Origin of the sequence: Acinetobacter sp. Marseille-Q1623, assembly GCF_902809895.1 — a bacterium.
Lineage (GTDB): Bacteria > Pseudomonadota > Gammaproteobacteria > Pseudomonadales > Moraxellaceae > Acinetobacter > Acinetobacter piscicola_A.
Genome location: NZ_CADDWG010000001.1, coordinates 1,038,086 through 1,499,458 on the forward strand (window position 1 = coordinate 1,038,086; position 461,373 = coordinate 1,499,458).

Consider the following 461,373-nt stretch of genomic DNA (forward strand, 5'->3'; position numbering starts at 1 on the left):
GACCTGGTGTGCGAATTGCGTAGTTGATTGGCTGTGCTGCTAAAAACTCAAGATCATTACAACGGAAAGTAATACAGTTTGGATCACGGCGGTAAATAATACTGCGGTCTGTACCCCCTACACCTTTACCTTCCAAGTAGCTTTCAGAAGTAAAGGTCATGGTTTTACCCTGCATTGCAAAGGTGTTCTTTTCCTTAATATATTCAAGGAAAGTTTTACCTGCCGAATCAGGAACGATACGACTTGCTAAAATCGTGAACTTATTTTCAGGCATCACAAAAGTATCAGGCTGCACACTGGCATCAAACTTCGATGCGTTGGTTGCACCTTTGATGGCTTTGTTAATATCAGCCAAAATAGCTTCAATGGTCGCTGTTGCATAATCCACAGTAGATGCAATCACTTCCACACCTGTTTGATTATAGAAACCAAGTAAACCTGTATCAGATTCACCAAACCATGCTACATCGCTCATATGGTTTTCATATGCCAAACGCGCTGCAGTGATTTTATCTGTCGCCAATGAAATCCCTGCACGTAATGCTGCAGCAGTTTCAAAGATCGTGGTTTCATAACCAATCACACCGACTTGGACGGTCAATTTTACTTCGTCATATAACACTTCAGCCAATGGCACATCATTACCTAAACCCGAATGACGTTTACCACGACCTACACCACGTTTACGCTGTAATACACTTGCCGATCCTACGACCGCACCCGTCAGTGACTCAAGCGGTAGGTATTTTGCATAAGCTTGTGCTTCTGCAAGTTGTGGTGACATTTCATCAACCGATTCAAGCTTGATGAGTAACTTGGCAAATGTATCTAAGTTAAAGGCATCACCGACTGCTGCTTGCACCCCATGTGCCACCGCAGTTAAGCGGATTTTCATTTGTTCTAATTGTTTAGACATGTATTACGCTCCACGTAAACGAAGAATTGCCATACCATCTGCACCCGTGATGGTTTCCCATGCTGCATTCGGTAATTCAGTTGAATCCAAAGCAGCCGATGAAAGAGATCCTAAAGGTGCATCTACTGTTGCATTGGCAGTACGTACATAAACCTTGGCATTAATATCTGTAACAGGCGCAGTGGGTTTTACCCATACCGAACCAATCTGCATGATCGGTGCGCAGTCTTTAGCCTGATAAGCTTCAAGACCTTTCGCATTTTTCCCGACTTGCCAATATGCTGAAATACCACCACACCAAATTTAGTATTGGTCGCACTCATTACAGCCGATACAGTTTTACCATCTGTAGATTGCACCACCACATCACCATCACTGAGCACAGTACTACCCGAAACAGGTAACGATAAAATTTCTTCAGGCATGTGCAAACGCGCACGCATACCTGGGATTGCTTGAGGTGTTAAAGACATGCTCGATTCCCCTATTAGAATAATTGTTTCCAAGCATCTTGCTTGCTGCTTGGCTTTTGTTGATTGGTATCAGGGTTTTGATCCCCAACATTGGTGGGTTGATGCTGGAACTGATTTAATACCGTATTGACCGAGTTTGTAGGCGCTACACCTTTCACTGCAGATAAGGCACGGAATACAGTATCAATCTGATCAGGCTTAGCATCACCTACCGACACACCACCCAATACAGCCGTCACAAGCGTGTCGCCTGCTTTGGCGCTAATCACATCACGCTTAATCTGCTCACAGGTACAACCTTCAGTTTTAACGTTAGGTACAAGCGCTTTAGCATCAGCAATCACTGTTGCGCGTTCTGCTGCAGCGTGTTCTAACTTTTCAGGGGTCATTTGATTTTTTTCTAAATCACCGACTTGCTGTTTTAACTGCGTATTTTCAGTTTGTAATGTATCTACAACTGCCTGAACTGCTGCCATTTCATCGCCAATTGAAAATTGCTTATCGCCGACTTTGAGCTTTGCAGCTTTTAAGTTTTCAATTTGGGCTTGTTGGATTTTCAAAGCATCTGCCAATGGTTTGTTATCACCAATGTCAAAACGCATACCGTTTACAATAACTTCCATGAAGTTTTCCTCTTGTGGAGTTGGTTTTTGGTCACCGATCCGACAATCACCACCACAGCGACCGTATTTCACCAGTGCCACATGATTGCCAATAAAATTAATAAACTTCGCTTGGTACGGCGTACCATCAGGTGCGGTACCATTCTCTAAAACAAGGAGTGCCGCATAACCGAGCGACATTTCAATGCGCTCATTACTTTGAATGAGATCGATACTGATCTTGTCTTTAATCAGTAAATCCCCCACCAGATAATCACCTTCTTGGCGAACGTTCTCACAATAGCCAATGTGGTAGTCCTTCCAATTGGAAGCATTGATTTCATTCTTTGGTGGGTGATAGTCCGTGGCATCTACACCCGAAAAACTCGCTACCGATTCGGGTTTAAAGAGCTCATCTGCAGGTGTGTAGACATTAATGATTTGATCAGCTGTAAATCCCTCTAATGACGGGAATTCATAGGCGTAGTACTGTCGTACTTGCGGTGCTTTCGCCAAGCGGACATTGACGCACTTTAAATACCCTTCTTTGGTAAATGAGCGTGAAGATTCACTTGGTGCAAAATCACCAATTTTGAGTTGGTATAAGGTTTTCATGAATAAGGCTCAACAAAAAACCCACCGAAGTGGGTTTTATTTAAAGTTAAATAGTTACTAGGTTTCATTAATTTAGCATGATTAACATCTAATCATTTTTATTTGTGTTAGGCGTATTTTTTAAATTATTTGTAACTTTTATACGCTGATTAGTCAAATCACTTGCAACTTTCATATCACCCTCTCGCACGAAATTCCCTGTGCTATCAACATCCATAAAATCACTAAAAACTTTGAACAATAAACTTGAACTTGTTTCCTTTTTACCTCTAGACATTACATTCTCATTCTGAGTGTTAGCAAGCTTTAGCGCCTTATATGCCGATTGAATTTCCTGCAATTCAGCTTTCTCTGTAAATAATCGATCTATCTTTTCCTCTAATATTTTAATTTGACTTTGATGTTCGTATAAGGCTCTTTGTCTTGCCTCGCTATCTACAGCTTGCTGAATAATTAATTCTCGTAAAGAGTTTACAAAACTCCCCATTTCATCAGCACTTCCTGAGATTCTATTAAAAATGTCTAAAAATTCTTGTAAATATGGATCATCAGAGAAACTTGGGTATCGTACTTTATGGTCTATTTCACTCCAACCTTCTTCAAAAATTGTTCTAGTTTGAATTTCACAGTTTATTTGGTTACCATCAATTTTAGTTGCAGGGATAATATAGTGAATTGACCTATAGCCCTTAATATGTTCTTCTTTTCTACAATCATTATAAGCATCATACTTATCTAAACTATCCCCTTGGCGATAATAAATTACCACTTCTTCCTGTAGCTGCCATTTGGCAAGAATATGCTTATGCACTATCTCCCAATCTTTTTTAAAGAGATAAATTGCCCTTACGCCAATTAAATCAGTCATTATAGTTTTATAATTATCTTTAGAAATTGAGTCATATTTCTCAGCTACCGGCTCACACTCCCACTTACGAATAATTTTTTCCACAACATGGCTTGTATCTTTTATTCTAGAGCGAACCGTATGCACCCCTTTGCAGCGTTGTAATTTATTTGCAACATAACTCGCTTCATCCAACAAATCAACTTTATGGATCTCATAATCATTTGCTATTTCAATTAAAACCATAATATCTCGACCAAGCTTTTTAAAACGTGATAAATTAATACCCATTTCTTCAAGAAACTGCTTATGGTCTTTTGTTAAATCCATACTTATTCCAATATTTTAATCAATTGATATGTAAAACATTTACTTCGATACATACTATTTACTCTCTTTTCAATTTATTTCAATATTTATCAACCAAAATATCATCATAATTCGGCAGCGCCACACACCGACAACGAATAGGCTCACCAGGATGCCCACCACTTGGCGGTTCATCCCAACGAAAAGTTTTACCTTGCTTATGCCGATGATCTGTTCGAACTCGCTCATCTTTGGCGGTCTGCCACGTATAAGACTCAACGCCCAAATCCAACTGACGTTGTTTATTGATATTCGAATTGATTTTACCCATCTGATCCGCGGCAATTAAACGCGCTCTAGACTCTGTACTGTGACCAAGCTTATGAATTTCTTTAGCGAGTTCCGCATTGGTCTGTCCTGTCTGTAAGGCATTTAAAACCAAAGCTTCTAACTTCTGTGCATATTGCTGTGGAATAGACTTAATCAACGCTACGTTTGCATCAATATTATAGTCAACCGTACTTTGAATATCGGAAGCTTGATACAGCGGTGTCAGATCCACCCCAATCACAGATTTAGTGTGATTAGCAATCTGACTATCTACCTCCTGCATAACATCAATGACAATCTTGGTTGCTAAGGGCTTTGATACCTCAGCAATATAGTTATCAAATCGGGCACGCAGCCTGCCAAACATATCGCTAAACCAACTATCACCAATGTTTTCACCTACAGTCGGCAAAACCATATCCTTGGTTTGATCTTGGCAATAACGCGCTATGGCAAGTAATTGGCGAGTGTAATACAGCTCAGTTTTACGATTGACTTTGATAGGTTTTAACTTAGGTTTACGTCCTTTCTTACGCTTCTGGATCTGTTGTAGTTGGGGTTTTAACAGTTGAATGATCTTCGCTGTCATCTGTATCCACCATAATTTCCAATTCTTTAATGTGATCATCATCAATCACAGAGTAAACACCATCAATCTGTAACTGCCGTGCAATCTGGGGTTCAGTGATAATACCCATATTCAAATACTTTTCATCGCGTTCCGCATTTGCCTTTTCCACTTCTGAGCGAATCTTGGCATCAAGCTGCCACAATGGATTAAACACCACATTTAAATCAGGGAACTGCTTACCAAATGTAGATTGGCAAATTAATGCTAAAAACTTCATCAAAATAGGTTTCAGCATCCATTCCTGTTTTGTAGCAATTGAATCGTAATAATTACGAGTATCATGTTCCCCTGTGGCATTCATCCCTGCAGGAGACTGACCAAATAAAATGGTATAAGGAATATCGGCTGCACCTGCGGTTTGAATGGAGAACTCGTGCATCAAATCAGGTAACCCGCCAAATGTGTATGTTTTAGAGTCGTATTCCTCTTCTGTATCCAAAACCATCATGCCGTTTAAGCTTTTTAAAAATCCCACACTCATAAAACGCTCAACAACAGACTTCATATCCTCTGTGATTTTTTCAACCAAACTTGGCGTGCGAATAATGTCAATTTTGGATTCATGCACCAAACTCGCTGTACTACGCTTCACACTGGCATGATCTAAGAGATCCTCATACACCTCCTGCAAAATGCTCTGAGGTTCTTCACTGACGACATCAGCATGGCAAATCTTAATCAGGCGACTATGGTGAATACGCTTTTCAGGTGTGCCATCATTAAAACGTAACTTATAAAATTCAGGCTGTTTGAGTAATCCACAACACGCTGAAGGTGGTAAATAGCTGCGAGTATCTTCCGTTAAGTACTTCTTCTTAATCACCGTGAAAAACTCTAAGCGTCCTACACCAAGTTTATTGATCTCAAAAGGCTGATCTAGATTTTGCCCATCTGCTGAACCAATCAATACATAAACCTTTCCATACAAACGTGACAGGATCAAACTCGAAAGTAATACCTGATTTAAATGATAATGCTTACATGCCTCTTCAAGTTTTTTCAGATTACTTCCCTGAATATTTTCAAAGAACCAACCTGCACGAAGCATGTCTGAGGAAGGACGATTAACGATACGTTTCGCTAACCAATTTTGATAAACCGCTTCGAGTTGATCATCTGGAATATCACGGTGTACAAATTGCCCATGTGATGCTTTATCTCGTGCGGTACCAATATTAGAGGCAAAGTTGGTATATGCCCCTGCATCGCCTATTGCATCGGGCTTGGTATTTTCAGCCATAATTTTTCCTAATCAAATACTGAAGATGCATTTGCTGTTGGTGCAAATGACATCACCACAGCATCAGCAACGTTGGGGCTAGGTATGCCACGTTTTGCTAGATCCTTTTTACTCTCAACTTTGACACGCCCATCATCAGCAAATTGTCGTCTAGGTGCTGACAATTCATCTATCAACTTATCTAAATTTGAACAATCACCTGAAATACTAATCAACTTATCAATGGGGTATTTATGACCTTTGGTGATGGCGTTGTAGGTATTGCGAAAACGATCTGCCAAAAGCCACCAAGACTGTGCCTTCAAGTTATAGAACATATCCTTATTTTTGGTTTGGGTACCATCATAAATAGCATCGGGCTTATGCACTGCATCCGCTGCATTAAATTTGATGTACTTAATATACAAACGACGTTGCTCATTCAGCTCTTTAAACTTAGCCCCTGAGGATGCCCCCACACCAATCGAGTCATAAATAATACGTGCCTGATACTTCTCAGCAAGTGAATATGTTCGAGTACAACTTTTCAGTAACTCGTCCTCTTGCCCTTTCCACTCATCTGTATCATGTAAGATAGATCCATGTACCAGCGCATTCGCACATTTATCATCACCATCATCTGCAACGTCAAACCCAACGCGCTTGGTTCCTAGACCCACAAAATCGAGTTTCAAATGTGCATCTACTGCTGCAAGAATCCATGAACGTTTAATAATGACTGAATCATCATCCTCTTTCGGTTGTCCCAAATAGATATGATTGTAATTTTCTTCATCCTCTGCCTTTGCTGCAGCCGCTACAGCCAAAGCCGTCTTAGATAAGAAAGGATTATCAGGATAGTTGATCTTTCGTACCACCGTATTAGGTGGTGGACTCGTCACAAAACGGCGATATACAAAGTCTGTTGTCAGCTTCGGATTAAAGATAATCCAAAATTGTGAATGCTCTTTACGAATAGTTGGTTCTAATATTTCCCATTGTTCTTTCGAAACGTTATGCGCTTCTTCAAGCCAACAAATATCAACACCTTCAAGCGACTTGATTTCGTCAATGTTTCGCCACAAACCGTAAAACAGGAATTCAGAACCGGTGTAAATGTTCTCAATTTTATTATTCAGAACTCGAAAACGATCCTTCAAACCAAAACGTTCAATCTGAACTTTGAGTAGTGAATACACCGATTCTTCAATTTTGTTCTGGAATTGTCGTGCGCATAAAATACGAAGTTTGTAGTTATCAGCAAGAAAAATAGAGAATCCTGCTGCATCCCAAGACTTGGAACTAAAACGACCACCGTATAAAACTTTATTACGCGCTGGTTCTAACCAGAAATCCTCAAGTATCGGATTTAGTGTTGCTTGGTCGCCCATAGAAATGCCCTAACCCAGATGGATATGAAGTCTCATTTTTGATTGAACTTTCAGTTTTATTAGTGAACTGACCACCACTGTCTTTGGCAGCTTGTTCCATGATTTTTAGAGCCATCACCGTGTTCTTAGTTTTATTCAGTAATTTGTCATATTGCTTCATACGGTAATGCTTAATGGCGATCGGAATATCAATTAATCCCTCATCAAATTTTTTGCGAGTTTCTTCAAAAAGATCTTTAAATTTTTTACTTAAGTTTTTGCCTGCAACCTTAGTAGGATCATAGGAAGCGCATTGCATTCGATTGACTTCAATCCCAAACTCTTGTTTTACCAAGTCTACAACTTCCTGAGGGGTATCACGGCATGCAAGAGCTTGAACTATAAATATTTTTACAGGCTCTTTTAAGGTCGCCATAACCACCTCTTTGTATGACTACGTATAACAAGATAACCAAAAAAAGAGCCCTTAGGCTCAAATCACACACGTCCCACAACACTTAGAAATATCAACATCAGGAACAAACGGCGCATTCTTTGTGATTTCGACCAAACGTTTAACTGATTCATTTGCTCCCCAACGTCTGACCACACCGAAGAACTCTTCAACGTCATGAGCTGCCAAATAATGTTTAGGTAAACCTGTCATATCGCTATACAGTATTTCACCATCTTCATCACGTTCTACACCGATGTGATAAAGCTCATGATCCAGTAACGCGCAAAGGTTACGATCATTACTCTTTTCACAATAACTCGCATCGATCGTAATTAAATAAGTGGGTACAAATCCAAACCAATCCCGCATCTGTTGTTCTTGTCGTGCTTTCTTCCAACCGCCCACGTTGAACATCACCTTTTCACATTGACCTAACACCATACGTTTTTTAGATTGAGCTGCAGATGATGCCCAAGCAAATGCTAGAAACTCGTCATTGTCATGAAGTAGCTCAGCAATGTGGTCATGGTCGGGATTATGTAACGCACCACCAATAGTCAGGAAATTTGCCACAACCCAATCTTTTAGATCTACGGCGGGTGCTATACGAATGCTTTCTTCTTCCTCAGCCTGATCAATCAAGTCAGCTGGTGGGAATGGTCTAATCTGTTCCATATTTCACCCAATAAAAAACCCACATATACAATGTAGGTTTTAATTAATCACTTTATTCTTTTGCTGAATGTTTAGGATGTTAGCGCATCCCTGATACTGATTTAATGCTCAGGAAACATTCTTAAAAAGTTATTCTTTAAATTTGATAGTCCAAATTTGAACGTAAATTATCTAAATAAGGTTGTATTTTTTTCTTAACCTCTAAACGGTTTAAATCAACTGCGATCCAAAAAGTTTTTGAATTATTCATACAAATGACTTCCAATCTTCTATATTTTGTAGGCTTACTCGTTACCCTATCTTTTGCTAAAAAATAATTTGTTTTTTGGTCTGACAATAATTTACTACCATGCCAACAACCGCCTATACAAATATTCATTGCACCCCCCTTAACTAACACTCATACCATTAATATATAACAATATTGTAAATAAAAAACCCACAATTTTGGGGAAATTGTGGGTATTAAATTAAGTTGCTTTGGGTAATGGGCGAGTTTTGGATTTGGGTTTTAATGGTTGCTTCTTGGTGAGTGCGGTGTATTCGGAAATTTCCATAAATTTTACTCAAAAAGAAGCCCCACATCTCTGTGAGGCTTCCACCTTAATTTTTTGCGCTGATCAAGGTTATTATGTTTTTTCATTAGTATGAATAAAACAACCATATTATTACAATCAAATGTAAATCTAATCAATATTAGTATGTAATTAAAGGTATCGAATTCAAAACCTTTAAAATGGTGAGAATTCTCTCTAACTAAAATTGATCCAATAAAAAAACTTTAAGAAAGTGATTGTTATTTCAATAATCTAGGCAAATCTAGTAATGAAAACCACAGGTAAATAAAGAAAAGTAGTAAAGCCAACCACAATCCTAAAAAACATAAATAACCTATGCTTGAGATTGTATTTCCTATCAAAAATGCACTAGAAATAAATGTAATACAATTTGATGCATATTTAATTAATACAATGAATATTAAAGTAAAAAGAATATTCTGCGAAGTTAAAATTAATAATTCTTTATAATACTTAACCTTTTTGAGTCTTAAATCCCTGAGATTTGTCCCAATATAATTTTTATCAATTAAATCCAGCCAAATAAAGACTAAAGGCGCTATTATTTCAAAATTCACAAACTCAGGTTTTTTATGATAATAGTCCATCAGCTCGAAATTAACAGAAGCTTTCCCTGCAAGTGCTTGTGATGCAGAATTCTTAAGTGCTCTTTTTTGATCTTCAGTAACATCATTCATCTGATCAATTTTTTTTATCTGCTCAAAAAATTCCTCTCGTCTTTTCATTCTTTCTTCAGCTTTCTTAAAGCTATCCTTACGATTGAGATATAATTCAAGCAATCTTTCCAAATTCAACACAATACCCCCAATTAAAGTTATCTTTTTTAATTTTTTTGATCTTAATTATAATTATTTAACTTTAAAAGAGCTTACTACTTTGTCTCAGATAAAAAAATTTCCAAAGATAATTCTTAACAACATCTAGATCTAAGTCTGCATTGCGTATATTTCAATTTCTTCTCTACTAAATTCTATTGGTTCTAGATTTATAATTTGCGAAGGTATGTGTTTTCCTGCACTCACGCTACCTATAGTTGCTTTAGTCTTTTCAATTTTGTAGCTATCCCGAGAATTGTCAATATTGAACAACTTAATAGCTTTCTTAACATCAGAATGTTCAGCAAATTTGATATAATTTGGAGTTAAAACCATAATCACATGAGCATTCCATAAATACTTGGGTGCTGCTTCATAAAAATTTAAACCACCAACCATACTGCTTAATTCACTGTATAAACTTTGACTTACAAAAATAATATTTGGACTGACTTTGTATTTCTCAATATATTCTTTACGTGCTGCATGCAATCTTTCTTTAATATTCATAAAAATCACCATTTTAAGCTGATTAGAGATGTTAACACATACTTGAAATTTCATATTATTTTAATTCTTGATAAATCTATACTTTCTACACTCTGTCACTATGAAAAAATCTGAATATCCCCATACACGCCAACAAAATTTTTGTCTTGGTTTCAGACGCCACCTTTCACAGACAACAAAAAAGCCCACCTTACGATGAGCTTTTATATCAACTGATTTAACCTACTACATAGGTAAATTTCCAATCATGTATACCAATGTTGTAAGTGCTAGGTACATAAAAACAAAAAACAAGAAATTTATAGAATTATTAAGCATTCAATTTCCCCTTTCATTTTTGCTGTACTTTTTTTATACAAAAATTAGAAAGAAATAACAAATATTTTTTTTGATATTTTATATCAACTTATTACACATACTAAATTCCACTAAACAAAAAAATACCCACTTATTTGGTGAGTGGGTATATTAATCGTACAATCTAGTGTGAATTACTATTACTTCGTCCACTATAGCAGAAATATGCCATACTCCGTATATACAGTCAAGTGGATTCAATTACTTCCTTTTTTACAAACTTTTCAATGATGAAATTAGGGTAGCGTGATTTAACAAATGCTAAACCACATTTAATATCCTGTTGGATCTGTGAAACATACGTATCATTACTTTTTGCAATATCTCGTACTGAACTTCCCATAACATAGTGGGACCAAATGGCGCTGATCCATTCATTAACGACTTCATCATCAATAGCCTGAATATCTAAAAATAACTTGTGTATTGCACGCGCCTCATTACTATCTAACTCGCAACACGTACCCTTACGGCGTACACATAAACGATCCTTCAGCTCTACATCATTCATATACATAGCGAGTAGCTTTTCACGTTGTTGCTGTGTAATACGTTTGGTTGGCATAGTCTTTACAACACGTACCATCGTTTCATTATCACCATTGATCCAAGCTCCGAGCTGGCGACACCATTCTTCAAAGCTATACTTCTTCCAATCCGTTGCTTGCATAATCGTAACCGCTGCATTCATACCCATCACTCCACCAACCGTCTAATCTCATCAATCGCTTTACCGCTTTTCACTTGCTCAGTGCTATACCGATACACTGAATAACCCAGCCCTTGTGCCGAGTTATATTTCTCCATATCCCCTAAATAACCTTTCCCTCTTGTATGCCTACCATTACTCCAGATCCCACCTTCAACCTCGATCAAAACATTGCTACCCACAATATAAAAATCCGCCCTCCACTTGCGTTCAGAATTAAATTGAAACTCTGCCTGAAACTCGATGTTGTACAACTTTAAATGCTGTGCGAGCGTAGCCTCACCCTCACTGACTACTCGTTCTTTTTTCACTGTCACACGGCGCTTGCTACGGCGTTGTTTTGCGTATTTGGCTTTGTATTCAGCGGTTGATATGCTGCTCAAATCACTCGCTCCAACATTGTCAAACATGAACGATATGCAAACGCATATTCTGAGTTGTTATTCTTTACAGCATCACTCACAGCAAGCTTTAAGCATGAGATTAAATGTAAATGCTGACTATTCAGCTTTGACCATTTACTCTTGTAATGCTTAAGCTCTTTTTCAATAACCTCTAAACGCTCAACCGATTCAACATAAGAGAGTTGGTTAAAGCATTCGCCATATTTGCAATATCCCGCCTCTGGACAATCTTGAGCAGCATTTTGGCAACGAGTTATTGCATTACCATAAATTTCAAGATCAGTGCTGAGTAGATCAGCTTCACAAGGGATACGCTTATTCACACCCAATTCATTGATATGAGTTTGATTTACTCTTGACGGATACAATTTGCTGATCTTATTACACTTGTTCACAATGTGACCTCACACCGAATACACTTCGCATTTTTTGACCTAAACTGAGCAATCCCATGCGTGTCACACCAATAGCTAAACGACTTTCGCTTGTTTTTAATTGCAAGCTGTTGTAACTCATGTATTGATTTGTCAAAACAAGGGCTTCTGAAAGTCTGATACTGTGAGCGATCTAAAGTCTCCACCTCACCACCTTTCGCCAAGAACTTTTCCATTTCGGTTTCAAGCTCTTCACGCAATCGGCGTTTAGCGATAATTTGAGCATGTGTTGCGTTCTTGCCGACTTGTACCGACCAAATACGTTGATTGAATGCTTCGCTCATGCTGTCACTCCAAACACCTTAGGGCCATCCCAAGCCTTACAATCCTCAGCTTTAACCCAACCAATTGTGTTTGAGCCAAATCCCAACCATCTCACACCCTTGCTAATACGGATTTGCTTGATCTTATTAGGGCGACCTGTACTCGGATGTATGACGTAATTGCCTATTTGAAAATTCATACCGCACCATTCTTTTGCACGCGCTGATCTGCCCAATTACACTTAACCACCGTCAAATCATCATGTTGAAAGCGAGACCAAAGACGATCCCCTAAGTCTTTTTGCAATTCAGCTAAAGTGAGATTTGAAATCAGCATGGTGGGCTTACCTGCGTCATAACGTGCATATAAAACTTTATGGACCAGTTCCAAGCGCTTTTCGCGATCGTGTAAACCGTATTCATCCAAGATCAATAAGTGGTATTGAGTAAAATCATGAATTACAGATTCTTCAGATTGACCTTTGCTGTCCTTATCCCAAGCATTCATGATTTTTTGAGTAAGTTCTTCGCTAGTGATATAGCGAACATACAGTCCTTTGCTGAGTAGAGTTCTTGCTGCTGCACACGCTAAATGTGTTTTACCAACGCCAGTACTCCCCACCATGATTAAATTTGATTTAACGCCCATTGCGATTGATTTGGTGTAACTCACACACTGACTTCTCGCATTGGCTTGACCAGGATTGCTTGAATCCAACATGTAATTTCTAAATCCTGAATTTGCATGACGAGCTGGAAGCATTGCGCTTGAGAAATGTTTATCACGAACCATGCGATCTACTTCAGCTTGGCGATCTTGATTGGTTGTTTCAACGTGATTCACGGCGCACTTAGGGCAAGTTTGAAATGGACCAGACTGAACCTTAGCAATACGGTGTATGGTGCAATATGCTTCCACTTGTTGAAAACCGTGGTTGATTAGAGAAATTGCATTCATCAGTAAAAATCCTCCGGTATGTCAACATGATCAACAGGTCCTTCGTACTGTGGTTGATTTGCCCATGCCTCGTTGACGTTGCGATTTGCAGGTTGAGTTTTTTTGTTTTCAGCGCGTGATGGTTTTTTCGCTGTTGATTTATTGCGCTTAATCCACTTCACAAAATTTGAATACATCTGGGTGTCTGTGAGTGTTCCTAGTTTTAAACGCGGTGAATAATATGAATTCACCTCAATCAAAACTTGCTCAGTTTGATCTTGAGTCATTGCTTGTTCACCAGAGCGCTGTAACCAAGAATTCAAAGAATGCAAATCAGGTACCCAAAGATTTAAAACTTCATCGACAGAATTTTTAGGCGAATTCTCTTGTGTGTTTATATCTGTAGTAATCTCTGAAGTAATCTTGTGTATAACGGATTGATGATCTGACGACCCCGAATTAATGTTTTGCTTATCCCCGAACGCTAAATCTTCATTTCGGGAATTTGCAATTTGAATTTCGCTGATTTCAGCTTTGATTACGTTGGTTTGATACCAATCATCGAATACAGCAATATCTAATTTATAGAAAATCTTATGCTCTAATCGTTTTTCAGTCTCAACTAGAATACCTAGTGAACATAGTAATTTTCGAGCTGTACGCTGTTGGCTGTATGTTAGCCCTGTTTCTGCCGTCCACTCTCCAGCAGTCTTATAAACGCCAAGCTTATTATCAGTTTTATCACTCCAATAGATCAACTGAGATAGCATGATGCCAGCAAGTGGATTACCTAATGCAATACCAATAGCGGGATAATAAGCAACTGCTCTACCTAGACCTTTTAGTGTTGAATAATGACTCACGCTGCACCTTCCTTGATCTGTAAAAATCGACCGTAACGTGCCACTCTTCCAGCACGTACCAAGCTTGCAGCGATTTCACTCGCTTGCTGTAAAGAGATCCTGTGGTAGTTCATCAGTGATTCAATGAATTCTTGCTGTAACACCATGGCATTATTTTCATCACGATTGATCTTGCGTAAATTAGCTTTACGCACTGAGAGCAATGAACCTAGCATGTGTAACGCAGGTTCATGCCAAGATTGAATGATTTGCTCAGTGTTCATGACACCTCCGCTAAAGCATGTTCAGCTTCGGTTAAACGGCGGTTGGCGTGGAGTTCGGCGACAGTGGCTTGGCGTATATTTCTAACGCTCACGCAAAATCCAGCGGCAATTGCCATAGTTTTGCTAATGCCAGATTTAAATAAACTAACTTGTGCTGTATCACCTACGGCATTTTCAAATACATAGAGATTGTTGGTATTAGGTCGCCAAGCCTCTGTTATACACACCACATCACCGACCAAGAAATCACTTTCGGTCGATTCTAATTCCAGCGAATTCGAGGGAATTAAACAGTGATTACACGGCTCGTTTTTAAACTCAGTGCACTTGTTAGTGCATGGGTGTTTTGGTATATTTGATTTCATATTCATTGGTTTCCTACTTGTGAATTGAGACCGTTTTCCTGTTCGCGCAGGAAACGGTTTTTTATTTAAATAAAATCCGCATGTAGTCAGGAGAATTAAAACAATTTCTCAATAGTTCTCGTGTCGCCTCTGCTGTTTCAACAGAACAATAAACGTCGTCTGCATCGACTATCTTTAAGCCAATAAGCTGCAACAGTTCGCAAAAAACATCCAACTCGGACAAACCATTGTTTTTCTTTTCATTTTTCATCTTTGAAAGTGTTGTCGGATCGAGACCTAATTTGCTCGCAACCTCTCCATTGTTTACAACTGCAAGAGATTGCAAAATCATCGATCTTGCATTTCTAGCACTTTCTGATAATTCGATTAATACTTTGCTCATGAGTTCTCCTAAGCAACAGCCTGATTTGTAGCTTCTTTATTTGTATTTGAAATTTCATTTACCAAAGCATCTAGAGCAGCACCTTTTTCATACTGAACGCTTTTTTGAATTGAACTGAGAATGCGGGAAACGGAACTTTGCTTAATGCCCGTCTTAAGCTGAATAGTTTGTTGCGTATATCCTTTAGATTTTAGAAATAAAATCTTCTCTTTTAGTGTCATGGTTAAAATCCTCACAACGTGACTAATTCTTATTTTATGCATGTTTGCATAATAGTCAATGCAAATGTGAGTTATTTTAGTCTAAATATGCTTTTTCGCATAATATAGTTAATGCGATTTTTTATAGGTATCGTGATAAATGAGTTATCTCAAAAGCAATATTGATTATTTGCTAAAGAAAAATAAAACGAATCCAAATGATTTAGAGCAGAAGCATCCACAAATTAAGCAATCAACTCTATTTCGTATTCAGAATGGCATTACCAAAGATCCACGTAGATCTACGCTTGAGCCTTTTGCTAAATGGGCTGGTGTAACCGTTTCTCAATTGATTGAAACTGATTTATCTCAAGTGTCAGCAGATGAAATGGCGCAAAGTAAAGTTTCTTTAGCAAAAGACAAAGATGTTGAATTTGCCCCTGTTAGATTTCGTGAGGCTGATATTCCTGTTAATCCTAATCATGTACGAATACCTATTTACAAAAACATCAAAGCTGCTTGCGGTGCGGGAATTGAGAACTTTTTAGAAGACATTAGTGATTATCTGCAGGTTGACCCACTTTTCTTAAAAATGATGGGTGTTGAATCAAATCCCCAAAACTTAAGAATCATTTATGCAGCTGAATACAGCATGTATCCAACAGTGGCTCCAAATAGTCCATTGTTTGTAGATATTTCAGATAAAGATCCAAGTGCATTAAAAAGTGGCAATGTATATGTCTTCATGCATAACTACGAATTAAGAATGAAGCGTATTTTTGTTAGCTATGGATCTAATACTGTAAGGCTTGCAAGTGATAACCCTGATAAGAATAGATATCCAGATGAATTTATAACGAATGAACAGCTTAATGAGATTAATTTTGTGGGGCGTTTAGAGTTGGCTTTAGTTAAGCCTTAAAAATTACTTAGCTATCATATAGTTATTAGATATAATTAAATGTATTATAAAGCTTTAAATATTATTAACTTTTGGGGTTAACAATGAGTATCAAAGAATATCCAGCTATCAAAATTGATCAATGGCAACAACATTGGGATGATGTTATTTGGGAAGAGTCAAAATATCGACGACAACCAAATAAGTTTTTTTATACACTTTCTATGAGTGCCAAAGACTTAATTAAACTATCTGATGTATATGAGAGAAATACTGACAACTCTGAGACTAGATCTGGTGATATTGGTATTCAACGTATGCACAATAAAAAGCGTTCAAATAAAATTAAAGAATTTGTGAAGTTTGGATATCCATATTGTGAATTTAATGATGCTGTTAGACATGAGCGAAATCACATGAAAAAGCCAGGTTGGTTACCAACTGGCATTGTTGTTAATATTATTCAGAGCCCTAAAAAAGCTGGTTCTATTTCACTATCCGTTGATAAAGAGGACATGGTTGAAATAATTAACCATGAAACTCATCCTATGATGGCTACTCTAAAGCTTCCACAGCAATATTGTGAAGATGCTGAAAATTGGAAAGCAAAAAATTTAAATCCCATTGAAATCATTGATGGTCAGCACCGTCTTTTTGCTTTTAAAACAGAGGATGGTAAAGGTTGCATACCGGAAGCTGAAGACTTTTATTTTCCAGTAATTGCATTTATTGATTTAGATATTAGTTGGCAAGCTTATCTTTTTTGGTCAATAAACGTATCACCTGAAAAGATCAATGCAAGCTTAGCGTATGATATGTATCCACTTTTAAGAACCGAAGATTGGTTAGAGGAAAATCCCTCTGTACATAGAATTTATAAAGAAGCCCGTGCTCAAGAAATTGTTGAAACATTATGGTCATACAATAACAGTCCTTGGCATAAAAAAATCAACATGCTTGGTGAAAGAGGTTCTCCATTTGTTAAGCAAACAACATGGGTACGCGCAATAACCACCAACTTCTTTAAAGAAGGAGGGCTATTTCAAGCATTTCCAAATAAAAGAATTTTACCTTGGACTCGCCCCCAACAGGCCGCATTTCTAATTTATTTTGGTCAATGCTTACATAGTGCTTTGAATTCATTAATAAAAATTGATAAAACATCATGGCCACATCAATTAGAAACTAATATTGAATTAATATCTACTTCAATATTAGAAAAAGCTTGGAGTGGTGATAAGTCGCTATTAAATATGGATAGTGGTATCAATGCGCTATGCATGGTAATTAATCATTACTTTTGCGATGATTTAAAATTCGAAATGTTAAACTCTTGGCTTCAAGAAGAGGAATTTGAAGATAACTTGAGTAACATTAATCATGTTTTGGAACTCTTAGATAACGCTGAAGTTTTCTATGAAAATCTGTCCCTAAAAGACCACATTAAAAATCTTGCAAATAAAATAGCAACCTTTGATTGGAGAAGTGCAAAAGCTGATAATTTAACACAAGATCAAATTACCCAGCGTAAAACCTATAGAGGTACAGGTGGCTATATTTCATTACGCGATGCAATAATCGAGCATAATAAGGAGTGTTAATAGTGTCTTCTACACCTCCTATTAGCAGGCTAACTTCTCATTTGTTAAGTATGAATTATTCGAATCAAATTTTAGGAAACTATTTTCCTAATATCAGAAATTTTAATGATAAGTATTGGAATTTTAGCAATTCAAATAATTACTTTAAAAGTGATGACCTAGACCAAACAATAAAGCAAAAGCTTGAAAGCTCCCATAAAAACTGTATTACAACTAATGATTTTGGAGAGTTGGTTAATTTAACGGCTTTTAATCATTTCTTGGATGGTTTTAATTATTTTAAATGTTTCTTGAAATCCCTTTTAAATAACGATTTCAAAGTTTCTACACATTTATTATATTATTCAGAGCTAAGATGGTTAAACTCTCTTTTAGCCTCTCAAGGATTTATTTGCTTTGATAAAAATTATTTAATATCCACTCCTGATGGATTTAAGAGTATTACAAAGATAATTAAGGTTATGGTACCTCTCACAATAGAGCTTGGTCATTGTTTCAAGCCTGGGCAGATTTAAGTCAATCTGATGATTTACTAAATAAAACCTTTCTATTTAATGGAATTCCATATAAAACATGGTTGAATGCAGGTGAGGCCCCATACTCATCAAAATTACTGATGGGCTGGCTAACCAATTTACACAATCAAGAATTACCATATACTCATGACAAAAATTTAAGAAATGAATTTAGTTATAGAGCTCATCAGGATTTTTCTATTTTTGAAACTCCAGATTTAAAACATGGTATAGATTTCTTATTTAAAGATCTCAATTATATTTTTTCTTTAGATGAAAATAGCGATTTTTTTGAGTACCTTGATAAGGAGATATTTTTTATGTCAGTTCAAGCTCAATTCTCAAATCAGACAAGAGAAACTCGCTCTAGAAATATTACTCTATTTTTCAATAAAGCTTGTAAAAACTTATCAATGGATGAGTCATATGCATCAATATTAGCTAAACAAACTCATGAAACTTCTGACTTATCAATAAAGCTAAAAAAATTAGCTAACTCTTCAGACATTAATTCAATTAAATTTATGTTTTATAGAGCTATTTTACTAATGAGGTTGGCTTGTTCTTCATTAAAAAGTAATCTGCAATCATCTGGAAAGAAAAATGAAGATATACAAGTATGGTTTCATACAAAGCTCAATAATAGTCCTTGGATAAGGGCAACTGCAGAAGATAGCTTGATCGACTATTCTTGTGAACTAGATGAATTTATAACCTCTAATTCATCTATCTTCTCTAATTTACCAAAAACTTTGTGGGAGTTACCTGCTGAAACTTATTCAAATCTGTTAAAATTTACCGATTTGGATGTTGCTGCTGCGTGGAGCTTCAATTGAAACCCTCTGTTAAAGATGAAAATATTTCATGCTTGCCATTTTTAAAATGGGCTGGTGGTAAAAGATGGTTTGTAAAAAACCATCTACAAACTATTCCTCATAACTTTAATGTTTATATAGAGCCTTTTTTAGGGGGGGCATCAATGTTTTTTGCATTATGCCCTAGCAACGCAATTTTATCAGACTATAATATTAATTTGATTAATTGCTATGTTGCTGTTAGGGATAACCCCCAAGGTATATTAGAATTATTGGAGGAACACCATAACCTACATAATAAGGAATATTACTATAAAACTCGTGCTACAAAGTATATAAATGACATAGAAAAAGCAGCTCAATTCATTTATTTAAATCGCACTTGCTGGAATGCTTTGTACCGAGTAAATCTTAAAGGTGAATTCAATGTTCCTATTGGTACAAAAACCAAAGTACTATTGGATCATGATGATTTTAATAAACTTTCTGAAAAATTAAAAAACACTCTGCTACAAAGTTGTGACTTTGAGGAATCTATAAATAAGGCATCTAAAAATGATTTTATTTTTGTAGACCCACCTTATACCGTAAAGCATAATAATAATGGTTTTGTAAAATATAATGAAACAATGTTTTCGTGGGAAGATCAAATTCGTCTTTCCAAAGCTCTAAAAAGCGCACACGATAGAGGTGCTAAATTTTTAATGACTAATGCATATCATCAATCTGTTATTGACCTATACAAAGATAATTTTCATTTATCTAAAGTTTCAAGGCATAGTGTTATAGCTAGTGAAAGTGCTCGTAGAGGACTTTATGACGAGCTATTAGTGAAAAACTATTAACAATAAACTCTCTTTTATGCAATGCTAGTGATGTTTTTTCAGTAAATCATATCTTTGACATTTAATATAAAGGGTAAAAGCTTGAAATACTTAATAGGTTCTTCACTAATTGCTATCGCATTGACACTAACAGGTTGTAACTCGTCTCCTATACAATCAACCAAACCCGTGGAAAGCACACCAAGTATTCCTGCAGAAACCCAAGTAATTAACTTTGTAGGACCAATGGATCTTACCATCCAACTAAAATCATCAGACAACTTTGAAACGGCAGAAATGACTGATAACTCTGGACGAGTAATTCACTTAAAAGCTGCAGTATCAGGAAGTGGTGTCCGTTTGGCAAATGATGATGGGGTATCTATTCATTTTAAGAATGGTGAAGGAGTGGTTGAGTTCGTAAAAGGCAGACCAGTTAACATTACTGAATACAAAAAATAATCTTTAAAATAAAACCCACATGATGTGGGTTTTATTTCATATGAGCCAAATAAAATCAGAGGGCAACTAAAAGGTGCATTTTATGCATCAAAAAATAGTTCTTCTACAAATCTTGTGCAATATCAAATATAAAATAATAATATTCGATAAAATACCGATAACCATGTCTCACTCTCACCCCAGAATTTGAGTGTATTTCTTAAATATTAAATTGGCATCGAATTTGCAACTAGAAAACTACAAATCTTAAAATTTACTTAAGAACGGAGTTTTTATTTTGAAAAAGTCACTTTTATCACTATTCGTTGTGGGTTGCTCAATCTTTAGTTCTGCTTATGCTGATGATTTTGTTGTACTAAAACAAATCTCTGATAAACCTACAATTCTTAAAAGTGGACCTTATGCTGGTAACTATTATGTTCCATCTACACTTTCAACAATTCAATGGGGCTACTTGCCAAACAAAGACTCTAAATCTGTATTAACTATCCCATCTGGCAGTACAGTAACATTTGATACAGTTTCTCATGAAGGTTTACTTGAGGATCAAGGGCGTGATGCAGAAAAGTATTTTAAATCTAAAGGTGTAAAATCAGATTCTATTTTGGATGAAGCTAAATTAATTACCAAATCAAAACTAAAACATGACTTCTTTAAAGATGGTCCACACATTATTACAGGTCCTGTAGCGATTGAAGGTGCCATGCCTGGTGATGTACTAAAAGTAGAGATTCTTAAAGTTGAGCCTCGCGTTCCTTATGGGGTAGTTTCAAACCGACACGGTAAAGGTACACTGGTTGGTGAATTTCCTAAAACACCAGCAAGTCCAAACCCTTCAGTTGATAACCCTGCATCATTCGGTAATGTTTCTATCTTTACCCCTATCGAAAAAAATGAAAAAGGTGAATATGAAGGTGTTATGAAAACAGCCTCAGGGAAGTCTATTCGCTTTCCGTTATATCCATTTATGGGAACCATGGGAGTTGCGCCAAATACAAGTGAACCTGTGAATTCAGTACCACCATCATTCTTTGGAGGTAATATTGATATTAATGAACTCGGTGCTGGCGCAACAGCCTACTACCCTGTCCAAGTACCTGGTGCTATGTTTTACACTGGGGATGGTCACTTTGTTCAAGGGGATGGTGAGGTTTCTTTAACGGCTCTTGAAGGCTCAACTCGCGCTACATTTAAAATTACTCTACTCAAATCAGGTCGAGACAAAATACTTGGTAAAGAGATTAAGCAACCCTTAGCAGAAAATGCAGAATTCTGGATCACCCCGGGTTTAGATGCTGACCTTGACGAAGCAATGAAGAAGTCTACTCGTGAAGCTATTGCATTCCTTAAAAATGAGTTTGGTATAGAAGAGGAAATTGCTTACGCTTATTTAAGTGCAGCAACTGATTTTCAAGTTTCTCAAGTTGTAGACAAAACTAAAGGAATTCATGCCATGATTCGTAAAGCAGACTTTGAAGAATTTAAAGAAGAAAATAAAAAATAATTAAATATTGAAACAAGAAACCCTGCAATTGCGGGGTTTTCTTTTGTCTATTAAATCACAAATGCATAAATAATGCATTTATGCATAAATTCATATTGCATTTAATAATGCATATATGCATAATTGAATCACAGGCAACAAAAAAACGCATTGACCTCTTAACTCCAATGCGCTTTTTACAACTTAATGCGAGATCAATTATGAATGCAAAACTAAATTCCATCAACCCCACTGTTACACACAGTGTACAGCCAAAGCGCTTTTTCCAAGTATTCGCGCTCAGCGCTCTAATCACTACGGGTGTAGCTGCTTTCATTCATGAGCCTAAGGCCACTGAATACAAACCGCCTTTAGCATCTGAATACATCCCTTCCACTTATGCTGTGCAAACCGTTGAAATCACATCAATGAGCACAGGCTATGCGGTTATCCAACTTGATGACTTTACTGTGAAGTTCCCTTTTAGCTATGAAGCACATAAAGACAGCAACGGCGTACCAGGTTATGACTTCACAGCTGTAGAAATTAAAGAACTTGGCGAAATTAAAGTCTTTGATGAAAAAGGCAACCCATATCGCGACTTCACCGACCAGATCGACCACCGCAACTTTAATAACGTGCTCGTGGGTTTTATTGAAAAAAATCATTTGGTGGAGGCGATCTGATGGAAAACTCATTGTTTAAAAAACCTGTTTTCTTTTGTCAATTTGACAGTGAAACCGATTTGGGTGCTCGCTACCGTGTAGGTATTGAAGAACCTACTTTCTATGTCTTAAAACCCAAAGCTCAAAAAAATTTTGCTTTAAATGGCTTCTTACAAACTTATGATTTATATCGTGAATACTCAAATTCACTTTATCAGATCCAAGACAATCAGGTTTCAGAAAAGCTAAATAAAATGCTCACAAAGGCGGCTACTGCAAAAGCCAATTCTGATTATTACGAAGTACTGAATAATCTTGGCCACTTTTCATCTCCTGAATATAAGCAATGGAAACGTGCACGTCGTGGCTTAGGAGGTAATTACTAATGACTAATCCTAACAACCAAAACTCGTCTGAAAACGTGAATAATTTCTCAAAGCTCGCAGCTATTAATGTTTCTGGACATATTGAAAAGAAAAATGGCTTGTCTTATTTATCGTGGGCTTGGGCTGTTGACCAATTAATGCGCCTAGATCCTCAGGCAAATTGGGTTTTTCGTGAGCCAGTTATTTACCCTGATGGTTCAATGATGGTTCATTGTGATATCACTGTTTACGGGAAAACAATGTATATGTTTTTACCTGTAATGAACTATAGCAATAAGGCAATTGCTAACCCTAATGCTGTTGATATTAACAAGGCAATGATGCGTTGTCTTGTTAAAGGTATTGCTGTACACGGTTTAGGGCTTTATATCTACGCTGGTGAGGATCTACCAGAAGAACAAAAACAAGCAACTATGTACGAGCAAAATCAAGGCTCACAACAATCTAATCAGCAACAAAACCAGAACATGCAACAGCCTATTCAACAACAAACTACCCCACTAAAACCCAAGGATACTCGAACACAGCAACAGATCTATAACTCTGCCTTAGCTGCAATTCAAAAGACTGAGGATAAGAGTGTTTTGCTCACTGCTGCTAAGACATTTAAAGGCACAAAATATGAAACACATATTAATAATGCCTGTCGTGCTCGAGCAGATCAAATGGGTTGGCCAACAAAACAAACCCAACAAAATCAAAACTCACCACAACAAGCAATGCACCACTGAGGGATAACAAATGGATATTTTAAACGCTAAACAAGCTTTTGAAGCAATGTCATCTGGTCAAGCAGTGTTGTGTCGTGCAGTCGGGCAACTGCTCGACTTTGGCGAGTTGAGTCAGTTCCCTGCTACTGTGTTCTTTGGTGCTGATTACGAGTTTTGCCTTGCACCTCGTTTTATGACGATTGGCCAATTAGATCTAGAAGTGCCTGAGTGTATCCAAGGTGCAGATGATTTAATCAATTCTGCCATGTATTACGCACCTAATCTTTTAGATGTAAATCGTCCTATTGAAATTTTAAGTACTGCCGACAATGTTACTTATTTAAAACGTTTGATTGCATCAAAGCTTTTACATAAAACCGCAGATGATGCTATTGCACATGCACGTGCATTCATTACTTTAAACGGCGGTTCATTAGATCCTATCGAAGTTGAAGCTCCAGCTGCGATTGAAAGCACTATCGCAGAAGTTAATAAATCAATTCCTGTTGAGACTGCAGAAGAAAAGCCTATTAAAAAGCGTACACGTAAAAAAGAGCCTGTGGTTGAAGCGAAACCAGCACCAAAAAGCAACCCTGCTTTCACCGTTGAAGATGTTGATGCAATAGAGACGGATTCTAAAGCAATAGTTGAAAAATTCACTAATCAAATCTCGGCTTGTACCACAGCAGATGCTGTACTTTCATTACGACCAGTGTTTTTTGCTAATGGTCATTTGGAGCGTAAACAACATCAATACTTGTGCAAACTAACTGAAGACAAATTACTTGAGTTAGATCCCAAAACGTATACACCTCAGTCTAATATTGAGATTGCAAGCCAAGAGAATGTAACTATTTCAGAAGACAAACTAAATGAGGATTTTTCTCTAAATAGTGATGAGGAAAAGTCTCACATAAGCGCTGAAATCAAACAGGAACTAACGTACAAAATTTTTCAAATGAGCGCTGAGGAATTGGACGCTATTACGACTGAGATTCACAACAATCCTAAGTTGATATTTACACACAAAAATCATCTGGATGGGCATATTGAACTTCGTAGAAAAGCTTTGGCCAAAGAAGCTAATGCAAAGGCTGAACGTGAATACCAAACAAAACTTACAGATTTAATCAATAGAGCAAGTCAAGCACAAAGTCCTGCTGAAGCTAATGCTTTGGTTCGATATACAAATAAATGGTCAGCTGAACAACGCCAACCTTTATTACAGGCAATTCATAAACGCTTAAGCGAGTTGAGTGTTGATGCTCAACCTATTGAACAACCACCATCATTGATGGTGCAGATCCAAAATGCACCCGACCTTACCACGTTAGATGCACTAGAAATTGATGTTAGTGGTCGTCATCCAGACATTCAGCCGAAACTCATGGGCTACATTCGTGCACGTCGATTTGAGTTAGAGAATGGACCTAATGGAGATGCTCAATAATGAAAACAGTCGTCAAAGCTAAAAACCTTCTAGCCTTTCGACTTTGGCTAGAAAAATTGGGATATAAGGTAAAAATTTTAGCCGATGGTAAAGCATTTAACTTTCGCTTTAAAAAACAGTATGGATTGGTCACTAGTGAGTTAAATGGCAATAGTCTTGCTATGGCTTTAGGTGCTGAATTTGAAGAACATTTAAGAAGTTGAGGTTGTGTGATGGAAATCAATCAATTAAAACCCGAAGAAGTTATTCGTGACAAGTGTGGTTTTTGGGTTCATCCAATTTTGAATGAATATCTTTGTAATTTGCTTGGTGATCGTGAATGTATGACTGAATCAGAGCATTCAACGATGTTAATCCATTTCAATATTAATGTGCGTTGTAGTGCGATGGAATGGGATTGCACCGAGGAATTGGCAGATAAATATTGGGGTGAAGGTGATGTTGATGCTGTTAAGGAATGGCAACCTACCCCGCCGAAAGGTGATGGATGGTTTCTTATAGCCATAAACGATACAGATGATGGTCCAGTTGCTTGGTGGGCAAAGGAAAAGGTGGCGTGATGGGAGCATTGCAAGAATATTTAATTGTAGTCGAATCTAACAGCCCACCCCATGTCACAATTGGGCAAAATATTGGCGGTGCTGTTGTTAAGGAATTGAAAGAAGTTGAAGTTAAATTGGTCTCAGCAGCTCAACTTGCAAAAATTTACAACCTCAGTGTAAATACAATTCGAGATAAATTGGTCAGTATTAATCAAGGCACAGCAGGAAAATGTTTGTACAATCCCCAACTTGCACATAATGTACTAACTACAAAAAAACAAAGAGGCAGACCGAGAGCTAATTAGCTCTCGGTTTCATTAAACATCTCAACTAGATCCTGCGCGTCTGGGTTGTAATAAGTATTGATTAATATCCCAATAGTCTTATGCCCAGTAATTTTCGCCAAAACTTCCACAGGTAACTTCCTAACTTTCACCATTCGTGTAATCGCTTCATGCCGTGTATCATGAAAATTAATATGTGGTAGCCCTGCTTCACCTCTTACTCTAATCCAAGTTCTACCTAAAGACTTCTGCTTTACAGGAACAATATAATCTTGATCCAAAGGAATGAGATCTAAAAGCCTTTTAGCTTCTTTAGATAATGGTACATTTCGAGATTCACCATTTTTTGTCATGGGTAGAAATATAAAACCGTCTTTTATATGTTCACGCCTCATTGCTAAAATCTCGCCTTGGCGCATTGCAGTTTCAAGTGCAAATAACATAGCCCAGCATGTGTAATGCATCACTCTAGTTGGTTTTTTGGTTATGTCCCATTTAAAAAACTGAATTAATCTTTCTTGATCTTCAATACTAATCCGCTGATTACGCCCCTTGCCTTTATCTGGCTTAACAACGGTTTGCCAAACATTACGATCAATTAAAAATAATTCTTTTTGTGCATAGGTAATAATGGATGAGAACATTGCAAATTCTCGCAATGCCGTACTGCTTTTAACTTCCTCAAGGCGTTTGTTACGCCACCTAACAACATCATTGGGTGTAACGTCATGAATAGACTTTGTGGCCAGATCACCCAAAATTCTGTCGATATTATCTAATTTATTTCGAATCACATATGCAGACTTTAATTTACTGCCTTTCTCGAGATAATATTTTTCACAAAGTTGCTTAAATGGAAAGCTAGGTTTAATACCTTGATCAACTTGCGCTTTACCAGTCTTAAGTTCTAATAATTTCAAAGCAGCCCATTGTTCACATTCTTTTTCAGTGTCTCTTGTGGCACTGATTCTCTGCCCATTAAACATTAATTCAATACGGAATGAGTTGCCTCTTTTGCGTGGCTTTGGGATCTTCATTTCTGGCGTAATCTTGGCGTAATAAACTTATAATTATTCTTATTTTATAGTAAAAATAGGTAAAATACTCATCTTTTAGCGCAACATAAACGACAAAATAGCTTGTGCTAAAAAATAATTTTTCAACACAAGCTATTGATAATATTACTTATCTGTAGCAACTGAAGCTTCAGTAGTGATGTTTACAGTGATTTTATCGCCAACATTTGGCACATAACCACCAACACCAAATGCAGAACGGTTAAATGACGTTGTTGCATTAAAACCAATTGCCTGTGCTTTAGTCATCGGATGCACGCCTTGTTTATTTAGTACTGCATCTAATACCACAGGTTTAGTCACATCTTTCACAGTTAAGTTACCTGTAATTTTGTATTTGTTTTTACCTAGAGCTTGTACTTTTGTACTTTTAAACGTGATGTTTGGATATTTTTCAGCATCAAAAAAGTCAGCAGTTTTTAAATGCTCATCCAAAGCTTTTACATTGGTATTTAAGCTTGCTAATGGAATGGTTACATTCACTGAAGAATTTGCAGGTTTTGCATTATCTACAGAGATTGTTCCCTGAATGTCACTGAAATTTGCTGATGGTGTAGAAAAACCAAAGTGATTCCAATTAAATACTGTCGCGGTATGTGTTGGATCAATTTTATAATCCACAGGTTTTGCAACCGAAGCTACAGCAACTGATGCAACAACTAAACCTAATGTAAATGCTTTAATGTTCATGTTTTTAATCTCACTTCTGAATGTTTTCAGTTTAAACTTTTTTAATCTTAAATCAGCGTTACTTGTAAAACGATATGTTGCATGAATAGAACAATCAATCCAAATAATGGTGATTTCTCAACCAATCAAAATATCATTGTTAAAAATTATCTTAAAAACTAACTGAAGTGAAAATCAAGATAAATATATGTAAAAAGTTACCTGCTATATCCATGCCTAAGCTTAAATCTTCCCATTAAAGCTAGAACAAAAAGTACGATACTGATTGCTTATGTTCGCTTAAAACAACCAAACAGCATTTTGCAGATAGATCATTTCTGTGCAAACAATGTAGCAAAATCGTTATTAATCAGGATATTGTCATTACAAATCAATAGAATTGCCTTAATCAAATATATGAGAGGTTTTTACTTTTGGAAAAGTTTGCTTTTATCCAAAATATTCAAGATTGGTCAGATCAATATCCTTGGTTAGAGATGCTAACTTCACTCAGTATTTTGATTTTTTTCGCTTTATTGGCAAATTTTATTGCTAAACAAATTGTGGTACGTGGCATCCGCAAATTGATTGAAAAATTAAAATTCGCAAATCGTGATATTTTGTCACAGCATAGTGTTATTCGCCGAGTTGCGAATATTGTTCCTGCAATTGTCATCATTAATGGTATTGTCACAGTTCCACATTTATCAGCAAAAGTGATTTCTATAGTACAAATGTTGGGACAAGCTTTTATTTTTGTCACGATTGCCTTAGCGATCAGTGAATGTCTCAGTATTTTTAATTTAGTCTATCAAAAAAATCCGAAGTCAAGAAACAAGCCAATCAAAGGCTATTTACAGTTAATTAAACTGATTATTTACATTGTCTGTGCTTTGCTGATTTTAGGTACATTCCTGAAAAAAGATGTGTTTAGTTTACTTGCTGGCTTTGGTGCAATGGCTGCTGTGTTAATGCTGGTGTTCCAAAATACCATTTTATCCTTAGTTGCTTCCGTTCAAATTTCATCTTATGACATGGTACGGATCGGTGATTGGATCGAAATGCCATCGTTAAATGCGGATGGTGATGTCATTGATATGTCATTACATACCATTACGGTACAAAATTTTGATAAGACCTTTACCACCATTCCTACCAACAAATTGGTCACAGATACCTTTAAAAACTGGCGCGGAATGAAGCAGTTAGGTGCTAGGCGTATTAAGCGTTCTATTTTTATAGATCAAAATAGTGTGCATTTTCTCAGTGCGCAGGAGCAGAAAAAATTAAAAGCTTTTTTATTATTAGATACATATTTGGATGAAAAACAAAGTGAGTTAAAAGAGTTTAATCAACAATTTTTAAATGATGCTACATTTAATCAACGTCGCTTAACCAATCTTGGGACGTTTCGTGCTTATGTCACTGCTTATTTAAAACAGCATTCGGGTATTTCTCAAACTCAAACGGTTATGGTTCGACAAATGCAACCAACCAGTGAAGGTTTACCATTGGAAATTTACGCTTTTGCCAATACTACAATTTGGGGAGATTACGAGATGATTCAATCTGATATTTTTGATCATCTAATCGCAATCTTACCCGAGTTTGGTTTGAAGATTTATCAGGCCCCTTCTGGCTCAGATCTACAAGCTATGTTTCAGCAAAATCATATGGTAAATCACGATCAGCATGTTTCATCTTAAAGATGAATATTTCATTGCACTCAGTTGCGGGTGCAATGGAGATTATTTTAAAAAATACAATTGATCTCTTGCGAAAGTAAAAATCATCTCAATATAAATTTCATGAGATATCAGAAATTAAACCTTTTTTCAGATTCTGAATTCAAACCTTTGGTTGACGTACCTCGTCAGGTTTTTGCTGAGATGGTAGAGTTCCTAAAAAATCAAGATCAGTTAAAAAGAAATCAGGTCGTCCTCATACTTTAAGTATAGAGGATCAATTGTTATTAGCCCTCAATTAATTACCTACCCACAACACTCAATTGGAATGAGCAGCAAATTAACATGTCGCTGAAAGTAATGTGAATCGAACCATTAAAAAAGTTGAAGATGCATTGATGAAATCAAGATGTTTACCCTACCAAAACGAAGTATTACCACAGCAGATGAACACTTTAACTGGGTTATAATTGACGCAATAGAATGTTCAATAGAACGCCCGAAAAAAATCAGAGTAAATTCTACAGTGGTAAAAAGAAGAAATTTATACTAAAAGCGCAAGTAATTTATCATCCGAAGAGCAAACAAATCATAAGCATAGATCTATCGAATAGCAGTCAGCATGACATTAAGCTAGCAAGAAAAACAATGAATAAATTCAAACATTGTAAATATGTTATGATTGATTTAGGATATTAAGTGAAAGCTATGGAAATAGAAGGAAAAGATTCGGTTCACGCATTAACTTAATCGCTGTACTAGTCAACTGCATAAACTCGCAATGAGTACTTTCGCAAGAGCTTTATTAGATGATAAATAGATTTATACTAGTAACAGTTATAAGGAAAATGGCTATAATAGTTTCAAGAAAATAGCTAAAGATGAGAGATCATGGTGTCATTTAATTCACTCTTTTATCTAAATAATTTTGAAACCCAAATTAGTCATAATTAAATAACATAAATCCAAGTGTTGTAATATCGGTAAACACAGAAGGCTCAAAAACAAACTACAGCTTAATTATAAGATTATAACTGTACTCAGCACATTCAAATTCATCTAAAACGTGTTGTATTTCTATCGGAATGAGGGATTTAGCATTCGGTAATGTAACAATATAGACGAGATCATACCACTCAACTTTTTGCATATTATCAGTACAATAAAAATCATTTCGATCATGAAAATACTTTGTGTATTGCCCCTCGATATCTCTAAGTTCATATCCACATTTATGCTTTAAAAGTAAGTCAATCAAATTAACGATAGATTGTTTCTTCTGAGGAAACAAATCTGGTTTTTCAAACTGAGTAAGCATCAATTTACTTGCTTGTTTTAAATATTGGGTATCAAAATTATCTGACCAATCTAAGCCCATATAAGCCCATGCAGATAAGTTCTCTACAGCTTCCATATTTTGAATTAATATATCCGTACTTTTAAAACATCGATATTTAAATATTTTTTGTTCGGGTACTGTTGTATAAAGAATTTCAGTGTCAAATCCCAATCCACAAGAGGCAATTTCACTCTCCCTAAATAGCTCATCTCTCAATTTTAAACACCATTCATTTTCATAAGAAGGAATATGATTGGCAGTGATTCTACAAATTGCTGCAAATAAATCAGGATGGATATCTAAATCTGACATCTTATTCTCTTTTTTTTCAAATGATTTTGAAAGCTTACATTTTCAATTAACAAAATTAAAGCCCCATTTAGGAGCTTTATATTTATCAATTTCAACTTACAACTTTTCTACCAAAATTCGATCGATTTGCTTTAAACCTGTTTGCTTTTCATGGTTTTTACGGCGGATTTTGATTTGCTTATCTTCAGCCATATCCTGAAGTAACAACTCTACAGCAACCATTGATTCAAGCGGTAAATCTTGACCAATCCATTTTTGCTCACCCGCATCCATCAGCACAATTTCATCGCTAATTTGCTCATAAAGACTCATACTTTCCTCACTTATGGTATCTAATTCACCATATTTCATGAAAACGAAATGACGTTGCTCACTATATACCTTTTAATAAAAACTGCTAGTAGAATTTGATCATTTTACGCACAATTTAAAAAAGATATTACCAAAATAAAAACGCCTCACGAGGAGGCGTTTCCATCTATAACAATTTATAAATTAAGCTGTTAATTCTTTTACAGCAGCAACAACAGCTTCAGTGGTAATACCAAAGTGTTGATACAAATCTTTCGCAGGTGCTGATTCACCATAAGTCGTCATACCGATCACACGACCATCAAGACCGACAAACTTCCACCAGTAATCCACATGAGCAGCTTCTACAGCAACACGTGCGCGGATATTTGCAGGAAGAACCGCTTCACGGTAAGCAGAATCTTGTTTAACAAATTCTTCAGCACATGGCATAGACACGACACGTACACCGTCAAGTTGTGCATATGCTTCCATTGCCAATGAAACTTCGGAACCCGTTGCAATGATGATTGCTTTTAATTCACCTTTTTCTTTCGCAAGGATATAACCACCTTTTGCAACATCAGCAATTTGGTCTGCTGTACGCGTTTGGAATGGTAAGTTTTGACGAGAGAAGATCAATGCTGTTGGACCTTCTTTGCGCGTTAAAGCAGATTTCCAAGAAATAGAAGCTTCAACTGTGTCACATGGACGCCAAGTATTTAAGTTTGGTGTACCACGTAAAGATGCGATTTGTTCTACAGGTTGGTGTGTAGGACCATCCTCACCCAAACCAATTGAGTCATGAGTATAAACATGAATCACACGTTGTTTCATCAATGCAGACATACGCACTGCATTACGTGCATATTCCATAAACATAAGGAATGTTGCCACGTAAGGGATGAAACCACCATGAAGTGCAACACCGTTTGCAATCGCAGTCATACCAAACTCACGTACACCATAGTGTACATAGTTACCCGCAGCATCAGACTCTACGCCTTTAGCACCTTTCCAAAGGGTAAGGTTTGAACCTGCTAAGTCAGCAGAACCACCTAAAATTTCAGGAAGTAATGGTGCAAACGCTTGGATAGCATTTTGGCTTGCTTTACGAGTTGCAATTGTTTCACCTTTTGCATTCACTTCAGCAATATAAGCATCTGCTTGAGCTAAGAATTCAGCTGGCAAATCACCATTCAAACGACGTTTAAGTTCTACTGCTTCAGTTGGGTATTTTGCAGCGTAAGCAGCAAAGGTTTCATTCCAAGCCGCTTCAGATGCTGTACCTTTTGCCTTTGCATCCCATGAGGTATAAACATCTTCAGGAATCACAAATGGTTCTTCTTTCCAACCCAATGCTTCACGTGTTAATGCAATTTCATCATTACCCAGTGGCGCACCGTGGCAATCTTCTTTACCTTGTTTGTTTGGCGAACCTAAACCAATAATCGTTTTACAAATAATCAATGTTGGCTTATTTGTTTCTGCACGTGCTTCAACAGTTGCAGCACGAATTGCATCGCTGTCATGACCATCTACACGAAGTACTTGCCAGCCGTAAGCAAGGAAACGTTGCTCTGTATCATCAGAGAACCAACCTTCCACTTCACCATCAATCGAAATACCGTTGTCATCATAATAAACAACAAGTTTACCTAGACCCAAAGTCCCTGCCAATGAACATGCTTCATGGGAAATACCTTCCATTAAACAACCATCACCCAAGAAACAGTAAGTGAAGTGATCAACAACTTTAATATCTTCTTTGTTGAATTGTGCTGCTAACGTTTTTTCAGCAAGCGCAAAACCCACTGCATTGGCAATACCTTGACCCAATGGCCCCGTGGTTGTTTCAATACCCGGCGCATAACCCAACTCAGGGTGACCCGGTGTTTTTGAATGCAATTGACGGAATGATTTTAAATCTTCAATTGAAAGATCATAACCAGTCAAATGTAATAATGCATATTGAAGCATTGAGCCATGACCATTTGACAATACAAAGCGGTCACGGTTCGCCCATTGTGGATTTGTTGGATTGTGATTTAAAAACTCACGCCATACCACATCAGCGATATCTGCCATCCCCATTGGTGCACCTGGATGTCCAGAGTTTGCTTTTTGCACAGCATCCATTGCGAGTACACGAATTGCATTGGCAATACGACGTTCATTCAGTGGGGTTGTCATAGATCAGAGTCCAATAAATTTGAAAAAATAACAATATGAATAGAGATTCAAAAACCCCTATATTGTCGTAAAAAAACAAGCAAGCGTAAAGCCTACAACAGCATATTTATCTATTCCTCACGTAACAGAACAAAAAATATGCAATACCACAGCATTATAAAGCAATTGGTTTAATTTCTTAGAAATTAAACCAATAAATATAAACTTTCATATCTTTTAAACTGATAAATAAGAAGCATGCTGTTCTCAACAATCAAAATGATTGTGCTACATTTAACCCTCACGCAGACCATTCAACACGTCAGCTTTTATCAACCATAAAATTAAGTACAAATCACTTTGAAATAAAATTAACGTAGCGTGCCATTAGGCTGAAGAATGATTAAAGCCGCGCCGCACACAACTACAATTCCACCCATCACATCCCAACGGCTCAGACTCACTTGGTCAACATATTTTAGCCACAGCAATGCCGTAAAAATATAAATCCCACCATAAGCTGCATAAATACGCCCAGATGCAGCAGGATGTAAAGTGAGTAACCATACAAACACAGCTAAACTCAGTACAGTCGGGAGCCACAACCAATGACTTTTACCTTGATTTAAAATCAAGTATGGGAAATAACATCCTAAGATTTCAGCAATTGCGGTCATGAAAAATAAAAAAAATGTCATGATGAGTTTGGAAAGCTGTACATCCATAAATTAGATCCCAAAATAAAAATGTTAAAATAAAAAACCCGTGCTTATGACACGGGTTTTTATTTCAAATAAAATTAGGCAGGTTCTGCAGTTTGATCTTCAAACACTTCAAGGGTCAGGCCAACTGCTTTGCCATTTTCTTTTTTCACAGAAACGGCAACATTACCACCGTGATCAGCAAGTTCACCAAATAAAATCATTTCAGCCAACGGTTTTTTCAAATGCTCTTGAATCAAACGTTGCATTGGACGTGCACCCATTTGACGATCATAACCATTTTCAGCCATCCAATCCCGTGCAGATTGATCCACCTCAAGCACTACTTTCTTCTCATCCAATTGTGCTTGAAGCTCCGTTAAGAATTTATCCACAACAGAATCAATCACCGTGGTTGGCAATGCTTTAAATTGAATCACACCATCTAAACGGTTACGAAATTCAGGTGAGAATGCTCGCTTCATTGCATCCTGATTATCATTACTGTTGTCTTGCTCAGTGAAACCAATACTTGTACGAGAAATACTTTCTGCACCGATATTGGTCGTCAATACAATAATCACATTACGGAAATCAGATTTACGTCCATTATTGTCTGTTAAAGCACCATGATCCATCACTTGCAGTAACAAGTTAAAGACATCAGGATGTGCTTTTTCGATCTCATCCAATAACAATACGCAATGCGGATTTTTATGAATCGCATCGGTGAGCAAACCACCTTGATCATAGCCCACATAACCCGGAGGTGCACCAATCAAACGTGAAACCGCATGACGCTCCATATATTCAGACATGTCAAAGCGGACAAATTCAACACCTAACAATTTCGCTAATTGTTTTGTAACCTCAGTTTTACCCACACCTGTTGGACCTGCGAATACAAAACTACCCACGGGTTTATCTGGTGATTTTAGACCTGCTCGCGATAATTTAATTGCAGATGCTAATGCAGTAATCGCTTCATCTTGACCAAATACCACCCGTTTAAGATCACGCTCAAGATGTTCAAGTACTGATTTATCATCTTTAGACACCGTTTTTGGTGGAATACGTGCAATCTTAGAGACAATATCCTCGATATTTTCAACAGTGATCTGGGTATCATCTTGCTCAGCTTTTAAACGGCGTTGTGCACCCGCTTCATCAATCACATCAATGGCTTTATCAGGCAAGAAACGATCGTTAATAAATTTTGCAGAAAGTTCTACAGCCGAAACTAAAGCTTGATCATCATATTTCACATGATGGAATTCTTCAAACTTGGTTTTTAAACCACGTAAAATATCAATGGTTTCTGAAATAGACGGCTCATTTACATCAATTTTTTGGAAACGGCGTGATAAAGCATGATCTTTTTCAAAGACTTGGCGATATTCTTGGAATGTCGTTGAACCAATGCAACGTAAAGTACCATTTGCTAAAGCAGGTTTGATCAAATTCGAAGCATCCATTGTGCTGCCCATACTTGAGCCTGCACCAATGATCATGTGAATTTCATCAATAAATAAAATCGCTTCTGGTTTTTTCTTCAACGCATTTAAAAGTTGTTTTAAACGTTTCTCAAAGTCACCACGATACTTTGTACCTGCAACCAATGCACCAATATCCAAACTAAACACTTCTGCATTGGCAAGTGGTTTTGGCGCTTTGCCATTCACAATGAGCCAAGCTAAACCTTCTGCAATAGAAGTTTTACCCACACCTGGATCACCCACTAACAATGGGTTGTTTTTACGGCGACGGCATAGAATTTGCGCAGTACGCTCAATTTCTTTTTCACGACCAATGAGAGGATCTGTTTTACCTTTTTGCGCTTCAGCATTTAGATTGAGCGTATAAAGTTCTAAAGGTCCTGCGTTTGCAGTCGATGCTGATTCTCCATCTAGATCATCAGACTCTTCTTCAACTTGAATTTCTTCTTTACGCCCACCATGTGACAAATATTGTGTCAAGGTTAAACGATTAATTTGATGGCGCTTCAATAAATATACTGCAAATGAATCACGTTCAGAATACATTGCAACGAGGACATCTGCACCCTCTACCGTACGATCGCCGCCACTCGATTGCACATGGAATATTGCACGTTGCAAAATACGGTCAAAGCTTTCTGTAGGATGCGGTGCCTGATCACTATTTTCACCCAATTTTGGCGTATGTTGCTCTACATATTCTTCTAATTCTTTACGTAGACTCACAATTTCTGCGCCGCACGCCTTTAATGCATTTACCGCAGAATCATTATCGAGTAAAGCCAGTAGCAAATGTTCAACCGTAAGAAACTCATGTCTCTTCTGACGAGCCATGCTAACAGCCAAACGTAAAGAAACTTCCAATTGACGACTGAGCATGTAACCCCCTTATTCTTTTGGCTCAATCTGACAAAGTAACGGATGACCTTGAGACCGAGCATAATTATTTACTTGGTTGGCTTTCGTTTCCGCAATGTCTCGTGGATATACGCCAGCTTCACCTTTTCCTTCATAATGTACTGTTAACATTACTTGAGTAGCTTGGTCAAGATTCAAAGCAAAGTATTGTTGTAAAATTTCGATTACAAAGTCCATGGGTGTGTAATCATCGTTCATTAAAACAACAGCGTACATCGGTGGACGTTTTAACTCAGGGGGTGCTGTTGCAACAGCTACATCCCCGTCAGCGTCTTCATTTTGCTGCGAATCACTTAAGCGTGGATTAAAATGCCAATCGATATATCCTGTTTCTTGAAAGGATAATTTCACTTCATTTAAATTAGTTTTACGTTTAAGAGTTCGCATATATTTTAATTTCATAAGTTATTGAGCATTTGCTTCAGCTTGTGGAACTTCAGAAGCAAAAGCCTCTGTACTTTCCACAGCTTTACCACGAGACCAAGCAAAGCGCTTAACCACTGGTGTTGCTCCATTGAGTCGAATTTCAATAAATTGTGGGGTAAAACCTTTCGGCATGGTCCAACGTCCAGTGAGGCGTTCAAAGTCTTCAAAATTGTAGCTACCATCTTCCATTGGAATGGTTAAAACTTCTGTGCCGCTAATCAAACGCAACTCAGCAGAACCTGTTGCACGGCGATTACTTGGACTCACTTGTACCAAGTCAATCTGATACTCATAAGCATTTTCAGGTAAAGCCTTAACTGCGAGGTTTTGCACAGTCAAACTTAAGCCGCCTCGTTGTTTTAACACATCTCGGTAAACCTTATTTTTACCATCCACTTGAGCCTTGTCTGATTTGGCTTGATTGAGCGCATCAAAAAGGTCTTTGGTATTGGTTACAGCAACATCACGTTCTTGCACAGCCGCATTCAGGCTTTTATTTAAGTTCGTCAATGTGGCTTTTTGTTTCTCCACCACCTCAACCAACTGCTCTGCATCCGCATCATAACCAACAACTGTTAAACCTTGACGATGTCCAACCGTATAACCTAAAAGCATACTTCCTGCACATAAGACGACACCACCCGCCAGAAGTGGCAGATTGCCATTCATAAAACTCTTTTTAGACTTTGGAGCGGGCTGTGACGCGGTATTTGTTTGTGTATTTGGCATCGTCATCTCTGATCAGTGATAGCATCAAAACACACATTTAACCGCAAAGTTAAATGTGTGTGAAGTTGAAAAGCGTTTTTTATGGTAATAATCCGATGTTTTGTAATCCTGCATCTTCATTAAAACCGAACATTAAATTCATATTCTGTACTGCCTGGCCTGCCGCACCTTTGACCAAATTATCTTGTACTGACAAGATCACCAATTTTTTCGGCTGTGGTTTATACAATGCAATGCGTAATTGGTTAGCACCACGCACTGAACGTGTTTCAGGGGAACTATTTGCAGGCATGACATCAACAAATTGCTCATTGGCATAAAATTCTTCATACAGACTTTGTACATCCATCGCATCGCCTGCATCAGTTAAATCCACATAAATCGTACTTAACATACCACGAATCATTGGCACCAAATGCGGCACAAATACGATATGATCAAATACGCCTTTTTGACCTGAAATATTTTCTAATGCTTCTACAATTTCAGGATGATGACGATGACCTGCAACGCCATAAGCTTTGAAGTTATCCGCATTTTCAGAATAAATCATACCCAAGCTTGCTTTACGACCTGCTCCAGAAACCCCTGATTTTGCATCAATAATAATGCTTTCAGGTTTCACTAAGGTGTCTTTATGTTTGAATAATGGTGCTAAACCTAATTGTACAGTGGTAGGATAACAACCTGGATTACCCACTACTTTTGCTTGTTTAATCTTGTCACGATTTAACTCAGATAAACCATAAACTGAATCTTTTAAGATATCTGGGCACGCATGTTCTAAAGCATACCATTTTTCAAACTGTTCCAAATTTTGCAAACGAAAATCAGCAGCTAAGTCAATCACTTTGGTGTTGGCAGCAACCAATTCTTCAGCATGTTTCATTGCCACACCATGTGGCGTTGCAAAAAACACCACATCACATTGTTTTAAAACATGAATATCTAAATCCGAATATTCTAAATCGGTATGCCCACGCAGACTTGGGAACATATCATCGACACGTTTACCCGCTTCAGTACGTGATGTAAGTACATTCACCTGCGCATTTGGATGTCGCAGTAAAAGACGCAATAGTTCAACGCCTGTATAACCTGTACCACCGACAATACCCACTGAAATCACGTTTATTACCTCAAATTTTAAAGTATCCATTTTCGTCCCCTAGTATGACAGGAACTTTGCTTTTTCCAAACTCTTTCACTTGGTTTTCTTTTTATTTCAACTCAATTTGATCAAAAATTTAATAACCTTCGAACAAAAATAAGTCTCACGATTTTCATCTGTACCTACGACTTGCAATAACGATTCTGCAGAACTTTAATAATAATGAGCATAAAATATTCCATTATCTATAAAACATGTTATAGCCATAGGCAAAACAAGCATCTCAAACAAAACTAATGATCTTCATGCCCTGTTTCTTGTGTTTTTGGCTCTATATTCATGAAAAACATACACAATATATTTTTATACACTGTTTATCTAAAAAATAAATATCCTTATACTTCTTTCATTCAAGTAAAGAAAAATTTAAATACACATGAACCTAAAACAATCTATTAAAAGTCTAAGAGCGCCATTTTTCAAACTCTTATATCCACATAAACAAAAATTTACCTGCCCAATTTGTTTATATAGTGGACCTTTTAAAGATAAAAAGAGCCGACTACATGCAAAATGCCCAAAATGTGGAGAAAATGAACGTGCTCGATTACAATTTTTGGTGGTACAACAGCTATTTGATCAATATCAAAATTTAGACGCTAAAGTACTGCACATTGCACCAGAACATGCGATCCAACAATATTTTCAACGTAAATTTAAATACTATACCTCTGCCGATAAATTTCGAAATAATGTCGATATTCAATTTGACGTGATGGATATACCTTTTCCTGATGCAAGTTTCGACATCCTATTTGCATCACATATCTTGCTCTATCCTCATGATGATCTAAAAGCCATTTCGGAAATGCGCCGTGTATTAAAACCAGAGGGTATTGCGATCATTCCTATGCCCATTTTTGCGCAAAAAACAGTGGATGACTATAGCGGTCAAGCCCGTTGGACACATCAGTCAGGGATGGATTATTTTGATCGTTATCGCCAATTTTTCCCACAAGTTAAACTTTACTACTCACATATGTTCCCCGAACAACACCAACTTTACTTATGGGACAATCAGCCCGATAACCCTTTAGCCGTAGATGCTGTACGTAGAGAAGAGGTGGTACCTATTTGTTATGTCAGCCCTCAAGCATCCTTGTTGGAAAATTAAATCGTGGAAACTTATTTTTATTGTAAAGCTACGCTTTTTTGACTAAATCAAATCAATTTCTATAGTTAATTCGTTTTTTTCATCATAATAGCCTAGTGATTATAGACAACAAGATGTAACATAACGCATCGAGAAAAGAATAGCCGTAGGATTTTCATGCGCGAATACAGTGTTTTTACTTCTGAATCAGTAAGCGAAGGCCATCCAGACAAAATGGCGGACCAAATTAGTGATGCTATTTTGGATGCCATTTTAAAAGAAGATCCGTATGCACGAGTTGCCTGTGAAACTTTAGTAAAAACAGGTGCTGTCGTTCTTGCAGGTGAAATTACCACCACTGCAAATGTAGACTTTGAATCTATCGTACGCCACACTGTAAATGGCATCGGTTACCATCATACTGACTTAGGTTTTGATGGTTCAACTTGTGCTGTGATCAATATGATTGGTAAACAATCACCAGAGATTGCACAAGGTGTCGACCGCCAAAAACCTGAAGATCAAGGTGCAGGCGATCAAGGTTTAATGTTTGGTTATGCAAGCCGTGAAACCGATGTTCTCATGCCTGCTCCAATTTCATACGCACATCGTTTAATGGAAAAACAAGCAGAATTACGTCGCAATGGCAGCTTGCCATGGTTACGTCCAGATGCGAAAAGCCAAGTTACATTTGCTTATGAAAATGGTAAACCTGTTCGTTTAGATGCGGTTGTACTTTCAACTCAACATGATCCTGAAATTTCACAAGCAAATTTAAAAGAAGCTGTGATTGAAGAAATCGTGAAAAAGATTATTCCTGCTGAAATGTTCCATGCAGGTACAAAATTCCATATCAACCCAACAGGCTTATTTGTGATCGGCGGCCCTGTCGGTGACTGTGGTTTAACAGGTCGTAAAATCATTGTAGATACTTACGGTGGTATGGCACGTCACGGTGGTGGTGCATTCTCTGGTAAAGACCCTTCTAAAGTTGACCGCTCTGCAGCGTATGCAGGTCGTTATGTGGCAAAAAACATTGTTGCAGCTGGTCTGGCAGACAAATGTGAAATTCAAGTGTCTTATGCGATTGGTGTTGCTGAACCGACTTCGATCTCAATCAATACATTCAATACCGGCAAAGTATCGGATGAATTAATCATTCAATTGGTTCGTGAACACTTTGACTTACGTCCATACGGTATTACACGTATGCTTGATCTTCTTCAGCCTATGTATAAACAAACTGCGGCTTATGGTCACTTTGGTCGTGAAGGCTCTGATACTGCATTTACATGGGAAAAAACAGATAAAGTTGAAGCATTAAAAGCATCAGCAAACCTTTAATTTTCCAATGAAATATCAAAAAGCTCGCATCATGCGGGCTTTTTATTTGCCCACACAACTATTCAAATATTATATAAAATCATAGAATATTACTTTCGACTTTCAAACCTTGGAATACACAATATGCCTGTATTATTACAAGTTGACTTTCCTACCATTGGACCATTTTCAGATGAAATGTCTATTGCATTTAAAGCACTTGCAGAAAGTATTAACCTAGAAAAAGGTCTATTATGGAAAATATGGACTGAAAATAGTCAAACTCAGGAAGCAGGTGGCATTTATTTGTTTGATCTTGAAGAAAATGCACAAAATTATTTAACGATGCATACTGCACGTTTACAAAGCTTTGGAATCCAAAATATTCGCAGCAAATGCTTTGCAATCAACCTACCTTTATCTCAAATCAATCATGCAATTTTTTTAAATCCCCAAGCATAAATTTAGCCTTTACATTCTCTTAAATATGACTGAGATGTATAAAAATGACAGGTACTTTAAAATTTCAATTCAAAAGTACCTGATAATTTAAGCGAGTTTTATGATTTATTTTTATTCGAATTTTGATTGAGCACATTCAATAACGTGACTTGTTCAGGCGTATCTGCTTGATGATTCTTTAAATAGATCTGCCCTGCTTTAAATGCAATCGCAGCAAATAAGCATGTAAATATACAAAAAATCCAAAATCCATATGGACTGCGAATATGATGAGAGCCACAGTCTTGGCATTCTTTGTCGTTTGCTGTAACAACCTTATTACAACAAGCGCATTGATATTGATATAGCATATATTCCTCCTGCTACTAAAACATTTATTGTTTTTCTCAGCGTGACCATATTAGTATTTGAAGATGTCACTTATATTAAATAAACAGATTTAAGATAATTTTACAAATGATTTTTTGTATACTTTTTTCATTATAAGTCAAGTTTTTTATTATTTTATTAAATATAAAAATGTTACTTCAATCATCTAACTCTTTATTAGCAACAACTTTTCTTTTACTCCCCATAAAATTTTAATTAGACTATGCAAAATTTTATGGAGAGCAAACATGATTAGATTGATTAAAAAAGGCGGTTTACGTGAACGCGCCAATCGTAGTCGCACTTACCAAGGGTCAGAGAATACTGAAACCACCTTACTTGCAAATAAGTATCAAATCACACAAAAAATTCAACAGCACAATACCTGTGAAAATAATCCCTCTAAAATAGAAGTTATATCAGATGAAGTGCATCCAACCACAACCATAGCGCAAAAATAACAAATAATGCACCTGATGCAATATCAATATAACTCCCAGATTTTTGATATAGATGTTTGACTTTCGGCATCGACATAATCAACATAAAAAGTGTAAACACAAAAAATGTCTGAATCGGAATAATAATTGCCAACTGTGTTTTTAAATGACTATTTGCTGAAGAACTTAATGCCAAAGAAAACACACTACTAAAATAAATCAAGGTCTTAGGGTTAGATAAATTGGTCAATAAGCCCATCATAAAATAATTTTTAGGTTGCTGTTCAATCACACCATGTAAAGATACTTCTTGTTTTAAAGTTGAAACTCCGCCTCTCAACATGGCGTACCCCATCTTCGCCAAGAAAAATCCCCCAATGATCATCAGAACTTGTTGGATCCATGGCCATTGTTGAATGAGCACCGTAAAACCCATTAGAGTCAAAACCACCCAAACAATGATTCCAACTGAAATTCCTAAAACAATTTTGAGTGTATTTTGTCGTGTTGTAGACGCTGAACTTTTTGCTACAAGCAAAACATCAGGGCCTGGACTAAGTTGTGCAAAAAAATGTAATGAACAAATGGTCAATAATAAAGACATGCAAAATATAGGAACAAATACGAAAAAGACCTCATTATTATACGCTGCACTAACAAGATTTAGTTCATTCATAGAAATCTGTCATAAAAAAAGCTAGACCCACATGTCTAGCTCATTTTCAAGTGCTCAGCTTTTATTTTTTATTAACATTTTTTAATTCAATTTGCTTACGTTCTGGCTCAACTTCACGAGCTTCACCATCAATCACCGATGAATCCTGAAACGGATTCCCTTGTTGATTTTGCATTTGACGCATTAAATCTGCAAATGGGTTTTGTCCAGCATTACCACCCATATCTCCCATCATGCCACCCATCATTTTTTCCATCATCGCTTGTTGGCGCTTCATCATGGTTTTCATCATAGCATTTTTAAAAGCTTGTTGCACAGGTGGAATCAAAATCAGAATTGCCAAAATATCTGTGATTAATCCCGGAATAATCAACAAAATACCTGCTAAAATTTTAGGTAAATTATTGGTCAACTGTGGGTCAGCACTCATTTGCCCCATTTGCATTTGTTGCATCTGTGGCATAAGTCCTGTTGCGTTGGCACGTACCAGATTTAAACCAATAAAAAAGGCAGCAATAAACCAGAAGAATACATACCACATGCTTCCAACGAGATCGCCTACGCCAATCCACACAAAAATTTCTAAGACTAAACCAACCAATACAACCAGAGCTAATTTCATGAAAATTAATCTATTCTCGACAAAATGAAAAAATGCATAAATTTTTATACATATGTTGATTGTATATGGGCGTTTTCAATTTTTTAAAGTCTTAAAGACTAAAATTGACAAAAAATTAAAATTTAAACCTAATTTAATTTTAAAAGTAGGTTCTAATAAATTTTAATTTGAGGATCACAACATTTTCACGACTTCAGACTGTTTAGCCACCATTTAAAATGATAAAACCTGCATCTAATGCAGGTTTTATATGAAGTCACATGCTTATAATTAAGGATTTAAATAAAAATATCCAACAATCGCACTTAATGCACAGATTGAAAGAAATAAATATGTATTAACCGTATTAAAGCTTGCTAAAAATTTAACGATGTTCATAAACAACAATAGTAAATAAAAAATAGATTTGTATAAATTATACAATAGCAAATTAAAATTTACAGCTTAAGCTTAATTTAAGCTTAAAAAATCAATCCTAATTTATTTAAATAAACATTCAATAAAAATTAAAAAACAAAAATAAAATCAATCATATAGATTAAAAATAAGCAGTAAGATAAAGCTAAAACAATGAATAGCATATATTCTCATTCTCTTTTGTTACATTTATTTACACTTATGTTTGTGTTTTGTTTATTTTATATTCTTGAGTATTTTAGTTGTATTTAACAAATATTTTATTTAACTTATGCAATAGATTTAATAAAATTATGCTGAGTAAAAAATATCAATTTCAATCTATTTTAAACATTCAATTAAATATGAAACTTATACAGAAATTATTTATAAAAAATCATATAATTAGAATTGTTTAAGCATTTTTAAGTAGGCACATGTCTCTCATTATTGGAATTGATCCTGGCTCACGATTAACGGGTTATGGCATTATTGAAAAAGATGGTCAAAAATTAAAGTTTATTGATGCTGGTACAATTCGGACAGAAACTCCTGACATGCCTGAGCGCTTAAAACGCATTTTTGCAGGGATTGACCGAATTGTAAGATTCCATGGTCCAACTGAAGCAGCCGTAGAACAAGTCTTTATGGCACAAAATCCTGATTCTGCTTTAAAGCTTGGACAAGCAAGAGGTGCTGCCATCGCGGCATTGGTCAATTTAGATCTGCAAGTTGCTGAATATACAGCGCGTCAAATTAAACAGTCTGTTGTCGGCTATGGCGCAGCAGACAAAGAACAAGTACAAATGATGGTCATGAAATTACTCAATTTATCGATCCACCCACAAGCTGATGCTGCTGATGCACTCGCGGCTGCGATTTGTCATGCACATGCATCCGGCAGTATGAGTAAATTGGCGGTACTGAATGCTTTAGGGGGTATGGCACGAGGACGCAGTCGTTATAGTGGGAGAAGACGTTAGCTTTTCATAAAAATCCGATGCAGTTGTGTAGATAAGTATAAATTAAACATATCCCGCTGTATCTTTACGGATTTCTCGTATTGACGGTGATTTTGTATATGTTGCAATCAACATTTTCCCCACTGTTCTTAAGTTTTTATCTTGGTTAATATCTATACGAATCAAGACCAATTCATCATCAATACGAGACCCTGCAATTTCTCGGCAAATCACGATATTTTCATTGCGTTCTATCACTTTATATTGTGGAAACTCATGTTGGATTTTCTCTTTCAAACTCAGCTTTTTTGTCGATTTAGATGCATCTATTTGTGTGTAAATCACCAATAAAACACATGCTGCAAATACAATCCCAACAATTAAATATTTTTCCATTTATTTAAAACCCATTGATTTATATATTAAAAAATAATTTATCGAATCATCTTAAATGTTTCATTATGATGATTTACTTCATTTTTCGCTAGGTGATTGACGACAATCATTCACCACATAATACACAGCATCAGGCATGTGATGAGCTTGTACACCTCTTTGCCCTTTTCCCGCTAAATAATCACCCGCAAGTGCATGCAAAGTGACAATCTGATGCAAATGAATATTCTGATAAAATTGTGCTTTTAAACTTGCAATCATCCCTGCAAGCACATCCCCCATGCCACCTGTGCCCATTCCTGCATTACCCGCAGTACAAATCCACAATTGATCATCTAAAATCAAACTTCCCGCACCTTTTAGTACCCATTGCCCTGCATATTTTTCTTGCAGCCTCTCAATTGCCGTAACTCGATCTGCTTCAATCTGATTTACACTACAATTCAATAATTTTGCAGCCTCACCAGGATGTGGTGTTAAGTAAGTATGTGCATTTAACTTGATCGGATCTTCCGCCAAAAACCATAAAGCATCAGCATCTAAAACAATCTGTAAATGTGATGCTTGATGAATTTTAGGAAACCATTTTAAAAATTGTTGTTTTGCCCACTCATCTCGTCCTAAACCCATCCCCAAACTTACAGCATCCACATGTTCAATAAGACTATCCATTTCAGTATCTGTTAATGCATTGATATCACGGAGCATAATATTGGGTGAGCGTGCCAAGATTGCTGTATGGTGCTTGGCATCACAGACAATCGTCACCTTGCCTGCCCCTGCACGAAATGCTGACTCGGCAGCCATCATTACAGCCCCACCCATTTCGGCATGTCCACCCACCACCAACACATGCCCATAACTGCCTTTATGACCAAAAGCTTGACGTTGTGGTAACACAATATGCGTAGAAGAGAGTTGGGCAATGTTCTTTAATTGATCATCTGTTGGTATCGCAGAAATTAACTCTACTTTTCCAGAAAATTCTTTGCCTTGACCCGTAAATAACCCAACTTTTAAACCTAACACACTATAAGTAAAATCGGCTTTAACCGCTGTTGGCAAAGGCTGACCTGTATTTGCATTTAAACCACTGGGCACATCAATCGCAATTTTTAAGCCTGATTGCGCATTAAAATTTTGAATGATTTCTTGCCATGTAACATCCAAATCACGATTTAAACCGATACCAAAAAGTGCATCAATATGACAATCAAAGGTATTTTCAATATTAAAATGTGCTTGAATATTTACATCATGTGTTTGTGCAAGATGAAATGCTTTTGCTAAATCTGCGGATTGCCCACGTTCTGCAGCAAAAACGGTGACCCGATACCCCAAGTCCTGTAAATATTTTGCCAAACAGTAACCATCGCCTGCGTTATTACCTAAACCACACCAAATTGCAATACGTTGAATAGTATTTTGAGAAGAAAAAATAACCTCCAAACGCTGTGCAATCGACCATGCGACTTGTTGCATCAGCCCAAAAGAACTATTTTGTTGTTTAAACCAACGTGCTTCCCATGCTTGAATCTCATGGCTATGATAAACTTGTGAATGCATTATCTTCTCTATGTTTTTCTATGTCGGCTTCTTCATCTTCAACACACATCGCCCTACAACACATTGATCCTGAGCAACTCAAAAGTTGGATCAAGGAGCAAGCCTTGCAACTTGGCTTTGCTGATTGTGTCATTGCCAAACCAGATGCTCAAGCAGAATTAGTACGTTTTAAGGAATATTTAAAACGTGGTTATCATGGTGATATGAAGTTTTTAGAAGAAAATTTAGAAAAACGTGCTGACCCGACTTTATTAGTGCCAAACACCAAAAGCATTATTTGTGTGCGGATGAACTATTTAGTGGAAACACCTAAACCGCGCTATGTGCCCGACGAACCCAATTCAGCAATCATTGCGCGTTATGCGCTTGGACGAGATTATCATAAGGTCATGCGTGGGCGTCTCAAAACTTTAGCCAATAAAATTAAAGAAAAATTTGGCGATTTTGAATCTCGCCCTTTTGCAGATTCCGCACCTGTATTTGAAAAATCTTTGGCTGAAAATGCAGGTATGGGATGGACAGGTAAACACACTCTACTCATTCATAAAAAATCAGGTTCATTTTTTGTTCTCGGTGAGTTATTTACATCTTTAGAACTCCCTTTTGATCAGCCGACAACAAAGCACTGTGGCTCATGTACAGCGTGTATTGATATTTGTCCCACTCAGGCGATTGTTGAACCCTATATGTTAGATGCGCGCAAATGTATTGCTTATTTAACGATTGAATATAAAGGTATTATTCCAGAGGAATTAAGACGTGGTATTGGTAATCGTGTGTTTGGTTGTGATGATTGTCAGCTCATTTGCCCTTGGAATAGTTTTGCCAAGAAAACCCCTATTGAAGATTTTTATCCAAGACATGGTTTAGACAATGCTTCACTTTTAGATCTCTGGCACTGGGATGAAGCGACTTTCTTAAACTGCACGGAAGGCAGCCCCATTCGCCGTACAGGTTACCAAAGCTTTATGCGAAATATTGCAATTGGTTTAGGAAATGCACCCTTTTCAACTGAAATTTTACGGGCTTTGCAACATCATCGCTCACATCATGATGAGATTGTGCAAGTTCATATTGACTGGGCTATCGCAGAGCAGCAGCGTAAATCAAAATAATTTTTAATTTTTTTGCGCCAAATTACTCATTTTTACAACTTCAATAGCAAAGCACGTTCTCTGCAAAATCAGGGTTATTTTCATTTTTTAAAAGCGAATACTCTGAAGTTCACCTAAATACAAAAATATTTTATGTCACGATCTGACAAGAAAAACCGCAAAGTTTGTAACTAAATCACTATTTTTATTTTTAATTTATATGCTAATCTTAAGTCAAGATACCAATAACCATTTGGATGTTTTTGCCCATTGGCTTTGGCATGTTTTGTGTATGATACATCGAGATAGTAATATTTTATCAGGGATTTGACTTATGCCTTTAGTACGAAATGATTGGACACGTGAAGAAATCCAAACCTTATATGAACAACCATTTTTAGATTTAGTGTTTAAAGCACAGCAGATTCATCGCAATCATTTTGAAGCGAATACTATCCAAGTCAGCACTCTACTTTCAATTAAAACAGGAAAATGTCCTGAAGACTGTAAATATTGCTCGCAATCAGCGCATTATGATTCAAAACTAGAAGCTGAAAAGCGCATTGCTGTCGACAAAGTGATCAGTGAAGCTAAAGAAGCATTAGCATCGGGTTCATCTCGTTTTTGTATGGGGGCTGCTTGGCGTAATCCACATGAGCGTGATATGCCTTATGTTCTTGAAATGGTGCGTGAAGTCAAAGCACTTGGACTAGAAACGTGTATGACTTTGGGAATGTTAAATCAGTCTCAAGCAGAACGTTTGCATGAAGCTGGATTAGATTATTACAACCATAACCTTGATACATCACGTGAATACTATTCTCATATCATCACCACGCGTACTTTCGATGATCGTTTAAATACTTTAGATCATGTACGTAATGCAGGTATGAAAGTGTGTAGCGGTGGAATTGTGGGTTTAGGTGAAAATCGTAATGACCGTATTGGTTTATTGCAAGAACTTGCAACCTTACCCACTCATCCTGAATCTGTCCCAATCAATATGCTGGTTCCGATTGATGGTACGCCTTTAGCAGAAGTTGAAAAACTCGATGTCACGGAATGGATTCGCACCATTGCGGTTGCACGTATCATCATGCCACATAGCTATATTCGCCTTTCAGCAGGACGCGAAGCATTGAGTGATTCTGATCAAGCGTTGGCATTTATGGCAGGTGCAAACTCATTGTTTAGTGGTGAAAAGTTACTGACTACACCCAATGCAGGTGAAGGCAAGGACAAACAATTATTCAATAAGTTAGGATTAATTGCGGAAAAAGCTAAACCAACAGCTGCCGAACTTTCGGTTGACGCGATGGCCGTTTAAATCACATAACCTGTCTAAAAGCGATCTTTACAAGATCGCTTTTTAATTTTTTTTAAGCGATGATTTAAGTTTATAGTTCAAAATTTTACAGCGAAGTGATCAAAAGCCCATATTTTGCATTTAAAAACATGCCTTCACGTAAAATATCCGTGCCATTGGCATGATGTACGCTCAATACTTTGGTAAATGCATCATATTCAAAGGAATCAAAACACCCTTGATGATGGCAAAGCCACGTCAAAGTATCTACAAGATTTTGATCAATAATATAAGTTTCAGCAGTAAAATCTTTCAACATACCCATAAAATTCAAATGATGAGAAGCTTTTATTTTAACTGAAATATAATTTGAAAGAGACGAAGGCTTACTTTATTTTTTCTTATTTTGAAGTGCATTTAATATCATCATACTATGCATTTAAAATACATTTAAAGGACTTCATTTTAAAGCAATAATACGATGATATCCCGAGTAAATTTTGGATATAAAATCAGTGACAAACCCCACATTTACGACATTCTTTCTTCACCGTGGCAGTGGCATCAATTTCATATTCAAATTGGTGTAAACACAAAATTTTCTTTAAAGTTTGTAGCATTCATCATCTCCTATGTTGATTGACCTTATTCATGTTTTATCCTAAAACATTTATTTTGAATAAGGCTGTCTCATAGTTTTAACATATCTGTGTACCAATTCAAGTTATTTTTCCATAGATTTACGCAAAATTTTCGTCTAAATTGCAATGCTATTTTCAAATCATGATAATTTAATAAATATTTGTTTTTCAACATCAATTTATTTTTTCCTCGTTACAAAATTTTGTGAATATTTTGATTGCATTCAGTTTTTTTTTAGTTAGGATAAAAATATGTTTTTTCTATTTGATAATTTTTTAAATAGAACGGATTAAATAAGCACAAATGAAATAGATCAATCACAACAAAATTAAAAGGATGATTGTATGCAAGGAAATATGATGTTTCAGCCGCTTTTGATTAGTAATTTAATCGAACATGCTGCTCGTTATCATGGCGATACCGCAATTATTTCTAAAAATACCGATGGCACTATAACCACAACAGACTGGACACATGTTGCTGAGAATTCAAAACGTTTTGCCAATGCCTTAACCAGTTTAGGTGCCAAACATGCCGATCGTATTGCCACCATCGCATGGAACAATCACCGTCATTTAGAATCTTGGTATGCAATTTCAGGCAGTGGTATGGTTTGTCATACGATTAACCCTCGTTTATTTCCAGAACAATTGATTTTTATTATTAATGACGCACAAGACAAAGTCGTACTCTTTGATAAAACATTCCTCCCATTAATCAATGCCGTAAAAGCACATACTCCAAGTGTGGAACATTTTATTTGTTTAAGTGCTTTTGACCAAGATGTCGCAACAGTACTCCCTGATGTGAAGTTTTATGATGCACTGATCGCAGAACATTCAGCAGAGTTTGAATGGCCTATGTTTGATGAAAATACCGCGAGTTCACTCTGCTACACCTCAGGAACAACAGGAAATCCGAAAGGTGCTTTATATAGTCATCGTTCCACAATTTTGCATACTTATGCCATTTGTTTACCTGACTCATTAAATCTTTCTGCCAATAATGTCATGTTGCCTGTCGTCCCAATGTTCCATGTAAATGCTTGGGGTACACCTTATGCTGCAGCAATGGTCGGTTGTACTTTTGTATTGCCAGGTCCTGGGTTAGATGGTGCCAGTTTAGTCCAAATGATTGATGACTATAATGTGACCGTTGCACTTGGCGTGCCGACAATTTGGCAAGGCTTATTGGCAGCAGCCAAACAAAGTGGCAGTAAACTTGCGAGTTTAAAACACAATGTTGTCGGTGGTTCCGCTTGTCCACCTGCGATGATGAAAGCATTCCGTGACTTATATGACTGTGAAACCATTCATGCTTGGGGAATGACTGAAATGAGTCCATTGGGTACAAGTAATCAACTCAAAGCCAAACATAAAAAATTGTCTGCTGAAGATCAACTCACTGTTCGCCTTTCGCAAGGTCGCCCACCTTTTGGCGTCGACTTACGCATTACAGATGAAGAAAAAGGAACACAAGAAGTTGCGCGTGATGGTCACACTACAGGTAACCTACAAGTTAAAGGGCATTGGATTATCGAATCGTATTATGGTAAATCTGAAAATGCGTTAACTACTGATGGCTGGTTTGATACAGGTGACATCGCATCGATCAATGAAGATGGTTATCTACTCCTAAGTGATCGTGCCAAAGATTTAATTAAATCAGGCGGTGAGTGGATTTCCTCTGTTGAACTAGAAAATATAGCCATGAGCCATCCTGAAATTGCGATGGCTGCCGTCATCGCCGCGACACATCCAAAATGGGATGAACGTCCTGTAGTGATTGCGATCAAACAGCAAGGCACCAACGTCACTGAAGATGATCTCTTAAATTATTATGCAGATAAAATTGCAAAATGGCAGATTCCAGACAAAGTAGTCTTTGTAGATGCTATTCCTTTAACAGGTACAGGTAAAATGTTGAAAAAAGACCTTCGTGAAAAATATGGTTCTGTATTACTCGAAAGTTAATTCATCGTCTAGTGTTCTTTGCAACATAAAACTGAAATCATGATAGAGCTGAAAATTCCTCCTTTACAATCAAGGAGGAATCTTTTCAGGCATTTATCATGTCAATCACACTGCAACAGTGCAAATTTATGTTATTAATAGTCAAGTTTTTAATATCATGACGAGATTGGACATGTATACAGGTATCGTACTAGGCACTGAAAAAATTCATCGCATCGACAAACATCAAGGCTATACCACAATCTTTGTGGAAAACCGTCAAAACTTTTTAGATGATGTGTTTATCGGTGCCAGTGTTGCGATTGATGGAACATGCTTGACCGTTACGGGGATGAATGAAGAAAAAACTTTAGTCAGTTTTGATATTTCAGATTTAACCTTATCCCTCACCACACTAGGTCATTTAAAAGAAAATAGTTTGGTCAATGTCGAGCGTTCTTTTAAAGTCGGCATGGAAAATGGTGGACATAACATTTATGGACATATCGAAGGAATGGCGCAGATTAAAAATATCGTTGAAAATGGTAAAACACTGCATTTAGATATTGAAATTCCAAATGAAAAAATCAAATATTTCTTTTTAAAAGGGTTTATTGGCTTACATGGTTGCAGCTTGACCGTGAACAATGTCAATAAAACACAAAATCAAATTTCAGTCGATCTTATTCCTGAAACCATCCGCTTAACCAATTTTTCAGACTTAAAAGTTGGTGATCTGCTTAATTTTGAAATTGATCAGACCACACGCACATTGGTAGATACTTTAGAAAGTATTCATGCAAGAAACTAAGAAATATTCATCTTTACGTGCATTCAACATCTTAAGTTAATCATTTCCAATTTACTTTCTCTCTTCTTTTTACGGCATCTATTGATTTGCAATAGATGCTTTTTTTCATGTGTATAGACTAAGGTCTGATGACACCCCCTACTTTGTAAACAAAATTACAATTTGCAACACAACTATTGATGAAATGCGTTAGAAAACTTACAGCTAATTTTTTTGTATCCATGTTTGAATCTGCATCTCAACGAAGCACGATAAAAATAATTCTTGGACGGACACAATCCAAAGGACAAAGGATGAAGCTATGAGTTTTCTTAATCCAACCGTAATAACATTTATGTTATACATCATCGCAATGGTCGCCATTGGACTGTATGCTTACAAATCAACCTCAGATTTTTCTGATTATATTTTAGGAGGTCGTAGTTTAGGCAGTGTGGTCACCGCACTTTCAGCAGGTGCATCAGACATGAGTGGTTGGCTGTTAATGGGCTTACCTGGGGCAATTTATTTAATTGGTTTATCAAAAGCTTGGGTTGCGATTGGCTTGATTATTGGGGCATGGCTCAATTGGCTATTGGTGGCAGGACGTTTACGGGTACATACCGAAGTACAAAACAATTCGCTCACCCTTCCCGATTATTTTACCAGTCGATTTGATGATAAAAAGAAAGTATTGCGTGCAATTTCTGCCCTGGTCATTTTAATCTTTTTTGCAATCTATTGTGCGTCAGGCATGGTGGCAGGTGCACGATTATTTGAGAGTATTTTTGGTTTAAATTACAGCACAGCACTTTGGATCAGTGCGATTGCAACCATCAGTTATGTGTGTATCGGTGGCTTTCTTGCAATCAGTTGGACAGATACGTTCCAAGCAGGTTTAATGATTTTTGCCCTACTGATCACCCCCATCATGGCATATTTAGCAATCGGTGATGTTTCTCAGTTTGCGTCTTTGTTGGAAACAGCACGCCCACATGCTTCAAATTTATTTTCAGGTTTAAGTGCTGTGGCGATTATTTCTTCTTGTGCGTGGGGCTTAGGCTATTTCGGACAGCCTCATATTTTGGTGCGCTTCATGGCAGCAGATTCAGTACGTACCATCCCCAATGCACGTCGTATCGGCATGACTTGGATGATTTTGTGTTTAGGTGGCGCAATTGCTGTGGGTTATATTGGTATTGCTTTTTTTCAAGCTCATCCCAATCTTGCGAGCGCCGTGACTCAAAATCATGAAACCATTTTTATTGAATTAACCAAAATTTTATTCAATCCATGGATTGCAGGTGTGATCTTAGCTGCAATTTTAGCTGCGGTAATGAGTACCTTAAGTTGTCAACTTTTGGTCTGTTCAAGTACGCTCACTGAAGATTTATACAAAGGCTTTGTCCGTAAAAATGCCTCACAAAATGAATTGGTTTGGGTTGGCCGTCTCATGGTTTTGGCCATTTCAGTCTTGGCAATTATTCTCGCATTTAAACCAGACAGTAAGGTTTTGGGCTTGGTAGAATATGCTTGGGCAGGCTTTGGTGCAGCGTTCGGTCCTCTCATTATTTTGTCGCTATTTTGGAAACGAATGACATTGAATGGCGCAATTACGGGGGTCATTGTTGGGGCTGTTACCGTCATCGCATGGGAAATGACCTTAAAGCAAAGTACGGGTTTATATGAAATTGTGCCCGGATTCTTGCTATCATTTTTAAGTATTGTGATTGTAAGTTTATTGGGCAAAGCACCTTCAAAACAGGTTGTCGAGCGTTTTGAACAAGCCGATCATATTTACAAACAAGAAATGCAAAATTTAAATCAAAAATAAGCCATTCACATACTTTCGGGTTGTAATGGACTCTCTAAATCTGGGGCATTCAGCCCCATTTTTATTGCATTTTTTATTTTTTAATGCGTGGCTTCAAGTTTAAATGTAACTGTGCGCTGTCTTTAATGACTTCCATGACAGGATAACTGCGCGTTTCCTTTACCCCCGGCAATTGCCACAATACACTGCCTGAGATGCGACGAAATTCATCCATGTTGGCACAACGAATTTTGACTAAAAAATCAAAGCCACCACTAATCATGTGACATGCCATAATTTCAGGATATTGCACCACTGCATCAGAAAATGCATCTAAAGCATTTGGTGTGGTTTTATCCAATAATATTTCCACAAAAACCACAAAATTTGCCCCCAATAACACAGGATTGAGCTTGGCTTCATACCCTAAAATATAGCCTTCTGCCGTCAGTTTTTGCACACGTGCCAACGCGGCAGTGGCTGATAAATTGACTTCTTCTGCAAGTTTGGTATTTGAAATCCGCCCCTCTTTTTGCAAAATATCTAAAATCTTGATATCTATGCGGTCTAGGCTTAAAAATCCACTGTCCATTCGAATTATTCTCTAAAAATTAGCTTAATTATAGTGAGTTTCACTATGAATATTCTGTAATCATAAATTATATAAAGTAATTCACTCAAGATAAATTTAGCGTCACAGGATGTTGACATGAACATGATGGAAATCACTTCGCCTATGGATTCTGCACCTTTAAACCCAAACTACATTACTGAATTTAAAGAAAAAACCCAGCTTGAAACAGCAATCAATACGGCATGGCGTCGCCCTGAACCTGAGTGTGTGGAAAATTTATTAGACCATACTCAGATCTCAGAAGAAATGAGCCAAAAAATTTATGATATTGCATTTAATTTGGCACATAGTTTGAGAGAACGTCGTAATTCTTCAGGCAAAGCAGGCATCGTACAAGGGCTATTACAAGAGTTTTCGTTGTCTTCGCAAGAAGGTATTGCGCTGATGTGTTTAGCAGAAGCATTGCTACGTATTCCTGATACTGCCACCCGTGACTTATTAATTCGTGACAAGATTAACCAAGGTGATTGGAAAGAACATTTAGGGCAAAGTAATTTAATGTTTGTCAATGCCGCAGCATGGGGACTGATGTTGACGGGCAAACTGATGGAAACCCCGAAACAAAAAAGTTTATCGAGTATTCTAACTTCGCTTTTAGCACGTACAGGTAAAGGTATTATTCGTAAGGCTGTTGATGTCGCCATGCGTATGATGGGTGAACAATTTGTCACAGGTGAAACCATCGAAGAAGCGTTGGATCATGCCAAAGTGCTTGAAGATAAAGGTTTTCGTTATTCTTATGACATGTTGGGTGAGGCTGCACTGACTGAGCATGATGCAGATCGTTATTTTGATGATTATACGCAAGCCATCCATGCGATCGGCAAAGCATCTGAAGGCAAAGATGTCTATACAGGTGCAGGTATTTCCATCAAATTGTCAGCATTGCATCCGCGTTATCAGCGTGGGCAAATCGAACGTGTACACAATGAACTCTACCCGCGTATTTTAAATCTTGCACTTTTAGCTAAAAAATATGACATCGGTTTAAATATTGATGCTGAAGAAGCGGACCGTTTAGAGTTGTCCTTAGAGCTATTAGAACGCCTATGTTTTGAACCTGCACTCAATGATTGGAAAGGCATTGGTTTTGTGATCCAAGCCTATCAAAAACGTTGCTTCTACGTGGTCGATTATATTATTGATCTTGCTAAACGTAGCCAAAAACGTCTCATGATTCGCTTAGTCAAAGGTGCCTATTGGGACAGTGAAATTAAAAAAGCACAAATTGATGGTATGCGTGATTATCCTGTCTTTACGCGTAAAGTACATACAGACCTGTCCTATATTGCCTGTGCTAAAAAATTATTGGCTGCGCCTCAACAAATTTATCCGCAATTCGCAACACACAATGCTCAAACTTTAGCCACAATTTATCAATTGGCTGATCCAAGCAAATATTATCTAGGTCAATATGAATTTCAATGCCTGCATGGCATGGGTGAGCCATTATACGAACAAGTGGTTGGAAATATTCAAGACAATAAACTTGGCGTGCCTTGTCGTATCTATGCGCCTGTCGGCAATCATGAAACGCTATTGGCATATTTAGTACGCCGTTTATTGGAAAATGGAGCGAATACCTCTTTTGTAAATCGTATTGCCGATAAAAATATCGAAATCGCAGATTTGATTGAAGATCCTATACACGAAATTGCTGAAAATGCACAACACGATGGCATCGTCGGTATGAAGCACCCTGCCATTGCCTTACCAAAAGATCTATTACAACCCATACGCAAAAACTCATTTGGCTTAGATCTGAGCAATGACAGCGAATTGGCGCAGCTCAATAGTACAGCGCAAAAAATCGCAACGTATCAATGGCATAGCCATAGTTTGGTTGCAAATCTCGACCCGTTAACTTTGCTTGAGTTACCCAAAATTGAAATTCGTAATCCTGCTGACCATCAAGACCTTGTCGGTACGGTGATAGAAGCAAATTTAACACACGTTGATCTTGCTTTGGACAATGCACAAGCTGCCTGTGACAGTTGGAACAATACGGATCGAAATCAACGTGCAGAATATTTATTTAAAGCTGCCGACTTGATGGAAGCTCGCTTAGAAGAATTGATGCTGCTGCTGTGTCGTGAAAGTGGTAAAACTTATAGCAATGGCATTGCAGAAGTCCGTGAAGCTGTAGATTTTCTCCGCTATTATGCTGCACAAATGCAAAATGTTTCAAAACATACCACATTACAAGCACTAGGTACCGTGCTGTGTATCAGTCCTTGGAATTTTCCATTGGCAATTTTTACAGGGCAAGTTGCCGCAGCCTTAGTTGCAGGAAATACCGTCATTGCCAAACCTGCTGAACAAACGCCATTGATTGCCGCACAAGCCATTCAGATTTTATGGGAAGCAGGCATTCCAAAAAATGTCGTGCAATTACTGCCAGGGCGTGGCGAAACCGTTGGCGCTCAGCTATCCCAAGATGATCGCATTCAAGGCATTATGTTTACAGGTTCAACTGAAGTTGCCAAAATTTTACAAAAAACCGTCGCACAACGACTAAGCCCCACAGGTCAACCGATTCCGCTCATTGCAGAAACGGGCGGACAAAATGCTATGATTGTGGATTCTTCCGCACTCACTGAGCAAGTGGTTTTAGATGTTGTAAATTCAGCATTTGACAGTGCGGGACAACGCTGTTCTGCGCTACGTGTACTTTGTGTGCAAGAAGACAATGCCGAAGTCTTAATAAAAATGCTTAAAGGTGCCATGCAACAACTCAACCTAGGCAATCCCATTTTCCTTAAAACCGATATTGGTCCTGTAATTGATCTTGAAGCACAGCAAAATATTGAAAAACATATTGAAATGATGCGCAGCAAAGCATATCCAACTCATCAATTAGCACTTGCAGAGACAGATTTAAAAAGCAATCAAGGTACTTTTATCACGCCAACGATGATTGAATTGCCCAATTTGAATGACTTAAAACGTGAAGTGTTTGGCCCTGTCCTACATATTATTCGTTATAAATATGGTGAATTAAAACAATTACTCAAGCAAATCAATGATAAAGGCTATGGTTTAACCATGGGTTTACACACACGAATTGATGAAACTATTCAAACGACCATTGCACATGCTGAAGTTGGAAATTTATATATTAACCGTAACATTGTCGGTGCAGTGGTTGGCGTACAACCTTTTGGTGGTGAGGGTTTATCAGGTACAGGACCTAAAGCAGGTGGGCCTCTTTACCTTTATAAATTAATGCAAAAGTGTGATTTATCAGCACAACCTTTCGGTATTGTTAAAGCTTTAAATCAAACAGAAATTAATCCAATTTATAATGCTTTACAGATTTGGACGAAACAACATATTACTGATTTTAAATTAAATCATTATGCCAATATCACAGGTTTATATGCATTGCCTGGTCCAACAGGTGAATCCAACCAGTATTCTATTTTGCCTAGAGCTAAAATATTTGTTACAGCACAACATGAACATGCCTATTTACAACAACTTGCTGCAGTTTTTGCAGTAGGAAGCCATGCTGTGATGTCGAATCAGAATGCCGTTGGCTTACAACTCTTGCAAAAACTCCCGCAAGACATCCGCCACCACATTACGCTCATCGATGATATCGCTAGCGCAGAGTTTGATGCGGTATTACACCATGGCGATGTCAAGGGCTTAGCTGATTTACAACACCTCATCAGTCAACGCTCAGGTGCAATTATTGCCATTTCACATTTAAACCATGTGAATGATCTTGTTGCTTTAGATCGTCTTGTAATTGAACGTGCAATCAGCATTAATACTGCTGCCGCAGGTGGCAATGCCAGCTTGATGACTTTAGAAAGTTAATCGGGATAATTTGCTTTCTAAAGTAAAATAACCACAATGTCATCAAATCTATATTTCATCGCCCTAGTTTTCCAATGGATCACTTGGGCTTTTTTTTAAATGATTCAAAGCACTTTGTTAACAACCATTGTTTATTGGGAAAATGTGGAACACGCTCCCTTTTGATCTGTGCCAAATTAGTGTCCCGCCGTTGTTGAAAATAAATTAATCACAATCACACCAGAAATAATCAAAGCAATGCCTATCATCGCTGCAAGATCAAGGCTTTGTTTAAACACAATAAAGCCTAAAAATGCCGTCAGTACAATCCCCACTCCAGCCCAAATCGCATAGCTAATACCCAATGGAATGACTTTCACCACTTGTGAGAGCAAGTAAAAAGCTATGCTGTATAATACGAATACTGCCAATGAGGGCACCAATTTAGTAAACCCTGCTGATTTCACAATAAATGTCGAACCAATGACCTCCGCTACAATCGCTAAAGCCAATAAGAGATAAGCTTTTAGTAAAGGAGTCATTTGTTCACCTGTAAATCAATCATTTTCATCAAACATACCAACTGGCAGGTATTTTATACAGAAAATTAAAAATGTATGCGCTGAAACGTAATTTTGTGAATAAATTGCTTTTATTAAAGGATTTAAAGCAGTGAAAAAATGCGAATGATGAGTGTATTTGTCATAAAATTTAAGGGATAAATTTCAAATGAATGCTATATTCGATTTAAAAATGAATTCCTTTTCCACTAATTCCTTTAAATAATTCTTTTTATTTATGCATTTATTTAAGCAATCTGTTGGTGAACTTTTTGTAGAAATGCGTCTGCATCAACTTTATTTTGAAACTGCTTATGGTACGTACCAGAGGCTTTTTGATTGTTCGGTGTATAATCAATATCAATAGAAAAACCTTGAGTAATCATATTTCTAGAAACACGTATTGCAATAATATGTGCTGAATTTAAGTAAAAACCATCTTCGATTTTAACTAGCATTGTATAACCTCAAACTATTTACTTAGGGGGGAGAAATAACAAAAAAGCCCATCATTTGATGAGCTTATTGTTTAAATAATTTAAAGTGAATTTTACTTCAATTTAACAAATATTGAAAATTTTTTGATCATCTTTTACAAAGTAATTTTGGATGCAATTGTAATAACCATGTAAATGAATAACCGAATGAAACCAAACTCTCCTGTTCTAGACAATATTGTCAGACACTTTCTTAATTTTTTAAAAATTTTTAATGCTAGAGTAAAAATTCAGTGATATTCATCACATTTTAGATAAAAGATATTTTTTAAATATCTTTTATGGAGGCTGCTCTGATGAACTATTTAATTATTTTAAACTCAAATTATCTCGATCATTTTGACCAAGTTCATAAAACGATTGAAGATTATGATCATACAATTCGTGTCAACCAAAATACTTGGCTCATTAATACTAAATATGATGCTGTAATTATTCGTCAACATTTGGCCAATGTGATGAGTATGCATGATTCGTTATTGATCTTCCAAGTGAATGAAAAATTTTCAATTGCAAATCAACTCGATGTAAGCGATTGGCTTGAAGACATGCAACAAAGTCATTGGCTTACACCTGCTTAATTTTTATAGACCTCCTTGCTTGGAGGTTTTACTCTCTCAATTTGACTTGATAACCACACATTGTTTTTGTACATCCAGCATCTGTGATCACTATACCATTATCTTGTGATAAATAATCCACTGTTCCACCTTCAGTGATTGCACTATACAGACTGTTCCACTCTTCACCAAGTAAGCTTTGTGTTAGCGTTTTGGCTTGAGTGACAACTTCTGATTTTTCATCAGGCAAGGTCTTAAACGTCCAACTGACATCAATAAAATCGGATGCTATACCAATTACTAGCTTATTCTTTGATTGATCTTGATAGTAATAATTGGTCACAATCTCAGATTCTTTTTCAGTTTTTTGCAAAGGCAATGTAATTTGTTTTAGAACTTGATCAATCTCTTTGGGTACTTGGGCAGCTGTAAACATACTCAAACTTGATAGCATTGCGAATGTAAAAGCAATTTTAATCATACTGTTGTGCATATATGTTGACTCTTATTTCTTATTGAAAGTTGATCAATTTAGCAAAAGTTGTTTTGATCACCAAGATTTCTTTACACTTTTGCAAAATGAAGTTATTTATACTTACCCTATATTTAATTGCCCTCATCATCTATTTCTAAGCTGCCTACATGGCAGTGAACTTGGTAAGCATTATCAATGCATATACAGAACAATTTCTAAGCTGCCTACATGGCAGTGAACGTCTTTTACATCCGACTGTAAAAGAATTAATTTTTCTAAGCTGCCTACATGGCAGTGAACCGTATTAGGATATTGACGCAAAGAGCCAAAACTTTCTAAGCTGCCTACATGGCAGTGAACTTCTAAAGAACAGTATTTTTTGTATGAAATGATTTCTAAGCTGCCTACATGGCAGTGAACTAAACCAGCTCCTAAAAGCAACCTCGCAACTATTTCTAAGCTGCCTACATGGCAGTGAACCGTCCGATTACATGGTCTTGCCTACTGCATATTTTCTAAGCTGCCTACATGGCAGTGAACAAGTGACTCAAGAAGATGTTTCGGCTGCCTGCTTTCTAAGCTGCCTACATGGCAGTGAACTAGAAAAATCGCCTTGTGGCATTAATTTATAATTTCTAAGCTGCCTACATGGCAGTGAACGCTCAGTAGAAGGCCGCAAAGTGTTCCTTAATTTTCTAAGCTGCCTACATGGCAGTGAACTGTGCAAAATTCGATAAACATTGGAAAGACAATTTTCTAAGCTGCCTACATGGCAGTGAACCAAAATTTGAAGCAGTCGAAGTAGCAGCATAATTTCTAAGCTGCCTACATGGCAGTGAACAATCAAGAGGTGCTTACTCACAAAAGCATTCGTTTCTAAGCTGCCTACATGGCAGTGAACAATTGATTACTGTTGATTTAGCAGAATTCAAATTTCTAAGCTGCCTACATGGCAGTGAACAAACCGTAAATGGCTTTTTGAGAGTTACCGATTTTCTAAGCTGCCTACATGGCAGTGAACAATGTTTTATGCATGAAGCTTGTAATGCCGATTTTCTAAGCTGCCTACATGGCAGTGAACAAGCATATTTGTTTTTAGTTGATCATTATAATTTTCTAAGCTGCCTACATGGCAGTGAACGCTTCAACATGTTTTAATTCCTGCGAATTCGATTTCTAAGCTGCCTACATGGCAGTGAACAGCAATTTTACAGCAAAAAATAAAGCTATAATAGTAACTTAAGCCCTAAATCCATAAAAAGACCCAAGTTTTAAGACACCATCATAACTTATTGATTTTATTATACTGTTAAAGAATGAAAAAATATTGGGTTAAAATTCGGGTACAGATGATACCGAACTTAATCCATAAGTGCTAAAAACCTGAGTTTCAGATTTTGTCGCAGGTTGCTTTTCAATAAACAATTTAAAACGTTTATCATCACTAGAAGTTGAGTTGCTTAAGCTTTTCATCTCTATATATGGCAATGCAGTTGTTGTCACCACATTGCTATATCTTGCAAGTGCTTCATCAAAACCAATATCACCACGTTTTACACGATGACGAGCTAAACGTTGCGCATTGCTTTTCACTTGTTTGCGTTTATAAATGGCATAGCCTTTGATGTCTTGAGGCACTTCACGAATAGAAGTGATATGCACATAATCCTCTAAGCGCTCAAGCCAACGTCGAATATCTAATTGCTTTAAATCGGCTTCAGATTCAGCAAATAAACGAAGCTTTTTTCCTAAATTGATCTTAGCTTTTTGATTATCTACTTTTTCCTCAAAAATATATTGAGGAAAAGAAACACCAATGCTCACCTTATCTGATTCATCTTTTATTTCAGCCAATGCAATATGCAACTGTGTATATATTTTTGACCAAATAAAATAGGTTGAGATTTCAGCTTGATCAATCAGGGTAATTTCCTGATAAAACTTCATATTAAGCGTCCTTTCCGCTTTGACCAAATACACCACCACGTACAAGTACAGCCATCACATAATGTTCTTGTTCAGCATTTTCTAAGGATTCACCTAATGCGTATTTATCAAATAAGCTAAAGAAATCCTGTTTAGCTTTCGGTGTACGGTATGCCTTACCTAAATTAGTTACTGCACCATATGGTTCAATTGCAATTGCTGATTTTTGCTCTTCAAACTCTGGATACCATGTATCAATGGTACGTAAAGCATTCCCCACTTTTTGAGAATGCATCGCAGCAACATCATTCACCTGATATAGAATTTTACTTTTATCTCCCTTGCCCTTATCAAGTACGAGTTCTTCACTTGGATACACTTCTTGTGCTTGACCCACCAAAGCATAGGCTTCGATTTTAATCAGCAAATAAGGTAATTCTCCTTTTAACGCCTTTGCAATTTGATCTGCTAAATTTTGCACTTTGGTATCAACTGCATCAAAATCATGTAGTTTATAATCAAACGCGTTGAAGGTTACCGATTCTTGATCATTCACCGTCACAACCACTTCAATTTTTTCTGCACCAACACGGTTACGCCATAAAAAACGTGCATTCGCAATATTTAACGCATAGCGTTTAGCCAATTCAGCGAATCCATGAGTTTGAATATAGTTTTTAGCGACTTCTTTATATGAATTTAGAAATGCTTCATTATTACATGCGGATGGCTGTTCGATACCCCCTAAGACCTTTAAAGTAAAAGCCACTTTTAATGTATCTTGATGCTCTGCTAAAGCACAGGCATCCACTTTTTGTAAATTGGCTTTCTCAACTTCAGCATTCAATTTTAATGGATCACTTGCAACCGCAGGTTTTAAACGGTTTGAAATTGTGCCACGTACTGACTTTTCAATCAGTTTTAAGGCTGTTTGTTCTGTGCGATTTTCCCAAGTTGTACCATAAAAATAACCATCTGACGGCACAAGTTTTTTTTCAAATGCAAGTACGCTAGCAACCGCTTTTTCATTTTTAGCCATGAGCGAATTTCCTTTTTTGTAAAGTTAAATAGATTGTATTGTTAAGTTTTGGCAAAGGTATAAATTATTTTCTAAATCAACATGATATTGCCATAACAGTTGATCAATACTTTCGATACGATATGGCATAATAAATTCGCCTAAAGTCAGCACACTTTCAGCGAATCGGTGTGGTGTATAGGCATCTCGTTGGTTTTTTGCTTGTCCGATTTCAGAAATTCCTTGAAAACCAACCGCAATTGGTACAAGCCAACCTTGCGCTTTACGCTGAGATGTCCATGTCACTTTTTTATCTTCATCTTGCGTTGAGCTATGTGTCACTTTCAGATAATCCAACACCGCATCTAAAGCATCTAAGCCTTCATTCATGCCTTGTAGGACTAAGTCACGGCGCTCAATCAGCACATGTCCTAACATCAATTGATTTAAAATTGGGCGAAGTTGTTTCGTTTGATCTTCTTCATCGTCAAAATTTAAAATCTTACAAGGCTTCACCGATAAAACATCACCACTGGCAAATTTCATGCTTGTAACCAATTGCTGTACAAGCTGTAAAAATTCTTCTTTTTCATCAGGATCAATATTTTCACATTCAATCAGCAAAGATACTTCTAAGTGACAACGTGCTTCTTCAATAAAGGCAGGACGATTACCATCTTTATCCAAAGGATTAGCCGTTCCTACAATCGAATGGACAAAATCGCCACGTCCCTTATAGGTCTGCAAATTAAAATCATGACAACTCACCGCAATTTTTGTCAGTTCAACCTCAGTATTTTTACTGTGTAGCTTGCGTTGTAACGCATGTACAGCACCTAACCAAGCCGTCATTGCAGGAAAGCCAATGGTATATGGGCTACTCATTGCATTGGCATTATGGATTTTTAAATGTGGAATCAATAAAAATTGACGCATTAAAAGAACTCCTTGGCGTGTTGCAATGAATTTTCTACCTGTTGTTGTACAGCTAATAATTCTCCTGTCCCCAAAGTATAAGAATCAGCAATCACTTTTTCATAACTGCGTAAAATCCAACGTGCAATATTTTGACTAATCTCATCACGCCATTCAGCATCGTTTTCTCGTTCATTTTGATACTGCTGATCTAGCCAAATTCGCTGTAATTTAGGTAAACTTACATAATAATCTTGATCTGACCAAGCCTCAGGATAGGTCTCACGAATTTTAAATGACTGTAATAAAATTTGATCAATCACAAACCCAATGATGTTGCGTATTGCGGTACGAATAGCATTATTATTAATATCTAACTGCATGAATTTATGGAGTTGAACAAAACTTTCCTGATAATTTTTGCGATATAAACACTGTGTAAAAAAATCTGTTTTAGGCAGTCGGATAGCACGTTTTTCCAAAGTCGGCGGACAGCTTGATAGAAGATATGCTCTCCCTGCATTTTGGCTATTAAGTACGCTGACATTTTGTGGTTGAGTTCCACCATAAGCTGTGACTGTTAAATCAAAAATATCTGCATAACCTTCTGCATCATGCTCATTTTTCTTGCGATTCTCTTTGGCATGTTTAGTTTGCTCAGAGAAGCGCATGTAATCAATTTTCTGCTTTAATCGAGTGATTAATCCTGATGGTGTCAAAATTGACAGTAAATGATATTCATCTTGTGCAATAGGAAAATAAACCTGTTTAATCAAATGATCCGTTTTACTTGTCGTATCATTTTGTTTAATTATTAAAAAGTTATTTTTCAATGTTTCAAAATCTAACGAAGATTGTTGAATCAACTTTTTTAGCTTTTGATCATCTTGTTCAAAACCATCTAGCACAGAAAGTTCATTGCTTAATGACAAACATAAAAATTTATAAACGTCCATTGCAGCCGCATTGCCAAATACATCTAATGGATAGTCCACGTTGCCTGTGCGTAAATATCCATCTTTACTGGCAGATACAGGGGCAATAATGCTTGAAGTCTTTGCACTTGGATGACTAAATTTACTTGGATGGCTCACCATCGAAAGCTGTACAACACGTTTTGCTGCATCAGGTAACCATTCTTTTAAATGAAATTTATCGTTTGCTTGCTGCTGTAACTCTGCAATTTCGGCATCATCTTTTGCTTTTTTTAAACGGTCTTTTAACCAAAGCTCTTTGCGTTCATTTAAAAAAGTATGAATACTTGCTGTCATATCCCTTCCTTAATTTTTTATAATTAATCCAAATTGATCTGAATATAACAATGCATTATCTTCATCATATTCAGGCAACATGATTTCCCCATAACGTTTTGACAATACTTCCATCTTTGTTTCAATATCCTCATTTTCTTGCAAAGTATCAAGCGCCATACGACGTAAAATGTCGCTGTAATTTCGATCAAACCATAAACGTGATTTTTCACATTCACTCAGCTCTAAATGCGTGATCTGATAAAAACCATTGCGGTTAATATACTTGCCAAAATCATCTTTTATGCAAAACGTAAGCTTATGGTCTTGCCACATTGCAAAGAGCTGAATGTTGGGTGAGCTTTGTCTAAATGGTGCAAATCTTTGCGGTAAAGCAGTTAAAAACCATGTTTGCGTGAGCCAAGCATTTAAAGGTTTTGCACCTGTCTTTTGGTAGCTTGTCAAACTGTCTGCTAAAACCGCATGTTCCAAATCTGCTAATTTTTCCGTGGCTTGTAACGGTTGCTTGGCTTGAATACGTGGAATCGCATTAATGCCTAAACTCACATCATCATCTAGAAGTTCTGATAAGTTTTTGGTGCTTAATTTAAATTTATTGTTATTAATTTCAAAACCAGGTTTCTCAAAAGCAACCTGTGCACCTCTCAAACCCTTTAAGTTATATTGCATTAACGCAATATTTGGCTGAGTAATATCCTGACTGATTTTACGATGACGTAAAACACGTCCTGCCAATTGAATAATGGAACGATAAGAAGAAGGCTCTACAATTGCCCAATCAAAATCGTGATCTCGCCCCACTTCTTCCACAGGGGTTGCCACCAAAATAAAGATCACATGCTCAGCATCAGTACGATCTAAATGCTGACGAATCACGCCATCATTACCTGTATCTAAAAATGCTTGTGGTTGTTCGCCTTGTTTTTCTTTACGTTTCAACGCTTGGTCTAAATGCCGTTCTTGTTCACTGCGTAATAACATCACTTGTCGGCTATGATATGCCATCACACGTGGTACAATATTCTCTGTCCATTCTGCATTGAGTAAATATCGGGTTAATGCCACGCATGGTGGGATATTGGCAACACGAATCACGCCAAAAGACACTTTTTTACCCGTTTTTTGATCAATTGTATGATGTGCTAAATGTAATTTTTCAGTATGTTGCTTAATCCGTTCAAAATACTGCTGTTGTATGCTTTCATCTAATTTCACTTGTTCTTTAGAAACAACTAAATCTGAACAATCAACAATATAGGCTTTATGTTTAATGATTTGTTGTTGCAAGTGTTCTGCACGAATTTGCACAAATTTTTTATGGTCTTGTTGATATTCCTTTATATATTCAACATCTTCAACCATCGTAATTTGGGTTTTAAATTCATCTACCCACATTGCTACCGCTTGCGTATTTTTGATTTTTTTAAAGGCACAATAGAGTTGCCAACCTTGTTGATAGGCATTAAAAAATCCTTCAGCCAATGCAGGTGGAATCGTTGCTGATGAAATCATCACTTTACGACCTAACATACCTGTTAAATGCACTAAACGCGCAATCGCAATTAAATCTTGTCCATTAAAATCATCAACTTCATCAATCACTAAGTCAGAGGAAGATAAGCGCAAACTCGGTAAAATATATTTTCCGCCACGTTTGGTTTCTGTCGCAGAAATAATATGATCAATCGTACAGGCTAAAACAGGTTTATATAAAAATGCTTTATTTTTTTCCGCTTGATTTTGTGGAAATAAAACATTCATAAAATCTGCTTGCGACAGCACATCATAATCAAGCTCATTGTCTAATAATGTTTCGAGTGACTCTGAGCCTATTTCTTCTACATTAATTTCATTTTCATCTGTTTTAGCTTTATTTTTTTGATGTAATTCTTGAACAGCTTTCGAGCCAATCAATACCGCAAGTTCATCATTTTGCAAACCAATATCATTGCGATAAGAATCCCCTGTTTGTAAGGTTAAAGTTCTTAACCCTAAAGCTAAGATATAACGTAATGAATCTGCATTTGGCGACAATGCCTGCATAATTTTGGCATTGGCAATGGTTTTTCCCTTGCCTGTACTTGCCATATTGACAATAAACCAACCTTGTTTTTGGGCATCTTCATTTTTTTGAATAAAACTTTGAATCTCTTTTACAGCTTGATCTTGCCACTCAAAGCCATCAGGACTTTTCTTTTTTAATTTAGCAATATCATAGGCAGGTTCCATGTCATCAGCTAAACGACTTAATGATTGTGCCACTTTCATGGCATTATCACTGACATGTACCAAATGCTCATCTAAATACTGCTTTGGTGCTTTTGATTTTCGATCTGTGTTTGCAATGAGTTTTAATGAAGTCTTCCAATTTACATCAGCATCACAAGATGAATAATAATGATCACCTAACATTAAACACAAACGTGCATGATGCAAAATAACACGCCAACTACCATCTTCAAAAATAATGGCATTAGGCTGAATTTCTTGTAATAAACGCGCTGACCATTTTTTAATTTGCTTCGTCCAATTGACCGATTGGCTTAATAAGCCCTGTTCAAATTCAAAACACTTTAAAATGCGCTGTTGATATTCATCATCAAATTTATTTTGATAGCCCCAATCTGCTTTAATACTTTTCAACATTGCAGATAATGTTTCTCGTTTTGTACTGGCATAATCTTTACGACGTTCTTCTTCTTTTAAATCAGGCAAACGATGATGAGAAACAATCAGCCAAGCGACTAATTGTGCAAAAGGTGGTAACTGATCTAAAGCTTTCGTTTGATCTAAACCTGTTAAAACCGTTTGTTTTAAATCATCTTCATGCCAATTTTGCTCAATCAGTAATTTTAACCATGCTTCATCCGTTGTTGTATTTCCTGATGATTGCACTAGCGCATTAAGTAATAGGCAAGAAATCCATTCATGTCTTAAAGGATCACCTTTCTTGGTATTTTTACTTTTTGGTTGTAGTTTTTCTTGGAATAAAACAGAAGCTTTTCCCCAATCATGTAATAATGCAGAAATTGCGACTAATGCTTTGAGTAAAGGTAAATAGTGCCAATCATTTTCCCATTTATTTTGATCTAACTTTTTCTGTGTTGTATTTACAGGCACTATTCCCTCATTATTAAACTTATTGCGATTCCCTACTACCCACAACAGCTCACTACGTCGTCTTCCTCGTATCCAATGACAACTGACCGCTGTACTTTTAGTCACAGTCTTACGGAGTAATTTCTTCACCGCTATGAGACCATCTTCGGTAATCACGGTTTGCCACGTGTTATCCCCAATCCGATCTGCAAAAGCATCCAAGACACGGCGAGTACGTGGAATGGCTTTCTTTTCGCATTGACTGATAAACGTGACAATCATTATTATTTTCCTATTTTGATAAATTTGGTTATGTTGAACTATTTGAAATAATTCAACATAGATTTGGAATTAAGCTGCCTATATGGCAGTGAACATGTTATTGCATAGTTTCTAAGCTGCTATATAAGCAGTCGCAATATTTGTTTTTACCTGTAAAATATTTATGGTTAAAGAGTTATGGGTAACTGTATGACCACCACCATAAATCGCCATAATTAACATAAAATAAATAACATTTTTTCTATACATAATTACCTCTATCAACAATTGAGTTTTGAGGATAATTTAGCCAGAAAAAAAAGTAAATACCCTATGAAATAAAATATACTAAATACATTTAGATTGCGCTTTCACATTATCAAACATAAAGTCCAAACATTTATGCTCAGTAAATTTCTGCAAAATCTGCTGACGGAACTCTTGTTCGGTCATTTTCTCTTTGGCACAGATAAAGGCATACGGTAAAACCACAGCATCTTTAATCAAATCCGCAACATCAAACACCAATGCCCCACGGCGAGTTTTTCCATGCATCACTGCAAAACCGTGCGGGATTCCCAAAACCCAAAGCGTCGTTGCAGCTAAACCATAAGCCAAATAATTGCCGTGATTTAGAAAATCATTGGCTAAATCACCTTGCTCAGGATTACGGTTAAAATCTTTTAGCCCTGTACGTTTGGCTGCAATTTTATACAGTTGTTTGGTGGTCGCAGCTTCAGCAAGGAGTAAATCCCCCACTTTGTTAATATGTGGAATTTTATTTTCAAAACCATCTAAGGCATTTTGAATATCCACATCATCGATGTAAAAACCATATTCTTTTAAATCTCGGTCTTTAGACCAAATTTTTCTTATAAATTCAATCCGTGCAAGCTGAAATTGTTTTGCCACTTCTAAACGTTTGGCATCATCAAACCAAAATTGCATCCAACCTTGCATATATTCGGTTGGACGATACTCACTTTGCGGGGTCATCCACTCAATTTCACAGCCCATAAATAAAGGTGTGCCGCCACCGCCTGTAAAGCCGACCAATACACCTGCACTGGCGAGCATACGCATCGCCGCTTGAGTAATAGATGTCCCTGTGCCGAGCATAATGACTGTAGTATTGGCGATCGGGATATTCCAATATTGATTTTCATTTTTGCCTTCGGTCAGATATAAAACGCGACCATCTTTTTGCATCACGCGGCAATGCTCAAGATAATATAAATTCACACGTTTAGAATGTAGAATGGCTTTTAGGTCTGAAGGGTTAAGTTGTTCCATAATTTAAATTTATTATCATTAAGTTTAATACCTAATTTATAACACAAATATTTTTTTTATCATTCAATCAAAGAACAGTATTTTTCATACTTTATAAAAATTCTAATGCCTGTATTTAAACTTTAGGAGGAACACTACTGCGAAAAATAACAGCGCATTCTAAATGAAGACATGAAATTATTTAGAATAATGTGGATATTGGAATTGAGTGACTATTTGCAACAGTAACAGCAAAATAGCCTGAAAAGTGACAACTTAAATAAGGATTTTCTATAAGTTCTAAAGATGCTATTTACCCTATAAAACAGAGTAAATAGCACATTAAAACATCAAACACTTAATTAAAATTAAATGCTTAACATACTACTCAATGTTTCACTGACATTTTTAGATTTTACTTGAGATTTCAATGCTTCAAGTTCAGCTTTCACTTGACTGCGCTGTGGCTCAGCCAAAGTGTACCAACGTGACAAGACCTGCAACAAACGTGAACCCACAATTGGATTTTTCTCATCCAAATATCTTGCTAAATCAATGAAATGTTGAACCCCAAAACTCCATGTATTGACAGGATTGGCATTTAAACCACCTGATACTGAACGGATTCGGTTCGGCACAGCCAAATCATAATCGGCATGAGAGGTTAAATAAGCAATGTTTTCTGCGGTTGCTTTTGGATGTGCTGCCTGAATCATAAACCATTGATCCAATGACAAAGCTTCATCTTTAAAGCGAGTATAGAAGTCTTGTAAAACTTCCTGTGCCTGAGGTGCATCATTCCAGACCAAGACTTTTAAAGCACCTAAACGCTCAGACATATTGCCTGTATTTTGGTACTGTTCGTATGCCAAACCAAAGACTTCGCTATCGCCCTGACGTGCAAGCAGACTCAGCATGATATTTTTCAGCGCCCGAACACCCATTGCCTGAGAAAACTCTTTTTGTGCAATTGGGTCAAGGCTTAGATAAGTTTCTTTAACAAAACCGCCCAGTTCACGTGCCAAAGTATTCAGCAAAGCTTCACGCGCTTCATTGACCACTACAGGATTATAATCTTGATCAATACGGCTACCTAAATAACCCTCAGTCGGTATATCAAATAAACGCGAAGCCAATAGCGGATCTTTGGCAATCACAAAAGGTAAAGTTTTCTGAATTGCATCCAGATAAGTTTGAGCATCATGACCATTCAACAAAATGCGTTCAAGCAAAGTCTGAGCAGCCTGCCATTGGTTAAAGCCGTTGGTTTCATACTGCAATAAGAATGCAAGTTGTTCATCTGAATAGTTAAATTCAAGGTTCACAGGCGCAGAGAAACTACGCAATAACGACACCACAGGTGCAGCTTTTAAGCCTGTAAATTCAATGCTTGCTTCATTTTGATCAAATAAATAGACACCATCTTTCACACCATTTTCAAACAAAGCTTCAGCATTCAATACCAGTTGCTCACCCGTTTCAGCGTCAAATAAAGCCAGTGCTACAGGAATGGGAACAGCTTTCAGGTTTGGATATTTTGCATGTGGTTTTAAGCTTTGTTTTAGGCTTAAACGATAAGTCTGATTAGCAGCATCATACTCACCTTGGGCTTGCAATTTTGGTGTACCCGGTTGGTTATACCAAATGAGAAATGCTGATAAATCTACGCCTGAACCTGCGCTTAATGCTGCAACCCAATCCTCAACCGTAACCGCTTGACCATCATGACGTTTGAAATATTCATCAGTCCCTTGGCGGAATTTTTCTTTACCAAGCAATGTCGCCATCATGCGGTTAATTTCCGCACCTTTTTCATAAACAGTGGCAGTATAGAAATTATTAATTTCCACAAAATGATCAGGACGTGGTGGATGTGACAATGGACCTGAATCTTCAGGGAATTGATGGGATTTTAAAACAGCAACATCATCAATACGTTGTACCGCAGCCGATTGTAAATCTTCTGAGAATGACTGATCACGGAACACCGTTAAGCCTTCTTTTAAACACAATTGGAACCAATCACGACAAGTAATGCGGTTACCTGTCCAGTTGTGGAAATATTCATGGGCAATGACCGATTGCACCCGCATGATTGCAGCATCAGTGGTATATTCTTCATCGGCAAGTACACAAGAGGTATTGAAAATATTTAAGCCTTTATTTTCCATTGCCCCCATATTAAATGCACTTGTTGCCACAATCATATAATTATCAAGATCATAAGGGCGACCATAATGCTCTTCATCCCAACGCATCGAATGTTTTAAGGCTTCCATCGCAATATGACATTTAGGAATATCTTTTTCTTCAGCATAAATTTCTAAAGCAACATCACGCCCTTCAGAAGTGGTATAGCGATCTTTGAGTACCGCCAAATCACCAATCACACATGCAAATAAATAACTTGGTTTTTTCGTTGGGTCTTGCCAAACGGTATAATGACGACCCTCACCTGCTTCACCTGCCTCAATCAAATTACCATTGGCTAAGAGTACAGGAAATTTTTTGTCTGCTTCAACACGTGTGGTAAAGACTGAAAGTACGTCAGGGCGGTCAGGATAAAAGGTAATTTTACGGAAACCTTCTGGTTCATTTTGTGTCACGTACAAATTACCCGCCGCTTGGTATAAGCCTTCAAGTTGTGTATTACTTTCAGGATGAATCACGACTTCAATTTCAAGTGTCACCGCATCAGGTGCATTTGCAATCACCAATTGTTCAGCATCTAAGGAATAATCTGTATTTGAAAGCAACTGACTATTCAATTTAATTTGTTTGAGTTCTAAATCACGTCCCAAAAGAACTAAGTCACCCACAACTTGACGTTTCATCAACATTTTTGAACGAACAATCGTATGATCATCGTAAACAGACAGATCTAAATTGATCGACAGCACTTCAAATGCAGGTTTTTGATAGTCTTTTAAATAAACAGTTTGATCTGCTTCGATCACAGGGTTTGCGGCGATATTCATACGATGTCCTAATCCTATTGTCTGATTCAGACTTATAATTTGTGAAGTAACTTGATGATAGGTCAAATTTCACAATTTGTCTGTGTATTGCTTTGTATTTTTATATGGGTCTTTGTGGTCTTATTTTCAATCTATTCGGCGTGAAATAACATTGATATGATGTATATTTAGTCAAAATAAATGTGTGCAATCACATGAATCCAATCATCACAGATTAATGAAAGTAGATTACACCCACACAAGAGAAATTTATTCAGACATTCTTTTATTTTCACATTTGAATATGGCCGACCATTTATCTACGGCAGATTCACGCTTTTTAAGTCAACATAATATCCAATTAGGATTAGAGCTTTTTAATGAATTGAATATTGTCTAAACTTTTTAAAATAAAAAACGCCCAATGTCACCACATTCGGCGTTTTTTAAAATACGGTTTTAAACTCAATCAAAATCCTATTTTCATAGATTTAGTCTTAAGCGTCTAGTTCTGCTAATACAGCCTCAGAGAATTCAACGTTGGTATACACGTTTTGTACATCATCCAAATCTTCAAACATATCGATCATTTTTAAGATTTGTTTTGCTTGATCAACATCTGTGATTTCAGCTTTAGTCGATGGATTCATGACAACTTCAGCATTATCCGATTTTAAACCTGCTGCTGCAAGCGCATCTTGTACATCACCAAACGTTTCAGGCGTGGTAATGACGAGAATTTCATCCTCATCCACTTCGATATCTTCTGCACCTGCTTCCAAAGCCACTTCCATGATTTTATCTTCTAAAGAAACATCTTCAAAAGTAATCTCACCACGTTTGGTAAACATATATGCTACTGAACCTGCTGTACCTAAGTTACCGCCTGTTTTAGAAAAACAGTGACGAACATCAGGCACAGTACGGTTTAAGTTATCAGTCATGGTTTCAATAATAACTGCCACACCACCAACACCATAACCTTCGTAAGTTACTTCTTTTAAGTCATCATTGTCTTCACCACCAACACCACGCTGAATAGCACGGTTAATAGTGTCACGTGTCATGTTAGCAACCAATGCTTTTTCCACAACAGCACGTAAACGTGGGTTGGATGCCGCATCACCACCACCTAAACGGGCAGCTGTTACGATTTCACGAATAAATTTTGTGAATACTTTAGCGCGGCTCGCATCTTGTTTTGCTTTACGATGCTTGGTATTAGCCCACTTGGAATGACCCGCCATGCGAAATATGCTCCTTGTAGATCGGCCTTATGCCTTTCAAATTGACAGTAATTCTACCATAAGCGCTTTTTTTTGAGAAAGTGCCTTTTTTTTAGAAAATAGACAAATACCTAATTTTTTTTAGGTTCAGGAATTACAATATCTAAATCTGCATGCTTTTTATAAAGTTCTTTAAGCAAAACCATATCATGATCTAAATCTGTTGGGTAAATTTTCCCAAAGATTCCACCCTGCTTATTTTTATTATTGATGTACATCAAGACAATTGGAACATTGGCAGCTTTCGCAATATGCCAAAATCCTGTACGAATCGGTTTACGCTGTTCACCATTTTTAGCACGTGTCGCTTCAGGTGCAATCACGAGATTAAACTCTTCATTTTCCTGAAAGTGTTCAACCATATGTGAAACGATATCTTTATTTGACTTGCGGTCAACGGGGATTCCGCCTAATGCTTCAAGGACAGGTTTGAATGGCCCTTTAAACAGTTCTTTCTTAATCAATGTATGGATTTTAATATTATAAATTTGGAAAAGCGCCAATGAAAGCACTGCATCCATCATCGATGTATGTTCAAAACCAATAATCACTTGTTTTTTTTCTAATACATCTGGTTCGACATGATATTTTACACCAGCAAGTTTAAAGGTAAGTTCACCTAACTTTTTCATTTAAATCTAACCAAAGACTGATATGGAAATGCGGATTTTGAAAGTATTTGATTAAAATTACAATAATCCATTGCATGTAAATGATTGAAGTTTTGTATTGATATGCAAATTTTGCATATGATTAGACATACTTTTATACGCTTACTGATCAAATACGGATATTCAGCTTGATCGCTTATCTATAACAAATGAGTTGATATATTTTGATTAATCAATAAATTTATATTGTTTTTTCTTTAAATCTCTTGCCGAAGTAAAAAGCGCCTCCATATAAATTTCATGAAATATCAGAAATTAAACCGTTTTTCAGATTCGGAATTCATACTTTTGGTTGGTGTATCCCGACAAGTTTTACTGAGATGATTGGCAAAATACGAGTTTTAATTAAACACATCAATATTCAATTCAAAACATTGAGCGTATTAAGTAAGCACTATCAGAATAAACAGAAAAGATTCGGTTTATGCCTTAACTTAATCGCTGTACTAAGCAACCACATAAACTCACAATGAGGAATTACACAAGGCACAAGAGGTCTTTTTATTTAAATCACTTCAAATTGCAATGTAAAAAAAATAGTACTTAGAATATTATTTACAAATTCCACAATAGCAAAACTCTATCAAACAATAATATTCATATACCAAAAATTTGGAATTGCCGCCTACAAAATCTAGACGGCTTTGTGAATGATTGCAAATATAAGTAAACAATCTATGATGACTTTAAACAAATTGAAAATAACAAAAAGGGGTTAAAATACCTTAAATTTAAGCAGGTATCTCTTTTGCCGCTTCTTCTCTATCCCAATTTCTATGTTGCTGAATGGCTTGTTTAAATTCATTCTGTATAGATAAAAAATCGTCCGTAATAAATACACTCTCATCTTGCTTAATATTTAATATCTCAATAATTTGAGATTTATCACCTATCAGAACAATCGGTTTTAAGTGTTTATAAGTTTCTAATACATAGTGCTTGGCAACACCATCAGATTTAAACTTATCAAAATTATGACCATCAACAACTACAGTAGCATCATAAGTTACAGAAGGCTCACCATTTTGACGACCATCTACAGCGATTTCCTGATCATCACTCGATTTCACAGGAGCTGCACTTGGGGCTAACACTTCAGCGATGGCATTATTTTGTTCTGCCCATTTTTTAATTGCATTTACAGTCGTAGCATTTGCACCGTTATGCACGAGTACTGCGATTTTACGTTGTGCAATATCAGAGGCAGGAAAAGCGTCTATACTAAGCTTTTTGGAGATTACTATTTCTGAGTTAGGCGATTTAACCTTTGCTTTCTCCACATTTAGTCCTAGTTCATTTGCTACATACTGTGCTAAATCTTGATCAATAGGACTTAGCAGCTCAGACACAACACGCTGCCTAATTTCTTCAGCTTGCACTTTAGACAGCTCAAAGGCATAAGCATCTTTAATATGTTGTTGCTCATGCGTGCTCAAGCTACGATAGTGCAAGGTTGCTTGAGAAAAATGATCTGCAAAACTTTCTGCACGAATACGCAATTTACTACCTTCGATTCTTTCAGGATAGCTGGTGAATGCTTGCTGATCCTCTGTTGCTTCACGTGGATAATTACTATCTACTGAATTAGGTTCGTAATTGGCCTTACCTTTATGAATATGCTGATTTGCAAATCCTCCACGACGATTGGTATGGAATGGACATACGGGCTTATTAATTGGAATTTGATTAAAATTAGGTGTACCTAGACGATGCAAATGAGTATCTGTATAACTAAATAGACGACCTTGCAATAAAGGATCATTACTAAAATCTATACCAGGAACAATATTTGCTGGAGAAAAAGCGACCTGTTCTGTTTCTGCAAAAAATTCATCAGGATTTCGATTTAAGATAAATTTACCCAATGGCGTGACAGGTACTAATTCTTCAGGTACGAGTTTAGTTGGATCTAAGACATCAAAATCCCACTCTGCTGCTTGTTCTTCAGTAAAAATTTGAGCACCTAGCTCCCATTCAGGATAATTCCCTCTTTCGATTGCATCCCATAAATCTCGACGATGAAAGTCAGGATCTTTACCATTGAGCTTTAAAGCTTCATCCCAAACGACTTGCGCGACACCTTGCTTTGGTGTCCAATGAAATTTTACTAAAAAAGCTTCATTCTTAGCATTAATTAATCTAAAAGTATGAACACCAAAACCTTGAATAGAGCGTAAGTTTCGAGGAATGGCACGATCAGACATCACCCATGTTGTCATGTGTGCAGCTTCTGTATTTAAAGAAACAAAATCCCAAAATGTATCGTGAGCAGATTGACCTGTAGGAATTTCATTATGATCCTCTGGTTTTACGGCATGAACAAAATCAGGGAATTTAATAGCATCCTGAATAAAAAAAACAGGAATATTATTACCTACTAAATCGTAATTACCTTCCTGAGTATAAAATTTTATGGAAAAACCACGTACGTCACGTACAACATCAGCAGAACCCCGTCCGCCTTGCACTGTTGATATTCGTGCAAATATAGGTGTTTTTATTTCAGAATTTGTTAAAAAATGAGCTTTCGTCCATTTTTCATTTCCTGGATAAGCCTCAAAATAACCATGAGCACCTACACCACGTGCATGTACAACACGTTCAGGAATACGCTCTCGATCAAAGTGAATCAGTTTATCTCTAAGAAAAAAATCTTCTAATAATGTTGGACCACGACTATCCGCACGTAGACTATTTTGATTATCTTTAACCGCAACACCTAATGAAGTTGTCAGTATTTGATGTTGCGGATCTACATAAGATTCTGACTCGAATTGCTGAATTTTTTCATTTTTATTCTGTTTTGACATTTTGATTTCCTCATCTGATAATATAAATAAAGGGACTTATATAGTCCCTTTCCGTTAATTTCAATCTACTGACTTACTCTATTCCATGCATCTTTAACCGCATGTTTCGCTTGTTCCCATGTTAAACGTGAAGTTCCTTTGACCTGTTCCCATTTCACTTTTAGGTCATGTTCTACATCTTCAAAACGCGTTTCAGTAGGATATTCAGTGCGACCTGTATAGCCTAAATGATAAGCTGAACGATAATCTTTGTCGTAATCTAAATCACTATAAATATTTAAAGTGTCTGCATAATAAGGCGTACTATTGGCTGTACTACGCCAATAAGCTTCTTCTTCGGTTGGGTTGACTGCTTCAGCTGCACCTTTACCAGCCAAACCACCTACAACAGCACCGACTACACCACCTACAACAGCTCCTATTGGACCACCAACAGCACCTACTGCCGCACCAGCTGCTGCACCACTAGCTGCGCCAAGACCTGTACCTACAGGATGAGCACCAGGTTCACCTGTAATAGGGTCAGCATTTAAATCATCTCTTTGTTCTTTGGGTAAATCTTTAACTATTTCACGATCAATTTCAGGTTTATTTGGATTTGTCATCTTCTTATTCCTCTTAAAATTATATTGATTTTGTTTTTAAATGCAGCGTCTGTACATTTAAAAGTAGCATTTACTATATTGTACTCACTACTTTTATAATGTATACCTAATGTAAAAATAGTTCAGAGACTATTTTTATCTTTTATTTAATTTTCACAAAACGCATCTAATTTTAAATATATAAAACTAAATCATACCCAATAAAAAATATTAATATTTTAACAATAAAAATTACAATATTTTAATTTCAAGAATACTACCATTACATAAAAATAAAATAATATTCTCTATTTCATTAGAATTAATTTAGAAATATTTTATCATAAACTTCTATACAGCTAAAAATCACAGCATGATTATATTTTAAGGCTTATTCAACATTATACTTCTCAAATGAATAAGCCCACACCTAAAATCTATCGTACAACCCATTGGTCTTCTTATAACAGAGCATTAATAAATCGAGGAAATATTTCTATTTGTTTTGATCCCAAAACTCAATGCTATGCTCAACCAAAAGGCAAACATAGTCGAAATCAAACCTATTCTGATTTGACTATCCAATGCTGTCTGATGATTAAATCTCTATTCCGTCTGTCTTTACGTATGGTCACAGGCTTTCTTCAAAGTCTCATTCATCTTTGTAGATTAGATTGGACAGCCCCAAATATCAGCGATATTCGTATTCCACTATTTGTAGAAGACAAAAGCATATTGATATTGCGATTAACTATCAAAAAAGCAGTAATGGTCTCCATCTACTCGTTGATTCTACTGGCTTAAAGTTTTTAGGTGAAGGCGAATAGAAACGTACAAAACATCAGCCTGAATATCGTCACGAATGGTGTAAATTACATATTGGTATCGATGCTGAAAACCTTCAAATACCCGCTATTGAGCTCACAACCAACAATGTGAGTGCTTCAGAGGTGCTTGGTGATTTACTGAATCAGATTCCACAAGAAGAACAGATTGACTCGGTCTATACTGATGGGGCTTATGACACCAAACAATGTCGTCAGGTCATCGCAGAGCGACAAGCACATGCGGTAATTCCACTAAGAAAAAATGCCAAGTTTTGGAAAGATACAAAGATCAGCTCGCTAGAGCGAAATGAATTACTTCGAACAGTTAAACGTTTAGGCAGAACACTATGGAAAAAATGGTCAGGCTATCATCGGCGAAGTTTGGTCGAAACCAAAATGCATTGCATCAAATCTTACGAAACAGTGTTTCTCAGGCGATAAACTGAGTGCAAGGAGCTTTCAAAACCAAGTCAATGAGATGCATCATGCACGTGTGGCAGTATTAAATAAATTTACGGGGTTGGGTCGACCTCACACCCGAGTTGTCACTTAAATTTGGATAACTTGGGGAAGTTTAGCTTTTGAATGTTTGTGAAACAAAACCCTAACACGCAACCAAGCAATTCACTCTCTATCTATCACTGAATTAAGCTCCGATTGATCAATAAATGGCTTAGTGAGCTTTACTCTTTATAATGACATATATAAAATCGCACTCTGTTATAACGCTAAGCAATATATCACAATATTTTCTATGGTCTACTATGCGTCTACTAGAAGAAAACACTTGATATAATCTAAAATCTTAGTTAGTATTGCGCACACTCCAAGTAATTGATATTAAATCAGTTCACTTGATGCAGGGCCTGTAGCTCAGTTGGTTAGAGCAGCGGACTCATAATCCGTTGGTCCCCAGTTCAAGTCTGGGCGGGCCCACCAAATTTTAAAATTATATACACTCATATGATACTTAAACCCTTAATTCTAAATGGATTAAGGGTTTTTTAATGCATAAAATAAACTCATATACACTCATACAGAAACAGCTCGTTTGTATCCTAGAATAAAACTATAACTCAGGATACAAATTTGAAATAACAGATGAGTAATCAATAAATTATGAGTAGAAAAAAACTTTTCACTGATGCTGCACTTGTTGCTTTGAAAGCAAAAGATAAAGAGTACCGTGTTGCGGATATTCCTGGCCTTTATCTTAAAATCCAAGTCTCAGGTAAAAAGTCTTGGCAACTTCGTTTAAAGAACAATGATGATTAATGGACATGGGTTGGCTTAGGTTCTTATCTTGATCTTTCACTTAAAAATGCACGCTTGCAAGCTGTGAAATATCACCCAGGCGAACTTGAGATAGTTACTCGTACAGAGCGATTAAAGCAGGTTCAAAATGATAAAAGTGAATTGTTTGAAAATTTAATGAAAGATTGGATTGATACTAGAAAAAATTCATGGGAGCCTGCGACGTTTAAGAAAGAGGTTCAATCTATTGAAAAACATTTACTTCCGATTTTTGGAAAAAGAAAATTTAAGGAAATTAAATCATCAGAGTGGCTAGAGTTCTTCCAAACAAAGCAACGTGAAGAGAAAATTTTTAATCGTATTGAAAAGCTTATCTGGTAATACCCCCATTATTAACTGAGGTCAAAATTAGAAAACTCCAAGCCCTTGTTATCGTTTAAAGTTAGGTGGTCTGCCATCAATTGCCATATGTGGTCTTTCATGATTATAAAAGTACTGCCACGCAGTTGTATAGTTTTGTACCTCCTCAATATTGTCAAATAAATGCTGATTTAAACATTCATAACGCCCTGTTCGATTAAAACGCTCAACATAGGCATTCTGCTGTGGATTGCCAGGTTGGGTAAAAACATGCTCAATCTCATGCTTTTTACACCACTGATCCATTAAATCACTCACATATTCTGGGCCGTTATCGGATCGAATACGCTTGGGCTTTCCTCGCCATGCAATCAGTTGATCTAGGTCTCTCAGAACTCTTTGAGCTGGTAGTGAAAAATCCACCACCATGATTAAAGACTCACGATTATAGTCATCAATGACATTATGGACACGATAACTGCGCCCATCACTCAATTGATCATACATAAAATCCATCGACCATGATTCATTCTGAACAACAGGTACAGCAAGCCTCTCAGGGATTTCACGCTTTATGCGCTTGTTTGGTTTGATTCTTAAATTCAGTTCAAGTTCCTTGTATATTCGGTAAACTCGCTTATGGTTCCATTTATATTGCTTAACATTACGTAAATACAGGAAGCAAAGCTTAAAGCCCCATGTTTTATGATCATTCGTCAGCTGAATTAACCAATGTGCGATCTGCTGATTCTCATCATCCAAACAGGTCTTATAGCGATAGCAGGTTTGACTCACATTGAAGATTAAACAGGCCATAGTGACTGAAATATTAAATTGCTCAGTCGCCTGCTGAGCAAGTGATTTGCGCTGTTGTGGCCTTAAAACTTTTTTGATAATGCATCTTGCAGTACATCTGATTTAAGGCGCTCATCAGTGTACATTCGTTTTAAACGTGCATTTTCAACTTCGAGTTCTTTTAGCCGAGTCATAAGTGATAAATCCATACCACTATATTTGGACTTCCACTTGTAGAAAGTTGCTGTACTCATCCCATGCTCACGACAAAGGTTAGGCACGGGTGTTCCTGCTTCAGCTTGTTTTAAAATGCTCATGATTAAGCTATCTGAATATTTAGATGTTTTCATGGAAAATCTCCTTGTTCAAAGACTAGTCGATTTTCTACTTTTAAACTCGTTTAATTTTCGGGAGCATTACCATCTCATATTGTAGAAATACATATGATCTCGCCGTGTTTAAAGATAAAGCAAATTATAACCCGCTTGTGGGGATTACTAAATTCCTAGATAAAGGTGAGAGTGATAATATGAAACATGTAGCAATCAACGAGCTTCCAGAAATGCTTGAAAAAATTAGAGGATATAAGTCTCAAGAAATAAGTATTGGCTTGGAATTATTGATTCATATGTTTCCAAGACCATTACAGGGGCCTTTTTAGTAATGAAATTTAAGTCATCTCATTTAGAGAAAAACTCTGGTAATCAAATTGGTTATTTAGAAAAGTTATAGGGTGCATTTTCAACATTTATGCAAATGATTTTTGCATTTGCATCATTGATATTTTGAATGGCACTTTCAATAGCAAATTCAAGTGTTTTAGATTCTCTTATGAAATCCAAATAGACATTATTGTTGCTGGAACATACAAGAGCATCATCACACCCTGCCTCATATAGCCTATCTTCAAGACCATCATGTGATGCATTCTGATCGACTATATGTATTGTAAAGTTAAATTTTTTCATCATGTTAATGTCTACTATTTTTAGATTGTATTACAGCAAAATTCAACGTATCGTAAATTGAATTTAGTTTATAGAGGTATTCTAATCCTATCAAAATTAACGTACATTTTTTGAAAGATTCGTAGCATCAAATAAAGTTATTTTTATTTTTTAATGTTATCAAAGTTACTTTAGATATAATCTTAATTATGAATGAAAAAATATAGTATTGAAGACAGCTGTATCTAATATTGCTGAACAGCTTAATATTAGTGATTTTCAACTTATAAAAATCATTGGTATAAAATTAAATGAGATTGAGCAGATAGAAAATTCTAAATCATTTGGTTTAGCTTTATCATTGATTGAGTTTTATAAAGGTTAGTGTTTCAAAAAGTATGCTGAAAAAAACAGGTTGAATCTTGATAAAGTAGAGAAATGCAAATAACTCTAGAAATCAAATGTCCAACCTGCCTCAGTGACAGTATAAAGAAAAATGGTCTCAAAGTAGATGGGAAACAAAATTATCAGTGCAAAGGCTGTAAACGCCAGTTTATTGGTGACCATGCACTCAGCTACCTCGGATGTAATTCAGGTATGACTCGTAAAATATTATACTTAATGGTCAGAGGTAGTCGTATACGAGATATTGCTGAGGTTGAGCGTATCAGCATTGGTAAAGTTTTACGGACTTTAACTGAATCAATATATCAAATTCAGCCTAAACAAAATCATTATGACTCTCTCGAAGTAGATGAATTTTGGAATTTTGTCGGGAAATAACAAACAATAGCTTATTTATGCCTATCATCGAGAAACAGGTGAGATTGTTGCTTATGTTTGGGGTAAAAGAGATTTGACTACAGTCCAACGGCTGAAAGCAAAGCTTAAACAGTTAGGTATTCATTATGCTCGAATTGCAAGTGATCATTGGGACAGGTTTCATTACAGCCTTTAAAACTGCAAGCAAAGTATCGGTAATTTTTTTACTGTAGGCATTGAAGGCAATAATTGCAGAATAAGACATCGAATTAGATGCAGTTTTAGAAAGAGTTGTAATTTTTCAAAAAAGCTTGAAAACCATTTAAAAGCCTTCGACCTAACCTTCTTTTACATAAATAGAGGGTGTAAATAATTCTGTGTAAATCCAATTTTAAAAATACTGAGTTACACGCTCTTCAAACATGATACTAAAGCGATTCATGGCAGCATACTTTTTGAAACACCACCGTTTACTTTTTAAGGACAACTTACCTTTCTTCTTTCAGTTTATCATTTTATTTCTAAATATATTTTTAGATATCAAGCAGCATCTTATTGCGATTTTACAGTCACGTTATTTTTTCAATTTTAAAACAAAATGCACTTATAGGATAAAGAAACGGAAAAAGTGGATAGAGCAAATTTCTCTTTCGGGTTTCAATCACCTTAAAGATGTTTAAATATGGAGAAAAGCAGAATGGAAACACGTAGCACAGCCGAGTGGCAAGACTTTATCAATAATTGTTTAGATTTCCGTCCTGAAAATGGTGTATATCGTATTGCACGTGAAATGTTTACCGAAGCAGAATTATTTGACTTGGAAATGGAACATATCTTTGAAAAAGTATGGATCTATGCTTGTCATGAAAGCGAAATTGCAAATAATAACGACTTTTTAACGGTGCAAATTGGTCGTCAACCGATGATTATTAACCGTGATGGCAATGGACAATTACATGCCCTTGTTAATGCTTGCCAACATCGTGGTGCAACATTGACGCGTATTGCAAAAGGTAATAAATCAACATTTACTTGCCCATTCCATGCATGGTGTTATAAATCGGATGGTCGTTTACTCAAAGTGAAGGGTCCAAGCGAATATTGTGAAGACTTTGATAAATCTGCACGTGGTTTAAAACAAGGACGTATTGCAAGCTATCGTGGTTTCGTTTTTGTGAGTTTAGATACACAAGCAACAGATACACTAGAAGATTTTCTAGGTGATGCGAAAGTATTTTTAGACTTAATGGTTGACCAATCTCCTACAGGTGAGTTAGAAGTTCTACAAGGAAAATCAGCCTATACATTTGCAGGGAACTGGAAGTTACAAGATGAAAATGGTTTAGATGGCTACCATGTAAGTACAGTTCATTATAATTATGTTTCTACTGTGCAACATCGCCAACAAGTCAATGCAGCCAATGGTCAAGATTTAGATACCTTGGACTACAGTAAACTTGGCGCAGGTGATGGCGACACTGATGATGGTTGGTTTAGCTTTAAAAATGGTCACAGCGTATTATTTAGTGATATGCCTAACCCAACAGTACGTCCAGGTTATGACGTTGTCATGCCACAATTGGTTGAAAAGTTTGGTGAAGATCGTGCGAAATGGGCAATGCACCGTTTACGTAACTTGAATTTATATCCAAGCTTGTTCTTTATGGATCAAATCAGTTCACAATTACGTATTGTGCGTCCTGTGGCTTGGAATAAAACTGAAGTGATTAGTCAATGTATCGGAGTCAAGGGCGAGTCTGCACAAGCACGTCGCAACCGTATTCGCCAGTTTGAAGATTTCTTTAATGTATCAGGCTTAGGTACACCAGACGATTTGGTTGAATTTAGAGAACAACAAAAAGGCTTCCAAGCACGTTTAGAGCGTTGGAGTGACATTTCACGTGGTCATCATAACTGGAATTATGGTTCTAGTAAAAATGCAGAAATTTTAGGTATTCAACCTGTCATCACAGGGCGTGAAATTACCCATGAAGGTTTATATGTCAACCAACATGGGCATTGGAGACAATTACTCCTTAATGGTTTAAAGAAAAACGCACTGAAAATGCACGATATTACATTCCAAAATGAAACAGCGGAGGTTTAATCATGAACATGGAATTAACGTTTGCAGTGACTCAATTTTTAAACCAAAAGTCAGAATATTGTGATAATTTTCAATGGAATGAATATTTAGAACTGTATGATGAGGATAGCATCTATCATATTCCACAATGGATTGATGATCATCGTTATGTCACTGACCCAAATCAAGGCATGTCTTATATTTACTATGAAGACCGCACAGGCTTAGAAGATCGCGTGTTCCGTATTGAAACAGGAAAAGCTGCTTCAGCAACACCTTTACCACGTACAGCACATCTTATTAGTAATGTTCGTGCCAAAGAACTTGCAGATGGTTTAGTTGAAGCAAAAGTCGTTTGGCAAACGCTTTATAACCGCCAAGGCTTAGAGGGCTGCTTCTATGGTCATGCGACCTATACTTTACGTAAAACAGAAAACAGTTTCCGTATTCGTAAACAGCATACGATCTTACTGAATGACAAAATTGATTCAGTTTTAGACTTCTATCACGTTTAAGGAGACTAAAATGGGACATTCTGTGGCGCTAAATTTTGCAGATGGTAAAACCTTTTTTATCGCAGTAAATAATGATGAATTGTTGCTTGATGCAGCAATTCGTCAGGGCATAAACTTGCCTTTAGACTGCCGCGAAGGTGTTTGCGGAACCTGTCAAGGGCAATGTGAAACAGGCATTTATGAGCAAGAATATGTCGATGAAGAAGCACTCAGTCCACGTGATTTAGCTGAACGTAAAATGTTGGCTTGCCAAACGCGAGTACAATCGGATGCTGCTTTTTTCTTCGATCATGATTCAAGTATTTGTAATACAGGCGATACTTTAAAAATTAACACCATCGTCAAACATGTTGAGTTAGTTTCAGAAACGACCGCTATTTTACATGTTGATGCCAGTAATTATTCTGAGCAATTACAATATTTAGCAGGTCAATACGCACGTTTACAAATTCCTGATACAGATGAGTGGCGTTCATATTCATTTGCAAATCGCCCTAATGCCACGAACCAACTGCAATTTTTAATTCGCTTATTGCCTGACGGTGTCATGAGTAATTATTTACGTGAACGCTGTCAAGTTGGTCAAAGTATTGTCATGGAAGCACCATTGGGCAGTTTCTATTTACGTGAAGTTGAAAAGCCTTTGGTGTTTATTGCAGGTGGGACTGGTCTTTCCGCATTTTTAGGTATGTTAGATCATCTCGCTGAACAAAAAAACCCACCTAAAATTGAACTTTTTTATGGGGTAAATAAAGAAGTAGATTTGTGTGAACAGCAACGTTTACATGACTATTCTCATAAAATAAACAACTTTAGTTATCATCCAATCGTGACTCAAGCAACAGAAACATGGTCTGGAAAAACTGGATTTATTCATGAACATTTAAATAAATCTCAACTTGCAGAACAAGCATTTGATATGTATTTATGTGGTCCACCGCCCATGATTGAAGCCGTCAAAACTTGGCTAGATACCGAATCATTGAGTAATTTTAAAATTTACAGTGAAAAGTTCTTATCAAGTAATACGGTTAAGGCATAAACCAAACATAACACAAGGTTTAAAAGAAAATATTTCTAAAATGTATTGAACAATTTGAGCAATACGGACAAGTGTTTGCAATGAAAAGCGACATTTCACAAGATAAATAACGTGTACATTTTCACTGCTTATTTTCTCGAAAGCCTTGTGTGTTAAATCTTAAACTCTGATTTCAACACCCATTATTTTTTAATTGTGTCATCGGTATCAATCCCACACTTTCCTAGAAAAATCAATGGAAAGTTCACTAAAAATATTTTCAACCATCACACAACTTGTTAAAAATAAATGAATAATTTGGATTAAATACAATCATTTTAAAGGGTTAAAAATATTTAACAGACACTCTTGCAAAGTAACACAATCGATTTTCAATCATTAAGGGAATAATTATGCAAACAATCGATATTAATCGTGTCATAGATCGTGACAAACTTTCACCATTACAATGGCTGGTCTTTTTTCTTGGTTTTTTAGTCTTTTTCTGTGATGGATTAGACACAGGAATCATTGGCTTTGTTGCACCCTCTTTACTTGACGACTGGGGAATTACTAAACCACAACTTGCGCCTGTACTCAGTGCAGCATTGGTCGGGATGTCCATCGGTGCAATTGTTTCAGGTCCACTTGCGGATAAATTTGGACGTAAAAAAGTCATTGTAACGACCACATTAATTTTTGCTATTTTTACTGTTCTATGTGGTTTCGCAACATCCACTCAAGATTTAACGATTTATCGCTTTATTACAGGTATTGGTTTAGGCGCAGCAATGCCAAACATTAGTACTATCGTCTCTGAATATATGCCGAGCAAACGTAAAGCCTTTTTAACAGGTCTTGCAGGCTGCGGTTTTATGTTGGGTATTTCTTGTGGTGGTGTGCTTTCAGCTTTTCTTTTAGAAAATTTAGGTTGGGCAAAAGTCATCATTATTGGTGGCGTTATTCCTGTACTTTTAGCGGTAATTTTAATGCTAAAACTACCCGAGTCTACTCAATATTTAGTGAAGAAAAATCAGCATCAGCAAGCACGTTATATTTTAGAAAAAATACAAGGTCAGGCATTTTCTGAAAATGTACAATTTAAACTTGCGACAACAGAAAATAACCTGAGCAATGAAAGCCCTGTAAAACAAGTTTTAGGGAAATATCTCTGGGGCTCAAGTATGTTATGGCTTTGCTGCTTTATGAGTTTATTGGTGTTCTATTTGTTAACCAGTTGGATGCCGACCATTCTTAAAACTGCAGGTTTTACGACACAACAATTTAGCTTAATTGCAGCAATTTTCCCATTTGGTGGCGTGATCGGTGCAACAGTCATGGGTTATTATATGGATAGAACTAACCCAACCAATGTCATTAAGTATTCATATTTTATTGCCTTTTTATTGTTTATTTTAACGGGTTTTATCAGCTCAAATATTTTACTTTTTGGCATGAGTATTTTTATGATTGGGGCTTTACTTGCTGGTGCACAGTCTTCTTTACTGCCACTTTCAGCAATGTTCTACCCTTCTACTTGTCGTGCAGTTGGTGTGTCTTGGATGCATGGTATTGGACGAGTTGGCGCAATTTTAGGGGCATTTTTTGGCTCATTGATTTTTACATTTGAGTTAAGTTTAAGTGGAATTTTCTATGTTTTAGCCATCCCAACACTCATTTCTTTTATCGCTTTAAGTCTAAAAGTTATGGTCGAAAAATCAAAAAGCAAACAGCAGATTAAATCACAAGAATTGGCTTAAATATTAAGCGCCTATGACTGAGTCTTAGGCGCTTAATTTATTTTGCTATGTAAAATTAAATATCAAAATTATTGAAATTTGGCTTTGGTCTGACTTGGATTTTCACCAAATTCTTCCCGATATTCTTGTGAAAAACGACTTAAATGACTAAATCCCCAATCATAAGCCACTTTCGAAATTGAAATCTCTTGCTGCTTGCGGCTACTTAAAGTTTTATAAACTTTCTGTAAACGATATTTTTTTAAAAAAGCCAAAGGACTCATGCCATAATAATATTGGAATTGTTCATAAAGTTTACTTTTTGAGACGCCAGCGACGTGTAAAATCATTTCTACAGAAATCATTTCATGTGCATGATCCATCATAAATTGTTTTACATTTCTAATAAATAATGGAATATCTTGACATGAACCCTCTCGTAAAGCTGCGGAAAAATTATTTTCTTGGGAAAGTAATAATGCCTTAATCAAGAAATTTTCATAATCTTCAGAAAACATTTGTAAGCCATAAAAACCTGTATATTGTGCCTTCACCAACATAAAATTTTGAATATTTGACCACCAAGCAGCAATCATCTGATCTAATACTAAATTCATCGTTGGATTAAAAACAATACTGTCGCGGATGGGTTGGTTCAGTAAATCTGATAACACCAATTGCATACTTTTTTCGGGAATGACCACTTGTAATTTTTTACAGTCTTTATCAATAAATAAATCTTGAAAATCATTATTTGAAACAATTAAACCACTGCTTTGGTCAGACTGATAATGTTCACCTCGAATATTTAATGATTGTTTACCATGCAAAGGTAAACTAATACTATAGGCTTTAAGCTGCGAAATATTGATAGCAACATTTGCACCATATTGAATACAGCCAATGGTCATATGTTTTTTGGGTAAACGTAAGCCGTCATACTGAAAATCTAAAGTATCACGATATGTGGTTTCTAAACGATGATCACCACAAATACTCGACATCAAATTTTGAGCAAAATCAGCTTGTTTTGTATTATGTTTTAAATCTGAGTGTTGGACAAATGATTGCATCTTCCTTGTACCTCGCTGAGGTGTTTTATTCCAAAATTGTTCGTTTTAAAATTTCCTTTTAATATGAAAAATTTCCACATCATTTTGGCGAATAACTTATAATTTAAAATAAAATTCCTGATAAAAATAGTATACTTTATTAAAGCTGAAAATATAATAAAAGTTAATAGATTTTATGACATAAAGTTATACCAAAAAAGTATAATTTTACAATATCATGATGCTTAAACACTTCACTTATTTTCCAGCCTTTAAAATTGTATTTTACCCTTTAAAACTCATACTTATGATAAGAAACACCTTCTAAATCATAAACTTGATAAACACAATCAAAGAAAGACTGAATATCCTCTGTACATCCTGTATTACGAATAGAGACCATAACATTACTGATCGCACTTTGATCCAAAATAGGTACAAACTTCAAGTTAGTCAAATGAATGTTTTGTGCGCTTGCAGGTACAATAACCATTCCATCGCCTGCTGCGGCAAAACCACATGCTAATGCTAACTCACGTACATAACGTACTTTTTCAGATTTTAAATTTTGTTCAGCAATAATGCTTAAATATGATGTGAAAAATTAGGTTGATCATTTTTAGGATAAAATAATAATTCCTCTTTAACCAATTCTTTTAAAAATACACCCTCTTGTAATGCCAAAGGATGAACTGCAAGAACTAATCGTTCATCTCTTAATTTTGTTCTTTTAACTTCTGGGTCTGAAATATCCATTCGACCAAAACCAATATCAATACGTTTCATTTTTAACGCCTGAATTTGATCCATAGAAGATAAAGCAGTTGGATTTAGACCCAATGCATTTATATCAAGTCGATAATCCTATAAATTTAGCGCGTCTGGTGGCGAATTTTGATATTCCTGCCTTACGTTTTAAACCTTTTCAACCTGTTATTCCTAAAGTAGTGCGTAATACTGCACAAATATTTGAAGTCTTAAGTAAACGTGATGTTTTATTGTTCAAGTGCTGACTGGATGGGACGTAATTTATTTTCTCGTGTGGAAACCTGTTTCCCGAGTGAAGCCCCTAAACTGCGTAAGCAAATCATTGAAGATGGGTTACTTAACTATCTTAAAGACAATGTTCGGGCTTGGGAGCTTGCAGCCAATGGGCAGTGGATAGCACTGCAAACAGCAGAACATGAAACACCATTTATTGCACAGCAATACTTAATGGAACAACGTGTTATAAAGACCATTGCTTGATGTTATATGAAAGTTTTATTTTAAGGTGCGCTTTTAAGATACCATTTTCTTTAAACGATAATCTAAAGTTGCACGGCTAATGCCTAATACTCGTGCAGCTTCTGAGACATTTTGTTTGCACTTATTCATCGCGGTCATAATAATTTCTTGTTCATATTGATCCAGTGAAAAACCATCTGCCAACAAGTCATCTAAACGATTTACAACAGTTTTTTGCTTGTGTTCTTGCTCATCAAGCTGTGGAAATAAGCTACTCAGTTTAATGTCTTGTTGATGGTCTATCAGGAGTGTTGCTCGTTCCAGTAAATTTTCTAATTCTCGAATATTTTTCCCAGCCAATCATATTTCATCACAAAGCTATAAGCCTTATCAGACAAGCCTTTTAAGGTTTTGCCATATAAATTTTCAAAACGTTTGATAAAATATTCGACCAATAAAGGAATATCTTCACGACCTTCCCGTAGCGCAGGAATACGCACTGGAAAAATATTTAAACGATAATATAAATCTGCTCGGAAACGCCCATCCTTAACAGCTTGCTCTAGATCTTCATTCGTAGCTGCCACAATTCTGACATCTACTTTTCGGGTTTGCTGGTCACCAACAAGTTCAAATTCACCTTCTTGTAACATTCGTAATAAGGCAGCTTGTGCACGAGGAGATAGTTCAATCACTTCATCAAGGAAAATCGTACCGCCATGCGCACGCTCAAATTTGCCCATTCGAGTTTGTGATGCACCTGTAAATGCTCCTTTTTCTACGCCAAATAATTCAGCTTCAATTAAATCTGGTGGAATACAAGCACAGTTCACAGCAACAAAAGGTTCATTTCGACGCTGACTGCCATCATGTACGCAACGTGCAAAAGCTTCTTTACCCCCCTGTTTCACCTTGCAATAAAATTGTAACTTTACTTCCTGCTGCTTTTTTTAATAAATCACAAACCTTGCGGTAGGCTGCTGATCCGCCTACTGCTTTAAACATGGTGTAATCAGATTCTGCATCCGTATAAATATTTTTCTTAAGTTTATTCAGCTCAGCCTGTAAAGCAATTAATTCATCTGATACAGGATCGGGTGACATAAAGCGGATGAGTTCCTCTGAATTTTCCCATTCTGCTAATGGCTTACCAATAATTCGACAGCACTCATCTCCTTGAGCAACACAATGCGTTTCTTGATAAATAATCGTTTGCCCCATGACAAAACTTGTATAGCCGCAAGCATAACCTAACAGCATCCAACATGATGGCTCTTCAGCCATACCAAACTCGCTTAAATGTACCTCCGCTTCAAATGAGTTTTTCCAGTTAAAATCGGCATAAAATTGCTTTAAATCATGACTTAAATTCAGTTCATTGACTTCCACATGCACCATGCCTCGTATGCCGTGCATTTGTGGACCTGCCATAAAAGCTTCTATTTCATTTAAATTTGGACGTAATTTAGAGGTAACTTCAGCATCACGCATACCTGACTGATAGCCACAACGAATAAAAAAATGTTTTGTACGCTCCCAACCCAACATTTCATATAAGTCTTTGCGTAAATATCCCATCATACTGGTATGCATCAGCAACATACGGTTTTCATCGAACCAAATTTGCCCATGCTCAGTATCAAAATGGATTTTTTCGAGTAAATCTTGAATTTCTTTACTCTGTTCAAAATATTGTTTATAAGATTTTCATCTTTTGTTCGCATGGCATCCCATTCCTTGGTCAATGTCCATATATAATGATACTGGTTTTAGTGTATAAAACTGTATGACCTTAGAAGCATATCAGTATACCTTTTGAGTATTTACTCACATATTGATTTAAATTTTCAAAATATAAGGCAGAAAAATGAATTTATTTTTAGATTGTGAGTTTAATGGTTTCGGTGGTGAACTGATTTCCATGGCATTGGTGGACGAACACGGACTATTTTTCTATGAAGTTTTAGAATGCCCACACCTGTAGAATGGGTCAAGCAAAATGTTTTGCCTATTACTCAAAAAGCCCCTGTTTCTTATTCAGTTTTTCAGCAGCGCTTACATGATTATTTATTACAATATGAACAGATCAATATCATTGCAGACTGGCCAGAAGACCTTGCTCTTTTTAGCCGTAGTCTTATTTTAGCTGCGGGTCGTTGTATGATCACACCACCATTGACCATGCAATTATGGCTAGAACAACGAACAACTGCGGTTTTATCTGAACAGCCTCATTATGCTTTAGCGGATGCGAAAGCCTTACAACAATCCTATCTAAGTCTATAAAAAGATGATTTAAGATAGCTTTATATTTTTATATGATTATTTTTAAAGAGAAAGCACTTTAGCACTATGGTAAAACAATTTCACCAAGCAACAGATATGTTTAGCCCTGAACAGGGTTATCTCGGTTTTTTACTCAGACAAGCGGCTCATGCCTACCATCTCAAAATGGAAAAAGTCTTATTAGAATATGCCATTACTCCGCCCCAATTTACGATTTTAAAAATTGTTTCTGTTTACCCAAGTTGTTCAAATGCAGACATTGCTCGTTATGCATCGTTAACACCACAAACCGTTAACTTAATGATCAATAAATTGGAAAAAATGGATTTGGTCACCAAAAATGCCCATCCACATAATAAAAAAGTTCAATGTATTGAAATCACAGACAATGCTTCAAAAGTTTTATTGGATGCTACCGAAGCCATTGAACAGCTAGAAGACAAACTTGAGCAAGACTTTTCTGAACAAGAAATAGCAACTTTACGTAAATGGCTTGCTTATATTCCAAACATTGAAACACCGTCACCATAGTCAACTCATCATCATTTTTAAGGTGATGATCGTTTTACTTTTTTAAATTTGCCTAAAAACTCCTGATCTCTTGAAAAAGACAGGGGTTTTTTAGCTTTTTAAAATATCAAATTTTATTTGCTCTCTCATTTTCATCATTTTTCTGTCAGATGATCATTGTTTAGATTTTCCTCAGATAATATTTGAAATATTATCAGTATACTGATAACTTAAATAAACAAACTGATGACAATGCTTTGTCAGTCTTTTCACTTTTATTTTAAAAAGGATGTTTATTATGGTTAAACCTTATGGAGTTGTTGGTTTAGTTCCAACCATTTGGGGAATTAAAAGTCGTGCTGACATTATGAAAAATATTTCTCATTTAGAGGAACTAACCGCAGGAGCATTATGGTTAAGTTCCCTAGATTTGCCTGTAAGACTATTAGTACTACCTGAAGGTGCTTTACAAGGATTTAACGATGAAGCACTTGATACACCCATTGCAGATTTTCTTGCAGATGGTGCAATGGAAATTCCGGGTCCTGAAACTGACCGTTTAGGTGAACTCGCAAAACGCCATAATGTTTTTATTATGGCGCAAGCAAAAGTCAAAGATCCAGACTGGTCAGGCATTATGTTTAATGTGGGTTTTATTATTAATCCACAAGGTGAGATTATTCTAAAACATCATAAAATGTCTGCTCTACTGCCTTGTGAACGTTCAGCTTCTCCTCATGACTTATTTGATGCTTGGGTAGAAAAATACGGTTATAACTTACAATCGTTTTGGCCTGTGGTCGATACCGAAATTGGTCGCTTAGGTATTATGATGGCAATGGAAGGTAACTTCCCTGAAAATGGTCGTGGGCTTGCCATGAATGGTGCTGAAGTGGTCTATCGCGCTTCTCTACCGACACCTTTTACCCAAAATGATATTTTCGAAATTTCAAATCGCGCACGTGCTCTTGAAAATAATATGTATGTTGTTGCACCGAATATTGGCGGAATGTATTTAGATGAAAATACTTTAGCACCTATTGATTGTGGCGGCGGATTATCACAAGTTATTGATTATAAAGGTGGAATAGTTGGAAAACAAAGTGATACTAATGGCTCAACTTATGTTTCAGGTGTGATTGACATTGAAGCTTTACGTTATCATCGTACGCATTCTCAAGTGTCAAACTGGATGAAAGATATTCGTTCTGAATGTGCTCAATTAATTTATCAAAACAATATTTATCCTAAAAATTTGTACCTTGATGGTGTACAAAGCAACCATGCAACGTATAAAGAACAAGTGCTTGAGCCACAAATTCAAAAAATGATTGATTTGGGTATTTGGAAAAAAAGTAGTTATGATCTCTAAGTTTTGACTGACAAAACCTACATCATAATGACTCGAAGTGCTATCCATTCAATAGCACTTCTTCATGTGATTATTTTATCTAAATTCACTTGATTTTTCTGACTAATTCAGTCAACTTCTTATTTATTCATGTTTTACCCTATTCATTTGTACAAAAATATCGAGGTTTTGGCAGGAGCTATATCTTTATATTTTAATAAAATAATGTACTTAGCTAAAGGAATCAGCTATGTCTACACCTACTCAGACTGAACATTCAGCATTTGTATCGCCATTTTCGAATACCTTATTTTCACAACAATCACTTATTTTTAAAAACTCAGATCTTGCTGAAACTCAACACAATGTCGCACATGTACTTAAACCTCATCGTTTAAAAGCCTGTTCGTCTTCATCGACACTTTCTTCAATGCACCATATTCGTTGTGGTCATTTATCAGTGAGCCGTTTGGAATATGGTCTAGACGTTTATATTGAACCCGACTGTTTAACAGATTTTTATCTCATTCAAATTCCTTGTGAAGGTTATGCTGAAATTGAATTTCAACAACAAAAATTTATTTCCTATTCACAAATTGCTGCGCTTTTATCTCCAGATATGCCTTTAAGAATGAAATGGAAAGCGCGCGCTCCACAAATGATTTTAAAAATCAGTAAAGATCGCTTATTGCTACATTGCCAACAACATTTAGCAAATTTTAATTTAACTCATCCTATTTTTGATCCAAAACTCGACTTTTCACAGGTCAGTGGGCAATATTTTCTACAACTTTTCCAACAACTTTTACAGGCAATTCATACAGATCATCATCCATTGAAGCATCCTTTAGCTTTACAACAATTTGAAGCAAATATTTATAATGCTTTACTTTATGGTCAAACACACAGTTATCAAGCTCAATTATCGCAGACCCAACAACGACAGATTTCACCGCATTTTATTAAAAGCACTCAAGACTATATTCATGCTCATTTACATGAAAATTTAACAATTGAAATCTTGGCACAACACGCAGGTATTAGTGTTCGTAGTTTATTTTTGGGTTTTCAAAAGTATCTAAATATGACACCTATGCAATATCTAAAAGAGTTACGTTTTAAACAAGTTCATGAGGAACTCATTCAAGGAAATCAAGCAATTACTGAAGTTGCACTGAAATGGGGATTTACGCATTTAGGACGTTTCTCCCAAGAATATAAAAAACGTTATGGCTATAGCCCATCAGAAACTAAAGTTAAATTTTTGCGTTAATCATTTGAGTTTTCTATTTTTTATAGATAAAAAAAGGAACTGATTGATCAGCTCCTTTATGGCATTTTAAACATTTATTATCATGAGTTTGGATGCTGTGCGGCTATGCGATATTTTCCAGCATGAAAAACCAATGGATCACCATCATTTTGCTGATAATGCTCAATTTCTCCAATAAAAATCAGATGATCTCCACCTTCATATTGGTTGACATTTCGACAGACTAAAGTAGCCAAACTATCTTGTAATATCGGTAAACCAAGATCACACATCTGATGATCAATATTGGCAAATTTATCTTCAGCACCACGCGCAAAATGCCCAGAAACCTCATGCTGATGATGACCTAACACATGTATCGCAAAATGTGGTGCAGCAACAAAATCGGGTAAACTCGGTGCAGTTTTAGACAAACTCCATAAAATTAAAGGCGGCTCTAAAGATAAAGATGAAAATGAATTTGCGGTCATACCAATTTTACGTCCATCTTGTCCTGTAGTCGTAATGACCGTAACACCCGTCGCAAATTGCCCTAACAAATTACGAATGTGGCGTGGTTCATTGACATTAATTGCAGCTAAACCTAAAGATGATACTGAATGATTCATAGCCATACTCCTTATGCCACACGATTTAAATCAGTGCCTTGTAAAAACTGCTGACTTGCTTCTGCATCAAACCACCACGGAGAAAACCCTCGTGGATCATCAAAGTTGTTAGCAATTTGTGCAGCAATGTGTTGGTTTTGAGAAGCAGCGACTAAAGCATCTATCATTTGTGGTTCAGGTGGACGTAGCATACTATTGGTCCAGTCCACAACATACTGTGCATAATCCCAATAACGATCAAAGGTTTGCTGCATCCATGCTTCATCAAATGCTTGGTCAGCATGTGCTAAAATCGCATCATAATACACCTTGCAACATTTGGCTGCATTGTTTGAACCTTGACCAGTAATAGGATCATTGACCACTAAAGCATCTGCCATACCAAAGACTTTTTTACCTGATGCCAAAGTTAAAACAGGATGACGTACTGTCGGGGTAAAACGCCCTGCAATATAACCACCATCATCTGTTAATTCGACATTTTGGCAACGGTCAGCCTCCCACGGTATATATTTTTCTAAAATTTCTAAGCTTTTTGCCAAATGTTGCTCTGGTGTTTTAACTTCTTGCCAACAATCCATTGGACCATTTGGAATCCCTTCAAAGACCATGATTTCACATGGTCCACTGGTTGTGAGTGCAGGAAAACAGAAATATTCACCAACGTTAGGAATCAGGTTAAAAGCGACACGTGAATAAGGTGACATTGGACGCATGCCTTTAACATAAGTCAAAGCTAATGCACGTTGTGGTTGTTGAAATGGGCTACGTGTATCATCACGACCAAATTGATTGACAATTTCGCCCTTACCTGCTGCCAATAAAACAAGCTCATATTGTTCAGCGAGTTGTTCTAATTCAGCTAAACCTACATCTTGAATCACTAACTTTCCGCCACGACGCTCAAACTCACCCATCCATTCTGGCATTTTGACACGCTGATCCACAGATTGAGCATAGCGTTGTAAACGTGCGCTCCAACTAAAAACTTTCTCTTTTTTCTCTGGTTCTACCAACGTGACACTGATCCCTTCTACTGCAGGGCATTGCTCTTCCCACTGATTTAGACCTAAATCACGTTCGGTTTGTAATGCATTATGAAACATACATTGACTCGACATGACTTTGCCATGTTTAACCTGCTCAGCGGTACGGTTGGTATACATACTAACCTCATAGCCTTTATCTAAAAGCCCTAAACCAAGTTGTAAGCCTGCCTGACCTGCACCTACGATTGCTATTTTGCGCATTTGATATTTCCTTATTCAATCCATGAAATTTTTGTTTTGGGTAAAATTAAGCTGTATTTACCTAAAAGCTGTCGTTATCTAAAAAATGATTAATCTGCTAAACGTGGAATTGCGGGTTGATTTTGCTCTGGTCCCATCACGCTATAACCACCATCTACAGCATAATCTGCCCCTGTCACAAAACTCGCAGCTTGAGAACTTAAGAACAACACCACATTTGCCACTTCTTCAGGGTGACCTAAACGCCCTAAAAGATGATAATCTGCCGCCACACGATCTGCTTTTGCTCGGTCTTGTCCACTCACTTCCGCAATGACACGTGACCATGTCCAACCTGGTGAAACTGAGTTGACTCGGATACCATCGGCTGCAAAATCCATTGCCATACTTTTGGTTAATGCTTGCATTGCAGCTTTAGATACGGGATATAACCAGCGACCTGTTTGTGCACATTGCGCTGAAATAGAGGTAAAGTTAACAATTGAACCTTGTGTTGCTTTTAAGTCCGTATACACAGCACGAGTTAACTCTACAGCTGAAACTAAATTAATATCTAAAGCCTTGAGCCAATCTTGACGACTCGACTGAAATCCGTTATCTAAATATGTACATGCTAAATTGACTAAAACATGAACTTGCCCAAACTTTTGCTGAACTTGGGAAATTGCATCCTTAAGTTGCGTATCATTGGTTAAATCTGTTTCAATAAATAAAGCTTGGTCTGTATAGGCATCTGCAATTTTTTGCCCTGCTGGATCTATATCTAAAATCGCAACATTTGCACCTACTTGTATAAAGGCATCAACCACAGCTTGACCAATCAGCGTTGCACCACCACTCACAATGACTGTTTTTTCTTTAAATTCAATCTTCATTACCAACTCCTATTAAGCGACTGATTTCTTTTCACTTGATGACCAAGATGGCATTAAGGTATTTGAAGGCAAAGATTCATCTATCAATTTTTGTGCGGTTTCTACACCTGCAACAGGTAGACCTTGTGGATTGAGAACACCTAACTGAACAAGCACACTTGCTTGATCCCAATAAATATGTTCATGACATAGTTTTGGACCACGGAATTTAATTACACCTAACATTGGGATTTGTACTTTTTTACCTGTAGGTGCAATCCCCGGAATCAGCCAATCAATTTCTTCATCATGGGTAAAACTCATAATGAACTCGTCTACAACTTGGGTTGCTCCCACTGTACGAGAAATTGGAATCAGACTCATATCTTTAGGATTTTGATGAACAAAATGATGCTGATAAAAACGTGACAGTTGCTTATAACCAACACCGCCCGTCATGGTTGGGATATGATTCACATAAGGCTCAGCCACCATGGTTGCCATGGTTGCAGGGACATCTCGTGTATCAAACTCATGGCGAATGTGTTCCTCCCACAGAGCTGCTAAATCATAATCAGGACCGATGGTTTTACGTAATGCAGCAACTGTTCTTTCATGAGCAATTTGTGCGGCAGTTTTATCAAAATGTTCACTTTTTGGACGAGCAAAAGCATGATCTACCTGCGGATAAACATAGACTTCTGTGCCTTTGATCTGTGCTAAACCCTGTTGAATGTCTTGGCGAATATTTTCAGGACAGAATTGATCCAGCTCCGCCATATGTAATAGCAATTTACCTTGGATATTTTGACTTTCAGCAAGTGCTTTTTCGATCCCAACACCATAATACGCTACAGAACACGCTAGATTTGGAATACGACACGCTGCTAAATATGCTAATTTTCCACCTAAGCAAAAGCCAACCACCGCTTGCTGTGCTTGATCATCACATACATCTAAACTTTTTAAAAAAGCCAAACTTTCTTCAATATCTTGTACACCGAGGTCTTCATCAAATTGTTGATACAACTCAAATGCACGTTGAAAATCTTCAGCACCATAACCTAGCTCCGTTTCAGGTGCGATTCGCCAATATAAATCTGGTACTAAAACGCTATAACCTTCTTCTGCAAGTAAATCTGCCTTGTCACGCATGGCTTGATTAACGCCAAAAATTTCTTGGCACAGCACAATACCCGGACCTTTACCATCTACAGAAGTTGCTAAGTAAGCTTTGTATTGGTTCCCTGTTGCGGTTGTCACTTGAATATATTTTCCTGACATTTCCTTGATCCTTGCTTGTTGTTTTCCACATCATGCAAAGATTCCAAACTATCAGCTAGGACAAGAACTGCAATCACTATCCAAAAATTGCAGCTTTTATTTTTTGAAAATTTATCTTATTTTTAAGCGATTGCGATATTTATTCAAACTATTTTCAGAATTTCATCAAATCATTAAAAATCAGCAAAATTAATTTCATTAAATCATTAAAATTTAGGTTAGTGTTTCAAAAAGTATGCTGAAAAAAACGGGTTGAATCTTGATAAAGTAGAGAAATGCAAATAACTCTAGAAATCAAATGTCCAACCTTCCTCGGTAATGCTCCCGAAAATTAAACGAGTTTAAAAGTAGAAAATCGACTAGTCTTTGAACAAGGAGATTTTCCATGAAAACATCTAAATATTCAGATAGCTTAATCATGAGCATTTTAAAACAAGCTGAAGCAGGAACACCCGTGCCTAACCTTTGTCGTGAGCATGGGATGAGTACAGCAACTTTCTACAAGTGGAAGTCCAAATATAGTGGTATGGATTTATCACTTATGACTCGGCTAAAAGAACTCGAAGCTGAAAATGCACGTTTAAAACGAATGTACGCTGATGAGCGCCTTAAATCAGATGTACTGCAAGATGCATTATCAAAAAAGTTTTAAGGCCACAACAGCGCAAATCACTTGCTCAGCAGGCGACTGAGCAATTTAATATTTCAGTCACTATGGCCTGTTTAATCTTCAATGTGAGTCAAACCTGCTATCGCTATAAGACCTGTTTGGATGATGAGAATCAGCAGATCGCACATTGGTTAATTCAGCTGACGAATGATCATAAAACATGGGGCTTTAAGCTTTGCTTCCTGTATTTACGTAATGTTAAGCAATATAAATGGAACCATAAGCGAGTTTACCGAATATACAAGGAACTTGAACTGAATTTAAGAATCAAACCAAACAAGCGCATAAAGCGTGAAATCCCTGAGAGGCTTGCTGTACCTGTTGTTCAGAATGAATCATGGTCGATGGATTTTATGTATGATCAATTGAGTGATGGGCGCAGTTATCGTGTCCATAATGTCATTGATGACTATAATCGTGAGTCTTTAATCATGGTGGTGGATTTTTCACTACCAGCTCAAAGAGTTCTGAGAGACCTAGATCAACTGATTGCATGGCGAGGAAAGCCCAAGCGTATTCGATCCGATAACGGCCCAGAATATGTGAGTGATTTAATGGATCAGTGGTGTAAAAAGCATGAGATTGAGCATGTTTTTACCCAACCTGGCAATCCATAGCAGAATGCCTATGTTGAGCGTTTTAATCGAACAGGGCGTTATGAATGTTTAAATCAGCATTTATTTGACAATATTGAGGAGGTACAAAACTATACAACTGCGTGGCAGTACTTTTATAATCATGAAAGACCACATATGGCAATTGATGGCAGACCACCTAACTTTAAACGATAACAAGGGCTTGGAGTTTTCTAATTTTGACCTCAGTTAATAATGGGGGTATTACCTACCCATCCCGTGCCATAATCTCTTATAATCAAACTCAATCGAATTTTTAAGATGAATTATGGCTTTACTGATCTTGCAAAAAGAACATGACGAAAGCAGTTTTTGCCCGCTTTGCAAAGCATCAATGTTTCTTGTATCAGCGGAATTGAATGATGAACCTGTAGAATATTTTGAATGTACTCATTGTGAGCATAAAATTTCAGATTCAGATTTAGTCCACTGCCAATGTCAAGCCTGCTCTCAAGCATTACTCGAAGCAAAAACAAAAATCACCCCAAAAAAGGTACTCAATGTCAGAAACCTTTCTAGCTTATATTTAATTGATAAATTATTTTTGTTGGCCATTTTAGATAAAATTATTTTAAATGATCATTTTCAAAATGAATGTATTAATTTTGAAAAAATAAAATGGGAAAAAGTTACCTCAACATATTCTCTCCAAAATACGATTTTATATCGTTTAGAGAAATACAATGTCATTACAAAAAAGAAAATGGTGACATTAAAAGACAATGAACATGATTTTTATCTTAATGTCCGTGTGGATCGTTTTTTAGAACCTTCATTATATACAATCTATCAAAAGTTAAGACAATGGTTTTTTGAAGATTTTAAATATGGTGCACCTTTTCAACAAGCTGAAGAAGTACATAGCACGCTATTTATTATTTTCTATCATGAAATTTTAGAATTCACTCAATATTATTGTAAACGCTTAGGGGTTAAATTTGCAGGGAATAAAAAATTTAAAGAATATTGCGATTATTTACTCAACTATTTATCGTTGGGGCAAATCTATTATATGGTGCAAACTGCATTAGATTATTTACACTCACAAAAAACAGCACTTGATCCACTCAATACTGATTTTAATAATACCAATAAACTGCGTAAAACCTTAGAGGAATACCGAAAAAATTCAATTCATAAAAAATTTGAAATTTCGACTTTACCTCGTCCTTACGATTTACATTTTAGTCGTGTCAGTCAAATATTTTTATTTCACTTACTTAAACTTGACGAAAACTATGTTGCACAAACAATTCCTGTGATTTGGCAAAATATCAAACCACGTATGGAATTTTTCTCAAAGTTTAATTGTATGCATTGTGGATCTACAGATTTAAGTATTGAATATGATGATCATCATTCAATCTCGACTTTCTGTAATCGCTGTAAGCATCAAGATCACTATTTTACCAAATAAGGAATGCATATGAATCAGCTTGAAAATATTCACACGATTCAATCTACTCCAACCCTGATTCAAACAGATACATTACGAGCAGAAGTCATCACGGCGTGGACACAATTACAAATGCAACAACCACTTGTGCATTGTATTACCAATAGTGTTGCAGCAAATTATGCAGCGAATGTACTTTTGGCAGCAGGCGCTTCACCTGCCATGATTGATAATCCCTTTGAAGCAGAAAGTTTTGCCAATATTGCGGCTGCACTCAGTATTAATTTAGGGACACCGACTTCTGAGCAAATGCAAGCCATAAAAATTGCAGCACAAACCGTTGCTGCAAAATCAACACCTTGGGTGCTTGACCCTGTGGGGTATGGTGCATTTTTAAAATGGCGCAGTGCCATGGTCGATGAATTATTGTTATTACACCCCACGATCATTCGTGGCAATGCCTCTGAAATCAGTGGTCTAGCAGGAAATCAAGTTCAATCAAAAGGTGTAGATAGCAGTATTGCTAGTCATGAGGTTTATCAACAAGCCATTCCCCTGTTGGCACATTGTGAATGTGTTGCGATTTCAGGTGAGTCCGATTTTATTTTATCAAAAGAACTCAATGCCGTGATTCAAGTCAATGGTGGTAGTGATTTACAACCTAAAATCACAGCAACAGGTTGTGCCTTAGGTGCATTAATTGCAGCCTATAGTGCTGTTTCTACCCCCACAATTGCAACACTTTCTGCACATGTTCATTTTGCCATTGCAGGAAAACTGGCTTTTAGCAAAACGCAGTCTGTAGGTAGTTTTAATGTCGCTTTTTTAGATGCAATTTATGAACTCAATGCAGAAACGATCCAGCAATATGCAGATTTTGAAATATTAAATATCGAATAATTTTGAGATGCTGATGAAAATAGATCAAGATCAGGATTAAAAAATTAAATCTATCTTTAGAAAAATATGCAGATAAAATAATCAAATGTATTTTTGGTTATTTATGTATCACGATCTGCATTTTTCTTTATTCGTTAAATTTGAAGAAAACCTATGATCAATATAAATACTCAAGCAGTTGGTTTTTATTTTCATTTCTTCTTCCAAGTGCAGTTTTTTATTGGTTATTCTATTAGTGCTTAGAAAATAAATATTTTCATTTCAAAAAATCTGCCCCACGTGAACAACATAAATGAACTCCATACTTTTAAACCAAATTCAAGACATTGAAAGCTATTGGAAATTTCCAATCTCAGATACATATCAACAAATCCTCCTTGAACACATCCAAGAATGTCCAATGTTTGAAGTTGAATATTTCGATGAATATGAACAAGAGGAAATATATATCTGTTTTTACAATTGTTTTGACTTAATAGAACGTAATCAAACCTATCAAATACAAAATTTTGAAGCAAATTTTTTAATGGTTGGACAACAAGGTAACTTAGGCTATTTCATTTCCCAGCATCAGCATGATTTGACTTTATATCAATTAGATTTAGGTTCATTAGGATCCCTTCCTATGCAAGTTTTGATTACAGACTTTCGAGCGTTATTTAACATTTAAAAGTCATTATTTTTCAGCCTTTTTATGACTTTCACATGAAATAAGTCGGAAAAGAGCATATGGATTTAAAATATATTGCAATTAAAAAAGCGAATCGCTACAGCACTATTTTTATTTATGATAATCTTTCAAAAAACCAATAATCTAGACCATCATGAACCGTAAAACTCAACAAGATATGCAAGGTTTGTTGCAATATTTTTATCAAAAAAAATTGCCACCTTTGGGTTTAAAGTATGCCGAAGCACTGTTTAAAATTACTCCTGATTTTAGTGATGAAAGTTTACACGACATTGATACCTTGTTAATTGCTTTACATCATCAAAATGTCCGCCCTAATGATCTAGTAACGCAACGAGATGGGTTAAATTTTTTGATGATGTTGATTTCTTATCTTTGTGATGTTCTTGCGCAAAGAACCCATTATCCTGTGGAATGGTACAATTATCACGAAGCGATTAAAATTTTACCTTCAGATTATGAACTTCCTCTCGACTTTTTTAGTTCAATGGTCGCTTTGATCAATCATCAAGTTTGCTTACCTTTAGCTGTTATTGCAGATGTTCTGCATCACGGTGAAAATGCTGAAAAAACATGTCTCAGTTATGTTCATTTACGCCAAAGTATTATTGAAAAAAATCATACACAAAATATCAATGAAAATTGTGCTGAATATATTCAAGCGCTACAACAACATCGCTATCTATCAGATGGCAATGCTTATCATCAAGCAACCAAGTTAATAGACTTTGATTTTTCTTTAGTGAGTCTGCAAAAAATTGATCTCCTGCTCAACCGCATTCGTCAGTATGAACAACTCAATGAAGCAGGCTATGCAACCTTTATGCAGGACAAAGAGAAATTAAACTTCTTAGTTGCACTCAGTTATTATTTAGGGACAACGATTGCCCATCAAACGTTGAGTAGCGTGAAATGGTTTAGTTTTGAAGAATATAAAGCATTACTCAGTCAAGAGGATGATGAAGAGTTTCGCTATGAACTTGCACAAGTCTTTGTCTTCCAAAATCAAATTTCTTATCCAATGTCGGTACTGACTGCTATTTTATTTGACGCTAAGCAGCCCGTTCAGAGTTGTTTAACATATGTGCAAAAATACATTGATCTTTCCACGCAAAGTTTGGTGTATTTCCCTTCAGCTTTAAAAGATATACAACAACCTGAAATCACTGCAAATATTACCCAAGCATTTAAACATGCTGGTTTTTTAGCAGCTTATGCCAGTTTCATGCTTGATGGGTCAAGTTTAGACCCCTGCTTATTGGTTAGTAAAGACCATAAAGTTCAAATTATCAAACTCATGCAAGACAATCCACGAGAGCTTGCATTTGCTGAACTTGAACAGAACCCACACGGTTATCCATTTCAACTGTTTTGTGAAGATATTCACGCCTATCTACCCACAGGGCGTACGGATGCAATTTATCTAAAAATACAAATCTATACTCCCATAGAAACCACAGTCAGTTTAGTCATTCCTTATACAAAGACTGCTGACAATAAAATTGAGCATATTTACTCAGTGGTTCAATACACCTCTTCTAATTTATCACTCGCACAATTTGATGCAGCAATGACAACCTTTTACCAAAATGCTTTTGAGTTTCAAGACAGCTTTACCCAACAGTCATTTTGGCAAGCACATTTCCAAGAGAATATTCTACGAAAACCAGCGAGTTTTTTATTCAACGACACACAAAGCGATGAATTTAACTCAGCACTTCAAACCTTATACCCAATCAAAATGGTCGAAACGCCAAAACCGTCCATTACATTAGAAAATACTTCTCAGGAAAATGCCGCTCAAGAAAATAAAGCACAGCTCGAAAATACTTCTGTTACAGAATTGCCAGAGGTCAGTCATCCTGCCCTACTCAAAGCCCTCGACATTTTAGCAAGCAGTGAAGATGACCCAGAGAAAAGCCAACAAGCCATTGGGATTATTTCTAGCTTAATCATCAATAATGACCCTGAAGCCATGCAATTGATGGCACATTTTCATGCTGACGGCAAATATGTTGAAAAAGATCCTAAACAAGCTTTTTTCTATTTGGTGGAAGTCGCTAAATTGCAAATGGATGAAAGCTCATTTAAAGATGCCATGCGCTTTTATGCATCCCCCGTGCACGCTTTAGATAAAACTGACCCTGACGTTGAAGAATGGTTATTGGGTTTAGCCGCAGACTTTGATCGAGCAACCGCAGAAAAACCAGAGATTGCACAATTAAATAGCAGCAGTTCGCGTAGACGGGTTATACAAAAAGCTGATCAGCCTTTAACAACAGCGCAATGGATCAATCGGTTTTTAATTGGAATCAGTGTGATCCTGATACTAATTATTCTCTTTAAGTAAAATATTATAAGATTGAAAATGGCACGTAAAAGTATTGTCTATTTTCAATCTTAAATTTTTGACATCTTGATTTGCAATTTTTTGCTTTAAACAACAGCAATCAGATCCACGACATGCACAATATCTTGTTGTACCGTAAAACTTACATCTAAACCCGCAAATTTCATTTTATAAATCCGATGTTCATCATCTTGATAAGCTGGACGAGGGTCTAAAGACAACACTTGCTCAAGTTCATTTTGCATTTGTGGGGTGATTTTCTGTATTTTCAGTAAATGCTTGAATGCCAATTGTACATTTTCAGACCAAACAACTTTTTTTCGATCTGGTTCTTGCTGAGCATAACCACTTTTTGCATCCATGATTGCATCGGAATACTGAATATAAGGCTTAATATCCAAAATCGGTGTAGCGTCTAATAAGTCACTGCCTGTCACATAAACCCGTAGCGATTTTCCAACTTTTTTCACATGTTTAAGTTGTACTACAGACAAACCTATTGGTGCAGGACGATACATACTCCGTGTGGCAAAGATCCCTATTTTTTGATTCCCCCCCAATCGCGGCGGTCTAACTTGTGCTCTAAATTTATGATTTTCATTACTATTTTTATTTTCATGAAATTGCCAAACCAACCATAAGTGACTGAATGCTTCAATTCCTTCAAAAGCCAATAGGTCATTATAGGGTGCTTGCATTTCAATATAAGATTCAACCTGAACTAAGTTCGGTTGGCGAGGAATACCAAATTTTTCTTGGTAAGGTGAATGCATATAACCAATTATAGGTAAACAAAGATCAGACATAATCACTTTTTCTGATAAGCTCAATTAAATATATTCAGTTTATCGAGAATGATTTTAGATTAGAATAGTAAGCTGTTCTAATTTGATAATTTATTGAGACCTTTAATGGCTGCTTTCAACGTCGAAAAGATTACTCACGTACACCACTGGAATGACACTTTATTCAGTTTTAAAACAACACGTGACACTTCACTCCGTTTTAAAAATGGTCAATTTGTGATGATTGGGCTTGAAGTGAATGGTAAGCCTTTAATGCGTGCATATTCAATCGCAAGTGCTAACTATGAAGAAGAACTTGAATTCTTCTCAATCAAAGTACCTGATGGTCCTTTAACTTCTATTTTACAAAAAGTAAAAGTAGGCGATGACATTTTAATTTCCAAAAAACCAACAGGTACATTGGTATTGGATGATTTAAATCCGGGTAAAAACTTATACTTATTGTCTTCAGGCACAGGTCTTGCGCCGTTCCTTTCTACTATTCGTGATCCTGAAACATACGAGCGTTTTGAAAAAATCATTGTAGTGCATGGCACTCGTTTTATTTCAGAATTGGCATATCAAGATTTAATTTTAAATGAAGTTCCTAACCATGAATTTTTCTCAGAATTGGGTGCAAAAGAAAAATTAATCTATTACCCAACAGTGACACGTGAAGAATTCCACACCCAAGGTCGTGTAACCACTGCAATTGAAACTGGTCAATTATTTGAAAAAATTGGTTTACCACGTTTCAACCCAGAAACTGACCGTGCAATGCTCTGTGGTAGCCCTGCTTTCCTTGATGATGTTGCAGCATTGCTTGATCAGCATGGCTTAAAAGAATCACCTAAAATGGGTGTGCTCGGTGACTATGTGATCGAACGTGCATTCGTCGAAAAATAATATTTTAAAATATGATGAAAAAACCGAGTCTATGTACTCGGTTTTTTCATGCCGCAAGTTGAATCAAAAAATCGAGGCATTAACCTCGATTTTTATTTTTCATAGACAGAATAAGCTTGATTATTTTTTCATACATTCAATCGGTTCTACAACCTTAAAAGGCTTCATCACTTGCAATATCATTTTATTTTTGCTTAACGCTGCAATTTGCGCCGCTGCATTTGGGTACTGCTCATATTCTTTTTTCAGTGCTTGTTCATAAGTTTTGTCATCAGAATCTACTTTTAACAATTTAGTCTTAGTAAAAACAAGCATTTGATCTTGATCAAGCGCCCAAGCACTTTTTGTTTTCATGCTGGTATGAATGGTTTTCTTCTCATTGCCAAATTGAATTTTTGAGTCGGAAAAATAGGTTCCATTTTCATAATATTGGTCATTCGATTTTATAATCACATTATTATTTTTAATAATTTGTGTACATTCCCACTCTCCTGTGATGGCAGAGGTGTCAATTTCTACAGCATGTGCAAAGCTTTGTGTAATGAGCGCAACAAGCAATGCACCACCAAGAAAAGAATATGTTTTTTTATACATCGTTACGTTCTATTTTATGAAAAAATTTCCTAAAGTTTAGCTGAATTTTTTATGAAGTGTTAATTTTAAAAATAATAAATTTGCCCATAAACTCTCTATTATGAAATATCGAGGTATAGCATCACAGTGATTTATACCTTGACATAGCATTTCAATTATTCAGCAGCATTTTCATCTTCATCAGCTGCTTCGACTTCATGCAACATACTTAAACTGGTCGCTGTAGATGCCCCATTTTGCTGATTTCGTGTAGCTTTTAACTTAATCTGTAAACGTAATTCATTGGTTGAATCTGCATTTCTCAGTGCTTCGTCATAACTAATCGCACCTTCATTGTATAAATCAAATAATGCCTGATCAAAAGTTTGCATACCAAGCTCACGCGACTTGGTCATGATTTCTTTAATTTCATGAAAATTACCTTTTAAGATCACATCGGAAATTAAAGGTGTATTGAGTAAAATTTCAACTGCTGCTCTACGTCCATCGTTATTTTCAGTGCGAATCAAACGCTGTGAAATAATGGCTTTCATATTTGATGATAAATCCATTAACAGCTGATTACGGCGCTCTTCAGGGAAAAAGTTAATAATACGGTCTAAAGCTTGGTTGGCATTATTTGCATGCAGAGTACCTAAACACAAATGTCCTGTTTCAGCAAAAGCAATGGCATGTTCCATGGTTTCTGTATCACGGATCTCACCAATTAAAATGACATCGGGCGCCTGACGTAAGGTGTTTTTCAATGCATTGTGCCAAGTATGACAATCTACACCAACCTCACGATGGGTAATCATCGATTTTTTATGCTTATGCACATATTCCACAGGGTCTTCAACCGTAATAATATGCCCTGCTGAATTTTCGTTACGATAGTCAATCATCGCTGCCAATGACGTCGACTTTCCTGAACCTGTCCCACCCACCACAAGGACCAAGCCACGTTTTTCCATAATCACATGTTTCAGTGATTCAGGTAATTTCAGTTTGGTAAAATTTGGAATTTCAGCAGTAATGGTACGAATCACCATACCGACTTGTAATTGTTGTTGAAAAACATTGACTCGAAAACGCGAAACGTTAGGTACACTGATGGCAAAATTACATTCAAGTTCTGTTTCAAAATCTTGACGTTGTTTGGCATTCATCAGGCTATAAGCAAAAAGTTTAGCTTTTTCTGCTGTGAGCTCTGGTTGCCCTAGAGATTTCATCAAGCCCTGATGCTTAATACTGGGTGGGAAATCTGCCGAAATAAACAGATCTGAACCGCCAAATTCAACCACTTTACTAAGCATGTGAAACATATAGCGTTGTGCTTCTTGCAATAATTCAGCTGTATACATAACTTCCCCGATTTTTCTTTAAATGAATGATTTTTAATCAGCTTATTTTGTAGAAATAGCGACTAATTTTTTGGGCATTCTGTCACATTTTTAGCCTTATTCTCAACATATTTTCATGATTTTGCTCGTACAAGTCATCAAAACCACTCTAAAAAATAGCCCTGATTCAATCCTTTCTATACTGTGTTTGCTCCTAAATAAAATATTTTTGAGAATGCATAAAAAAACCAAGGTCAAATGCCTTGGTTCTTATAAAAAATACGATGTAAAATTCAGATGATTTTACTCAATATGCGTTATTCTGCAGAAATATCCTCAAACAACACAGACGATAAATAACGCTCCCCCCCATCAGGTAAAATAACAACAATGGTTTTTCCTGCATTTTCAGGACGTGCAGCCAATTTTGCTGCTGCTGCCAATGCTGCACCACTTGAGATTCCTACAAAAATACCTTCTTGTGTCGCTGACTGACGTGCAAAATCAATCGCTTCTTGATTTTCAATGGCAATGACTTCATCGACTAAGTCTAAGTCTAAATTTTTAGGAATAAAGTTTGCACCAATTCCCTGAATTTTATGAGGTCCAGGAGTAAGTGCTTCTCCACGTTTGGCTTGACCAATGATTGGTGAATCCGCAGGTTCAACAGCAACAGAGTAAATAGGCTGATTTTTCACTTGCTCAAAATAACGTGAAATACCCGTGATGGTTCCACCCGTCCCCACACCTGCGACTAAAATATCAACTTTACCGCCTGTTGCAGCAAAAATTTCTGGACCTGTGGTTTTCTCATGAATAGCTGGATTGGCAGGATTTTCAAATTGTTGCGGCAAATAATATTGTTCAGGATGTTCTGTCACTAAACGTACAGCTTCATCAATTGCGCCTTTCATGCCTTTTGCAGGTTCAGTCAGCACTAAATTCGCACCAAGTGCTTTCAACACTTTACGGCGCTCTATACTCATACTTGCAGGCATGGTTAAGGTAATGTCATAGCCTTTTGCAGCAGCCACATACGCCAATGCAATCCCTGTATTACCACTGGTTGGTTCTACGATATGCATACCTTTTTTCAGTTTTCCACTTTTTTCAGCATCTTCAATCAAAGCTGCCCCAACACGGTCTTTCACAGAAAATGCAGGATTACGACTTTCAATTTTGGCTAAAATAGTTGCACCATGCGCTGCTAAACGGTTAATGCGTACCAATGGTGTATTACCAATTGCATCTGCGTTGTTGGCATAGACTGCAATGCCTAGATTTTCAGTTTGTGGGAAATGAGTATCAGTCGCCATGCGCTATCCTTAATTTATCAATCATCTTATTTATATAGCACTATCATAACGCCTTTTGTTGTATCGTTGATATTCCGTAAAGTGATTTATTTATAAAAATTTGTGAATAGTTTATTTGATAAAAATCAAATGCCTAGTTTTATACAATGTTTGCCTCATCGATTTATTTTATCCCCTTTATTAAAACAGAATATTTTCTTAAATATTGATGCTCTGTTGATGTACCCATCTATATATAAATTCTTTTATACATTTTTCTTCACTTTAGCCCATAATAGTCAGCATAAAGACATCGTGTTGAGATTTATATGGCAAACAATGCTTATCAAAAATTTTATCGCCAATTTACCAAAAAAGTTTTAGATAAAATTGTCAGCCCTCAAGTGCTTGGTGATACACAAGCCTTAGAAAATACATTAAAAGAACAAGATGCGAAACAACTCCCGATTTGCTATGTCATTCAAGACAATTCAACGTCAAATAAAGTTCTGATTGATAATGAAACAGAGAAACGCAGCTTACATTCTGCTTTTTCTGCGCTTAGGCTCAAGGAACACCAAGAGGATGATTCTTTTTTAGTACTAGAAGCCTCGACCCACAATGCCTCTGCTTATTATCCAGATAAATTAATACGGTTAGTGGAGTATTTATTAAAGCATAAAGAGGAAGATATTTTATTTGTTCCTGTCACCATTTTGTGGGGACGTGCGCCTGAAAATGAAGACAGTTGGTACAAAGCATTAATGGCAGATGCTTGGACCAAACCGACAGGGATTAAACAAGCGTTAAATATCACCTTATATGGTCGCGAAAATTATATTGAGTTTCATCAAGCCATTTCACTACGTACATTAATCAATAGTGCTTTAGAAGTCGCACCAAACTTTGCACCTGCGCATTATGTCGTTAAACAACTTAACCAGTCTTTTAATCAATATAAAGAAGCCATTTTAGGGCCTGATCTTTCTGACCGCCGTAATGTGATTAACAAATTACTCACCTCAGATGTGATCAAAGAAGCTGTTTTAACTGAAAGTATTCATAAAAAAATAAGTGTGCAAGACGCTGAAGCATTAGCGAAAAAGTATTTAGATGAAATCGTTTCTGACTTTTCATACTCAACGTTGCGTTTTGCTGAAATTGCCCTGACCAAACTTTGGACGCAGCTTTACGATGGCATTCAGGTACATAATTTTGAAGTCGTGCGTGAACTGGCTAAAGATTATGAAATTGTTTATACACCATGCCACCGTAGCCATATTGACTATTTATTGTTGTCCTATGTGATTTATAAACGTGGCTTGATGGTGCCGCATATTGCCGCAGGAATTAACCTCAATATGCCTGTCGTGGGACAACTCATGCGTGGGGCGGGTGCTTATTTTATTCGTCGCAGTTTTAGTGGTAATGCACTCTACACAGCTGTTTTTAAAGAATATGTACATAGCCTACTCAGCCGTAATACCCCTTTAGAATATTTTATTGAAGGTGGACGCTCTCGTACAGGTTTATTACTTCCTGCCAAAAAAGGCATGTTGGCAATGACCATTCAAAGTCATTTGCGTGGCAACAGTAAACCAATTGCCTTTATTCCAACCTATTTTGGCTATGAAAAACTGATCGAAGGTTCTTCTTATATTAAAGAACTGGGTGGGCAGAAAAAACAGTCCGAATCACTCTTTGGTTTACTCAAATCGATGCAAAAAATCGAAAAAGTATTTGGAATGGTGCATGTTAATTTTGGTGAACCCGTATTTCTCAAACCCATTTTAGACAAGAACCAAGTCCCTCAACATGTCGGTTTAGAGGAAGATTTACCTTCATCGGTCAAAATTACAGTCAATGAAGTTGCCGATGAAATTTTAGAAAACATCAATAAAGCCGCAGTCATTAACCCTGTAAATTTAATTGCGACTATTTTACTGAATGCGCCAACACATGCTTTGGCTGAGCGTGATGTTTTATTACGACTAGAACAGTTTAGAAATTTACTTAAATATCATGTCTATGATGAAAGAATGCAAATCACAGCGCTTTCAAACCATGAAATTATTCAGTATGCAATTAAACTTAAACAAGTTGAATTTATTGAACATGATAATGAACGTTGGCTTAAAGTGTGTAACCAACAAGAGGCTTTGCTTAAATATTTTAGCAATAATATTCTGCATACCTTGCTTTTACCTGCACTGATTGCTCATATTTTAACGGCACAAAGTGAGCCATACATTGAAAAAATCAGTAAAGACGAATTGTTTAATGCGGCTTTACAACAATATCCTGAACTACAAAAAATGTACTTCTTGAAATGGCAAGCCGATGAAATCAGTGTAGAAATCAAGCATATTTTAGATTATTTTGTGACTGAAAAATTGATTCAGATTGATGATCAAACGATTTTCATTCATCAAGCCGATGATACTTTGCGCTTATTAAAAGCGTTTGCCCATTTGTACACAGTGAACTCAACACATTAATTTTAAGCAAGTTTAAACGAATCCATTAGAAACCGAAGTTACTGCTTCGGTTTTTTTATTTCACTGCAAAAGTACCAAAATAATTTAAAACTTGCGCAAAATTTTCCACAGACTTAAAGCCGATATGTCTTAATAACTGATGCAATGCTTGATTCGAAATTAAGCAAAAATCATCTTGTAAACGCTCAATCATGGCTTGGCTTTGTTTTTCCGAAAGTCCTGTCAATTCGGCTAAATGCTGCAAAGTTTTCAATTGTTGTATATTTTCAATTTGCATCAAGTCATAGCTCAAACATAGAGCCTGATCTTTTAAAGCATGATAAATATCTTGAAAATAAAACTTTTTTTCAGTTTCAGGAATAAAATGTGAAACTAAAATGGACAATGCAGCATCAAATTTTTGTGCTGTATGACTCAGCCCAGAGGTATCGCTATGCAAAAACTGTACATGTGTTGCTAAGTTTTCAGACTCAAGCCGTGCTTTGGCTTTTTCAAGCATATTTTGAGCAGGATCGATGGCGGTAAATCTCCAATGTGGAAATTGAGCTGCCAAATAACACAGCTCATGCCCTGTACCACAGCCTACCACTAGAACTTCAGCACGTTCAGGTAAGCGTGCTTTGAGTAAAGCATGAACTTGTAAATGGATCAGTTCATAACCTGGGATGAGTTTTCGAATATGCTCATCATAACTTTCTACAACTTGAGGGTGATTAAAGTTTTTTGCCATGTTTTTTTGCCATGTTTTTATAACTATTGTATTGCAAATAAATGAAACGCACCAAGCCCAAACAATATCACTTGCAATAGAACTTAGTGCGACTTTGGATCACTTAAAGTTTAAGCGATTTCTTTTAAATTTAATTCATTACGCATAAATTCTTGAAGTTTAAATTTTTGCGCTTTTCCTGAAGCAGTCATCGGAAACTCAGTAAAGAATCGCACATATTTCGGCACTTTATTATGTGAAATATGCTCCTTACAATACTGACGAATGCATTCTTCTGTCACCTGATGATGATCATGTAAAATAATACACGCACATAACTCCTCACCATAACGTGGATCAGGTAAACCAATCACTTGCACATCAGATACATCAGGATGGGTATATAAGAAGTCTTCGATTTCTTTCGGGAACAAGTTTTCTCCGCCACGAATCACCACATCTTTAATGCGCCCTTTAATTTTAACAAAACCTTCTTCATCCATTTCAGCAATATCACCCGTATGCATCCACTTCGCAACATCAATCACTTCTTTGGTTTTTTCTTCATCTTCCCAATACCCCAACATCACTGAATAACCACGTACACACAATTCACCGAGTTTGCCACGAGGTACAATTTTTCCTTGCTCATCGATGATCTTCACTTCAAGATGAGGTTTCACCCGCCCTACTGTGCCCACACGGCATTCAATCGGGTCTGTGGTTGAAGTCTGCATACTGACAGGTGCAGTTTCAGTCATACCATAACAAATGGTAATTTCACTCATATGCATACGATCAATCACACGTTGCATGATCTCACGTGGACATGGACTACCGGCCATAATGCCTGTACGTAAACTACTTAAATCAAACTGATCAAATGTTTCTTCTTCGAGCATGGCAATAAACATGGTCGGTACACCATAAGCTGCTGTACATTTTTCTTGTTCAATGGCTTTTAAGCTTGCCAACGAATTAAACACGGCGGATGGATACACCATGGTTGAACCATGCGTGATACAGGCAAGATTACCCATCACCATACCAAAACAATGAAACAGTGGCACAGAAATACACACACGATCTTGTGGTGTTAAATGAATGCCTTCTCCCACAAAATAACCATTATTTAAAATATTATTGTGGGTTAACATGGTCCCTTTGGGATTCCCTGTTGTACCCGAAGTAAACTGAATATTAATGGTTTCATCAAATTGTAGGTCTTGTGCAATTGCCTGTAATTGCTTTAGTTCTTGTTGGCTAGGTTGGCTTAGCAAGTCTGAGAAACGATGAATACCTTCATGCTGTTGCTCATCTATTTTGATCACATATTTTAAATGAGGAACTTTCTCAGCATTTAAAACTTTATCCTGTGCAGTCTGAATTTCAGGGGCAATTTGAGTCAGTACTTGCTGATAATCAGAGCTTTTAAAAACTGAAGCAATGATCAACCCTTTACATGAAACTTTATTCAGTACGTATTCCAACTCATTTTTTTTATAAGCAGGATTAAGATTGACCAAAATAATGCCTGCTTTAAAAGCAGCAAACTGGGCAATCGTCCATTCCACACAGTTGGGAGACCAAATCGCAAGGCGATCACCTTTTTGAAGCCCTAAACGCAATAAACTACAGGCAAAGGCATTGACTTGATCTTGCAGCTCTTGATAACTGAGCCTGATATTTTGATGAAGACTGATCACCGCATCCTGATCAGCATACATCTGACATGCTTCATCAAATTTTTCACCAATCGTCATCCCTACTAAAGGTTGTTGACTTGTTCCATATGCGTAACTTAACCGTACTTGCGACATTGAATCATACTCCTTGATTCTTTGTGATTTTGCTTTTCTAATCTCTAATCTAATTGTTTTCCTTGATCACTTGTCGAAACAGATTTTATGTGTATTTAAAACGTTAAATAAATATTAATCCTCCTTGCTTTGCATCGCATTTACACAAAAATCGGCAATCTGTTTCACAAAATAATCTTTATAGGACTCATCAAACATCACATTTCTTGAAGGATTTAAAGGTTCAATCACCACAAATGTCATTGCACCCACTACACAAAGTGCAGCTGTATTTAAATCTTCAAAACCGAATTCACCTGTGGTTTTTCCTTGAGCCAAAATTTCCTTCATGCTTTGTTTGATCAATTGTTTACTACGAAAACGACCATGCTCTAACTCTGGGTCGACAGGTTCAAACATCAGTGAATATGCCAGTTGTGGACTATTCATTGCACGCTTAACAAAAGTCGTAACTGCTTTATGTAACTTTTGCGTCGCAGTGAGCTCACCTGCCGCAATATGATTCAAAATATCAACTTCGACATGGATTGCATCATCTAACACCTCTATCAGCACTTGGCTTTTATTGGCGAAATAACGATAGACCAAGCCGCTTGATACGCCTGCTCGGTCAGCAATCGCTTGTATCTGTGCATCTTTAAATCCACCTTCAGCAATTAATTCACGTGCAGACTGCAAAATCGTTTTGCGATTTTGTTCCATTCGCTCTTGCATTAAAGATGATCGTTTATAGCTCATATTTTGTATTCTCAACCAATTAAAATGAATTGTAAATCAATTTTTGAATTTATATTCACTTTTTCAAAAAAAACATGTATTGTAAATTTAGCAACAAGAAAAAGTGTTTTTTGGCACAACAACTAAAACCGTTAGGATGACAGGATGATGAACCTACACAGTATTGATTTTGGATTGGATGAAACATTAATTGCACTCCGTGATTCAGTGGCTGCTTTCTGTGCAAAGGAAGTTGCACCGCTTGCTAAACAAGTCGATCAAGATAACTTATTCCCCCATCACCTTTGGAAAAAATTTGGTGATATGGGACTTCTGGGTTTAACCGTAAGCGAAGAATATGGGGGTACGAACTTAGGTTATCTTGCACATATTTTGGTTATGCAAGAAATTTCTCGCGCTTCAGCGGCTATCGGCTTGTCTTATGGTGCACATTCTAACCTATGTGTGAATCAAATTAACCGTAATGGCAATGCAGATCAAAAACAACGCTATTTGCCAAAATTGATTTCAGGTGAATATGTAGGCGCACTTGCAATGTCTGAACCGAATGCAGGTTCTGACGTGGTCAGTATGAAACTCAAAGCCGAAGATGCTGGGGATCATTTTATCTTAAATGGCTCGAAAATGTGGATCACCAATGGTGGCGATGCTGATGTTTTAGTGGTGTATGCTAAAACCGATCTTGCCGCAGGTGCAAAAGGCATGACCGCATTCCTTGTTGAAAAAAATATGGAAGGCTTTAGTCATGGTTCACACCTCGACAAACTCGGTATGCGTGGCTCAAACACCTACCCGCTATTCTTTGATAATGTCAAAGTACCAAAAGAGAATGTTCTAGGTGGTGTTGGTAATGGCACAAAAGTCCTGATGAGTGGCTTGGACTACGAACGCGCTGTTCTCAGTGGTGGGCCTCTTGGCATTATGGATGCCTGTTTAGATGTCGTCATTCCTTACATTCATGACCGTAAACAATTTGGACAAGCTTTAGGTGAGTTCCAACTCATGCAAGGCAAAATTGCCGATATGTATTCAACATGGTTAGCGTCTAAAGCGTTGGTCTATGCCGTCGGTGCTGCATGTGACAAAGCGGATCATGATCGTGGTTTACGTAAAGATGCGGCAAGTGCAATTTTATATTCTGCTGAAAAAGCGACATGGATGGCAGGTGAAGCAATTCAAACTTTAGGTGGCAATGGTTATATCAATGAATATGACACAGGTCGTCTATGGCGTGATGCAAAACTCTATGAAATCGGCGCGGGTACATCAGAAATTCGCCGTATGTTGATTGGTCGTGAATTATTCAATGAAACCAAATAATTGAACTTAATTTTCAAATGATCTTGGCATTGAAATCAATTTCAAGATCATTTCAACAACAGCTCTGCTGAACCAATAGTCGAATATAAAAAAGACAAGGACGTTCCTGATGAATCAAATACAAAGCAAAATTAATATTCGAAGCGAAGATTTTAAAGCCAATCAAGCGGCGATGCAGCAACTGGTCGATGATCTTAAGCAAAAAGTCGCAACCATTGCTTTGGGTGGTGGTGAAAAAGCCCGCGAAAAACATATTGCACGAGGCAAACTCTTGGCACGTGATCGTATTGATCAACTGATTGATGCAGGTACAGCTTTTTTAGAAATCGGTCAAATTGCTGGTTTTAATGTCTACGCTGATGATGTCCCTGCTGCAGGTGTCGTGGCAGGTATCGGGCAAGTCCAAGGCGTAAGCTGTATGATCGTGGCAAATGATGCAACGGTGAAAGGTGGAACCTATTATCCACTCACAGTGAAAAAGCATTTACGTGCGCAAGAAATCGCTGAACAAAACCATTTACCGTGTATTTATATGGTGGACTCAGGTGGTGCATTCCTGCCGATGCAAGATGAAGTTTTCCCTGACCGCGACCACTTTGGACGTATCTTCTACAATCAAGCGCGTATGTCGAGTATGGGCATCGCTCAAATTGCCATTGTGATGGGCAGTTGTACCGCAGGTGGTGCTTATGTGCCTGCCATGTCAGATGAAACCATTATTGTGCGTAACCAAGGGACGATTTTCTTGGGTGGTCCACCACTAGTCAAAGCAGCGACGGGAGAAGTCGTGACTTCAGAAGACCTCGGTGGCGGTGATGTACATACACGTCTTTCAGGTGTTGCCGATCATTTGGCTGAAAATGATGAACACGCGATCTTAATTGCACGCAATATCGTTAAAAATTTAAATAAAACGCCAAATCAAAATAATATTGAAATCGAAGAACCGCTTTATGCAGCAGAAGAACTCTACGGCATCATTCCAACGGATACCCGTAAACCTTTTGATATTCGTGAAGTCATTGCTCGTATTGTGGATGGTTCACGTTTAGACGAGTTTAAAGCACGTTTTGGCACAACACTCGTCACAGGTTTTGCTTCAATTTATGGCATGAAAGTCGGCATCATTGCCAACAACGGGATTCTATTTTCAGAGTCTGCACAAAAAGGCGCTCACTTTATTGAACTGTGTACACAGCGCAATATTCCTTTGTTATTCCTGCAAAATATTACAGGCTTCATGGTGGGTCGCCAGTATGAAAATGAAGGCATTGCCAAACATGGTGCAAAACTAGTTATGGCTGTAGCAACTGCAAATGTACCGAAAATCACCATGGTAATCGGGGGTTCATTTGGTGCAGGGAATTATGGCATGTGTGGTCGTGCCTACTCGCCTCGTTTCCTCTGGACTTGGCCAAACTCGCGTATTTCGGTGATGGGTGGCGAACAAGCTGCAAGTGTGCTCTCCACTTTAAAACGTGACCAAATTGAATCTAAAGGTGAAAGCTGGAGTGCTGAACAAGAAGATCAATTTAAACAACCGATTCGTGATCAATACGAGCATCAAGGTCATCCATATTATGCGTCTGCACGCTTATGGGATGACGGTGTGGTTGACCCTGCTCAATCTCGTCATGTTTTAGGTTTAAGTTTAGCGGCTGCACTCAATGCACCGATTTTACCAACCAAGTTCGGCGTGTTCCGTATGTAAGGAGTGCAAAATGGATTTTCAGTATTTACAACTCGAACAACAGCAGCAAGTCGCAACGGTTTGGATCAATCGTGCCGAATTGCATAATGCCTTTAATACCCAAGTCATTGAAGAATTAAACCAATGTTTTCAGCATCTCAATACACGTGATGACATTCGCGTGGTGGTTTTAGCAGGTCGTGGCAAAAGCTTTTCTGCGGGTGCTGACCTGAATTGGATGAAACAAGCAGGTGAAGCCTCACAAGCAGACAATGAAGCTGATGCTTTAAAACTGGCAAAAATGCTGCAAAGTTTAGCGACGTTAAAACAACCGACCATTGCGCGTGTGCATGGTGTCGCGTTTGGTGGAGGGATGGGATTAGCTTCTGCCTGTGATATTTGTATCGCCAGCACTGATGCAAAATTTGCAACCTCGGAAGTACGCTTGGGTCTAGCCCCTTCCACCATCAGTCCCTATGTGATTCGTGCCATTGGCGCACGTCAAGCATCACGCTATTTCCTTACAGCTGAACGTATTTCGGCAGAACAAGGCAAAACGATTGGTTTAGTGCATGAAGTGACCACACCTGAAACTTTAGATGAAAAAGTAAATGAAATTGTGAGCACATTATTGTTGGGTGGACCACAAGCACAAGCCGCTTCAAAGCAACTGATTCACATGGTTAGCCAAGAAAGTTTAACCGAGGATTTACTCATTCAAACTGCTCAGCATATCGCACATGTACGTCAGGGTGCTGAAGCAAAAAATGGATTACAGGCGTTTTTAAATAAACAAAGCCCTGAATGGATTACAAACAGTACAGAATAAGGACAACACCATGTTTGAAAAGATTTTAATTGCCAATCGTGGCGAAATTGCTTGCCGTGTCATTCGTACTGCAAAGAAATTAGGCATTGCAACGGTCGCAGTATATTCAGATGCAGATGCTAACTCACAGCATGTCAAACAAGCCGATGAAGCGGTTTATATTGGTGAATCCCCTGCTTCACAGAGTTATTTACAAGCAGATCGGATCATTCAAGCGGCTTTAGATACAGGTGCGCAAGCGATTCATCCTGGTTATGGTTTCTTGTCTGAAAATGATCAATTTGCCCTTGCTTGTGAAAAAAATAATATTGTATTTATTGGACCTCCTGTTGCTGCAATTTTGGCAATGGGACTTAAAGCGACTTCAAAAGCCTTGATGGAAAAAGCAGGTGTGCCTTTAACACCGGGCTATCATGGCAGCAACCAAGATGCAGCATTTTTAAAACAACAAGCCGATGGTATTGGCTACCCTGTTTTAATCAAAGCCAGCGCAGGTGGTGGCGGTAAAGGCATGCGTTTGGTTGAGCGTGAAGCTGACTTTTTAGATGCCCTGTCTTCGTGTAAAAATGAAGCAAAATCGAGCTTTGGTAATGATGAAGTTTTAGTTGAACGTTACGTGGTGAATCCACGTCACGTCGAAGTGCAAGTCTTTGGTGACTCACACGGCAACTATGTGCATTTATTTGAACGTGATTGCTCTGTACAACGCCGTCATCAGAAAGTACTCGAAGAAGCACCTGCCCCAAAGATTGCTGAAGAAAAATTGGAAGCCATGCGTAAAGCTGCGATTGATGCAGCCAGTGCCGTGAATTATGTCGGTGCTGGAACAGTTGAATTCATCGTTGAACAAGATGGTACAGCGTACTTCATGGAAATGAATACCCGTCTTCAAGTTGAACATCCTGTGACTGAAATGATCACAGGGCAAGACTTGGTTGAATGGCAGCTGCGTGTTGCAAGCGGTGAACCATTACCCAAATTACAACATGAACTCAGCATCAACGGTCATGCCATCGAAGCACGAATCTATGCCGAAGAACCTGAAAAAGGTTACTTACCTGCGATTGGGAAAATTCGCTACTTACATTATCCTACGCAAAATGAACATGTTCGTGTTGATAGCGGCATTGTACAAGGTGATGAAATCACGACTTATTATGATCCAATGATTTCTAAACTGATCGTATGGGGTAAAAATCGTGATGAAGCCTTAGTCCAAATGCATCATGCACTTGGGCATTTCCATGTTGAAGGTTTGGGCAATAACATTGCATTTTTAGACCGAATCATCCGTTGCGATTCATTTAAAAATGCAGACTTAGACACCAATCTGATTCAACGTGAAGATGAATTTTTATTTAAAAATATTCGCACTGCGGATACCAATTTAATCATCACTGCAGCATTTACCGAGCTTTTAAGCCGATTTAAAGCCAATAAAACCGCAAATAATCCTGTTTGGCAAAATCAATCCATTTGGCGTTTGAACCAAGCCAACCGCTACCCTGTCAAATTTAATTTGGCTGGGCATGAAATTATCGTCCATTTCCGCCCCGTTGCTGATCAATTCATTGCTGAATATCAAGATTTACAACTACAAATCTGGGGTCAATTACTCAATGAAAATACAGTGCACATCGACCTCAATGGTCTAAAGCAAAAAATTGCGTTTAACCGTAATGAACAAGCTTTAACGGTATTTTCAAATGCACAAAATTACATTTTTGAACATATTCAGCCAAAAATCAGCAATGAAGACAGTTCAAGTAATGAAAGTAATTTAAAAGCACCGATGCCAGGGGTGATTACCAAAGTCTTGGTTTCAGCGAAAGATCAAGTGAAAAAGGATGATATTTTACTGACACTTGAAGCGATGAAAATCGAATATACCATTCGTGCGCCACAAGACGGCGTGATTGCAGCAGCCTATTTCCAAGCGGGTGATCAAGTCAAAGCGGGTGATGAATTGGTTGAATTTGAATTACTCACGGAGAATGTGGCATGACTTTAGCGCACGACAACTTCGTGAAAATCGTTGAAGTCGGTCCTCGTGACGGACTGCAAAACGAGAAAACACCTTTAACACTCGAACAACGTAAAGCCTTAATTTTAGACTTAATGCAAACAGGACTGACTTCAATTGAAGTCGGCTCTTGTGTCTCAGCAAAATGGGTGCCGCAAATGGCAAATAGCGACCAACTCTTTGCCGAATTACCGAAAGATCCTAATATTGGTTTTAGCTTACTCACGCCTAATCTTAAAGGTTTTGAATCTGCTTTAGCAGTCGGTTGCCAAGAAGTTGCTGTCTTTACCGCTGCCTCTGAAAGTTTTACCCGTAAAAATATCAATTGCTCAATCGATGAGAGCTTTGAAAAATTTGCTGATGTTTTAGCCGTAGCTAAAGCCAACAATGTCAAAGTTCGTGGTTATGTCTCATGTATCGTCGATTGTCCTTATGAAGGTGCAATTGACCCGAAGCAAGTCGCAAAAGTCACCCAACGATTGTATGACATGGGTTGTTATGAAGTTTCTTTAGGTGAAACCATCGGCACAGCAACGCCTGATCGTGTTAAAAAAGTCTGGGAGGCATGCCTTGCTGAGTTAGATGCAAAAGTACTTGCAGGACATTTCCATAATACCTATGGCATGGCAATTGCCAATATTTACCAATCTCTTGAGCAAGGCATCCGCGTTTTTGACTCCTCTATTGCTGGGCTGGGGGGGTGCCCTTATGCCAAAGGTGCTTCAGGCAATGTGTCAACCGAAGACCTATATTATTTACTGTCGAAAATGGGCTTCGAAACAGGAATTAATTTAGACGCACTCATGCAAGCAAGTCGAAATATCAGCCAAGTTCTAAACCGACAAAATCCTTCAAACTACGCCAATGCCTATTGGCAAACTCAATGCGCTTCGTGATATAAACCATACATAAGTGCAAGAAAAATTAATGGAATAAGATCGTAATAACAAGGTGAAATATGCTCAATAAAGTTTATGCAAATGCAACGGATGCATTACAAGATATTGTCCAAGATGGGCAAACTTTAGCCGTTGGCGGTTTTGGTCTCTGCGGTATGCCTGAAGCTTTAATCTCAGCATTAAAAGCAACAGGTGTCAAAGACCTGACATGTATTTCCAATAACGCTGGTGTGGATGGTTTTGGTCTAGGTTTATTGTTAGAAACCAAACAGATCAAAAAAATGATTGCCTCTTATGTCGGTGAGAACAAAGAGTTTGAACGTCAGTTTTTAAATGGTGAACTTGAAGTTGAACTGACACCACAAGGCACTCTGGCAGAAAAACTACGTGCAGGTGGTGCAGGTATTCCTGCTTTTTATACCCAAGCAGGTGTCGGGACTTTAGTTGCTGAAGGTAAAGAAGTCCGTAATTTCAATGGCAAAGATCACATTTTAGAAGAATCACTCACCGCAGATATTGCCTTAGTGAAAGCCTACAAAGCAGATAAAGCAGGGAATTTAATTTTCCGTAAAACAGCACGTAATTTTAATCCTGATTGTGCCACCGCAGGAAAAATCACCGTGGTTGAAGTAGAAAAATTAGTTGAAGTCGGTGAGCTAGATCCAGATCATGTGCATCTGCCAGGAATTTATGTGCATCGTATTATTGTCAATGCTCAGCCTGAAAAGCGCATTGAACAATTGACATTAAAATCAGAGGGATAAAGTCATGGCTTGGACACGTAATGAAATGGCACAACGTGCTGCACAAGAACTTGAAAATGGTTTTTATGTCAATTTAGGCATCGGATTACCGACCCTTGTTGCCAATTATATCCCTGAAAATATGGATGTTTGGCTACAATCTGAGAATGGTTTACTCGGCATTGGCGAGTTTCCAACAGAAGAAACAGTGGATGCAGACCTGATTAATGCAGGTAAACAAACAGTCACCACACGCTCAGGTGCTTCATTTTTCGCAAGTTCACAATCTTTTGCCATGATTCGTGGCGGCAAAGTCAATATTGCGATTTTAGGGGCAATGGAAGTTTCTGAAACAGGTGACCTTGCCAATTGGATGATTCCCGGCAAAAAAGTCAAAGGGATGGGCGGTGCAATGGATTTGGTTGCAGGTGTACAAAAAGTCGTAGTGTTAATGGAGCACTGTGCCAAAGATGGTTCACCTAAAATCGTAAAAAACTGCGAGCTCCCATTAACAGGAAAAGGCGTGGTTGACCGTATTATTTCTGATTTAGGTGTTTTTGATGTCACCGAACAAGGGATTAAATTGGTTGAACTTGCCGAGGGTGTCACATTGGATGACGTACAAAAAGTCACTGGTGTGAGCATCTTATAACTACTGTAGGATTGCTGAGATGCCCATGAGACAGGGCGAACTAAAATCACATCAATACCTGTGAAAACATAAGTCTTTAAATGCCTTATGTTTTCCCTATTATAATGTTTTTCACATAAAAAATATTTATCTATTAAATCAATACCACTAATTGTACATCAGGCATGCATATGTAAAACAAAATTCAAGGATGATACACATGAGTAATTCTCAAAATATTTTGCAAAGGTTTGCAATTAAAGTCAGTGATTGGTCTGAAAAATGGTTTCCTGACTCCTATATTTTTGCCCTTTTAGGGGTGATTATCGTGGCTATTGCCTCAATGGCTATCGGCGCACCTGCAACACAAGTTGCTCTTTCATTTGGTGATGGTTTTTGGAGTTTGATTCCATTTACCTTACAAATGTGTATGTTGATCGTGGTGGGTTATGTTGTGTCTGTGTCTAAACCGATCAAATTTATCATTAACAAGCTCGCACTCATCCCAAGTTCAGGCACAGGTGGTATTGTGCTTGTGGCAAGCATTAGCTTATTGGTTTCATTAATTAACTGGGCAATGAGTACTGTGCTCACAGCGCTATTGGTCATTGCGCTTGCGCAACGTAAAGAATTAAATTTGGACTACCGTGCTGCCGCAGCCGCTGCAATTATCGGTATGGGGGCAACATGGGCATTGGGAATCAGTTCATCTGCTGCTCAACTACAAGCCAACAAAGCCAGTTTACCTGAATCCATCTATCAACTCACAGGCGTCATTCCTTTTACTGAAACGATTTTTTTACCACAATCACTCATTATGACGGCAGTGCTGATTATCGCTTCAATTGCAATCGCGTATTTTTCTGCACCTAAAGGGCAACATGTAAAAACTATAGATCAGTTTAATGTCAAACTTGATCAAGAAGATACTGAAATACAGGATACTACTGCAATCCATAAACGTCCGGGAGATTGGTTAGAAAACTCTCCTATTCTCAGTATTCTGATCGTGATCTTAGGCGCAATTTGGATGGTGAATGAGTTTTCTAAAAGCAATCCCATTCTCGCCATTTCCAGTCTAAATACCTATAACTTTATCTTCTTAATGTTAGGCATTGCACTACATGGCACACCACGTAACTTTTTAAATGCTGTGTCTAAAGCAGTTCCTGCAATTTCTGGTGTACTGATCCAATTTCCACTTTATGGCAGTATTGCTTTTATCATGACCCATGCCATGAATGCGCAAGACTTATCACTCTCACATTATATTGCTGAATTTTTTGTCTCGATTTCATCTCAAGAAACTTTTGCCATTGTCATGGGAGTTTACTCGGCTATTTTGGGCTTTTTCATTCCATCAGGTGGTGGTAAGTGGATCATCGAGGCACCTTATGTGATGCAAGCTGCACATGATTTAAAGTACCATTTAGGTTGGTCAGTACAGATTTATAATGCAGCCGAAGCATTGCCCAATTTAATCAATCCATTCTTTATGTTACCTATGCTTGGGATTTTAAAACTCAAAGCCAAAGATGTGATTGGCTTTACTGTAACTCAACTGATTTTTCATATCCCATTGGTTTTATTCTTACTGTGGGCATTAGGTCGCACTCTTACTTATGTTGCACCGACTTTTTAACCGTAGATTTTAACAAGCAATATGCAATACTTTTAATGGCATAGATTTAAAAGGCTTAATGCACAGCATTAAGCCTTTTTCTAGACTCGGACAAAGCATGATTTAATACCAATCTGTTAAATTAACTTTATATAGCTTAGTCGCTTTTGCTTTTAAGCATCAATTGATTTAAACAGAGCGATGCTATCGTGAGGCGACAGGGATGTCGCCGTTGGACAAGGGTGATATGGATATCCCCTTTGTCCAATAAAGGATTTTTGTCACTTTTGATCCTTCAAAAGTGAGGCATCGACTACGCAAAGTAATTTAAACCTTTCGATGTATTTCGAGTCTGTGCAAACTTTTAATTATATTATCTAACTTGAATCGAATGGTATAAAATTCATACTGCTTAAAAGATTCAATCAACTATCTAAAAACTTATCTCGCTGCATACTCATCTTGCATACATTTTTGCTCGATATCTGACATAAAATTACTCACCACAACCATTTGCTGCATGATATGCTGGCTCATTGGTATTTGATAAGCTTTGTCTACAAGCTCAAATAATTCATTTTTATTGTATTTAACATCCAGCTTTTGAATTTGATTGACTAAGTTTGTTGCTGACTCTCCATCCTGCCTACGACTCATGATTTTATGTGCATTATTACCTAGCACATAACAATGCTCATCGGCATGATTAGAGTAACTAAAATCTTGCTCTTGTGTATTGGTCGAAGTACTTTGCGCGATCGTATATGTAGACGTAACCGTAGCCAAAATCAGAATGATAAAACGAGTTTTATTTTTCAAACAAATAAACATAAATACACTTCCCTATATTGTTATATTCAAATTAACAATCAAAATGATCAATATTTTTATCTGAGAAAAACGCTCACATTTTCTCTACATAAATGCGGGTTATTTCTCAAAATTCAAGAGTGTTGTTTTAAATAAAAACAATATAAACCAAATATTTACCCAAGAGAATCTATTTTTAAATTTATTATCGTTTTGACGCAAAATAATAGTGTATCTATTGCATTTTTAGGCTATAACTAAATAAAGAACATAAACTTTGTTCTGTAAATAATTTTTATTAAATTTAATGATGATTATATTTTTGAATATTTTAAGAGGTCAATCATTATGCCGTATGAACATATTCTTGTCCCTGTCGATGAATCCCCGATTTCTTATGCGGCATTACAACATGCTGAAGAAATTGCCTTAAAAAACAACGCTAAAATAACAGTAGTGAGTGTATTGGCTGTTGATCCAATGTTTGGGGTTGATTTCTACCAAGTTGCACCGTCTATTACTGAATATGTTTTAGCTGCTGAAAAAAATGCCCAAGCTCGATTGGACGAAATTAAAACCAATTTAAATCATCACGGCGTCAGCCAAGTGAACGTTAAAATTGTACGCGAAGTTTCACCAGCCACAGGCATTTTAAATGTCTTAAATGAAATTGGCGCAGACCTTATTGTGATGGGCTCACATGGTCGTAAAGGTTTAAAAAAGTTTGTTCTAGGTAGCGTGGCACAAGAAGTCCTAGGTGAGAGTTTCGTACCTGTATTGATCGTAAAGCAATAATAGTCAATTCTCTTTTATTTGCAAAATTAAAACCTGATTCACATTAAAAGTAGATTATTTTTTAAAAATGTAAATCTAAGATTGGCGCTCATAAATTTATGTGTTACTTATGCTCTATATTGCAATTTTTAATTTTGAATATAGAAATAATGACCACGGAGAAAATCAAATGACTTATCAACATATTTTAGTTCCCGTAGATGGTTCTCAAATTTCTTTTGCTGCTGCACAACAAGCAATTTCTCTTGGAAAAGCATTTAACAGTCAACTCACAGCAATTTGCTTAGTTGCAGAAGATCCTTTTTCAGGTGCGGATTTTTATTATAATGCCTCTATGATGAAAGAGTATTTAGAAGAAGCCAATAAAAATGCGTTGAAAGCACTAGATCAAGTCCAGCAATTCGCTGCTGCTGAAGGTGTTGCACTCACTACTGAAGTTGTTCATGGTTATGTAACTGCTGAAACCATTATTGATACGGCTGAAAAGAAAAATATTGATTTGATCGTCATGGGTTCACATGGGCGTAAAGGCTTCAAGAAATTTTTCTTAGGTAGTTTTGCTCAAGATGTTTTAAATCAAACCACGCTTCCTGTGCTCATCGTGAAAGAATAAACGCTATGCTTTAGAAAGAAAGCCTACATATATGTAGGCTTTCTTTATATGTCAATCTTAAATCTAAATAGTCAATAGATGCAGTGCTTAATTGATCGCAATAACCTTGACCAAGATTGTTTGTGACTCTTCAAAATCATCAAAAATTTGCTTACGGGTTAACTCTTTCGATTTAACTTTAAAATCATGATTTTGATATTGAATTACATTTGGAATCTGATCAAAATATTGGCTACCTGCCTCTAAATTTTCTTCAAATAATGGCGTACCTAGCTGATAATCTTTGCTTTTCAAAACAACATATTTTACAGTGGTCTTCATCAGTTGCTCCCTAATTTTCATACCCTTTATTTTTAGTTATAGCAGCTTTTGACTAACAATAAAGTAATTTCTGTTTAAGATCGTTTACTATTTCCTCGAACGATATGTTTAAGCAAATTTAAGCGCTTTAAATCGATCTTATCGTAAAATTATTGGTTACTTCCTATTGCCTGTAGCATAGGATTCGATGTTCACTCAAAAATTTTAAAAGCAAAAATATTGTATTAAGCCTATAAATCATTTCATTTTTTCTCTTACATCTTGTCTACATTTTCGCTAAGATCATAATGAAATGGGAACAAATATGAATGTGATGCGCTGACTTTTATACCATTAGGCAAACTTTATGTATTTAAAACCATGTTGTGATTTACTCGAACGTAAAAATCTAAAAATAGCATTTATTGAAAGTGCCAGTTCAGGGCATTTGAGTGCTCAGTTTTCGATTTATAAAAATAGTGGTGCAGATATTTTACTTGGGGGCTTAGTCAGCTATGACCCATCGATTAAAATCAAAATTTTAGGTATTGATCCTCAATTAATTGAACAACACACCGCTGAATCTACCGAAGTCACTGTCGAAATGGCGATCAAAGGCAAGACACTTTTTGATCAAGCCGACCTTGTGGTGAGCTGTACTGGGTTATTGAAACATGGGGGTAGTGAGTCTGCCTATAAACCTGTAGGCACATTTTATATTGCCATTTACTATTTAAATCAAATTTATCGTTTTCAATACTTTATACAAGGGTCTGCTGAAGAAAAATTACAGCAACTCACTGAATTAGTCAGTCAGGAGATGCTACAACTTTTATAAATTTTAGTTGAAATACAATTAAAAACGGTAAACTTGCTAACAATTGTTCACTTTTAGCAATTAAAACGTTAAATTTAACATATTCTCTACAGAGAAATAACAATCACATAACGATGGGTAATTTTATGAAACTTCAATTGGCTTTGGTTGCTACAGTTGCATTATTCACAGGTTGTGCAGGTTCGTATCCTGAACGTGTTGTAACAAAGGGACCATTAATTTGTGAAGCTGCAGAAGTTTGTCCTGAACTCGCAATGCGTTGGATTGATGAAAAACGTGATGGTTTTAAAATCACAGCTGAGATCAATCAACCGACAAAATATGATATTAAGCAATTTGTATTTTTAGTTGATGGTCAACCTTATGAATATTCAACGGTTAATCCAACACAATATACCGAACAGGTTTCATCAAATTCAATTATCGTCCCTGTTAGCTTCTTGAACTCTTTCCGTAATGGTAAAGAAATTTCTCTAAAATTGGTCACAGATCAAGGTGAAATTGATCGTCCAATTTTAAAAGCGGATGGTCAAAAATCTTCGGCTTATTTAACTTTCTTAAAAGGTTATACAGGCGAAGCAGCTCAATAATTTAATAATGAAGCCATAAAAAAACCAGACGCTCTGTCTGGTTTTATTTTTTATACATGGCATCTATACGCATTTTTTCTTCTGAAGATACATCCTCTTGCATATGAAAACATACACGATATTTGTCATGTAAATAATGAATATATTTTTCTTTTGCTGCATGTCTCAATAAAATCTGTGCAGCCATGGTCGTAAAATTATTGGTTTGTTTAACTAAAATCTCATGTTGTTTTACAGTCAATCCCGCTTTTCTACGTATCATTGAATGTGCACCTGAATGTACAATATTGTTGAGATGATTCATTGAATAAAATTTAAACTGTTTAAAATTTTCAACAATATTTGTAATTTCCTTAACTTGGCTCAGTGCATCAATCATTGCAGAAACCATAGGAATTTTATGATTTTTAAATAAATCATCAATTGAACTAAGTTGTAATTTTAATACATCCTGATTTGATGCCACCATAAGCAACCAATATGCTCGTACAACAGATTCAAACTGAATTCTAAACAATGCCATGGCAGATGTTACTAAATTTTGCTCTAACAACGTTTTAACAGCAATACCGTGCTCAATAGACAAATCACAACATTGATAAACAAGTTCAAGACGGATCCCTCCATCCATAAATTGCGATTGCTCAAGCTCTTTATAAAGCTCATCAATCATTTCCATGGATAAAGCATGTAAATCCATCATATTATTTTCCATATAAAAAACCAGATCGAAATCTGGCTTTAAATTTGTTTAAAAATTACAATATCACTTCGGCTCAATCGGTGCAAATGGCGCAACGACATCGGCATTTTGTGCACGATGACGCATAAAATGATCCATTAACACAATCGCTAACATTGCTTCAGCAATTGGTGTTGCACGTACACCCACACAAGGGTCATGACGACCTTTGGTCAATACATCCGTATCTTCACGATCCATATTGATGGTTTTACCCGGCGTCGTAATACTTGCGGTTGGTTTTAATGCAATTGCGACACGAATCGTTTGACCCGAAGAAATTCCACCTAAAATCCCACCTGCATGATTGGCAAGGAAACCATCTGTGGTTAATTCATCACGAGTTTCATGACCAAACTGCCCTGCAACCGCAAAACCATCACCAATTTCAACGCCTTTAACTGCGTTGATTCCCATCATGGCATGTGCAATATCTGCATCTAAACGATCAAATACAGGCTCGCCCCAACCCACAGGAACATTTTCAGCCAAGATTTCAAGTTTAGCTCCACAGCTTGTGCCTTGTTCACGTAAAGACGTCACTAAAGCTTCAAAGCGTGGCACAGCATCTACATCACCACAGAAAAATGGATTATTAGGTACTTCGTTCCAATCCAGTTTTTCAGCAACTTCTGTACCAATCTGAGTGACATGACCACGTACAACGATCCCAAACTTTTCAGCAAGAAACTTCTTAGCGATCGCACCCGCAGCAACACGCATTGCCGTTTCACGTGCGCTCGAACGTCCACCACCACGATAATCACGGAAACCATACTTTTGCGTATAAGTATAATCTGCATGTCCCGGACGGAAAGTCTGAGCGATATTACCGTAGTCTTTCGATTTTTGGTCTGTATTGCGGATCAATAAGCCAATCGGTGTACCTGTCGTTTTACCTTCAAATACCCCTGAAATGATTTCAACTTCGTCAGGTTCTTTACGTTGAGTCGCAAACTTAGATGTTCCTGGCTTACGACGATCTAAATCTTTTTGTAAGTCTTCTGCACAAAGTTCTAAGCCCGGTGGCACACCGTCTACAATTGCCATCAAGCCCACACCGTGAGATTCACCACAAGTCGTTACACGGAAAAGTTGTCCTATACTATTGCCTGCCACGCGCATGACTCCTTATGCTTGAATAGACTGAATAAATAAATCACGGAAAGTACGACATTGTTCAGCAGTCAATGCAAAAATACCTGTACCGCCTCTTTGGAACTGTAACCAATAAAAATCAATGGTATTGAAGTTTTGTTTCATCGCCCATTCAGAATTACCCACTTCAATGACAATTAAGCCATTTTCCGTTAAATAATCTGCAGCTTGCGCCAACATTTTACGTACTAAATCTAAACCATCTTGCCCTGCTGCAAGTGCAAGTTCAGGCTCATGGTGGAATTCTTCAGGTAAATCTGCCATGTCTTCTGCATCGACATACGGAGGATTCGAAACAATCAAATCGTATTGATTTTCAGCAGGAATTTTTTCAAATAAATCAGATTCAAGCAAAGCAACTTGATACTGTTTATCATGATGTTCTGCATTGATCGAAGCAACTTCGAGCGCTTCTTTAGAAATATCCGTTGCATCCACTTCCGCTTCTGGATACGCATACGCTAAGGCAATAGCGATACAACCTGAACCTGTGCACATATCTAAAATACGTTGTGGTGTTTTAGGGTTCGAATTTTCAGGAAGATTATTCACACCTTCACGCGCTTGACCATTTTCATCTAAACAATAGGGTGCAAAACGATTTTCAATCAACTCAGCAATCGGTGAACGTGGAATCAGAACACGCTCATCAACATAATATGGTTTACCGCAGAAATAAGATAAATTTAATAAATAAGATGTCGGTACTTTTTCATTGATACGGCGTTCTAATAAACTTAAAAACTCCGCTTTTTCACTCGGTAATAATTTTGCATCTAAAATTTCATTGTCTGCATTCCAGTCCAAAGACATGGTTTGTAAAACCAATGCTGAACTTTCTGCAAAATAATCTTCTGTACCCTGACCTAAATGTGCATCGTATTGACGTAATGCTGTCACCCCAAAACGAATAAAATCACGAATGGTTACGAGGTGGTCAGCAGCTTCTTGTAAATGTTCAGCGCTAATAGTCGGTCGATCCACTTAAGGTCTCTCCAAGGTCAGTATATAAAAACGATCTAATGATACCTTGTTTTGTTTACATTTATAATGCTTTAAATAGTTTCAAGCTAAAATCAACGATATTTATACGCCTGTTTTTCCAATAAATCGGCTTGTGCCTGTGTCTTTTTCAAAGCACAAGAATAATATTTACTGGCATGTCCTACTGATAATTTTACATTTTTAATCAGACAATGCTCATCACGTAAAGTCAGCCACTTTTCATTGATTTTTTCTTGAGCTTTACGCTTTTCTTTGACCAGAGCTTTCACATGAATATCTGCAAAATATTCATAACGTTTAGTTTGTTGTTTAAGTTCAGCTTTCATACATAGTGCGGCTTGCTCAGTTGATGACTGTGCACTGTTCATACATGAAATATAATCAGATGAATATCCCATCGCAAAAGTACTTGTACTCACCAAACCCAACAAACAGCAACCCCAATCTGCTAATTTCATATTTTTCCCCAAAAGTACGCAAATAAATCATTATTATTTCAACGATGAATACGGTCTAAAATAATAAAAGACTGAGAAAAAATTGCAATGTAAAATATAGACCTTAGACTTTGGAGATATTCACCCTGTTGTTTTTATTTTAAAGTCGTTATTTGACGGTAAAAAAATGCTTTTCTGCCACCAACTTAATTTTTATACCTTTGTAATAACGAGTCAAACTATCTTGTGACTGAGTGACATGGTCAAAAAATTTATCTTGTCCAATCAAACGCGCATAGGTTTTATAGCCGATTTCTAATTTTTCTGGGGTTTTATTGTTTTTTTTAAATTCATCAATTTTTTCATTGATCATTTTCAAATTAATTTCACTCATAGCACTTAAATCTCTCCATTTCTTTTAGTTTTAACAGGTTTTATTTGCATTTATATGACAATAAAAATGAAATTTGCCTTGATTTTATTTCCTCCTTACTCCATTTATAAAACGTAATCGATTATGGGCAAATTTCAATGAGCTATAAGCACAACAATTTGATGGCAATGCGTGTCCGTTATTGGGATGATTCCGAAACGGATACAGTAAAAATCGAAAAGCAATTTTTACAGCAAATGCTGATCGAACATGGTGTATTTCAAGCCCCAACCCTTGAAGATGTTAAATATTTTTTCTTTAGTCTGCCGAGTATTATTATTGTCAAAGGTTATGCGCTTGGCTTTACCAACGGTGACATTAAAAATATGATTTCACAATATATTCAGGAAAATAAAAACAGTTTAATGCAGCATGAGACATTGAAAATCCAATATCGTATGTCCTAGCGATGCTTTTATCCTGTTTATTTTGAGCAAGATACAAAGTCATTTTTTGCATCGAAAAGATACGATATTGGTCAGGTAAAACTATTTTAATATGTGGATAGCATGTAAAATGCTACACACTATTGTATGCTCAATCGCCTACTTAAAGGATTTAATCTTCATGTCAGATCAGAATGATAAGCTTAAACAGTTAAAAACATCCTCTTTGGACAGACGCTTATCGATTGCGAAAGCGTCTTTATTAGCAGGATCTCGTTGGGCTGCTTCAAGCGCAAGTTCACTCTTTTCAAGTGAAGAAGAAAAAGAAAAAAAACGTAAAAAAGCCATGAAAGAACAAGCCGACTATCTTGTCGCTGAAATTGGCAAGCTCAAAGGTTCTATCGTTAAAATCGGTCAAATGATGGCGTTATATGGCGAGCATTTTTTACCAGAAGAAATTACACAAGCATTAAATACACTAAATAATCAAACTGTTGCACTCGCTTGGCCTGCTATCAAGGAACAACTGGTCAGCCAGTTGGGGTCTAAACTTGATGATTTAACCATTGACCATGAACCGATTGGAACAGCATCTTTAGCACAAGTGCATCGTGCAACTCGAAAATCTGACGGTTTAGAGTTAGTATTAAAAATACAATATCCTGGTGTAGCGGAAGCCATTGATTCAGATATGAGTTTATTTAAAAATATGCTCAAACTGACACGCATGGTGCCGCAAACTCGTGAGTTTGATCAATGGTTTGATGAAGTGCGTGAAATGATGCATCGTGAAGTCGATTATCATGTTGAAGCTGCGACTACACGCCGTTTTGCTGATCGCCTCAAAAATGATGTGCGCTATGCTGTGCCACAAATTATTGATCAATACTGTACAGACCGTGTGCTATGTATGACCTTCGAGCGTGGCGTGCCGATTAACAGCCCTGTGATGCTGTCTTTACCGCAAGAACGCCGTAACGCACTTGGAGAAGCTTCTTTAGAAATCGCTGTGCGTGAGATTTTTGAATGGGGCGAAATGCAAACCGACCCAAATTTTGGTAACTATTTAGTCCGCTTAGGTAATGGCGAAGACATCAAAGACAAGATTATTTTATTGGACTTCGGTGCAATCCGTCAGTTTGATGCCCAACTGCTAAAAGTTGCGCGTAACCTCATTAAAGCAGGTTATAACCATGACAGCAATGCCATGGTCAATGCCATGACTGGTTATGAATTTTTTGATGCTATGCCTGCAGGTATTAAACCCGATATGGCGAAAGTATTTTTATTGGCAACTGAAGCATTTAGCTCACCCATCAATAATCATGATTTACCGAAAGGTGTCATGGATGAACATAATCGCTATGACTGGAAGAAAAGCCAACTACATAGTCGTGTGATGCAGCAAGCATCTAAATCTATGGCATCTCGTTATTTTAGTGTTCCACCTAAAGAATTTATGTTTATTAGCCGTAAATTTATTGGTGCTTATACCTTCATGACTGTCATTGATGCCAAAACCAATGTTCGCAAAATGATCACACCTTTCATCTAAAATATGAGCTTGACTAAAATGATAGAATTTTAAATCTGTCATTTTAGTCAATAGCCAACTTTTGTTGGATTTTTAAAATTTTAAATTAATGATATTTTACAACAATTTAACCAAAATAAATCTGCTCTATTTTCCATTTATCCACTTAATACCACTTCGTCAACTTTGACATAGTTTTTTATAAAACCACATGTCAGGATAGTTTGCATACCACCACTAAAAACTAGGTATTCAAATGACCAATATGGTAAATAAAGCTCAAGGTTTGGGTTTAAATCTCATTACAAAAATTGCGGGAAGCGAATTATTAGACCAATTAAAACTTCGCAAATTTATTGAAAAATCACTTTATCAGGGCTCTAAAGTTGGCTTTAAAACGCTCTCTGCCTCACAAAAAAAATTCAAGTCCAATCAAGATGCAAGCAAACAACGTTTACCTGCTCAATCAAAAAATTTATTTGACTTAAATCTGACTGAAGAACAGCAAATGACCGTTGATGCCATGTCACAATTTGCTGCTGAAGTCCTTTACCCGCTTGCACACCAAGCCGATCACGATGAAAAATTTCCTGAGGAATTATGGCAACATAGTCTTGATTTAGGAATCAATTATTATGCTTTGCCTGAAGCTTTAGGTGGTGTTGCGACTGAACAGAATATTTTAAGTAATGTGTTAATTGCAGAAAGCTTAGCCAAAGGTGATTTTTCACTAGCTGCGGGCTTACTTTCTACTTTCAGTACAATCAATGCCATTACCCTTTGGGGCTCTGCGCAAGTTCAGTCCACTTATTTACCTGCTTTTGCAGAAGATCCTGCACTCCGCGCAACATTTGCAGTACAAGAAGCGACGCCTGCTTTTGATCCCTACCGTTTAAAAACCAAAGCCACGTCGAGCAATGGACATTTCACCATTACAGGTGAAAAAACTTTAGTTTTACTCGGTGAATCTGCTGAAATTTTCATTGTTAGTGCAGAACTTAATGGCAAGCCTGATGTCTTTGTCGTCAAACGTGATACGTCCATCAGTTATCAAAAAAGTCCTGCTATGGGGCTAAAAGGCACTGAAACAGTCACTTTAAAATTTAATCAAAGCCCTGCTTTACGCTTAGGCGATGACGATTTTAACTACGCTGCATTTTTAGATTTAGGGAATCTGATGTGGTGTGCAATGGCTGTAGGCACCTGTGAAGCTGTCAAACATTATTGCATCCAATATGCCAATGAACGCACTGCCTTTGGTGAACCCATTTCACACCGTCAAAGTGTGGCATTTATGATCGCAGATATGGCGATTGAAATTGATGCAATGCGTATGTTGGTTCTGAATGCTGCGAGCCTTGCTGAAGCTGGCAAACCCTTTCACCGTGAAGCGTATTTAGCACGTCTTTTATGTGCTGAAAAGTCCATGCAAATTGGCACCAATGGCGTACAAATCTTAGGTGGGCATGGTTTTACCAAAGAGCACCCTGTTGAACGTTGGTATCGCGACTTGCGTGCTACCGCAATTTTACATTCTGGCTTACATGCTTAATCAACAATAACTCAGGAAAATTATCATGAATTTACAAAATCCTAAAAAATTTAAAATGTTGATTGATCAAGCACATGAAACTGCATTAAATGTATTACGCCCTATTTCACGTAAATACGACAAAGCTGAACATGCCTATCCGAAAGAACTCGACATGCTTGCATCATTGCTTGATGGCATGAACGATGGCGGTGATGGGTTAAATGCAGGTGCAGCCATCAACAAACGCGGTGACCAAGACAACAGTAATAAAAATGGGACCAATATGTCCACTGCACTAGGCATTATTGAAATGTGCTATGGCGATACAGGTTTATTATTGTCTATGCCACGTCAAGGTTTAGGTAACTCTGCCATTGCAGCAGTTGCCAATGATGAGCAGCTTGAACGCTTTAAGGGGACTTGGGCAGCAATGGCGATTACAGAACCAGGCTGTGGTTCTGACTCTGCTGCAATCCGCACCACAGCAACCAAAGATGGCGATGATTATATCTTAAATGGTGAGAAAATCTTTGTCACTTCGGGTGAACGTGCTGATTCCGTTGTAGTTTGGGCAACTTTAGACAAAAAGCTCGGTCGTGCTGCGATTAAATCTTTTGTTGTGCCTAAAGGTACAGCAGGTATGAAAGTCGAGCGCCTTGAGCATAAATTGGGTATCAAAGCCTCAGACACCGCTGCGATCAGTTTTATTGATTGTCGTGTTCCTGCTACAAACTTATTGGGTAATGCTGAAATTGATGTTGCCAAAGGTTTTGCAGGCGTGATGGAAACTTTTGATAATACGCGCCCATTGGTTGCTGCTATGGCTGTCGGTTGTGCCAAAGCGTCCTTAGAACGCATCAAAGAAATTTTTAAAGATCAGCTCGATGCCAACTATGCCACCCCCTATTTACAAACTTCTAATATTGCAGCACAAATTTATCGGATGGAAGCAGAATGGGAAGCTGCACGCTTATTGATGCTCAAAGCAGCATGGATGGCGGACAATAAAAAGCCAAACTCTCGTGAAGCCTCTATTGCAAAAGCCAAAGCAGGTCGTGTAGGTAACGAAATCACGCTAAAATGTGTTGAACTTGCAGCAAGTGTTGGTTATAACGAAGATGAGTTGCTAGAAAAATGGGCACGTGACTCTAAAATCCTAGATATTTTTGAGGGTACACAGCAAATCCAACAATTGATTATTGCACGTCGTGAACTCGGTAAGTCTTCAAGTGAATTAAAATAAAGTTCAAGGATCATGATCCTTTTCCATGCCTCCTTTGTCAAAAGGAGGTTTTTTTATGACTTGGTTTTACTCAATATTTGATCACTTACATCTTAAAAACCACCCAAACTGATATTTATTTGTTATAAAAATCTTATTGTTAGATTCTACATTAATAAAGTTATGTATACACTGCGCCCAATTCAACCCCAAGACAATGCCCAACTTGCTCACATTATACGTGACGTTTCCAAAGAATTTGGTTTAGCAGCCGAATCAGGTTTTGCTGTTGCAGATCCCATTTTAGATGAACTTTACAAGGTTTATGCACAACCCAATAGTCAATATTGGGTCATTGAAAATGAACATGGCGAAATTTTTGGCGGTGGCGGCGTATCGCCACTGCAAGGTGATAGCAAAATTTTAGAAATTCAAAAAATGTATTTTCGACCCGAAGTTCGTGGTTTAGGTTTTGCTCGACAAATTTTAGCCTTAGCTTTCGATTTTACCCAACAACGAGGTTTTAAAGCCTGTTATTTAGAAACCACGCAACAGTTACAACAAGCAGTTAGATTGTATGAGAAATTAGGCTTTGAACACTTAACAGCACCGAAAGGCAACACAGGACATAGCCATGCCTGTGAAATTTGGATGCTCAAAACACTTGAATAAATCGTTTTGATAACCCCCCCTAATGTAAATTAGGCACGTAATTGTGCAACTAACTGTTGCATACCTTCTGTTGCATTCATTTTTAAACATTGATATTGCTTTGGTACACGTGCGTAACTCGCTTCTGGATCAATATAATAGGCTTGACAATGGGTCGGAATTTCGTGAATTAAACCTGCCACAGGGTAAACACTCAACGTTGAGCCAATTACAATAAAAATATCAGCATCTTGTAATAACTGAATCGCTTGATCATAAGCAGGTACAGCTTCACCAAACCAAACCACATGCGGACGTAATGGATAACCTTCAGGACATTTGTCTTTTTCTAAGTCAAGCGCCCATCCCTCTATCGGAAAAAATTCCGTTGCATACTGTGCATTCGGTTTTGAGCTTTTTGCCAAACGAATATTGCCATGTAAATGCAATACTTCACTACTACCTGCACGTTCATGTAAATCGTCAATATTTTGGGTAATGACCTGCACATCAAAGTCCATTTCCAAATCAGCAATCAGATGATGGGCTGCATTTGGCTCGGCATTTAAAATATTTTGACGTCTTTGATTATAAAAATCTTGTACTAAAGCCGGATTCGCTTGCCATGCTTCAGGCGTAGCGACTTGACGGACATCATAATTTTCCCATAAGCCATTGCTGTTTCTAAAAGTGCTGATACCACTTTCTGCACTCATTCCTGCACCCGAAAAAATGACAATTTTTTTCATATTCTCCACTTCATTGTTATCTTGAGGATGATCATATAATAACGGATCCAAAAATAAAAAAGACCGAACATTCAGTTCAGTCTTTGCTTATTAGCAAGAAAATACTTATACATCATGATGTAAATATTTCGGCTGTTTGGGTAATTGCATACTACAAAATAAACAGATGATGAGCATAATCACCACATAGACAAAAAATGTATTTTCATGTCCTAATTCTTTAAATTTCAATGCAACAGCAGGCGCAGAACCACCAAAAATTGCATTCCCAACCGCGTAGGCAAAACCAACCCCTAAAGCACGGATATGTGGAGGAAACATTTCTGCTTTCACTAAGCCACTAATTGAAGTGTAAAAACTCAGCATTAACATCAGTAAAATGAGTAATAAAGTCACGATGACAGGCGAACCACTAAAACTTGGCATCAGAATGACCATGACAGGATAGATAAAAATGGCACAGCTAATACTAAATAACATCATCGATGCTCGGCGACCGATGCGATCTGCCAACATTCCAAATAAAGGCTGTGCACACATAAAGACAAAAAGTGCTATCGTCATCATATAACCCACTGTACGATCTTCAAAACCTAAACTGGTAATATAAGTTTTTGAATACACCGTGATGACATAAAAACACAAAGACCCTGCCGATGTATAACCGACCACCAATAAAAAGGTATGCCAGTTATTGCGTAATAACTCGGTTAAACTGCCTGAACCCTCTTTTTGACTGTCATTTTCCGATAAAGTTTCTTTTAAATGACGACGTGCAAAAAACGATAAAATCGCCACCACACCCCCAATGATAAATGGAATACGCCACCCACCATTCATCAGTTCTTCTTTACTCATCAACGCCAACATAATGACGCCAAGTAAACTGGCTAATAGCTGACCACCTGCCAACGTGACATATTGAAACGAAGAATAAAAACCACGTTGACCTTTGAGTGCAACTTCACTCATATAAGTTGCTACAGTGCCGTATTCACCGCCTACAGATAACCCTTGCAGTAAACGGACAGCAAGCAAACAAAACGGGGCTGCCATGCCAACTTGTTCATAAGTCGGTAAACAGGCAAATAAAAATGAACTGATTGCCATCAAGGTAATTGAAATGATCATTGAGCGCTTACGACCATATTTGTCGCCAATTCGTCCAAACAACCAACTACCAATGGGACGCATAAAGAAACTTGCTGCAAATACACCCCATACATAAATTGCTTTAGTCGATTCATCCATATCGGGTGCAGTTAAAGCGTGGGTAAAATAGATTGCAAAAGCTGCATAGATGTAGAAATCAAACCATTCAACTAGATTACCCGATGCTGCACCCACAATTGACATAATCCGATTACGCTTTTCGTGAGGTTGATAAACATGTGTATCACTCATAGGATTTCCTTATTTCTTGATAGAGATCAATCTCTATATTTCTGATCATATTGTGCGCTATGAGAAGTCTGACCTTCTCTATTTTTAATTTTAAAATCTTGTCAATTTTGGATGTATCATGAAGTTCAGACTGACTTCTTTATGATCATCTGAATGATCTGAAAAATGCATAAAAACCAAGCATCTCACAGCTTCTGTATTATCATAATTTGAATTTAAACCAATGAATAAATAACAATTAAAAACATTTTATTATCTGTATTATCTTTTCTAAATACATCGACAATGACAGAAAAGTGAAAATTGGTTAATGATATTGAGCTAAGTCGAAAATTGTTATAAGCAACAACTTTATTTTAAATGATGATTTTTACTGAAAAAATTGCATGGATCGAACAACTCTGCATACTTACATTGCACATTTTTGAGCAGTGAAAATAAAAAATGACAGCATATTTTGGCTGTCATTGATATTGCATATATTCTATAGAAACTTTTAAATTACTTTAAAAATCCTGAAACTAATTTCATGACATTTTGAATATCGTTATTCGCTTCATCTTGATTGGTTTGACCCGCTTGTGGTGTGAGTGAGTCAATAATTTCAGGCAATACAGAAGAAATTGCACTATATACATCTTGTGTTGGTACTTGTGCTTGCTGCGCAACTTGTTCAACTTCATTTTGATCAAATAAATTTTGTACTTGCTGTTCATTCACACTGGCATTCGCACCTTCACCTGTAGAAACCCAATCATCAACTTGACTGCTAAGACCTTGCCCTTTCAGTTGATCAAGCGCGCCTTGCAAACCACCATTTTTTTGAATCCAAGCCAAAATCAAAGGCACAACAGCAATGAGTAGGGATTGTGCATTAAAACCGCTTTGTTGTGTTTGCGGCGCTTGTTGCTGACCACCTGTTAGTCCTCCAAGTACTGAACCCAACACGCCACCGAGTCCACCTTGTTGTGATTGTTGCTGACCGCCTAAACCACCAAGTACCGAACCTAAGACTCCACCTAGTCCTCCCCCTAAACCACCTTGTTGGGATTGTTGTTGCCCACCTAAAGCTTGCTTGGCTAAAATTTCCACAATATTGCTTAAATTTGTCATGATTTTTTCCTACGTTAATCTTTTGATGTCAGTTTTTAATTTGTATCCAATTTTAGAATACTGCGCTTTCAATTATTCACCAAAACACAATTTGTTATGTTTTTGCAAGATATCAATACTCAATGATATAAATCTCAAACGCCATGGGTTATTTTTAGCAGTTTTAGCCCACAGATAACAGCAAAAATTCTTCAATATTCAATTATTTAAAATTTAATATGAGATAATTACCAACGAAATTTATTCCAATTTTCTGGATTTGCCCAAAACTTAGAATTAAACCAATCAGGCACATGTTTATAGGTTAAAATATTAAATTGCCACAAAGCAAAATCATTTTCATGTAATGTTTTATCAATCATCTGAGTAAAGCCCAATGCCCTGAGCAAGCGCTCATCCTGTAATTTACATGTCACCACAATGCGTTTCGCCATCAAATCACGTAATTTGACTAAAATTTGTGATTTCTCTGATTCAGACACATTCGACATTTCTGCCGTATCGAATAATACAAAACCCAAATCATATCGCTGGGTAAAAGGCAGATTTAAAAACTCAGATACGTTAAAATGCTGCCATTGAATTGAATGATATGAATTGTATTGCGCTAAATTTTGCCCAATACACATTGCGGTTAGAATTGGCTGTTCTTCTGATAAATCGTCTAGCATTGAAGTGATGACATTTTGCTCAGCCATAACTGCACCTATTTTTGAGTGAGTAATTAAACATGGAACTACAAGGCATTTGCCATAAAATGCATGCAGGTCTAAAAGACCTTAGTGTAACTGATCAACAAACTCATAAGGCAAATGTTGAATATAAATTTATTTTAGATCGTTCAGAAATTGAGCTTCCATTTAGTTTGGGTCAAGACATTGAAATCGAAGCCACAGGGAATATTTATTGTGTGTCTTGTGGGGCTAAAACACCAAAGTCTTATTCGCAAGGTCATTGCTTTAAATGTATGAAGACTAAAGCGTCTTGCGATATGTGCATCATGAAACCTGAAACCTGTCATTATCATTTAGGCACCTGTCGTGAAGAAAGCTTTGCACAAGAAGTCTGTTTTCAACCACATATTGTTTATTTAGCAAATTCGAGTGCTTTAAAAGTAGGGATTACTCGTCTGGGTCAAATGCCAACACGTTGGTTAGATCAAGGTGCAACACAAGCCTTACCCATTATGAAAGTTGGTTCACGTCGTCTCTCAGGACAACTTGAAGTCATGTTTGGCACACAAGTTGCCGATAAAACCGATTGGCGTAAACTACTTAAAGGTGAAGCTGAACCTATTGATTTGATTTCAATTCGTGATGAATTATTGACTGAATTTGAACCACAAATTGAGTTAATTCGTGATGAGTTCAGTATGAGTTTAGATTTCAATGAAAATGTTGAAATACTGGAAAATGAACTGCCTCGTGAGTTCGTCTACCCTGTTGATTGTTATCCTGAAAAGATTAAGTCACATAATTTGGATAAAACTCCAATTATTCGCGGCAAACTTCAAGGCATTAAAGGTCAATATCTCATCATGGATACAGGTGTGATCAATATTCGTAAATATACAGGTTATGAATTGAAAATTAGGGCTGAGTGATTTCTTAATAAAATATATAACAAGCCCCTTTATCATTAGGTATTAAGGGGCATTACTCTATTGCTAGAATCATGAGTCCAATAGATTCAAAACGGCTTCAACTAAATCTTCACTATTATCAGATAATAATTGCTTATGCATCGTAATCAACTGCATTGCCTGAATCTGCGCTGTTTCCTGATTCATCAACTTTTCAATTTCTTCAGCTAAATTTTCAGGAGTCGCATCAGACTGAATCAACTCCTGAATGACTTTTTTTCCTGCAATAATATTGGGCAATGAATAATATGGAATTTTCACCAACAATTTAGCAATCACATAAGTCAGCCAATTCAACTTATAAAATGTCACCATTGGACGATGTAATAACAATGCTTCGAGGGTTGCTGTACCTGATGCAAGCGCCACAATATTGGCAGCATTCATCACCTGACGACCAATTTTGGATTCTTGATCAGTATTTTCTAGTAAATGAATTTGATCTGTTAATTCTTTTGGATAATGCTTTAATAAATTTTCAATCTGCTGCTTACGCGCATCGTTAATTGCAGGAATAATAAACTGATATTCAGGATGCTTTTGATAAATGATGTGTGCAGCATCTAAGACCAAAGGACCTAAACGCTCAATCTCTCCACGGCGACTACCAGGCAATAAAGCAATATGCTTTTGGCTCAAGTCTAAACCAAGCTCTTGTTTTGCATCTAAGATCGGGTTTTGTAATGACAATGTACTTGCAAGAGGATGACCAACAAATGCCGCAGGTACATCAAATTTCTTATAAAATGTTTTTTCGAATGGAAATAGACACAACACTAAATCAATACTGGCTTTGATGCCATGTACTCGCCCTTGTCGCCAAGCCCACACAGAAGGACTGACATATTGTACGGTTTTGATCGGCAGATTTTTTTGCTTTAAACTTTTAGATAGACGTAAATTAAAATCAGGTGCATCGATCCCAATAAAAATATCAACAGGGTTAGCAGTCCATTTTTCGACCAAACCATCACGTACCGCAAACAATTTTTTAATATCTTTGAGTACTTCAACAATCCCCATCACAGATAAAATATCCATAGGATAAAAACTGTTAAAGCCTTCTGCAATCATCTGAGGACCACCTATGCCCTCAAACTCTGCATCAATGCCTTGCTCACGAAAACTACGGATGAGTTTTGCGCCCAAAGTATCCCCCGATACTTCACCCACCACAATTCCAATTTTAAGTTTTCGATTTTGCAAAATAACATCCTCTAAAGTGACTGAATTATCTTAGCATGTCTGGGCTTTATTCAGGTCATTTCCCTCTTTTTTTCAATAAAACTTTTTTAGGCTTTAGCAATTTTTAGAATAAGTTAATCAACAATCAAGACAACGACTTATATGAAATAGTCATAAGATATGCGAGTTTTTTGCTATTTGGCATTTTAAGTCATGGTTGGTCCAGTCGAATTTATTTTAGCCGGTGTATTGGTCGGTTTCTGCGTAGGTATTACAGGTGTGGGTGGCGGGTCATTAATGACGCCTATTCTGATCAGTTTATTTCGAATAGAACCCCATATTGCAATTGGGACAGACTTACTTTATGCCGCCATTTCCAAATTTTGTGGTTCATTGGTACATGCTAAAAAACTCAATATTGTTTGGCCTATTGTCCTTTGGCTGGCGCTCGGCAGTATTCCTGCATCTTTTATTACCCATTGGGTACTTGAAAATTATTTAAGTGGTTCAAGCCATTATAAAACAGTACTCACTGTGGTGTTAGGTTTTATGCTTACACTGACGGGTTTATCGATCATGTTCCGTGCACAGATTGAAAAATTCTTTGCCAAATTCCGTGCAAATAAGCGAGTCGATGAGACTACACAGACGTTTTCAATCGAAGGTAAACGTGCATTTGTTGTATTCATGGGCGTAGTCTTAGGCGTATTTGTGACTTTATCTTCTGTGGGTGCAGGTGCATTTGGAGTCATGGCTTTAATTTTAATGTTCCCTCATTTACCGATGATCCGCATCATTGGTTCAGACGTGGTTCATGCTGTCTTACTGACGGCTGTAGCAGGTTTTGCACACATGACATCGGGTAATGTTGATTTTCATTTACTTGGGTGGTTATTAGTCGGTTCAATTCCAGCCATTATCGTTGGAACATTAATCAGCTCGAAAATGCCTGAAAAACTCATCCGTAAAATTTTAGGTATTACTTTATTTGCTTTAGGCGTAAACTTTATTATTAATCCTGTTAAATCTAAGCCTGTGGAAAAACCACATTCGGCGATGATTATTCAGGTTGACCAACAACATCAAGTTTAATATTAATCATTTATACATAACTAATAATTATGAATTGATACTAAAGTTTTAATGATTTATTTAAACAAAACCTGAATCAATTCATGTTATATTCAAACCACTAAAAATACTTTTGTATGATCGAATATCCAGTGACGGCAATGAATACACAACAGTCTAATCCTATTACTCAATCAGATATTGATGATGTGAATGTACAAAGCATTCAACCACTTGTAACTCCAGCAGAATTAAAAGCAGAATTACCATTAACAGAAACTGCTTATCAAACTGTACTTCACGGTCGTGACACTGTCCGCAATATTTTAAATGGCAATGATAAACGTCTTTTTGTTGTGATTGGACCATGTTCAATTCATGATACAAAAGCAGCACATGAATATGCTGATCGTCTCAAAGTCTTGAGCGAAAAAGTTAAAGATACACTCTATATCATCATGCGTGTTTACTTTGAAAAACCACGTACGACTGTCGGTTGGAAAGGTCTGATCAATGACCCAGACATGAATGACTCTTTTAATATCGAAAAAGGTCTACGTCTTGGTCGTAAGCTCTTGGTTGAACTAAATGAAAAAGGTTTGCCATGTGCCACTGAAGCACTTGATCCAAACTCACCCCAGTATTACCAAGATTTAATTTCATGGTCAGCCATTGGTGCACGTACCACTGAAAGCCAAACTCACCGTGAAATGTCTTCAGGTTTATCTTCACCTGTTGGTTTTAAAAATGGTACAGATGGTGGTTTAACGGTTGCAACCAATGCAATGCAATCAGTAAAACATGGTCATAGTTTCTTAGGTTTGAATGATCAAGGTCAAGTCTCTATCATTCGCACCAAAGGTAACCCATATGCACACGTGGTATTACGTGGTGGTAATGGTAAACCAAACTATGATGCAGGTTCGGTTGCGGAAGCTGAGAATGCTTTAGCTAAAGCCAAAGTCAGCAACAAAATCATGATTGATGCCAGTCATGCAAACTCAAATAAAGACCCATACTTACAACCCTTGGTACTCAAAAACATCACAGAGCAAATTCTTGATGGTAATAAGTCGATTGTCGGCATTATGGTTGAAAGCCACCTTAAAGGTGGTCGCCAAGACATTCCAGAAAATCTATGTGACCTAGAATATGGTAAATCTGTCACAGATGGTTGTATCGACTGGGAAACCACTGAAAAAACCTTGCTTGAAATGGATGCGGCTTTAAAAGAAATATTGCCAAATCGTTAATTTAGCCAAAAACGTCATCTACATAGATGGCGTTTTTTGTTTATGATGTCATTATATTTTACCTGTCAGAATGCTATGAACGAACTTGAACAAGAACTCAGTCAAATCGCAAACTTTCAGTTTGTCCATGAACACTTATTCACTTCAGGACAACCTACTACTGAACAATTGAAACAGATTAAAGAATATGGTGTAGATACCATCATTAATCTCGCTTTTACAGATGCAAATCCACATCTTGAACATGAAGATAAAATTTGTGCTGAACTTGGGTTAAATTATATTCAAATTCCGATCTCTTGGGATACGCCAGCTGACGATCAATGCTTATTTGTTTTGGATCTGGTCGCACATTTGGTACAAGAAAAAATCGTTTGGGTACACTGTGCTAAAAATATGCGTGTCAGCAGCTTAATGTATTTATATCGCCAGTATTTTATGGATATGGACATGCCTACAGCTCAAGAGTTGATGCATGAAATCTGGCAGCCCAATGAAACATGGACAGGACTCATTCATGCCGTCAGTTTACAATTGCAAGGTCGTAAATCCACTTTAGATTTGCAACATTCCTTGATGCATGCTGACCATTTTGCTTAATTGAATTTCATCTCCAAAATCCATGATGACCATCCAACTGATGCAATCGGTTGGATTGGAGGTTGTCCTCCAGCCATTCTGGCAGACAAATTGTCCTCGTTTGGAGATTATCGCTTCTATTTAACCGTTCAGAAAAAAGAAAATCCTAAAAAATATTTAAGTATCTTTGTGCACAACGATTTTAATACTCGGATTGATCAACAAATTTTCCCCGATATTGCTATTGAAGTTTTTGAACATGATGCTTCAGCTGAAGGAAATGCCGTTGCTTTCTGCCTTCCTAATCTAAGTAAAAGCTATTTGAGCCCTTTGAAAAGTGTTAAAAAGTCTCAATTTAACTTTATTACTTATTCAGAACGGCCAAAATTAATCCAAGATAATGCCTATTATTTTGAGCATCTCCAACAAGATTATGTGTTTTATTTGCAAATCGATGAAGACTATGATTTAGATTCAACCTTACAAGGTTCATATATTTTTGCTTATGGCGCATTATATTTATTTCAACATCAACACACGCATCGAATCATTGCAGGTTTTTGGCAACATTAATCTGCTTATGATGCTGAAATAAAGCATCGATCTCTATTTCAGCAATTTTTAACATTATTTACTGTGATGACTAATCAACACCGTCGCAGTCGATAAAATGCCTTCCTGACGCCCTGTAAAACCTAATTGTTCAGTGGTGGTGGCTTTAACACTGATCTGCGTCACATCAACATCTAATACATCTGCAATACTTTGACGCATTGCTAAATTATGTTTTGCTAATTTTGGACGCTCACATGCCACAGTAATATCAGCATTATTGAGTACATAGCCACGATCTAAAATAAGTTGATATACATGTTTAAGCAACTTACGGCTATCAGCACCTTTAAACTCTGGATCTGTATCAGGGAAATGTTGACCAATATCACCTAGTGCTAAAGCACCCAATAATGCATCACATAAAGCATGTAACACCACATCACCATCAGAATGTGCTTTCAAACCTTGTGTATGCGGAATTTGAATCCCTGCTAAAGTCACAAAATCACCGTCCTCAAAAGCATGTACATCCATTCCTTGTCCAATGCGAATTGGTATGATCATTTTCAGCTCCTTTATACAGATTTTTAAGTTAAATCATCTTGTATTCGTACTTTCGAATTCGTATAGTACGGATGCAAACATTGTGAAAGTATAAGCGATCATGCTGTTGAATACAGAATTTAATCCTATTAAAAGCTTAATTTCAGGTCTATTTCTTTATGGAATATGCGCTGCCGTGTACGCCATTCCTGTGCAATGCGATCAAACACAAACAGGCAAAAACACAAAAATATGTAGTTCGACATTTGAAACATTGCGTGATGAATTGAATGAAAAATATCTGACCGCATATTTAGTCACAGATGCACCCATCCGTTTAATTGATGATACCAACCAATTGTGGTTTAAGCAGATTCAACAATGTAAAAATACGGACTGTTTTAAGCAACAATTCGATTTGCGCCTTGAAGATTTAAATTTTTATACGTCGATGAATCAAAGTTTAACGCAACACTTTATCAAATATGAACAAGGGGAAATATCTAAACAACCTGTTCATATTCAAGTGCATCAGCTCAGCAAAGATCGTATTAAAATTGAAGGATTGGCTTATCGCAATCCAAATAATCACAAAGACAAACAAAGTATTCCCCTACTTGCTTATACGACACCCGATAAAAAAAATGAGATTGTGGACAATGAACATGATTGTAAATATCAAATGAATTTTCAAAAAGCGATTTTAACGATTAAAACAGAGCAAAAAGGGTGTGAACGTTTTACTGGAGTTTATCGTTTGTATGATTGATTTAGCTTGAAAATAAGTGAGAAAACAACAGTGAATGAAAAATTAAAAATCAGCTTAGAAAGAACTCAAATTTTATCAAAATGTATGCAAAATTATGATGTAGGTTCCGCATAAGATGAATAGCCCAACAATATTCTTTCCCAACAGACTATCGTTTATAATGATGGAACAATTTCCAAACGAAGCAATCCACTAAATCACACTATTAATAATAATGAACTTAAATTATGCCAAAAACTCAGCTTAGAAATTACCAATTTGATGTAAAATACTGAAGTCGGTATGGGTTCAAACTCAGGAGATTATTTTCAAAATTTTTATATTGTTCAATCTCAAGCGACCTCGACACGCTATATCACATCTGAACTAATTTTAGATTATTTTGCAAATACCATTTTTCCATTGGCAACGATTACGACTGAACCATTATCTACAAATACAACATGGTGGCAAGAAGTAAAGCAGGATGCTGAAGAATCGTCACCTGACTATTTCCATACTTGGCATAAAATGATGCAATGGTTTACATCACAAAAATATTTTATCGATTGTGCATGTGTTCGGATTGGCGACTCAACACTTTTAGAACAAATTAATTCGGATAATTATCCAAAAGGAACCATCATTACAGGTTGTGTTCTGCCAAGACTTATCATTGGACTGACTAAAAGTGGAAGCCTATGTGGCTTATTTGGATTTGTTGTACAGAGCTGATTATAAATCGCTTTATTCACCAAAGTGAAATATTTGCTATATTTTCTAACAATTTTAGCGCACAAAATAACACCACATCTTTATTTCTAAATATAAATCACTTATACATAAGGTGATATAAATAGTCTGTTGACATATTTGTTGAAAATACAAAACACCATACAGTCAAGGAAAAGGTGTGTGATGGATTTAAACACATATATCACCAATAAATTTAAAAACTTTAATGAGTTTTTAGAAACCCATTGGCACGACTACCCCACTAGCTATAAAGAAATCCAAACTTTATTATTTTTTCAGTCCTATACCACCAAAGAGCTTTCAGAAAAATTTGAAATTAATATTTATCAATCTTTAAAATATTCCACACTGAAATATTATTTTCAAAAAATAGAAAAATATATCGACACTCCACCTAAACAACTTTTTCCTGCTTCTTTCCACCGCCCCTATGAACATATTTTAAATGAGTTTAAATATTTAAGTTTTTATCAAGAGCCTTTTGAGTTTCATAGAAAAATTGAACGACTAAAAGAAACCTTGAATAAAATCTCAATTCCGATCCATAGCCATGAGATCTATAGTGAAATTTTAAAGGTTTTAAATCAAAGTTTTGATTTTTTAGCAGATTCAGATGTTTGTATTGAGCATAAAATCAAACTGATTGACCTGTGGCAAAATATTCAGAATCTTGAGACCGTAGTCGCTTATACATCCTTAGACAAAATTAAAAATATACTCAAACAGTATCAACAAAAATCACATATTGATTATTATCTCAACTTAATTCATCTTGGAGAAAATCAACGCGTTGAATTTAAGGAACGTACTACTGACCTATTAACCAATCGTAAATCTGATCGTTGGATTAAAGCTTGTTTTGCATTTATGAATACACGAAATGGTTATGTCTTTATTGGGGTTGCTGATGATTTAAAAATCGTGGGAATAGAACAAGAAATGCAGGATTTTTTTAATAATTCTTTAGACTTGATGAAACGTAGTTTGATTGACAAACTCGCGCATGAAAGTCATAAAATTTCTAATATTTATTCGACACTTGAAGATATTCAAATACAAGGAAAAACCATTTTAGTGTTTAAATGTAATAAAGCGGATCGACCATTATATTATAAAGGTGAAATTTTTATGCGTACTAATGGGCAAACGACCCGTGTGCCACCTGAGTTAATAGACAGTTTTCGAGAAGCTTTTTATTGTTAATACAACACTTCTATTATTCTATTTATATTCAAAGAATTAAACCATGAATTATCCTCACTTTAAGTACCATCCCAATGCTTACATACTAAATATCTTTGAAAAAGAAGATGGAATTTGCTCAATTTGTCATGAAAAACGAGAGTTAAAATACAACTGCTCTTTTTATAGCATAGATACACCAGATTATATTTGCCCATGGTGTATTAAAAATGGTGCAGCCGCGAAGCTTTATCAAGGGTCATTTAATGATGATATAGGCATTGAAAATACCGAGTTTATTGATGACGATGAAATCGTGAATGTTTTATACCCCATTACAGATGAGTTTGTAGATCAAATCTGTCATCGCACACCAAGTTATGCCAGTTGGCAACAACAAGTTTGGCTTATACACTGTGATGAACCATGTCAATTCATCAATTATGCTACTAGTAAATTATTACAACCCATTTTGCATGAAGTTCTTGAAGATATTGAAAATTCAAATATTCCATTAGAATGGATACAACATCATTTAACTATAGACAGTGATTTCAGTGCTTATTTGTTTCAATGTATTCACTGTGGCAAACACCGTTTGCATTTAGACAGTTGTTAATAAACCAAAGCTTTTTATTTTGTGATTATTTTCTAGTAAGTAGTTGGTTCACATGTTTTTTCACTTCTACCCACTCATCACGCACGATACTAAACATTACCGTATCTCGAATTGAACCATCTTTTCTTAAAGCATCCTGACGTAAAACGCCATCACGTTTTGCTCCAATTCGTTCAATCGCTTTTTGGCTTTTTAGGTTAAGAATGTCCGTTCTTAAAATCACCGAATTTGCTTGTAGAACTTCAAAAGCATGCTGTAAAAGTAAAAATTTACAATTGGTGTTGATATGGCTACGTTGCACAGATTGTGCATACCACGTATAACCGATTTCTACTCGGCGCACAGCCCAATCAAAATCTCGAAAACTGGTTGTTCCTACAATTCGACCTGCACGCTGATCCATCACCACAAAAGGAATACGCAAGCCTTGAGCTTTTTGAGTTAAAGCTTTTTCTATATATGTCTTCATTTCTAAATAATGTGGTGCCGAAGTATAGTGTAGTTCCCACAACCGACCATCTTGACTCACTTCGCTCAGTGCCTGCTCATGTTCCTCACGTAGAGGAATGAGCTGTACTTGATTTTGATAAAGTGACGCATAGAGTGTAGAAAATAGATCTTGGTTCATGGCACACACACCATTGTAAAGAAAGCTCTCGCCTATTTTCCGCTATGTGGTTTAAATTTTTATGATGATAAAATGATATTTCTATGACTGTATTGCAAAACATTTACATGATTTAAATGTAATTCTTTAAATCGCTAAAGCCAAACAGACCACACCAACCAAACCAAAAATCAAACCCAACACTGTCAGTCCTTTTAACTTTTCTTTAAAAATCAATAACCCTGCAATCACACCAAATAACACCACCAAAATATTCATCCCTGCAAATACAACCGCAGGAGAATCTTTCAATAAAATGTGTGCTTTGACATAAAGTGCAATATTGGCAAAGTTCAAGATCCCTAAAACTGCCCCACCCAAAATATTTTTTGTTTGCCATTGTGCTTTTTTAAACAGCAAATAAAGTACTGAACAGACAAATGCAAAGATAAACATCAAGTTTAAAGTGACTGCAAACTGTAAACCTAAACTACTTGTATATTTCAGTAAGATATCGACTAAGGCATAGCCCATCCATACACTAAGCAGATAAAATATGCCCTGCTTAGTGGTTGGCGAGACATCTGATGTAGATTTTGAAACAATCAAGCACAATACTGCCCCAATCCCAAGTACAACACCGATGATTTTTAACAGGTTAAATTGTTCTTGAAAGAAAAAATATGCAGCGAATAAAGATAAAACCACCGATAAACGCTGTGCAATTTCGGTTTTAAGAATACCAACAGTATGTAATGATTTAGCAAGACATAGAAAAATACTGGGTAACACCATTCCCAATACAACAATCAACCACCACGGCGTTTGTGCAATAGAAATATGGGCAAAATCAGGCTTAAACCATAAATAACCCAACACACTGGCAATGGCATAATTCCATGTGATCATTTGCAAGGCATCATAACCTTTGTTCTTTGCAATTTTAAGCAGGATCGACACCAGTACACTACACAAGGCTGCTGAAAAAATAAGCTCCATTACGATCCTTTCATCCCATGTTTAATTCAATAAAAAGCCCACTAAAACTTAGTGGGCTTTTTTTATAAATCATTCAATTTGAATTATTTATAACGTTCAACCATTTTCTCTAAAGAAATTGGACGAATTTTGTCTGCATTGCCTGCTGTGCCAAATGCTGTATAACGGTCTACACAGATTTGTTTCATTGCATCTACAGTTTTTGCAAAGAATTTACGTGGGTCAAATTCACTTGGTTGTTCAGCCATCATGCGACGCATTGCGCCTGTAGATGCTAAACGTAAGTCTGTATCGATGTTGATTTTACGTACACCGTGTTTGATCGCTTCAACCAATTGTTCAACAGGAACACCATAAGTTTCTTTGATGTCGCCGCCATATTGGTTAATCACAGCCAACCATTCTTGTGGCACAGAGCTTGAACCATGCATCACAAGGTGTGTATTTGGAAGTGCCGCATGAATTTCTTTAATACGGTCAATTGCCAAAATGTCGCCTGTAGGTGGACGTGTAAATTTGTACGCACCGTGTGAAGTACCTACAGCAATTGCAAGCGCATCAACATTGGTATCTGCAACAAAGCTACGAGCTTCTTCAACAGAAGTGAGAAGTTGTGAATGGTCAAGTACGCCTTCTGCGCCTACGCCATCTTCTTCACCCGCCATACCTGTTTCAAGGCTACCCAAACAACCAATTTCACCCTCAACAGAAACACCACATGCATGTGCCATTTGAACTGTACGACGAGTCACATCAACGTTATATTCATAAGTTGTTGGTGTTTTACCATCTGCACCCAAAGAACCGTCCATCATTACGGATGAAAAGCCCAATTGGATTGAACGCTGACAGACATCAGGGTCTGTACCATGGTCTTGATGCATTACCACTGGAATATGTGGCCATTCTTCAATCGCTGCCAAAATAAGGTGACGTAAGAATGGAGCACCTGCATATTTACGCGCACCTGCTGAAGCTTGCACGATTACAGGTGAATTTGTTTCATCTGCGGCTAACATGATTGCACGCATTTGTTCTAAGTTGTTTACGTTAAACGCTGGAACGCCGTAATTGTGTTCACCGGCATGATCCAAGAGCTGGCGCAATGAAATAAGAGCCATAATATCCTCCCAGGTAATGTGGCATATTCTACCCTGTGATTTGTTTCAATTCAGCAACAATATTGACTATTTCAAAAAAAAGCCCTGCAAATGCAGGGGCTTTTAACAAATAACAACAAAGCGATTTAAATTATTGAGCTTTTGCAGGTGCTTCCGCAGCTTCAGGTGTTGCTGCATCTGCAGGTGCATTGGCTTTTTCAGCAGGAACGTCTGTATTTTTTTCATCTAAAACAGGTTGATCCAATGCATCAATAGCAGCTTGTTGTTCTGCTGTGACTGTTTCTGATGCTGTATCAGTTGCGACAGCAGCAGATGCTGTACCTTGTTCAGCAGCAGGTGCTTTTTCTTGTTTAGAGCATGCAGTCAATGCAAGTGGAGCAATTAGAAGTGTTGCAAGTGCTAATTTAAATTTCATCACGTATTTTCCACATCGGGTGATTTAATAGCGCTCAGTTTATTTCAGATATATTTCATTTTTATGACTAAAAAGTGAATACAAAATAAAAGGGTGAGCCAAAGCCAACCCTTTTATGGTCAAAATATTACATGAATATTATGCACGTTCTAGTAATACTGCCACCGCTGGAAGAGTTTTGCCTTCTACAAACTCAAGGAATGCACCACCACCTGTAGAGATATAACCAATTTTGTCTGCAACTTCATATTTGTCAATCGCAGCTAAAGTATCACCACCACCTGCAATTGAGAAGCCTTCAGATTCAGCGATTGCCAATGAAAGTGCTTTTGTGCCTTCACCGAATTGATCCACTTCAAATACGCCAACAGGACCATTCCAAAGGATTGTTTTTGATGTTTTTAAGATTTCTGCAAATGCTTTTGCTGTTTCAGGACCAACATCTAAAATCATGTCATTATCTGCAACATCTTCAACTTTTTTCACAACTGCTTTTGCAGCAGCCAATGAACCTAAGAAATCATCAAAGTTAATTTCTGACGCATCCGCAACCACAACATCAGTTGGAAGTGGAACAGAAACTTTTGCTGCAATCGCTTTTGCCGTATCAACCAAATCATTTTCACACAATGATTTACCCACATTGAAACCTGCCGCAGCAAGGAAAGTATTGGCAATACCACCACCCACAATCAATTGATCACAAATATCAGAAAGTGACGTTAACACATCAAGTTTAGTGGATACTTTAGAACCTGCAACGATTGCCACCATTGGTTTTTCAGGTGTTTGCAATGCACGACCTAGAGCATCTAATTCAGCAGCCAATAAAGGTCCTGCTGCTGCAACTTTTGCTAAACGCGCAACACCTTCAGTTGAAGCTTCTGCACGGTGTGCTGTACCAAATGCATCCATCACAAATACATCACAAAGCGCTGCATATTTTTGAGCAAGTTCAGGATTATTTTTCTTTTCACCTGCATTAAAACGACAGTTTTCAAGTAAAACCACTTGACCTGCTGCCACTTCAACACCCTCTAAATAATCTGTAAATAATTTAACTTCTTGACCCAAAGCCTCAGTTAAATATGCTGCAACAGGTGCTAAAGATTGTTCAGGTTTTGGCTCACCTTCAACAGGACGACCTAAATGTGAATACACCATTACCGCAGCACCTTTTTCAAGTGCAAGTTTGATTGTCGGTAAAGCTGCACGTAAACGTGCATCGCTAGTAATCACACCATTTTTAACAGGTACATTCAAATCTTCACGAATCAGAACACGTTTGCCCGTTAAATCAAGGTCAGTCATACGCTGAAAATTCATATAGCTCTCTTTTTAGATATTAAAAATCGCACTGATTCTAAATGATTACGCAAAAAAAGGTTAGCGACTTTTGTAGAAAAGCTGTAGAAATGTTGAGATTTGATTATTATAAGGCAAACTTCAAATATTTAACTGCTTATGTCTTTTCATCCTGATCCTAAAATTAATGGTTTAAATGTCTTTGGTCAGCCTTTGGCAAGCTGTTGCTTTTCCCCAATCACAGGTTATTTCCGTAATGGTTTTTGCCATACAGCAACAACTGATTTAGGGCAGCATACGGTTTGTGCGGAAATGACGTCTGAATTTCTCAGCTATTCACAAAAAATGGGCAATGACCTCATTACCCCACTCCCTGAACATGGTTTTCCGGGTTTACAGCCGGGTGATTTTTGGTGTTTATGTGTGACACGTTGGGTACAGGCTTATCAAGATGGACAAGCTCCACGTGTTAAAGCCGAGGCATGTCATCAAGCCGTTTTAGCTCATGTGCCTTTAGATGTATTAATGGAATATGCGATTTAATTTTTATGTCTGATTTTAAGCTACAACATGCCCAAATTATCTTGGCATCCTCAAGTCAAACACGACAAGACTTAATGAACCGTTTGCGACTTGAGTATCACTGTATCTCCCCTGAGATTGATGAATCACCGCGTGGTGAAATCCATGCCGATGATCTGGCAAAACGGCTTGCTTTTGAAAAAGCACAAGTAATTGCCAAAGATCATCCGAACGCCATTGTCATTGGTTCTGACCAAGTCGCTTGGCGTGAGCATGCACCACAGGATTTTATCGGTAAGCCTTTAACTGTAGAAAAAGCCATTCAACAACTGCAAGCAAATGCTGGTAAAAATGTCTATTTCAGTACAGCGCTCAGTGTGCAACATGCAGCATCAGGTTTTGAACAAACTTTGGTGGAACATTATCATGTCAAGTTTCGTGAGTTAAGCCTTGCAGAAATTCAACGTTATATCGAAATAGACCAACCCTTGCATTGTGCAGGTAGCTTTAAGTGTGAAAGTTTGGGAATTTCGTTATTTGAACAGATGATTGGTCAAGATCAAACCACGTTAATGGGCATGCCCATGATTCAGTTATGCCACATTTTAAGAAGCTTAGGACGCCATCTTCCCTAATTCAACAATAAGGACATTCATATGAAAAAATATATGCTGAGCGCAGTCTTGCTTTTAAGCGATCCGCAGTTGGTTATGGCTGAACCTAACATTGCAACGACGCATACGCAGCAACAGCTCAACATAGTAGATGATTGGCTCGCATATCAAAAATTTGCATCTCAAGCTACAAAAGTGAATGAGGAATATCAAAAAAAATTTGAAACCTCGAGCATTGATGATCTTGATGAACGCTATGCGCAAATGAAAATAGACGGTCAGCAACAAAATAAAATCTTAGTGAAAATGCTTGAAGCTTTACATCCACATACCCCTGAATTCACTGAAATTCAAAAATTATGGTTAGATGTACTACACAGTGAAATCAAGGCTGTAGATGACAAGCACAATACTGACGATAGTGAAATAAGCACTAAACTAGAAAAAATCAGTGCATTAAACTCAAACCTTGAAGCACAAGTATTTCATTTTATTCAACAACAAAACCCACCTGAATATGTCACGGATTGGATTCATTACAAACAGCTTAAACGTGATATAGAACAGAAACGAAATGCTTTAAATCAATCCTTTAGCAGCTTATTTAAACAAGCAAATCAACAAAATAAAATTAACTTACAACAACAATTTATTCAAAAAATTACACGTACAGAATTAGAGATGCTACGCGGCTTTAAAACCCATGTAGAGGAATTAAAGCACATCATCGATTTAGAAATTCAAGCCACTCAATCTGCCGAAAAAATGAACTTAAACGCAGTTTTGAATGCAAGTCTAAATATAGATGAAATGAATGATGTTGGTGAAATTTCAGAACAAATCGAAAAACAGGAACATCTGTTTGCATCTAAAATCGTAGACTATATGCGCAGTCTTTGATGGTGATATACACGTTCATGATGACTTTACGAATTTATTTGCAATCTCAATACCACCAAATAAAACTTAAGGCTACATTTTAATGTATACAAGATATTAAGATTAGATCACTTAAATCAACTTTACATGTAGCGATCGAATATGACGGAGTGATCAACTCCAATCGCCTATTTTCATCCCGCGCATGTATGCTCAGTTTTTTCATCGTGCGAGAAAAGGCTTCTTTTTTAAAAAATTAATGAAAGAATAGAAGTAAGTCAATGTTTTTTAGAATAATTACTCTACCATTTTTTAAACAAATAAAATTTATTCTGCATTCAAATCGTTGAACACAAGCTATTGATTCATTTTTAGTTTATATACTTTTTACGAGAAATGATGCATTTTGGTTATTTTATGAGAATTGTCCAACATATTTCATTATGTTACAACGCCTGCTGTTTTTAGAGTAATTAATCTGTTTTTGGATGATTTACTCATTTGTTAATGATAATTCTTGGATGAAAAACCACATGCGTATGCAACCTAAATTCATCACTGTCGCGCTTGCGCTGATCAGTGCAGGTTCAGTCTCCCCTACATTTGCACAAGGTTATGGTGTAAATGAACAAAGTATTTCTGCAATGGGCTCAGCTTATGCAGGACGTGGAGCGCATGTACAAGATGCTTCGATTCTTTACGGTAACCCTGCCGGCATCACCAAATTAGAACATGCAGAAATCAGCCAAAATGTGACTTTTGTAAAAGCCTATTCAGATATTAAAAATTCACAAGGTTCAGGTTTAGCACAAAATGGTACTCATGAGGGGGACTTTGTGCCTGAAGTTGTTTTAGGTTCAAGTTATGCATCTGTTCCTTTAAATCATTTGGTGGATGGTTTATCTGCAGGGATTGGGCTTTATGTCCCTTATGGGATCTCAAGTAATTATGAATCTAGCTTTCAAGGTTCTGTCTTTGGGGACAAAACTAAAGTTAAAGTCGTAAGCTTACAACCCACTGTTGCTTATGAAATTAACCCCAAAGTATCGGTTGGTGTCGGTGCAACCATTAACCGTATGGATGGTGAAATTAACCAAAGTTTGACAGGTGGAAGTGATCGCACAGGTCTCAAAGGGGAAGATTTCGCGGGTGGCTATAATGTGGGTGTTTTGCTCCGTCCGACCGACAAAACACATGTAGGCTTAACGTATCATTCTAAAGTCGAATTTAAACTCAAAGATACTGCTTATATTCAAGATTTAAATCCTTTGGCTTTATTGGCAAATCCTCAAGCTGCGGCATTGTTGAGCCAAAAAGGCATTGACCTGTCTAAGTTACCTGCGCTGAATAACTTAAATATGACCTCATATGATGCCTCACTCAAAGTGACAACGCCTGAAAGTGCTGAATTGTCCGTATCTTATCAAGCAACACCTAATTTAAATCTATTAGCAAGTGCAACATGGACACGTTGGAGCCGTTTAGGGACATTAAGCCCTGAAACAGGTTTTAATGCCGATTTATTATTAGCACAAAATAGCCAATTGGCGGGATTATTGGGACAAATGGCGGCATCAGGCAAATTAAGCCCACAAGAAATTGCAGGTATTAAGCAAATGGTCAATGCCCAATTAAGTGGTCAACATGATGAAGCGTTAAAGTTCAAAGACAATTGGATGTTTAATGTGGGTACTGAATACACGCTCAATCCTCAGTGGAAACTACGTGCAGGTTATGCCTACGACCAAACACCTGTAGATACAGCACATCGTACTGTACGTTTACCTTTGGGTAATCGTCATTTAATCAGTGTGGGTGCAACCTACAATGCCACAGCAAATACATCAATTGATGCAGGCTATATGTACATCTTTGAAAATACAGCACGTGTGCATCAAGAAAAAGCGACTGCTAGCTATTCAGCAGAATATCAAAATAAAGCACATACTGTTGGTTTACAAATAAATCACCGTTTCTAATGAAATAGTCTGCAAGCCTAATTTATTGCACTTTTCACCATTGTACAGGTAGGTTTTTATGCCTTATCTGTACAATTTTAAACCAAATAATAAAATATTTTTTTATATTGAATAATGTAACATAACTGTCATATATTAATCTTAGTATGCCAAGCAAGCTCACCTAGACATTGACACAAGATGACGCAGATCATGCCTACTTTAGAAAATTTTCAACATAGTTCAGACACTTATATTAATCGTGAAATTTCTCTATTAGCGTTCCATAAACGTGTTCTAGCACAAGCCAAAGATGAAAATCATCCCCTACTTGAGCGCTTAAATTTCCTGATTATTTTTTCACGTAATTTAGATGAATTTTTTGAAATTCGAGTAGCGGGTTTAATTAAACAACTCGACATGAACAATATTACCACCTCACCTGACGGCATTCCAAATGAAGTCATTATTCAACAAATTTCAGACATTGCCCATCAAGCTTTAGAAGAACAATATAAAATTTTAAATGATGACTTATTGCCTCAACTACAAGGATTTGGTATTCGTTACATTCAGTTTGCTGATATTTTAGAAAAACATAAAGCATGGATTAAAAATTACTTTTTTAAGCAAGTACAACCTGTCGTTACCCCCATCAGCCTTGATCCAGCACATCCATTTCCTCGACTGGTCAATAAAAGCCTCAACTTTATTGTCACGCTAGAAGGTAAAGATGCATTTGGTCGTCAGATTGAGCTTGCCATTGTACCTGCACCTCGTTCATTGCCTCGTTTGGTCAAATTACCCACTGAATTGACAGGCGGCGAGGAACATCACATTTTATTATCGGCAATTATTCAGCAACACATCAATGATCTATTCCCTGGCATGGTGGCAACAGGTTGTTATCAATTTCGTGTCACACGTAATGCCGATTTAACCTTAGCGGAAGATATTGATGATTTGGCTGTGGCGTTGAAAGATGAGTTATCTTCTCGTCGTTTTGGTCGTGCAGTCCGTTTAGAAGTCACAAAAAATTGTCCAGATCACATTAGTCATTATTTGCTTGAACAGTTTGACCTTGATCCAATGTATTTATATCAAGTCGATGGTCCTGTGAACTTGGCGCGTTTAGTGACGAATTTTGATATTCCTGAATTACGTTTCAAGCCTTATCAAGCTGTGATTCCCAAAGCCCTGCGCAATGCGCCACAGATTTTTGAAGTCTTGAGCAAACGCGATATTTTACTACATCATCCCTTTGATTCTTTTGCACCTGTCATCAATTTATTAAGAGAAGCAGCGAAAGATCCCAATGTATTGGCCATTAAGCAAACATTGTATCGTAGTGGTCCTGACTCAGAAATTGTACAAGTTTTGGCAGAAGCAGCACGTAATGGCAAAGAAGTCACGGCAATCATCGAGTTACGTGCACGTTTTGATGAAGAATCCAATATTACTGTAGCCAATATTTTACAAGAAGCAGGTGCGGTGGTGGTATATGGCATTGTGGGTTATAAAACCCATGCCAAAATGATTTTGGTGGTGCGCCGTGAAGCAGATAAACTTAAACGCTATGTGCATTTAGGAACAGGCAATTACCATGCTGGCAATGCCAAAATGTACACTGACTATGGTTTAATGACCACCGATGCAGATATTTGTGAAGATGTGCATAAAATTTTCCAAGAGCTCACAGGCATGGGACGCATGGCAAAATCACAAAAACTATTTCATGCGCCCTTCACTTTACATACACAACTTTTAAATCTGATTGAACAAGAAATACAACATGCCCAAATGGGCTTAGCCGCACGTATTATCATTAAAGTCAATGCATTGACTGAACCACAATTAATCACAGCCTTGTATCGAGCTTCACAGGCAGGCGTCAAAGTCGATTTAATTATTCGTTCAATCTGCTGTTTACGCCCACAAGTCCAAGGACTATCGGAAAATATCACGGTACGTTCCATCGTTGGACGCTTCCTTGAGCATACTCGTGTCTATTATTTCCAAAATAATGACAATGCAAAATTATATTGCGGCAGTGCGGACTGGATGGGACGTAATTTATTTTCTCGTGTCGAAACCTGCTTCCCGATTGAAGATAAAAAGTTACGCAAACAAATTATTGAAGATGGTTTACTCAACTATTTAAAAGACAATGTTCGTGCATGGGAGCTTGATGGCAATGCACAATGGACTGCTTTAAAACCTAATAATGGAGAAGCTGCTTTTATTGCTCAACAATATCTAATGGAGCAACGGGTGATTAAAACCATTGCTTAAGGCATGATGATTTAAAGTCTGAAAATGGTTTGAGTGCATCAAACCATTTTCTTTAAACGATAATCTAAAGTTGCTCGGCTAATGCCTAAAACACGTGCCGCTTCTGAGACATTTTGCTTACAGCGATGCATCGCTGTTAAAATAATATCTTGTTCATATTGATCCAAAGAAAAACCCTCTGCCAATAAATCATCCAAAGCAGTTTTGACAGGCGCTTGCTCTCGTGTAGATTCATCTAATTGTGGAAATAAACTGCTTAATTTAATTTCTTGTTGATGATCGGTCAGTAGCGTTGCCCTTTCCAATAAATTTTCTAACTCCCGAATATTGCCCGGCCAATCATATTTCATCACAAAGCTATAAGCTTTGTCCGAGAGTCCTTTTAAAGTTTTACTGTATAAACTTTCAAAACGTTGAATAAAATAGTCAATTAATAACGGAATATCTTCACGGCGCTCACGCAATGCAGGAATACGTACAGGAAAAATATTTAAACGATAATATAAATCGGCACGAAAACGCCCATCTTTCACCGCTTGTTCTAAATCTTCATTGGTTGCTGCTACAATGCGAACATCAACTTTACGGGTTTGTTGATCACCTACCCGTTCAAACTCACCTTCTTGCAACATTCTAAGTAATGCAGCTTGCGCTCTTGCTGACAGCTCAATCACTTCATCCAAAAAAATCGTGCCGCCGTGAGCACGTTCGAACTTTCCTATTCGGGTTTGTGAAGCTCCCGTAAAAGCCCCTTTTTCTACACCAAATAGTTCAGCTTCAATCAAGTCTGGTGGAATACAAGCACAGTTTACCGCGATAAAAGGCTCATGTCGTCTTTGGCTGCCTTCGTGCACACCCCGTGCAAAGGCTTCTTTACCCACTCCAGTTTCACCCTGAAGTAAAATTGCGACTTTACTGCCTGCGGCTTTCTTCAATAAATCACAAACTTTGCGATAGGCTGCTGATTCACCAACCGCTTTAAACATGGTGTAGTCTGACTCAGCATCGGTATAGATCTTTTGCTTGAGTGCATTTAGTTCTGCTTGTAGGGCAATAATTTCATCAGAAACAGGGTCAGGTGACATAAATTGAATGAGTTCATCAGCATTTTCCCATTCATGCAAGGGCTTACCAATAATACGACAGCATTTATCACCCTGCGCAACACAATGGGTTTCCTGATAAATAATCGTTTGCCCCATCACCAAACTGGTATAACCACAAGCATAACCCAACAACATCCAACATGATGGTTCTTCTGCTAAACCAAACTCGCTTAAATGCACCTCCGCTTCAAACGAATTTAACCAATTAAAATCGGCATAGAACTGTTTTAAATCGTGGCTTAAATTCAGTTGATTGACCTCAACATGCACCATGCCACGAATTCCATGCATTTGTGGCCCTGCCATAAAGGCTTCTATTTCATTTAAATTTGGACGTAATTTGGATGTAACCTCCGCATCACGCATACCTGCTTGATAACCACAACGAATAAAAAATCGCTTGGTACGCTCCCAACCCAACATTTCATATAAATCTTTACGCAAATAACCCATCATGTTGGTGTGCATCAGTAACATGCGGTTTTCATCAAACCAAATCTGACCGTTTTCTATATCAAAATGTATGGTGTCGAGTAAATCCTGTATTTCTTTACTTTGTTCAAAATATTGCTGATAAAATTTCTCATCTTTCGGTCGCATGGCATCCCATTCCTTGGTCAATGTCCACCTATCATGATACTGGTTTTAAAGCATATAAATGTATCACTTTAGAAGCATATCAATATACCTTTTGAGTATGTATTCATATTTTGCGATAATCACTCATACAATAAGGTGGACAAAAACAATGAATTTATTTTTAGATTGCGAATTTAATGGCTTTGGTGGCGAACTCATTTCAATGGCTTTAATTGATGAGCAAGGACAATATTTTTATGAAGTTTTGCACTGTGCTCAGCCTGTCGCATGGGTACAACAACATGTCTTACCCATTACCCAAAAAGTGGCCATTTCACTGCAAGAATTTCAAAATCATTTGCATCATTTTTTATTACAATATGATCAAATTCACATCATTGCAGATTGGCCAGAAGACTTAGCATTGTTTAGCCGTAGCCTGCTTTTAGGACCTGGACAATGTATGATAACTCCTCCACTCAGCATGCAATTGTGGTTAGATCAACGCGCGACCTCTATTTTATCTACACAACCGCATAATGCTTTAGCCGATGCACAAGCCTTACAACAAGCCTATCTTTCCTTATAAATGCTGAACTGTATGTGAAAAAATATCATTTAAAATCAATTAATTAATGATTATTTAGCAGATCTCGTACAGTGGATCGAGCTCAAGCCATCCGCACAATATTTTCCGCCCTAACATCTGCATTCGCTATATCTGTTTCAAGTCTTCAAGCCATTAGCATCTTCTGCAAGTCTATTCCAACTTTTCATTTAGGATGTGATTAAACGCTTTATTCAAATCATTTTCAGAATTTCATCAAATCATTAAAACCCCACAAAACTCATTTCATGAAATGATGAATTTATCTTGATTAAAACACTCAAGTTTTAAAATTAAAAATATAAATAATTGAAATATATAAAAATATAAAAGTTGGCACAGTTCTTGGAATATATATCACAAATGCAGAATTGCACCACTGAAATGATTTCAGTGAAAAAGATAAAAGGATGATCATGATGAATCAAACCCCTCAACTTCAGGATCAACTCACCAAATACATTCGTGTTACAGGTGACCGCAATGCCAAATTTGTTGAATTTGACTTTGCCATTCAAGACCCGACGCTTTTTGTCGAATTGGTTTTACCGCAACAGGCATTTCAACATTTTTGTGAAATTAACCAAGTGGTTGAAATGACCGAAGCACAAAAAGCATGGAATGACGCCCAAGAAGACAAGTGGCGTTATGGCGAAGAATCCGATGTGTTAAATCCAATTGCGCAACACGCACTGAAGCAAGACCAATAAGCCATTTTCGACTTCGAAAATTCAGTTTCCAAACAATTTAAGCCGTAATGATGCAGATCAAGAAGATCTGAGTTTTATCTATAAGGAGATCACGATGACTTTAGAAATTAAAACGTCCAATGTCGCGCCAATTCGCCAAACTTATGCGTATATCGAACGCCGTTTTGGTCATAAGCCTGCGACACGTTATCAAGAAGTCAGCTTTGATATTCAAGGTGCAGCCAACTTCCATTATCGTCCTTTATGGAATCCGTCAAAAACCTTAAATGACCCAAGCTATACCGCGCTACACATGCAAGACTGGTATGTATTTAAAGACCCACGCCAATTTTATTATGGCGCTTATGTACAACACCGTGCACGTTTACAGGATGTGGCTGAAAGCAATTATGCATTCTTTGAAAAGCGTCATTTGGTGGAAAATATCAGTGATGAAATCAAAGAAAAAATCATCACTTGTCTATTGCCTTTCCGCTACGTTGAACAAACGGCAAATCTTCACATGATGTCAGGCAGTGCCTATGGTTATGGCACAGTGATTACCCAAGCCTGCATGTTTGCAGCCATGGATCGCCTTGGTATGGCACAGTACATTTCTCGTATTGGTCTATTGCTAGATGGCAATACAGGTGAGTCTTTGCAACAAGCAAAAAATGCTTGGATGAATGATGCTGCTTGGCAACCTCTCCGCAAGCTGTGTGAACTCAGCCTGACTGAACAAGACTGGTTCAAACTGTTTGTGCTGCAAAACCTCCTGATTGATAGCTTAATGCAAAGTCTGGTTTACGGACAATTCGACCAACTCTTGGTTGAAAATGGCGCGCGTGATGTGGCAATGCTGACTGAGTTTATGCAGGACTGTTTAAGCGATTTACGTAAATGGTCAGACCCTGTATTCAAACTGGCAATTGCTGAATCAGAAGAAAACAAAGCTCTGATCCAAAATTGGGTTACTGAACTGTTACCACAAGTCCAAGAAGCTTTCAGCGCATGGGCAACTTTAGCCTTTAATGATGCCGAAATCGAACAAGGACTGGCTGTAATTGCTGAACGCAGTAAAAAAGCGGGTTTAGCTGACATTTTCAATCTTGCATAAGGAATTGCACCATGACATCAAAAGTTTATTTAGCACTACAAGACAACGATACTTCACGCTACATCATTGAAGCGATTGAACAAGACAACCCTGAGGCAACCATTCAGTACCTCCCTGCTATGATTCGTGTAGAAAGCACAGGTGAATTGGTAATTCGTGCCGAAACTGTTTCTGAAAAACTCGGACAGGACTGGGACATTCAGGAATTACAACTCAACATGATCACATTGGGTGGCAACGTCGATGAAGATGATGACACCTTTACACTGAAATGGAATTAAGAATTTAGGCAGCCATACGCCACTGAATTTCGCTATTGAACAGGATGATCAACATGAATACTGATGTTAAAAATACTAAAACTGCTGCAAAAACAGCAACAAAAAAACTCAATGCCAAAGACCGCTATCGCATGCTGACCCGTGATCTGGACTGGGATTTTTCCTATGCAGACCGTAAAGATGCCTTTCCTTATGAAGAATTTGAAGGTATTAAGATCACCGATTGGTCAAAGTGGGAAGATCCATTCCGTTTAACCATGGATTCTTACTGGAAATACCAAGCGGAAAAAGAGAAAAAATTGTATGCCATTTTTGATGCCTTTGCACAAAATAACGGGCAATTAAACGTTTCCAATGAACGTTATTTAAATGCGATTAAACTATTTTTAACTGCTGTAACACCGCTCGAATATCAAGCTTATCAAGGCTATGCGCATGTAGGTCGTCAATTTAGCGGCATTGGGGCACGTATTGCCTCACAAATGCAATCGATTGATGAATTGCGCCACGTACAAACCCAAATCCATGCGATGAGCCATTACAACAAGTTCTTTGATGGCTTCCAAGATTGGGCACATATGCATGACCGTGTTTGGTATTTATCTGTACCAAAATCATTCTTTGAAGATGCACGTTCAGCAGGACCATTTGAGTTTTTATTGGCAATCAGCTTTGCCTTTGAGTATGTCCTGACTAACTTATTGTTCGTTCCCTTCATGTCGGGAGCAGCTTACAACGGCGATATGGCAACCGTGACTTTCGGTTTCTCTGCCCAGTCAGATGAAGCACGTCACATGACGCTTGGTTTGGAAATTGTCAAATTCTTACTTGAACAACATGAAGACAACGTACCAATCGTACAGGAATGGATTGATAAATGGTTCTGGCGTGGTACGCGTCTGCTTTCAATCGTTGGCATGATGATGGACTACATGCTGCCAAACAAAGTGATGTCATGGAAAGAAGCTTGGGAAACTTATTTTGAAGAAGCAGGCGGTGCATTGTTCAAAGACTTGAGTCGTTACGGTATCCGTATGCCGAAATACTCAGAAGTCATTGAAAAAGAGAAAGAACACGTTTCGCATCAAGCATGGTGGATTTTCTATAACTTCGGACATGCAGCAGGTTTCCATACTTGGATTCCAACCGATGAAGAAATGGATTGGCTTTCTGAAAAATACCCTGACACATTCGACAAATACTATCGTCCAAAATGGGAATTGGCACGCAAAATGGAAGCCGAAGGCAAACGCTTCTATAGCGATGGCTTACCACAACTGTGTCAGATCTGTCAGGTTCCAATGACCTTTACTGAAATGGATGGCGACCCAACCATGTTCAGCTATCGTGATTCGATTTATAAAGGCGAGCGTTATCACACCTGTTCAGATGGCTGTCATGACATTTTTGAACGTGAACCTGAGAAATATATTCAGGCATGGTTACCTGTCAACCAAATTCTACAAGGCAACTGTGGTGGTCCTGACTTAGAAAGCATATTACGTGACTACTACAACTTTAATGTTGGTGCAGACAACTTGGATATCGAAGGCTCGCCTGACCAAGAACGTTGGAAAAAATGGAAAGGTGCTGTTTAACACAGCCCATTTTTAGACAAGATCATTCCTTTCACATTGCCAAATGAAGTGTTGGAATGATCTTTCCCCAAGGAATTTAGGAGTATTCTCATGCCAGTACAAGCCATTCAAGCCAACTACGAATTTGAAGCACGCGATCAGCAAAAAAATTATGGCGATAATATTTTAATTTATGTGGGTTGGGATCATCACACCCTGTTTTGTGCCGCACATGCCCTGCTTGTGTCGCCAAAACAAACTTTACAAGACCTGATTGATCAACAAATTACAGGCGGTTTTCATCAACATCCTGAGTTTGAACAAATTGATTGGGCAAATGTGCAATTCACCTTAAACCGTCAACGCATTGCCAATGATTTTTCTAAAACTTTAGAAGAATTGGGCTTTGACCATAAATCACTTCTACGCTTCGTGACGCCAAATCTCAATGGCTATAACGGCAGTTATGTTTAAAGGAGCACGTGTATGACTTATCAAGTGACCATTGAACCGATTGGCATGACCATTGAGGTAGAGGAAGATCAAACCATTTTAGATGCAGCTTTACGTCAAGGTGTCTGGCTGCCTTTTGCTTGCGGACACGGTACTTGCGGAACCTGTAAAGTACAAGTGACGGATGGTTTCTTTGATATTGGTGAAGCCTCTCCTTTTGCACTGATGGACATTGAGCGTGAGGAAAATAAGGTTTTGGCATGTTGCTGCAAACCTGAGTCTGACATGGTGATTGAGGCAGATGTCGATGAAGATGACGATTTCTTAGGCTATTTGGTGGAGGACTACCAAGCCAAAGTCATCGAAATTAAAGACCTCTCGCCAACCATTAAAGGCATCCGTTTGGAAATTGACCGTCCTATGCAATTTCAGGCAGGTCAATACGTCAATATTCAATTGCCTGATATTGAAGGTACACGTGCATTTTCGATTGCCAATTCACCCAATGAAGAAGGCATCATCGAGCTGCATATCCGCAAAGTTGTAGGCGGTGCAGCAACCACGTATGTGCATGACAATTTGCAAGAAGGTGATGAAATTGATCTTTCAGGTCCTTATGGTCAATTCTTTGTACGTAAATCGGATGATCGTGGTGTAATTTTCATTGCAGGTGGTTCAGGTCTGTCGAGTCCGCAATCCATGATTTTAGATTTACTCGAATCTGGTGATGAACGCATTATTTACCTGTTCCAAGGTGCACGTGATGTTGCTGAGCTATATAACCGTGAAATTTTTGAAAACTTAATGAAAGAATATTCAAATTTCCGTTATATCCCTGCTTTAAATGCGCCTAAAGATGAAGACCAATGGACAGGTTTTACAGGTTTTGTGCATGAAGCTGTTGCTGATTATTTTGAAAATAAGTGCAGTGGGCACAAAGCCTATTTATGTGGTCCACCGCCCATGATTGATGCGGCAATTTCCACCCTGATGCAAAGCCGTTTATTTGAAAAAGACATTCATACCGAGCGTTTTTTAAGTGCGGCGGATGGTGCCAATGAGCAATCACGTTCGGCATTGTTTAAGCATATTTAATTCATGATGATCAGTTAAAAAACGAACGGCGAAGTTTCATTCATGAGACTTCGCTATTTTTTATTCATTTTTGACAATCCTGCTGCTCTACAAACCCAACGATAGGCCCTAAATTAAAACGATGATCACTACGTCCGACTTGGGGAATATACGCACTTGATACTGAACCATCTAAATACAATGCCTGATCAATATTTAAATCATGTTTAAAAATCTGTGCAAAATCATAAAAATTAATACGCTCGCGGCTAATCACAAAATAAAGCTGATTATTTTTGATACCCACACCATTTCTAATTTTTAAAGAGTCTGATTGTGGTAAAAATTGACGGTTAATTTGACCTTCAATCACTAACATAGGCCCCGATTGCGTTGCATATTCAGCTTGAAAGTGAGATTGTGCATATTTTTGTGTGGTTTGAATGCTGGCCTGCTTTTTATTCCAAGCTAAAACGCCATTCGGTTGCATTAAAAAATTACCAAATCCTTGGGTTTGAGTGTTCAGTGCAGAAAATTGTTTTGACTTTTCAATATATAAACCTACAGCAGAATAGTCTGAATGGTACATCCCTGCATTCATCGCGAAACTTAACAACTGACATTGCGGTAAATCTTTCGCCACGGCTTTAATCTTATTATAAGGCTGTTGTTTTGCATTATTTAAAAATAATTGAAGCTGCTCCAACTGCGAAATACGTACAACATCAGCAATAATTTTATGATTTTTTTCAATTTTAATATATTCAGTTGTGGCTTGAACATGGGTAGTCGACAGTGAAAATAGCGCAAAAATTGCCAAAATACCACGTTCAGCCTGAGTTAAAATTTTCATGTTTAGACCATTTTTCAGTTCGATTAATCATATTGATTGACAGTATAAATCCCTATGTTTGAATTGTTGAAATATAAATGTTTACTTAAATTTTGCGATAGACTCTACTTTTTTAGGCAGGCTTCGCTATAATGGGATTTACCTTTCAATAAAATACGGTTGTATACTTTTATTGGAATACAGTGAACTATGCAGATAAAACGTTTCGTCCGATATCCTATTGGTGCTCACCTGATTGTCAAACATTTTGGTTATAGCCATCATGGCATTTATGCTGGCAAAGGCCGTGTTATTCATTATTCGGGTTTTGCCCATTTTTTTAAAAAGCGTCCTATTGAAGTTACAACACTTGCGAGATTTGCACGCAATAAAAAAATTATTATTCGTTTATACGAGCAACCCAAATTTAGAGGTCGTCATGTGGTGCGCCGTATGCGCAGCCGTATGCATGAAAATAACTACCATTTGATTGTGAATAACTGTGAACATCTATGTAGTTGGGCAATCACTGGAGTAGAAAGCAGTCCGCAAGTGGTAAAAATGATGCATCGCCTAACCACCATTGGTTATGTCAGCTCGATCATGACTTATATGAATGGATTATTTCTTACAATTGCAACAACTTGTTTTGCTTTGGTTTTATATATCAAAATGAAGCTACGTGAACGCGCAAAAATGGATTTAGCCACTTATTTGTCTTTACGAGAACAGCAGCCGAAAAAGTAGCTGGCACATATTCAGTACAGTCTTTTTCGGCATAAAGACAAAATAAATAATAGCAGCTCATAAATCATCAAAATGACGGCGAATTGAGATAATACAATCATTTCTCCTGATTGACTCGATGAGCAATGCATTGCTGTGAAGCACTTAAAAACCAGCGTATATATGGTCGTTATTGTAAAATAACCCAGGATCAAGCTCAAAACTAAACTCAAGGCACTGATCCATTCTGTAGGAAATCTCAGCCAATTTTTGAGCTGTTGAAATAATCTGTAAAATGCCCATGACAGTCCAAGTAAGCCCATCAGGGTCAAGCCATAAACTAAAAACACAACAGCATCATTCATAGCCAATTTTCCAACTAAAATATTATCCATTTACATACATGCACACTTCATCACTAATTCAGATGAAAATATATGTCCAGCAGGTTTTACTGTAGACTCGAATGCAATCTATACAATAATGCCTGATCGAAAATTTGTACCTAAAGTAAAATACTCATCAAGTACTTAAAAACAAATATCGCAATCACTTCATTCTTTAAACGCTGAGGCAGTGGCTTCTGCTGCTTTTTGATACCAATATTGCGCCTTAACGCTTTGTTGACTATCTTCTTTTTTATTTTCATATAATAAACCTAATCCCTTCATCGCTTCAATTGATCCTAAATCTGCGGCTTTTTCTAAAAGTGGAATGATTTCATTGTTTCTTGACGCAAAAACTTTAGGGTGAGCTTCATACAGACTGGCAAGATTGTACATCGCCTTAATATTATTCAGTTTTACTGCCTTTTTTAACCATTCTTCTGCCAAATATAGTCCCTTTGGCTGACGATCACTTTGTTCTTGTACAATCAGCGCAAATCCAACCATTCCTTCGCTCACATCCAATTCAGCAGCTTTTAAATAATAATATTGAGCTTGCTGAATATCCTGCTGTACCCCAAGCCCATAAAAATATGAACTCCCCAGACTAAAATAAGCTTCTGGCACATTTTTATTTGCTGCCAACTGCCAAAGCTCTATGGCACGGTTCAAATCTACTTCTACACCTAACCCCTTGGCGTAAGCAGTTCCTAAGTTGAATTGGGCATAAGCATCTCCGAGCTGAGCATAATATTTTAACCACTCAATTGCTTTAGGATACTCATCCGATTGCTGCTGAGCTAAAATCAAACGGCTAGCTTCTTTCTGAGCCGTTGAATCACCCTGTACAGCAGCTTTTAAACACCAATACAATGCTAAATTTGGATTTTTTTCTACACCTTTGCCTTCATCATAAAGCATACATAAATGGCTTTGTGCCAATGTTTCACCTAACTCCGCTGCTTTTTGAATATTCACAAAAGCTTTATGGATGTCTTTTATTTTAAACTCATCATTGTAATACAAAATACCCATACTCAAATAAGCACCCGCGTCATTCTGATTTGCAGCTTTTGTATACCATTGCAATGCTTGATTTATGTCTTTATCGACTCTTATACCATTTTGATAAAACAAACCAAGATTATATTGAGCATCTTTATTGCCTGATTTTGCAGCCTGCATGATTTCAGTCACTTCTTCTGCTGTAACCGCCTGTAGCTCATTATTAACTATGGCAAATGTTGATGCTGTACAAATCATAAGAATGAATGAAGTTAAGCATTTGTTTGAAATCATTTTAATCATTATATTTTAATCTAAATGAATTTTAAGTTTATCGTTTGCACATCGAATTTTCCATATTTGTGCTCTAATACCATTCTATAAAAATAAAATAATATAAGTTCTAAATTTAGCACAGCCCCATTTATATTGAGAAATTTTGATTATTTTGCGTAGGCGATGCCTCACTTTTGAAGGATGAGGAATATATTCCGCAAGGTAACAAAAATCCTTTGTTAAGCAAAGGGGACTCCTGTCGCCCTTGCCCAACGGCGACATCCATGTCGCCACGCGATAGCACCATCGTTTTTAAAGCAAAAGCGACTAAAATATATTAAGTCAATTTAGCAGTTTGGTATAAATATAAAAAAACCTAGCCGAAGCTAGGTTTTTTATGTACTGACACTGACATTTATTTCGCAGGTTTAAAACTATCTTTTAAATCTAAAATACGGTTAAACACAGGTTTTTCAACAGTATGATCATATTGATCTGCAACAAAATAACCTTCACGTTCAAACTGGAAACGGTCTTCAGGATTTGCCAAAGCCAAAGCTGGTTCTACCACAGCCTGAACGATTTTTAATGACTCAGGATTTAAATGTTTTAAGAAATCATCATCCGCATCTGGTGCTGCTTCGTTAAATAAACGGTCATAGACACGTACTTCCGCAGAAATACCTTTGCTCGCTGAAACCCAATGCACCACACCTTTCACCTTACGCCCTTCAGGGTTCTTACCTAAAGTTTCAGGGTCAATTGAACATTTCAACTCAATCACTTCACCATTGGCATCTTTAATGACTTCATCACACTTGATCACATAAGCATGACGTAGACGTACTTCACCTTCAGGAATTAAACGCTTGAAGCCTTTCGGTGGTACTTCCTCAAAATCTTTACGATCAATATAGATTTCTTGCGTCAATGGAATAATACGTTCGCCCATATCTACATTTGGATGACGTGCGTGTGTTAAATCCATATCTTCAGGTAAATTGGTCAAGGTCACTTTTAATGGATTCAATACTGCCATACCACGCGATGCAGTATTTTCAAGTGATTGACGAATACAGAATTCAAGCATTGCAACATCAACAATACTACCGTCAACTTTCGTTACGCCTACACGCTTACAAAAATCACGTAAACCTTCAGGAGTAAAGCCACGACGACGCATCCCTACAACGGTTGGCATACGTGGGTCATCCCAACCATTGACATAATTGCCTTCAACCAATTTACGCAACTTACGTTTAGAGGTAATGGTGTAATCCACATTTAAACGACTTGATTCATATTGGTGTGGAACAGCCGGTGATTTCACCTTTTCTACCACCCAATCATAAAACGGACGATGATCAACAAATTCAAGTGTACAAAGTGAATGTGTTACACCTTCAATGGCATCTGATAAAGGATGTGCATAGTCATACATTGGATAGATTTTCCAAGTATTCCCAGTTTGATGATGCTCTGAATGCAAAATACGATACATAATTGGATCACGCATATGTACGTTTGGTGAAGTCATATCAATTTTTGCACGAAGAACCGCCTGCCCTTCACCCAATTCACCATTACGCATTTGTTCAAAACGCGCTAAGTTTTCTTCAATTGAGGCATCACGTTGTGGCGAATTTTTACCTGGCTCGATAAAATTACCACGATTTAAACGGATTTCTTCAGGAGATTGTAAATCAACATAAGCATCCCCTTGTTTAATCAATTGAATCGCCCATGTATAGAGTTGATCAAAATAGCTTGATGCATAACGCGGCTCGCCATTCCATTCAAAACCGAGCCATTTCACATCATTGGCAATCCCATCGACATATTCTTGTTCTTCAGCATCAGGGTTGGTATCGTCAAAACGCAGATTACATACACCATTGAACTCCTCTGCAATGCCAAAGTTTAAGCAAATTGCTTTCACATGACCAATATGTAAATAACCATTTGGCTCAGGTGGAAAACGTGTTACAACAGTTTTTGTGCGTCCTGCTTCTAAATCGTCAGTAATCACTTGACGCACAAAATCCAAACCTGCCTGTTGTTCTTGCTGCGCAGCATCGACAGGTGCAGTATTGGTTGTCGGGTTCTTTGGCAGTTCTGAAACAACATCATTTGGCTTCATAGTTGATAAATCACTTCTATAAGTTAAAATAGGATAATAAAAATGCATTTCTGCGAATTGATACAAAAGAAATTCGCATTTTTGCTTGCCTTGTAGTTTACAGTTTGCTTATGCTTCTCTCAACCAAAAACCCATGGCTTTTTAGCCATGATTAGGAGATTATAGAATGAGTTTTCCTCAAGTCGAATTAAACACCAATAAAGGACGCATTGTTCTTGAACTAAATTCTGAAAAAGCGCCAAAAACTGTAGCTAACTTTTTGGAATATGTTCGTGATGGTTTCTATGACGGCGTCATTTTCCACCGTGTGATTGATGGTTTCATGGTTCAAGGTGGTGGCATGGATGAAAACTTCAAAGAAAAAGCGACACGCGATTCTATTGAAAACGAAGCGGATAACGGTCTAAGCAATGACATCGGTACGGTTGCAATGGCACGTACTCAAGCACCTCACTCTGCTTCTGCACAATTCTTCATTAACGTTGCAAATAACTCATTCCTTAACCATTCAGGTAAAACTGCGCAAGGTTGGGGTTATGCTGTATTTGGTAAAGTGACTGAAGGTTTAGACGTTGTGAATGCAATTAAAGGCGTGCGCACAGGTAATCGTGGTTATCATGCTGATGTTCCTTTAGAAAATGTTGTAATTGAATCTGCAAAAATCATTGCTGAATAAGAATCCCTCTCCTAACCTCCTTTTAAAAAGGGAGGAATTTCCTTTAATTAAATATATAAAGGAAGAAAATTCCTTCTTTATTAAAGATGGGTGAGGAGCATTGCTCCGTAAGAGAGATTCAAAAAATAGGAAAAAAAGTGACCCATCTGTTTATCGCCGATTTACATTTGTCACCTGAACACCCTCGACTCGTTCGGGGGTTTTTAGATTTACTTGAACAATATCAAGATAAAAACACACAATTATATATCCTTGGTGATTGGTTTAATGCGTGGGTTGGAGATGATTACACTGCGCCATGGTTAGATGAAATTGTTAAGCATTTAAAACAATTTACTCAAGTTGGAAATAAAATCTATTTCCAAGTCGGAAATCGTGACTTTGCTTTAGGTCAAAAATTCTTAGATCAATTTAATGGGCAATTTTTGCCTGATGAATTTGTTCTCAAGATTGCCAATAAAAAATTTAGACTAGAACACGGCGATGCACTGTGTACCGATGATGTGTCTTATCAACGATTTAAGAAAATCATCCGAAATCCAATTATTCTTGGAATTTTAAAAAGTACCCCACTCTCTTTTCGTCAAAAACTCGCCAATGGTTTTCGTAAAAAAAGTCGTGAATCTCAACAGCATAAAACTTATGAAATTATGGATGTGAATCAGCAAGCGGTAGAAAAAGCCCTTTCTGATGTAGATATTTTGATTCATGGACATACCCATCGTCCTGCGATTCATAACGAATTTGACAAACAACGGATTGTTTTGGGTGATTGGCGTGAAAAAACGTCTGAAGCGATGATTTTAGAGGTAGATGAAAATGGGGCACTAAGTTTTATAAAATGGGATATCCGTAATTAAATGATATTTTTATTGCGCGAGGATATTCAAATATAAAATCCTTACAGTTGAATATTCAAAATTTCCAAATCCCTCATAAATTCATCTGCTTCATTTTCGGGTAGTAGGTGAATTAAACTTTTAACGTCATTCATTTTTATTAGGTTATCTATTTGACTTTTTAAGTTTTGCTTTATTTGATATTCCCATGATCCTGTCAAAGTCAGCTGTATAATCAGAAGCATAAAATTTTCCAGCAATGAGTCAAATGAGTTTTCAAATTGGTGAAATGTATAAGCCAATATTTCTAAATGATTCCAACCTTTAGAAAATGCTAAGTCTCTACAACCATCGTAATATGTCTCTAAAACCCAAGATTTTATTGCAAAATAATTTTCTCTATCTTCATTTAACATTATTTAACTCCTTTCAACTATTTAATATTAAATAATTTATTAAAAAATAGTGATACATTTTTTTAAATAATATAGTCATAAATTTATAACAGTATTGCTGTTAATTTATCTCAGATATAACGCCTCATAAGCTAATTTTTAAACTATAAGCATAAAAAACTAATAATTGCTCAACAATTCCACACTACATTCAAAAACTCAGCCAAGACTTTGATATGATTGACCCAACCATTTTGTCTTGAGTTTCATATGTCTAATTTTAGCAATATCACTGTCAATCATCATGAAAATGACAAAGTATCTTTACTCATTGACGGACAGCCAATTTCTGAACGCTATGATATTCATCATGAAAAAAGTGTGATTGATGAGTTAAAAGCGTTAGACGATGGTCAAGCACTGAAACTATTTGAACAATTTATTTTTTCACATCAAGATTTAAACTTAGAACATGCTTATTTATATAGCACCTGCATCGTGAAAAAAAATGATGCTTATGAAATTGCTCGTAATTTTGTTTACCGTCTCACGGTTTCAGGTCAAGCACCTTCTGAGCATGTCATTACCAACCAAGGTAAAGCAATGTCACCTGAAGATATTAAAAAATTTATCGAAAACCATGTCGAAATGTCGTTAACTAAATATACAGATCTTAAGTACGCATATTAATCTATAGATGAATCAAAAAGCCTTAACACATAGGGTTAGGGCTTTTTCAAAACCAGCAAAGCTACTTAAAACTTAATTTTATCATCACCAAGTTTCGCAAACTGGGCTTCCATGTCATTTAATGCGTCCGTAAAACCAATCAGTGAGATTTTATGTTCTATCGGTTTGTTTTTAACCTGATAAAAACGTGTAAAAGCAAAATTACCACGCTTCATTTGTCCAACTAAACTACTGGCATTACGAAATAAACCTTCACGCTCTTGCGAAGTATCACTTTGGTCTACACGAATATAAGCTTCACTATTTTTTTGATGTTTTTCACCGATATTAATAATATATTGATTATTCAAACGCAAAATCGAAATAGGCCCTTTACTCATCACGCATGCTTTCATGTCATCAAAAGCTTTATATTGACATTTAATTTTCCAACTTGCCCGTCCCAATAATCTATTTTCCATTACAGAAATCGTATCAATTTTCGATTGATTACCCACCTTAGTAATCAGTGAAGATAATTGATCATCTGCTTGTACTGAATTCATGGCAGATATAGAGAGAACCAACAACCCCAATTGTAAAGTTTTTTTAAACATAAACTTTCTCTGTTAAAATATTGCTGAAATATGTGATAAAACAGCAATTTATAATACTAAATAATTTCGGTTGCACTATACCCGAAAATAAAATTTTTTCACACTTTTATAATAAATAAACTTAAATAACAAACAATTAATATAAATCATGATTAATCATATAATGTATCTATCTTACACTTGAATTTAATCTATAAAATGTAATTTTATTACCTATTAACATAAATTCCCTTGCAATAGATCTCTTGCGTTAGTCAAAATTTAAACAGGCGAAAGCTATATTTTATAAGGTTGTAACTGATTAAAAAATTAGCTAAAAGCATATTTTCGCAAGAGGTCTAATATATCTTCAAAATATAATTTTTGTTGCTCTACATACATTTTATGAAAAAATGTAAAATGTATGTAAAACTTGCTTTATGATTTTCTATCTAATAACCATTTGACTTAGGCTTTATTTGATAATCTTTTTTATATTTACTGAGTAATTCACCTAAAGCATTCATCAATACACTCGTATCAACTCCAACAGCAACGAATTCTGTGCCCAAATCTAAATATTTTTGCGTTACTTCAGATTGCGTTGACAAAATGCCCGCTGCCTTACCTGCGGCGCGAATACGTTGAATTGCGTCAATCACTGCTTTTTGCACTTCTGGATGATTCGGATCGCCTTGATAACCCATGGTGGCAGATAAATCCACCGCACCAATAAATACCCCATCAATCCCGTCTACTTTTAGAATGTCATCTAAATGTGTTAAACCCTCTACTGATTCAATTTGAATCAATAAACAAATATTTTCATGTGCCGTCGCATAATAATCAGGAATTGTATTCCAACGTGTAGCACGTGCCAAAGCAGCTCCCACCCCGCGAATCCCTTCTGGTGGGTAACGCACTGCTTTAACCATCAGTTCGGCTTGTTCAACACTTTCAACCATCGGAATTAACAGTGTCTGTGCACCAATATCTAATAATTGCTTAATGAGCTGTACACTGCCCACCGGAGGGCGAACCACGGCTTGAGAAGGATAGGCAGCTATACTTTGTAATTGGGATAACGTAGTTCTAAGATCACTCGGTGCATGTTCTCCATCAATCAATAACCAATCGTAACCTACATTTGCAGCAATTTCAGTACCATAAGCATCAGCCAAACCCACCCACAAACCAATTTGCTGCTGGGTTTTTAATCTTTTTTTGAAATGATTAGTATAATGAATCATATACTTCACTCTTTAGCACGATATATCTATTTTGAGTATTAAACGCCGATTTAATAAAAGTACCAATATCGATTTCATATCGCATCATTTATTAAATGTCTTAATCTAAAATATCGTATGCACTCTGCTTTTCTTGAAACATAAAAGGTATAAATGATTGCGAAATTATTCCTCCATTTGCATGAAGTTTAAAGTAAAATCGATCATTATCGATTTACGGAATTGTATGTATGGATTTGCTCAGTATTTCTAAAAACCGTTATACCACCAAAGCTTATGATTCGAGTAAGAAAATTCCTCAGGAAAAATTTACACGTTTATTAGAAATTTTACGTTTGACGCCATCTTCAATTAATATTCAACCTTGGCACTTTTTTATTGCAGATCATCAAGCAGCAAAAGAACGTATTGCCAAAGCATTGGTGGGTAAATATGCCTACAATGCGCCCAAAGTTTTAGACTCATCGCATACGATCTTATTTTGTACCCAAGCAGATATTTCTGAACAGCATCTTGAAAATCTACTCAATCAAGATGACCGTAGTGGTCGTTTTAAAGATGCACAAGCCAAACAAGGTCAAAAAGACAGTCGTATCGGTTATGTTGATTACTATCGTAATGAAAAAGGTGATATTCAACGTTGGGCTGAAAATCAAACCTTTATTGCATTGGGTCAAACCTTACTTGCAGCAGGTATTGAAGGAATTGATGCCACACCAATTGGTGGTTTCGATGAAGACATTCTCAGTCAAGAATTAGCTTTGACCGAACAAGGCTTAATTCCTTCGGTTTTACTGACTTTAGGTTATCGTAGTGAACAAGATTTCAATGCAAAGTTGCCAAAATCACGTTTAAATAAAGAAGATATTTTTACTTTGTTATAATTTAAAAGGTCATCAGAGGAAGCTTCTCCTCTGATGACCTTGATACCTATTCCAATAACACTAGATCGGATGAGCACTTGCAATTTCTTGGCTAATCATCACGGCCGTTGCTGCTGATAGTGTCCAACCTAAGTGTCCATGTCCTGTATTATAAAAAACCCGTTCCCGCTTACCACGTCTGACTACAGGCATCATATTCGGCATCATGGGTCTTAAACCTGCCCAAGGCACACAATGCTCCGTTGATATTTCAAAATTTTTATTAACCCAATCTGTCAAGGGTTGAATACGATCTGAACGAATATCACGGTTATAGCCATTAAACTCCGCAGTTCCTGCAACTCTTAATCGATTATTTCCCAAACGAGAAGTCACAATTTTTGCACTTTCATCAAGCAAACTGACCCAAGGTGCACTTTTTTGACTGTTTTCATCTTCTAATTGCACTGTAATTGAATAACCTTTGACGGGATAAACATTGACTCGATCACCCAATTTTTGTGCCAATTGGTAACTCCCCACCCCTCCACAAACAACGATTGCATCTGCAAAAATTTGCTCTAAAGCCACATGTTCTTGCTGCATATTCTCTACACTTGGGTGATATTGAATGTATATGCCTTTTTCATTTTGCTCAACATTGACAACTTCCATACCAAATAAATAATTCACACCATATTTTTCAGTTGCTTTTGCCAATCCCATCGTGAATTTATGAATATCTCCCGTTGCATCATCAGGGCAATAAAAACCACCATAATAATGCCCTGTTAAACTTGGCTCTATTTGCTTAATTTCTTCAGGACTAATCGCATGACGTTTTAAACCGCCACTACAGAGTAAGTCATTGACAGATGTTGCTACTTTATAATCCGCCTCATTATAATAAAAATGTAAAATTCCTCGTTTTTCTAAATCAAACTGAATATTTTCTTGCTCAGCAATCGCAAATAAACGCTCTCTTGCCAATAAAGCAAGGCGTACAGTTTCTTTAGTATTTTCTTGATAATGTTTAATATTTCCTAAAAATTCCACCAACCACGCATATTTATGCAAATCAAAAGAAGGATTCAATAATAATGGTGCATTTTTCTTCGACATCCATTTAATCCCCTTTAGCACAGTCGCTTTTTGATTCCAAACTTCTGCATTACATGCCGATAGTTGTCCACCATTAGCAAAAGAGGTTTCCATGGCAGGAAATAAATGTTTATCAATGACTGTGACTGTATAGCCGAGTTGAGCTAACTCATAAGCAGTCGTTACACCTGTAATTCCAGAACCAATCACAACAATACGACACATATACACACTCCTTTGAAATATACCATTTCAAGTATGCCTCATCTGTCATTTTTACCTGAGAGCTTCGAAAATTACATAAGATATTTATGCAACGTCCTTCCCCTTCGGTGAGTCATGGTATCTGACTACTCTCCAGATTTTGTATTATTACAGTCCTTTTGCCTGAGAGATTCCGAGGTCGTTGCTCCTTCGGCGAGTCTACAGAAGACTTCTCTCCTGCAATAATATTTTATTGTTATACAGCAATTAATATGCCATTTTGCTCAAAAAACACAAGTACTAATCAACTTCTAAATGAATAAATACGAACATTACAACATGCTCTACAATGCTGTAATGACAAAACGTTAAAACCGTTGAATGGTCCATTCGAGATAAAATAAGCTACGATTCAATACATAAAAGAACTCAAGAAAATGTTCCTTTTATTCTTTTCAATCCCACTTTAAAGCTGTCATGCCATCACTCAAACACTCAACAACACATCGTCCAATCACACAATTGCAAGCAACCTATATATCTCTAAACCAATTTTTCCAAGAACTACTATCCCGTATATGTAAAGGAACTGTAGGGATTAATTCTGTTTTTAAGATTTCAGTTTGTTTGACTGCTTTGGCTAATCGAGCTTTCACTGAATGGATACATTCACGATCACCAAACTCACAACGGTCTAACGTTGTCCCGCCACAGGGTCCATTTGCCAAACCTTTAGGGCAAGTTTCAGGACAAATATACAAGGTTTCACCCAAACGGCATTGCCCACAACTTTCACAGCCCACAATAGCATGCTTACTTACCCATTCAGTTTTTAACAAAGCATGAGCCATAGGTGTTTGATCCCAAAAACGGGATTTAAAAATAAAACGTCCAACACCTTTTGCCATCTTTGATTCAAAAAAAGCATCATGTATAAAGGACAAATGCTGATATTTTAAAATCTGTGCTGAGCTTATAGGGGATGAATAAGATCTCAACTCTGGGTGAAATTCTTTTCCTGTTTGCACCTGCCATAAATCATTCCAAAGTGACAAACACGCATCAAAATCAAGTGCACGGTAGGTCTCAATATAGCGCTGCAAACGCAGTTGTTCTTCTGCTTGGTGACAGGCTGACAAATGTACACCTGCAAAACCTAAATGTTGACATAGCAAAATTTGCAAAGCGCAGCGTTGGTATACAGGCTCAGTCAGCCCTAATGTCTTTTCTTCTTGTAATACTTTCAACATGTGCGTTGTAATCACGATGCCCGCAACTTGATGTTTCACCATAAAATGAGCACGAGCCAAAGTTAAAGGCATAACACATGCTAAAATTTTTTGAGCATCATGTTGTTCAGTTAAAAAACTTTTTACCTGCTGTAAAGCTGCGATGTCATAGCCCAATTGCGTAATGATAAAATCTGCGCCAGCTGTTAATTTTTTACGTAATTTAAAATACTGTGCATCCTGTTCTGCTTCAGCATATTTAAAAGGATTAAATGCCACCCCAATAAGAAATCCACCTTGTTTTTTTGCGGCCATTACCGCATTCACTGACTCTAAATAACGCGTTCTCGGCTGTTGACCCTCCCCAAAATTATGGTGTTTTAATTTATCCCCTGTTAGTAATAATAAGTTGTGTTGTCCACTATTTTTCGCTGCTGTTAGAAAGTTTTCAAAATCGCTAATATCTCGTCCTTTTCCTGCAAAATGTAAAACTTTTTCAATATCTTTTGTATATAAGTTCGCAGCATCTAAAGGGGATAAATCTGTATCAGAATGAACTCGATCTGCCAATGTCATACAAACAGGAAAACCTGCCAACTGCTGAGGAACAGGCAATATTTCTTGTGTAGACGTCAGATATTCAAGCAGTACACAAAATTGATTTTGTGCCAGATAGTGAGACAAACGGGACATAGGAGCAGAATCTAAAGGATAAAAGCAAAATATAAAAATAAATTATAACATGCATATAAAAAATTCATTCACAATAATAATGAGTATGAAAAGCTATTTTTCTAAAAAATAATGCAAGTTGTGATGTGTTCAACTCTACTCAACCACACTTGTTGCTTATTTCCACAAGTCAATCAGAAATCATTTTTGTGATTCAAGCCGAATTTGTTAAGATGAGCAACGTAATAAATTAGGCAGCTCTTACTATTCATCCGATTTATGATGAAGTAAAAATAGACGAAGGTAATGTCTCTGCCTGTATTTAAATTAACATATGATGTTTGAAATGGTTTAACAGCCACACTTGCATATTAAGCATATTTATTATTCAAATTTAAGGTTTTTAATAAACATGAATAGCGTAGAACTAACGGCTGACCTCTCTAGCTTCACCCCGATGATGCAGCAATATCTCACCGTTAAAAGACAACATCCTCATTCACTGATGTTCTATCGAATGGGAGATTTCTACGAACTATTTTTTGAAGATGCAAAAAAAGCCACTAAACTTCTTGGCATCACATTGACTCATCGTGGTAAAGCCAACGGTGAACCCATTCCCATGGCAGGTGTACCCTACCATGCTGCCGAAGGCTATCTCGCACGTTTAGTCAAAAAAGGCGAAACGGTGGTGATCTGTGAACAAGTAGGTGAAGTGACAGGAAAAGGCCCTGTAGAACGTGCTGTCGTGCGCATTATCACGCCAGGTACACTCACGGATGATGCATTACTCACCGCACACCAAAGTTCAAATCTATTGGCACTATGTATTCAACATAACCAAATGGGGATTGCACTCTTAGATTTGAGTGCAGGTATTTTTAAGGTGCAACAACAAGAATATAAACCTGAAAATTTACCTTTAGAATTAGCACGTTTAATGCCAAGTGAAATTTTAATTGATGAAGACTTGGTCGACACGCATATTATCGAGTCAATCAAAAAACAGATTGATTGTCCAATTACCAAACGTCCAAATGTCGATTTTAATCTTAATAATGCACAAAAAACGTTATGTGACCAATTTGCTGTTTCGACCTTATCGGGCTTTGGGATTGATCATTTACCTTTAGCCAAAGCAGCAGCGGCATCACTTATTCACTATGCAAAAGAAACCCAGAAAACAGCTTTACCCCATATTCGTTCAATCAAACTTGAGCAAAGTAGTGATTTTATTGCACTTGACCCTGTAACACGACGTAATTTAGAAATTATTGAACCCCTATTTGAACATGGCACATCGCTATTTTCACTGATCAATGACACTGAAACGGCAATGGGGGGACGTTTACTCAGCCGTACGCTCATGCAACCGCTGCGTGATAGCGCAATTTTAGATGCACGTTTGGATGCGATTGAAATTTTGCTCAAAGGGTATCATGAGTCTCCGATCCGTTTGGTATTAAAAGACATTAGTGATATTGAACGTGTACTTAGCCGTGTTGCCTTGGGCAGCGCTCGCCCTCGTGATTTGGTGCAACTACGTCAGGCATGTGCGCAAATTCCATTGCTCAGACATGCATTACAACCCATTTTAACACAACAAAATACCAGTGTTTTACTGAGCGAACTGAATCAAGAACTCGGCGATTTTAATGGCTTACATGCTCGCTTGATGTCTGCCATTGTGGAAAATCCACCTGTTTTATTACGTGATGGGAATGTCATTGCCGAAGGTTTTGACAGCGAACTCGATGAACTGCGTAAAATTCGAGATCATGCAGGTCAATTCCTCATCGATTTAGAAACTCAAGAACGTGAAAATACAGGTATTCATACCCTAAAAATTGGCTATAACCGTGTCAGTGGTTATTACATAGAACTCACTCGTGCCCAAGCAGATCAAGCGCCTGAACATTATATTCGCCGTCAAACCTTAAAAAATGCAGAGCGTTATATCACACCTGAACTCAAATCTTTTGAAGACAAAGTCTTATCAAGTGAGTCTCGTGCCCTAGCCCGTGAAAAAATGCTGTTTGAGATGCTCTTAGAAGAATTACGTGCAGATATTGGCAATTTACAAATGATGAGTAGTGCCATTGCACAGATTGATTTATTAACCAATTTTGCCCATCAAGCACGTTTAAACAATTGGAATCGCCCTGAATACTTACCTGAGGTCGGTGTCAATATCATTGCAGGACGTCATCCGGTGGTGGAATCTTTAAGTAAAACCCCATTTACGCCGAACGATACGATGCTTGATTTTAATCATCGCATGGCCATTATCACAGGTCCTAACATGGGTGGTAAATCTACCTTTATGCGTCAAACAGCTTTAATCAGTTTGCTTGCTTATTGTGGTAGCTTTGTTCCTGCAAAATCTGCACAGCTTGGACCAATTGATCGTATTTTTACCCGTATTGGCTCTGCCGATGATTTATCGACAGGTAAATCAACTTTCATGGTGGAAATGACTGAGACATCCCAAATTTTGCATCACGCCACCAATCAATCTTTAGTACTCATGGATGAAGTGGGTCGTGGTACGAGTACTTACGATGGTTTATCTTTGGCTTGGGCATGTGTACTTGATTTGACCAAACGCATCAAATGTTTGTGCTTATTTGCTACGCATTATTTTGAGCTGACAGAACTTGCCAAAGAAAATGCGATTGACAATTATCATGTCACTGCCAAAGAACTCAATGGTAATTTGATTTTATTACACAAAGTACAAAAAGGCCCTGCGAGTCAAAGTCATGGTTTACAAGTGGCAAAACTGGCTGGTATTCCAGAAAGCGTGATTAAAGAAGCACAAAAACGCTTAAAAATTTTGGAAAAACAACAGCAGCAACAGATTAATCATACGGTGCAAAATGATTTATTTACTGAAATGGATAACACACCTGAAGTGATTGAAACTGTGGTAGAAATTGAAAAATCTTCACCTGCATTAGATGCACTGTCAGTATTAGATGTGGATAATTTGACCCCACGTGAAGCATTGGCACAGTTATATCACCTCAAAGATTTATTAAAAAAAGACTAGATTTACATCTAAACTAACAGACCTATTCCTCATAGGTCTGTTATGTCACATTTAACTCACCTTCACTTCACTTTGCTGATACTGCTGTTTTAATACTCGTTTTAAAATCTTACCACTGGCATTTTTTGGTAAAGCTTCCGCAAAATGCACTACTTTTGGCATTTTATATGCAGACAAATGCTGTGAACAAAATTCCATAATCATTTTCTCATCCAAATGTTGATCAGGATGTAAAATGACAACCGCCGTAACAGCTTCAATCCAACGCGGATGTGGCGTGCCAAATACAGCAACTTCTTTCACAGCAGCCATACGGTAAATAATTTCTTCCACCTCACGTGTCGAAACATTTTCACCCCCTGATTTGACCATATCTTTAATACGGTCTACCACAAAAAGATAACCGTGTTCATTCAAATAACCTAGATCGCCACTATGGAACCAACCATGCTGAAAACTTTCAGCATTCTTTTCATCATTTTGATCATAGCCTTGCGTTAAATGCACACTGCGATGCACAATTTCCCCAACTTCGCCTTGCGGCAAAATTTTGCCATCTTCAGCCATAATTTGCGTTTCTACATTGAATGCAGGTTTGCCCACTGAGTTTGCATATTCAACATGATCTTCAGGGTGTAAAACGGTTGCTACAGGTGCCATTTCGGTTTGCCCATAAAATTGCCAAAAGCGAATATGGGGTAATTTTTGCAGTAATTCTTCAATCACCGCTTTAGGCATAGCCGATGCTCCATAATACGCTTTACTTAATGAACCTAATTCTTTTGGATTAAATTTTTTAGAGTTAAGTAAGGCAATCCAAGCTGTGGGCGGACAAAATAATTTGCTAATTTTTTCTTTGGCGATGGTTTCTAATACCGCGTCTGGCTCAAAACGTCGAAAAATATAACTCGTTGCCCCTAAAATTAAATCAACATTTAAAAAAGCATCCAATTGTGCACAGTGATACATTGGAAAAGCATGAATTTCACGATCATTCGAACTCATCTGCCCTTCCACCATACAACTGGTATATTGTGCCATGAGCGCTTCACTATTTAACAACACTCCTTTTGGCAAAGATTCAGTACCACTGGTATACATCATACGGATCGGCTCATGGGCATGCAGTTCCACCTCAGGCAATACTATCTCTGTAGGCTTTAACAATGTATCGAAATTTTGCCATTGTGCTGCAACTTTTACTTGATTGAGATCAAGCACGACTTGCTGCGGTAAGTTAAAATTAATGTTAAGCAAAGCTTGTTCCATCACCGCACATAAATCATCTTCGACCACCACCATTTTAGGTTGTGAATGCTGCAATAAATAATTCACTTCTAAGGCATTTAGCATAAAATTAATTGGAACACTGATTACACCAAGTTGCGCTGTCGCATATAAAAGTGCTGGAAATTGCCAACAATTATGCGAGAGAATCATGAGCTTATCGCCTTTGCTTAAACCTTGCTGATGCAAATGCATAGCGATTTGTTCGACATGCTGATGAAATGCCTTAAAACTCAACTGTTGTGCTTGATCAACCAGTGCAATTTTATGACCAAAACGTTGTGCACTACGTCTTGGGATATCCGCAATATGCATACGGCGGGCGCGTTGAATGTCATTTTGAATCATGTCGCAAATCCTTTGCAGTTTAAAATTTTAATATGGCTGATTACAAAAACTTATACTTTTAACTAATTGAAAATATGAATTAACTCATGTCATTTTTTTGAACAAAAAGAAAACTTTTCTAAGCTTCTCACTAGAATTTAACATTGTTGTATTTTTAATCAAGATATTGATGATTTTTAAATAAAAACTAACCTTTTGAGTTCATATTTTTTAAATTTAAATATTTGAATAATCAATCAAATTTCAAATATTCACGTTCAAAAGGTTTTATGGTTATTTTATTATTTAGGGATATAAGCACATGAGATTTCAACAAATGGCCAAGGATTATGCTGCTCATCTGGCAACCATGCATTATTCATTGTAAGTTGGCGTTTGTATTTTCCTGTTTGTGTTTCATTTAAATGATACATACGAATATTTAAGCCTTGTTCTTTAAACATTTGATGAGATTCTTGATCTGGCACTGCTTTGTATTTTTTTGCTAATGTTTCAATCAACTGAAGAGAATTTTGATTTGGAATATATAAACTAAACGTCATAAATTTATTATTTTTATCTATCTCGACCTTATTCACTGAATAATATTGAGTTTTAATGCCTAAAATCTGAATAGGCTGCTTCAGCACTGCATATTTTTCAGGGAAATCGAGTTTTTTTACTTCACGATCCGTCATTTCTTGTCTATGCTGATTTAAAGAGTTTAAAACATTTGCACTATCTTTTTCATTTGCTACACATGTAAAGCTATCAGTTATCATTTGCTGAGTAAGTTCAAGCGCCTCAGCATGCGTTTGGCAAAAACTTAACAATGTAAGGATAAAAATATATTTTTTCATTTTAACAATATACCTTTTGGGATTTATTTATACTTAATCAAAATCTGAATATATACGATATCCAAGCTTTTTAAACAAATGTGATGACATTCATACTTTAATTTTTTATTTTTAAAACTGATTGCTCAATTTACCCTAATCCACTTTTGTTACAACAATATATGGGGACATAAAGCTACTCACTCACTTCCAACAAATTCAGCTAAACTATTCTGAATAATTGCTATTCAAATCATTTTAGGTACAAACTTCATGTTTTTGGTTAAAAAAAGTACAGCTTATTGGTTTGATAGTAAATTCAGCAGCCATTTATATAACAAATATCAATAAAAGCAATTGTTACTTACCCGCTTTTTTGCCTAAAATACACCATTATTAATTAGAACCATATTTTTAGGTAGCTGACGCCATGACCTTTGTTGTCACTGAAAATTGTATTAAGTGTAAATATCAAGACTGCGTAGAAGTATGCCCTGTAGACTGCTTCTATGAAGGTCCAAACTTCCTCGTGATTAACCCCGATGAATGTATTGACTGTGCATTATGTGAACCAGAATGCCCTGCAAATGCAATCTTCTCGGAAGATGAATTACCAGAAGGTCAAGAAGTGTTTATTGAACTCAATGCAGACCTCTCACAAAAATGGCCGAACATCACACAAATTGGTGATCAGCCTGAAGACCGTGAAGACTGGAACGGTAAACCAGACAAACTGCAATATTTAGAAAAATAATGCATAAAAAGATCAGCTTAGCTGGTCTTTTTTTATACGCTCAACTTAAAACATACATTTGTTTGCAATTTATACAGATTCTCTCCTAAAAATTAGAATAAAATAGGATGTTAATTTACAAGTACACATATAGAATGAAAGATATTTTGAAGGGCTTCTTAGCCATCAGCATAGTTCCAATGATGATGATCGGATGTACATCCACCCCTCAAAAAGGTCAGACCATCGGAACCCCTACACAGGGTCAACGTATTTATATTCCACAAGAAAAAGTGGAAATTCAACATACTGCTGCTCAAAAGGTCATGCCTGCTTCTTATCGCTATTGGCTCATGCAAGGTGATAACCAAGCTCGTGCACGTGAATATGAACGTTATTTAGAACAAAATAATGTTGGGAACATCATCCCTAGTTTTGAGTTATTTAAAACTGCACGAGATTGGCAAAAATGTGGTCGTTCCGAATATATGATTCCAAGTCGTGAAGTCTGGGCAAACCAAATTCCAACACTACGTGTATTTAAGTATTTAGTTGCCTCAAAAATCTTAACTGACTTTGAGGTAACATCAGTTTATCGTGATTTACCGCTAAACCAATGTGCAGGTGGGGCTGGGTCTTCTCGTCATTTATTTAACTCTGCCATTGATTTTCGTGTCGGTCCTGCTTACCCACAAGCACAAGATTATGCCTATATTGAAAATACCAAATTTAAACTCTGCCAATTTTGGTCGCAGTATGGTCAAAATTTTAATATGGGCTTAGGCTTATACGCATCAGGTCAAATCCATATCGATACTCAAGGTTATCGCACTTGGGGACCAGACCACAGTCGTAACAGTTCAATGTGTAATTTTTAGATTTAAAAACATCATGAAGAGGTCAACAGGCCTCTTTTTTATGTCTGCCTCAACTAAAATCAAAATCTAGAACAAAAAAGGTCAACGAGAATTGCACTCTACGCTCAAAAGTTTAAAATGCAGCTCATTCAAACTTGCCAATCTTATTCAGGTGAAACAATATGCAACAAATGTGGTCAGACATCGATACTTATATCGAATCACATTTAATTCCAGAAGATCCTATTCTCACTCAAACTTTAAAACATACCGATGAGCGTGGCTTTCCCGATCATTTAGCCGTTGCGCCAAATCAAGGCATGCTATTACAAATGTTGATTCAGATGAACAAATGTAAACGTGTTTTAGAATTAGGAACTTTTGCGGCATATAGCACCATGTGGTTGGCACGTGCACTCCCTGAAGATGGCTATATTTTAACAATTGAAGGTCGAGATACGCACGCTGCTTTAGCACAAGAAAATATCGACAATGCCAAATTGCCACAAACAATTGATCTTAAAGTAGGACGTGCCGCTGATATTTTAAAAGCCTTGCCTGCAAATACCGAAGCGTTCGACTTTATTTTTGTCGATGCTGACAAACAAAGTTATCCTGAATATTTAGAACTCAGCTTAAATCTGTCCCACTCAGGTACGATTATTGTATTAGATAATGTAATTCGTGCAGGTGATATATTAGATCCTGAGAATATTAAACCAAGTATTGAAGGCATCCGTGAAATGTATCGTGCCATGCAAAATCACCCTAAAATTTTATCTTGTACTGCGCTACAAACAGTAGGAAGCAAAGGACATGATGGTTTTGCGATCGCTATCGTAAAGTAATCGTTTTTTTATCTTAATAAATAGGTCATTTTGATCATGACATCATCTCTACAAGAGGATGATCAAAACTGAAATTTTGCATCTAATTTAAAATGAGTTATCCACTAAAGTTGTTCATAGACTTGTGGATAACTCACCTATAAGAATATAAATATTTAAAAAATAATAACTTTTTAAAAAAGTTTAATTTTTATTCGATTCAACCTAAACCTAAAATATTTTTAAGTTCCATTAAAAAAGCAAGCACTTTAATCTTCATTGTTATCTTGTCAGATAAAGAATGTCATGCTGCATCGAAATTATGCCATCTTTTAAGTCTAAGCTAATCATGATTTACTTCACCACCAAAAGCGGAACATTGGCATTACGAAAAATTGTGGTTGTCACACTTCCTAAGAAGAATTGATGGATTTTACTGTGGCTAAATGCGCCTAATACAATCAATTGGATCTGATGTTGGTTTTGATAATCTAAGATATTTTCCGCCACATCACCATAACGATACTCGATCACCACATCCAGACCTGCTTCTTTTAAACGATTTGCAGGTTCATTTAAAATTTCAGGATGATCGCCCACATAGAGTAAATGACATTGTAGTTGCCGCAGTAAATCACTTTGTGCAACACGTTCTAACATTTTCTGACAGGTTTCAGAATATTCATAAGCAAAAATAAAGCGTGTTGGCGCTTTAAAGGTTTCACCTACCGTTAAAACAGTACACTTTGCACCACGAATAAAGTTTTCAACATTCCCTCCAATGGCTTTATGTTTTTCTGCAGAACGCTCACCTACGCGACCAATGACGACAAAATCATCTGAACGTAAAACCCCGAAACTCTGTTCAAGAAAATCACCTTTTTCTTGGATTTTTGTCGGTGTAATACCATACTGCTGTTGAATCGTTTCAGAAATATGCGTTAAGAGATTATTACTATAATCAAGCGCCAATTCACTTTGTTTTTGTTCTAATTCAGCAAGTTCCTTCAGTAACATCGCATTACTTTCAAAACCAATCACACCACTAATTTCACCCAAGTGATAGCTCGCAGGATAATAATCAAGCACTTGCAAAAGCACCAACTCTCGTTGAGTTTTTTGGGCAATCCATGCCGCAGCCTCTGCCAATGCATTAATACATGGTGAAGAATCAATACATGCAATCACACGTTTCATAGTCGCCTCTCTTTAGCATGATAGCCCTAGGTCTCTTTCTTATCTATAAAAGTAACATAACTTTTTTATGCTTTGGGCATGATCATGTAATTAATTTCATCAAAACAGCAGGAATTTTTACAGAATGTTCACCTAATCACGGTATCGGATAAAACGTGCAGGGTTACCCACCACAATTTCTCTTTCTGCAATATTCTTAGTCACCATGCTGTTCATTCCCACGACAGCATGATCACCAATCGAAATGCCATCTTTGATGCCAACATGCGCACCTAGCCAAACATCCTTGCCAATTTCAATCCCTTTTGAGGTGACAGCCTGTTGATAAATAGGACTATTTAAATCCATCCCATGATCAAAAGCATATAAATGACAATATGCTGCGATCCGTACTTGATCATGTAGTTTGATCCCGACACGTCCACCATCTAAAATACAATGATGATTAATCGCAACTTCATTACCAATGTCTAGTGGACCATGCAAAGTACAATCTGCTGCAATAAAAGTATTATCGCCAATTTTTATATTCCGCCCCGGTTCAGCAAAAATATGTGCCAAGGGTGAAATAAAACAATTTTTACCAATTTCAATGGTTTCCATGTCCATTAAATATTGCTGATAGTCTTGTTGCCACTGTTCTGCCCACACACGATTTTTAGGCTTAAGGGAATAATACAACCAAGGCATATAGTTCAAACGATGCTTATGTTGTTCTCGATATTTTAATAAACGTTCTTCAGTCATTTTTCATCATCCATGACTTTTAAAGTTTCTCGCCCACGTGTGACATGCTGAATTTTATCAGCCAGAAGCGTGATTTGATGTAGTTGCAAACGCGCTGCTATTTCAACGCCTTCTGCATGGTATTGTTCAGTAAATTCGATATTGTGTTGATTCAGCTCATATTGAAAAATAGACCATTCATTAAATAGACATTGAAAACGCACATTTTTTTTTTCAATGAGCTCAACCTTTTCTGCCAAAACTAAACATTGCCCTGCACAGCCACCATATGCACGCACCAAACCGCCCGTACCTAATTTAATGCCACCATACCAACGATTAACAAGCACAATGGTATTAGTTAAATCATTACCTTCAATGGTGGCTAAAATCGGGCGACCTGCTGTTCCAGATGGCTCACCATCATCATTAAATCGTACATTATGTCCAATTTTCCATGCCCAACATTGATGTGTTGTCGATCCATCTAAATGTCTTTCTAAAAAGTCTTTTACTGCTTGCTCATTTTCAACAGGGGCAGCAATGGCTTGAAAACGACTTTTTTTAATGTCTTCTTCAAAAAAAACTTCAGTTACAAGGGTAAATGGCATAAATCTAAAATGTTAAATCCTCAATCAATAGGCAGTATAACCTATTTTATTTTGAATACTGCAATCTGTTGTATGTATAAGAATTTTAATACAAAAAATAAAAAAGAGAGCGTATGCTCTCTTTAATCAACATAGAGAAAATCATCATTAAACGGTAAAATCATCACCGAGGTAAACTTCACGCACAGTTTCATTTGCTAACACTGCTTCTGGTGTGCCTTCAGCAATCACGGCACCTTCACTCACAATATAAGCATGCTCACAAATGGCTAAGGTTTCACGCACATTGTGATCAGTAATCAAGACACCAATGCCTCGATCTTTAAGCTGACGAATAATGTCTTTAATATCACCCACTGAAATCGGATCGACACCTGCAAACGGTTCATCTAGCAACATAAATTTCGGATCTGCTGCCAAAGCACGGGCAATTTCAGCACGACGACGTTCACCGCCCGACACACTCATGCCTAAAGAATCTTTAATATGGGTGATTTTAAAATCTTCCAATAATTCTTTCAGACGTTGTTGACGTTGTTGCTTGTTTAAATCTTTACGCGTTTCCAAGATTGCCATGATATTTTCAGCAATGGTCAATTTCCTGAAAATAGATGCTTCTTGTGGTAAATAACCAATCCCTTTTCGCGCACGTTGATGCATAGCAAGGTCTGAAATATCTTCATTATCTAAATGAATTTCACCTTTATCCATACGCACCAAACCGACCACCATATAGAAACTTGTGGTCTTCCCCGCTCCATTTGGTCCAAGCAGCCCAACGATTTGACCGCTTTGCATACTAAATGAAACATCTTTCACCACCCAACGTTTACTATACACTTTCGCCAAGTGTTTGATACATAAGGTTTGTGGTTGGTTTAATGCTTCTGTCATTAATCACGCACCCCTGGGAAAGATTTACTCGCATTTGGCGGAATGATAATTTGTACACGACCTTTGGTGCCTGAAGCACCTGTACTACCACTGGCTTCAATATCACCTTTATTCATGCTGTATTTCAAGGTACTACTACGAATACTCGCACCATCTTGATAAAGATAAGCATTACCAATCAAATTGATCAAGCCCGTTTCTGCATTGTAAATAATTTTTTGTGCTTCACCACGTGCAATGCCTTTCGCTGTATCCACTTGTTGTTGGAATTTTGCAGGTGAACCATTTGCTGTAATGGTACTGATTTGTTTGTCTTTATTGAGTTGAGCTACAATTGAAGCCGCTTGTAACTTCATTGTTCCTTGCTCAATAATGACATTGCCCGAATACGTGGTCACGCCTGTACGCTCATTATACGTTGCTTTGTCGGCAACTAATGAAATCGGCTGATTACGGTCAGATGGTAATGCAAATGAAGTTGCAGAAACACAGATTAAACCTGCAAGCCACAAAGATTGTTTTAGGAAAGTTTGTGGTTGGGATAAAAATTTAGTTAGGTACATACTTTCCTCGAATATGTGAAAACTCGTATTCACCTGTGGTTAAATTTGCGTTTAAACCTTGGCTGATAAATGATGCATTAGGTGCGGTGACAGTCACTTGTTTCTCGGTTTCTAACATACGTTTTTTCGGATAAGCCGTTAATTCATCAGTTAAAAATACCAATTGTCCTTGTTCACCTATTTTTGTCGCTTTGACTTCACCTGTCAAAACAACTTTTTGGTTATCTTCATAACCGTGGGCTTGTTTTGCATAAAAAGTGGAATTTACCTGATTATTTTCATACATCGATGCATTTAAATTGCTCAATTTTGAAGTATCTTTTTTCAAATCTTGCTCTAAATGATCAACCGTTGCACGCACATGTAAATTACCATTTTCATCGGTTTGTACGACATGAATACCCTCAGCAGAATAAGTCATATTTTGGGCAGAGTCTGCATCCAATTTTTGACCTTTACCACTGTAATAGTAATAACCACCACTCACTGCTGCGATCAGCACTGCGGTGACATACAACGCTTTAGTATCCATAAATACTCATCAACATACTGAATTTAAATACAGGACTGCACCATATTAATGTGGGATTGCAATGAATTTTTCAAGGAGTTCTTGGTAAACACCTTTTGACATCAGTAACATATCACACACTTCTCGTACCGCACCACGTCCACCCATCGCTTGTGTTACAAGGTCTGCACGGCGGCGCACTTCCACATGCCCATTCGGTACAGTGACTTTCATCCCTGCAATGGCAAAAGCTGAAAGATCAGGCCAATCATCGCCCATATATAAACAATCTTCTGGATCAATATTAAGCTGTGCACAAGCTTGACGTAAAGCAACACCTTTGTCTTCACGTCCTTGATAAACTAAGTCTACACCTAAGTCAGACATACGTTTTTCAACAATATTGCTTTTACGGCCCGTAATAATGATGACTTTAATGCCTGCTTGCTGTACCAATTTCATACCCAAACCATCACGAATATCAAAAGATTTGATTTCGTCGCCTGTATTGGTCAAAGTTACAAAACCATCACTTAAGATACCATCTACATCTAAAACCAAAGCTTCAATATGGCGCGCTTGTTCTAATAAAACATAAGAAGCCATGGTTTAGTTTACTCCTGCTTGGATTAAGTCATGCATACTGATTACACCGATAACTTTATTGGCATCATCAACCACAATAAATTGGTTAATTTTCTTTTCATTCATCTTTTCTAAAGCTTCAACTGCACGTGCTTCTTGTGAAATGGTAGATGGATGTTGAATCATCACTTCTGACACCGCCAAATTCACATCAAAGCCTTGCTGTTTATCGATCAAACGGCGTAAATCACCATCAGTAAAAATCCCGAGTAAAGTATCTTTTTCATCGACGATGGTGGTTAAACCTAAACGCTTATTGGAAATTTCATACAATACTTTGTTCATTGGGGTATCTGGTGATACTTTTGGCAGTTCTTCACCTGTATGCATTAAATGTTTGACATGCAATAACAAACGTTTACCCAATGCTCCCGCAGGATGAGATCGAGCAAAATCATCCGAAGTAAAACCACGCGCTTCTAATAGTGCAACTGCAAGTGCATCACCTAAAGCTAAAGTTGCAGTGGTACTTGAAGTCGGTGCAAGACCGAGTGGACAGGCTTCTTGAATGTCCCCCAAAGTCAAAGCCACATCTGCATTTTGTGGCATTGGCCCTTTGTCATGACCACTAATGGTAATTAAAGGCACACCTACATGTTTGATGAGTGGCATCAACATCATAATTTCATCGCTTTTTCCTGAGTAGGAAATCGCAATCAACACATCCCCTTTGACCAACATACCCAAGTCGCCATGCCCTGCTTCACCGGGATGCATAAAGAAGGATGGTGTTCCTGTCGAGGCAAAAGTCGCAGCCATTTTGCGTCCAATATGACCTGACTTACCCATTCCCGTGATCACTAAACGCCCTTTACACTGTAAAATAATTTCACAGGCTTGGCTAAAGCGTTCATCAATTTGTGATGCTAGGACTTCTAAAGCATGCTCTTCGATGCTTAGAGTTTCGAGTGCAACTTTTTGAAAATCAATCTGATTCGGCATGTTTGTAGGATTCAAAGTCGATTTACCTGATCTTTGCAGAGAGGATCACTCGCTGCAAGCAAAAAATAATTTTGGCAATTTTATCATAGCTATGCAGCCAAGGTATTTTCTAAATGTATAATTTTCATTTTCTTAGCAATGAATGTGCATAATTTATGTAGAGAGCATCGTTTATTCTCGTTTCATATATTTAATGATTTTGAGTTATTGATGTACCCATACACCCAATTCACCAACAAAATAGGTATGAAAATCTTCGACTTCCAAATTGTAAATGGTATCTATATATTCATCAGCAATTGGATCTTCATTTTCATCCCAATTCACAACTTCTAAAGATTCATCCTCAAAATAATTTGGCACTAATAATTGATTATTTTTATAAGCTTTTACATCTAAAAATATCCCTGCATCGTAGCTAGGGAAAACCATATAAAATGCTTTATCAGGCTCAGTCGTTTGATATAATCGACGAATATCGAAACTTCCAGCAAACTCACGGTCATACCTTAGCAAAGGGCTTCCCATTTCTAAATCTAAAACTGAAGCCCATTTACCACTATTAGCATCTATAAAATCACGGCTTACATTCGTAAAAGTCCAAAATTGATGATATGGGGATATAAATAAAAATTCCTCTTTAAATTCATCACTATGATTTATTTTTCCAGATAATTCAATTACCCAAACAAATTGATTTTCCATTACAGATGTTTGAATCACACGCTTATAAGCTGTCTCTCCTTCGCCATTTTCAGGCAAGGATAAAACCATGTCGCCAACTTTTATATTCTGGATCGGCACTAAACCTTTATCTGTATGCACCAACGTCCCCGCAACAAAACCACTATTTTTGTTCATTTTATTTCCCCAAACATTTAAAGCATTCTTTTATAGAAATTTGTTATTTTGCAAAACAAGCATTATTTAAAATCATTCAACAAAAAATGCAATCAAAACCCTATCTTTATTTTCATTTTAACTTTATGAAAAAAAACGCATAGGTTAAGATGAAGCACCATTTTAATGAAGCATTTAGAAGACCTATGCAACCTTTTGTTCTTTACAATTCTGAGCAACGTAAAAAAGTTGAATTTGTACCCCGTAAAGAAGGACAGATCGACATGTATGTCTGTGGTATGACAGTTTATGATTACTGTCATATTGGACATGCGCGTGTGATGGTTGCATTTGACTACATTATCCGTTTTTTGCGTAGTCAGGGTTGGCAAGTCAAATATGTGCGTAACATTACCGACATTGACGACAAAATTATTAAACGTGCCAATGAAAATGGCGAAAGCATTACTGCTTTGACCGATCGTTTTATTACCGCAATGAATGATGATGCAGCACGCTTGGGCTGTGCTGAACCTGATGAAGCACCTCGTGCAACAGACTACATCGACCAAATGCAAAACATGATTGGTTCTTTGGTGGACAATGGCACAGCATATCCTTCAAATAATGGCGATGTCTATTTTGAAGTTGAAAAATTTGCCAAATACGGTCGTCTTTCAGGTCGTAAACTTGAAGATATGCAAGCTGGCGCTTCTGAACGTGTCGATGTTGAAGTCGAGAAAAAACATCCGTTTGACTTTGTCCTTTGGAAACATGCCAAAGAAAATGAACCATCATGGGCTTCACCGTGGGGCAACGGTCGTCCAGGTTGGCATATTGAATGCTCAGCAATGTCGACCTGTTGCTTAGGCAATCATTTCGATATTCACGGTGGTGGTTCAGATTTAACCTTCCCACATCATGAAAATGAAATTGCCCAATCGGAAGCCTCAACGGGCGAACAATATGTCAATTATTGGATGCATGTGGGTTTCATTAATGTTGATGGCGAGAAAATGTCAAAGTCTTTAGGCAATTTCTTTACCATTCGTGATGTGATGGAAAAATTCCACCCTGAAGTGATTCGCTACTTTATCGTATCTTCGCACTATCGTAGTCCTGTCAACTTCTCTGATTTTGCACTCAAAGAAGCGAAAAATGCCTTAACTCGTTTCTATCATGCTTTTAAAGCCTATGAACAAGTGTATGGCAATACTGTTGTTGAAACTTTAGAAACAAATTTGGTTGAACGCTTTAATACGGCTATGCGTGATGACTTTAATACTTCAGAAGCACTTGCCGTGTTATTTGAAGTGATTAGAGAATTAAACCGTGCCGTAAAAGAAGAAAATGCAGAACAGTCTGCACTGTACTACTCGACTTTGCGTTACCTCAGCGATATTTTAGGCTTAGGACAACATGATGTAGATGAGTTCTTAAAGTCAGATATTGGTCAAGAAGCATTGGCTTTATCTGAAGAGCAAATTGCTGATTTTATTCAACAACGTGTTGATGCAAAAAAAGCCAAAGACTTTACCAAAGCCGACGCCATTCGTCAGTCATTGTTAGATCAAGGTGTGGTTTTGGAAGATACTCGTCAAGGCACCATTTGGCGTCGTGCGGATTAAAGAAAATTCTTTTCTTTTTTGATAGATTATTAAGAAAGCAGGATTTTTTCCTGCTTTTTTAACTTAATGACAATGATGATCGCCCGTTTTACTATTGGTATGACAACCTTGTGAGTTGGTACCACCAGAATGAGCATTTGCAGCACTTACTGTTAAAATAGCTAAACACAAAATGAAGAATTTATTCAAAATAATACCTTTTAAATCAATTATATATAAACAATAGTGTATGATTTTTACTCAAAATATTCAAACTATATTATTAAAAAGCCGCATCACGATGATGATGCGGCTTTTTAATTTATGGATAAAAAAATAGGAATGACTAAAACCTTCAAGCTGACTTCATACTGCCTGTTTCTTCAAACTGCGCATGCCAAGCCAAAGCTTCACGCAAAACATGTGGAGTTTGACCACCCAACGCACATGCTCGTTCAAAATAACTCAGCAAATCAGCCTGATAACTTGGATGCGCACATTTCTCAATAATTTTTAATGCACGCTCACGTGGTGCAAGACCACGCAAATCTGCTAAGCCCTGCTCTGTAACTAAAACATCAATATCATGTTCAGCATGATCACAATGACTGACCATCGGCACAACTGAGGAAATCGCGCCACCTTTAGCAATAGATTTCGTCACAAAAATTGCTAAATGCGCATGGCGAGTGAAATCACCTGAACCCCCAATACCATTCATCATTTTAGTACCTGTGACATGGGTTGAATTGACATTGCCATAAATATCAAACTCAAGTGCGGTATTAATCGCAATAATACCTAAACGGCGAATAATTTCAGGATTATTGGAAAGCTCCTGCGGGCGCAGGACAATTTTATCTTTGTATTGCTCAAAATTATTCATGACACGTTTGGCACATTCATCCGACAAGGTCATCGAACAGCCTGAAGCAAACTTCATTTTCCCTGAATCGATTAATTTAAAAGTACAGTCCTGTAAAACTTCCGAATACATTTCTAGATCATGAAAATTAGAATGTTCAAAACCAGCAAACACCGCATTAGCAATGGAACCAACACCCGACTGTAGCGGTCCTAAATTTTCAGGTAAACGTCCCACTGCTACTTCATTTTCAAAAAAATGAACCAAATGTTTCGCAATCGCAAGCGTTTCATCATCTGCCTCATCCATTTTAAATGAGGTATCAGGCAAATCATTCATCACAATGGCTGAAATTTTACTTGGGTCAACATGAATCCCCACTGTGCCAATACGCTCACCTGCCGCAGTTAAAGGAATCGGATCACGATGTGGACGTGCTTTTGGCAAGTAAATATCATGCACACCCTCAAGTACAGGGCTAATGGTATTGTCAATTTCAATAATCACATGATCTGCCATTTCAATGAAATTTGCTGAGTTACCGCATGAACCTGTAGGAATAATTTGTCCATCTTCAGTAATTGCTGTTGCAGCAACCACAGCGACATTGATTTTCGGTAGGTTTTTATGACGAATATTATCGGCCAGTTCTGACAAATGCTGATCGATATACATCACTTCGCCATTATTAATGGCTTTACGTAAAGTTGGATCAGCTTGGTAAGGATAACGGCGTGCCAAAGCATGAGCATCATTTAAACGCCCATCAATGCGATTACCCAAACTTGCACCTGTTGCCAAAGTAATCTTCATAGGATGATTTTGTGCATAATCTGCCAAGGCAAGTGGTACTGTTTTTGCTTCACCTGCACCACCAAAACCACTTAAACCGACCACTGCACCATCTTGAATGAATGAAATCGCCTTTTCTACAGACATGACTTTTTCGTGCAATGCTGCACAGCGAATACGCTCTAAACCGTTAATCATTGAAAAATCTCAAAATACAAATAAAAAATAAAAATATTGCATGTCACTATCCAACACCCTTGCGCACAAGGATGTTGATTCATCTTGAGTTTTAAATCTATATAGAAAAACGATTAAATAAGCTCAATCGCAATCGCAGTTGCTTCACCGCCACCAATACATAAGGATGCAATCCCTTTTTTGCCACCTGTACGTTTTAAAGCATGAATCAAAGTGACAATAATACGAGAACCCGAAGAACCTAATGGATGACCAAGTGCACATGCACCACCATTGATATTGACTTTTTCACGGTCTAAATTAAAACCATCAATTGCAAGCATTGCCACCATCGCAAACGCTTCATTCACTTCCCAAAGATCAACCTCTTCAGCAGTCCAACCTGTTTGCTTCAACACTTTTTCAATTGCGCCTACAGGTGCAATAGTAAACTCAGATGGATGCTGCGAGTTGGTTGCATATGCCACAACTTTTGCCAATGGTTTTAAACCACGTTCAGCAGCAAGCTCTTCAGAGGTAACCACCAAAGCCGATGCACCATCTGAAATTGAACTGGCATTCGCTGCGGTAATTGTTCCATCTTTTTTAAATGCAGGACGTAAGGTTGGGATTTTATCAACTTTGGCATTTAAAGGCTGTTCATCTTGCTCAATAACCACATCCCCTTTACGTGAAGACACAGTAACAGGCACGATTTCAGCCTTGAAATAACCATTCTGAACTGCTTCAACAGCTTTATTCAAAGAACTAATGGCATAAGCATCTTGTTGTTCACGCGTATAGCCTTTTTTATCTGCCATTTCTTGTGCAAGAATACCCATAGAAAGACCCGTTTCCGCATCTTCCAAACCTTCTTGGAACATATGATCTGTGACTTTACCATGCCCCATACGATAGCCTGCACGGGCTTTGTCCAACAAATAAGGGGCATTAGACATCGACTCCATGCCTCCTGCAACCACGATATTTGCCGAACCCGCTTTAATTGCATCTGCTGCCTGCATGACCGCTTTCATGCCTGAACCACAGATTTTATTAATAGTGGTTGCACCTGTTGTATCAGGTAAACCTGCCTGACGCATGGCTTGGCGTGCAGGACCTTGTTTTAAACCTGCAGGAAGCACACAACCAAAAATCACTTCATCAATATCTGTCGGTTGTAAACCTGCTCGTGCAACCGCTTCTTTAATGGCTACTGCACCTAAATCAGGTGCGCTACATGCCGATAATGCACCTTGAAAACCGCCCATTGCGGTACGTACTGCGTCTACAATTACGATCATTGTTATCTACCTATTCCATCTATTTTCAATTTTGTTATGCATTTTGAGCAAGCGTACTCACTCAAAACTGTCCATGATTAATCTTGAATCATGTTTCAAATAAATTATTGTAAGTACTGATAAGAGTATTACACAGGTAATAATCGTTCCCTCTCCTTTCAGGATGAAAAACGTCGTTTCTCAGGAGGGAGAATTTTATTTATGTACAATTCTCCTCATCCTAACCTTTTCCCTAAGCCTTATACAGCGCGAGAGAAGGAACTCTCATTACAAACTTATGCCTCAGCTAAAAACTTATCACGCCTGCGCTGTAAAATAGTCTTCAGGTAACTGCATAACTAACTCTGCACCTGCTTGGACACGCTGAATACGCGCAGCCAAATCAGGCAATACTTTCGCGACATAATACTGCGCTAACACGAGTTTATTCTGATAGAAGCTTTCCGACTTCGCCTGTGCTGCCTGAGCAATACGAGCAAACATATAAGTGAAGCTCAACAAGCCAACAGCATGTAAATAATCGACAGCAACTGCATTTGAAAAATCAGGATTCGCCTTCGCTTGCCCAAGAATAAACTGCGTCAATGATTCAACTTGATTACACACATCTAAAGTGGCAGCTTTAATGCTTAAAGCATCATCCATTACAGCTGCAAACTCACGAATTTCCGCAATATATTCCGCAATAAAAGCACCATTTGACTTAATGGTTTTACGACCAATCAAATCAATGGCTTGAACGCCATTCGTTCCTTCGTAAATCTGTGAAATACGTAAGTCACGAATACACTGTTCCATCCCCCATTCACGGATATAACCATGACCACCGAAACACATTTGTGCTTCTAATGCAGAATCGAGTGCCTTATCAGTTAAATAAGCTTTAGCAATCGGCGTTAACAATGCCACACGGTCATTGGCTTTACGCACAGCTTCGGCATCGGTTGAAAACTTGGTAATATCCAATTGCTGCCCTACATAGACTGCAAATGCACGAGAAGCTTCATTATTAGCACGTACATTCAATAACATACGGCGTACATCCCCGTGTACTAAAATAGAGTCAGCAGGTTTTTCAGGAGATTTCGCACCTGTAGCGGCACGACCTTGTAAACGATCCGTCGCATATTGTGCTGCATTTTGATAGGCATATTCAGATGCACCAATGCCCTGAATCCCCATCGACAAACGCTCATAGTTCATCATGATAAACATGGCTGCCAAGCCTTGATTTTCTTTACCCACCATAAAGCCTTTAGCAGCATCAAAATTCATCACACAGGTTGCTGAGCCTTTGATGCCCATTTTATGTTCAATCGAACCTGCACCTAAAGTATTACGCTCACCCAAGGAACCATCTTGGTTCACTAAAAATTTCGGCACAATAAAGAGCGAAATACCGCGAGAACCCGCAGGCGCATTTGGTGTTTTTGCTAAAACAAGGTGAATAATGTTTTCACACAAGTCATGTTCACCACTGGTAATAAAGATTTTAGTGCCCGTGATGTTATAAGAACCATCTTCATTCGGTTCAGCTTTGGTTTTGATAATCCCGAGGTCTGTGCCTGAATGCGGCTCAGTCAGACACATGGTACCTGACCATTCACCTGTATAAAACTTCGGTAAATACGTCGCTTTTTGTTCTTCAGATGCTGCTTGATCAATTGCCATGCCTGCACCCACAGTCAACAGTGGATACAACATAAATGATGGATTAGTACTCCAAATCATTTCATCGGCAAGTACAGTCAGCATTTTAGGCATGCCCTGACCGCCCCATTCTTCATTTGCACCTAAGCCAACCCAACCACCATCTGCAAATTGTTGAAATGCTTCTTTAAAACCTTTTGGTGTTGTAACCACACCTTGATTGAACTGTGCACCGCCGTCTTCATCTGCTGAACGGTTTAAATCAAGAATGACATTCTTCGAAAATTTAGCCATTTCTTCCAAAATCGCATTGGCTGTTGCCATGTCCAAATGCGCTAAATTTTCATTGTTTTGCCAAAATTGTTCCGCTTTAAACACATCATTTAAAATAAAATCCATGTCTTTAAGCGGTGCATTATAGATAGGCATGTCGCATTCCTTTTTGCAGACTTCCTTATGATTAGAAGCCTTTTTACATAATAAAAATCGGTGAAAATCATCACTGGGGATATTTCAAATTACTTGAAATATCAACTTTTAAATCATCATATCAACAGCTTTGCAGTTACAAATGCCTGAACCAAGATCATAGCCAAGAAGTGATGATAATCCTAAATTGCATAACACATCTTGTGTCTTCAAAACTTTTGCAAGTTTTAGATTGTCAAAAACAATAAATGAAATCGATTAAAAATGGAATTTTATTCCAAGATATTGACCTCATAGGTTCAGTTTTATTGACAAATAATTCGAGAAAGTAGGATATTGAATATTTACGTGATTTTTACTTCTAAAACTGAAAATTATTGAATAAAACTAGACTATAGTTTTATTCAAGACAATGAATACCTGTTATAATTCATTTTCGTTCTTTATCCATAATTTGGAACTATTTAAATGAGTACAGTTCGCCAACAAAATTTTCTACTCAGAAAAGAGAAAATTTTAGCCATGGCAGAAACCCTTTTACTCGATAATAACCAAGATATTACCCTTGCTGAATTGGCGGCAGAGTTAGATATTGCCAAAGGCACCATCTATAAACATTTTAAAAGCAAAAACCAGTTGTATTTAGAGCTAATTATTCTTAACGAAAAACGCTTATTAGAAATTTCTAAAAACTACAATCATGATATTAAAACCTATGTATCGCAATATATGCTTTACAACATGCTGAATTCAAATCGTACAATCTTATTGCATGTCATCGAAGAACGCCTAACCAATAATGAGCGTAAACTCAAAGACTTATTTGAAGAATTATATCAAGTTCGTGAAGCGCGAATTTTAGAAATTCGTGATTTATTTGCAGATCATTTAAAATCATTAAATAGCATCATGTCCATCCGAGATTATCTTTCATATATTTGGACAGTGACGTATGGTGCATCCTTACTTTTAAATTCAACACATTACCAAAAGTCAATTGGTTCTCGTGAACGCCTGATCAAACTCTATGTAAATCAAGCACTCATGACACCCGACAAATTAACTGAATCTGAGCTCCAAGCGAATTAACTTCGAGTTAGACATCATCACTGAATCATGCAAAATGATGAGGTTTTTTCAGCCTTAGTCTCGCGCAACATTCAGTAATTGACTCGGCAAAGGCATCGAATTAACTTGACTAAAAATTTCATAACACATGTGTCGCAACCACTGATGACTGGTTTTATGATGGCAAGACATATGCCAATACTGTTTAATCGAATAGGTTGGAAAAGCAATCGGTGCAGGTAAAATTTGCAGATTACCACGCGATAATAAGACCTGACTTAAATAATACGGCACAGTGGCGATTGAATCTGTATCTTGCACCACCAAACCCACACCCAAATAACTCGGAATACGCATCAAAATATTACGTTTTAAGCCTAAATTATGTAGCTCATTTTCAATATGATAATGTCCAATGCCCGCATCAATATCAATGTGTGATTCATTCAAATATTGTTCAACAGAAATATTTTGATTATTCAAACGTTGATGATCCTTCGAAGCAATCACAACATAAAACTGCTCAAATAATTTTTGCTGATAAAAACCATTTTCCAAATGTGGTAAAAAACCAATCGCGAGATCAATCTCACCATTTGCCATTTGATAACTGGTTTCAGTGGTGATTGCACGCACATTGAGTTTAACATGCGGCGCATGTGCTTTGAGATATTGCGATATTTTCGGCAATAAGACCAAATGCGAGACATCAGTCATCGCAATCGTAAATTGTTGATGCGACGCTTCTTGATCAAAATCCACTGTAAAATTATTAATAATTTCAACTTTACTCAATGCTTCACTGACCAATGGGAATAATTGCTTTGACAACTCAGTGGGCACCATTTCATTGCCAATACGCAAAAACAATGGATCATTATAATGTGCACGTATTTTATTGAGGATATTACTCACCGTGGGCTGACTCATTTCTAAATGGTCTGCTGCCAAAGAAACACTTTTAAATTTATAAATATAATAAAAAATGCTGAGTAGTTTGCAATCCAGTTCAAACACGAAGTTAAATCTCACCTGTTATTTTGACTTTAAGAACAATGTTGTCATCAACATATTCGGATTTATTGACATCACTGATATGGCTTGCGTCATCGTCAGTATAGAACAATTGTCAATAAACCTTCATATATCATCTACCTTTTTCGACTATTTTCCAATGTTAAAATTTATCCTTATGTAGCATAAAAATAGCTTTTCAATGTATTTGTACATTTTTATTTCAACATCCAGATTTTAAAAAGCAAAGCGCCTCTCTACGCGCTTGCTCTCTACGCAATAAGAGTCGATATTTCTATGCGTTCTTAGGCTATTTTTCTACAAATAAATCGACCATTAATTCGTCATCAGTATCTGCATAGCGATATTGAGCAAAATCTGCCACTCCTTTTTCGCGTAATATATCTTCATCAATCATTAAACGCCCACTGATCGCACGTTTTTCGCTCGTTAAAATGGCATATGCTGCATCTGCCATAATCGTTGGTAAGCGTGCTTGATTAAAAAGTTGTTTGCCCCCAACGGTAAATTCAACAGCAGCGGTCGCAATAATCGTTCTTGGCCATAATGAATTGACACTGATACCATAATGGGCAAATTCCTGACTCATGCCAATGGTCAACATACTCATGCCATATTTGGTAATGGTATACGGTGCATAGCTTGCAAACCACTGTTCATCCAAATTTAACGGCGGAGAAAGATTTAAAATATGTGGGTTTTCACTTTTTTTCAAATAAGGCAATGCCGCTTGGCTACACACCATAACCGCACGAGTATTAATTTGATACATCAAGTCAAAGCGATTTGGATCTAGTGACTCGACTCCGGAAAGTTTAATTGCACCTGCATTATTAATCACCACATCAATACCACCAAAATGTTCCGCTGCCTGCTGCATCGCTTGCACAACTTGCGCTTGGTCACGCACATCTAACGCAATTGCAAGTGCTCGACCACCTGCTTCTTCGACCTCTTTGGCAACGGTATAAATTGAACCACCCAATTTTGGATGCTCTTCTGTAGATTTAGCAGCAATGACCACATAGGCACCATCTTTTGCGACACGTAATGCTATTTCACGCCCTATACCACGACTCGCACCTGTAATAAATACAGTTTTTCCTTTTAATGACATACATTCCTCAATTGACTTTTTATTTTACCTCTTGAATGTACGGTATAAGTTTTCATCACCACAGGACAAAATATGCCAAAATTCCCGATAAACTAGTGAAAATGTCCATTTTCCATCAACCAGTAAGTCATCTAAAAAAGATTGTAAAAGTACAAAAAATATGTCCTCAGCATTATGAGCTGCGAACGAATTGAACATAGCTTTGCACGAAAAATGCAACCCTTATTGATTAAATCTGCACTTTGCTTATATCGTTCTATTTATATTGTTTCTATAGGTGTGAATTTTTTGTGTCAGGCGTGTAATCAATCAAATACTCCGATAAATTAAATTGTTTCATTTTTTCACGCAGCTTAAAGGTTGTCCACGGCCACACCGTACTATTACGCCCATTACGGTCAATAAAGTAACTTTGACACCCCCCTTTATTCCACACAGTTGACTGTAATGCTGCCTGTACTTTCTCATTAAATTGCCGGCTAATTACTGGGTTTGGTTCAATGGTTTGAATATTTAACCGAATCGCTTGTTTCAAAGCATCCATAATGTAATTCAGTTGTGCTTCAATAATAATAAATGCCGATGAACTCACAGCAACATTAGGACCAAACATTAAGAAACCATTCGGGCAATTTTCAACCATTGTCCCCATATAACCTTCTGGGCTACCTTGCCAGACATCTGACATTTTTTGCCCAAAACGATTATAAACACGGTTGGCAATCGGTGGTTCTGCAATTTCAAACCCTGTTCCTAAAATGATCACATCAGCTTCACAGCTTTCACCATTTTTTGCAATTAAGCGATTCCCTTTAACTTCAGTTAATCCACTTGCGATCACATCCACATTTTTTTGAGCAAGTGCAGGATACCAATGATTTGATTGTAAAATACGCTTACAACCAATAATAAAATTCGGCGTTAATTTTTCACGTAGCACAGGATCTTTAATTTGAAAATTTAAATGCCATTTGGCAAGCTTTTGGAATTGTTTCATTGCAGCAGGACTTTGAATACCACCATTTATGGTTTCAAAAATTCCATAGACCGAACCACGCATCAGTTGTTGCGTCAAAGGTAATAATTTAAACATCGCACGTACAGGAGCAAGCAGTGGCATGTCCGATTTTGGCAAAACCCACTGTGCAGTGCGCTGAAATACGGTTAATTGTTGTACTTTAGGCTGAATCTGTGGCACAAATTGCAATGCTGAAGCACCCGTTCCAATTACTGCAACACGTTTTCCTGTTAAATCAAGATCATGTCTCCATTGAGATGAATGAAAAATCTCGCCTTTAAAGTCTTGAATACCGTTGACATTAGGCAATACAGGTTCATGCATTGGGCCACATGCCAAAATGGTAAACTGTGATCGCAATTCACCATGATTGGTCTGAATAATCCAACACTGTTGTTGGTCTGACCATTTTGCTTCTAAGGCTTCATGGTTTAATTTGACATGTGGCATGACTTGATATTTATCAACCACATCTAATAAGTACTGTTTAATCTCAGCTTGAGGTGCAAATACGCGTGACCACGATGGATTTTGTTCAAAAGAATAAGAATACAATGCAGATGGTACATCACAGGCACAACCTGGATAGGTATTTTCACGCCATACCCCACCCATTTCTGAGGCTTTTTCTAGCAGAATAAAATCTTTAATCCCTGCTTCTTTGAGCTTAATTGCCGCACCTAAACCCGCAAAGCCGCCCCCAACAATAATGATTTTATAAAAATTTTGCCCATTACTGTTATTTTTGTGTTGATCCATCATAAAACGCTTAAAATACAAACAATAGGAGTACCATGTCAAAAACAGAATAGCTTGTCAATTTCCATTGTTGGACAGTTTGAATTATTTTTTGGTACTTTTCGCCTATGTCTGAAACGATACATTTAAGTCTTGCCGAAGGGCAACGCTTATAATTGCAAGCCTATAGTCTCAACGCTGCTTTTTTAGAGTTTTCCGAACATGGTTATCCTCAAAAGGCTTTCACAGATATTGTGAAACGTTTAGCTTCAATTATTTAAAACATGGCTTAAAATTAGGTATTTTTCGAGCAAATTTAGACGATGAAAATACAAGTGACAACTTGGTAGGCCAGATTACACAAGGTGCATTAAGATTCCTAATCCAACCTGAGGATAAAATGGGTTTGAAAAATTATGCCGATTTAATTCTTGATTTAATTGTGGCAGTAAGACAAGCGGAAAAATAAAAACAAAACATTTAAAAAATTGTGCTTTTTCACAAGAGCTTATTTAAAACTCTTGTGAAATACATCGAATGGCATTAAGCAATAAAAGTTTTAACCACTTTACCTTTAATGGTTTGATCAATTAAAGGGGTATTTTTACCATGCGACAAAATGCTGTCTTTATTGATTGACCATTTAAGTTCAGGATCAACTAAAACCAAACCTGCTTGTTGCTGCCAAGTTTCAGTCATATTTGCCACTCGTGCAGGTGCAATGGTCACTTTTTCAACCCATTCTAGTGGGGTAAATAAGCCTTCTTCCACCAATTGCACACCGAAAGAAACATAACTATCAAAGGCTGTCATTCCTGGTTGCGTTTCAGCAAAAGGGGCAAGTTTTGCCGAACCACTTAAAGGTTCATGATGCGTACAAATCGCATCAATTACGCCATCTTTTACAGCTTGACGTAACAATTGTTTGTCTTGTTCTGAACGTAATGGTGGGCGTACATGTGCCAAAGAATTAAAACCATCAATAAGCTCATCGGTTAAATGCAATTGATGCATCGCAACATCGGCAGTGACAGGTAAACCTTTGGCTTTGGCATTTTTAATTAATTCAACAGATGCACCACTTGAAAGTAGACCAAAATGGGCTTTTACGCCTGTTGCTTCAATCATCAACAGATATTTTGCAATCGCAACCGTTTCAGCCAAAGCAGGAATCATCGGCAAGCCTTGACGAGATGCAATAAAACCCTCATGCACACAACCATCTTTGGCAATTTCATGCTCTTCTGCATAAAACACCACGGTCATGTCCAAACCTGCGGCATATTCTAAAGTACGAATCACCACATCATCGTCTTCAAATGTTGCATAAGCATTTGAAACTGCTGTACATCCACCTTTTTTCAATCCTGCCATATTTGCAGGTTGTTTGCCGAGTAAACCTTGCGTTTGCGCACCTATGACTTGTAAATAGATCCCGCCATCCAACATGGCTTTTTCTACTAAGCCATGAATCAAAGCCCCATTGTCTTGTACAATCGGCTTTGAATCAGGTGGGGTAAACACATGAAGAATACCGTTTTCACGTGCGGCTTTACCTTCTGACTTTAATGTACCATGTTGCTGTTGACCTGGTTCACGCAAACGTGCACACAAATCAACCATGGTTGGCATCAGCCATTTCCCTTGCCCATCAATGACTTCCGTAATTTGACTTTGGTCAGGACGTGTCGTTAATAATTGACCATTTTCAATAAATACAGTGTCTACGCTGTCTGTTTTTTTGATGGGATCTAAGACGCGGACATTTTCAATTTTTACAATACACATGACTTTCACCTTAACCCGCGATCACATCTAACAAACCTTGCTCTTGCAACTGACCTTGCATCGACAATGCCAACACTGCCATTCGCACTGCAATACCATTGGTGACCTGATGTAAAATCACCGACTGTGCACCATCTGCAATACTTGAATCAATTTCAACACCACGATTCATTGGACCAGGATGCATCACGATGCAATCGGGTTTTGCCAAAGCCAAGCGCTCTTTGTTCAAACCGTACATTTTATAAAATTCAGCTTGTGACGATAACGCAGGTGAATCAATCCGTTCGTTTTGAATACGCAAAGTAATGATCACATCACAATCTTTGATGCCTTCATCCATTTTGTTAAATAGACGAACGCCTTCACCATAATGATTGAAGCCATGTGGCAACAACGTATTCGGCGCAACCACACGAATATCTTTACACCCTAAAGTTTGCAATGCGGCAATATCAGAACGTGCAACACGTGAATGTTTAATGTCACCAATAATCGCAATAGAAATGTCTTCAAATTTTTTCTTTGTTTCACGGCGAATGGTCAACATATCCAACATTGCTTGGGTTGGATGTGCATGACGACCATCACCTGCATTAATGATTGCAACATGTGGGCAAACATCTTTAGCAATAAAATGTGCTGCACCTGAAGAAGAATGGCGTACCACAAAAATATCCGCAGCCATCGCTTCAAGATTCCACAAAGTATCCCGTAATGTTTCACCTTTTGAGGTACTTGAACGTGCAATATCAATATTTAAAACGTTTGCTGACAAGCGTTTTGCAGCAGCTTCAAATGTAGTACGAGTTCGTGTTGAATTTTCAAAGAACAAATTCATCACTGTACGACCTTCCAATAAATTATTGGTAATCAGCTGATTTTGATCATTAAAAAAGGACGCCGCGGTGTCCAATATTTTGGTGAGAGTGTCTTTGGAAAGACCTTCGATGGTGATGAAATGTTTTAAATTTCCATCTTTATTGAGTTGAATCTGGCTCGGTGTATGCAATGCCGCCAAGTGCATGAGAGATTCCTTATACGTTAAGTCAACGTATTATACAGAAATGTCCCGGCTTTGGCAGATGAAGTTTTGGGCAAATAACAGTATATTTAATTTTTTAATATTTATCTTTTACTTTCAATTAATTATATTTCTTAAAAACAGTCAATCTTGTACACAAGCAACCTCTGCTCACTTCGTATTTAGAACCAAAACTATTGAGTGTTGCAATATCAATATAAGACGGTTCAATCATCGCCATAGCATTGATATGATTTTCTATTCAACATCATTTTCTCGACAAGATAGCTCATAATATTCCTTGTTTTTAGCTAATTTTTTAACTTCATAACCATAATAATATTTGCTGTCCAAATCCATTTTTTCAATTTTACATTGATTTCTTTGAGCAAACTGTTGAATCTGCTTTAAATCAGAAGCTTTGGCAAAAATAGCGCCCCAACCTTCATTCACACAACAACCCGCATATTCAGACATATATTCATCAAACAATAAAACAAAATTCTGACCTAAAAATTGATACGGTTTTTTAAACTGATACACATCATTATAATCCGCTCGTGAAACAGTCGGTTTATTTGGAATTAAACCTTTTTGCTGTAAAGTTTTAAAATCAGGAAATTGAGCAGCTCCCTTCCCTAAACCACGATAAATATTTTCCTCAGTTGCAAAAGCCGACATGCAACTGATTGAAAATAGAAAAATACAACTGATTTTATAGATATTATTCATACGAATTCCTGAGTTCAATATTGAGGTTAACTTTTTAAGCCACTCAATCTAACTTGTTTTAATCAATATATAGCTGCCTGCATTTAGCATAATTTTAACGCTAAATTTGAAATTTAGAATTAAAATTATGCAAAAAAAACTATCTGAGTGCACCAATATAGTGATGAGGAACTTGTGCTTTATAAATTTCTTCCTCGGTGACTTCTGCGGCATATCGATCATAAAGTTCATCTTCTGAGTTTTTTACAGGTGTAATTTCAAGATAAATAAGCTTGGACAATTGTTCTGATATTTCTTTTAATTCTAAGTCATTAGTTACAAGTGCTTGTTGTACAACATATTCTGCATATTCTGCATATTCTTTATTTTCAATTAGATATCTAACATCAATCACTCGCCCTGATACACGTCTAAAACGATTATATAAACGTGTTGCCACAGTAAATGTTAAATTATTTGCACGATATTCATCTACAAGGTGATTTTGTATTTTATTTCCAGAAATCTTAATTTTTAGATCAAAATGATGATTTTGGCATCAAATAGCGAGGTTTATGAGTAAAAATATACCAAATATTTCTAAATATTTTATTATTTTTTATATATGTGACGTGCGTATTGTTCCAACTTGTATTTTCCAATATCCGCCAAAGTTATATGCCCTAATTTCACTTGTCTTATATGCAATTTTTCTTGATTGTGTAAATTCACCACCAAATCACACTCATCACAGCATAAAATCGGACGATGATATTTTTCATCCATATATAAAACTAAACGCCCTTGACCATCACATATCTGACATGTTTCAAACCAAAAATTCAACATGTTTTGTAGCTCAACCAAATAAACGATTGCTTGCCCAACACAGCGTGAACCTTCCATTAAATCAATAACATCACCAATAGCCACTCTTTGCTGTGCATCTACTAAAAACCATAATAATGCTTCCTGTGAATATTCACCTAATTTAAGCACAATACTCCAACTAGAAACTCTCTGTTCTTGTTTCAATTCAGTTGTACAATAATAAAGACCTTCTAGTGGTATTTGTTTTCGCCCACCCTTTGCCACAGAGAACCAATCTAGATACACTCTGTAAACATATTCACTTAACTGAGTTTGTTTATCATTTCCCATAATAGATGATGCCTAAATCTATATAAAAATTAAACAGATATTCAAAAATAAATCCTTTAAACAGCATTTGACTCTGATATATTTACTCAGATAAATTAAGTTAGATCATGAATAAAAATGCTGCCAGCACATCTGCAACGAAATTCCGATCAAGACAGCGCCCATAATCATATTAAAAACTTTAGCACGTTGTCCGATATTTAAAAATCCTGCTAATTTCTGCCCTGCAACACCCCAAATAAACAAAGATAGATAACAGACCACAAAATAGATCAACACAAACAATGCTAAATAAAATTGATTATGCGAGGCAGAAAATAAAGCGGTGCCTGAAACGGCCGCAATCCACGCTTTCGGATTCAGCCATTGCATCAAAATACCTTGCATAAAATTTGGAATTTGAGCGTGATCCTGTTCGGACGTTTGGATTGTTTCACCTTCGGCTTTAAAAATATTCCACCCAATCCAAACCAATAATGCTGTGCCCAAAATGGTCATGGCATCCAATAAAATAGGATAGTTCACAATAATTTGATATAAACCAAAACAAACGGCAGCGAGTAATAAGGTAAAACCAAGCGTTGCACCTGAAATAAATGCAAATGTTTTTTTCACCCCGTAATTTATACTGCTACTGAGAATCGTCAAATTTACAGGTCCGGGCGATATCGACATTGACAAAGAAAATGTTGTCATTGCAAACAAAAGACTCAACATATTTATGGTTTTCATTTTTGGAATAGATTTTTAAATATGGATGCAGCGTCTATTTTTCAAGCAAAAATATAAAATAAAGCATTAAATTAAGTGTGGTCTGCTGATTTTTTTAAATAAATCCTCATACGGAACGTAAACGCTAAGTTTTCGTCATAAAAATACGTTAAAATATGCGATTGCTTTGTTGTCTTTGGAAATGTTCATGAATTCGAAACCACGTCTTTCTACATATTGGGTTACCTGTGCGGATGGACTAGAAACCTTACTACAAGAAGAAATAGAAGGTTTAGGCGTTGAAAATGTTGAACGTTTTCCTGGTCGCCTGATCTTTAAAGGAACACTTGAGCAAGCCTATCGTGTTTGTATGTGGTCACGTTTGGCTTCACGGGTATTAACCCCAATCCATGTGCATGAGCTAGAGTTCACACATGATGCACGTGATGTTGCTGAAGAGTTATATGAAGGTGCAATCAATTTTGACTGGTCACTAATTTTTGCACCACAAAGTACATTCGCTATTCGTTTGCATGTTGAACGTGATATTAAAGTGAATACCCAATTCGCTACTTTACGTGTGAAAGATGGTGTAGTTGACTCCTTTATGGAAGCCGTGGGTAAACGCCCAAGTATTGATATTAAACAACCTGAAATTACACTATACGTTTTAGCAGGTAAAACCGAACATACTTATTGTTTGGATTTATCAGGTGATTCTTTGCATAAACGCGGTTATCGTCGTTATATGACAGATGCTCCGATTAAAGAAAACCTTGCTGCAGCAATTTTACAAAAAGCCAAATTAAAACAGCGCCATCCTGATATTATTCTCGATCCAATGTGTGGTTCTGGTACCTTTATCATTGAATCTTTAATGATTTTGACTGATCGTGCGCCGGGTTTGGTACGCCGTTTTGGTTTCTTAGGTTGGAATGGTCACGATCATGATTTATGGATGAGCATCAAAGCTGAAGCTGCTGAACGTCATAAAAATGCCATGGCACAACCCTTACCTCAGTTGTATGCCTACGATGCCGACTGGGAAGCAGTGAAGGCTACCAAACAAAATATCATTGCCGCAGGGTTTGAATCCGTTTTAGATCAAATCAAAATTGAAGAACGTACCTTAGCAGATTGGCCTGATTTTAAAGCTGAAGGTAAATCAGCGTTTGTGGTCACTAACCCACCCTATGGTGAACGTTTGGGTGACAAAGCATCAAACCGTGCATTATATTTAGGTCTTTCAGCACTTTTACAAAAGAATTTCCCAAATCAATATGCTGCTGTGATTGCTGCTGCCGTTGAACAAGCAGACGTGCTTGCATTTAATCATCCACAAATTTTACGTTTAATGAATGGTAAATTGCCAATTTATATCCGTTTTGGCGATATTAAACCTGCAACTGTGGTTCAACCTTTCCTTGCTGACTGGCAGCCACAACAATTTGAAAAAATTGAAGGAGCAGAAGACTTTACCAATCGTTTGCAAAAAAATATGCAAACTTTGAAAAAGTGGGCAGTGAAAGAAAATATCTATTGTCTACGTCTATATGATGCTGATTTACCAGACTTTAATGTCGCAGTAGATTTGTATGGTGAGCGTCTACATGTACAAGAATATGCTCCCCCAAAAACCATTGATCCTGAAAAAGCTAAAAAACGTTTTAATCTCGCATTGGCTGCAATTCGTGCAGTTACAGGTCTAGGTCGTGATGCAATCTTCATCAAAACACGTGCCCGCCAAGAAGGTAAAACTCAATATTTAAAACAAAGTACCGCATCAAAGCGCTTTATCGTACAAGAAGGTAAAGCGAAAATTTTAGTCAATTTAACTGATTATTTAGACACAGGTTTATTCTTAGATCATCGTCAAATGCGTTTACGTATTGCCGCAGAAGCCAAAGGCAAACATTTCCTCAACTTGTATAGTTATACTTCTACAGCAAGCTTGCATGCAGCTTTAGGTGGTGCAGCGAGCACAACCAGTGTCGATTTATCGAATACTTACTTAAATTGGTCAAAAGAAAACTTTGTTTTGAATGGGTTAACTGTTGATCATGCAGATGAACAACATCAATTCTTTGCAAGTGACTGTTTTGAATGGTTAAAAGAAGGTCATGAGCAATATGACTTAATTTTTATCGATCCCCCAACATTCTCAAACTCGAAAAAGTTCTATGGTACTTTTGATGTACAACGTGATCATATTTCATTGATTAAACGTGCAATGAATCGTTTAAGCACACAAGGTACATTATATTTCTCAAACAACTATCGCGGTTTTGAAATGGATGAGGAAATTGAAGCGATGTATGATGTACAAGAAATCAGCAATGAAACCATTGGCTTAGATTTTAAACGCAATCAAAAAATCCATCGCGCTTGGAAAATCACCCACATTCAAAACTAGTCATTTTGCATGTTTTAGTGCGCATCACGACTCACATAAATGGTGACTTTATCTGCGGTCGTCACTGTGACTTTGTTGCTATGCGCACTTGTACCATGTTCTGTCATGATGGCTTTATGGGGTAACAAGGGGCGTTTTTCTTGATTTTGACTCTGGTAAGCATCTTCTTGGCGTTGTTGTTCATGGTTATTGAGCACCGTATATGCTAAATGCTCTTTTTTATTTTCATTGGCATGTTTCGCTGCAAGCTGACTATTAATCTGATTTTGCTGTTCAACAGGTGCTTGTACATCACGTTTGACTGCCGTAATAACCACGGGGGTAATCGTGCCTCCTCCGTTTGCATCTTTTGCAAGTGCATCATCTTTCAAAGGTGAAATTGCAAAGGATAGAGTACACGCTGAAGCAAGAAAAATAGCCATAATCCATTGTAATTTCGTTTGATCTAAACAATCCACATGACGATCCATCTTTAAGTTCCTTTCTATCTATTTTTTATTTTCTAATTCAAATTAACAAGTTTTACTGATTGTAACAAGCTAAAATTATGAGTTCCCGATATTCTGCATCAATGTGATATTTAGTATTTATTTTCAATAAATTATATAAAATTCAACCCATTTAATTTTAAAAAACGTTCAAATATAGACCATATTTCTCAATAAAGAACCATAACTTATTCTTTTAAATACTGAACAAATTGTTGTATTTATATAAATCGAACTGGTCTAAGCATAGAATAGTACAAATTAAATTTGCATAAATTATCATTTTAGTGAGATATTTATCATTCTTATTTCATATTTTGATATATTTAACAATTGATAAAATTTTATTTTGATTCTAAAGTAATCTTTGATTTTTAAATCAATATCAGAGAAATCATGCGTTATAAAATTATTGATATTTATCATCATAACAATACCCAACATTACATCGCAAAATGCTTAAAACAAAATTCACCACAATTTATTACTTTGGAAAGCGAACGTACACTATGTAAAGAGCTTGATATTATTGATGTTGACCTCACAATGAATCAAGCGACTTGGGCAACAGGAGAAAAAATTGCGTTAAATATTTTGCATAAATTTGACCACTTAGAAAAACTATATGACTTAAATGAATCCTAAAGTTTAAGTAAAAATAAAATTATATATAAATCAAAATTAAGTTGTAGCTAAATTCTTTTTTGCAGCTTCTTCAAATCTTTGTTGAAAATATTGAGTCTGAAATAAGGGCTGTTTTTGATAAAATTTTGTCAAAACTTCTGCCCTTTTCACTTGATAAGTCTCAGGAGGCACCCATGCATATTCCTGTTGGATTTGTTGTTCATATTCAGCAAAACGTTGGGTTGAACTTGCCAAAATCGCCAAATCAATATCCAATAAATATTTTAAATCATGCTCTTTTGTCGGTAGATGCTTCTTGGTGGCAATAATCCATCTTGCAACTTTTTCAAGTTCGGCTCGTTTTAAAATGCCAACACAGTGTTTTTGCATAAATTTTGCACTTTGTTCTTCATTATCTGATGCTTGTGGATCATAAATAATATCATGAAACCAAATAGCTAACTCGACTGCGATAGGATCTTCAAGTTGGTGCTTGATTTCATAGAATAACTCTAAACATTCCACAATATGTTGATGGTTATGATAATAATTACCAACATAGCAGTGAAAAAGAATTGAAGATAATGATTCTGATTGCACAGATTTTAAATGCATAGAATCAGAAAACTGTGCCCAATACTGTTGAAATTTATCATGATAATTTTGCATTGGGCATACTCCTACTCAATAAAGATTATTCAGCAGCTTGCTCATCTCGCTTAAAGACCAACTCACCTTTGAGTGAACTGTCTGCATCAAAATAATAACCATCTACATTGAATGCTTTTAAATCTTCAATGTTTTCAATTTGATTTTCCATAATAAAGCGTGCCATTAAACCGCGGGCTTTTTTCGCATAAAAACTAATAACTTTATATTTGCCATTTTTCTGATCTAAAAACACAGGTTTAACGATTTCAGCATCAATTTTGCTTTCTTTGACTGACTTATAATATTCATCAGAAGCCAAGTTCAGTAAAATTTTACTGCCTGCTTGCTGTAAATCTTGATTAATCAAATCGGTAATGTGGTTGCCCCAAAACTCATATAAGTTATTCCCCACCGTGTTTTTAAGCTTTGTACCCATTTCTAAACGATAGGGCATCATCAAATCTAAAGGACGCAACACCCCATATAAACCCGACAACATGCGTAAATGTTGTTGTGAATATTCAATACTTTTTGCAGATAACTGATAGGCATCTAAGCCCGTATAGACGTCACCTTTAAAGGCAAAAATCGCTTGCCGCGCATTAGAAAAATTAAAATCAGGTGTCCAATCGCGAAAGCGTTCAACATTCAAATTGGCAATTTTTTCACTCACACTCATTAAACTTGCAACTTCAGATGCAGATAAAGCACGGCAAACCGCGATCAGTTGTTCAGACTGTTCTAATAACCTTGGTAAAGTATACTGATCTGTAGGCAAGGCTGACTCATAATCCAATGTTTTTGCAGGAGAAATAAGAACAAGCATAAAGATTTCACTTCAAAAATTAACTTAAATAATATAACAGTTGCACTGTATTTATGCGAATTGTGTTTTTCGTAATAAATTATCGTTAAAATAAATCACTTTTGTAAATATTGAAGTGACATGTCTGAACATCTCCTCATTCAAGGTCAAGTAGGAAATATCGACGTTTTAGTGGATATTCCACAGGGTGAAGTCAAAGCCTATGCCATTGTGTGCCATCCACATCCTTTGCAAGGAGGGACACCACAACATAAAGTTCCTACCTTATTAACACAAATTTTCAACCAACATGGCTGTATTGTTTATCGTCCTTATTTTCGTGGTTTGGGACAAACTGAAGGCATACATGATGATGGTTTTGGTGAAAGTGATGATATTTTAGCGGTGATTCAACATATTCAAAGCTTGCACCCTAGATTAAATTTTTATGCCGGTGGTTTTAGTTTTGGCGCCCATGTTTTAGCAAAATGTTATGTACAACTCACAAATGTTCAACAACCTAAACAAATGATTTTATGTGGCTTACCAACAGCACGTGTACGTGGGATTCGAGAGTACAAAACACCCAACTTAAATGGCGACATTTTATTGATTCATGGTGAAAAAGATGAGATTACACTGCTTGCAGATTTATTGATTTGGGCAACGCCGCAAAAGCATTTAATCACGGTACTTCCTGGTGCAAATCACTTTTTTACGGGATATTTAAAGCAATTAAATATCGCAATTGCACGTTTTTTAAATGTTGAATAGCATCTTATACACTTGCAATTTTATCGTTTTTATAAAAATTCATTGAACAACACTTCTCCCTCAAAACAATTTATTGCATAAATGTACTTCTCCAATCATGATCAATATCATATTGTTAAAGAACTTTGAAATGATGGGTTTGATCCGTTAAGCCCTATCATTTCTTCTCTCATTTTTGAATTATACTTTGATAAATATAGGGAATATTTCACAATGCAACTACAACAAGGTCAAAAATTACAATTACAACAACTTAGTCTTCAACAAGAATTAAGTATCGAAGTCGATATTCAAGCATCTTTTAATATTGATCTTTCATGTTTTGGTTTAGATGCAAATCAAAAACTCAGCGATGAAGCATTCATGGTGTTTTATAATCAACCCGTAACCCCTGACGGTGCTGTACGTTGGCAAGCACAACCCAAACAAACCTTCCATTTTCAACTTAATTTAGTCAATTTAAATCAAATACAACGTTTTAGCATTTGTGCTGCAATCGATGACCCACATGCCACTATGAAGCAAATTCAAGGTGGAACAATCAATATTAAAAATCCGTCAGGTCAAATTTTGGCAAGCTTTACGATTCAACCTCAACTCTTTCACCAAGAAAAAGCCATCATGCTTGCCGATGTTTATTTTAAAGACGTTTGGCGTTTAGGCATTATCGCACAAGGGTTTAATGGTGGTTTGGCTGCCCTAGTTGAGCATTTTGGGGGTGAAGTTGCACAAGATGAAGCAACGCCATCAACGATAACACAACCTGTTTCAACCCCAACCCCACCAATTTCACAGCCAACAACAACGAACCCAAGCGGGTTAAATTTAAATAAAATTCAATTGGAAAAAACAGGACAATCTCACCGCATTAATCTCAATAAAAACAATCATGAATATCTCAAAATTGAAGCGATTTGGGTCGACAATGGTGATGGTCGTAGTGACAATGATGACCTAGATTTGCGTGTCGGTTTTATGCTGCAACACCAAAATACAATGGGTTATGTATGGTGTCCATCTCAGCAAGGGGCTTTAGAAAGTTATCCTTATATTCAACATCAAGGTGATATTACAGGTGCATCTATTGCTCAACCGGGTAAAGAAACGGTTTTGGTTCATCCTGATATCGCCAAAAAGCTAGGTGGCAAGGTTGCCTTAGTCTTTTCTGTGTATTCAGCAGTCAGTAATGGTGTTGTTTCGATTGCTTCATTACAACCTAAAATGCGCATGCAATATGGTGATCAATTGGTGGAGTGCGTTTTTAACGCTAACGTCTCCGCCAAAGCCAAAAGTCGTTTTGTTTATACCTATGTCATTGGGGTAGCCATCATTGATGAACAAGGTATTACCTTACAACATTCAGGCATGACCAGTGGACGTTTTAGTGAAGACACACCTCGAATTATTTGGAAAAAAGAGGGAACTGTCGACATTAAAGTGGATGGTAAACCAATGTTTAAATAAAGATTTTAAAAGAATATTTCCTTAAATATACAAATCTTGTATTGAGGGAAATATTCAAATGACTGATTAAAATGATCATCTTAAAAGTCAGATCATACTGAATTGCGTACAATCGATGTTCTATTTAAAATCAAATTTACAGCAATAAGTTCAACCTATATCCGCCCATGTTAAACCAAACTTCGCCAAATACTTTTTCACTCGATCTGAATCGTTCGTGCTTTGGCGTTGTTCGCGGGAAATGGCAAATAAACGTCTGCCTGCATCTGCCATCGACTTTGACTGCTGACACACCGCAATCACCCCTTCAAGCTGGATTCGATCAAATTCATCTATTTCAGCCAATTGTTGTGTACTGAGCAATCCAATTAAATTAGACACTTTTGCAGGTTCAGATTGTAAGTGCCACAAACGTTGCAGACGTTGAATCTCTGCCTCAACTTCAAACAAACCAATGCGTTCACCATTTGCCAAAGTGGCCATGCGAGTCACGCTTGCGGTTAAATCACGGAAATTTCCCTGCCAAGTGGCTTCAGAAGATTGTGCAAATTTTAAATATTTTTCTAAAGCATCACTATGAAAACGCAATTGACGCTGTTGTTGCATAGCAAAACGCTGTAATTCAAACTCAATATTGGGTGCTATATCTTCACGGCGATGCTTTAAATCAGGTAAGAAAAAAGTCCATGTATTTAAGCGTGCCCACAAATCTTCCCGAAAGCGTCCTGCTTGTACTTCTTCACGCAAATCTTTATTCGTCCCCGCAATCAGTTGAAAATCTGCCTGCACCTCTTTGTCTGAACCGACCGGAAAAAATGATTTATCTTCCAATGCTTTTAGTAACATGGCTTGTTCATCTAAGCCTAATTCACCAATTTCATCTAAAAATAAAATCCCACCATCAGCACTTTTTAAATAGCCTGTACGGGCATTAGCAGCCCCTGTAAATGCACCTTTGATATGCCCAAATAGTGCCGACATAGCACCATCACCGCATAAAGTTGCACAGTTCACATCAACCAAACGCCCTTCTAAATGGAATTTTTCTTTCTTCAACTGATAAATTTGTTTCGCTAAATGTGACTTTCCAACACCTGTTGCGCCCATAATTAAAATCGGTGCAATGGAACGTGTTGCAACCAACTCAACCTCTTGAATCAATTGATTAAAATCTTTATTTTTGGTAGCAATATTGGCTTTAAGTTGTTGCCAGTTTGCCGTTTTTTCATTCTCGAAACGTTGATTTAAAGCGGCATAACGAGACAAATCTAAATCTATAATGCGATACTCACCTTCAGGTTGTTGCTTGCCTGTGGGTGAACTCTGAATCAATTTGGCTGGTAAATAATGAGCATCGACCAATAAATACCAACAGATTTGTGCAACGTGCGTTCCTGTAGTGATATGCAGTAGATATTGGTAATTTTCCGTATCAAAAGGATAAGATTTTACAAAATCATAGAGTGCTCCATACATATCCGAAAAATCCCACGGATCTCGAATATTAACTTGATGACCTGAAATATGAGTATTTGGGGAGATTTGTTGTGCGTCTTGTTGTAAATGCTCAATCAAACTTAGGCTACGACGGTCATGCAATAAAACCAATTCATCAATCAGCAAGTCTTCATGCATCAATAAACTCATGGTTGGGCGCCAACGTTGCCAACGTTCTTCCTTTTTGCCTTGATCCAACGTTGAACCGACAAAACCAATCACCACCGTTTTTTTAGATTTTTGCATATTTTCTATAAAATTTTATAGTTTCTATATTTACAATATAGCCAATCTAGCACTTTCATGCTATTCATTTTATACAGCGTAGTTCAATGCGATTAAATAGTATAATGTAGAATGTGCCATTCACCTTTTTTTAATCGGTTAATATATTCATAAGGCAGTGAAATTGAAAACATTTGAGCACTCGATAAAACATTCTGCTCATAGCGACAAACCTCCCGTTTTTGCTCATCTATCAGTAACCAAGCAATCCGCTGCTGTGGTGCATAATGTATCTTGATCGTTATATCTTCAGCCGCATGATTTTGTCCTACATGAAAATCAGGTCTTAATTCTTCAGGGGGCGTATGCTTAGACTGAGGAAAATTTAAACCACCCTCTGTATAACCTTGACTGTCATGAATGACTACACTTTGCCTAAAGGTTGGCCAAATACAATGTCGTAAAAAATGCTGATCAACAACTCGTAGATTCAAATACTCACCATTAATCATAAAATCATTGATTTGTTGTAATAAATTTGAAAACACATGCCCACAACCTGCAAACATACCTGCAAAAATCAACTCTGTATGTGTATAGCCATCACGCATGATATGAAAATATCGATCTGAATCTATCCATGCCTCAACTGCTGCTTGCTCACGATAAGACAATAATGAGTCAGCATCTCGAATAAGATAAAAATCAACTTCAGGATCTTCCATGACCAAAAATCGCCAAAATAAACCTGAAACTTTTTTTTGCTCATCACTTACATAAATGACTTCTGCACCCAAATACTGCAAACGTAAAATCACGTGAAAAGGCACAGAGTAATCAACATAAAAGCGACAAGTCCATGCAGGATAAAGCTGTTTTGCTTTTTCTACATTCAAGATAGCCGTTTCACAATATCTAGGTTGTTGACCAAATAAAGAAAAACTAATGATGTTACGATGGGGAGTATTACGCTTAAATTGAGGACGTGGTTGAGCGAGCGTAATCCCTTGGATATGTTTTACTTCCTCTGCTTTATGCTGCAAAGACAAGCGTGCTATTTTCTGTTGTTCGGCTGTTTTCCCCAATAAATAACAAACCTCAACCAAACCATCATAAATCGTAGTGTTTACGATTGCCGGGCTTACTTCAATCGCTTGTAAATAGTGTGTATAGGCATCCTCTAAATATCCCGAACGCAACTCAGCCAAAGCTAAGTTGGCATATAACCAACTCTCCATCGGCTGATATTGAAGTCGCTTCAGTAATATTTGACGGGCAGCCTGAAAATCTTTGCTGCGAAATGCCTTCATGGACTGTTCTTCTAATTCACTTAAAATATCGGTGATATCCATGATTCAATCGACCTTCATTTATTCAATGTTGAGCTGTATTCACCTTATGATATTTCAAATATAAGCCTCTATAAATATCTAACAATTAAAAGTTATCGTGTCACCTGCTTTAGTTGAGTAATATATTAGACTGATCTTGGTTCAAGACCACGCCATTGTAATGGACTTCATTCAACTCATTCAAAAATTTCAAAATTTAAGATATTTCTTACCTTGTCTCATTTTATAAAAAAATAAATCAACTGCGCATAAATAATTATAAAAATATATAGTTTTATATCTAAAAAATATCAAAGACAAAATTATTATAATTTTAAATCCACATAAAAATAAAATTAAAATAATTTAACAAATTAAAATCAATGATTTAAAAATTAATTTAAGCATAACAATTAAACTTGGCACACTCTTCGCAATATATCCATCAAGAAATTAAAAATTAAACTTGAGGATGCTGTCATGGCGAACAAGACAATTTTTACCTCTCGCACTGCGAAGGCAAAACCACCATTAGGACTAAATGAAGCAGGCGGTCGTGCTTATCCATTAAAATCACGTGCAGCTTTGGCACAGTTGGCAGCAACAGGTACGTTGAACCATACTTTTTACCAAGATGCACAGGTGCAATTGGATCAGATTCTCACTTTGGCATTGGAAGTTGAACCTGAATTTGTTGCCAAAACAGCGATTTATGCACGTCAACATGCACATATGAAAGATACGCCTGTGGTGTTATTGGCATTGCTTTCAGAACTCGATGCCGATTTATTTAAACAACTTTTCCCAATCATTATCGATAACGGAAAACAATTGCGTAACTTTGTGCAGATTATGCGTGCAGGAATCATTGGACGTAAGTCTTTGGGTTCATTACCAAAACGTATGGTGAATGATTGGATTTTAACGGCAAATGATCAACAGCTTATGGCGGCGAATATTGGAAACAGCCCATCACTTGCGGATGTGTTGAAAATGACCCATCCAAAACCAAAGACTGAGCAATATGATGCCTTCTTTGCCTATGTGTTAGGAAAAGATTATGCCATTGAACAATTGCCACCTCAGATTCAGGCAGTGGAACAATTTCGCTTAGGTCAGACGACTGAAGTACCAAAAGTACCGATGCAGTTGTTGACCAATCTGAATTTAACAGCAACACAATGGGCGGAAATTGCTAAAAATGGTTCTTGGCAAATGCTCAGAATGAATCTGAATACTTTTTTGCGTCATGGTGTATTTGAAATTAAAGGCATGACCAAAATTATTGCGGATAAATTGATGGATGAAACGGCGATTGCGAAAAGTCGGGTTTTACCTTATCAGCTCATGATGGCGTGGTCTGCCCTTGCAGAAGGAATACCGCATGAAATTGCCAATGCACTAAAATTTGCCATGCAACGTGCGATTGCCCATGTACCAAAGTTATCAGGAAATGTGGTGATTGCGATTGATGTTTCAGGTTCAATGGGAAGCCCTGTAACGGGTTATCGCAAAGGCGCGAATTCACAGTTACGTTGTGTCGATGCGGCGGCTTTATTTGCAAGTGCATTTAAATATGTCAATCCAAACATACGTTTAATGCCCTTTGATACCCAAGTGCGTGAATTGTCCAATCTGACTAAAGTACAGCAATATTTACATAAAAAAGCATTAGGAGATCGACAGGAAGAAATTGATATTTTCGCCTTAGCCAAAAAATTTGCCAATATGTGTGGTGGCGGAACCTCTTGCTCTAAACCGTTGGAACTGTTGGTAAAAGAAAATGCCGAGGTCGATTTGGTGATTTATTTTTCGGATAATGAGTCATGGGCAGATCAAATCCGTCGATCTCAACATCAAACAGGGATGATGCATTATTGGAACAAGTTAAAACAGCAAAATCCAAATGCAAAACTTGTCTGCGTCGATTTACAACCTTATGCGACTGCGCAAATGCCTGAGCAAAAAGATGTGATGAATATTGGTGGATTTTCCGATACCGTGTTTAAACTGATTGAAAGTTTTGCCAACAATGAAATGCATGCAGATCATTGGGTTGGCGAAATTGAAAAGATAGAAATTCCACAGTCTCAGCTTCACGCAAGCTGATTCTGCGAAGCAAATTTGACATTATCATTGTGAGATATTTCATCTAAAAAATGTGATATCCATATTGACCGTGTTAGATAAACGCACAAATGCGCTAGGAACTACATTTTTCCAATGAAACGTTTCTAAAATAATTTGTTGTGCGCGTTGTAACAGATTGCCAAATGCAGATAGAACTACATTCTTTCCAAATGACATGTTTTATCAATACCTTGTTGGCGATCAGAAAGTGAAAAAATGCATAAAATGCGTTGAGGACTACATCTTTAATGCGTAGGTCGGTGGTTCGAGTCCATCCTGTATGGCAGACATACGGTAGCTCAATTGGATAGAGCAACGAAACGTCTTCAATATTTTGTTTATGCAAATGTAGTAAAAGTAAATCAAATGCTTCAAGGACTACATCTTCAATTGACGTAATCGGTGGTTCGAATCCACCCCATTATTTCGGTAATGGTAGCCAAGTGGTAAGGCGCGAACGTCTTTGAAATTTTGTTGATTTATGTGTAAGACAGTGTATGAAAATATACTGAGATCATTCATCCATCAAATGCCGATAGGACTACATAGGGACTTAGAGATCAGCGGTTAGACTCCGCTGCGGTATGTACATACTGTCGCTTAAAGCAAAAGCGCTAAGATAAATGTCTTATCATTCAACTTGTTGATGGGTGATTGATCTATGCGGTAAAAGATCAAATTCGGATTGAATTACATTAACCCTTTTGACGGTGATCATGCTGAATTAAGGCTCGTATTTAATCCTAGAATTTGCTGATCTTGTTGTAAAAATAACAGGATATAAAATGCCTTGAGGACTACATTATCCGTTTGTCGGTGGTTCAATTCCACCCTGTTTTACTTTTAAATCAATGAAACAGTAGCTCAGTAGGTAGAGCCACGATTGTCTTCGCAACTTTGTTTATATCCTGTTGTTTATTTTAGCAATTAAAAATAATGATTTTAAAATATCAAATAAAATAATCATAAAGCAATTTCAAAAATTAAACCTTGTTAAAAAATAAACAATTTGCTAATTTAATCACTCAACTCAAAACAAAGACAGGTGTCAGTCTTTAAAACGCAAAACATGTCTATTCAAGTTATTGTTCAGGATAACAATCTCGATCTTGCCTTAGAGCAACTCCGTATCAAAACCTATTATCTCAATACTGATCACTGGTATAAAAAATGCCATGATTATCGTGATAAACCGCCGAGCAAAAAGCGAAAGCGCAGTGAAATGAATCTGCTACTCGGTCATAGCCAAATTTTAGAAGATGATCCTTTGGCAGATCGTTTAAACATACATCTTCAACAACATTATGAACACATTAAAGATTTGAACAATCAAACCATTAAATAGCTTTTTTCTTTTGATTTCAAAACTGGGAGAAGCCATTCTCCCAAACTGAACTTCATATTATAATGAAAACATGGAGATAACATAGATAATAAAAATGCGTACTTGGTTGGCTTTTCTGATATTCCCTTCACTTATTTTTATATTATTATTTTCCATCTATCTCATTTTTTTACTTTCAATTGTTTTGGGTTGTGGTTTTCATCAAGAAGTGATCCCAACTTGCTCAAAAATTTATTATTTTTCAATTGCATCTATATTCCCAATCGCAATTTGGCTTGGCTATTTTACGACTAAGTTAGCCCCACGACATGGAAAATACCGTCTCAGCAGTATTTATAACCTATTATTTTCATTAGCTTTATTATTTTACTTATACCTATCTAAAACAAGCTACATCACCACCATCGGTTTGAGCCTACTTTTCTTTTTATGTTTAGTGTTGGGTGGTTTTATTTTCTACTCAAAATATAATAAAAGATAATTTCATATCTATTTATATATTTTATTTTGAGTTAAAAATATAAAAATAAAATTCAAAAAAAAGAAGATAATAATTTTTTTATATATAATTCAATAATTTATAAAATTTAATTTATACTACAACAAAACTTGGCACGCTCCTCGCAATACACATAGCATACATCATGGGATGTATAACAATATCACCTGCCTGCAACCGCTTGGCAGGCAGGTTTAGAGAAAGGAAAAAGTGATGACTATGTCAGTCGTAGAACAAATTGAAAAACAAGCTGCAAATGAACGCGCTTATAACATTATTCAGGATAGCAAAGGCGTTCCAATTAAAATGTGGACCAAAGGTGTCCCTGTCGATGAGAAATCGAAAGATCAATTATTAAAGACAGCCCAAATGCCGTTTATTTATAAATGGATGGCAGTGATGCCTGATGTGCATGTTGGGATTGGGGCTACGATTGGAAGTGTGATTCCAACTAAAGGTGCGATTATTCCTGCTGCGGTGGGTGTCGATATTGGTTGTGGAATGATGGCAGCACGTACGTCTCTGACTGCGTCTGATTTACCTGATAATTTGCATGCTTTACGTACTGAGCTAGAGCGTTTAATTCCGCATGGAATGACCAAGGGTCGTGGTCGTCGTGACCGAGGATCTTGGGATACACCAACTGAACGTGTAGATCAGGCATGGGCTGAATTGGTCACTGATTTTGAATATATCTGTGCCAAGCATCCACGTTTGAAAAATACCAATAACCATAAACAGTTAGGGACTCTAGGAACTGGAAACCACTTTGTCGAAATCTGTCTGGATGAACATCAACAGGTGTGGATTATGTTGCATTCAGGTTCTCGTGGTGTGGGAAATGCGATTGGAAATCACTTTATCGAGCTGGCTCGTAAAGATATGCAAAAGCATTTTATTAACTTGCCTGATAAAGATTTAGCTTATTTGGTTGAAGGAACTGAGCATTTTGATGATTATTGGTTTGCGGTCGGTTGGGCGCAACGTTTTGCCATGAAAAACCGTGAGTTAATGATGGAGGCTGCGGTTCAGGCTTTACGTATTATTATCAATAAACCATTTAATGCCAAAGTTGAAGCGGTGAACTGTCACCATAATTATGTCGATAAGGAAGAACATTTCGGTCAGGAAGTTTTGGTCACTCGTAAAGGTGCGGTACGTGCCCGCTTGGGTGAGTATGGAATTATTCCGGGTTCGATGGGTGCGAAATCTTTTATTGTGAAAGGTAAAGGAAATCAGGAATCATTCTGTTCGTGTTCGCATGGTGCAGGTCGTGTACATAGCCGTACTGCTGCCAAGAAGTTGTTTACTGTGCAAGATCAGATTGAGCAAACTCAAGGTGTGGAATGCCGTAAGGATGAAGCCGTGATTGATGAGATTCCGTCTGCTTATAAGCCGATTGAAGATGTGATGAAAGCGCAAAGTGATTTGGTGGAAGTGGTTTATACGCTAAATCAGGTTGTTTGTGTAAAAGGTTAATTATTATGAATTTTGCATTTGAAATAGAAAAGTTTAATGAGTTCTTGAATGGTTTATGTACCGCAGCAAATGCTTTACGTACATCATATACAGGTCCTGAATTTGATTGTTATATTGAACAATTAAATTTTTCCAAAGACAAATCGTTTGAGGATAATTTCAAAGCGTTTTTTTATCAAAAATGCAAAAAATTAAATATAAAACAGCCATCAAATTTTCAACATCATACTGATTGGATTTTTGAAATGGAGTCACTTAATTGGACAGATGCGATTCATGAATTTTTCTACAAAAATTTATTTCCCACACTAAACATCAATCAATTTTCGGAAATTTATCAAAGTCTATTCAACAAAATTGAAAATTTGATGGGTGAAATTGAATTTGCTAAGCAGGGTTATATCAGCCCTCCTTGGCAATTCAATCCATACTGTCAGCATTGGCAACATCTTTATATTCACAGTAACGATATTCAATTGCTAATAACTTTTGAAGCGAATACATAGCAGATGGAAAAATGACAACATTTATATTTAATTCCGAGAAAATAGTAAATTCCGATTGCAATGAGCTTTATACGGATAGTTTTGTTCATCTATTTTGCTCAACTTGGCAAGCAAGCTATGTAAAGTTTAGTTACATAGATGCTGAAAACTCGTATAGCTATGATGAATTATTAAGTTTTATCTTAAAATATACTTCAAACAGGAATCATTCTTCTCCAAGTTGGATAGGCAATACAATATTCCAAGAATCTAATCGTGAAATATTAGTTCAGAATATTAATGGCGTTATCGCTGACTTAAATGAGAAATTAGAAATTTTTCCTGAAGACTTAAATTTAAAAATATTTAAGGAATATTTGAATCAGATCAATACTGTTCAAGCGAAAAATATCTGTGAAATTATAGGAAAAATTGGGCTCAATCCAATTGCCCTGACGAAGGCGGTCCTAATTACCAATATGTTTGGACAGATATAGACAAACTGTACTATTTACACATTCATTTAGAATCTTAAAAGAAGGATAAGAATATGAAACTTGCAGAAGCATTATTATTACGAAGCGATCAACAAAAGAAACTCGCTTCACTAAAACAACGTATCAATGCCAATGTATTGGTACAAGATGGTGATGAACCATCAGAAGATCCAAACGAATTGTTAAAGCAAGTCTTTGCTTTAACTCAGGAATCACAAAAGTTGGTTTTGGCTATCCACCAAACCAACGCTTTGGCAAAGCTCAATGATGGTCGTTCGTTGTTGGCTTTATTGACACAACGTGATGAACTTGTGGAACGTCATAAGATTTTAACGTCTGCGATCAGCAATACGCATCGTGAGCCTGATCGTTACAGTACCCGTGAGATTAAGTGGCATAAAGTGATTCCAGTATCATCCTTGCAAAAGCAAGCCGATGATATCAGCGCCAAACTCCGTGATTTAAATGTTTTAATTCAAGCAACCAACTGGCAAGTCGATTTGCTTGAGGTTTAATACGATTAAAACATTTTCAAAATTTTGATATAGCTCGCTATATCAAATCCGAAATATATTGGGCGAGTACGAGATCTAAGGCTGTATAGATTGAAATAAAAGTCAGCATCATTTTTGGGTAATGAGCAAAGTGGATTTATGCGGCAATGAACAAATTAATCCATCACCAATCATCACTTAAACCTTTGCTAGGCAAAGTCATACGTTATATATCATAACCATGTACTGACAATATATTTCACCTTTTTCTAAAGCAATTGATTGTTTTAGAATCAACCCGAACATACTGGGCGAGTGCAAGATCCGATAACAGCTTTACTACCTCAGCGCAGGATTGAAAAGAAGTTGCGTAGAGGCTGCCAAGCAAGTGAGCTAGCTTAACTTTTTACACATTAGCTCATCACTTAGCACACATTAATACTTTGCTCACAAGGCATTGTTACAATTGACTTAGCAAAACCATGTACTGACAGTATGTTCACCCTATTTTTAAGATAAAAAGATATGAATACATTCACAAAAAACAAAACCATTCAAATCGATGGCTCACAAGGCGAAGGTGGCGGACAAATCCTTCGTACTGCCCTTTCACTTTCCATGCTGACAGGCATTCCATTTGAACTGGTGAATATCCGTGCTGGGCGTAAAAAACCGGGGTTAATGCGCCAACACTTAGTCTGCGTGCAAGCATCACAACGCATCAGCAATGCAACGGTTGAAGGTGCTGAATTACATTCACAAAGATTGTATTTCAAGCCTCAACAAGTCCAAACAGGAAAGTACGATTTTCACATCGGTTCAGCAGGTAGCACAATTCTAGTTTTACAAACTTTGCTCCCTGCCCTGATGATGCAAAGTGAATCCAGTCAAATTAGCATACACGGTGGAACACATAACCCAATGGCACCAACGGCTGATTTTATTGAACAATGTTTTCTACCTGCGATTCAACGCTTAGGGATACACATTGATTTCGAGTGTAAACGTGCAGGATTTTTCCCAATTGGCGCAGGTCAGATCAATGCAACGATTTATCCTTGGACAGAGCAAACTAAATATATAGCGCAAGATCGTGGTAAATTATTAGATACCATTGCCTACGCCTCTGCTTTAAATATCCCTGTAAGTATTGCAGACCGTGAACTTGAAGTACTGAATAACAAATTAGATTTAAGTGAGCGTAAGCGTTTAAATTTTCAAGGCATCAGTCAGGGAAATACGGCTTTTGTGGTACTGAATTATGAACATCACCAACAAGTATTTTCTGCTTTAGGTGAAATGAAAAAAAGTGCTGAAAAAGTTGCAAGTGATCTAGCAAAAGAAGTCAAAGCTTATTTAAATGCTGATGCAATTGCGGATGAATATCTGACTGACCAATTGTTACTACCATTAGCATTAGGTCAAGGTGGCGTATTTACTGCACAAGTCATCAGCGAACATAGCAAAACTCAAGCGGAGATGATTCAAAAATTTGTGGATTGTGAAATTACATTTACCCCAATAAAAACAGACGCTTGGCAAATCAAAGTCAGTATTTAATACTGACTTGATCTATTCACTCGAAATATTGCTTAATTCATGATTAATTTTGGCGATAAAATTCTCATTTGTATAAACCTTAATATGGCTTTATCTCATCTCAACATTGAGACTTAATTTTCCAGCTTTTGAAAATCCCGAATTGATAATTTATTCACTTCACCACGCCAAATCCATCTCAAATCACAATCTTCAAAATGATCACCCTCAAACCACACAAACAGACCTTCCATCATCTGTGGCCAATCTGCTTTGTCCACCTGATGACGCCCTGAGATCACGGCAATAATCGCCGCTAAGATCGTGTCATGACTCACAGCTAGACTTAAACCCTGTGCATTGCGTGGATGTGTGTTATAAATGAGCTCTAGAACATCAACTACACCCGAAATCGGATGTTTCATGCCTGGCAAAGCATTGTTCACAAAACTATTAATAAAACCTAATGCACCTTGTTTTTGAAAATACGGCGCAGCTTTTTGAATATCTAAAACAAAACTTCCCGGCTCAACCAATAAACCTTGTTCAACGATTTCAATATGATGGGTATTATGATCTGGACTAGATAAGTCAGCCCCCTCAATCATTAATGCAGCCGTATCCACACAGCGTTGAATCGGACTTGAAATGCAATGCTGGATTACACGGTCTGTATGATCGGTTAAATATGAACCCCAAGCTTGTGCCAAATCACGACCTTGTGATGTCAATTGCAAATCATAACCCGCTAAACCTTGCCCACTCACCATCTCACGAATCGAATGGCGTGTAAACAAAGTCACAGGAATTTTCGGGTCAGGCAATAAATCTATTGCTTTCAACATGCTTTTCGGCAATAACTCAAGCGCCATACAGACTCAGTTTATTTTTTAGCTCTTCGCTACTATACCATGCCGAAAAAAACTCTCAATCTCATAACGTCACGTTACTTAGCGCATCTAATGCTATTTTTTGATTTTCCTTATCTCTAAAGGCGATAAAACCATCATTTAATACTGTTTTACGCTGATTATACGTAAAAGCTTGTGCCTTTAAACTCACTAAACCACCGCCAATGCTTTCAAGTAAACCTTGACCCGCACTCGTATCCCATTCCGACGTAGGATGAAAACGCGGATAAATGTCAATTTCACCTTCTAGCATCATACAAAACTTATAAGCACTGCCTGCTTCACGTTTGATGACTGGATGTTCTTGCTCAATATACTCAATATATTGCTGATATTTTGGGTTTTTACTACTGTGGCTCAATCCCACCTGAATCGCATCAGTTTCAACATCTTTAAACTTACTATAACGTTCCCATACTTTTTGGCTAAATGAGTATTTATAAGGTAATTCAGTTAGATAACCCACATACATTACTTGCTCAGTCGGCACAGCAATAATGGAAAATATCGTTTGATGATTTTGGATCAAACTTAAATTAATCGTAAATTCATCACGTTCATGAATAAACTCTTTAGTCCCATCCAAAGGATCAAGCATCCAGCACACACCCCACGCCTGACGTTCAGAGTGATCACTTTCCTCCGAAATCACAGGAATATCTGGAGTTAAAAGAGCCAATTGTTCTAATAAATAGGCATTTACTTTTAAATCTGCTTGAGTTACAGGTGAGTGATCTGCTTTTTCATCAATACTAAAATCACGCCCAGCACAATATGCCTCATATTCATCCAATAAAATTTGGCTTGCATGTGCCAAAATTGGAGTTAAATTCAGAATTTGTTCATCTTGTGGTGCTTGGGTGGTAATAAACATTGTGTGCAACCTACCTGCTTTTTTAAATGACATTTTTTAAACGATATATTTTAACATCAAAAAATGACATCCATATTTTAACAGTAACAATTTATCGATGAATTGACGTTCAATGCATTTTCCAATTCAACTTGCAATAATAAATTTACGATCTTTTCTCAAATAATGCTCTTTCTGCAGCTCTACGATGAATCAAGCCTTGCATTCTCTTTCCTCCTGCATAGACCCAAACCTCAAATTGCTCAGCAGCTTTTTGATGATCTGCTGCATTTAAATAACGCAACAAAGTCGAATTTTGAAATGCTGCAATCCCAATGTTATAGGTTAAAGAAACCAAGGCATCAAACTGATGTTGATTTAAATTGACCTTTACAGCCCGATTGACTGCATTTTCAAATTTTTTTAAATCATGCTGCATATAGCGTTTTGCATCATCAAGACTACAGGTATCAAATGCTTTCACAGCAGTTTGATCAGGATAGCGGGTTGTACCATAACCAATAGTCCAACAACCTGTACCATCATCATATGCAGTCAATTCCAAGCCTTCAAAACTACAAATCAGCTCTCGCCCATGGGCACTTACTTGACGCTGAACCATGTCTGTTGCGACTGCAATTTGGCTAGAATCAGCATCTGTAGCGGTTGCAATGTCTGTTGAATGTTGCTGTTTACGGCTGCGCACTAAGAATTCTTTCACCACATGCAATATATCTTGCCAGCGCATATTCATTCCTCAAAATCATGTAGAAATCGATATTTCATCTTTGCATTTATTAAAAGCATCGTGAATAAAATTGCTCAAGTGTAGATAATTATAGATGCACCTCAAGATTACCTGAAAAATTAAGAGAAATAAAAATTTAGATTTTTAGATTTTTTTCGACCAATTCACATTTAGCGCTATAATTTAATACAAAATCCAACCTAAAATAGGTTCACAAATTTGTACATACTTTTTGAAACGTGTATAACGTCATTCAAATTGATCAATATGTCAAAATTTTTAGTTTTGATTTATTTCTTAAAAATCAATGAATCATGATCCATTTCAGGCTTTCATTGTATTTTAAAAATAAAAGGTAGTTAAATTATGCAGCCAATCCTGATGTTCGATATGGATGGAACTCTTCTTGACCTTGCATTTGATGATTTGATTTGGAATCAAAAATTACCTGAACGTCATGCTCAAACCCATCAATGTTCATTAGAACAAAGCAAAGCGACTTTGTTTGAATTTTATCAAGAGCATAAATATACTATTTTATGGTACTCATCACGTTATTGGAGTGAAAAAGTTGGTGTCGATGTTCTAAAATTACAATATGATTTTAAAGATAAAATTCAACCTCGTTTTGGTTGTATCGAATTACTTGAACAGCTAAAAGCACAAGGTTATCGCTGTTGGTTGCTGACAAATGCTGACACTGCAGGTTTAAAATTAAAATTGGACAATGTCGACATTGCTCCCTATTTTGAAGTCATTGTTAGTAGTCAAGAGTTTGGATATTCCAAAGAATTTGTCGAATTTTGGCAACAATTACAAGAAAAATATCCTTTCGATCCACAACATGCATTTATGATTGATGATACAGCACCTGTACTTGAAGGTGCCAAAAAATTTGGGATTGCAAATTTAATTACCATTACCCAACCTTCTAGTTTAAAAGCTGCACGTAATCCTTTAGAGTTACAGTATCCAGCGATTCAACATTTAACTGAATTATTGCCATTATTGGCGCAATATCAAAGTAAGGATGTCGATGTCAAAACAGCCTAAAAACCGTAAAGATCAAGACGCTCTAGCAACTGACAGTGTACGTGCTGACAAATGGCTCTGGGCTGCTCGTTTCTTTAAAACTCGCTCCATTGCCAAAGCAGCAATCGAAGGCGGTAAAGTACATCATGAAGGTGAACGGATTAAAGTTTCGAAAGAAATCCGCATTGGCATGGAGCTCACTATTCAACAAGGTTTTGATCGTAAAACCGTGGTGGTTAAAGCACTATCCAATGTTCGTGGCGGTGCACCCGCTGCTCAACTCTTGTACGAAGAAACTGAAGTAAGTATTGCTCGACGGGAATTGATTTCAACCCAAAGAAAATTGCATAATCTTGCACGACCTGAGCATCGACCAAGTAAAAAAGACCGTCGAGACATCAGTAGGTTTCGACAAGAAAATGATGCAGGTTATGAGCAAAATTGGTCATATCATGATGAATAAAAGTAAACTACCTATGCGACACTCTATGTCGTAATAACGTGGTTTAATGTAGATGGCAAATTATTTTTCTGTCACTATTGCGTTTGTGGACGAAGATCAAATTTAAAGACATCCACTTTAGTGAATAGTGAATTTATATTGTTTTGAGGTTTCAAGATGGATGATAACAAAAGTAAAGCGCTGAATGCTGCGTTAAGTCAAATTGAAAAACAATTTGGTAAAAATACAGTCATGCGTTTAGGTGACAACACTGTACAAGCAGTCGAGTCTGTGTCAACAGGTTCTTTAACCCTTGATATTGCACTCGGTATCGGTGGTCTACCTAAAGGTCGTATTGTTGAGATTTATGGTCCTGAGTCTTCGGGTAAAACTACCATGACTTTACAAGCGATTGCACAATGCCAAAAAGCAGGTGGTACATGTGCTTTTATTGATGCCGAGCATGCACTCGACCCACAATATGCACGTAAACTTGGCGTAGATATTGATAACCTACTGGTATCACAGCCTGACCACGGTGAACAAGCACTTGAAATTGCAGATATGCTAGTCCGCTCTGGCGCGATTGACATGATCGTGGTCGACTCCGTTGCAGCCTTAACACCAAAAGCTGAAATTGAAGGCGAAATGGGCGACTCACACATGGGCTTACAAGCACGTTTGATGAGTCAAGCATTACGTAAAATCACAGGTAATGCTAAACGTTCAAACTGTATGGTGATCTTTATTAACCAAATTCGTATGAAGATTGGTGTGATGTTTGGTAGCCCTGAAACCACAACAGGTGGTAATGCATTAAAATTCTACGCTTCTGTACGTTTGGATATCCGCCGTATTGGTCAAGTCAAAGAAGGTGATGAAATCATTGGTTCAGAAACACGTGTCAAAGTCGTTAAAAATAAAATGGCACCTCCTTTCCGTGAAGCAGTGTTCCAAATTTTATATGGTAAAGGCGTTAACCATCTGGGTGAATTGATTGATCTTGCTGTTGCACAAGACATAGTCAACAAAGCAGGTGCTTGGTATTCTTATCAAGGTGAAAAAATTGGTCAAGGTAAAAATAACGCCATTCGCCATATGGAAGAAAATCCTGAAATGGCGGCTGCGATTGAAACATTGATTCGTGAAAAATTACTCACCACAACCAATGCAGCACCCGTATCAGAAGATGATGAAATCGAGCCTGAATTTTTAGATGCTTAATCGAGTAATCGATCTCACAATGAAACGCCCAACTTTGGGCGTTTTTGTTATGACAAGCCTAAATAATTCAATTTTGGAATATCCAGTAAACAGATTAAAATAGAAATACACTATTTTAATTAAGGTTAAAAATCTCTCTACGACTATGTCATCTCCTAAATTTCCTAAAATGCTGAATTATGAAGCATTGAAACAACAATTTTCCGATGAGCCCTCTACAAACCATACAACCCGCTCCAACGAAGATGCGCTCAACTTCGAACAAGAACGCCAAGCAAAAACGCAAGGCTTAACAGGCTCTCGCCTACGCTCTTATGCATTTGCGAAATTAACACGTAGAGAATATTCAAAAGCAGATTTGATTGAAAAACTATGTCTCTATGCAGCCAATCGAGAGGAAGTCATTGCTTTAGTAGAAGAATTAGCTGAAGAGAATTATCAAAGTGATCAACGTGTTGCTGAAATGACAGTACGCAGTCAAATTCGTCAAGGCAAAGGTCCAAACCGTATCAAAATGGCTTTACGCAGCAAACATTTAGATAACACCCTAGTCACCGAAGATTTAAAAGAAATTGACTGGTATGAGCAAGCGTATCAACTAAAAGTCAAAAAATACGGTACAGAGGTCAGTAAAGACCCAAAAATCAAAGCTAAACAAATTCGATTTTTGCAATATCGTGGTTTTGAAATGGATGTGATTATGAAAGCAATTAGCCGAAAAACAGATGATTTTGATGGGTAAAATTAAATAACTGAAATAAAAAAGTTGAGCAAATATAAAATTATTATTTTAAAATCTGGTGGCAACCCTACTAGCAAAACCTCGGCACATCGTATTTCTGATACCGTTGCTACCTTCCGGTCCTGGCGGGGTTCTCAGAGTACAATTGCGAAGCCACCAGCAGGGCTACCATTGCAAGAACAGAGTATAGAGATTTTTAAATTTCTTGCAAGTAGAGATATCTACTTTTAAGCATTTTTGCGACTGTTTGATTAATCTGTCAGCAATTCCAATAAAAACAGCGGCATAAATTCAAAAAAACCACAAAATTTCTTCTATATTCATGAGGAAGTAAAGACATTTTTAAAGAAATGCTAGAACATTGTAAAAGTAACTTGCATTTCAGTGCTGAGCCGTTTTAAATAAAACCCATTCTCGAATGATATGACCAATTTCCGAATAAGAAATTAAAGTCAATAAAGTTACTTTTATGGATTTAACATTATGCTAAAAAAGCATGCGCTCTTTTCTCTCGCACTTTTAAGTTCTGCGACATTGTATGCTATCCCAATTGAATCACGAGGTTTGAGCAATCAAAATACTGATGTCGGTATTTCTGGCTCATCTACCCCGATCACAGGAAATATGAATTGGGATTTAATTCAAAAAAATCAACAATTAGAAAACCAAATCCGCGAACTACGCGGTAAGATTGAAGAACAAGACAATGCCATTGAACAACTTAATAAAGAACTGTCTAACCGTTATACAGACTTAGATCAACGCTTAGAGCTCATGGCACAAAAATTAGAAGCAGATGCTGATGCAACAGATGAAAGCCATCCTGATACAACCACACCAGATGGACAGGACTCAACACAGCCTGCCCCAACCACTACACCAAAAGATTCAACTACTCAAACACCGATTGCGACTACAGCAAACTCGCAAAACACTGTCCAATCCAAACCAGAAGATACGACAAATAGCAGCAATGCTGTTGAGCTTGAAAAAGCGGCTTATACCATTGCCTTAGATGCATACAAACAAGGGGGTGCTCAAAAAGCCATTGCACCTATGCAAAATTTTATTAAAAACAATCCAAATGGCGTATATACAGGTAATGCTTACTTTTGGCTAGCAGAATTTAATTTAGCAATCGAACCACCAAATTACGAAGAAGCTAAAAAGAATTATGAAGTTGTTGCAGCCAAATACAGTAATTCATCTAAAGCGCCACGTGCTTTATACCGCCTTTATAGTATTGCAACAGAAGTGAATAAAAACCCACAAACAGCAAATGTATACAAAAACAAATTATTGTCGACATTTCCTGACTCAGAAGAAGCTCATTATTTAAAAAATAGTTAAACCATTCTTCTAGCAATAAAAAAGACATCACCAAGGATGTCTTTTTATGATGACTTATGGATTAACTCAACGCACAATACCACGCTTGGACTCAATTAAAGAGTCTAACAACAATTGTGCTTCAGCAACTTCAGGTAGAATCTCTGCTGTGATTTTTGCAATCGCTTGCTCAGTCGTTAAATTTTCTTTATAGATCAATTTAAATGCTTCGCGTAAGCCTTGAATGACATTTTTAGACCATCCCTTACGACGCATACCTTCCACATTCATACCAAAAGCATGTGCAGGATTACCCGAAACCATCACATAAGCAGGAACATCTTTTAAAATCAAAGAGGCACCACCAATCATGCTATAAGCGTCAATCTTACAGAATTGATGGATGCCTGAGTTTCCACCCACAATGACATAATCTGCAATGTGAACATGCCCTGCTATACCCACATTATTGGCAAAAATATTATGATCACCAATTTGGCAATCATGTGCTACATGAGTATTTACCATGAGTAAATTATGACTACCGACTTTAGTTAAACCGTGATCTTGTACCGTACCACGATGTAAACTACAGTGTTCACGAATTTTATTTGAATCACCAATTTCCAACCAAGTTTCTTCACCTTGATATTTTAAGTCCTGACATACTTCGCCAACACTCGCAAATTGGAAAATTTCATTGTCTTTACCAATACGGGTAAAGCCCCCCACAACAACATGTGAGTGAAGCTTTGTCCCTGAATCAATACTGACTTGTGGTCCAATAATACAATACGGTCCAATTTCTACATCAGGCGCAATCTGTGCAGTAGAGTCAATAATAGCGGTTGAATGAATGAGATTTGTGTTGCTCATGCCTGCTCTAATTTTTGATGAGAAATGATAATTTCAGCGGTTGCTGCGACTATGCCGTCCACACTAGCAGTACATAAATATTTGTAAATGCCGCGTTTTTGCATGAGTAACTCAGATTTTAACACAAGTTGATCACCAGGAACGACTTGTTTCTTAAAACGGACTTTCTCAGCGCCCGCAAATAAGAATAAAGAACCAGGCTGAGGCTTTTCATCATTCATGATAAAACCTAATACACCTGAAACTTGTGCCATCGCTTCTACGATCAATACACCTGGCATAATTGGATAGCCAGGGAAATGACCTTGCATAAATTCTTCATTGATAGATACATTTTTGTAACCAACAATGCCATTTTCCGTTACTTCAGTTACACGGTCTACAAGCAAAAATGGATAACGATGTGGCAAATACTCACGGATCGTTTGGGTTTGCATTGGTAATTCAGGAACCGTAAAAGGTAGAGATTTAGACTCAGTCATAATTATTTACGCGATTTTAAAGTTGATTCAAGTTGCTCAATTTGAGCCTGCATATGATCTAGCTGTTTGACTATCTTGGTCAATGGCACATCTGCTAATTGTCGCAGGCGAACAACCGTCCGTTTCCACTGGTTTGTTTCAAACTGTCCCGTACCTGAAGAATAAGAACCCGCCTCAGAAATAGTTTTTGTCACCATTGACATTCCTGTAATCGTCACATTATCCGCGATTTTAATGTGACCTACAACACCAACCCCCCCTGCAAAGATACAGTTTTTGCCAATAATGGTACTACCAGCGATACCACATTTTGCAGCAAGTGCAGTATTTTCACCAATCACAACGTTATGTGCTATTTGCACAAGGTTATCAATGATGACACCATCTTTCAAAATCGTATCATCTAAAGCACCACGATCTATACTGCAATTTGAACCAATGCGTACATCATTTCCAATTTGAACTGAACCCAATTGTACTATTCGATTCCATTTACCTTGATAAGGCGCAAAACCAAAACCCTCACCACCAATTACAGTATTGGCATGAATGCGTACACGATTGCCAATTTTAGATTTCCCTGTAATGGTGACATGCGCATCAATGAAACAATCCTGCCCAATTTCAACATGATCATCGAGACGAACATGCGACTGAATTACTGTATTATCACCCACTACACAGTTTTCACCAATCACCACATAATGACCAATGTAAGCCTGATCTGAAATCATGGCTGAATCAGCAATTTGCGCTGTGACTTCAATCCCACGTTTGAGTACTTTATCCTCAAAATGATGGGTTAAAATTGCAAATGCTAAGTAAGGATTATCCACCACAATAAAATTATGATGATTACTGAGTTGTGCTTTTAAGGCAGATGTTACAATCAAAGCACCAGCTTGAGATGCTTGTGCTTCTTGCAAATATTTTTCGCCGTTAACAAAAGAAATATGCTTGGATTGTGCTTGTTCCAAACTTGCTAAACCGTTCAGAACAAGATCAGATTGACCAATTAGCTCTCCTTGAACAAGTTGAGCTAATTCATCGAGATGAGTTGGATGAGATGTCATTGATTATTTAATTGCATTAACCTTTTGAATCATTTTAGCAGTTAAATCATTCTTTGCGTCATAGGCTAAAGCTGAATTTTTATTCAAAACCATATCTAATGCATTTTCTTGGCGCAATTGTTCAGCAGCTTGTTTCACACGCGTTTCAAAAGTCTTGTTGGTGTTTTGAATCGTGGTTTGTACTTTCGCTTGTACAGACTGTTGAATTGACTGATATTCAGTCACTTTGGCTTGATATTGTTTCTGAATTTGCTCTGGATTTGCACCTTTTGCTTGCGCTTGTTGCTGTAATGCTTGGATCTCTTGAGAAATTTTCTCAAGTTTAGCTGATTCAGGTTTAATCGTTTGCTCTAGACTTGCATTTTGCTGTTTTAAATAAGTACTACTTTCAACCACTTTTTCAATATCAACAATGCCATATCCTGCTGCATTCGCTAAGCCAACAAAACCCAAACCAACCAATGCACATACTATTTTTTTCATGATTTAATCCTAACAATATTTTAAAGTATTCAATGATCGAACTTAGAAAGTTCGACCAATCTCAAATTGAATTTCTTTGGTTTCATCACCTGGCTTGTCATTCAATGGGAATGCATAACTCAAGGATAATGGTCCGATCATAGTAATCCATGTAAAGCCAACACCTACACTATAACGCATGTTATCAAGTTCAAAACCAAAATTATCTTTACAATATTGTTGCGCATTAACACCTGTTGTATTTTCACCAAAGTTTAGATTACCTTTTGGCACATCACATTGTGTATCAAAGACTTGTGCACCTTCTGCAAAGATTACAGGACGGACTTGACGGGTCCAATCCCCTTTGAATGGTAAAGGCAAGGCAAGTTCAGTACCAAATTGCACTAAAGCATTACCACCCACTTCTTCAAGGTTATAATCTTTAGTATTACGCTCGTTATAAGTCACACCAGGATATTTCGGTCCTAAAGTACTGTTGTCATAACCACGTACCGAACCATAACCGCCTGCATAGAAGTTTTTATAGAATGGAAGGTCATTACCATAACCTAATTTCCCATAACCACGTAATACAAAGTCCTTACCTAAAGGCAAAAATGCTTGCGCATCATAAACAATTTTTTGATACTCCACATCACTACCAGGTAATGCAATTTCAGCATTAATACGATGTGACATACCATTGGTTGGGAAAATTGGACGGTTTAAAGTATTATATGACCAACCTAAATTTAGGTTATATGTTAAGAATTCACCTGTAAACTCAGAATTATATTCTGAGAGTGCTATTTCTTTACCATTGGCATCGACACATTTTAAATCATCAGGCACTTTAGGATCTAATGCTTTCCACTCACCTGCGCAATAAGAACTTGTTCCTTTAACCTTACCACCATTCGCTAGCAAATAATCACGGACATAGGTAGATACATAAGGTCCTGTCGTTACTTTAGTATTATCAATATTTAAACCTGCGCTTAAACTTTGATTTTCATCAATTGGATAACCAAAGTTAATGCCACCACCGAAACTGTCAGTCACATAATTATTGACGTTATAGCTATCATTGAGCTTAGTTTTACGATAATACATATTGTAACCACGACTTACACCATCGATGGTGAAGTACGGATCAGTCACACTTAAGTTATAGTAATCTTGGGTTTCAGAGCGAGATAAATCAATTGACACTCGATTACCTGTTCCCAAGAAGTTAGTTTGACTAATCCCCGCTTGGAAAGTCATACCGCCATTTTGAGAATAGCCTACCGCCAACGTACTTGTACCTGAGTGCTGCTCTTCCACATCGATATTCAAATCAATTTGATCAGGCTGATTTGGAACACGTGCAGCTTTCATATCAACTTTACTAAAGAAACCTGTACGCTCTAAACGGACTTTAGACAATTCAATTTTTTCATTGCTTGCTAAAGCACCTTCCATTTGACGCATTTCACGACGTAAAACTTCATCCGCTGTTTTAGTATTCCCAGAGAAGTTAATACGACGTACAGTCACTTGCTGACCTGGATTAATATAATAATTCAAATCAACTGTATGTGTTTCATTGTTAATTTCAGGAACGACATTGACTTCCGTATAGTAATAACCCGCATTACCATATTTACGCATCAGTAATTGCTTAACACCATTCACTTTTTCTTGTGAATAAGTCGTGCCATCTTTATAAATTTGTAATGCTTTTAATTCTTCAGGTTTATAAAGTGCATCACCTAAGAATTTAGACTCACCAAACTTAAACTGTTCACCTTCATCAACAGAAACTTCAATAAAAATATTTTTCTTATCTTCACTGATATTTAGATTAGAGCTGTTAATATCAAAGTTGATATAACCTTTGTTTAAATACATTGCACGCAATGCTTCTAAACTTGCAGACATTTTTTCACGTGCATAGCGGTCATTACGAGTAATCACCGATGCCCAACCACTTTCTTTGACAGCAAAGGCACGTTTAATATCTTCGTCTTTAAAAACGGTGTTGCCAATGACATTAATATTAAATACTTTGGCTGGCTTGCCTTCATTAAAGTTGATATTTAAATCAACACGGTTATTTGGACGTGCAACCGACTCGACCGTAATATCCGAGTCATAACGACCTTGTTGTGAATACTGTTGCTCTAATTCAGTTTCTAAAGTTTGTAAAGATGATTTTTTAAGTACCTCACCTTCAGCCAATCCCATTTTTTTCAAACCTTCATCTAAGGCTTCTTTTGGAATCAGTTTATTTCCTTTAAGATTAATTTTTGAAATGATTGGACGTTCAATCACTTTAAAAACTAAAACATCATTTTCCTGAGTCGCTTGAATATCATCAAAGGAATTTGAGGCATACAATGCACGAATTGCATCCGCAATTGCAGGATCATTAATACGATCACCACTCTTGATCGGAAGCAAAGCAAGCACATTACTTTGGGTTAAACGAACCAAACCATCTACACGAATGTCACGCGCAATGAATTCATCTGCTGCATGTACGTGTTGTACTGCTGCCATTGCACTAACGAGCGCCAATGGCATAAATAAATGTGAGTGCTGCATGCCTATTATTTTCCAGTAAGTTAATTTTTCACTCTTGCGTCATTACAAACGCATAAAATCATTGAATATTGCTAAAAGCATCATGCTTCCAAGCAATACCATACCAATTTTTAATCCAACCAATTGTATTTGTTCAGAAACAGGTTTACCACGTAAAGCCTCGATAAAATAGTACACTAAATGCCCACCATCCAACATTGGAATTGGCAATAAATTTAGAATACCAAGACTTACGCTCATCAATGCCATAAATGAAATGAAGGTTTGCCATCCCATTTCTGCACTTTGACCTGCAACTTTTGCAATGGTAATTGGACCCGATAAATTATCTAAGCCAATTAAACCACGAACCATTTTCACCATCGAATTTAAAATCATGCCTGAAAGTTGCCCTGTTTTTTCTACAGCAACAACAAAAGCCTCAGCAGGATTATATTGAATCGTTTGTTTATATTCTGCAGGAATATTGGCTTTGCCCGATTGTGCTTGCACACCCAACATTCCCGTAACTTTACCCATGTTGTCACGTTGACCTTGTGGCATCACTTGCAAATGCACCACTTGACCTTGACGTAATACATCGATATTTAGAAGTTTTTCAGGTGATTTTTGTACCACATCCACCACATCAAACCAATCTTTCATCTTTACTTGGTTAATCGCGATGATTTCATCACCTTTTTTCATGCCTTGGCGAATGGCCGCACCATCATTACTCAAGTCATACACAACAGCTGCAATATGTGGACGATATGGCGTAAAACCGAGTACATCAAAAGGAGACTGTGTTTGATCTTTTAAGAATGCTTGAATCGGCAACTCAAAAGTTTTGATTTGACCCGCACGCTCTGCCTGAACTTCGATATGCCCCGTTTCACCCACACGATCGACCAAAGCATAATTTAACTTTTCCCAAGTTGTGGTTGGCGTACCATCAATCGCAACAATTTTGTCACCTTGCTGCATCTGTACTGTTGCAGCGGGGGTATTTGGTAAAACTTTGCCTACACGCGTATTTAGCTGCTCTTGTGCAGGTAAAAATAAAATCCAAAATAGAAATATTGCAAAAATCAGATTAATCAAAGGCCCCGCAGCAACAATTGCAATACGTTTCCATGGCGACTGACGGTTAAATGCATAAGGTAAATCTTCTGCACTCACATTACCTTCACGCTCATCTAACATTTTCACATAACCACCAAGCGGTAATGCTGAAAGCTGATATTGAATTCCTGATTTTTTGGATGTCCACTTTAACAAAGTTGGGCCAAAACCAATTGAATACACCAAAACTTTCACACCCAGTTTTCGTGCAATCCAATAATGCCCAAACTCATGAATGGCAATCAATGGACCTAAAAGGAAAATGGCAGCAACAATGATAAATAGCACATTCATAATTTAGCTTTCCAATTGCGCAATATGTTCAGTTGCAATATTTCGTGCAAATTCATCTGTATACAAAATCTTTTCAATTGATTCTGCTGAACTATTTTGAACGTGATTTAAAGTATGTTCAACCACTTGTGCAATGTCTAAAAATTGAATTTTTTCAGCCAAAAACGCAGCGACAGCAACTTCATTGGCAGCATTTAAAATTGCAGGTGCTAATCCACCCGATTGCATCGCTTGGCGTGCCAATTTTAATGCAGGAAAACGCACCAAATCAGGCTGTTGAAAATCTAACTGAGAATGTAAAAACAAATCTAAAGGTGGAACATGTGTTGTGATCCGTGTTGGCCATGCCAGTGCATGTGCAATCGGTGTACACATATCAGGATTACCCATTTGAGCCAAAGTCGAACCATCTACATATTGAACCATTGAATGAATAATACTTTGTGGATGAACAACAACTGTAACAAATTGTTCTTTAATTGAAAATAAATGACACGCTTCAATCAACTCTAAGCCTTTATTCATCAAAGTTGCAGAATCAACAGAAATCTTGCGTCCCATCGACCAATTAGGATGTTTACATGCTTGCGCAGGCGTCACTTTTTGTAATTGTTCCAGACTATGATTTAAAAATGGTCCACCTGATGCCGTCAACAATACTTGCTGTACACCCAGTAAAGGCTCACCATTTTTTTCAATGTGCAAGTAATTTTGTGGAAGACACTGAAAAATAGCATTATGTTCAGAATCTACAGGCAACAACAATGCTTGATGCTCTTTTGCCGCTTGCAACATCAAGTCACCCGACATGACCAAAGCTTCTTTATTGGCCAATAAGACACGCTTACCTGCTTTCACGGCTGCAAGTGTTGGCAACAAACCTGCCGCCCCTACTATTGCCGCCATCACCACATCTACATCAGGACAAGAGGCTACAGCAACTAAACCCGCTTCATCACAAAGAATTTCAATATCTTGCAAATTCTCTTGTTTCAACAAGCGTTGTAACTCAGACACTTTATCTGAAGGCACAACCACGATTTTTGGTCGAAATTGTTTGCAAATTTCACTCAGTTCCTGAATACGGCTATAAGCCGATATTGCAAAAACTGAATAGGTTTCAGGATGTTGTTCTATAATTTTTAATGTGCTGCGACCAATGGAACCCGTAACACCCAAGATACAAACAGATTGTGACATCTACAAATTTACACCAATAAGTTTTAATACAGCCATACCTGCAGCAAAAATCGGTGCCGCAGCCAGCAATGAATCAATACGATCTAGCACTCCGCCATGCCCCGGCAAAATACGACCTGAATCTTTAATTCCTGCACGACGCTTGATCATTGACTCGAACAAATCGCCTAAAACAGAACTAAACACAGTAATAATAGAGAGAATTAAAAAGAGAATATGTTGTGGAAGCGTTAGATCCAAGTAATTATATTGCACAATAACAATGACTATTGCGACAGTAACAATACCACCCAACAAACCTTCAATCGATTTGTTTGGGCTTACGTCAGGTGCTAGCTTACGTTTACCAAATTTACGTCCAACAAAATATGCACCACTGTCCGCACCCCAAACCAATAAGAATAGGTACATGAGCCACCACGGTGAACTTTCCCATACTTTAAAAATTGCCGTGACTGCAGCACTAATCAACACTAAACCAATCACATTCAGTGTAGCATTATACCAACCATCATATTCAGGATAGGATTTTACCCAATATAAGCTGCATAGCCATGTCAGAATGGATGCACTCCACAAAATCAATGCAAGATCACTAAAATATAAAGCCAAACCAGAAATGCAGGCAGTAAACACACCAAAACAAGCTGCTTTTAGTTTAGACACAGTTTGAGTAGGATGAGGCATGAGTTTAAACCACTCATAACCTGCCGCCCCAGCTGCGATAATCATTAACACTAACATTGGATATTGTGAAGTTGTTGCAAACATACAACTGAGTACGACTGCAACCAACACCAATGCGGTAATTATCCGCTCTAACATTATAAATTCTCTATATGCTCTTGTTGAATTTGTTCAGATGTTTTTCCAAAACGTCGTTCACGACCCGAAAAAACATTAAACGCATATTCTAATTCTTTCACGGTAAACTCAGGCCATAAAGTCTGGGTAAAATACAATTCAGCATATGCAGCCTGCCAAAGTAAAAAATTGGACAAGCGGAAATCACCACCCGTTCGAATCAATAAATCAACAGGTGCCAAATCACCTAAACTGACCATTCGACCAAACATTGCTACATCAATTTGATTCACATCAATTTTTTCATCTTTCACCAATTGCGCAAGTTGTTGTGCCGTATGCGCAATATCCCACATACCACCATAACTAATAGCAATTGTTAAAGTCATGTTACTGAACTTAGCAGTCCTTTGTTCAGCATGCAACATTAATTCTTTTAGCTCAGGTGAAAGTCGACTACGATCACCAATAAAACGTAAAGAAATTTCAAACTTTTCCATACGTGGAATCTGTTCATGAATTGTTTCTTCCAACAATTTCATCAACAAATCCACTTCGTACTGCGGACGGTTCCAATTTTCACTGGAAAATGCAAAAACAGTCAGTGCTTGCACACCCACTTTACGACAATGCTCTACGATGGGGTCAAGAACATTCTTACCCTCACGGTGTCCATCACCTTTTTGCAATTGTTTCTTTTTCGCAAAACGATTGTTGCCATCCATAATGATGGCAACATGTTGAGGAAGATGGTTGTCTTCAGATGTGGTCATTATACGTTTTAGACCTTCATCAAATCAGCTTCTTTTGCAGCTAAACGCTTATCAACTTCAGCCACAAATTTGTCAGTGATTTTTTGAATATCATCACCTGCACGACGCTCATCATCTTCAGAAATTTCTTTATCTTTCAATAATGACTTAATATCACCCAATACATCACGACGAATATTACGGATTGCAACTTTAGCATTTTCAGCTTCGTTACGTGCAATTTTCAACATGTCTTTACGTGTTTCTTCAGTCAATGCTGCCATAGGTACACGAATTGCATCAGCAGTTACAGGGTTCAAACCTAGATCTGACTCACGAATCGCTTTATCAATCGCATTCACCATTGAACGCTCAAAAGGTTGAACCAACAAAGTACGTGAATCCTCTACACCAATGTTTGCCACTTGGTTTAATGGCACATCAGAACCGTAGTAAGGAACCATGACACCATTGAGAATCGATGGATGCGCACGACCTGTACGAACCTTTGCGAAACCGTGTTCTAAAGAGTCAAGAGACTTGTTCATACGGTCTTCAGCATCTTTTTTAAGATCGTTAATCATCTGATCTTCCTTACTTATCTATCTAAATTGTATAACCAAAAATGGTAATAGTATAAAGTGCTTTACACGTTACGTACATTAGTTTGTAACGTGAGTCCCCTCTTTCTCACCCATCACCACTGAAAGTAATGAACCCGCCTTATTCATATCGAACACTTGCAATGGCACATTATGGTCACGGCATAAACAAATCGCGGTTAAATCCATCACACCTAATTTTTCATCCAATACTTGGTCAAAAGTCAGTGCTTCATATTTCACAGCATCATCATATTTACTTGGATCTTTGTTATACACGCCATCAACTTTAGTGGCTTTTAAAATCAAATCTGCTTCGATTTCAATCCCACGTAAACATGCTGCTGTATCTGTCGTAAAGAACGGATTCCCTGTACCTGCAACAAATACACACACTTCACCTTGAGTAAGATGACGAATCGCATCACGACTTGAGTAAGACTCAACTACCGCACCAATTGGTAAAGCAGACATTAAACGTGTTTTAATGTTACGGCGCACCAATGCATCACGTAATGCCAAACCATTCATCACAGTCGCAAGCATGCCCATTTGGTCACCTGTGACACGACCCACTAAACCATCTTTTTGCAATTGGCTACCACGGTATAAGTTACCACCACCAACAACAATACCGACTTGCACCCCCAAACCCACCAAGTGTGCAATTGACAATGACATTTGATCCAAAACTTGCGCATCAATACCCATGTCTTTATTACCAGCCAATGCCTCACCTGATAATTTCAATAAAATACGTTCAAAACGTGGTTTTTTTGAATCTAACATTGTCAAAACTCCAATTTCTATACTTAATATTTTTTAAATTTCAAATTTTCAAGCGGATTGAATGCGAATCAATTTTGCAAATAAATCATATTCATCTGCATCTGTAATTTCGACTTCAAGTAAATCACCCGCTTTAATCAAAGACTTATCAATATCTTCAACAAAAACATTACCATCAATTTCAGGCGCATCTGCATAAGAACGTGCCACAGCAACAGGGAATTCTTCTTCCAAATCATCCACTAACACTGTCATGGTTTGACCAATACGCTTTTGCAATTTAGCTGCCGAAATCGCTTGCTGCACTTCCATAAAGCGCTCATAACGCTCTTGCTTAATCTCTTCAGGTACATGATCAGGCAAGTCATTTGCTGTCGCACCTTCAACAGGTGAGTAAGTGAAACAACCTACACGGTCAAGCTGTGCCTCTTTCAACCAATCAAGCAACATTACGAAATCTTCTTCAGTTTCGCCAGGAAAACCCACCACAAATGTTGAACGAATGACTAATTCAGGACATTTTTCACGCCATAATTTGAGACGTTCCAAAGTATTTTCGCTGTGGGCTGGTCGCTTCATCAACTTTAAGATGCGTGGGCTGGCATGCTGAAAAGGAATATCTAAATACGGTAAGATTTTACCTTGTGCCATTAAGTCAATGACTGCATCTACATGCGGATATGGATAGACATAATGTAAACGCACCCAAATTCCGAGCTGACCGAGTGCTTCACACATGTCATAGAATTTGGTTTTTACAGGTTGACCATTCCAAAAATCAAGCTTGTATTTGGTATCTACACCATAAGCTGAGGTATCTTGAGAAATGACTAAAACTTCTTTCACACCTGCTTTTTTCAACGCTTGCGCTTCATTGAGCACAGAACCTACAGGGCGAGAAACTAAATCACCACGCATACTTGGAATAATGCAGAATGTGCAACGATGATTACAGCCTTCTGAGATCTTCAAATATGCATAATGTTTTGGTGTTAAACGAATCCCTTGTTCAGGCACTAAGTCGATAAAAGGATTGTGTTTTGGTGGCTCAGGAACGTACTCATGTACGGCTTCCATCACTTCTTGATATGCTGCTGCACCTGTTACTTTTAAAACATTTGGATGCATTTGGCGAATTTTGTCTTCATCTTTCCCCAAACAGCCTGTGACAATCACACGACCATTGGCACTCATCGCTTCACCGATGGCGTCTAAAGACTCTTGTACTGCAGATTCAATAAAACCACAGGTATTTACAACAACTAAATCAGCACCATCATAATCCGATGCTACATCATAACCTTCAGTCTTTAACTGAGTTAAAATTCGTTCGGAATCAACCAATGCCTTAGGACAACCTAAAGAAACAAAACCGACTTTGGGGGACTTCATGAATCTGCGCTCCACTAGAATGCGCGTATTGTATGTCTTTTCTCACGATAAAAATAGTTGAAATAGTCACTCTTTGCATAATGCACCAAAATACAACCATAAATAATTGCAAATAATATACATGCACCATTTTAGAACATTTTAATTTTACAGTATGATGATGTTTGACATTTAAACCTGTAAAAAGTGCAATTTGCGCGCATATTCCATTGAATGCTCTAAATTTCCGCACAAATATAAAAAGTTGGCTTATTTATTGCTTTATATTAGGTCGATTTAACAACAATGAATTGTCATATTAGAGAATTCAATACATCAGGTTCAGATGCCATTGCGCTATTTTAAAACAGGAACATTCAGCTAATGGATCAACACCCTAGCATTGATTATCGTTTATTGGTGGATAATTTAACCACCGCGATACTTTTGGTCGACTGTGATTTAAATATTTTTTATTTAAATTCATCTTGCGAAGCCTTGTTTGATATCAGTTTACTACGAGCAAAAGGTCAACCTGTCATTAATATTTTACATGCGCCAAATGATGATTTTAATACACTTGATGCACTCAAAAATTCTATTACAACTGGTCAAGCCTATACACGCCGTGAAGCAATTATTAATGTTAATTTTAAAGATATGCACGTTGACTATTCTGTGTCTCAGTTAAACACAGGTAAACCCTACCACCCATTGCTTTTAATTGAGCTTAACCCCATTGATCGAATGCTCAAAATTTCCAAAGAAGAAAACCTCATCCAACAACATCAAATCACTCGCCAATTGGTTCGTGGCGTTGCGCATGAAATTAAAAATCCTTTAGGGGGAATTCGTGGTGCAACACAACTGCTTGCACGTAGTTTGAATGATCCCCAATATACTGAATTTACCGACATTATCATCAGTGAAGTGGATCGCCTGCGAAATCTTGCCGATACCATGTTAGGCTCAAGACAACTGCCTAGCTATGAACCTGTTAATATCCACGAACCACTTGAACGTGTGCGTGCGTTAATTATTAATCAAACCAAAAAGAAAATTAAAATTACTCGTGATTACGATTTATCGTTACCTGATGTCAAAGCTGATCGTGATCAACTCATTCAAGTCATGCTCAACATTAGTGTCAATGCTGTACAAGCCATGACAGAAAATAAAGAGTTCTTTGTTGATGATCAACCTGCACTGATTTTACGTACGCGCATTCAACGTCTTGTCACTATTAATGGCGTATTGAATAAATCAGCGATTCGGATCGATATTGAGGACAATGGACCAGGAATTCCGCAAGAATTATTAGAATCTATTTTTTATCCACTCGTTACAGGACGTGCCAAAGGTACAGGTCTTGGGTTGAGTATTGCACAAAACATCATGCACCAACATAACGGAATGATTGAATGCCAATCTATTCCAGGCAAAACAGTATTTAGCTTATATTTACCTTGGGAGTCTCAACATGTCACAAAATAAAATCTGGGTCATCGATGATGATCGTGCAATGCGTTGGGTATTGGAAAAGACTTTCAAAGAAGAAGGTTTTGATGTCAGCAGCTTTGAAGAGGCACAATCTGCTTTAGATCAACTGAATACAGATACACCTGATGTGATTCTGACAGACATTCGTATGCCGGGTATTGATGGCTTAACATTTTTAGGTAAAGTCAAAGCCAATCATCCTGAGCTGCCTGTCATTATTATGACTGCACATTCTGACTTAGAATCTGCGGTATCGAGTTATCAAACAGGTGCGTTTGAATATTTACCTAAACCTTTTGATATTGATGAAGCATTGGCATTAGTGAATCGCGCAATCTTACACATCAATAAACTACAACAACAAGAGTCTGCAAAAACTACACCTATTCAATCTACCGAAATTATTGGTGAATCTCCTGCAATGCAGGAAGTTTTCCGTGCAATTGGGCGTTTATCTCAATCACACATTACCGTATTAATTAATGGTGAATCTGGTACAGGTAAAGAGTTGGTTGCACATGCCCTACATCGTCACTCACCTCGTAGCAGTAAACCATTTATTGCACTCAATATGGCAGCAATTCCTAAAGACTTGATTGAAACCGAGTTATTTGGTCACGAAAAAGGTGCATTTACAGGGGCAAATACTCAACGCCAAGGACGCTTTGAACAAGCCAATGGTGGTACATTATTTTTAGATGAAATTGGTGATATGCCATTTGAAACTCAAACACGCTTACTTCGTGTTTTAGCAGATGGTGAGTTCTATCGAGTTGGAGGACACATTCCTGTTCGTGTGGATGTACGTATTGTTGCTGCAACACATCAAGATCTAGAAAAACTCGTCCATGATGGACGTTTCCGTGAAGACTTATATCATCGCCTCAATGTTATTCGCATTCACATTCCAAAACTCTCTCATCGCTCTGAAGATATTCCGATGCTTGCCCAACATTTCTTGGCAAGCGCAGGCAAAGAACTTGGTGTTAGCCCAAAAATTTTACGTCAAGAAACTCAAGACTACATTAAACAATTGCCTTGGCCCGGAAACGTACGTCAATTGGAAAATACCTGCCGTTGGTTAACCGTCATGATCACGGGACGTGAAGTTTATCCTGAGGACTTACCTTCTGAGTTAAAACAAATCCCACTCAATAAAACCGATGAACAAAACAAAGCGCAAGAAGGTGGCATTGATCGAATTGCAGTCCATCACTGGGATGAATTACTTGGGCAATGGGCGGTACAAAAGTTAAAAAATGGCGAGATGAAATTACTTGATATTGCCACACCAATGTTTGAACGCACATTGATTAATGCTGCACTGCAACAAACACGTGGGCGTAAGCGTCATGCAGCGGAGCTACTCGGTTGGGGACGCAACACCTTAACGCGTAAACTCAAAGAGTTAGGTATGGACTCCGCTGACGATGATGAAGAAGATGAAAATCATAAAGCGGTGAATGAATAATTTTTAGCTTTAAACCGCTAAATTTAAGAATAGAAAGCTTTCGGGTTTTCTATTCTTCATCAAGATCGTAGAGCATTTCTAAAAACTCATGCAATCCATTTGCAACAAACTTGATATTTTCAAAGTAATTTTCACCACTTTCCTCATGCTCTAACTCATGATCCCAATAGTAAATTTTAGATTTAAATTCATCTCTCCAACCCAATAACAAATGATCACCTCCACCTGTTGAAGCGATTGGCAACATACTTTTAGGATAACGATCACTCATTGCATGTTGTACGCTATCAAATGAATCCTTCCAATCTAACAAACCATAAAAATAATTAATGACCTCATCACCAAAACAGTCTAATGTCGGTCGACCACCATTATGTTGCTTTAGAAATAACTGATATTCTATAGGTAAATCAATTGCATACTCTGTTTGAAATGTTTGAATTTCTTCATCTGTTACCTGAGCATGCGCTAACAAATAAAGTTGATATTTTAAAAACTTGTTATTTTTCTTCGTTGGATGAGATTTTAAATAAGCCAACTCTTCATCATCTACTGCTAAGCGTTTTATTTCTAACACAATCATTATCACTCTTGATCAATCAATTCTGCATTTAACATCAGATCTTCAAAATTTTTGTACAATTGTCTAACACTCCCTTCATCCAACCAATATTCCCAAATACTCATATCCACTAAATTAAAATAAAGCCGAGTACCATCTCCTGAACGAGCAAATACAAAAGTTTTTATAAATTGATCGAATTGAGTACTCTGCCAAATTTGTAAATATTCATAAGTACATAGCTCTTGTTTTACTTTAGAAAATAATTTCTGAATAGGATACAAATCAATATCATGCGCATTTTTAATATATAAACAATAGTACTCAAACTGCGTTAAAATCTGTAAATAGCGCGTTGGGAATTTAACTTTATACTTTTCTTCAATATTTAAAAATTCTTGAATCATTTTTTATATGCTATTATTTTTTTAAATAAAAAAGGCATGCAATACGCATACCTTCTCTTTACACCATAACACATCATCAATGCGCAGGTTGAAAACCTAAACGCGCTTCAATCGTGTCATAACACCATTGGAAAATAAAGGTATACACTAAAATACACGAGGTCATGCCCAAATCAAGCAAAATCGCTTGCCAGATACTCATATCCATCGCATATGCCACCATGGGAATGGTCGCCAACATCAAACCACCTTCAAAGCCAATTGCATGCAAAACACGCACACCAATTGTTCTTTTAAACTGGTGTTTCTTTTCTAATTTTTCAAAAAAATGATTAAAAATCATATTCCAGACCACAGAGGTAACTGCCATCGCCACACCCAAAGTCCCTGTCACTTCCATAGGGACTTCAAAAATAAAACTCAATGCAATCGCAATGATCACCAATAAGATGATTTCATAGCTGAGTGCATGAATAATCCTTCTTTTGGAAATCAACATGTTTCAATACTCAAATTTATTCGACAAATGCAATTTTATTTTTATAATAGTGAATAATAAAGTTAGATTCTTTCAATAAAATTGATAGATAAATCCTAAAGTATGAATATCAACCAAGAACAACTGATTGTTTTTAAAACTGTTATGGAATGTGGCTCTTTTTCTGCGGCTGCACGTAAACTTGCAAAAGTCCCTTCTGCCATCAGCATGTCCATTGCAAATTTAGAAATAGATTTGAATTTAAAACTTTTTGAGCGCATTGGGCGTGAGCCTATTCCAACCGCTCAAGCACATGTTTTATATGAAAAAACAGAACAACTTCTGATTGAAATGAATCAATGGAAACAGCAAGCTTTGGCTCTAGCGAATGGCTTAGAAACGTCATTGAATATTGTCGTTGTCACTGAGCTTTTACATACCGATTGGACAGAATACATTGCCCTGCTTGCTGAGCATTTCCCAACCTTACAAATTAATATTTTTTCTGCACCGCAAGAAGATGCTTTAAAAATGCTGATTAACCAAACCGCACAGCTCGCTTTAATGTTTGAACGTGAAATCTTAGAACGCCGTGAACAATTTGTTGAAGTTAAACGTGAAGCTTTAGTACCTGTTGCTGCACAGCATTTTCCACTTGCACAACATGATGTGGTGACTTTCGAGGAAATTTTACAAAGTCGGCAAATCGTAGTGGCAAGCCGAGATAAAACCATTAAACCCGAACTACTGTATTCTAAAAATTATTGGCGTACTGATAATCATCATTTGGCGTGTTCAATGATTTTACAAGGCTTAGGTTGGGGCGTTTTGCCTTTACAAATTTTTGAGGAAAATAGTCAGTACAAAAAAAATCTTAAAATTTTAAATTTGGCAGATTTTACGCCCAAGTTTGAATATTACGTTGATTTGGTTTGGAATCGTGAAAGTCATTTAGGACAAGCTGCTCGTTTTTTGATTAATCACATCAGAAATCAACGAATTCATACAAAATAATGCACACTAAAACACTGAAACCACTTTCGCTGAAAACACATTGTGATATAAATAAAGTTACACGTATTTTTATCTAAGAATTAAACAGCAATGACACAATCAGCATTAGAGCAATTAAAACAACTCACCACTATTGTTGCCGATACAGGTGATTTAACTGCCATTCAACAATTTCGCCCTTTAGATGCAACCACAAATCCATCTTTAATTACCGCAGCAGCACAGCAACCTGAAAGTAAAGAATTAATTGAGTCTGCTTATTTACAAGCAAAACAAGAAGGTTATGTAGCAGATCAGTTGCTTGAACGCACCATTGACATTTTAACAGTCAAGTTAGGTGTTGAAATTTTAAAACTTGTGGAAGGTCGTGTTTCTACCGAAGTTGATGCTGCTCTTTCTTATGATACAGAAGCTACGATTGCTAAAGCCAAAGAATTGTTAGCATTGTACAAAGACTATGGTGTAGATCAAAATCGCATTCTGATCAAAATCGCTTCGACTTGGGAAGGTATTCAAGCAGCGAAAGTACTTGAGGCTGAAGGAATCCACTGTAATTTAACTTTACTCTTTGGGTTGCACCAAGCAAAAGCATGTGCCGATGCAAATGTGACCCTCATTTCACCATTTGTAGGTCGTATTCTAGATTGGTATAAAAAAGCTGAAAATGTGGATCACTACGCTATTGATAAAGATCCTGGTGTATTGTCAGTGAAACAAATTTATCATTTCTATAAACAGCATAATATTCAAACAGAAGTGATGGGCGCAAGTTTCCGTAGTATTGATCAAGTACTCGGGTTAGCAGGTTGTGACCTATTAACTGTTGCACCAAGTTTATTACAACAACTTGAACAAGATAATCGCACAGTCACTGCACAAATTTCTGCAAATCATGCACATGCACATCAAGAACATGCTTATACTGTGCTAGAAAAAGCACAATTTAAACAAGAACTTGAAAATGACCTTATGGCATTTCAATTATTACAATCTGGCATTGATGGTTTTATCAAAGCACGTGAACAATTACAAAGTTTATTGCGTCAGTCTTTTGGTTTAGATGCTGAAATTCAGGCTTAAATAAATCTAAATTAATTTCTTCATTTTTATGCTCAAAACCGAGTTTAGGCTTATAATCCGACTCGGTTTTTTACCTTTAGATATAAAGTGAGCAGCTGGTGTTTGGTATTACAGATATTGTAACGTTTATTATCGGCACAATTTTTATTGTGATTTTACCTGGTCCAAATTCACTTTATGTTATGTCTGTTGCATCGCGCTTTGGTATTAAAATCGGTTATTTGGCAGCACTAGGCGTCTTTACCGGCGATTTAATTTTAATTTTATGTACTGTTCTAGGTGCAGCATCTTTACTCCATAGTTTTCCTTGGTTATTTATTTTATTAAAAATCATGGGTGCTGCATATTTATCTTATTTAGGGATTCGCTTAATTATTGCGAGTTATCATACTTGGTTAAATACTCACGCTCAAAACATCGAAGCTACTGACGCCACCACGCAAAAAAATATTCATCCTTTTAGAAGCGCATTGACCATTAGCTTGCTGAACCCTAAAGCAATTTTCTTTTATTTATCTTTTTTTATTCAGTTTGTAGACCCTGACTATACTTATCCTGCACTTAGTTTCTCGATTCTCTCGATCGTAGTACAAATCACCAGTATGGCATATTTAAGTATTCTCATTTTTTCTGGTGTTAAATTAGCTCATTTTTTTAACCGTCGTTATAAAATTGCAGCAATAGGAGTTGCCTCAGTAGGCTTACTATTTTGTGGTTTTGGTTTAAAACTGGCTTTTTCAACAATATAAGTGTCTAAATAATATAAATATTCATAATATGAGAATTTTTCATGTAAAGTCTATTTTTGCAACCTACCCAAACGTGTATGATTTACATACTTTTTAGCTCAACTCAAATCTACGCAACGGATTATGCAAAAACTTCTTCAAGATTTCTCGATCCCCGCTGTCTTCGCAGGCTTTATTACCTTTCTGGTCGGTATTAGTGTTTCTTCAGTCTTGGTAATTCAAGCTGCTCAACTACTTGGTGCAACACAAACGCAAATTACTTCGTGGTTTTGGGCTTTAGGCTTAGCAATTGGTTCATGCGGATTATTTTTATCTTGGAAATTTAAGTATCCTGTAGCCACTTCATGGTCTACTGCGGGTTTAGCACTTATTCTTGCCTCAGGCAGTAACTATACGCTCTATGAAGCCATTGGTGCTTTTTTAGTGTGTGGGTTACTCACAGCAGTTTTAGGTTTTTTAGGCATTTTTGAAAAAGTACTGACTTATATTCCACAAAGCCTCACGAGTGCCATGCTTGCGGGCGTATTACTTAAGTTTGGGATTGCTATTTTTGCCAGTATGCAAAATGATTGGGGATTTATTCTTGCCATTTTAGCGATTTACATCATCAGTAAACGTCTATTTCCACGCTACTGTATTGTTATTACCGTAATTTTGGGTGTTATGATTTGCCCATTGTTTATGCAATTTAAGACCACCAACATTCATCTAGCACTAGCATACCCTGTTTGGATGAAACCTGAGTTTACTTGGTCTGCTTTGTTTGGTTTAGCATTACCTTTATTTGTGATTAATATGGCATCACAATATCTGCCGGGACTTGCCATGATTAAAAGTTATGGCTATGCGCCTCATGTCAAACACTTAATTGGTTGGACTGGTTTGACCCAAACCATTCTTGCACCTTTTGGCTGTTTTAGTGTGAACATTGCTGCGATTAGTGCTGCGATTAGCTTAGATGATCAAGTGCATCCTGATCCTAAAAAGCGTTATATTGCAGGAATGAGCTGTGGTATTTTCTACATCATCATGGGCTTATTTGCAGCCACGCTCACCAGTATATTGATGTCATTTCCACATTTATTTATTACCGCATTAGCAGGAATAGCACTGTTTGGCACAATCAGCCACAATATCGCGATTGCCTTTCATCGCATTGAAGACCGTGAAGCAGCACTACTGACCTTTTTATTTAGTGCCTCAGGTGTTCAATTCTTTGGGATAGGATCTGCTTTTTGGGGCTTACTATTTGGCTTAGCGGTTTCTATGATTTTGAAATTCAAAATCAAAAACTAAACTCATTGCATTGAGTTTAAGATTTCATCGATTATGTTGATGAATATGTTGTTCTGTAAATATAATTTCATGCTCATCAAATATCTTCCAAATTTTAGAGTTCCATAACTCCGTCAGACCTTCCTGAAAATCTGTATTGCGATACATTTTTTTGCCAGCTAATGCAATGCACATTTGCTCAGGAATAGGACGAAGAACCTTGGATTTATCATATGTCATTGTCCAATCTATGCCATCCTGATCATGTGCTGGATTGAATGCAATTTCATTCTTGTACCAAAAACCACGGATGTACTTTTCTTCCAAATTTTCAATAAAATCAAAAGTATTAATATACCAACTATCTTTAGCTAAAACTTTATCTCTATTGAGATACTGCTTTGCAAAAGTTGGATCACTCATCCAATAAACTGCTAAAAGCACTGCTCGATCTACCGTCTGATCTTGTATAATCCAATCTAGCAACTGATTATTACTATCCCAGTTGCAACTGATAACAGATTGATATAAATCTTCCGAAGATGCCTGATGCAAATATTCACTCCAAACAAATTGGATTAGCAACTCCAATTGTTGCATCGTAATTTTTTCATTACATTATTCTTAATAAGAATTATTTAAAGTTTTACAAAAATTCTAGCATACCTTTAATACTATTGGAAAATACAAGAATTGAGCCCTAATAATAGCCCACATTCCAAAAAAAAGACAAAAAAAAGCTTACCCTAGGATGGATAAGCTTGAAAACTGAAAATACTTCATTAGAAACTACAGCGAGAATCTATGGATAAGAATAATACCTGCCCACAAAATAAACAAATATTAAAAAAGTATAATTTTATACCTTAAAAATAAATATGAATGAAAACAAAAAGTAAGATGACGTAAGACGTAAAAAATAAAATAGTTTACAGGCTCAACACCGTATCAAACACCTTACCCGATTAGACTTCATTTTAGATTTCAGGATATTGTCCAGTCCCTTCTGGCCAAGGTGAAAGCAATTCAAAACCAGTATCTGTCACATAGACCATATGTTCCCATTGTGCTGTCAAAGAACGATCTTTGGTCACTACGGTCCAACCATCATTTAACTCTTTAACACCCGCTTTACCCGCATTGATCATCGGTTCAATGGTAAATACCATACCTTTTTTTAATTTTAAACCTTGTCCTGGTTGACCATAATGTAAAACATTCGGTTGCTCATGATATACCTTACCAATACCATGACCACAATATTCACGTACTACACTATAACCTTCACGATGCGCAACAGACTGGATTGCATAACCAATATCACCCAAAGTTGCATCTGGTTTTACCGCATGAATTCCAGCCACCATCGCTTCATAGGTTGTTTCTACTAACTTTTTCGCAGCAGGACTCACTTCACCCACAAAGTACATACGACTCGTATCACCAAAATAACCATCTTTAATAATAGCGACATCAATATTGATAATATCACCTTCTTTTAAAATGGTTTTTGCCGATGGAATACCATGACACACCACTTCATTCGGAGAAATACAGGTCGTTTTCGTATAACCATAATACCCCACATTCGCAGGGATCACTTTCAATGTATTTACAATAAAATCATGACAAATATCATCTAAATATTCAGTCGTTACACCAGGTTTTACATATTGACCTATCATTTCTAAAACCTGAGCAGCCAAACGCCCTGACACTCTTAATTTCTCAATATCGTGTTCAGTTTTAATCGTGATAGTTGAAGCTTTCATATCTTCTGCCCTCAAATGTAAGCCGTTATTATATGCCTTATATAAAAAAAATGGGCAATATGAATGATAAAATCTAAGCATTTCTGCATTTTATAGCGTTTAATTTTACGTTAAAGCGCTCAATATAAGTACAATTGAAAATAAAATAATTCAAATATTTAAAATCATATTCAAAAAAAACATTTTAGAAAAAAGTATATTGTTTTCATTTAGATAAATCCACTGAAACCTTGAACTATAAGTTTTTTATAATTAAATTTCATACGTTTTATAAAATAAAATACAAAACACCCAACTTTTCCCCTAAAATCTACAGTTTTTTGTAACACCACATCTCCTATGACTAATCTCCGTACCAAGGATATTATTGCTTTAGGGTTCATGACTTTTGCCTTATTCATTGGGGCAGGCAATATTATTTTTCCACCTATTGTTGCACAACAAGCAGGTGAACATGTTTGGTTAGCAGCGTTAGGATTTCTAATCACCGCTGTTGGCCTACCCGTTATCACGATTATGGCACTTTCAAAAACTGAAGGTTCTATTGCTATTCTTAGCTCACCTTTAGGTAAAGTTGCAAGTTTGATTCTTACCGTTGTGTGCTATCTTTCCGTTGGACCACTGTTTGCAACCCCTCGTACAGCAACAGTTTCCTACGAAATCGGTTTTTCATCTTATTTTGGTAACTCAAGCTCGAGTCTACTGATTTATAGTGTCATTTATTTCGCATTTGTGACATTGGTTTCACTTTATCCCAACAAACTACTCGACACAGTCGGTCATATCCTTGCACCTTTGAAAATTATTTCATTGGCGATTTTAGGGATTGCTGCATTTGTCATTCCAGCAGGTTTTATTCCTCCTGCGATTGATGGCTATGTCTCAAGCCCCGTATCTGAAGGCTTTGTTAATGGTTATCTGACTATGGATACCCTCGGCGCTCTAGTATTTGGTATTGTGATTATTCACGCAATCCGTTCACGCGGTGTGAATGACCCTAAACTTATTACTAAATATGCCGTAATTGCCAGCTTAATTTCGGGTATTGGTTTAACTTTGGTTTATCTGAGTTTATTTAAACTTGGGTTAGGTAGCCACGAAGTTGCACCAAATGCGAGTAATGGTGCAGTGATCCTGCATGCTTATGTTCAACATGCGTTTGGCGATTTAGGTTCTTTATTCCTTACCGCTTTGATTTTCCTTGCATGTATGGTAACCGCAATTGGTTTAACCTGTGCTTGTGCTGAATATTTCTCTTTACTCACTAAAATTCCTTATAAAATTTTAGTATTTATCTTGGTTCTATTTTCTTTAGTTATTTCTAATTTAGGTTTAACCAAGTTAATTGCTGTTTCAGTCCCTGTGCTCAGCGCAATTTATCCACCTGCGATTGTGGTGATCATGTTGAGTTTTTTATGGAAATACTTTAACAATCCTCGCTTAGTCATTGCACCTGTAACCGCAGTGGCATTTATTTTTGGGATTATTGAAGGAATTAAAGTCACAGCATTTGCTGACATTTTACCTGATGCCATTCAGCATTTACCGCTTAATGCCCAAAATCTTGCATGGTTAATTCCATCTTGCGTCGTTTTAGTTATTTTTGTTGTCATCGACAAAGTTAAAAAATAGTTTTGGATGATTGTTCTAAAATCTTATTTTACCCAAATATAGATTTTAACAGCACTCAATAATTGTGACGTTTACCCAACGAACTTTTATTGCTTGCATCCCCCAAAACTAACGTGAATCATCATTCCACTGTTTTTAGTAAATGACCGTCTAGGCATTTAGCTTATCTTACAATCCAATCACATGTTTTACCCTTCTTTTCCCCCTTCCTATTACAAATAAAATATTGTATGTTAAATGTTCTGCAAAACAGATGAGTTAAATCAAATACATACATTCAGCGTGATTTAAGTAATTTATAAATCATCACTTAAAGTCAATTTGTCATAAATATGTCACATTTATTTAGGATAATATGATGTATTTGCATTTAAAATAATAATTTGCTATGGTAAGGATCAACCAAGCAATTCTGACTAAAACAATGGGGTTTTTGTCGAGCAGACAGGAGGGATGAGGATGTTATCACTACATTCAAACAAGCAAGTCTTCATTAATTCTTTGAAGGCGAACAAAAAACTGGTCATTTATCTCAGTACAACTTTTGCACTGATGACAATTTTATTTTTACATGGTCTGATTCAAGGTAACTTAAAACCTGAGTTTTTTGTTTATGCTTTAGTCGTTTCTGCTGCATTTTGCATTTGGGAATTGATTGACCACAAAACACGTAAATCTGCGAAAGCCGCAGCTGCAACAGAATAAAAGATGGATGCACAAGCATCCATCTTTAAAAGAAAATAATGAGAAATAACAAATTGAATATTAATAAAATTTTAAAACCACACCAAAAACTAATATTCCCGTTGCCAAAACCTCACCTAACGCCAATAGCAGCATGGCAAAGCTCATCATCCATTGAGGTAAATGCCATTTTCCCATCTGATGCGGTACTTTAAATTGATTCGTTGTATCTTTTAGTGCGCCATGCAAAATATAGCTCATGATCGCAAAACTAAAAAAAATTAAATTAATCACCACACAAATAAAAGTAATACTTGCTGACCATGCAGAAAAATAAGCTAAAACTGCCAAAATCAAAGTCGCTGGTGCATATAAAAGGCTACTGCGATGTGCAATATCTACATAATAATGCGCCCGTGATTGCGAAGACTGACGGATTTGCATATATTTCCACACGCCTGTCAGCATACCTACCCATAAATATAAACCACTGAAAACAATTGCTATTTTAACCGATTCTGAAAACTGTAAATCATCCATTGTCATTTTGAAACCCTTATATCCTTTTTATAGTGTAGCCTTGTTTAAATCTATTTTCTGACTTTCTAGTCATACTTTTAACAAGTTTCTTTTTGGAACTCATGTACGGTATATATTATTTTCTACAGCTATTTCTTAAAACTTATGCAAACACCACAACAATTAAATATTACCTGTAAAGATGGCTATAGCCTCAGTGCAACTTTTTATGACATAGCATTCTCTACTACAAATTTACCCATTTTGATTTGCCCTGCTACAGGAATTACTCAAGGCTTTTACCGTGCTTTTGCTGAATGGTTAAATGAACAAGGCTATCAAGTTTTGGTCTTTGACTTTCGAGGGATCGGTGCCTCCCTACATGGTCCTTTAAAAAAATCGGATGCCAGTATTCAAGATTGGGGACAACTCGATATTCCTGCAGCTATTGATGCTTTATTAGTCAAGACTGGCAAATCACAAGTCATTTTACTAGGACATAGCGCTGGGGGTCAGCTCCTAGGAATTGTGCCTAACTACGCAAAAGTTGCCAAAGTCATTGCGATTTCAGGTTCAACTGGACATGTTAAAGGTCTAAAAGGTCGTACCAAACAATTAGCACCCGTCATGTTTAATCTGATCTTCCCTATTTCAAATCTTTTTAAAGGCTATGGCACAACCAAAATGCTGGGAATGGGGGAAAATTTACCGAAAAATGTAGCAAAACAATGGGCACAATTTTGCAGTCACCCAGGTTATGTTGAAAATGCATTAGGTAAAACCATTTTTGAAGATTTTCATCAAAATATTCGTTGCCCAATTACAGTATTTTGGTCATCTGATGATGAAATTGCCACCGAAGCCAATGTTAAAGATTTAATTCGTTTATATCCAAATGCCTCAACTCAAATGCATGAACTTGTACCCTCAGCTTTAGGTCACAAGCAAATTGGACATATGCTCATGTTCAAAAAATCACATCACAATATTTGGCCAATCATTGCTAAAGAACTCAATATTTAAAAGTTTATGCACTTAGTGTCGTAATCCATGCTAAGTGTCTTTTTATTTATGCCATAAAAAATGCCTCATCAATGAGGCATTTTTTAATCCAAGTAATTAAGCAACGCTATAAGTAATTTTCACAGTTTTAATACGATTTTCATCCATTTCTAAAACTTCGAAATGTACACCTTCAACTTCAATTTGCGTGCCTACTCGGACATCGGATTGTGCTTTATCAAAAATTAAACCTGCCACACTGAAATAGCCAGAATCTTCTTGAACTAAATCAACGGTTTCAAGTGCCAATTCTAATTGATACAAGTCCAACATCCCCGATGCTTTCCAAGTATGATCATCGACTTTAACCAATTCAAGCTGTTCATCCGCATCTGGGAATTCACCAGCAATTGCTTCAAACACATCGAGTGGTGAAATCAAGCCTTGAATATTTCCAAATTCATTTGTCACGAGAACCAATGAACCTTTTGATGAACGCAAAGTGTGAATCGCATCAATGACCTTCATTTTTTCAAAAATAAAAATCGGACGTTGACGTTTAATCAAAGCTTGTAACTGCTCAGGATCATCCAAAGCATCAATCAATTCTTTAGCACGGACAATTGTAACAACTTTATCCAACTGACCACGACACGCAGGGAACAAACTATGAGGTACTGACAAAATTTGTTCACGAATACGCTCAGGATCGTCTTCAAGATTCACCCAAGAAATTTGATTTCTTGGCGTCATAATTGAAGCAACACTACGCTCAGCCAACGTTAATACACCACCGACCATGTAGCGTTCTTCATCAACAAAGGTCTTTTGTGCTTCCACTACGTCAGGAGATGCGACAACATCTGCATCCAACTTACTGCCCATCAATTTTAAAATAGAATCCGCAGTACGATGACGTAAAGGAATTTTTGCTTGATGTTTCGCCGCATTACGATTACTAAACTGATTAAATGCTTCAATTAAAATTGCAACACCAATACCAGAATAAATATAGCCTTTTGGAATATGGAAACCAAAACCTTCTGCAATTAAGCTAATACCAATTAACAATAAGAAGCTTAAACATAAAATAACAACGGTTGGGTGACGGTTAACAAATGCAGTTAATGGTTTAGAGGCTAATAACATCACTGCCATTGCGATAATCATTGCAGCCATCATGACATAAATTTTATCCACCATACCAATGGCTGTAATCACGGAGTCTAATGAGAATACTGCATCTAAAATAACAATTTGCGTTACAACCGCAGCAAAGCTGGCATAAACAACATTGGTTGTGACTTGAACTTCGGGTTTACCTTCAAGTTTTTCATGTAATTCAGTGACTGCCTTATAGACAAGGAATAATCCACCAAACAACAAAATCAGATCTCGACCTGAGAAGGTTTTATCAAATACCGTAATCAAAGGTTCTGTCAATGTAACGAGCCATGAAATGGCAAATAACAGTCCCAAACGCATAATCAGCGCAAGAGAAAGGCCTAAAACACGTGCTTTATCACGTTGTTCTGGGGGAAGTTTTTCTGCCAAAATAGCAATAAAGACAAGGTTATCAATACCTAATACAATTTCTAAAACAATAAGAGTAAGTAAACCTACCCATATTCCAGGGTCTAATAAAAATTCCATTATTAGATCTCCTGCTCATTATTATAATTTACAACAGATAACTTAAATTTTAACCTACACGGCGACGGATCCATACATAAGACCTTTTCAACTAAATTATCTTAATTATGCATAATCTCACTATTTTGTAATTATTTTTTTTATTATTTTACAAATAGACACAAAATTTAAGGTTTTTTCAAGCTGAAATGTATAAGCAAAGATATCTTTATATTTTAAATATTTATCTATATTTTTCAAAAATCTCATTTAAAAAATATTTTTACTTTAGAGCGTTATAAGCTGCCAATTTATAGTTTAATACAATAAAAAGCACATTGTTGACTATTAGAAATACCATATTGCAACATGCAATAAGGTATAAAACGATGACCTTTACAACAAATATTTTTTATAATCAACTATATTATGCTTAAATCTAAATCAATTTTTTTTAAATATATCCCACTTGTCATTAGTGAAAGATATAAAAATAATGACATCATCAGATTAACTCTCTCATTTATACATCCATAGATATAAAAATATACCTACAGCTATTCAATAAAAAACAAAGCAAATTAATGAAGATCAACAAAAATTAAGATACAGTATCCTATCAACCATTACTTAGCATAAAATGATCGAAAAGATTTACATTCAATGATTCAATTTAATGTATCTACCCTATAAAATGAGTAAAATTCAATCAAAATAACCATCATAATCAAGGAACAAATGAAGTATAGTCTTTGATCCAATCCTATAAAATTGATGTATTATGTATAAAAACTTAATAAATTTCTCATTTTATGCATACTTCACCTCATTTTTATGTTGATTTAGAACATCAATTTACAATACTATTACAATTGTTATTACATTGGGCTAATAATTAGAAAAAACAAAGGAATTTTTGATGACCAAAAAATATTCAAAATTTTTACCAACAACCGATAATTTTAATTTGGCAGAATTTCCGTACTATTGGATTACCCAAGTTCATTCTCAATATGTACTTAATGTCGACCACGCATTAAAAAAATATGGAGTGGATAATTCTCGACGTCGCTTGTTATTGGCACTTGAGTCTAAACCAGATGCGAGTGTTTCAGAACTGTCTGATATGATTGTATCAAAAATGTCAACGACCACCAAAATTGTCTATCGTTTAAAAGATGAAGGCTTAGTGGATACGCGTTCTTGTAGTCAAGATGCACGTATTACACGCGTAAACTTGACTGATGCAGGTAAACAAATGATTTTTAAAATCAATGATTTAATGAGTGTCGTTTTAGAACAATCTTTCGAAGGTTTAACACCGCTGCAAATTGAAAAAATGATGGAAAGTTTAAAACACATTTTCAAAAATTTATCGCGCTAATTCATTCATCAAACATACTTAACTGTGGCGAGTTTTTGGCTTGACGTTGTTGTGGACAATAAAAGCACTCAAACTCATCTACAGGAAAGCCTTTGATAAATGGCGCAATATTTATATTTTTCCAACTCAACCATTGCTCGATGTGTTGTTGTGCAATCACAATAATAGAACGTTTAATATTGCCTGGTTCGTGAAACTCTTTCATCATAGCATGATCGATTGCATCCATGGTCAGCATACATGCCGAACGGATAATCTCTCCATTGATCTTGGTAATTTCATACAATGCGGCAATAAAAAAAGCTTGACCATCTTTACGTTTTACGCCCCAACGCTGCGCTTTTCCATTGATATACTTCGCCTCATAAAACTCTGTGACTGGAATCAGTCCAAATTTACATTTGAGCAATGCCTCTCTAAAACTGGCTTTTTCTAATAGCGTTTCATTTCGTGCATTATAGGTTCGTTTTGCAACATCTCGACTTTCAGCCCATTTTGGAATCAAACCAAAATTGACCAACCGCCACTCCAGCCCTAGCGCTGATTTAAACAATAACGGCGTTTGGAAACTAGGATATATTTCTTCAGGATATGAAAATGGAATTTCTGGTAAATTTAAATCGGCAATTTGCGCTAAAGTTGCTGGTTTATAATTTGCACACATAATCTAAAACACAATCATGATATTTGTATGACAGTATTTCAACAGATTACGTGTGCTTTGCAAAGTTAACTTTAATAATGATGTGTCTGACATCACACAAATATGGGGATTTCATCCATATTTATCCATTTTCAATAATGCCTTGTTCACACAAATTATTTAGGTATTCTTTAGAATAAAATTCTTGTAAAACATGTTGGGTATGTTCTCCTAGACGCGGGGGGGCTCGATGATATTGGATAGGTGTACCTGACATTTTGATAGGCGATGCGATGACTTTAAAATTCGGATTAAAAGCATGTGGAATATTAACCACCATCTTGCGATGTCGAATTTGCGGCTCATCTAGCGCATCCGCAATTGAATTAATTACCCCAACAGGAACTTTCAGCGCATGAATGGCATCAACCCAATGCTTGGCAGTATTGCTTAGAAAATACTCTTCCAATAGAGCAATTAATTCAGCACGATTTTTCACACGGTCTTGATTGCGAACATAGTTTGGATTGTCTAATAACTCAGGTTTACCAATCGCAATACACAGATCTTTGAATTGTTTATCATTCCCACATGCAATAATAAATGCTCTATCTTGCGCCTGAAATGTTTGATAAGGCACAATATTTGGATGACTATTGCCCATACGTTTGGGTACAACACCTGAAGTTAAATAGTTCATGCCTTGATTGGCTAAAGCCGCAACCTGAACATCAAGTAATGACATATCAATATGCTGTCCCTTTCCTGTTTGATGACGAGATAATAACGCCGCTTGGATCGCAATAGTTGAATACAAACCGGTCTGTAAATCGACCACAGCCACACCTACTTTTTGTGAGCTTGCACCTCGCTCTCCGTCTTTTTCCCCTGTAATGCTCATCAACCCTGACATACCTTGGATAATAAAATCATAACCAGGTTCTTCAGCACGTGGACCATCTTGCCCAAAACCTGTGATCGAACAATAGACCAATTTTGGATTGATTTGACTTAATGTCTCGTAGTCTAAACCGTATTTGAGCAAAGAACCTGCCTTAAAATTTTCAATGAGCACATCGGCTGTTTTCACAATTTCCTGAATAATTTTTTGACCTTCCGCAGAAGAAATATCCACAGCAACCGACAATTTGTTACGATTTGCACATTGGTAATAACCCGACTCTTTGGTTACTTGTCCATCTTGATCTAACATCCAAGGGGGTCCCCACATTCGGGTGTCATCCCCTAGTTTTGGTCGCTCAATCTTGATAACTTCTGCGCCCAAATCTGCCAAAATTTGCCCACACCAAGGTCCGGCTAAAACTCGGCTTAAATCTAAAACTCGAATTCCTTGTAATGCACCCACGTTTTATTCCTCTTAGACAAGGGCATTTTATTGCCCTGACTGCTCATATTTTAAGTTACGACTTGATTGGTTTTTTTCGTTGTTTTTAATGCTTGATTTTTTACAGTATTATGCTCAACACATTCAGAATGTTCAGTGGACACCAAACTTGATTGTTGTGGGTCATACTGACGCTCACAAATAAATAAAGCGGGGATCACACCTGCAATAAAATATGCCGTGCCCATCACAATAAATGCCATAGTGAATGAACCGCCTGCTGCGATCATGCCAATCGTTGCTGGCGCAATTGCTGCACCTAAACGTCCCATATTGTAAGCACCACCAATTGCAGTACCTCGTACATCTGTCGAGAATGATTCTGCCATATAGGTTGCATTTACACCGTATGGAATACCGTATAAAAATCCAAAAGTAACCAATAAATAAGCAATATTATCTGGCGTATTAAAGAAAATAATCACCGGTAAAAATGTGGCTGTCGCGACTGTACCAAAGACAAATGTTACTTTTCGTCCTAATTTATCTGCTGCATAACCTGCTAATATTTTCCCTAAAATCATCGCGGTATAAGCACCCACCATATAACCAGTCAATGATTTGAAATTCATGTGCAATTCAGTTTCAAGATAGGTCGGCATCCAGTTATTGACCCCGTAATAACCAAATTGTAAAAATGCAGCTGTCATCATCCAAAATAAAAACATTTTGCGGTGCTGCATATTGCCAAATATACGCTTGTAAATACTTTCACTTTGAACTTGTGACTGCTGAACATTCACAGACTGAGCAAGTTGTGAGTCAACGCCTTGTGCCTGTTTAATCTTCGCTTCTTGCCATGCTGCTGGCTCAGGCACAAAGCGCATGAAAATCAAAGCAAATCCTGCTGGAATAATGGTCACATAAAACAACATCCGCCAACCATGTTCAGGAATAATTGCCCCTGCCATCAAGGTTGCCACGATATAGCCTACAGTTTGACCTGTTTGTAAGGTACCTAAAACCGTGGTTCTATATTTAGTAGGAACATACTCAGCCATCAGGGTATTACACGCCATGTATAATGAACCTAAGCCAAATGCCCCAATAAAACGCAACACCATAAACTGTTCATAACTTTGCGTCATTCCCAAAATACACGTCATGATTGAAAAGAAAACCACCGACCATGCAATCGTCCTTACACGACCAAATTTATCACATGCCCAACCACCAGAAATACCACCTAAAGCCATCCCTGCTAGCGATGCACTGCCTAACATACCCGCTTGAAATGTCGTTAAACCAAACTCAGCTTTTAAACTGGTTAAACTGAACGACAACAGCATAATATCCACCCCATCAATCACGAGAGACACAAAAGCAAAAATAAATGCCAACTTCCATGTGCCACGATGAATCTTATGGGTTGTACCTACATTCGATGGTAGTTTATAACTGAGTACATTGGACTCAGTATTTAAATCTTTATTCATTCCTTTACCTCATTTTCCCAAATGAGTCATCGCAATTCCGTTGCTCTACATTGCCCTAAATCTTTGTCATTTTTTATTCTATTTATATTCAAAATTTAGACTGTTACATCTGTAGATTCTCAAGAGGTTATTCACGATGAATCCTTTATGTTTTTCTATATTGACCTTTTTTCAGGCATAAGCGCTCTAAGGATGCTCAATGAGGAACACCCTAAAGAATTTTAAAAATTTGATTTAAATAGATTTAATTACAAAATGCAGCAATACCCGTTTGCGCGCGGCCTAAAATGAGTGCATGTACATCGTGCGTACCTTCATAGGTATTGACCACTTCAAGATTAACCAAATGGCGTGCGACACCAAACTCATCACTGATACCATTTGCCCCCATCATGTCACGTGCGACACGGGCAATATCTAGTGCTTTACCGCAGTTATTACGCTTAATCAATGACGTCCCTTCAACTGATGCAATCCCCTCATCTTTCATACGACCAAAACGCAATGCAATTTGCAAACCAAGTGCAATTTCAGTTTGCATATCTGCTAATTTTTTTTGAATCAATTGATTCGCTGCCAATGGACGACCAAACTGTTTACGGTCCATGGTGTATTGGTGTGCTGCATGCCAACAAAACTCTGCTGCACCCATTGCTCCCCAAGCAATCCCATAACGTGCACTATTCAAACAGGTAAATGGACCACGTAAACCTCGAATTTCAGGGAAGGCATTTTCTTCAGGAACAAAGACATTATCCATCACAATTTCACCCGTGATCGAAGCACGTAAACCAACTTTGCCGTGTATTGCAGGTGCTGAAAGCCCTTCCCATCCTTTTTCAAGAATAAAGCCTCGAATCTCGCCTACATTGCCCTCAGCAGACACTTCTTTTGCCCACACCACAAATACGTCTGCGATTGGGCTATTGGTGATCCACATTTTTGTGCCTGTTAAACGATAACCACCATCCACTTTTTTGGCACGTGTAATCATACTCCCGGGATCAGAGCCATGATCAGGTTCAGTTAAGCCAAAACAGCCGATGTATTCCCCTGTTGCCAGTTTAGGTAGGTACTTTTGTTTTTGCTGTTCTGAACCAAATTCATTGATCGGCACCATGACCAATGAGCTCTGCACACTCGCCATTGAACGATAACCTGAATCCACACGTTCAATTTCACGTGCGATCAGACCATAACTCACATAATTTAAGCCTGCACCACCGTATTGTTCAGGAATCGTCGGTCCCAATAGTCCTAATTCCCCCATTTCACGAAAAATAGATGCATCCGTTTGCTCATGACGAAACTGTTGTAAAACACGTGGCATCAATTTGTCTTGAGCATAGGCTTGTGCTGCATCTCGAATCATACGTTCTTCTGATGTTAATTGTTGCTCGATCAAAAACGGGTCTTGCCAATTAAATTGTGCATGTGATTTTTTAGTTGAATTTAACATTTGATTCATTGCGTCCTCTGCAAATAATATGTTTGGCTTCTATCTGATGCTATGTCCAATTTAAATTTCTTTCAAACGATTAATTTGCATCCAGATATTCCATTTTCGCATAACTTATGTTTTTATAAATCACAAGATTCAATCGATTCACAGTGAATTTCATCACAATATTAATCTATATCAAAATATGTAGATAATGCATTTATTTTAAATTGTATTGCATTTTCAATCTATTATTTAAATAAAAAGCATGGAAATGGTTATGCGTAGAATGATTCCATCATTACAAGCACTACTCTGCTTCGAAGCTGCTGCAAAACATTTAAGTTATACCTTTGCAGCACAAGAGCTGCACCTCACTCAAAGTGCCGTTTCAAGACAAATCCAACATTTAGAAGACTATTTAGGCTTGGCGTTGTTTAACCGTACCCGCCATGGTGTCGCACTCACGCATGCAGGTGCACAATATTATCAAACGATCAAATCTCATTTACTCGCAATTGAACAAAGCACTTTAGATTTAATCTCACATAAAGGTCTAGGAGGCACACTCAAATTAGGTGTTGTCCCCACTTTTGCAACACGTTGGCTATTGCCGCGACTATATAAATTTAATGAGATTCATCCTGAAATTACCATCCATTTAGAAACCAGTACCAAACCTTTTTTATTTAGTGAACATATTTTTGATGCCGCAATTTATACAGGCACGGCGCAACAAGTTGAAAATTGGCCTGATACCAAAGCACATTATTTGCTTAAAGAAGAAGTTGTACCTGTATGTTCACCAAGTTTAATTTATAAGTATTTTCCTGAACTTCAAGCAACAAAAATCACCGATATTTCTCTGAGTGCAGCACAAATAGCCAGTCTACCTTTGCTGCAACAAACCACACGTCCAAAAATTTGGAAAGAATGGTTCGATGTATCGGGCTATGACCACCCCCACGCTCAACATGGACAACGGCATGAGCTTTTTTCTATGCTCGCAGTGGCTGCAACACATGGCATGGGTGTTGCCCTCATTCCCCAAACCTTGTTAGAAAAAGAACTTAGCTCTGGTGAGTTAATTATTGCATCGAAAATTCAATTAAAAGGCGTACGTTGCTATTATTTTGTCTACTCAGCACAACATCAAAGTCCTTTAATCGCTAAATTTGTAGAATGGTTAGTACAAGAGGCTGCGCAAACACAAACGAAATAGTCCTATCGTGTGCAACAAAATATTCTATATCTATAATCACTTAGATTTCAGATTTGAATATTTTGTTGCATATTTCAACTGACTTAAATATTAAATTACAGCATTTGGGCTAAAGCCAATATAGCGATATAAACCTTCTACCCCTAAATCCATTTTAAACATTTGATAATCGGCATAAGTCGCTTGTGAAATTTCAGCAAAAATCTGAATGCCTTGCTCATCATTGGCATGGATTTCATCTACAGTGCGTGACATACTTTGCTCAAAGCAATCTGAGATAAATTCAAAGCCTAAATCCATCGCAATAAATAAAGTATGTTCACAGGGTTGAATATATTGTTCTTGCGACCAATCCAAAACGGCATGTTGGCAATAAGGACATGTTACATTTTGCTCAGGATTATTGAGCTCAATCAGTTGAAAAGCCATCTTTTTCAGCACAAAATAAAACGCTAGTTTAAACGATTTTTTCGCGAGTTCGAAATATTGATCACATCAATTTATCATTTTCGAATCACAGCGCCTACATGATCAATCAACAAAAGGATTTTATGTCAACCATCGAAAAAGCCATTGCTTTCGCTGCAAAAAAACATGCAGGACAAGTCGACAAAGGGAATCAACCGTATATTTTTCACCCATTGCGTTTGATGCTCAAAGTTAAAACACCACAACAACAAATCGTCGCGGTATTGCACGATATTTTAGAGGATACCGATACAACTATCGTCGATTTAATCTCTTTGGGATTTGATCAAGAAATTATTGATGCCATTCTTGCTTTAACCAAAAAATCAGGTGAAAGCCGTATTGATGCTGCATATCGCGCTCATCAAAATCCGATTGCCTGTGCAGTTAAACTCGCGGATGTTAACGACAATATGGATTTATCACGTATTCCACATCCAAGTGAAAAAGATTTACAGCGCTTAGAAGAATATAAGAAGGTTCATGCTATATTGCGTTCTGAAATGTTGTAAGCCATACATTTTTATGGTGTAGAGTCTGTAGGTCAACATTCATATTTTAAAATGAAACGACAATTCCTACATATTTTATGCATTGACATGTAATCACTCATTATTTTTAAAATACATCATTCTCATATTTTTGGAATCATTAATGCTCTCTGATTTAGATGATTTTTACTGTTTTGCCTTGGTTGTTGAACATGGTGGATTTAGTGCAGCAGAACGGGCAACAGATATTCCTAAATCAAAACTCAGCCGCCGTGTCTATAACCTAGAAGAAAGCTTAAATGTACGCTTAATTCAACGCAGTTCTCGACATTTTGCTGTGACTGAAATTGGTATGAATATTTACCGTTATGCCCAAGTGATGATGAATGCGGCACAATCAGCACATGATTTAGTCGATCATCTCAGTGAACAGCCTCGCGGTTTAATTAAAGTGAGTGTTCCCGTTTCCATTGCACAAAATGAGATTGCCCGCATTTTACCAAATTTTTTAAAAAATTATCCCGAGATTAAGGTACAACTTTTAGTCAGCAATCGCCGTGTCGATATTATCAATGAAGGCATTGATCTTGCTTTACGTGTACGTGACAATCTTGATGATGATCCAAATTTAGTATTACGAAAATTTGAACAGATTGAACAGCATTTATTCGCAAGCCAAGCCTATTTAAATGAGTTTGGTCTGTTAAAAAAACCTGAAGATTTATCTGAACATCGTACTTTAAGTATGATGGATGAACATATTGACCAACAAATCGTATTGCATGATGAAGAAGGCCATCAGAAGAAAGTGAAGATCAACCCTGTCATCATGGGTTCTGATCTACTGATGCTCGCAAAACTTGCCAGTCAAAATTGTGGTGTCGTACTTTTGCCTGATTCTATGGTCGAGGACTATGTGGCAACAGGACAATTAGTAAGAGTTTTACCTAATTGGAAAGTACCACAAGGGATTTTTCATGCCGTTTATCCTTCTCGCCGTGGCTTATTGCCTGCTGTACGAGTATTTATCGACTATTTAGTTGAACATTTAACAAAAAGATAGTGTTTACTGATTTTGAATCGCAGTTTATTGCAGCTAATTTGACTAAACTTTGTTACCATTCTCACTGCTTTAAACTTGTCTTTTCGAATTTATATGACTTCAACTTATCAGCTTCAGCTCGATGCCAAAATTGAGCGTATTCGCAATCAATTTAGCAAATTCAATCCACCAGAATTAGAAGTTTTTGCTTCTCCTGAACAAAACTTTCGTATGCGTGCAGAATTCCGAATTTGGCATACCGAAGATGATATGTTCTATGCCATGTTTGAACGTGATGCAGATCAGCAAAAAAAGGTGATTCGCATTGATGAATTCCCGATTGCCGACCAAAGCATTAACACGCTAATGCCCATTTTATTGGCTGAATTAAAAAGCAGCGACATATTGTCTAAACGTTTATTTGAAGTGCATTTCCTTGCAACTTTAAATGGCGAAATGCTTGTGTCTCTAGTGTATCGTGCCCCACTCAATGAAGAATGGGAAGCTTTAGCCAAACAACTTGCAGAAAAACTCAATATTAAAATTATTGGTCGCAGCCGTGGTCAAAAAATTGTCCTCAGCGATGAATTTGTAGTTGAAGAATTGCAAGTATTTGAACGTAAATTTAAATATAAGCAAATCGAAAGCAGTTTTACCCAACCCAATGCACATGTTTGCCAAGACATGTTGGAGTGGGCATGTGATGCAGCTCGACAGTCTGAACGTGATTTGCTCGAACTGTATTGTGGTAATGGCAATTTTACCCTTCCCCTTTCTTTACGTTTCCGCCGTGTACTCGCAACAGAACTGGCAAAGTCTTCCGTTTATGCTGCACAGTGGAATATTGAACAAAATCAAATTAATAATATCCAAGTTGCGCGTTTGTCTGCAGAAGAATTTACCCAAGCTTATCAAGGTGAACGTGAATTCCGTCGCTTACAAGAAGCTGAAATCGATATTTCAAGTTATGACTTTGACACTGTTTTTGTCGACCCACCACGTGCAGGGATCGACCTAGACACCTTAAAATTAATACAGGGTTTTGAGCGTATTCTTTATATTTCATGTAACCCTGACACGTTATTTGAAAATTTAGAAATCTTAAGTCAAACCCATAAAATCCAAAAATTCGCCTTATTTGACCAATTTCCATACACACATCATATTGAATCAGGCGTATTGCTAGAAAAAATTTAAACAACTTATTTCAATGGTAACTTAGGCTACACGCATGTAGCCTATTTTATAAACACGAATATTTATATTGCTTATCAATGGCTTAATTTTTTAATGCAAAAAAACCTGTCATCATTCCGTTAAATTTTTACTTTATAATCGTTAAAATTCATGTTTTTTATTCAAGCTCGACCTTCGCATAGCTTGTATTTTATTTTAAACCCACTATATTTCAAGCTATGTTTGGTTGCATTAGAAGGCTCTATGAGTTTTTGGCAAAAGCTGTTTACAAAAGATGCGCAGCAAAATGAGCATAAAAATCAGATTGCTTGCGTGGAAAATGATTGCTCTTGTAAATCCAATGATCAACTTCTTTTGGCTTTATCTCAAGCGAAAGACGAAGATACGATTCTTGGCATTAAGAAAGTTCTCATCTCGCGAGGCTTTAGTCGTAAAGAGCTAAATGAACTTCAACATCCACCGATTCAATAGTCATGGATGACACAAAAAGGCATTCAAAATGAATGCCTTTTTTAATACCTGTCATTTGCAGCTCTTTTTTCATTATGTTAATGTGCTGAATAATTCTTTTGATTTATTACATCATCATTTAAATTTTCTATCATTTTACAAAATCGAGCTAAAACAATGAAAAAAATCTATTTTGCCTTAACGATCAGCAGTTTACTTTTGAGCGCCTGTAGCAGCAATAAAATGCCAAAAGAATGTGAAGAATCATGGCAACAGATTGAAAAAATGGCCAAAACCAGTGGTATTCCTGAAGAAGCAATTAATAATCAGAAAAAGGCTTTTGAAGATGAAGTAAATAAAATGGGTAAAGAAGAAGCCACCAAAGTATGCAAAACACAAACCGCAATACTGGGTATGGTTAAATAAATTTCTATGTGTTCTTAATCTAAGCGATCAGCATTTTAATACGCTCAAATAAAAAAACCCTGACAAGTCAGGGTTTTTAATCGCTTACAGATTAGTCACCTGTATAGCCTTTCAATTTTAAACGGTAAGCATGAAGCAGTGGCTCTGTATAACCAGATGGTTGCTCAGCACCTTTGAACACTAAGTCATAAGCGGCTTGATAAGCAAAGCCATCAAAACTTGGTGCCATTGGTGTGTACAGTGGATCGTTTGCATTTTGCTCATCCACAATCTTCGCCATACGCTTAAATACTTCTTCAACCTGCTCTTTGGTCACAATACCGTGACGTAACCAGTTCGCAACGTGCTGAGAAGAAATACGCAGTGTCGCACGGTCTTCCATCAAACCAACGTTATTGATGTCAAGAACTTTCGAACAACCCACACCTAAGTCAACCCAACGAACAACATAACCCAAGATACCTTGTAAGTTATTTTCAAGTTCTTTGGTTTTCTCTTCTTCAGTCCAGTTGGTATCTGTCGCTAAAGGAGGAGTTAACAAATCATCTAATGGCAACGCTTCTGTTTTCAACAATTCTTGCTGACGTACAGACACATTACATTGGTGATAATGGATTGCATGAATTACTGCGCCCGATGGAGATGGAACCCATGCACAGCTTGCGCCCGCTTCAGGATGTTCAATCTTAGTTTTATACATGTCTAAAAGCATGTCTGGTTTTGGCCACATGCCTTTACCAATCTGTGCTTTACCACGTAAACCCGTTTGCAAACCAATCATCACGTTACGGTTTTCATACGCTGGGAACCAAATTTGACCTTTCACTTCACCTTTACGAACGAATGGACCTGCTTCCATGAAGGTATGAATTTCGTCACCTGTACGATCCATGAAGCCTGTATTAATAAAGATCGTACGATCTTTTGCTTGTGCAATACAGTTCTTCAAGTTTACAGACGTGCGACGCTCTTCATCCATAATCCCGATTTTTAAGGTTTTCGCAGGTAAACCTAGTGCTTGTTCAGCACGTTCAAACAATTCAACTGCAAATGCAACTTCTTCAGGACCGTGCATTTTTGGTTTAACGATATACATCGAACCTTTGCGAGAGTTCTTGTTTTCATTTTGACCTTTGATGTCTGCAAAAGTAAGCAACGGCGTAATCAATGCATCCATGATACCTTCGTAGATTTCAGCACCATCTACTAGGATCGCTGGATTTGTCATTAAGTGACCTACGTTACGAAGTAACATCAATGAACGACCATGAAGCGTTGTTTCACCACCGATCAAGTTTTTATGAGTACGGTCTTTATTCAAAGTACGCGTAATTGTTTTACCATTTTTCTCGATAGACTCTGAAAGTGTACCTTTCATTAAGCCTAACCAGTTACGATAACCTTCAACTTTCTCTTCAGCGTCAACTGCAGCAATTGAGTCTTCTAAGTCTTGAATTGTCGTTACAGCAGCTTCAAGCACTAGGTCTTTTACGCCTGCCGCATCAGTTTTACCAATTGGGCTTGTTGCATCTACTTCAATAATAACGTGTAAACCATTATTTAAAAGTACAATTTCATTTGGTGCAGCTTCATCACCATTAAAACCCACAAATTGAGATTCTTTCGCTAATGTTGTAGTCGAACCATCTTTAAGTGTTACAGCTAATTTTTTGCCATCAACAGCATATTTAGTTGCATCAGCATGAGAACCATTTGCCAATGGGAAAGTTTCATTTAAGAAATTTTTAGCAAATGCAATAACCTTTTCACCACGAACTGGGTTATAGCCACCTTTACCTTTTTCCGCGCCACCATCTTCTGGAATCACGTCAAAACCGTAAAGTGCGTCATAGAGTGAGCCCCAACGTGCATTCGCAGCGTTTAAGCAGTAACGTGCATTACGCACAGGTACAACCAATTGTGCGCCTGCCAATAATGCAATTTCTTCGTCAACATTTTCTGTCGTGATTTGAAAATCTTCTACTTCTGGTAATAAGTAGCCAATTTCAGTCAAGAAAGCTTTGTAAGCTTCTAGTTCAAATTTATTGTTGCGGTGCCATTCATCAATTTTAGCTTGAATGTCATCACGCTTAGCCAATAATGCTTTATTTTTTGGACTAAGATCGACAACAACTTGCTCGAAATCTTTCCAGTATTTTTCGCTGTCTAGACCTGAGCCTGGTAAAGCTTCATTTTCAATAAAATCGTAGAGTTCTTTAGCAATCGCTAACTTGCCTTTTTGAATACGTGCAGTCATTGTCTTTCCTGATATTGCTACTTTTTATAACAAGAGATTCTTAGTATACCGATTTATACCTTGCTGAATAGTAATATCACATTCCTAAATAGTAAGCATTTTAAATTGAATACATACCGATATCATCCAATTAAATACAGTTCAAGAAGTGAATAACATCAACAATTTGAATACTCTTTCCACAGTGTATAAAGTTTTTAAAATGTCGAAATTAGACTTAAGTGCCGAAAAGGTCATTTATTTGATCATTTTAATGTCAATATACTTTTTTTCATCCCCCGATTAAGCCATGAAAAATACACAATGTCGATAAAAGCTTGTGAACAATCTGTTTCATTGAACAAAAAAAAGCACTCTGGCGAGTGCTGAATAAGATGTAACGTACTTATTCCACTTGTAATTCTTTGCCTTGAATCTGGCGATGTTCAGACTGTAAATATTCATCTGATTGCATTTCTAACAAACGTGAACGAGTACGTTCAATTTCAAATGCTAATTTTTCACCCTCATAAATCTCAATGATCGAATCTGCTGAAGTCAGTAATAATTTCACCCCACGATCATAAAACTCATCGACCAAATAAATAAAACGACGCGTTCCTTCTGACAACAAATCATCCAAATGCGGGACATTACTGACTAAAACCGTATTATAAATATTGGCAATTTCAATAAAGTCAGATGGACTACGCGGCTTCATACATAGTTCACGAAACTCACACCACAATACATCTTCAGTATGCCCTAACGTTTCAACCTCACGATTATTGATGATGATCGAACTTTTAGACACCGATTGTGACAAGACTAAAGCATTAAAGCGCTCAGCCATCCATGCCGTATTTTCATCATTTAAAGGTGACTTAAACAATTGTGCTTGTTTTAATACACGTAAACGATAGTCTACACCTGCATCAACATTTAAAATCACACAGTTTTTCTTGACCATTTCAATGGTTGGCAGAAAACGATCACGATGAATACCATTTTTATATAAACCATCGGGTGCAATATTTGATGTTGCAATCAGCGTAATACCGCGTGTAAATAGTTTTTGAAATAAATCACTAAGAATCATTGCATCTGTAACGTTTGACACAAAAAATTCATCAAAACAAATCACTACAGCATCTTTATAAATTTGATCTGCGACCAAATCGAGTGGATTACGTTGACCTGAAAGCTTATTTAACTCTTTATGCACATACTGCATAAAGTGATGAAAATGCATACGGGTTTTACGGCGAAATGGAATTGACTCATAGAATTGATCCATCAACCACGTTTTTCCACGCCCTACACCACCCCACATATAGACACCTTTAGGTGAGGTCTGGCGGCGAAAACGACGAAATGCTTTTTTAGAAGCTTTATAACGTTGAATAAGTTCTTGCCAAACACGATCTAGCTCATGCACTGCTTGCGCCTGTGCTTCATCGGGTAAAAATTGCCCAGATGACAAAGCTTGAGCATAACGCTCAGCAGGAGATACGGGTGTAAATGCGGTGCTATGTGCTGATTTTTTGTCTAACATATTACGAATACTTTTAGGGGCTGGTGGAAGTATAGCGAAAATTACAAGCTGATAAATAAGACTTTCTCATTAATTTATCTTTGCTATACCGAAAATTGTTTTATTTGCCATATTGGCGTGGGCTTTGCCCAAACCAACGTTTAAATGCATGATTAAATGCCGCAGGTTCAGAATATCCCAATAACTCAGCAATCATCTCAATTGAATATTCTTTATATTCAATCAGACGCAATGCCTTATGCTTAATTAATTGCTCTCGAATCACCTTATAACTCGTATTGAGTTGTTGTAATTGGTGGCGTAATGTTCGTTCCGGCAAATTCAATGCCTGTGCTGTTTCTGCCATTGTCGGCATTACACCTTGTTGTAACTCTAAATAATCCTTTACACGTTGAATCAATACAGGTGTCTCATTTTCAACATCACTTAAACGCTGAATCTCTTCAACACATTTAACCTCATAAATACGATTGGTCATCTGATCCGCAGATGGAATTTTAACATCGAGTACATATTTATCTAACCAAAATGCAGCCGCCTTACCACCAAAGTGTAAGTCCGCACCATAATAATCCTGAAACTGTTTCAAAGTTTCAGCATCTTTAGGTTGAGCAAAAGGTAACTCAATACGTATATCTGGAGTAGGCAAACCCATCATTTTATAAATATCTTGTAAAAACTTATATGTTCCTGAAATTTCACATTGTGCCCGTAACAATCCCATATCAGTCGTGAGATCAATAGGTTGATAGCTTAAAGCAACTTGATATTGGTTTTCTATCAAATTTAAAACGCCATATAAATGTGTTAAACCTTGAAAATGAATACCATTTTTGATTGCATCACCAACCGTCTGACACGTCACCAACAACATGAGCAAAGGACCATAACCCGCTAAAGCATAGTGCTGTCCAATAAATACCCCAGTTTCAGGCTTAACGCCTTGCCCAATGACTTTTTGAATATCCCATTCTAAACTCGGATGAATAATTGAACTGGGTTCAAGGGCATCAGACTGGATACCAATACTCGCAAGACGTGCATCCACATCAATACCTGCATTACGCATGCCCTGAATTAAGTACATCAAACCAAGTATCGATCTTTTCATCTTCATTACAATATTTTTTACTGGCTATTTTTTACTACACTATTACTGATTTGAAAATTGCCGAATTGATCAATTTTTCTGTTGCTATAATCATATTACTGTCTAAAAAATTTCATTAACCTAAACAAAATCAAAAAAAACTGGATTTAAAAAATGTGTGCAACAAACACGATCAATCATCAACAACCGACCCAATCCACACAAATTGCGATCATTGGCGCAGGCTTTGGTGGTTTAGCGATGGCTATTCGTTTACTACAAGCCAATATTCATGATTTTATCATTCTAGAAAAAGCCGATGATGTCGGTGGTACATGGCGTGAAAATCAATATCCGGGAGCTGCTTGTGATGTACAATCACACATGTATTCGCTCTCATTTGCACCGAAGAAAGACTGGTCAAAACGTTATGCTGAAGCGCCTGAGATTTTTGATTATATACAAGACCTGATAAAAGAATATCAGCTAAAAAAATACATCCAATTTAATCAAGAAGTCATTTCAACACGCTACGATGAACAACAATGTCATTGGCATTTAGTGCTAAAAAATGGACAAAAAATTGAGGCACAATTTGTTATTTTTGCTTCAGGTCCTTTGCATGTCCCACAGATTCCAAAAATTAAAGGCATTGAAAAGTTCAAAGGTGAAGTTTTCCACTCGTCACAATGGAATCACCAATATAATTTAAATGAGAAAAATGTAGCATCGATTGGCACAGGTGGTAGTGCGATCCAATATATTCCCGAAATCGCAGCCAAAGTTAAAAATCTTTATGTGTTGCAACGCACAGCAGCATGGGTAATTCCACGCGATGAACGTGCTTATAATGCTTTAGATCAACATCTATTTAAACGTTTTGAATGGTTTCGAAAGTTACATCGTGCACGTTTATATTGGTCAAATGAATCGCGCGTCGTTCCGATTGTACAACCACAAATCATGAAATATGGGCAAAAATTGGCTGAAGCTTTTATTAAATTTCAAGTAAAAGATAAAGCGGTTGCGAAAAAACTGACTCCAGACTATGTCATGGGCTGTAAACGTATTCTGATTTCTAATAAATATTTCCCAACCTTTAACCGTGACAATGTAGAACTCATCACCGATGCGATTCAAGAAGTGACTGAAAACAGCATCATCACCAAAGATGGTAAAGAACGTCCAATTGATTGCTTAATTTATGGTACAGGTTTTATTACCGACCCGCGTATTTATCTAAAATCATTTGAATGTTATGGTTTAAATGGTATTGAACTCAAAGATGCATGGAAAGATGGTGCAGAAAGCTATTATGGAATTACAACCAAAAATTTCCCTAATTTATTCCAATTGTTAGGACCAAATACCATACTTGGTCATAATTCTGTAATTTTCATGATCGAATCACAAGTGCAATATATTTTACAACTCATTCAATTGGTTAATAAAACTCAAACTCAAGCAATCACCATCAAACCTGAAGTACAAGATTCATTTAATGAACGTGTTCAAGAACAACTCAAAGGCACTGTTTGGCAGTCTGGATGTGTGAGTTGGTATCAACAAGATGGTGGCAAAAACTTCTCACTTTGGCCAACGTATACATGGAAATTCTGGCTACAGACTCGAACAGTTAACGCTAGCGATTATTTATTATTAGGTCAAAAACAAATGTCTAATAAAAGCACACGTGCTGCTTAAAACTTCAGCTATAATGGGCAAATAGTGACTATTTGCCCATTTTTATGCAATCTCTTTGGCTGATCTTCCAACTTTTATTTTGTTTATTTTTAGGTTTTATTCTGGCACGTCGATTACCCGTTTGGCTAGAAACTATCGCCTTTAAAATTCTGCCTTATTTTACTTATATCTTATTGATTGCCATTGCCATTGAGTTCGCACAAACCCTTCATAGCATCGCCGAACCTGCACAAATTGTGAGTGATGCCATTAGCATTGCTTTAGCAACATCGTTAGGAGCATTTCTATGCTGCTATATATTATTTAAAGTGATTGGCTTTCAACCTACACAAGGCAAAGTTTCAGCAGAACTGTTGATGGGTTCACTAATCAATATTAGCTATGCTTTTATCGCCTTAGCTTTAGGCTATGGTTTATCTGAATTATTTGCTTATTTTGACTATCAGCTACAGATCAGCACATGGTATTTACTACTCGTCTTCATGCTACTGATTGGTTTAGATCTCGCTTACTCCCCATTAGATCGCTCTTGGCTAAACTGGAAAATATTACTTGTACCCATAGGTTGTATTATTGGTTCTATTTTAGGTGCTGTCCTGTGTTCTTTAATGATCAATAGCATCAACTTAAAAGATTTGATCATGTTGTCACAAGGTTATGGTTTTTACTCTATGACAGGAATCGTGGTCACTGAACTCAGAAATGCTCATCTCGGCAGTATTGCCTTAATTAATGATTTATTCCGTGAAATTTTCGCCATTTTATTTATGTATATGATCGGTTGGCGTTATCCACGTTCTGCTATTTCTTCTGCAGGTGCAACTGCAATGGATGTTACTTTACCCATGGTTAAACAAGCCTGTGGCAACGAGTTTATACCGCATGCCATGGTCAGTGGTTTTGTTCTCTCAGTACTCGCGCCTATTGCTGTAAGTATTTTGGCAGCTTTATAGTTTTTCAAGCCGATAAGTAGAAAAGAAATCGCCAATGATTGGTGATTTCTTTTTTAACCAAAATTCAGAACTAGATTCAAAAAATGAGAAATATGCAACTTAAACTAGCACCAATAGAAACACACACTAAAGTAAATATCACCCACTCAAAAAATTTTTAATGCATTCAAAAACGCTCTAACCCACTCAACAGCGTCAATACCTGAACCCCATTCATTATTTCGATTTTGAGCATGTTCTTCCTCTTGTATAGCTTCTTCTGAAAGTTGTTGCAGATTGTCGATCACATATTGTGGTGTATCATTCATTGATAAATTTTGATCAGTCATTTTATTTGTCTCATAGATCAATTTACAACTTCATCATAAACAAGAAAGCCTTTCGATTGAAAGGCTTTCTGCAAAATAACTGTATACCAAATCAGAACGATTACAATGTCGCCAAAATATCTTTCAACGTTTGACTTGGATTCTCAGATTGAGTAATTGGACGACCAATCACCAAATGTGTAGAACCATCTAACATCGCTTGTTTTGGGGTCACAATACGCTTTTGATCATCCGCATTTGAACCTACTGGCCGAATACCTGGTGTAACCAAAGAAAAATCTTGACCTAATTCTTCACGCAACATTTTCGCTTCTTGTGCAGAACACACCACACCATCTAAACCACTGTCTTTGGTCAATTTTGCTAAACGTTTCACTTGCTCAAAAGGCTCAATATCCAAACCAATATCACGTAAATCTTCACGTCCCATTGAAGTTAATACTGTTACAGCAATCAATTGAGTTTTATAGTTCCCTGCTTGTAAACGCTCAACACAGGTTTCCATCATTTTACGACCACCTGACGCGTGTACATTCACCATCCAAACCCCCATGTCTCCCGCAGCACATACAGCTTGTGCTGTAGTATTTGGAATATCATGAAATTTTAAATCTAGAAATACTTCAAAGTTACGATCATGCAATGCTTTAACAATAGATGAACCTTCATGTGTAAAAAGTTCTTTACCCACTTTTAAACGACAAAGTGATGGATCTAGCTGATCAGCGATTGTTAATGCGTCATATTGGCTTTTGGCGTCTAAGGCAACAATAATACTCAAGAGATTCTTTCCATCACAATAAGGTGCCTTATTATAGAGATAATCCTGATGAGTACAAAGAATTAATACTTTACTTGGTGATTATTCGAATAATTATTAGAATGCAGAAATGATAAAACCCTCAATCTTTCATTATTATCATGATTGAGGGTTGATAAAATTATAATGGCTTAGAATTTTTATCTTCTGGATAAACATCCATCACTGTTTTTTCATGACGCACACTTGCTGCGGCTTCCGCTGCAGCCAATTGAGCGCTTTGGATTTGCTCCTTACGTAAATGATCAATATCTTTACGTAATCTGCGAATTTCCCAATTATTTTGAAATACTCGGAAAATCTGCACACCGATCAACAACCCCAATACAATACCAATGGCTAATGTTAACAATAACAATAGACCCAAACGCATTGCAGGCACTTGAGTAAACCATAAATCCACAGGTAACTCAGTTCCATTGATCAGTACCAGTGCTAGAGAATAAACAAACACTGCGACCAAAAGTAAACCTAAAATAAAGCGCATAAACACCCCATTCGAATTTTATTTATTTGCAGATTCGTTTACTGCGTCACGTAATGCTTTACCAGGTTTAAAATGTGGTACTGCTTTCGCTGCAACCTCAACTGATTTACCTGTTTTTGGGTTACGTCCCACACGTGGCTCACGATGATGTAAAGCAAAACTACCAAAACCACGAATTTCGATACGATCATCTCCTGATAGTGATGCAATCATTTGATCTATCATAATCTTCACTGCTTCTTCCACCAATGGCTCAGCCAAATGTGGATTTTTAAGTGCAATTCTTTCTATTAAGTCAGATTTGTTTAGAGCTTCAGTTGTCATCTACGACCTCAATTCATTTTAATGCTATTTAGCCTTGCTTCAAATAATATCCTTTTTAAATACAAAAAGGTAGCGCAGTGATCGTATACTACGCTACCTTTTACAGTATTTGTATAAAAAGTATTAATTAATTACATTTAATAATACTTTTTTACAGCAACTTAGTGATTCATTTGAGCTTTGATCAAGTCACCAATAGTTTTTGGACCATTGTCTTGAGCAGTTGTAGCTGTTTTCAAGTTCGCAACCGCTTCTTTCTCTTCAGCTTCGTCTTTCGCTTTGATCGACAAGTTGATAGAGCGAGATTTACGGTCAACGTTGATGATTTTCGCTTCAACTTCTTGACCAACTTCTAAGAATTTGGTTGCATCTTCAACGCGATCACGGTTGATTTCAGATGCTTTCAAAGAAGCTTCAACTTCGTCAGCTAACTTAACAGTTGCGCCTTTAGCATCAACTGCAGTTACTGTACCTTTAACCAACGCACCGCGTTCGTTAGCAGCTAAGAAGTCATTGAATGGATCGCTGTTCAATTGTTTAACGCCAAGGCTGATACGGTTACCTTCTGCATCTACAGACAAGATAACTGCTTCAACTGTGTCGCCTTTCTTGTAACGACGAATCGCTTCTTCGCCTTGTTCGTTCCAAGAAATATCAGACAAGTGAACTAAACCGTCGATACCACCGTTTAAGCCAATGAAGATACCAAAGTCAGTGATAGATTTGATCGTACCAGAAACTTTTTCACCTTTCTCATGAGCTTTAGCAAACTCTTCCCATGGGTTAGCACGAGTTTGTTTGATACCAAGAGAAATACGACGACGTTCTTCATCAACTTCAAGAACCATAACATCAACTTCATCACCAATCTGAACAACTTTAGATGGGTGGATGTTTTTGTTTGTGTGGTCCATTTCAGAAACGTGTACTAAACCTTCAACGCCTTCAGCGATTTCAGCGAAACAACCGTAGTCAGTTAAATTAGTTACACGTGCTTTAACGATAGAACCTTTAGGATAACGGTTCATGATCGCTAACCATGGATCTTCACCAAGTTGTTTAAGACCTAGAGAAACACGGTTACGTTCTTTGTCAAATTTAAGTACTTTAACAGTAACTTCTTGACCCACTTCAACAACTTCTGAAGGGTGCTTGATGCGTTTCCAAGCCATATCAGTGATGTGAAGAAGACCATCAATACCGCCAAGGTCAACGAAAGCACCGTAGTCAGTAAGATTTTTGATTGTACCAGTAACTGTTTGGCCTTCTTCCAATTGAGAAAGAAGCGCTTCACGGTCAGCTGAAGATTCAGCTTCCATAACAGCACGACGAGATACAACAACGTTGTTACGTTTAGCATCAAGTTTGATGACTTTGAATTCTAACTCTTTACCTTCAAGGTGAGTCGTGTCACGGATTGGACGAGTGTCTACCAAAGAACCTGGTAAGAACGCACGAACAGGACCGATGTCAACAGTGAAACCGCCTTTAACCTTACCAGAGATAACACCAGTAACGATTTCGCCGTCTTCAAAGATTTTTTCAAGTTTAGTCCAAGTTTCAGCACGTTTTGCTTTTTCACGTGATAAAACTGTTTGACCCATACCGTTGTCAAGCGCTTCAACAACAACATCTACTGTATCGCCAACTTGAACTTCAAGTTCACGTTGTTCGTTTAAAAATTCAGCACGAGATACAACGCCTTCAGATTTAAGGCCAGTATCAACAGTTACCCAGTCAGAATCGATACTAACAACGATACCTTGGATGACTGCACCCTTTTCAACGTTGAGGTTTAATTCGCTTTCTTCAAAGAGGGCTGCAAAAGATTCGGTCATGATATACCTAGAAAAGTCAGCGGTCTTGGATCAGACAAGGCCGGTTTAGTTAAGTCTCCACATAGTCCGTATAAACTGATCAAGCTATGCTTCCACTGAATTTGTTATTTCGCTAACTGTGCATCGATAAAATCAGTCATCAATTTGAATACTTCATCGATATTTAATGTAGAACTATCAATAATATATGCATCTTGTGCTGGCTTCAATGGAGCGACTGTACGCTCCATATCACGCTTATCACGTGCCTGTATGTTAGCTAAAATGTCGTTTATTTTAACATCCAAGCCCATCGCCTGCAACTGTTTTACACGGCGTGTCGCACGTGACTCTGCCGATGCAGTCAAGTAAATTTTTGCTTGTGCTTCTGGAAAAATTGAAGTCGCCATATCTCGACCATCTGCCACCAACCCCGGTGCTTGGGCAAATGCACGTTGACGGGCAAAAAGCGCTGTTCTAAGCACAGGAATTGCTGCGACTTTTGAAGCAAATTCACCAACACGTTCAGTACGAATAGTTTCAGTGACATTTTCGTCATCTAAAAACACTTGTGTCGCTGAGTTTTGTTCACTGACAAATTTGATGTCTAAATTTGTTGCAATTTTCTCGCATTGCGCTAACACATCTGCATCATTTAAAGCATCTAGCAGATTATTTTTATGTAATGACAATCCAAGTAAACGATAGATCGCCCCTGAATCTAACAAGTGAAACTGATAATGCGCTGCTAACTTTGCTGCGAGTGTACCTTTACCTGAACCACTCGGTCCATCAATCGTAATAATTTGAATTGTCATTGAAATTCCAGTTTTAAGCCATCGACTTTGCTAATTTCTTAAAGCCAAGTGTAATCGCTAGTTTGAGCTGTGCAAGTATTAATTTACTAACAAAGGGTGCACGTGCCTGTAATTCGATCGTATAGTCGACTTGTGTTTTATTTGCACCAAGCTCAGTAAATTCAATGATTCCAATATGATGTTTGATCAAAGGATTCTTGATTAATTTATATTCAATACGTTTATTTACATCCAACAAGGTAATTTGTTCTTGGATCGGTTTAATCGGACCAAGCCCCATACGACGTATAGACCCTAAGCCATCAGGACGTTCAGGATCAGCCGCATCTTTCACGCGTACCACTTGGATTGGAGCAAAAGCAACATTATAAGTCGCATGTTTTGATAACAAATCAAAGACTTGATCAATGGGTGCATTGAACTCTTGTTTTACTTGAATTGAATTCATTTTTATTTCCTTTATAAAGTGACAATACAGATTGTCAAATGTCTAATGATTTTAACTTACTTTATTTGATCTTTTAATGACTTTTCGTGTAAACGTTGCTGCTTTTTTTGCTCACGACGCATCTTAAAAAACTCAGACAATTGATTTGAACACTGTTCTTGCAAACATCCACCTTCGAATTGGAAAATATGATTGTAATAACCATTGTCCAAAAGTTGGCGACTGCTCACCAAAGACCCTGCTTTAGGCTCAGTTGCAGCAAATACCACACGTTTCACACGTGCGTGAATTAATGCCCCTACACACATGGTACAAGGCTCTAAGGTCACATATAAAGTCGCGTCATCAGGTAAGCGATAATTTTGAATACTGAAACAAGCATGGCGAATCGCTTGAATCTCAGCATGGGCGGTTGGATCATGAGCAGAAATAGGCATATTGTAGCCTTGCCCAATGATTTGATTTTGACTCACAAGCACTGCACCTACAGGGATTTCACCCTGAGTTGCAGCATATGCAGCCTGCTCGAAAGCCTGCTGCATCCAATATTCATCTTGTATTTTTTGTGTTTCGCTCATTTAAACAATCATGCAATAACATCATAATGACGAAGTAATGCATTCCAGCTTTCGATCGTTGTGATCGGTGGATGACTTGAAAGAATACCTTTGAGCGTCATTGATTCAACTTCTTGCCATTCAGGTGATAAATCTTTATCCACTAAACGTGCACGAACACCTTCCACAAAGTCAGGATGACGGATCTTCCAATCAGAAATTTGTGCTTCTAACTCAAACACTTCACTCCATGGATGAACTTGACGCCCCCATTGCCATAACAACCAAGTCAGTGCAGCAGTACTTGGTGACCCCTTTTGCAAGTTCTCGCTGGCTTGACGTAACCAATCACTACGCGCTTCACTCAAACCAATAATTGCATCATAATCTTGTTGGAAGTTCACACCACGACAAACACTATGAATCACATCCAACGAGTTTTGCAAAGGACCAGGCGATACTGGACGGTGTAAACTGTTTAAGGTGTCATCCAATGCGCGAAAATCACCCGCAGGATAATGATCCCAGTCAATATCAATAAGCTTTTGTAATACGACATCACGTTGTGCATCACAAATATGGGTCGCCCAACCAATCCCATAACCACCTGCCGCAGTCATGATCGATCCCGTTAAACCTGTAAACAAACCAACAGGCCCACGATCTGCAAGGAAGCGTGTCGCACCAACATCAGGATATAAACCAATATTGACTTCAGGCATCGCTAAACGTGAGTAAGGGGTAACTAAACGGAAAGGGGCAGCCATAAACAAGCCTAAACCACCGCCCATCACATAACCTTCCCCCCAAACCACGATGGGTTTAGCATAGTCATGTAAAAGTAAGTCAAGTGCATATTCTGTTTTAAAGAATTGATTGGCTACATCAACTTCATTATTAATCACAAGTTGGCGTAATTTTCGTACATCACCACCTGCACAAAATGCTTTAGGTGTAGTTGAATCTAACCAAATTGCTTTAACTTGATCATCTGTATGAAAATCTTCAAATAATTTTAATAAAGCTGCAACAATGGACTCATCCAAGGCATGCAACGATTTTGGACGATTTAATCGAATTACACGCCAACCATTGGCTGCTTCTTCAATAATTAAATCAGAATGATAGAGATTACTTTCGGGAGAATTTGTCATGCGTCCAGCTGCCAGTCTATTGGCTCAATGCCATTTTGTTTCAGATAATTATTTGTTTTGGAAAATACCTTACAACCAAAAAAACCACCACGATTTGCTGCCAAAGGTGAAGGGTGGGCGGCTTTTAATACGAGATGTTTTTCTTGGTCTATACGTTGTCCTTTACGTTGTGCATAAGCACCCCACAAGATAAACACGACATGGGTACACTGCTCATTAATCACATCGATCACAGTATCGGTGAATTCTTCCCAACCTTGTTTTTGGTGTGAAGTCGGTTGCCCTGCTTCGACGGTCAATACACTATTGAGTAAAAGTACACCTTGTTCTGCCCATCGAGTTAAATCGCCATGTTTTGACACCGCAATGCCGAGGTCATTATGCAATTCATGAAAGATATTACGCAAAGATGGAGGTAATGCAACCCCCTTTTGTACTGAAAAACTCAAACCATGCGCTTGATTTGGGCCGTGATAAGGATCTTGCCCCAAGATCACCACTTTAACTTTATGCAAAGGTGTTGTATCCAATGCATTAAAGATTAGGGAGTTTTCAGGATAAATTTGTTTATTTTCAGCAAATTGTGATTTTAAGAATGCACGTAAATGATCCATCTTTGGACCCACTAAAAACTCAGCCAAATCTGCTTTCCAACTTTCATCCAAGCGAACTTGATTTAATTTTGCTTGCTCTTGTTCAGTGAATTGCACTGTGTTCAATCCCTCATTTACTCTTAGCCCTGAAGCCAATCCATTTTCGATCTAAATTTTGATCTCATTTATAACGCTATAAAAAATTACAATTTAACTTGTAAATCTACCGTAGGATTTTGAAATTTCAAACCTTTTTTCAGGTTCTCATACATTTCAGGGTCATGCCATTCTGCTTGAACTTGTTCTGAAAAAACAATGTCCTCTAAACTTAAAATGCCCATTTGTTCATTTTCAATATCTTCAATAAAACTTTGTGCATAGCCTGTATCGGTTTCATGCACAATCACTGAATAGACTTCAACATCGCCTTCGCCATTTTGAGTAATGGTCGATTGAAGAACCTGCTGTGCCAAAAAGAAAAAAATACGGGAAAATTGCTCTGCTGAAGGAGATACAGGTAAAGCCACCCAACGCGCACTAAAAGTTTTGCAAGCTTGAATGTACTCAGCACTATCATCTTGCCAAAAACAAATTGCGTGATCAAAACTATCAAAAATGTCTTTAATCACACCCTTGAGCAACCCAAAGTCATAGACCATTTGACCATGATCAAGCTTCGAAGCTTTAAGCAACAATTCTACTTTATAACTGTGGCCATGAATCGAACGTTTACAACGATCCGAGGTACAGTTACGCACAATATGTGCATTTTCAAATTTAAATAACTTACGAATTAACATGTGTCAAATTTTACAAAAAGAATAGTGAAGAAATTTGATTATAAAGCAAAACACTGACGCTGAGGATTAATTTTAACGTTCATTGCAATAGGCAAAAGGTATAAACAAAAAATCATCAGATTCATCCCCTGCTCTTCGTGATTTTATCAGCATATTTTATTTTACAATCGCATGTGGTGATATTGTCCAACAATTTAGTATTGAATATAAAATGGTGCCAAACTACGAGCATACACGACCACTGTATTGTTTTTACGCATCAAATAACTACTCATTTGACGATTTCGATTGTTTAATGCCACTTCGATTTCTGCTTTAAAATAACCACTTTTTACATCAAAAACTTTTTCTGCCATGGCTTTGTTTGCAGGGTCTATACTTTTAAATGCATCAACACCCAATAGATCTTGCACACTATTAAAGTTTTCCATTTTTTCGAGCTTTTGTTTTTGTAAGCTTGCGACACTTGCAACATCGAGTTTGGGGTCTAATGCAGCCAAAACTAAGGCAGGTGCAGTATTGATGTTGATTTTACTCGTCACATCAGGTAATGCAGACACATATTGTTGGATTAAGTCGTATTTCGTGCCTTCAAAGCCTCGTACAAGTTTCAATTCTTCCACACTAAAAAATGGACGATTTGCCGCAGAATATGAGGGTTGTAAGCCGTTGTAATAATTACTTTCTGCACCCATCGCCCCCATAGGAAGGTCGTCTTGATCTTGCCAATCGATCACCGCTTGGCTAATTTCCGCAGCTAAGCCTACACGGACTAAAATACGCTCAAAATAGACTTTATTTTCCTCATTCACTTTTCCATCTGTTGTAAATAAGCTATTTAAATTAAATTTTCCAGACTCATCTTTGAGTGTGCCTGTGATAAAACCACCTTCAATAGGAAAGGCAGGCATTGGCTTTGCCCAATTTTCTTGTAAATTGTCCGTATTTGGACTGTTTTGTGCATCTTGAATCAATAATTCGGAAAAAAAATCTTCAGCACTTTTGGCATAATTCAATGCTTGATTTTGACGCATCAATACTGCGGTATTTTCATTAGCAGCATATTGGCGTTTAGCAATACTTGCAGCAAGAATAGTTGCTAAAGCCACCATGACCAAAATGGTAATTAATGCGATTCCTTTTTGCTGCTTCATATTTTTCTCAAATCATGATCCATTATTGACAGGTGTACTCGCACTCGTTTGCTCACGCAAAAACTCAGTATCTAATAAACTAAAAATCCACTCATATTCAACATCACGGATCATCACTTTAATTTTAATGCCTCGTGGTAATTGACGCTCATTAAAGGCATTTTCATCAGGCCACCGCTCACCTTCGTTCGGGTTTAGCGTACTGACCTGATATTGATCGACATCGTTGAGCAGTACACTCGATAAAGGCTGTGCAGCAGCAGATAAATTCAAATTGCCATATTTCAAACGATATAATTTTTTATCTTGTGCGCTATAAACATATTCAACGCGCTCAAAACTGGCAAGTCCCTGCTTCAAAGGATCAGTCATCCCTGTTTTACTAAAACTCAATTTCTGCTGATCGAGTTGCAATGCAGGCAATATTTGTTGTCCCATACTCGCTGTTACAGGAATAATTTGCAAGGTATCGCGTTGCATTTGCTGATATGCTTCTTGTAGTTGTCCCAAATTTTGCTCATGCATCGCATTTCGTTCTTTGACTTTATTTAGATAATCAAAAATTTTCCAACCCAACGCCGCCAAAACAGCAAAGATTGCAATGGCAACCATCAGTTCAATCAATGTAAATCCTTGTGTTTTTGTTTGATTAGACATGAAATACACTCAAACTAGGATTGAACATTTTTTTGTGGATTGTTAAAAAACACAGCATTGGTAATACCTGCTTCCACTTTATGAGTTTCAGGATTATATAAACTAATTTGGATCTCTATTTTTTGAATGTTTGGACTGATCGTGCTTTCAGCTTTTTTATCGACTTGCCAGGTTTCACCTTGCGACGTAATTTGTTCAGACTGGGTTCCTGTCAATTTCGCTTGATTAATTTCCATCAACGCGACTTGATTTTGTGCCACAAATTGCGCTTTTGTTCTTAAAATCGCGTTTGCTGTAGACTGAGTATATTGCATCGCAACTTTGGTGAGTGCCATGGCAGCCACCGCAAAAATTGCCAATGCCACCACAACCTCAATGAGGGTAAACCCTAAAATACGATTCAAGTGCACACGGCTTGATGGTGTCGGACGTCCAAAAATAATATTAAATGAAAAAGCATCAGTAAAACCATATTGTGCCTGAGTACGAGATAAGGAATCACACTTCATTTTTTTATTCTTCATCTGTGACTTTTCCCAAATAATCCAAATCAATCAAAGCACCAATTGGCTTTTGATCATAATACATTTGAATTTTGACAGGTTTCGCCTCACCATTACCAAACCAAATGACTTTAGGGGCATTATTTCCCAACAAATCAGCATTATTGGCATTTACAAAACGATGTTCTTGGCTTTGTACAACAAATGACACGCGTTCAGGCAAGCTACGCAAATCAAAATTTTGTACATCTTTCCATGGTTTTTCTTCGATCACTCTTAAACTTTTATCAGCACTTTCAGTAAAAGGCTGATATTGCACAAGCTTATAGCGAAATGGTGCGACATCCGTAGCAGGCAAAATATCAAGCGCATAAATCTGTGCTTGATCATTGGCATCACGGTTTATTTTCTTTAAATCCAGCAATAAAAATTCACGTGCTTGCAAGGCTTTACGATGATCCACACCATCAATATTGAGCGAGATCAAAGATGCCATAATGCTTACAATCACAATGACCACCATCAACTCAATCAAGGTAAACCCTTTTTGTAGAATAAATGATGATGGCTTATTCATGACTTAGCCAAACTCGCCAACAGATTGGGCATGTTTTGGCATCAATAAAGCTTGATCAATCAACGCCACACGCAAAGTGTCTCTTGAACCCAAATAACGTTGGTAAAAACTCGAGTTAAGAATTGCAGCACCACCATGGGTGATTGACCAAATTGAAGCCAAATAATCACGCCCTGACATTTGACTGTCAATGTCTGCCAAATATTGATCAGTCATACGAATGATAATGCGTAACCGTTGTTTACGTACTTGATAAAGTTCATGAAATAAATCATGAATCCCTTGTCCTGTCGTCGATAAACGTTCTTCAATTTGATGAAATAACACAGTACGTTCAGGATGATGCAAATGATGCAACATAAAAAAAGCCAAATGCTCAGGAAATTCCTTTTCTGTATCTTTGACCATCTCCAACAACATGCGCTCATTACGAATAATCAGCAGCATGTACAATTCATCTTTACTCTGAAAATGTTTATAGAGCGTCCCTTTTGCGAGATCTAGTTCGGCTGCCAAAGCATCAAGCGTCATGCCTGATTCACCATTTTCTAGCAATAACTGTTCAGCCACCTGAAAAATTAATGCTTCTCTTGCTCTAAACTGAGCCTGACGATCCATCTTCACTCGATAAACTCTCTTCTTAATCTTATATCTATGGCATTAAATTTAATTTTGTCTGAGTAAATTTTCAAAATTTTGTGATGTGATTAATCCAATTTCCTCAAGTGTTTTATCATATACATCACTTAAGGCTTTGGCTACATAGGGAACGTATTTTGGCTCATTGCTTTTACCCCGATATGGCATCGGCGCAAGATATGGACTGTCCGTTTCAATTAAAACTCGATCGAGTGGCACCTGCTTCGCAACATCGCGGAGGTCTTGTGCATTTTTAAATGACACAATGCCAGAAAATGAAATGTAATAACCACAATCCAAAACAGCTTTGGCAGTTTCCCAATCTTCAGTAAAACAATGCAAAATACCATGTGTAGATTTTTCAGCACGAATAATATCTACAGTGTCATGTTTTGCAGAACGGGTATGTACCACCACGGGTTTTTTGATCAGATGTGAAGCATGAATATGGCGGGCAAAACATTCTTTTTGTTCTGCAATAAACGCTGTACTATGAAAATAATCTAAACCAGTTTCACCCAATGCCCAAACATTGTCAGGCTGTGCCAACTCAACTAACTTTTCAACAGTTGCACGTTGCATTGTGGCAATATCTTCACATGGGTGAACACCCACACTATATCCCACATCAGCATGACGTGCAGCAATGGCAGATAGCGCAATATGATCATCCAAATCTACAGAGATTGCCATAAATTTGGACACACCACCATCACGTGCTTGTTGTAATGCTGCATCCAAATCTCCCGCATAAGGCGCAAGATCTAATAAAGTTAAATGGCAATGGGTATCAACAAACACGATTTTTTCCTAAATTTCTAACGATGGCGACTTACATGGTAAAGCTATTACGTTCAGAGGCTTTTACCCCCGCCAATAATTTTTCAGCTTCATTTTTGTAATATACGCCTTTTTCACCACTGAGTTGGATCGCAAAACCTTGTGGCTTTTTGCCAGATTGTTTTTGCGAAATCCAAATGACTTTTCCTGTTAATGGAATCTTTTGTGATTGTTCAGGTAAAGTCGCCAACAAGAAAACTTCTTCACCCATTTTCACGGCTTGATTAGAAGGCACAAATAAACCACCGCCTTGCACAAAAGACATATAACTTGCTTGTAAAGTTGCACGATCTGCAATAACAACTTGTAATAAACCGCCCATACGTGGTTGCATCATTATTTCCCCAAATTATGAAACATTCATTAATTGTATAGAAAGTTGATCAATAATTAGATTGGTTTGCACATTTTGATCAACTTTTCTTTTTGATTGCTGCAAACCTTCATAGATTGAAAATAATACCTCTAAAACATACTGCTCTGCGAGTGTATTTAAAGTCAAATCGGTGTTTTTTATCTGTTGTTGTAATTTTACCGCGATCATATCCGCCAATAAATACTCAAACATTTCAATAAAATCTTGAAAATTGAGTTCTTTATTCCATTTGGTCGCAAATTGCATAGGCATACTTTTTTGCGTGACTAATTTTTGCCAATCTTGCACAAATTCAGCACGACGATTTAACCATTCTTTTTGGGCTAACTGCATGGCTTGTAATGGCATTTGATTCGACAAATTCATTAACAATTGAATTTGTTGTGTAGATGCCGTCGTTAAATGTTGTTGTAAATAATGCTGTGCTTGCTCAGGTGCGATACGATCTAAAGCAAAATGCTGTAAACGACTGCGAATGGTCGCAGGTAATTTTAGATAATGCGCTGCCAATAAAATAATCAGCACCTTTTCGCCCGGTTCTTCTAAGGTTTTTAGCAATGCATTACTTGATGCGATATTCAATGCTTCCGCAGGCTCAATCACGATTACCCGCCAACCATCTACCGTTTGCTGCACAAAAGGCAAAAGCTCACGAATTTTTTCGATTTTAATTTTGGCATTTTGCTTTTTATTGTCTTCATCCGTACTGATATGCACATAATTCGGATGTGTATCTGACTTGAGCCACAAACAACTACTACATTCACCACATGCTGCATCAGGTTGTTTATTTAAACATAACACCCAAGACAAAAAATGCTGCGCAAATGCATATTTGCCACAGCCTTTTTTACCGTAAAACAATAAACCATGTCCAAGTCGTGGAAAACGTCCAGTTAACGTTTTCCATACCTGTTCTTGCCAAGGATAAACTTGATCATTGGAAGGATTCATACTCATTTTTGCAGCCAATTATTCAAAATTTGACACATCCATGGCATTTAAACGATCCAAATCTGCTTGTGTATCCACACCCGGTGGTAAATTCACTTGCGCAACATCGATGGCAATGCGATGACCATTTTCCAAAATACGCAACTGTTCTAGGCTTTCAAGCTGTTCTAATGTACCTATATTCCAAGTCACATAATCTTGTAATAAACGCACACGATAAGCGTATAACCCTAAGTGACGATAAGCATGACGATGCAAATTTTTCACCTCTTGCTTTGCACCTTCACGGTCATAAGGAATCGGTGAACGACTAAAATATAAAGCTTCATTCAATTGACTCATCACCACTTTGACAATACTGTCACGCTCGAATTCTTCAAGTTGATGAATCGGTTCACACAACGTTGACATTGAACAATCTGGTTTTGCCACCAATAAATCAGCAACTTGATGTACCAATGCCGCAGGTAATAAAGGTTCATCACCTTGCACATTCACAATAATATCATCCGCTGCCCAACCTTTTAGGCGAGCAACTTCACTGAGACGGTCTGTACCTGACGGATGATTTGGATTAGTCATCACCACATCCACACCTTCCGCACGACATACCTCAGCAATACGTTCATCATCCGTTGCTACACATAAGTCATCAAAATCCAAAACTTTTTTTGCTTGATCTACCACACGTAAAATCATTGGGCGACCATGAATCAACAGCAATGGTTTAGCCGGTAGTCGAGAGCTCGAATAACGTGCAGGAATAACGATATGTTTCATTTTATTCACCTTGTGAAAGTGCAATACCTAGTTCAGCCAGTTGCTGATTTAAGACGTGATAACATTCATCTGAAAGCACAGCTTCCACAGGAATCACCCAAATTTCACGCTGAAAATGCGGGTGTTGTTTTAACAGCGGCAATAATTTTACGGCATCTTTTTCAGTCGTAATAATCGGGTTGCTATCTTCAAACTGTAAGTCTTGAATTTCATAATCATAATGGTCTGGAAATTCATGACATTGAAAATGCTGCACCCCCATACTTTCCAAGGTGTGATAGAAGCGCTGTGGAAAACCAATTCCAACCACAGCATAATAATCCAAACTGGAATCAAAAATCTCAGCTTGGTCATAGCTTGGATTGAGTAAATAGGGTGCCGCAACTTCTAAATGCATATTTAATGCAGACTGCGGTTGATGTGCATGTTCAATCACCGTACTCTGCCGTAAACGAGATACTGGCTCTCGCAAATAACCTTCAGGTAAGAGTTTTTCATTCCCTAACCCACGATTATTATCCAAAACAATCCACTCAATTTGACGTTCTAATGCCCAATGTTGTAAACCATCATCACTAATGATCAGATCAAGTTCATGCTGTTTTAATAACAATTCAATACTGGCTTTGCGATTTGAACCCACCACCATCGGCACATCAGTGGATTGCACAATCAAACATGGCTCATCCCCCACTGTTTCAGGCACAGAATCCAAAGTCACTTGCGCAGGAAAAGGACCATTCCCACCATAGCCACGGCTAATCACACCAACACGCACACCACTTTCTTGCAAATATTTAACCAAATGAATAAGCAATGGTGTTTTACCACTCCCGCCCACAGTAATATTTCCAATAATCATCACAGGCACAGGCGCACGATAACGCTGTTTAATACCAGATAGATAAAGCTGACGGTTGACCACAAAACCCAAACGATAGAGCCATGACAATGGGCGCAAAACAATCAACCATTTTGCTTGTCGGTTCCAAGCATTTTGAATGATTTGCGCTATAGACATAAGGGGTTATTCCTCAAAGCTACGTTCATGTAATTGATGATATGCACCATGTTGCGCCAAGAGTGCTGCATGTGTACCCTGTTCAATGATACGCCCTTTATCCATAACCACAATCACATCTGCATTCTCAATCGTCGAAAGTCGATGTGCAATCACAATCGTAGTCCGATGTTCCATCTGCTCATCAAATGCTTTTTGAATAAAATGCTCTGATTCATTATCCAAAGCACTGGTCGCTTCATCCAAAATCAGAATTGGCGCATTTTTCAAAATCGCACGAGCAATTGCAATACGCTGACGCTGACCACCCGACAGAGTTAACCCCTGTGCACCTACCTCAGTATCATAACCATGGGGTAATGCCATAATAAAATCATGCGCATATGCCGCTTTTGCTGCAGCAATCACTTGCTCATCGGTCGCACCTTCAAGCTGACCATAAGCAATATTCTCACGAATACTACGGTTAAATAATACAACTTGTTGATTCACGATTGCGATTTGAGTTCTCAAACAAGTGATTTCGATGTCTTGAATTTGATAACCATCTAGTTCGATTTGCCCTGAGCTAATCTCATTATAACGCATGAGTAAATTCACCAAAGATGATTTACCTGCACCTGAGCGCCCAACGATTGCAACCGTCTGACCTTTCTCAATGGTCAAAGTAAAATCTGAAATGGCTTGATAACCATCAGGATAAGTCATATTGACATGCTTAAATTCAACACGACCTTGCAACTGCGGTGTCAATGTCCCGGTATTCTTTTCTTCAGGTAAATCAAGCAATTCAAATACAGAATGTGCTGCAGCCATACCACGTTGCAATTTTTCATTTACATCCGTCAAAGTCTTAATCGGCTTACTTAACATACCTGCCGCAGTGATATAAGAGACAAACTCACCCGCCGAAATATCCCCAATAATTTCGGGACGTAGTGCAATCCACATGATAATACTGAGTGCAATCGACATGATCAATTGAACGATTGGACTATTGAGCTGTTGCACCACCACCATTTTCAAACCACGCTTTAAGTTTTCTAAAGAGTGATCCTTAAAACGTGTTTGCTCAGCTGTTTGTCCACCAAAACCTTTCACCACCAACTGACCATTCACCGACTCTTGTACCACATGGTTCACATCCCCCATGGTATTTTGCACTTGGGTCGATAATTTACGCATTCGTTTAGAGGCTTTACGAATAATCACCCCAATTAATGGTCCAAAAATCAAAATACAACAGGTTAATTTCCAATTGATATACAACAAATAGCCCAATAGAGAGATAGTGATCAAGCCTTGTTGTACGATAGTTTTAAGTGATTCTGTAGATGCAGCTGTCAACTGCTCGACGTTATACATAATTTTAGCTGTGATATGACCACTGCTATTGTCCAAATAATACTGCGCAGGCAGTCTTAACAATTTAGCAAAGACTTCCTGACGAATATTAAAGATTAAATTTCGTGAAATCACCGCAGTGAAATAACCACCCATAAATAAACCCACGCCACGAAAGAACATGAGCAATACCACTAAAGCAGGAAATAGCGTCGTAAAACTACGGTCTTTTTCTTGAATGGCTGTGATGATTTTTTCAAGTAGTTTTGCAACAGAAACTTCTGTTGCCGCGTTTATTGCAAAACCTAAAACGACTAAAATCGCTATGCCCCAAAATGGCTTTAAATAACTTAATAGTCGTAAATAGACTTTGAAATCTTGTTTCACTAATTAATAACCTCGGGATGGAACTTTGGTGCTGATGTTGATATTAACAAAACCGAGTTGACCTGCAACATCCATCACGCGAATGACATCTTGATGGGTTGCTTTTGCATCAGCAGCAATCACAAACATCAGATCACGCCGATCTTGGGATGTTTGTTTAATTGCGGTACTCAAATCTGCTGTTTCTTTAGATGAAAGGGCTTGACCATTCACAGCATAATGTCCACTTGAGTCTACCACGACTTCAATTTTATGTTGGTAGTCTTTCGGTGGCACACCTTGCGCGTCTGGCAGAGATAAATTGATACGGCTCTGCTGTGTAAATGTCGTAGTTAACAACAAAAACACCAAAATAAATAGCAAGCAGTCAATCATTGGCGTTAAATTAATGTGCAGATCTTCAACACTTTTTCTTTTAAATTTCATTGAAGTTGCCTATTTCTAACCTGCAATTTTTAAATCTTTATCAGTTTGTATTGTATCATTTTGTTGATAAAACAAAGCTGCGTGAAATAAAGTTGCTTGCTGCTCAAGCTCTGCTACATATTCTTGCACTAAACGTTGAAAATAACGATATGCAAACAATGCAGGAATTGCAATTAGCATCCCTGCCGCCGTGGTAATCAGCGCTTTTGAGATTCCAGGAATCATCATGGTTGGATTGGAACTTGATCCTAAATCAATCACCAAAAAGGATTCAATAATTCCTACAACCGTTCCCAACAACCCTAATAATGGCGCAGCAGCACTCAAGGTGCCTAAAAAATTAATATTTTTCTCTAAATATGAAATTTCACGAGATGCCGTAGCTTCCATTTGTGCGCGTGCAAATTGCTCACCCTTACTCGCTGCATCCAAACCTTCATGAAAAATAAATCCCAATGAACTTTGGCTCGCATTTTGGTCTGCTTTTAAGTTGTCAATCACCACAGACACTGGCTGATTTTTTTGAATCAGCAATTTTTTTGGCAAGACAACTACACGTCGCAAACGAATGAAACGTTCAATTGAAATAGCAACGGTAAAGATTGAGCACAATACAAGCGGCAGCATCAGCCAACCGCCCGCTTTGACGAGTTCCCACATGTTTATTTCCCCAAATTTAATTTTTAAAACATGATCTATAAATTTTATTATTCAGCTAAACAAATATTTAAAATGCCATCTAACTCATCCAGTGAGTTATAACTGATTACAAGTTTACCTTTTCCTTGCTTATTGTAATCAAGTTTGACATTTGCACTAAAACGCTCAGCAAGTTTTTGTGTTAACTGCTCAACGTCAGGTGCGATCTGTTTAACTTTATCTTGCTTCGGCGTATTCCAATCACGCACCAATTGCTCAGTTTGACGTACAGATAAACTTTTTTCGATGACTATTTTAGCAATCTGCAATTGATCTTTGGCTTTGAGGGTTAAAATAGCACGTGCATGCCCCATATCCAAAGCACCTTGCTGCATCAAATCTTTAATTTCATCCGCTAAACTTAAGAGACGCAATAAATTACTGACTGTAGTACGCGCTTTACCCACCGTCTCTGCAATTTCTTGATGGCTTAAACCAAACTCTTCATGAAAACGCTGCAATGCCAATGCTTGGTCTATTGGATTCAGATCTTGGCGCTGAATATTTTCAATCAATGCCAAAGCAATGGCAACTTGATCGGTCAAATCACGTACAATCGCAGGTATCTCAGTTAATCCCGCAATTTGCGCTGCACGCCAGCGACGTTCACCCGCAATAATTTCATAGGGTATAGCAGAATCATCAACAGGACGAATCACAATCGGCTGCATTACACCATGCTTTTGAATCGACGCTGCCAGCTCTTGTAAATCTTGTTCATGAATAAAACGGCGAGGTTGATACTCCCCGCGTTTTAACTGACTGACATCAATTTGTTTCAACTGACCATGATCTAAGGCTTGTGCTTCAAGTTGTAATTTTTCTTTTTGAATTGAGCCCAATAATGCATCTAAACCACGACCTTTTGCCAAGCCTCGTTTTTTAATGGTCATGCTTTGCTTCCTTTTTTCACTTTACTTTTTTTCAACATTTCTGCGGCTAAGTTAAGATAAGCAACCGCACCCTTAGAGCTTTTTTCAAAATAAATAATCGGTAAACCATGTGCAGGGGCTTCAGCCAAGCGTACATTACGCGGAATGACCGTTTCGTAAAGTTTTTTACCAAAATATTGTTCAAGCTCTGCCGATACATCACGGGTTAAGGCATTACGTGCATCATACATGGTACGTAACACACCAATAATCTCTAACTCAGGATTTAAAGCTTGTTGAATTTTATCAATTGTTTGTGTGAGATCTGCTAAACCTTCTAAGGCATAATATTCACATTGCATTGGAATCAATACACCATGTACTGCCGCCAAAGCATTCACAGTAATCAAACTTAAACTTGGTGCACAATCGACAATAATATAATCAAACTGATGCTCTATCTCTTTTAACGCTTCACGCAGAATAAACTCACGCCCATCCTGATCTGCGATCGCTAACTCGACACCCGCCAAATCACGATTTGAGCCCAAAACTTTATAACCCACTTCTGCTTTGCTAATCGCTGTTTCAATAGGCACTTCACCTAACAAAACATCCGTAACAGAATACAATAGGTCATTTTTTTGAATGCCTGAACCCATCGTTGCATTGCCCTGTGAGTCCATATCCACCAATAAAACACGCTTCTTTAAAACTGCCAAAGAAGCAGCCAAGTTCACTGCTGTTGTGGTTTTACCTACGCCACCTTTTTGGTTTGCGATTGCTAAAATTTGAGCCATGGTAACCCCAATGCTTAAGATGAGTTAAATTTGTTTTAATAAAAGAAGATGACGCTGTTCGTCTAAACGCGGCACATGCAATTCGATAATGTCACAACTAAACTGTGCTTTCAGCTGTGCAACTTCATCATCAGGAATGAGACCTTTCATCGATGCAATAATACTCTCAGCATGCATAAATGGTTTTGACGCTGCAACAAAGTCGGTGAGTGATGCAAAGGCACGGCTTGTAATAACATCAAATTGACCCAACGCTTGAATGCTGTCTTCATTTTCCACACGAGTTTGTACTGCAACGACATTTTGTAATTTTAAGTCTGCAATAAATTGTTTTAAGAACCGAATTTTTTTACCATTTGAATCTAGCAATACACATTGGCGTTCAGGCTGACACAACGCAATGATCATGCCAGGCATACCACCACCTGTACCAATATCGAGCAATCGACCTTCAGGTAAAACATTTAAAATGCTTAAACTATCCAGAAGATGTTTCACCAACATTTCTTTAGGATCACGAATCGCGGTTAGATTATACGCTTTGTTCCACAGCACAAGCGCATCTTGATACTTTAATAAAAGTCCGAGTGCTTCATCGCTGAGTTTTAACCCAAGCTTTTCACTGCCTTGCTTTAAGTCTTGAAAATATGGATGCATAAACACGCAACATCTCTAAAAAATTATTCAAAGTATACCGATTTCTTGAGCGTGGAACACTAGTAAACGATGAGTTAATACGCAATTAAGCAAATGAACTGCTACTTAAACGTATTCACCTTGTCGAATCTGCAAATCTAAAGCCGTTAAACGTTCAGGCGTACCAACATCCACCCAAGCTGCTGACATTTTTTCGGCAGAAATTTTCTGCTCTAACATCGCTTGCTTTAGTAATGGCGCTAAAGGTCGTTTCCCTTGTGCCAAACCATCAAACATTTTAGGATCTATCACCGATACACCACTAAAAGTAAGATGCTCACCCTCTACATTTTGATCAAAAGTATACGCTCGACCATTTGCCAAAATAAAATCGCCATTTGGATGCTGACTTGGATTTTCGACAAAAACCAAATGTGCTAAATCATCACCCAATTTTACATCTAATAATTGTGCAAAATCGAAAGTCGTCCACACATCGCCATTGAGCAAAATAAACGGTTCTTCACCAAGCAAAGGCAAAGCATTAATAATACCGCCTGCCGTTTCTAAGCCCTCATTTTCACGCGTCCAACGAATGCTCACACCAAATTGCGAACCATCACCCAATGCCCCAATCAAGACATCGGCCAACCACGCGGAATTGATGATAATCTCAGTCACACCAATATTTTTTAACTTTTCGATATGCCAAACAATTAAGGCTTTTCCACCAACTTCAAGTAAAGGCTTCGGTTTGTATAACGTCAACGGACGCATACGATTACCCAAGCCTGCTGCTAAAATCATGGCTTTCATTTATGCAACAACCTCGTATTTACCATATTTTTGTTGAAAAGCAGGTAAAACTTTAACATGTATAAATTGCATAAATGGTTGTAGTTCTGCATACGGCTGAGACTCTTCCAGTAAATACCACATCACACGTGGTAAATCTTTAAGATAACCTGACTTGCCATCACGCTCGAACAAACGCACAAAAATACCTAAAATTTTAATATGACGCTGTATTGCCATGAGGTCTGCATCTTTTTTAAATTGCTCAAAATCGCGACCTTGTTTTTGTACTTCAGGCAACAAGTCATAGAACACTTTAAACCATGTATAAACACGCTCAGCATTCCACTGTACATAAGCATCACGGGTAATCGAGATTAAGTCATAGGTATCTGCCCCAATCACTGCGTCTTGGAAGTCAATCACACCAAGATCAGTCTCATTGTCTAACTTCATCAAGTTACGACTATGAAAATCACGATGTACAATGACTTGGGGTTGTGCTAATGCCGCATTCGCCAAAATTGCAAAAGTACGCTTAATCAAGGCACTTTCATCTGCACTCGGCTGAATCTTTAAAGAAGGCAATAACCAATCCGTGAGCAATTCCATTTCTGAAATCAGTTTTTCATATGCATACGCTGGAAAATGCCCTTCACCTTGAATGGTTTGAAGTTGTACCAACTGTTTAAAACTTTGTAGATAATATTGATCTACAGTATCATCATCTAACAAAGTCGATAACAAAACATCACCAAAATCCTCAAGCAATAAAAAGCCTTGCTCAAGATCTTTAGCCACAATATGCGGTACACGTACACCATGTTGGTCAAAGAATTCATCAATCGACACAAAAGGTACACAATCTTCTTGTTCAGGAGGTGCATCCATCAACATAAATGTTTTATTATTCAAGCTAATTCGTGCATAACGACGGAAACTAGCATCGCCTGCTAAAAAGTTGATTTCAAATTGATCTGAATTGAGTACAGATGTTATCCATGTTTGTATCAATTGTTCACGTTGTGTTTTCATTTGCAATTAAATCTATTACAGGCTGTTTTTTTGAAGTGTTAAGTGTAGCTACTTATCAACTTTTTCTCTATGATTCGACAATAATTAATTGCGATCTGCATACTTGGTTAATGAGACAAATGAAGCATCAGTTTAAATTTAATCCTTTAGCGACTGCTATTTTGACACTTCTTTGCGGAAGTTCAGTATCCAGCTATGCCGAAGCTACGGACACTGCACCAGCGGTAGATAATGAAGCATTAAAGTCTGCCCTTCAGGAAAGTTATCCTGGACAGAATTTTTACGCTCAATACTATGTCAATAAAGATTCAGCACAAGCACAAGTGCGCAATATTGACAATGCTAGCAACCGCTACTGTGATGGTGTTTGGGTCACACCATTTAATACCGATCAAAAAGCAGCACCACCTGAAGAAACCACCTCCATCATTACAGCCGATCATGGCTATTACAATCCAAATGGTGACTCCACGCTTACAGGCGATGTCGTGATTGACCAAAATGGACGCATGGTACGTGCTGATGAAGTTGTGATCGACAAAACCCAAACTTTTGCTAAAGCCAAAGGCAATGTGCAAATGGCACAAGGTGGTTTAATCGCACAAAGTGACCAAATTGACTACAACTTAAAAGAACAAACTGGCGAACTCAATAATAGCTTTTATATTGCTGAAGCAACCCATGCCCATGGGCATGCAAAAAAAATTGAAAAAACCTCACCAAGCACAGTCGTACTCGAAGATGCAAGCTATAGTACATGCCCACCAGAACAATCACCAACATGGCAAATCAAAGCCAAACAGATTGAACTTAACCAAGATACAGGTCGTGGTGTTACTCGTGGCACGAAACTTTATATCAAAGATACTCCAGTTTTAGCTGTACCGTATTTTAACTTTCCTATTGATGACCGCCGTACAACAGGGATCCTCAACCCAACCTTCGGTTTTACCAATGATGGGGGTGTGGAGGTTTCCGTCCCTGTCTATTTAAACTTAGCACCAAATTATGATGCAACCATTACCCCTCGCGTGATCAGCGACCGTGGTGTACATGCATCAGCTGCATTTCGTTATTTAACAGAAGATTTTGGTGCAGGTCGTATTTGGGGAAGCTACTTACCTTCTGACAAAGAATATGATGATCAAGATCGTAAAGACTTACATTTACTGCATGCTTGGCAAATCAACGACCAATGGTCAACTAATTTAGAATATAACTACGTTTCAGATAAAGACTTTTTCTCCGACTTAGACAGTGACCCCAACTCACGTACCGAGTTAAATCAACGTCGCGCTTGGGAGTTAAATTATGGGCATGGTATTCCGGGTTTAAATGCCAAATTACGTGTCGAAGACTTCCAAACCCTAGATAAAAGTATTCCTGATGTCGACAAACCCTATGCACGTTTACCGCAGTTATTGGTCAATTATGTCAAAGGAAATCCGCAAGGCTTACAATTTGAGTTTAATAACGATACTGCGTACTTCCAAAAAGATATTAATGATTTTAATCAGATCAATAGTACAAATTCTTCCGTCTACCAACCCAGTGGTACACGACTGTATAATGAGTTCACGGCACGTTATAATTTCCGTAACCCGTGGGGCTTTGCAATTCCTCAAGCCAGTGTACGTACTTTAAATACTTTTTATGATCAAAAAACCATTGATCGTATCGATGCGACCAATTCAAACCTAAGCAATGATAATAAAAATAAATCCGTAATCGTCCCAGAGTTTACGTTCGATACAGGTTTAACCTTTGAACGTGAAGGCAAATATTTACAAACCATTAGCCCACGTGCATTTTATGCGTACGCACCTTATGAAAATCAAAATGGTTATCCAAACTTTGACTCTACCACTGCATCGATCAGTTATGATCAATTGTTTAACCCACGTCGCTTCTATGGACATGACCGACTAGAAGATAACAACTTCCTCTCTTTAGGGGTAAGTTATAGCTTATTTGATACCGTAGGTTTAGAGCGTCTACGTGCAGGTATTGGTCAAAGCTTCTACTTTTCAGACCGCCGTGTAACCTTAAATGACTATGAAAACCAAAAGGATGAATTTGACACAGACCACCAGTCTGGTCCTGTGCTTAGCCTATCTAGTCAACTAACAGAAAACTTTACAGTCAGCGCTAACTCAGCGTGGATGTCTAATGGCGATAATGCACAACGTGATTTCCAACTGTATTACACAGGCGATAAAGGTAACCTGTACAATATTGGCTATTTCTACCGTGATTATTTACCAGACCGACAAGACAAGTACGACCAAGTCGTTGCATCATTTATACAACCTGTAAAAGACAATTGGCGTATTATGGGCCATGTTCAATATGACATGGACAATAATGTCGCACGTGAATATCTTGCTGGTGTGAATTATGAGTCATGCTGTTGGGGTGTATCACTCTATGGCCGTGAATATTTTAATGATTTAGATAATGTAAATGACCCTGATGTCAAACCTAAACGTGCAGTCATGGTAGAATTTACATTAAAAGGCTTAGGTGGCTTAAATAACAAATTAAGCTCATTGCTTGAAAATCGTATCTTAGGCTTCGATAAAATTAATCAAACTTGGACACATTAATGAAGACGCAAAATTTAAAACAACTTTTTAAGGCTACCGCTCTCGCACTGTTTATTTCTTCATCAATGCCGACATTTGCTGCACCCACTGACCAAGTCATTGCAGTGGTTGGCGATCGTGCAATTTTAAAAAGCGACTTAATACAAGGAATGGCTGAAGCTACTCACCAGCTACAAGCACAAAAAAAAGAAGTTCCACCTGCACAGTTTTTACAACGCCAAATCTTAAATCAATTGATTATTCAAAATGCACAATTGGAACAAGTCAAACGCTATAATTTAAAAATTGACGAAAAAACTTTAAATGATGCAGTACTAAAAGTCGCAAATCAATCAGGTTCAAACTCACTCGAAGCATTTCAACAAAAACTAGATGCAATGGCTCCAGGCACTTATGAAGGTTTACGTAACCGTATTTCAGATGATTTACTCATTCAACGTTTACGTCAACAACAAGTCATGTCACGCATTAAAATTTCAGACCAAGACGTAGAAAACTTCTTAAAATCACCTGAAGGACAAGCCGCTGTTGGCAGTCAAGCACATGTCATTCATGTACGTATTTCAGGTGATGCCAATGCCAATGAACTTGAAAATGTAGCAAAGCAAATCAAAGCTGAGCTCAATACTAGCAATGACGTTAAAGCGCTAGAACAAAAATTTAGCAATGCACACATTCAAGTCGAAGGTGCTGATATGGGTTTCCGTCCATTATCAGACATCCCTGCTGAACTTGCAGCACGCGTGAGCGCTTTAAATGCAGGGCAAACGACAGACCTCATCAAAGCACAAGATGGCTTACATATTCTCAAGCTCATTGAACGTAAAGGTAACGAACAAAAAGCTTTAGTTACACAATACGAAACACGTCATATCTTAATTAAGACGTCTGAAGTCGTAACACCTGAAAATGCTAAACAAAGTGCTGAGAGTATTTTTAACCGCTTAAAAGCAGGTGATAACTTTGCCACACTTGCAGCTACATACTCAAATGACCCAGGTTCAGCACGTGATGGCGGTAGCTTAGGTTGGGTAAGCCCTGGGATGATGGTGCCTGAATTTGACAAAGTCATGCAAAATACACCTGCAGGTGAAATCAGCCAACCGTTTGAAACACAGTTCGGCTGGCACATTTTACAAGTGCAAGATATTCGCAAACAAGACATGACTGCCGAATATCAAAAACGAATGGCACGTCAAATTTTAGGTGAGCGTCAATTTGACTCTGAACTTGATGGCTGGTTGCGTGAATTACGTGCCAACACCTATGTTGAAATCAAAGATAAAAGCTTAGATGATAAAAATAATCAAGCTCAATAATTTTATCAACAATAAAAAACCAGTCTAAATTGGCTGGTTTTTTATAAAAGTAGTTAAATCACACTTAAAATCAAAATGCAATATTTAACAAATCACTTTAAACCATTCAATATATCTTCAAAATAGCATCGCCATTTACAATATTAGATTTAATTAAAATCGTAGATTCAAAAAATTATTATTTATAAACACTTACTTTTTATGAAAAATTAAAATGCTCAACAGCCTACTTATAGCACTTCCCATAAGCACAAACAGATGTTGAAGGTAATAATGTAACAAAATAACGAAATTCCACTAGCTCATGCATAGGAATACTTTAAAGTTGTTCCATATGTACAAAAATTAAATATCAGCCAAATTCAACAATACAGTTTTTGCTGTGATTCACTCTAGAGTGATTTACAGTCAACGCATTGGGCATTTATTGGTTATCTATAATTGAATATTATTTTTAGTACAAACAAACTTGATCAATGAATTGAGTAGCATATAGGTCTCTACAATCATTTTAGTGCTATTTTCAATATATAAAAAAATGGGCGCTTTCAAAGCACCCATTTCAATACATCAATTAAAATTTAATTCATGTCAAAATTATAAATTAACGATTGTTTTCGTCATCTTGTGAATCTTCAAACTTCGTTTCGCCTTCGAAACCAGAAGCTGATTGACCACCAAAGCCACCTTGACCACCGAAGCCGCCTTGGTTACCACCGAAGCCACCTTGACCACCGAAGCCGCCTTGACCACCGAAGCCACCTTGACCACCAAAGCCACCTTGGTTACCACCGAAGCCACCTTGACCACCGAAGCCACCTTGACCACCGAAGCCACCTTGACCACCGAAGCCACCTTGACCACCGAAGCCACCAGCTGCTTGACCAGGTGCACCAGCAGGCGCACCAGCAGGACGTGGATTACGTGCTGGAACAACTGTAGAAATCGCATGTTTATAAACCATTTGGCTTACAGTGTTTTTTAATAACACAACGTATTGGTCAAAAGATTCAATATGCCCTTGTAGTTTAATACCGTTTACAAGAAAGATAGAAACTGGAATACGTTCTTTACGGAGAGAATTTAAGAACGGATCTTGTAAAGTTTGACCTTTAGACATTTTATACTCCAAAAAAAAAATTAAATATCAGCGCAAAAACTATCTTTATTTTTCAATTAAAATTTATAAAAAAGATAGTAGGTAAATTTTGCTTTATCCATGTAAGTTTCGCAAGTCTTCTTGAGCTTGCTTTATAGTCAAATAGGTTTTAAATTGGTGAGATTCTTGCAAAGAACGTAACCAAGTGTATTGACGTTTAGCTAATTGTCGTGTTGCGTATAATGATTTATCCTCCATTTCTTGCTTGCTTTTAAGACTTCTGTCACTATTTTTTAGATAATCTAAAGCTTGACGATAACCTACCGAACGTGCTGATGGCAAATTATCATTAAGATTATATTTTTCAATCAAAGCCTCAACCTCATTTAAAAATCCGATTTCCCACATATTTTTTAAACGAAGCGCGATTCTCTGATGTAATTCTACCCGATCTGGCCACAAAGCATAATTATGAAAACTGTAACGGTATGCGACATTTTTAGGTTGTTCTGCTTGTAATTTTGTAATCGCTTGCCCTGTCAACTTATATACTTCTAGTGCACGAATGATGCGCTGTTTATCACTCACTTTGAATTTTTCACCCGCAAGCGGGTCAACTGCTTTTAATTCCTCATACACAGCTTGCCAGCCCTCAGCTTCAGCTTGGGCTTCAATTTCAGCACGTACTGCATAGTCTGCACTCGGTAAGTTTGAAGACAAACCTTCAAGTAAGGCTTTAAAATACAACATTGTGCCACCTACAAGCACAGGTGTTTTGCCGCGTGCATGAATATCATCAATCAAAGCACATGCGTCTTCAACAAATTCAGCCGCAGAATATACTTGCAAAGGGCTAATAATATCAATGAGATGATGCGGATATTGTTGCTGCTCTGCTTTGGTTGGTTTGGCTGTTCCAATGTCCATATCTTGATAAACCAAAGCTGAATCCACCGAGATCAGCTCCACATTACCACGCTCATAGAGTTCACATGCCAAAGCGGTTTTACCACTTGCAGTAGGTCCCATTAAATTGATAACAGGCATTTGATTTGACATGAACAACTACTCTCCTCGAGCAAATAATTTATCTAATTGTGCCAATGGAAATGCCCGCCATGTTGGACGACCATGATTACACTGACTGGCAAATTCGGTTTGTTCCATCTGACGTAGCAAAGCATTCATTTCAGATAAACTTAACATTCGATGTGCACGTACCGCACCATGACATGCCATACCTGCCAAAATATGATCACGTTTTTGTTGCAGTGCTTGTGCTTCATCATTTGGGTCTAAATCATTGAGTAACTCTGGCACAAGTGCTGCAAAGTCCGCCTTATGTAAAATAGCAGGCACCCCTCTAACAATCACTTGTTCATCACCATATTGGTCAATATCTAGACCTAAACGTTCAAGTTGCGGCTTTAATTCTTCAACTCTTGTGGCTTGCATTCGGGTAATAGAAATCACTTTTGGAATCAACAGCTGCTGCGATGTCCAAAATTCAGGTTTATCCCATGCCATTTTCATTTGTTGCAACAAAATACGTTCATGGGCTGCATGCATATCAACAATGATCAAACCTTCTGTATTTTGCGCCAAAATATAAATGCCATGTAGTTGGGCAATTGCAATCCCTAAAGGATATTCATCAACTGTTGTTCGCTTCATCGCATTTAGCGCTGCAACTGATTGATCAAATGAAGCTTGATCAGATAGCCCGTTATTCACCTCTATATCGGATGTTTCACGTAAAGGCGTAAGATAACTTTTTAACGCATTATTGAGCTGCTGTGTGCCACGATATTGCTGTTGTGGTTGATAGTGCACAGCGTGTGGCTGATTTGAACTAAAATCAGTTAATGCTTCAGGTTCAGGAGAATTACAATCCCTCTGATCACTTAGGCTATTTTCCTGCGAAACTTGTGAAGTTACTGTAGTATCACGGTGTAATTGAAATTGTTCTTGATAACGCGGTTGAACCGATTGACTCTGCTCTTGCACCTGCTCAACTTTCATAGCACTCGATAAATCAGCTGTTGCGGTTTGAAACTGTGACAATGTTTCTTTCGCAAAATGACGTACAAATTCATGCACTTCACGTTGATTTAAAAAACGAATTTCATGCTTAGTTGGATGCACATTCACATCAATATTTTCAGGATCAACTTCTAAAAATAACAAATATGCCGCATGTTGATGTCCATGCAAAATCCCATCATATGCCATACGCAGTGCATGAGAAATAGTTTTATCTTTAACGATACGCCCATTCACATACACATATTGTAAATCGGCTTGAGCGCGTGCATCGGATGGATGTCCAAGCCAACCTGACAGACGCATACTGATGCTATCTGCATCGATCCAATACGCATTTTCAGTGAATTGACGACCGAGCAACTGTTGCACACGTTGGAAACGCAGCTCACCACTGTCCGCAATGGGAAGATTCAAACGAATATTCTCGTTATGCTCCAACACAAAACGAATATCAAAATGAGTCAAAGCAAGACGTCGAACAATTTCTTCAATATGTCCAAATTCGGTATTCGGTTTTTTTAAAAATTTACGTCGTGCAGGTACATTAAAAAATAAATCTTGTACCCGAATATGTGTGCCCTTTTGCGCTGCAATGGCTTGAATTTCTTGATGATCAAAAGCTGTGCCATTGACTTCAACTTGATAACCAACACCTGATTCATCCTGACTACTGCTCAATGTCAAACGTGACACCGCCGCAATTGAAGCCAATGCTTCACCACGGAAACCCAAACTCACAATCGCTTGTAAATCATCGGCAGTTTGAATTTTACTGGTCGCATGCCGTGTCACAGAAAGTGCTAAATCTTCTGCGTGAATACCTTGACCATTGTCAATGATTTCAATCAAGGTACTGCCGCCATTCGCCACACGAATGATCAGCTCAGTTGCACCCGCATCAATTGAATTTTCAAGTAATTCTTTCACCACTGAAGACGGGCGTTCAATCACCTCACCTGCTGCAATTTGATTGGCAAGTGCAGGGTGTAACGTATGAATTCTTTTTTGGCTAGATTCCACTGTCGACATGCCGAAACCTATGCGTAATGATCCTGTAATTGTGTATAAAGTGCAACATCATTCAGTTCAAGAATGACCTCTCGCATCTCTTCATGATCCGTTTTTAAAATGTTTAAAATCAAATCTGCTTGTGGAATTTCATCCCCCCCCTTAGATGGCCATTCAAATAAAAATAAAGCATTCTCAATATCTAAATAGTCACGAATCCCCATAAGTTCAAGTTCATAAGGGTCGTTTAAACGATATAAATCAAAATGAAAAACATCTTTATGGTTGATTTTATAGGGTTCAACCAAAGTATAAGTCGGGCTTTTCACTGCACCTTGATGCCCCAATTGTTGCAACCAATAACGTGTCAGTGTCGTCTTACCTGCACCTAAATCGCCAATCAAATAAATCACACCTTTTGCAAAATTTTCCGCCAAAATACGGGCGAGTTTTTGAGTATCTTGTTCGTTGCTGAGATTTAATTTAACTGAATACTGCATATTTGGCACGGCATGGTGAAAACAGACCAACATCATAACATTTCATAGCTTTCAATGTAAAAATTACTGTAGTGAAACAAAATATTTCATGTAATTTTCATTTAAAAAAGATCGTGGCTTAGAAATGCCCTGTCATTTTTTTCACTTTCAAAGGTATTATTTTAAATGTAATACTGCATCTGGCTTCAATTTTATCTAAAATCGATACGACCTTTTTAGCTTAAAATTACCGATTTATGTCCACCGCAAAATTTAAGCCACCGATGATTGGCGGGGTGAATGCCAGTCAAGTCTATCTTCCTAAACTTACACAACCCACGGGAAAATTATTTGATTATTTATGTGAAAAATTTCCACATATTGCAGCACACGAATGGCAACAACGTTTCCAAGATCAACTTATTTTTGATGAATATGGTCAGATCTTAACGCTCAATACGCCTTATCTTGAAAATAGTCATATTTTTTATTATCGTTTTTTAGAACATGAAATTCATGTTCCATTTCAAGAACACATATTATTTGAAAATGATCATTTTATTGCGGTCGATAAACCACATTTTTTAACCATCAGCCCTACAGGGCAATATCTGCAAGAAACTTTATTGGTACGGTTAAAAAAAGCCACCAATAATCCTGATTTAACCCCAATCCATCGTTTAGATCGTGAAACAGCAGGCATTGTTTTAATCTCAAAATGTGCTCAGACACGGGGAATATATCAGCAATTATTTGCTGAACGACAAGTGCAAAAAGTCTATCATGCCATTGCAGCTTATCGCCCTGAACTCATATTTCCTCAAGAAGTTAAGCTTAGAATGGAAAAAGGGCAGCCCTTTTATACCATGCGTATCGTTGATGGCGAGATCAACTCTAGTACAAAAATTCAATTACTAGACCATAATCACACTTGGGCAAAATACCAACTTCATCCTGAAACAGGTAAACAACATCAACTGCGTGTGCACTTAAATCACTTACATATTCCTATAAAAAATGATCCGTTTTACCCCACCGTGATGCATAAGAATGAGGCTGATTTTTCTCATCCCCTGCAACTGCTTGCAAAAGAATTATGGTTTAAAGACCCGATCAGCCAAAAAGAAATGCACTTCACTTCTTTAAAAGAACTGACAATTGAATGACATTGTAATGACAATTTTGTGTTTTTTCATGTCTAATCATTGAAATTACATTTAGTTTGATTAAAATGAAACATCCAAACGACAGCAAATTTTGGCTCATTCATGCGAAAAACCGAAGTCTATCAAGTACGCCTTGATTCACAAGAAAAAAAACAGGCTTTTGCTGTTTTCAAGCAATTAGGCATTACGCCTGCACAAGCAGTTCGTCTTTTTTTCAAACAAGTGGTTTTAACCAAATCCATCCCTTTTGCGATTGAAAATCAAAATATCAATATGGAACAGTTATTGAAATTAAAAAAAATCAAACAAGAGCAAGCGCAATCTATAGAAGACAGCCCTCTTTCACATTTAGATGAAGACGATATTTTTGCTGAGTTGAATGCGATCCTGAATGAAAAAAGTGACAAAACTTAACAGTGTCTTATTTCTAAACAATTTTTTTGATTGAATATTCATTTTTTTCGTTATGCTCTCTTTACCACGATAACAAAACAAAGAGAGAAAAAATGATCGTAAAACGTGCTACTGAAAGTGACTTGCAACAACTTGCAATTTTGTTTGATGAGTATCGCCAGTTTTATGGTGCATCTTCAAATACATCTGAATCTTATCATTTTTTAAAACAACGTTTTGAAAATCAACAAAGTGTTATTTTTATTCATATTAAAGATGACGTCATTACTGGTTTTATTTTACTTTATCTTGGCTTTTCATCTTTAGCATGTTCAACCTATTATATTTTAGATGACGTCTATGTTACACCGATCTATCGACGCCAAGGTTCAGCAAAACAGTTGATCGATACTGCCATTTTATTTGCCCGACATGAAAATGCTTTACGCATTAGTTTAGAAACCCAAAAATCCAATTACCAATCTCATCAATTATACGAACAAATGGGTTTTGTGCGTGACGATGAGTTTTGTACCTATCATTGTTTTCTCAAATAAATAGACATTGGTACGTATTATTTTATGTGAATATTCATCCTAAATATTCGATACATTCACTTTGATTTTTTGCAGCTTGAATCTGTTGTTCATTTAAATAGACATATTGCCCTTGTTCGAGTTGTCCTAAATCCAACAAACCCACTTGCTGACGATGCAAAGTGATAACTTTATTACCCACAGCAGCCAACATACGTTTGACTTGGTGATATACACCTTGATGAATCGTTAAGGACAGTTTATTTTCTGCAAGTTTTTCAGCCTGACTTGCCGCATAAATGCCTTTTTCATTGCGCAATTCCACACCTTGCAATAACTGTTCAATTTGTATTGGGCTGATCGGATCTGCAGTTTCTACGATATACACTTTAGGTACATGTTTTTTAGGATGAGTTAAAGCCTGTAAAAATTGACCATCGTCTGTCAACAACAAGATGCCCGTCGTATCTTGATCTAAACGACCAATGCACTGCACACCTCGATTTAACAACAACTCATCCATTAAGTCGAAAACACTAAAATGATGGGTAGCTTGATGTGAGCATTCATAGTCTTGTGGTTTATGTAGTGCTAAATAAACCTTTTCACGGTACTGATATTGTTGAGCGAAAACCTGAAACTTTAATTGCTGTTCTGCTATTTTAAATTTTACATCCGTGATCACTTGCCCATCTATCTGAACCGCACCACTTTTGATTAAGTGTTGACAATGTTTACGACTACCAAAACCTTGTGACTGTAAAATTTTTTCCAATAACATCATCTATGCACCATGAATCAAGCCTCGCTATTGTAACGGAATCATGATGGATTTTGTGATTTGAGATAAAAATTCGGTTTATTGTGATGATATCGCTATACTATTCATGTTTCCCACCAACACTTTTGCATCAGAATTATGAATTTTGCATCACATCTTGATTTAAACTTAATTGTACTTTTGGTTTTATTGGCATGTGGTCTTTTTAGTCATAATAGTGCTGTGACCATTGCTGCTGCCGTACTGATCATCTTTCGGATCACCCCTTTAAGCGAATATTTTTATTTATTGCAAAATCATGGTTTAAATATCGGGATTGTCATCTTAACCATTGGCGTACTTACCCCCATCGCGAGTGGTAAAATTCCTGGTGATGCGATTTTAAAATCATTTCTTAGTTGGAAATCTCTACTTGCTATCGCTGTCGGTCTTTTAGTGGCATGGTTAGGAGGACGTGGTGTCAAACTCATGACCAATCAACCCAATATTGTCGCAGGGTTGCTGATCGGTACTGTTGCAGGCGTTGCTGTTTTACGTGGCGTACCTGTTGGCCCCCTGATTGCAGCAGGAATTTTATCAATCATCATTGGGCTTTCTTAAGGCTTTAACCCCCATCTTGCTCAATGAAGACTTGTCTTATGCTCAATACCAATATAATTCATCAAGCTCTAGCTTTCTTATAGAGAGCAGCATACCTATTCAGGTAATTTATGCCCGCAATGTGGACAAAAACAATATTTATTCCGCTCGCGTTCTAATGCTGCTTCGCGGCGTTCACGAATCAGTTGTAATACAATATCTTGCGTTTGTTCTGTGGATAACCCGACTTCTCTACGAATATTGTCTATTTTTTCTTCATCATCAATGATGTCAATTTCACAACTTTCCAATAAATCACGAAACTTTAATTCAAGTTGTTGTTTTCGCAATTCTAATTCATTGGCTAAACCATTGGCTAAAATACCCGCGGGTAATGCAGCCAAACCTACGCCAAGAATCGTAATAAGTGCACCTAAAAAACGCCCTAAAGGAGTGATCGGAGTGACATCACCATAACCGACGGTGGTCAATGTCACTACAGCCCACCACATGGAGGCAGGAATAGAACTAAATACTTCAGGTTGTACACGACTTTCAACCACATAAATGCCTGCGGCTGCCATCACAATCATGATCAATAAAATAAAAATTACGGCTTGAAATGAGCCTCTTTCTCGTTCAATCACACGCAGTAAAATCTGTAATGAAACAAAATAACGCGTTAATTTTAATAATCGCAATAATCTTAAAATTCGTAGAAAACGTAAATCGATATGCACAAAGAAGTTAATATACGCAGGTAAAATTGCTAATAAATCAATAATTGCTGCACCACTAGTCACATAGTGCCAACGCTGTTTCCATTCCGACTCAAAAGGCTTATCTTCAACTACGCTCCAAAAACGCAAGATATACTCAAGACTAAACACCACGATGGAAATATTTTCAAAAGTATCAAAATAAACGCGATATACCTTATAAATATCATTAATGGATTCGAGTAAAACAGCGATCACATTACCAATAATCAAAAAAATCAGTAAGAAGTTGACTGCACGGCTAAACTTGGTTTCGTAGTCATCATTATGTAAGTTGTTGTAGACAAATCTGCGAAATGTATACCAAGCGGTTATTCTCATGCGTCATGCTTTGGAATGTATTTAAATTCTTATTATGGTAATACGCAGTTTTTCGCTTTACAAATGTTCATATCCTCACGACATATATTTTATACATTTTTAGATAGTGCATACCGAACATTTATAAATAAAATTTTATAAATGTATAAATTTTTATTATAGTATCAATTACACTTATTTCTGTGCTGCTGCACAATCTCACCTACTACATAAATGGATCATTTATGTCATCGCAAAAGCAAAGCCAACTTCAACATGGCTTAAGTAACCGTCACATTCAACTCATTGCTTTGGGCGGCTCGATCGGGACTGGGCTTTTTCTTGGTATTTCACAAACCATTAAACTTGCAGGTCCCTCGGTTATTTTAGGTTATGCCATCGCAGGTTTAATCGCCTTTTTTATGATGCGCCAACTTGGTGAAATGGTGGTCGAAGAACCTGTTAGCGGCTCTTTTAGTTATTTTGCCTATAAATTTTGGAGCCCTTTTGCAGGCTTTATGTCAGGTTGGAATTATTGGGTACTCAATATTTTAGTGTGTATGGCAGAACTCAGCGCCATCGGTTTATACATACATTATTGGTGGCCTGACATTCCAACATGGATGTCTGCACTCGCTTTTTTTGTCTTAATCAATGCAATCAACTTAGTGCATGTCAAAGTTTTTGGTGAAATGGAGTTTTTATTTTCAATCATCAAAATTGTCGCAATCATCGGTATGATCGGCTTCGGGGCTTGGCTACTCGCGAGTGGTCACGCAGGTGAAACCGCATCCATTTCCAATTTATGGGCTTTGGGCGGCTTTTTTCCGAATGGTTTGACTGGCTTAGTCATGGCAATGGCGATTATCATGTTCTCCTTTGGTGGTATTGAATTGGTCGGGATTGCTGCAGCAGAAACCAAAGACCCAACCAAAACCATTCCTAAAGCAGTCAATCAGATCGTTTATCGTGTTTTACTCTTTTATGTCTTAACCATTGTAGTTTTACTATCGTTATTTCCTTGGAATCAAATCGCTGAAGGTGGTAGTCCCTTTGTCTTGATTTTTGACTCTTTGGGCAGTCAAGGTGTTGCCACTGTTTTAAATTTTGTCGTGCTCACAGCAGCCATTTCAGTCTATAACGGAACAAGTTATGGTACGAGTCGCATGTTACTTGGACTCGCAGAACAAGGCAATGCACCTAAGTTCCTTCGTAAAATTAATCAACGTGGTATTCCCTATGCCGCGATTTTGACGTCTGCATTCGTCACTTTAATTTGTGTTGTGTTGAATTATATTTTCCCCGAAAAAGCTTTTAAATTACTGATGAGTTTGGTCGTATCCGCCATTGTGATCAATTGGATGATGTTGGCATGTACCCATCTTAAATTTAAACAGAAAATGCAACAACTTAAGCACAATACACTTTTTCCCACCATTGCCTATCCACTGAGTAATTATATTTGTATCGCCTTTATGCTCAGTATTTTAGTCATTATGTGGTTAACACCCGATATGCGTATTGCGGTTTTATTGATTCCTGTATGGATCATCTGTTTGAGTTTAGCGTATGGGTTAAAGCAGAAAAAATGAATGTTATTTTAAAAAATCTAATTCAATATTGACTAAAAATAAATTGCGGACAGTATATTTAAAGGCACCCTTCCTCTAAAGATACTGTCCGCAGAATCAAAACCAGTCTCCCAAATGGCTTTGATTGAATAAATTTAGTATATTGAAATAGCAAGTAAAATGTTTCTCTTATTTCAGTTTTATTTCTCTTTTTTTGAAAATATTTTCCCTCGATTTAAATTATATTGAAAATATTTTCTAAATTTAAATAAACTAACAATAATTATCTTAAATTAATCCTTATCGTTTGAAAATTTTTCAAAAACAACAATCTCAATTTTTAAAATACTTAAACTCAGCATCCAACCCCTTATTCATGGTTGATCATCTTCACTGATTTTCTTTCACGCTTGTCTTCATACATATTTAAGTCGGCACATTCAATCAGCTGATCTATGCTCTGTGCATCTTTTGGGAAAATTGCCAAGCCTAAACTTGCCCCTATTTTTAAATCAATATTTTCAAATACAAAAGGCAAACCACATGCTTCAGAAATACGGTTCATCGCAGTTTTTGCTAAAGCTTGATTTTCCACTGAAGATAAAATTACAGCAAATTCATCGCCACCTAAACGTGCAACTAAGTCATCATGTCGAATAGACTTTTTGATTCGATCTGCAATTTCTTTTAAAGCAATATCCCCTAGTCGATGCCCATATTCATCATTGATATGTTTTAAACCATCCATATCAATCATTAAAACACCTAATTTTTTATTATTTTGCTTTGCTGTAAGCAGTCCTTGACGCAAACAATCTAAAAATAATGCCCGATTTGCCAAACCTGTCAGTTGGTCTTGCGTCGCTAACTTATACAGCTCTTGTGCCCCAAAGCGAGTGGCATGATACATTGCAGCTGCGATCAGTTCCGACATTAAAGTTAAAAGTTGTAGGTCACCTTCTTTAAATGCTGACACTTTTTCTGCATAAATTTTTAGCACACCAATCGCATCCCCACAATGAATCAGGGGAACGACCGCCATTGAACGCAGTCCAACTTTTCGACAAGCGACTTTATCTACCCGTGCATCGAGTTCACTATCTTCACAATATAAAATTTTGTTTTGTATAACACATAAGCCCGACAAACTATTTTCTTGACTTAAACGTAAGCCCAATAAATGTGCTGCCCCACCTGATACCGCACGATAGACCATCTCACCCTCTTCTGCCAACTCCACCACAGCCCCTTTTGCTTGAGTCATCAATTGGGCTTGTTCTGCGACCAACGTCATTACAGCATTTAAATCGAGTCCCAATTTCGCAATTGCAGTTTGGGTTTGAATGACAGCCATCAGTTGTTTTTGTGTCGGTTGTTTGGATTTAGGCATATTGTGAAAGAGAGAATTTAGCGATGATTTCATTCTAAAAATAATTTCATTTTTTGTATAGCGGCTTTCAATATGGTTATTTGCTATTCTTTGACAAGTTGCAAACTTTCAAGCATTTAATGTTGTTTTTTACAGCACTTCGACACGGATTTGTAGTTTTGCATTTCATAACGAGCAAGAGTGTTATAAGCTTTTTTTAATTAAAATATCATTTGATTTTGTCATGACTGATACTGTTTACCAACTTGATCGTATTGATCGAAAAATTTTATCTGAGCTTCGTAAAGATGGTCGTTTGAGTGTGACCGAACTGGCTGAAAAGGTAAATCTGTCGACTTCTCCGTGTTGGACACGTTTAAAGCGTTTAGAAAATGCCCATATCATTGATGGTTATACCGCAAATATTAATCCAAAAGCTTTGGGCATTAATGAGTTATTTTTTATTGAAATTACACTTGAACGGCATGATGATGAAATTTTAGATGAGTTTAGTCATGCCCTTGCCAATATGCCTGAAGTTGTTGAAGCGCATTTAGTCACAGGTGATTATGATTATTTAGTGAAAGTTGCAGTAAAAAATGCAGAGCATTATGAGCGTTTTTTACGGAAAAACTTATACTCTATGAAAGGGATTCGTCATACTCGTTCTATTTTTGCGTTAAGACCGTTAAAGCTGGCAAATAGTGCGGATTTGTTAATGATTGAATAACTTTCAATTTTTCATGATCATCGTTCTATTATAGGTTTCTATTTTTCTCATTTTAAAATAAATGAAGCATTAGCACAGATACATAGATCTAGCTGTGCTAATTACAACTATGGTTTATTTACTTTATTGAGCAGTATAACCACCATCTACTAAGATCGCTGTACCATTCACAAAAGAAGCTTTATCACTTGCAAGAAATAGAACAACATTTGCGACTTCTTCAGGCTGCCCCAAGCGTCCAATTGGATGTAGTTTAGCGAGTGTTTCTTTTTGGCGTTCATCAGCCGCACTCAACAATGGCGTATCAATATACCCTGGACATACGGCATTAATACGTATTCCTTTGGCTGCATAATCAATAGCAAGTGTTTGGGTGAGTAGTTTTACACCAGCTTTTGCTGCTGCATATGCAGTTACTCCCTTTTTACCGACCCAACTATGGATTGAACCACAATTCACAATCACGCCTTGTTTATTTTCTGCTAGCCAATATTCAATGGCATATTTATCCACTAAATACACTGCTGTTAAGTTAATATCTATGGTTTTTTGCCAGCGATCTACGGGTAACTGGTCAATTGGTGCATCCATCGCTACACCAGCATTGGCAAAGACAATATCTAGACCAGAAAATGTATCCACTGTGTGTTGGATCAAGTCTTTATTTTCTTGTTCGTTGCGTACATCTATTTGGAAATAACTGGTGGTAAAACCTTGTTGATTAAGTTCATCACTCACTGTTTGTCCCTGCTGACTTAAATCAGCAATAACTACTTTAGCACCATTTTTGCAAAATGCCTTTACCGTTGCTAAGCCAATCCCACTTGCACCACCTGTTACAATCACTACTTTATTGTTAAAACTCATCTTTTTCATCCTTAAGCCATTACCTGTTTTATAAATAACATATCTCAGGCTAAAAACCCATTAAGTAAGTATGGTGTGTTCTGATTTATTTTTCTCAATTCTGAGCATCTTGTTTTGGCTAAATTTCTTGTTTTATGTTTTAATGGAAACAGTATGAGATGAGCCTTATATGAGTATCACGCGAGTGATACGACTAGCCCCCTGATTCAGGGGGCTTTTTAATGTCTACAATTTAGTCTATTCAATCATTGAATGTCAAAGACCCATTTTTTAGCGTCTAAATCGCTCGTGGTTTCACAGACATAATAGTCATGATCCCAAGCATCTTGATTAAAGATTTCCTTTTTAAAGTAAGTCACTTGTTTACCATTTTCTACGCAGACAAAGCTTTCACCTTGCTCTTTAACTTGTGTTCCGTTGAGGAAACCTCCAATGCAGAGAAAGCGGGATTGTTTAGACATCGCTTATTTCTTTCCTTTACAATTTCTTAATTTCAGCATTCCCATTTAAATAGGAAAAATAATGTTTAGAAGATGTTAATAACTTTAATAAAAATTTATTTACCAACTCCCTTAGTATTATAGTATTTTTCCAAGCCTCATTAACATTAGTCACTTTATTACCATGAGCCGCATCATTTCTTTGTTGCCATGCTATATTTTCAATTTCAGACAGTTCTAATGAAATATCTTTACAGAAAAAATTCATTTTATCCTTCTGTGAATAAGTATTCATATTTCCTATTTTATTTAAAAATATTTTCTTATGTTCATCAGCCAATTCAAGATCATCAAATTGAGCTTCTAATTGCTTACGTATTTTTTTAAAAATTGAATTATCTAAAATTTTACTATAACTAACATTATTAATTTTCATATAGTTAGCCTGTAACTTTTCAATCAAAGCACCATAATGCACAGCTGCCGTAATAGAATTAGAGTTTACTGCTATCCAATAAGTAAAAAATATATTACCAAGATCATATTCTTCATATTTGACATAAAATTCTTGAATCAGATTTTGGAAAAAATTAGGTTCTATAATATTTAGAGCATACAAGCTAAGAGGAGTCGGTAATTGAAAATTAATACCTAATTGATTCCTCTCATTATCATTAATATTCTTGATATAGCTACTTGTTGGAGTCATATATTTATTTAAAAATGTATACCCATAAAATATCAATGGACACCCTAAAATAAAAGAAATAATTTTTCTAATTTTTTCTCTTTTTACCAATTCAACATCTTTTTTATAAATTATCACGGCTTTATATTTATCATTACTTTTAACTATAGACACCTCATCTTCTTCGATTATAAATTTAATAGCATTTCTAGAGCAGTATTTTTGATTTACTAAATTATTTATTAATTCATGATCTTCTCCATCAAGCTTATATATCCTCTTATGTTCTTCTTCCCATTCCATAGAATGAGGGAAGATAGCATTAACTTTTAAATTATCAACAAATTCTATTAAATATTCAGCACCTATTTGTTCATGACTATCTTCAAAAGCAATTTCATCAACAATAAATATATCAGTAAATTTAGAACTCCCCTCTATCAAAGAGTGAGTTTGTTGTAATGGTAAAGCATACATTAATATTTTTTGTTTTAAAAATTTATGTTCAAATATGATAAGATATTCATCCTTATCAATATAGCCAGATTTTTTATTTAAATCTAAATCAGATGAATTAGATATAACTCCTTGAACTTTTAGTTTTAGTCTCGCCTCTTCATCTCTATATAATATAAACTCTCCCTCATTACCCCTTAGAAATCCTTTAAGAATACAATTAAACTCATTTAAGTTAAAATTTAAGTTTTCCCAAATACCTAACGACATTTATAATTCCAAAAAATAAGGGCTGAATAATCAGCCCTTATTTTCAACTACTTAATCAATTAAGACAATTGAGCAGCAGCAATTTTTTTCGTATCTACATCAGCAGCAGCATCTGTATAAGTTTCCATCTTATCAAAGTTCAAGTATTGATAGATGTCAGCAGACATGCTGTCAATTTGAGCAGCATATTGTTGATATTCTTCTGGAGTTGGTAATTTACCAAGTACAGCAGCAACAGAAGCAAGCTCAGCAGACGCTAAGTAAACGTTAGCACCTTGACCTAAACGGTTCGGGAAGTTACGAGTAGAAGTCGATACACAAGTTGTGTTCGGTGCTACACGTGCTTGGTTACCCATACATAATGAACAACCTGGCATTTCAGTACGCGCGCCAGCTTTACCATAAGTATTATAGAAACCTTCTTCCATCAATTGGCGTTCGTCCATACGCGTTGGAGGAGCTAACCAAAGACGAGTAGACAATGAACCGCCTGGAACTTTTTCTAACAATTTACCCGCTGCACGGAAATGACCAATGTTAGTCATACAAGAACCAACGAATACTTCGTCAATTTTCACGCCTTGAACGTCAGATAACAATTTCGCATCATCTGGATCATTCGGGCAGCAAAGAACTGGTTCAGTAATCGTAGCAAGGTCGATTTCATACACTTTCGTATATTCAGCGTCAGGATCCGCTTTAAGAAGTGATGGGTTCGCCAACCATTTTTCCATGTTTTCAACACGGCGTGCCATAGTACGTGCATCGCCATAACCTTCAGAAATCATCCATTTCAACATCGTGATGTTTGATTTCAGGTATTCAGCAACTTTCTCTTCAGAAAGTGTGATTGAACAACCAGCAGCTGAACGTTCAGCAGAAGCATCAGAAAGTTCGAATGCTTGCTCAACAGTAAGATCAGTTTCCATTTCTGTTAAGTCGATCTCTAAGATACGACCAGAGAAGATATTTTTCTTACCTTTCTTCTCTACAGTTAAGTCACCTTGCTGAATCGCAACATAAGGAATCGCATGAACAAGGTCACGTAGTGTGATACCAGGTTGCATTTTACCTTTGAATTTCACAAGTACAGATTCAGGCATATCGAGTGGCATAACACCAGTCGCAGCAGCGAACGCTACAAGACCAGAACCCGCTGGGAATGAAATACCAATTGGGAAACGCGTATGCGAGTCACCACCAGTACCAACTGTATCTGGAAGAAGCATACGGTTTAACCAAGAGTGGATAATACCGTCACCTGGACGTAGTGATACACCACCACGGTTCATGATGAAATCAGGAAGCGAGTGTTGCATTTGAACGTCAACTGGTTTTGGATACGCAGCTGTGTGACAGAAAGATTGCATAACAAGGTCAGCAGAGAAACCTAGGCAAGCTAAGTCTTTCAATTCATCACGTGTCATTGGACCTGTTGTATCTTGCGAACCAACAGTGGTCATCTTAGGTTCACAGTAAGTACCTGGAAGTACACCTTGACCTTCAGGAAGACCACAAGCGCGACCGACCATTTTTTGAGCTTGAGTAAAGCCTTTACCTGTTGCAGCAGGTTGAACTGGTGTACGGAACAATGTAGAAGGTGCAAGACCTAATTCTTCACGTGCTTTTGCAGTTAAACCACGACCAACGATCAAGTTGATACGACCACCCGCACGTACTTCATCTAGAAGAACTGGAGTTTTAAGTTCAGCTTCAGCGATTTGAGCACCATCTTTGAATGCAGTTACTTTTGCAGCAGCATGATCAATCTTAAGAACAATTTCGTCACCCATGTTCATGTTTTGAACATCGATTTCTACAGGTAATGCACCTGCATCTTCCATTGTGTTGAAGAAAATCGGAGCGATTTTAGAACCTAAACAGTAGCCACCGTCTTTTTTGTTCGGGATGTGAGCAATTTCATCACCAAAGAACCAAAGCACAGAGTTCGTTGCAGATTTACGAGATGAACCTGTACCCACAACATCACCAACATATGCAACTTGGTTGCCTTTTGCGATGAGATCTTTGATTTGGCTTAATGGACCAACTTCACCTGGTTTTTCAGGGTTGATGCCATCACGTTCGTTTTTCAACATTGCATTTGCATGCAATGGAATGTCTGGACGGCTCCAAGCGTCTTGTGCAGGTGACAAGTCGTCAGTGTTGGTTTCGCCAGTCACTTTGAAAACAGTCAGTTTAATTTCTTCAGGAACATCTTTACGACTTGTGAACCATTCAGCGTCAGCCCAAGATTGAAGAACTGCTTTTGCATTTGCATTGCCCGCTTTTGCTTTATCAGCAACGTCATGGAACGCATCAAATACAAGAAGTGTTTTTTTCAATGCTTCAGCAGCGAGTTCACCTAAGGCAGCATCATCAAGCAATGCAACTAATGGTGCAACGTTATAACCACCAAGCATCGTACCTAGTAAGTAAACCGCACGTTCTTTAGAAACCAAAGGAGAAGTTGCTTCACCCTTTGCCACAGCAGCTAAGAAAGCAGCTTTTACATAAGCAGCTTGGTCAACGCCCGCTGGAACACGATTTTCAAGCAAGTCAACTAAAAAAGCTTCTTCACCAGCAGGTGGGTTTTTTAATAATTCAACTAATGCAGCAGTTTGAGCATCGTCAAGTGGCTTCGGTGGGACTCCGAGTGCGGCACGTTCTTCAACGTGTTGGCGGTAAGCTTCTAGCACGGTGTTATTCCTCTTTTTTAAAAAATTACTTACGAATGTTTTGCTTCCTTGAAAGCTTCATAAGCAATATGGACAATCAAATTTTACTAAAAATCAAGCCAAAAGTTAATGCAAGCAGCGTGTTAATTCGTGATGACCGTTATTTTGTAAATAAATAGTGGCTGCTTTTTGCTACTTTTATATCCAATATATCTCTCACAAACTCATTTTTTAAAATGAATGTGCTTGCATTACGTTTAACAGATCTTAAACCGTAAAAAAGGCAACCTATTGTTGCCTGAATGGGTGAAATTTAGAATACCACCTTAGTGGACTGTGGTGCTACGTAAATAGTCTTGAAAAGCATTTCTAGAGCCTTCAAATTTGATAAAAATTTCATCCTCATGCAACATAGCATGTTCAGCACTCGCAAATGAAATATGCACTTGGTAAATTTTTGCAGGCTCATCAATCACTTGGCGAATATGCACCTGATCACCTAAACTTAAAACATAGTGACTTCCACTAATCACTGCAACGCCTTGTTCATCCTCTAAGAGCAAGTCTGCATTATGTAGGTACGCAATAACTTCCATTTTCTCACTCCTCTACATTATGTAATTTTCTATTTCTATATTTTATATATGCTTTTCACTTTTTATGCTAATCATTTTTTATTGCAATATTTAAGGCTTTTGCCCCATATTTACCATATGCTTCAATTGAATGCTTATGCATTGCGATCTTAAGATTTTTATTTAAAATAAAGGACATTCTATGGCATACATGGGTTTGTCTTTAACCATTCGTGTTTCTAAGCGACAAATATCATATTTTTTCATGGCAAGCTGATCTACACTTTTACCCTCTTGCGATGCTTGTATCAGTATTTCTAAGGCTTTGTCTTTGTCTGCTAAAACACCCTTACCTTGATAATATGCATCTCCTAAAAAGAATTTTGCCCGTGTATTTCCACTATCAACAGCTTTTGAGTAATAATCAAAGGCCCGCTTAGGATCTCGCTCCACCCCTTGTCCGCGTGCATATAAAATTCCTAAATACAACATCGCATCTGCACTTTTGGACTCAGCAGCTTTTTGCAACATTTGCATTCCTTTATTCAGATCTTTTTTGACGACTTCGCCTTGGGTATACATCCACCCTAAATCTGCCAAAGCCTTTAAATGACCATTTTTAGCCGCTTTTTCAGTCCATTTAAATGATAATTCTGGATCTAATTCTACATATTCGCCACTACTGTAGAGCGAACCTAACATAGCTTGTGCATCCACATGTCCTTGTTCAGCTGCAAGTGCAAAATATCGAAGACTTTCTTGAATATTCTTTTTTACGTAATTCCCATAAAACAATAAACTTCCATAATAATATTGACCAAGTGCAAAACCTTGATCGGCAGATTTTTTTAAATACTCAGCTGCTTTGGTTTTATCCTGCACTACGCCCAGACCATGTGCGTAACAATTAGATAAATTAAATGTCGCCTCTGCTAATCCTTGCGCTGAAGCATATTTTAATAATTCAAAAGCCTTTTTTTCATCTTTAGCAGCAATATCACCACGTTGATATATGGTTGCCAAGTTGACATACGCCAATAGTGAACCTTTTTCCTTGGCTTGATTTAAATAAAACAGCGCTTTACTACTATTTTTAGCTACATTTTCACCTTTATAGTAAAACCAACCTATTGCATTTAATGCTGGTGGATACTCTTGTTCTACGGCTAAATTTAAATATTTCAGCGCCTTTGCCTTGTCATGCTCATAATAATATTCAAAAACTTGATACTGTGCTTTAACATGTCCTGCCTCAGCATCCGCAATAAGTTGTGTTATTTGAGATTGTGATGCAACTGCAGATGGTTCGGATTCGACTGCTTCAGCTTGTTGTGACTGACTGCATGCCGCTAAACTAAGACACAGTAAACTCATACTCATTTTGATATAAATTTGTTTTTTATACATGATGCAATGCCCTTAATTATTCAAACTTTCTCATAAAATATGCACGATTTTTTTGTTTGAATATTTTCGATTTCCCCTTGTGCAGACGTCTTTTCCATTGCCCAATAACGATGATCTAGACCTTAGCCATCAAGGGAAAATATTAATTTTTTAAAACGATCATTTCACCCCTTAACAATAAAATGAAATCGCTTGCAAGATTTTTCGACTTAGCTCATCGGACATTCAATGGCAGTGTACACTTTACCATCGACCATACTTTTGACTTCACGACAGCCCTTTGAATCCGTTTCTGTACCTTGTAACATGGCAATGGCTTGTGGCACACCGGCTTGTGCTGCCTCTTGTATTAAGCGATAGGCTTTATCCTGATCTTTTTTCGTGCCAACACCGTTGTAATATGCCAAAGCAAGATTGACTTTCGCCATTGGTTCTCCAAGTTCAACTGACTTTTCTAACAATTCAACTGCTTTTTGGTCATTTTGTTTTACACCATCGCCACGGCTATAAAGTGTTGCTAAGTTTGCATAAGCCAAAGCATTATTTTGTTTTACGCCTTTTTCCAGGTACTCTACGGCTTTCTTATAATCTTGTTTTAGCCCCGTACCTTTGTAATACATCCAACCCAGATTGTTTAAAGCAAGACCATGATTTTGTTTGGCTGCAGCCTCTGTCCACCGAATCCCTTGTTCAATATTTTTCGGTAAAAGCTCACCTGTTAAATAATAACTCCCTAGAGTCGCCTGGGTGTGTGCATGTCCTGATTCAGCAACCTCAGTTAACAGTTTTGTTGCTTCCACAATATCTTGTTTTGAAACGTCTGGACGATGTAATAAGATCATACCCGCCATATATTTTGACTGAGCATCCCCCAAAGCCGCACCTTTTCTTGAATATTGCAATGCTTTTTGCTCATCTTTAGCAACTGTTTCTCCTTTGCCATACATGGCAATCAGTTGGTGAATCGCATCAAGATCCCCCTGATCCGCTTTTTTAACCAATTGTTGAACATTGTCTAAATATACTTTTCCATCGGCATAAGTCACAACAGAACATCCGAGTAAAAATAAAAAACCAAGTGTATGAATACAGCGTTGAATTTTAATAAGTTGCATAATAACCTTCTGGTGTTTTTAAAAAATTTTAATAAATTACATGTATATATTTATAATAGTATTTGAATTATTGCTATTATTTCAATCTTTACATACATAAAAAACCGTTCTATTAGAACGGTTTGTAATCTGGCATTTTTTTCGGGTCATGCGGTGTATTTAAACATTGTTCATATGCCTGCTGCTTAAACTTCGCTTGTACAGCCTCATGGTCTGCCTTTAACTCAGCATTTGGCATCGCATAAATTTTTTCAAGATACTGCAATATAAAGCCTTTAGTGGTTGGATCTGTGACTTTATTGGCATAATCCAAAGCTTCTTTTTTGCTAATACCATTTTGACGGTCTAAAGTGATTGAACGTGCTGCATTCCCAATACTCGTACAGTAACCTTTCCAAATTTCTTCAGGGGTAGCAGGTTTTTTTTCAGCACAACCCGATAAGACCACAACTGTACCAAGCACAGCGCAGGTGAATAAGTTTTTCATATATATCTCCTATCGGGGCTTATCATACTGAATTTGGTATCGCTTGGCAGTTAATCTTGCGCGTTTAATGCGTTTTAAACAAAAATTTTTAAAATTTATCTAAAAAATAGCGCTTAATTTCAGGATATTCATTCACAAAATAATCACTGGTCAAAAACAGCAAAATCTGCGGGTTTTTATCTGCAATTTTTAAAATCGCATTAAGCCTAGCGCTATGTTGCGCATTTACATAACGCCCAATAATCAATAATAACCATTCTTGTTCAGAACAAGCGGTCAAAAGATAGTTAAAGTTTCTATTCAAAGCGTGAGCAAATTCATCATCTGAAATGGTATCCAATCGGGCAAGAACGGTTTCTTGTATGCCAAAATCATCTTCTTGGCTAAAGGTATGAAATAAAGCATCGATGACTTTTGGACAAAGTGCTTGAGGCAATGCGTTAATCAGTGCAATAAACTCCTCAACGTCTGCTCCATATCGATCCAAATGACTTAATTTAAAAATAAGATGATCTATATTCACAAGTTAAAATTCCATAACATCTTTATTTTAATTTTTGACTATAAATCAAAAAGTGTACTTTCAACAAAAGTACACTTATACGATTGTTATCAAAATATATGAGGAACTTTAAAAACGCCAATGATAGAACAAGTCGATGGCTTTTTCTAAAGACTGACTTGCTTCTAAGTACAAGCGTTTATTCATTTGATAACGTAAGGTCAGTTTATTGACTGGTGTAAATACACCCACCCCATAACGAATATATAAGTCAGGGGTAATATAACCCGTTAAACTTACTTGGGTATCATCACCTGTACCTTGTGCATCTAATGCCAAACCACTTAAACCAAACGTTTGCCCTATTTGATTGGTAAAGGCACGAGTACCCCCCAAGCCTAAACTGATTCCTGCTGCTGCAATGGTATTGTTGACATCTGATTTAAAGCCCGCTTCATTACTTAAACCACTTGAACCTTCATTAATACGTCCTGTAATCAGCGCATTCATCGCCTCTTGGTCAGATAAACCAGCATCATTATAAACTTGGATATTTGGGCTGCTTGCAGTACCTGTGACCCGTAAGCCAACAGTACTTCCTGAAATCGTTTTATTGGCATCAACATCGAGTGTTGGATTTGCCAATGCGCCATTAAAACGAGCAATGGCACGATTAAGATCAAGTTTTTGCCCATAGGCTTCGATAGTCACTTTTTGACTAACACCAATGGCACCATTGGCACGCATTGCAGTCTCTAAGCCACGTTGAGATAAATACACACGCCCAATCAATGGAATACGACTATTAAAGCCTTGGAAGATAACTTTATTGCCTAGTTTAACATCAATATCTGCACGAATATCCCAAGGTTTAGCTGCTTTTAAAATCGCCAACTGATCATCCCCCTCATGTACAACACGTACATCAGAAGAAACATTGACTACTGGTGCACTCGACTCGGGCATTGAAATCAAGGCATTCGGTACATCGACTTTACCTTTGACTGTAATACGCTTACTCAAAGGATAAGCATCCATGCTCATATCGGTGTCTACAACAGCTGTAATCAACGGCGCTTGACGAACCAGTAATTTGTCACCTTTGAGTGACAATTGAATACGAGGATCATTCTTCCAATCAATGTTCCCTGTCAGTTTACCCACACCACGACCACTGTTGAATGCGCCATCGATAGTGGCTTGATTTTGTTGAATATGTGAATATAACTGTACATTGGTCAAATTTACAGGCAATGAAATCATACTGATTTCACCATTTTTTAATCGCAATGCACCATCAAACAAAGGCTGTGACAAAGTACCACTGATTTTCCCTGCAAGAGAAAGCGTGCCATCCAATTTACGTACATCTGCAATAAATGGCTTCAAGATTTTTAATTGCACTTCATTAAAAGCAACCTCACCACGCATATTTTTTTGCGCAGAATATGGATCAATCACCACACTCGCATAGCCTGTACCCACATTTGGCGCTTTCAGATCTACACGTGTTAATAAACCTTCTGCAATACTTTTCACAATAACACTGGCTTCATCATAGTTCATTGAGGTTGCGGGATCATCGGGATTTTCCGCAGCAATCCCAATTTGACCTTTACGTGTAATGAGTTTTGCATCAATTTTTGGACGTGAGCCTTGTGCCCAAGCAGCTTTGGCATAGCCATTTAGTTCACCTGTTAATGCTAAGCCTTCAGGCATAAATGCAGCAAAGTCATTTAAATCTAATTTTTGGGTAATAAATGAGACATTTCCTTTGGCTGGACTAACCCGTACAGGTTGATCAAAACATAATTTACTTTGTTTACTCGACCAACAATGCTGTCCAACGTAAACCTCAGATTTTGCGGATGTGAAAATAACAGGCGCTGCTTGATCTTGTATTAAATGCGCCCGTACCGAGTCAAACTCACCTTTTTGAATCTGACCTAGCCAATCATTTTGTGCATTAAAGCCACCTGCCAATTGCACATAAAATTTTGAGTAATAATTCCAACCTTGTAGTTGCAATAAGTGTGCTTTACGTGTGCCTGTTAAGGTGATCCCTGCATATTGAATCTGACGTGTACCGCTACGCAAATTATCCATACGTGCCACCATTTTTGCAGGTGCGGTATCTGACGTTGGTAACTCACCAATCAAACTCATTTTTTCAATACTGAAGCTATTATTCAAGCCAAATTTATCGACTTTAAGATTTGCTGTAGCACTTAAACGAGGCTGTGCTTGTAGGTTTAAATAACCATATGCTGTTCCCCTTAAACCAGGGTATAGCTCATATAAAGCAGGTGCATTAATTTTTAAACGTAAATTTTGTGCATTGCCTGTTGCTTGCACTTGATTTTGCGCATAAGACAAAAATAAATTATTGGCTTCAAACTGCTGCGGCATAAAGCCTTTCTCATTTGAATTAAGTACTACAGCCAAATTACCCTTACCACGTAAAGCTTTATTGTTAATAATCCCTGCCAAATTCAAATTTTGAATATTGATACGTTTTAAACGATCTGACCATGTGCCTTGTGTTTTCACATTACCAGATACTTCACCACGCACAGAAGACACAAAATATTGTGGTTTAAAGCGTACCAATGAAGCATTTACATCCCAACCAATCCCATTGCTCAGATAAACCAAACCACTGGCAAAGATTTTCCCTGCAATACCATCATGTTGTAATTCTGCAATTTTGATCAGTTCAGGTGTGCCTGAAACACGCACTTTGAGTACACCACTGCCTTGTTTAAACTGTGAAGCATTTAAAGTCCCATCATAATTGACCGCAAAACTTTTAAAACCACCACCGGCTTTTTCATCATAAAAAATGACTGCTGCCGTACTTGTACCTTTGAGTTGAATAGTTTCAGCTTTGGCTTGATCTGCCATGCGTCCAGTTAAATTAATGCCTGTTAAATGAATAATTTGTTGATTTGGCTTTGCATAGCCATTGGCTTTAATTTGACCATTTAACAGATTAACAGGTGCAGCAGGAACAACCGTTTGTGGATTAAAATCCTGAGCATTAAGTAATGCATTCCACTTTAACTGACGTTTTTCATTGGGTAACTCGACCACCGCATTACCCGTTAAACTGCCTTTACCTGCAACATAACGGAATGCTGGGACATGTAAATTATTGCCTTTAAGGTCAAGTTGGGCATTGTATTGCCCTGCAGGCAATGCACCTTTTTCGTGCTGACGTACAACTGTCGCCACATGAATATTTTGCTTTCCTTCCACCAATGCCAGTTTCACTTGACCATTTTCACTACTCAACCAACCAATATACGGCACTGCACGATCAATATTTTTCCACTGCACATCCATAAGCATTGGCTCAGGCGTTTTCTTTTTCTGCTCTGCCTGATCAAGTTTGAGATTCCATGCTTCATATTTGTCAAAATTAACATTGGCAGTTAAATGCATACCCTTTTGTAAAATACCTTTGGACGCAATATTGGCATCCAAACTTGGGGGTAAAAAATCTTGAATTGCTTGGGGAATCAATTTATCTTTGGGGTTAATACGGTCTAAACGCCCTTTCACATCCCAATTCACATGATCTTTCCAACTCACTAAGCCAGCGACATTGACTGCGCCCCCCATGACTTGACCATTGAAATTTTTGATATTTAACTGATTGATTAAATCGGTATGCGCTAAAGCACTATATTGACCTTGTGGAATATTTGCACCACTTAAATCAGTATTTAAGTCTAAATCTAAACCTTGAATGTCCCCGTTAAACTTGGCAATCCCGTCTTTTGCGAAGAGTTTTTGTTCAGGTAAAATAGGTAAATGGTAATTTTTTAAAATCAATGCACCTTGCATCGGTACATGTGGACGCATCGGATGCAATACTGCCCAAGCAGTTAATAATTCTGGTGTATGGGTTGCAATACCTGCTTGAATAGTATCGAGGGTTCCTCGTGCATGCACATAAATATCTTGAATATTTAAATGACTTAATGCAGGTAGATTTAAAATTGCTTTGGCTTTGAGTGGATATTTGCCTTTAAAATCCATCATCCCTTCGGCATTTTTAACTGCCAAATAGCCCATGTCCATACTCGAATTTTTAAACTTTAACTCAGTCCCAGACCATAAGGCATCTTCTAAATGCACATCTTTAAAATCAACCTTGCTGCTTGAGCTTTGAATCTGCAAATGATCAACATCTGCTTGGTCTAAACGCAGTACAAAAGGTAATTTGATTTCACTAAACTTAAAAGGCTCATTACTCGGTGGCGTTTTACTGATCACTCTAAGATTACGAACATCTGCATGACTCAAATGAATTTCTTTATCCAAAATCGCACGCCAACCCAAAGACACATCAGCCCGATCAATTTTGACATCCACAGCAGCCAAGGTCACTAAAACATTTTTTAAAATAATCCCTTGTAATAAATTCCCACTTTCATATTCATAGTGGATAATTTTTTGACTGGCTGCAACTCGATCTAATAAAAACTTACTGCCTTTATCCGTTGAAAACATCACAACCAACGCAGCAACTAATAAAACAATAACCAAGCCGATCGACAACAATACATTACGCAATATATTGTGCTTTTTCGGTGTCTGCTCAGCTTGTTGCGGAGGCTTTTGATCATTATTTTGAAGCTCTTGCTGTTTATCGTCAGCCATAATTATCCCAAATGTAAATTTTTATTGAATGAATTAAAGTTGTGAACCAATAAAGAAGTGTAAACGAATTGGATGATCAGGATCGGAAATACCTGATGCAACATCTAAACGAATAGGACCAATCGGTGATTTCCAACGAATCCCGACCCCTACGCCATATTCTGGATCATTGGAAAATTTTTCATCAAAGGCATTACCAAAGTCACTAAAGATCGCTGCACGCCATCCCTCTTTAAATTGATAATTGTATTCTAAAGAACCTACAGCCAAAGCTTGCCCGCCCATTTTATAGCCATATTCTTCTGGGGATAAACTCTTATAGTCAAAACCGCGTAAGCTTTGGTCACCTCCCGCAAAGAAGCGCAAGTTATAGGGGACTTGATCAAATTTTTTGGCAAAAATATAGCCTGTTTCTAAACCTGCCACAAATTGATGATCATCATTTTCCCCGAGTGAATACAATCCTTTCCACGTCGCGTTGACAATTGCCATATCCGTATCAGACAGTAAGCTTTCACTACCGAGTTGTACTTTATAAGATTGTTTAAAACCTCGCGTTGGATTAAGACGATTATCACTGCTGGTTTTCGATGCTTCATAACCCACCAATAAAGATTCTTGCTCTTGGTTCGCACCAGGCACTAAAAATGCTTCAGGAATTTTATCTATGTCCACAATACCTGATTGGGTCACTCGGTCTAAACGATAACGCAGTCCAAAGACATGTTGCCATTCCTTACGAGAACCTTTAATGATACGGTCTGCCCCTGCTACCGCAGACTCAATCACCAAGTTCATATCATTCCCGATACCATCACGTTGTTCGCGCTCATATCCCCCGACTAAACTAATATAGTCATTGAGTGGATGGTTATAAGGAATGTTATAGCGACCATCAAAAGATTGACGAATTTGTGATAATTCCATATTGGCATCAAATGAATGACCATAATGGTTCACAATGGCACGGCGATATTGTCCACGTAAACGTACACCTGTATCCGTACCGTAACCTATACCCGCTTCCACACTATTGAGACGGTCGGCATTTAAAGTAACAATAACAGGAATGACTTTTTCATCACGAGCTTTTTGCTGTAATAGCTCTGTTTCCGATTGTTTTTCTTGTTGCTGTACTTGTGCAATACGCGCATTTGGGTTGATTTCGCTAGTGCTTGTCCCTGCAAATTGCTTTTCATCTACGACATTTTGTGTCACTTCTTTCGCGGAGAATTGCTGTTTTTGAGTTTCTTTTTGATCTGCAAATGCTGCTTCTGAAACTTTCTCTTGATCCACTAAAGCTTGCAAATCAGGCGGTAACTCTAACGGTTTTTCAATTGGATCTGGCTTAACTGCATCCACTAAGGTGTAGTTAAAATAACGTGAGTTGGTTAAGTTATTCGCTAAAGCATTTACACGCCAAGCGGTATAATCTGCTCCTGCACTCCAAGGCGCCATAGATTTTAAGACTTTTAAATCTATGGGCAATGGCTTGCTTGGATCACTCATTCTAAATTCAACTTCACCGATCTTATAACGCTCACCCGTTTCATAACGTAAGTTAATGTCGGCTTTGTTTTGTGGTTGCGTCACTTTAACATCATGCAAACGCCAGTAGCTGTCAAAGAAACCATTGTTATTGGCAGCATCTACAATCCGTGATTTAGTGGTTTCATATAAACCATGATGTAAAATGTCACCTTCTTCTTGTTCAGGCAAAACACGAATCACTTGGAATTGGGCAAGATTTTGTCCTGCACCCGAATATTCTATCTCTTGTTTTTCAATGGTTACTGGGTCATTGGGTGTGACTAAAACTTTGACTTTATTTTCATTTAATTTCTGAAATTTAAACTGTGCATTATAATAGCCTACTGCTTGTGCGGCTTGATTGGCTAAAGTACGTAATTGTGGAACTGCAGAATTAAAATCAGAAAAAGCTTCTGTGGTAAAACTTGAAAGTTTCGCCTTAATATTATCACCAAGGATTGTAGGTGCACCCTCGACTTCAGCACTGATTCGAGAGACTTTTGCCGTATCAAATTTAGGTGGACGAATACGATATAAAGCCCGTTTGAAAATATTGGCTTCTTTTTGTTCCGTTTTTTGCTCGTTTGAATGATCGGTTAAAGTTTTACCTGATTCATTTTCCTGTACAATAATTTTATTATCTGATTCAATCGATTGCATCAATTGTTCAACATTTACAGGTGCTTGGGTAATTTCGCTAATTTCTTGCTGTGTTGCATCATTGACTGTAATTTCAGGTGCTTTTGCTACCCCATTACGAAAATTTTGTGCCTCGACTTTAGCTTCTTCTGCGACTTTAAAAATTTCATTGGCTAAATTTAAATCAACTGTATTATCAGGCAACTCTTCTAATTGTTCAAACGTTATTGGTTTAAATTCATTTAACTGACCTGCTGCTTGCTCTTGTTGTTGCAACATATCCACGCTATCTATAGCGATGGTTTTTTGATTTAGTTCAGCAACATTCTCGTCTATTTTATCAATTTTTACCTGACTTAAACCTTGTTGTTCTGCCGCTTTTTCAAGTTGTTCTGGCGTATTTCCTGCAACTGTATTTGTAGTTTCTGTTGTTTCAGATCTGTCCGCAGAGTGTGTAATTTGTGCTAAAAACACACTCAAAAAAACACTTGCACACAACAGTTTATTCCGTTCATTTGTGCTAAAAATATGCTGCATACAATGTGCAAGCACTGATTTTTTAAATTTGATTTTTGCTAGCATAGCAAGCTCTAAACACCCTAAAATATGAATGGAAAATAACAGTAATGAACGTCCCCAGACTACAACTTAAATCACTTGGTTTTTCACATTATCTTGGAAGTTAAAATATCATACATGATTTTGCGATATAGTTACTAAATCTCCACACTTCTTAATATAACTTAAATGAATGGTTTTCCGATGGAAAAAAATGAACATATCTTAGCAACACGGCGTTTTTTGCCCATGTTTATGACCCAATTTTTCGGGGCATTAAATGATAATGTGTTTAAAGGCTCATTACTCCTTGTGATTACCTACGGCTGGATTCATTTACATGGTACAGCGATTAGCACTTTAAATAATCTTGCTGCCCTGTTATTTATTTTGCCGTATTTTATTTTTTCTGCCACGGCGGGACAAATTGCAGACAAATATGAACGTTCTTCTTTGGTTCGTGCCATTAAAATCTTAGAAATTATCATCATGCTACTGGCAACAGTTGGTTTTATGATGGGCAATTTATGGGTTTTACTTTTTGCACTGTTTTTAATGGGCACCCACAGTACCTTTTTTGGTCCAATTAAATATGCGATTTTACCTGAGATTTTAAAGCCGAATGAATTAATGTCAGGGAATGCTTTATTTCAGTCAGGCACTTCGATTGCGATTTTATTGGGAACGATCATAGGCGGTGCTGTGATTTCTGTCTCTGCAGGCAATTTAATTTGGATCAGTCTGACGGTTGTGGCGATCGCAGTACTAGGTTTTGTCGCGAGTCTTTTTATTCTTAAACAACCGACTTCAAATACACAGTTAAAAATAGATTGGAATTTTGTGCGTACCAGTTATCAGACCATAAAATATGCGAAAAGTTTACCTTTGGTATTTTTAGTCTTATTAGGAAATTCATGGTATTGGTTTTATGGTGCGACCTATTTAACGCAAATACCACAAGTGACTTTGCAAAACTTACATGCCAATGAAAATGTTTCAAGCCTATTATTGACGTTCTTTTCTGTTGGTATCGGCGTGGGTTCTTTATTATGCCGTAAATTTGGTGGTCGTGAAGTCAATATTAAAATGGTCCCGATTGGCGCAATCGGTTTAACCATTTTCGCTTTTTATTTTGCGGCAAGTTTGGCATTTATTCCACACTATACAGGCGAGTTATTAGGCATTGCACAGGTATTTCAAGCAGGTTGGGCGTATTATCATGTCATGCTTGCTGTCACATTACTTGGTATTTGTGGTGGTTTTTATATCGTACCACTCTATGCCATGATGCAAGCGTATACCCCAAAATCACATCGCGCTCGTGTCGTTGCTGCTAACAATATTTTTAATGCGATATTTATGGTTTCATCAGCAATTTTCTCTATACTTATTTTAAGTGTACTCAAACTTGATATTAAAATATTATTTAGCATTACAGCAATTTTAAGCGGCATATTCTGTATTGGGTTATTAATGCGTTTAAAACCATTAATCGCAACAACTCAAATCACATTGGAGGACTAACATGCGTCATTACACTGGCATCGACAAATTGATTCACTCTTTTGATCAAGCCTTAAGAAGTTTAGTTCCCGGCACGACTTCCGCACAGCGTAGAAATCCTTCTGAAAACACTGAAACCAAGCTTGCTGTCAGTGAAGCACGTCATGTAGCAGGTTTAATGCGTGTCAATCATAGTGGCGAAGTGTGTGCACAAGCACTGTATCATGGACAAGCTTTGACCGCGAAATTGCCCAATGTACGCCGTGAAATGGAGTTTGCTGCGATTGAAGAGCAAGATCATTTGGCATGGTGCGAAGATCGTTTAAAAGAGTTAGACAGTCACACAAGTTTATTGAATCCTGTTTGGTATGGTTTATCTTTCGGTATGGGAGCGATTGCAGGAATCGCAGGAGATAAATACAGCTTAGGATTTGTCGCTGAAACTGAACGTCAAGTGAGTTTGCATTTACAACATCATATTAGCCAACTGCCACCGCAAGATGAGCGTTCACGTAAAATTTTGCTACAAATGAATGAAGATGAGTTACATCATCGAGACACAGCATTAAAGGCAGGTGGGGTGGATTTACCAATTCCAGTAAAAATTACAATGACTGCAATTTCTAAGCTAATGACCAAGACCAGTTATTTTATTTAATTGTTTTGTATTTTAATTTTTTAAAATAAGCAATAAAAAGAGCATCCTAGGATGCTCTTTGATCTAAATCAAGTAGAATATTTTTTACCAACTAAAGCCAACACCCACACCACCAGATTTTTCTTCCTCGGTCATAGCACCGCCTAAACTGATGCTGGTATTGTCATTAATCATACGTTGGTAACCCACAGCAACGGCTTTTTCATCCCCTTGAAAGCCTGCACCCACCCCCACTCGATTACGCCCTTTAAGACCTGAAGTACTATTTGCCATGTTCATCATTGCTGCTGTCATCGCCCCCTGACGATCAAAACGTTTATCAACCTCATGGAAACGACGATCTGTTTCTAAACGATGGTCTGAGAATGCACGCTCTAAACGATTAAATTGAGTATCTGTATATTCTTTCGAAGATTTTAAAGTTTCTGCCTCAGCTGCTTGCATTTGTCTTAAGTTCACAGCATCGGTTGCTTCGGTTGCATCTGCCACATGAATGATTTGTCGTTCAGCATCTTTTGCTCCAACAGATACTGTATTATCTCGATCTGATGCTGAATTATTACCTAGAACCACGGCATTTTTGGCTTCAGTGTTGATATTATTTCCTAATACAAAAGTACCATCACCTTTAATTGCATTGTCATTACCAACAGCATAACTATTATTGCCTGACACCTTGTTTGGATCACCAAAAGCACCTGAACGCTCACCAGCCACAATATTCCCTTTGCCCACAGCAGTAGATTGATGACCTGTGACTGTAGAACCTTGCCCAATGGAAGTAGATTGATTGCCTGAAGCCACTGCACCATCACCAATTGCAACAGAACCTGAACCAGTAGCTTGTGCAGGAGTTAAATTATTTTGATCTGCATTTACAGTAACCAAAGGATTACTCTGACTATTGAGCCACTGTTGTTCCGTTCCTTTGTACCCATTTTTTACTGCAACATCATAAGCACTAAGACCTTGATCACCTTTATCGCCTTTCGCACCATCTTTGCCATTTAAACCATCAAGACCATTGGCTCCGTCTTTACCGTTTAGACCATCTTTGCCCGACGCACCTGTTAAGCCTTGATCTCCCTTATCGCCTTTCGCACCATCTTTGCCATTTAAACCATCAAGACCATTAGCTCCGTCTTTACCGTTTACACCATCTTTGCCCGACGCACCTGTTAAGCCTTGATCTCCCTTATCGCCCTTCGCGCCATCTTTTCCATTCAAGCCATCAAGACCATTGCTACCATCTTTACCGTTTACACCATCTTTGCCTGATGCACCTGTTAAACCTTGATCTCCCTTATCGCCCTTCGCGCCATCTTTACCATTCAAGCCATCAACACCATTGGCACCTGTATCGCCTTTCGCACCTTGAAGTGAACTAAGCCACTGTGTTTCTGTTCCTGTAAATCCGTTATTTTTTGCAATATCATACGCACTTAAACCATTTGCACCTGCCACTCCGCCTGTAGTTTCAACTTTAGATAATCGGGTATCTAAATTTGTCAGCTTCGTATCTACAGCAGTCAATGCGCTTCCTACATCTCTGTAATTTCGATTTTGAATCGTAAAGCTTGGTGCAACAAAGTTGCCATTATTAAATGCGGCTCCTCCTCCTAATGATGAAACGAATGCATTTTCATTACGTTGCACTTGGTTCTGTGTCGCTGCAACATTACCACTCAGATTAAAAAGATCTGCTTGAGCTTGCCCTACATCACTCTGCAAATTGGTGATCTGGCTTTCTGCTGTGCCGACACGACCATCTAAGGCGTTCAAATTCGTTTGAGTCGTACCCAAGTTGGTTTGCAAGGTATCAATGTCTGTTTCTGTTTGTGTTACACGCGTATCTAGACCTGTAATCGCTGTGCTATTTGTTGTAATGTCTGACTGCGCTTGTACCACATCCCCCTGTAAATTGGTGATATTGTTTTCTGCCGTGCCGACACGACCATCTAAGGCGTTCAAATTCGTTTGAGTCGTACCTAAGTTAGTTTGCAAGGTATCAATGTCTGTTTCTGTTTGTGTTACACGCGTATCTAGACCTGTAATCGCTGTGCTATTCGTTGTAATGTCTGACTGCACTTGTACCACATCCCCCTTTAAATTGGTGATCTGGCTTTCTGCTGTGTCGACACGACCATCTAGGGTGGTCAAATTCGTTTGAGTCGTACCTAAGTTAGTTTGCAAGGTAACAATATCTGTTTCTGTTTGTGTTACTCGAGTATCTAAGGCCGTTACATTGCTATTGGCGGCATTTAACTGACGGCCTGTCACCGCATCGGTTGAAGTAATATCTAAAGTCGCATCTTGTAAGTTAGTCAGTTTGGTTCCGTTGGTACCTTGTAGACGCACAATATCTTTGTTGACTGTGTCATAAACAACGGCATTCGCTGAAATTCCAACTAAACCATTTTGTAAAGCAGCAATATCATTTGTATTGGTCGTAACTCGCCCATCCAACGCATTCACTGTACTTTGGTCAGCTTTCACCTTTAATTGTCCAAAGTTCACAGCATCATCATCATTAACGCCTGCTTTAAGATTACTAATGCTCGTGCCTGCTGTACCTGCTAAAGTAATGTGTTCTTTGTTTGAGCCTGTATCATACAATACAGCATCTGCGGTTTTCTGATCTGTATAGCCTTTGGCAGTGCTTAATGTCGATGCAGTTTCTTGATCTGTATAGCCTTTGGCAGTGGTTAAAGTCGATGCAACTTCTTGATCTGTATAGCCTTTTGCAGTGCTTAATATTGATGCAACTTCTTGATCGGTATAACCTTTGGCAGTGGTTAATGTCGATGCAACTTCTTGATCGGTATAACCTTTGGCAGTGCTTAATGTCGATGCAGTTTCTTGATCTGTATAGCCTTTGGCAGTGGTTAAAGTCGATGCAACTTCTTGATCTGTATAGCCTTTTGCAGTGCTTAATGTTGATGCAACTTCTTGATCGGTATAACCTTTGGCAGTGGTTAATGTCGATGCAGTTTCTTGATCTGTATAGCCTTTGGCAGTGGTTAATGTCGATGCAACCTCTTGATCTGTATAGCCTTTTGCAGTGGTTAATGTTGTGGTTAAACCTGTATTCAAATCCGTAGTGGATGCTTTGGTTGCTAAACCTGTATTTGCATCATTCACTTGATTATTTAATGCCGTGAAATCAGTTTTATCGGTTTTTAAAGCCAAGCCAGCATTTAAATCCGTTGTTGATGCTTTCGTTGCAACTACATCATTGGTTGCATTTAACTGTTTACCTGTTACTGCATCAGTTGATGCTATATCTAAAGTTGCATCTTGTAGATTGGTAATTTTGGTGCTTGCTGTACCTGCAAGTGTGATTTGATTTTTAGTTGTACTATCATATTTCACAGCAAGATTTGTTGCATCATCCACATATTTTTTATTGGCTGCATCAGTATCCATATTTGGTGTTGCAACATGGGTAATTTGTTTTTCTGTCCCTGCTTTACCGACAGAAATACTATTCTCTCGGTCAGTTTCGGCTTGGTAACCAATCGCAGTAGCATTGTTATGCGTGGCTTTGCTTTCTACACCAAAGGCACTGCTTTGGTAGCCTGTCGCTTGGTTACCCACGCCAACCGCACTGCTAAAAAGCCCTGAGGCAGTGTTCCTATACCCCAACGCACTGCTACCACTACCTGAGGCAATGTTGCCTGTACCAATAGCATTACTCCTATCCCCAAGCGCAAAATTTGCACCGATTTGGATTGCATTAATAAATTGTTGTACGGCCGTGGGATTTGTTGCTTTTGTAACAGTTATACCATTTAAAGTATAGCTGTCTATATCAAATAAATTTGTGCCCGTACCTGTGGTGGTAACGTTCACTCCACCTACTAACGTGATTTTTCCGCTGCCATCTGTTGTAATTGAGTGCGAAAAGCCTGAAGCTGCCCCCAACGCACTGCTAGCACTACCTGAGGCAGTATTCCTATACCCCAAAGCACTGCTCCCACCCCCTGAGGCAGTATTCGCAAACCCCAACGCACTGCTCCCACCCCCTGAGGCAGTATTCCTATACCCCAACGCACTGCTACTATACCCTGAGGCAGTATTTCTATTCCCCAACGTAATACTATTATTGCCATAAGAAAGATTATTTAAACCAACTGAAACACTGCTCTCACCGATAGCCATACTCGCACTTCCTAAGAGCTCAATAAAATTGCTTTTTTCACTATCGCTTACTAAATTTACACCTTGTACTGATATCAATTTAGATGGATTATTAAGCAATTCTATGAAATCGCCTGTTGTAGTTGTGACAGGTATACCATTAAGAGTATTAATGTATCCTGTGCTTACATCTATGCTTAAAGTCCACGATTTTCCACTGCTCGTACGAGAACCTACTACTAGAGAGTCTTTGCCCATACTCCAACTACTATTTCCATATGCAACACTGTTGTCCCCAGTAGCTTTATTCATATACCCCAACGCACTGCTATTATTACCTGAGGCAGTATTCCCATACCCCAACGCACTGCTTTGGTAGCCTGTCGCTTGGTTACGCACACCCACTGCACTACTTAAATGCCCCGATGCGGTATTGCTTACACCAAAGGCATTACTCGCAATGCCTGAAGCTGTGTTTTGAGTAATATAACTTGCTTTTAATGCTGTTAAAAACTCAGTTTTTTGTGCTTCGGTTAAGCTACTATTGTTATCAATACTGCTAATATTTTGCGCTGTTAAACCTGCTACACTGCTAACCGCTGTAGTGGTCACAATACGATAGCCCGCAACATCATAGGTATTAGTTTGACCTGTTACGCTACTCATTAGTGGGGTGAAACTATTACCCGATCCCATCGCATTGGCTAAATAACCTGCGGCTTGGCTTTTATTCCCCACAGCTGTCGCATTTTGCTTATTGGCATTATTACTATACCCCAACGCACTGCTAGCACTACCTGAGGCATTATTATTATTCCCCACCGCACTACTTAACGTCCCTGAGGCTGTATTTGTTACACCCATTGCAGAACTGTTCATTCCAACAGCAATATTACCGCCTTTTTTCGCAGCATTTATAAAATCAGCTACTTGAGCAGTATCGGTAACAACAGTGCCATTCCCCATAGTAAATGACGTAATATTATCAAGATTAGTACCTGTTGCTGTAACAGCAATACCACCTACTGTAGCTAACTTACCTGCGGCATTGTTTGTCGTAGTATGGGCTATACCACTAGCACTGCCTAAGGCAGTATCATTCGTATGGTGGTCATAGTTATCTGATGAACCACCTGAACTTGCCACCAAACTTTGCACTTGTTGTAAATTCACTGCATCAGTGGCTTGAGTTGCATTTGCCACATGGGTAATTTGTTTTTCTGCCCCAGCCTTACCTACCGATATACTATTAACTCGGTCAGTTTCTGAACCAAAGCCGAGTGCAGTTGCACCTTCATGACTTGCAATGCTATTACTACCAAATGCGCTGCTATTTTTTGCAGTGGCTTGGTTGTTATAACCCACTGCGCTACTGAATGTACCTGAACTGGTATTTAAACTTCCTACTGAGATACTACGAGTACCTGAAGCAGTATTACTGATCCCAAATGCATTACTTGCAATACCTGAAGCTGTATTAGTTGGTGAAAAACCATTTATTAAAGTAATAAAAGTACTTTTTTCTACATCACTTAATGCGTATCCATCAATTGTCACAATATTTGAAACAGTTAAATCATTAGCAGAAGTAATTGCTGTTGTGGTCACTATAGTAGAACCACCAACAGTTATTTTTTTATTATTTGTCGGATCAATTTTAAAATCATAATTATACGCTTGTCCACCTGAACCTATAGCATTCGACATAATTCCTGTTGCTTGGTTGTTGGTTCCAATTGCATTTGCATTTGATTTATTTGCATTATTTTGATAACCGACTGTACTACCATAAACACCTGATAACGTATTTTTATAGCCTATAGCATTACCAAACATAGTAGAAACTGTGTTTTCAATACCTATTGCTGAACTAAAACCAACTTCAGTTTTATTTTTGTGACCAATAGCATTGGTATAATCACCTTTCGCAATATTTTCCACACCAATCGCACTACTTGAATTGCCATAGCTTTTGTTTATATTTCCGACTACAACACTATTTTCATTGGTTGCTTCGTTATCTCGACCTATAGCAACCGCATTTTTGTTAATCGCTAGATTGTTAAAACCACAAGCAAATGAGTTAGGACCTGGAGAATAACTCCCTAAATTTTGCTCTCCAGTAGCATTACTCCCATCACAAATTTCACCAGCCCATACTCCCATTCCTGTGGACAAACTTATACTTAGAACCAAAGTTTTAACCATTATCACACTATTAGATGTTGAAACGAATGGTGTGAATATATGAGATGATTTATCTATAGTATGATTTGTCTTCCCTGCACTTTTTGCATTTTCAGACACAACAACCATACGTCCTAAAGACTTATTCCAAATTTTTTTAAAAATGTGATTCATGACTTAAACTTCCATTTATGTAGTAATTGTTATTATTTCAATACATATTTGTTATTTTTTATATCCCTGAGATCAGGTATTCTGACTAACATTATTTAAAATAAATAAAATTAATATTTCCCAATAATAACAATATTATCTTTAAACTTTATTGAATTACGCCAAAAAACCATCAAATACCCAATTTCAGGGATATGCAAAGCATAAGAATAAAGGCACAGTATAGAAAATAAATTATTAGAGAGTTGTGATGATTAATAATGAGTTAAGTTTACCTGTTCCTGTCATTATTGTTGAAGATGAACCACTTATCCAAGTTCGCCTCAAAGAAATATTACTCAACATTGGCTATATGCCTGAAAATTTGTTTTTTGCAACCAATTTAAAACAAGCCCATTCCTTATTACAAAGGCATTCTGTTTCATTTGCACTCATCGATCTCGGTTTGCCTGATGGCAATGGCATAGATTTTATTAAAACTTTAAAAAAATATGATCCGAGTATTTTAGTGCTCGTTGTGTCAGCATGGAGTACAGAAGATGCGATTCTCATGGCGATCAGTGCAGGTGCAACAGGCTATGTGTTAAAAGAACGAGATAACCTTGAAGTTATGCTCTCTATCCGCAGTGTACTTCGTGGCGGTGCTCCGATTGATCCTTTTATTGCACAAAAAATCTTACAAAAATTGCATTTGGATGAATCATCAAGCCAAGTCATGTCAACTGAATCGACTAAAAAACAGGAAAGTACCGAAGTTTTATCAAAACGTGAACAAGAGATTTTAATTTTAGTTTCACAAGGTTTAAGCAATAAAGAAATTGCGGAACAGCTCAATCTTTCTCGTTATACCATAGAGTCACATGTCAAACATATTTATAGAAAATTATCGGTATCGACGCGTATTATGGCTGTAGATGTTGGACGAAATTTAGGAATTTTAGATTGATTTTACGTCTAATTTTAAGCTTTGCTTTATATTTTATTTTTCACCTCACTTATGCACAGCCTTTGGTAGAAACACCCACAACATTAAATAACTGTGATTTTAAAATCATCAGCACACAAGTGGTTAAAGTCACCGATAACTCAGACCAGATTCCTCAAACAGGATGGGAAAATATAGCTTTGCCACACAATTGGGATATAGCATGGAAAAACTACTCAGGTACAGCATGGTATAAAATTCTTTGGCAACGTCATTGCAACTCAAAAGTTGCTCAAGTACAGCCTGCTGCTTTTGTTGTCGATCGGATTAACATGGCAGGAGCAGTCTATAGTAATCATGAACTCCTTTGGCATGATCAATCTATGGTTGAGCCTTTATCTCGTAGTTGGAATATTCCACGGATGTGGATCTTACCCGCTTCCACCCTGAACTCAGATACAAATGAAATTTTGATTAAAGTCATTGGAGTACAAACTCAAGCGTCAGGTTTAAATAAAATTGTGTTTAACTCAGTCGATTATATTACTCAGTTGCATCAACAATATATTCTTGAAAGACGTAGCACTTATTTTATTAATCTAATTATTACTTTGGTTTTAGGCTTAACAGGTTTGTTTATATGGTTATTCCGTCGTAAGGAAGATGCTTTTGGTTGGTTTGCTTTAACATCGCTATTTTGGATTTTATTTATTAGCAATATTTTAATGACCAAACCATTGCCATTTACAGATACATTGCTAACATCTCGTCTAAATATAATATTTCTATTGGGCTATGTAAGCTGTTTATGTTTATTTTCATGGCGCTTTGCCAAACAGCGCTATCAAAGAACAGAATATATCTTGTTTGGTATCAGTATATGCCTCGCTATTTTATTATTAGTTGTACCGCTACAATATTTAAAAAATACCCTTCTATTTTGTTTTATTTATAGTGCTTTAGTATTTTTTAGCAACTGCCTATACTTTCAATGGCTAGCGTATAAAAATCGTAGTGCCGAAATATTTATGTTAGCAGCAGTTTTTATTATTTTTATAGTGATTTGCCTACATGACGTTGTAATCTATCAAGCTAATATTCATGCGTTTTTGTGGTTACCATTTGCAGCACCTGTGACCAGTTTGGCGATCTCCTGTATTTTAGCATGGCGCATTGCACAAAATATTAACCAAGTGGAGCTATTTAATAAAAAATTGAGTAAGACAGTTGAAACAATTACCTTAGATTTAGAACAATCATTAAGTAAAAAATATCAACTTGAAGCCAATAATATGCGACTCCAAGAACGTTTAAACCTTGCGCATGAATTGCATGATGGTTTAGGTGGCTCAATTTCCCGTTCAATGATTTTGCTCGATTTAAATGACAATATCGACAAAGCACAAATGATGTCGATACTTAAACTATTACGTAATGATTTACGTCAAGTTATAGACTCAGGTTCTAGCTTTGGCTCTAAAGTTCCTGACAATCCTGTACTTTGGGCAGCTCCCGTACGCCATCGTTTCGTACAAATTTTTGAAGAAATGGATATACATTCAACATGGCAAATGCCAACTGCATGGAAAAACACACCAAGTATGATTCAATCTCTTACTTTGGCACGTGTCTCTGAAGAAGCTCTCAATAACATTGTCAAACACAGTCAAGCCACAGAAGTGAAAGTGACCTTATATGAAAATGAACAAGCATGTTTAATTTTAGAAATTCAAGATAATGGCGTTGGCTTTGATGCGGCTTCGGTACAGCAAGGTTTTCATGTCGGTTTACACAGTATGCAAGTGCGTGTGCAGCGCTTAGGCGGTGATTTTGAAATGTTATCAACAGTAGGAGAAACCATCATTCGTACATCCATTCAACTTTAAAACCAACTCAACCTGTGTATACACCAAAAGATAAGAGAGGATGTCATCCTCTCTTTGGGCATCTATATGAGATTTTTTAAATTGATGATTGTTTGCGTCTATCAAGCGGTGCAATCATCACTATACTCGCCAAGACAAATATCGCCGCCAAAAACACAAGCGCTTTTTTATGTTCAGTTTCAGGTTTTTGTGGTGTGCTTGGAGAGTTAAAATCTAAATCAACAATGATCGGCTCATGATCTGAGCAACGGAATGCATCAGCTGTATAAAAATCTGCTTTGTGAGATTCAGTTTTATATTCTTCATTATAATCCAATGCTGTAGGTTCATTAGCATTGATATACCATGCACATTTTGGATTTGATTCCCCTGCTCGCAAAGTATTTTTCGCATTGAAAGCATCAGGCATAGTGCTTTATTTGGGTTACGATAACCATCATCCAAAATAATTTTAGACAATACATTATATTGGCTGAACATCAATTGTGCATGTGCTGAAAAGAAACAACCTAATAGACTCAGGCTCAGCGCAAAATATTGTAGTTTTAATATTTTCATCGTTTTGACTTTTTGTTCAATCAATTTTATTCAGTTGCTAAGCAATATCATTTTAATAAATGCCATATCATATACAGCTTCGCGCTAAATCTCAGTATTTCCCCTACATAAATGACAAAAAAGTTTGACTTGATAAGTAGAGGTCTTAAAATACGCCTTTTGAATTTTTGGTAATCCCCAAGCTTATGTCGAACGATCAAATTGAAGCGCAAGTTGTAGAGTTAGACAATTTGCATGAGCACCGCGAAATTGTGACGTTTATGCGCCGTTCTGCGCCATTAAATACCTCACAACGATCTGCGCTTGAACAACATCGTGATCTAATTTTGGAATACCCTGTTGGCGATTTACGTCAGCATTTTCCCCATCCTGAACGTCCTTTAACGGTAGAAATCGGTTTTGGCATGGGGCGTTCTTTGGTACTGATGGCAAAAGCAAATCCTGAACGCAACTTTGTTGGCATCGAGGTGCATGTTCCAGGTATTGCACAATGTGTCTATGAAGCAGGTGTGGCCGAGGTGAAAAACTTACGTGTTTTAGATGCCGATGCCATCCAAGTATTACGTGAAATGCCAGATAACAGCATCAACACTGTACAATTATATTTCCCTGATCCTTGGCAAAAGAAACGCCATTTTAAACGTCGTTTTGTTTCTCATGATCGTATGCCATTGGTTGAAGAAAAATTGGAAATTGGCGGTACATTCCATGCTGCAACGGATTGGGAACCGTATGCTGAATGGATGCTTGACGTTTTAGACAATCGTCCACGTTTAGAAAACTTAGCAGGTAAAGGCAACAGCTACCCACGTCCTGACTGGCGTCCACAAACCAAATTTGAACGTCGTGGCATCGAAGCTGGTCACAAAATTAATGATTTTATTTTTAAGAAAATAAGTTGATAGCTTTCTGATATTCAGTAAATTCCAACAAGTTACAAACAAAATATAAAATACGCTATTTATTATATATTTAGCGTATTTTTTATTTCTTTATTATTCAGCTATATTCAATAAATTCAGTTAGTGCTATGCTTTTTTTAGTTGCAGAAAAGTTGCAACTTAACTTACCAACCATTTTGCACCTAAAATATTATGCCCAAAGACAACGGATATTCTTTTGGAACACCAAGAGAAATAGATGCTTTTAAAGCACTTGAAAAACGCTATATGGCAAAGGACAAGCTAAATAACGGCTTGTTTATAGAAGTGAAACCGACTGGAAGCAAAGTATGGTTATATCGCTACACATATAATGGAAAACAAGAACGCTTAACGATAGGTCGTTACCCTGATATTTCTTTAAAAGATGCAAGAGCAATACGAGATGAAACCGCCTCGCTAGTTGCAAAAGGCATATCACCAAAACTAGAAAAAGAAAAAATCACAAAAAATCAAATCACCTTTAGACATTATGGTGAGCAATATATTAAGGAAGTTGTCCTTAAAGATCGTGCCACAACCACAATCGTAGAGTTGTATTTAAACAATGATATATATCCAGTCATTGGACACTTAGCATTTAATCAAATTACTATTGAGCATATACGTTCTATTGTTTGGAAGAAAAAAGATGAGGGCAAAGACCCTACAGCATGGCAAATTCGCGGCTTACTTAGTCGAATGTTTGAATATGCCATTACAAAAGGCTTAGCAGAGTACAATCTAGTCCTAGCTATTCAAGCAAAGCATGTCTATAAAGCAAAACCAAGAAACCGTCACTTATCTATTGCAGAAATACGAGTGTTCTACACCACTCTTTTTGAAATGCCAAAAATTCAGGAAAGCTACAAACTTGGGTTACTCCTTTCTTTGCTTACACTACTCAGAAAATCAGAACTGACCAATGCGAAATGGGAACACATCGACTTTGAACAAAATACATGGCTAGTCCCCAATCCAAAGTCAGACAACAACGGTTTAACAAGATCAATGGTTGTTTATTTATCTGAACAGATGATTGATATTTTGAAAAAATTGCAGCAGATCAACAGTGAAAGTCCTTATATATTCGCAGGACGGTTTAATCACTCCCCTATTTCACACAACACACTGAACAGCGCACAAGAAAAAGCCATGTTAAAAGCTAATATAGAACATTTCACCATTCATGATCTAAGACGCACGGCGAGTACCATTTTAAATGAACAAGGTTTTAATGCTGATGTGATTGAAAAATGTCTAAACCATAAAGCGACGGGTATACGTGCTGTCTACAATAAAGCTGAGTATGCCAATGAGCGTAAAAAGATGATGCAGAAATGGAGCGATTTTGTTTTTAGTGTAATTTATGAACCTAATTTGATCTTTTTTAATACAAATAAATCAGCTTAATTATCTATTTTTAATCAGATGCTTTCTTTTTAAACATTGTTTTTTAAGGTTTTGAATTTAAATGAAATAATTAATTGAGTTGTTTTTTTTGATTAGTACTTTATTAGGTTATAACTAATTTTTTTACTGGCTTTATTAGCCTTTACCTAATTTTAACTAGTTTTATTAGGTTTTACCTAATTTTAACTAATTGAATTATATGTAATTTTATTTGAATAATTTTTTAAATATTGTAGTATCTCAATATGTTCATTGAGTTGTAATAAATGCGAAAGCAATCAATGGATAATAAAAAAGAGCTAAGAACGCCAATTCTTAACTCTTTTGGATGACATGACAGAACGCCAATTCTTTCATGTCGATATTTTTAAACTATGTCCGACAAGACACAAACCTAAAGGAACTTAGAAATGTAAACAGCTTAAAAATTAAGTTTTATATGGCTAATTATAATTAGCCTATATTTGGAACTATAGTAAACCTTTGGTTTAAAGTAAACATCTTGTTTCCTTAAGGATGCAGACCATAGTTATTTATTGAATGTATTGAACACCAATACAATGCTATATCTATCTGATAAAACTTAGTTTAAAAGTTAAATACTCCTACTTTCCTATTTTTGTGTCTAGGCATTTCCATTACTGGAGAATGTTTAGATGACTATATCTAAATCGCAACAAACTGAAAAAAATCGCCTAATTCGCCGAAAAGAAGTACAGGAAAAAACTGGCTTTGGTGCATCTTCAATCTATGCAGAAATGGCAAAAGGTAACTTCCCTAAAGCTATTCAAATATCGGAACGCCGTGTTGCTTGGCTAGAATCAGAGATTGACGCTTGGATTGCTGAACGTATAGCAAAGTCAAGCCGTAAGTGTAATGATAGAGGCTTAATCCGTGACTAAAACCCAATCTAAAGTTACTAAAAAGGCGGTATCACTATGAATGATACCGCCCTAAAACCCGATTTGATTCTAGCAAATTGTACGGTACTTAATCCATCGGACGACACATATTTAAACCATCCTATTATTGAACACTTTGGCAGTCCATCACAGCCGATTTATGTTGATCAATGCAAGGTAGACATTAACGGCGTGACCTATGAACAGCCTTTGATTCTACCTATCATCAATGGACAGCTTGAGCTTGTTCAATGTGCTGTATTGCAGAATGAACAGCGTATTCAAGTCATGCCTGATGGATTGGCAAAAGGCTTTGCAAGCTATGGTGACTTGCACCAGGATAAACCTGTCATCATCACTCATAACTTAGAGGCATTTTTTAAACTTGCCTCCAGTATTGCTTTAGGTTTTGAGCCACCATTACAGCCGTTTTCCGTTGTGTTGGTTGTATTGTCTAATCTCACCAGTAAGAAATTAACGGAACTCAAGCCGTTTGATTTTGAAAAAATACAGTACGTTATTCAGCAGTTATCTAAAGCAGGCTATCAACAGTTATACATGCCTGTCAGACCTGAACAGATGCAGCTAGAGCCATTCAAACAACTTGAATACAACACGACTGTCCGTTTACTTAATCAGTATCAACAATATGGTGAAAGCGAGTTTTTTACTGAGCTGATTAAAGAAAATGATGCTGCCGAAGTGCAAGCATTTATTCATGAGGCAATCAGTCAATTGCCTGAACTCGAAGCATTGCCTAAAGGACATTTAGCCAAGCCATTTCGTTATGGTGATGGTGTATTTCATCTTTTAGACAGTGGTTTGTATTACATCGAACAGACCAAAGATGATGAGTATAGACGCTATATCTCCAGTCCGATTCGAGTATTGGCACAGACAAGGGACACCACCAATAACGCATGGGGGCGTTTGCTTGAATGGTACGATGCTGACGGTGTAAAGCACACACAAGCCCTATCTATGGAGCTATTCCAATCTGACGGCGTGGAACTCCGCAAGGCTTTGGCTTATCAAGGGGTCATCATTGCCCCCGATGGCAAAGCAAGAAATTTATTACAAAGTTATTTGATGAGCTACCCGACCCATACAAGGGCATTATGTGTTGACCGTGTTGGATGGCATGACCATGTATTTGTATTGCCCAATGAGCAGATCGGACAACATGAACAGGATGATTTAATTGTTTATCAAACCACACAAGGCATTGATAGCAACTATCAGAACAAAGGCAGCTTAGAACAATGGCAAAGTCATATCTCTAAGCCACTTGGCACTCATTCCAAATTAGTCGTGGCATTGAGTTCGGCTTTTGCAGGGCAATTACTGACCCCATTGGAGCAACAGACAGGTGCAGGCGTTCATTTCAAAGGGCAATCCTCTAAAGGTAAAACCACCGCTTTATATGTCGGCTGTAGTGTATGGGGCAAGCCTAGCCAATATTGCAAAACATGGAAATCCACGGGCAATGCTTTAGAACATACGGCATATATTCATAATGACGGATTCTTAGCCTTAGATGAGATTGGAGAAGTCGCTAACCCTAAAGAGTTGGGTAACATTGCCTACATGCTTGCCAATGGTAAAGGTAAAGCAAGACTGACTAAGGAAATCAAAGCCAAGCCATCATATACATGGAAAGTCATTTTCCTGTCTACAGGTGAAAAGAGCCTTAAAGAAATCATGCAAGAGAATGGACAAAAGACCAAGTTAGGGCAAGAAATCCGTTTGATTGATATTGATATAGATCAGTCTGAATATGGTTTATTTGATCAGATCGACTTTGCCGAAGATGGTGCAAAACAATCAAGGGTATTGGTTGAGCGTTCCAATCAGTTCTATGGCGTTGCAGGCATGGCATGGCTGAAATACCTCACCCAAGACAAAGACACTGTCATGCAGCAGGCTAAGCAGTTATTGGAGCAATATCATCGTGAATTGGTAGCAGAACACAATCAAGGTCATATTGTCCGTGTTGCAAATGCCTTTGCCTTGATTGCCGTTGCAGGTGAACTCGCTACACAAGCAGGCATTACAGGATGGCAAACTGGTACAGCATTTAACGCCGTAAAAGACGTATTTAATGCTTGGGTCAATGACTTTGAATATGTCGGGAACTACCAAACCAAAGAATATATTTTACATGTTAAGGCATTCTTTGAGGCAAATGAATCAAGTCGTTTTGAATCTATCACCCCTGACCCTGACCAAATCGAAAAAATCATTAACCGTGTGGGTTACTGGAAGATCGAGAACGGTGAAAAGTTATTTCTTGTATTGCCTGAACAGTTCAAAAATGAAGTATGCAAAGGACATGACAACCGAAAAGTAGCAAAGGCTTTATTGCTTGAGCAACTCTTAGAGCATGACACAGGCAAGACCAGTAAGACAGTTAGAATCCCATCAAAGAAAAATGCCGTTAAGGTTTATGCCGTTAAAGAAGCTATTTTTAGTTGGGAAGCCTAAAAAAACGAGGTAACAGAGGTAACACAGGTAACAACCTTATAAATAAAGGCTTTGAGGGCGTTACCTATAGTAAAAATGGAGAGGTAACAAAGGTAACACGTTAAGAATTTATTAACACTGAGTTTAATTTTTTATCGCTTATTACCCATGTTACACCACGTTACCTATTAAAAAATCAGTAGGTAACACCCTGAAACGCTGTCATAGCAAGGATGTTACCCATGTTACCTACGTTACCCATGAAAAATTGACATTCTGAGAGAGTTTTAGAGATTTAGAACAATACCAAATGTGAACAAAGTTATTTTAATGGGTGTTTTAGGTCGTGACCCTGAAACAAAGAATTTCCCCAATGGTGGCAGTATTACCAATTTCAGCATAGCAACCACTGAGCAATGGAAAGACAAAGCCACTGGAGAGCGTAAAGAACACACCGAATGGCATCGAATCAGTACCAATAACCGATTGGCAGAGATTGCAGCCAAGTACCTAAAAAAGGCAGTAAAGTCTATATTGAGGGCATTTTAAGAACACGGAAATGGAAAGACCAAAGCGGTGCAGATCGGGAGGTAGTAAAAACTAGAGTAAAAGTACTGCAATTACTGTGCTATTGATTAAGCCTCTTACATATTGTGCGTTTGTTCGCGCGCGTATGTCCCTTGAAATGCAAGTTTGCTCAACTTCATCATCAAGGTTTTCAATGTCTTCAGATTTTTTCTCTTGTGCGTTTGGTTGTGCGTTTGGTTGTGCGTTTAGTTGTGCGTTTAGTTGTGCGTTTAACGTTGTACCCTTTACACTGATTAAGGCTAATACTTTCTTTCCAAAAATCATCTAAAGTATGATCTTGAATTTTTAAAGATCCTAAATTAGAGAAAAAAATCTTTAACTTATTAAAATTCTGCTGATTTAAATCATTATTAAGATTATCAACCAACTGAATATGCTCCCAAAATAATGAAAACTTAGCTTCATTCGAAAAGCGGATAACTCTAAAGAACTCGGTAAAATTGATCTTATGTTTAGTAATCTCTTCTATGTCATTATTTAATAAATTCAAGTTATTGAATAACTTATCTGTTACCGTTAATACTGTATTTTTGATCTTGGGTTGAGTCACTAAATTCAATATTACTTAAATGATCAATTTTCTTGATTTCATTTTTTATTAGAGTTGTCTGCCTTTTATCTATGTTAAGAATAATCTGATTTATAAAAGAAGTGATAAGTGTCATTGAATTATCTACTTTATTGTCTCAATCTTAGCTTAATTTACTATTAAATTTTTTAAAATTAACATAATAAACACCATACAAAATACTTAAATTTATTTTATCTTACAATAACTTAACGAAGGAAAAAATTATCCAGTTAAAATATAAGTAGATACTTAAGAGGTTATTGATTTGGCAATAGAGCCCTACACCAATCTCTTAAATGTACAAATTTAACGTGCTTAAATATCAATACTCTGAATATACTGATAATTACATAGGCTTGATTGATACATCTTATTAAGTTCATCAAATATTCTAGGATGTACTATTAAGTCCATACCTCTCAATGTGTATGTATCAGCCCCTCTTTGCTTTCCACGTACTTCCCAGGATCTTAATCTAAGAAACTCCTGTCCTTGAGAGTCTTTTAAGCAAAATTTTTCATTAAAATCTGCGGGTACATAATTTGGTTCAATCAATAATAGTTCAGCTGGTGGAGTAAATATAAAATTTCGACCCAGTAGATCATTGAAAGTTGAGATCCCAACTAGAGGATTCAATGTACCTTCAATACGGATTGTTGTTCCAATATCCTTGGTCCACCACAAACTTTCTATACCATCTTTCAATGGTATAAAATTTTTAGGAATCATAAATAATTGAGGAATTAATGAAAGACCAGATATATTCTTAATCAGCTTATTGGGTCTTGAAAAACTATGTTCTTCATTAATATATTGAGTTTCCATACAAGCTAACTGTACCCAATTTTCATACTTTGGATCATTCTTAAGAATAGTAATAGGGCTTATTCCATTTGTTAGCTCATTTGGAAGAGGTAATGCTGGTCTTGTTACCCGACTTTGATGGATTCCTAAATGTGACTCTATGTTAGGTAACGTATGTAAAACGAGCTTTTCTTCTGTTTCTAATGTCCATAGACCTTCTGCTTTTAAATCTTGTTGAAGGGCTTGCCCACAATTGTTCAACTCTGCAATAAATAGTTCTTCTATCCAAGTAAGTCCATCTACAGGAGGAGTAACATCTCTTGATCTACCATGAATGAGTTCAATAGTTTCACTCATTAATTCCATATTGAAATTTTTCTTCAATTCTGCATCTAGAAAAGACTCTATTTCTGAAGGTAAACTAGGAACATATAAGCTTAAAGTTTCTAAGCTCTTAGTTGGATCTAATTCCATAATATATGGATTAGATAAATAGGTCTGAAAGTTGCTTCCAGAATGACCATTTATAGTGTTATAAGTTTCATAACTTAGTCCTGCTCTATCTAATAAAGAACGGCTTATGACTTGAGCACCCCATATAGAAGAATTTGCATATATTTCTAATATATCCTTAATCTCTTTACTTAAAGTAAAAGGTTTATCTTCAAGGAAGAATATAATTTCTAAAATTAGCAGTAATGAGGAGGTAGGTGTGCTATTACAAGCAAACCATGTTAATGGTTTAGATAAAAGATTAGGTAAATATTTTAAAATGCTAGTAAAACTTGTTAACGTTGCAAGTTTTCTAGATTTTCTGGGTTCAGATAATCTCAATAAAATTATTAAAATTAAGCTCTCATCTATATCATGTTCAATTGGATCAGAAGATCTATATTCAGCAAAATAATGAGAGATTTTAGTTAAAGTTAGACGATGTTCTATGACGCTAAAAGCCTCATGCCAACAATCAATTGCTTCAGTGTAATACCCCCAATCTCTTAATCTTTCAATCAAACTTTCAGTGATACCTGCACCGTAATCTGTATATTTTAATCTTCTTCCTAATTCCTCTGAAAATACCTTTCTTGTTAAATCCTCATTAAGACTTTTAGCAGTTAGTAATAAATTTTTCTGCTTAGAACCGCCAATACTACTCCATCCTCCATTTCCTCTAGATTTCATATAAGCTAGAGTATAGGCAATAGTTGCTAAGTCTGAGAGTCCAGCATATTCAAGGCCTTGGGCTAGGCTAGCTAAAGGGTGATCTTCCGACCAGGAAAAAACCTCTCGGCCGTAGAAGAAGAGAATTCTTTCAGCATCATTTTTATTCCCCTCTATGCTTAGCTCTTGCAATTTATATGAAAGATAGACATTAAGTTTTTGATAATTTTTGTTCTTTGATTTTTCAATAAACCTAATACATTTAATTATATCTCCAAGAGTGGCATCCTCTGGTGGATGTGGAACTATTTCAGGAGAAATATAATCAGAATTAACATTAGAAAGTGAATCCCTTCGTGAATAATTGGTTGAGCTAGAAATTTTTGTGGGTCTTATCTTACATTTAATTGGATAACCAAAATTACTTGAAACTAACTCTAACTCTCTAATAGCATCTTCATTATATTTGTAAACATCATTAAAAATTTGGGCAGCTAATAAATGTAGTCTATTTTCTATAAATTCAGGATAGAGAGTATTTAATTTCAGTATACATTCTAGACGTTCTTTTGCTGCTGTAAGGCCATCATTTTCATATTCAATTTCAAAAGGTATTGTTTGCCATAAACTATCAAGTATTAACGGATTTGCTTGATCTAGTAGCTTATTAGCAACTAATTTAAGAGCCTCTATCGTTGGCCAACTTTCATGAAAGTTTTCCTCAACAATTGTTCTTGCTAACACATTTAAAGCAGCTTCAGGATCAATATCCAATAGCTCTTTGAACCAACGATTCGGTGTATGCTTAGTACTTCTACCATCTGTATGTCTTAATACAGATGAAATTAATGGCTGTAATTTTTCTAAGGCTAGTAAACACTCATTTTTAGATTTATGAGAGATTACAGAAACAGTATCAATTATCTCAAAAAGGGTTATATCTTTTCTATAACCATAGCTAGCTAAATATATACCCACATCTTTCCATTCTTTATTAGCCTCTGTCTTATTATGATTTAGAAGGATTTGAGTGTATTTTAACTTTAGTTCAGCATGAGTTGAGTAATATGTTCCATTACTTTCAATATGCTCAATTTCCGATTTTAAAGCTTCTAAAATATATCTATTGATGTTTTCTAGATTGGAATAAGGTTCAAGTAGATTGAAAATAACATCACTTGAAACTGGTCCATTAACTTCTCTATCAAGTCTTGTTGTAGTGTTTAAATTAACTTGTTTAAGTACTTCTAAAATATGAGCCCATTCATCCTCTGTTTTTACTAGCTTTAATCCTAACTCTATTGTATAGCTGATAGTCCCATGAATTGCATATAGATCACATGCTCTTGGTTTTCCAACAAATGGACGGCTTTCCTCCAAAAGAATATTAAAAACTTCTTTAATATTATAATCTTCTGCTTTTTCTGCACAAAACACGTTGATAGCAAATTTTAACCAACATCGATACCACCCCATACCTCTAATTCTTCTAAGTTCTAGATTTAATACTTTATAAAGTTGATCGGAATGAGCTAATACCCTGATTGAAGATACCCATAATTTCAAATTATTTTTTTCTGGATAGCCATCTAAACCTAAATCTATAGAAAAAATTTTTCTTCTATCAATGACTAGATTATTTAAATTTATTCCATAATCTAATAATTGTGAAATTAGAATAGGTGATGTTGTCAGGTTTAATGCGCATTCCGCATATTCTCTAGCTAAAGAATAACAAGTTTGTTGATTATGGAAATCAGCCAATCCCCAATATAACCCATATGCAATTAGATTTGGGTCTTTAGAATTGCTAAATTTTTCTGCTAATCGAACTACTGTTTTAACTAGATTATTTTTCGCCAAACGATCCGCTAAACATTTAATAAAATAAATAGGAACATCTTGATTTATTTTAAATTGATTTAAATATTTTAAAATTTTTCTTAATATTTTAAAGCCTAAACCTAGGCTTAAATAGCCTTGTACTAGTGCCAAGTTATTTTCTTCTGAAGTTTTTAATTGTGCTAAATGATCAAAGTAGTTAGGTGAATAAGTTCCATCCTCATAAGACATTTCAAGATTAATGTATTCTCTCCATGGAGCAATACCTCTCATATCATCAATAATCAAGCATGCTTGCATGCCATTTAAATAATCTAATGTAGGTCGACCATCAAAAAGTAATCTTTCGGATAAAGCTTGATGACCAAAAAGCCTGCCATATGTTAACCAATAATCTTTACCTCCTAATCGCTCTTGCTCGTATGTATGAAGAGCGCGACGTAACTCATTACATCTTACTAAGATTGCCCAATTTTGATCGTATGAAGCTATATCAGCTGTGATAGCAATGTTATTTTGGATGGCATCTACGGTATGTCCATAATTAATACTTGTAGATACAAAATCAAATGAAACTAAGTCATAAATTTCATTCGATTTATTTGCATTTTTTAAGGCAGATAATAAAAATCGATAGCTCTTAGCATTTTCATAGAAACCTTTATCCTTCATCCAATCAATCACTGGATCTAGAATATCTACTAAATTAACTCCCTGTTCTTTGAGTTCTTCTCTAATAAATCTTCGGAAACTTTCATGGAATACTCTGAGTCCACCTTGGGCCTCAATTTGGACAAATACAGGTTCAAATACCTTTAGGGCAGCAGATACATGACGTGCTAGATGCCGAGGATACATTTCCTTAAGTTCATCTTCAGTAATAGCAAATTCAATTACTGCAAATAAATCTGCAACGAAACGACCTTCATCTGAAATTTTTTCATATAAATATTTGTAATAGACTTTAATATCACCATTAATAATTGGCAGTTGGTTTAACCAATCTTCAGGCTTTTCAGTCGGATTTTGTTTTAAATTAGAAATTATCCCTTTACATAAATACCTTGCATATAGAGGTATACTATTAGCTTTCTGGGCAAGTAAACTAAAAATTTCATTATGATTTTCAATGCCATGCTCTGAGAATAAAGTTTCTAATTCATGTAGTTTACATAGTTCAATTGTATCTTGAAGAGTCCAATCAGGTATACAGTAAGTTGAAACATCATTTTCCCTTCGTTTTAAAATTGGGTCTAAGTGTTCTCCTGGTTGCGTACCTAATATAAGCTTTACCCCATTTGGGATATCTAAAGATGATAGCCTTTCTATTATATCTGTTTCATTATCATTCAGATTAGATGATGCTGACTTAACTCTAGAAATATGATCTAAGCCATCAATAATTAAAATGACCTTTTCACTCCGAGAAGCTAATTCGTTTAAGGCATTTTCAAAATTTGAAAAATCTGCTGAAAGTCCAATCTTTGAACTAAATGGCGTTTGAATTGAATCTTGTAATTCAGCTAATAAATTAGCAAAGAATACATCTGTAGTAACCCTTCTTTCAGATATTTCATCATTAGGGGATAAATAACAGTAATGTCGTGCAACAATTGCATCTTCTTTCAAAACTTCTGACAAATTAGTTAATTCCCATGACTTACCTGATCCAGGAGGACCAATCAATATATGGAAATTATTGTCGCTATCTAAATTTAAAATGTTTTCTCTAAAAATAGGCCGATCATAAAAGTACTTTTTATCTAATGGAAAAGCTTGTGAAACTCTGCCAAAATCTGTTCTTATTTCAAGATGCTTAATAATCTCTTGAGTATCAAGTTTAGATTCATTAGATCTTGCCCAAGTTGCAAGTGCGATTGCTAAGGCTGCAACATCCTCTACTTTACGCTCACTATTAGGGTATTGGCCAATTCCTATCTTCTCATGTAAGAGCGTTAGTAATTCAGTTTCAATGCGACTAGGTGAAAATAAATCGCTTGATGCATGGGGTAGCTCAAGCTCGATAACAAATTTTTTACAAAACTCGATAAAGTCTGATCTATTAAAATCTGTTCGATTTTTTAGTGGCTTCCATAAAGGAGTCTGATTTTTGGGCCATATTTTTTCATAATCTAATCGATATATTTTTGAAGTAATAGCATCAAAAATAGGCTTTCCTGCTATCTCTATTAAACAGTCGTGATATTTATCCTCAATTAATGGAGCATTCCAAGTAGCACATAGTCGATACTCATCTGCTGGTTCAGTAGCTAATTTATTAGTTAAAATTAATCTATCAATAGTTAAGTTTGTACTCGTTTTATTAGTAAATTCAGAAAGAGCGAGTGGCTTATTAGCATCTGTACTATGTTTAATTTGAATTCTAGTTTTAAATCCCTCTTTTTTTATGATTTGTAAGTCATCGAATCTGTCATCGTCTAATTGTTTTTTATCAACAGTAACTGAATCAAATTTTTCTATAATTCCTAATACAAAAAAATATGCAGTAATAATATCTTGATAGCGATAACCAGCATGTGCTGGTTTAAGGTTTCCACTCATATCAATCCTAATGATTTATTAGTTACTATTACAAGTGATGTATACTGAAATAACAGGAGACTTCCACTTGGGAGATTCTACCCAGCCAACTTGTAAAAGTCCTATGCTGTTTGATCTGGTGTCTTAAAATTCAGTCCTTTCTGAATTCTTCGTTGATTATAAAATAGCTCCATGTATTTTGTAATATCTGCTTTCGCTTCTTCTCTTGTTTTGATAGTTTCGATGATGAACCAATTTATTTTTTAATATTCCCCAAAAGTTCTCAATCAGCGCATTATTGTATGAGGAATATATTCTGCAAGACCTTTTTATTCATTGAGCCTTCGAAACTATATGTTTCAAGCATATTCCGATATTTCTTTACTGTAATATTGGCTTCCTCTATCTGAGTGAACGATTAAGTTCCGAGAGGGTTTATGATTGCGGATAGCCATACTGGAGCAAAGAAATCGAGTGAATATTGCTGTGTTCCTGCTAATGTCCCAACCTTTTTTTATTCAATGGCCTTTATTGCTTCAGCTTTAAATTCTGCTGTATAAATCTTTTTTTTCTCATAGTAAACTCCTGGTGAGTATATCTATTTTACTAAGTTAAAGCCTCCTTTTTTATCAGCACATATCAGAAACAAAGCATCTTTTAAAATGGTATAGGCTCATATAGTTGATGGGATGCAGATACCAAAGAAATATGCTCATCCATTGATTACAACTATCAAGGTCAATAATTAACGCTTTCTTATCGTTGTAAAGGTAAATCCATCTTTTGCTTATTTAGTTGCAAATTAGTTGCAAAATTTCATATAATTTTTTAAGTATTTGTATTTTATATTAAATATATATTAAATGATTTTCTTTTTAAGAAAATCAACTAGTTTTTTAAAATCTTAAAAAATGCCAAATCATCTGATTTGGCATTTTTATTGACTTCCATGTTTTTAATCAAAAAGCCAACCACTCGAAAGTGATTGGCTTTTAGTTATGGCATATTCAGTGAATCTATCAACTTAATTTTAATTTAGAAAAATCAAGTTGGCCATTTTCAGCACTAATCAAAATCGTATCACCTGCGCTAAAATCACCTGCCAAGATACGTTGTGCCAAAGTATTCTCGATCTGTTGTTGAATAGCTCTTTTTAAAGGACGCGCACCATACACAGGATCAAATCCTGCATCAATCAAGATATCGAATGCTTGATCATCCACAGTCAACCCAATATCACGTTCAGCTAAACGAGAACGTAAACGATCCAACTGAATATCGGCAATGCCACGAATTTGTGATTTTTTCAACGAATGGAAAACCACAAGCTCGTCAATACGGTTGATGAATTCAGGGCGGAAATGTTGTGAAACTGCTCCCATCACCACCGCACGAACTTCTTCATCCGTTGCACCATCACCCAACTCACGTACATCGCTTGAACCTAAGTTTGAAGTCATCACAATCACGGTATTTTTAAAGTCAATTAAACGACCTTGTGAATCCGTTAAACGACCGTCATCCAACACTTGTAAAAGAATATTGAATACATCGGGATGTGCTTTTTCAACCTCATCAAACAATACAATGCTATAAGGTTTACGACGTACAGCCTCAGTTAGCACACCACCTTCTTCATAACCCACATAACCTGGAGGCGCACCGACCAAACGGCTCACCGAATGTTTTTCCATAAATTCGGACATATCGATACGAATAATTGCATCATCACTGTCAAATAGGAAATTACCCAAAGCTTTAGTCAACTCAGTTTTACCGACACCTGTCGGTCCAAGGAATAAGAATGAACCACTTGGACGATTCGGATCGGATAAACCTGCACGCGAACGACGTACCGCATTCGACACCGCAACCACAGCCTCATCCTGACCCACCACACGGTTATGTAAGAATTCTTCCATATGAAGCAATTTCTCGCGTTCACCTTGCAGCATTTTCGATACAGGAATACCCGTTGCAGCACTGACCACTTCAGCAATTTCGTTTTCAGTAACTTTGGTACGGATCAGTTTCGGTTCTTCATTGACTTCCGCAACTTCTTCTTCATTCAAGCGTTTTTGTAACTCAGGAATCACACCATATTGCAAACGACTTGCTTCTGCCAAGTCACCTTCACGTTGTGCTTTTTCAAAGGCTGTACGGGCTTTATCAAGTTCAATCTGAGCTTGATTTGTACCATCGATTAAGCGTTTTTCCGCAATCCACACTTCTTCCAAATCGCTATATTCTTTCTGAACTTCAGCAATTTGTTTTTCAAGATGTTCAACTTCAGCTTTACTGACCGATGCCTCATCTTTTTTCACTGCTTCCAACTGCATTTTGAGTTGAATTAATCGACGATCTAAACGGTCAAGTGGCTCAGGTTTTGAGTCAATTTCCATTTTAATACGTGATGCAGCTTCATCAATCAGGTCAATGGCTTTATCGGGCAATTGACGGTCTGTGATATAGCGATGCGACATTTTCGCCGCAGCAATAATGGCTGAGTCAAGAATTTGTACACCATGATGGGTTGCATACTTGTCTTTAAGACCACGAAGAATCGCAATGGTATCTTCAACACTCGGTTCATCAACCAAGACTTTTTGGAAACGACGCTCTAAAGCTGCATCTTTTTCAATGAATTGACGATATTCATCTAATGTTGTTGCACCAACACAGCGTAACTCACCACGTGCCAATGCAGGTTTCAACATATTCCCCGCATCCATTGCACCATCACCCTTACCTGCACCAACAAGTGTATGTAACTCGTCAATAAATAGGATGATTTCACCATCGTATTTAGCAAGGTCTTTTAACACTGCTTTTAGGCGTTCTTCAAACTCACCACGATATTTCGCACCTGCAAGTAAAGAACCTAAATCAAGTGATAAAACACGTTTACCTTTCAAGCTTTCAGGCACTTCCCCATTGACAATACGTTGTGCCAAACCTTCTACAATCGCGGTTTTACCTACACCAGGTTCACCGATCAATACAGGGTTATTCTTGGTACGGCGTGACAATACTTGAATGGTACGACGAATTTCTTCATCACGACCAATCACTGGGTCTAACTTGCCTGACAATGCGCGTTCAGTCAGGTCAATGGTGTATTTATTTAACGAATCACGTTGATCTTCATGGTTATTTGCCATAACTTGTTCGCCACCTCGAATATTTTCAATTGCTTTGCGTAGCTTGTCAGTTGTTACACCTACGCTTGTTAATAATGTTTTGGTTGCGCCTGTTTCAGCGAGTGCCAATATCACCCAATCGGTAGACAGGAATTCATCCCCAGCTTTTTGCGCAAAACTATCTGCTAAATTCAGCGCACGTACCGCCTCAGGATTAAGGTTTATATCACCTGTAGGTGTTCCAATTTTGGGTGCATCATTGAGTGCTTGTTGTAGTTTATTTTTAAGTTCAGGTAAATTTGCACCTGATTGTTGCAATAAACTGAGATTAGAAGGTTCTTCTAATAACGCTGAAAGAATGTGAATTCCTTCAATGGCTGTATGATCTTTGCCCATCGCTAAAGATTGTGCATCTGATAACGCTTGCTGTAGGCGGTTTGTAAATTTTTCAAAACGCATTCTTGTTATTCCTCACAACAAATTTTGTACTTGAATATTAAATGGGAACGCTTTTTTAGATTTCAACACCAATTTTAAATTATTTAATATATTTTTCAAAAGCTTACTAAAACACTCAAGATAAATTTCAGTACTAATATGCGCCCTAAATGTTTCTTTTTCAAGTCAGTTTTTTAGAAAAATATAGCGTTGATATTGAAGATTTATCTGAATGGATCTCTACCTTAGAGTAAGGATAAATGAGCGATTTTAGAATAACGATAATGTTGACTTTAAGTAATGAAAAATATAGACGTGTGTATTGTATTCTTTTAATAGATCAATTTTCCAATGCCACAATTGACATTGGAATTTTTAATGCAAACTAAACTTTCGATTTGGTTGCTGAACTTTGCGATACCGCACTATTGGCAGGCACACTTTGTGTAATCCATACATTCCCACCAATAATTGCGCCTTGACCAATGGTAATACGCCCTAAAATCGTCGCACCTGCGTAAATCACCACATTATCTTCAACGATTGGATGACGTGCATACTCTTTCTGCAAACGACCATCACCGTCCACTTCAAAACGTTTTGCACCTAAAGTCACTGCCTGATAAATACGGACATTTTTACCAATAATGCAGGTTTCACCAATCACGACACCTGTTCCATGATCAATAAAGAAACCTTGATCGACTTGTGCACCAGGATGGATATCAATCCCTGTTTTAGAATGCGCAATTTCAGCAATTAATCGTGCTAATAAAGATAAATCTTTTTTATAAAACTCATGGGCGATACGGTGGTAAATGATCGCTAAAACACCCGGATAGCACAGTAAAACTTCATCAACACTGCGTGCAGCAGGATCCCCCTCATAAGCAGCGATAACATCTGTATCTAAAATACGGCGTAACTCAGGCAATTTCTGTGCAAACTCAGTCACTAAACGTTGTGCAAGAATATCTGCAGCCTCAACATCTTCCTGCTGCTTTTTATATTTATAATCATAGCTTAGATTTAATTTCACCTGTTCTCGTAAAGCATACAACGTTTTTTCTAGTGTATGTGCGATATAAAAATTTTCACTTTGTTGGCGTAAGTCATGTGGTCCTAAACGCATAGGAAATAAAATTCCACATAGATCATTCATGATTTTTTTGATTTCTTCTTTTGAGGGTAATTCTCTCCCACCAAAATCTTTAAGACTTTTCTGTTTTGTACGCCATTCATTACGTGCTTGCTGTAATGCTGTGACAATATCTTGGATGTTCCATTGAGTCATGGGCTTACCTGCATGAGATTTCTTTTTTCATTATATGAATAAAGTGCTGTCAACAACATTCCTTATTCAATTGTTGTAGATAATCTTATTTTATTTGCCAAGTTTTAGATAAACATTGTTGATATATTCATATCTGAATTTTGCATTTAACAGCAGAGCATTGTACTGATCGCTTGCAATTTATCATCACTGGATTTACAAAACTCGATACGATCTTCTTTTTCAAAAATAAGAATAAGCAATTCAATTTTTATTCATTTTCAGAATATAAAAAATCATTATATTTAATATCAACTCCTCTAATAAATTATTTCAAATGTTGGAAAGCTCCGCTTGAAAGCGACTTTGCCTAGCATTGAATTTAGGTATATGACATGAACAGCATAACTCAAATTGAACTCCCAACGTTGAATGATCATAGCATTCAACAAATCTTTGCTGATGCAAAGCAACGTGTTGAAGATCATTATCTAGAATTTACAGGGACAGTGTTACCACATGAAGCATGGGCTTTATTTCAAGCTGGACATGCAGTGATTGTGGATGTACGTACCAATGAAGAACGTAAATTTGTGGGCTATGTTGAAGATACCATACATATTCCTTGGGCAACAGGCACTGCGCTAAATCGTAATCCTCGATTTGCGAAAGAACTCGAAAATAAGGTTGGCAAGGACAAAATCATTCTTCTACTGTGCCGAAGTGGTAAACGTTCAGCTGCTGCTGCAAATGTGGCATTTAATGCAGGTTTTGAAAATATTTATAACATTGAACAAGGTTTTGAAGGTGATCTCGATGAAAACAATCATCGTGGTGTTTTCAATGGTTGGCGTTTCCACAATCTGCCTTGGCGACAAGAATAAATTTGGGATATAGGAATAAAACAAAGCTTTATTCCTTATATCTAAAGTATTTTTTATGAAATATTAAGATTGATTAAATTTAAAGCATAAATACAATCAATTTAATCCAATAAAAAACCAAAAATGAAAATTTAACATACTCATTAAATTATTGGAGAAGATAAAAAAGTAACACCTTTTCAAACAGCAATAAATAACGAATTAAATACAACCAAGGATTTATACATGGCTAAGAACCAAGAAGTGGCACGCCAAGCGCTGAACGATCAGGCAGCTCGTCAACTTGCCAATGCAACAAAAACCGTTCCTCAACTCTCGACCATCACACCACGTTGGTTAACACATTTATTACAATGGACGCCTGTTGAAGCAGGTATCTACCGTGTCAACAAAGTCAGCAATACCGATGATATTCAAGTGGCTTGTACACAACGTGATGAAGCAACTTTGCCACAAACTTTTGTCGATTATGAAGTAAATCCTCGTGAATATTTTCTAAATGGCGTTTCAACTGTTCTAGATATCCATACCCGTGTTTCCGACTTATATAGCAGTCCGCATGATCAAATTAAAGAACAATTACGCTTAACCATTGAAACCATTAAAGAGCGTCAAGAAAGTGAACTGATCAATAACCCTGAATACGGTTTATTGGCAAGTGTTGCAGACGAGCAACGTATTTCTACATTGACAGGCGCACCGACACCTGACGACTTGGATGATTTGTTACGTAAAGTATGGAAAGAACCAGGGTTCTTCCTTGCTCATCCTGATGCAATTGCTGCATTTGGTCGTGAATGTACACGTCGTGGTGTTCCGCCTCCTACAGTTAGCCTATTTGGTTCGCAATTTATTACTTGGCGTGGTATTCCTCTTATTCCATCGAACAAGATCCCAGTTGAAGATCGTAAAACCAAAATTATCCTGCTTCGTGTAGGTGAAAAACGTCAAGGTGTAGTCGGTCTATTCCAACCAGGTCTTGCAGGTGAACAAGCACCAGGCTTATCTGTACGCTTCATGGGAATCAACCGTAATGCCATCGCATCTTACTTAATCTCATTGTACTGTTCTCTTGCGGTACTTACAGATGATGCGCTTGCTGTACTTGAAGATGTGGAGGTAGACAAATACCATGACTATCCAACAACTTACAAGTAATCAACCCACAGTAGATATTTCTTCGGGTACACCTGATGCACCGATCAGTGAATCTATAATTGCACAGTTGGCTGCTGAGTTTTTCACTGCATTACCAAAGCAAAACCCACAAGGTTTTAACTTTGATTTGCCAAGCCACCAACCACAGCCCAAAGATCCTATTGCAGCACTTTCAGGTCGAGTGCCTGCTGTCGTTCAACAAACCAGTTTAAATCCTGCTTCGACGCAGCATTTTGTTGAACCTACGGCTGACCATCCTGAGCGTAGAATCTTGTCTTCTGCGCCGATTGTCGGTGGTGCAAATACGCCTGACCCTTTGGCAGCAACACATGGTCTTGATTTGTCTTTTGCGTCTACAGCATTAACAAACTCAGTGCCACAGCAAGCTACACCAGCAAATGTACCTGCTGCGACACCAAGCCCTGCTCAACCAAACAGTGCATCGTCAAATTACTACTTTTTGGATTTACCTCAACCTGAGGCTGTGAATCCGCAAACTGTAAATAGCAATGCGAGTCAAGTTGATGTATTGAAAAATCCGTATGCTTTTGACAATTTTCATGTGACTGATGACCATCAATTACGTGGTGTTTTGCAAGATCGTAATGACAAACCTGCTACAGCAGCATCTGGTTATTATTTTCTACAATCTCCAACAATTGAAACGGCTCGTCCACATTCAGATTTGCAAATCCCAACGACAGCACAAAACTATCAACCGATTGATATTTTGCAAATTCGTAAAGATTTTCCAATCTTGCAAGAACGCGTCAATGGTAAGCAATTGGTTTGGCTAGACAATGCTGCTACAACGCATAAGCCAAAAGCCGTGATTGATCGAATTTCATATTTTTATGAGCATGAAAACTCGAACATTCACCGTGCTGCACATGAACTTGCAGCTCGCGCCAGTGATGCTTACGAACATGCGCGTGATGTAGTTGCTCGATTTATTGGTGCACCTGCTGCAAAGAATATCATCTTCGTGCGTGGTACAACTGAAGGCATTAATTTAATTGCTAAATCATGGGGCAAACAAAATATTCAAGCGGGAGATGAAATCATTGTGTCCCATCTTGAACATCATGCAAATATTGTCCCTTGGTATCAATTAACCAAAGAAACAGGCGCTAAACTACGTGTCATTCCTGTTGATGATACAGGTCAAATTCAGATTGAGGAGTTTGTAAAACTGCTTAATCCAAGAACTAAACTTGTTTCAATCACTCAGGTTTCCAATGCCTTAGGTACTGTCACACCAACTCAAGAAATCATTGCCCTTGCACATGCTGCGGGTGTACGAGTGTTGATTGATGGAGCACAGTCTGTTTCGCACATGCCAACCAATGTCACAGCATTAGATGCTGACTTCTTTGTGTTCTCTGGACATAAAGTCTTTGGCCCTACAGGAATTGGTACAGTTTATGCCAAATCTGAATTACTCGACACCATGCCTGTTTGGGAAGGTGGCGGTAATATGATCCAAGACGTGACTTTTGAAAATGTGATTTACCAACCTGCACCAAATAAATTTGAAGCAGGAACAGGAAATATTGCTGACGCAGTCGGTCTTGGTGCAGCGCTCGAATATGTTGAAAGCATTGGTATCCATAATATTGCACGTTATGAACATGACTTGCTTGAATATGGTCAACATGCCCTACAAAGCGTTTCAGGTTTGCGTTTAATTGGAACAGCACTCAACAAAGCCAGCGTGATGTCATTTACTTTGGCAGGTTATGAAACTGAAGAAGTGGGTAAAATTCTTAACCAATATGGAATCGCAGTTCGTACAGGGCATCATTGTGCTCAACCGATCTTGCGCCGTTTTGGTGTAGAACGTACGGTTCGCCCTTCTCTAGCTTTTTATAACACCACTGAAGAAATTGATTTATTGGTTTCGGTATTGCATCAACTGAGACGAGCAAAACCCTACAAATCTTAATTATTTTATCTATAGATAACCATCACATGCTTAATTGATTAGGCATGTGATTTATTTCTTATCATACAAATTTGTTTCTAACCGCTATTTTTTGCAGCTTTTCTCACTACAAAAAATGCTTAGGCTATTTAATATTAACAATCAAACGCTTGAGTTCATAGTTTCAAAAGTTACACTTGATAAAAATTTATGAAATTTTAAAAGCTTATGTTTTCAATCAAAAAAACCTTAATGCTCTGCGGATTACTAACAAGCACGCAACTTTTTGCTCTACCGCAAGACTCACGCCGTGCAGGTGGAATTGCAGTGATCCCGCTTTCACAAAATATTTCCGAAGTAACATATAAAGATCAACCGATTTTAATCACTCAACCCAATGCCCAACGTTATGCAATTTTTGGGATTCCTCTTTCTACCCCTGTAGGCTCACTAGAACTACAAACCAATGCTCAACCCATTCAAATTGAAATTCAGCCTTATAAATATGCTGAACAACGACTTTCTGTAAAAAATCAGGATTATGTAAACCCACAACAAGAACAACTTGATCGATACGTAGTAGAAGCCAAAGAACAAAATGACATTTATACCTCTTTCAGTCCTGCACAATTTTCTGATTTTCCAAATTTTATACGTCCAACTGCTGGAAAGTTTAGTAACTCTTTTGGACGTAAACGTTTCTTTAATGGTGAAGAACGCGCACCACACTCAGGTTTAGACATTCCTGCCCCTGTGGGACAGAAAGTAGTTGCTCCAGCAGCTGGTGTTGTCGTAGGGGTAGGTGATTATTTCTTCAATGGTAAAACTGTTTTAGTTGATCATGGGCAAGGCTTAATCAGTATGTTTTGCCACTTAAGTAAAGTTAATGTTGCAAAAGGACAGAAATTAACGCAAGGAGAAGTTTTAGGCTTAGTCGGCAAAACAGGGCGTGTAACAGGTCCACATTTACATTGGGGAATGAGTTTAAATAATGCTCGAGTTGATCCACAATTATTTTTATATCAATAAAATTTAAGTGATTTGCTTATATTTAAGTGAAAATTGAAAAATGGAAACATTTTGTAATAATTTTTATTGATCTTTTTTCAATTTAAATAAATTTAGTGATTTTCATCAATTTTTTAAAATTAAATGTTGACTGATATACTCGGCATTCGACTTAAATACGATCAAAATCACATAAAAAAAGCCAAAAAACATTTTTTTGGCTTCATTTTTGCTTTCTATTCTGCTGCTAGGATTTCAAAATCATGGCTGATCTCAACACCACCGTCTGATAACATTTTACTTGCAGAACAGTACTTTTCAGCAGAAAGTTCAACAGCTTTAGCTACTTGTTTTTCTTTTACATCTCGTCCCGTCACGACAAAATGTAAATGAATTTTAGTAAAGACGGCAGGGATTGTATCTGCTCGCTCAGCCTTAACCTGACATACAACACCTGTCACATCTTGGCGAGATTTCTTTAATATTGTCACAATATCAAAAGAAGCACACCCACCAAGTCCCATTAATATCAGCTCCATGGGACGTGGTCCACGGTTTTCTCCACCATATTCAGCAGAACCATCCATGACAACTTGGTGCCCACTTTCCGATTTTGCTTCGAAAGCAACATTCTCTAACCAATGTACGCTAGTTTGCATTGCAACTACCTAAAAAAAGCTATAAATTTATAGTGTACGGTACACTAGCATAAAATGAGTTGATAAGGAATTTCATCTCTTTCGCTTCTACGTGACGAGTTCAATTTAGATTTATGATCTAGTTATTATCCAATTTGGAATTTTTAGCATGTCTTCTAATTTAGCACAACTAAGTACAGACGCTTTATCACCAGGACAACTGCCTGAATCTGTCAAAGCATTACTCAAGCGTGCTCACATCAATCGCTTCCCGAAACGTACCACTATTGTTGATGCGGGTTCAGAGTCAAAATCACTGTATTTAATTTTAAAGGGATCAGTATCAATCATTTTACGTGAAGATGATGATCGTGAAATTGTGGTTGCATATCTCAATCCAGGCGATTTCTTCGGGGAAATGGGGTTGTTTGAACAAAACCCACAACGTACAGCAGAAGTAAGAACACGTGATGTTTGTGAAATTGCTGAAATTTCTTATGAGAATTTTCATGACATCAGCAAACAATATCCTGACTTAAGCTATGCTGTTTTCGCACAATTGGTCAGACGTTTAAAAAATACGACGCGCAAAGTAACAGATTTGGCATTTATTGATGTGTCGGGTCGTATTGCACGTTGTTTGATTGATCTTTCATCACAACCTGAAGCCATGATTTTACCAAATGGCCGTCAAATCCGCATTACTCGTCAGGAAATTGGACGTATTGTGGGTTGTTCTCGTGAAATGGTGGGGCGTGTTCTGAAAACACTTGAAGAACAAGGCATGATCGAAACAGATGGTAAAGCAATTTTAATTTTTGATGTCTCTTTAGAAGAATCTTCGTATTCTGACGACGATGAACAAGATGACGAATAATTCGTTCTAAATCTCTAAAAAGCAAATCTTCGGATTTGCTTTTTTGTTTTAGTCATCCTTTAGAAATCATTATACACAATTCAGAAATCAAAATAATTTACACAGGCTATGATGTTTAAGCTCAATATATTGAATAACATCACTTCAACCAAAACATTTAAGGACAATCTCAATGAAATTTAATCCACTGGGTCAATCCGATATTCTCGTTCCAGAAATTTGCTTAGGGACCATGACCTTTGGTGAGCAAAATAATCAAGTACAAGCTTTTGAACAACTCAACTATGCTTTAGATCAAGGGTTATATTTTTGGGATACTGCGGAAATGTATCCCGTACCGCCTAAACCTGAAACACAAGGTGCAACCGAACAAATCATTGGCAATTGGATTGCACAAAATGGGCAACGAGACAAATTATTCCTTGCATCCAAAATAGCAGGACCACAACAAGGTGGCAGCCATATTCGAGATGGGCAGACCAAGTTTATTGAAAGTGAGATTTCATCAGCTATAGATGGCTCTTTAAAGCGCTTACAGACCGATTATATAGATTTGTATCAGTTACATTGGCCACAGCGCCCAACTAACTTTTTTGGCAAACTCGGCTATAGTAACCACGAAGCACAGCAAAACCAAGAGATCACCCCACTGGAACACACCTTAGAAGCATTATCGAAAGAAGTTGAAAAAGGTCGTATTCGCCATATTGGTTTATCCAATGAAACCCCGTGGGGAACGTTGAAATTTTTACACTTAGCTGAAAAATTAGGCTTAGAAAAAGTCGTCAGTGTACAAAATCCATATAACTTACTCAATCGTAGTTATGAAGTTGGCATGGCCGAAATTGCACATTATGAAGGTGTTGGATTATTAGCATATTCACCGTTAGCTTTTGGTTATTTGACAGGAAAATTCCGTCATGGGGCACGCCCTGCTGATGCCCGTATCACGCTATTTAGTCGTTTTAGCCGCTATAGCAATCCTGAAAGTGAATGGGCAATCGAACAATATGCTTTATTAGCAGAAAAGCACAATTTGAGCTTAACCCAACTTGCTTTAGCGTATATTCAACAGCAATTTTTTGTGACCAGTACCATTATTGGGGCGACCAATTTAACGCAGCTCAAAGAAAATATTGCTGCTTTTGATGTGACATTGTCAGATGAAGTTTTACAAGGTATTGAAGATATTCATCGTCAACAACCAAATCCCGCACCTTAATCGATTAGATTGATATTGCACTTCTTTTGCATTCATTAGAAGCAAATAAAAAAGACTTCCTCGGAAGTCTTTTTGCTAATTTCAAGGAAGATTTTATCTTAGCGCCCTAAAATGCCACGTGCGACAATTTCTTTCATAATTTCATTGGTTCCGCCATAAATACGCTGAATACGCGCATCGACAAAGAAACGTGAAATTGGATATTCAGTCATATAGCCATAACCACCAAAGAGTTGCAGTAAATTATCAGCAACTTTCATTTGCATGTCTGAGCTAAAACTTTTCAATGCAGCCGCAGTTTCTACATCCAGTTTCTTTTCTTTATATAGCGCTAAGTTTTGGTTATAAAATGCTGCTGTTGCCAATTCATCAATCTTCGCTTGTGCTAACACAAAACGTGTATTTTGGAAGCTACCAATTTTTTGACCAAATGCTTGGCGTTCTTGCACATATTGCGTAGTCACATCAATTGCACCACGAATCGCACCCAAAGCCGTTGCAGCAATCGCTGTACGCTCACGTGGTAACTCTTGCATCAAATAGGCAAAACCTTGCCCTGCATTCCCTAACAGTTGATTGGCTGGCACTTTGACATTGTCAAAGAACAGTTCAGAGGTATCTTGTGAATGTAAACCAATCTTGTCTAAGTTCGTCCCCTTTTTAAAGCCTTCTAAATGCGTATCGACCAATAACAACGAAACACCTTTAGCACGTGCTTGAGGATCCGTTTTTGCAGCTAAGACCACTAAGTCTGCATGCTGACCATTAGAAATGAACGTTTTTGAACCATTTAGCACATAATGATCCCCATTTAAGATCGCAGATGAGCGCATACCTTGTAAGTCTGAACCTGCACCTGGTTCAGTCATCCCAATCGCACCAACGACATCACCTGCCACCATTTTAGGTAACCAATATTGTTTTTGTTCTTCATTTGCAATGTTTAAAATATACGGTGCTGCGATTTCTGAATGACATGAAATCGCTGTAGAAAGTGCACCATAGCCTGCGCGTGCTGACTCTTCAACCAACATTAAAGAATATTCAGTTGGGACACCATAACCGCCATATTCTTCTGGTACATCCACACAGAGAAAGCCGTTGTCACCCAATAATTTCCACATCGAACGTGGCATTAAACCGTCTTTTTCCCATTGTTCATAATGAGGTGCAACGTGTTCATTCATAAAGCGTTTGAAATTATCTTTAAAGAGTTCTAAGTCTGCATCGTATGCCAACATCTGCGATTTTCCTTTTGGGCTTATTCTTGGGTAATTGTCTTGTTTATCTTATCTGAGTTTTAATTTTAATGTCATGACTTTTCATGACGAGAGCATCAGGTTAATTCGGTCAATAGTCAAAGTATAACTGTATAAAATTAAGACATTTTGAGTCTAAGTTATTTATCAGTAAAACTAACCAATCGCTTTAAATTTTATATTCTGAAAAAGATGCATTCACTGCAAAAAATGATATAAAAAACCGCAATACAATGACACTCATCATATTGCGGTTGGATACATTTCACCGAGACGGGTTTCACCCCAATATCACGATTTAAGCATGCTTTTGAGTTGTATCTTCAAGCATTTGCTTATCTAATTCTTCAGGATGATTCAATGCATAATTCAACTTGTCTTGGTCCAAGTGACCTACCCATTTTGCAACGACAATCGTTGCCAAAGAGTTCCCCACAAGATTGGTCAAAGCACGTGCTTCTGACATAAAACGGTCAATTCCGAGGATCAATGCCAAACCTGCAACAGGAATATGTCCTACCGCAGATAAAGTCGCTGCCATCACAATAAAGCCAGAACCTGTTACCCCTGCTGCACCTTTCGATGAAATCAATAACACCACAAGTAAAGTAATCTGATGGGATAAATCAAGCTGTGTATTGGTCGCTTGCGCAATAAAAATAGCAGCCATGGTCAAGTAAATCGAAGTACCATCTAAGTTAAATGAATACCCTGTTGGAATCACCAAACCAACAACCGATTTTTCACACCCTGCGATTTCCAATTTTTTCAACATTCGTGGTAAAACCGACTCTGAAGATGATGTACCCAGTACAATCAATAATTCTTCACGAATCATACGAATCATTTTTAAAATACTAAAACCACAGAAACGACTGATTGTTCCCAACACAATGAAAATAAACAATAAACAAGTGAGATAGAAACAAATGATCAACTGAGCCAGTTGTGCAAGACTACCAATCCCATATTTACCAATGGTGAATGCCATTGCACCAAAAGCACCAATTGGCGCAAGTTTCATGATCATATTCACAATGTTAAAGAACACATGTGCAATTTGATCAACCAACTTCAATACAGGTTTACCTGCATCGCCCAATTTATGTAAAGCAAATCCAAATAAGATTGCAAAAAGTAAAACTTGTAAAATTTCACCTTCGGCAAATGCCCCAACCACTGTATTTGGAATAATATTCATCAAGAAATCAACAGTTGACTGGGACGCACCCGACTCAACGTATTTAGAAATACCTGATGTATCCAATGATGCAGGATCAATATTCATGCCTACACCCGGTTTTGCAATATTGATGACCAACAAACCAATCAATAAGGCAATAGTGGAGACAATTTCAAAATATAATAAAGCAATACCACCTGTCTTACCGACAGATTTCATACTTTCCATACCTGCGATACCACTGACCACCGTACAGAAAATAACAGGTGCAATAATCATCTTAATCAGACGAATAAACGCATCTCCCAGTGGTTTTAATTGCTCACCAATACCTGGAATATGTTTTTCAACACCATTGACCAATTGTGTGGTACTTGGGAAATAATGCCCCACAAGCACACCTGCAATAATGGCAACAATCACTTGGAAATAAAGTGACTTATACAAAGGTTTTTTAGCCATAATGATAACTTCTTTCGATATTTCTAATAACAGAAATATTTTATTTGTAGTGATCCTGAAAAGAAACACAGCCAAGTCGTTCTCATTCAACTCGATAAAGACTAATTTTTAAAAATAGAAATCTCCCTAGAAAATAGCATTTTCTAGAAAATTCATATCCTTAAAAATTTTTAATGCGCCTTAATTAAGACTTAAAAGCAATAAAAAAATACTTTTAAATTTTAAGAGAACAGAAGATTTAAAAATAAAACTTTTTAATTTTAATAAAAAATCATGATCTAGACGCAAAAAAAATGTAAAAATCGAATACTTATTAATCATATCTACATTAGACCTTAGTATTAGACACATGTCTTTGCTGCCTTTCTATACTTTTTATGTCATAGTATTTTGTAGATATTTCTAACTTTTTATCAGTCATTTATGAATACAAAACGTAATTTATATCAAGATTTTGAGCATCCATTTGCGCAATATATCCGTATTATAGGAAAGGGTAAAAATGGTGCACGTTCCTTGACCTACGAAGAAGCCTATCAAGCTTTTTCGATGATTCTAAAAAATGAAGTTTTGGATGTGCAACTTGGCGCTTTTTTGATGCTGCTACGAGTCAAAGAAGAATCTGTTGATGAACTCGCAGGATTTGTGCAAGCCACTAAAGACCAATTAACCTTCAAACCCCTAGAAGTCGATTTGGATTGGTCATCTTATGCTGGTAAACGTAAACATTTTCCCTGGTTTTTACTCGCAGCACTCACCTTAGCAAAACATGGCTATAAAGTCGTGATGCATGGTGCTTCGGGACATACGATTAACCGAATCTATACCGAACAAGTTCTTGAATACTTAGGTTATCCAATTTGCCAAAATGAAAATGACATTGCACAACAGTTAGCAACGCATCATTTTGCCTTTCTGCCTTTACATGTCATCTCACCCATTTTAAGTGATCTCATTGGTTTAAGAAATGTGATGGGGCTACGTTCACCTATTCATACATTGGCACGTTTGATTAATCCTTTTCATGCCAAAGCAACCATGCAAGCCATTTTTCACCCTGCATATCGTAGCTCACATCAACAGTCTGCTTTCAAATTGGGTTATCAAAATAGTGCTGTGATCAAAGGTGAAGGTGGCGAATTTGAACGTAATCCTGATGCCAAAACCCTAATTTGTGGAATTAAACAGGGTGAACTGTATGAGCATGAATTACCAAAGCTCACCGACAACCGTAGCCCTGCCGAAGAAGAATTAGATTTAGAGATTTTTAAAGCGGTATGGTTAGGTCAACAAAAACATGAATATGGCGAAGTTGCCGTTGTTGAAACTATGGGGATTGCACTCTATACCATGGGTGTAGTGAATGACTACAATGAGGCAATGTTAAAAGCTCAAGTGCTATGGAATAGTCGTTTTTAACTGTTTTACTTGCTCGGTCAACCTTATCGCAGACAGGGCACAAATACAAAAAAGGACGAATATCAATCGTCCTTTTTTCATGTTCATTTATACGAAACGAATGGGTTTAAACTCAGGTTCAGGTACATGAGAATCACATTCATCCCCCTCTTCTTTATGCCCTTTATCAATATAACCCGAACGTTCTTTTTCATCTAAATTTTGATGTTCCCATGCAATGACCGCTTGCATACAAATTTCACGTTGCTCTTTCGTCAAAACAATACCATTTGGCCATTTACCAATTTCAACGGCAGTTTTCAAACGTGCTACGACATCTGCGTCAAGCATAGAAAGCATTTGTTCAATATTCATGATTAATCCTGCTGTTGCAATGAATCAAAATCTTGGTTCCAACCGAGTTTAGTACGACATGCCATATAGAAATCATAACCCGGTGGATGGATAAGCGTTAATTTAAAGGGATGTTTACGAATATGCAAACAATCGCCTACATTTAATGAAATACTGCTTTGGCCATCTGCACTGACCATCGGTAATACACGATTTTCGCGAATTTCAATTTTAATTTCGCTTTGTCCACCGACCACGATTGGACGAGAAGATAAAGTATGTGGATGCATAGGAACTAAGGCAATGGCATCCATACTCGGATGTAAAATCGGACCACCACCAGAGAGTGCATAAGCCGTTGAACCTGTTGGCGTTGAAACAATCAAACCATCACTGTGCTGACGATAGACATATTGACCATCTATCTTGAGGTCAAAATCAATCATGTGTACAGATTTACCCGAATGTAACACCACATCATTGAGTGCGATTGCTTCATAAATGCTTTGATTCTGACTGCGAATTTCCATTTCCAATAAGAAACGGCGGTCGATCTGAAAGTCACCTTTTAACACTTGATCTAATTTAAAGATTACTTCAGTCGGTTTAATATCGGTTAAAAAGCCCAAACGCCCCCGATTCACCCCCAATACAGGTGTACTGTATTTCACCAAAGCACGTGCAGCATGTAGCAGTGAACCATCTCCCCCCACCACGATGACCAAATCCACAACTTCACCCAACAGATGTCGACTAACTGTTTGCGTATTGGTATAAGGCACCAATTCTGCTGTTTCAGAATCAAAAACTGGATGTAAACCTAAGCCAAGCAAGTGATCATGGATCAAACACAAAGTGTCGACCACAGAAGATTTATCTGGGCGACCAATCAGACCAATATTTCTAAATGCTTTTGACGAGATATGTGTTGGGTTCATCAATTTCCTTTATATCAACCTGATAGAACTGCATCCAAATCATGCAACGCAGCTTAGTTTCAAAGCATTTCTTCGGATTGCACTATTATTCTAAACGATGCAATGAATTATACATATTAAATATCAAGGCTTAAACTTTTATTGCAATGCCCTATTTATTTTGTATTTTTAAGCAAGTGGTTCAAAGTATTCGAAAAAACAACCTCCCCAAAAAGCAAAAAATATAATTAAAATTCAAAAACCTATAAAATGAAATATTGGTGTTCATATATTTTTCACTCATCGTTAAAAAATCAGCTTAAATGTGTTGTTTTACAATTTATTGTATGGTTTCAATGTGAAATTGCTTAATTTCACAGTTTAATTATTGCAAATTCCTAAAAAGCTTCGCATGATTGACAAAATTTCTCAGGTTTTTTGCATATTTTTATGAAGTCAGAACGTGGAATAGGCATCATTGCACTAATTTTCTGTGTGCTCATTATTGCTGGATTTTTAGCTTTTAGTATTTATTTGGTTCGATTAGACACAATTATTCGAGATAAATTTGAGGGAAATCGTTGGGATATTCCTGCGAAAGTTTTTGCACGCCCATTAGAACTTTATGCAAATGCTCCTGTGACAACCAATGATTTTGAACAAGAATTAAAACTACTTGGCTATAGCAAAAAAGACAGTTATGAAAAATCTGGCAGTTATGTTGTTCAAAATAATAGCTATTATGTGCATACCCGCGGTTTTGACTACGGCGATAGCGTAGACCCTGAGCAAATTTTACAAGTTTCATTTAATGAAGATACCGTTGCTGATATTAAAGCTACAAAACCCTCCAGTACAGGTATTGCTCGTTTAGAGCCAATGTTGGTGGGTGGAATTTTCCCACAACATAATGAAGATCGCGTCCTCATTAAACTCAATAAAGTGCCAAAAACTTTAATTGAAGCCTTAGTGGCAACTGAAGACCGTAATTTTTATCACCATCATGGAATTTCATTCCGTGGTACAGCACGTGCCATCGTCAGTAATGTCACAGGTGGCAAACGTCAAGGTGGTTCAACACTGACACAACAGCTCGTTAAAAACTTTTACCTTTCACCTGAAAAAACTTTAAAACGCAAAGTAAATGAAGCATTTATGTCTTTATTGCTTGAGTTCCATTATAGCAAGGACGAAATTTTAGAAGCGTATTTAAATGAAGTAAATTTAGGGCAAAATGGCAACTACTCTATCAATGGTTATGGTTTAGCCTCACAATTTTATTTTGGTTTACCTTTACGTGAACTCAATATTGCACAACAAGCTTATTTAGTCGGCTTAGTTCAAGGACCAACCTTATACAATCCTTGGAAAAACCCTGAAGGTGCAAAAAAGCGTCGTGATATTGTTCTCAACAATATGTTGGTGATGGGTTATTTAACCCAAGAAGAATATGAGCGTGAAACTGCTCGCCCGCTCAATGTCGTCAAAAAACCAACAACAGGTCCTTCAAAATTTCCTGACTTTTTAGACATCGTACGTCGTCAGTTGAAAAAAGAATACCAAGAATCTGATCTAACTAATCAAGGCTTGCGTATTTTCACTACGCTTGATCCAATTGCACAGACTAAAGTCCAAAATAGCTTCCGTGACACTGTAAGCCGTTTAGCAAATGCCAATCCATCCCGTTTAAAAAATTTACAAGGTGCTGTGCTCGTGACACAACCTGAAAATGGTGAACTGATTGCAGCAGTAGGCTCAACCCAAGATTTCACAGGTTTTAACCGTGCGATTGATGCAAAACGTCAAGTGGGATCTTTACTGAAACCGATCATTTATTTAAGTGCTTTAGAGTCAGGGCGTTATACATGGGCAAGTCAAATTGAAGACAGCCCAATCAGTATTCCTGTCGATGGCAATAAATCTTGGACACCAAAAAATTATAGTGGTGGTGGACATGGTTATGTACCGATGGTGCAAGCTCTTGCACATTCTTATAATTTATCTGCGGTACGTTTAGGGCAAGAATTTGGTCTATCTACATTTAAAAATCAACTAACCAAATTTGGTGTAGAGTCTAATATTCCAAATTATCCGTCTATTTTCCTAGGTGCAGTCGATATGTCGCCGATGGAAGTCATGAGCATTTATGGTAACTTTGCAACAGGTGGTTTTAAATATCCAACCAAAGCCATTCGCTCAGTCGTAGATGCTGATGGTCGTTTGCTACAACGCTATAGTTTAAATGTACAACAAACGATCGACCCATCCTCTGCTTATATTTTGAATTATGGCTTACAACAAGTGATGTCATCAGGCACAGGGCAATCTGCTTATGGCAGTCTATCATCTGAGCTAAAACTAGCGGGTAAATCAGGCACAACCAATGATACCCGCGACTCATGGTTTGCTGGGTATTCAGGTAACCATTTAGCCGTAGTATGGCTCGGACTTGACGATAACAAAGTGACAGGCTTAACAGGCTCATCAGGTGCTTTACCTGTATGGACCAATGTCATGAAACAATTGCGCCAAAAACCAGTCAATCTGCGTCAAACTGACAATGTTCAATGGCAATGGATTGACAGTGAAAGTGGTCAACTTTCCGCACAAGGTTGTGCCAATAGTTTTTATATTCCGCTCTTGCGTAACTCAGTACCTCGCCAAGCTACAGCATGTGGTATGCCACATTATCAAGTAGAGCCGACTTACATTCCTGATACGCAAAATAACCCACCTGCCGAGAACTCTAACGATAGTATAGAAAATTACATTCGTGAAAGTGAAAGCAACATGGATCAAGATTTAAATAGTCAAGGTCATGTAATTTCAAGTGGTCGTTATGAAAATTAAGAGTGTTATTATGCAAATCGTTCCACCAAAGATGCGCCAAAAAACTCAGCAGAAAATCATACCAATCAAATACCTTGGTGCATTGACGATTGTACTTGCGATCGCAGGTTGTCAATCTAATCCGATTCAAACAGGTTCAGGCAAGAAACCTGAACCTGTGCCACAAAACCCCAAAGCGAAAGTCGAAACACCTGACGGGGTTAAAATCATCCCTTATGATCGCCCTGAGATCAAACGTGAATCCATGCAAGTGATTGTACCCGAACAAAAAGCTCAACCACAAAAGTTTGATGATGGACACAGCATTCCTGCTTTTAATCAATTGATTAAAAAAACTGAGGCAGCATTTCGCCAAAGCAAATGGAATGAGGCAGAAAATTTTGCGCTGCAAGCACAGCGTTTAGCACCACAATCTGCTGAAACCTATTTATGGTTAGCATTAATCGCCAATCATAAAAATCAGGCAAAAAATGCCGAATCTCTTGCGAGACGTGGTTTGAGTTTTGCACAAAGTGATGCGATGCGTAAGCAATTATGGAATGCGATTTTAAAATCTGCACAACAGCAAAAAAATGCTAAAACCATTGCAGAAGCACAAGCAAAGATCAAAGCGCTTTAAGCCTTGATCTTTTCATTTGTCATCTTGCTATCAAAAGCTGTAAACATTGTATTTAACATTAAAATGCCCGAATTCCTGCAACACCATAAGCACAATACTGCTGTGCAATGGCTAAATCTTCAGGCTTTAAACCACCCAAAGCAAACACAGGAACAGCGCAGTCTTTTGCCCATAGTACAAAATTCTCCCAACCTAAAGCATTGTTTTCTGGGTGCGTTGCTGTATGCAAAACAGGACTGAGCAATACGGCCTCAAAACCTAAATGCTGTGCTTTTTGCAAAGACAATAAATCATGACAAGCAGCGATACAACGCACACCAATATTGAGATCATGTCGCTGTGCTTGCATCACTTGAGATTGTTTGAAATGTACTGTGAATATTTGGGTTTTAATCTGCTCGGGTAGCTTGTGCCAAAGATCGACATTCACCACTAAACGCGCTAATTTTGTTGGATCTAAGTGCATGAGAAATTGTAGGTCTTCAACATGCAATTCATCCACTCGCCAATACATTAAATACTCAGGATTTAGTGTTTCAATCTCTTGAATATGCGCTGAGATCTTAATGAAATGTTGCCAAAATAAACGTTCAACAATGGCTTGATTGGCTTTGGGAAAATTTAATTTTGTCAGTTGATCACGTGTGTACCATGTCCAAGGCGATTGAATATTTTCCAAATTTTCAGCATTTACTTGGCCATGAAATACATGTAAATTCACAATAATATCGTCATATTCGTGGCAAATCACATCAAAGATATGCCAGTCTTGAACTCCTATTCCGACTTCTTCAAACACCTCTCTACGACAGGCTTGCTCGGGTGTTTCGCCATGTTCAACTTTACCCCCAGGAAACTCATATTTGTTACCTTGATGTTGCGCTGCTGCTCTCCATCCAACGAGTACTTTAGTTTGATGAAATAATAAGGCGATCGCCACATTTACCACAGGTTTTGTCATCACTTTTTCATCACTTATTTTACAGAATGTAAGTAAATCGCTTTTTTTTGCAAATAACAACAATTATCGTTGACAGTCTTATTCGATAATGATTATCATTTAAAACATTAAATGACGTCCCACACGGAGTAGAACAATGAACGCACCTTTTAGCTTATTCACACGTAATAATGAATCGACCAATGCCTTACCGATGCTACATTCCAACAATTTATTCGCGCTTGGTCGTGAAATCCGTATTATGCATGCAGGTGAAGAATACCGCTTACGTTTAACACGTAATAACCGTCTTATTTTAACCAAATAAGTATAAAAATAATTTAATAAAATAAAAATTGTGGGAACAAGCAGTATGAATCAGCGCATACTGCTTTTTTAAACAAGGCTGTATTGTAAACGTTCTAGGCATTTTCAGCGACCCAACCACTGTACTGTTTACTACCAAATCCATTGAAAAGACAAACATAATAATTACTACACAAACTAGAACCTAAAATCTTCCTTCCCACATAAATATGTGAGCAACAATCTGCTTTGCAAAGATTTTAAGCTAACTTTTAACGTAGCTTTTCATCAATATGCTTACAATTCACCACACTCTTTGAACTGATATATTGCTTACCTAACCAAACCAAATGTGGATCTCGTGCATGTGGATTAACATATTGATATTCCACCAAAACAGATGTTAAAACATCCCACAGTTTGCGATGCTGCTGATATTCACTATTGGACATATTCACAGGTTTGGCACGATTTACATATTCTGTAAATTTATTGGTCAGCATACAGTTGTCTAGACCTTGGCTTACATGCTGCACCAGCAAAGAGGTCATAATATAATCAGAATGATCTTGTTGATTAATATATAAATTATCTTCTGCAATATTAAAAGTAATCTCTTTTTTGCCTGCTTCAAGTTGCACAATATCGGACAGTGTTTGAATTAAATCTTGTTGAGTATACGTATTTTGTTGATCAATGCTTGAAATTGTTTTTATTTTTCCACGATACAATTTTTCCAAGCTTTGAAATCGGGTTGTGGGGAAACCATTTCCCGTCATATTCCCATCAGGTAATAAAAAATTATAAAATACAATATTTTCACCCAATTGCTTTCGCTGAAAAGTGTGTTGATTAATTTTAATTTCAGTGCTGATAATCCTATTTTTATCATGATTCCAATGATTCACTGATTTCTCATGCGCCAATAAACGTGCTTCCCAATAGGTTTTTTTCATCGCAGAATAGTGAGGTAAATGTATTGCTTCACCACCATCACCTGCGGTCGTCAAAATAAATACATTTTTATTTTGATGTTGCACATAAAACTGTGCATTTTTCGCCATAAATAATTGAATATCATCGGGATGTGCTGCCACAAAGAATTGCACGGTTTTATTTTGTGTTGGTGTCACTTGCGGTTCTATCGTGGGGGTATTGTCCTGTTCTGAAGAACCTCCTCCACACGCACTCAACAATGTTGACAAAAATAAAATAGAAGTTAAAAAAGTAATTTTAAAATTATTATTCATAATAGAAAAAATGTTGTAAATTATGCGCACATTATACAAAAGATTTCAGCTTAATTTCATTTTATCCAAATATTAATGCAAAAGTTTTAAACCCATCTTTACAATAAAATTTGGTTTCTATTTTATGGAACCTATTGAAAATATTCACTCAAATGAGTTAAATTTAACCCAATCTATTTTCAAGAATTTTTATTTATAAAAATAGTTTTTTAATTTTAGTTAGAATTGTGCACTTTAAAATTTAATTTTGGGCATTCATTGTCGGATTTTTAATATGTTAAATGTAAATAAAATCTTCGCCCTTACTTTCACTTTGGGTATAGCCCAACATACTCTGGCGGGGTACTCCGATGAAATCAGTTATTTTGAATTTCTTGAAAAACGAGATGTTCCTAAAGAAGTTACGACACTTATTCCAGTCAATGAAAAACTGTTGGATTTTAATTTTGGTCATTTAAATGATGACGTATTATGGGATCTTGCACTCATTACAGTGCCAAGCGATGAGTTTAATCTTGCTCAACAAGAAAATCGCCTACCTAAAAAAAGGACACTCTATCTATATTTAGGTGATGGTCAGTCATTTAAGCTAAAACTCCAACATCAATATGCTTTTAAGAATCTTAATGAAAAAGCAATTCAAAGTATTTGGCAAACGGGAATTCTAGATACTGAAAATCACTATATACATCCTAAAGTTCGTAAAATTTATGATCTTTTAGATCCAGATGCGCCATTTCAACAAGCCACTGGAGGTTTTACCCTAAGTCAAAGTTTTGAAAATTATTCATATTCCATCAAATTTATTTGGGATAAAAAGCTTCAAGACTGGATTTATGCAGGTGCATTAGGAACGACTCATTCGAATCCGCAACTTGATGCGACCTCGGAAGATGAAAGTTCAGTGACTGCAGCTACTGAAGTAGCATCTTATGAAACAAGTTCAAACTATGTATTGCTGCTAAAGGAAAATCCAGAAACCAAAGCCTTAAAAGATTTTTACTTTGATCATCCTGAATATGAAGATAGTTATTCCTTTGATCCTGACAACTATGGTCCACCTGAATAAAGCTTGAGCATAAATGAAAATTTTAAATATTCGAACATCTTGTATTTCAACACTATTATTGCTTTGCTCAGCAACGATCTACGCTGAACATTTGGTGTATATTCCCCAAGATATGCGACAAAGTATTGATGCAAATGACACTGCGATCCATCTCAAATATGGTCCATTCAGTCAAAAAGAAAAATATGATGCGCTGGTCATCACCATCAATGCCAAAGATAGAAAGAAATTTAAAAGTGATTATCAAAACTTATATACCCTTCCTAGAAGTATTTATATCTTCAGTTGGCGTGACCAAAAATGGCAATTGTTAGGTAAAAATGATGTGATTTTAAAACCAGTATCAGAACGCGAAAACTATTCTCCAGATATTGATCAAGTTGAATTTATACGGGATGATGACCCTCAAATTCCACCTTATCTATATATTATTCGCGAAGGTGAAAATAGGAAATGGGCAGATTCACAAGCCTCTTTTAACTTAAAATTCGATCCTGAAAATCAAAAAGTTTATGTTACTGAAGAATCTTATTCTTATAAAAATCCTGAAAATGAATTCTTCCCATGTTCAATCACCCAAAAATATCCATTAGGTCAACAAGCTTTTAATACTTTTACCGATCATGAGGATGCACTTATTTCCGCACAACTCAAAACCAATACATGCGAGAATGTGATCATTGAGTAACACTTCAAGAGCATTCTGGAATGCTCTTTTTCATGTGTGATATAAGTCAAAAACTGATATTTAGTTTAGAGGCACAACCCTTAAAACTTCTTCCAAAGTGGTGATCCCCTCCAATACTTTACGTGCCCCTGCGATACGTAATGGATCAATCCCCTCCTGCTTAGCCTGAGCCCGTAACTCATCAAGTGTCGCATTGGCGGAAATTTTTTGCTTGGCTTCTAGACTAATCGGCATAAATTCATAAATTCCAACACGCCCTTGATAACCTGTATGACGACACTCCTCACAACCCACGGCTTTAAAAACAAAATCAGGCATGTGTAATGAATAACCAAATGTTAAATGTTTCCATTCTTGGTCATTAATAAAGGTTTCTTGTTTACAATGTGGACAAAGTTGACGTACTAAGCGCTGCGCCAAAACACCTAAAATCGTTGCTGCGGTTAAAAATGGTTGTACTCCCAAATCATGCAAACGAGTCAAACTTGAAGGTGCATCATTGGTATGCAAAGTTGACAACACCAAATGTCCCGTCAATGCGGCTTGAATTGCCATATTTGCAGTGTCTGAGTCGCGGATTTCCCCGACCATAATAATATCAGGGTCTTGGCGCATCAATGCACGAATACCATCTGCAAAACCCAGCTCAATCCCATGATTTACCTGCATTTGGTTAAAACTCGGCTCTAACATTTCAATCGGGTCTTCAATAGTACAAACATTGACTTGCTCAGTGGCTAACTGCTTTAAAGAGGAATATAACGTGGTGGTTTTGCCTGAACCCGTTGGCCCTGTCACCAAAATAATCCCATGACTATGCTGAGTCATCGCTTGCCAAGCTTGTAGTAAATTTCCATCAAAACCAAGCTGCTTAAAGCTCCGCACCAACACTTCAGGATCGAAAATACGCATGACCAGCTTTTCACCAAAAGCGGTTGGAAGTGTTGCTAAACGTAGCTCAGTTTCTTGCCCTTTTGGTGTACGAGTTTTTAAACGTCCATCTTGCGGTTTACGCTTTTCTGCAACATTCATTCGCCCTAAAATTTTAATTCGGGAAATCACGGCGGTTAATGTATTGGCAGGCATATTATAAATAGTATGCAATACACCATCGATACGAAAACGAATTTTCCCATTGTCTTTGCGTGGTTCTAAATGAATATCGCTGGCCCGTTGTTCAAACGCAAATTGTAAAACCCAATCCACCAATTTCACAATGTGTTGATCATTTGCATCAGGATTTTGTGTATCGCCTAACTGCAATAATGCTTCTACGCCTTTATTTTCTTTTTGGTGTGCACCTGATTTTTGTGATGAAATGACAGCTCGACTGACTTGGTAATATTCCACCAAATAACGTTGCAATTGTTCAGGATTTAACAATACTCTTTGAATTTTTTTGGGTTTTAAACTGCTTTCAAGGTTTTGCATCCAATCAAGAATAAAAGGCTGATCTGTGCCAATCAACACTTGATCAGGCTGAATCTCAACAGCCAAAATACGATTACGTAAAGCAAATTCTTGCGACATCACCGCAGTCAAATTCGCCACATCTGCTTTTAATGGGTCAATGATGTAAAGCGGCAAATTGGTTTTATCTGCTAGCCATTGACACAGAGTACTCAGGGTTAGACGTTTTTGAGGTTCGTTTTGATCTGTTAAATTAAAATTGGCAATCCATTGTAATGGATGCCATTTCAGTTGATCACGTTGCCGATGTGTGGTTTGTACCAACAGTTTTTCACGCTCTGTAATCCGTTGATCTTTTAATAATTGTTCTAAACACCAAGTGGTATCAATTTCAAAGTTAAATTGCATTATTATTTCCCCAATCGTGTTATCACTATAACAAATAATGCTTTGTCATGAGCCTTATCACGCGATATTTTTCGAGCAGATGTTTAATTTTTATAAAATCTGACGCAACATCTGCCTTAGAAATATTTTAAATGCCTTTAACTTTGACTGATCGGCTTAGACCTATACCATGTCACTCCATAGCAGCGCGATTTTCTGCATTAACTGCGCTCGATACGGTGCTGTTGGATTACAAGGATTACGCTTTACTTCATTTTCATAAAATGCTTGTCACGCTTGCACCATGGATAAAGTCACACCTTTTTCTTTAAAACCCGCAATATCTGTTTTTTGCACACCATTCAAACGCTGTTTTGCACCCTCTTCACCTGTCGCCCAACCGATTACACCCTGCCCAAATGCCGGCAAACTCATATTATTTGGCGTTGGTGGAATTGCATGACGCTGAATATTTTCATTCACCTGACATTGCCTTTGCACAGTATTTTGCAGTTGAGTTTGTGCTGTTGAACAAGCACTCAACATATATACACTGAGTAAAATAAGAGGAAATACTTTCATTTTCAAAATCTCGTGATTAAAACTTTAATCGAATATCAATCAAGAATTAGCGCCGCATTTCTAAGAAAAACCAACTCATTCTTCTCACTCAAAATTTATTGAGATCTGTGATATCAGGCTACTGTGACTACCATTTATAAGTAAATTTACATACAATCAAATGAGAAGCAGTAAGGGAAGCCAACAAAAAATGTCATTTAAAATTCATGTTATTGATGTCAAAAACCAACTCCAAAATTATATTTGGTTACTTGAACACACCATAAGCCATGATGTGGTGGCAATCGACCCAACTGAAGCACATTTGGTTCAATCCTACTGTTTAGAAAATCAATTAAATTTAAGTCAAATTTGGCTCACCCACTGGCATAAAGACCATGTTGGTGGTGTTCCTGCCTTGATTACTAAACAAAATCTCGCAGTGTATGGACCACGGGATGAATTAAGCCATTTGCCTTTTATCAACCATCCTTTACAACATGATGATCAATTTGAATTTCATGGTTTAAATATTGAAATTATTGCAGTGCCAGGACATACGCTAGGGCATATTGTATATTTTATAGATGAATTAGACAGTGTTTTCTGCGGAGATACATTATTTGCGATGGGATGTGGACGCATGTTTGAAGGGACAGCTGAGCAATTTTATCATTCCTTAAACCGTTTAGCCGCATTGCCACCACGCACACAAGTCTACTGCACACATGAATACACTTTGTCGAATGCAGAATTTGCCTTACATATAGAACCTGATAATTTTGCACTACAACAACGTGCGGAAAAAGTTCGCCAATTACGCGCACAAGGTAAAATTACCCTGCCAAGTACTATTGAACTTGAACTAGAAACCAACCCTTTTCTACGTGTCGATAGCGTTGAAGAGTTTGCTAGAATTCGTGCACTCAAAGATAACTTTTAAACGATCAATATCATGTAATTCAAATCAACATCTGTCCATTTACAAGGCGTTCATTACTAACTGTGTTGCTTTTACGCAGCGCAGTATGAAAATGACCGTAACGAGAACGACTTTGAAACAAACAGCAATCTGCTGCATACAGCTCATGACAGCGATAAAATAAACTTAAAATAATTTTGCTGGGAAAATATTGAGCAATACTGCTGAATTTATAAGCATCTTGATATATTTTCTTACAGATTCATAAAAAATTTCATCTTAAAAGAGATATATCAAATTATTTTTAAATTGGCTTAAGCATCTTGATGATATTTTAATAAAATTTATATTTTTTATAAACTTACTATCAAAAAAGCAACTCAATCAATAAAAAAATGATCCCAATATTCGAAAAATTAAGTTCCCCAATTGATCAAAAATTGCTATAAAAAAATTATTTCATCATTTCTCCCCTTTAAAAATTTGAAAGTCATCCCTATTAATTTTACAGACAGGAATTAAGGAGAGCCTTCCATGAAAAAGGTAGTGAAAGCAAAGAATCTAATCGCATTTCGTATTTGGTTAGAAAAGCTTGGATATTCAGTGAAAAATTTAGCAGATGGCAAAGGCTTTACCTTCAGCTTTAAAAAAGAATATGGCTTAGTGACCTGTGACCTTGCTGGCAATAATTTAGCATTCCAACTGGGTGAAGAATTTGAAGATCATTTAAAAGCTTAAAATTTTAAATATTTTCTTGCTTAAATCAATATCAAAGGCATCTGTTTTGGATGCCTAAAAATTTTTATATTTTTAAAAAGGCATAAAAAAAGCAAGACTGATAAATCTTGCTTTTTAAAATATGGTGGGGACGGAGAGACTCGAACTCTCACACCTTGCGGCGCTGGAACCTAAATCCAGTGCGTCTACCAATTTCGCCACGTCCCCGAATTTTTATCACTTTCGTGATTAAAATTAAATAAGTTGGCAGAGGATCAAGGACTCGAACCTTGACGAACGGTTTTGGAGACCGTCATGCTACCATTACACCAATCCTCTAGTGCAGATTACTAAGTTTTCGGACCACCTAATAATTGCTTGGTGGGGACGGAGAGACTCGAACTCTCACACCTTGCGGCGCTGGAACCTAAATCCAGTGCGTCTACCAATTTCGCCACGTCCCCGATGGCTGTGTATATTATAGAGATCATTTGGGTCTGACAAGCCCTTTTTTATAAAAAAACACTTGTTTGTTTAAATATAAAACAAAACCACCTTTCTTCGTCTTTTCTTTAGCCAATTTTGCTTAATAGTTGTTTTATTTGATAAATATTTGTACAACGTTGTGAAATTTGTTTACGTAACATCAGACTCAAAACTTCTTCAAAGGCTTGAAATTGAGGTGTAAGCTGTATTTTTAAGTTTTGACAATGCAAAAAAGCCCAATCTTGATAACTTTTTGCTTGCAACTTTTCTTGTTTCAACCATTCTAACCAAATAATCCCTAAAGCATACAGATCGGATTGGAACGATTTCGGCTTTGCATGGAATAACTCAGGTGCCATATAACGTGGTGTTGCAGTATTTGGCATATCTTTGACATCATCAAGATGAGCACTTTGTTCAAAATCAATTAAGCACAAACGTCCTGATTGTTGTCTAAAATGTTCAATTTTTAAATCACCATGAATAAAACCCAGTTCATGCAGATGTTCCAAGACCTCTAAACTTTGCCTTAAAATTTGAATTACTTGCGAAAATTGCAGTGATAATGCGTTTTCTGCAAAAAGTGCTGCTGCGTCTTGTAACTGTAAAGAATCACGCAATAAAAGTGGTGAAGAAGCACTAGAGTCTATCGTACTGGTAATGGAAAAATCACATAAAAATGAATAATCAGGAGATTCCAAAGCATTTAAACGATTATACATCTTGAGTTCATGTAAAAAACTACGCTCATAGTCTGCATTCACATGGGCAAGCTGCTGCTTAATCCAGTACTTACCCGTTGTATTTTGTACACAATAAATTCTCCGCCCAAAACTTTGGCTTCGGGCAGAATTTATAGCGGTAGCCAATGATTTGATGTTCATGCCTGCTCTTTCTGTCTAGCATTCACTTTATTTTTCAAACTAAAGTTTAAAACCTCTAAACAATGTTGAATGGTTTTACCTATACGTGCATGGGTTTCTATACTTGAAATTTTTGGCCAAGTTGCACGTTCACCCTCTCGCTGAAGTAATGCAAATAATTCAGGGCGTGGATTTTGTAACATGTACTGATAATGTTTCAGGCTATAATTTCCAATGATATTGACATCACCATAGTAGCGCTGATCAATAATACCGTACCCGTGTTCTAACAATCTGCGAACGGTTGGAATGCGCCCTACACGATCTCGGGTAAAGTCCATCACATCCATGGCAATAGTTTTACCGTGTTTGCGGACTATACGCTCAGGCCAACTCAGTAAATCTTTACGAAAGCGTTCAGTGTCTGTTTGCATAAATGGCACAATGTGCGGATTGACCTGACTGGCAATGGTATAGTTAATATTATATAAGCGCGACATTTTTTCTTGTGGAAAATCACTGCGTACACTGCCATCCACCCAACGGGTACTGGCTAAATAAGGCGTATGGACCGAGTCATAACGCTTGCCTGTTAAACGTACAGGCGGGAATAAAATTGGAAATGCGCATGACGCCAAAACCGCACTCCACACCAATAAGTCAGGTGCAGTATATTTATTCATAATACGTGCATCTTCATGTGAAACATTATACGGCGCAACACTGATATTAATATCCAAGCCAGACTCTTGATAAGCCTCCTCAAAAGTCAAATCACCTAGATTTTCAACCAAAAATTTCTTTAAATAGCGAACATCAGCAAAACCACCATTACCCTTGATCAGCTCACGCAAGCTTCTAAAATGAAATGCCTCACTATAAAAGTGTTCACCTGACAAAATATCAAATATTTCACTTGGTTTTGAAATTCCCAACATCGCCGTCATGATCGCCCCAGCACTAGAACCTGACAGCACTTTGGGCAATAGATCTTGTTCAATCAGTGCTTTACATACACCCGTATGAAAAAGCCCCAGTGTTGCACCGCCCGAAAACATGATGGCAGGCTGCCCATAGACTTTTTCACAATTTTTAAAAAACTCAATTTTTTCCTGTACGCTCAAATCTTCACAAGCCACAGAAGCGATAAATACCAAACTTTGACTGACTTCTTCGACATAATCTTCAATGAGTTTCTTCGTACCCACATAGGTTTCGGTAAATAATAAAGGATGAGCAATATTGGCAAGATCGTGACTTAAACCTTCACTTAATATGTAAATTAAGTCCGCAGTGCGCTTTTGATGGCGATAACGACGTAGAATATTTAATCTGTGGGCAATAATTTCAGAGTCAAAATAAGGTGAGCTATTGTCATATTTCCATTCTTGCGTACCACTTTCTTCATCCAATTTTAATGCTGTCGCCTTCCACTCTTCATAACTTTCAGCTTGTGCAAGTTGTCTTTTTAATTTTTTGATGCGATAGGCTTGATGTGGATTGAGATCATGTTTAAATTCTATGTTCATTTGTCGCATGGTCCTATAATTTAACTCTAAAAATAGAGTGTGTGTTCCATTCACTATGCTGAATATTCTTTACAGAAGCAATTACTCAAAACGACTATTTTTTGACTAAGATGTTCATTTCCACAGTATTTCGTTTGTCTTCGGTGTATGCTCATAGCATATCTTAACAAACTGTAAAATATTAGCGAACTGTTATGGCCACTCTTGATTTACCTGATCATTTAATCCAATCCTTATCTATCGTGCTTGAACAACTAAAAAACGTACTGCCTGAACCCAAGCAAGATCCTGATTTTTCTGCGCCTGCCTTTCGTTGGCAAGACAAGCAGCTCAAACCCATTTATCAACCCAAAGCGATTTTATTAGCAGACCTTAAAGGCATCGAACGTCAACGTGATAAAATTTTGCAAAATACTGAACAATTTTTAAATGGTTTACCTGCCAATGATATTTTGCTAACAGGTTCACGGGGTACAGGTAAATCTTCGATTGTGCGTGCATTATTGCCCCAATACCAAGCTCAAGGATTACGTTTGATTGAAATTGAACGTGATGACCTATCTGACCTTCCTGAAATCCAAAAAATGATCCAAGCACGTCCTGAAAAATTTATCGTGTATTGTGATGACTTGGCATTTAATGCTGAAGATGAAAACTATCGTAGTTTAAAAAGTGTTTTAGATGGCTCATTACAGTCAGGTTCAAACAATTTCATCATTTATGCCACCAGTAACCGCCGTCATTTACTGCCTGAATTTATGCATGAGAATACCCCAGTTATGCGTGCAGATGTTCCTCAACATAACGAACTGCATCCCCAAGAAGCCATTGAAGAAAAAATTTCACTTTCAGATCGCTTTGGGCTTTGGTTATCTTTTTATCCGATGGATCAAAATCTTTACCTAGAAATCGTTGCGCATTATTTAGCCAAAGAAAATATGCCTTTTGATGATGAAACACGTGCCGAAGCCCTACGTTGGTGTCAAGCACGTGGGCAACGTTCTGGCCGTGCAGCCTATCAATTTTCAAAACATTGGATTGGCGCTCAACAATTAAAAGCCTTATGATATAAATATAACTAGAATGTAAATCAATAGACAATATGCTGGATCATATTGTCTATTTTTATGAAATCACCACACTATTTAAATAAAAATAATAAGTGCTAAAACTTCCTATAAGTGTGAGCCAAATCGGTAATTTACTTTTTAATAATGCAATGAGTGTGATAACAAAGAGTAAATCTAACCATTGCACAATGTATTTCTCAGTCATTTGTACAATCAAACACAATAACAACCCGACGACAGCAGCATGAATCCCCTGAATTGCTTTATAAATTGTTTGTTGTTGCATGAACCAAGACCAATATGGCAAAGTAGCAAAAATCAATAAAAATGATGGGATATAAATCATGAGTGTCGCTAGACTTGCATTCACAACAACAGATGATGTAAATGGCAACAAAGCCCCCAAATAACTGGCAAAACTAAATAATGGACCTGGCATTAGCTGTACAATCGCATAACCCAAATCAAAACTTTCATTGGCGACTAAATCCGTTGCAACAAAATCTTGATGTAGCATCGGTAAAATAATATGCCCACCTCCAAAAACCAAAGAAGCAGAGCGATAAAAACCCTCAAAAGCTTGCAGAAATAATGATGGACTCAAATGATTTAAAATTGGAAATAATAAAAATGGCACAATGAATACAATCAACCACATATAAGCTTTCGTATGTTTAAACTGAATGCTATTGTTTTCAACATCATGCTGTGGATCTTTTGCTTTTGCTAAAAATAGTCCAACAATTGCAGCGATTAAAATCACAATGATTTGATTTGCTGATACAGGCACAACATAAATAAAAATCATAGCAAATAGCATCAGCAAATATTGCCAAAAATACTGACAAAGATTACGTAACATTTGCCAAAATGCGAATATCACCACAGCCAACACAATCAATTGAATGACATGAAAAAAATGTTGATTTAGACTGGTAAAAAAATACTGTCCCAATACTGCAGCACAAGTCATCAAAATCGCCGAAGGCAAAGTAAATCCCAACCAAGCACAAAACGCACCGCTATAGCCATTTTTGAAATAACCAATGGCAATCCCTACTTGACTACTGGTAGGCCCAGGAATAATTTGTGCCAAAGCAAGTACTTTAAAATATTCTTGTTCATCTAACCACGATGATCTCTTAATCAAAAAATTATGAAATAAAACAATATGTGCCGCTGGTCCACCAAAGGCAATACAACCTAGCTTTAGAAAAGTGATAAAAATATAAAAATTTGAAAATCTATTTTGAGTTAAAGCGATCATAAAAACATTCAAATAAAGCCAATAAACAATTAAAAAAAATTTAAGTATCGTATTGAGCGCAAAATACCTGATCTTTAGTTGCACAGTCTCCAATGCTAATCTTCTTCAGTGACAAAGCTATGACATGCTCTTGATCAGCAAAAGTCATTTTTAATCTATAACACAGCAAGACTTTCACTTTAATATAACGTTTACACCTCATCTAATAAATATAGATTTTTGATGCCTGATTTTTATATAAAAAACACAATTACATTTCATAATTTCAACAATTTAACTGCTCAATCTATTTTAAGATGATGCTACTTCTATTTTAATAAAGCGTTATAAAAATGAGCATTGATAATTTTAAACAAACCATCCAACCCTTCTTTTGGGTAGCGCATGAAAACAGTTATTCAGTATGCCTCACCGAGTTAAATTTTAAATCAGAAATTATTGCAAGTCGTGCTGATGAAGGCTTTGAAGGAAATGGCTATGATTGGGCAGCATTGGCAAGCACTTATGTCGACAAACAACTGCCTGAATTGGTTGACACGATCAAGTTTGACCCTGAAGCGGATATGTTTTGTGCTTATTCAAAAGATGCCGAAGCTCTAAGGAAATTTATTGTGTTATTTAGACATGCTTTGGACAAAACCGAGTTTATGATTGAAATATTCTCTTATGCAGAATTAGATTAGCCACTGCTTTAAAGCAAACTATTTTTCAGGTGTTCTTCATAAAGAAAGAGGCTTTTCACCCCTTTCTTTATTTAACATTTTTTTAATTTTAAAAAAATTATTCAGGCTTGGTTAACTCAGTCATCGGCCAACGTGGTGTCGTCGTTACAGACAAACCATCCTGCTGCCCTGCTTTAAGACGCTGATAACCCGCAAAAGCAATCATGGCGCCATTGTCGGTACATAAAGCAGGTTCAGCATAGTAAACCGTCGCTTTAATTTTCGCTAAATCGGCTTCTAAACGCTCACGCAAACGCTTATTTGCACTGACACCCCCTGCAATCACCAAACGTTTCATTCCTGTTTGCTTCAGTGCTTTGACTGATTTTTTAACCAATGTATCTACAAGCGCTTCTTGGAATGATGCGGCAATATCAGCATCCCGATTTTCACCGTCTAGTTTTTTCAGTTGCACTGAAACCGCAGTTTTTAATCCACTAAAAGAAAATTCTAAACCTTGATGCAACATTGGACGCGGAAATTCAAAGGCATTTTTATCGCCCTGTTCTGCTAAACGTGAAATATTTGGCCCACCTGGATACGGCAATTTCAACATTTTCGCAACTTTATCAAAGGCTTCACCCGCGGCATCGTCGATCGATTCGCCTAAAATTTCATATTCACCAATCCCATGTGCAGCCATTAATTGCGTATGCCCACCTGAGACCAATAAAGCGACAAACGGAAATTCTGGTGGTGTAGCCGATAAAAGTGGTGCAAGCATATGACCTTCCATATGGTGCACACCAATCGCAGGCTTATTTAATGCAAATGCCAAAGTTCGACCAAACAATGCGCCTGTCATCAGTGCCCCCATCAAACCAGGTCCACGTGTATAGGCAACCGCATCAATCTCAGATTTTTTTATCTGACTGTCTGCAAGCAGCTGATTAATTAAAGGAATAAGTTTACGCACATGGTCACGTGAGGCAAGCTCAGGGACGACCCCACCATATTCAGCATGTAATTTGATCTGACTATATAACACCTGTCCTCTTAAGCCGACTTCACTGTCGTACAGCGCCAAACCTGTTTCATCACATGAAGTTTCTAAGCCCAGAACGATCATTAAACTACCTTTTACCCGTATCAAAATATTGCCAAAGCTATTATAGACTTGTGATATGAGATGTAAATGAGTAAAATACTGTCCTTCACTTGTGATCAAGGGTAATTCCACCCTGATCTTATCCATAACTTAATGAGGATTCTTCATGCCACAAGTTAAATTGAAAGAAGGCGAACCAGTAGACGTAGCGATCCGTCGTTTCAAACGTTCATGCGAAAAAGCAGGTGTTCTTGCTGACGTTCGTAAACGTGAATTCTACGAAAAACCTACTCAAGAACGTAAACGTAAAAAAGCTGCTGCTGTTAAACGCTACCAAAAGAAATTGGCGCGTGAATCAGTACGTACGACTCGCCTTTACTAAGATTTATTTGTGAATGATTGACTGACTGGACAACTTAAATGACTACTTTAAAAAACCAAATCACTGACGTTTTAAAAGCCGCTATGCGTGCTAAAGAAATGGATAAGTTAACGGTAATACGTGGTCTACAGGCAGCAATCAAGCAAATCGAAGTCGATGAGCGCATTGAGCTTGATGATACTCAGGTTCTTGCGGTCATTGAAAAGCAAATCAAACAACGCAAAGAGTCGGTTAAAGCCTTTTTAGGTGCTAATCGCGAAGATTTAGCTAGTAAAGAACAAGCCGAAATCGAGGTTTTATCTCAATTTCTACCTGAAGCTATGTCAGAGGACGAGCTTGATTCTCTCATTGCGCAAACAATTGAAGCGCAAGGTGCTACTAGTATGAAAGATATGGGTAAGGTGATGAATTCTCTACGTCCGATCATAGCCGGACGTGCCGATCCTGCACAAGTTTCGAGCAAAATTAAAGCAAAACTTGCTTAATTTCCCAGTCTAAAATCTATCTATTGTTTGGTTTGGTCTATTCATACAGCAATAAAATTATTTTGCAATGAAATAATCACTGTTGAATAGCCCAAATGAATTCTCTATATTCTTCTCATCTTATCTAAACAAACACTTCCGATTTTCAAGCTAACTTTTTACGGCACATCTATTTTAAATACATATACTTTTAATATGCACAGCTTCAATATTTAAAATCTAACATTTAAAAGCAGTAAATATTTAATTTCGACATGCATTTCATTTAACTATGATTCAAATCACACTGAATATTATATTTTTTAAGGATTTGCATCTCAGGTGAACTATTGACCTTATTAATTACATCTTGTTTCGTGATTGACATATAAGATGGCGGTAAACTACTGCGATTTTCATCTGTCACTTTATACATATCATCCACGTAAGTTTTTACGATGGCACAATATTGTGTTTTTTGTTGTGCATCAAACTGCGTGATTTGAGGGTTGAGACTGCGTAAAAAGTTTTTCATTTGCATATTGTATTGCGTTGAAATTTTTTCAACTTGTCTTGCATAACGTTCCACCGAGTCCGCCACTGCATGTTGTGCACACCCCACGAAAAGTAAAACTGCCATTATTTTTTTCATAAATTTACTTAAAAATTAAAAGAGTTGATTTTAGAATAAGATTAACTTTTTCCATAGAAAATAGATATTTATATTTGTTACAAAGTGAACATTCAAACATTTTTTGTGCAATTAAATCTTTAATTTACGTTCATCTTGCATCACTTTTAAGCGTGTATCAATGCGTGCGGTCATTGCATTATTCCCTTTTGCCAAACGTTGTGCATGCAATAAAGATTTAATCGCATTTTCCTCGTCCCCCCCCCAATACTGTACTTCTGCACGGTAATACAATACATTCACTGTACGTAACGGATTATTTTTATCTAAATTTGCAGCTTGTTGTAATAATTGCCAACCTTGTATATCGGTTTTATTTTTGCTGACAAAACGATTCACCAATTTTTCAGCATCTTGCCCTTTATTCTGTCGAATATACACCTCAGCAAGCTTATAATTTAAAGCACGGTTTTCAGGCATGATACGTTGTTTGTTGATAATCGCTTGATAAGCATCTTCAATTTTATTTTGCCCTAAATAAACATCAGTTTGAATAATATGCAACAAAGTATGATCAGGATTTATTTTCTTTGCTGTATTTAAATAGCCCTGTGCTTTGGCATAATCACCTTGCTGTGCATTAAACTCACTTGCAGCTAAAAGTCCAGCAAAACTATTTTGTTGAATTAAACCCTCTAATTGTTGTTGTGACGTCTGTCCCGAAACTGCCGCTGTATACCACTTAATCAGCTCAAACTCTTGTTGATTATTATTTATTTGCACTCGTGGAAATTGGTTGGCACGTAAACGAGCCTCACTCATTCGCTCACTCGTTAAGGGATGAGTCAACCAAAAATCAGGTAAAAAACTTAAACGACTAGTGGTACGGTGCATAGTTTCAAAAAAATCAGCCATGCTTTGTGGATTATAGCCCGCACCATACATCAATTGCATACCAATACGATCAGCTTCACGCTCTTGATTACGACTATAAATAAGCTGTTGATCCATCAATGCGGCTTGAGAGCCCAGCATAACTGCACTCCCCACATCGCCATCTGCCTTAGATGCTAAAGCAGCCCCCACAATAATGCCAGCAAGTGCCAATAAGCCCTGTCCCTTAAATGCTTCTTGCGAACGGCTATAATGACGCTGTGTCACATGGGCAATTTCATGTGCCATCACCCCTACCACTTCATCCATATTCTTTGAAGAAGTAACCATTCCCGTATTTAAAGCAAATAATCCACCAGGTACAGCAAAGGCATTAATTTGCGGATCCTTCACAATCACTAAACCAATCGGAGAGCCCATTTGGGTTTGACTTAAAATACGGGAAAAGACCAGCATAAATTGGTCTTCTAACCAAGGATTTTGCACAATGGGCAGTTGGTGCTGTACCTCTCGATACACTTTTTCACCAATTATTTTTTCTTTTTGTTGATCAATTAAGCCGATACCACTACCAATCTCAGGAATTTCCACTTGTGGTGTATGCACTGGGTAAAAGTCTTCTATTGCATGCACAGTACAGCTCAAACTTAAACCCAATGTCAGCAAAATCTTTTTCAATGCCATACTCTAACAGATATTTCCTACCACTATAGCATTGGAATTAGCACAAATTCGAGACAAAATGTAGCAGTTTTTTAACGACATTTTAGCTAGAAAAATTTTCATTGACCAAATAACGGGGTACACGATCTTCAAGTGCATCAACAAGATTTTGATAAGCCAACTTCACCATTTTTTGTCGTGTTTCAGCCGTTGCTGACCCAATATGAGGCAACGTCACCACATTTTCTAAGTCAAATAATGGCGACTGTTGTAAAGGTTCTTTTTGATAGACATCCAAACCTGCAGCAAAAATTTTGTTCTGTTGCAAGGCATCAATTAAAGCCTGTTCATCTACCACCGAGCCGCGAGAGATATTCACAAAGACCGCATGTTTTTGCATCAAATCAAATGCTTCTGCATTGATCAATGCTTTAGATTCTGCATTTAAGTCTACAGCAACCACGACAAAATCAGACTGTTGTAATAAATCTTTTAGACTACGGTATTGTGCATTGAGTGGTTGTGCCAATTCTAATTTTTCACGCCGATTATGATACAAAATATTCATATTAAAACCATGAAAACCCCGCCGTGCAATGGCTTCACCAATATGACCTAAACCAACAATTCCAAGTGTTTTACCAAAAATTTCTTGCCCAAACTGCGCCCCACTGACTGTACGCTTCCACTCACCTTGCTTCGTCCACTGATCCAAACTTGGGACTTTTCGTGCAGCACTCATCAGCAACGTAAATGCTAAATCTGCTGTAGTTTCAGTCAGTACATGTGGTGTATTACTCAGCCAAATTTTCTTTTGATTTAAATAAGCCACATCATAATTATCATAGCCGACACTCACCGATGAAATAATTTTTAATTTTTGTGCAGGTGCTAAATTAGTTTCATTTAACAAACGCCCTGCACCAATCATTGCATCGGCATCCACAACATGTTGACGAATTTGCTCATTCACATCACCCATCTTAGGATTAATCACAACCACGTGATACTGTGCTTGCAATGTTGCTAAAACATCAGCATCAATTTGGCTAAATACGATCACTTTTTTCTGCATCACCTATCCCTGTTGTGCTTTCTTTTCTTAAATGTTTAATCTACTGCGATTGTTGCATAAATTGCCATAAACGACGTTTTAATTTTGGTTGTTGCAACATCTCTTGCAAACTTGCCAACTGAATAATATCCGCATTATGCAAATGTGGAATCTCACCTAAACTCAGGACAACTTTATCTTGTCTGAGCGCATCCAAAAAGCCTTGAATATACATCGAAACACCACGACCATCTTGAAATTGCAAGATTGGAAATGGCCACTTCAACTCAAAATACTCACCGAGTAATACATTCTGAATATTCAACCAAAGTTTTTGTTGCGCTGCATTCAGCTGAGTTGCATCGATGATGATCACACAACTTTTCAAGCAAAAAGCCTGCAACTCAAATGCTGCGATTGTTTGCGCTTCAACTATTTCATTAACAAGATTTTTTTGTGCTGTTTCAACAACTGTAACAGTTTGATCTGTTGTTAAAGATGCATCTTGAATCGAATCTACTCGAGCAGATTGCGCTTGAGTAGCGAATTGCTGAAGATCTAAGACAGGATTTAACGGTTCTTTTGGTGTTTCAGATGTGGCACGATCAACATTAAATTGGAGATTTGAAGTGATCTCTTGCGCCGCAACATCACGGTATAATTGGTTTTGTACGTGACGTACAGACACATCTTTCTTGGGAATCCAAAGATCAATCCCCATTGCAGCCAAAATACTTCGCTGGTGTTCCTGTACCTTCACATTCATCACATTATTCAACTTTCTATTCGATGCATATTCTACCGAGCTTTGCATATTTTTGCTGTGTTTTATATTTACCTGCACATTTAAACAGCAATACTTTTGCATTCACAGTGTCACTATAGATCAGATTTTAAATCTGAAAATTTAGATAATCATCACACTATTTTTCTTTTGCATTTGATCTACAATTTCTTCAGTTTCAAAACCTAAACGCCAATACAAGAGTTCTAAAACATCCAATTCATCTTGGGTAATAATGCGGTCATTCCACAAACACACTTCCGCAACACCCAAAATACTTAACCGATCTCGCAATAATAATCCCGCAATATCATTTAGAATTTCACTGAGATCAATGGGTTCATCTGAAATTTCACGGAATAATTCAAGTTCTTCTTTACTCAGAACACGCTGTAAAATGTGATAGCGTGCTTCCAGTTGATTTTCACTATTAATCTGCTGTACATGGAGTAAAGCATCAATCAAACGTACAATCTGCGGTTTAACAATCTCTAAAGAGGAAGGTGTATGAATGGGTAAGAGATGCAGTTCTGCTTTAACTCGCTCAATCAGCAAAGCATCCAGTAAACCAATCTCACCATCTTCTTGAATAATTTTAGCCAGTTTAGTCACAAATTGACGTGCGCTCGTTGCAGGCATATTGCCCAAATTGGCACATGCATCATGAAAAATTTGAATATGCACCCGTCCATCCAAATGTAACAGGGCATCTACAATTGCACGACTCACCTCCGCATTAGATGGAATAAATTCTCGATATTGTCGAATCATCAAAATGGCCACCATCACTTCACGTGAACCTGTGGGGGTTTGCATCGCCCGTTGCAACAAATCTGGGCGTTGCATTTGTCGTCGAACTTCAGAATTTAATGGTTTAATCGCATCGTTCAATGCAAAACTAATCGGAGATAAACGAATTAAAGGCAAAGGCTGTGGCGAAATCCACGGTGTATAAATTTCTGTATTTAATTCTTCTAAAGGACGCATCAACACAAATAAAGGCTGACTACGTAATTTTTTCAAATTTTCAATTTGTAAATCTTGTAATAATGTGGGATTCAACTCATAAATGCGATCTTCAATACTAGGGTGAATATTCAACCAACTTTGTGGACTGAGTGAGTTTGCAAAACACATGTGCGCAATTGATTCTGAATATTCACTATGAATCTGTGACCCTGCATGATGCACATAGATTCGCAACAATGTTTGTATATTGGCATTATTTAACATCAAGCGTTTGGTTTTATAATCGTTATAAAACGTTCGCCCACCCAAAGTAAAATATTTAATCAAACGAGAAATCAAAATCCCCATACTACCAATGAGCCAAATCACCCCCCCAATTGCAACAAAACTTGTTTCAAACTTGTGGCGGCGACCTTTCTCATAGACAGCAAAACCTTGTTTGGCAATTTTACTGCCAATCTGACTAAAAGACGTTAAGCCACTATACAAAATTTTCAGACGAGTATTTTCTTTCGCTTCACCTGATAAAATTTGGTTGAACTCATGCCCCAATAAACCATAAAGTTCTAATTCATCAAGGTTTTGTAATGCTCCCCAAGTTAAAATAATTACAGTATCTCGTGGATGAAATCCCGCTGTTAAAGCATTTACACCAATTTCATCAGGCAAAACATATACAGTTGGACTATCAATATCAAAATTTTGTGCTAATTTTTCCGTAATTTTTAAGGCAATATTTTCTTCTGGCGTACTTTCTATTAAATTTAAGCGTCGTGCTTTAAGCTGTTTCGCTAATGAATGCCCACCTGCACGAAAAATATAAAACTCATAAACGATTGAGCCTAAAATCACGATCAGCAACAAACTCACGCAAAATGGACTAAGAACGTGCCAAAAAATTGATTCCGAAGGATGTACATAATGAACCAACAACCCTAAAACAGTATTTAAAATAAAAATAGTAATGAGCACTGCAACAGAACAAATACTTGCAGACCAAAGTATATTCTTGTTTTTTATTAAATAATGACTGACATCTTTCAATGTAAGCATCCTCATTACATTGTTAGGATATTGAAATAAAAAATCATCTCATCGGATTTTTTGATGAAAAATATCATAGCGCAAAAAAAGCGGGAATGCCCCGCTTTTTTAACAGTTTAATTCTACTTTAAGAATTAAGAACTTTCTTTAATACCACTGAGATCGACTGATGCTGCATCAATATTGACATCAATATAACCATCTTTTTGCTTTTTCGCTAAGTCGTTACGACTCATCGCCAAATCATCTAAATATGCGGTATCAATATCACCTGTGACATAAACTCCATCAAATACAGAACAATCAAAGTCTTGTACTTCAGGCACTTTGCTGGTTTTTACCGCAGTTTTTAAATCTTCCAAATCTTGGAAAATTAAGCGATCTGCACCAATAATCTCTTGAATTTCTTCAACACTACGATTCGATGCGATCAACTCCGACTTCACAGGCATATCAATACCGTACACATTTGGATATTTCACCATCGGCGCAGCAGAAGCAAAATACACTTTCTTCGCACCAGCATCACGTGCCATTTGAATGATTTCATTACACGTTGTACCACGAACGATTGAGTCATCGACCAAGAGTACATTTTTACCTTTAAACTCAAGCTCTACAGGGTTGAGTTTTTGACGTACAGACTTTTTACGTTGTTGCTGTCCTGGCATGATAAAGGTACGACCGATATAACGGTTTTTCATAAACCCTTCACGGAATTTCACACCTAAAGCATTTGCCAACTCTAATGCAGAAGTACGGCTTGTATCTGGAATCGGAATAACAACATCAATATCGTGTTGCTCACCCCAGTCACGTAAAATTTTCTGCGCTAAAGTCTCACCCATTTTCAAACGTGCTTTATACACTGAAATACCATCAATGATGGCGTCTGGACGTGCAAAATAAACATATTCAAAAATACATGGGCGATAACGTGAATTGTCTGCACACTGTTGGGTAAATAGTTGACCCTGTGCGTCAATAAACACCGCCTCACCTGGGGCAATATCACGCTCTACTTTAAAACCAAGTGCAGTAATTGCCACTGATTCAGACGCAATGATATATTCTTTTTCACCCGTCTCAAGCTCACGTGAACCATAAATCAATGGACGAATCCCATTCGGATCACGAAAACCTACAATCCCATGCCCAGTAATCATAGCAACCACACCATAAGCACCTTTACAGCGCTCATGTACACGTTTTACCGTGTGGAAAATATCTTCAGGTTTTGGCTCTAAAGTACCGCATTTTTGCAACTCATGCGCAAACACGTTAAGTAAAACTTCGGAATCAGAATCTGTATTCATATGACGCAAGTCAGTCTTGAATAAGTCATCATGAATATCAGCTGCATTGGTCAAATTACCATTATGTGCAAGCGTAATTCCATACGGCGAGTTCACATAAAATGGCTGTGCTTCAGCACTACTTGATGAACCTGCCGTTGGATAACGTACATGCCCAATTCCATAGTTACCTAATAATGCACGCATATGACGAGTATGGAATACATCGCGCACCATACCATTGTCTTTTCTGAGAAATAATCGACCGTTATGACAAGTTACAATCCCAGCTGCATCCTGTCCTCGATGTTGTAACATCGTTAACGCATCAAATAACATTTGGTTAACAGGTGACTTACCGGCTATACCAACGACTCCACACATAGCTACCTCGCAGACCAGCTAGGATTAATAAAATGGGTTCTTAGTTGAGTGTATTGAGCGATCTTCTGACGAGGAAGACTGACTCGAAGACTCCGTTTTTGAAGCATCCTTAGGATAATCTTCAGAATGAATATGATTCAACGCTTCATTTGCCGCATCTTTAGACAGAGCTGTTGCTAAAGGCGCATAAGGCAAAAGTGTTTGAATAACTTTAGACTGTTTCCATACAGGTGAACTTTCCACCCAAGGTCCTAAACCTTGCATTGTTATGAGGACGATGAACAAACCTTTCAAGGTACCTAAAGTGCCACCCGCTAAACGATTGAGTGGTCCAAGCTTAAACGTCTTTAAAATTTTATTCAGTAATGCAGTTACGATCCATGTCAATACCACAATAATTAAGACAATAAATGCAAATGCAGCAATTTTTTGTACTACAGGATCTTGACTGAGTACGCTCATGGTGGGCGCGAAAATAGCTGAATATTTTGCTGCAACAATGAGTGCAAAAACCCAACCCACTAAGTTCGCAAAGGCATTAACAAATCCTTTTCGCAAACCGTTTAGCCCTCCAATGAGCAAGAGTATAAGTACAATAATATCTACGGTGTTCATTTTAGGTCATAGCATCAACGCAATCTTTAATTAAAACCGGACCTGTATAAATCATACCACTGTAAATTTGTACTAGACTTGCACCTGCTTGTTGTTTAGCAACTGCTTGTTCACCTGATAAAATCCCACCCACACCAATAAGCGGAATCTGATCTTTTAAGATCTTTGCAAATGCTGCCAAACATGCTGTACTTTTTTCAAAAACTGGTGCACCTGACAAACCACCTGCTTCATCACCAAAAGGTAAACCTTCAACTCCTTCACGTGACAAAGTGGTATTGGTGACAATTAAACCGTCTATTTTAAATTCTAATAACTGTGAAGCAATAAACTGAATATCACTTTGTTCTAAATCTGGCGCAACTTTTAAGACCAAAGGGACATAATGCTGATGTTCTTGAGCAAGTTCAAGTTGACGCTTTTTCAACGTTTCAAGTAATTCAGTCAGTGCATGACCACTTTGTAATGAGCGTAAATTTTTGGTATTTGGTGATGAGATATTGACCGTAATATATGATGCATACGCATATACTTTTTCAAGGCAAATCAGGTAATCTGAGACAGCGTCTTCAACTGGTGTTGTGGCATTTTTACCGATATTGATGCCTAAAACGCCCTTAAATTTTGCAGCTTTTACATTTTCGACTAATTGATCGACACCATCATTATTAAAACCCATACGGTTTATAATGGCTTTGGCTTCTGGAATACGAAATAAGCGCGGTTGCGGATTACCTGCTTGTGGTTTTGGTGTGATTGTACCGATTTCGATAAAACCAAAACCTAACGCTGCTAAAGCATCAATATATGCACCATTTTTATCCAAGCCTGCTGCAAGACCGACTGGATTTGGAAACTCAATGCCCATACAAGTGACAGGTTTAGGCGCAATTTTCTGACGCATTGCACCGACTTTATGCGCTGATTTTAACAACGATAATGTCAGTTCATGTGCACGCTCCGGTGCTAAAGAAAACAACAATGGGCGAGCAAGTGAATACATCATAGCTACAAAAGTCTACTGCTTTTTAAGTTGCCGTATTATAGGCACAGTATAGAAAAAAGGCTATGCTTCTCACTGCTTTATTTTCACTGCTTAATGCACTGTCGCTGTTAATTTAATCTGTCCATCCGCTTTCGCTAATTCCATTTTTTCAATACTGACACCCATTTGCGCAATTTGTGTCAAAAAATTTGCCAAGATGGCATAATTTTCATGTTGCCCAACAATTTGAAACTGCTCTCCGACTTGCTGACTCGCAATCGAAAGACCTTGTTGTTGAGCCACACGCTGGATTTTATCAGGTACAGTCAGTGACAAATCATCTGCGGGTTTCATCGTAACCACATTACTTTGCATCCAAACCACGAGGTCTTTAAGCTCATTTAAACGCTTTTGTTGATTTTCTGCTGCCCGATGCGTATACCACAATGCTGAACCAATGATTGCGACGGTCACAAAAATCGTGGTGAAAATCACCATTACACGCTCACGCACTGTCATTTTATCAAGCTGATCTGAGATTTGATCTGCTAAAGCATCAAACTTATTTTGGATATTTTCAAATGCTTTCATTATTGTATTTTCACCAAGCCAACCACTGAAGTACCTTGCGTTTGTATCGCACCAAGTTCTGCTTTAAAACCTTGTTGATTCAACTGCTGTACCAAATTTTGTAATTTATCCGAACTATTCGCAACCAAATCCATATTTAAAATCGCAGTATCATAATTGACTTTATTCGCCACAATTTGGTGCTGCATCAAAATCGGTCCAACACGGCTCAGTAACTGTAAAGCCTGAGTATTCGCACTTTGACTTAAACGCAAATTACTTTCAAATTGACTTTTAATATTTTGCTCAGTCACCCGACTATTTGCACCAAACCAAGATTTATACTGATCTATAGCAATCACTGCTGTCTGATCTGCGACCTTTTTCAGCTTTACCCAGCGCAACGCATCAAAACTCAATTGCACAGCAATCAAAGCCACACATAGCAGTGCACATGCCTTCCAATAACCTGACACAGCACCATTTGACTCTTTGGCTTTTGGCAAAACATTAAAGGGATGATTTTTCGCTTTTTTCGGTACAAAAAATTGATAATTAAACGGCTCTAAGCAATCCGAAGTGGTCATTGCAGACACACTTTCTAACTGTTCTGCTGTGAGTTGCGCATATTTATAATGACGCTCTTTTGCTGCATACTCTAAATACACACCTAAATCATCTATAGAATTGCCCGCCCATTCATTTTCACGCACCAATAAACGACCATTTAAATGAGCAAGCACAGTTTGATGCTCAGTTGGTACAGGTAAAATCAAGAAGTCCGGTAATAATGAAACAATTTTTACAGGCAATAATGACAATGAATGCTGCATCGTAGTGACAGCGTGCTGATTGATCCCCAAGATAGTCACTTGATTCGGTGCTTGAAAATGTGAAAACACCTTCATCTGATCAATTGGAACAATGACATATTCTTCTAGTAAATATTTTAAGCCATCTTGACCTAATTTTTTATACTGCTCTTTGCTTAATTCTTGTTGAAGAATTTGCACTTCACGACTTGGAAAATAAACAACTGCTTCTTGTGCTTGATGTTCTTTCAACACTTGAATCACTTGCTCAAGCGTTGCAGCCGTTTTCCATTCTTCACCACGAGACCATTGCCAAACTCCATCGGCTTCTGGCATCCATAAATACAACATTGCTTGTGTTCTGCCGTGTAATTTGTTTTTAAAAGACTTTTATACTGTTGGAATAAAGGCTTTTTGTTGTGTAGATAATCCTTGTGCAATGACGCTTTGCTCATAGATTCGAGCTTCTGCCAATGCATATGGATGAAAATTTTCATGGGTTAATTGCTCTGCAATATGAGCAACCACATTCATGTGACACACAACCACAATATTTTCAAAAGGTAATTGCGCCAACCAATCAATGGCTTGTTTGGCATCATCATCTGGTTTGATCTTATCACAGATCAACACATTTACATCGTGAAAGTGTTTTTGAAGATGTGCTAAGGTTTCCTGCGCACGCAACAATGGACTCACCACAAAAATATCAGGTTTCACTATATCTTTTAAGAAATCTGCTGTTTGTTGAGCTTGTGCATGACCACGCTCAGTGAGTGGACGTTTATAATCATTTCCATTCAAAGGTGGTGCTGCTTCACCATGACGCACTAAAGTCAGTTGCATAAAATTTCCTTATGGCTTTGCAATGAATTATACCCATTCTTTATGACAACACTATCTCCGTTTCGCATTTTTTAAACCGCATGATGCGGCAATACAAACTCAACATCACTGCGATGTCCATTTTTCATTAAAGAAACCGCAATATTTAACGGTGGTGCACCTTCAAAAATCACTTCATGCAGTGCTGTGGTAATTGGCATATATACATCCAATTCTTTTGCACGAGTATTCACTTGCATAATCGTATTAATCCCTTCAGCAGTTTGCCCGAGCTCTTTGGTTGCTTGTTGCAAGGTTTTTCCCGAACCTAACGCAAAACCCACTTGATAATTACGACTGAGTGGACTGTTACAAGTGGCGAATAAATCCCCCACACCAGACAAACCTAAAAATGTTAATGGATTGGCACCCAGTTTGACTGCAAAACGACTCATTTCCGCCAAAGCACGAGTCAAAATCATACTTTTGGTATTTTCACCCACCTTATAAGCTGCTGCCATACCCATTGCCACAGCATAAATATTTTTCAGCGCACCACCGAGCTCAACCCCATGCACATCATCACTGGCAAAAACACGGAACAAAGCACTATGTAAGGCTTGCTGCACGGCATAGCGCACTAACTCAGAATCACTAGCGATCACAGTTCCAGCTGGCTGCCCTGCCATAATTTCTTTGGCTAAATTTGGTCCCGATAGCACACCATAAGGTACTTCTGGTAATTCTTCACAAATAATATCACTCATAAAGCAAAAGCTTTTTGCTTCAATCCCTTTGGTCAAAGACACCACGGCTTGTGAACTAATAAAAGGCTTAATTTGCTTTAAAACATCACGAAAAGAATGACTTGGAATCGCCACTAAAATAATATCACGATCACGAACTGCTTTTTCTAAATTGGATTCTGCTTTCAAGCCCATTTCTAAAGGATAATCAGGCAAATAACGTTTATTCACATGCGTTGCATTCATTTCTGCTGCAACATTTTCATCACGAATCCAAATGATTGTATCACAGCCATTACGGGTGGCTGTATTTGCCATCGCAGTTCCGAAACTACCACCACCTAGAACAGTGACACGCAATGCAGTTTTTTGATTCAACACTACGGGTTCAACCAAATCCGTAAATTTAAGCTCTGACATTATTGTTATCCTGATTTATCACTATTGAGATTAACACTGATTTCTATCTTTATATTTTAGCTTTGATCTACCTGCCAAGTACTCACATAATCATGTGTACTTTGTTCAGCACGTGGTCCGATGACTTTCGCAGCAGTTCCCACATAAATAATCCCTGAAATCAGATCATGCACATTTAAACCTAATTTCGTTTTTAATAATGCAGACTCTACCACAGCACCACTACGCCACATGCTTGCAAAACCTTGCGCTTGTAAAGAAAGTAGTAAATTCTGCACCGCTGCACCAGTACTTAAAATTTGTTCAAATTCGGGAACCTTTTGATGCTCTACAATTTTAGTCACTGCCAAGATTAATAAAGGTGCACGAAATGGATGATGCTTCACGCGCTCTACTTGCGCAGCATCGACCTCACCCAAGTCTTGGATCGCTTGTGCTAGCAATTCACCAAAAGCTTGACGTTGCTCTCCTGCCACCACAATAAAACGTGTTGGTTTGAGGCGATGATGGTCAGGCGCAGTCAAAGCAGCTTGAAATGCCATCTCCAATTGCGCTGCATTTGGTGCAGGCTCAATCAAATGCCCAACGGACTGACGTTGATGAATATTTTGATGCACAATTTGAAGATTTGAATCCATCATTAACCATGTTCTACAAAAACCTTTTCCAACAAGATTAGCATAAACTTTCAGAAAATCATGCTATTTACTGAATTTACCTTGCACAATTCTTCGTATTTCACAGGATTACCATACAAAGCATCATTTTTAATACATATTTGGACATTTTTATTTGCATTCCTATGCTGCAATATCATCATCTTTCTATTTAAGATTTTTAGGGCGGATTTATGAAAAAAACTCTTGTAATCGCATCTATGTTATCCAGCGCTGTTTTGTTTACAGCGTGTAGCTCAAACCCCACACAAACTCAAGCGATTCAAAAACCCAATAATCAATATGAAGTAACAGGTTTGGGTAAAAGCCAAATTATTTCTAAAAATAATGCCATTACCGCAGCAAATAATGCCTGTGGTAAAAAAGCAGCACCTGTTGTTGTAGACGAAAAAGTTGAATTTAATGGCGCATTAAAAGGTGTATTTGACGAACAAACCGGCAAAATGATTACCGCAGCAGCAGGTGTTTTAGGTTCAGTCATTGGTAAAGGAGGTATTGAAAAAGACACAGATTACCAAACCACGCTCACCTTTAGCTGCCAATCAAAACTTTAAAATTCTAATTTAAAACAAAAAACCGCTCAAATTTGAGCGGTTTTCAGCAAGAATCATTCACACGATTTGACGTATTTAATCAGCAATGAATTAACAATAACCCTCTAAACGAGTTAAAGGTAATTTTTGACCAATCGCTTTTTCAATCTCAGGTAAATAAAAAGCATCATCTTCAGACAAGAAACTAATACTAACGCCTTGTGTACCCGCACGACCTGTACGACCAATACGATGCACATAATCATCAGACTGTTCAGGCAACGTAAAGTTAATCACATGTGACACACCATCAACATGAATCCCACGACCTGCCACATCGGTTGCGATCATGATATTGTGTTGCCCATTTTTAAATTGGTCTAACATTTTCAAGCGTTTGTCCTGCGCAATCTCACCTGATAACATCACGACCTTATAATGATCCCGTTTTAAGTGGTCATATAATTTACGTACTTGATCACGACGATTTGCAAAGATCATTACTTTTTCAATCGGTTCATCACTTAATATTTCACGTAATAATTTATACTTATCACGATTTTCAACCACATAAACACGTTGCTCTACATCTGCATTGGTTTTCTTTTCAGGTTCAATTTCAACTGTGACAGGCTCATACAACCATTGTTGTGCTAGATTCAACACATCATAACTAAAGGTTGCAGAAAATAATAAAGTTTGACGTTGTTCTTTTCGTGGTGAATATCGCACAATGCGTTTTACCGATGGAATAAAACCCATATCCAACAACCGGTCAGCCTCATCAATGACCAAAAATTCAATTTGATCCAACCAAACTTCTTTTTGTTCTGTAAAATCAATCAAACGTCCAGGTGTTGCAACAAGAATATCAACGAATGCTTCATCTAGTTGCTTACGTTGTTTGTCAAAATCTACACCACCGACCAAAGTTAGCACGTTTAAATTTGAAAACTTAACCAATTCACGCGCATCATTTTCGATTTGAATCGCCAACTCACGTGTTGGTGCAAGAATTAAAGCTCGTGGCTCACCACGAAAACGCTTTTCTTTAATTGGATTATTGAGTAAATCATTAATAATACTGACTAAAAATGCAGCTGTTTTTCCTGTTCCTGTTTGCGCACGCCCAATCGCATCATGTCCTGCCAAAGTATATTTCAATACTTTTTGCTGAATGGGGGTCATTTCTTTAAACCCTAAACTATCAATCGCTTGCTTCAGTTGTGGATGTAAATTTAGGGTTTCAAAACCTGATGACATATATACGTGCTCTAACTATTAACGACTGAAATAATGTGGTTATTATAAACAAAGATGACCATAAACAAAAACGCCCCAATTCATTAAAATTGGAGCGCCACTTAAGTTTCTACAAACTTAAGAATTAGTCTAAAGGCTGAACTTCTTCAGCTTGAAAACCTTTTTGACCTTGAACAACGCTAAATTCAACACGTTGACCGTCACGTAGTGAACGGTGACCGTCGCCTTGAATTGCACGGAAGTGTACGAATACGTCATCGCCACCAGCGCGTTGAATAAAGCCAAAACCTTTAGTATCATTGAACCATTTAACAACGCCTTGTTCACGAGCTGTCATAAGTTAATCCTCAGTTATTTAGAAAAAAGGACCACCCGGTGTTGCAAACAGCAGAGCAAACAAAGTTTAAAATTTCTTGTAATTTCAAAGCTTGTAATCATTCTGTAAGACTATTAACAAAATCCCGGTTACATCCACTTGTAATAAAGGAGAGCAAACAGTTTTCACCGTCCCTCTCTTAAAGTACGCAACGAGCTTAACATGGGTGAATCACAATTAATAGAATTTTTTTAGATAATTATAAGATAAATATTTTCACATTTTTATCACTTAATCCCACAAGTCTCTATAAACGCTAATTTATGGAAGTAAATAAATTAATACTTTGGGCAAATCCGTTTTCTTTGTTACACTCAAATATTGTTGATAGATAAATGTTATTGCTCAAAAAATGTCTGAAAATTTTGACTCTTCTGTGATCAGTGTCGATGCCATGGGTAAGCCTTGTCCTATGCCACTGTTGTTGCTTAAAAAGCAATTAAAAAGTTTACAAAATAATCAAAATATTTTGTTAAAAGCCTCTGATCCACACAGTGAAATTGATGTTTTGCGGTATTGTGAGCTGCATCAATTACAATGCCAATTCAAACAAATTTCAGAAAATGAGTTTCATTTTTTAATCAGAGTTTAAGTCTTTTCATTTTTAATTCATAAATATTCAATATTTTGCGTTAATACTTGTATAATTGAATAAAAGTTTACATTTCTATACCCAATTTTCCTTAATTATGAATGCAAATACAATTAAGATGAAAGCCATGGTATTACCACTATTATCCTATAAGGAGAACTCATGAGTGACAGCAGCAATCAATTGATGCCCCTGTCCTTATCTGCGCCAGGTGTAAATCTGGGTGCTTATATCAGCACTGTCAACCAAATTCCAATTTTGACAGCCGAACAAGAAAAAGAGTTGGCTGAGCGTTATTTTTATGATCAAGATTTAGATGCAGCCAAAATGTTAGTGATGTCACACTTACGTTTTGTCGTCCATATTGCCCGTAGCTATGCAGGCTATGGCTTGCCACAAGGTGACCTGATTCAAGAAGGTAACTTAGGTTTAATGAAAGCTGTTAAACGCTTCGACCCGAATATGGGAGTGCGTTTAGTTTCTTTTGCAGTGCATTGGATTAAAGCTGAAATTCACGAATATGTTATTCGTAATTGGCGTATTGTCAAAATAGCAACAACCAAGGCACAACGTAAACTCTTTTTCAATTTACGTAGCTTAAAAAAATCGAGTAAAAAACTCACGCTAGAAGAGGCAAAATCCATTGCCAATGACTTGAATGTTACGCCAGAACAAGTCCTAGAAATGGAAGGTCGTTTAACGGCATACGATGCTGCTTTTGAAGCACAAGGTGATGACGACGATGAAGGTTCAACCCATGTTGCTCCAGCGCTTTATCTTGAAGATAACCGTTATGATCCTGCCCGTTTGATCGAAGAAGAAGATTATGAAGAACAAAGCACATCTGCATTACATGATGCGATGGAACAGCTTGATGATCGTTCACGTAATATCTTACAACGCCGTTGGTTAGATGACGATAAATCAACCTTGCATGAACTTGCTGCTGAATATAATGTTTCTGCGGAACGTATTCGTCAGTTAGAAAAAAATGCCATGGAAAAAATCAAAGTGGCAATGTCATCAAATTAAAGTAACCATCAATAAAAAGGGCGAATTGCCCTTTTTATTTTGCCTATGATTTCAACTAAAAATAGTCTTTGTACTGTATTTTAAGCGCAATTCTCTTGCTAAATTATGTTAAGGTAACGTGCAAATTCTTTGGGATGACCTTGGTTTATGTGGATCGCAATTTCAGCACTTAATCTTGCTATTGCTGTCATGTTAGGTGCATTTGGAGCGCATGGTTTAAAAAAAATCGCCTCGCCTGAACAGTTGGCTTGGTGGCAAACAGCGACTGATTATTTTTTCTATCATGCGCTTGGCTTATTGGCTTTAGGTATGATCAGCAAAGTGCTTCCTACTCTACCCATTAAAATGAGCTTTATTCTCATTCAAATTGGGATTTTTTTCTTTTGTGGTTCACTGTATGTTATGGCTTTGGGCTTACCCCGTATTTTAGGTGCAATTACTCCCATTGGTGGTGCACTCATGATCGCAGGTTGGTTGCTACTGGCATGGCATGCGCTCAAACACGGAAATTAAGCACATCTCGTTGAAATAAAATAGATATGGACGCATCATGCAAATATTTTTAAATGGCGAAGCACAACAGACGACTTGTGAAAATTTACAGCAACTCATTCAAGCGCTCGCACTTGAAGGTAAACGTTTTGCCGTAGAAAAAAATGAAATGATCATTGCTAAAAGCAAACTTGAGCAAACCCCCATCGCTGATCAAGATCGAATTGAAATTATTCACGCTGTCGGTGGCGGCTAATTCGGAGTATACCCATGCAAGACTCTCCCCTTATTATTGGTTCTCGTACATTTAATTCTCGCCTTTTGGTCGGCACAGGCAAATATAAAGATTTAAATGAAACAGATTTAGCCATTCAAGCCAGTGGTGCAGAAATCGTGACGGTAGCGATTCGCCGCGTCAATATTGGTCAAGATCCTAACCAACCCAATTTACTGTCTGTGATTCCACCTGAAAAATATACCATTTTACCCAATACTGCAGGTTGTTTTGATGCTAACAGCGCTGTGCGTACCTGTATGCTTGCACGCGAACTGCTTGATGGTCACAATTTGGTTAAACTTGAAGTTCTAGGTGATGAAAAAACACTTTATCCCAATGTAACTGCAACGCTTGAAGCTGCCCGCACTTTGGTTGAAGATGGTTTTGAAGTCATGGTCTATACTTCTGATGATCCTATTGTAGCGCAAGAACTTGAAAGCATGGGCTGTGTTGCCATTATGCCTTTAGGCAGCTTGATTGGTTCAGGTTTAGGGATCTTAAACCCACACACTATTTCCATCATCAAAGAAAATGCCAAAGTCCCTGTTTTAGTCGATGCTGGTGTCGGTACTGCTAGTGATGCTGCGATTGCCATGGAATTAGGTTGTGATGGTGTGCTCATGAACACAGCGATTGCTGCAGCGCAGAATCCGATCTTAATGGCATCTGCGATGAAAAAAGCGGTCGAAGCAGGTCGTGAAGCCTATCTTGCAGGTCGTATGCCACGTAAACGTATGGCAAATGCTAGCTCGCCTGAAACGGGTTATTTCTTTAAATAAAAGACTAAATAAGATGCTTGAAAGCATTATAAATTTTAGCAACACGATTAAGGTTACTTCGGTAGCCTTTTTTAATTTATTCAAATCATTCTATCTATTTAAAATTTTCACTAACTGTTAAAATATCATATACATATCATTATATTATTCATTTAAAATTCACAATCGGGGGATCAAGTGAGTTCAATTAAATATGCAATTTTTGGCATTTCATTACTCATTCCAGCACTTTCTTATGCAAATGATTGGATACGCATAACCTCAAGTGATGAAAGCCATTTATATCTGAATGTACCAAGCATCAAAGAAAAGAAACAATATAATCAAACCCTTGTACAAGGATGGCTTAAGTCAGTTATTTTTAATGATCTCACCCAAGATGGTCTTGCAGTCGGCGACTATTATATGACGCTTTATCAAGCAGATTGTAATGAACAAAAATTTGGTACTATCACACAAACTAAATATAAAAAAGACAAAGTTTTTGGTCAAAGCTATCAACCTTATTCAGTCAATATGCAATATGCAATTCCTGAAACAATTGGAGAAAGCATTCTCGAATCTCTGTGTCTCGCCAATGAGATTAAACAAGGTCGCATAAACCCAAATGATGAATAATCAGTTTTCGTCATCTAATGATAAATATAAAAAAACAGCCTGTTTAGGCTGTTTTTTATTGTTTGTATGGATCAATCAAGGAATTAAACCTTCATCACGCATCGCAATTTGTACTGATTGACGCTCAGCAACTAAGTTACGTAGTGCAACGATATTTTTAAATGGTGTTAAATCATGATGAATCACATTCGACCAATTGGTCAGGACAAATAAATAGGCATCCGCAGGTCCAAAACGGTCATTCACCAAATAATCGTATTCAGACTCACCCAAATAATCATCAATATATTTCAACATTTTATCTAGGGTTGCATAACCACGCTGTTTTTCTTCTTCAGAAACGGCTGGATTAAAAAACACCGCATATTCATCGTGTAATTCTGAGTTTAGATACCCCAACCACTCCAAAACTTTCGCACGCCCCAAACCTGAGGGTGGAATCAAATCTTGCCCTGCATCATGTTGTGCAATAAAAGGAAGAATGGCGACATTTTCAGTTAAGATCAAGCCGGGATTAATTTCTAATGCAGGAACATAGCCTTTAGGATTAATTTCGTAATAATCTGCACCTTTTTCAGTCGTGTGTGTTTTTAAATCAACACGTACTAGATCAAAATCAACATTAATTTCATTGAGTAAAATATGAGCAGCTAAAGAACACGCACCTGGAGAATAATACAACTTCATATCTAATCCTTGTTATATGATTGTTTCAGTTTTAAAAGGCTTATACCGCAATTTCAAGGGATAAAACATGAAAATTGCAAATAAGCGTAAATTTTATAAATTCGGCTACACTTTGAATATTCAGCAAAATGAAGTTTTTTTCAAGTCAAAGTTTGCCGTATTAGACTAATCGATGTTTTAACATACGTTTCTTTAAAATTAATGAAATACTTTGAAGTTCTAGAAAGGTCGATCATAAAAAAGCAGAATCATTTAAATTCTGCTTTTTTATATCGTGAGGAGACATGAAACGCTAATTCAATCAGGATTTAATTTTGCCACTGCGCTAAAGTGACACGGTCATTTCCACCATAGTCCTTGACTGTACGGATTTCTTTAAATCCATATTTTTGGAAAATACCTTGTACCGCCTCAGCTTGATCATAGCCATGTTCTAAAGCAATCCAACCTTGATGGGTTAACCAATTTTTACCTTGTTTAATGATAAGCTCGATATCTGCTAAGCCTTGGTTTGCTGCGACCAAAGCACGCTCAGGTTCTGATGCTAAATCACGCATATGTACATCGTCCGCATCAATATACGGTGGATTCGATACAATCACATCAAAATATTGACGATTAAGCGCTTCAAACCAATTGCCTAAATAAAATTTCACATGAGTTAAATCATGCTTTTTCGCATTAGACAATGCAACCTCTAAAGTTGGCTCATAGATATCTGTCGCAATCACAGACCATTCAGGTCGTTCACTCGCTAAAGATAAAGCAATTGCGCCCGTTCCTGTGCCTAAATCAACAATACGTGCATCTTCAGGGACATCAAGATGTAATACCGTTTCCACCAAAACTTCTGTGTCGGGACGTGGCACTAAAGTATCTTTTGTTACGGTTAAATCTAAAGTCCAAAATGGCTGTGAACCTGTAACGTATGCTAATGGCTCACCATCCGTAATACGTTTTAAACCCTCAACATATTGCTGTTCCTGCTCTGTTGTCAGTTCTTGCTCTTTTTTCATCACCAAATCAAAAGAATCAATTTTGGTAATGTGTTCAAGCAACCACGCATTTTCTTGACGCTCATAGCTTTCTGGCTCACCACGTAAAGCAAGCGCTTGTGCGATATTCATTAGCCACCGTTCTGCTGAGCAAGAAGTGCCAACTGATCTGCTTGATATTCACGATGTAAACTATCAAGTAACTCTGTCAAATCACCCTCCATTACTGCATCTAGCTTATATAAAGTTAAGTTAATACGATGATCTGTCATACGACCTTGTGGATAGTTATAAGTACGAATACGTTCAGAACGGTCACCTGAACCGACCAAGTCACGGCGCATTTCTGAGGTTGCAGCATCTGCAGCCGCACGTTTTGCATTTTCTAAACGTGAAACTAATAGAGCCATCGCTTTAGCCTTGTTCTTATGCTGTGAACGCTCATCCTGACATTCCACCACTGTACCTGTTGGAATATGGGTAATACGCACTGCAGAATCGGTTTTGTTAATGTGCTGACCACCCGCACCTGACGCACGATAGGTATCGATACGTAATTCGGATGGGTTAATTTCTACAGTCGTATCCACATCAATTTCAGGTAAAATCGCAACCGTACATGCAGACGTATGTACTCGCCCTTGAGATTCTGTCGCAGGAACACGTTGCACACGATGTGCACCACTTTCAAATTTTAAGCGACCATACACGCCTTCACCATTAATCAGGCAAATAACCTCTTTATAACCGCCATGTTCGCCTTCATTTTCAGACAAGATTTCAATACGCCAACCTTGTGTTTCAGCATATTTACTATACATACGAAATAAATCACCCGAGAAAATGGCTGCTTCATCACCACCTGTTCCCGCACGAATTTCTAAATAGGCTGAGTTGGCATCATTGGGATCTTTAGGAATCATTAAAATATTCAGATCCGCTTCTAAAGACTCAATCAATGCTTTATTTTCTTTAATTTCTTCAATTGCCATGTCTTTAAAGTCAGGATCTGAAGTCATTTCCTCAGCCGTAACAATGTCTTCTTCAGCTTGTTTATATTTTTTCCAAACATTGGTAATTTCAGTCAAATCATTATGTTCACGTGACAAGTTACGAAAACGTTTGTTGTCTGAAATCACTTCCACATCGGCAAGTAAAGCCTCTAATTCTTCGTGTCGATCACACAATTGGTCTAATCGTAAACGTAACGACTCTTTCATTTAACTAAAATCTCAAGCTTAAGCTTACCCCAATTCATTGACGATAATATGCAGTATCAGAATAAATACGGTAAGACATTTTAAAAATTGTGCCTAGTTTAACGATTCTCGCTTTTAAATGACACAGCAAACTCAACTTCTGTTTATTTTTCATAAGATAAATATTTTTATGGCCCTCCATCAGGAATACGCTCTCTAAATGGAGGGTTGTAACTGAAAAAACCAAGACTCAATGCAAAGTCGATATTTATTTCATGTCTAAATCTACAGCATTTTTAAATTTGGCTTAAAATCGGACAATTTAATTCATCCTTTCTACATCATTTCGCAAAATATGCCATTTTAAAGCACAATTTTAATAGAAAGCATACATTCAGATACTAAACACCTTCATAAAGGGAAATCTTCTCCACATTTTCCATGTCGCCTTTTGTTACATTTACCTCATCGAATAGAGATATAGAGCTGTCCACCTCAGGACATGGAGCAAGACATGAAATTAAATGCATTATTATTAAGTTCTGCTTTAGCAGTAACCTCAGTTTTTACAGTAAGTGCCCATGCTGACAACTCAACTCGTATTGCTGCAACTTCTGCATTAGGTAGCGTGGCAGGAACTGCTATTGGTAAACAAATGGGCGGTAATACGGGTGCAATGATTGGTTCTGCACTCGGTGGTGCAGGCGGTGCTGCCGTAGCAACCAATAAGCGTGACCGTACTGCTGCTGCAATCGGTGGTGGTTTAGGCGGTGTAGGTGGCTATACTGTTGGTAAAAATGTGGGTGGCTCAACAGGCGGTTATATTGGTTCGGCTTTAGGTGCTGCGGGCGGTTCTGTTCTAGGTAAAAAAGTATCAGAAGACCGCCATTATGATGATCGTAAATACAACCGTAAATATCGTAGACATCATCGCTAAGCCTGTAGAATTAAGTTATAAGCACCTAAGTTTAGGTGCTTTTTTTATTGTCTTAAAATATTACACAGATCATCTCGGTTTATTGCAAAAATTTTATTATATCTAAATATTTAGAAATTATTTCCCTAGCCATATTCTGCAAAGTTGAACAGTTTAATCTTAAAATATTTTGATGCTTAAGTTCCCCCATTGCTAAAAATTAACGATGAATGAATAAAAGTTACAAATTGTTTACGCTTTGCATCCATTTCATTACAACAACATTCATAATCACACCGCAGTTGTTCGGTAAATTAAGCTCAAGTTAAAAATTTAGATAAGCTTCGAGAAGGAGTTTGAACATGAAATTACATGCAATGATTGGTGCAACTGTACTTGCAGCAACCTTAATGACCACCGCACATGCAGACAATGGCACACGGGTTGCCCTTTCTTCTGGCCTAGGTAGTGTCGTTGGTGCTGCAATCGGTAACCAAATGGGTGGTAGCACAGGTGCAATGATTGGTTCTGCACTCGGTGGTGCAGGCGGTGCGGCAGCATCAAGTAACCGCCGTGACCGTACAGGCGCTGCCATTGGTGGTGCATTAGGTGGTGCAGGTGGTTATAGTGTTGGTCGTAATGTGGCAGGTTCAACAGGTGGCTATGTTGGTGCAGGTTTAGGCGCAGCAGGTGGTTCAACTTTAGGACGTAAAGTCAGTGAAGACCGCCGTTATGATGACCGATACGATAATGATCGTTATGATCGCCGTTACAACGATCGAGGCTATCGTGGTAGCAACTACCGTTATAATGACCGAAACTACCGCCATGACAATGGTCGTCATTTAGGTCATTACAAACATAAACATCGCGACTAATCAAATCATCCATCATACATTTTATTTTTAAAAACACGTTTTAAGTTTTCACCTAGAAAATTGGATCACAAGCCGATTTTCTAGGTTTTTTATTTATAGGCATCTCACTTTAGATTTTGTAAATATTTTTTAATATCGAATATTTTCGATATGCAAACTGTTTTTTATATCGTATTATTTCGATATATCCTGTTTTGAGTATGCCAATGCGATCTTTAAAAAATACCCAATTTTCCATCTTAGAATTAGCCCCTGTTCGTGAAAATCAGGACGTGGCTTTTTCACTTCATCATGCACTTGAACTGGCACAGCATGCAGAAAAATTGGGATATGATCGTTTATGGCTCGCAGAACATCATAATATGGATGGGATCGCTAGCTCTGCAACAGCAGTATTATTAGGTTATCTCCTTGCAAATACCCACAGCTTAAAAGTGGGTTCAGGAGGCATTATGCTCCCTAACCATGCCCCCTTAGTCGTCGCTGAACAGTTTGGAACATTAGCAACACTCTATCCCAACCGCATTGAGCTGGGTTTAGGTCGTGCGCCAGGTTCAGACCAAGTTACTATGCGTGCTTTACGCCGTGGTCGCCAAGAAACTGAAGAACAATTCCCCAATGATGTGGTGGAAATTTTAAGTTATTTTGCTGATGCTCAACCTCATCAACGCATCACAGCAACTCCTGGACAAGGGACGCATGTGCCTGTTTGGTTATTAGGCTCAAGTTTATTTAGCGCACAACTTGCTGCACGACTAGGACTGCCCTACTCTTTTGCTTCACACTTTGCACCACGTATGTTAGGACAAGCGATTGCACTATATCGAGATAATTTCCAAGCATCGGCTTATCTAGATCAACCTTATGTGTCGATGGGTGTACCAACGGTGGTCGCTGAAACAGATGCTGAAGCAGAATATTTGGCAACCAGCGTTTACCAACGTATTCAAAATCTTGTGACAGGTGCACCGAGTATTAAACTCAAACCACCTGTAGAAAGTATGGAAGGTCGTTGGTCTGTTGCAGAAAAAATGGCTGTCCAAAACTTTTTAGCAATGGCACAAATTGGCTCACCCACTACAGTCAAACAAGGCTTAGAAAATTTACTAGAACAGTATGAGGTCGATGAGTTTATTTTTACTTGTGACATCTATGACACACAAAAACGTTTAGACAACTTCAGTTTATTGATGGACATAAAAACATCTTTATAGATGATACTGATCTTTTAGGTTTAGACTCAAAATAGCCATCATTGTATGGTTATTTTTATATCCATGTTTTAAAAGCTGAAAAATAAAATCGTAAACAAAAAATTGAGCCGTTTATTTTTAAATTTCATGCCCTTTTATTTGAAACAATTTGCCATCCCTTTTCCTTTCAGCATAATGAATGATATAAAACAGTAAAAGCGATAAGGAAAATAACAATGGATCAATTCATCAATAAACCAACCCCAGCTTTTATTGCTGCAAGTTGGGTTGCCTTACTTGCAGGTGCGGTTGCCTATATGGTGGGATTATTTAATGCAGATATGTTATTGAATGAAAAAGGTTATTATTTAATTCTGATTTTATATGGTTTGTTTTCAGCAGTTTCATTACAAAAAATTATCCGTGATCGACTTGAAGGTATGCACGTCACACCTATTTATTTTGGATTATGTTGGGCATCAGTGATCATTTGCATTGTACTTTTAGCCATGGGTTTATGGAATGCAAATCTACTCTTAAGTGAAAAAGGTTTTTATATTATGGCTTTTTTACTGAGCTTATTTGGTGCTGTGGCGGTACAAAAAAATATTCGAGATTTAGAATATATTCGCAATAAAAATGCACCCGAACTCACCACAAAAATTTTAGAGGAAAATCATAAGGCCATTGAATCTACAAAAGATATTTATAGTGATGAAAAGTTTTAACGCTGAATAAGAGGTGCTTTTCGCACCTCTTATTGAATCCATTTATGCTTTTTTCAACTCATAATCAGACAATACACCTTCATCATCATAATGCAGTACGATACTTTTAGATTTTTGAATTTTTGATAATTCATCTGTACTGATTAAAAAGTCCTCTGCCAAAGTAGACTGAGTCACATTTAACACTTTAGGATCTTTAGTTTTGCGATAGCGTAACCAATTATAACTTGCCCACAGCAACAAAGAGGCACAGCACAGCATAACAATCAATGCCAACCAAGCAAAATTGTACAATTGCACATAAATTTGTTCAGCAAAAATATAATTTTTAATCAATTTAACCTGATAAACCCATAAAATGGCTGTGACCAAAGGCAATAATAGCAGCGTCCAGAGCATCCACCCCATCATTTGCAAGGTATAATGCATTGCTTTATTTTTCACATAATGAGGTTGGTCAATATATTCAGGAATATCGAGCTTCGACTCATCTGTAATTATATTTGATTGGAAATCACTCATACATCATCTCCTCTAAAACCACGATCTGGACTGACCCATCTCGCTCTCTTTTTTTGCGCAAATAATGCCTTTGGTACAGCAGCAATTGTGGTTGCTGCCCCTAAAAGCCAGAAAAATAAGGGATACCAGATCACCCAAAAATAATTTCTAAAAAACCGACGATCATCGTAGCGTTTATCAATATATAAACTGATGAAGAATTGGATCAGACAGGTAATGGCTAGAATCACGCCATACCATTGTGGAAGTAATGATTTTATATACCATGCTTCAGGCAAACTGAAGAATAAACCTACAAAAAACACAATAATAATAAGCAAAATAACATAAGCCCAAACCATACTCATCAATGCTTCCAAAGCCACAGGCCACATCTTTAATGCACTGATTTTAAAAAGTTTCGGGAAATAACTACGCAGTACTTCAACACCACCTTGCGCCCAACGTACACGCTGTTTCCATAAGCCCGTAAACGTTTCAGGCATATAGATATAGCACAGCGCATTTGGCACATAATGAATATCCCATTGTGCTAATTGGATTTTCCAAGAAATATCTATATCTTCCGTGATCTTATCATCTGACCAAAAACCCACCTGTTCTAATGCTGTTTTACGAAAGCCTGCAATTACCCCTGACACTGTGAAAATACGTCCATAGGTTCGTTGCGCACGTTTAATCAAACCAATAATGGATGAAAACTCACCTACTTGTAGTTTTCCTAAAATGCTAGAACGATTTAGAATACGTGGATTACCTGTAACAGCGCCCACACGATTGAATTTAGTCAAATGGTGCATCATCCAAATTGCAGCATGTGGATGCAACAATGCATCACCATCAATACAAATTAAATACTCAAACTGACTGACCATCATGCCTGAACGTAAAGCAAACGCTTTACCTTGATTTTCAGCGAGATGTACCACACGCAAACTCGGATATTGCTGTGCTAACTCATCTAAAATTTCTGCGGTACGATCAGAACTACCATCATTCACCGCAATCACTTCAAATTTTGGATATTGTGTTTGTAAAGCATAGCGAATGGTTTCTCGAACTTGGGCTTCCTCATTAAAACATGGAATAATAATGCTACAGCCTTGTTGGGAAATCTCAGGTAATTGGTTTTGTTTGTATTCTCGTTTAAAGAAAAACCATAAGCCACCAATCATCCACGTCCAAGCCATCACGAGAGGATATAAAAAAGCAAAAAGAAATAAATACTCAATGATGGTCATGGCGACTTCCCTTTCGTTGTATAAATAAAGGGATTGCGATAGGTCAATGGACTTTGGTTCAAACTTAATGGTGTATATAAATAGGTTTGAATTTTGGCTGCGTTATTTAAGTCATAACGATTTACTGCCAACTTTTGAATACCTATCCGTTGTAATACTAAAAAGTTGGCTTGAATATTCTGCCAATTTTGTTCTGTTTGTACTGAATCCAACACCAAAGTCACCATTATTTTGGCTTTTTGCTCTGTATTCAACGACTGAACTTGCTGTATAAATTGTTTAAAAGTTTGTGGTTGACGAATACTGTCTAATTCAAAATTAAATAGCTCAACCTGATCATGATATTGATTAAGAAATGCCAACAATTTGTCCGACTTCAGTTCAGACAGTTGCACTTGCAAGCCCAATTTAAATGGATTACTGATATTAGAATAACGAGCAGCATTTTGATTTAAATGTTTTAAAGTCTGTAACAGATGCTTTTGTTGCTCAGCACAAGACAATGTCTCCACACGCTGAAAAACGCATTGCACTGCTGTATCTGTATTTAAAATAATGCCATCTAAACCTGTATTATTTTTCAACAATTCTGTGGCTAGTTGCACTGAAAACTGCGCTTTCTGCTGTTCCAAAGCATAGGGCAATTGTGCATAAACACTATTAAAAATTCTTGTTTTTGCTTGCCAAACTGTTCGATTTAGCACATCTGCTTTGACAGGCAAATCGTGATTTGGGAAATAGGCAGAATCATATACGCCATCTCGGTCCTGGTCTTCCACGACATTTAATAACAACGCATTACTTTTTAAAGCATTGGTTAAATCTAAAATTTGTCCCAATTGCTGATCGGCTTGCGCATAGTTTTGTGAAAACTGACCTAAATCTAAACTCAGCGCACGAATTGGCTCATACAGCGTAAAAGCTTTGTAGTGAATAGAATCCGTCATTTGTTCATACAAATCTTCTGAATTTGGATTATTCACTGCCAATCCTCGTTGGAAAGTGCCATCTTGCACATGATTAACTGCATCTGTCCCTAGACTAAAAGACAATGGCAACCCCGCTTGCTGCGCTAATTTTTCAGTTTCAACATTCACTGCACCATAAGGCCAAATGATGGCCATAGGAGCAACCCCAACTTCTTTAGTCAAAATTTCTCTGGATTTTCTTAAATCTTGCAGAAGACGTTGCTCATATTCTTGCTGTGTTTCATAACGTTTTGATGCGGCTAAATATTGTCGTGTAATTGCCGCAGGTTGTTGATTATTTTGCGGATTAGCTAAAATACCTTGATGTAAATCATGTGAATGACTGGCAAACTCAACCCATCCTGATTTTTGCATTTCTCGCACTTGATCCCATGTCATTGCATTGCCTTGACCATAGGCTTCATAAATGGCTTTAGTATTGCCATTCATCCAACTGGTCACCAATGCAAAGACCACGGGAATTTTATATTCCTTCACCAAAGGAAATACTCGACTATAATGACTTAAAGCACCATCATCAAAGCTAATAAGCACTGCATTTTTAGGTAAAGCTGTACCTCCCTGGCGTGCCTGCATAATCTGTTTCAAACTCACAGGATGCCAATCCGAACGTTTTAGCCACTCAAAAAATTGCACCAAATTTTGTGTGCTTATTGCATAAGGATCTCGATCTCCAACTTTCAGGACATCATCTCGCACATCATGAAAAGTTAAACTGACAAAATGCTGCTGATCAAAAAAGACCTTTTGTTCAGCTTTAACCATTAACTGCGCTAAGGGTTGATCTGCAAAAGCAGATCCACATATCACTAAACAGGCACTCATCAATACTGATTTTGAAAGCTGTTTCGAAAATTGCTTGAAATTTTTCATTAGAAACGCCCCTCAAAACCTAAATTGCCATAGACTTGTTTTTCATATTCACCATCGTAAGCGTGAATGCCATAACCTATGCCATAACGTAAAGCCCATGTCCTCGACAATTTCCATATATGTTGATATTGCAAATCAGCGATTGGTTTACTGTCAAAGTTTTGTTGTTGAAAAACACCTACACCGAAGCCAAAGCGTTGAGTCAATGAGCGTTCATATTCACGCCAAGTTAACCAATCATGAGTTAGATTCACGCCCACACTAGCACTTTGTTTTGGGCTAAAATAAGACACATTATTCAGTCGATTTTTCCCATAATATGCATTTAGACCTGCAGTTGTGGTGTGATGTGGACGAAGAAAAATACGCTGAGAATAATCCACAGAAAGCTCTTGCCTTAAATTACCATCATCAATATCGGTCATGTTGTAGCCAAAGCCCGCTTGGCGAGATTCGTTTTGTTTCCAACGAATACCCCCACCAAAAGAATATCCTTCTTTATCTAGTTCAACGGCTTGTAATGGAATATCCGCTTGGCTATTGGCATTTAAATAATATTGCCAATGATCATTCAATTGATGCGTCCATTCAGCTTCTATCCCTTGCCGCTCTGCATGACTATTTTGCGATGCGGTCACAGTGAGCGATTTGCGTTGATCTTGCCATTGCACCCCGACACCATAACGTTGCTGCTCTAAATCGCCTTGACGATATTTTCCCCAAATATCACGATGCTCAATAAAAGCACGATAATTATCAGCAAACCACGGCGTATAAATGGTGGTATTCAACTCGCGATCACGAGACCCTTTTAAACCTTCTGAAATATTACTTTGGTCTGCATGACTACGAGAAAAACGACTGCTGTGTTGAATCGTGGCATGATCACGATCTTCTAACTCTTTGCGACTTTTCAGCACACCTGTATCATTTGGATAATCTTGGCTCAATTGCACATTAAGCTGTCGCCAATCTTGGATATTGCCCAAAGCCTGTGCATTTTGCATCTGATTAATTCGAGTTTGCTTGGTCACAGGTAATAAACCATTTAAACGAGCCAAGGTCTGGGCAGCTTGCTCAGGTTTATCACGCCAACGCTGAATTTGGGAAAGCTGATTTAACCCATCATCCGTATTTGAAGTCTTTTCCACCAATCCTTCAAAGTAGGGCTCAGCGATATCCAAACGATTACTATATGCCCAGTTTAAGCCGCGCAAACCAATATATTGCGTACGATCAGTATGTACGGATTTATCCACACCTTTGGCTTGACTATACTGAAATGTTGGCAATAAATGATCAATCTCATGAATCAATTGATTGGCTTGATCATATTTTTCTTGTTCAATCAATGAATAATAAAAAGCACTATAAACCGACATATCTGAATAATTTTTTTCAGTAATCAAGGTACGATATAACTGCTCTGCTGATGCAGCCTGACGTTGTGCCAAATACGCATCTGCAATGGCTTGACGCACATAAGGAGGCATAGTTGTTACAGGAGGCAAGCTCACATGACTTAAAATATATAATACTTGTTGCGAACGCCCCCGATAACTCAACGCATATAAATAGTCATAATAAAAACGATTAAAAAAAGGCTGCACCCATGTATTCTGCTGTGCAATCTGATCTGCTTCAACCAAAATCCGATCTAACTTTTCATAACTGACTGCATCACTTTCACCACGACTAGACAAATATTGATGACGCTTCACCGCAGCATTCATTTCTTGTGCCAAATGTCCAAGCTGAATTTGCTGACTTAAATGACTTTCCCATAGTGTGTTCGGATATTGCTTCATCAAGGCATCAGCACGCTGATAACTGCCCAATGCCATTAAACTGTTGACATATTCTTTTTGAATATTTTGATCTAATGGCTTTTTTTCATACGCATATTGAATTGCATGCAGTGCCTCAGCAGGATGGTTAATCATTCGATAACTATAAGCAACCTGCATCAGTTGATCTGCAGTTAACGCTTTTAAATCTATTGTTTTTAAAATTTCATAAGCTTGTGGTGCTTGTTTATTTTCACTATATAAAATTGCTTTTAAAATATTCACTTGCTTCTGATTTTGCTTTTGATCAGACTCAAATTGCTGCAATAAAGAAAGTGCTTGGCTAAATTGTTTTTGATCTCGTAATAATTTTACCACGGTCAACTGAGCATACTCAGGAAACTGTTTTGGCTGAATCCGCTGTGTTAAATTCAATAAGGTCACAACATCCAATTGATGAATCGGGGCAACCACCATTAAATAATCAGCAATCATCTTTTGATTATCAGGATATTGTTTTAATAATTCTGTCAGTGCTACTAATCCTTGTTGTGTTTGACCATTTTTTATTTGTAGTACCGCCTGCTCTCTTAACATATCAGGTGTGTTTGCTGCATAAGTTATACTGACACCTAAATAAAAAAACATACCCAAAGGAAAAAAATAACGTGGCTTATGCATAATAGATCTAATTAAAATGTGAACTGTTTATCGTTTTAATTCTATAAAGATATAAATCATATGCTGTTAACTTATGTTCACACTATTTTTTTGTCGATTTAAAAAAATTAATTACATATCAAGATGCTATGATTATTTAGCTTTTAAGGGAAAATTTATTTTATATTTTCACGTAATTCTTATCTATATATTTGTATAAAAAATTTTAAATAATACTTAATAAATACTTCACAATAAAGCTAAAAAATTAGCCCTTCAAAAGAAGTATCACCATAACCAAGACAAACACATTTTATGATAACAGAATTACAATATGTATTTCATAATAAAAAACAAACTTTTATAAATTATTTTGTGCAAATCAAGCACAAAAAAATTTTACCGATCGGTATATTTTTGGTAAATATTTACAATATATTTACCGTATTGATATGTTACAAAAATTAATAACCAAGTGAGAACCTCAGATTAATTATTCGCTTTTTCGGCAGAAATTAAAAATTTACTTAGGCTATTTAACCCAATGGTAATGCTGTAGTCAGCTTGATTTTCTGCAAAGGAATTTCAGTTTTCACATTTTGAATCCCTGAGATTTTATTTAAACGTTGAATTTGAAATTTACGATATGCATCTAAATCTGTAACAACAATACGCAAAAAGAAATCACAATCACCTGCCATCAATTGGCATTCCACAATTTCGGGAATATCCATCACAGAATCAATAAAATGATTGACAGTTTTTTCATCCTGCCCTTTGAGCCAAATACGTGCAAACACAGTTAAACCTAGATTGACTTTTTGTGGGTCGATTAATGCTGCATAGTGATGAATCACGCCAGCATCCTCAAGTTGTTTGACACGGCGTAAACAGGGTGATGCAGATAACCCAACCCGTTCAGCGAGTTCATTGTTTGTTAATTTTCCATCCTGTTGCAAAGTCTGCAAAATCCTTCGATCAATCGCATCCAACTTCATCAAGCTTCACTTTTTAAAATATTATTGCTTATACTTTATTTTCTAAAGCAATATATTTCAATCTTTAAAAATATTTTAGAAAATTTAGCGAAAAATTTCATATTTACTAGCATAAAATAATGCATTGAAAATTATTTCTGCTTTGTCTTGCTTGAGTCATTACCATGTTCACGTTCAAAAACACATCGAAAACATTGAGTTATTCACCTCATTTCCGGGAGTTTTTACGTGGTCTAAAAGTCTCAATCCCGCTCTTACTTGGCATTATTCCTTTTGCTTTAGTGCTCGGTGCACAAGCTACACAAAAAGGTTTTTCAGTCCTTGAAGTACCTTTACTTACAGGTTTAAATTTTGCAGGTGGGTCTGAATTTGCCATTTTGGAAGTTTGGACTAATCCACCGAATATTATTATGTTGATGTTTATTACTTTTTTAATTAATAGTCGACATTTATTAATGGGGGCAAGCTTCGTTCCTTATTTACGCCATTTACCCAATAAAACTGCCTTTTCAGCCCTATTTTTCATGTGTGATGAAAGTTGGGCTTTGGGCTTGGCAGATGCACAAAAAAAGCAAAAGAGTTTGGGGGTTCAACAGGCATTTAGTCTAATGTTTTACGCAGGTCTTTGTTTTGCTTTATATGTGATGTGGATCGGATTTACCACTTTAGGGGCATGGATCGGTCCTATGTTTGGTGACATTAGTCGTTTTGGTTTCGATATGGCATTTCCTGCGGTATTTTTAGTTTTACTACGTGGCATGTGGAAAGGCATACGTGCGGCGCGTCCGTGGTTGGTTAGTTTAATTGCAGCAGCATTGGCCTATCATTTTTTACCTTCAAGTTGGTATATTCCCGTCGGTGCAATCAGCGGCATTATTTCCGCTTTCTTTTTGATTGGAGATGATGAATGATTCACTCAGCAACATTAATTGCAATCTTATTTATTGCAGCCACCACCTATTTAACACGTATTTTAGGCTACGTGCTGTTAAAAAATAAAACCTTGACCCATAAGCAACGTAAAATTATGGAAGTTGTTCCCGGCTGTGTCCTCATCTCCGTCATTGCACCTTATTTTGTACGTCATCATCCCGCCGATCTGATGGCCATCATGATTACATTGTTGGCTGCATCACGCTTTTCGTTATTGCCTACAGTTATTATCAGTATGTTTTCAGCGGCGTTATTGCGACTGATATGGGTTTAGTTCTGACCTACACGCTCTTTAAATAAATATATTTAAGGCGCTTTATGGTTTAATCACTTTAGCAATTAAATCCACCAAATCACGATTTTGCCCTTCCAAATTTTTTACTTTACTGGTGGTCTGCTCTAATAACTCACTTTGACCATGCACATTATTGGCTAAATCATGCATAATTTTCAAAGTTTTAGCCAAATGCTCCTCATGATGAATCAAGCGTTTTTCTTGTGCAGCCAATACTTTTTCCGTCTCAAGTGCTTGCTTTTTTAAACTAATTACTTGCCATAACAATACAAGGATTGCCAAATATGCCAACCCCACACTGATTAAAAGAATCCCCATACATTCCCCCTAAATTTTGTAGTTATTTTAAAAAGCATGAAGTCTTTATTTAAAATAAAAAGACTCACATAAATCTAATAAGCGATTTGCATAACCCCATTCGTTGTCATACCAAGCAAATACTTTGGCTTGATGCCCAACCACCATGGTTTGTGTTAAGTCCACCACCAAAGAATATGGTGAATGATTAAAATCACTCGACACCAATGGCTCATCGGTCACTGCCATAATTTCTGCATAATCATATTTTGCAGCAGCGGTAAGCTTTTGATTAATTAATTCAGCGCTTAAGTCTGAAGGTGTGGTAAAGGTCAAATCAATTGCTGCCACATTAATGGTCGGTACACGAATCGAATAACCATCAATACGATTCTCCATTTTCGGCATCACTTGTTTTAATGCCCCCAAAGCCGAAGATGTTGTTGGAATAATATTTTGTCCCGAAGCTCTTGCACGACGTAAATCACGATGTGCTCGATCCAACACAGATTGATCCGCAGTAACCGCATGAATTTCAGTCATCAGTGCGGTGTCAATGCCAAATTCATCATCTAAAATTTTCACCAAAGGCACAAGTGCCTGCGTGGTACATGAGACACTTGAAATGATTTGATCAGTTTTTTTCACATCATGATGGTTTACACCATAGACAATGGCGGCATCCACCGTATCAAATGGTGCAGCGCCAATGATCACACGTTTCGCACCTGCGCGAATGTGCTGAGTTGCTGCTTCACGCGAGCGGAATAAACCAGTACATTCCAACACAACATCTATGTTTAAATTATGCCACGGTAAATTTTCAGGCTTGGCTTGTTGTAAAATTTGTACTCTAAGCTTGGTTTGACGTGCGTCTATACATAGAAAAACATTGTCATTTTCTTGCTCAACATTCACCGCACCATCAAAGCGCCCATGCGTGGAATCATATTTAAAAAGATGGACTAAGGTTTCAACATCGGCAACATCATTGATCGCAACAATTTCAAAATGAAAAGGTTTTGGATTTTCAAACCACGCTCTTAACACATTTCGTCCGATTCGCCCAAATCCATTAATTGCCACACGTTGCATCGTTTTTCCTTCGGATTGAAAACCTTTGTATCCGCCTTATGTTAATGGATTTTCGCTACGCTTAGATATAGTGAAATACAAACAATCCCATTTAAAATCAATTTAAACCTTAAATAATACGTGTACTTTAAGCCAAAGATAAGGATCTCGTAAAATGAAAATAACCACTCCTCTTGTCATGACCATAGCATTCAGTTGCTGCTCAGCACTTTATGCACAAACACATTATCAACGATGTAGCACTCTTGAAATAAATCAGTTCATCAGCATCTCACGTATCCAAAACTTATCTTAATCAAAAAGAAGTTGCCCGTTTTAATCCAGATTTTCAAGATTGTTTAATTATAAATTCAAAGCATGCTTTGCTTGTGCTCTAAGTCAAGCACTAGATCAAGCTTCAGATAACGCTGGAAATTATCAAATTGATTTATTTCTAATCCAGCGTTAAAAACAAAAACTCATTCAACATTATCATCATCCCGAAATACTTATCCCGCAAACACGCTTGCAAAATATCAAATTTGATGTGAATGCTTTTTCAAATATTCAAGATCAGCATGTGATTGGCTTAGCATTCAATGATATTCATATCGGCGGTGTAAATAGCTCAACGCGAACTTTACAATTATTCCACGTACAACCGACACAACCCATCACATGGGTTCTGCAAGACTTCATCACTGATCAGTCAGCAAGCTCAGCACCTTATCAATACGATGATGCTCAGCGTTCTGAACTCAAAAGAAAATTCATTTTACTGCGCTCCAAAACACACGGTTTAGCTGATCTCCGAATCAATGAAAATATAGAAAATATTCATGTGGATATGCAAAACTGCCATGTCAAAACCATTCAACAAAAACAATCGCAAATTTTAAAATTTGATGGCAAAAAATATTATTTTAAAGCTAAAAATTTGTTGCAAATCGATATTTAACACTGAACCAATGAGTTGACTATCACGCCTTACCTTGGACATGTATGTGATAAATTTTGCTCAATCGTTGATTTTAACTATAAATCATACTTATTCCCCTGAAAATCATTGGTGGATCAAGCTTTTTCCGTTATAATTTGGCGTTTTAAAAAATTAAGCCCGTGTATAGTGAAGCATAAAAGTTAGACTTTACTACACACTTTTAGCCAATACGAAATTGAGGAGTGACTTGGTTGTGAGTACTCGTTTTATGACAACTGCTGAAATACGTGAAGCATTTTTGCGTTACTTTGAATCGCAAGGACATACACGTGTCGCGTCGAGTTCACTTGTACCCGCCAACGACCCTACTTTGCTTTTCACCAATGCAGGGATGAACCAATTCAAAGACTGTTTCTTAGGTCTTGAAAAACGTGACTATGTACGCGCAACAACATCACAAAAATGTGTACGTGCAGGCGGTAAACATAACGATTTAGACAACGTCGGTTATACAGCACGTCACCATACTTTCTTTGAAATGCTAGGTAACTTCTCTTTTGGTGATTATTTTAAGCGTGATGCCATCCGTTTTGCTTGGGATTTCCTCACAGGCGAAGAATGGTTAGCACTGCCTAAAGATAAATTGTATGCCACTGTTTACCATACAGATGACGAAGCATTTGACATTTGGAACAAAGAAATTGGTCTAGATGCAAGCCGTATCATCCGTATTGGTGACAACAAAGGTGAAAAATACGCTTCAGATAATTTCTGGGCAATGGGTGACACAGGTCCATGTGGTCCATGTTCAGAAATCTTCTTTGACCATGGTGACCATATTTGGGGTGGTTTACCAGGTACGCCTGAAGAAGATGGCGACCGTTATATCGAAATTTGGAACAACGTATTCATGCAGTTTAACCGTACTGCTGATGGCATTTTACATGACCTTCCAGCTCCATCTGTCGATACAGGGATGGGCTTAGAGCGTATTTCTGCGGTTTTACAACATGTAAATTCAAACTACGAAATCGATTTATTCCAAAACTTACTTAAAGATGCTGCTGAAATTATCGGCGTCGACATGACAGAAGCTGTTGCAACAGCGCAAGCAAATAATACCCCTGTAGAGTATCCTGCTTCGCTTAAAGTTGTTGCTGACCATGCACGTTCATGCTGCTTCCTCATTGCTGATGGCGTCAATCCTTCTAACGAAGGTCGTGGCTATGTACTCCGTCGTATTATCCGCCGTGCAGTACGTCACGGTAATAAAATGGGCGCAACGGGCACATTCTTCTACAAAATGTTGCAACCATTGATCAATGTCATGGGTGAAGCCTACCCTGAATTGGTTGAACGTCGTCAAGTCATCGAAACTGCGCTCATCCGCGAAGAAGAATTATTTGCTAAAACACTTGAGCAAGGTTTGAAATTGCTTGAAGGTGAACTTGCAAACCTTAAAGGTAAAGTCATTCCGGGTGCAACAGTATTTAAACTTTATGATACTTACGGCTTCCCAACGGATTTAACTGCAGACATCGCACGTGAACGTGAATTAGAAATTGACGAAGCTGGTTTTGAAGTTGAAATGGCTGCACAACGTCAACGCGCACGTGATGCAGGCAAATTCGCCGTTGACTATAACAGCATTGTGAAAGTTGAAGGTGAAACTCAATTTGACGGTTATGATGCAACTCAAGGTCAAGGTCAAATCGTTGCGATCTATAAAGACGGCGTACAAGTTGATGAAGTAGTTGAAGGCGACGAAGCTTTAATCGTACTCAACCAAACACCTTTCTATGCAGAAAGCGGTGGTCAAATCGGTGATACAGGTATTTTCAAAAACGATACCGGTATTTTCGAAGTTCAAGATACTAAAAAATCGGGTGGTGCATTTGTACACCAAGGTATCGTGACCATGGGTAGCTTAAAAGCAACTCAAGCAGTTGAAGCAATTGTAAAAGCCGATATTCGTGATGCCACTGCACGTAATCACTCTGCAACTCACCTTTTACATGCTGCTTTACGCCAAGTTTTGGGCGAACATGTTCAACAAAAAGGTTCATTGGTTGCGTCTGACATTTTACGTTTTGACTTTGCCAACGACCAACCTGTTTCATTTGCACAAATTCAGCAGATTGAACGTATTGTCAATGCTGAAGTGATTGCTAATACTGCTGTTTCTACTGAACTGCTTGACATCGAAGCTGCTAAAGAAAAAGGCGCAATGATGTTGTTCGGTGAAAAATATGGCGACGAAGTTCGTGTACTTTCTATGGGTACAAGCAAAGATGAGAAAAACTTCTCAATCGAACTTTGTGGTGGGATCCATGTAAAACGTACAGGTGATATTGGTCTTTTCAAAATCACATCTGAAGGCGGTGTTGCTGCGGGTGTACGTCGTATCGAAGCTGTGACAGGTACCAAAGCACTTGAAGTTGTACAAAAAGTGGATGCGGATATTGTTCACATCAATGATTTGCTCAAAGCGCAAAAAGACCAAACGGTTGAGAAAATTGAGCATTTAGCTGCTAATGCTTCAAGTTTGCAAAAGCAAATTGAGCAATTGAATCAAAAATTGGCAAACTTCCAAGCAGATGAATTGCTTAATCAAGTGCAAGAAATCGCAGGTCGTAAAACTTTAATTACCACTGTACAAAATACTGATGCAAAAGCATTACGTAATTTACATGATGGTGTGAAATCTAAACTCGATCATGCCATTATTGTCATTGCTGGTATTGATGCTGATAAAGTGAGCCTAATCGCTTCTGTCGCAAAAGAATTCACTTCAACTGTAAAAGCAGGCGACATCATTAAACACCTAGGTCAAGAGCTTGGTGGTAAAGGTGGTGGTAAACCTGATCTGGCACAAGGTGGTGCGCCATACAGTGATCAATTAGCAACTGTAATGACAAATTTAAGTACTTGGATTGCAGAAAAATAATCGGTTGAATATTTCATAATTTAATAAGGCTTTGTATATGCTTTTACATTCAAAGCCTTATATAAACTGAAAATACTTTTTTCAATATGAAATTTACCTTTTAACTATGTCGATAAAAATGATTGTAATCTTTGCAGCTTATAATCAAATCAACATAAAACAACCTGTAAAACTAGAATTTCTTTTGAATTCACAGCCATTAACAGGATGAAAATAGCGAAGTTGAAAAAGTGATATCAATCTCTGTTCACTTTTCAACATTCGATATCTGTATAGACTTCAGCATTCATCTTAACTGAAGTGTACGTACGACGTGGTATTTTGGAGTTTGTGTATTTTTTCCGACTTCAAATATGTGTAAGTGTTAAGTCTTTTGACTTATTTACTTGGTAAGGATAGTTATGGCACTAATCGTTCAAAAATATGGCGGTACTTCAATGGGTACTCCAGAGCGCATTTTAAATGTTGCTCGTCGTGTAAAGCGTTGGCATGATCATGGCCACAAGGTGGTTGTGGTTGTATCAGCAATGAGTGGTGAAACTAACCGCTTATTGGCTTTAGCGAAAGCCATTACCGAAACCCCTGATCCACGTGAATTAGACCAAATGGTGTCTACAGGTGAACAGGTAACGATTGCAATGTTGTCTATGGCTCTTAACTCCATTGGAGTTGAAGCAAAATCACTTACGGGTCGCCAAGTTGGTATTAAAACTGACAGTGCATTCACCAAAGCACGTATCGACTCAATTGATACGGATGTCATGACGGGTCATCTCGATGCAGGACGTGTAATTGTTGTTGCAGGTTTCCAAGGCTTTGATGCTGAAGGCAATACCACAACATTAGGTCGTGGTGGTTCAGACACTTCAGGTGTTGCACTTGCTGCTGCATTAAAAGCAGATGAATGCCAAATTTATACAGATGTAGATGGTGTTTATACCACTGACCCACGTGTCGCACCAAAAGCCAAAAAAGTTGATCGCATTTCATTTGAAGAAATGCTTGAAATGGCATCACTTGGTTCTAAAGTTTTGCAAATTCGTTCTGTTGAATTTGCAGGAAAATACCAAGTGCCTTTACGCGTATTATCAAGTTTTGATAATGACGATGATGGCGCATTCGACGAAGATTTTAAAAAGAACGTTGGAACACTAATCACCACTGAAGCGGAAGACAACATGGAAAATCCTATTATTTCAGGTATCGCATTTAACCGTGACGAAGCAAAATTAACCATTTTAGGTGTGCCTGATGAACCAGGTATCGCCTCTAAAATTTTGTCACCGATTGGTGCTGCAAATGTTGAAGTGGATATGATTATCCAAAACGTTGAAGAAGATGGTACAACGGACTTTACATTTACAGTAAACCGTGGCGAACTTAAAAAAGCCAAAACAATTTTAGAAGATACTGCAAAAGCAATTAACGCACGTGAAGTCGCAACGCGTGATGACATCGTAAAAGTGTCAATCGTTGGTGTAGGTATGCGCTCACATGCAGGTGTTGCGAGTAAAATGTTTACTGCGCTTGCAGATGAAGGCATTAATATCTTAATGATTTCAACTTCTGAAATTAAAATTTCAGTGATTATTGAAGAAAATTATTTAGAACTTGCTGTTCGTACATTACATACAGCATTTGGCTTAGATCGTGAACATGGCGAATCTAGCACGCGCGCTTAAAATTTAATCAAAATTAACCTATTATTGGCAATTTTGACCTAGAAAATGATAGAGCCACTATAGTTTTTTATAGTGGCTCTGTTATATTAAGTGCTGAGGTTGTAAAAAAATTTCGCCAGAGTGATTTAAAGTGAAAACTTGATCACATTATTCTGTTAAAATGCTCTCTGTTTTCGAGGTTGCTTTCTAAACTAAAGAAATTCATTGCAGGTTTAGCGTTTTGCAAGGAGATAAACATGCTGATTCTGACCCGTCGTGTCGGAGAAACATTAATGATTGGTGATCAAGTCAGTGTTACTGTGCTTGGTGTCAAAGGTAATCAAGTTCGTATTGGGGTAAATGCACCGAAAGAAGTTTCTGTCCATCGTGAAGAAATTTATCAACGCATTCAACATGAACGTGCGATGCACGAACATTTGCAACACATTGATCAAGATTATCAACCTTCATTTGAAGAAGATAATTATGCCCAAAATAATGATAACTTTAACCGTTAAGTTATTGTTAGTTGGGAAAGTATAAAGCGGCTCAAGAGGCCGCTTTAAATTTATCTATGCACAGCAAAATACAACTTATTTAGAAGACTATTCAAATAATTTTAATGCTTTTTTGACAGGAGCATAGCTTCGGCGATGCTGCTCAATGACACCATGCGCTTCAATGGCTGCAAAATGTGCTTTGGTTGGATAACCTTTATGTTTGGCAAATCCGTATTGTGGATAAATAGCATCAAGTTCAACCATCTCACGATCACGCGTCACTTTAGCTAAAATACTTGCTGCACTGATTTCTGGGTGCAGTGCATCCCCACCCACTACAGCATCGCAACTCATCTGCAATCCTTGCGGGACTTTATTGCCATCCACACGAACATGCTCAGGTACAAGTGCTAATGCCTCTACTGCACGACGCATTGCCAATAAAGATGCTTGTAAAATATTGAGTTCATCAATCTCGGTATGTGATGCTTCTGCAATTGCCCAAGCTAACGCTTTTTCTTGGATTTCTTTAAATAACTTTTCACGTTTTTTTTCAGTGAGTTTTTTAGAATCATTCAAACCTTCTATTGGATTGTTTGGATCTAAAATCACAGCCGCAGCCACAACAGCCCCGACTAAAGGCCCTCTGCCCGCTTCATCAACACCCGCAATTAACATCTGCTTTTCACCCATAAAAAAAGAGGCTGAACCTGTCAGCCTCTGCGCATTATAACACAAATTATTTTACAGCTTCTGCCACACATGCATTGATGGTTTTGGTCACTGCATTTGATACAATCGTTGCACGGGCATTTGGATCAATTGCAGCCGTTGCTAAATCTACCGCCGTTACGCTTTGTGGTGCTTTGTCGCTTACACAACCACAAATTTCACCTTGAACATTGTTTTTTTGCTCAGTAGTCATTAATTTGGTTGCAGTTTGCCATGCAGGTAAATTATTCAGTTCTGTTGTACATTTTGCATTAATTGCAATTTTTAATGCTGCTGTGCCAAGTTGTTGCGTCGTTGACGCAGCTGTAGAAGTACCAGTTGTACCTGAAGTCGATGCGCAAGCTGTCAATATAAGCGCGATTGGCGCAAGCACTGCAATTAATTTTTTCACAATATTTTCCTTGTTATGAAAATTCAGTGTGCGTATTGTGCCGAAAGTGCTATAGAGTTTAAACCTGTAATTTTCTATAAAAATGTAATTTGCTAAAATTTGTACTATTTTCAAGCATTTTATATTCACTTTAGCTGAGCGTTGCAAATACAAAACAATTCGTTGAATTTTTAATAGTGATCTTGTATTGAAAAATAAATATGATGCTTCTAAATAGATCTATGGAACATGGTTCAATGCCACAACAATCAAAATATTACACAAGAACAGCCCAATGCCTACATTGGATTATGGCAATTATTTTCATTAGTGCTTGGTTCATTGGTTTTTATAGTGGTAATTTTTTAAGCTATGAAACTGATGGTAGCTTTAAAGGGGATGTGATTACTTTACATAAAAATATTGCATCAACGATTCTTTTCTTAGTGGTTATTCGTATCTTTTGGCGTTATACGCACCCTGCACCTGCACTACCCAATACCATGTCACCTGCAATGAAAACATTCGCACATTTAGGGCATTTGGCTCTTTATTTTATGTTGTTGGCTCTTCCTATTACAGGTTGTTTGTTTAGTTGGAGCGCAGGACATCCTGTGCCTGTTTTATATTTATTTGAAATTCCAAGATTAGTTCAGGACAACCCCGACTTAATGGACATTGTAAAACCATTGCATATTTATCTTTCATGGGCAGCGGGTTTACTCTTAGTTGGGCATATTGCCGCAGCGTTAAAACATCATTTTATTGATAAAGATAATGTATTACGCAGTATGACACGTCAAAGTGACTAAGCTAGATAAAGCACAATTTGTTTAAAACATCAAAGCACATCATTAGATGTGCTTTTTAGTGCAAAAAATAATGAAATTATACAGTTACATGTACAATTATTATTTAAAAATCTCAGCAGCACATCCTTTCAAACTATTCACCACTGCTTTTTCAATCAATTTATTTTTTGCAGATTCATTCACTGAAGCAACCAATAACTCCTTAGTGCCCACATTATTTAAAGCATTTTCGCTGACACAGCCACAAATTTTATGCTGCGCATTGCTTTGTTGTGTCGTGCTCCAAAATAATGATGATGTCTGCCAAACTTTTGAGTTTTTGAGTTCAGTTGCACATTGTTGCTCAATTAATGGCTTTAACATTTTTTGTGTCACTGATTTAGAATCCGAATCGGCACATGCCACCGTAATTGGTACAATCATCAATAATGTTAAAGCAGTAAAAATTTTCACATTCAATTCCTCATAAAAAAGCAGTGTAAATACACTGCTTTCTTGTTAATGCTTAGGATAAACCGAGTTTTATACCAATGCATCGATTTGATTGTTCCATTTTTGCTTTTCTGCATCAGAAATAAATGATGCTGCAAAAGAATTTTGTGCAAGCTGTTTCAGCTCTGTATGACTTAAATCTAGCGCATCTGCAATCGCAAAGAAATTATCATTCATATACCCACCAAAATAAGATGGATCATCTGAATTGACCGTCACATGCACGCCCTGCTGTAATAAACGCTGAATATTATGCTGTGCCATATCATTCACAACACATAACTTTAAATTACTCAGTGGGCAAACAGTCAAAGGCATTTTTTCTGCAATGAGGCGTTGCATAAGCTGAGGATCTTCTTCAGAACGTACACCGTGATCGATGCGATTCACTTTGAGTAAATCCAAAGCTTGCCACACATAATCCGCAGGACCTTCTTCACCTGCATGGGCTACAATCAAAAAGCCTGCTTCACGTGCTTTAGCAAAGACACGCTCAAACTTAGACGGTGGATGCCCCACTTCACTTGAATCCAACCCGACACCGATAATTTGCTCTTTATAAGGCATAGCTTGTTCTAAAGTTGCAAATGCCGCCTCTTCACTTAAATGTCGTAAAAAACACATAATTAAATGTGAACTAATATTTAATTTTTCACGTGCATCATCACAAGCACGTTGCAAACCATTGATCACGGTTGCAAATGCTATACCACGATCAGTATGAGTCTGTGGATCAAAGAAGATTTCTGTATGTACAACATTGTCTTGCGCACATTTTTCAAAATATGCCCAAGCCAAATCATAAAAATCTTGTTCATGAATCAGAACAGCCGCACCCGCATAATAAATATCTAGAAAAGACTGTAAATTATGAAAATTATAGGCTTGTTTCACTTCCTCAACGGATTTATAAGGAATGTCGATGTGATTACGCTGAGCAATCGCAAACATGAGTTCTGGCTCAAACGTTCCTTCAATATGCACATGTAATTCTGCCTTTGGCAAAGCACGTATGAGTTCATTTCTATTCATGTTTTATCCTCAAATTTCACAATAAGATTTACATTTATTTCAAAATAAAAAAGGGCGCAAACTGAGTTTACACCCTTTTCTGAATACCGAAAATTAGCCGCCAAATGCAACGAACTTAATCACCCAAAGTACAGCAATAATCCATACCATATATGGAACAGTTGCAGCTTTACCTGTGAATAATTTCACCAATGCATAACTAATAAAGCCCATCGCAATACCATCTGCAATCGAATAGGTAAATGGCATAAATACAATAGTTAAAAATGCAGGAACAGCTTCAGTAATGTCATCCCATTCAATATTGGTGATTCCTTGAATCATCAACACACCAACGAATAACAATGCTGGTGCAGTGGCAAAACCAGGAACTGACTGTGCCAAAGGTGCTAAGAATAAACAGGCAATAAATAGCAAGCCTACGACAACTGCCGTTAAACCTGTACGTCCACCTGCTGCCACACCTGCGGAAGATTCGATATAAGGTGTAGTTGATGAAGTACCAAGTGCAGCACCGGCAACAATAGCTGTCGAATCGGCAAATAAGGCTTTTTTCAAACGAGGTAATTTACCATCTTTGAGTAAACCAGCACGATGTGAAACACCAACCAACGTTCCTGTAGAGTCAAATAGATCCACCAAGAAAAATACAAAAATGACGCCAATCAAACTCGCAGTAAACAGACCTTCAAAATCCATTTGCATAAACGTTGGCGCAATCGATGGAATCGAACCAACTATACCTTTAAACTCGTTATAACCCAATACCGTAGATAATGCTGTAATCACTAAAATACTGATGATGATCGCACCACGTACTTTAAAATGGTGCATAATCACGACAAGGAAAAAGCCAAATAATGCCAACAATACAGTCGGTTGCTTTAAATCGCCCAAACCTACAAGCGTCGCTTGATTATCAACAATAATGCCTGCATTTTTGAGCGCAACCAATGCAAGGAACAAACCAATCCCACCACCGATGGCAAACTTCAACGACATCGGAATCGCATTGACAATCGCTTCACGAATTTTGAACATGCTGATCGCAATAAAAATGAGACCTGACATAAACACTGCTGCTAAAGCTGTTTGCCAAGGCACGCCCATACCGATACAGACCGAATAAGTAAAATACGCATTTAGCCCCATGCCGGGTGCAAGTGCTATAGGATAATTTGCCACGATTCCCATCACTAAACAACCAATTGCAGCAGCTAAGCAGGTTGCGACAAATACAGCCCCATGGTCCATCCCCGTTTCAGAGAGAATTAAGGGATTCACAATGATGATGTAACACATGGTTAAAAATGTAGTTACACCAGCAAGAATTTCAGTTCTAAACGTAGTTTTGTTCTCACTGAGTTTGAATAAGCGTTCAAGCAAACCCGCAGAAGGATTTGGAGTCGTCATTGGTGAGCCCCTATAAAAATTGAGCTATGTGTTGATAAGGTTTTGTGCATAAATCGAAATGTTCTCAAAAAACTAAGAAATACATTCAATTTACATACCAAAAAGATAGAAATAATAAAGATTTTTTGAACTAAAAAAGCTGCAAAAATGCAGCCTTTTATCCATTTTCAAGCTCACTTCAGTGCTCGCCTGTTCTTTATCTAAAATACGGTTGGCAAATTATACCATATTGTTTATTTATTTTTTAAAAATCGCCAACCATACACCATAATTTGAAGATTACTTTGTTAACGCATATTATTATGGGGATTATTTTCTACCGTTAAAATAGTTTTATTGGCTTCTTGAATCAATTTAAGCATATTTTGCTCTTTACGCTTATTTGTATCGATATATGTCCAATATCCGACTGCAAAAATGGTCGTAATGAAAAATAATGCGGTAATCTTAAACATAAGCTTCTTATTTATAGTGAATTTCATCTATTTTAACACCAAAATTGTGACAATGTTTGCATTTTTTAAAATTTTCTAAAGAATCTTGTTAGATCTACAAATCAATCTCAAAGCAATAAACTTTAAGCTACTGATCTGATTTCATCCAACATCTTCCTCTAGTTATAAAAGCGGTCTATGAAAAATATATTTACACGCGAATTATTCAAGATATAAAGTATAAAAACAAATCAGACAATAACCAAAACAATCATTCAAACAACAATTTAGTTATACCAAAATAAAAAATTGTGCTAAAAACGGGACATTACATTTTAATTTTTCTTAATAAAATGGTGAATCTAGCAATTGCAAATAGCGATTTACCGAGATATACAAAAAATCAAACTTCAGAATGAAGATACACTTGCGGATATTGATGAATTGCATGATTAAAAATAGGATTTTCCCAAATATTGCGCATGGGTATTTTTACATCTAAAGCTAACGGTAATTTTTTGGGGTTAAATTGCATTTCACTTAAGTCTTTGCCCCATGCAATCAAATCAATATCTAAAGAAATTTGGTGTGAAGGTCTGACTCGCCCTGAGTCCTGTTCCATTTTTTTTAAAATCTTCTGTATTTCATCTAAAGATAAGGTACTTTTTAATAAACAAGCTGCATTCCAATATTCTGCACCAACACCATCACGACAAGGAATAACGTAAATATTGGAAAAGATCACCTCGCCCAAAGTTGAAATTTGAGCAAAAGTATTTTGAAAATAGTGCTTAGGTTGATGATTACTGGCGAGTGCTAGGGCGAAAATCATTTCGGTGGCGTTCAAGACGAATTCCTACAGAATTTGCTTGCGGGATAATGGCAGGCTTACGAACCACAATGATAATAGATTCGATTGCAGAAAAGGTAGTAAAAAGTGCATTCAACACTAATTTTGCGGCATGTTCGATTAATTTTGGGGCAGCCTCTTGAATAACATGCGCTGAAATTTCACAAATCTCTGCATAATTCAGCGTATCCACTAACTCATCTGACTCTGCTGCTTGTTGTAAAGATGTATGTATCGTCAAATCTAGCATCAAAGGTTGAATAATCTGTCGCTCCCAATTAAAACAGCCGACAACTGTATCAACTTTCAAACCTTCAATAATAATTGCATCCATGACACTCAAATTCTCTATTTCAATTTTAAAAAATATCTCCTTTAAAAAAGGAGATATTTAAGGGAATTTTCTAATAAAAAACTCCCTTATCACTTCCATTTTAAAAGAAGGAACACTCAATCACTGCTTCAATAAAGTTGCAGGATCTAGATGTTGTACCATTTGCAAACGTTGATCTGCATAAATATCAGTATATGGCGCAAGAACACGCATAAAACGATCAAAATACAACATTTGCTTAAATAATAAAGCAAAATCACGTGGGAAACGAATGCCATGGCGCTCACCGACTGCCACCATATCCAACATAATGTCATTGAGGTCAGACGGATTTGAGGTCATGATTTGCTGCGGATCTGCCAATAATACACCACTAAATAAACGCTCCAAATCATCGGCAAGCACTTTAGTGTCAATTTGTTGATCTGTCATGCCCATTTTCAGCATATTTTCAGCCATTAAAATATAGTCAGTACGTTGTAAAGCATCCATAAATGCCATACATGCTGTCCATACTTGTGGGTTTAACTGACCTACAATGCCAAAATCAATAAAACCTATACGACCATCTTCAAGTAACATCAGGTTACCTGCATGCAAATCGGCATGGAAACTTTCACACATCATTAAACTACCAAACCATGTATTCATTGCGGTAATTAATACTTGTGATGGATCTTTTGCCACTTTTTTAACAACTTCAAAGTCAGTCAGTGGTACACCATATAAACGCTGCATGGTTAAGACACGGCGTGTTGAATATTGGTGATAAACTTTTGGTGCAGTTGCAGCTTGATTTTGTGAAACATTTAAATAATTCACAAAATCATCTAAATTTTTGGCCTCTTCAATAAAATCAACCTCACGTACCATACGTGTTTTGATTTCATCCACAATGTCCGCCAATGAAGCAAATTTTACTTTAGGCACCGCTTTTTCAAGCAGTTTTGTTGCCCAATGCAGTACATTTAAATCGGTATAAAGAATGGTTTCTACACCTGGTTTTTGTACTTTAATAACAACATCTTCGCCACTGACCAGTTTTGCTGCGTGTACTTGGGCAATAGAGGCTGAAGCTAAAGGCTTTTCTTCAATAGAAGCAAAAATCTCAGTCAAATCACGACCCGCAAATTCTTCAGCTAACACAGTTTTCACATAGCTAAAAGGTAAATAAGGCGTTTGATCTAGACAGCCTTGAAACTCTTCCACATATTCACGTGGAAATAATGAAGGTGTACTCGCAACAAATTGTCCGAGTTTAATATAGGTTGAGCCTAAAGACTCGAAAGTCTCTCGCATCAATTTTGCATGACTTGGTTTTTCAGTGGCATATTTAATGCCCGCTTTTGCTGCAATCACTGCCGTTTCACCGACACGGGCAACGGAGCGCAGTCCATCTAAGAAAATTTTGTTTTTCATCATGTCTAAGTACAAGCAAAGAATAAAAATAATG

At 37.3% G+C, this 461,373-nt stretch carries 434 protein-coding genes, 4 tRNA genes, 1 other RNA gene, 10 pseudogenes, 1 CRISPR repeat array and 1 riboswitch (1 of these 451 running past the window's edge); of the genes and pseudogenes, 188 read left to right on the forward strand and 261 right to left on the reverse strand.

Annotated features, from left to right (window positions below):
• The 22 genes and pseudogenes from HUV91_RS04890 to HUV91_RS04995 form a co-directional block, all read right to left on the reverse strand.
• On the reverse strand, positions 1–916 hold the 5' portion of the coding sequence (locus HUV91_RS04890; protein WP_174492718.1) for a major capsid family protein. It extends 65 nt beyond the left edge of the window; 916 of the gene's 981 nt are visible here — the first part of the coding sequence; the start codon lies at positions 914–916; the stop codon falls past the left edge of the window.
• Between the two features lie 3 nt (positions 917–919).
• Positions 920–1,389: pseudogene (locus HUV91_RS16700) on the reverse strand (hypothetical protein).
• Positions 1,390–1,403: 14 nt separating this feature from the next.
• Positions 1,404–2,606, reverse strand: coding sequence for a DUF2213 domain-containing protein (locus HUV91_RS04900; RefSeq protein ID WP_174492719.1), 1,203 nt, complete (start codon positions 2,604–2,606; stop codon positions 1,404–1,406).
• An 88-nt stretch (positions 2,607–2,694) separates the two neighbouring features.
• A complete protein-coding gene (locus tag HUV91_RS04905; protein WP_174492720.1) occupies positions 2,695–3,783 on the reverse strand; it encodes a RelA/SpoT domain-containing protein in 1,089 nt (362 codons plus the stop codon).
• A gap of 79 nt (positions 3,784–3,862) precedes the next feature.
• Entirely contained in the window at positions 3,863–4,681 is an 819-nt protein-coding gene (locus tag HUV91_RS04910; protein WP_174492721.1) for a phage minor head protein, read from the reverse strand.
• Positions 4,623–5,963, reverse strand: a complete 1,341-nt coding sequence (locus HUV91_RS04915; protein WP_174492722.1) for a DUF1073 domain-containing protein — start codon at positions 5,961–5,963, stop codon at positions 4,623–4,625. Before HUV91_RS04915 ends, HUV91_RS04910 begins: the two co-directional genes overlap by 59 nt.
• Before the next feature lie 8 nt (positions 5,964–5,971).
• Positions 5,972–7,333, reverse strand: coding sequence for a PBSX family phage terminase large subunit (locus HUV91_RS04920; protein WP_174492723.1), 1,362 nt, complete (start codon positions 7,331–7,333; stop codon positions 5,972–5,974).
• Entirely contained in the window at positions 7,299–7,748 is a 450-nt protein-coding gene (locus tag HUV91_RS04925) for a DUF2280 domain-containing protein (RefSeq protein WP_174492724.1), read from the reverse strand. The genes HUV91_RS04920 and HUV91_RS04925 overlap by 35 nt, the downstream gene beginning before the upstream one ends.
• Positions 7,749–7,805: 57 nt before the next feature.
• Positions 7,806–8,444 carry a putative metallopeptidase gene (locus tag HUV91_RS04930; protein ID WP_174492725.1) on the reverse strand — a complete coding sequence of 213 codons (639 nt, stop codon included), beginning with the start codon at positions 8,442–8,444 and terminating at the stop codon, positions 7,806–7,808.
• Between the two features lie 136 nt (positions 8,445–8,580).
• A complete protein-coding gene (locus tag HUV91_RS04935; protein WP_174492726.1) occupies positions 8,581–8,823 on the reverse strand; it encodes a hypothetical protein in 243 nt (80 codons plus the stop codon).
• A gap of 417 nt (positions 8,824–9,240) precedes the next feature.
• Positions 9,241–9,819, reverse strand: coding sequence for a hypothetical protein (locus HUV91_RS04940; protein WP_174492727.1), 579 nt, complete (start codon positions 9,817–9,819; stop codon positions 9,241–9,243).
• Between the two features lie 129 nt (positions 9,820–9,948).
• The gene (locus HUV91_RS04945) at positions 9,949–10,347 is read right to left on the reverse strand and encodes a hypothetical protein (RefSeq protein WP_174492728.1); all 399 of its coding nucleotides are present in this window, start codon (positions 10,345–10,347) and stop codon (positions 9,949–9,951) included.
• 544 nt (positions 10,348–10,891) lie between these two features.
• A complete protein-coding gene (locus HUV91_RS04950; protein WP_174492729.1) occupies positions 10,892–11,395 on the reverse strand; it encodes a hypothetical protein in 504 nt (167 codons plus the stop codon).
• Positions 11,396–11,400: 5 nt separating this feature from the next.
• Complete coding sequence (locus tag HUV91_RS04955; RefSeq protein ID WP_174492730.1) at positions 11,401–11,796, reverse strand: hypothetical protein; 396 nt, start codon at positions 11,794–11,796, stop codon at positions 11,401–11,403.
• A complete protein-coding gene (locus HUV91_RS04960) occupies positions 11,793–12,140 on the reverse strand; it encodes a hypothetical protein (RefSeq protein WP_174492731.1) in 348 nt (115 codons plus the stop codon). Before HUV91_RS04960 ends, HUV91_RS04955 begins: the two co-directional genes overlap by 4 nt.
• A gap of 68 nt (positions 12,141–12,208) precedes the next feature.
• On the reverse strand, positions 12,209–12,535 hold the full coding sequence (locus tag HUV91_RS04965) for a hypothetical protein (protein ID WP_174492732.1): 327 nt from the start codon (positions 12,533–12,535) through the stop codon (positions 12,209–12,211).
• Between the two features lie 175 nt (positions 12,536–12,710).
• Positions 12,711–13,472 carry an ATP-binding protein gene (locus HUV91_RS04970; protein WP_174492733.1) on the reverse strand — a complete coding sequence of 254 codons (762 nt, stop codon included), beginning with the start codon at positions 13,470–13,472 and terminating at the stop codon, positions 12,711–12,713.
• Positions 13,472–14,314, reverse strand: coding sequence for a hypothetical protein (locus HUV91_RS04975; RefSeq protein WP_174492734.1), 843 nt, complete (start codon positions 14,312–14,314; stop codon positions 13,472–13,474). The genes HUV91_RS04970 and HUV91_RS04975 overlap by 1 nt, the downstream gene beginning before the upstream one ends.
• Positions 14,311–14,577, reverse strand: coding sequence for a hypothetical protein (locus HUV91_RS04980; RefSeq protein WP_174492735.1), 267 nt, complete (start codon positions 14,575–14,577; stop codon positions 14,311–14,313). Before HUV91_RS04980 ends, HUV91_RS04975 begins: the two co-directional genes overlap by 4 nt.
• The gene (locus HUV91_RS04985; protein WP_228721839.1) at positions 14,574–14,804 is read right to left on the reverse strand and encodes a hypothetical protein; all 231 of its coding nucleotides are present in this window, start codon (positions 14,802–14,804) and stop codon (positions 14,574–14,576) included. The genes HUV91_RS04980 and HUV91_RS04985 overlap by 4 nt, the downstream gene beginning before the upstream one ends.
• A gap of 199 nt (positions 14,805–15,003) precedes the next feature.
• The gene (locus tag HUV91_RS04990; protein ID WP_174492736.1) at positions 15,004–15,324 is read right to left on the reverse strand and encodes an XRE family transcriptional regulator; all 321 of its coding nucleotides are present in this window, start codon (positions 15,322–15,324) and stop codon (positions 15,004–15,006) included.
• 8 nt (positions 15,325–15,332) lie between these two features.
• Positions 15,333–15,545: a transcriptional regulator gene (locus tag HUV91_RS04995; protein ID WP_130075292.1), complete on the reverse strand. Its 213-nt coding sequence runs from the start codon at positions 15,543–15,545 to the stop codon at positions 15,333–15,335.
• A 139-nt stretch (positions 15,546–15,684) separates the two neighbouring features.
• On the opposite strand from HUV91_RS04995, the gene HUV91_RS05000 reads away from it, so the two are divergent.
• The 14 genes from HUV91_RS05000 (at position 15,685) to HUV91_RS05065 (ending at position 26,183) form a co-directional block, all read left to right on the forward strand.
• Complete coding sequence (locus HUV91_RS05000) at positions 15,685–16,446, forward strand: S24 family peptidase (RefSeq protein WP_174492737.1); 762 nt, start codon at positions 15,685–15,687, stop codon at positions 16,444–16,446.
• A gap of 83 nt (positions 16,447–16,529) precedes the next feature.
• Positions 16,530–18,026 carry a DGQHR domain-containing protein gene (locus HUV91_RS05005; RefSeq protein WP_174492738.1) on the forward strand — a complete coding sequence of 499 codons (1,497 nt, stop codon included), beginning with the start codon at positions 16,530–16,532 and terminating at the stop codon, positions 18,024–18,026.
• A 2-nt stretch (positions 18,027–18,028) separates the two neighbouring features.
• On the forward strand, positions 18,029–18,541 hold the full coding sequence (locus tag HUV91_RS05010; RefSeq protein WP_174492739.1) for a hypothetical protein: 513 nt from the start codon (positions 18,029–18,031) through the stop codon (positions 18,539–18,541).
• Positions 18,517–19,377: a hypothetical protein gene (locus HUV91_RS05015; RefSeq protein WP_174492740.1), complete on the forward strand. Its 861-nt coding sequence runs from the start codon at positions 18,517–18,519 to the stop codon at positions 19,375–19,377. Before HUV91_RS05010 ends, HUV91_RS05015 begins: the two co-directional genes overlap by 25 nt.
• Positions 19,374–20,201 carry a DNA adenine methylase gene (locus HUV91_RS05020; protein WP_228721840.1) on the forward strand — a complete coding sequence of 276 codons (828 nt, stop codon included), beginning with the start codon at positions 19,374–19,376 and terminating at the stop codon, positions 20,199–20,201. The genes HUV91_RS05015 and HUV91_RS05020 overlap by 4 nt, the downstream gene beginning before the upstream one ends.
• Before the next feature lie 81 nt (positions 20,202–20,282).
• Positions 20,283–20,642 (forward strand): hypothetical protein, encoded by a 360-nt coding sequence (locus HUV91_RS05025; protein ID WP_174492742.1) that lies wholly within the window; start codon positions 20,283–20,285, stop codon positions 20,640–20,642.
• A 274-nt stretch (positions 20,643–20,916) separates the two neighbouring features.
• The gene (locus tag HUV91_RS05030; protein ID WP_174493590.1) at positions 20,917–22,146 is read left to right on the forward strand and encodes an acetamidase/formamidase family protein; all 1,230 of its coding nucleotides are present in this window, start codon (positions 20,917–20,919) and stop codon (positions 22,144–22,146) included.
• Between the two features lie 107 nt (positions 22,147–22,253).
• A complete protein-coding gene (locus HUV91_RS05035; protein WP_228721841.1) occupies positions 22,254–22,811 on the forward strand; it encodes a hypothetical protein in 558 nt (185 codons plus the stop codon).
• Positions 22,811–23,176, forward strand: a complete 366-nt coding sequence (locus HUV91_RS05040; RefSeq protein ID WP_174492743.1) for a hypothetical protein — start codon at positions 22,811–22,813, stop codon at positions 23,174–23,176. The genes HUV91_RS05035 and HUV91_RS05040 overlap by 1 nt, the downstream gene beginning before the upstream one ends.
• Complete coding sequence (locus HUV91_RS05045) at positions 23,176–23,907, forward strand: DUF1071 domain-containing protein (RefSeq protein ID WP_174492744.1); 732 nt, start codon at positions 23,176–23,178, stop codon at positions 23,905–23,907. Before HUV91_RS05040 ends, HUV91_RS05045 begins: the two co-directional genes overlap by 1 nt.
• A 10-nt stretch (positions 23,908–23,917) precedes the next feature.
• Positions 23,918–25,336 (forward strand): hypothetical protein, encoded by a 1,419-nt coding sequence (locus HUV91_RS05050; RefSeq protein ID WP_174492745.1) that lies wholly within the window; start codon positions 23,918–23,920, stop codon positions 25,334–25,336.
• Positions 25,336–25,539: a hypothetical protein gene (locus HUV91_RS05055; protein ID WP_174492746.1), complete on the forward strand. Its 204-nt coding sequence runs from the start codon at positions 25,336–25,338 to the stop codon at positions 25,537–25,539. Before HUV91_RS05050 ends, HUV91_RS05055 begins: the two co-directional genes overlap by 1 nt.
• 9 nt (positions 25,540–25,548) lie before the next feature.
• Entirely contained in the window at positions 25,549–25,896 is a 348-nt protein-coding gene (locus tag HUV91_RS05060; RefSeq protein ID WP_130073636.1) for a hypothetical protein, read from the forward strand.
• Positions 25,896–26,183, forward strand: coding sequence for a DNA-binding protein (locus HUV91_RS05065; protein ID WP_174492747.1), 288 nt, complete (start codon positions 25,896–25,898; stop codon positions 26,181–26,183). The genes HUV91_RS05060 and HUV91_RS05065 overlap by 1 nt, the downstream gene beginning before the upstream one ends.
• On the opposite strand, the gene HUV91_RS05070 is transcribed toward HUV91_RS05065, so the two are convergent.
• Together HUV91_RS05070 and HUV91_RS05075 are read right to left on the reverse strand one after the other, a co-directional pair.
• Positions 26,180–27,199 (reverse strand): tyrosine-type recombinase/integrase, encoded by a 1,020-nt coding sequence (locus HUV91_RS05070; protein WP_174492748.1) that lies wholly within the window; start codon positions 27,197–27,199, stop codon positions 26,180–26,182. The two genes, HUV91_RS05065 and HUV91_RS05070, sit on opposite strands and share 4 nt — an antisense overlap.
• A 144-nt stretch (positions 27,200–27,343) precedes the next feature.
• The gene (locus tag HUV91_RS05075; RefSeq protein WP_130073639.1) at positions 27,344–27,928 is read right to left on the reverse strand and encodes a YceI family protein; all 585 of its coding nucleotides are present in this window, start codon (positions 27,926–27,928) and stop codon (positions 27,344–27,346) included.
• A 413-nt stretch (positions 27,929–28,341) separates the two neighbouring features.
• Between HUV91_RS05075 and HUV91_RS05080 the strand changes: the two genes are divergently transcribed.
• Together HUV91_RS05080 and HUV91_RS05085 are read left to right on the forward strand one after the other, a co-directional pair.
• On the forward strand, positions 28,342–29,613 hold the full coding sequence (locus HUV91_RS05080; protein WP_174492749.1) for a mechanosensitive ion channel family protein: 1,272 nt from the start codon (positions 28,342–28,344) through the stop codon (positions 29,611–29,613).
• A 102-nt stretch (positions 29,614–29,715) separates the two neighbouring features.
• Positions 29,716–30,377 (forward strand): annotated as a pseudogene (locus HUV91_RS05085) (transposase).
• Between the two features lie 224 nt (positions 30,378–30,601).
• Here the strand turns inward: HUV91_RS05085 and HUV91_RS05090 are convergent.
• The 8 genes from HUV91_RS05090 to argC form a co-directional block, all read right to left on the reverse strand.
• Positions 30,602–31,243: a hypothetical protein gene (locus HUV91_RS05090; RefSeq protein WP_174492750.1), complete on the reverse strand. Its 642-nt coding sequence runs from the start codon at positions 31,241–31,243 to the stop codon at positions 30,602–30,604.
• Between the two features lie 96 nt (positions 31,244–31,339).
• Positions 31,340–31,555 (reverse strand): hypothetical protein, encoded by a 216-nt coding sequence (locus tag HUV91_RS05095; RefSeq protein ID WP_130073642.1) that lies wholly within the window; start codon positions 31,553–31,555, stop codon positions 31,340–31,342.
• 183 nt (positions 31,556–31,738) lie between these two features.
• Positions 31,739–33,727 (reverse strand): transketolase, encoded by a 1,989-nt coding sequence (gene tkt / locus HUV91_RS05100; protein WP_174492751.1) that lies wholly within the window; start codon positions 33,725–33,727, stop codon positions 31,739–31,741.
• A 350-nt stretch (positions 33,728–34,077) separates the two neighbouring features.
• Positions 34,078–34,431: a YnfA family protein gene (locus HUV91_RS05105; protein WP_174492752.1), complete on the reverse strand. Its 354-nt coding sequence runs from the start codon at positions 34,429–34,431 to the stop codon at positions 34,078–34,080.
• Positions 34,432–34,505: 74 nt separating this feature from the next.
• Positions 34,506–36,782, reverse strand: coding sequence for an ATP-dependent Clp protease ATP-binding subunit ClpA (clpA, locus tag HUV91_RS05110; RefSeq protein WP_130073645.1), 2,277 nt, complete (start codon positions 36,780–36,782; stop codon positions 34,506–34,508).
• A 9-nt stretch (positions 36,783–36,791) separates the two neighbouring features.
• On the reverse strand, positions 36,792–37,208 hold the full coding sequence (clpS, locus tag HUV91_RS05115) for an ATP-dependent Clp protease adapter ClpS (RefSeq protein WP_130073646.1): 417 nt from the start codon (positions 37,206–37,208) through the stop codon (positions 36,792–36,794).
• 18 nt (positions 37,209–37,226) lie between these two features.
• A complete protein-coding gene (locus HUV91_RS05120) occupies positions 37,227–37,976 on the reverse strand; it encodes a DUF6776 family protein (protein ID WP_130073647.1) in 750 nt (249 codons plus the stop codon).
• Positions 37,977–38,055: 79 nt separating this feature from the next.
• Positions 38,056–39,111 (reverse strand): N-acetyl-gamma-glutamyl-phosphate reductase, encoded by a 1,056-nt coding sequence (argC, locus tag HUV91_RS05125; protein ID WP_174493592.1) that lies wholly within the window; start codon positions 39,109–39,111, stop codon positions 38,056–38,058.
• A gap of 412 nt (positions 39,112–39,523) precedes the next feature.
• On the opposite strand from argC, the gene HUV91_RS05130 reads away from it, so the two are divergent.
• From HUV91_RS05130 to HUV91_RS05140, 3 genes are all read left to right on the forward strand, one after another.
• Entirely contained in the window at positions 39,524–40,261 is a 738-nt protein-coding gene (locus HUV91_RS05130; protein WP_130073648.1) for a class I SAM-dependent methyltransferase, read from the forward strand.
• A 156-nt stretch (positions 40,262–40,417) separates the two neighbouring features.
• Positions 40,418–41,584, forward strand: a complete 1,167-nt coding sequence (metK, locus tag HUV91_RS05135; protein ID WP_130073649.1) for a methionine adenosyltransferase — start codon at positions 40,418–40,420, stop codon at positions 41,582–41,584.
• Positions 41,585–41,707: 123 nt separating this feature from the next.
• Positions 41,708–42,025: a monooxygenase gene (locus tag HUV91_RS05140; RefSeq protein WP_174492753.1), complete on the forward strand. Its 318-nt coding sequence runs from the start codon at positions 41,708–41,710 to the stop codon at positions 42,023–42,025.
• 98 nt (positions 42,026–42,123) lie between these two features.
• Here HUV91_RS05140 and HUV91_RS05145 read toward each other — a convergent pair whose 3' ends face one another.
• Entirely contained in the window at positions 42,124–42,375 is a 252-nt protein-coding gene (locus tag HUV91_RS05145) for a hypothetical protein (RefSeq protein ID WP_130073651.1), read from the reverse strand.
• Between the two features lie 267 nt (positions 42,376–42,642).
• Between HUV91_RS05145 and HUV91_RS05150 the strand changes: the two genes are divergently transcribed.
• The gene (locus tag HUV91_RS05150) at positions 42,643–42,855 is read left to right on the forward strand and encodes a hypothetical protein (RefSeq protein WP_174492754.1); all 213 of its coding nucleotides are present in this window, start codon (positions 42,643–42,645) and stop codon (positions 42,853–42,855) included.
• Here HUV91_RS05150 and HUV91_RS05155 read toward each other — a convergent pair.
• Positions 42,809–43,438 (reverse strand): LysE family transporter, encoded by a 630-nt coding sequence (locus HUV91_RS05155; protein ID WP_174492755.1) that lies wholly within the window; start codon positions 43,436–43,438, stop codon positions 42,809–42,811. The two genes, HUV91_RS05150 and HUV91_RS05155, sit on opposite strands and share 47 nt — an antisense overlap.
• A 133-nt stretch (positions 43,439–43,571) precedes the next feature.
• Entirely contained in the window at positions 43,572–44,132 is a 561-nt protein-coding gene (locus HUV91_RS05160) for an FxsA family protein (RefSeq protein WP_130073654.1), read from the reverse strand.
• Between the two features lie 833 nt (positions 44,133–44,965).
• Here HUV91_RS05160 and ruvC point away from each other — a divergent pair.
• Positions 44,966–45,511, forward strand: a complete 546-nt coding sequence (gene ruvC / locus HUV91_RS05165; protein WP_174492756.1) for a crossover junction endodeoxyribonuclease RuvC — start codon at positions 44,966–44,968, stop codon at positions 45,509–45,511.
• A 42-nt stretch (positions 45,512–45,553) separates the two neighbouring features.
• On the opposite strand, the gene HUV91_RS05170 is transcribed toward ruvC, so the two are convergent.
• Positions 45,554–45,886 (reverse strand): hypothetical protein, encoded by a 333-nt coding sequence (locus HUV91_RS05170; RefSeq protein ID WP_174492757.1) that lies wholly within the window; start codon positions 45,884–45,886, stop codon positions 45,554–45,556.
• Between the two features lie 78 nt (positions 45,887–45,964).
• Positions 45,965–47,452, reverse strand: a complete 1,488-nt coding sequence (locus HUV91_RS05175; protein WP_174492758.1) for an NAD(P)H-hydrate dehydratase — start codon at positions 47,450–47,452, stop codon at positions 45,965–45,967.
• 20 nt (positions 47,453–47,472) lie between these two features.
• Between HUV91_RS05175 and queG the strand changes: the two genes are divergently transcribed.
• The gene (gene queG / locus HUV91_RS05180; protein ID WP_174492759.1) at positions 47,473–48,567 is read left to right on the forward strand and encodes a tRNA epoxyqueuosine(34) reductase QueG; all 1,095 of its coding nucleotides are present in this window, start codon (positions 47,473–47,475) and stop codon (positions 48,565–48,567) included.
• Between the two features lie 313 nt (positions 48,568–48,880).
• Positions 48,881–49,873, forward strand: a complete 993-nt coding sequence (gene bioB, locus HUV91_RS05185; RefSeq protein WP_174492760.1) for a biotin synthase BioB — start codon at positions 48,881–48,883, stop codon at positions 49,871–49,873.
• 85 nt (positions 49,874–49,958) lie between these two features.
• Here bioB and HUV91_RS05190 read toward each other — a convergent pair whose 3' ends face one another.
• Positions 49,959–50,171 (reverse strand): hypothetical protein, encoded by a 213-nt coding sequence (locus tag HUV91_RS05190; RefSeq protein WP_130073660.1) that lies wholly within the window; start codon positions 50,169–50,171, stop codon positions 49,959–49,961.
• A gap of 667 nt (positions 50,172–50,838) precedes the next feature.
• Between HUV91_RS05190 and HUV91_RS05195 the strand changes: the two genes are divergently transcribed.
• From HUV91_RS05195 to putP, 3 genes are all read left to right on the forward strand, one after another.
• A complete protein-coding gene (locus tag HUV91_RS05195) occupies positions 50,839–52,467 on the forward strand; it encodes a long-chain-fatty-acid--CoA ligase (protein WP_174492761.1) in 1,629 nt (542 codons plus the stop codon).
• A gap of 172 nt (positions 52,468–52,639) precedes the next feature.
• Complete coding sequence (locus HUV91_RS05200; protein ID WP_130073662.1) at positions 52,640–53,257, forward strand: riboflavin synthase subunit alpha; 618 nt, start codon at positions 52,640–52,642, stop codon at positions 53,255–53,257.
• 301 nt (positions 53,258–53,558) lie between these two features.
• Positions 53,559–55,070: a sodium/proline symporter PutP gene (putP, locus tag HUV91_RS05205; RefSeq protein WP_174492762.1), complete on the forward strand. Its 1,512-nt coding sequence runs from the start codon at positions 53,559–53,561 to the stop codon at positions 55,068–55,070.
• Positions 55,071–55,143: 73 nt separating this feature from the next.
• On the opposite strand, the gene HUV91_RS05210 is transcribed toward putP, so the two are convergent.
• Complete coding sequence (locus HUV91_RS05210; protein ID WP_130073664.1) at positions 55,144–55,641, reverse strand: Lrp/AsnC ligand binding domain-containing protein; 498 nt, start codon at positions 55,639–55,641, stop codon at positions 55,144–55,146.
• Between the two features lie 117 nt (positions 55,642–55,758).
• Between HUV91_RS05210 and putA the strand changes: the two genes are divergently transcribed.
• Complete coding sequence (gene putA, locus HUV91_RS05215) at positions 55,759–59,508, forward strand: trifunctional transcriptional regulator/proline dehydrogenase/L-glutamate gamma-semialdehyde dehydrogenase (RefSeq protein ID WP_217431188.1); 3,750 nt, start codon at positions 55,759–55,761, stop codon at positions 59,506–59,508.
• 176 nt (positions 59,509–59,684) lie between these two features.
• Here putA and HUV91_RS05220 read toward each other — a convergent pair whose 3' ends face one another.
• Both HUV91_RS05220 and HUV91_RS05225 read right to left on the reverse strand, forming a co-directional pair.
• The gene (locus HUV91_RS05220; RefSeq protein ID WP_130073665.1) at positions 59,685–60,029 is read right to left on the reverse strand and encodes an SMR family transporter; all 345 of its coding nucleotides are present in this window, start codon (positions 60,027–60,029) and stop codon (positions 59,685–59,687) included.
• A 266-nt stretch (positions 60,030–60,295) separates the two neighbouring features.
• On the reverse strand, positions 60,296–60,505 hold the full coding sequence (locus tag HUV91_RS05225) for a hypothetical protein (RefSeq protein WP_130073666.1): 210 nt from the start codon (positions 60,503–60,505) through the stop codon (positions 60,296–60,298).
• Between the two features lie 335 nt (positions 60,506–60,840).
• Between HUV91_RS05225 and HUV91_RS05230 the strand changes: the two genes are divergently transcribed.
• Positions 60,841–61,125, forward strand: a complete 285-nt coding sequence (locus HUV91_RS05230; protein ID WP_130073667.1) for a hypothetical protein — start codon at positions 60,841–60,843, stop codon at positions 61,123–61,125.
• 28 nt (positions 61,126–61,153) lie between these two features.
• On the opposite strand, the gene HUV91_RS05235 is transcribed toward HUV91_RS05230, so the two are convergent.
• The 12 genes from HUV91_RS05235 to HUV91_RS05290 form a co-directional block, all read right to left on the reverse strand.
• Positions 61,154–61,585 (reverse strand): hypothetical protein, encoded by a 432-nt coding sequence (locus tag HUV91_RS05235; protein WP_174492763.1) that lies wholly within the window; start codon positions 61,583–61,585, stop codon positions 61,154–61,156.
• 145 nt (positions 61,586–61,730) lie between these two features.
• Positions 61,731–62,780: direct repeats of the CRISPR family, unit length 28 nt; unit sequence TTTCTAAGCTGCCTACATGGCAGTGAAC.
• Positions 62,781–62,911: 131 nt separating this feature from the next.
• A complete protein-coding gene (gene cas6f / locus HUV91_RS05240) occupies positions 62,912–63,526 on the reverse strand; it encodes a type I-F CRISPR-associated endoribonuclease Cas6/Csy4 (RefSeq protein WP_174492764.1) in 615 nt (204 codons plus the stop codon).
• A 1-nt stretch (position 63,527) separates the two neighbouring features.
• Complete coding sequence (gene csy3, locus HUV91_RS05245) at positions 63,528–64,544, reverse strand: type I-F CRISPR-associated protein Csy3 (protein WP_174492765.1); 1,017 nt, start codon at positions 64,542–64,544, stop codon at positions 63,528–63,530.
• 24 nt (positions 64,545–64,568) lie between these two features.
• A complete protein-coding gene (csy2, locus tag HUV91_RS05250; protein ID WP_174492766.1) occupies positions 64,569–65,459 on the reverse strand; it encodes a type I-F CRISPR-associated protein Csy2 in 891 nt (296 codons plus the stop codon).
• The gene (gene csy1, locus HUV91_RS05255; protein ID WP_174492767.1) at positions 65,459–66,709 is read right to left on the reverse strand and encodes a type I-F CRISPR-associated protein Csy1; all 1,251 of its coding nucleotides are present in this window, start codon (positions 66,707–66,709) and stop codon (positions 65,459–65,461) included. Before csy1 ends, csy2 begins: the two co-directional genes overlap by 1 nt.
• 9 nt (positions 66,710–66,718) lie before the next feature.
• Positions 66,719–70,090: a type I-F CRISPR-associated helicase Cas3f gene (gene cas3f / locus HUV91_RS05260; protein WP_174492768.1), complete on the reverse strand. Its 3,372-nt coding sequence runs from the start codon at positions 70,088–70,090 to the stop codon at positions 66,719–66,721.
• A 327-nt stretch (positions 70,091–70,417) separates the two neighbouring features.
• On the reverse strand, positions 70,418–71,362 hold the full coding sequence (gene cas1f / locus HUV91_RS05265) for a type I-F CRISPR-associated endonuclease Cas1f (protein ID WP_174492769.1): 945 nt from the start codon (positions 71,360–71,362) through the stop codon (positions 70,418–70,420).
• A 347-nt stretch (positions 71,363–71,709) separates the two neighbouring features.
• Positions 71,710–74,319, reverse strand: a complete 2,610-nt coding sequence (gene pepN, locus HUV91_RS05270) for an aminopeptidase N (protein WP_174492770.1) — start codon at positions 74,317–74,319, stop codon at positions 71,710–71,712.
• Between the two features lie 476 nt (positions 74,320–74,795).
• Positions 74,796–75,545: a YebC/PmpR family DNA-binding transcriptional regulator gene (locus tag HUV91_RS05275; protein WP_130073677.1), complete on the reverse strand. Its 750-nt coding sequence runs from the start codon at positions 75,543–75,545 to the stop codon at positions 74,796–74,798.
• Positions 75,546–75,655: 110 nt separating this feature from the next.
• Entirely contained in the window at positions 75,656–76,216 is a 561-nt protein-coding gene (locus HUV91_RS05280; protein ID WP_174492771.1) for a 1-acyl-sn-glycerol-3-phosphate acyltransferase, read from the reverse strand.
• A gap of 770 nt (positions 76,217–76,986) precedes the next feature.
• A complete protein-coding gene (locus HUV91_RS05285) occupies positions 76,987–79,065 on the reverse strand; it encodes a catalase (RefSeq protein ID WP_130073679.1) in 2,079 nt (692 codons plus the stop codon).
• Between the two features lie 65 nt (positions 79,066–79,130).
• On the reverse strand, positions 79,131–79,670 hold the full coding sequence (locus HUV91_RS05290) for a hypothetical protein (protein ID WP_174492772.1): 540 nt from the start codon (positions 79,668–79,670) through the stop codon (positions 79,131–79,133).
• Between the two features lie 393 nt (positions 79,671–80,063).
• On the opposite strand from HUV91_RS05290, the pseudogene HUV91_RS05295 reads away from it, so the two are divergent.
• From HUV91_RS05295 to HUV91_RS05310, 4 genes and pseudogenes are all read left to right on the forward strand, one after another.
• Positions 80,064–81,029 (forward strand): annotated as a pseudogene (locus HUV91_RS05295) (IS5 family transposase).
• 309 nt (positions 81,030–81,338) lie between these two features.
• Positions 81,339–81,415: transfer RNA gene (locus HUV91_RS05300), tRNA-Ile, on the forward strand.
• Between the two features lie 180 nt (positions 81,416–81,595).
• Positions 81,596–81,751: an Arm DNA-binding domain-containing protein gene (locus HUV91_RS05305; RefSeq protein ID WP_174492773.1), complete on the forward strand. Its 156-nt coding sequence runs from the start codon at positions 81,596–81,598 to the stop codon at positions 81,749–81,751.
• A gap of 63 nt (positions 81,752–81,814) precedes the next feature.
• Complete coding sequence (locus HUV91_RS05310; protein WP_228721865.1) at positions 81,815–82,111, forward strand: phage integrase central domain-containing protein; 297 nt, start codon at positions 81,815–81,817, stop codon at positions 82,109–82,111.
• A 48-nt stretch (positions 82,112–82,159) separates the two neighbouring features.
• On the opposite strand, the gene HUV91_RS05315 is transcribed toward HUV91_RS05310, so the two are convergent.
• Positions 82,160–83,235 (reverse strand): IS3 family transposase gene (locus tag HUV91_RS05315; protein ID WP_174492775.1). Its coding sequence is split into 2 segments (ribosomal slippage): positions 82,160–82,983 and positions 82,983–83,235, totalling 1,077 coding nucleotides; the frame shifts between segments, so codons are not numbered across the junction.
• A gap of 104 nt (positions 83,236–83,339) precedes the next feature.
• On the opposite strand from HUV91_RS05315, the gene HUV91_RS05320 reads away from it, so the two are divergent.
• Positions 83,340–83,546: a hypothetical protein gene (locus tag HUV91_RS05320; RefSeq protein WP_174492776.1), complete on the forward strand. Its 207-nt coding sequence runs from the start codon at positions 83,340–83,342 to the stop codon at positions 83,544–83,546.
• Positions 83,547–83,598: 52 nt separating this feature from the next.
• Here the strand turns inward: HUV91_RS05320 and HUV91_RS05325 are convergent, their stop codons facing one another.
• Positions 83,599–83,856: a hypothetical protein gene (locus HUV91_RS05325; protein WP_174492777.1), complete on the reverse strand. Its 258-nt coding sequence runs from the start codon at positions 83,854–83,856 to the stop codon at positions 83,599–83,601.
• Positions 83,857–84,270: 414 nt separating this feature from the next.
• Between HUV91_RS05325 and HUV91_RS05330 the strand changes: the two are divergent.
• The 5 genes and pseudogenes from HUV91_RS05330 (at position 84,271) to HUV91_RS05350 (ending at position 89,976) form a co-directional block, all read left to right on the forward strand.
• Positions 84,271–84,967, forward strand: a pseudogene (locus HUV91_RS05330) (IS1 family transposase).
• Between the two features lie 324 nt (positions 84,968–85,291).
• Positions 85,292–86,701, forward strand: a complete 1,410-nt coding sequence (gene antA, locus HUV91_RS05335) for an anthranilate 1,2-dioxygenase large subunit (RefSeq protein ID WP_174492778.1) — start codon at positions 85,292–85,294, stop codon at positions 86,699–86,701.
• A gap of 2 nt (positions 86,702–86,703) precedes the next feature.
• On the forward strand, positions 86,704–87,195 hold the full coding sequence (antB, locus tag HUV91_RS05340) for an anthranilate 1,2-dioxygenase small subunit (protein ID WP_130073683.1): 492 nt from the start codon (positions 86,704–86,706) through the stop codon (positions 87,193–87,195).
• A gap of 10 nt (positions 87,196–87,205) precedes the next feature.
• Positions 87,206–88,237 carry an anthranilate 1,2-dioxygenase electron transfer component AntC gene (antC, locus tag HUV91_RS05345; protein ID WP_174492779.1) on the forward strand — a complete coding sequence of 344 codons (1,032 nt, stop codon included), beginning with the start codon at positions 87,206–87,208 and terminating at the stop codon, positions 88,235–88,237.
• Between the two features lie 392 nt (positions 88,238–88,629).
• Complete coding sequence (locus HUV91_RS05350; RefSeq protein WP_130073685.1) at positions 88,630–89,976, forward strand: MFS transporter; 1,347 nt, start codon at positions 88,630–88,632, stop codon at positions 89,974–89,976.
• 68 nt (positions 89,977–90,044) lie between these two features.
• Here HUV91_RS05350 and HUV91_RS05355 read toward each other — a convergent pair whose 3' ends face one another.
• The 3 genes from HUV91_RS05355 to HUV91_RS05365 form a co-directional block, all read right to left on the reverse strand.
• Positions 90,045–91,028, reverse strand: a complete 984-nt coding sequence (locus HUV91_RS05355; RefSeq protein WP_130073686.1) for an AraC family transcriptional regulator — start codon at positions 91,026–91,028, stop codon at positions 90,045–90,047.
• 271 nt (positions 91,029–91,299) lie between these two features.
• Complete coding sequence (locus HUV91_RS05360; RefSeq protein ID WP_174492780.1) at positions 91,300–91,500, reverse strand: hypothetical protein; 201 nt, start codon at positions 91,498–91,500, stop codon at positions 91,300–91,302.
• 92 nt (positions 91,501–91,592) lie between these two features.
• The gene (locus HUV91_RS05365; protein ID WP_174492781.1) at positions 91,593–91,793 is read right to left on the reverse strand and encodes a LysR substrate-binding domain-containing protein; all 201 of its coding nucleotides are present in this window, start codon (positions 91,791–91,793) and stop codon (positions 91,593–91,595) included.
• A gap of 53 nt (positions 91,794–91,846) precedes the next feature.
• Between HUV91_RS05365 and HUV91_RS05370 the strand changes: the two genes are divergently transcribed.
• Entirely contained in the window at positions 91,847–92,020 is a 174-nt protein-coding gene (locus HUV91_RS05370; protein ID WP_174492782.1) for a hypothetical protein, read from the forward strand.
• Positions 92,004–92,255: pseudogene (locus HUV91_RS05375) on the forward strand (RNA degradosome polyphosphate kinase); the annotation flags it as partial. The gene HUV91_RS05370 and the pseudogene HUV91_RS05375, both read left to right, overlap by 17 nt.
• A gap of 33 nt (positions 92,256–92,288) precedes the next feature.
• Here HUV91_RS05375 and mobR (HUV91_RS05380) read toward each other — a convergent pair.
• Positions 92,289–93,905: pseudogene (mobR, locus tag HUV91_RS05380) on the reverse strand (phenol degradation transcriptional regulator MobR).
• Positions 93,906–94,202: 297 nt separating this feature from the next.
• Here mobR (HUV91_RS05380) and HUV91_RS05385 point away from each other — a divergent pair.
• From HUV91_RS05385 to HUV91_RS05400, 4 genes are all read left to right on the forward strand, one after another.
• The gene (locus HUV91_RS05385; protein ID WP_228721843.1) at positions 94,203–94,520 is read left to right on the forward strand and encodes a hypothetical protein; all 318 of its coding nucleotides are present in this window, start codon (positions 94,203–94,205) and stop codon (positions 94,518–94,520) included.
• 66 nt (positions 94,521–94,586) lie between these two features.
• Positions 94,587–95,051, forward strand: a complete 465-nt coding sequence (locus tag HUV91_RS05390) for a MarR family winged helix-turn-helix transcriptional regulator (RefSeq protein WP_107008811.1) — start codon at positions 94,587–94,589, stop codon at positions 95,049–95,051.
• A 277-nt stretch (positions 95,052–95,328) separates the two neighbouring features.
• Positions 95,329–96,402 (forward strand): nitrilase-related carbon-nitrogen hydrolase, encoded by a 1,074-nt coding sequence (locus HUV91_RS05395; RefSeq protein WP_174492784.1) that lies wholly within the window; start codon positions 95,329–95,331, stop codon positions 96,400–96,402.
• A 229-nt stretch (positions 96,403–96,631) separates the two neighbouring features.
• Positions 96,632–97,654: an AraC family transcriptional regulator gene (locus HUV91_RS05400; RefSeq protein WP_174492785.1), complete on the forward strand. Its 1,023-nt coding sequence runs from the start codon at positions 96,632–96,634 to the stop codon at positions 97,652–97,654.
• An 80-nt stretch (positions 97,655–97,734) separates the two neighbouring features.
• On the opposite strand, the gene HUV91_RS05405 is transcribed toward HUV91_RS05400, so the two are convergent.
• From HUV91_RS05405 to HUV91_RS05420, 4 genes are all read right to left on the reverse strand, one after another.
• Positions 97,735–98,262, reverse strand: a complete 528-nt coding sequence (locus HUV91_RS05405; RefSeq protein ID WP_107008814.1) for a flavin reductase family protein — start codon at positions 98,260–98,262, stop codon at positions 97,735–97,737.
• An 11-nt stretch (positions 98,263–98,273) separates the two neighbouring features.
• Positions 98,274–99,512: a styrene monooxygenase/indole monooxygenase family protein gene (locus HUV91_RS05410; RefSeq protein WP_107008815.1), complete on the reverse strand. Its 1,239-nt coding sequence runs from the start codon at positions 99,510–99,512 to the stop codon at positions 98,274–98,276.
• A gap of 89 nt (positions 99,513–99,601) precedes the next feature.
• On the reverse strand, positions 99,602–100,387 hold the full coding sequence (locus HUV91_RS05415) for an SDR family oxidoreductase (RefSeq protein ID WP_130073693.1): 786 nt from the start codon (positions 100,385–100,387) through the stop codon (positions 99,602–99,604).
• 12 nt (positions 100,388–100,399) lie between these two features.
• Positions 100,400–101,650, reverse strand: a complete 1,251-nt coding sequence (locus tag HUV91_RS05420; protein ID WP_174492786.1) for a dienelactone hydrolase family protein — start codon at positions 101,648–101,650, stop codon at positions 100,400–100,402.
• A gap of 385 nt (positions 101,651–102,035) precedes the next feature.
• On the opposite strand from HUV91_RS05420, the pseudogene HUV91_RS05425 reads away from it, so the two are divergent.
• The 5 genes and pseudogenes from HUV91_RS05425 to HUV91_RS05445 all read left to right on the forward strand — a co-directional run bounded on the left by HUV91_RS05425 (position 102,036) and on the right by HUV91_RS05445 (position 108,292).
• Positions 102,036–103,111: pseudogene (locus tag HUV91_RS05425) on the forward strand (IS3 family transposase).
• Positions 103,112–103,289: 178 nt separating this feature from the next.
• Positions 103,290–104,372, forward strand: a complete 1,083-nt coding sequence (locus tag HUV91_RS05430) for a hypothetical protein (RefSeq protein WP_174492787.1) — start codon at positions 103,290–103,292, stop codon at positions 104,370–104,372.
• A gap of 9 nt (positions 104,373–104,381) precedes the next feature.
• Positions 104,382–105,251, forward strand: a complete 870-nt coding sequence (thiM, locus tag HUV91_RS05435) for a hydroxyethylthiazole kinase (protein WP_174492788.1) — start codon at positions 104,382–104,384, stop codon at positions 105,249–105,251.
• Positions 105,252–105,543: 292 nt separating this feature from the next.
• Positions 105,544–105,921 carry a hypothetical protein gene (locus HUV91_RS05440; RefSeq protein ID WP_174492789.1) on the forward strand — a complete coding sequence of 126 codons (378 nt, stop codon included), beginning with the start codon at positions 105,544–105,546 and terminating at the stop codon, positions 105,919–105,921.
• Positions 105,922–106,075: 154 nt separating this feature from the next.
• Entirely contained in the window at positions 106,076–108,292 is a 2,217-nt protein-coding gene (locus tag HUV91_RS05445) for a sel1 repeat family protein (RefSeq protein ID WP_174492790.1), read from the forward strand.
• Between the two features lie 86 nt (positions 108,293–108,378).
• Here HUV91_RS05445 and tsaA read toward each other — a convergent pair whose 3' ends face one another.
• Positions 108,379–109,098 (reverse strand): tRNA (N6-threonylcarbamoyladenosine(37)-N6)-methyltransferase TrmO, encoded by a 720-nt coding sequence (tsaA, locus tag HUV91_RS05450; RefSeq protein ID WP_174492791.1) that lies wholly within the window; start codon positions 109,096–109,098, stop codon positions 108,379–108,381.
• A gap of 105 nt (positions 109,099–109,203) precedes the next feature.
• On the opposite strand from tsaA, the gene HUV91_RS05455 reads away from it, so the two are divergent.
• The gene (locus HUV91_RS05455) at positions 109,204–109,983 is read left to right on the forward strand and encodes a ferredoxin--NADP reductase (RefSeq protein ID WP_130073701.1); all 780 of its coding nucleotides are present in this window, start codon (positions 109,204–109,206) and stop codon (positions 109,981–109,983) included.
• A 120-nt stretch (positions 109,984–110,103) separates the two neighbouring features.
• Here HUV91_RS05455 and HUV91_RS05460 read toward each other — a convergent pair whose 3' ends face one another.
• The 3 genes from HUV91_RS05460 to cysK form a co-directional block, all read right to left on the reverse strand.
• Positions 110,104–110,577, reverse strand: coding sequence for a hypothetical protein (locus tag HUV91_RS05460; RefSeq protein ID WP_174492792.1), 474 nt, complete (start codon positions 110,575–110,577; stop codon positions 110,104–110,106).
• Positions 110,578–110,732: 155 nt separating this feature from the next.
• A complete protein-coding gene (locus tag HUV91_RS05465) occupies positions 110,733–111,920 on the reverse strand; it encodes a PilT/PilU family type 4a pilus ATPase (RefSeq protein WP_174492793.1) in 1,188 nt (395 codons plus the stop codon).
• A 296-nt stretch (positions 111,921–112,216) separates the two neighbouring features.
• Positions 112,217–113,215 (reverse strand): cysteine synthase A, encoded by a 999-nt coding sequence (gene cysK, locus HUV91_RS05470; protein WP_130073704.1) that lies wholly within the window; start codon positions 113,213–113,215, stop codon positions 112,217–112,219.
• 308 nt (positions 113,216–113,523) lie between these two features.
• Between cysK and plsB the strand changes: the two genes are divergently transcribed.
• Complete coding sequence (plsB, locus tag HUV91_RS05475; protein WP_174492794.1) at positions 113,524–115,692, forward strand: glycerol-3-phosphate 1-O-acyltransferase PlsB; 2,169 nt, start codon at positions 113,524–113,526, stop codon at positions 115,690–115,692.
• Positions 115,693–115,747: 55 nt separating this feature from the next.
• Here plsB and HUV91_RS05480 read toward each other — a convergent pair whose 3' ends face one another.
• The 3 genes from HUV91_RS05480 to HUV91_RS05490 form a co-directional block, all read right to left on the reverse strand.
• Positions 115,748–116,422: a class I SAM-dependent methyltransferase gene (locus HUV91_RS05480; protein ID WP_174492795.1), complete on the reverse strand. Its 675-nt coding sequence runs from the start codon at positions 116,420–116,422 to the stop codon at positions 115,748–115,750.
• Between the two features lie 110 nt (positions 116,423–116,532).
• Complete coding sequence (locus HUV91_RS05485; RefSeq protein WP_130073707.1) at positions 116,533–118,221, reverse strand: AMP-binding protein; 1,689 nt, start codon at positions 118,219–118,221, stop codon at positions 116,533–116,535.
• A gap of 114 nt (positions 118,222–118,335) precedes the next feature.
• Positions 118,336–118,959 carry a TetR/AcrR family transcriptional regulator gene (locus tag HUV91_RS05490; RefSeq protein WP_130073708.1) on the reverse strand — a complete coding sequence of 208 codons (624 nt, stop codon included), beginning with the start codon at positions 118,957–118,959 and terminating at the stop codon, positions 118,336–118,338.
• Between the two features lie 147 nt (positions 118,960–119,106).
• Here HUV91_RS05490 and HUV91_RS05495 point away from each other — a divergent pair, with 147 nt between their 5' ends.
• The 8 genes from HUV91_RS05495 (at position 119,107) to HUV91_RS05530 (ending at position 128,736) form a co-directional block, all read left to right on the forward strand.
• Entirely contained in the window at positions 119,107–120,279 is a 1,173-nt protein-coding gene (locus tag HUV91_RS05495) for an isovaleryl-CoA dehydrogenase (protein WP_130073709.1), read from the forward strand.
• 109 nt (positions 120,280–120,388) lie between these two features.
• The gene (locus HUV91_RS05500; RefSeq protein WP_174492796.1) at positions 120,389–121,990 is read left to right on the forward strand and encodes a carboxyl transferase domain-containing protein; all 1,602 of its coding nucleotides are present in this window, start codon (positions 120,389–120,391) and stop codon (positions 121,988–121,990) included.
• A 10-nt stretch (positions 121,991–122,000) separates the two neighbouring features.
• The gene (locus tag HUV91_RS05505; RefSeq protein WP_130073711.1) at positions 122,001–122,798 is read left to right on the forward strand and encodes an enoyl-CoA hydratase/isomerase family protein; all 798 of its coding nucleotides are present in this window, start codon (positions 122,001–122,003) and stop codon (positions 122,796–122,798) included.
• A gap of 10 nt (positions 122,799–122,808) precedes the next feature.
• A complete protein-coding gene (locus HUV91_RS05510) occupies positions 122,809–124,803 on the forward strand; it encodes an acetyl/propionyl/methylcrotonyl-CoA carboxylase subunit alpha (protein WP_174492797.1) in 1,995 nt (664 codons plus the stop codon).
• Complete coding sequence (locus HUV91_RS05515) at positions 124,800–125,717, forward strand: hydroxymethylglutaryl-CoA lyase (protein ID WP_174492798.1); 918 nt, start codon at positions 124,800–124,802, stop codon at positions 125,715–125,717. Before HUV91_RS05510 ends, HUV91_RS05515 begins: the two co-directional genes overlap by 4 nt.
• A 62-nt stretch (positions 125,718–125,779) precedes the next feature.
• Entirely contained in the window at positions 125,780–126,484 is a 705-nt protein-coding gene (locus tag HUV91_RS05520) for a CoA transferase subunit A (RefSeq protein ID WP_174492799.1), read from the forward strand.
• 4 nt (positions 126,485–126,488) lie between these two features.
• Positions 126,489–127,115, forward strand: a complete 627-nt coding sequence (locus tag HUV91_RS05525; protein ID WP_174492800.1) for a CoA transferase subunit B — start codon at positions 126,489–126,491, stop codon at positions 127,113–127,115.
• Between the two features lie 199 nt (positions 127,116–127,314).
• A complete protein-coding gene (locus HUV91_RS05530) occupies positions 127,315–128,736 on the forward strand; it encodes a short-chain fatty acid transporter (protein ID WP_130073716.1) in 1,422 nt (473 codons plus the stop codon).
• Between the two features lie 420 nt (positions 128,737–129,156).
• On the opposite strand, the gene HUV91_RS16595 is transcribed toward HUV91_RS05530, so the two are convergent.
• On the reverse strand, positions 129,157–129,546 hold the full coding sequence (locus tag HUV91_RS16595) for a hypothetical protein (protein ID WP_228721844.1): 390 nt from the start codon (positions 129,544–129,546) through the stop codon (positions 129,157–129,159).
• Positions 129,547–129,873: 327 nt separating this feature from the next.
• Here HUV91_RS16595 and HUV91_RS05540 point away from each other — a divergent pair, with 327 nt between their 5' ends.
• Both HUV91_RS05540 and HUV91_RS05545 read left to right on the forward strand, forming a co-directional pair.
• A complete protein-coding gene (locus tag HUV91_RS05540) occupies positions 129,874–130,320 on the forward strand; it encodes a universal stress protein (RefSeq protein WP_130073717.1) in 447 nt (148 codons plus the stop codon).
• Positions 130,321–130,489: 169 nt separating this feature from the next.
• Positions 130,490–130,933, forward strand: a complete 444-nt coding sequence (locus tag HUV91_RS05545; protein WP_174492801.1) for a universal stress protein — start codon at positions 130,490–130,492, stop codon at positions 130,931–130,933.
• Positions 130,934–131,020: 87 nt separating this feature from the next.
• On the opposite strand, the gene HUV91_RS05550 is transcribed toward HUV91_RS05545, so the two are convergent.
• A complete protein-coding gene (locus HUV91_RS05550; RefSeq protein ID WP_130073719.1) occupies positions 131,021–131,254 on the reverse strand; it encodes a hypothetical protein in 234 nt (77 codons plus the stop codon).
• Positions 131,255–131,600: 346 nt separating this feature from the next.
• Between HUV91_RS05550 and HUV91_RS05555 the strand changes: the two genes are divergently transcribed.
• Both HUV91_RS05555 and HUV91_RS05560 read left to right on the forward strand, forming a co-directional pair.
• The gene (locus HUV91_RS05555; RefSeq protein WP_174492802.1) at positions 131,601–132,071 is read left to right on the forward strand and encodes a CinA family protein; all 471 of its coding nucleotides are present in this window, start codon (positions 131,601–131,603) and stop codon (positions 132,069–132,071) included.
• A 125-nt stretch (positions 132,072–132,196) separates the two neighbouring features.
• Positions 132,197–132,661: a hypothetical protein gene (locus HUV91_RS05560; protein WP_174492803.1), complete on the forward strand. Its 465-nt coding sequence runs from the start codon at positions 132,197–132,199 to the stop codon at positions 132,659–132,661.
• A 43-nt stretch (positions 132,662–132,704) separates the two neighbouring features.
• Here HUV91_RS05560 and HUV91_RS05565 read toward each other — a convergent pair whose 3' ends face one another.
• From HUV91_RS05565 to HUV91_RS05585, 5 genes are all read right to left on the reverse strand, one after another.
• On the reverse strand, positions 132,705–133,364 hold the full coding sequence (locus HUV91_RS05565) for a DUF6988 family protein (RefSeq protein ID WP_174492804.1): 660 nt from the start codon (positions 133,362–133,364) through the stop codon (positions 132,705–132,707).
• A 63-nt stretch (positions 133,365–133,427) separates the two neighbouring features.
• On the reverse strand, positions 133,428–134,522 hold the full coding sequence (gene aroC, locus HUV91_RS05570) for a chorismate synthase (protein WP_174492805.1): 1,095 nt from the start codon (positions 134,520–134,522) through the stop codon (positions 133,428–133,430).
• A gap of 12 nt (positions 134,523–134,534) precedes the next feature.
• On the reverse strand, positions 134,535–135,545 hold the full coding sequence (gene prmB, locus HUV91_RS05575) for a 50S ribosomal protein L3 N(5)-glutamine methyltransferase (protein WP_130073723.1): 1,011 nt from the start codon (positions 135,543–135,545) through the stop codon (positions 134,535–134,537).
• Positions 135,546–135,637: 92 nt separating this feature from the next.
• A complete protein-coding gene (locus HUV91_RS05580) occupies positions 135,638–136,024 on the reverse strand; it encodes a hypothetical protein (RefSeq protein WP_174492806.1) in 387 nt (128 codons plus the stop codon).
• Positions 136,025–136,172: 148 nt separating this feature from the next.
• Positions 136,173–136,397 carry a hypothetical protein gene (locus HUV91_RS05585; protein WP_130073725.1) on the reverse strand — a complete coding sequence of 75 codons (225 nt, stop codon included), beginning with the start codon at positions 136,395–136,397 and terminating at the stop codon, positions 136,173–136,175.
• A 137-nt stretch (positions 136,398–136,534) separates the two neighbouring features.
• Between HUV91_RS05585 and HUV91_RS05590 the strand changes: the two genes are divergently transcribed.
• The 5 genes from HUV91_RS05590 to HUV91_RS05610 all read left to right on the forward strand — a co-directional run bounded on the left by HUV91_RS05590 (position 136,535) and on the right by HUV91_RS05610 (position 141,784).
• Complete coding sequence (locus HUV91_RS05590) at positions 136,535–136,843, forward strand: hypothetical protein (protein WP_174492807.1); 309 nt, start codon at positions 136,535–136,537, stop codon at positions 136,841–136,843.
• A gap of 160 nt (positions 136,844–137,003) precedes the next feature.
• Entirely contained in the window at positions 137,004–138,377 is a 1,374-nt protein-coding gene (locus HUV91_RS05595; protein ID WP_174492808.1) for an ABC1 kinase family protein, read from the forward strand.
• 244 nt (positions 138,378–138,621) lie between these two features.
• Entirely contained in the window at positions 138,622–139,908 is a 1,287-nt protein-coding gene (locus HUV91_RS05600; RefSeq protein ID WP_174493594.1) for an acyl-CoA dehydrogenase family protein, read from the forward strand.
• A 25-nt stretch (positions 139,909–139,933) separates the two neighbouring features.
• Positions 139,934–141,133 carry an acyl-CoA dehydrogenase family protein gene (locus tag HUV91_RS05605; RefSeq protein ID WP_174492809.1) on the forward strand — a complete coding sequence of 400 codons (1,200 nt, stop codon included), beginning with the start codon at positions 139,934–139,936 and terminating at the stop codon, positions 141,131–141,133.
• A gap of 162 nt (positions 141,134–141,295) precedes the next feature.
• Positions 141,296–141,784, forward strand: a complete 489-nt coding sequence (locus HUV91_RS05610) for a GNAT family N-acetyltransferase (protein WP_130073730.1) — start codon at positions 141,296–141,298, stop codon at positions 141,782–141,784.
• 29 nt (positions 141,785–141,813) lie between these two features.
• On the opposite strand, the gene HUV91_RS05615 is transcribed toward HUV91_RS05610, so the two are convergent.
• The 4 genes from HUV91_RS05615 to HUV91_RS05630 form a co-directional block, all read right to left on the reverse strand.
• On the reverse strand, positions 141,814–142,512 hold the full coding sequence (locus HUV91_RS05615) for an SIR2 family NAD-dependent protein deacylase (protein ID WP_130073731.1): 699 nt from the start codon (positions 142,510–142,512) through the stop codon (positions 141,814–141,816).
• Between the two features lie 105 nt (positions 142,513–142,617).
• The gene (locus tag HUV91_RS05620; RefSeq protein WP_130073732.1) at positions 142,618–143,916 is read right to left on the reverse strand and encodes an MFS transporter; all 1,299 of its coding nucleotides are present in this window, start codon (positions 143,914–143,916) and stop codon (positions 142,618–142,620) included.
• A gap of 501 nt (positions 143,917–144,417) precedes the next feature.
• A complete protein-coding gene (locus tag HUV91_RS05625; RefSeq protein ID WP_130073733.1) occupies positions 144,418–145,029 on the reverse strand; it encodes a YidB family protein in 612 nt (203 codons plus the stop codon).
• A 227-nt stretch (positions 145,030–145,256) separates the two neighbouring features.
• Positions 145,257–145,727, reverse strand: a complete 471-nt coding sequence (locus HUV91_RS05630; RefSeq protein ID WP_174492810.1) for a DUF6231 family protein — start codon at positions 145,725–145,727, stop codon at positions 145,257–145,259.
• Between the two features lie 32 nt (positions 145,728–145,759).
• Here HUV91_RS05630 and HUV91_RS05635 point away from each other — a divergent pair, with 32 nt between their 5' ends.
• Positions 145,760–146,632 carry a DUF2797 domain-containing protein gene (locus HUV91_RS05635; protein WP_174492811.1) on the forward strand — a complete coding sequence of 291 codons (873 nt, stop codon included), beginning with the start codon at positions 145,760–145,762 and terminating at the stop codon, positions 146,630–146,632.
• Positions 146,633–146,701: 69 nt separating this feature from the next.
• Here HUV91_RS05635 and lpxB read toward each other — a convergent pair whose 3' ends face one another.
• Positions 146,702–147,877, reverse strand: a complete 1,176-nt coding sequence (lpxB, locus tag HUV91_RS05640) for a lipid-A-disaccharide synthase (protein WP_174492812.1) — start codon at positions 147,875–147,877, stop codon at positions 146,702–146,704.
• Between the two features lie 192 nt (positions 147,878–148,069).
• On the opposite strand from lpxB, the gene HUV91_RS05645 reads away from it, so the two are divergent.
• The 4 genes from HUV91_RS05645 to HUV91_RS05660 all read left to right on the forward strand — a co-directional run bounded on the left by HUV91_RS05645 (position 148,070) and on the right by HUV91_RS05660 (position 151,332).
• Entirely contained in the window at positions 148,070–148,948 is an 879-nt protein-coding gene (locus tag HUV91_RS05645) for a sulfite exporter TauE/SafE family protein (protein WP_174492813.1), read from the forward strand.
• A 140-nt stretch (positions 148,949–149,088) separates the two neighbouring features.
• The gene (locus tag HUV91_RS05650; RefSeq protein WP_174493595.1) at positions 149,089–150,180 is read left to right on the forward strand and encodes a 3-deoxy-7-phosphoheptulonate synthase; all 1,092 of its coding nucleotides are present in this window, start codon (positions 149,089–149,091) and stop codon (positions 150,178–150,180) included.
• 75 nt (positions 150,181–150,255) lie between these two features.
• On the forward strand, positions 150,256–150,780 hold the full coding sequence (locus HUV91_RS05655; RefSeq protein ID WP_174493596.1) for a protein tyrosine phosphatase family protein: 525 nt from the start codon (positions 150,256–150,258) through the stop codon (positions 150,778–150,780).
• Positions 150,781–151,332: a hypothetical protein gene (locus tag HUV91_RS05660; RefSeq protein WP_130073739.1), complete on the forward strand. Its 552-nt coding sequence runs from the start codon at positions 150,781–150,783 to the stop codon at positions 151,330–151,332.
• Positions 151,333–151,386: 54 nt separating this feature from the next.
• Here the strand turns inward: HUV91_RS05660 and ispF are convergent, their stop codons facing one another.
• Positions 151,387–151,878: a 2-C-methyl-D-erythritol 2,4-cyclodiphosphate synthase gene (gene ispF, locus HUV91_RS05665; RefSeq protein ID WP_130073740.1), complete on the reverse strand. Its 492-nt coding sequence runs from the start codon at positions 151,876–151,878 to the stop codon at positions 151,387–151,389.
• A gap of 100 nt (positions 151,879–151,978) precedes the next feature.
• On the opposite strand from ispF, the gene HUV91_RS05670 reads away from it, so the two are divergent.
• From HUV91_RS05670 to HUV91_RS05685, 4 genes are all read left to right on the forward strand, one after another.
• Positions 151,979–152,626: a hypothetical protein gene (locus tag HUV91_RS05670; protein WP_130073741.1), complete on the forward strand. Its 648-nt coding sequence runs from the start codon at positions 151,979–151,981 to the stop codon at positions 152,624–152,626.
• A 282-nt stretch (positions 152,627–152,908) separates the two neighbouring features.
• On the forward strand, positions 152,909–153,340 hold the full coding sequence (locus HUV91_RS16600) for a hypothetical protein (RefSeq protein ID WP_228721845.1): 432 nt from the start codon (positions 152,909–152,911) through the stop codon (positions 153,338–153,340).
• A gap of 183 nt (positions 153,341–153,523) precedes the next feature.
• Positions 153,524–154,564 (forward strand): helix-turn-helix domain-containing protein, encoded by a 1,041-nt coding sequence (locus HUV91_RS05680; RefSeq protein WP_174492814.1) that lies wholly within the window; start codon positions 153,524–153,526, stop codon positions 154,562–154,564.
• Between the two features lie 43 nt (positions 154,565–154,607).
• On the forward strand, positions 154,608–155,162 hold the full coding sequence (locus HUV91_RS05685) for a CbrC family protein (protein WP_174492815.1): 555 nt from the start codon (positions 154,608–154,610) through the stop codon (positions 155,160–155,162).
• Between the two features lie 25 nt (positions 155,163–155,187).
• Here the strand turns inward: HUV91_RS05685 and HUV91_RS05690 are convergent, their stop codons facing one another.
• The 5 genes from HUV91_RS05690 to HUV91_RS05710 form a co-directional block, all read right to left on the reverse strand.
• Positions 155,188–155,790: a GNAT family N-acetyltransferase gene (locus tag HUV91_RS05690; RefSeq protein ID WP_174492816.1), complete on the reverse strand. Its 603-nt coding sequence runs from the start codon at positions 155,788–155,790 to the stop codon at positions 155,188–155,190.
• A 126-nt stretch (positions 155,791–155,916) separates the two neighbouring features.
• Positions 155,917–156,768 carry a DMT family transporter gene (locus HUV91_RS05695; RefSeq protein ID WP_130073745.1) on the reverse strand — a complete coding sequence of 284 codons (852 nt, stop codon included), beginning with the start codon at positions 156,766–156,768 and terminating at the stop codon, positions 155,917–155,919.
• An 83-nt stretch (positions 156,769–156,851) separates the two neighbouring features.
• A complete protein-coding gene (gene fba, locus HUV91_RS05700) occupies positions 156,852–157,889 on the reverse strand; it encodes a class II fructose-bisphosphate aldolase (protein ID WP_174492817.1) in 1,038 nt (345 codons plus the stop codon).
• A 130-nt stretch (positions 157,890–158,019) separates the two neighbouring features.
• Positions 158,020–158,304 (reverse strand): hypothetical protein, encoded by a 285-nt coding sequence (locus HUV91_RS05705; RefSeq protein ID WP_130073747.1) that lies wholly within the window; start codon positions 158,302–158,304, stop codon positions 158,020–158,022.
• 138 nt (positions 158,305–158,442) lie between these two features.
• On the reverse strand, positions 158,443–159,630 hold the full coding sequence (locus HUV91_RS05710) for a phosphoglycerate kinase (protein ID WP_130073748.1): 1,188 nt from the start codon (positions 159,628–159,630) through the stop codon (positions 158,443–158,445).
• 138 nt (positions 159,631–159,768) lie between these two features.
• Here HUV91_RS05710 and HUV91_RS05715 point away from each other — a divergent pair, with 138 nt between their 5' ends.
• From HUV91_RS05715 to ppk1, 5 genes are all read left to right on the forward strand, one after another.
• Positions 159,769–160,152, forward strand: coding sequence for a DUF2237 family protein (locus HUV91_RS05715; protein WP_130073749.1), 384 nt, complete (start codon positions 159,769–159,771; stop codon positions 160,150–160,152).
• Positions 160,153–160,157: 5 nt separating this feature from the next.
• Positions 160,158–160,766 (forward strand): Maf family protein, encoded by a 609-nt coding sequence (locus tag HUV91_RS05720; RefSeq protein ID WP_130073750.1) that lies wholly within the window; start codon positions 160,158–160,160, stop codon positions 160,764–160,766.
• A gap of 21 nt (positions 160,767–160,787) precedes the next feature.
• Positions 160,788–161,645, forward strand: coding sequence for a hypothetical protein (locus HUV91_RS05725; RefSeq protein WP_174492818.1), 858 nt, complete (start codon positions 160,788–160,790; stop codon positions 161,643–161,645).
• A gap of 512 nt (positions 161,646–162,157) precedes the next feature.
• Positions 162,158–163,603 carry an OmpP1/FadL family transporter gene (locus tag HUV91_RS05730; protein WP_174492819.1) on the forward strand — a complete coding sequence of 482 codons (1,446 nt, stop codon included), beginning with the start codon at positions 162,158–162,160 and terminating at the stop codon, positions 163,601–163,603.
• 180 nt (positions 163,604–163,783) lie between these two features.
• On the forward strand, positions 163,784–165,874 hold the full coding sequence (gene ppk1 / locus HUV91_RS05735) for a polyphosphate kinase 1 (protein ID WP_174492820.1): 2,091 nt from the start codon (positions 163,784–163,786) through the stop codon (positions 165,872–165,874).
• 38 nt (positions 165,875–165,912) lie between these two features.
• Here the strand turns inward: ppk1 and mobR (HUV91_RS05740) are convergent, their stop codons facing one another.
• Positions 165,913–167,580: a phenol degradation transcriptional regulator MobR gene (gene mobR / locus HUV91_RS05740; RefSeq protein ID WP_174492821.1), complete on the reverse strand. Its 1,668-nt coding sequence runs from the start codon at positions 167,578–167,580 to the stop codon at positions 165,913–165,915.
• 148 nt (positions 167,581–167,728) lie between these two features.
• Here mobR (HUV91_RS05740) and HUV91_RS05745 point away from each other — a divergent pair, with 148 nt between their 5' ends.
• From HUV91_RS05745 to HUV91_RS05775, 7 genes are all read left to right on the forward strand, one after another.
• Entirely contained in the window at positions 167,729–168,148 is a 420-nt protein-coding gene (locus HUV91_RS05745) for a hypothetical protein (RefSeq protein WP_130073755.1), read from the forward strand.
• 437 nt (positions 168,149–168,585) lie between these two features.
• Positions 168,586–168,876 (forward strand): phenol hydroxylase subunit, encoded by a 291-nt coding sequence (locus HUV91_RS05750; protein WP_130073860.1) that lies wholly within the window; start codon positions 168,586–168,588, stop codon positions 168,874–168,876.
• A gap of 94 nt (positions 168,877–168,970) precedes the next feature.
• Positions 168,971–169,972: an aromatic/alkene monooxygenase hydroxylase subunit beta gene (locus HUV91_RS05755; RefSeq protein ID WP_174492822.1), complete on the forward strand. Its 1,002-nt coding sequence runs from the start codon at positions 168,971–168,973 to the stop codon at positions 169,970–169,972.
• Between the two features lie 11 nt (positions 169,973–169,983).
• Positions 169,984–170,253 (forward strand): MmoB/DmpM family protein, encoded by a 270-nt coding sequence (locus tag HUV91_RS05760; protein ID WP_130073757.1) that lies wholly within the window; start codon positions 169,984–169,986, stop codon positions 170,251–170,253.
• A gap of 53 nt (positions 170,254–170,306) precedes the next feature.
• Positions 170,307–171,851 (forward strand): aromatic/alkene/methane monooxygenase hydroxylase/oxygenase subunit alpha, encoded by a 1,545-nt coding sequence (locus HUV91_RS05765; protein ID WP_174492823.1) that lies wholly within the window; start codon positions 170,307–170,309, stop codon positions 171,849–171,851.
• A gap of 90 nt (positions 171,852–171,941) precedes the next feature.
• Positions 171,942–172,304, forward strand: coding sequence for a phenol hydroxylase subunit P4 (locus HUV91_RS05770; RefSeq protein WP_174492824.1), 363 nt, complete (start codon positions 171,942–171,944; stop codon positions 172,302–172,304).
• Positions 172,305–172,316: 12 nt separating this feature from the next.
• Positions 172,317–173,378, forward strand: a complete 1,062-nt coding sequence (locus HUV91_RS05775; RefSeq protein WP_174492825.1) for an NADH:ubiquinone reductase (Na(+)-transporting) subunit F — start codon at positions 172,317–172,319, stop codon at positions 173,376–173,378.
• Between the two features lie 64 nt (positions 173,379–173,442).
• On the opposite strand, the gene HUV91_RS05780 is transcribed toward HUV91_RS05775, so the two are convergent.
• Positions 173,443–174,210, reverse strand: coding sequence for a phosphodiester glycosidase family protein (locus HUV91_RS05780; protein ID WP_174492826.1), 768 nt, complete (start codon positions 174,208–174,210; stop codon positions 173,443–173,445).
• Positions 174,211–174,399: 189 nt separating this feature from the next.
• Here HUV91_RS05780 and HUV91_RS05785 point away from each other — a divergent pair, with 189 nt between their 5' ends.
• Positions 174,400–174,936, forward strand: coding sequence for a lecithin retinol acyltransferase family protein (locus HUV91_RS05785; protein ID WP_130073762.1), 537 nt, complete (start codon positions 174,400–174,402; stop codon positions 174,934–174,936).
• A gap of 533 nt (positions 174,937–175,469) precedes the next feature.
• On the opposite strand, the gene HUV91_RS05790 is transcribed toward HUV91_RS05785, so the two are convergent.
• Positions 175,470–176,600: a tetratricopeptide repeat protein gene (locus HUV91_RS05790; protein WP_174492827.1), complete on the reverse strand. Its 1,131-nt coding sequence runs from the start codon at positions 176,598–176,600 to the stop codon at positions 175,470–175,472.
• Between the two features lie 397 nt (positions 176,601–176,997).
• Entirely contained in the window at positions 176,998–178,722 is a 1,725-nt protein-coding gene (locus tag HUV91_RS05795) for a glutamine--tRNA ligase/YqeY domain fusion protein (RefSeq protein WP_174492828.1), read from the reverse strand.
• 166 nt (positions 178,723–178,888) lie between these two features.
• Between HUV91_RS05795 and HUV91_RS05800 the strand changes: the two genes are divergently transcribed.
• A complete protein-coding gene (locus HUV91_RS05800; RefSeq protein WP_130073766.1) occupies positions 178,889–179,398 on the forward strand; it encodes a peptidylprolyl isomerase in 510 nt (169 codons plus the stop codon).
• Positions 179,399–179,535: 137 nt separating this feature from the next.
• The gene (locus tag HUV91_RS05805) at positions 179,536–180,258 is read left to right on the forward strand and encodes a UDP-2,3-diacylglucosamine diphosphatase (RefSeq protein WP_174492829.1); all 723 of its coding nucleotides are present in this window, start codon (positions 179,536–179,538) and stop codon (positions 180,256–180,258) included.
• 41 nt (positions 180,259–180,299) lie between these two features.
• On the opposite strand, the gene HUV91_RS05810 is transcribed toward HUV91_RS05805, so the two are convergent.
• Complete coding sequence (locus HUV91_RS05810) at positions 180,300–180,653, reverse strand: hypothetical protein (protein WP_130073768.1); 354 nt, start codon at positions 180,651–180,653, stop codon at positions 180,300–180,302.
• 249 nt (positions 180,654–180,902) lie between these two features.
• On the opposite strand from HUV91_RS05810, the gene HUV91_RS05815 reads away from it, so the two are divergent.
• Positions 180,903–181,322, forward strand: coding sequence for a hypothetical protein (locus tag HUV91_RS05815; protein ID WP_130073769.1), 420 nt, complete (start codon positions 180,903–180,905; stop codon positions 181,320–181,322).
• 65 nt (positions 181,323–181,387) lie between these two features.
• On the opposite strand, the gene HUV91_RS05820 is transcribed toward HUV91_RS05815, so the two are convergent.
• Both HUV91_RS05820 and hpaI read right to left on the reverse strand, forming a co-directional pair.
• Complete coding sequence (locus tag HUV91_RS05820) at positions 181,388–181,918, reverse strand: hypothetical protein (RefSeq protein WP_174492830.1); 531 nt, start codon at positions 181,916–181,918, stop codon at positions 181,388–181,390.
• Between the two features lie 431 nt (positions 181,919–182,349).
• The gene (gene hpaI, locus HUV91_RS05825; protein WP_174492831.1) at positions 182,350–183,147 is read right to left on the reverse strand and encodes a 4-hydroxy-2-oxoheptanedioate aldolase; all 798 of its coding nucleotides are present in this window, start codon (positions 183,145–183,147) and stop codon (positions 182,350–182,352) included.
• A gap of 230 nt (positions 183,148–183,377) precedes the next feature.
• Here hpaI and nfsB point away from each other — a divergent pair, with 230 nt between their 5' ends.
• Positions 183,378–184,031: an oxygen-insensitive NAD(P)H nitroreductase gene (gene nfsB, locus HUV91_RS05830; RefSeq protein ID WP_174492832.1), complete on the forward strand. Its 654-nt coding sequence runs from the start codon at positions 183,378–183,380 to the stop codon at positions 184,029–184,031.
• 60 nt (positions 184,032–184,091) lie between these two features.
• Here nfsB and HUV91_RS05835 read toward each other — a convergent pair whose 3' ends face one another.
• Both HUV91_RS05835 and HUV91_RS05840 read right to left on the reverse strand, forming a co-directional pair.
• Positions 184,092–185,336, reverse strand: coding sequence for a D-amino acid dehydrogenase (locus HUV91_RS05835; RefSeq protein ID WP_174492833.1), 1,245 nt, complete (start codon positions 185,334–185,336; stop codon positions 184,092–184,094).
• A gap of 140 nt (positions 185,337–185,476) precedes the next feature.
• Positions 185,477–185,565, reverse strand: a riboswitch (glycine riboswitch).
• 283 nt (positions 185,566–185,848) lie between these two features.
• On the reverse strand, positions 185,849–187,237 hold the full coding sequence (locus tag HUV91_RS05840; RefSeq protein WP_174492834.1) for a methylenetetrahydrofolate reductase C-terminal domain-containing protein: 1,389 nt from the start codon (positions 187,235–187,237) through the stop codon (positions 185,849–185,851).
• 391 nt (positions 187,238–187,628) lie between these two features.
• Here HUV91_RS05840 and mutS point away from each other — a divergent pair, with 391 nt between their 5' ends.
• Complete coding sequence (gene mutS / locus HUV91_RS05845) at positions 187,629–190,268, forward strand: DNA mismatch repair protein MutS (protein WP_174492835.1); 2,640 nt, start codon at positions 187,629–187,631, stop codon at positions 190,266–190,268.
• 51 nt (positions 190,269–190,319) lie between these two features.
• On the opposite strand, the gene HUV91_RS05850 is transcribed toward mutS, so the two are convergent.
• Positions 190,320–191,903 (reverse strand): fatty acyl-CoA synthetase, encoded by a 1,584-nt coding sequence (locus HUV91_RS05850; RefSeq protein ID WP_174492836.1) that lies wholly within the window; start codon positions 191,901–191,903, stop codon positions 190,320–190,322.
• 281 nt (positions 191,904–192,184) lie between these two features.
• A complete protein-coding gene (locus HUV91_RS05855; protein ID WP_130073777.1) occupies positions 192,185–192,742 on the reverse strand; it encodes a hypothetical protein in 558 nt (185 codons plus the stop codon).
• Between the two features lie 409 nt (positions 192,743–193,151).
• On the opposite strand from HUV91_RS05855, the gene fdxA reads away from it, so the two are divergent.
• The 3 genes from fdxA (at position 193,152) to HUV91_RS05870 (ending at position 195,159) form a co-directional block, all read left to right on the forward strand.
• Positions 193,152–193,475 (forward strand): ferredoxin FdxA, encoded by a 324-nt coding sequence (gene fdxA, locus HUV91_RS05860; protein WP_130073778.1) that lies wholly within the window; start codon positions 193,152–193,154, stop codon positions 193,473–193,475.
• A gap of 134 nt (positions 193,476–193,609) precedes the next feature.
• On the forward strand, positions 193,610–194,332 hold the full coding sequence (locus HUV91_RS05865; RefSeq protein WP_130073779.1) for a D-Ala-D-Ala carboxypeptidase family metallohydrolase: 723 nt from the start codon (positions 193,610–193,612) through the stop codon (positions 194,330–194,332).
• Positions 194,333–194,493: 161 nt separating this feature from the next.
• Positions 194,494–195,159, forward strand: a complete 666-nt coding sequence (locus HUV91_RS05870; RefSeq protein WP_174492837.1) for an O-methyltransferase — start codon at positions 194,494–194,496, stop codon at positions 195,157–195,159.
• 333 nt (positions 195,160–195,492) lie between these two features.
• Here HUV91_RS05870 and HUV91_RS05875 read toward each other — a convergent pair whose 3' ends face one another.
• From HUV91_RS05875 to HUV91_RS05915, 9 genes are all read right to left on the reverse strand, one after another.
• Positions 195,493–196,335, reverse strand: a complete 843-nt coding sequence (locus tag HUV91_RS05875) for a universal stress protein (RefSeq protein WP_130073781.1) — start codon at positions 196,333–196,335, stop codon at positions 195,493–195,495.
• Between the two features lie 132 nt (positions 196,336–196,467).
• Positions 196,468–197,082, reverse strand: a complete 615-nt coding sequence (locus tag HUV91_RS05880; protein ID WP_130073782.1) for an acyltransferase — start codon at positions 197,080–197,082, stop codon at positions 196,468–196,470.
• A complete protein-coding gene (locus tag HUV91_RS05885) occupies positions 197,079–197,672 on the reverse strand; it encodes an IMPACT family protein (RefSeq protein WP_174492838.1) in 594 nt (197 codons plus the stop codon). Before HUV91_RS05885 ends, HUV91_RS05880 begins: the two co-directional genes overlap by 4 nt.
• Positions 197,673–197,819: 147 nt before the next feature.
• Positions 197,820–198,566 (reverse strand): LPS export ABC transporter ATP-binding protein, encoded by a 747-nt coding sequence (gene lptB, locus HUV91_RS05890; protein ID WP_130073784.1) that lies wholly within the window; start codon positions 198,564–198,566, stop codon positions 197,820–197,822.
• A complete protein-coding gene (gene lptA, locus HUV91_RS05895; RefSeq protein WP_130073785.1) occupies positions 198,566–199,129 on the reverse strand; it encodes a lipopolysaccharide transport periplasmic protein LptA in 564 nt (187 codons plus the stop codon). The genes lptB and lptA overlap by 1 nt, the downstream gene beginning before the upstream one ends.
• Entirely contained in the window at positions 199,116–199,661 is a 546-nt protein-coding gene (lptC, locus tag HUV91_RS05900; protein WP_130073786.1) for an LPS export ABC transporter periplasmic protein LptC, read from the reverse strand. The genes lptA and lptC overlap by 14 nt, the downstream gene beginning before the upstream one ends.
• A 45-nt stretch (positions 199,662–199,706) precedes the next feature.
• Positions 199,707–200,246 carry a KdsC family phosphatase gene (locus HUV91_RS05905; RefSeq protein ID WP_130073787.1) on the reverse strand — a complete coding sequence of 180 codons (540 nt, stop codon included), beginning with the start codon at positions 200,244–200,246 and terminating at the stop codon, positions 199,707–199,709.
• 3 nt (positions 200,247–200,249) lie between these two features.
• Positions 200,250–201,227 carry a KpsF/GutQ family sugar-phosphate isomerase gene (locus HUV91_RS05910; protein WP_130073788.1) on the reverse strand — a complete coding sequence of 326 codons (978 nt, stop codon included), beginning with the start codon at positions 201,225–201,227 and terminating at the stop codon, positions 200,250–200,252.
• Positions 201,228–201,431: 204 nt separating this feature from the next.
• Positions 201,432–202,088 carry a polymorphic toxin-type HINT domain-containing protein gene (locus HUV91_RS05915; protein WP_174492839.1) on the reverse strand — a complete coding sequence of 219 codons (657 nt, stop codon included), beginning with the start codon at positions 202,086–202,088 and terminating at the stop codon, positions 201,432–201,434.
• A gap of 185 nt (positions 202,089–202,273) precedes the next feature.
• Here HUV91_RS05915 and cysS point away from each other — a divergent pair, with 185 nt between their 5' ends.
• Positions 202,274–203,695, forward strand: coding sequence for a cysteine--tRNA ligase (cysS, locus tag HUV91_RS05920; RefSeq protein ID WP_174492840.1), 1,422 nt, complete (start codon positions 202,274–202,276; stop codon positions 203,693–203,695).
• 63 nt (positions 203,696–203,758) lie between these two features.
• On the opposite strand, the gene HUV91_RS16735 is transcribed toward cysS, so the two are convergent.
• From HUV91_RS16735 to HUV91_RS05940, 4 genes are all read right to left on the reverse strand, one after another.
• The gene (locus HUV91_RS16735) at positions 203,759–203,869 is read right to left on the reverse strand and encodes a YHYH domain-containing protein (protein ID WP_372405111.1); all 111 of its coding nucleotides are present in this window, start codon (positions 203,867–203,869) and stop codon (positions 203,759–203,761) included.
• Between the two features lie 160 nt (positions 203,870–204,029).
• The gene (locus tag HUV91_RS05930) at positions 204,030–205,529 is read right to left on the reverse strand and encodes a succinate CoA transferase (protein ID WP_174492841.1); all 1,500 of its coding nucleotides are present in this window, start codon (positions 205,527–205,529) and stop codon (positions 204,030–204,032) included.
• Between the two features lie 113 nt (positions 205,530–205,642).
• The gene (locus HUV91_RS05935; RefSeq protein ID WP_165353061.1) at positions 205,643–206,818 is read right to left on the reverse strand and encodes a thiolase family protein; all 1,176 of its coding nucleotides are present in this window, start codon (positions 206,816–206,818) and stop codon (positions 205,643–205,645) included.
• A gap of 291 nt (positions 206,819–207,109) precedes the next feature.
• A complete protein-coding gene (locus tag HUV91_RS05940; RefSeq protein ID WP_174492842.1) occupies positions 207,110–208,891 on the reverse strand; it encodes an acyl-CoA dehydrogenase C-terminal domain-containing protein in 1,782 nt (593 codons plus the stop codon).
• Between the two features lie 468 nt (positions 208,892–209,359).
• On the opposite strand from HUV91_RS05940, the gene HUV91_RS05945 reads away from it, so the two are divergent.
• Positions 209,360–209,980 (forward strand): TetR/AcrR family transcriptional regulator, encoded by a 621-nt coding sequence (locus HUV91_RS05945; RefSeq protein ID WP_174492843.1) that lies wholly within the window; start codon positions 209,360–209,362, stop codon positions 209,978–209,980.
• A gap of 54 nt (positions 209,981–210,034) precedes the next feature.
• On the opposite strand, the gene HUV91_RS05950 is transcribed toward HUV91_RS05945, so the two are convergent.
• From HUV91_RS05950 to HUV91_RS05990, 9 genes are all read right to left on the reverse strand, one after another.
• Positions 210,035–210,976: a LysR substrate-binding domain-containing protein gene (locus tag HUV91_RS05950; protein WP_130073796.1), complete on the reverse strand. Its 942-nt coding sequence runs from the start codon at positions 210,974–210,976 to the stop codon at positions 210,035–210,037.
• Positions 210,977–211,283: 307 nt separating this feature from the next.
• Positions 211,284–212,111, reverse strand: a complete 828-nt coding sequence (locus tag HUV91_RS05955) for an SDR family oxidoreductase (protein ID WP_174492844.1) — start codon at positions 212,109–212,111, stop codon at positions 211,284–211,286.
• Positions 212,112–212,382: 271 nt separating this feature from the next.
• Entirely contained in the window at positions 212,383–213,888 is a 1,506-nt protein-coding gene (locus HUV91_RS05960) for a flavin-containing monooxygenase (RefSeq protein WP_174492845.1), read from the reverse strand.
• A gap of 522 nt (positions 213,889–214,410) precedes the next feature.
• Positions 214,411–215,655, reverse strand: coding sequence for a dihydroorotase (locus HUV91_RS05965; protein WP_130073799.1), 1,245 nt, complete (start codon positions 215,653–215,655; stop codon positions 214,411–214,413).
• A 10-nt stretch (positions 215,656–215,665) separates the two neighbouring features.
• Entirely contained in the window at positions 215,666–216,682 is a 1,017-nt protein-coding gene (locus tag HUV91_RS05970; RefSeq protein ID WP_174492846.1) for an aspartate carbamoyltransferase catalytic subunit, read from the reverse strand.
• Between the two features lie 255 nt (positions 216,683–216,937).
• Positions 216,938–217,411 carry a hypothetical protein gene (locus HUV91_RS05975; protein WP_130073801.1) on the reverse strand — a complete coding sequence of 158 codons (474 nt, stop codon included), beginning with the start codon at positions 217,409–217,411 and terminating at the stop codon, positions 216,938–216,940.
• A 139-nt stretch (positions 217,412–217,550) separates the two neighbouring features.
• Positions 217,551–217,850 carry a hypothetical protein gene (locus HUV91_RS05980; protein ID WP_228721846.1) on the reverse strand — a complete coding sequence of 100 codons (300 nt, stop codon included), beginning with the start codon at positions 217,848–217,850 and terminating at the stop codon, positions 217,551–217,553.
• Between the two features lie 152 nt (positions 217,851–218,002).
• Positions 218,003–218,551: a hypothetical protein gene (locus HUV91_RS05985; RefSeq protein ID WP_174492847.1), complete on the reverse strand. Its 549-nt coding sequence runs from the start codon at positions 218,549–218,551 to the stop codon at positions 218,003–218,005.
• A 105-nt stretch (positions 218,552–218,656) separates the two neighbouring features.
• Positions 218,657–219,283, reverse strand: a complete 627-nt coding sequence (locus HUV91_RS05990) for a LysE family translocator (protein ID WP_323847975.1) — start codon at positions 219,281–219,283, stop codon at positions 218,657–218,659.
• Between the two features lie 187 nt (positions 219,284–219,470).
• Between HUV91_RS05990 and rlmKL the strand changes: the two genes are divergently transcribed.
• On the forward strand, positions 219,471–221,675 hold the full coding sequence (rlmKL, locus tag HUV91_RS05995) for a bifunctional 23S rRNA (guanine(2069)-N(7))-methyltransferase RlmK/23S rRNA (guanine(2445)-N(2))-methyltransferase RlmL (protein WP_174492849.1): 2,205 nt from the start codon (positions 219,471–219,473) through the stop codon (positions 221,673–221,675).
• A gap of 14 nt (positions 221,676–221,689) precedes the next feature.
• On the opposite strand, the gene HUV91_RS06000 is transcribed toward rlmKL, so the two are convergent.
• Entirely contained in the window at positions 221,690–222,145 is a 456-nt protein-coding gene (locus tag HUV91_RS06000; protein ID WP_174492850.1) for a hypothetical protein, read from the reverse strand.
• Positions 222,146–222,559: 414 nt separating this feature from the next.
• On the opposite strand from HUV91_RS06000, the gene HUV91_RS06005 reads away from it, so the two are divergent.
• Positions 222,560–222,808, forward strand: a complete 249-nt coding sequence (locus HUV91_RS06005) for a hypothetical protein (protein WP_174492851.1) — start codon at positions 222,560–222,562, stop codon at positions 222,806–222,808.
• Positions 222,809–222,844: 36 nt separating this feature from the next.
• Here HUV91_RS06005 and HUV91_RS06010 read toward each other — a convergent pair whose 3' ends face one another.
• Both HUV91_RS06010 and yaaA read right to left on the reverse strand, forming a co-directional pair.
• A complete protein-coding gene (locus HUV91_RS06010; protein WP_174492852.1) occupies positions 222,845–223,456 on the reverse strand; it encodes a metal-dependent hydrolase in 612 nt (203 codons plus the stop codon).
• A gap of 25 nt (positions 223,457–223,481) precedes the next feature.
• Positions 223,482–224,264: a peroxide stress protein YaaA gene (gene yaaA, locus HUV91_RS06015; protein ID WP_130073808.1), complete on the reverse strand. Its 783-nt coding sequence runs from the start codon at positions 224,262–224,264 to the stop codon at positions 223,482–223,484.
• A gap of 120 nt (positions 224,265–224,384) precedes the next feature.
• Between yaaA and HUV91_RS06020 the strand changes: the two genes are divergently transcribed.
• Together HUV91_RS06020 and HUV91_RS06025 are read left to right on the forward strand one after the other, a co-directional pair.
• Positions 224,385–225,017 carry an alpha/beta hydrolase gene (locus HUV91_RS06020; protein WP_174492853.1) on the forward strand — a complete coding sequence of 211 codons (633 nt, stop codon included), beginning with the start codon at positions 224,385–224,387 and terminating at the stop codon, positions 225,015–225,017.
• Between the two features lie 213 nt (positions 225,018–225,230).
• On the forward strand, positions 225,231–226,481 hold the full coding sequence (locus tag HUV91_RS06025) for a TerD family protein (protein ID WP_174492854.1): 1,251 nt from the start codon (positions 225,231–225,233) through the stop codon (positions 226,479–226,481).
• Positions 226,482–226,631: 150 nt separating this feature from the next.
• Here the strand turns inward: HUV91_RS06025 and rtcR are convergent, their stop codons facing one another.
• Complete coding sequence (gene rtcR, locus HUV91_RS06030; RefSeq protein WP_174492855.1) at positions 226,632–228,224, reverse strand: RNA repair transcriptional activator RtcR; 1,593 nt, start codon at positions 228,222–228,224, stop codon at positions 226,632–226,634.
• Positions 228,225–228,316: 92 nt separating this feature from the next.
• Positions 228,317–229,555, reverse strand: coding sequence for a tetratricopeptide repeat protein (locus HUV91_RS06035; protein WP_174492856.1), 1,239 nt, complete (start codon positions 229,553–229,555; stop codon positions 228,317–228,319).
• Between the two features lie 459 nt (positions 229,556–230,014).
• Between HUV91_RS06035 and HUV91_RS06040 the strand changes: the two genes are divergently transcribed.
• The 8 genes from HUV91_RS06040 to rtcA all read left to right on the forward strand — a co-directional run bounded on the left by HUV91_RS06040 (position 230,015) and on the right by rtcA (position 238,023).
• A complete protein-coding gene (locus HUV91_RS06040) occupies positions 230,015–231,643 on the forward strand; it encodes a TROVE domain-containing protein (protein ID WP_174492857.1) in 1,629 nt (542 codons plus the stop codon).
• 1,090 nt (positions 231,644–232,733) lie between these two features.
• Positions 232,734–233,009, forward strand: coding sequence for a hypothetical protein (locus HUV91_RS06045; protein WP_174492858.1), 276 nt, complete (start codon positions 232,734–232,736; stop codon positions 233,007–233,009).
• Positions 233,010–233,103: 94 nt separating this feature from the next.
• Positions 233,104–233,490 carry a hypothetical protein gene (locus HUV91_RS06050; RefSeq protein WP_174492859.1) on the forward strand — a complete coding sequence of 129 codons (387 nt, stop codon included), beginning with the start codon at positions 233,104–233,106 and terminating at the stop codon, positions 233,488–233,490.
• A 237-nt stretch (positions 233,491–233,727) separates the two neighbouring features.
• On the forward strand, positions 233,728–234,987 hold the full coding sequence (locus HUV91_RS06055; RefSeq protein WP_174493598.1) for an RtcB family protein: 1,260 nt from the start codon (positions 233,728–233,730) through the stop codon (positions 234,985–234,987).
• Between the two features lie 5 nt (positions 234,988–234,992).
• On the forward strand, positions 234,993–235,493 hold the full coding sequence (locus tag HUV91_RS06060) for a hypothetical protein (RefSeq protein ID WP_174492860.1): 501 nt from the start codon (positions 234,993–234,995) through the stop codon (positions 235,491–235,493).
• Between the two features lie 11 nt (positions 235,494–235,504).
• Positions 235,505–235,969 carry a hypothetical protein gene (locus HUV91_RS06065; protein WP_130073817.1) on the forward strand — a complete coding sequence of 155 codons (465 nt, stop codon included), beginning with the start codon at positions 235,505–235,507 and terminating at the stop codon, positions 235,967–235,969.
• A gap of 53 nt (positions 235,970–236,022) precedes the next feature.
• Positions 236,023–236,484: a DIP1984 family protein gene (locus HUV91_RS06070; RefSeq protein ID WP_174492861.1), complete on the forward strand. Its 462-nt coding sequence runs from the start codon at positions 236,023–236,025 to the stop codon at positions 236,482–236,484.
• 504 nt (positions 236,485–236,988) lie between these two features.
• Positions 236,989–238,023, forward strand: a complete 1,035-nt coding sequence (gene rtcA, locus HUV91_RS06075) for an RNA 3'-terminal phosphate cyclase (RefSeq protein WP_174492862.1) — start codon at positions 236,989–236,991, stop codon at positions 238,021–238,023.
• Between the two features lie 113 nt (positions 238,024–238,136).
• On the opposite strand, the gene HUV91_RS06080 is transcribed toward rtcA, so the two are convergent.
• The 3 genes from HUV91_RS06080 to HUV91_RS06090 form a co-directional block, all read right to left on the reverse strand.
• Positions 238,137–238,874 carry a histidine phosphatase family protein gene (locus tag HUV91_RS06080; RefSeq protein WP_130073820.1) on the reverse strand — a complete coding sequence of 246 codons (738 nt, stop codon included), beginning with the start codon at positions 238,872–238,874 and terminating at the stop codon, positions 238,137–238,139.
• A 61-nt stretch (positions 238,875–238,935) separates the two neighbouring features.
• Complete coding sequence (locus HUV91_RS06085; protein ID WP_174492863.1) at positions 238,936–239,787, reverse strand: 3'(2'),5'-bisphosphate nucleotidase CysQ family protein; 852 nt, start codon at positions 239,785–239,787, stop codon at positions 238,936–238,938.
• Positions 239,788–239,932: 145 nt separating this feature from the next.
• Positions 239,933–240,514: a lysozyme gene (locus tag HUV91_RS06090; RefSeq protein ID WP_174492864.1), complete on the reverse strand. Its 582-nt coding sequence runs from the start codon at positions 240,512–240,514 to the stop codon at positions 239,933–239,935.
• Positions 240,515–240,880: 366 nt separating this feature from the next.
• Between HUV91_RS06090 and HUV91_RS06095 the strand changes: the two genes are divergently transcribed.
• The 4 genes from HUV91_RS06095 (at position 240,881) to HUV91_RS06110 (ending at position 243,954) form a co-directional block, all read left to right on the forward strand.
• Positions 240,881–241,567, forward strand: a complete 687-nt coding sequence (locus tag HUV91_RS06095; protein WP_174492865.1) for an HAD-IA family hydrolase — start codon at positions 240,881–240,883, stop codon at positions 241,565–241,567.
• Positions 241,551–242,009: an RNA-binding S4 domain-containing protein gene (locus HUV91_RS06100; protein WP_130073824.1), complete on the forward strand. Its 459-nt coding sequence runs from the start codon at positions 241,551–241,553 to the stop codon at positions 242,007–242,009. Before HUV91_RS06095 ends, HUV91_RS06100 begins: the two co-directional genes overlap by 17 nt.
• 156 nt (positions 242,010–242,165) lie before the next feature.
• A complete protein-coding gene (gene recA, locus HUV91_RS06105) occupies positions 242,166–243,212 on the forward strand; it encodes a recombinase RecA (RefSeq protein ID WP_130073825.1) in 1,047 nt (348 codons plus the stop codon).
• Positions 243,213–243,357: 145 nt separating this feature from the next.
• Positions 243,358–243,954, forward strand: coding sequence for a regulatory protein RecX (locus HUV91_RS06110; RefSeq protein WP_174492866.1), 597 nt, complete (start codon positions 243,358–243,360; stop codon positions 243,952–243,954).
• A gap of 65 nt (positions 243,955–244,019) precedes the next feature.
• Here HUV91_RS06110 and ffs read toward each other — a convergent pair.
• Positions 244,020–244,116, reverse strand: an RNA gene (gene ffs / locus HUV91_RS06115) — signal recognition particle sRNA small type.
• 318 nt (positions 244,117–244,434) lie between these two features.
• On the opposite strand from ffs, the gene HUV91_RS06120 reads away from it, so the two are divergent.
• Complete coding sequence (locus HUV91_RS06120) at positions 244,435–245,304, forward strand: YbgF trimerization domain-containing protein (protein ID WP_227554805.1); 870 nt, start codon at positions 244,435–244,437, stop codon at positions 245,302–245,304.
• Positions 245,305–245,370: 66 nt separating this feature from the next.
• On the opposite strand, the gene lpxA is transcribed toward HUV91_RS06120, so the two are convergent.
• The 12 genes from lpxA to rimO form a co-directional block, all read right to left on the reverse strand.
• Entirely contained in the window at positions 245,371–246,159 is a 789-nt protein-coding gene (lpxA, locus tag HUV91_RS06125) for an acyl-ACP--UDP-N-acetylglucosamine O-acyltransferase (RefSeq protein ID WP_130073828.1), read from the reverse strand.
• Positions 246,156–246,641, reverse strand: a complete 486-nt coding sequence (gene fabZ / locus HUV91_RS06130; protein ID WP_130073829.1) for a 3-hydroxyacyl-ACP dehydratase FabZ — start codon at positions 246,639–246,641, stop codon at positions 246,156–246,158. The genes lpxA and fabZ overlap by 4 nt, the downstream gene beginning before the upstream one ends.
• 2 nt (positions 246,642–246,643) lie before the next feature.
• Positions 246,644–247,714: a UDP-3-O-(3-hydroxymyristoyl)glucosamine N-acyltransferase gene (lpxD, locus tag HUV91_RS06135; RefSeq protein WP_174492868.1), complete on the reverse strand. Its 1,071-nt coding sequence runs from the start codon at positions 247,712–247,714 to the stop codon at positions 246,644–246,646.
• Positions 247,715–247,717: 3 nt separating this feature from the next.
• On the reverse strand, positions 247,718–248,197 hold the full coding sequence (locus HUV91_RS06140; RefSeq protein WP_130073831.1) for an OmpH family outer membrane protein: 480 nt from the start codon (positions 248,195–248,197) through the stop codon (positions 247,718–247,720).
• A gap of 42 nt (positions 248,198–248,239) precedes the next feature.
• The gene (gene bamA, locus HUV91_RS06145) at positions 248,240–250,768 is read right to left on the reverse strand and encodes an outer membrane protein assembly factor BamA (RefSeq protein ID WP_130073832.1); all 2,529 of its coding nucleotides are present in this window, start codon (positions 250,766–250,768) and stop codon (positions 248,240–248,242) included.
• Between the two features lie 42 nt (positions 250,769–250,810).
• On the reverse strand, positions 250,811–252,166 hold the full coding sequence (gene rseP / locus HUV91_RS06150) for an RIP metalloprotease RseP (RefSeq protein ID WP_174492869.1): 1,356 nt from the start codon (positions 252,164–252,166) through the stop codon (positions 250,811–250,813).
• A gap of 3 nt (positions 252,167–252,169) precedes the next feature.
• Entirely contained in the window at positions 252,170–253,366 is a 1,197-nt protein-coding gene (gene ispC / locus HUV91_RS06155; RefSeq protein ID WP_174492870.1) for a 1-deoxy-D-xylulose-5-phosphate reductoisomerase, read from the reverse strand.
• A complete protein-coding gene (locus HUV91_RS06160; RefSeq protein WP_130073835.1) occupies positions 253,367–254,191 on the reverse strand; it encodes a phosphatidate cytidylyltransferase in 825 nt (274 codons plus the stop codon).
• The gene (gene uppS, locus HUV91_RS06165) at positions 254,191–254,943 is read right to left on the reverse strand and encodes a polyprenyl diphosphate synthase (RefSeq protein ID WP_174492871.1); all 753 of its coding nucleotides are present in this window, start codon (positions 254,941–254,943) and stop codon (positions 254,191–254,193) included. Before uppS ends, HUV91_RS06160 begins: the two co-directional genes overlap by 1 nt.
• An 8-nt stretch (positions 254,944–254,951) precedes the next feature.
• Complete coding sequence (gene frr / locus HUV91_RS06170) at positions 254,952–255,506, reverse strand: ribosome recycling factor (protein ID WP_130073837.1); 555 nt, start codon at positions 255,504–255,506, stop codon at positions 254,952–254,954.
• A 78-nt stretch (positions 255,507–255,584) separates the two neighbouring features.
• Positions 255,585–256,313, reverse strand: coding sequence for a UMP kinase (pyrH, locus tag HUV91_RS06175; protein WP_111857931.1), 729 nt, complete (start codon positions 256,311–256,313; stop codon positions 255,585–255,587).
• A 48-nt stretch (positions 256,314–256,361) separates the two neighbouring features.
• The gene (gene rimO, locus HUV91_RS06180) at positions 256,362–257,705 is read right to left on the reverse strand and encodes a 30S ribosomal protein S12 methylthiotransferase RimO (protein ID WP_174492872.1); all 1,344 of its coding nucleotides are present in this window, start codon (positions 257,703–257,705) and stop codon (positions 256,362–256,364) included.
• A gap of 363 nt (positions 257,706–258,068) precedes the next feature.
• Here rimO and glnL point away from each other — a divergent pair, with 363 nt between their 5' ends.
• Positions 258,069–259,178, forward strand: coding sequence for a nitrogen regulation protein NR(II) (gene glnL, locus HUV91_RS06185; RefSeq protein ID WP_130073839.1), 1,110 nt, complete (start codon positions 258,069–258,071; stop codon positions 259,176–259,178).
• Positions 259,165–260,655: a nitrogen regulation protein NR(I) gene (gene glnG, locus HUV91_RS06190; protein ID WP_174492873.1), complete on the forward strand. Its 1,491-nt coding sequence runs from the start codon at positions 259,165–259,167 to the stop codon at positions 260,653–260,655. Before glnL ends, glnG begins: the two co-directional genes overlap by 14 nt.
• Positions 260,656–260,704: 49 nt before the next feature.
• Here the strand turns inward: glnG and HUV91_RS06195 are convergent, their stop codons facing one another.
• From HUV91_RS06195 to aceI, 3 genes are all read right to left on the reverse strand, one after another.
• The gene (locus HUV91_RS06195) at positions 260,705–261,238 is read right to left on the reverse strand and encodes an SMI1/KNR4 family protein (protein ID WP_174492874.1); all 534 of its coding nucleotides are present in this window, start codon (positions 261,236–261,238) and stop codon (positions 260,705–260,707) included.
• Between the two features lie 2 nt (positions 261,239–261,240).
• Positions 261,241–261,624, reverse strand: coding sequence for an SMI1/KNR4 family protein (locus HUV91_RS06200; protein WP_174492875.1), 384 nt, complete (start codon positions 261,622–261,624; stop codon positions 261,241–261,243).
• Between the two features lie 76 nt (positions 261,625–261,700).
• Complete coding sequence (aceI, locus tag HUV91_RS06205; protein WP_130073841.1) at positions 261,701–262,123, reverse strand: chlorhexidine efflux PACE transporter AceI; 423 nt, start codon at positions 262,121–262,123, stop codon at positions 261,701–261,703.
• A 102-nt stretch (positions 262,124–262,225) separates the two neighbouring features.
• Here aceI and HUV91_RS06210 point away from each other — a divergent pair, with 102 nt between their 5' ends.
• The 4 genes from HUV91_RS06210 to HUV91_RS06225 all read left to right on the forward strand — a co-directional run bounded on the left by HUV91_RS06210 (position 262,226) and on the right by HUV91_RS06225 (position 266,241).
• Positions 262,226–263,116, forward strand: coding sequence for a LysR family transcriptional regulator (locus tag HUV91_RS06210; protein WP_130073842.1), 891 nt, complete (start codon positions 262,226–262,228; stop codon positions 263,114–263,116).
• Positions 263,117–263,206: 90 nt separating this feature from the next.
• Positions 263,207–264,196 (forward strand): transaldolase, encoded by a 990-nt coding sequence (tal, locus tag HUV91_RS06215; RefSeq protein WP_130073843.1) that lies wholly within the window; start codon positions 263,207–263,209, stop codon positions 264,194–264,196.
• A gap of 98 nt (positions 264,197–264,294) precedes the next feature.
• Positions 264,295–264,945, forward strand: coding sequence for a leucine efflux protein LeuE (gene leuE / locus HUV91_RS06220; protein WP_174492876.1), 651 nt, complete (start codon positions 264,295–264,297; stop codon positions 264,943–264,945).
• 123 nt (positions 264,946–265,068) lie between these two features.
• Positions 265,069–266,241, forward strand: a complete 1,173-nt coding sequence (locus HUV91_RS06225) for a benzoate/H(+) symporter BenE family transporter (protein WP_174492877.1) — start codon at positions 265,069–265,071, stop codon at positions 266,239–266,241.
• A gap of 24 nt (positions 266,242–266,265) precedes the next feature.
• On the opposite strand, the gene HUV91_RS06230 is transcribed toward HUV91_RS06225, so the two are convergent.
• Positions 266,266–266,820: a DUF4274 domain-containing protein gene (locus tag HUV91_RS06230; RefSeq protein ID WP_174492878.1), complete on the reverse strand. Its 555-nt coding sequence runs from the start codon at positions 266,818–266,820 to the stop codon at positions 266,266–266,268.
• Between the two features lie 377 nt (positions 266,821–267,197).
• On the reverse strand, positions 267,198–267,992 hold the full coding sequence (map, locus tag HUV91_RS06235; protein ID WP_130073847.1) for a type I methionyl aminopeptidase: 795 nt from the start codon (positions 267,990–267,992) through the stop codon (positions 267,198–267,200).
• Between the two features lie 339 nt (positions 267,993–268,331).
• Here map and brnQ point away from each other — a divergent pair, with 339 nt between their 5' ends.
• Together brnQ and HUV91_RS06245 are read left to right on the forward strand one after the other, a co-directional pair.
• The gene (gene brnQ, locus HUV91_RS06240; RefSeq protein ID WP_130073848.1) at positions 268,332–269,624 is read left to right on the forward strand and encodes a branched-chain amino acid transport system II carrier protein; all 1,293 of its coding nucleotides are present in this window, start codon (positions 268,332–268,334) and stop codon (positions 269,622–269,624) included.
• Between the two features lie 459 nt (positions 269,625–270,083).
• Positions 270,084–270,329 carry a hypothetical protein gene (locus tag HUV91_RS06245; protein ID WP_174492879.1) on the forward strand — a complete coding sequence of 82 codons (246 nt, stop codon included), beginning with the start codon at positions 270,084–270,086 and terminating at the stop codon, positions 270,327–270,329.
• Positions 270,330–270,389: 60 nt separating this feature from the next.
• On the opposite strand, the gene HUV91_RS06250 is transcribed toward HUV91_RS06245, so the two are convergent.
• The gene (locus tag HUV91_RS06250; RefSeq protein WP_130073864.1) at positions 270,390–270,848 is read right to left on the reverse strand and encodes a hypothetical protein; all 459 of its coding nucleotides are present in this window, start codon (positions 270,846–270,848) and stop codon (positions 270,390–270,392) included.
• A gap of 144 nt (positions 270,849–270,992) precedes the next feature.
• On the opposite strand from HUV91_RS06250, the gene HUV91_RS06255 reads away from it, so the two are divergent.
• A complete protein-coding gene (locus HUV91_RS06255) occupies positions 270,993–271,850 on the forward strand; it encodes an alpha/beta fold hydrolase (protein WP_174492880.1) in 858 nt (285 codons plus the stop codon).
• Positions 271,851–271,946: 96 nt separating this feature from the next.
• On the opposite strand, the gene HUV91_RS06260 is transcribed toward HUV91_RS06255, so the two are convergent.
• A complete protein-coding gene (locus tag HUV91_RS06260; RefSeq protein ID WP_174492881.1) occupies positions 271,947–273,482 on the reverse strand; it encodes a TerC family protein in 1,536 nt (511 codons plus the stop codon).
• Positions 273,483–274,380: 898 nt separating this feature from the next.
• On the opposite strand from HUV91_RS06260, the gene HUV91_RS06265 reads away from it, so the two are divergent.
• Complete coding sequence (locus tag HUV91_RS06265) at positions 274,381–274,845, forward strand: MarR family winged helix-turn-helix transcriptional regulator (RefSeq protein WP_174492882.1); 465 nt, start codon at positions 274,381–274,383, stop codon at positions 274,843–274,845.
• A gap of 1 nt (position 274,846) precedes the next feature.
• Here the strand turns inward: HUV91_RS06265 and HUV91_RS06270 are convergent, their stop codons facing one another.
• The 4 genes from HUV91_RS06270 to HUV91_RS06285 all read right to left on the reverse strand — a co-directional run bounded on the left by HUV91_RS06270 (position 274,847) and on the right by HUV91_RS06285 (position 279,797).
• Positions 274,847–275,509, reverse strand: a complete 663-nt coding sequence (locus HUV91_RS06270; RefSeq protein WP_174492883.1) for an SOS response-associated peptidase — start codon at positions 275,507–275,509, stop codon at positions 274,847–274,849.
• A gap of 121 nt (positions 275,510–275,630) precedes the next feature.
• Entirely contained in the window at positions 275,631–276,854 is a 1,224-nt protein-coding gene (locus HUV91_RS06275; protein WP_130072519.1) for a CaiB/BaiF CoA transferase family protein, read from the reverse strand.
• A gap of 50 nt (positions 276,855–276,904) precedes the next feature.
• Positions 276,905–278,329, reverse strand: coding sequence for an MFS transporter (locus HUV91_RS06280; protein WP_174492884.1), 1,425 nt, complete (start codon positions 278,327–278,329; stop codon positions 276,905–276,907).
• A 244-nt stretch (positions 278,330–278,573) separates the two neighbouring features.
• Positions 278,574–279,797, reverse strand: coding sequence for an acyl-CoA dehydrogenase (locus tag HUV91_RS06285; protein ID WP_130072523.1), 1,224 nt, complete (start codon positions 279,795–279,797; stop codon positions 278,574–278,576).
• 253 nt (positions 279,798–280,050) lie between these two features.
• Between HUV91_RS06285 and HUV91_RS06290 the strand changes: the two genes are divergently transcribed.
• Positions 280,051–280,992, forward strand: a complete 942-nt coding sequence (locus HUV91_RS06290; RefSeq protein ID WP_174492885.1) for a LysR substrate-binding domain-containing protein — start codon at positions 280,051–280,053, stop codon at positions 280,990–280,992.
• A gap of 90 nt (positions 280,993–281,082) precedes the next feature.
• Here the strand turns inward: HUV91_RS06290 and HUV91_RS06295 are convergent, their stop codons facing one another.
• Positions 281,083–281,421 carry a hypothetical protein gene (locus tag HUV91_RS06295; protein ID WP_130072527.1) on the reverse strand — a complete coding sequence of 113 codons (339 nt, stop codon included), beginning with the start codon at positions 281,419–281,421 and terminating at the stop codon, positions 281,083–281,085.
• A gap of 122 nt (positions 281,422–281,543) precedes the next feature.
• On the opposite strand from HUV91_RS06295, the gene HUV91_RS06300 reads away from it, so the two are divergent.
• The 5 genes from HUV91_RS06300 (at position 281,544) to HUV91_RS06320 (ending at position 285,066) form a co-directional block, all read left to right on the forward strand.
• Positions 281,544–281,972 carry a guanosine-3',5'-bis(diphosphate) 3'-pyrophosphohydrolase gene (locus tag HUV91_RS06300; protein WP_174492886.1) on the forward strand — a complete coding sequence of 143 codons (429 nt, stop codon included), beginning with the start codon at positions 281,544–281,546 and terminating at the stop codon, positions 281,970–281,972.
• A gap of 142 nt (positions 281,973–282,114) precedes the next feature.
• Positions 282,115–283,014 (forward strand): LysR family transcriptional regulator, encoded by a 900-nt coding sequence (locus HUV91_RS06305; protein ID WP_130072532.1) that lies wholly within the window; start codon positions 282,115–282,117, stop codon positions 283,012–283,014.
• A gap of 93 nt (positions 283,015–283,107) precedes the next feature.
• Positions 283,108–284,190: a tRNA (uridine(54)-C5)-methyltransferase TrmA gene (gene trmA, locus HUV91_RS06310; protein WP_130072534.1), complete on the forward strand. Its 1,083-nt coding sequence runs from the start codon at positions 283,108–283,110 to the stop codon at positions 284,188–284,190.
• 243 nt (positions 284,191–284,433) lie between these two features.
• Entirely contained in the window at positions 284,434–284,661 is a 228-nt protein-coding gene (locus tag HUV91_RS06315; RefSeq protein ID WP_130072536.1) for a hypothetical protein, read from the forward strand.
• Positions 284,662–284,817: 156 nt separating this feature from the next.
• The gene (locus tag HUV91_RS06320; RefSeq protein ID WP_130072538.1) at positions 284,818–285,066 is read left to right on the forward strand and encodes a hypothetical protein; all 249 of its coding nucleotides are present in this window, start codon (positions 284,818–284,820) and stop codon (positions 285,064–285,066) included.
• A gap of 91 nt (positions 285,067–285,157) precedes the next feature.
• On the opposite strand, the gene HUV91_RS06325 is transcribed toward HUV91_RS06320, so the two are convergent.
• From HUV91_RS06325 to HUV91_RS06335, 3 genes are all read right to left on the reverse strand, one after another.
• The gene (locus HUV91_RS06325; protein WP_130072541.1) at positions 285,158–287,323 is read right to left on the reverse strand and encodes a malate synthase G; all 2,166 of its coding nucleotides are present in this window, start codon (positions 287,321–287,323) and stop codon (positions 285,158–285,160) included.
• Between the two features lie 385 nt (positions 287,324–287,708).
• Positions 287,709–288,857 (reverse strand): cell division protein ZapE, encoded by a 1,149-nt coding sequence (zapE, locus tag HUV91_RS06330; protein WP_130072544.1) that lies wholly within the window; start codon positions 288,855–288,857, stop codon positions 287,709–287,711.
• Between the two features lie 100 nt (positions 288,858–288,957).
• Complete coding sequence (locus HUV91_RS06335) at positions 288,958–289,968, reverse strand: AraC family transcriptional regulator (protein WP_130072547.1); 1,011 nt, start codon at positions 289,966–289,968, stop codon at positions 288,958–288,960.
• 153 nt (positions 289,969–290,121) lie between these two features.
• On the opposite strand from HUV91_RS06335, the gene HUV91_RS06340 reads away from it, so the two are divergent.
• Positions 290,122–291,651, forward strand: a complete 1,530-nt coding sequence (locus HUV91_RS06340) for a flavin-containing monooxygenase (protein WP_174492887.1) — start codon at positions 290,122–290,124, stop codon at positions 291,649–291,651.
• A gap of 44 nt (positions 291,652–291,695) precedes the next feature.
• Positions 291,696–292,604 (forward strand): lysine exporter LysO family protein, encoded by a 909-nt coding sequence (locus HUV91_RS06345; protein ID WP_174492888.1) that lies wholly within the window; start codon positions 291,696–291,698, stop codon positions 292,602–292,604.
• A gap of 146 nt (positions 292,605–292,750) precedes the next feature.
• Here HUV91_RS06345 and HUV91_RS06350 read toward each other — a convergent pair whose 3' ends face one another.
• From HUV91_RS06350 to HUV91_RS06490, 29 genes are all read right to left on the reverse strand, one after another.
• Complete coding sequence (locus HUV91_RS06350; protein WP_174492889.1) at positions 292,751–292,933, reverse strand: hypothetical protein; 183 nt, start codon at positions 292,931–292,933, stop codon at positions 292,751–292,753.
• Positions 292,934–293,033: 100 nt separating this feature from the next.
• Positions 293,034–293,714, reverse strand: a complete 681-nt coding sequence (gene pyrF, locus HUV91_RS06355) for an orotidine-5'-phosphate decarboxylase (RefSeq protein ID WP_174492890.1) — start codon at positions 293,712–293,714, stop codon at positions 293,034–293,036.
• A 160-nt stretch (positions 293,715–293,874) separates the two neighbouring features.
• Positions 293,875–294,240, reverse strand: coding sequence for a lipopolysaccharide assembly protein LapA domain-containing protein (locus tag HUV91_RS06360; protein WP_130072561.1), 366 nt, complete (start codon positions 294,238–294,240; stop codon positions 293,875–293,877).
• A gap of 18 nt (positions 294,241–294,258) precedes the next feature.
• Positions 294,259–294,564, reverse strand: coding sequence for an integration host factor subunit beta (locus HUV91_RS06365; RefSeq protein ID WP_130072563.1), 306 nt, complete (start codon positions 294,562–294,564; stop codon positions 294,259–294,261).
• 161 nt (positions 294,565–294,725) lie between these two features.
• Positions 294,726–296,402, reverse strand: coding sequence for a 30S ribosomal protein S1 (gene rpsA, locus HUV91_RS06370; protein ID WP_065992959.1), 1,677 nt, complete (start codon positions 296,400–296,402; stop codon positions 294,726–294,728).
• Positions 296,403–296,506: 104 nt separating this feature from the next.
• Positions 296,507–297,199: a (d)CMP kinase gene (cmk, locus tag HUV91_RS06375; protein ID WP_174492891.1), complete on the reverse strand. Its 693-nt coding sequence runs from the start codon at positions 297,197–297,199 to the stop codon at positions 296,507–296,509.
• A gap of 13 nt (positions 297,200–297,212) precedes the next feature.
• The gene (locus tag HUV91_RS06380) at positions 297,213–297,647 is read right to left on the reverse strand and encodes an SRPBCC family protein (RefSeq protein ID WP_174492892.1); all 435 of its coding nucleotides are present in this window, start codon (positions 297,645–297,647) and stop codon (positions 297,213–297,215) included.
• 56 nt (positions 297,648–297,703) lie between these two features.
• Entirely contained in the window at positions 297,704–298,225 is a 522-nt protein-coding gene (tadA, locus tag HUV91_RS06385) for a tRNA adenosine(34) deaminase TadA (RefSeq protein ID WP_174492893.1), read from the reverse strand.
• Between the two features lie 8 nt (positions 298,226–298,233).
• Positions 298,234–299,358, reverse strand: a complete 1,125-nt coding sequence (locus HUV91_RS06390; RefSeq protein WP_174492894.1) for an enoyl-CoA hydratase/isomerase family protein — start codon at positions 299,356–299,358, stop codon at positions 298,234–298,236.
• Complete coding sequence (gene ung, locus HUV91_RS06395; RefSeq protein WP_174492895.1) at positions 299,355–300,068, reverse strand: uracil-DNA glycosylase; 714 nt, start codon at positions 300,066–300,068, stop codon at positions 299,355–299,357. Before ung ends, HUV91_RS06390 begins: the two co-directional genes overlap by 4 nt.
• An 86-nt stretch (positions 300,069–300,154) precedes the next feature.
• Positions 300,155–300,751, reverse strand: a complete 597-nt coding sequence (locus tag HUV91_RS06400; RefSeq protein ID WP_130072591.1) for a 6-pyruvoyl trahydropterin synthase family protein — start codon at positions 300,749–300,751, stop codon at positions 300,155–300,157.
• Between the two features lie 194 nt (positions 300,752–300,945).
• Positions 300,946–301,905, reverse strand: coding sequence for a type II secretion system minor pseudopilin GspK (gspK, locus tag HUV91_RS06405; RefSeq protein WP_174492896.1), 960 nt, complete (start codon positions 301,903–301,905; stop codon positions 300,946–300,948).
• 12 nt (positions 301,906–301,917) lie between these two features.
• Complete coding sequence (gene gspJ / locus HUV91_RS06410; protein WP_174492897.1) at positions 301,918–302,562, reverse strand: type II secretion system minor pseudopilin GspJ; 645 nt, start codon at positions 302,560–302,562, stop codon at positions 301,918–301,920.
• A gap of 14 nt (positions 302,563–302,576) precedes the next feature.
• Complete coding sequence (gspI, locus tag HUV91_RS06415; RefSeq protein WP_130073030.1) at positions 302,577–302,966, reverse strand: type II secretion system minor pseudopilin GspI; 390 nt, start codon at positions 302,964–302,966, stop codon at positions 302,577–302,579.
• Positions 302,967–303,075: 109 nt separating this feature from the next.
• Positions 303,076–303,642: a type II secretion system protein gene (locus HUV91_RS06420; RefSeq protein ID WP_174492899.1), complete on the reverse strand. Its 567-nt coding sequence runs from the start codon at positions 303,640–303,642 to the stop codon at positions 303,076–303,078.
• 3 nt (positions 303,643–303,645) lie between these two features.
• Entirely contained in the window at positions 303,646–304,260 is a 615-nt protein-coding gene (locus HUV91_RS06425) for a TetR/AcrR family transcriptional regulator (RefSeq protein WP_130072600.1), read from the reverse strand.
• A 48-nt stretch (positions 304,261–304,308) separates the two neighbouring features.
• Positions 304,309–305,082 (reverse strand): TatD family hydrolase, encoded by a 774-nt coding sequence (locus HUV91_RS06430; protein ID WP_130072602.1) that lies wholly within the window; start codon positions 305,080–305,082, stop codon positions 304,309–304,311.
• A 31-nt stretch (positions 305,083–305,113) separates the two neighbouring features.
• Positions 305,114–305,455: a PilZ domain-containing protein gene (locus tag HUV91_RS06435; protein ID WP_130073031.1), complete on the reverse strand. Its 342-nt coding sequence runs from the start codon at positions 305,453–305,455 to the stop codon at positions 305,114–305,116.
• A 15-nt stretch (positions 305,456–305,470) separates the two neighbouring features.
• Positions 305,471–306,451 (reverse strand): DNA polymerase III subunit delta', encoded by a 981-nt coding sequence (locus HUV91_RS06440; RefSeq protein ID WP_174493599.1) that lies wholly within the window; start codon positions 306,449–306,451, stop codon positions 305,471–305,473.
• Between the two features lie 18 nt (positions 306,452–306,469).
• The gene (kdsB, locus tag HUV91_RS06445) at positions 306,470–307,231 is read right to left on the reverse strand and encodes a 3-deoxy-manno-octulosonate cytidylyltransferase (RefSeq protein WP_174492900.1); all 762 of its coding nucleotides are present in this window, start codon (positions 307,229–307,231) and stop codon (positions 306,470–306,472) included.
• A gap of 1 nt (position 307,232) precedes the next feature.
• A complete protein-coding gene (gene lpxK / locus HUV91_RS06450) occupies positions 307,233–308,252 on the reverse strand; it encodes a tetraacyldisaccharide 4'-kinase (protein WP_174492901.1) in 1,020 nt (339 codons plus the stop codon).
• Between the two features lie 6 nt (positions 308,253–308,258).
• Entirely contained in the window at positions 308,259–309,983 is a 1,725-nt protein-coding gene (gene msbA, locus HUV91_RS06455; protein WP_174492902.1) for a lipid A export permease/ATP-binding protein MsbA, read from the reverse strand.
• Positions 309,984–309,986: 3 nt separating this feature from the next.
• Positions 309,987–310,409, reverse strand: coding sequence for an ExbD/TolR family protein (locus HUV91_RS06460; RefSeq protein WP_130072609.1), 423 nt, complete (start codon positions 310,407–310,409; stop codon positions 309,987–309,989).
• A 15-nt stretch (positions 310,410–310,424) separates the two neighbouring features.
• Positions 310,425–311,069, reverse strand: coding sequence for a MotA/TolQ/ExbB proton channel family protein (locus HUV91_RS06465; protein WP_130072611.1), 645 nt, complete (start codon positions 311,067–311,069; stop codon positions 310,425–310,427).
• Positions 311,070–311,116: 47 nt separating this feature from the next.
• Entirely contained in the window at positions 311,117–312,001 is an 885-nt protein-coding gene (locus HUV91_RS06470) for a ParB/RepB/Spo0J family partition protein (RefSeq protein ID WP_130072613.1), read from the reverse strand.
• Positions 311,998–312,780 (reverse strand): ParA family protein, encoded by a 783-nt coding sequence (locus HUV91_RS06475; RefSeq protein ID WP_130072615.1) that lies wholly within the window; start codon positions 312,778–312,780, stop codon positions 311,998–312,000. The genes HUV91_RS06470 and HUV91_RS06475 overlap by 4 nt, the downstream gene beginning before the upstream one ends.
• Positions 312,781–312,804: 24 nt before the next feature.
• On the reverse strand, positions 312,805–313,437 hold the full coding sequence (gene rsmG, locus HUV91_RS06480) for a 16S rRNA (guanine(527)-N(7))-methyltransferase RsmG (RefSeq protein WP_130072617.1): 633 nt from the start codon (positions 313,435–313,437) through the stop codon (positions 312,805–312,807).
• A gap of 105 nt (positions 313,438–313,542) precedes the next feature.
• Complete coding sequence (gene murU, locus HUV91_RS06485) at positions 313,543–314,232, reverse strand: N-acetylmuramate alpha-1-phosphate uridylyltransferase MurU (RefSeq protein WP_130072619.1); 690 nt, start codon at positions 314,230–314,232, stop codon at positions 313,543–313,545.
• Positions 314,233–315,246 carry an aminoglycoside phosphotransferase family protein gene (locus HUV91_RS06490; protein WP_130072621.1) on the reverse strand — a complete coding sequence of 338 codons (1,014 nt, stop codon included), beginning with the start codon at positions 315,244–315,246 and terminating at the stop codon, positions 314,233–314,235.
• Between the two features lie 119 nt (positions 315,247–315,365).
• On the opposite strand from HUV91_RS06490, the gene HUV91_RS06495 reads away from it, so the two are divergent.
• Positions 315,366–317,852, forward strand: a complete 2,487-nt coding sequence (locus HUV91_RS06495) for an LPS-assembly protein LptD (RefSeq protein ID WP_174492903.1) — start codon at positions 315,366–315,368, stop codon at positions 317,850–317,852.
• On the forward strand, positions 317,852–319,171 hold the full coding sequence (locus tag HUV91_RS06500) for a peptidylprolyl isomerase (protein ID WP_130072624.1): 1,320 nt from the start codon (positions 317,852–317,854) through the stop codon (positions 319,169–319,171). Before HUV91_RS06495 ends, HUV91_RS06500 begins: the two co-directional genes overlap by 1 nt.
• Positions 319,172–319,775: 604 nt before the next feature.
• On the opposite strand, the gene hfq is transcribed toward HUV91_RS06500, so the two are convergent.
• From hfq to tsaE, 4 genes are all read right to left on the reverse strand, one after another.
• Complete coding sequence (gene hfq / locus HUV91_RS06505; RefSeq protein WP_174492904.1) at positions 319,776–320,291, reverse strand: RNA chaperone Hfq; 516 nt, start codon at positions 320,289–320,291, stop codon at positions 319,776–319,778.
• A gap of 93 nt (positions 320,292–320,384) precedes the next feature.
• Positions 320,385–321,329: a tRNA (adenosine(37)-N6)-dimethylallyltransferase MiaA gene (gene miaA / locus HUV91_RS06510; protein ID WP_174492905.1), complete on the reverse strand. Its 945-nt coding sequence runs from the start codon at positions 321,327–321,329 to the stop codon at positions 320,385–320,387.
• 6 nt (positions 321,330–321,335) lie between these two features.
• Complete coding sequence (gene mutL, locus HUV91_RS06515) at positions 321,336–323,345, reverse strand: DNA mismatch repair endonuclease MutL (RefSeq protein ID WP_174492906.1); 2,010 nt, start codon at positions 323,343–323,345, stop codon at positions 321,336–321,338.
• Between the two features lie 8 nt (positions 323,346–323,353).
• Positions 323,354–323,824 carry a tRNA (adenosine(37)-N6)-threonylcarbamoyltransferase complex ATPase subunit type 1 TsaE gene (gene tsaE, locus HUV91_RS06520; protein WP_174493600.1) on the reverse strand — a complete coding sequence of 157 codons (471 nt, stop codon included), beginning with the start codon at positions 323,822–323,824 and terminating at the stop codon, positions 323,354–323,356.
• A 236-nt stretch (positions 323,825–324,060) separates the two neighbouring features.
• On the opposite strand from tsaE, the gene HUV91_RS06525 reads away from it, so the two are divergent.
• From HUV91_RS06525 to HUV91_RS06535, 3 genes are all read left to right on the forward strand, one after another.
• The gene (locus HUV91_RS06525; protein WP_174492907.1) at positions 324,061–324,969 is read left to right on the forward strand and encodes a pseudouridine synthase; all 909 of its coding nucleotides are present in this window, start codon (positions 324,061–324,063) and stop codon (positions 324,967–324,969) included.
• Positions 324,970–325,071: 102 nt separating this feature from the next.
• Positions 325,072–325,383 (forward strand): type II toxin-antitoxin system RelB/DinJ family antitoxin, encoded by a 312-nt coding sequence (locus HUV91_RS06530; protein WP_174492908.1) that lies wholly within the window; start codon positions 325,072–325,074, stop codon positions 325,381–325,383.
• 92 nt (positions 325,384–325,475) lie between these two features.
• Complete coding sequence (locus HUV91_RS06535) at positions 325,476–325,919, forward strand: GNAT family N-acetyltransferase (protein ID WP_130072638.1); 444 nt, start codon at positions 325,476–325,478, stop codon at positions 325,917–325,919.
• A 34-nt stretch (positions 325,920–325,953) separates the two neighbouring features.
• Here the strand turns inward: HUV91_RS06535 and HUV91_RS06540 are convergent, their stop codons facing one another.
• Positions 325,954–326,679 carry a pseudouridine synthase gene (locus HUV91_RS06540; RefSeq protein WP_130073033.1) on the reverse strand — a complete coding sequence of 242 codons (726 nt, stop codon included), beginning with the start codon at positions 326,677–326,679 and terminating at the stop codon, positions 325,954–325,956.
• Between the two features lie 138 nt (positions 326,680–326,817).
• Between HUV91_RS06540 and HUV91_RS06545 the strand changes: the two genes are divergently transcribed.
• Positions 326,818–327,279 (forward strand): DUF441 domain-containing protein, encoded by a 462-nt coding sequence (locus HUV91_RS06545; protein WP_174492909.1) that lies wholly within the window; start codon positions 326,818–326,820, stop codon positions 327,277–327,279.
• Positions 327,280–327,374: 95 nt separating this feature from the next.
• On the opposite strand, the gene HUV91_RS06550 is transcribed toward HUV91_RS06545, so the two are convergent.
• Positions 327,375–328,358 (reverse strand): ion transporter, encoded by a 984-nt coding sequence (locus tag HUV91_RS06550; RefSeq protein ID WP_174492910.1) that lies wholly within the window; start codon positions 328,356–328,358, stop codon positions 327,375–327,377.
• 224 nt (positions 328,359–328,582) lie between these two features.
• Here HUV91_RS06550 and HUV91_RS06555 point away from each other — a divergent pair, with 224 nt between their 5' ends.
• Entirely contained in the window at positions 328,583–329,929 is a 1,347-nt protein-coding gene (locus HUV91_RS06555) for an amino acid permease (protein ID WP_130072644.1), read from the forward strand.
• Between the two features lie 349 nt (positions 329,930–330,278).
• Here HUV91_RS06555 and HUV91_RS06560 read toward each other — a convergent pair whose 3' ends face one another.
• The gene (locus tag HUV91_RS06560; protein WP_130072646.1) at positions 330,279–331,298 is read right to left on the reverse strand and encodes a sensor domain-containing diguanylate cyclase; all 1,020 of its coding nucleotides are present in this window, start codon (positions 331,296–331,298) and stop codon (positions 330,279–330,281) included.
• 223 nt (positions 331,299–331,521) lie between these two features.
• Between HUV91_RS06560 and HUV91_RS06565 the strand changes: the two genes are divergently transcribed.
• Positions 331,522–332,007, forward strand: a complete 486-nt coding sequence (locus tag HUV91_RS06565) for an Lrp/AsnC family transcriptional regulator (protein ID WP_130072648.1) — start codon at positions 331,522–331,524, stop codon at positions 332,005–332,007.
• 123 nt (positions 332,008–332,130) lie between these two features.
• Here the strand turns inward: HUV91_RS06565 and HUV91_RS06570 are convergent, their stop codons facing one another.
• From HUV91_RS06570 to HUV91_RS06620, 11 genes are all read right to left on the reverse strand, one after another.
• Positions 332,131–332,874, reverse strand: a complete 744-nt coding sequence (locus tag HUV91_RS06570) for an SDR family NAD(P)-dependent oxidoreductase (protein WP_174492911.1) — start codon at positions 332,872–332,874, stop codon at positions 332,131–332,133.
• A 245-nt stretch (positions 332,875–333,119) separates the two neighbouring features.
• Positions 333,120–333,335: a hypothetical protein gene (locus HUV91_RS06575; protein ID WP_174492912.1), complete on the reverse strand. Its 216-nt coding sequence runs from the start codon at positions 333,333–333,335 to the stop codon at positions 333,120–333,122.
• A 16-nt stretch (positions 333,336–333,351) separates the two neighbouring features.
• Complete coding sequence (locus HUV91_RS06580) at positions 333,352–334,728, reverse strand: hypothetical protein (protein ID WP_174492913.1); 1,377 nt, start codon at positions 334,726–334,728, stop codon at positions 333,352–333,354.
• A gap of 59 nt (positions 334,729–334,787) precedes the next feature.
• Positions 334,788–337,427 carry a bifunctional aconitate hydratase 2/2-methylisocitrate dehydratase gene (locus tag HUV91_RS06585; RefSeq protein ID WP_174492914.1) on the reverse strand — a complete coding sequence of 880 codons (2,640 nt, stop codon included), beginning with the start codon at positions 337,425–337,427 and terminating at the stop codon, positions 334,788–334,790.
• 305 nt (positions 337,428–337,732) lie between these two features.
• Positions 337,733–338,002: a hypothetical protein gene (locus HUV91_RS06590; protein ID WP_174492915.1), complete on the reverse strand. Its 270-nt coding sequence runs from the start codon at positions 338,000–338,002 to the stop codon at positions 337,733–337,735.
• 162 nt (positions 338,003–338,164) lie between these two features.
• On the reverse strand, positions 338,165–339,388 hold the full coding sequence (locus tag HUV91_RS06595) for a tetratricopeptide repeat protein (RefSeq protein ID WP_228721847.1): 1,224 nt from the start codon (positions 339,386–339,388) through the stop codon (positions 338,165–338,167).
• Positions 339,389–339,597: 209 nt separating this feature from the next.
• A complete protein-coding gene (locus tag HUV91_RS06600; protein WP_130072662.1) occupies positions 339,598–340,503 on the reverse strand; it encodes a tetratricopeptide repeat protein in 906 nt (301 codons plus the stop codon).
• A 112-nt stretch (positions 340,504–340,615) separates the two neighbouring features.
• Positions 340,616–340,990 carry a hypothetical protein gene (locus tag HUV91_RS06605; protein WP_174492916.1) on the reverse strand — a complete coding sequence of 125 codons (375 nt, stop codon included), beginning with the start codon at positions 340,988–340,990 and terminating at the stop codon, positions 340,616–340,618.
• Positions 340,991–341,078: 88 nt separating this feature from the next.
• Complete coding sequence (locus tag HUV91_RS06610) at positions 341,079–341,513, reverse strand: hypothetical protein (protein ID WP_174492917.1); 435 nt, start codon at positions 341,511–341,513, stop codon at positions 341,079–341,081.
• Between the two features lie 108 nt (positions 341,514–341,621).
• The gene (locus HUV91_RS06615) at positions 341,622–346,160 is read right to left on the reverse strand and encodes a translocation/assembly module TamB domain-containing protein (protein WP_174492918.1); all 4,539 of its coding nucleotides are present in this window, start codon (positions 346,158–346,160) and stop codon (positions 341,622–341,624) included.
• A 33-nt stretch (positions 346,161–346,193) separates the two neighbouring features.
• Positions 346,194–348,911, reverse strand: coding sequence for an autotransporter assembly complex protein TamA (locus tag HUV91_RS06620; RefSeq protein WP_174492919.1), 2,718 nt, complete (start codon positions 348,909–348,911; stop codon positions 346,194–346,196).
• 180 nt (positions 348,912–349,091) lie between these two features.
• Here HUV91_RS06620 and HUV91_RS06625 point away from each other — a divergent pair, with 180 nt between their 5' ends.
• Positions 349,092–350,411, forward strand: coding sequence for an MFS transporter (locus HUV91_RS06625; protein WP_174492920.1), 1,320 nt, complete (start codon positions 349,092–349,094; stop codon positions 350,409–350,411).
• Position 350,412: 1 nt separating this feature from the next.
• Entirely contained in the window at positions 350,413–351,048 is a 636-nt protein-coding gene (gene coq7 / locus HUV91_RS06630; RefSeq protein ID WP_174492921.1) for a 2-polyprenyl-3-methyl-6-methoxy-1,4-benzoquinone monooxygenase, read from the forward strand.
• An 84-nt stretch (positions 351,049–351,132) separates the two neighbouring features.
• On the opposite strand, the gene HUV91_RS06635 is transcribed toward coq7, so the two are convergent.
• Positions 351,133–357,549 carry an ESPR-type extended signal peptide-containing protein gene (locus HUV91_RS06635; protein WP_174492922.1) on the reverse strand — a complete coding sequence of 2,139 codons (6,417 nt, stop codon included), beginning with the start codon at positions 357,547–357,549 and terminating at the stop codon, positions 351,133–351,135.
• A 250-nt stretch (positions 357,550–357,799) separates the two neighbouring features.
• Between HUV91_RS06635 and HUV91_RS06640 the strand changes: the two genes are divergently transcribed.
• Both HUV91_RS06640 and HUV91_RS06645 read left to right on the forward strand, forming a co-directional pair.
• Positions 357,800–358,495, forward strand: a complete 696-nt coding sequence (locus tag HUV91_RS06640) for a response regulator (protein ID WP_174492923.1) — start codon at positions 357,800–357,802, stop codon at positions 358,493–358,495.
• Positions 358,492–360,360 (forward strand): ATP-binding protein, encoded by a 1,869-nt coding sequence (locus HUV91_RS06645; RefSeq protein ID WP_228257047.1) that lies wholly within the window; start codon positions 358,492–358,494, stop codon positions 360,358–360,360. The genes HUV91_RS06640 and HUV91_RS06645 overlap by 4 nt, the downstream gene beginning before the upstream one ends.
• A 76-nt stretch (positions 360,361–360,436) precedes the next feature.
• On the opposite strand, the gene HUV91_RS06650 is transcribed toward HUV91_RS06645, so the two are convergent.
• Positions 360,437–360,769 carry a hypothetical protein gene (locus HUV91_RS06650; protein WP_130072680.1) on the reverse strand — a complete coding sequence of 111 codons (333 nt, stop codon included), beginning with the start codon at positions 360,767–360,769 and terminating at the stop codon, positions 360,437–360,439.
• Positions 360,770–361,103: 334 nt separating this feature from the next.
• Between HUV91_RS06650 and trmB the strand changes: the two genes are divergently transcribed.
• From trmB to ssb, 5 genes and pseudogenes are all read left to right on the forward strand, one after another.
• Positions 361,104–361,820, forward strand: a complete 717-nt coding sequence (gene trmB / locus HUV91_RS06655; protein ID WP_174492924.1) for a tRNA (guanosine(46)-N7)-methyltransferase TrmB — start codon at positions 361,104–361,106, stop codon at positions 361,818–361,820.
• Between the two features lie 192 nt (positions 361,821–362,012).
• Positions 362,013–363,251, forward strand: a complete 1,239-nt coding sequence (locus HUV91_RS06660; protein WP_174492925.1) for a tyrosine-type recombinase/integrase — start codon at positions 362,013–362,015, stop codon at positions 363,249–363,251.
• 656 nt (positions 363,252–363,907) lie between these two features.
• On the forward strand, positions 363,908–364,153 hold the full coding sequence (locus HUV91_RS06665) for a helix-turn-helix transcriptional regulator (protein ID WP_174492926.1): 246 nt from the start codon (positions 363,908–363,910) through the stop codon (positions 364,151–364,153).
• 36 nt (positions 364,154–364,189) lie between these two features.
• Positions 364,190–366,637, forward strand: a complete 2,448-nt coding sequence (locus tag HUV91_RS06670; protein WP_174492927.1) for a DUF927 domain-containing protein — start codon at positions 364,190–364,192, stop codon at positions 366,635–366,637.
• A gap of 282 nt (positions 366,638–366,919) precedes the next feature.
• Positions 366,920–367,242 (forward strand): annotated as a pseudogene (ssb, locus tag HUV91_RS06675) (single-stranded DNA-binding protein); the annotation flags it as partial.
• A 101-nt stretch (positions 367,243–367,343) separates the two neighbouring features.
• On the opposite strand, the gene HUV91_RS06680 reads toward ssb, so the two are convergent.
• The 5 genes and pseudogenes from HUV91_RS06680 to epsC all read right to left on the reverse strand — a co-directional run bounded on the left by HUV91_RS06680 (position 367,344) and on the right by epsC (position 378,995).
• Positions 367,344–367,754, reverse strand: coding sequence for a hypothetical protein (locus HUV91_RS06680; RefSeq protein ID WP_174492928.1), 411 nt, complete (start codon positions 367,752–367,754; stop codon positions 367,344–367,346).
• A 336-nt stretch (positions 367,755–368,090) separates the two neighbouring features.
• Complete coding sequence (locus HUV91_RS06685) at positions 368,091–374,144, reverse strand: ATP-binding protein (RefSeq protein ID WP_174492929.1); 6,054 nt, start codon at positions 374,142–374,144, stop codon at positions 368,091–368,093.
• Positions 374,145–374,245: 101 nt separating this feature from the next.
• A pseudogene (locus HUV91_RS06690) lies at positions 374,246–374,581 on the reverse strand (IS3 family transposase); the annotation flags it as partial.
• Between the two features lie 561 nt (positions 374,582–375,142).
• Positions 375,143–377,722: an ATP-dependent chaperone ClpB gene (clpB, locus tag HUV91_RS06695; protein ID WP_130072684.1), complete on the reverse strand. Its 2,580-nt coding sequence runs from the start codon at positions 377,720–377,722 to the stop codon at positions 375,143–375,145.
• 364 nt (positions 377,723–378,086) lie between these two features.
• Positions 378,087–378,995 (reverse strand): serine O-acetyltransferase EpsC, encoded by a 909-nt coding sequence (epsC, locus tag HUV91_RS06700; protein WP_130072688.1) that lies wholly within the window; start codon positions 378,993–378,995, stop codon positions 378,087–378,089.
• Positions 378,996–379,369: 374 nt separating this feature from the next.
• On the opposite strand from epsC, the gene HUV91_RS06705 reads away from it, so the two are divergent.
• The 4 genes from HUV91_RS06705 (at position 379,370) to HUV91_RS06720 (ending at position 383,969) form a co-directional block, all read left to right on the forward strand.
• Positions 379,370–379,858, forward strand: a complete 489-nt coding sequence (locus HUV91_RS06705) for a rhodanese-like domain-containing protein (RefSeq protein WP_174492930.1) — start codon at positions 379,370–379,372, stop codon at positions 379,856–379,858.
• Between the two features lie 225 nt (positions 379,859–380,083).
• Positions 380,084–381,016 carry a family 2A encapsulin nanocompartment shell protein gene (locus HUV91_RS06710; protein ID WP_174492931.1) on the forward strand — a complete coding sequence of 311 codons (933 nt, stop codon included), beginning with the start codon at positions 380,084–380,086 and terminating at the stop codon, positions 381,014–381,016.
• Positions 380,991–382,961: a family 2A encapsulin nanocompartment cargo protein cysteine desulfurase gene (locus HUV91_RS06715; protein WP_174492932.1), complete on the forward strand. Its 1,971-nt coding sequence runs from the start codon at positions 380,991–380,993 to the stop codon at positions 382,959–382,961. The genes HUV91_RS06710 and HUV91_RS06715 overlap by 26 nt, the downstream gene beginning before the upstream one ends.
• A 207-nt stretch (positions 382,962–383,168) precedes the next feature.
• Positions 383,169–383,969, forward strand: coding sequence for a peptidoglycan DD-metalloendopeptidase family protein (locus tag HUV91_RS06720; protein ID WP_174492933.1), 801 nt, complete (start codon positions 383,169–383,171; stop codon positions 383,967–383,969).
• Between the two features lie 215 nt (positions 383,970–384,184).
• Here HUV91_RS06720 and HUV91_RS06725 read toward each other — a convergent pair whose 3' ends face one another.
• Positions 384,185–384,607, reverse strand: a complete 423-nt coding sequence (locus HUV91_RS06725; RefSeq protein ID WP_174492934.1) for an OsmC family protein — start codon at positions 384,605–384,607, stop codon at positions 384,185–384,187.
• Positions 384,608–384,755: 148 nt separating this feature from the next.
• Here HUV91_RS06725 and crp point away from each other — a divergent pair, with 148 nt between their 5' ends.
• Together crp and HUV91_RS06735 are read left to right on the forward strand one after the other, a co-directional pair.
• Positions 384,756–385,463, forward strand: coding sequence for a cAMP-activated global transcriptional regulator CRP (gene crp, locus HUV91_RS06730; RefSeq protein WP_130072700.1), 708 nt, complete (start codon positions 384,756–384,758; stop codon positions 385,461–385,463).
• A gap of 172 nt (positions 385,464–385,635) precedes the next feature.
• Positions 385,636–386,685, forward strand: a complete 1,050-nt coding sequence (locus HUV91_RS06735) for an NADP(H)-dependent aldo-keto reductase (RefSeq protein WP_174492935.1) — start codon at positions 385,636–385,638, stop codon at positions 386,683–386,685.
• A 98-nt stretch (positions 386,686–386,783) separates the two neighbouring features.
• On the opposite strand, the gene HUV91_RS06740 is transcribed toward HUV91_RS06735, so the two are convergent.
• Positions 386,784–387,926, reverse strand: coding sequence for an acyl-CoA dehydrogenase family protein (locus HUV91_RS06740; RefSeq protein WP_130072704.1), 1,143 nt, complete (start codon positions 387,924–387,926; stop codon positions 386,784–386,786).
• Between the two features lie 316 nt (positions 387,927–388,242).
• Positions 388,243–389,589, reverse strand: a complete 1,347-nt coding sequence (locus HUV91_RS06745) for a dicarboxylate/amino acid:cation symporter (protein WP_174492936.1) — start codon at positions 389,587–389,589, stop codon at positions 388,243–388,245.
• Between the two features lie 423 nt (positions 389,590–390,012).
• Between HUV91_RS06745 and HUV91_RS06750 the strand changes: the two genes are divergently transcribed.
• Positions 390,013–391,008, forward strand: coding sequence for a glycosyl transferase family protein (locus tag HUV91_RS06750; protein ID WP_174492937.1), 996 nt, complete (start codon positions 390,013–390,015; stop codon positions 391,006–391,008).
• Between the two features lie 87 nt (positions 391,009–391,095).
• Here the strand turns inward: HUV91_RS06750 and HUV91_RS06755 are convergent, their stop codons facing one another.
• Both HUV91_RS06755 and HUV91_RS06760 read right to left on the reverse strand, forming a co-directional pair.
• Positions 391,096–391,362 carry a YeaC family protein gene (locus HUV91_RS06755; protein ID WP_130072710.1) on the reverse strand — a complete coding sequence of 89 codons (267 nt, stop codon included), beginning with the start codon at positions 391,360–391,362 and terminating at the stop codon, positions 391,096–391,098.
• A 2-nt stretch (positions 391,363–391,364) separates the two neighbouring features.
• Positions 391,365–392,279, reverse strand: a complete 915-nt coding sequence (locus HUV91_RS06760) for an NAD(+) kinase (RefSeq protein ID WP_174492938.1) — start codon at positions 392,277–392,279, stop codon at positions 391,365–391,367.
• A gap of 429 nt (positions 392,280–392,708) precedes the next feature.
• Here HUV91_RS06760 and mrcB point away from each other — a divergent pair, with 429 nt between their 5' ends.
• Both mrcB and HUV91_RS06770 read left to right on the forward strand, forming a co-directional pair.
• Positions 392,709–395,108 carry a penicillin-binding protein 1B gene (mrcB, locus tag HUV91_RS06765; protein ID WP_130072714.1) on the forward strand — a complete coding sequence of 800 codons (2,400 nt, stop codon included), beginning with the start codon at positions 392,709–392,711 and terminating at the stop codon, positions 395,106–395,108.
• A 10-nt stretch (positions 395,109–395,118) separates the two neighbouring features.
• Positions 395,119–395,727 carry a tetratricopeptide repeat protein gene (locus tag HUV91_RS06770; protein ID WP_416377007.1) on the forward strand — a complete coding sequence of 203 codons (609 nt, stop codon included), beginning with the start codon at positions 395,119–395,121 and terminating at the stop codon, positions 395,725–395,727.
• A 58-nt stretch (positions 395,728–395,785) separates the two neighbouring features.
• On the opposite strand, the gene HUV91_RS06775 is transcribed toward HUV91_RS06770, so the two are convergent.
• Positions 395,786–396,688: an NUDIX domain-containing protein gene (locus HUV91_RS06775; RefSeq protein WP_174492939.1), complete on the reverse strand. Its 903-nt coding sequence runs from the start codon at positions 396,686–396,688 to the stop codon at positions 395,786–395,788.
• A gap of 136 nt (positions 396,689–396,824) precedes the next feature.
• Here HUV91_RS06775 and hemP point away from each other — a divergent pair, with 136 nt between their 5' ends.
• Positions 396,825–396,995 carry a hemin uptake protein HemP gene (gene hemP, locus HUV91_RS06780; RefSeq protein ID WP_130072718.1) on the forward strand — a complete coding sequence of 57 codons (171 nt, stop codon included), beginning with the start codon at positions 396,825–396,827 and terminating at the stop codon, positions 396,993–396,995.
• A 250-nt stretch (positions 396,996–397,245) separates the two neighbouring features.
• Here hemP and HUV91_RS06785 read toward each other — a convergent pair whose 3' ends face one another.
• Positions 397,246–398,223 (reverse strand): PIG-L family deacetylase, encoded by a 978-nt coding sequence (locus tag HUV91_RS06785; RefSeq protein WP_174492940.1) that lies wholly within the window; start codon positions 398,221–398,223, stop codon positions 397,246–397,248.
• Positions 398,224–398,497: 274 nt separating this feature from the next.
• Between HUV91_RS06785 and HUV91_RS06790 the strand changes: the two genes are divergently transcribed.
• Positions 398,498–399,292, forward strand: a complete 795-nt coding sequence (locus HUV91_RS06790) for a hypothetical protein (protein ID WP_130072722.1) — start codon at positions 398,498–398,500, stop codon at positions 399,290–399,292.
• Positions 399,293–399,305: 13 nt separating this feature from the next.
• Positions 399,306–399,980 carry a hypothetical protein gene (locus tag HUV91_RS06795; protein ID WP_174492941.1) on the forward strand — a complete coding sequence of 225 codons (675 nt, stop codon included), beginning with the start codon at positions 399,306–399,308 and terminating at the stop codon, positions 399,978–399,980.
• A 60-nt stretch (positions 399,981–400,040) separates the two neighbouring features.
• On the opposite strand, the gene HUV91_RS06800 is transcribed toward HUV91_RS06795, so the two are convergent.
• Together HUV91_RS06800 and HUV91_RS06805 are read right to left on the reverse strand one after the other, a co-directional pair.
• Complete coding sequence (locus HUV91_RS06800; RefSeq protein WP_174492942.1) at positions 400,041–401,798, reverse strand: GspE/PulE family protein; 1,758 nt, start codon at positions 401,796–401,798, stop codon at positions 400,041–400,043.
• A 162-nt stretch (positions 401,799–401,960) separates the two neighbouring features.
• Positions 401,961–402,359, reverse strand: a pseudogene (locus HUV91_RS06805) (DUF4951 domain-containing protein).
• A gap of 190 nt (positions 402,360–402,549) precedes the next feature.
• On the opposite strand from HUV91_RS06805, the gene gloB reads away from it, so the two are divergent.
• Both gloB and HUV91_RS06815 read left to right on the forward strand, forming a co-directional pair.
• Positions 402,550–403,281, forward strand: a complete 732-nt coding sequence (gloB, locus tag HUV91_RS06810; protein WP_174492943.1) for a hydroxyacylglutathione hydrolase — start codon at positions 402,550–402,552, stop codon at positions 403,279–403,281.
• 513 nt (positions 403,282–403,794) lie between these two features.
• Positions 403,795–403,998 (forward strand): hypothetical protein, encoded by a 204-nt coding sequence (locus HUV91_RS06815; RefSeq protein ID WP_065991968.1) that lies wholly within the window; start codon positions 403,795–403,797, stop codon positions 403,996–403,998.
• Between the two features lie 122 nt (positions 403,999–404,120).
• Here the strand turns inward: HUV91_RS06815 and HUV91_RS06820 are convergent.
• The 5 genes from HUV91_RS06820 to HUV91_RS06840 form a co-directional block, all read right to left on the reverse strand.
• Positions 404,121–404,205 (reverse strand) — tRNA-Leu (locus HUV91_RS06820).
• 37 nt (positions 404,206–404,242) lie between these two features.
• Positions 404,243–404,316: transfer RNA gene (locus tag HUV91_RS06825), tRNA-Trp, on the reverse strand.
• Positions 404,317–404,356: 40 nt separating this feature from the next.
• Positions 404,357–404,441: transfer RNA gene (locus HUV91_RS06830), tRNA-Leu, on the reverse strand.
• Positions 404,442–404,549: 108 nt separating this feature from the next.
• Positions 404,550–405,347, reverse strand: a complete 798-nt coding sequence (locus HUV91_RS06835; RefSeq protein ID WP_174492944.1) for a protein kinase domain-containing protein — start codon at positions 405,345–405,347, stop codon at positions 404,550–404,552.
• Positions 405,344–406,855, reverse strand: a complete 1,512-nt coding sequence (locus tag HUV91_RS06840) for a DUF3336 domain-containing protein (protein ID WP_174492945.1) — start codon at positions 406,853–406,855, stop codon at positions 405,344–405,346. The genes HUV91_RS06835 and HUV91_RS06840 overlap by 4 nt, the downstream gene beginning before the upstream one ends.
• 194 nt (positions 406,856–407,049) lie before the next feature.
• On the opposite strand from HUV91_RS06840, the gene HUV91_RS06845 reads away from it, so the two are divergent.
• Positions 407,050–407,922 carry an ATP-binding protein gene (locus tag HUV91_RS06845; RefSeq protein ID WP_174492946.1) on the forward strand — a complete coding sequence of 291 codons (873 nt, stop codon included), beginning with the start codon at positions 407,050–407,052 and terminating at the stop codon, positions 407,920–407,922.
• A gap of 58 nt (positions 407,923–407,980) precedes the next feature.
• Here HUV91_RS06845 and chrA read toward each other — a convergent pair whose 3' ends face one another.
• Positions 407,981–409,192 (reverse strand): chromate efflux transporter, encoded by a 1,212-nt coding sequence (gene chrA / locus HUV91_RS06850; RefSeq protein ID WP_174492947.1) that lies wholly within the window; start codon positions 409,190–409,192, stop codon positions 407,981–407,983.
• Positions 409,193–409,524: 332 nt separating this feature from the next.
• Between chrA and HUV91_RS06855 the strand changes: the two genes are divergently transcribed.
• The gene (locus HUV91_RS06855) at positions 409,525–409,875 is read left to right on the forward strand and encodes an immunity 51 family protein (RefSeq protein WP_174492948.1); all 351 of its coding nucleotides are present in this window, start codon (positions 409,525–409,527) and stop codon (positions 409,873–409,875) included.
• 97 nt (positions 409,876–409,972) lie between these two features.
• On the opposite strand, the gene tsaD is transcribed toward HUV91_RS06855, so the two are convergent.
• Positions 409,973–410,983, reverse strand: coding sequence for a tRNA (adenosine(37)-N6)-threonylcarbamoyltransferase complex transferase subunit TsaD (tsaD, locus tag HUV91_RS06860; protein ID WP_130073036.1), 1,011 nt, complete (start codon positions 410,981–410,983; stop codon positions 409,973–409,975).
• A gap of 145 nt (positions 410,984–411,128) precedes the next feature.
• Between tsaD and rpsU the strand changes: the two genes are divergently transcribed.
• Positions 411,129–411,344 carry a 30S ribosomal protein S21 gene (rpsU, locus tag HUV91_RS06865; RefSeq protein WP_001136722.1) on the forward strand — a complete coding sequence of 72 codons (216 nt, stop codon included), beginning with the start codon at positions 411,129–411,131 and terminating at the stop codon, positions 411,342–411,344.
• Positions 411,345–411,382: 38 nt separating this feature from the next.
• Positions 411,383–411,829 carry a GatB/YqeY domain-containing protein gene (locus tag HUV91_RS06870; RefSeq protein WP_065992076.1) on the forward strand — a complete coding sequence of 149 codons (447 nt, stop codon included), beginning with the start codon at positions 411,383–411,385 and terminating at the stop codon, positions 411,827–411,829.
• 265 nt (positions 411,830–412,094) lie between these two features.
• Here the strand turns inward: HUV91_RS06870 and HUV91_RS06875 are convergent, their stop codons facing one another.
• The 13 genes from HUV91_RS06875 to HUV91_RS06935 all read right to left on the reverse strand — a co-directional run bounded on the left by HUV91_RS06875 (position 412,095) and on the right by HUV91_RS06935 (position 425,140).
• Positions 412,095–412,460 carry a hypothetical protein gene (locus HUV91_RS06875; protein ID WP_130072734.1) on the reverse strand — a complete coding sequence of 122 codons (366 nt, stop codon included), beginning with the start codon at positions 412,458–412,460 and terminating at the stop codon, positions 412,095–412,097.
• A gap of 111 nt (positions 412,461–412,571) precedes the next feature.
• Positions 412,572–414,011: a M48 family metalloprotease gene (locus HUV91_RS06880; RefSeq protein ID WP_228721867.1), complete on the reverse strand. Its 1,440-nt coding sequence runs from the start codon at positions 414,009–414,011 to the stop codon at positions 412,572–412,574.
• An 88-nt stretch (positions 414,012–414,099) separates the two neighbouring features.
• On the reverse strand, positions 414,100–415,071 hold the full coding sequence (locus tag HUV91_RS06885) for a 2-hydroxyacid dehydrogenase (protein ID WP_174492950.1): 972 nt from the start codon (positions 415,069–415,071) through the stop codon (positions 414,100–414,102).
• 40 nt (positions 415,072–415,111) lie between these two features.
• Positions 415,112–415,816 (reverse strand): hypothetical protein, encoded by a 705-nt coding sequence (locus HUV91_RS06890; protein ID WP_174492951.1) that lies wholly within the window; start codon positions 415,814–415,816, stop codon positions 415,112–415,114.
• A gap of 141 nt (positions 415,817–415,957) precedes the next feature.
• Positions 415,958–417,847 carry a M48 family metalloprotease gene (locus tag HUV91_RS06895; RefSeq protein ID WP_130073038.1) on the reverse strand — a complete coding sequence of 630 codons (1,890 nt, stop codon included), beginning with the start codon at positions 417,845–417,847 and terminating at the stop codon, positions 415,958–415,960.
• Positions 417,848–417,981: 134 nt separating this feature from the next.
• Positions 417,982–419,526: an amidophosphoribosyltransferase gene (gene purF / locus HUV91_RS06900; RefSeq protein ID WP_174492952.1), complete on the reverse strand. Its 1,545-nt coding sequence runs from the start codon at positions 419,524–419,526 to the stop codon at positions 417,982–417,984.
• Between the two features lie 24 nt (positions 419,527–419,550).
• Positions 419,551–420,141: a CvpA family protein gene (locus HUV91_RS06905; RefSeq protein WP_130072738.1), complete on the reverse strand. Its 591-nt coding sequence runs from the start codon at positions 420,139–420,141 to the stop codon at positions 419,551–419,553.
• Between the two features lies 1 nt (position 420,142).
• Positions 420,143–421,147, reverse strand: coding sequence for a quinone-dependent dihydroorotate dehydrogenase (locus HUV91_RS06910; protein ID WP_130072739.1), 1,005 nt, complete (start codon positions 421,145–421,147; stop codon positions 420,143–420,145).
• A gap of 90 nt (positions 421,148–421,237) precedes the next feature.
• Entirely contained in the window at positions 421,238–421,717 is a 480-nt protein-coding gene (gene gspM, locus HUV91_RS06915; protein WP_130072740.1) for a type II secretion system protein GspM, read from the reverse strand.
• Complete coding sequence (gene gspL / locus HUV91_RS06920) at positions 421,717–422,859, reverse strand: type II secretion system protein GspL (RefSeq protein WP_174492953.1); 1,143 nt, start codon at positions 422,857–422,859, stop codon at positions 421,717–421,719. Before gspL ends, gspM begins: the two co-directional genes overlap by 1 nt.
• Positions 422,860–422,898: 39 nt before the next feature.
• On the reverse strand, positions 422,899–423,354 hold the full coding sequence (gene sixA / locus HUV91_RS06925; protein WP_174492954.1) for a phosphohistidine phosphatase SixA: 456 nt from the start codon (positions 423,352–423,354) through the stop codon (positions 422,899–422,901).
• A gap of 71 nt (positions 423,355–423,425) precedes the next feature.
• Positions 423,426–424,499: an NAD(P)H-dependent glycerol-3-phosphate dehydrogenase gene (locus tag HUV91_RS06930; protein WP_130072743.1), complete on the reverse strand. Its 1,074-nt coding sequence runs from the start codon at positions 424,497–424,499 to the stop codon at positions 423,426–423,428.
• Positions 424,500–424,555: 56 nt separating this feature from the next.
• A complete protein-coding gene (locus HUV91_RS06935) occupies positions 424,556–425,140 on the reverse strand; it encodes a nitroreductase (RefSeq protein WP_130072744.1) in 585 nt (194 codons plus the stop codon).
• Positions 425,141–425,349: 209 nt separating this feature from the next.
• Between HUV91_RS06935 and HUV91_RS06940 the strand changes: the two genes are divergently transcribed.
• On the forward strand, positions 425,350–425,730 hold the full coding sequence (locus HUV91_RS06940) for a hypothetical protein (protein ID WP_130072745.1): 381 nt from the start codon (positions 425,350–425,352) through the stop codon (positions 425,728–425,730).
• Between the two features lie 90 nt (positions 425,731–425,820).
• Here HUV91_RS06940 and rhlB read toward each other — a convergent pair whose 3' ends face one another.
• Together rhlB and HUV91_RS06950 are read right to left on the reverse strand one after the other, a co-directional pair.
• Complete coding sequence (gene rhlB / locus HUV91_RS06945) at positions 425,821–426,972, reverse strand: ATP-dependent RNA helicase RhlB (RefSeq protein ID WP_174492955.1); 1,152 nt, start codon at positions 426,970–426,972, stop codon at positions 425,821–425,823.
• A 124-nt stretch (positions 426,973–427,096) separates the two neighbouring features.
• Positions 427,097–427,309 carry a cold-shock protein gene (locus HUV91_RS06950; protein ID WP_004822370.1) on the reverse strand — a complete coding sequence of 71 codons (213 nt, stop codon included), beginning with the start codon at positions 427,307–427,309 and terminating at the stop codon, positions 427,097–427,099.
• A gap of 391 nt (positions 427,310–427,700) precedes the next feature.
• On the opposite strand from HUV91_RS06950, the gene HUV91_RS06955 reads away from it, so the two are divergent.
• The 6 genes from HUV91_RS06955 (at position 427,701) to HUV91_RS06980 (ending at position 431,138) form a co-directional block, all read left to right on the forward strand.
• Positions 427,701–427,940, forward strand: coding sequence for a sulfurtransferase TusA family protein (locus HUV91_RS06955; protein WP_130072747.1), 240 nt, complete (start codon positions 427,701–427,703; stop codon positions 427,938–427,940).
• 162 nt (positions 427,941–428,102) lie between these two features.
• The gene (gene rpoH, locus HUV91_RS06960; RefSeq protein ID WP_130072748.1) at positions 428,103–428,972 is read left to right on the forward strand and encodes an RNA polymerase sigma factor RpoH; all 870 of its coding nucleotides are present in this window, start codon (positions 428,103–428,105) and stop codon (positions 428,970–428,972) included.
• 147 nt (positions 428,973–429,119) lie between these two features.
• Positions 429,120–429,485, forward strand: coding sequence for a DUF423 domain-containing protein (locus tag HUV91_RS06965; RefSeq protein WP_174492956.1), 366 nt, complete (start codon positions 429,120–429,122; stop codon positions 429,483–429,485).
• A 37-nt stretch (positions 429,486–429,522) separates the two neighbouring features.
• A complete protein-coding gene (gene thiS / locus HUV91_RS06970) occupies positions 429,523–429,720 on the forward strand; it encodes a sulfur carrier protein ThiS (RefSeq protein WP_174492957.1) in 198 nt (65 codons plus the stop codon).
• A gap of 14 nt (positions 429,721–429,734) precedes the next feature.
• Complete coding sequence (locus HUV91_RS06975; protein ID WP_174492958.1) at positions 429,735–430,520, forward strand: thiazole synthase; 786 nt, start codon at positions 429,735–429,737, stop codon at positions 430,518–430,520.
• Positions 430,521–430,697: 177 nt separating this feature from the next.
• Positions 430,698–431,138 carry a surface-adhesin E family protein gene (locus HUV91_RS06980; protein ID WP_174492959.1) on the forward strand — a complete coding sequence of 147 codons (441 nt, stop codon included), beginning with the start codon at positions 430,698–430,700 and terminating at the stop codon, positions 431,136–431,138.
• 75 nt (positions 431,139–431,213) lie between these two features.
• Here HUV91_RS06980 and HUV91_RS06985 read toward each other — a convergent pair whose 3' ends face one another.
• The 3 genes from HUV91_RS06985 to prfA form a co-directional block, all read right to left on the reverse strand.
• Complete coding sequence (locus tag HUV91_RS06985; protein ID WP_130072753.1) at positions 431,214–431,825, reverse strand: glutathione binding-like protein; 612 nt, start codon at positions 431,823–431,825, stop codon at positions 431,214–431,216.
• 308 nt (positions 431,826–432,133) lie between these two features.
• Positions 432,134–432,952: a peptide chain release factor N(5)-glutamine methyltransferase gene (prmC, locus tag HUV91_RS06990; RefSeq protein ID WP_174492960.1), complete on the reverse strand. Its 819-nt coding sequence runs from the start codon at positions 432,950–432,952 to the stop codon at positions 432,134–432,136.
• Positions 432,952–434,040: a peptide chain release factor 1 gene (gene prfA / locus HUV91_RS06995; protein WP_130072755.1), complete on the reverse strand. Its 1,089-nt coding sequence runs from the start codon at positions 434,038–434,040 to the stop codon at positions 432,952–432,954. The genes prmC and prfA overlap by 1 nt, the downstream gene beginning before the upstream one ends.
• Positions 434,041–434,533: 493 nt before the next feature.
• Between prfA and HUV91_RS07000 the strand changes: the two genes are divergently transcribed.
• From HUV91_RS07000 to yiaA, 4 genes are all read left to right on the forward strand, one after another.
• Entirely contained in the window at positions 434,534–434,956 is a 423-nt protein-coding gene (locus HUV91_RS07000) for a hypothetical protein (protein ID WP_130072756.1), read from the forward strand.
• A 341-nt stretch (positions 434,957–435,297) separates the two neighbouring features.
• Positions 435,298–435,813, forward strand: coding sequence for a hypothetical protein (locus HUV91_RS07005; protein WP_130072757.1), 516 nt, complete (start codon positions 435,298–435,300; stop codon positions 435,811–435,813).
• Positions 435,814–436,019: 206 nt separating this feature from the next.
• Entirely contained in the window at positions 436,020–437,027 is a 1,008-nt protein-coding gene (locus tag HUV91_RS07010; RefSeq protein ID WP_174492961.1) for an LLM class flavin-dependent oxidoreductase, read from the forward strand.
• A gap of 215 nt (positions 437,028–437,242) precedes the next feature.
• A complete protein-coding gene (gene yiaA / locus HUV91_RS07015) occupies positions 437,243–437,734 on the forward strand; it encodes an inner membrane protein YiaA (RefSeq protein WP_130072759.1) in 492 nt (163 codons plus the stop codon).
• 42 nt (positions 437,735–437,776) lie between these two features.
• On the opposite strand, the gene pgaD is transcribed toward yiaA, so the two are convergent.
• From pgaD to HUV91_RS07040, 5 genes are all read right to left on the reverse strand, one after another.
• Positions 437,777–438,256 (reverse strand): poly-beta-1,6-N-acetyl-D-glucosamine biosynthesis protein PgaD, encoded by a 480-nt coding sequence (gene pgaD, locus HUV91_RS07020; RefSeq protein WP_130072760.1) that lies wholly within the window; start codon positions 438,254–438,256, stop codon positions 437,777–437,779.
• The gene (gene pgaC / locus HUV91_RS07025) at positions 438,253–439,497 is read right to left on the reverse strand and encodes a poly-beta-1,6-N-acetyl-D-glucosamine synthase (RefSeq protein ID WP_130072761.1); all 1,245 of its coding nucleotides are present in this window, start codon (positions 439,495–439,497) and stop codon (positions 438,253–438,255) included. Before pgaC ends, pgaD begins: the two co-directional genes overlap by 4 nt.
• A complete protein-coding gene (gene pgaB, locus HUV91_RS07030) occupies positions 439,494–441,359 on the reverse strand; it encodes a poly-beta-1,6-N-acetyl-D-glucosamine N-deacetylase PgaB (protein ID WP_174492962.1) in 1,866 nt (621 codons plus the stop codon). The genes pgaC and pgaB overlap by 4 nt, the downstream gene beginning before the upstream one ends.
• Positions 441,359–443,827: a poly-beta-1,6 N-acetyl-D-glucosamine export porin PgaA gene (pgaA, locus tag HUV91_RS07035; RefSeq protein WP_174492963.1), complete on the reverse strand. Its 2,469-nt coding sequence runs from the start codon at positions 443,825–443,827 to the stop codon at positions 441,359–441,361. The genes pgaB and pgaA overlap by 1 nt, the downstream gene beginning before the upstream one ends.
• 515 nt (positions 443,828–444,342) lie before the next feature.
• Positions 444,343–444,798 (reverse strand): Lrp/AsnC family transcriptional regulator, encoded by a 456-nt coding sequence (locus HUV91_RS07040; protein ID WP_174493603.1) that lies wholly within the window; start codon positions 444,796–444,798, stop codon positions 444,343–444,345.
• A 170-nt stretch (positions 444,799–444,968) separates the two neighbouring features.
• Between HUV91_RS07040 and HUV91_RS07045 the strand changes: the two genes are divergently transcribed.
• The gene (locus HUV91_RS07045) at positions 444,969–445,715 is read left to right on the forward strand and encodes an AzlC family ABC transporter permease (protein ID WP_130072764.1); all 747 of its coding nucleotides are present in this window, start codon (positions 444,969–444,971) and stop codon (positions 445,713–445,715) included.
• Positions 445,712–446,011, forward strand: a complete 300-nt coding sequence (locus tag HUV91_RS07050; RefSeq protein WP_174492964.1) for an AzlD family protein — start codon at positions 445,712–445,714, stop codon at positions 446,009–446,011. The genes HUV91_RS07045 and HUV91_RS07050 overlap by 4 nt, the downstream gene beginning before the upstream one ends.
• A gap of 42 nt (positions 446,012–446,053) precedes the next feature.
• Here HUV91_RS07050 and HUV91_RS07055 read toward each other — a convergent pair whose 3' ends face one another.
• Entirely contained in the window at positions 446,054–446,350 is a 297-nt protein-coding gene (locus HUV91_RS07055) for a hypothetical protein (protein WP_130072766.1), read from the reverse strand.
• A gap of 45 nt (positions 446,351–446,395) precedes the next feature.
• Positions 446,396–447,424: a type I glyceraldehyde-3-phosphate dehydrogenase gene (gene gap / locus HUV91_RS07060; RefSeq protein ID WP_174492965.1), complete on the reverse strand. Its 1,029-nt coding sequence runs from the start codon at positions 447,422–447,424 to the stop codon at positions 446,396–446,398.
• Between the two features lie 505 nt (positions 447,425–447,929).
• On the opposite strand from gap, the gene HUV91_RS07065 reads away from it, so the two are divergent.
• From HUV91_RS07065 to csrA, 4 genes are all read left to right on the forward strand, one after another.
• On the forward strand, positions 447,930–448,361 hold the full coding sequence (locus HUV91_RS07065; protein ID WP_174492966.1) for a hypothetical protein: 432 nt from the start codon (positions 447,930–447,932) through the stop codon (positions 448,359–448,361).
• A gap of 235 nt (positions 448,362–448,596) precedes the next feature.
• Positions 448,597–451,290 carry an alanine--tRNA ligase gene (gene alaS / locus HUV91_RS07070; protein ID WP_174492967.1) on the forward strand — a complete coding sequence of 898 codons (2,694 nt, stop codon included), beginning with the start codon at positions 448,597–448,599 and terminating at the stop codon, positions 451,288–451,290.
• A 401-nt stretch (positions 451,291–451,691) separates the two neighbouring features.
• Complete coding sequence (locus HUV91_RS07075) at positions 451,692–452,972, forward strand: aspartate kinase (protein ID WP_130072769.1); 1,281 nt, start codon at positions 451,692–451,694, stop codon at positions 452,970–452,972.
• Positions 452,973–453,208: 236 nt separating this feature from the next.
• The gene (gene csrA, locus HUV91_RS07080) at positions 453,209–453,469 is read left to right on the forward strand and encodes a carbon storage regulator CsrA (protein WP_130072770.1); all 261 of its coding nucleotides are present in this window, start codon (positions 453,209–453,211) and stop codon (positions 453,467–453,469) included.
• A gap of 87 nt (positions 453,470–453,556) precedes the next feature.
• Here csrA and rnhB read toward each other — a convergent pair whose 3' ends face one another.
• Complete coding sequence (gene rnhB, locus HUV91_RS07085) at positions 453,557–454,144, reverse strand: ribonuclease HII (protein WP_267313465.1); 588 nt, start codon at positions 454,142–454,144, stop codon at positions 453,557–453,559.
• Positions 454,145–454,190: 46 nt separating this feature from the next.
• Positions 454,191–454,574, reverse strand: coding sequence for a hypothetical protein (locus HUV91_RS07090; protein ID WP_130072772.1), 384 nt, complete (start codon positions 454,572–454,574; stop codon positions 454,191–454,193).
• A gap of 236 nt (positions 454,575–454,810) precedes the next feature.
• Between HUV91_RS07090 and HUV91_RS07095 the strand changes: the two genes are divergently transcribed.
• A complete protein-coding gene (locus HUV91_RS07095) occupies positions 454,811–455,365 on the forward strand; it encodes a cytochrome b (RefSeq protein ID WP_130072773.1) in 555 nt (184 codons plus the stop codon).
• Positions 455,366–455,464: 99 nt separating this feature from the next.
• Here HUV91_RS07095 and HUV91_RS07100 read toward each other — a convergent pair whose 3' ends face one another.
• From HUV91_RS07100 to HUV91_RS07130, 7 genes are all read right to left on the reverse strand, one after another.
• Positions 455,465–455,818, reverse strand: coding sequence for a hypothetical protein (locus tag HUV91_RS07100; protein ID WP_174492969.1), 354 nt, complete (start codon positions 455,816–455,818; stop codon positions 455,465–455,467).
• Between the two features lie 69 nt (positions 455,819–455,887).
• A complete protein-coding gene (locus HUV91_RS07105) occupies positions 455,888–456,889 on the reverse strand; it encodes an adenosine deaminase (RefSeq protein ID WP_174492970.1) in 1,002 nt (333 codons plus the stop codon).
• 93 nt (positions 456,890–456,982) lie between these two features.
• The gene (locus HUV91_RS07110; protein ID WP_130072776.1) at positions 456,983–458,302 is read right to left on the reverse strand and encodes an NCS2 family permease; all 1,320 of its coding nucleotides are present in this window, start codon (positions 458,300–458,302) and stop codon (positions 456,983–456,985) included.
• 287 nt (positions 458,303–458,589) lie between these two features.
• The gene (locus HUV91_RS07115; protein WP_174492971.1) at positions 458,590–458,757 is read right to left on the reverse strand and encodes a hypothetical protein; all 168 of its coding nucleotides are present in this window, start codon (positions 458,755–458,757) and stop codon (positions 458,590–458,592) included.
• Positions 458,758–459,139: 382 nt separating this feature from the next.
• Positions 459,140–459,583 carry a 2-amino-4-hydroxy-6-hydroxymethyldihydropteridine diphosphokinase gene (locus tag HUV91_RS07120; protein ID WP_130072777.1) on the reverse strand — a complete coding sequence of 148 codons (444 nt, stop codon included), beginning with the start codon at positions 459,581–459,583 and terminating at the stop codon, positions 459,140–459,142.
• Positions 459,540–459,920, reverse strand: a complete 381-nt coding sequence (folB, locus tag HUV91_RS07125) for a dihydroneopterin aldolase (RefSeq protein ID WP_130072778.1) — start codon at positions 459,918–459,920, stop codon at positions 459,540–459,542. The genes HUV91_RS07120 and folB overlap by 44 nt, the downstream gene beginning before the upstream one ends.
• 120 nt (positions 459,921–460,040) lie before the next feature.
• A complete protein-coding gene (locus tag HUV91_RS07130) occupies positions 460,041–461,339 on the reverse strand; it encodes an ABC1 kinase family protein (RefSeq protein WP_130073041.1) in 1,299 nt (432 codons plus the stop codon).
• Positions 461,340–461,373 lie beyond the last annotated feature (34 nt).

Excerpts from the sequence above, each read along its gene's own strand:
- HUV91_RS05585 (WP_130073725.1), bottom strand. The coding sequence starts at position 136,397 with ATGAGTGAAATTAATTTGAAAATGATCAATGAAAAAATTGATGAATTT.
- HUV91_RS04915 (WP_174492722.1), bottom strand. The coding sequence starts at position 5,963 with ATGGCTGAAAATACCAAGCCCGATGCAATAGGCGATGCAGGGGCATAT.
- HUV91_RS06620 (WP_174492919.1), bottom strand. The coding sequence starts at position 348,911 with ATGCTAGCAAAAATCAAATTTAAAAAATCAGTGCTTGCACATTGTATG.
- HUV91_RS06590 (WP_174492915.1), bottom strand. The coding sequence starts at position 338,002 with ATGGAAGTTATTGCGTACCTACATAATGCAGACTTGCTCTTAGAGGAT.
- HUV91_RS05595 (WP_174492808.1), top strand. The coding sequence starts at position 137,004 with ATGTCAGATCAGAATGATAAGCTTAAACAGTTAAAAACATCCTCTTTG.
- HUV91_RS07000 (WP_130072756.1), top strand. The coding sequence starts at position 434,534 with ATGAAATTAAATGCATTATTATTAAGTTCTGCTTTAGCAGTAACCTCA.
- gspL (WP_174492953.1), bottom strand. The coding sequence starts at position 422,859 with ATGTTGTATTTATGGATGCCAGAAGCCGATGGAGTTTGGCAATGGTCT.
- HUV91_RS05410 (WP_107008815.1), bottom strand. The coding sequence starts at position 99,512 with ATGCGCAAAATAGCAATCGTAGGTGCAGGTCAGGCAGGCTTACAACTT.
- HUV91_RS04900 (WP_174492719.1), bottom strand. The coding sequence starts at position 2,606 with ATGAAAACCTTATACCAACTCAAAATTGGTGATTTTGCACCAAGTGAA.
- HUV91_RS06790 (WP_130072722.1), top strand. The coding sequence starts at position 398,498 with ATGTTAAATGTAAATAAAATCTTCGCCCTTACTTTCACTTTGGGTATA.
- HUV91_RS05225 (WP_130073666.1), bottom strand. The coding sequence starts at position 60,505 with ATGCTAGTTAAAATCGAAGATGGTTTTTACTTAAATTCAGCACATATT.
- HUV91_RS06785 (WP_174492940.1), bottom strand. The coding sequence starts at position 398,223 with ATGAATAATAATTTTAAAATTACTTTTTTAACTTCTATTTTATTTTTG.
- HUV91_RS06325 (WP_130072541.1), bottom strand. The coding sequence starts at position 287,323 with ATGACTGCACGTATTCAAAAAGGCAAGTTAGCGATTGCTAAAGAACTC.
- HUV91_RS05620 (WP_130073732.1), bottom strand. The coding sequence starts at position 143,916 with ATGAGTGATACACATGTTTATCAACCTCACGAAAAGCGTAATCGGATT.
- plsB (WP_174492794.1), top strand. The coding sequence starts at position 113,524 with ATGGCAAACAATGCTTATCAAAAATTTTATCGCCAATTTACCAAAAAA.
- HUV91_RS05350 (WP_130073685.1), top strand. The coding sequence starts at position 88,630 with ATGCAAACAATCGATATTAATCGTGTCATAGATCGTGACAAACTTTCA.
- HUV91_RS06550 (WP_174492910.1), bottom strand. The coding sequence starts at position 328,358 with ATGAGAATAACCGCTTGGTATACATTTCGCAGATTTGTCTACAACAAC.
- csrA (WP_130072770.1), top strand. The coding sequence starts at position 453,209 with ATGCTGATTCTGACCCGTCGTGTCGGAGAAACATTAATGATTGGTGAT.
- HUV91_RS06605 (WP_174492916.1), bottom strand. The coding sequence starts at position 340,990 with ATGAAAAACTTATTCACCTGCGCTGTGCTTGGTACAGTTGTGGTCTTA.
- HUV91_RS05200 (WP_130073662.1), top strand. The coding sequence starts at position 52,640 with ATGTATACAGGTATCGTACTAGGCACTGAAAAAATTCATCGCATCGAC.
- HUV91_RS05500 (WP_174492796.1), top strand. The coding sequence starts at position 120,389 with ATGAATCAAATACAAAGCAAAATTAATATTCGAAGCGAAGATTTTAAA.
- queG (WP_174492759.1), top strand. The coding sequence starts at position 47,473 with ATGTCGGCTTCTTCATCTTCAACACACATCGCCCTACAACACATTGAT.
- HUV91_RS05390 (WP_107008811.1), top strand. The coding sequence starts at position 94,587 with ATGGTAAAACAATTTCACCAAGCAACAGATATGTTTAGCCCTGAACAG.
- HUV91_RS05690 (WP_174492816.1), bottom strand. The coding sequence starts at position 155,790 with ATGAACCAAGATCTATTTTCTACACTCTATGCGTCACTTTATCAAAAT.
- gloB (WP_174492943.1), top strand. The coding sequence starts at position 402,550 with ATGTCATTTAAAATTCATGTTATTGATGTCAAAAACCAACTCCAAAAT.
- coq7 (WP_174492921.1), top strand. The coding sequence starts at position 350,413 with ATGCGTCATTACACTGGCATCGACAAATTGATTCACTCTTTTGATCAA.
- HUV91_RS05610 (WP_130073730.1), top strand. The coding sequence starts at position 141,296 with ATGTATACACTGCGCCCAATTCAACCCCAAGACAATGCCCAACTTGCT.
- csy1 (WP_174492767.1), bottom strand. The coding sequence starts at position 66,709 with ATGACAGCAAGTATTCATACTTTTTTAAATGAACGCAAAGAGCTTTGG.
- HUV91_RS05355 (WP_130073686.1), bottom strand. The coding sequence starts at position 91,028 with ATGCAATCATTTGTCCAACACTCAGATTTAAAACATAATACAAAACAA.
- HUV91_RS05885 (WP_174492838.1), bottom strand. The coding sequence starts at position 197,672 with ATGCCATTTACCCTTGTAACTGAAGTTTTTTTTGAAGAAGACATTAAA.
- HUV91_RS06855 (WP_174492948.1), top strand. The coding sequence starts at position 409,525 with ATGAGCATTGATAATTTTAAACAAACCATCCAACCCTTCTTTTGGGTA.
- HUV91_RS06495 (WP_174492903.1), top strand. The coding sequence starts at position 315,366 with ATGAAGCATCAGTTTAAATTTAATCCTTTAGCGACTGCTATTTTGACA.
- HUV91_RS05960 (WP_174492845.1), bottom strand. The coding sequence starts at position 213,888 with ATGGATCAACACAAAAATAACAGTAATGGGCAAAATTTTTATAAAATC.
- crp (WP_130072700.1), top strand. The coding sequence starts at position 384,756 with ATGTCTTCTAATTTAGCACAACTAAGTACAGACGCTTTATCACCAGGA.
- HUV91_RS06360 (WP_130072561.1), bottom strand. The coding sequence starts at position 294,240 with ATGCGCTTTATTTTAGGTTTACTTTTGGTCGCAGTGTTTGTTTATTCT.
- HUV91_RS05870 (WP_174492837.1), top strand. The coding sequence starts at position 194,494 with ATGCAACAAATGTGGTCAGACATCGATACTTATATCGAATCACATTTA.
- HUV91_RS06280 (WP_174492884.1), bottom strand. The coding sequence starts at position 278,329 with ATGAATAAAGATTTAAATACTGAGTCCAATGTACTCAGTTATAAACTA.
- brnQ (WP_130073848.1), top strand. The coding sequence starts at position 268,332 with ATGACTAATCTCCGTACCAAGGATATTATTGCTTTAGGGTTCATGACT.
- HUV91_RS05750 (WP_130073860.1), top strand. The coding sequence starts at position 168,586 with ATGAATCAAACCCCTCAACTTCAGGATCAACTCACCAAATACATTCGT.
- HUV91_RS06935 (WP_130072744.1), bottom strand. The coding sequence starts at position 425,140 with ATGATGGATTCAAATCTTCAAATTGTGCATCAAAATATTCATCAACGT.
- tkt (WP_174492751.1), bottom strand. The coding sequence starts at position 33,727 with ATGACAACCCCACTGAATGAACGTCGTATTGCCAATGCAATTCGTGTA.
- HUV91_RS05230 (WP_130073667.1), top strand. The coding sequence starts at position 60,841 with ATGAACTATTTAATTATTTTAAACTCAAATTATCTCGATCATTTTGAC.
- HUV91_RS06225 (WP_174492877.1), top strand. The coding sequence starts at position 265,069 with ATGCAAAAACTTCTTCAAGATTTCTCGATCCCCGCTGTCTTCGCAGGC.
- HUV91_RS05855 (WP_130073777.1), bottom strand. The coding sequence starts at position 192,742 with ATGAAAAAATATATTTTTATCCTTACATTGTTAAGTTTTTGCCAAACG.
- HUV91_RS06560 (WP_130072646.1), bottom strand. The coding sequence starts at position 331,298 with ATGCCTAAATCCAAACAACCGACACAAAAACAACTGATGGCTGTCATT.
- HUV91_RS06710 (WP_174492931.1), top strand. The coding sequence starts at position 380,084 with ATGGCTAAGAACCAAGAAGTGGCACGCCAAGCGCTGAACGATCAGGCA.
- uppS (WP_174492871.1), bottom strand. The coding sequence starts at position 254,943 with ATGACCACATCTGAAGACAACCATCTTCCTCAACATGTTGCCATCATT.
- HUV91_RS05710 (WP_130073748.1), bottom strand. The coding sequence starts at position 159,630 with ATGAATTTTCAGCGTATGACTGACCTTGATTTAACGGGCAAACGTGTT.
- HUV91_RS06540 (WP_130073033.1), bottom strand. The coding sequence starts at position 326,679 with ATGTTATTGGAAAAAATTTTACAGTCACAAGGTTTTGGTAGTCGTAAA.
- HUV91_RS05555 (WP_174492802.1), top strand. The coding sequence starts at position 131,601 with ATGTATTTAAAACCATGTTGTGATTTACTCGAACGTAAAAATCTAAAA.
- HUV91_RS06290 (WP_174492885.1), top strand. The coding sequence starts at position 280,051 with ATGCGTAGAATGATTCCATCATTACAAGCACTACTCTGCTTCGAAGCT.
- HUV91_RS06080 (WP_130073820.1), bottom strand. The coding sequence starts at position 238,874 with ATGGCGCTTGAGTTATTGCCGAAAAGCATGTTGAAAGCAATAGATTTA.
- HUV91_RS04945 (WP_174492728.1), bottom strand. The coding sequence starts at position 10,347 with ATGAATATTAAAGAAAGATTGCATGCAGCACGTAAAGAATATATTGAG.
- HUV91_RS05760 (WP_130073757.1), top strand. The coding sequence starts at position 169,984 with ATGACATCAAAAGTTTATTTAGCACTACAAGACAACGATACTTCACGC.
- lptC (WP_130073786.1), bottom strand. The coding sequence starts at position 199,661 with ATGGATACTAAAGCGTTGTATGTCACCGCAGTGCTGATCGCAGCAGTG.
- miaA (WP_174492905.1), bottom strand. The coding sequence starts at position 321,329 with ATGTCAAATCAAATGCCTGTTATCAATTTAATGGGACCTACTGCAAGT.
- HUV91_RS05405 (WP_107008814.1), bottom strand. The coding sequence starts at position 98,262 with ATGAATCATTCAGTATCATCTTTAGGTTTAGCTGCAATTAATGTCAAT.
- mrcB (WP_130072714.1), top strand. The coding sequence starts at position 392,709 with ATGAAGTCAGAACGTGGAATAGGCATCATTGCACTAATTTTCTGTGTG.
- HUV91_RS05285 (WP_130073679.1), bottom strand. The coding sequence starts at position 79,065 with ATGTCAAAACAGAATAAAAATGAAAAAATTCAGCAATTCGAGTCAGAA.
- HUV91_RS06090 (WP_174492864.1), bottom strand. The coding sequence starts at position 240,514 with ATGCGCTGGCAAGATATATTGCATGTGGTGAAAGAATTCTTAGTGCGC.
- HUV91_RS05090 (WP_174492750.1), bottom strand. The coding sequence starts at position 31,243 with ATGTCAGATTTAGATATCCATCCTGATTTATTTGCAGCAATTTGTAGA.
- pgaC (WP_130072761.1), bottom strand. The coding sequence starts at position 439,497 with ATGACCATCATTGAGTATTTATTTCTTTTTGCTTTTTTATATCCTCTC.
- HUV91_RS07105 (WP_174492970.1), bottom strand. The coding sequence starts at position 456,889 with ATGAATAGAAATGAACTCATACGTGCTTTGCCAAAGGCAGAATTACAT.
- mutL (WP_174492906.1), bottom strand. The coding sequence starts at position 323,345 with ATGTCGACAGTGGAATCTAGCCAAAAAAGAATTCATACGTTACACCCT.
- HUV91_RS04970 (WP_174492733.1), bottom strand. The coding sequence starts at position 13,472 with ATGAATGCAATTTCTCTAATCAACCACGGTTTTCAACAAGTGGAAGCA.
- HUV91_RS06500 (WP_130072624.1), top strand. The coding sequence starts at position 317,852 with ATGAAGACGCAAAATTTAAAACAACTTTTTAAGGCTACCGCTCTCGCA.
- HUV91_RS05510 (WP_174492797.1), top strand. The coding sequence starts at position 122,809 with ATGTTTGAAAAGATTTTAATTGCCAATCGTGGCGAAATTGCTTGCCGT.
- HUV91_RS06200 (WP_174492875.1), bottom strand. The coding sequence starts at position 261,624 with ATGATTCAAGAATTTTTAAATATTGAAGAAAAGTATAAAGTTAAATTC.
- HUV91_RS05455 (WP_130073701.1), top strand. The coding sequence starts at position 109,204 with ATGGCTGCTTTCAACGTCGAAAAGATTACTCACGTACACCACTGGAAT.
- rpsA (WP_065992959.1), bottom strand. The coding sequence starts at position 296,402 with ATGACCGAATCTTTTGCAGCCCTCTTTGAAGAAAGCGAATTAAACCTC.
- HUV91_RS07130 (WP_130073041.1), bottom strand. The coding sequence starts at position 461,339 with ATGAAAAACAAAATTTTCTTAGATGGACTGCGCTCCGTTGCCCGTGTC.
- HUV91_RS16595 (WP_228721844.1), bottom strand. The coding sequence starts at position 129,546 with ATGTTTATTTGTTTGAAAAATAAAACTCGTTTTATCATTCTGATTTTG.
- purF (WP_174492952.1), bottom strand. The coding sequence starts at position 419,526 with ATGTGTGGAGTCGTTGGTATAGCCGGTAAGTCACCTGTTAACCAAATG.
- HUV91_RS05630 (WP_174492810.1), bottom strand. The coding sequence starts at position 145,727 with ATGGCTGAGCAAAATGTCATCACTTCAATGCTAGACGATTTATCAGAA.
- hemP (WP_130072718.1), top strand. The coding sequence starts at position 396,825 with ATGAACGCACCTTTTAGCTTATTCACACGTAATAATGAATCGACCAAT.
- HUV91_RS05440 (WP_174492789.1), top strand. The coding sequence starts at position 105,544 with ATGAACTCCATACTTTTAAACCAAATTCAAGACATTGAAAGCTATTGG.
- HUV91_RS06910 (WP_130072739.1), bottom strand. The coding sequence starts at position 421,147 with ATGATGTATTCACTTGCTCGCCCATTGTTGTTTTCTTTAGCACCGGAG.
- bioB (WP_174492760.1), top strand. The coding sequence starts at position 48,881 with ATGCCTTTAGTACGAAATGATTGGACACGTGAAGAAATCCAAACCTTA.
- thiM (WP_174492788.1), top strand. The coding sequence starts at position 104,382 with ATGAATCAGCTTGAAAATATTCACACGATTCAATCTACTCCAACCCTG.
- glnG (WP_174492873.1), top strand. The coding sequence starts at position 259,165 with ATGTCACAAAATAAAATCTGGGTCATCGATGATGATCGTGCAATGCGT.
- HUV91_RS05945 (WP_174492843.1), top strand. The coding sequence starts at position 209,360 with ATGAGTACAGTTCGCCAACAAAATTTTCTACTCAGAAAAGAGAAAATT.
- HUV91_RS05525 (WP_174492800.1), top strand. The coding sequence starts at position 126,489 with ATGGCTTGGACACGTAATGAAATGGCACAACGTGCTGCACAAGAACTT.
- HUV91_RS06735 (WP_174492935.1), top strand. The coding sequence starts at position 385,636 with ATGAAATTTAATCCACTGGGTCAATCCGATATTCTCGTTCCAGAAATT.
- HUV91_RS05715 (WP_130073749.1), top strand. The coding sequence starts at position 159,769 with ATGTCTTTTCATCCTGATCCTAAAATTAATGGTTTAAATGTCTTTGGT.
- thiS (WP_174492957.1), top strand. The coding sequence starts at position 429,523 with ATGCAAATATTTTTAAATGGCGAAGCACAACAGACGACTTGTGAAAAT.
- HUV91_RS06255 (WP_174492880.1), top strand. The coding sequence starts at position 270,993 with ATGCAAACACCACAACAATTAAATATTACCTGTAAAGATGGCTATAGC.
- HUV91_RS06490 (WP_130072621.1), bottom strand. The coding sequence starts at position 315,246 with ATGAAAACACAACGTGAACAATTGATACAAACATGGATAACATCTGTA.
- HUV91_RS06465 (WP_130072611.1), bottom strand. The coding sequence starts at position 311,069 with ATGTGGGAACTCGTCAAAGCGGGCGGTTGGCTGATGCTGCCGCTTGTA.
- HUV91_RS06020 (WP_174492853.1), top strand. The coding sequence starts at position 224,385 with ATGTCTGAACATCTCCTCATTCAAGGTCAAGTAGGAAATATCGACGTT.
- HUV91_RS06060 (WP_174492860.1), top strand. The coding sequence starts at position 234,993 with ATGAATTTTGCATTTGAAATAGAAAAGTTTAATGAGTTCTTGAATGGT.
- HUV91_RS05540 (WP_130073717.1), top strand. The coding sequence starts at position 129,874 with ATGCCGTATGAACATATTCTTGTCCCTGTCGATGAATCCCCGATTTCT.
- HUV91_RS05195 (WP_174492761.1), top strand. The coding sequence starts at position 50,839 with ATGCAAGGAAATATGATGTTTCAGCCGCTTTTGATTAGTAATTTAATC.
- hpaI (WP_174492831.1), bottom strand. The coding sequence starts at position 183,147 with ATGATTCATTATACTAATCATTTCAAAAAAAGATTAAAAACCCAGCAG.
- HUV91_RS06460 (WP_130072609.1), bottom strand. The coding sequence starts at position 310,409 with ATGAAATTTAAAAGAAAAAGTGTTGAAGATCTGCACATTAATTTAACG.
- HUV91_RS06300 (WP_174492886.1), top strand. The coding sequence starts at position 281,544 with ATGTCAACCATCGAAAAAGCCATTGCTTTCGCTGCAAAAAAACATGCA.
- HUV91_RS06350 (WP_174492889.1), bottom strand. The coding sequence starts at position 292,933 with ATGACTGATCAAAATTTATCAATGAATGATACACCACAATATGTGATC.
- HUV91_RS05095 (WP_130073642.1), bottom strand. The coding sequence starts at position 31,555 with ATGAGTCTTTATGAGCAAATTAGCGATGAAATTGTGCTGATGGATGCG.
- HUV91_RS05580 (WP_174492806.1), bottom strand. The coding sequence starts at position 136,024 with ATGAAATTAGCAGATTGGGGTTGCTGTTTGTTGGGTTTGGTGAGTACA.
- HUV91_RS05365 (WP_174492781.1), bottom strand. The coding sequence starts at position 91,793 with ATGAAACGTATTGATATTGGTTTTGGTCGAATGGATATTTCAGACCCA.
- lpxD (WP_174492868.1), bottom strand. The coding sequence starts at position 247,714 with ATGACATCTCATCCAACTCATCTCGATGAATTAGCTCAACTTGTTCAA.
- tsaE (WP_174493600.1), bottom strand. The coding sequence starts at position 323,824 with ATGCAGTATTCAGTTAAATTAAATCTCAGCAACGAACAAGATACTCAA.
- clpS (WP_130073646.1), bottom strand. The coding sequence starts at position 37,208 with ATGCGAACTCTTAAACGTAAAACTAATTTAAATGAAGTGAAATTATCC.
- HUV91_RS05155 (WP_174492755.1), bottom strand. The coding sequence starts at position 43,438 with ATGTCTTTATTATTGACCATTTGTTCATTACATTTTTTTGCACAACTT.
- yiaA (WP_130072759.1), top strand. The coding sequence starts at position 437,243 with ATGGATCAATTCATCAATAAACCAACCCCAGCTTTTATTGCTGCAAGT.
- HUV91_RS07045 (WP_130072764.1), top strand. The coding sequence starts at position 444,969 with ATGTTCACGTTCAAAAACACATCGAAAACATTGAGTTATTCACCTCAT.
- HUV91_RS05420 (WP_174492786.1), bottom strand. The coding sequence starts at position 101,650 with ATGTCAGGAAAATATATTCAAGTGACAACCGCAACAGGGAACCAATAC.
- HUV91_RS05625 (WP_130073733.1), bottom strand. The coding sequence starts at position 145,029 with ATGACAAATTTAAGCAATATTGTGGAAATTTTAGCCAAGCAAGCTTTA.
- HUV91_RS05795 (WP_174492828.1), bottom strand. The coding sequence starts at position 178,722 with ATGAAGCCAAATGATGTTGTTTCAGAACTGCCAAAGAACCCGACAACC.
- HUV91_RS05145 (WP_130073651.1), bottom strand. The coding sequence starts at position 42,375 with ATGCTATATCAATATCAATGCGCTTGTTGTAATAAGGTTGTTACAGCA.
- HUV91_RS06435 (WP_130073031.1), bottom strand. The coding sequence starts at position 305,455 with ATGCAACCACGTATGGGCGGTTTATTACAAGTTGTTATTGCAGATCGT.
- HUV91_RS06800 (WP_174492942.1), bottom strand. The coding sequence starts at position 401,798 with ATGCAATTTAACTTTGAAATTGATACCACTTGGTGTTTAGAACAATTA.
- HUV91_RS05705 (WP_130073747.1), bottom strand. The coding sequence starts at position 158,304 with ATGAAATTTAAATTAGCACTTGCAACACTTCTAATTGCTCCACTTGCA.
- HUV91_RS06320 (WP_130072538.1), top strand. The coding sequence starts at position 284,818 with ATGAAAAAAATCTATTTTGCCTTAACGATCAGCAGTTTACTTTTGAGC.
- HUV91_RS06870 (WP_065992076.1), top strand. The coding sequence starts at position 411,383 with ATGACTACTTTAAAAAACCAAATCACTGACGTTTTAAAAGCCGCTATG.
- HUV91_RS05505 (WP_130073711.1), top strand. The coding sequence starts at position 122,001 with ATGGATTTTCAGTATTTACAACTCGAACAACAGCAGCAAGTCGCAACG.
- HUV91_RS06305 (WP_130072532.1), top strand. The coding sequence starts at position 282,115 with ATGCTCTCTGATTTAGATGATTTTTACTGTTTTGCCTTGGTTGTTGAA.
- HUV91_RS05490 (WP_130073708.1), bottom strand. The coding sequence starts at position 118,959 with ATGAGCTATAAACGATCATCTTTAATGCAAGAGCGAATGGAACAAAAT.
- epsC (WP_130072688.1), bottom strand. The coding sequence starts at position 378,995 with ATGACTCAATGGAACATCCAAGATATTGTCACAGCATTACAGCAAGCA.
- cysK (WP_130073704.1), bottom strand. The coding sequence starts at position 113,215 with ATGGCGACTGATACTCATTTCCCACAAACTGAAAATCTAGGCATTGCA.
- cysS (WP_174492840.1), top strand. The coding sequence starts at position 202,274 with ATGCAACCTTTTGTTCTTTACAATTCTGAGCAACGTAAAAAAGTTGAA.
- HUV91_RS04995 (WP_130075292.1), bottom strand. The coding sequence starts at position 15,545 with ATGACACTAAAAGAGAAGATTTTATTTCTAAAATCTAAAGGATATACG.
- HUV91_RS05150 (WP_174492754.1), top strand. The coding sequence starts at position 42,643 with ATGATTAGATTGATTAAAAAAGGCGGTTTACGTGAACGCGCCAATCGT.
- bamA (WP_130073832.1), bottom strand. The coding sequence starts at position 250,768 with ATGCAGCACTCACATTTATTTATGCCATTGGCGCTCGTTAGTGCAATG.
- HUV91_RS05560 (WP_174492803.1), top strand. The coding sequence starts at position 132,197 with ATGAAACTTCAATTGGCTTTGGTTGCTACAGTTGCATTATTCACAGGT.
- lptB (WP_130073784.1), bottom strand. The coding sequence starts at position 198,566 with ATGACAGAAGCATTAAACCAACCACAAACCTTATGTATCAAACACTTG.
- lptA (WP_130073785.1), bottom strand. The coding sequence starts at position 199,129 with ATGTACCTAACTAAATTTTTATCCCAACCACAAACTTTCCTAAAACAA.
- HUV91_RS05140 (WP_174492753.1), top strand. The coding sequence starts at position 41,708 with ATGCCTGTATTATTACAAGTTGACTTTCCTACCATTGGACCATTTTCA.
- HUV91_RS06965 (WP_174492956.1), top strand. The coding sequence starts at position 429,120 with ATGTGGATCGCAATTTCAGCACTTAATCTTGCTATTGCTGTCATGTTA.
- HUV91_RS07115 (WP_174492971.1), bottom strand. The coding sequence starts at position 458,757 with ATGTTTAAGATTACCGCATTATTTTTCATTACGACCATTTTTGCAGTC.
- HUV91_RS06650 (WP_130072680.1), bottom strand. The coding sequence starts at position 360,769 with ATGCCTGATGCTTTCAATGCGAAAAATACTTTGCGAGCAGGGGAATCA.
- HUV91_RS05930 (WP_174492841.1), bottom strand. The coding sequence starts at position 205,529 with ATGATTAACGGTTTAGAGCGTATTCGCTGTGCAGCATTGCACGAAAAA.
- HUV91_RS05775 (WP_174492825.1), top strand. The coding sequence starts at position 172,317 with ATGACTTATCAAGTGACCATTGAACCGATTGGCATGACCATTGAGGTA.
- pgaB (WP_174492962.1), bottom strand. The coding sequence starts at position 441,359 with ATGAAAAATTTCAAGCAATTTTCGAAACAGCTTTCAAAATCAGTATTG.
- HUV91_RS06400 (WP_130072591.1), bottom strand. The coding sequence starts at position 300,751 with ATGTTAATTCGTAAGTTATTTAAATTTGAAAATGCACATATTGTGCGT.
- HUV91_RS05040 (WP_174492743.1), top strand. The coding sequence starts at position 22,811 with ATGGAAAACTCATTGTTTAAAAAACCTGTTTTCTTTTGTCAATTTGAC.
- HUV91_RS06940 (WP_130072745.1), top strand. The coding sequence starts at position 425,350 with ATGAAAAAAACTCTTGTAATCGCATCTATGTTATCCAGCGCTGTTTTG.
- HUV91_RS05130 (WP_130073648.1), top strand. The coding sequence starts at position 39,524 with ATGAACCTAAAACAATCTATTAAAAGTCTAAGAGCGCCATTTTTCAAA.
- recA (WP_130073825.1), top strand. The coding sequence starts at position 242,166 with ATGGATGATAACAAAAGTAAAGCGCTGAATGCTGCGTTAAGTCAAATT.
- HUV91_RS05460 (WP_174492792.1), bottom strand. The coding sequence starts at position 110,577 with ATGTATAAAAAAACATATTCTTTTCTTGGTGGTGCATTGCTTGTTGCG.
- HUV91_RS06575 (WP_174492912.1), bottom strand. The coding sequence starts at position 333,335 with ATGTCTAAACAATCCCGCTTTCTCTGCATTGGAGGTTTCCTCAACGGA.
- HUV91_RS05815 (WP_130073769.1), top strand. The coding sequence starts at position 180,903 with ATGTCTAATTTTAGCAATATCACTGTCAATCATCATGAAAATGACAAA.
- HUV91_RS06270 (WP_174492883.1), bottom strand. The coding sequence starts at position 275,509 with ATGTGTGCAAATTATAAACCAGCAACTTTAGCGCAAATTGCCGATTTA.
- gspM (WP_130072740.1), bottom strand. The coding sequence starts at position 421,717 with ATGAAAGCATTTGAAAATATCCAAAATAAGTTTGATGCTTTAGCAGAT.
- HUV91_RS06110 (WP_174492866.1), top strand. The coding sequence starts at position 243,358 with ATGTCATCTCCTAAATTTCCTAAAATGCTGAATTATGAAGCATTGAAA.
- putA (WP_217431188.1), top strand. The coding sequence starts at position 55,759 with ATGAACATGATGGAAATCACTTCGCCTATGGATTCTGCACCTTTAAAC.
- HUV91_RS05745 (WP_130073755.1), top strand. The coding sequence starts at position 167,729 with ATGAATTTATTTTTAGATTGCGAATTTAATGGCTTTGGTGGCGAACTC.
- HUV91_RS06035 (WP_174492856.1), bottom strand. The coding sequence starts at position 229,555 with ATGGATATCACCGATATTTTAAGTGAATTAGAAGAACAGTCCATGAAG.
- putP (WP_174492762.1), top strand. The coding sequence starts at position 53,559 with ATGAGTTTTCTTAATCCAACCGTAATAACATTTATGTTATACATCATC.
- HUV91_RS05615 (WP_130073731.1), bottom strand. The coding sequence starts at position 142,512 with ATGAAAAAAATTGTCATTTTTTCGGGTGCAGGAATGAGTGCAGAAAGT.
- HUV91_RS05545 (WP_174492801.1), top strand. The coding sequence starts at position 130,490 with ATGACTTATCAACATATTTTAGTTCCCGTAGATGGTTCTCAAATTTCT.
- zapE (WP_130072544.1), bottom strand. The coding sequence starts at position 288,857 with ATGTTAGACAAAAAATCAGCACATAGCACCGCATTTACACCCGTATCT.
- antC (WP_174492779.1), top strand. The coding sequence starts at position 87,206 with ATGGGACATTCTGTGGCGCTAAATTTTGCAGATGGTAAAACCTTTTTT.
- HUV91_RS06975 (WP_174492958.1), top strand. The coding sequence starts at position 429,735 with ATGCAAGACTCTCCCCTTATTATTGGTTCTCGTACATTTAATTCTCGC.
- chrA (WP_174492947.1), bottom strand. The coding sequence starts at position 409,192 with ATGATCGCTTTAACTCAAAATAGATTTTCAAATTTTTATATTTTTATC.
- HUV91_RS05755 (WP_174492822.1), top strand. The coding sequence starts at position 168,971 with ATGACTTTAGAAATTAAAACGTCCAATGTCGCGCCAATTCGCCAAACT.
- yaaA (WP_130073808.1), bottom strand. The coding sequence starts at position 224,264 with ATGCTTGTTCTTATTTCTCCTGCAAAAACATTGGATTATGAGTCAGCC.
- HUV91_RS05835 (WP_174492833.1), bottom strand. The coding sequence starts at position 185,336 with ATGTGTCGTATTGTTGTGATTGGTTCTGGAATTACAGGTGTAACGACT.
- rpsU (WP_001136722.1), top strand. The coding sequence starts at position 411,129 with ATGCCACAAGTTAAATTGAAAGAAGGCGAACCAGTAGACGTAGCGATC.
- HUV91_RS06040 (WP_174492857.1), top strand. The coding sequence starts at position 230,015 with ATGGCGAACAAGACAATTTTTACCTCTCGCACTGCGAAGGCAAAACCA.
- HUV91_RS05075 (WP_130073639.1), bottom strand. The coding sequence starts at position 27,928 with ATGAACATTAAAGCATTTACATTAGGTTTAGTTGTTGCATCAGTTGCT.
- HUV91_RS05065 (WP_174492747.1), top strand. The coding sequence starts at position 25,896 with ATGGGAGCATTGCAAGAATATTTAATTGTAGTCGAATCTAACAGCCCA.
- HUV91_RS06420 (WP_174492899.1), bottom strand. The coding sequence starts at position 303,642 with ATGAATAAGCCATCATCATTTATTCTACAAAAAGGGTTTACCTTGATT.
- HUV91_RS04910 (WP_174492721.1), bottom strand. The coding sequence starts at position 4,681 with ATGACAGCGAAGATCATTCAACTGTTAAAACCCCAACTACAACAGATC.
- rseP (WP_174492869.1), bottom strand. The coding sequence starts at position 252,166 with ATGAATGTGCTATTTATCATTGTTGCTGCCATTTTCCTTTTAGGTCCA.
- HUV91_RS05800 (WP_130073766.1), top strand. The coding sequence starts at position 178,889 with ATGAGTTTTCCTCAAGTCGAATTAAACACCAATAAAGGACGCATTGTT.
- HUV91_RS06085 (WP_174492863.1), bottom strand. The coding sequence starts at position 239,787 with ATGTTTATTACCACCCAAGCACCACAAGATGAACAAATTCTGAATTTA.
- HUV91_RS05120 (WP_130073647.1), bottom strand. The coding sequence starts at position 37,976 with ATGCCAAATACACAAACAAATACCGCGTCACAGCCCGCTCCAAAGTCT.
- HUV91_RS06840 (WP_174492945.1), bottom strand. The coding sequence starts at position 406,855 with ATGAACATAGAATTTAAACATGATCTCAATCCACATCAAGCCTATCGC.
- HUV91_RS06525 (WP_174492907.1), top strand. The coding sequence starts at position 324,061 with ATGTCCACCGCAAAATTTAAGCCACCGATGATTGGCGGGGTGAATGCC.
- HUV91_RS05850 (WP_174492836.1), bottom strand. The coding sequence starts at position 191,903 with ATGATTCAAAATGACATTCAACGCGCCCGCCGTATGCATATTGCGGAT.
- HUV91_RS05060 (WP_130073636.1), top strand. The coding sequence starts at position 25,549 with ATGGAAATCAATCAATTAAAACCCGAAGAAGTTATTCGTGACAAGTGT.
- HUV91_RS05430 (WP_174492787.1), top strand. The coding sequence starts at position 103,290 with ATGTTTCTTGTATCAGCGGAATTGAATGATGAACCTGTAGAATATTTT.
- HUV91_RS06025 (WP_174492854.1), top strand. The coding sequence starts at position 225,231 with ATGCAACTACAACAAGGTCAAAAATTACAATTACAACAACTTAGTCTT.
- HUV91_RS05385 (WP_228721843.1), top strand. The coding sequence starts at position 94,203 with ATGCCCACACCTGTAGAATGGGTCAAGCAAAATGTTTTGCCTATTACT.
- HUV91_RS05810 (WP_130073768.1), bottom strand. The coding sequence starts at position 180,653 with ATGTTAAATGAAGATAGAGAAAATTATTTTGCAATAAAATCTTGGGTT.
- HUV91_RS16600 (WP_228721845.1), top strand. The coding sequence starts at position 152,909 with ATGGGTTCAAACTCAGGAGATTATTTTCAAAATTTTTATATTGTTCAA.
- fdxA (WP_130073778.1), top strand. The coding sequence starts at position 193,152 with ATGACCTTTGTTGTCACTGAAAATTGTATTAAGTGTAAATATCAAGAC.
- HUV91_RS06530 (WP_174492908.1), top strand. The coding sequence starts at position 325,072 with ATGCGAAAAACCGAAGTCTATCAAGTACGCCTTGATTCACAAGAAAAA.
- HUV91_RS06720 (WP_174492933.1), top strand. The coding sequence starts at position 383,169 with ATGTTTTCAATCAAAAAAACCTTAATGCTCTGCGGATTACTAACAAGC.
- HUV91_RS05685 (WP_174492815.1), top strand. The coding sequence starts at position 154,608 with ATGAATTATCCTCACTTTAAGTACCATCCCAATGCTTACATACTAAAT.
- HUV91_RS05940 (WP_174492842.1), bottom strand. The coding sequence starts at position 208,891 with ATGCCTATCTATAATGCACCGCTTAAAGACATGGATTTTATTTTAAAT.
- metK (WP_130073649.1), top strand. The coding sequence starts at position 40,418 with ATGCGCGAATACAGTGTTTTTACTTCTGAATCAGTAAGCGAAGGCCAT.
- fabZ (WP_130073829.1), bottom strand. The coding sequence starts at position 246,641 with ATGACTGAGTCTAAATCTCTACCTTTTACGGTTCCTGAATTACCAATG.
- HUV91_RS06715 (WP_174492932.1), top strand. The coding sequence starts at position 380,991 with ATGACTATCCAACAACTTACAAGTAATCAACCCACAGTAGATATTTCT.
- HUV91_RS05445 (WP_174492790.1), top strand. The coding sequence starts at position 106,076 with ATGAACCGTAAAACTCAACAAGATATGCAAGGTTTGTTGCAATATTTT.
- HUV91_RS05780 (WP_174492826.1), bottom strand. The coding sequence starts at position 174,210 with ATGAAAATTTTAACTCAGGCTGAACGTGGTATTTTGGCAATTTTTGCG.
- HUV91_RS05990 (WP_323847975.1), bottom strand. The coding sequence starts at position 219,283 with ATGAAAACCATAAATATGTTGAGTCTTTTGTTTGCAATGACAACATTT.
- HUV91_RS05645 (WP_174492813.1), top strand. The coding sequence starts at position 148,070 with ATGGTTGGTCCAGTCGAATTTATTTTAGCCGGTGTATTGGTCGGTTTC.
- gap (WP_174492965.1), bottom strand. The coding sequence starts at position 447,424 with ATGCAACGTGTGGCAATTAATGGATTTGGGCGAATCGGACGAAATGTG.
- lpxA (WP_130073828.1), bottom strand. The coding sequence starts at position 246,159 with ATGAGCAACACAAATCTCATTCATTCAACCGCTATTATTGACTCTACT.
- HUV91_RS06250 (WP_130073864.1), bottom strand. The coding sequence starts at position 270,848 with ATGGATGATTTACAGTTTTCAGAATCGGTTAAAATAGCAATTGTTTTC.
- HUV91_RS06665 (WP_174492926.1), top strand. The coding sequence starts at position 363,908 with ATGACTATATCTAAATCGCAACAAACTGAAAAAAATCGCCTAATTCGC.
- HUV91_RS06390 (WP_174492894.1), bottom strand. The coding sequence starts at position 299,358 with ATGACAAATTCTCCCGAAAGTAATCTCTATCATTCTGATTTAATTATT.
- HUV91_RS06635 (WP_174492922.1), bottom strand. The coding sequence starts at position 357,549 with ATGAATCACATTTTTAAAAAAATTTGGAATAAGTCTTTAGGACGTATG.
- HUV91_RS05770 (WP_174492824.1), top strand. The coding sequence starts at position 171,942 with ATGCCAGTACAAGCCATTCAAGCCAACTACGAATTTGAAGCACGCGAT.
- HUV91_RS04920 (WP_174492723.1), bottom strand. The coding sequence starts at position 7,333 with ATGGGCGACCAAGCAACACTAAATCCGATACTTGAGGATTTCTGGTTA.
- HUV91_RS07095 (WP_130072773.1), top strand. The coding sequence starts at position 454,811 with ATGCCACAACAATCAAAATATTACACAAGAACAGCCCAATGCCTACAT.
- HUV91_RS06890 (WP_174492951.1), bottom strand. The coding sequence starts at position 415,816 with ATGAATGTGAAGGTACAGGAACACCAGCGAAGTATTTTGGCTGCAATG.
- HUV91_RS05220 (WP_130073665.1), bottom strand. The coding sequence starts at position 60,029 with ATGACTCCTTTACTAAAAGCTTATCTCTTATTGGCTTTAGCGATTGTA.
- glnL (WP_130073839.1), top strand. The coding sequence starts at position 258,069 with ATGGATCAACACCCTAGCATTGATTATCGTTTATTGGTGGATAATTTA.
- HUV91_RS06745 (WP_174492936.1), bottom strand. The coding sequence starts at position 389,589 with ATGGCTAAAAAACCTTTGTATAAGTCACTTTATTTCCAAGTGATTGTT.
- antA (WP_174492778.1), top strand. The coding sequence starts at position 85,292 with ATGGAAACACGTAGCACAGCCGAGTGGCAAGACTTTATCAATAATTGT.
- HUV91_RS05160 (WP_130073654.1), bottom strand. The coding sequence starts at position 44,132 with ATGAAATTAGCTCTGGTTGTATTGGTTGGTTTAGTCTTAGAAATTTTT.
- HUV91_RS06140 (WP_130073831.1), bottom strand. The coding sequence starts at position 248,197 with ATGAAAAAAATAGTATGTGCATTGGTTGGTTTGGGTTTTGTTGGCTTA.
- HUV91_RS06285 (WP_130072523.1), bottom strand. The coding sequence starts at position 279,797 with ATGAATCAAATGTTAAATTCAACTAAAAAATCACATGCACAATTTAAT.
- HUV91_RS05790 (WP_174492827.1), bottom strand. The coding sequence starts at position 176,600 with ATGATTTCAAACAAATGCTTAACTTCATTCATTCTTATGATTTGTACA.
- HUV91_RS06230 (WP_174492878.1), bottom strand. The coding sequence starts at position 266,820 with ATGCAACAATTGGAGTTGCTAATCCAATTTGTTTGGAGTGAATATTTG.
- rnhB (WP_267313465.1), bottom strand. The coding sequence starts at position 454,144 with ATGGGTGAAAAGCAGATGTTAATTGCGGGTGTTGATGAAGCGGGCAGA.
- lpxK (WP_174492901.1), bottom strand. The coding sequence starts at position 308,252 with ATGTCTATAGCGCAAATCATTCAAAATGCTTGGAACCGACAAGCAAAA.
- prmC (WP_174492960.1), bottom strand. The coding sequence starts at position 432,952 with ATGAATATCGCACAAGCGCTTGCTTTACGTGGTGAGCCAGAAAGCTAT.
- gspK (WP_174492896.1), bottom strand. The coding sequence starts at position 301,905 with ATGAAGCAGCAAAAAGGAATCGCATTAATTACCATTTTGGTCATGGTG.
- fba (WP_174492817.1), bottom strand. The coding sequence starts at position 157,889 with ATGGCTCTTATTTCATTGCGCCAGCTCTTGGATCATGCCGGTGAACAC.
- HUV91_RS05045 (WP_174492744.1), top strand. The coding sequence starts at position 23,176 with ATGACTAATCCTAACAACCAAAACTCGTCTGAAAACGTGAATAATTTC.
- HUV91_RS05400 (WP_174492785.1), top strand. The coding sequence starts at position 96,632 with ATGTCTACACCTACTCAGACTGAACATTCAGCATTTGTATCGCCATTT.
- HUV91_RS06845 (WP_174492946.1), top strand. The coding sequence starts at position 407,050 with ATGGCCACTCTTGATTTACCTGATCATTTAATCCAATCCTTATCTATC.
- HUV91_RS05105 (WP_174492752.1), bottom strand. The coding sequence starts at position 34,431 with ATGGATGTACAGCTTTCCAAACTCATCATGACATTTTTTTTATTTTTC.
- HUV91_RS05670 (WP_130073741.1), top strand. The coding sequence starts at position 151,979 with ATGCTGTTGAATACAGAATTTAATCCTATTAAAAGCTTAATTTCAGGT.
- HUV91_RS05955 (WP_174492844.1), bottom strand. The coding sequence starts at position 212,111 with ATGTCATTAAAAGGAAAAACTGTATTTATTACAGGTGCGAGTCGTGGT.
- cas1f (WP_174492769.1), bottom strand. The coding sequence starts at position 71,362 with ATGGAACAACTTAACCCTTCAGACCTAAAAGCCATTCTACATTCTAAA.
- HUV91_RS05000 (WP_174492737.1), top strand. The coding sequence starts at position 15,685 with ATGAGTTATCTCAAAAGCAATATTGATTATTTGCTAAAGAAAAATAAA.
- HUV91_RS07005 (WP_130072757.1), top strand. The coding sequence starts at position 435,298 with ATGAAATTACATGCAATGATTGGTGCAACTGTACTTGCAGCAACCTTA.
- HUV91_RS06245 (WP_174492879.1), top strand. The coding sequence starts at position 270,084 with ATGTTATCACTACATTCAAACAAGCAAGTCTTCATTAATTCTTTGAAG.
- HUV91_RS05965 (WP_130073799.1), bottom strand. The coding sequence starts at position 215,655 with ATGTGTATTGTAAAAATTGAAAATGTCCGCGTCTTAGATCCCATCAAA.
- HUV91_RS06955 (WP_130072747.1), top strand. The coding sequence starts at position 427,701 with ATGTCTGAAAATTTTGACTCTTCTGTGATCAGTGTCGATGCCATGGGT.
- HUV91_RS04965 (WP_174492732.1), bottom strand. The coding sequence starts at position 12,535 with ATGAGCGAAGCATTCAATCAACGTATTTGGTCGGTACAAGTCGGCAAG.
- tadA (WP_174492893.1), bottom strand. The coding sequence starts at position 298,225 with ATGAGCGAAACACAAAAAATACAAGATGAATATTGGATGCAGCAGGCT.
- HUV91_RS06750 (WP_174492937.1), top strand. The coding sequence starts at position 390,013 with ATGAATACAAAACGTAATTTATATCAAGATTTTGAGCATCCATTTGCG.
- map (WP_130073847.1), bottom strand. The coding sequence starts at position 267,992 with ATGAAAGCTTCAACTATCACGATTAAAACTGAACACGATATTGAGAAA.
- HUV91_RS05530 (WP_130073716.1), top strand. The coding sequence starts at position 127,315 with ATGAGTAATTCTCAAAATATTTTGCAAAGGTTTGCAATTAAAGTCAGT.
- HUV91_RS05875 (WP_130073781.1), bottom strand. The coding sequence starts at position 196,335 with ATGAAACGTGTGATTGCATGTATTGATTCTTCACCATGTATTAATGCA.
- HUV91_RS05975 (WP_130073801.1), bottom strand. The coding sequence starts at position 217,411 with ATGAATAATATCTATAAAATCAGTTGTATTTTTCTATTTTCAATCAGT.
- HUV91_RS04980 (WP_174492735.1), bottom strand. The coding sequence starts at position 14,577 with ATGAACACTGAGCAAATCATTCAATCTTGGCATGAACCTGCGTTACAC.
- HUV91_RS06930 (WP_130072743.1), bottom strand. The coding sequence starts at position 424,499 with ATGTCAGAGCTTAAATTTACGGATTTGGTTGAACCCGTAGTGTTGAAT.
- rpoH (WP_130072748.1), top strand. The coding sequence starts at position 428,103 with ATGAGTGACAGCAGCAATCAATTGATGCCCCTGTCCTTATCTGCGCCA.
- HUV91_RS06985 (WP_130072753.1), bottom strand. The coding sequence starts at position 431,825 with ATGAAGTTGTATTATTCTCCAGGTGCGTGTTCTTTAGCTGCTCATATT.
- HUV91_RS05970 (WP_174492846.1), bottom strand. The coding sequence starts at position 216,682 with ATGCACTTGGCGGCATTGCATACACCGAGCCAGATTCAACTCAATAAA.
- tal (WP_130073843.1), top strand. The coding sequence starts at position 263,207 with ATGACACAATCAGCATTAGAGCAATTAAAACAACTCACCACTATTGTT.
- HUV91_RS05680 (WP_174492814.1), top strand. The coding sequence starts at position 153,524 with ATGGATTTAAACACATATATCACCAATAAATTTAAAAACTTTAATGAG.
- HUV91_RS05485 (WP_130073707.1), bottom strand. The coding sequence starts at position 118,221 with ATGTCGCAAGTACGGTTAAGTTACGCATATGGAACAAGTCAACAACCT.
- cmk (WP_174492891.1), bottom strand. The coding sequence starts at position 297,199 with ATGACAATTCAAATTATTACGATTGATGGACCGAGTGGTTCAGGTAAA.
- HUV91_RS06065 (WP_130073817.1), top strand. The coding sequence starts at position 235,505 with ATGACAACATTTATATTTAATTCCGAGAAAATAGTAAATTCCGATTGC.
- HUV91_RS05520 (WP_174492799.1), top strand. The coding sequence starts at position 125,780 with ATGCTCAATAAAGTTTATGCAAATGCAACGGATGCATTACAAGATATT.
- HUV91_RS05655 (WP_174493596.1), top strand. The coding sequence starts at position 150,256 with ATGAACGAACTTGAACAAGAACTCAGTCAAATCGCAAACTTTCAGTTT.
- HUV91_RS06570 (WP_174492911.1), bottom strand. The coding sequence starts at position 332,874 with ATGAGTTTTAACAATAAAGTAGTGATTGTAACAGGTGGTGCAAGTGGG.
- HUV91_RS05290 (WP_174492772.1), bottom strand. The coding sequence starts at position 79,670 with ATGACAAATCCAAATAAACCTGAAATTGATCGTGAAATAGTTAAAGAT.
- HUV91_RS05280 (WP_174492771.1), bottom strand. The coding sequence starts at position 76,216 with ATGAAAAAGTTAGGTGAACTTACCTTTAAACTTGCTGGTGTAAAATAT.
- HUV91_RS05465 (WP_174492793.1), bottom strand. The coding sequence starts at position 111,920 with ATGTATACAGCTGAATTATTGCAAGAAGCACAACGCTATATGTTTCAC.
- HUV91_RS05785 (WP_130073762.1), top strand. The coding sequence starts at position 174,400 with ATGCAGATAAAACGTTTCGTCCGATATCCTATTGGTGCTCACCTGATT.
- hfq (WP_174492904.1), bottom strand. The coding sequence starts at position 320,291 with ATGTCTAAAGGTCAAACTTTACAAGATCCGTTCTTAAATTCTCTCCGT.
- HUV91_RS06295 (WP_130072527.1), bottom strand. The coding sequence starts at position 281,421 with ATGGCTTTTCAACTGATTGAGCTCAATAATCCTGAGCAAAATGTAACA.
- clpA (WP_130073645.1), bottom strand. The coding sequence starts at position 36,782 with ATGCTCAGTCGTCAATTGGAAGTTTCTTTACGTTTGGCTGTTAGCATG.
- HUV91_RS06545 (WP_174492909.1), top strand. The coding sequence starts at position 326,818 with ATGAATTTTGCATCACATCTTGATTTAAACTTAATTGTACTTTTGGTT.
- HUV91_RS06045 (WP_174492858.1), top strand. The coding sequence starts at position 232,734 with ATGTCTATTCAAGTTATTGTTCAGGATAACAATCTCGATCTTGCCTTA.
- HUV91_RS06440 (WP_174493599.1), bottom strand. The coding sequence starts at position 306,451 with ATGAATCCTTCCAATGATCAAGTTTATCCTTGGCAAGAACAGGTATGG.
- HUV91_RS05600 (WP_174493594.1), top strand. The coding sequence starts at position 138,622 with ATGGTAAATAAAGCTCAAGGTTTGGGTTTAAATCTCATTACAAAAATT.
- HUV91_RS06905 (WP_130072738.1), bottom strand. The coding sequence starts at position 420,141 with ATGAACACCGTAGATATTATTGTACTTATACTCTTGCTCATTGGAGGG.
- rlmKL (WP_174492849.1), top strand. The coding sequence starts at position 219,471 with ATGAATTCGAAACCACGTCTTTCTACATATTGGGTTACCTGTGCGGAT.
- HUV91_RS05175 (WP_174492758.1), bottom strand. The coding sequence starts at position 47,452 with ATGCATTCACAAGTTTATCATAGCCATGAGATTCAAGCATGGGAAGCA.
- HUV91_RS06600 (WP_130072662.1), bottom strand. The coding sequence starts at position 340,503 with ATGCAACTTATTAAAATTCAACGCTGTATTCATACACTTGGTTTTTTA.
- HUV91_RS06335 (WP_130072547.1), bottom strand. The coding sequence starts at position 289,968 with ATGAAAAGATCGATACTTGGTTTGATGTACTTAATTCAGGGCATGCGT.
- HUV91_RS05275 (WP_130073677.1), bottom strand. The coding sequence starts at position 75,545 with ATGGCGGGTCATTCCAAGTGGGCTAATACCAAGCATCGTAAAGCAAAA.
- pyrH (WP_111857931.1), bottom strand. The coding sequence starts at position 256,313 with ATGTTAGATTCAAAAAAACCACGTTTTGAACGTATTTTATTGAAATTA.
- HUV91_RS06000 (WP_174492850.1), bottom strand. The coding sequence starts at position 222,145 with ATGGATCGTCATGTGGATTGTTTAGATCAAACGAAATTACAATGGATT.
- cas6f (WP_174492764.1), bottom strand. The coding sequence starts at position 63,526 with ATGAAGTTTTATCAGGAAATTACCCTGATTGATCAAGCTGAAATCTCA.
- HUV91_RS05695 (WP_130073745.1), bottom strand. The coding sequence starts at position 156,768 with ATGGAGCTTATTTTTTCAGCAGCCTTGTGTAGTGTACTGGTGTCGATC.
- HUV91_RS05055 (WP_174492746.1), top strand. The coding sequence starts at position 25,336 with ATGAAAACAGTCGTCAAAGCTAAAAACCTTCTAGCCTTTCGACTTTGG.
- HUV91_RS06580 (WP_174492913.1), bottom strand. The coding sequence starts at position 334,728 with ATGTCGTTAGGTATTTGGGAAAACTTAAATTTTAACTTAAATGAGTTT.
- tsaA (WP_174492791.1), bottom strand. The coding sequence starts at position 109,098 with ATGTCTGATCTTTGTTTACCTATAATTGGTTATATGCATTCACCTTAC.
- HUV91_RS05550 (WP_130073719.1), bottom strand. The coding sequence starts at position 131,254 with ATGAAGACCACTGTAAAATATGTTGTTTTGAAAAGCAAAGATTATCAG.
- HUV91_RS06565 (WP_130072648.1), top strand. The coding sequence starts at position 331,522 with ATGACTGATACTGTTTACCAACTTGATCGTATTGATCGAAAAATTTTA.
- csy2 (WP_174492766.1), bottom strand. The coding sequence starts at position 65,459 with ATGCGTCAATTTTTATTGATTCCACATTTAAAAATCCATAATGCCAAT.
- ispF (WP_130073740.1), bottom strand. The coding sequence starts at position 151,878 with ATGATCATACCAATTCGCATTGGACAAGGAATGGATGTACATGCTTTT.
- kdsB (WP_174492900.1), bottom strand. The coding sequence starts at position 307,231 with ATGAAACATATCGTTATTCCTGCACGTTATTCGAGCTCTCGACTACCG.
- HUV91_RS05840 (WP_174492834.1), bottom strand. The coding sequence starts at position 187,237 with ATGTCCCGTTTGTCTCACTATCTGGCACAAAATCAATTTTGTGTACTG.
- HUV91_RS05210 (WP_130073664.1), bottom strand. The coding sequence starts at position 55,641 with ATGGACAGTGGATTTTTAAGCCTAGACCGCATAGATATCAAGATTTTA.
- HUV91_RS05495 (WP_130073709.1), top strand. The coding sequence starts at position 119,107 with ATGAACCTACACAGTATTGATTTTGGATTGGATGAAACATTAATTGCA.
- HUV91_RS05005 (WP_174492738.1), top strand. The coding sequence starts at position 16,530 with ATGAGTATCAAAGAATATCCAGCTATCAAAATTGATCAATGGCAACAA.
- HUV91_RS06755 (WP_130072710.1), bottom strand. The coding sequence starts at position 391,362 with ATGAATATTGAACAAATGCTTTCTATGCTTGACGCAGATGTCGTAGCA.
- HUV91_RS07055 (WP_130072766.1), bottom strand. The coding sequence starts at position 446,350 with ATGGGGATTCTTTTAATCAGTGTGGGGTTGGCATATTTGGCAATCCTT.
- HUV91_RS06010 (WP_174492852.1), bottom strand. The coding sequence starts at position 223,456 with ATGCAAAATTATCATGATAAATTTCAACAGTATTGGGCACAGTTTTCT.
- HUV91_RS05650 (WP_174493595.1), top strand. The coding sequence starts at position 149,089 with ATGAATACACAACAGTCTAATCCTATTACTCAATCAGATATTGATGAT.
- HUV91_RS04935 (WP_174492726.1), bottom strand. The coding sequence starts at position 8,823 with ATGAATATTTGTATAGGCGGTTGTTGGCATGGTAGTAAATTATTGTCA.
- HUV91_RS06380 (WP_174492892.1), bottom strand. The coding sequence starts at position 297,647 with ATGAATTCAATTCAAGTAAAACAAGAGTTCAATGCACCCATTGATCAA.
- HUV91_RS06770 (WP_416377007.1), top strand. The coding sequence starts at position 395,119 with ATGCAAATCGTTCCACCAAAGATGCGCCAAAAAACTCAGCAGAAAATC.
- frr (WP_130073837.1), bottom strand. The coding sequence starts at position 255,506 with ATGATTAACGATCTTAAAAAAGATGCTGAAGACCGTATGAACAAGTCT.
- HUV91_RS04925 (WP_174492724.1), bottom strand. The coding sequence starts at position 7,748 with ATGGCGACCTTAAAAGAGCCTGTAAAAATATTTATAGTTCAAGCTCTT.
- HUV91_RS05730 (WP_174492819.1), top strand. The coding sequence starts at position 162,158 with ATGCGTATGCAACCTAAATTCATCACTGTCGCGCTTGCGCTGATCAGT.
- HUV91_RS06210 (WP_130073842.1), top strand. The coding sequence starts at position 262,226 with ATGAATATCAACCAAGAACAACTGATTGTTTTTAAAACTGTTATGGAA.
- pepN (WP_174492770.1), bottom strand. The coding sequence starts at position 74,319 with ATGAATATCGCCGCAAACCCTGTGATCGAAGCAGATCAAACTGTTTAT.
- HUV91_RS05720 (WP_130073750.1), top strand. The coding sequence starts at position 160,158 with ATGTCTGATTTTAAGCTACAACATGCCCAAATTATCTTGGCATCCTCA.
- gspJ (WP_174492897.1), bottom strand. The coding sequence starts at position 302,562 with ATGTCTAATCAAACAAAAACACAAGGATTTACATTGATTGAACTGATG.
- HUV91_RS06660 (WP_174492925.1), top strand. The coding sequence starts at position 362,013 with ATGCCCAAAGACAACGGATATTCTTTTGGAACACCAAGAGAAATAGAT.
- HUV91_RS06050 (WP_174492859.1), top strand. The coding sequence starts at position 233,104 with ATGCGTACTTGGTTGGCTTTTCTGATATTCCCTTCACTTATTTTTATA.
- csy3 (WP_174492765.1), bottom strand. The coding sequence starts at position 64,544 with ATGGCTAAAAATGAAAAAGCGGTTGCTAGCGTACTTGCATTTGAAAAA.
- HUV91_RS06835 (WP_174492944.1), bottom strand. The coding sequence starts at position 405,347 with ATGAACATCAAATCATTGGCTACCGCTATAAATTCTGCCCGAAGCCAA.
- HUV91_RS05050 (WP_174492745.1), top strand. The coding sequence starts at position 23,918 with ATGGATATTTTAAACGCTAAACAAGCTTTTGAAGCAATGTCATCTGGT.
- HUV91_RS05915 (WP_174492839.1), bottom strand. The coding sequence starts at position 202,088 with ATGAACAAAAATAGTGGTTTTGTTGCGGGGACGTTGGTGCATACAGAT.
- rhlB (WP_174492955.1), bottom strand. The coding sequence starts at position 426,972 with ATGTCATCAGGTTTTGAAACCCTAAATTTACATCCACAACTGAAGCAA.
- HUV91_RS06625 (WP_174492920.1), top strand. The coding sequence starts at position 349,092 with ATGGAAAAAAATGAACATATCTTAGCAACACGGCGTTTTTTGCCCATG.
- HUV91_RS05565 (WP_174492804.1), bottom strand. The coding sequence starts at position 133,364 with ATGATGGATTTACATGCTTTATCCATGGAAATGATTGATGAGCTTTAT.
- HUV91_RS06055 (WP_174493598.1), top strand. The coding sequence starts at position 233,728 with ATGTCAGTCGTAGAACAAATTGAAAAACAAGCTGCAAATGAACGCGCT.
- HUV91_RS06475 (WP_130072615.1), bottom strand. The coding sequence starts at position 312,780 with ATGGCTCAAATTTTAGCAATCGCAAACCAAAAAGGTGGCGTAGGTAAA.
- HUV91_RS06740 (WP_130072704.1), bottom strand. The coding sequence starts at position 387,926 with ATGTTGGCATACGATGCAGACTTAGAACTCTTTAAAGATAATTTCAAA.
- rtcR (WP_174492855.1), bottom strand. The coding sequence starts at position 228,224 with ATGCAAAAATCTAAAAAAACGGTGGTGATTGGTTTTGTCGGTTCAACG.
- HUV91_RS06535 (WP_130072638.1), top strand. The coding sequence starts at position 325,476 with ATGATCGTAAAACGTGCTACTGAAAGTGACTTGCAACAACTTGCAATT.
- HUV91_RS07075 (WP_130072769.1), top strand. The coding sequence starts at position 451,692 with ATGGCACTAATCGTTCAAAAATATGGCGGTACTTCAATGGGTACTCCA.
- HUV91_RS05985 (WP_174492847.1), bottom strand. The coding sequence starts at position 218,551 with ATGGGAAATGATAAACAAACTCAGTTAAGTGAATATGTTTACAGAGTG.
- HUV91_RS05905 (WP_130073787.1), bottom strand. The coding sequence starts at position 200,246 with ATGGCTTCTTATGTTTTATTAGAACAAGCGCGCCATATTGAAGCTTTG.
- HUV91_RS06685 (WP_174492929.1), bottom strand. The coding sequence starts at position 374,144 with ATGAGTGGAAACCTTAAACCAGCACATGCTGGTTATCGCTATCAAGAT.
- HUV91_RS05480 (WP_174492795.1), bottom strand. The coding sequence starts at position 116,422 with ATGGCAAAAAACTTTAATCACCCTCAAGTTGTAGAAAGTTATGATGAG.
- HUV91_RS05415 (WP_130073693.1), bottom strand. The coding sequence starts at position 100,387 with ATGAAGATTGAATTTAAAGAAAAAACAGTCATTGTGAGTGGTGGTGCA.
- HUV91_RS06595 (WP_228721847.1), bottom strand. The coding sequence starts at position 339,388 with ATGTATAAAAAACAAATTTATATCAAAATGAGTATGAGTTTACTGTGT.
- HUV91_RS06425 (WP_130072600.1), bottom strand. The coding sequence starts at position 304,260 with ATGGATCGTCAGGCTCAGTTTAGAGCAAGAGAAGCATTAATTTTTCAG.
- HUV91_RS06365 (WP_130072563.1), bottom strand. The coding sequence starts at position 294,564 with ATGACAACTGAAGCTCTAAACAAATCTGACTTAATAGAAAGAATTGCA.
- prfA (WP_130072755.1), bottom strand. The coding sequence starts at position 434,040 with ATGAAAGAGTCGTTACGTTTACGATTAGACCAATTGTGTGATCGACAC.
- HUV91_RS06950 (WP_004822370.1), bottom strand. The coding sequence starts at position 427,309 with ATGACAGCTCGTGAACAAGGCGTTGTTAAATGGTTCAATGATACTAAA.
- HUV91_RS04950 (WP_174492729.1), bottom strand. The coding sequence starts at position 11,395 with ATGAATGCAGCGGTTACGATTATGCAAGCAACGGATTGGAAGAAGTAT.
- HUV91_RS04990 (WP_174492736.1), bottom strand. The coding sequence starts at position 15,324 with ATGAGCAAAGTATTAATCGAATTATCAGAAAGTGCTAGAAATGCAAGA.
- clpB (WP_130072684.1), bottom strand. The coding sequence starts at position 377,722 with ATGCGTTTTGAAAAATTTACAAACCGCCTACAGCAAGCGTTATCAGAT.
- HUV91_RS06640 (WP_174492923.1), top strand. The coding sequence starts at position 357,800 with ATGATTAATAATGAGTTAAGTTTACCTGTTCCTGTCATTATTGTTGAA.
- HUV91_RS06195 (WP_174492874.1), bottom strand. The coding sequence starts at position 261,238 with ATGATTGTGTTAGAAATAAAACGCTTAGCAGTAGATGATGAAGAGTTG.
- rsmG (WP_130072617.1), bottom strand. The coding sequence starts at position 313,437 with ATGCATCCATATTTTCAAGACTTAAAGCAAGGCAGTGAAAAGCTTGGG.
- HUV91_RS06615 (WP_174492918.1), bottom strand. The coding sequence starts at position 346,160 with ATGGCTGACGATAAACAGCAAGAGCTTCAAAATAATGATCAAAAGCCT.
- HUV91_RS05605 (WP_174492809.1), top strand. The coding sequence starts at position 139,934 with ATGAATTTACAAAATCCTAAAAAATTTAAAATGTTGATTGATCAAGCA.
- HUV91_RS06160 (WP_130073835.1), bottom strand. The coding sequence starts at position 254,191 with ATGTTAGAGCGGATAATTACCGCATTGGTGTTGGTTGCAGTCGTACTC.
- HUV91_RS06265 (WP_174492882.1), top strand. The coding sequence starts at position 274,381 with ATGACCAAAAAATATTCAAAATTTTTACCAACAACCGATAATTTTAAT.
- folB (WP_130072778.1), bottom strand. The coding sequence starts at position 459,920 with ATGGATGCAATTATTATTGAAGGTTTGAAAGTTGATACAGTTGTCGGC.
- HUV91_RS06725 (WP_174492934.1), bottom strand. The coding sequence starts at position 384,607 with ATGCAAACTAGCGTACATTGGTTAGAGAATGTTGCTTTCGAAGCAAAA.
- HUV91_RS06885 (WP_174492950.1), bottom strand. The coding sequence starts at position 415,071 with ATGCAGAAAAAAGTGATCGTATTTAGCCAAATTGATGCTGATGTTTTA.
- HUV91_RS06760 (WP_174492938.1), bottom strand. The coding sequence starts at position 392,279 with ATGAACCCAACACATATCTCGTCAAAAGCATTTAGAAATATTGGTCTG.
- HUV91_RS05190 (WP_130073660.1), bottom strand. The coding sequence starts at position 50,171 with ATGTTGAAAGATTTTACTGCTGAAACTTATATTATTGATCAAAATCTT.
- mutS (WP_174492835.1), top strand. The coding sequence starts at position 187,629 with ATGAATAGCGTAGAACTAACGGCTGACCTCTCTAGCTTCACCCCGATG.
- HUV91_RS05765 (WP_174492823.1), top strand. The coding sequence starts at position 170,307 with ATGAATACTGATGTTAAAAATACTAAAACTGCTGCAAAAACAGCAACA.
- tsaD (WP_130073036.1), bottom strand. The coding sequence starts at position 410,983 with ATGATCGTTCTGGGCTTAGAAACTTCATGTGATGAAACAGGTTTGGCG.
- HUV91_RS05305 (WP_174492773.1), top strand. The coding sequence starts at position 81,596 with ATGAGTAGAAAAAAACTTTTCACTGATGCTGCACTTGTTGCTTTGAAA.
- HUV91_RS05035 (WP_228721841.1), top strand. The coding sequence starts at position 22,254 with ATGCATATATGCATAATTGAATCACAGGCAACAAAAAAACGCATTGAC.
- HUV91_RS06795 (WP_174492941.1), top strand. The coding sequence starts at position 399,306 with ATGAAAATTTTAAATATTCGAACATCTTGTATTTCAACACTATTATTG.
- HUV91_RS05880 (WP_130073782.1), bottom strand. The coding sequence starts at position 197,082 with ATGACTGAAGAACGTTTATTAAAATATCGAGAACAACATAAGCATCGT.
- HUV91_RS05070 (WP_174492748.1), bottom strand. The coding sequence starts at position 27,199 with ATGAAGATCCCAAAGCCACGCAAAAGAGGCAACTCATTCCGTATTGAA.
- ruvC (WP_174492756.1), top strand. The coding sequence starts at position 44,966 with ATGTCTCTCATTATTGGAATTGATCCTGGCTCACGATTAACGGGTTAT.
- HUV91_RS05370 (WP_174492782.1), top strand. The coding sequence starts at position 91,847 with ATGCATTTATATCAAGTCGATAATCCTATAAATTTAGCGCGTCTGGTG.
- HUV91_RS07010 (WP_174492961.1), top strand. The coding sequence starts at position 436,020 with ATGCGATCTTTAAAAAATACCCAATTTTCCATCTTAGAATTAGCCCCT.
- HUV91_RS06345 (WP_174492888.1), top strand. The coding sequence starts at position 291,696 with ATGCAATCTCTTTGGCTGATCTTCCAACTTTTATTTTGTTTATTTTTA.
- antB (WP_130073683.1), top strand. The coding sequence starts at position 86,704 with ATGAACATGGAATTAACGTTTGCAGTGACTCAATTTTTAAACCAAAAG.
- HUV91_RS05395 (WP_174492784.1), top strand. The coding sequence starts at position 95,329 with ATGGTTAAACCTTATGGAGTTGTTGGTTTAGTTCCAACCATTTGGGGA.
- HUV91_RS04905 (WP_174492720.1), bottom strand. The coding sequence starts at position 3,783 with ATGGATTTAACAAAAGACCATAAGCAGTTTCTTGAAGAAATGGGTATT.
- mobR (WP_174492821.1), bottom strand. The coding sequence starts at position 167,580 with ATGCGACCGAAAGATGAGAAATTTTATCAGCAATATTTTGAACAAAGT.
- HUV91_RS05865 (WP_130073779.1), top strand. The coding sequence starts at position 193,610 with ATGAAAGATATTTTGAAGGGCTTCTTAGCCATCAGCATAGTTCCAATG.
- HUV91_RS06070 (WP_174492861.1), top strand. The coding sequence starts at position 236,023 with ATGAAACTTGCAGAAGCATTATTATTACGAAGCGATCAACAAAAGAAA.
- murU (WP_130072619.1), bottom strand. The coding sequence starts at position 314,232 with ATGAAAGCCATGATTTTAGCAGCAGGCTTGGGTAATCGTATGCGTCCG.
- trmA (WP_130072534.1), top strand. The coding sequence starts at position 283,108 with ATGACTTCAACTTATCAGCTTCAGCTCGATGCCAAAATTGAGCGTATT.
- cas3f (WP_174492768.1), bottom strand. The coding sequence starts at position 70,090 with ATGATTGTCACGTTTATCAGTCAATGCGAAAAGAAAGCCATTCCACGT.
- trmB (WP_174492924.1), top strand. The coding sequence starts at position 361,104 with ATGTCGAACGATCAAATTGAAGCGCAAGTTGTAGAGTTAGACAATTTG.
- aceI (WP_130073841.1), bottom strand. The coding sequence starts at position 262,123 with ATGTTGATTTCCAAAAGAAGGATTATTCATGCACTCAGCTATGAAATC.
- ispC (WP_174492870.1), bottom strand. The coding sequence starts at position 253,366 with ATGTCACAATCTGTTTGTATCTTGGGTGTTACGGGTTCCATTGGTCGC.
- HUV91_RS06815 (WP_065991968.1), top strand. The coding sequence starts at position 403,795 with ATGAAAAAGGTAGTGAAAGCAAAGAATCTAATCGCATTTCGTATTTGG.
- HUV91_RS05235 (WP_174492763.1), bottom strand. The coding sequence starts at position 61,585 with ATGATTAAAATTGCTTTTACATTCGCAATGCTATCAAGTTTGAGTATG.
- HUV91_RS04930 (WP_174492725.1), bottom strand. The coding sequence starts at position 8,444 with ATGGAACAGATTAGACCATTCCCACCAGCTGACTTGATTGATCAGGCT.
- HUV91_RS05820 (WP_174492830.1), bottom strand. The coding sequence starts at position 181,918 with ATGTTTAAAAAAACTTTACAATTGGGGTTGTTGGTTCTCTCTATATCT.
- pgaA (WP_174492963.1), bottom strand. The coding sequence starts at position 443,827 with ATGCATAAGCCACGTTATTTTTTTCCTTTGGGTATGTTTTTTTATTTA.
- rimO (WP_174492872.1), bottom strand. The coding sequence starts at position 257,705 with ATGAAGTCCCCCAAAGTCGGTTTTGTTTCTTTAGGTTGTCCTAAGGCA.
- HUV91_RS06315 (WP_130072536.1), top strand. The coding sequence starts at position 284,434 with ATGAGTTTTTGGCAAAAGCTGTTTACAAAAGATGCGCAGCAAAATGAG.
- HUV91_RS05725 (WP_174492818.1), top strand. The coding sequence starts at position 160,788 with ATGAAAAAATATATGCTGAGCGCAGTCTTGCTTTTAAGCGATCCGCAG.
- ppk1 (WP_174492820.1), top strand. The coding sequence starts at position 163,784 with ATGACGCAGATCATGCCTACTTTAGAAAATTTTCAACATAGTTCAGAC.
- HUV91_RS06005 (WP_174492851.1), top strand. The coding sequence starts at position 222,560 with ATGCGTTATAAAATTATTGATATTTATCATCATAACAATACCCAACAT.
- HUV91_RS06100 (WP_130073824.1), top strand. The coding sequence starts at position 241,551 with ATGTCAAAACAGCCTAAAAACCGTAAAGATCAAGACGCTCTAGCAACT.
- HUV91_RS06670 (WP_174492927.1), top strand. The coding sequence starts at position 364,190 with ATGAATGATACCGCCCTAAAACCCGATTTGATTCTAGCAAATTGTACG.
- HUV91_RS05910 (WP_130073788.1), bottom strand. The coding sequence starts at position 201,227 with ATGCCGAATCAGATTGATTTTCAAAAAGTTGCACTCGAAACTCTAAGC.
- HUV91_RS05515 (WP_174492798.1), top strand. The coding sequence starts at position 124,800 with ATGACTTTAGCGCACGACAACTTCGTGAAAATCGTTGAAGTCGGTCCT.
- HUV91_RS07110 (WP_130072776.1), bottom strand. The coding sequence starts at position 458,302 with ATGACGACTCCAAATCCTTCTGCGGGTTTGCTTGAACGCTTATTCAAA.
- HUV91_RS06260 (WP_174492881.1), bottom strand. The coding sequence starts at position 273,482 with ATGGAATTTTTATTAGACCCTGGAATATGGGTAGGTTTACTTACTCTT.
- HUV91_RS05590 (WP_174492807.1), top strand. The coding sequence starts at position 136,535 with ATGAGCTATAAGCACAACAATTTGATGGCAATGCGTGTCCGTTATTGG.
- HUV91_RS06875 (WP_130072734.1), bottom strand. The coding sequence starts at position 412,460 with ATGAAAAAAATAATGGCAGTTTTACTTTTCGTGGGGTGTGCACAACAT.
- rtcA (WP_174492862.1), top strand. The coding sequence starts at position 236,989 with ATGAATACATTCACAAAAAACAAAACCATTCAAATCGATGGCTCACAA.
- HUV91_RS05635 (WP_174492811.1), top strand. The coding sequence starts at position 145,760 with ATGGAACTACAAGGCATTTGCCATAAAATGCATGCAGGTCTAAAAGAC.
- sixA (WP_174492954.1), bottom strand. The coding sequence starts at position 423,354 with ATGCAACTGACTTTAGTGCGTCATGGTGAAGCAGCACCACCTTTGAAT.
- pgaD (WP_130072760.1), bottom strand. The coding sequence starts at position 438,256 with ATGAGTGATTTCCAATCAAATATAATTACAGATGAGTCGAAGCTCGAT.
- HUV91_RS06095 (WP_174492865.1), top strand. The coding sequence starts at position 240,881 with ATGCAGCCAATCCTGATGTTCGATATGGATGGAACTCTTCTTGACCTT.
- HUV91_RS05360 (WP_174492780.1), bottom strand. The coding sequence starts at position 91,500 with ATGGTTATTGTACCTGCAAGCGCACAAAACATTCATTTGACTAACTTG.
- HUV91_RS06705 (WP_174492930.1), top strand. The coding sequence starts at position 379,370 with ATGAACAGCATAACTCAAATTGAACTCCCAACGTTGAATGATCATAGC.
- HUV91_RS05325 (WP_174492777.1), bottom strand. The coding sequence starts at position 83,856 with ATGATGAAAAAATTTAACTTTACAATACATATAGTCGATCAGAATGCA.
- HUV91_RS06555 (WP_130072644.1), top strand. The coding sequence starts at position 328,583 with ATGTCATCGCAAAAGCAAAGCCAACTTCAACATGGCTTAAGTAACCGT.
- HUV91_RS06775 (WP_174492939.1), bottom strand. The coding sequence starts at position 396,688 with ATGACAAAACCTGTGGTAAATGTGGCGATCGCCTTATTATTTCATCAA.
- HUV91_RS05170 (WP_174492757.1), bottom strand. The coding sequence starts at position 45,886 with ATGGAAAAATATTTAATTGTTGGGATTGTATTTGCAGCATGTGTTTTA.
- HUV91_RS06470 (WP_130072613.1), bottom strand. The coding sequence starts at position 312,001 with ATGACCATTAAAAAACGAGGCTTGGCAAAAGGTCGTGGTTTAGATGCA.
- HUV91_RS07050 (WP_174492964.1), top strand. The coding sequence starts at position 445,712 with ATGATTCACTCAGCAACATTAATTGCAATCTTATTTATTGCAGCCACC.
- HUV91_RS06340 (WP_174492887.1), top strand. The coding sequence starts at position 290,122 with ATGTGTGCAACAAACACGATCAATCATCAACAACCGACCCAATCCACA.
- nfsB (WP_174492832.1), top strand. The coding sequence starts at position 183,378 with ATGGATTTGCTCAGTATTTCTAAAAACCGTTATACCACCAAAGCTTAT.